This is a genomic window from Sphingobacterium sp. DR205, from assembly GCF_011064245.1.
Taxonomy (GTDB): Bacteria; Bacteroidota; Bacteroidia; order Sphingobacteriales; family Sphingobacteriaceae; genus Sphingobacterium; species Sphingobacterium athyrii.
The window spans coordinates 5,421,120-5,882,492 of record NZ_CP049333.1 but is presented as its reverse complement, the minus strand read 5'-3'; the positions used below and the strand labels follow the sequence as shown (position 1 = coordinate 5,882,492).

At 39.8% G+C, this 461,373-nt stretch carries 380 protein-coding genes, 1 tRNA gene, 1 other RNA gene and 1 pseudogene (2 of these 383 running past the window's edge); 219 read left to right on the top strand and 164 right to left on the bottom strand.

The annotated features are described in order from the left end of the window. The 4 genes in view from G6053_RS25160 to G6053_RS30845 are tightly spaced (at most 19 nt apart) and all read left to right on the top strand, a layout consistent with a single transcriptional unit that may run on beyond the window. Nucleotides 1–1,378, top strand: partial view of a glycoside hydrolase family 3 protein gene (locus tag G6053_RS25160; protein WP_241254834.1) — the 3' portion only. It extends 575 nt beyond the left edge of the window; the window shows 1,378 of its 1,953 coding nt (coding positions 576–1,953); the start codon falls outside the window, past its left edge; it ends in the stop codon at nucleotides 1,376–1,378. Further along, nucleotides 1,347–1,811 carry a fibronectin type III-like domain-contianing protein gene (locus G6053_RS30850; protein ID WP_241254833.1) on the top strand — a complete coding sequence of 155 codons (465 nt, stop codon included), beginning with the start codon at nucleotides 1,347–1,349 and terminating at the stop codon, nucleotides 1,809–1,811. Before G6053_RS25160 ends, G6053_RS30850 begins: the two co-directional genes overlap by 32 nt. A 7-nt stretch (nucleotides 1,812–1,818) precedes the next feature. Continuing rightward, nucleotides 1,819–4,095 (top strand): beta-glucosidase BglX, encoded by a 2,277-nt coding sequence (gene bglX / locus G6053_RS25155; protein ID WP_165308952.1) that lies wholly within the window; start codon nucleotides 1,819–1,821, stop codon nucleotides 4,093–4,095. A gap of 19 nt (nucleotides 4,096–4,114) precedes the next feature. After that, nucleotides 4,115–4,468 (top strand): hypothetical protein, encoded by a 354-nt coding sequence (locus G6053_RS30845; protein WP_241254832.1) that lies wholly within the window; start codon nucleotides 4,115–4,117, stop codon nucleotides 4,466–4,468. Nucleotides 4,469–4,803: 335 nt separating this feature from the next. Here the strand turns inward: G6053_RS30845 and G6053_RS25145 are convergent, their stop codons facing one another. Next, on the bottom strand, nucleotides 4,804–6,135 hold the full coding sequence (locus tag G6053_RS25145; RefSeq protein ID WP_165308950.1) for a TolC family protein: 1,332 nt from the start codon (nucleotides 6,133–6,135) through the stop codon (nucleotides 4,804–4,806). Between the two features lie 1,336 nt (nucleotides 6,136–7,471). On the opposite strand from G6053_RS25145, the gene G6053_RS25140 reads away from it, so the two are divergent. The 8 genes from G6053_RS25140 (at nucleotide 7,472) to G6053_RS25105 (ending at nucleotide 19,010) form a co-directional block, all read left to right on the top strand. Next, nucleotides 7,472–8,074 carry a sigma-70 family RNA polymerase sigma factor gene (locus tag G6053_RS25140; RefSeq protein ID WP_165308949.1) on the top strand — a complete coding sequence of 201 codons (603 nt, stop codon included), beginning with the start codon at nucleotides 7,472–7,474 and terminating at the stop codon, nucleotides 8,072–8,074. 88 nt (nucleotides 8,075–8,162) lie between these two features. Beyond that, the gene (locus tag G6053_RS25135; protein ID WP_165308948.1) at nucleotides 8,163–9,341 is read left to right on the top strand and encodes a FecR family protein; all 1,179 of its coding nucleotides are present in this window, start codon (nucleotides 8,163–8,165) and stop codon (nucleotides 9,339–9,341) included. A gap of 257 nt (nucleotides 9,342–9,598) precedes the next feature. Next, on the top strand, nucleotides 9,599–12,865 hold the full coding sequence (locus tag G6053_RS25130; protein WP_165308947.1) for a SusC/RagA family TonB-linked outer membrane protein: 3,267 nt from the start codon (nucleotides 9,599–9,601) through the stop codon (nucleotides 12,863–12,865). A 21-nt stretch (nucleotides 12,866–12,886) separates the two neighbouring features. Next, nucleotides 12,887–14,317, top strand: a complete 1,431-nt coding sequence (locus G6053_RS25125; protein ID WP_165308946.1) for a RagB/SusD family nutrient uptake outer membrane protein — start codon at nucleotides 12,887–12,889, stop codon at nucleotides 14,315–14,317. A 4-nt stretch (nucleotides 14,318–14,321) separates the two neighbouring features. Further along, nucleotides 14,322–15,347 carry a TlpA disulfide reductase family protein gene (locus G6053_RS25120; protein WP_165308945.1) on the top strand — a complete coding sequence of 342 codons (1,026 nt, stop codon included), beginning with the start codon at nucleotides 14,322–14,324 and terminating at the stop codon, nucleotides 15,345–15,347. A 254-nt stretch (nucleotides 15,348–15,601) separates the two neighbouring features. Further along, complete coding sequence (locus G6053_RS25115; RefSeq protein WP_165308944.1) at nucleotides 15,602–15,874, top strand: sigma factor; 273 nt, start codon at nucleotides 15,602–15,604, stop codon at nucleotides 15,872–15,874. After that, the gene (locus tag G6053_RS25110; RefSeq protein ID WP_165308943.1) at nucleotides 15,871–17,901 is read left to right on the top strand and encodes an insulinase family protein; all 2,031 of its coding nucleotides are present in this window, start codon (nucleotides 15,871–15,873) and stop codon (nucleotides 17,899–17,901) included. Before G6053_RS25115 ends, G6053_RS25110 begins: the two co-directional genes overlap by 4 nt. A 485-nt stretch (nucleotides 17,902–18,386) precedes the next feature. Then, complete coding sequence (locus tag G6053_RS25105; RefSeq protein WP_165308942.1) at nucleotides 18,387–19,010, top strand: hypothetical protein; 624 nt, start codon at nucleotides 18,387–18,389, stop codon at nucleotides 19,008–19,010. Nucleotides 19,011–19,423: 413 nt separating this feature from the next. On the opposite strand, the gene G6053_RS25100 is transcribed toward G6053_RS25105, so the two are convergent. Both G6053_RS25100 and G6053_RS25095 read right to left on the bottom strand, forming a co-directional pair. Beyond that, nucleotides 19,424–19,747, bottom strand: coding sequence for a thrombospondin type 3 repeat-containing protein (locus G6053_RS25100; protein WP_165308941.1), 324 nt, complete (start codon nucleotides 19,745–19,747; stop codon nucleotides 19,424–19,426). Nucleotides 19,748–19,833: 86 nt separating this feature from the next. Continuing rightward, nucleotides 19,834–20,031, bottom strand: a complete 198-nt coding sequence (locus G6053_RS25095) for a hypothetical protein (RefSeq protein WP_165308940.1) — start codon at nucleotides 20,029–20,031, stop codon at nucleotides 19,834–19,836. A 730-nt stretch (nucleotides 20,032–20,761) separates the two neighbouring features. Here G6053_RS25095 and G6053_RS25090 point away from each other — a divergent pair. The 12 genes from G6053_RS25090 to G6053_RS25035 all read left to right on the top strand — a co-directional run bounded on the left by G6053_RS25090 (nucleotide 20,762) and on the right by G6053_RS25035 (nucleotide 33,927). Continuing rightward, nucleotides 20,762–21,298, top strand: coding sequence for an antirestriction protein ArdA (locus G6053_RS25090; RefSeq protein WP_165308939.1), 537 nt, complete (start codon nucleotides 20,762–20,764; stop codon nucleotides 21,296–21,298). 52 nt (nucleotides 21,299–21,350) lie between these two features. After that, nucleotides 21,351–21,767: a hypothetical protein gene (locus G6053_RS25085; protein ID WP_165308938.1), complete on the top strand. Its 417-nt coding sequence runs from the start codon at nucleotides 21,351–21,353 to the stop codon at nucleotides 21,765–21,767. A 51-nt stretch (nucleotides 21,768–21,818) separates the two neighbouring features. Then, nucleotides 21,819–22,502: a hypothetical protein gene (locus G6053_RS25080; RefSeq protein ID WP_165308937.1), complete on the top strand. Its 684-nt coding sequence runs from the start codon at nucleotides 21,819–21,821 to the stop codon at nucleotides 22,500–22,502. Between the two features lie 1,030 nt (nucleotides 22,503–23,532). Then, nucleotides 23,533–24,123 (top strand): RNA polymerase sigma-70 factor, encoded by a 591-nt coding sequence (locus tag G6053_RS25075; RefSeq protein WP_165308936.1) that lies wholly within the window; start codon nucleotides 23,533–23,535, stop codon nucleotides 24,121–24,123. A gap of 77 nt (nucleotides 24,124–24,200) precedes the next feature. Further along, complete coding sequence (locus tag G6053_RS25070) at nucleotides 24,201–25,316, top strand: FecR family protein (protein WP_165308935.1); 1,116 nt, start codon at nucleotides 24,201–24,203, stop codon at nucleotides 25,314–25,316. 162 nt (nucleotides 25,317–25,478) lie between these two features. After that, entirely contained in the window at nucleotides 25,479–28,862 is a 3,384-nt protein-coding gene (locus G6053_RS25065; RefSeq protein WP_165308934.1) for a SusC/RagA family TonB-linked outer membrane protein, read from the top strand. An 11-nt stretch (nucleotides 28,863–28,873) separates the two neighbouring features. Continuing rightward, complete coding sequence (locus G6053_RS25060) at nucleotides 28,874–30,328, top strand: RagB/SusD family nutrient uptake outer membrane protein (protein WP_165308933.1); 1,455 nt, start codon at nucleotides 28,874–28,876, stop codon at nucleotides 30,326–30,328. Nucleotides 30,329–30,357: 29 nt separating this feature from the next. Further along, on the top strand, nucleotides 30,358–30,873 hold the full coding sequence (locus tag G6053_RS25055; protein ID WP_165308932.1) for a DUF4843 domain-containing protein: 516 nt from the start codon (nucleotides 30,358–30,360) through the stop codon (nucleotides 30,871–30,873). Between the two features lie 34 nt (nucleotides 30,874–30,907). Beyond that, nucleotides 30,908–32,035, top strand: a complete 1,128-nt coding sequence (locus tag G6053_RS25050; RefSeq protein ID WP_165308931.1) for a TlpA disulfide reductase family protein — start codon at nucleotides 30,908–30,910, stop codon at nucleotides 32,033–32,035. A gap of 74 nt (nucleotides 32,036–32,109) precedes the next feature. Next, complete coding sequence (locus tag G6053_RS25045; RefSeq protein WP_165308930.1) at nucleotides 32,110–32,628, top strand: TlpA disulfide reductase family protein; 519 nt, start codon at nucleotides 32,110–32,112, stop codon at nucleotides 32,626–32,628. Nucleotides 32,629–32,647: 19 nt separating this feature from the next. Beyond that, complete coding sequence (locus tag G6053_RS25040; RefSeq protein ID WP_165308929.1) at nucleotides 32,648–33,520, top strand: serine protease; 873 nt, start codon at nucleotides 32,648–32,650, stop codon at nucleotides 33,518–33,520. 176 nt (nucleotides 33,521–33,696) lie between these two features. Further along, nucleotides 33,697–33,927 (top strand): transposase, encoded by a 231-nt coding sequence (locus tag G6053_RS25035; protein WP_165308928.1) that lies wholly within the window; start codon nucleotides 33,697–33,699, stop codon nucleotides 33,925–33,927. Nucleotides 33,928–34,136: 209 nt separating this feature from the next. Here G6053_RS25035 and G6053_RS25030 read toward each other — a convergent pair whose 3' ends face one another. The 9 genes from G6053_RS25030 to G6053_RS24995 all read right to left on the bottom strand — a co-directional run bounded on the left by G6053_RS25030 (nucleotide 34,137) and on the right by G6053_RS24995 (nucleotide 45,052). Further along, nucleotides 34,137–35,489, bottom strand: coding sequence for a transposase (locus G6053_RS25030; RefSeq protein ID WP_165308927.1), 1,353 nt, complete (start codon nucleotides 35,487–35,489; stop codon nucleotides 34,137–34,139). 534 nt (nucleotides 35,490–36,023) lie between these two features. Continuing rightward, nucleotides 36,024–36,386 (bottom strand): AraC family transcriptional regulator, encoded by a 363-nt coding sequence (locus tag G6053_RS31065; RefSeq protein ID WP_346774513.1) that lies wholly within the window; start codon nucleotides 36,384–36,386, stop codon nucleotides 36,024–36,026. A 107-nt stretch (nucleotides 36,387–36,493) separates the two neighbouring features. Continuing rightward, the gene (locus tag G6053_RS31060) at nucleotides 36,494–36,817 is read right to left on the bottom strand and encodes an AraC family ligand binding domain-containing protein (RefSeq protein WP_346774512.1); all 324 of its coding nucleotides are present in this window, start codon (nucleotides 36,815–36,817) and stop codon (nucleotides 36,494–36,496) included. Nucleotides 36,818–37,012: 195 nt separating this feature from the next. Then, on the bottom strand, nucleotides 37,013–37,780 hold the full coding sequence (locus tag G6053_RS25020) for a LytTR family DNA-binding domain-containing protein (protein ID WP_165308926.1): 768 nt from the start codon (nucleotides 37,778–37,780) through the stop codon (nucleotides 37,013–37,015). 2 nt (nucleotides 37,781–37,782) lie between these two features. Next, a complete protein-coding gene (locus G6053_RS25015) occupies nucleotides 37,783–38,832 on the bottom strand; it encodes a histidine kinase (protein WP_165308925.1) in 1,050 nt (349 codons plus the stop codon). Nucleotides 38,833–38,887: 55 nt separating this feature from the next. Continuing rightward, nucleotides 38,888–39,493, bottom strand: coding sequence for an outer membrane beta-barrel protein (locus G6053_RS25010; RefSeq protein WP_165308924.1), 606 nt, complete (start codon nucleotides 39,491–39,493; stop codon nucleotides 38,888–38,890). Between the two features lie 48 nt (nucleotides 39,494–39,541). Next, nucleotides 39,542–40,885 (bottom strand): TolC family protein, encoded by a 1,344-nt coding sequence (locus tag G6053_RS25005; RefSeq protein ID WP_165308923.1) that lies wholly within the window; start codon nucleotides 40,883–40,885, stop codon nucleotides 39,542–39,544. Beyond that, a complete protein-coding gene (locus tag G6053_RS25000; RefSeq protein ID WP_165308922.1) occupies nucleotides 40,875–43,988 on the bottom strand; it encodes an efflux RND transporter permease subunit in 3,114 nt (1,037 codons plus the stop codon). The genes G6053_RS25005 and G6053_RS25000 overlap by 11 nt, the downstream gene beginning before the upstream one ends. A 35-nt stretch (nucleotides 43,989–44,023) precedes the next feature. After that, nucleotides 44,024–45,052 (bottom strand): efflux RND transporter periplasmic adaptor subunit, encoded by a 1,029-nt coding sequence (locus G6053_RS24995; RefSeq protein ID WP_165308921.1) that lies wholly within the window; start codon nucleotides 45,050–45,052, stop codon nucleotides 44,024–44,026. Between the two features lie 406 nt (nucleotides 45,053–45,458). On the opposite strand from G6053_RS24995, the gene G6053_RS24990 reads away from it, so the two are divergent. The 3 genes from G6053_RS24990 (at nucleotide 45,459) to G6053_RS24980 (ending at nucleotide 46,805) form a co-directional block, all read left to right on the top strand. Then, nucleotides 45,459–45,959 carry a Crp/Fnr family transcriptional regulator gene (locus tag G6053_RS24990; RefSeq protein WP_165308920.1) on the top strand — a complete coding sequence of 167 codons (501 nt, stop codon included), beginning with the start codon at nucleotides 45,459–45,461 and terminating at the stop codon, nucleotides 45,957–45,959. Nucleotides 45,960–46,080: 121 nt separating this feature from the next. After that, nucleotides 46,081–46,344 carry a response regulator gene (locus G6053_RS24985; RefSeq protein WP_165308919.1) on the top strand — a complete coding sequence of 88 codons (264 nt, stop codon included), beginning with the start codon at nucleotides 46,081–46,083 and terminating at the stop codon, nucleotides 46,342–46,344. Between the two features lie 266 nt (nucleotides 46,345–46,610). Beyond that, nucleotides 46,611–46,805 (top strand): hypothetical protein, encoded by a 195-nt coding sequence (locus G6053_RS24980; protein ID WP_165308918.1) that lies wholly within the window; start codon nucleotides 46,611–46,613, stop codon nucleotides 46,803–46,805. 549 nt (nucleotides 46,806–47,354) lie between these two features. Here the strand turns inward: G6053_RS24980 and G6053_RS24975 are convergent. The 14 genes from G6053_RS24975 to G6053_RS24910 form a co-directional block, all read right to left on the bottom strand. Beyond that, nucleotides 47,355–50,294 carry a M16 family metallopeptidase gene (locus tag G6053_RS24975; protein WP_165308917.1) on the bottom strand — a complete coding sequence of 980 codons (2,940 nt, stop codon included), beginning with the start codon at nucleotides 50,292–50,294 and terminating at the stop codon, nucleotides 47,355–47,357. 427 nt (nucleotides 50,295–50,721) lie between these two features. Next, on the bottom strand, nucleotides 50,722–51,864 hold the full coding sequence (locus G6053_RS24970) for a TlpA disulfide reductase family protein (protein WP_165308916.1): 1,143 nt from the start codon (nucleotides 51,862–51,864) through the stop codon (nucleotides 50,722–50,724). A gap of 2 nt (nucleotides 51,865–51,866) precedes the next feature. Beyond that, nucleotides 51,867–53,510 (bottom strand): S41 family peptidase, encoded by a 1,644-nt coding sequence (locus G6053_RS24965; protein ID WP_165308915.1) that lies wholly within the window; start codon nucleotides 53,508–53,510, stop codon nucleotides 51,867–51,869. Between the two features lie 21 nt (nucleotides 53,511–53,531). Then, complete coding sequence (locus tag G6053_RS24960) at nucleotides 53,532–55,535, bottom strand: TlpA disulfide reductase family protein (protein ID WP_165308914.1); 2,004 nt, start codon at nucleotides 55,533–55,535, stop codon at nucleotides 53,532–53,534. A 10-nt stretch (nucleotides 55,536–55,545) separates the two neighbouring features. Then, a complete protein-coding gene (locus G6053_RS24955) occupies nucleotides 55,546–56,913 on the bottom strand; it encodes a RagB/SusD family nutrient uptake outer membrane protein (protein WP_165308913.1) in 1,368 nt (455 codons plus the stop codon). 11 nt (nucleotides 56,914–56,924) lie between these two features. Beyond that, complete coding sequence (locus G6053_RS24950) at nucleotides 56,925–60,485, bottom strand: SusC/RagA family TonB-linked outer membrane protein (protein WP_165308912.1); 3,561 nt, start codon at nucleotides 60,483–60,485, stop codon at nucleotides 56,925–56,927. Nucleotides 60,486–60,510: 25 nt separating this feature from the next. Further along, nucleotides 60,511–61,539 (bottom strand): FecR domain-containing protein, encoded by a 1,029-nt coding sequence (locus G6053_RS24945; RefSeq protein ID WP_165308911.1) that lies wholly within the window; start codon nucleotides 61,537–61,539, stop codon nucleotides 60,511–60,513. Nucleotides 61,540–61,714: 175 nt separating this feature from the next. Continuing rightward, on the bottom strand, nucleotides 61,715–62,305 hold the full coding sequence (locus tag G6053_RS24940; protein ID WP_165308910.1) for a sigma-70 family RNA polymerase sigma factor: 591 nt from the start codon (nucleotides 62,303–62,305) through the stop codon (nucleotides 61,715–61,717). Between the two features lie 331 nt (nucleotides 62,306–62,636). Continuing rightward, nucleotides 62,637–63,515 carry a serine protease gene (locus G6053_RS24935; RefSeq protein WP_165308909.1) on the bottom strand — a complete coding sequence of 293 codons (879 nt, stop codon included), beginning with the start codon at nucleotides 63,513–63,515 and terminating at the stop codon, nucleotides 62,637–62,639. Nucleotides 63,516–63,517: 2 nt separating this feature from the next. Next, complete coding sequence (locus G6053_RS24930; protein ID WP_165308908.1) at nucleotides 63,518–64,033, bottom strand: TlpA disulfide reductase family protein; 516 nt, start codon at nucleotides 64,031–64,033, stop codon at nucleotides 63,518–63,520. 61 nt (nucleotides 64,034–64,094) lie between these two features. Further along, nucleotides 64,095–65,222, bottom strand: a complete 1,128-nt coding sequence (locus tag G6053_RS24925; protein WP_165308907.1) for a TlpA disulfide reductase family protein — start codon at nucleotides 65,220–65,222, stop codon at nucleotides 64,095–64,097. 39 nt (nucleotides 65,223–65,261) lie between these two features. Continuing rightward, complete coding sequence (locus tag G6053_RS24920; protein ID WP_165308906.1) at nucleotides 65,262–65,774, bottom strand: DUF4843 domain-containing protein; 513 nt, start codon at nucleotides 65,772–65,774, stop codon at nucleotides 65,262–65,264. 62 nt (nucleotides 65,775–65,836) lie between these two features. After that, on the bottom strand, nucleotides 65,837–67,297 hold the full coding sequence (locus G6053_RS24915; protein ID WP_165308905.1) for a RagB/SusD family nutrient uptake outer membrane protein: 1,461 nt from the start codon (nucleotides 67,295–67,297) through the stop codon (nucleotides 65,837–65,839). A 128-nt stretch (nucleotides 67,298–67,425) separates the two neighbouring features. Continuing rightward, the gene (locus G6053_RS24910) at nucleotides 67,426–70,245 is read right to left on the bottom strand and encodes a SusC/RagA family TonB-linked outer membrane protein (protein WP_165308904.1); all 2,820 of its coding nucleotides are present in this window, start codon (nucleotides 70,243–70,245) and stop codon (nucleotides 67,426–67,428) included. A 61-nt stretch (nucleotides 70,246–70,306) separates the two neighbouring features. Between G6053_RS24910 and G6053_RS24905 the strand changes: the two genes are divergently transcribed. The 5 genes from G6053_RS24905 to G6053_RS24885 all read left to right on the top strand — a co-directional run bounded on the left by G6053_RS24905 (nucleotide 70,307) and on the right by G6053_RS24885 (nucleotide 73,342). Next, a complete protein-coding gene (locus G6053_RS24905) occupies nucleotides 70,307–70,588 on the top strand; it encodes a helix-turn-helix domain-containing protein (RefSeq protein ID WP_165308903.1) in 282 nt (93 codons plus the stop codon). Next, complete coding sequence (gene tnpB, locus G6053_RS24900; protein WP_277603189.1) at nucleotides 70,588–70,941, top strand: IS66 family insertion sequence element accessory protein TnpB; 354 nt, start codon at nucleotides 70,588–70,590, stop codon at nucleotides 70,939–70,941. The genes G6053_RS24905 and tnpB overlap by 1 nt, the downstream gene beginning before the upstream one ends. A 35-nt stretch (nucleotides 70,942–70,976) precedes the next feature. Continuing rightward, on the top strand, nucleotides 70,977–72,515 hold the full coding sequence (locus tag G6053_RS24895; RefSeq protein WP_165308901.1) for an IS66 family transposase: 1,539 nt from the start codon (nucleotides 70,977–70,979) through the stop codon (nucleotides 72,513–72,515). 99 nt (nucleotides 72,516–72,614) lie between these two features. Next, entirely contained in the window at nucleotides 72,615–73,025 is a 411-nt protein-coding gene (locus G6053_RS24890) for a hypothetical protein (RefSeq protein WP_165308900.1), read from the top strand. Further along, nucleotides 73,022–73,342: a hypothetical protein gene (locus G6053_RS24885; protein ID WP_165308899.1), complete on the top strand. Its 321-nt coding sequence runs from the start codon at nucleotides 73,022–73,024 to the stop codon at nucleotides 73,340–73,342. The genes G6053_RS24890 and G6053_RS24885 overlap by 4 nt, the downstream gene beginning before the upstream one ends. A 13-nt stretch (nucleotides 73,343–73,355) precedes the next feature. Here G6053_RS24885 and istB read toward each other — a convergent pair whose 3' ends face one another. The 6 genes from istB to G6053_RS24855 all read right to left on the bottom strand — a co-directional run bounded on the left by istB (nucleotide 73,356) and on the right by G6053_RS24855 (nucleotide 78,761). After that, complete coding sequence (istB, locus tag G6053_RS24880) at nucleotides 73,356–74,072, bottom strand: IS21-like element helper ATPase IstB (RefSeq protein ID WP_121127451.1); 717 nt, start codon at nucleotides 74,070–74,072, stop codon at nucleotides 73,356–73,358. Between the two features lie 44 nt (nucleotides 74,073–74,116). Then, the gene (gene istA, locus G6053_RS24875) at nucleotides 74,117–75,694 is read right to left on the bottom strand and encodes an IS21 family transposase (protein WP_241254831.1); all 1,578 of its coding nucleotides are present in this window, start codon (nucleotides 75,692–75,694) and stop codon (nucleotides 74,117–74,119) included. 602 nt (nucleotides 75,695–76,296) lie between these two features. Beyond that, entirely contained in the window at nucleotides 76,297–76,824 is a 528-nt protein-coding gene (locus G6053_RS24870; protein WP_165308898.1) for a hypothetical protein, read from the bottom strand. A 1-nt stretch (nucleotide 76,825) separates the two neighbouring features. After that, nucleotides 76,826–77,821, bottom strand: coding sequence for an AAA family ATPase (locus G6053_RS24865; protein WP_165308897.1), 996 nt, complete (start codon nucleotides 77,819–77,821; stop codon nucleotides 76,826–76,828). Nucleotides 77,822–77,957: 136 nt separating this feature from the next. Continuing rightward, nucleotides 77,958–78,347: a helix-turn-helix transcriptional regulator gene (locus G6053_RS24860; RefSeq protein ID WP_165308896.1), complete on the bottom strand. Its 390-nt coding sequence runs from the start codon at nucleotides 78,345–78,347 to the stop codon at nucleotides 77,958–77,960. A gap of 24 nt (nucleotides 78,348–78,371) precedes the next feature. Beyond that, a complete protein-coding gene (locus G6053_RS24855) occupies nucleotides 78,372–78,761 on the bottom strand; it encodes a helix-turn-helix transcriptional regulator (RefSeq protein ID WP_165308895.1) in 390 nt (129 codons plus the stop codon). A 514-nt stretch (nucleotides 78,762–79,275) separates the two neighbouring features. On the opposite strand from G6053_RS24855, the gene G6053_RS24850 reads away from it, so the two are divergent. The 3 genes from G6053_RS24850 to G6053_RS24840 are packed head-to-tail and all read left to right on the top strand — an operon-like array spanning nucleotide 79,276 to nucleotide 85,333. Beyond that, a complete protein-coding gene (locus G6053_RS24850) occupies nucleotides 79,276–80,760 on the top strand; it encodes a redoxin domain-containing protein (RefSeq protein WP_165308894.1) in 1,485 nt (494 codons plus the stop codon). 20 nt (nucleotides 80,761–80,780) lie between these two features. Continuing rightward, on the top strand, nucleotides 80,781–83,960 hold the full coding sequence (locus G6053_RS24845) for a SusC/RagA family TonB-linked outer membrane protein (RefSeq protein ID WP_165308893.1): 3,180 nt from the start codon (nucleotides 80,781–80,783) through the stop codon (nucleotides 83,958–83,960). 11 nt (nucleotides 83,961–83,971) lie between these two features. Then, nucleotides 83,972–85,333 carry a RagB/SusD family nutrient uptake outer membrane protein gene (locus G6053_RS24840; protein WP_165308892.1) on the top strand — a complete coding sequence of 454 codons (1,362 nt, stop codon included), beginning with the start codon at nucleotides 83,972–83,974 and terminating at the stop codon, nucleotides 85,331–85,333. Between the two features lie 44 nt (nucleotides 85,334–85,377). Here G6053_RS24840 and G6053_RS24835 read toward each other — a convergent pair whose 3' ends face one another. From G6053_RS24835 to G6053_RS24825, 3 genes are all read right to left on the bottom strand, one after another. After that, nucleotides 85,378–85,719 carry a hypothetical protein gene (locus G6053_RS24835; RefSeq protein ID WP_165308891.1) on the bottom strand — a complete coding sequence of 114 codons (342 nt, stop codon included), beginning with the start codon at nucleotides 85,717–85,719 and terminating at the stop codon, nucleotides 85,378–85,380. Between the two features lie 164 nt (nucleotides 85,720–85,883). Beyond that, entirely contained in the window at nucleotides 85,884–86,456 is a 573-nt protein-coding gene (locus G6053_RS24830) for a MauE/DoxX family redox-associated membrane protein (protein ID WP_165308890.1), read from the bottom strand. 157 nt (nucleotides 86,457–86,613) lie between these two features. Further along, nucleotides 86,614–87,588 carry a helix-turn-helix domain-containing protein gene (locus G6053_RS24825; RefSeq protein WP_165308889.1) on the bottom strand — a complete coding sequence of 325 codons (975 nt, stop codon included), beginning with the start codon at nucleotides 87,586–87,588 and terminating at the stop codon, nucleotides 86,614–86,616. 330 nt (nucleotides 87,589–87,918) lie between these two features. On the opposite strand from G6053_RS24825, the gene G6053_RS30995 reads away from it, so the two are divergent. From G6053_RS30995 to G6053_RS24805, 5 genes are all read left to right on the top strand, one after another. Beyond that, nucleotides 87,919–88,044, top strand: coding sequence for a hypothetical protein (locus tag G6053_RS30995; RefSeq protein WP_277603188.1), 126 nt, complete (start codon nucleotides 87,919–87,921; stop codon nucleotides 88,042–88,044). 101 nt (nucleotides 88,045–88,145) lie between these two features. Next, nucleotides 88,146–89,075, top strand: coding sequence for a hypothetical protein (locus tag G6053_RS24820; RefSeq protein ID WP_165308888.1), 930 nt, complete (start codon nucleotides 88,146–88,148; stop codon nucleotides 89,073–89,075). Between the two features lie 112 nt (nucleotides 89,076–89,187). After that, the gene (locus G6053_RS24815; protein WP_165308887.1) at nucleotides 89,188–90,291 is read left to right on the top strand and encodes a hypothetical protein; all 1,104 of its coding nucleotides are present in this window, start codon (nucleotides 89,188–89,190) and stop codon (nucleotides 90,289–90,291) included. Further along, complete coding sequence (locus tag G6053_RS24810; RefSeq protein WP_165308886.1) at nucleotides 90,221–91,078, top strand: LytTR family DNA-binding domain-containing protein; 858 nt, start codon at nucleotides 90,221–90,223, stop codon at nucleotides 91,076–91,078. The genes G6053_RS24815 and G6053_RS24810 overlap by 71 nt, the downstream gene beginning before the upstream one ends. A 29-nt stretch (nucleotides 91,079–91,107) precedes the next feature. Then, nucleotides 91,108–92,295 carry a hypothetical protein gene (locus G6053_RS24805; protein WP_165308885.1) on the top strand — a complete coding sequence of 396 codons (1,188 nt, stop codon included), beginning with the start codon at nucleotides 91,108–91,110 and terminating at the stop codon, nucleotides 92,293–92,295. On the opposite strand, the gene G6053_RS24800 is transcribed toward G6053_RS24805, so the two are convergent. After that, nucleotides 92,290–92,508, bottom strand: a complete 219-nt coding sequence (locus tag G6053_RS24800) for a hypothetical protein (RefSeq protein ID WP_165308884.1) — start codon at nucleotides 92,506–92,508, stop codon at nucleotides 92,290–92,292. The two genes, G6053_RS24805 and G6053_RS24800, sit on opposite strands and share 6 nt — an antisense overlap. A 289-nt stretch (nucleotides 92,509–92,797) precedes the next feature. Between G6053_RS24800 and G6053_RS24795 the strand changes: the two genes are divergently transcribed. The 31 genes from G6053_RS24795 to G6053_RS24640 all read left to right on the top strand — a co-directional run bounded on the left by G6053_RS24795 (nucleotide 92,798) and on the right by G6053_RS24640 (nucleotide 117,524). Continuing rightward, nucleotides 92,798–93,070: a hypothetical protein gene (locus G6053_RS24795; RefSeq protein WP_165308883.1), complete on the top strand. Its 273-nt coding sequence runs from the start codon at nucleotides 92,798–92,800 to the stop codon at nucleotides 93,068–93,070. A gap of 533 nt (nucleotides 93,071–93,603) precedes the next feature. Further along, on the top strand, nucleotides 93,604–94,467 hold the full coding sequence (locus tag G6053_RS24785) for a hypothetical protein (RefSeq protein ID WP_165308882.1): 864 nt from the start codon (nucleotides 93,604–93,606) through the stop codon (nucleotides 94,465–94,467). 14 nt (nucleotides 94,468–94,481) lie between these two features. Continuing rightward, nucleotides 94,482–95,417, top strand: a complete 936-nt coding sequence (locus tag G6053_RS24780) for a toprim domain-containing protein (protein ID WP_165308881.1) — start codon at nucleotides 94,482–94,484, stop codon at nucleotides 95,415–95,417. Nucleotides 95,418–96,017: 600 nt separating this feature from the next. Continuing rightward, nucleotides 96,018–96,290, top strand: coding sequence for a hypothetical protein (locus G6053_RS24775; RefSeq protein WP_165308880.1), 273 nt, complete (start codon nucleotides 96,018–96,020; stop codon nucleotides 96,288–96,290). A gap of 65 nt (nucleotides 96,291–96,355) precedes the next feature. Further along, nucleotides 96,356–96,763, top strand: coding sequence for a plasmid mobilization relaxosome protein MobC (gene mobC, locus G6053_RS24770; RefSeq protein ID WP_165308879.1), 408 nt, complete (start codon nucleotides 96,356–96,358; stop codon nucleotides 96,761–96,763). Continuing rightward, nucleotides 96,763–97,935 (top strand): relaxase/mobilization nuclease domain-containing protein, encoded by a 1,173-nt coding sequence (locus G6053_RS24765; RefSeq protein WP_165308878.1) that lies wholly within the window; start codon nucleotides 96,763–96,765, stop codon nucleotides 97,933–97,935. The genes mobC and G6053_RS24765 overlap by 1 nt, the downstream gene beginning before the upstream one ends. Before the next feature lie 30 nt (nucleotides 97,936–97,965). After that, nucleotides 97,966–98,592: an AAA family ATPase gene (locus G6053_RS24760; RefSeq protein WP_165308877.1), complete on the top strand. Its 627-nt coding sequence runs from the start codon at nucleotides 97,966–97,968 to the stop codon at nucleotides 98,590–98,592. Between the two features lie 5 nt (nucleotides 98,593–98,597). Beyond that, the gene (locus G6053_RS24755) at nucleotides 98,598–98,927 is read left to right on the top strand and encodes a hypothetical protein (RefSeq protein ID WP_165308876.1); all 330 of its coding nucleotides are present in this window, start codon (nucleotides 98,598–98,600) and stop codon (nucleotides 98,925–98,927) included. Next, complete coding sequence (locus G6053_RS24750; protein WP_165308875.1) at nucleotides 98,924–99,244, top strand: hypothetical protein; 321 nt, start codon at nucleotides 98,924–98,926, stop codon at nucleotides 99,242–99,244. Before G6053_RS24755 ends, G6053_RS24750 begins: the two co-directional genes overlap by 4 nt. Before the next feature lie 6 nt (nucleotides 99,245–99,250). Further along, nucleotides 99,251–99,559: a DUF4134 family protein gene (locus tag G6053_RS24745; RefSeq protein ID WP_165308874.1), complete on the top strand. Its 309-nt coding sequence runs from the start codon at nucleotides 99,251–99,253 to the stop codon at nucleotides 99,557–99,559. A gap of 45 nt (nucleotides 99,560–99,604) precedes the next feature. Further along, nucleotides 99,605–99,910, top strand: coding sequence for a DUF4134 domain-containing protein (locus G6053_RS24740; protein WP_165308873.1), 306 nt, complete (start codon nucleotides 99,605–99,607; stop codon nucleotides 99,908–99,910). Next, complete coding sequence (locus G6053_RS24735) at nucleotides 99,907–100,206, top strand: DUF4133 domain-containing protein (RefSeq protein WP_165308872.1); 300 nt, start codon at nucleotides 99,907–99,909, stop codon at nucleotides 100,204–100,206. Before G6053_RS24740 ends, G6053_RS24735 begins: the two co-directional genes overlap by 4 nt. Beyond that, on the top strand, nucleotides 100,190–102,676 hold the full coding sequence (locus G6053_RS24730) for a TraG family conjugative transposon ATPase (protein ID WP_165308871.1): 2,487 nt from the start codon (nucleotides 100,190–100,192) through the stop codon (nucleotides 102,674–102,676). The genes G6053_RS24735 and G6053_RS24730 overlap by 17 nt, the downstream gene beginning before the upstream one ends. After that, the gene (locus G6053_RS24725) at nucleotides 102,669–103,331 is read left to right on the top strand and encodes a hypothetical protein (RefSeq protein WP_165308870.1); all 663 of its coding nucleotides are present in this window, start codon (nucleotides 102,669–102,671) and stop codon (nucleotides 103,329–103,331) included. The genes G6053_RS24730 and G6053_RS24725 overlap by 8 nt, the downstream gene beginning before the upstream one ends. Before the next feature lie 4 nt (nucleotides 103,332–103,335). Continuing rightward, the gene (locus tag G6053_RS24720; RefSeq protein ID WP_165308869.1) at nucleotides 103,336–103,992 is read left to right on the top strand and encodes a hypothetical protein; all 657 of its coding nucleotides are present in this window, start codon (nucleotides 103,336–103,338) and stop codon (nucleotides 103,990–103,992) included. Beyond that, a complete protein-coding gene (locus G6053_RS24715; protein WP_165308868.1) occupies nucleotides 103,989–104,660 on the top strand; it encodes a hypothetical protein in 672 nt (223 codons plus the stop codon). Before G6053_RS24720 ends, G6053_RS24715 begins: the two co-directional genes overlap by 4 nt. Nucleotides 104,661–104,663: 3 nt before the next feature. Then, on the top strand, nucleotides 104,664–105,443 hold the full coding sequence (locus G6053_RS24710) for a hypothetical protein (RefSeq protein ID WP_165308867.1): 780 nt from the start codon (nucleotides 104,664–104,666) through the stop codon (nucleotides 105,441–105,443). 14 nt (nucleotides 105,444–105,457) lie between these two features. Next, a complete protein-coding gene (locus tag G6053_RS24705) occupies nucleotides 105,458–106,576 on the top strand; it encodes a plasmid transfer protein (RefSeq protein WP_165308866.1) in 1,119 nt (372 codons plus the stop codon). Nucleotides 106,577–106,591: 15 nt separating this feature from the next. Then, a complete protein-coding gene (gene traK, locus G6053_RS24700; RefSeq protein WP_165308865.1) occupies nucleotides 106,592–107,206 on the top strand; it encodes a conjugative transposon protein TraK in 615 nt (204 codons plus the stop codon). Further along, nucleotides 107,184–107,615, top strand: a complete 432-nt coding sequence (locus tag G6053_RS30695) for a hypothetical protein (RefSeq protein ID WP_206531819.1) — start codon at nucleotides 107,184–107,186, stop codon at nucleotides 107,613–107,615. The genes traK and G6053_RS30695 overlap by 23 nt, the downstream gene beginning before the upstream one ends. A gap of 58 nt (nucleotides 107,616–107,673) precedes the next feature. Then, on the top strand, nucleotides 107,674–108,837 hold the full coding sequence (locus G6053_RS24690; RefSeq protein ID WP_165308863.1) for a conjugative transposon protein TraM: 1,164 nt from the start codon (nucleotides 107,674–107,676) through the stop codon (nucleotides 108,835–108,837). 19 nt (nucleotides 108,838–108,856) lie between these two features. Beyond that, nucleotides 108,857–109,702 carry a conjugative transposon protein TraN gene (gene traN, locus G6053_RS24685; protein ID WP_165308862.1) on the top strand — a complete coding sequence of 282 codons (846 nt, stop codon included), beginning with the start codon at nucleotides 108,857–108,859 and terminating at the stop codon, nucleotides 109,700–109,702. An 11-nt stretch (nucleotides 109,703–109,713) separates the two neighbouring features. Then, nucleotides 109,714–111,753, top strand: coding sequence for a type IV secretion system DNA-binding domain-containing protein (locus tag G6053_RS24680; protein WP_165308861.1), 2,040 nt, complete (start codon nucleotides 109,714–109,716; stop codon nucleotides 111,751–111,753). 27 nt (nucleotides 111,754–111,780) lie between these two features. Further along, nucleotides 111,781–112,311, top strand: a complete 531-nt coding sequence (locus G6053_RS24675) for a M23 family metallopeptidase (protein WP_165308860.1) — start codon at nucleotides 111,781–111,783, stop codon at nucleotides 112,309–112,311. Further along, complete coding sequence (locus tag G6053_RS24670; protein WP_165308859.1) at nucleotides 112,304–112,468, top strand: hypothetical protein; 165 nt, start codon at nucleotides 112,304–112,306, stop codon at nucleotides 112,466–112,468. Before G6053_RS24675 ends, G6053_RS24670 begins: the two co-directional genes overlap by 8 nt. Continuing rightward, entirely contained in the window at nucleotides 112,458–113,645 is a 1,188-nt protein-coding gene (locus tag G6053_RS24665) for a zincin-like metallopeptidase domain-containing protein (protein ID WP_241254830.1), read from the top strand. The genes G6053_RS24670 and G6053_RS24665 overlap by 11 nt, the downstream gene beginning before the upstream one ends. Nucleotides 113,646–113,657: 12 nt before the next feature. Next, nucleotides 113,658–114,464 carry a DUF4099 domain-containing protein gene (locus G6053_RS24660; RefSeq protein ID WP_165308857.1) on the top strand — a complete coding sequence of 269 codons (807 nt, stop codon included), beginning with the start codon at nucleotides 113,658–113,660 and terminating at the stop codon, nucleotides 114,462–114,464. Continuing rightward, nucleotides 114,464–115,078: a hypothetical protein gene (locus tag G6053_RS24655; protein WP_165308856.1), complete on the top strand. Its 615-nt coding sequence runs from the start codon at nucleotides 114,464–114,466 to the stop codon at nucleotides 115,076–115,078. The genes G6053_RS24660 and G6053_RS24655 overlap by 1 nt, the downstream gene beginning before the upstream one ends. Nucleotides 115,079–115,153: 75 nt before the next feature. After that, nucleotides 115,154–115,771 carry a hypothetical protein gene (locus G6053_RS24650; RefSeq protein ID WP_165308855.1) on the top strand — a complete coding sequence of 206 codons (618 nt, stop codon included), beginning with the start codon at nucleotides 115,154–115,156 and terminating at the stop codon, nucleotides 115,769–115,771. Nucleotides 115,772–115,865: 94 nt separating this feature from the next. Next, complete coding sequence (locus tag G6053_RS24645) at nucleotides 115,866–116,783, top strand: abortive infection family protein (protein ID WP_165308854.1); 918 nt, start codon at nucleotides 115,866–115,868, stop codon at nucleotides 116,781–116,783. A gap of 552 nt (nucleotides 116,784–117,335) precedes the next feature. Next, nucleotides 117,336–117,524 carry a hypothetical protein gene (locus G6053_RS24640; protein WP_165308853.1) on the top strand — a complete coding sequence of 63 codons (189 nt, stop codon included), beginning with the start codon at nucleotides 117,336–117,338 and terminating at the stop codon, nucleotides 117,522–117,524. A gap of 1,482 nt (nucleotides 117,525–119,006) precedes the next feature. Here the strand turns inward: G6053_RS24640 and ssrA are convergent. Further along, nucleotides 119,007–119,374: a transfer-messenger RNA gene (ssrA, locus tag G6053_RS24630) on the bottom strand. 126 nt (nucleotides 119,375–119,500) lie between these two features. Continuing rightward, on the bottom strand, nucleotides 119,501–121,531 hold the full coding sequence (locus G6053_RS24625) for a M3 family metallopeptidase (protein ID WP_165308852.1): 2,031 nt from the start codon (nucleotides 121,529–121,531) through the stop codon (nucleotides 119,501–119,503). A gap of 143 nt (nucleotides 121,532–121,674) precedes the next feature. Here G6053_RS24625 and G6053_RS24620 point away from each other — a divergent pair, with 143 nt between their 5' ends. Further along, the gene (locus tag G6053_RS24620) at nucleotides 121,675–122,154 is read left to right on the top strand and encodes a hypothetical protein (RefSeq protein ID WP_206531818.1); all 480 of its coding nucleotides are present in this window, start codon (nucleotides 121,675–121,677) and stop codon (nucleotides 122,152–122,154) included. A gap of 116 nt (nucleotides 122,155–122,270) precedes the next feature. Here the strand turns inward: G6053_RS24620 and G6053_RS24615 are convergent, their stop codons facing one another. After that, nucleotides 122,271–123,476, bottom strand: a complete 1,206-nt coding sequence (locus tag G6053_RS24615) for a pyridoxal phosphate-dependent aminotransferase (RefSeq protein WP_241254829.1) — start codon at nucleotides 123,474–123,476, stop codon at nucleotides 122,271–122,273. Between the two features lie 213 nt (nucleotides 123,477–123,689). Between G6053_RS24615 and G6053_RS24610 the strand changes: the two genes are divergently transcribed. The 4 genes from G6053_RS24610 (at nucleotide 123,690) to G6053_RS24595 (ending at nucleotide 128,215) form a co-directional block, all read left to right on the top strand. Then, on the top strand, nucleotides 123,690–124,679 hold the full coding sequence (locus G6053_RS24610; RefSeq protein ID WP_108636415.1) for a cation diffusion facilitator family transporter: 990 nt from the start codon (nucleotides 123,690–123,692) through the stop codon (nucleotides 124,677–124,679). Between the two features lie 148 nt (nucleotides 124,680–124,827). Then, complete coding sequence (gene lepA, locus G6053_RS24605; RefSeq protein WP_108636416.1) at nucleotides 124,828–126,618, top strand: translation elongation factor 4; 1,791 nt, start codon at nucleotides 124,828–124,830, stop codon at nucleotides 126,616–126,618. A gap of 69 nt (nucleotides 126,619–126,687) precedes the next feature. Further along, the gene (locus tag G6053_RS24600; RefSeq protein ID WP_165308850.1) at nucleotides 126,688–127,575 is read left to right on the top strand and encodes a tetrahydrofolate dehydrogenase/cyclohydrolase catalytic domain-containing protein; all 888 of its coding nucleotides are present in this window, start codon (nucleotides 126,688–126,690) and stop codon (nucleotides 127,573–127,575) included. Between the two features lie 151 nt (nucleotides 127,576–127,726). Continuing rightward, the gene (locus G6053_RS24595) at nucleotides 127,727–128,215 is read left to right on the top strand and encodes a hypothetical protein (protein ID WP_165308849.1); all 489 of its coding nucleotides are present in this window, start codon (nucleotides 127,727–127,729) and stop codon (nucleotides 128,213–128,215) included. A gap of 184 nt (nucleotides 128,216–128,399) precedes the next feature. Here G6053_RS24595 and G6053_RS24590 read toward each other — a convergent pair whose 3' ends face one another. After that, complete coding sequence (locus G6053_RS24590) at nucleotides 128,400–129,272, bottom strand: serine hydrolase (protein ID WP_165308848.1); 873 nt, start codon at nucleotides 129,270–129,272, stop codon at nucleotides 128,400–128,402. Between the two features lie 153 nt (nucleotides 129,273–129,425). On the opposite strand from G6053_RS24590, the gene G6053_RS24585 reads away from it, so the two are divergent. Continuing rightward, entirely contained in the window at nucleotides 129,426–129,968 is a 543-nt protein-coding gene (locus G6053_RS24585) for a DUF1543 domain-containing protein (protein ID WP_108636420.1), read from the top strand. A gap of 122 nt (nucleotides 129,969–130,090) precedes the next feature. Here G6053_RS24585 and G6053_RS24580 read toward each other — a convergent pair whose 3' ends face one another. From G6053_RS24580 to G6053_RS24555, 6 genes are all read right to left on the bottom strand, one after another. Beyond that, nucleotides 130,091–131,575: an amino acid permease gene (locus G6053_RS24580; protein ID WP_108636421.1), complete on the bottom strand. Its 1,485-nt coding sequence runs from the start codon at nucleotides 131,573–131,575 to the stop codon at nucleotides 130,091–130,093. 144 nt (nucleotides 131,576–131,719) lie between these two features. Continuing rightward, on the bottom strand, nucleotides 131,720–132,367 hold the full coding sequence (locus G6053_RS24575; RefSeq protein ID WP_165308847.1) for an NAD(P)H-binding protein: 648 nt from the start codon (nucleotides 132,365–132,367) through the stop codon (nucleotides 131,720–131,722). Between the two features lie 6 nt (nucleotides 132,368–132,373). Then, complete coding sequence (locus G6053_RS24570) at nucleotides 132,374–132,787, bottom strand: Rrf2 family transcriptional regulator (RefSeq protein WP_108636423.1); 414 nt, start codon at nucleotides 132,785–132,787, stop codon at nucleotides 132,374–132,376. A gap of 118 nt (nucleotides 132,788–132,905) precedes the next feature. Further along, nucleotides 132,906–133,592: a hypothetical protein gene (locus G6053_RS24565; RefSeq protein ID WP_165308846.1), complete on the bottom strand. Its 687-nt coding sequence runs from the start codon at nucleotides 133,590–133,592 to the stop codon at nucleotides 132,906–132,908. A 159-nt stretch (nucleotides 133,593–133,751) separates the two neighbouring features. After that, nucleotides 133,752–135,698, bottom strand: coding sequence for a M1 family metallopeptidase (locus G6053_RS24560; protein WP_206531817.1), 1,947 nt, complete (start codon nucleotides 135,696–135,698; stop codon nucleotides 133,752–133,754). A gap of 94 nt (nucleotides 135,699–135,792) precedes the next feature. After that, complete coding sequence (locus tag G6053_RS24555) at nucleotides 135,793–136,176, bottom strand: ArsC family reductase (RefSeq protein ID WP_346774511.1); 384 nt, start codon at nucleotides 136,174–136,176, stop codon at nucleotides 135,793–135,795. A 245-nt stretch (nucleotides 136,177–136,421) separates the two neighbouring features. Between G6053_RS24555 and fbaA the strand changes: the two genes are divergently transcribed. From fbaA to G6053_RS24530, 5 genes are all read left to right on the top strand, one after another. Continuing rightward, a complete protein-coding gene (gene fbaA / locus G6053_RS24550; RefSeq protein ID WP_165308845.1) occupies nucleotides 136,422–137,501 on the top strand; it encodes a class II fructose-bisphosphate aldolase in 1,080 nt (359 codons plus the stop codon). A 218-nt stretch (nucleotides 137,502–137,719) separates the two neighbouring features. After that, nucleotides 137,720–138,394, top strand: coding sequence for a head GIN domain-containing protein (locus tag G6053_RS24545; protein WP_165308844.1), 675 nt, complete (start codon nucleotides 137,720–137,722; stop codon nucleotides 138,392–138,394). A gap of 233 nt (nucleotides 138,395–138,627) precedes the next feature. Beyond that, complete coding sequence (locus G6053_RS24540) at nucleotides 138,628–139,296, top strand: sterol desaturase family protein (protein WP_241254828.1); 669 nt, start codon at nucleotides 138,628–138,630, stop codon at nucleotides 139,294–139,296. A 140-nt stretch (nucleotides 139,297–139,436) separates the two neighbouring features. Next, entirely contained in the window at nucleotides 139,437–140,888 is a 1,452-nt protein-coding gene (locus G6053_RS24535; protein ID WP_165308843.1) for an IS1182 family transposase, read from the top strand. A gap of 489 nt (nucleotides 140,889–141,377) precedes the next feature. After that, a complete protein-coding gene (locus G6053_RS24530; RefSeq protein WP_108636429.1) occupies nucleotides 141,378–141,962 on the top strand; it encodes a 2,3-bisphosphoglycerate-dependent phosphoglycerate mutase in 585 nt (194 codons plus the stop codon). Nucleotides 141,963–142,011: 49 nt separating this feature from the next. Here the strand turns inward: G6053_RS24530 and feoB are convergent, their stop codons facing one another. The 3 genes from feoB to G6053_RS24515 form a co-directional block, all read right to left on the bottom strand. Next, nucleotides 142,012–144,195: a ferrous iron transport protein B gene (gene feoB / locus G6053_RS24525; RefSeq protein WP_206531816.1), complete on the bottom strand. Its 2,184-nt coding sequence runs from the start codon at nucleotides 144,193–144,195 to the stop codon at nucleotides 142,012–142,014. Between the two features lie 3 nt (nucleotides 144,196–144,198). Next, nucleotides 144,199–144,447, bottom strand: coding sequence for a FeoA family protein (locus G6053_RS24520; protein WP_206531815.1), 249 nt, complete (start codon nucleotides 144,445–144,447; stop codon nucleotides 144,199–144,201). A 195-nt stretch (nucleotides 144,448–144,642) separates the two neighbouring features. Then, on the bottom strand, nucleotides 144,643–145,302 hold the full coding sequence (locus tag G6053_RS24515) for a metal-dependent transcriptional regulator (RefSeq protein ID WP_108636431.1): 660 nt from the start codon (nucleotides 145,300–145,302) through the stop codon (nucleotides 144,643–144,645). A 120-nt stretch (nucleotides 145,303–145,422) separates the two neighbouring features. Here G6053_RS24515 and G6053_RS24510 point away from each other — a divergent pair, with 120 nt between their 5' ends. Together G6053_RS24510 and G6053_RS24505 are read left to right on the top strand one after the other, a co-directional pair. Then, nucleotides 145,423–147,735 carry a TonB-dependent receptor gene (locus G6053_RS24510; protein ID WP_108636432.1) on the top strand — a complete coding sequence of 771 codons (2,313 nt, stop codon included), beginning with the start codon at nucleotides 145,423–145,425 and terminating at the stop codon, nucleotides 147,733–147,735. 118 nt (nucleotides 147,736–147,853) lie between these two features. Continuing rightward, nucleotides 147,854–148,201: a hypothetical protein gene (locus G6053_RS24505; protein ID WP_108636433.1), complete on the top strand. Its 348-nt coding sequence runs from the start codon at nucleotides 147,854–147,856 to the stop codon at nucleotides 148,199–148,201. 375 nt (nucleotides 148,202–148,576) lie between these two features. On the opposite strand, the gene G6053_RS24500 is transcribed toward G6053_RS24505, so the two are convergent. Continuing rightward, entirely contained in the window at nucleotides 148,577–149,101 is a 525-nt protein-coding gene (locus tag G6053_RS24500; RefSeq protein ID WP_165308842.1) for a hypothetical protein, read from the bottom strand. A 330-nt stretch (nucleotides 149,102–149,431) separates the two neighbouring features. Between G6053_RS24500 and G6053_RS24495 the strand changes: the two genes are divergently transcribed. Next, nucleotides 149,432–149,632 carry a hypothetical protein gene (locus tag G6053_RS24495; RefSeq protein WP_108636435.1) on the top strand — a complete coding sequence of 67 codons (201 nt, stop codon included), beginning with the start codon at nucleotides 149,432–149,434 and terminating at the stop codon, nucleotides 149,630–149,632. 6 nt (nucleotides 149,633–149,638) lie between these two features. Then, the gene (locus G6053_RS24490) at nucleotides 149,639–149,935 is read left to right on the top strand and encodes a hypothetical protein (protein ID WP_108636436.1); all 297 of its coding nucleotides are present in this window, start codon (nucleotides 149,639–149,641) and stop codon (nucleotides 149,933–149,935) included. Nucleotides 149,936–150,069: 134 nt separating this feature from the next. Here the strand turns inward: G6053_RS24490 and G6053_RS24485 are convergent, their stop codons facing one another. Genes G6053_RS24485 through G6053_RS24470 form a run of 4 tightly spaced genes read right to left on the bottom strand, consistent with a single transcriptional unit; the run spans nucleotide 150,070 to nucleotide 153,279 of the window. Further along, on the bottom strand, nucleotides 150,070–151,008 hold the full coding sequence (locus G6053_RS24485) for a glycerophosphodiester phosphodiesterase family protein (protein WP_108636437.1): 939 nt from the start codon (nucleotides 151,006–151,008) through the stop codon (nucleotides 150,070–150,072). A gap of 17 nt (nucleotides 151,009–151,025) precedes the next feature. Beyond that, nucleotides 151,026–151,541: a shikimate kinase gene (locus G6053_RS24480; protein WP_108636438.1), complete on the bottom strand. Its 516-nt coding sequence runs from the start codon at nucleotides 151,539–151,541 to the stop codon at nucleotides 151,026–151,028. A 6-nt stretch (nucleotides 151,542–151,547) separates the two neighbouring features. Beyond that, nucleotides 151,548–152,732, bottom strand: a complete 1,185-nt coding sequence (locus G6053_RS24475; RefSeq protein ID WP_313533206.1) for a BT_3928 family protein — start codon at nucleotides 152,730–152,732, stop codon at nucleotides 151,548–151,550. 4 nt (nucleotides 152,733–152,736) lie between these two features. Beyond that, nucleotides 152,737–153,279 (bottom strand): DUF1599 domain-containing protein, encoded by a 543-nt coding sequence (locus tag G6053_RS24470; protein WP_077438693.1) that lies wholly within the window; start codon nucleotides 153,277–153,279, stop codon nucleotides 152,737–152,739. Nucleotides 153,280–153,565: 286 nt separating this feature from the next. Between G6053_RS24470 and G6053_RS24465 the strand changes: the two genes are divergently transcribed. From G6053_RS24465 to cysM, 4 genes are all read left to right on the top strand, one after another. Further along, entirely contained in the window at nucleotides 153,566–154,363 is a 798-nt protein-coding gene (locus G6053_RS24465) for a HipA family kinase (RefSeq protein ID WP_108636439.1), read from the top strand. Beyond that, nucleotides 154,341–154,724, top strand: a complete 384-nt coding sequence (locus tag G6053_RS24460; RefSeq protein ID WP_108636440.1) for a DUF3037 domain-containing protein — start codon at nucleotides 154,341–154,343, stop codon at nucleotides 154,722–154,724. The genes G6053_RS24465 and G6053_RS24460 overlap by 23 nt, the downstream gene beginning before the upstream one ends. Nucleotides 154,725–155,007: 283 nt before the next feature. Continuing rightward, nucleotides 155,008–155,817: a serine O-acetyltransferase gene (locus G6053_RS24455; protein WP_108636441.1), complete on the top strand. Its 810-nt coding sequence runs from the start codon at nucleotides 155,008–155,010 to the stop codon at nucleotides 155,815–155,817. Between the two features lie 7 nt (nucleotides 155,818–155,824). Next, nucleotides 155,825–156,697, top strand: coding sequence for a cysteine synthase CysM (gene cysM / locus G6053_RS24450; protein WP_108636442.1), 873 nt, complete (start codon nucleotides 155,825–155,827; stop codon nucleotides 156,695–156,697). A gap of 263 nt (nucleotides 156,698–156,960) precedes the next feature. Here the strand turns inward: cysM and G6053_RS24445 are convergent, their stop codons facing one another. Then, nucleotides 156,961–157,320 (bottom strand): VOC family protein, encoded by a 360-nt coding sequence (locus G6053_RS24445; RefSeq protein ID WP_108636443.1) that lies wholly within the window; start codon nucleotides 157,318–157,320, stop codon nucleotides 156,961–156,963. A gap of 285 nt (nucleotides 157,321–157,605) precedes the next feature. On the opposite strand from G6053_RS24445, the gene G6053_RS24440 reads away from it, so the two are divergent. Continuing rightward, nucleotides 157,606–158,580 (top strand): putative sulfate exporter family transporter, encoded by a 975-nt coding sequence (locus G6053_RS24440; protein ID WP_181390676.1) that lies wholly within the window; start codon nucleotides 157,606–157,608, stop codon nucleotides 158,578–158,580. A 38-nt stretch (nucleotides 158,581–158,618) separates the two neighbouring features. Here G6053_RS24440 and G6053_RS24435 read toward each other — a convergent pair whose 3' ends face one another. The 3 genes from G6053_RS24435 to G6053_RS24425 all read right to left on the bottom strand — a co-directional run bounded on the left by G6053_RS24435 (nucleotide 158,619) and on the right by G6053_RS24425 (nucleotide 160,207). After that, on the bottom strand, nucleotides 158,619–159,089 hold the full coding sequence (locus tag G6053_RS24435) for a GNAT family N-acetyltransferase (protein WP_108636444.1): 471 nt from the start codon (nucleotides 159,087–159,089) through the stop codon (nucleotides 158,619–158,621). Between the two features lie 48 nt (nucleotides 159,090–159,137). Beyond that, on the bottom strand, nucleotides 159,138–159,596 hold the full coding sequence (locus G6053_RS24430) for a MaoC family dehydratase (protein ID WP_108636445.1): 459 nt from the start codon (nucleotides 159,594–159,596) through the stop codon (nucleotides 159,138–159,140). Nucleotides 159,597–159,766: 170 nt separating this feature from the next. Continuing rightward, nucleotides 159,767–160,207, bottom strand: coding sequence for an SRPBCC domain-containing protein (locus G6053_RS24425; protein WP_108636446.1), 441 nt, complete (start codon nucleotides 160,205–160,207; stop codon nucleotides 159,767–159,769). A 230-nt stretch (nucleotides 160,208–160,437) separates the two neighbouring features. Between G6053_RS24425 and G6053_RS24420 the strand changes: the two genes are divergently transcribed. From G6053_RS24420 to G6053_RS24400, 5 genes are all read left to right on the top strand, one after another. Beyond that, nucleotides 160,438–161,244 carry an alpha/beta hydrolase gene (locus G6053_RS24420; RefSeq protein ID WP_108636447.1) on the top strand — a complete coding sequence of 269 codons (807 nt, stop codon included), beginning with the start codon at nucleotides 160,438–160,440 and terminating at the stop codon, nucleotides 161,242–161,244. A 160-nt stretch (nucleotides 161,245–161,404) separates the two neighbouring features. Continuing rightward, nucleotides 161,405–161,893: a hypothetical protein gene (locus tag G6053_RS24415; protein WP_165308841.1), complete on the top strand. Its 489-nt coding sequence runs from the start codon at nucleotides 161,405–161,407 to the stop codon at nucleotides 161,891–161,893. A 279-nt stretch (nucleotides 161,894–162,172) separates the two neighbouring features. Next, nucleotides 162,173–163,060, top strand: a complete 888-nt coding sequence (locus tag G6053_RS24410) for a DUF3347 domain-containing protein (protein WP_108636449.1) — start codon at nucleotides 162,173–162,175, stop codon at nucleotides 163,058–163,060. Nucleotides 163,061–163,071: 11 nt separating this feature from the next. Beyond that, nucleotides 163,072–163,503, top strand: coding sequence for a TRASH domain-containing protein (locus G6053_RS24405; protein WP_108636450.1), 432 nt, complete (start codon nucleotides 163,072–163,074; stop codon nucleotides 163,501–163,503). A 248-nt stretch (nucleotides 163,504–163,751) separates the two neighbouring features. Continuing rightward, a complete protein-coding gene (locus G6053_RS24400; RefSeq protein ID WP_108636451.1) occupies nucleotides 163,752–166,037 on the top strand; it encodes a multicopper oxidase domain-containing protein in 2,286 nt (761 codons plus the stop codon). Between the two features lie 322 nt (nucleotides 166,038–166,359). On the opposite strand, the gene G6053_RS24395 is transcribed toward G6053_RS24400, so the two are convergent. Both G6053_RS24395 and G6053_RS24390 read right to left on the bottom strand, forming a co-directional pair. Beyond that, nucleotides 166,360–167,358, bottom strand: a complete 999-nt coding sequence (locus tag G6053_RS24395; protein WP_108636452.1) for a beta-ketoacyl-ACP synthase III — start codon at nucleotides 167,356–167,358, stop codon at nucleotides 166,360–166,362. 307 nt (nucleotides 167,359–167,665) lie between these two features. Then, entirely contained in the window at nucleotides 167,666–169,081 is a 1,416-nt protein-coding gene (locus G6053_RS24390; protein WP_241254827.1) for a PLP-dependent aminotransferase family protein, read from the bottom strand. Nucleotides 169,082–169,324: 243 nt separating this feature from the next. On the opposite strand from G6053_RS24390, the gene G6053_RS24385 reads away from it, so the two are divergent. Both G6053_RS24385 and G6053_RS24380 read left to right on the top strand, forming a co-directional pair. After that, the gene (locus G6053_RS24385; protein WP_108636454.1) at nucleotides 169,325–170,491 is read left to right on the top strand and encodes an aspartate aminotransferase family protein; all 1,167 of its coding nucleotides are present in this window, start codon (nucleotides 169,325–169,327) and stop codon (nucleotides 170,489–170,491) included. Between the two features lie 205 nt (nucleotides 170,492–170,696). After that, nucleotides 170,697–171,113 carry an NUDIX domain-containing protein gene (locus G6053_RS24380; protein ID WP_108636455.1) on the top strand — a complete coding sequence of 139 codons (417 nt, stop codon included), beginning with the start codon at nucleotides 170,697–170,699 and terminating at the stop codon, nucleotides 171,111–171,113. Nucleotides 171,114–171,136: 23 nt separating this feature from the next. Here G6053_RS24380 and G6053_RS24375 read toward each other — a convergent pair whose 3' ends face one another. Both G6053_RS24375 and G6053_RS24370 read right to left on the bottom strand, forming a co-directional pair. Further along, nucleotides 171,137–171,670, bottom strand: a complete 534-nt coding sequence (locus G6053_RS24375) for a hypothetical protein (protein WP_108636456.1) — start codon at nucleotides 171,668–171,670, stop codon at nucleotides 171,137–171,139. Nucleotides 171,671–171,750: 80 nt separating this feature from the next. Then, nucleotides 171,751–174,921: an AsmA-like C-terminal region-containing protein gene (locus tag G6053_RS24370; protein ID WP_165308840.1), complete on the bottom strand. Its 3,171-nt coding sequence runs from the start codon at nucleotides 174,919–174,921 to the stop codon at nucleotides 171,751–171,753. Nucleotides 174,922–175,101: 180 nt separating this feature from the next. Between G6053_RS24370 and G6053_RS24365 the strand changes: the two genes are divergently transcribed. The 7 genes from G6053_RS24365 to G6053_RS24335 all read left to right on the top strand — a co-directional run bounded on the left by G6053_RS24365 (nucleotide 175,102) and on the right by G6053_RS24335 (nucleotide 189,775). Beyond that, nucleotides 175,102–176,448 (top strand): histidine kinase, encoded by a 1,347-nt coding sequence (locus tag G6053_RS24365; protein ID WP_108636458.1) that lies wholly within the window; start codon nucleotides 175,102–175,104, stop codon nucleotides 176,446–176,448. A 310-nt stretch (nucleotides 176,449–176,758) separates the two neighbouring features. After that, nucleotides 176,759–179,362, top strand: a complete 2,604-nt coding sequence (locus G6053_RS24360; protein ID WP_108636459.1) for a zinc-dependent metalloprotease — start codon at nucleotides 176,759–176,761, stop codon at nucleotides 179,360–179,362. A 34-nt stretch (nucleotides 179,363–179,396) separates the two neighbouring features. Further along, a complete protein-coding gene (locus tag G6053_RS24355) occupies nucleotides 179,397–182,735 on the top strand; it encodes a SusC/RagA family TonB-linked outer membrane protein (protein ID WP_108636460.1) in 3,339 nt (1,112 codons plus the stop codon). Nucleotides 182,736–182,755: 20 nt separating this feature from the next. Beyond that, on the top strand, nucleotides 182,756–184,075 hold the full coding sequence (locus G6053_RS24350) for a RagB/SusD family nutrient uptake outer membrane protein (RefSeq protein WP_108636461.1): 1,320 nt from the start codon (nucleotides 182,756–182,758) through the stop codon (nucleotides 184,073–184,075). A 75-nt stretch (nucleotides 184,076–184,150) separates the two neighbouring features. Next, nucleotides 184,151–184,876 (top strand): LytTR family DNA-binding domain-containing protein, encoded by a 726-nt coding sequence (locus G6053_RS24345; protein ID WP_108636462.1) that lies wholly within the window; start codon nucleotides 184,151–184,153, stop codon nucleotides 184,874–184,876. Nucleotides 184,877–185,138: 262 nt separating this feature from the next. After that, nucleotides 185,139–188,249, top strand: a complete 3,111-nt coding sequence (locus G6053_RS24340) for a TonB-dependent receptor (protein ID WP_108636463.1) — start codon at nucleotides 185,139–185,141, stop codon at nucleotides 188,247–188,249. Nucleotides 188,250–188,290: 41 nt separating this feature from the next. Beyond that, nucleotides 188,291–189,775 carry a RagB/SusD family nutrient uptake outer membrane protein gene (locus tag G6053_RS24335; protein ID WP_108636649.1) on the top strand — a complete coding sequence of 495 codons (1,485 nt, stop codon included), beginning with the start codon at nucleotides 188,291–188,293 and terminating at the stop codon, nucleotides 189,773–189,775. A 245-nt stretch (nucleotides 189,776–190,020) separates the two neighbouring features. Here G6053_RS24335 and G6053_RS24330 read toward each other — a convergent pair whose 3' ends face one another. Both G6053_RS24330 and G6053_RS24325 read right to left on the bottom strand, forming a co-directional pair. Then, entirely contained in the window at nucleotides 190,021–191,202 is a 1,182-nt protein-coding gene (locus G6053_RS24330) for a PepSY-associated TM helix domain-containing protein (protein ID WP_206531814.1), read from the bottom strand. Further along, entirely contained in the window at nucleotides 191,203–193,533 is a 2,331-nt protein-coding gene (locus G6053_RS24325) for a TonB-dependent receptor (RefSeq protein WP_108636464.1), read from the bottom strand. Nucleotides 193,534–193,896: 363 nt separating this feature from the next. Between G6053_RS24325 and G6053_RS24320 the strand changes: the two genes are divergently transcribed. Continuing rightward, nucleotides 193,897–194,802 (top strand): glycerophosphodiester phosphodiesterase family protein, encoded by a 906-nt coding sequence (locus G6053_RS24320; RefSeq protein WP_108636465.1) that lies wholly within the window; start codon nucleotides 193,897–193,899, stop codon nucleotides 194,800–194,802. Here the strand turns inward: G6053_RS24320 and G6053_RS24315 are convergent. The 4 genes from G6053_RS24315 to G6053_RS24300 form a co-directional block, all read right to left on the bottom strand. Then, nucleotides 194,799–195,224: a tetratricopeptide repeat protein gene (locus G6053_RS24315; protein ID WP_108636466.1), complete on the bottom strand. Its 426-nt coding sequence runs from the start codon at nucleotides 195,222–195,224 to the stop codon at nucleotides 194,799–194,801. The genes G6053_RS24320 and G6053_RS24315 overlap by 4 nt on opposite strands. A 100-nt stretch (nucleotides 195,225–195,324) precedes the next feature. Then, entirely contained in the window at nucleotides 195,325–196,872 is a 1,548-nt protein-coding gene (locus G6053_RS24310; RefSeq protein ID WP_108636467.1) for a SusD/RagB family nutrient-binding outer membrane lipoprotein, read from the bottom strand. A 5-nt stretch (nucleotides 196,873–196,877) separates the two neighbouring features. Further along, the gene (locus tag G6053_RS24305) at nucleotides 196,878–200,060 is read right to left on the bottom strand and encodes a SusC/RagA family TonB-linked outer membrane protein (RefSeq protein ID WP_108636468.1); all 3,183 of its coding nucleotides are present in this window, start codon (nucleotides 200,058–200,060) and stop codon (nucleotides 196,878–196,880) included. 585 nt (nucleotides 200,061–200,645) lie between these two features. Continuing rightward, nucleotides 200,646–202,178, bottom strand: coding sequence for a sulfatase (locus tag G6053_RS24300; protein ID WP_108636469.1), 1,533 nt, complete (start codon nucleotides 202,176–202,178; stop codon nucleotides 200,646–200,648). Between the two features lie 89 nt (nucleotides 202,179–202,267). Between G6053_RS24300 and G6053_RS24295 the strand changes: the two genes are divergently transcribed. Further along, the gene (locus tag G6053_RS24295; RefSeq protein WP_165308839.1) at nucleotides 202,268–203,449 is read left to right on the top strand and encodes a sialidase family protein; all 1,182 of its coding nucleotides are present in this window, start codon (nucleotides 202,268–202,270) and stop codon (nucleotides 203,447–203,449) included. 91 nt (nucleotides 203,450–203,540) lie between these two features. Here the strand turns inward: G6053_RS24295 and G6053_RS24290 are convergent, their stop codons facing one another. From G6053_RS24290 to G6053_RS30990, 5 genes are all read right to left on the bottom strand, one after another. Next, nucleotides 203,541–204,860, bottom strand: coding sequence for a serine hydrolase domain-containing protein (locus tag G6053_RS24290; RefSeq protein ID WP_165308838.1), 1,320 nt, complete (start codon nucleotides 204,858–204,860; stop codon nucleotides 203,541–203,543). 521 nt (nucleotides 204,861–205,381) lie between these two features. Next, complete coding sequence (locus G6053_RS24285; RefSeq protein ID WP_108636472.1) at nucleotides 205,382–205,657, bottom strand: hypothetical protein; 276 nt, start codon at nucleotides 205,655–205,657, stop codon at nucleotides 205,382–205,384. Between the two features lie 4 nt (nucleotides 205,658–205,661). After that, nucleotides 205,662–206,369, bottom strand: coding sequence for a hypothetical protein (locus tag G6053_RS24280; RefSeq protein WP_146191136.1), 708 nt, complete (start codon nucleotides 206,367–206,369; stop codon nucleotides 205,662–205,664). Nucleotides 206,370–206,576: 207 nt separating this feature from the next. Further along, nucleotides 206,577–208,814 (bottom strand): Tex family protein, encoded by a 2,238-nt coding sequence (locus G6053_RS24275; RefSeq protein WP_108636474.1) that lies wholly within the window; start codon nucleotides 208,812–208,814, stop codon nucleotides 206,577–206,579. Nucleotides 208,815–208,899: 85 nt separating this feature from the next. After that, nucleotides 208,900–209,415, bottom strand: coding sequence for a twin-arginine translocase TatA/TatE family subunit (locus G6053_RS30990; protein WP_108636475.1), 516 nt, complete (start codon nucleotides 209,413–209,415; stop codon nucleotides 208,900–208,902). A gap of 239 nt (nucleotides 209,416–209,654) precedes the next feature. On the opposite strand from G6053_RS30990, the gene G6053_RS24265 reads away from it, so the two are divergent. Then, complete coding sequence (locus tag G6053_RS24265; RefSeq protein ID WP_165308837.1) at nucleotides 209,655–211,028, top strand: MATE family efflux transporter; 1,374 nt, start codon at nucleotides 209,655–209,657, stop codon at nucleotides 211,026–211,028. A gap of 162 nt (nucleotides 211,029–211,190) precedes the next feature. On the opposite strand, the gene G6053_RS24260 is transcribed toward G6053_RS24265, so the two are convergent. The 3 genes from G6053_RS24260 to G6053_RS24250 form a co-directional block, all read right to left on the bottom strand. Continuing rightward, nucleotides 211,191–212,540 (bottom strand): dihydrolipoamide acetyltransferase family protein, encoded by a 1,350-nt coding sequence (locus G6053_RS24260; protein ID WP_165308836.1) that lies wholly within the window; start codon nucleotides 212,538–212,540, stop codon nucleotides 211,191–211,193. 124 nt (nucleotides 212,541–212,664) lie between these two features. Then, nucleotides 212,665–213,912: a competence/damage-inducible protein A gene (locus tag G6053_RS24255; protein WP_108636478.1), complete on the bottom strand. Its 1,248-nt coding sequence runs from the start codon at nucleotides 213,910–213,912 to the stop codon at nucleotides 212,665–212,667. A gap of 143 nt (nucleotides 213,913–214,055) precedes the next feature. Beyond that, nucleotides 214,056–216,731 carry a putative LPS assembly protein LptD gene (locus G6053_RS24250; protein ID WP_241254826.1) on the bottom strand — a complete coding sequence of 892 codons (2,676 nt, stop codon included), beginning with the start codon at nucleotides 216,729–216,731 and terminating at the stop codon, nucleotides 214,056–214,058. Nucleotides 216,732–216,887: 156 nt separating this feature from the next. On the opposite strand from G6053_RS24250, the gene G6053_RS24245 reads away from it, so the two are divergent. After that, on the top strand, nucleotides 216,888–217,688 hold the full coding sequence (locus G6053_RS24245) for an N-acetylmuramoyl-L-alanine amidase (protein ID WP_108636480.1): 801 nt from the start codon (nucleotides 216,888–216,890) through the stop codon (nucleotides 217,686–217,688). Between the two features lie 62 nt (nucleotides 217,689–217,750). Continuing rightward, the gene (locus G6053_RS24240; RefSeq protein ID WP_108636481.1) at nucleotides 217,751–218,698 is read left to right on the top strand and encodes an MlaD family protein; all 948 of its coding nucleotides are present in this window, start codon (nucleotides 217,751–217,753) and stop codon (nucleotides 218,696–218,698) included. Between the two features lie 532 nt (nucleotides 218,699–219,230). Here G6053_RS24240 and G6053_RS24235 read toward each other — a convergent pair. From G6053_RS24235 to G6053_RS24215, 5 genes are all read right to left on the bottom strand, one after another. Next, nucleotides 219,231–221,312 (bottom strand): S9 family peptidase, encoded by a 2,082-nt coding sequence (locus tag G6053_RS24235; protein WP_165308835.1) that lies wholly within the window; start codon nucleotides 221,310–221,312, stop codon nucleotides 219,231–219,233. A 388-nt stretch (nucleotides 221,313–221,700) separates the two neighbouring features. After that, nucleotides 221,701–223,188, bottom strand: coding sequence for a cell envelope integrity protein CreD (creD, locus tag G6053_RS24230; RefSeq protein ID WP_165308834.1), 1,488 nt, complete (start codon nucleotides 223,186–223,188; stop codon nucleotides 221,701–221,703). Between the two features lie 4 nt (nucleotides 223,189–223,192). Further along, nucleotides 223,193–223,684: a hypothetical protein gene (locus G6053_RS24225; protein ID WP_108636484.1), complete on the bottom strand. Its 492-nt coding sequence runs from the start codon at nucleotides 223,682–223,684 to the stop codon at nucleotides 223,193–223,195. A 53-nt stretch (nucleotides 223,685–223,737) separates the two neighbouring features. Further along, complete coding sequence (locus tag G6053_RS24220; protein WP_108636485.1) at nucleotides 223,738–224,040, bottom strand: transcriptional regulator; 303 nt, start codon at nucleotides 224,038–224,040, stop codon at nucleotides 223,738–223,740. Further along, on the bottom strand, nucleotides 224,037–224,648 hold the full coding sequence (locus G6053_RS24215; protein ID WP_165308833.1) for a hypothetical protein: 612 nt from the start codon (nucleotides 224,646–224,648) through the stop codon (nucleotides 224,037–224,039). The genes G6053_RS24220 and G6053_RS24215 overlap by 4 nt, the downstream gene beginning before the upstream one ends. 149 nt (nucleotides 224,649–224,797) lie before the next feature. On the opposite strand from G6053_RS24215, the gene G6053_RS24210 reads away from it, so the two are divergent. Beyond that, nucleotides 224,798–224,879 (top strand) — tRNA-Leu (locus G6053_RS24210). A gap of 68 nt (nucleotides 224,880–224,947) precedes the next feature. Then, nucleotides 224,948–226,273 carry a trigger factor gene (locus G6053_RS24205; protein WP_108636487.1) on the top strand — a complete coding sequence of 442 codons (1,326 nt, stop codon included), beginning with the start codon at nucleotides 224,948–224,950 and terminating at the stop codon, nucleotides 226,271–226,273. A 197-nt stretch (nucleotides 226,274–226,470) separates the two neighbouring features. On the opposite strand, the gene G6053_RS24200 is transcribed toward G6053_RS24205, so the two are convergent. Next, entirely contained in the window at nucleotides 226,471–230,856 is a 4,386-nt protein-coding gene (locus G6053_RS24200) for a translocation/assembly module TamB domain-containing protein (RefSeq protein WP_165308832.1), read from the bottom strand. Nucleotides 230,857–230,908: 52 nt separating this feature from the next. Here G6053_RS24200 and tsaD point away from each other — a divergent pair, with 52 nt between their 5' ends. Further along, nucleotides 230,909–231,910, top strand: a complete 1,002-nt coding sequence (gene tsaD, locus G6053_RS24195; protein ID WP_108636489.1) for a tRNA (adenosine(37)-N6)-threonylcarbamoyltransferase complex transferase subunit TsaD — start codon at nucleotides 230,909–230,911, stop codon at nucleotides 231,908–231,910. 52 nt (nucleotides 231,911–231,962) lie between these two features. Here the strand turns inward: tsaD and G6053_RS24190 are convergent, their stop codons facing one another. Then, nucleotides 231,963–232,784, bottom strand: a complete 822-nt coding sequence (locus G6053_RS24190) for a hypothetical protein (RefSeq protein ID WP_108636490.1) — start codon at nucleotides 232,782–232,784, stop codon at nucleotides 231,963–231,965. A gap of 72 nt (nucleotides 232,785–232,856) precedes the next feature. On the opposite strand from G6053_RS24190, the gene G6053_RS24185 reads away from it, so the two are divergent. Continuing rightward, nucleotides 232,857–233,765, top strand: coding sequence for an energy transducer TonB (locus G6053_RS24185; protein WP_108636491.1), 909 nt, complete (start codon nucleotides 232,857–232,859; stop codon nucleotides 233,763–233,765). A 128-nt stretch (nucleotides 233,766–233,893) separates the two neighbouring features. Then, nucleotides 233,894–234,400 (top strand): hypothetical protein, encoded by a 507-nt coding sequence (locus tag G6053_RS24180; protein WP_108636492.1) that lies wholly within the window; start codon nucleotides 233,894–233,896, stop codon nucleotides 234,398–234,400. A gap of 113 nt (nucleotides 234,401–234,513) precedes the next feature. On the opposite strand, the gene G6053_RS24175 is transcribed toward G6053_RS24180, so the two are convergent. Both G6053_RS24175 and aspS read right to left on the bottom strand, forming a co-directional pair. Beyond that, entirely contained in the window at nucleotides 234,514–235,905 is a 1,392-nt protein-coding gene (locus G6053_RS24175) for a LutB/LldF family L-lactate oxidation iron-sulfur protein (RefSeq protein ID WP_108636493.1), read from the bottom strand. 96 nt (nucleotides 235,906–236,001) lie between these two features. Next, nucleotides 236,002–237,753 carry an aspartate--tRNA ligase gene (gene aspS, locus G6053_RS24170; protein ID WP_108636494.1) on the bottom strand — a complete coding sequence of 584 codons (1,752 nt, stop codon included), beginning with the start codon at nucleotides 237,751–237,753 and terminating at the stop codon, nucleotides 236,002–236,004. Nucleotides 237,754–238,186: 433 nt separating this feature from the next. Between aspS and mraZ the strand changes: the two genes are divergently transcribed. The 14 genes from mraZ to G6053_RS24100 all read left to right on the top strand — a co-directional run bounded on the left by mraZ (nucleotide 238,187) and on the right by G6053_RS24100 (nucleotide 255,229). Beyond that, nucleotides 238,187–238,648, top strand: coding sequence for a division/cell wall cluster transcriptional repressor MraZ (gene mraZ, locus G6053_RS24165; RefSeq protein WP_108636495.1), 462 nt, complete (start codon nucleotides 238,187–238,189; stop codon nucleotides 238,646–238,648). A gap of 4 nt (nucleotides 238,649–238,652) precedes the next feature. Beyond that, nucleotides 238,653–239,567 (top strand): 16S rRNA (cytosine(1402)-N(4))-methyltransferase RsmH, encoded by a 915-nt coding sequence (rsmH, locus tag G6053_RS24160; RefSeq protein WP_108636496.1) that lies wholly within the window; start codon nucleotides 238,653–238,655, stop codon nucleotides 239,565–239,567. A 16-nt stretch (nucleotides 239,568–239,583) separates the two neighbouring features. Next, the gene (locus G6053_RS24155; protein WP_108636497.1) at nucleotides 239,584–239,997 is read left to right on the top strand and encodes an FtsL-like putative cell division protein; all 414 of its coding nucleotides are present in this window, start codon (nucleotides 239,584–239,586) and stop codon (nucleotides 239,995–239,997) included. An 8-nt stretch (nucleotides 239,998–240,005) separates the two neighbouring features. Continuing rightward, nucleotides 240,006–242,123 (top strand): penicillin-binding protein, encoded by a 2,118-nt coding sequence (locus G6053_RS24150; RefSeq protein WP_108636498.1) that lies wholly within the window; start codon nucleotides 240,006–240,008, stop codon nucleotides 242,121–242,123. Beyond that, nucleotides 242,123–243,583, top strand: coding sequence for a UDP-N-acetylmuramoyl-L-alanyl-D-glutamate--2,6-diaminopimelate ligase (locus G6053_RS24145; RefSeq protein WP_165308831.1), 1,461 nt, complete (start codon nucleotides 242,123–242,125; stop codon nucleotides 243,581–243,583). The genes G6053_RS24150 and G6053_RS24145 overlap by 1 nt, the downstream gene beginning before the upstream one ends. A 4-nt stretch (nucleotides 243,584–243,587) precedes the next feature. Further along, a complete protein-coding gene (gene mraY, locus G6053_RS24140; RefSeq protein ID WP_165308830.1) occupies nucleotides 243,588–244,832 on the top strand; it encodes a phospho-N-acetylmuramoyl-pentapeptide-transferase in 1,245 nt (414 codons plus the stop codon). Nucleotides 244,833–244,834: 2 nt separating this feature from the next. After that, entirely contained in the window at nucleotides 244,835–246,208 is a 1,374-nt protein-coding gene (gene murD / locus G6053_RS24135) for a UDP-N-acetylmuramoyl-L-alanine--D-glutamate ligase (RefSeq protein ID WP_165308829.1), read from the top strand. 31 nt (nucleotides 246,209–246,239) lie between these two features. Further along, complete coding sequence (locus G6053_RS24130; protein ID WP_108636502.1) at nucleotides 246,240–247,448, top strand: FtsW/RodA/SpoVE family cell cycle protein; 1,209 nt, start codon at nucleotides 246,240–246,242, stop codon at nucleotides 247,446–247,448. Between the two features lie 14 nt (nucleotides 247,449–247,462). Then, entirely contained in the window at nucleotides 247,463–248,566 is a 1,104-nt protein-coding gene (gene murG, locus G6053_RS24125) for an undecaprenyldiphospho-muramoylpentapeptide beta-N-acetylglucosaminyltransferase (RefSeq protein WP_165308828.1), read from the top strand. A 9-nt stretch (nucleotides 248,567–248,575) separates the two neighbouring features. Beyond that, complete coding sequence (murC, locus tag G6053_RS24120) at nucleotides 248,576–249,931, top strand: UDP-N-acetylmuramate--L-alanine ligase (RefSeq protein WP_165308827.1); 1,356 nt, start codon at nucleotides 248,576–248,578, stop codon at nucleotides 249,929–249,931. Beyond that, the gene (locus G6053_RS24115) at nucleotides 249,924–250,760 is read left to right on the top strand and encodes a cell division protein FtsQ (protein WP_108636504.1); all 837 of its coding nucleotides are present in this window, start codon (nucleotides 249,924–249,926) and stop codon (nucleotides 250,758–250,760) included. The genes murC and G6053_RS24115 overlap by 8 nt, the downstream gene beginning before the upstream one ends. A 25-nt stretch (nucleotides 250,761–250,785) precedes the next feature. Next, on the top strand, nucleotides 250,786–252,159 hold the full coding sequence (gene ftsA, locus G6053_RS24110) for a cell division protein FtsA (protein ID WP_121125827.1): 1,374 nt from the start codon (nucleotides 250,786–250,788) through the stop codon (nucleotides 252,157–252,159). Between the two features lie 140 nt (nucleotides 252,160–252,299). Beyond that, nucleotides 252,300–253,997 (top strand): cell division protein FtsZ, encoded by a 1,698-nt coding sequence (gene ftsZ / locus G6053_RS24105; RefSeq protein ID WP_165308826.1) that lies wholly within the window; start codon nucleotides 252,300–252,302, stop codon nucleotides 253,995–253,997. Nucleotides 253,998–254,086: 89 nt separating this feature from the next. Then, nucleotides 254,087–255,229, top strand: coding sequence for a sugar phosphate isomerase/epimerase (locus G6053_RS24100; protein ID WP_165308825.1), 1,143 nt, complete (start codon nucleotides 254,087–254,089; stop codon nucleotides 255,227–255,229). A gap of 23 nt (nucleotides 255,230–255,252) precedes the next feature. On the opposite strand, the gene G6053_RS24095 is transcribed toward G6053_RS24100, so the two are convergent. Beyond that, nucleotides 255,253–255,894 carry a response regulator transcription factor gene (locus tag G6053_RS24095; protein ID WP_108636507.1) on the bottom strand — a complete coding sequence of 214 codons (642 nt, stop codon included), beginning with the start codon at nucleotides 255,892–255,894 and terminating at the stop codon, nucleotides 255,253–255,255. 283 nt (nucleotides 255,895–256,177) lie between these two features. On the opposite strand from G6053_RS24095, the gene mscL reads away from it, so the two are divergent. From mscL to tsaB, 5 genes are all read left to right on the top strand, one after another. Further along, on the top strand, nucleotides 256,178–256,585 hold the full coding sequence (gene mscL / locus G6053_RS24090) for a large-conductance mechanosensitive channel protein MscL (protein WP_108636508.1): 408 nt from the start codon (nucleotides 256,178–256,180) through the stop codon (nucleotides 256,583–256,585). 239 nt (nucleotides 256,586–256,824) lie between these two features. Next, nucleotides 256,825–256,983: a 50S ribosomal protein L34 gene (gene rpmH, locus G6053_RS24085; RefSeq protein WP_075991291.1), complete on the top strand. Its 159-nt coding sequence runs from the start codon at nucleotides 256,825–256,827 to the stop codon at nucleotides 256,981–256,983. A 60-nt stretch (nucleotides 256,984–257,043) separates the two neighbouring features. After that, nucleotides 257,044–257,460, top strand: a complete 417-nt coding sequence (locus tag G6053_RS24080; RefSeq protein ID WP_165308824.1) for a ribonuclease P protein component — start codon at nucleotides 257,044–257,046, stop codon at nucleotides 257,458–257,460. Beyond that, nucleotides 257,423–257,677: a membrane protein insertion efficiency factor YidD gene (yidD, locus tag G6053_RS24075; protein WP_108636510.1), complete on the top strand. Its 255-nt coding sequence runs from the start codon at nucleotides 257,423–257,425 to the stop codon at nucleotides 257,675–257,677. Before G6053_RS24080 ends, yidD begins: the two co-directional genes overlap by 38 nt. A gap of 13 nt (nucleotides 257,678–257,690) precedes the next feature. Beyond that, nucleotides 257,691–258,392 (top strand): tRNA (adenosine(37)-N6)-threonylcarbamoyltransferase complex dimerization subunit type 1 TsaB, encoded by a 702-nt coding sequence (tsaB, locus tag G6053_RS24070; protein ID WP_108636653.1) that lies wholly within the window; start codon nucleotides 257,691–257,693, stop codon nucleotides 258,390–258,392. On the opposite strand, the gene G6053_RS24065 is transcribed toward tsaB, so the two are convergent. Together G6053_RS24065 and G6053_RS24060 are read right to left on the bottom strand one after the other, a co-directional pair. After that, nucleotides 258,387–259,292, bottom strand: coding sequence for a CorA family divalent cation transporter (locus G6053_RS24065; RefSeq protein WP_108636511.1), 906 nt, complete (start codon nucleotides 259,290–259,292; stop codon nucleotides 258,387–258,389). The genes tsaB and G6053_RS24065 overlap by 6 nt on opposite strands. A 163-nt stretch (nucleotides 259,293–259,455) precedes the next feature. Beyond that, nucleotides 259,456–260,073 (bottom strand): OmpH family outer membrane protein, encoded by a 618-nt coding sequence (locus tag G6053_RS24060; protein ID WP_165308823.1) that lies wholly within the window; start codon nucleotides 260,071–260,073, stop codon nucleotides 259,456–259,458. 191 nt (nucleotides 260,074–260,264) lie between these two features. Here G6053_RS24060 and gyrB point away from each other — a divergent pair, with 191 nt between their 5' ends. The 4 genes from gyrB (at nucleotide 260,265) to G6053_RS24040 (ending at nucleotide 268,399) form a co-directional block, all read left to right on the top strand. Next, nucleotides 260,265–262,223: a DNA topoisomerase (ATP-hydrolyzing) subunit B gene (gene gyrB / locus G6053_RS24055; RefSeq protein ID WP_108636513.1), complete on the top strand. Its 1,959-nt coding sequence runs from the start codon at nucleotides 260,265–260,267 to the stop codon at nucleotides 262,221–262,223. 154 nt (nucleotides 262,224–262,377) lie between these two features. Then, nucleotides 262,378–264,414, top strand: coding sequence for a helix-hairpin-helix domain-containing protein (locus tag G6053_RS24050; RefSeq protein WP_165308822.1), 2,037 nt, complete (start codon nucleotides 262,378–262,380; stop codon nucleotides 264,412–264,414). Beyond that, nucleotides 264,411–266,501, top strand: a complete 2,091-nt coding sequence (locus tag G6053_RS24045; protein ID WP_165308821.1) for a ComEC/Rec2 family competence protein — start codon at nucleotides 264,411–264,413, stop codon at nucleotides 266,499–266,501. The genes G6053_RS24050 and G6053_RS24045 overlap by 4 nt, the downstream gene beginning before the upstream one ends. Next, entirely contained in the window at nucleotides 266,498–268,399 is a 1,902-nt protein-coding gene (locus G6053_RS24040; RefSeq protein WP_165308820.1) for an ATP-dependent DNA helicase RecQ, read from the top strand. The genes G6053_RS24045 and G6053_RS24040 overlap by 4 nt, the downstream gene beginning before the upstream one ends. On the opposite strand, the gene G6053_RS24035 is transcribed toward G6053_RS24040, so the two are convergent. The 6 genes from G6053_RS24035 to G6053_RS24010 form a co-directional block, all read right to left on the bottom strand. Next, entirely contained in the window at nucleotides 268,400–269,239 is an 840-nt protein-coding gene (locus G6053_RS24035) for a sulfurtransferase (protein WP_165308819.1), read from the bottom strand. Between the two features lie 98 nt (nucleotides 269,240–269,337). Further along, on the bottom strand, nucleotides 269,338–271,269 hold the full coding sequence (gene rpsA, locus G6053_RS24030; protein WP_108636518.1) for a 30S ribosomal protein S1: 1,932 nt from the start codon (nucleotides 271,267–271,269) through the stop codon (nucleotides 269,338–269,340). Between the two features lie 251 nt (nucleotides 271,270–271,520). Next, a complete protein-coding gene (locus G6053_RS24025; RefSeq protein ID WP_108636519.1) occupies nucleotides 271,521–272,489 on the bottom strand; it encodes a YihY/virulence factor BrkB family protein in 969 nt (322 codons plus the stop codon). Between the two features lies 1 nt (nucleotide 272,490). Continuing rightward, nucleotides 272,491–272,898, bottom strand: coding sequence for a thioesterase family protein (locus tag G6053_RS24020; protein ID WP_104384277.1), 408 nt, complete (start codon nucleotides 272,896–272,898; stop codon nucleotides 272,491–272,493). Next, nucleotides 272,898–273,938, bottom strand: coding sequence for an endolytic transglycosylase MltG (mltG, locus tag G6053_RS24015; RefSeq protein WP_165308818.1), 1,041 nt, complete (start codon nucleotides 273,936–273,938; stop codon nucleotides 272,898–272,900). Before mltG ends, G6053_RS24020 begins: the two co-directional genes overlap by 1 nt. Before the next feature lie 96 nt (nucleotides 273,939–274,034). Beyond that, nucleotides 274,035–274,991: a PASTA domain-containing protein gene (locus tag G6053_RS24010; protein ID WP_165308817.1), complete on the bottom strand. Its 957-nt coding sequence runs from the start codon at nucleotides 274,989–274,991 to the stop codon at nucleotides 274,035–274,037. A gap of 145 nt (nucleotides 274,992–275,136) precedes the next feature. Here G6053_RS24010 and G6053_RS24005 point away from each other — a divergent pair, with 145 nt between their 5' ends. Continuing rightward, entirely contained in the window at nucleotides 275,137–276,147 is a 1,011-nt protein-coding gene (locus G6053_RS24005; protein WP_165308816.1) for a D-alanine--D-alanine ligase, read from the top strand. A gap of 99 nt (nucleotides 276,148–276,246) precedes the next feature. Here G6053_RS24005 and G6053_RS24000 read toward each other — a convergent pair whose 3' ends face one another. The 3 genes from G6053_RS24000 to G6053_RS23990 all read right to left on the bottom strand — a co-directional run bounded on the left by G6053_RS24000 (nucleotide 276,247) and on the right by G6053_RS23990 (nucleotide 278,888). Continuing rightward, on the bottom strand, nucleotides 276,247–277,491 hold the full coding sequence (locus tag G6053_RS24000) for a serine hydrolase (protein ID WP_165308815.1): 1,245 nt from the start codon (nucleotides 277,489–277,491) through the stop codon (nucleotides 276,247–276,249). 8 nt (nucleotides 277,492–277,499) lie between these two features. Further along, nucleotides 277,500–277,994: a dihydrofolate reductase gene (locus tag G6053_RS23995; RefSeq protein ID WP_165308814.1), complete on the bottom strand. Its 495-nt coding sequence runs from the start codon at nucleotides 277,992–277,994 to the stop codon at nucleotides 277,500–277,502. 72 nt (nucleotides 277,995–278,066) lie between these two features. Continuing rightward, nucleotides 278,067–278,888 (bottom strand): thymidylate synthase, encoded by an 822-nt coding sequence (locus G6053_RS23990; RefSeq protein ID WP_165308813.1) that lies wholly within the window; start codon nucleotides 278,886–278,888, stop codon nucleotides 278,067–278,069. Between the two features lie 177 nt (nucleotides 278,889–279,065). On the opposite strand from G6053_RS23990, the gene mtaB reads away from it, so the two are divergent. Beyond that, entirely contained in the window at nucleotides 279,066–280,388 is a 1,323-nt protein-coding gene (gene mtaB / locus G6053_RS23985) for a tRNA (N(6)-L-threonylcarbamoyladenosine(37)-C(2))-methylthiotransferase MtaB (protein WP_165308812.1), read from the top strand. Nucleotides 280,389–280,545: 157 nt separating this feature from the next. On the opposite strand, the gene G6053_RS23980 is transcribed toward mtaB, so the two are convergent. Beyond that, nucleotides 280,546–281,442 carry an EamA family transporter gene (locus tag G6053_RS23980; protein WP_108636529.1) on the bottom strand — a complete coding sequence of 299 codons (897 nt, stop codon included), beginning with the start codon at nucleotides 281,440–281,442 and terminating at the stop codon, nucleotides 280,546–280,548. Between the two features lie 266 nt (nucleotides 281,443–281,708). Between G6053_RS23980 and G6053_RS23975 the strand changes: the two genes are divergently transcribed. The 3 genes from G6053_RS23975 (at nucleotide 281,709) to G6053_RS23965 (ending at nucleotide 284,699) form a co-directional block, all read left to right on the top strand. Continuing rightward, nucleotides 281,709–282,281 carry an NlpC/P60 family protein gene (locus G6053_RS23975; RefSeq protein WP_165308811.1) on the top strand — a complete coding sequence of 191 codons (573 nt, stop codon included), beginning with the start codon at nucleotides 281,709–281,711 and terminating at the stop codon, nucleotides 282,279–282,281. A 91-nt stretch (nucleotides 282,282–282,372) separates the two neighbouring features. Then, nucleotides 282,373–282,876 (top strand): hypothetical protein, encoded by a 504-nt coding sequence (locus G6053_RS23970; RefSeq protein ID WP_241254825.1) that lies wholly within the window; start codon nucleotides 282,373–282,375, stop codon nucleotides 282,874–282,876. 263 nt (nucleotides 282,877–283,139) lie between these two features. Further along, on the top strand, nucleotides 283,140–284,699 hold the full coding sequence (locus G6053_RS23965) for a calcineurin-like phosphoesterase C-terminal domain-containing protein (protein WP_165308809.1): 1,560 nt from the start codon (nucleotides 283,140–283,142) through the stop codon (nucleotides 284,697–284,699). Nucleotides 284,700–285,473: 774 nt separating this feature from the next. On the opposite strand, the gene G6053_RS23960 is transcribed toward G6053_RS23965, so the two are convergent. The 4 genes from G6053_RS23960 to G6053_RS23945 all read right to left on the bottom strand — a co-directional run bounded on the left by G6053_RS23960 (nucleotide 285,474) and on the right by G6053_RS23945 (nucleotide 289,450). After that, the gene (locus G6053_RS23960) at nucleotides 285,474–286,844 is read right to left on the bottom strand and encodes a nucleoside permease (RefSeq protein WP_165308808.1); all 1,371 of its coding nucleotides are present in this window, start codon (nucleotides 286,842–286,844) and stop codon (nucleotides 285,474–285,476) included. A gap of 45 nt (nucleotides 286,845–286,889) precedes the next feature. Further along, entirely contained in the window at nucleotides 286,890–287,516 is a 627-nt protein-coding gene (locus G6053_RS23955; RefSeq protein ID WP_165308807.1) for a bifunctional nuclease family protein, read from the bottom strand. A 200-nt stretch (nucleotides 287,517–287,716) separates the two neighbouring features. Next, complete coding sequence (locus tag G6053_RS23950) at nucleotides 287,717–288,691, bottom strand: electron transfer flavoprotein subunit alpha/FixB family protein (protein WP_165308806.1); 975 nt, start codon at nucleotides 288,689–288,691, stop codon at nucleotides 287,717–287,719. A gap of 21 nt (nucleotides 288,692–288,712) precedes the next feature. Next, nucleotides 288,713–289,450 (bottom strand): electron transfer flavoprotein subunit beta/FixA family protein, encoded by a 738-nt coding sequence (locus G6053_RS23945; RefSeq protein WP_108636533.1) that lies wholly within the window; start codon nucleotides 289,448–289,450, stop codon nucleotides 288,713–288,715. 475 nt (nucleotides 289,451–289,925) lie between these two features. On the opposite strand from G6053_RS23945, the gene G6053_RS23940 reads away from it, so the two are divergent. Both G6053_RS23940 and G6053_RS23935 read left to right on the top strand, forming a co-directional pair. Further along, nucleotides 289,926–290,258, top strand: coding sequence for a tetratricopeptide repeat protein (locus tag G6053_RS23940; RefSeq protein WP_108636534.1), 333 nt, complete (start codon nucleotides 289,926–289,928; stop codon nucleotides 290,256–290,258). An 84-nt stretch (nucleotides 290,259–290,342) separates the two neighbouring features. Beyond that, complete coding sequence (locus G6053_RS23935; protein ID WP_108636535.1) at nucleotides 290,343–290,762, top strand: copper resistance protein NlpE; 420 nt, start codon at nucleotides 290,343–290,345, stop codon at nucleotides 290,760–290,762. Between the two features lie 90 nt (nucleotides 290,763–290,852). On the opposite strand, the gene G6053_RS23930 is transcribed toward G6053_RS23935, so the two are convergent. The 4 genes from G6053_RS23930 to rsmI all read right to left on the bottom strand — a co-directional run bounded on the left by G6053_RS23930 (nucleotide 290,853) and on the right by rsmI (nucleotide 295,222). Further along, nucleotides 290,853–291,989, bottom strand: coding sequence for a cysteine desulfurase family protein (locus tag G6053_RS23930; RefSeq protein WP_165308805.1), 1,137 nt, complete (start codon nucleotides 291,987–291,989; stop codon nucleotides 290,853–290,855). Nucleotides 291,990–292,163: 174 nt separating this feature from the next. Further along, nucleotides 292,164–293,786: an apolipoprotein N-acyltransferase gene (gene lnt, locus G6053_RS23925; protein WP_165308804.1), complete on the bottom strand. Its 1,623-nt coding sequence runs from the start codon at nucleotides 293,784–293,786 to the stop codon at nucleotides 292,164–292,166. A 14-nt stretch (nucleotides 293,787–293,800) separates the two neighbouring features. Continuing rightward, nucleotides 293,801–294,520 carry a PH domain-containing protein gene (locus tag G6053_RS23920; RefSeq protein WP_108636537.1) on the bottom strand — a complete coding sequence of 240 codons (720 nt, stop codon included), beginning with the start codon at nucleotides 294,518–294,520 and terminating at the stop codon, nucleotides 293,801–293,803. A gap of 36 nt (nucleotides 294,521–294,556) precedes the next feature. Continuing rightward, nucleotides 294,557–295,222, bottom strand: a complete 666-nt coding sequence (rsmI, locus tag G6053_RS23915) for a 16S rRNA (cytidine(1402)-2'-O)-methyltransferase (protein WP_104384296.1) — start codon at nucleotides 295,220–295,222, stop codon at nucleotides 294,557–294,559. 92 nt (nucleotides 295,223–295,314) lie between these two features. On the opposite strand from rsmI, the gene G6053_RS23910 reads away from it, so the two are divergent. From G6053_RS23910 to G6053_RS30985, 6 genes are all read left to right on the top strand, one after another. Next, the gene (locus tag G6053_RS23910; protein ID WP_165308803.1) at nucleotides 295,315–296,388 is read left to right on the top strand and encodes a class I fructose-bisphosphate aldolase; all 1,074 of its coding nucleotides are present in this window, start codon (nucleotides 295,315–295,317) and stop codon (nucleotides 296,386–296,388) included. 91 nt (nucleotides 296,389–296,479) lie between these two features. Beyond that, the gene (gene serS / locus G6053_RS23905; RefSeq protein ID WP_165308802.1) at nucleotides 296,480–297,751 is read left to right on the top strand and encodes a serine--tRNA ligase; all 1,272 of its coding nucleotides are present in this window, start codon (nucleotides 296,480–296,482) and stop codon (nucleotides 297,749–297,751) included. A gap of 646 nt (nucleotides 297,752–298,397) precedes the next feature. Further along, nucleotides 298,398–301,628 carry a SusC/RagA family TonB-linked outer membrane protein gene (locus G6053_RS23900; RefSeq protein ID WP_165308801.1) on the top strand — a complete coding sequence of 1,077 codons (3,231 nt, stop codon included), beginning with the start codon at nucleotides 298,398–298,400 and terminating at the stop codon, nucleotides 301,626–301,628. Between the two features lie 13 nt (nucleotides 301,629–301,641). Next, nucleotides 301,642–303,138, top strand: coding sequence for a SusD/RagB family nutrient-binding outer membrane lipoprotein (locus tag G6053_RS23895; RefSeq protein WP_241254824.1), 1,497 nt, complete (start codon nucleotides 301,642–301,644; stop codon nucleotides 303,136–303,138). Between the two features lie 423 nt (nucleotides 303,139–303,561). Beyond that, nucleotides 303,562–304,794 carry a hypothetical protein gene (locus G6053_RS23890; RefSeq protein WP_165308800.1) on the top strand — a complete coding sequence of 411 codons (1,233 nt, stop codon included), beginning with the start codon at nucleotides 303,562–303,564 and terminating at the stop codon, nucleotides 304,792–304,794. A gap of 37 nt (nucleotides 304,795–304,831) precedes the next feature. Continuing rightward, the gene (locus G6053_RS30985; protein WP_277603187.1) at nucleotides 304,832–305,287 is read left to right on the top strand and encodes a transposase; all 456 of its coding nucleotides are present in this window, start codon (nucleotides 304,832–304,834) and stop codon (nucleotides 305,285–305,287) included. Nucleotides 305,288–305,463: 176 nt separating this feature from the next. Here G6053_RS30985 and G6053_RS23880 read toward each other — a convergent pair whose 3' ends face one another. Continuing rightward, nucleotides 305,464–306,708, bottom strand: a complete 1,245-nt coding sequence (locus G6053_RS23880; RefSeq protein WP_165308799.1) for a hypothetical protein — start codon at nucleotides 306,706–306,708, stop codon at nucleotides 305,464–305,466. Nucleotides 306,709–306,752: 44 nt separating this feature from the next. After that, complete coding sequence (locus G6053_RS23875; RefSeq protein ID WP_165308798.1) at nucleotides 306,753–307,136, bottom strand: hypothetical protein; 384 nt, start codon at nucleotides 307,134–307,136, stop codon at nucleotides 306,753–306,755. Between the two features lie 705 nt (nucleotides 307,137–307,841). Between G6053_RS23875 and G6053_RS23870 the strand changes: the two genes are divergently transcribed. Genes G6053_RS23870 through G6053_RS23860 form a run of 3 tightly spaced genes read left to right on the top strand, consistent with a single transcriptional unit; the run spans nucleotide 307,842 to nucleotide 313,982 of the window. Then, nucleotides 307,842–309,443: a TlpA disulfide reductase family protein gene (locus tag G6053_RS23870; protein ID WP_165308797.1), complete on the top strand. Its 1,602-nt coding sequence runs from the start codon at nucleotides 307,842–307,844 to the stop codon at nucleotides 309,441–309,443. An 8-nt stretch (nucleotides 309,444–309,451) separates the two neighbouring features. Beyond that, complete coding sequence (locus G6053_RS23865; protein ID WP_165308796.1) at nucleotides 309,452–312,613, top strand: SusC/RagA family TonB-linked outer membrane protein; 3,162 nt, start codon at nucleotides 309,452–309,454, stop codon at nucleotides 312,611–312,613. A gap of 10 nt (nucleotides 312,614–312,623) precedes the next feature. Next, a complete protein-coding gene (locus tag G6053_RS23860; RefSeq protein WP_165308795.1) occupies nucleotides 312,624–313,982 on the top strand; it encodes a RagB/SusD family nutrient uptake outer membrane protein in 1,359 nt (452 codons plus the stop codon). Nucleotides 313,983–314,014: 32 nt separating this feature from the next. On the opposite strand, the gene G6053_RS23855 is transcribed toward G6053_RS23860, so the two are convergent. From G6053_RS23855 to G6053_RS23845, 3 genes are all read right to left on the bottom strand, one after another. Further along, nucleotides 314,015–314,356, bottom strand: a complete 342-nt coding sequence (locus G6053_RS23855; RefSeq protein ID WP_165308794.1) for a hypothetical protein — start codon at nucleotides 314,354–314,356, stop codon at nucleotides 314,015–314,017. Nucleotides 314,357–314,548: 192 nt separating this feature from the next. Beyond that, nucleotides 314,549–314,995 carry a MauE/DoxX family redox-associated membrane protein gene (locus G6053_RS23850; protein WP_165308793.1) on the bottom strand — a complete coding sequence of 149 codons (447 nt, stop codon included), beginning with the start codon at nucleotides 314,993–314,995 and terminating at the stop codon, nucleotides 314,549–314,551. Nucleotides 314,996–315,161: 166 nt separating this feature from the next. Beyond that, on the bottom strand, nucleotides 315,162–316,193 hold the full coding sequence (locus G6053_RS23845) for a helix-turn-helix domain-containing protein (protein WP_165308792.1): 1,032 nt from the start codon (nucleotides 316,191–316,193) through the stop codon (nucleotides 315,162–315,164). Between the two features lie 337 nt (nucleotides 316,194–316,530). Here G6053_RS23845 and G6053_RS30980 point away from each other — a divergent pair, with 337 nt between their 5' ends. The 10 genes from G6053_RS30980 (at nucleotide 316,531) to G6053_RS23800 (ending at nucleotide 323,193) form a co-directional block, all read left to right on the top strand. Next, nucleotides 316,531–316,656 (top strand): hypothetical protein, encoded by a 126-nt coding sequence (locus G6053_RS30980; RefSeq protein WP_277603186.1) that lies wholly within the window; start codon nucleotides 316,531–316,533, stop codon nucleotides 316,654–316,656. Nucleotides 316,657–316,724: 68 nt separating this feature from the next. Beyond that, on the top strand, nucleotides 316,725–317,705 hold the full coding sequence (locus tag G6053_RS23840) for a hypothetical protein (protein ID WP_165308791.1): 981 nt from the start codon (nucleotides 316,725–316,727) through the stop codon (nucleotides 317,703–317,705). A gap of 115 nt (nucleotides 317,706–317,820) precedes the next feature. Further along, a complete protein-coding gene (locus G6053_RS23835; RefSeq protein WP_165308790.1) occupies nucleotides 317,821–318,924 on the top strand; it encodes a hypothetical protein in 1,104 nt (367 codons plus the stop codon). Continuing rightward, on the top strand, nucleotides 318,854–319,708 hold the full coding sequence (locus tag G6053_RS23830; protein WP_165308789.1) for a LytTR family DNA-binding domain-containing protein: 855 nt from the start codon (nucleotides 318,854–318,856) through the stop codon (nucleotides 319,706–319,708). The genes G6053_RS23835 and G6053_RS23830 overlap by 71 nt, the downstream gene beginning before the upstream one ends. 21 nt (nucleotides 319,709–319,729) lie before the next feature. Beyond that, nucleotides 319,730–320,035 carry a hypothetical protein gene (locus tag G6053_RS23825; RefSeq protein WP_165308788.1) on the top strand — a complete coding sequence of 102 codons (306 nt, stop codon included), beginning with the start codon at nucleotides 319,730–319,732 and terminating at the stop codon, nucleotides 320,033–320,035. 531 nt (nucleotides 320,036–320,566) lie between these two features. Continuing rightward, on the top strand, nucleotides 320,567–321,211 hold the full coding sequence (locus G6053_RS23820) for a DUF6266 family protein (RefSeq protein WP_165308787.1): 645 nt from the start codon (nucleotides 320,567–320,569) through the stop codon (nucleotides 321,209–321,211). A 58-nt stretch (nucleotides 321,212–321,269) separates the two neighbouring features. After that, on the top strand, nucleotides 321,270–321,818 hold the full coding sequence (locus G6053_RS23815; RefSeq protein ID WP_165308786.1) for a DUF6266 family protein: 549 nt from the start codon (nucleotides 321,270–321,272) through the stop codon (nucleotides 321,816–321,818). 16 nt (nucleotides 321,819–321,834) lie between these two features. Continuing rightward, nucleotides 321,835–322,221: a hypothetical protein gene (locus G6053_RS23810; RefSeq protein ID WP_165308785.1), complete on the top strand. Its 387-nt coding sequence runs from the start codon at nucleotides 321,835–321,837 to the stop codon at nucleotides 322,219–322,221. Continuing rightward, entirely contained in the window at nucleotides 322,140–322,733 is a 594-nt protein-coding gene (locus tag G6053_RS23805) for a CHAP domain-containing protein (protein ID WP_241254823.1), read from the top strand. The genes G6053_RS23810 and G6053_RS23805 overlap by 82 nt, the downstream gene beginning before the upstream one ends. 13 nt (nucleotides 322,734–322,746) lie before the next feature. Next, on the top strand, nucleotides 322,747–323,193 hold the full coding sequence (locus G6053_RS23800; RefSeq protein ID WP_165308784.1) for a hypothetical protein: 447 nt from the start codon (nucleotides 322,747–322,749) through the stop codon (nucleotides 323,191–323,193). 303 nt (nucleotides 323,194–323,496) lie between these two features. Here G6053_RS23800 and G6053_RS23795 read toward each other — a convergent pair whose 3' ends face one another. Both G6053_RS23795 and G6053_RS23790 read right to left on the bottom strand, forming a co-directional pair. Further along, nucleotides 323,497–324,915 (bottom strand): RagB/SusD family nutrient uptake outer membrane protein, encoded by a 1,419-nt coding sequence (locus tag G6053_RS23795; RefSeq protein WP_165308783.1) that lies wholly within the window; start codon nucleotides 324,913–324,915, stop codon nucleotides 323,497–323,499. A 75-nt stretch (nucleotides 324,916–324,990) separates the two neighbouring features. Next, nucleotides 324,991–328,113: a SusC/RagA family TonB-linked outer membrane protein gene (locus G6053_RS23790; protein WP_165308782.1), complete on the bottom strand. Its 3,123-nt coding sequence runs from the start codon at nucleotides 328,111–328,113 to the stop codon at nucleotides 324,991–324,993. Nucleotides 328,114–328,938: 825 nt separating this feature from the next. Here G6053_RS23790 and G6053_RS23785 point away from each other — a divergent pair. The 5 genes from G6053_RS23785 (at nucleotide 328,939) to G6053_RS23770 (ending at nucleotide 336,674) form a co-directional block, all read left to right on the top strand. Further along, nucleotides 328,939–332,052 carry a SusC/RagA family TonB-linked outer membrane protein gene (locus G6053_RS23785; protein ID WP_165308781.1) on the top strand — a complete coding sequence of 1,038 codons (3,114 nt, stop codon included), beginning with the start codon at nucleotides 328,939–328,941 and terminating at the stop codon, nucleotides 332,050–332,052. 11 nt (nucleotides 332,053–332,063) lie between these two features. Next, nucleotides 332,064–333,509, top strand: a complete 1,446-nt coding sequence (locus G6053_RS23780) for a SusD/RagB family nutrient-binding outer membrane lipoprotein (protein WP_165308780.1) — start codon at nucleotides 332,064–332,066, stop codon at nucleotides 333,507–333,509. Nucleotides 333,510–334,112: 603 nt separating this feature from the next. After that, the gene (locus tag G6053_RS30975; RefSeq protein WP_277603185.1) at nucleotides 334,113–334,235 is read left to right on the top strand and encodes a hypothetical protein; all 123 of its coding nucleotides are present in this window, start codon (nucleotides 334,113–334,115) and stop codon (nucleotides 334,233–334,235) included. A gap of 404 nt (nucleotides 334,236–334,639) precedes the next feature. Continuing rightward, nucleotides 334,640–335,875: a porin gene (locus G6053_RS23775; RefSeq protein ID WP_165308779.1), complete on the top strand. Its 1,236-nt coding sequence runs from the start codon at nucleotides 334,640–334,642 to the stop codon at nucleotides 335,873–335,875. A gap of 91 nt (nucleotides 335,876–335,966) precedes the next feature. Further along, nucleotides 335,967–336,674, top strand: a complete 708-nt coding sequence (locus G6053_RS23770) for a hypothetical protein (RefSeq protein WP_165308778.1) — start codon at nucleotides 335,967–335,969, stop codon at nucleotides 336,672–336,674. 76 nt (nucleotides 336,675–336,750) lie between these two features. Here the strand turns inward: G6053_RS23770 and G6053_RS23765 are convergent, their stop codons facing one another. From G6053_RS23765 to G6053_RS23730, 8 genes are all read right to left on the bottom strand, one after another. After that, entirely contained in the window at nucleotides 336,751–337,317 is a 567-nt protein-coding gene (locus G6053_RS23765) for a Crp/Fnr family transcriptional regulator (protein WP_165308777.1), read from the bottom strand. 9 nt (nucleotides 337,318–337,326) lie between these two features. Further along, the gene (locus tag G6053_RS23760) at nucleotides 337,327–338,601 is read right to left on the bottom strand and encodes an adenylosuccinate synthase (protein ID WP_165308776.1); all 1,275 of its coding nucleotides are present in this window, start codon (nucleotides 338,599–338,601) and stop codon (nucleotides 337,327–337,329) included. Between the two features lie 126 nt (nucleotides 338,602–338,727). Beyond that, a complete protein-coding gene (locus G6053_RS23755; protein WP_165308775.1) occupies nucleotides 338,728–339,309 on the bottom strand; it encodes an NAD(P)H-dependent oxidoreductase in 582 nt (193 codons plus the stop codon). Between the two features lie 59 nt (nucleotides 339,310–339,368). Further along, nucleotides 339,369–339,935: a Crp/Fnr family transcriptional regulator gene (locus G6053_RS23750; protein WP_108636559.1), complete on the bottom strand. Its 567-nt coding sequence runs from the start codon at nucleotides 339,933–339,935 to the stop codon at nucleotides 339,369–339,371. 39 nt (nucleotides 339,936–339,974) lie between these two features. Beyond that, entirely contained in the window at nucleotides 339,975–340,442 is a 468-nt protein-coding gene (locus G6053_RS23745; RefSeq protein WP_165308774.1) for a DinB family protein, read from the bottom strand. Nucleotides 340,443–340,626: 184 nt separating this feature from the next. Then, nucleotides 340,627–341,364, bottom strand: coding sequence for a metallophosphoesterase family protein (locus G6053_RS23740; RefSeq protein ID WP_165308773.1), 738 nt, complete (start codon nucleotides 341,362–341,364; stop codon nucleotides 340,627–340,629). 203 nt (nucleotides 341,365–341,567) lie between these two features. Then, entirely contained in the window at nucleotides 341,568–342,329 is a 762-nt protein-coding gene (locus G6053_RS23735) for an SDR family oxidoreductase (RefSeq protein ID WP_165308772.1), read from the bottom strand. Between the two features lie 93 nt (nucleotides 342,330–342,422). After that, nucleotides 342,423–343,337 carry an AraC family transcriptional regulator gene (locus tag G6053_RS23730; RefSeq protein ID WP_165308771.1) on the bottom strand — a complete coding sequence of 305 codons (915 nt, stop codon included), beginning with the start codon at nucleotides 343,335–343,337 and terminating at the stop codon, nucleotides 342,423–342,425. Nucleotides 343,338–343,516: 179 nt separating this feature from the next. Here G6053_RS23730 and G6053_RS23725 point away from each other — a divergent pair, with 179 nt between their 5' ends. From G6053_RS23725 to G6053_RS23705, 5 genes are all read left to right on the top strand, one after another. Continuing rightward, nucleotides 343,517–343,942: an organic hydroperoxide resistance protein gene (locus G6053_RS23725; protein ID WP_108636564.1), complete on the top strand. Its 426-nt coding sequence runs from the start codon at nucleotides 343,517–343,519 to the stop codon at nucleotides 343,940–343,942. A 3-nt stretch (nucleotides 343,943–343,945) separates the two neighbouring features. Continuing rightward, on the top strand, nucleotides 343,946–344,314 hold the full coding sequence (locus G6053_RS23720) for a DUF1304 domain-containing protein (protein WP_108636565.1): 369 nt from the start codon (nucleotides 343,946–343,948) through the stop codon (nucleotides 344,312–344,314). Nucleotides 344,315–344,326: 12 nt separating this feature from the next. Next, on the top strand, nucleotides 344,327–344,962 hold the full coding sequence (locus G6053_RS23715) for a nitroreductase family protein (RefSeq protein ID WP_108636566.1): 636 nt from the start codon (nucleotides 344,327–344,329) through the stop codon (nucleotides 344,960–344,962). Between the two features lie 46 nt (nucleotides 344,963–345,008). Next, complete coding sequence (locus G6053_RS23710) at nucleotides 345,009–345,440, top strand: MarR family transcriptional regulator (protein WP_165308770.1); 432 nt, start codon at nucleotides 345,009–345,011, stop codon at nucleotides 345,438–345,440. A 68-nt stretch (nucleotides 345,441–345,508) separates the two neighbouring features. Then, nucleotides 345,509–345,937 carry a hypothetical protein gene (locus G6053_RS23705; RefSeq protein WP_165308769.1) on the top strand — a complete coding sequence of 143 codons (429 nt, stop codon included), beginning with the start codon at nucleotides 345,509–345,511 and terminating at the stop codon, nucleotides 345,935–345,937. Between the two features lie 23 nt (nucleotides 345,938–345,960). Here G6053_RS23705 and nudK read toward each other — a convergent pair whose 3' ends face one another. After that, on the bottom strand, nucleotides 345,961–346,542 hold the full coding sequence (nudK, locus tag G6053_RS23700; protein ID WP_165308768.1) for a GDP-mannose pyrophosphatase NudK: 582 nt from the start codon (nucleotides 346,540–346,542) through the stop codon (nucleotides 345,961–345,963). A gap of 300 nt (nucleotides 346,543–346,842) precedes the next feature. Here nudK and G6053_RS23695 point away from each other — a divergent pair, with 300 nt between their 5' ends. Together G6053_RS23695 and G6053_RS23690 are read left to right on the top strand one after the other, a co-directional pair. Beyond that, complete coding sequence (locus tag G6053_RS23695) at nucleotides 346,843–347,601, top strand: helix-turn-helix domain-containing protein (protein ID WP_165308767.1); 759 nt, start codon at nucleotides 346,843–346,845, stop codon at nucleotides 347,599–347,601. Between the two features lie 27 nt (nucleotides 347,602–347,628). Beyond that, entirely contained in the window at nucleotides 347,629–348,792 is a 1,164-nt protein-coding gene (locus G6053_RS23690; protein ID WP_241254822.1) for an NAD(P)/FAD-dependent oxidoreductase, read from the top strand. Nucleotides 348,793–348,860: 68 nt separating this feature from the next. Here the strand turns inward: G6053_RS23690 and G6053_RS23685 are convergent, their stop codons facing one another. Further along, nucleotides 348,861–349,736 (bottom strand): SIR2 family protein, encoded by an 876-nt coding sequence (locus G6053_RS23685; protein ID WP_165308766.1) that lies wholly within the window; start codon nucleotides 349,734–349,736, stop codon nucleotides 348,861–348,863. Nucleotides 349,737–350,316: 580 nt separating this feature from the next. Between G6053_RS23685 and G6053_RS23680 the strand changes: the two genes are divergently transcribed. The 4 genes from G6053_RS23680 (at nucleotide 350,317) to G6053_RS23665 (ending at nucleotide 352,590) form a co-directional block, all read left to right on the top strand. After that, entirely contained in the window at nucleotides 350,317–350,964 is a 648-nt protein-coding gene (locus G6053_RS23680; protein ID WP_165308765.1) for an NAD(P)H-binding protein, read from the top strand. Nucleotides 350,965–351,268: 304 nt separating this feature from the next. Further along, nucleotides 351,269–351,763 carry an N-acetylmuramoyl-L-alanine amidase gene (locus G6053_RS23675; protein WP_165308764.1) on the top strand — a complete coding sequence of 165 codons (495 nt, stop codon included), beginning with the start codon at nucleotides 351,269–351,271 and terminating at the stop codon, nucleotides 351,761–351,763. Beyond that, a complete protein-coding gene (locus G6053_RS23670) occupies nucleotides 351,750–352,127 on the top strand; it encodes a hypothetical protein (protein ID WP_108636572.1) in 378 nt (125 codons plus the stop codon). Before G6053_RS23675 ends, G6053_RS23670 begins: the two co-directional genes overlap by 14 nt. Next, nucleotides 352,084–352,590, top strand: coding sequence for a hypothetical protein (locus tag G6053_RS23665; RefSeq protein WP_165308763.1), 507 nt, complete (start codon nucleotides 352,084–352,086; stop codon nucleotides 352,588–352,590). Before G6053_RS23670 ends, G6053_RS23665 begins: the two co-directional genes overlap by 44 nt. Before the next feature lie 79 nt (nucleotides 352,591–352,669). Here G6053_RS23665 and G6053_RS23660 read toward each other — a convergent pair whose 3' ends face one another. Continuing rightward, nucleotides 352,670–353,293: a hypothetical protein gene (locus G6053_RS23660; RefSeq protein WP_165308762.1), complete on the bottom strand. Its 624-nt coding sequence runs from the start codon at nucleotides 353,291–353,293 to the stop codon at nucleotides 352,670–352,672. 358 nt (nucleotides 353,294–353,651) lie between these two features. On the opposite strand from G6053_RS23660, the gene G6053_RS23655 reads away from it, so the two are divergent. After that, nucleotides 353,652–354,458: a helix-turn-helix domain-containing protein gene (locus G6053_RS23655; RefSeq protein WP_165308761.1), complete on the top strand. Its 807-nt coding sequence runs from the start codon at nucleotides 353,652–353,654 to the stop codon at nucleotides 354,456–354,458. Between the two features lie 525 nt (nucleotides 354,459–354,983). Here the strand turns inward: G6053_RS23655 and msrB are convergent. The 13 genes and pseudogenes from msrB to G6053_RS23595 form a co-directional block, all read right to left on the bottom strand. Then, entirely contained in the window at nucleotides 354,984–355,418 is a 435-nt protein-coding gene (gene msrB / locus G6053_RS30970) for a peptide-methionine (R)-S-oxide reductase MsrB (RefSeq protein ID WP_277603216.1), read from the bottom strand. An 84-nt stretch (nucleotides 355,419–355,502) separates the two neighbouring features. Continuing rightward, a pseudogene (gene msrA, locus G6053_RS30965) lies at nucleotides 355,503–356,072 on the bottom strand (peptide-methionine (S)-S-oxide reductase MsrA); the annotation flags it as partial. A gap of 6 nt (nucleotides 356,073–356,078) precedes the next feature. After that, entirely contained in the window at nucleotides 356,079–356,522 is a 444-nt protein-coding gene (locus tag G6053_RS23645; protein WP_165308759.1) for a DUF417 family protein, read from the bottom strand. A gap of 85 nt (nucleotides 356,523–356,607) precedes the next feature. Further along, nucleotides 356,608–356,877, bottom strand: coding sequence for a hypothetical protein (locus tag G6053_RS23640; protein ID WP_165308758.1), 270 nt, complete (start codon nucleotides 356,875–356,877; stop codon nucleotides 356,608–356,610). A gap of 11 nt (nucleotides 356,878–356,888) precedes the next feature. Then, the gene (locus G6053_RS23635; protein ID WP_165308757.1) at nucleotides 356,889–357,440 is read right to left on the bottom strand and encodes a sigma-70 family RNA polymerase sigma factor; all 552 of its coding nucleotides are present in this window, start codon (nucleotides 357,438–357,440) and stop codon (nucleotides 356,889–356,891) included. 433 nt (nucleotides 357,441–357,873) lie between these two features. After that, the gene (locus G6053_RS23625) at nucleotides 357,874–358,956 is read right to left on the bottom strand and encodes a hypothetical protein (RefSeq protein ID WP_165308756.1); all 1,083 of its coding nucleotides are present in this window, start codon (nucleotides 358,954–358,956) and stop codon (nucleotides 357,874–357,876) included. Nucleotides 358,957–359,111: 155 nt separating this feature from the next. After that, nucleotides 359,112–359,291: a hypothetical protein gene (locus G6053_RS30685; protein WP_108636581.1), complete on the bottom strand. Its 180-nt coding sequence runs from the start codon at nucleotides 359,289–359,291 to the stop codon at nucleotides 359,112–359,114. Nucleotides 359,292–359,341: 50 nt separating this feature from the next. Further along, on the bottom strand, nucleotides 359,342–359,845 hold the full coding sequence (locus tag G6053_RS23620) for a hypothetical protein (protein ID WP_165308755.1): 504 nt from the start codon (nucleotides 359,843–359,845) through the stop codon (nucleotides 359,342–359,344). 264 nt (nucleotides 359,846–360,109) lie between these two features. Continuing rightward, nucleotides 360,110–360,607, bottom strand: coding sequence for an anthrone oxygenase family protein (locus tag G6053_RS23615; RefSeq protein WP_165308754.1), 498 nt, complete (start codon nucleotides 360,605–360,607; stop codon nucleotides 360,110–360,112). A gap of 95 nt (nucleotides 360,608–360,702) precedes the next feature. Next, nucleotides 360,703–361,476, bottom strand: coding sequence for an AraC family transcriptional regulator (locus G6053_RS23610; protein ID WP_165308753.1), 774 nt, complete (start codon nucleotides 361,474–361,476; stop codon nucleotides 360,703–360,705). A 98-nt stretch (nucleotides 361,477–361,574) separates the two neighbouring features. Further along, the gene (locus tag G6053_RS23605) at nucleotides 361,575–362,660 is read right to left on the bottom strand and encodes an NAD(P)-binding domain-containing protein (RefSeq protein WP_165308752.1); all 1,086 of its coding nucleotides are present in this window, start codon (nucleotides 362,658–362,660) and stop codon (nucleotides 361,575–361,577) included. A 13-nt stretch (nucleotides 362,661–362,673) separates the two neighbouring features. After that, nucleotides 362,674–363,696, bottom strand: a complete 1,023-nt coding sequence (locus G6053_RS23600; protein ID WP_165308751.1) for an LLM class flavin-dependent oxidoreductase — start codon at nucleotides 363,694–363,696, stop codon at nucleotides 362,674–362,676. Nucleotides 363,697–363,950: 254 nt separating this feature from the next. Beyond that, nucleotides 363,951–364,985, bottom strand: a complete 1,035-nt coding sequence (locus tag G6053_RS23595; protein WP_108636587.1) for a hypothetical protein — start codon at nucleotides 364,983–364,985, stop codon at nucleotides 363,951–363,953. A gap of 284 nt (nucleotides 364,986–365,269) precedes the next feature. Here G6053_RS23595 and G6053_RS23590 point away from each other — a divergent pair, with 284 nt between their 5' ends. The 4 genes from G6053_RS23590 to G6053_RS23570 all read left to right on the top strand — a co-directional run bounded on the left by G6053_RS23590 (nucleotide 365,270) and on the right by G6053_RS23570 (nucleotide 369,155). Beyond that, entirely contained in the window at nucleotides 365,270–365,932 is a 663-nt protein-coding gene (locus G6053_RS23590) for a hypothetical protein (protein WP_165308750.1), read from the top strand. 291 nt (nucleotides 365,933–366,223) lie between these two features. Next, entirely contained in the window at nucleotides 366,224–367,288 is a 1,065-nt protein-coding gene (locus G6053_RS23585) for an IS110 family transposase (RefSeq protein WP_108634995.1), read from the top strand. 182 nt (nucleotides 367,289–367,470) lie between these two features. Then, the gene (locus G6053_RS23580) at nucleotides 367,471–367,779 is read left to right on the top strand and encodes a hypothetical protein (protein ID WP_165308749.1); all 309 of its coding nucleotides are present in this window, start codon (nucleotides 367,471–367,473) and stop codon (nucleotides 367,777–367,779) included. A gap of 518 nt (nucleotides 367,780–368,297) precedes the next feature. Further along, the gene (locus G6053_RS23570; protein WP_165308748.1) at nucleotides 368,298–369,155 is read left to right on the top strand and encodes an alpha/beta hydrolase-fold protein; all 858 of its coding nucleotides are present in this window, start codon (nucleotides 368,298–368,300) and stop codon (nucleotides 369,153–369,155) included. An 86-nt stretch (nucleotides 369,156–369,241) separates the two neighbouring features. Here G6053_RS23570 and G6053_RS23565 read toward each other — a convergent pair whose 3' ends face one another. Next, on the bottom strand, nucleotides 369,242–373,234 hold the full coding sequence (locus G6053_RS23565) for a hybrid sensor histidine kinase/response regulator transcription factor (protein WP_165308747.1): 3,993 nt from the start codon (nucleotides 373,232–373,234) through the stop codon (nucleotides 369,242–369,244). Between the two features lie 256 nt (nucleotides 373,235–373,490). On the opposite strand from G6053_RS23565, the gene G6053_RS23560 reads away from it, so the two are divergent. The 5 genes from G6053_RS23560 (at nucleotide 373,491) to G6053_RS23540 (ending at nucleotide 381,840) form a co-directional block, all read left to right on the top strand. Continuing rightward, nucleotides 373,491–376,481: a TonB-dependent receptor gene (locus tag G6053_RS23560; protein ID WP_165308746.1), complete on the top strand. Its 2,991-nt coding sequence runs from the start codon at nucleotides 373,491–373,493 to the stop codon at nucleotides 376,479–376,481. Nucleotides 376,482–376,499: 18 nt separating this feature from the next. After that, entirely contained in the window at nucleotides 376,500–378,059 is a 1,560-nt protein-coding gene (locus G6053_RS23555) for a RagB/SusD family nutrient uptake outer membrane protein (RefSeq protein ID WP_165308745.1), read from the top strand. A gap of 28 nt (nucleotides 378,060–378,087) precedes the next feature. Next, complete coding sequence (locus tag G6053_RS23550) at nucleotides 378,088–379,044, top strand: glycoside hydrolase family 43 protein (RefSeq protein ID WP_165308744.1); 957 nt, start codon at nucleotides 378,088–378,090, stop codon at nucleotides 379,042–379,044. A gap of 46 nt (nucleotides 379,045–379,090) precedes the next feature. Next, complete coding sequence (locus G6053_RS23545; protein ID WP_206531812.1) at nucleotides 379,091–381,100, top strand: hypothetical protein; 2,010 nt, start codon at nucleotides 379,091–379,093, stop codon at nucleotides 381,098–381,100. 206 nt (nucleotides 381,101–381,306) lie between these two features. Then, nucleotides 381,307–381,840, top strand: a complete 534-nt coding sequence (locus tag G6053_RS23540) for a hypothetical protein (RefSeq protein ID WP_165308743.1) — start codon at nucleotides 381,307–381,309, stop codon at nucleotides 381,838–381,840. Nucleotides 381,841–382,121: 281 nt separating this feature from the next. Here G6053_RS23540 and G6053_RS23535 read toward each other — a convergent pair whose 3' ends face one another. The 9 genes from G6053_RS23535 to G6053_RS23495 form a co-directional block, all read right to left on the bottom strand. Then, nucleotides 382,122–382,646, bottom strand: a complete 525-nt coding sequence (locus G6053_RS23535) for a GNAT family protein (protein WP_108636595.1) — start codon at nucleotides 382,644–382,646, stop codon at nucleotides 382,122–382,124. 169 nt (nucleotides 382,647–382,815) lie between these two features. After that, nucleotides 382,816–384,024 (bottom strand): MFS transporter, encoded by a 1,209-nt coding sequence (locus G6053_RS23530; RefSeq protein ID WP_165308742.1) that lies wholly within the window; start codon nucleotides 384,022–384,024, stop codon nucleotides 382,816–382,818. Between the two features lie 90 nt (nucleotides 384,025–384,114). After that, nucleotides 384,115–385,032: a helix-turn-helix domain-containing protein gene (locus G6053_RS23525; protein WP_108636597.1), complete on the bottom strand. Its 918-nt coding sequence runs from the start codon at nucleotides 385,030–385,032 to the stop codon at nucleotides 384,115–384,117. 224 nt (nucleotides 385,033–385,256) lie between these two features. Then, entirely contained in the window at nucleotides 385,257–386,423 is a 1,167-nt protein-coding gene (locus G6053_RS23520) for an FN3 domain-containing metallophosphoesterase family protein (protein WP_165308741.1), read from the bottom strand. Nucleotide 386,424: 1 nt separating this feature from the next. Continuing rightward, nucleotides 386,425–388,215 carry a RagB/SusD family nutrient uptake outer membrane protein gene (locus tag G6053_RS23515; RefSeq protein WP_165308740.1) on the bottom strand — a complete coding sequence of 597 codons (1,791 nt, stop codon included), beginning with the start codon at nucleotides 388,213–388,215 and terminating at the stop codon, nucleotides 386,425–386,427. Nucleotides 388,216–388,220: 5 nt separating this feature from the next. After that, nucleotides 388,221–391,625, bottom strand: a complete 3,405-nt coding sequence (locus tag G6053_RS23510; protein WP_241254821.1) for a TonB-dependent receptor — start codon at nucleotides 391,623–391,625, stop codon at nucleotides 388,221–388,223. A 105-nt stretch (nucleotides 391,626–391,730) separates the two neighbouring features. After that, on the bottom strand, nucleotides 391,731–392,945 hold the full coding sequence (locus G6053_RS23505) for a FecR family protein (protein WP_165308739.1): 1,215 nt from the start codon (nucleotides 392,943–392,945) through the stop codon (nucleotides 391,731–391,733). A gap of 125 nt (nucleotides 392,946–393,070) precedes the next feature. Further along, a complete protein-coding gene (locus G6053_RS23500) occupies nucleotides 393,071–393,655 on the bottom strand; it encodes a sigma-70 family RNA polymerase sigma factor (protein ID WP_165308738.1) in 585 nt (194 codons plus the stop codon). Between the two features lie 260 nt (nucleotides 393,656–393,915). Next, complete coding sequence (locus tag G6053_RS23495; protein ID WP_241254820.1) at nucleotides 393,916–396,537, bottom strand: glycoside hydrolase family 78 protein; 2,622 nt, start codon at nucleotides 396,535–396,537, stop codon at nucleotides 393,916–393,918. A gap of 891 nt (nucleotides 396,538–397,428) precedes the next feature. Here G6053_RS23495 and G6053_RS23490 point away from each other — a divergent pair. From G6053_RS23490 to G6053_RS23475, 4 genes are all read left to right on the top strand, one after another. Next, entirely contained in the window at nucleotides 397,429–397,875 is a 447-nt protein-coding gene (locus tag G6053_RS23490) for a nuclear transport factor 2 family protein (RefSeq protein WP_165308736.1), read from the top strand. Nucleotides 397,876–398,369: 494 nt separating this feature from the next. Further along, nucleotides 398,370–398,978, top strand: a complete 609-nt coding sequence (locus G6053_RS23485; RefSeq protein ID WP_165308735.1) for a hypothetical protein — start codon at nucleotides 398,370–398,372, stop codon at nucleotides 398,976–398,978. Nucleotides 398,979–399,181: 203 nt separating this feature from the next. Continuing rightward, a complete protein-coding gene (locus tag G6053_RS23480; protein ID WP_165308734.1) occupies nucleotides 399,182–399,628 on the top strand; it encodes a nuclear transport factor 2 family protein in 447 nt (148 codons plus the stop codon). Between the two features lie 155 nt (nucleotides 399,629–399,783). Beyond that, nucleotides 399,784–400,893 (top strand): dienelactone hydrolase family protein, encoded by a 1,110-nt coding sequence (locus G6053_RS23475; RefSeq protein ID WP_165308733.1) that lies wholly within the window; start codon nucleotides 399,784–399,786, stop codon nucleotides 400,891–400,893. Nucleotides 400,894–400,922: 29 nt separating this feature from the next. On the opposite strand, the gene G6053_RS23470 is transcribed toward G6053_RS23475, so the two are convergent. Next, on the bottom strand, nucleotides 400,923–401,678 hold the full coding sequence (locus tag G6053_RS23470) for a hypothetical protein (RefSeq protein ID WP_206531811.1): 756 nt from the start codon (nucleotides 401,676–401,678) through the stop codon (nucleotides 400,923–400,925). 51 nt (nucleotides 401,679–401,729) lie between these two features. Further along, a complete protein-coding gene (locus G6053_RS23465) occupies nucleotides 401,730–402,254 on the bottom strand; it encodes a GNAT family N-acetyltransferase (RefSeq protein ID WP_165308732.1) in 525 nt (174 codons plus the stop codon). A 503-nt stretch (nucleotides 402,255–402,757) separates the two neighbouring features. On the opposite strand from G6053_RS23465, the gene G6053_RS23460 reads away from it, so the two are divergent. From G6053_RS23460 to G6053_RS23430, 7 genes are all read left to right on the top strand, one after another. Continuing rightward, a complete protein-coding gene (locus G6053_RS23460; RefSeq protein WP_108636602.1) occupies nucleotides 402,758–403,366 on the top strand; it encodes a sigma-70 family RNA polymerase sigma factor in 609 nt (202 codons plus the stop codon). 101 nt (nucleotides 403,367–403,467) lie between these two features. Beyond that, nucleotides 403,468–404,640: a FecR domain-containing protein gene (locus tag G6053_RS23455; RefSeq protein WP_108636603.1), complete on the top strand. Its 1,173-nt coding sequence runs from the start codon at nucleotides 403,468–403,470 to the stop codon at nucleotides 404,638–404,640. Between the two features lie 214 nt (nucleotides 404,641–404,854). Next, nucleotides 404,855–408,292: a TonB-dependent receptor gene (locus tag G6053_RS23450; RefSeq protein ID WP_241254819.1), complete on the top strand. Its 3,438-nt coding sequence runs from the start codon at nucleotides 404,855–404,857 to the stop codon at nucleotides 408,290–408,292. Between the two features lie 11 nt (nucleotides 408,293–408,303). Next, nucleotides 408,304–409,929, top strand: a complete 1,626-nt coding sequence (locus G6053_RS23445; RefSeq protein WP_165308731.1) for a RagB/SusD family nutrient uptake outer membrane protein — start codon at nucleotides 408,304–408,306, stop codon at nucleotides 409,927–409,929. A 79-nt stretch (nucleotides 409,930–410,008) separates the two neighbouring features. Continuing rightward, complete coding sequence (locus tag G6053_RS23440) at nucleotides 410,009–411,151, top strand: SusE domain-containing protein (protein ID WP_165308730.1); 1,143 nt, start codon at nucleotides 410,009–410,011, stop codon at nucleotides 411,149–411,151. Between the two features lie 12 nt (nucleotides 411,152–411,163). Further along, nucleotides 411,164–412,288, top strand: coding sequence for a glycoside hydrolase family 76 protein (locus G6053_RS23435; RefSeq protein ID WP_165308729.1), 1,125 nt, complete (start codon nucleotides 411,164–411,166; stop codon nucleotides 412,286–412,288). Nucleotides 412,289–412,357: 69 nt separating this feature from the next. Then, nucleotides 412,358–413,542 (top strand): glycoside hydrolase family 76 protein, encoded by a 1,185-nt coding sequence (locus G6053_RS23430; protein ID WP_165308728.1) that lies wholly within the window; start codon nucleotides 412,358–412,360, stop codon nucleotides 413,540–413,542. 181 nt (nucleotides 413,543–413,723) lie between these two features. Here G6053_RS23430 and G6053_RS23425 read toward each other — a convergent pair whose 3' ends face one another. From G6053_RS23425 to G6053_RS23410, 4 genes are read right to left on the bottom strand one after another with little or no spacing between them, the layout of a single operon-like run. Then, a complete protein-coding gene (locus G6053_RS23425) occupies nucleotides 413,724–414,653 on the bottom strand; it encodes a DUF5777 family beta-barrel protein (RefSeq protein ID WP_165308727.1) in 930 nt (309 codons plus the stop codon). A 19-nt stretch (nucleotides 414,654–414,672) separates the two neighbouring features. Further along, nucleotides 414,673–415,227, bottom strand: coding sequence for a YceI family protein (locus G6053_RS23420; protein ID WP_165308726.1), 555 nt, complete (start codon nucleotides 415,225–415,227; stop codon nucleotides 414,673–414,675). A 10-nt stretch (nucleotides 415,228–415,237) separates the two neighbouring features. Beyond that, nucleotides 415,238–415,639, bottom strand: a complete 402-nt coding sequence (locus tag G6053_RS23415; RefSeq protein WP_165308725.1) for a cytochrome c — start codon at nucleotides 415,637–415,639, stop codon at nucleotides 415,238–415,240. 24 nt (nucleotides 415,640–415,663) lie between these two features. Then, on the bottom strand, nucleotides 415,664–416,518 hold the full coding sequence (locus tag G6053_RS23410) for a hypothetical protein (RefSeq protein ID WP_165308724.1): 855 nt from the start codon (nucleotides 416,516–416,518) through the stop codon (nucleotides 415,664–415,666). Nucleotides 416,519–416,681: 163 nt separating this feature from the next. Here G6053_RS23410 and G6053_RS23405 point away from each other — a divergent pair, with 163 nt between their 5' ends. The 4 genes from G6053_RS23405 (at nucleotide 416,682) to G6053_RS23390 (ending at nucleotide 420,223) form a co-directional block, all read left to right on the top strand. After that, nucleotides 416,682–417,260 (top strand): sigma-70 family RNA polymerase sigma factor, encoded by a 579-nt coding sequence (locus G6053_RS23405; RefSeq protein ID WP_206531810.1) that lies wholly within the window; start codon nucleotides 416,682–416,684, stop codon nucleotides 417,258–417,260. Beyond that, on the top strand, nucleotides 417,257–418,471 hold the full coding sequence (locus G6053_RS23400; protein WP_165308723.1) for an outer membrane beta-barrel protein: 1,215 nt from the start codon (nucleotides 417,257–417,259) through the stop codon (nucleotides 418,469–418,471). The genes G6053_RS23405 and G6053_RS23400 overlap by 4 nt, the downstream gene beginning before the upstream one ends. 207 nt (nucleotides 418,472–418,678) lie before the next feature. Further along, a complete protein-coding gene (locus G6053_RS23395; RefSeq protein ID WP_165308722.1) occupies nucleotides 418,679–419,494 on the top strand; it encodes a ChaN family lipoprotein in 816 nt (271 codons plus the stop codon). Nucleotides 419,495–419,797: 303 nt separating this feature from the next. Further along, a complete protein-coding gene (locus G6053_RS23390) occupies nucleotides 419,798–420,223 on the top strand; it encodes a DUF3267 domain-containing protein (protein ID WP_165308721.1) in 426 nt (141 codons plus the stop codon). A 184-nt stretch (nucleotides 420,224–420,407) separates the two neighbouring features. On the opposite strand, the gene G6053_RS23385 is transcribed toward G6053_RS23390, so the two are convergent. Beyond that, nucleotides 420,408–424,472 carry a response regulator gene (locus tag G6053_RS23385; RefSeq protein ID WP_165308720.1) on the bottom strand — a complete coding sequence of 1,355 codons (4,065 nt, stop codon included), beginning with the start codon at nucleotides 424,470–424,472 and terminating at the stop codon, nucleotides 420,408–420,410. A gap of 386 nt (nucleotides 424,473–424,858) precedes the next feature. Here G6053_RS23385 and G6053_RS23380 point away from each other — a divergent pair, with 386 nt between their 5' ends. The 8 genes from G6053_RS23380 (at nucleotide 424,859) to G6053_RS23345 (ending at nucleotide 438,329) form a co-directional block, all read left to right on the top strand. Then, a complete protein-coding gene (locus G6053_RS23380) occupies nucleotides 424,859–425,980 on the top strand; it encodes a glycoside hydrolase family 88 protein (protein WP_165308719.1) in 1,122 nt (373 codons plus the stop codon). 9 nt (nucleotides 425,981–425,989) lie between these two features. Beyond that, the gene (locus G6053_RS23375) at nucleotides 425,990–427,231 is read left to right on the top strand and encodes a DUF2264 domain-containing protein (RefSeq protein ID WP_241254818.1); all 1,242 of its coding nucleotides are present in this window, start codon (nucleotides 425,990–425,992) and stop codon (nucleotides 427,229–427,231) included. 145 nt (nucleotides 427,232–427,376) lie between these two features. Further along, entirely contained in the window at nucleotides 427,377–428,633 is a 1,257-nt protein-coding gene (locus tag G6053_RS23370; protein WP_165308717.1) for a BNR repeat-containing protein, read from the top strand. A gap of 4 nt (nucleotides 428,634–428,637) precedes the next feature. After that, entirely contained in the window at nucleotides 428,638–429,000 is a 363-nt protein-coding gene (locus G6053_RS23365; RefSeq protein WP_206531809.1) for a hypothetical protein, read from the top strand. A gap of 552 nt (nucleotides 429,001–429,552) precedes the next feature. Then, on the top strand, nucleotides 429,553–432,828 hold the full coding sequence (locus tag G6053_RS23360; protein WP_165308715.1) for a SusC/RagA family TonB-linked outer membrane protein: 3,276 nt from the start codon (nucleotides 429,553–429,555) through the stop codon (nucleotides 432,826–432,828). A 10-nt stretch (nucleotides 432,829–432,838) separates the two neighbouring features. Further along, nucleotides 432,839–434,848 carry a RagB/SusD family nutrient uptake outer membrane protein gene (locus tag G6053_RS23355; protein WP_165308714.1) on the top strand — a complete coding sequence of 670 codons (2,010 nt, stop codon included), beginning with the start codon at nucleotides 432,839–432,841 and terminating at the stop codon, nucleotides 434,846–434,848. A gap of 181 nt (nucleotides 434,849–435,029) precedes the next feature. Further along, complete coding sequence (locus G6053_RS23350) at nucleotides 435,030–435,956, top strand: glyoxylate/hydroxypyruvate reductase A (protein ID WP_165308713.1); 927 nt, start codon at nucleotides 435,030–435,032, stop codon at nucleotides 435,954–435,956. Nucleotides 435,957–436,778: 822 nt separating this feature from the next. Beyond that, entirely contained in the window at nucleotides 436,779–438,329 is a 1,551-nt protein-coding gene (locus G6053_RS23345) for a discoidin domain-containing protein (RefSeq protein WP_165308712.1), read from the top strand. A 64-nt stretch (nucleotides 438,330–438,393) separates the two neighbouring features. Here G6053_RS23345 and G6053_RS23340 read toward each other — a convergent pair whose 3' ends face one another. The 8 genes from G6053_RS23340 to G6053_RS23305 all read right to left on the bottom strand — a co-directional run bounded on the left by G6053_RS23340 (nucleotide 438,394) and on the right by G6053_RS23305 (nucleotide 452,523). Further along, on the bottom strand, nucleotides 438,394–441,339 hold the full coding sequence (locus tag G6053_RS23340) for a glycoside hydrolase family 2 TIM barrel-domain containing protein (RefSeq protein WP_165308711.1): 2,946 nt from the start codon (nucleotides 441,337–441,339) through the stop codon (nucleotides 438,394–438,396). A 151-nt stretch (nucleotides 441,340–441,490) separates the two neighbouring features. Then, complete coding sequence (locus tag G6053_RS23335; RefSeq protein ID WP_165308710.1) at nucleotides 441,491–443,080, bottom strand: RagB/SusD family nutrient uptake outer membrane protein; 1,590 nt, start codon at nucleotides 443,078–443,080, stop codon at nucleotides 441,491–441,493. 19 nt (nucleotides 443,081–443,099) lie between these two features. Further along, nucleotides 443,100–446,486 (bottom strand): TonB-dependent receptor, encoded by a 3,387-nt coding sequence (locus tag G6053_RS23330; RefSeq protein WP_165308709.1) that lies wholly within the window; start codon nucleotides 446,484–446,486, stop codon nucleotides 443,100–443,102. A 113-nt stretch (nucleotides 446,487–446,599) separates the two neighbouring features. Continuing rightward, a complete protein-coding gene (locus tag G6053_RS23325) occupies nucleotides 446,600–447,760 on the bottom strand; it encodes a FecR family protein (protein WP_165308708.1) in 1,161 nt (386 codons plus the stop codon). A 74-nt stretch (nucleotides 447,761–447,834) separates the two neighbouring features. Continuing rightward, nucleotides 447,835–448,455, bottom strand: coding sequence for an RNA polymerase sigma-70 factor (locus tag G6053_RS23320; protein WP_165308707.1), 621 nt, complete (start codon nucleotides 448,453–448,455; stop codon nucleotides 447,835–447,837). Nucleotides 448,456–448,833: 378 nt separating this feature from the next. Next, complete coding sequence (locus G6053_RS23315; RefSeq protein WP_165308706.1) at nucleotides 448,834–450,489, bottom strand: hypothetical protein; 1,656 nt, start codon at nucleotides 450,487–450,489, stop codon at nucleotides 448,834–448,836. Between the two features lie 37 nt (nucleotides 450,490–450,526). Beyond that, complete coding sequence (locus G6053_RS23310) at nucleotides 450,527–450,685, bottom strand: hypothetical protein (RefSeq protein WP_165308705.1); 159 nt, start codon at nucleotides 450,683–450,685, stop codon at nucleotides 450,527–450,529. A gap of 323 nt (nucleotides 450,686–451,008) precedes the next feature. Further along, nucleotides 451,009–452,523: a LuxR C-terminal-related transcriptional regulator gene (locus G6053_RS23305; protein WP_165308704.1), complete on the bottom strand. Its 1,515-nt coding sequence runs from the start codon at nucleotides 452,521–452,523 to the stop codon at nucleotides 451,009–451,011. Nucleotides 452,524–452,827: 304 nt separating this feature from the next. On the opposite strand from G6053_RS23305, the gene G6053_RS23300 reads away from it, so the two are divergent. After that, entirely contained in the window at nucleotides 452,828–453,214 is a 387-nt protein-coding gene (locus G6053_RS23300; protein ID WP_165308703.1) for an AraC family transcriptional regulator, read from the top strand. Nucleotides 453,215–453,290: 76 nt separating this feature from the next. Here G6053_RS23300 and G6053_RS23295 read toward each other — a convergent pair whose 3' ends face one another. Continuing rightward, the gene (locus tag G6053_RS23295) at nucleotides 453,291–453,470 is read right to left on the bottom strand and encodes a hypothetical protein (protein WP_165308702.1); all 180 of its coding nucleotides are present in this window, start codon (nucleotides 453,468–453,470) and stop codon (nucleotides 453,291–453,293) included. 565 nt (nucleotides 453,471–454,035) lie between these two features. On the opposite strand from G6053_RS23295, the gene G6053_RS23290 reads away from it, so the two are divergent. Further along, the gene (locus tag G6053_RS23290; RefSeq protein WP_165308701.1) at nucleotides 454,036–454,314 is read left to right on the top strand and encodes a hypothetical protein; all 279 of its coding nucleotides are present in this window, start codon (nucleotides 454,036–454,038) and stop codon (nucleotides 454,312–454,314) included. Here G6053_RS23290 and G6053_RS23285 read toward each other — a convergent pair. Continuing rightward, a complete protein-coding gene (locus G6053_RS23285; protein ID WP_165308700.1) occupies nucleotides 454,291–454,896 on the bottom strand; it encodes a TetR family transcriptional regulator in 606 nt (201 codons plus the stop codon). The genes G6053_RS23290 and G6053_RS23285 overlap by 24 nt on opposite strands. Nucleotides 454,897–455,273: 377 nt before the next feature. On the opposite strand from G6053_RS23285, the gene G6053_RS23280 reads away from it, so the two are divergent. The 4 genes in view from G6053_RS23280 to G6053_RS23265 are tightly spaced (at most 32 nt apart) and all read left to right on the top strand, a layout consistent with a single transcriptional unit that may run on beyond the window. Further along, the gene (locus G6053_RS23280) at nucleotides 455,274–458,552 is read left to right on the top strand and encodes a TonB-dependent receptor (protein ID WP_241254817.1); all 3,279 of its coding nucleotides are present in this window, start codon (nucleotides 455,274–455,276) and stop codon (nucleotides 458,550–458,552) included. 19 nt (nucleotides 458,553–458,571) lie between these two features. Next, a complete protein-coding gene (locus G6053_RS23275; RefSeq protein WP_165308699.1) occupies nucleotides 458,572–460,383 on the top strand; it encodes a RagB/SusD family nutrient uptake outer membrane protein in 1,812 nt (603 codons plus the stop codon). A gap of 27 nt (nucleotides 460,384–460,410) precedes the next feature. Then, nucleotides 460,411–461,274: a metallophosphoesterase gene (locus tag G6053_RS23270; protein WP_165308698.1), complete on the top strand. Its 864-nt coding sequence runs from the start codon at nucleotides 460,411–460,413 to the stop codon at nucleotides 461,272–461,274. A 32-nt stretch (nucleotides 461,275–461,306) separates the two neighbouring features. Beyond that, on the top strand, nucleotides 461,307–461,373 hold the 5' portion of the coding sequence (locus G6053_RS23265; RefSeq protein WP_165308697.1) for an endonuclease/exonuclease/phosphatase family protein. The gene runs 803 nt beyond the window's last position; only the first 67 of its 870 coding nucleotides appear in the window; it begins with the start codon at nucleotides 461,307–461,309; its stop codon lies beyond the right edge, outside the window.

Sequence of the window (461,373 nt, the reverse complement as noted above, 5' to 3'; positions counted from 1 at the left end):
ACAATCGCAGGGAGTTGGTACATCCATTAAACATTTCGCTGCCAACAATCAGGAGACAAACCGCTTTACAGTCAACACAATCGTCAGTGAACGGGCGCTGCGTGAAATCTATCTCCGTGGCTTTGAGCTGGCGATCAAAGAATCCAATCCATGGACTGTGATGACCTCATATAATCTTATTAACGGCACGTACACATCCGAAAGCTCCGATCTGCTAAATACCGTTCTTAACAAAGAGTGGGGTTACAAAGGGCTGGTAATGACGGATTGGTTCGGGGGAGACGATCCGGTGGCCCAAATGGTGGCAGGGAACCATCTGCTGATGCCCGGCGTTGAAAAACAGACAAAAGGCATCATTGATGCGGTAAAGGAAGGAAGGCTATCTGAAAAAGTATTGGACAGAAATGTAGCTGTTTTGCTGGGACTTATTTTGCGGACACAGACCTTTGCCGGTCATGATCATGGTGACAACCCGGACTTAAAGGCAAATGCATTGCTTGCCCGTCGGGCGGCCGCAGAGAGTATGGTGCTGTTAAAAAATGAAAAAACAGCCCTCCCTTTAAAGTCAACTGATAGCAAAATTGCTTTATTCGGAAATAATGGCTATGAACTTATTGCCGGAGGCACTGGAAGCGGGGATGTGAACAAGGCTTACACGATATCTTTAAATGATGGATTAACAGGGGCGGGTTATCAGGTCGATGCCGAGCTTCAGCGAGAGTACACCGGCTATCTGAGGGATCAGGCATTGAAGCATCCCAAGAAAAGTTTTTTTGCGGAGATTATGAACCCTACACCTCCGCCAGCCGAATTTAATCTCCGGTCCGAGGTTGTTGCCCGAAAGGCAGAAGAATCGGATATCGCTGTCATTGCGATCGGTAGGATTGCGGGAGAACAGCGGGACCGTCAATTGGCCGGCGACTATGAACTTACACCTGCGGAATTGTCACTGGTCAGATCCGTAACAGAAGCGTTCCATGCGAAAAACAAAAAGGTGGTTGTTGTACTGAATATCGGCGGTGTGATCGATGTTGCTTCCTGGAGGACATCCGTTGATGCGATTTTACTTGCCTGGCAGCCCGGTCTGGAAGGAGGAAACGCCATTGCCGATGTTTTAAGCGGGAAAATCAATCCTTCCGGTAAGCTGGCCACAACATTTCCTGTTTCCTACAAGGAGGTTCCATCCGCGAAAAATTTCCCCGGTAGGGATGATCCGGAAAAAGCCAGACCGACCGGTGTGCTGGGAGCAAAATTGCCGCCTGCGGAGGTCATATACGAAGAGGGAATTTATGTTGGTTATCGTTACTACAATACTTTTGGCGTTGCGACGGCGTACCCTTTCGGATATGGTCTTTTCCTATACCGATTTTTCGTATAGTGATCTAAAACTAAGCTCCACGAGATTCAAAGACAGCGTTAGCGTTAGTGTCAAGGTAACCAATATCGGTAAAGTTGCCGGAAAAGAGGTGGTGCAGCTTTATCTGACCGCTCCTGGGAAAACGATGGATAAACCACGGGAAGAATTGAAAGGTTTTGCCAAGACCGCTTTGCTGAAGCCGGGAGCGAACCAGGTACTCACTTTTGTACTCGGCGAACAGGAACTTGCTTCTTTTAGCACGGAAAAGTCAGCCTGGCTAGCCGATGCCGGTGATTACATCGTAAAAGTCGGCGCATCGAGTACGGATATCAGACTTACAAAAGGTTTCAACGTTAAAGGCGAACGGAAATTGGAAAATGTGAATAAGGTGATGGTGCCGCAGATTATGATTCATGAGTTAAAGTCAAAATCCATGAACAGTAGGGGTAAATAGCTAAGTGATGAAAAAAAAGATACATTATAAATTGATATTGGTATTGTTAATGGGATGTCTCAGCCGTCCGGTCATTGCCCAAACAGTGAGTGATAATAAGGCGATGGACAGCTTCATTACAAAACTTATGAAGGGCATGACACCTGAAGAAAAGTTAGGCCAGTTGAACCTTGTTACACCCCTTGTGAAAACCGGACCTTTTGCAACAAAAAATGCAAATGAGAAAATAAAAGATGGCAGTGCAGGAAATGTATATGCCGTTATGGGATCACCTGCCGGTGTACAAAAGCGGTTGTCAATGTCGGACAGCACCCGGTTGAAAATTCCTTTGCTTTCCGGATTAGATATCATCCATGGGTACAGGACAATTTTCCCCATTCCCCTTGGGCTTTCCTGTAGTTGGGACACGGTGCTCACCGAAAAAACAGCCCGGGTAGCTGCAGTTGAAGCGTCTGCAATGGGTTATAACTGGGCTTTTTCGCCAATGGTGGATATCACGCGCGATCCGCGTTGGGGACGGGTGATGGAAGGATCCGGTGAGGATGCATACCTGGGGTCTCTGATTGCCCGGGCGATGGTCAGGGGATATCAGGGAAAGGATCTACGCGACCCCACATCATTGATGGCCTGTGTCAAACATTTTGCCCTATATGGGGCAGCAGAAGCTGGAAGGAACTACAATACGACTGACATGAGCAAAATCACCATGTACCAGAATTACCTGCCCCCTTATAAGGCGGCCATTGATGCTGGGGCAGGAAGTATAATGAGCTCATTCAATGATATAGACGGCGTACCTGCGACTGCAAACCGATGGTTGCTCACAGATCTGCTACGCAAACTATGGCATTTTAATGGGTTTGTGGTGACTGATTTCAATGCCATCAATGAGCTCATCAATCATGGGGTGGCCTTGGATAACCAAGATGCCGCAGCATTGGCATTACGTGCCGGAGTGGATATGGATATGGCGAGTGAAAGTATGATCTCTTCATTGTCCAATTCGGTGAAACAGGGACGGATTACTATGGAACAGATCGACATGGCCTGCCGAAGGGTTCTGGAAGCCAAGTATAAACTGGGGCTTTTCAATGGAGCGGAAAGAAGGATAGATGCCGATAGGGTTTCCCGGGTAACCTTAACGGAAGAAAATAAAAAGGTGGCCAGGGAAGCGGCGGTAAAGTCCATGGTACTACTGGAAAACAAGGGTAATATCCTTCCCCTGCGGAAAAATACAAAGATTGCGCTTATCGGCCCATTCGCCGATAGTCAACAGGAAATGCTGAGTATGTGGTCTTTTACAGGCGATGTAAAGAGTGTGGTGTCTATTTATGAAGGCATCAAGAAAGTCAATCCGTTGGTGGTTTATGCCGAAGGTACCCAGGTAAATGACGACAGCCTGGCCAACAGAAAACGTGGAACAAGCTATGATCCCAAGCTGCAAGAAAAACTTGTCGGAGAAGCGATGGCAGTTGCCAACAGATCGGATGTGATCGTAGCCGTTTTGGGAGAATCTTCCGCTATGTCAGGTGAAGCGCGGAGCCGTACTGATATCGGTATTCCTTCCTGCCAGGGAGAGCTCCTCAAAATGTTGAAATCTACCGGGAAACCGGTCATTTTATTGCTTACGAACGGGCGTCCACTGACCTTACAGGACAATCTTCCATATGCAGATGCGGTGCTGGAGATATGGCGACCGGGCAGTGAGGCGGGGAATGCCGTTGCGGCAGTGCTGTTCGGAGATTACAATCCTTCCGGAAAACTGACCATGACCTTTCCACGTTCGGTAGGGCAGATCCCTATCTACTATAATTACAAGAATACAGGCAGGCCTTATGAAGAAGGGGGCACCGAAGATTTTGTTTCCAATTATAAAGATCAGCACAATACACCTTTGTACCCTTTTGGTTACGGGTTAAGTTATACAGATGTTGAATACGGGCCGGTCAGATTGAAAGACAGCGTCTTAACAGGTGCAGATAAGACCGAAAAAGTTTCAATCAAGCTTACCAATACCGGAAAGTTCGGCGTAGAGGAAACCGTACAGCTTTACCTCGGTGACCCGCTTGCGTCCGTAACGCGGCCGGTTAAAGAACTGAAACAGTTTCGAAAGGTCAAGCTGCTTGCGGGAGAAACCAAAACGGTTGATTTTACGCTCACAGCTGAAGACCTGAAATTTTTTAACAGTGAATTAGAATGGGATTGGGAGCCTGGTAAATTTGTAGTGTATGTAGGTCCAAACTCCCGGGATGTAAAAGAGGCTGGATTTGTTTGGAACAGGTAAAAATTAAACCGAGATAATTATGAAAATAAAAGAATATATACTTGTTTTTTTGCTTGCGGTTCCCATCCACATGATGGGACAGCACAGGAGCGGTTTTCCGGCCAGCGGAAAGGGAGTTCAGCAATTTGACAGCGATTGGCTGTTTATCAGGGAAGACCTGCCCGAAGGTGAACGGCCTGAACTGGAAACGCATGGATGGAAAAAGATTAATCTTCCCCATGACTGGAGTATAGATGACCTGCCTTTTCAAAAAAAAGATAGTATTGTAGGTCCCTTTGACCGAACCAGTATCGGGAAATCTGCAACCGGTTTTACCGTTGGAGGCACCGGTTGGTACCGGAAAAAATTTAGCGTTTCGTTCAGCTTTTTGTAGGTCCAGTTGCTGTGTCCTGTCGTCGACGACTGCAAGTACCTGTCCTTTGTTAACTTGATCTCCCAGACTGAATTGAAGATTTTTTAAAGTACCGCTTACCGTGGCCAGGACCTTTGCTTCTCTGAACGGAATGATAGAGCCTGTTTTTGATAGGTTAAGTGCTAAAATGCTGTCCTTTACTTTTACAACTTTTACCGGAATACTTATTTCTGTCGTTACTGGCTTGTTTTTTTTGCTGTCCAACTCCTTTTTGTTCATGGTAAGCTTATAAGCGATGAGGCCGCATATTAAAATGACTGTTCCGATAAGGATATATTTACGTTTCATGCTGTCTTTTATAGAGAATTATAGAATTGCTTTAATGTACCTTTTGATTTTTCCAAGTCGATTTTTGCCTGCAAGAGGTTGTAAAAAGAATTGAGATAGCTGTTTTGTGCTTCTCTGAGTGAATTTTGAGAATTGAGCCAGTCGGTCATATCGGTGACACCTTTTTGATATTGAAGGTCGGTTACCTGGAATACCGACTCGGCGAGCTCCATATTGCGTTTGTCGTTGTCAAGGGTGCTCTCCGATTTGTATAATTTGGATTTTGAATTTTCGTAATCCAGTTTATACTTCCCTTCGTTGAGCCTGTTCTGTTCCAGTGCATTGTAGTATTTATACTGTGCCTGTTTATATTGGTTATTTCTCCTGAAACCGTCAAAAACCGGTATGCTCAGTTTTAATCCTATTGAAGAGAAGCTTTGTAGCGAGGAAAAAGACTGACCTAAATTATCACCGAAGCCGTTCATACCCAGACGGGCATAAGCGGAGAGTTTTGGCCAATAGCCTGCTTTGATCCTTTTCCCATCCATCTGTAGGAGTTCGGCATTGACCATATCCAGTTGATAGTCCGATATGTTCCGCGTATTAACATCGCCGAGCGTAGACAATGTGATTTCTTTGGCCTCCAATTTCTGGTCTTCGATTTCGACTTCTTGTTCCATTGGAAAACCCATCTCATATTTGAGCTGATTTGTGGCCAGCTCGATATTGGTCTTGGCCACCCGAATCTGGGAGCTTGTATTGTTATAGTCAACCCGTACTTTATCAAGGTCCTTTTGTAGGGTTATACCCTTCTTTACTTTCATAGAAACGATGTCTAACTGTTTTACGTAAGTCTCTATATTATTGGTCAACAGCTCCAACTGCCGACGGTATGTAAGAATCTGATAATATGCGGTAGCTATGTTATAAATTATTGTTTCCGTATTTTTCTTCTGATTGAGCTCCGCCTGCCGCTCATTGAATTTTTGTGCTCGGAGTCCTACAAGTACCGATCCGTCAAATAACGTTTGGTTAAGTTGTAATATACCGTTGGTATTGAATTGTTTTGTAAAGGCTACCCGTATATCTTCATCTCCAAAAAGTCCGGCAGGAATAACCTGCTCCTGCACTTTCAGGTTGTCATCGATGGTGCCGGAAAAATCCAACCCAGGCAGATATTCTGCTAACAGTTCTTTAGCTTTTGCGTCTGCAATTTTCTTTTCATTTGAATAGATGACTGTTGAGGGATTAGCTTTGAGTCCATAATCAATACATTGTTTAAGGTCAAGTTTATTCTGGGCTTTGACTTGAATATTATATATAAAACTGAACAATAATAGTAGAGATATCTTGATATGCATTTGATATTCTTGATTAATGATAAAGGCAAAAAGAAACTTTATTTGCTGTTTATTAACTATTCGTGGGTGCGAAACGGACATATTCGCACTTAAAGCGGACACTCATTGAGAGATGAATGCCTAATAAAACCGATGTCAATTAGGATGAGAATGCTATAGACTGTTGGTGTTTACCAATTCTTCCCTTTTTGCTTCATTCGCAATCGAGAATCAGACCTTCGATGTCCCTTGATTACTTAATACCTCAAAAAGCGAGAACTTAGGGATTGGAACCATGTTGAACGTTGAATGGCTTCCGGAAGGTCGAATCTGGAGTCTCCGGTTTACTACCGGAGCCGCCTTCATGTTACAACCAATGAATATAAAAACCCTGTAGGCTATGTACCGTTGAATTAGCAATTCGGCTGAGGTAATCTATCACTTTTGATTTCCTAATTTATACATGTCTTTGCAAAATTCTTAGTGGTTTATCCATCCATGAATACTTTTCTTTTGGCATTCGTGGATGAGCGCTGCAAAAGTTTAAGAAACTGTCTGACTTTGGTGTCAAATTTTTGTGCTTTTGAAAAAAAATGTAAAGTGCTCTTTAAACTGCTTTAAAAATAGATTAAATCTATAGGTAATTGATTCGATTTGTTGAATTATATGGATGTATAGTGTTTTTGTTTGCTGATTTTTGTCTTGATGATGGTGGGAATTGCTTATAATCTTATTTTGATGACTCTCTTTTTTTTTCTTGAATAATAGACGGCTTATATTATGAGTGTTTTTGAGATAATTGGTATATTTGATATGTAAAGTAAGTATAAAGTGGAGATAAAATGCGGGTGGAAATAAAAGACTGATTGCAAATCCTAGATTTTTTGTGTTTGTTGGATGGTGTCCGTGTTAAAAGCAATTTGATTGAATTCTTGATTTGTGTTATTTTAAGGAAAAATTCTATGTAATGTATCCAGAATTTGCTTGCCACAAATACTGTATGGGTTGATTAGTTGAAAGGTTTTTTTTACAATAGATATAGATGACAATTTAGAAATAACTTATAGTGTTTCTTGGACCTTTGAAAGGTTCTTGATTGCCATTTGGAAAATAAATTTTCTCTATTAAATTCCCATACTTTGCAAACAGAGATAGTGATTTGCTCGATGATACGTATGAACGATCGTGTCCTATTCTTATATATACCTAATATTATACCTACGTTGCTACATAAATGGGGGCTACCGACTGATTTAAGGATTGTGAGTGTTTTGATATTGGATAAATAGAGCGCGATCAATAGATTCTTACCTTGTTGGAGGAGGTATTAAAGCATTGGATGTCAAAACTGGATTATATGAGAGAAAAAGTTGAGGATGAAAAAAAATTGATTGAATCATTTCGCTTAGGGGACAGTTGGACCCTGGAATATTTATTCGATCTGCATTATAAATCCTTATGTTATTTTGCAAGCCGACTTATAGGTGATAGTTCAGAAGCTGAGGATATAGTCTCAGATTGTTTTGTGAAGCTTTGGAAATCGGAGCGGCAAATTAAAAGTATTGAATCGATTAAAGCTTTTCTTTATATTTCATGTCGCAATGCTTGTTTTGATTATTTGCGTAAGTTGAAAGTGCGAACCGTTTTACAACAGGAATATCTGAATCAATTGGAGGTATCAGATGATACGGTACTTGTTAAGATCGTGAAATCAGAAGTTTTTGATCTTTTCGATAAGGAGATATCGCTTTTACCGGATAAATGCCAAAAAGTATTCAGATTATTCTTTTTTGAGCAAAAAAATACCCAAGAAGTAATGCGTATTTTGGATATGAACGAAAAAGCAGTGCGATATCAGAAAGCTAAGGCATTGGATCTGTTAAAAAGTGCTCTTATAAGGAAAGGTATCCGCGATGGTTTATATGTTTTGGCGCTATTCTGTCTTATCCAGGAGTCTTAAATATATTATTTTTATTTTTTTTAGGCAAAAAGCCCATCTACACGTATCTATATTAAATTGAGAAAAGTAAAATTCTAATTTAATGTAGATGCTAAAGAATGAATTTCACATATCGCAGTTGATTGTTGCCCATCTGAGGGGAACGATTACCGAAGCCGAACAACTAAAACTTGACGAATGGCTTTCTGAATCTCCTATGCGCGCTCGGCTTATGGACGAATTACGAGAGGAGTCCCATTTTAATAAGGAACTCATGTTTTTCGATGAAGTCGATAAAGATGCTATTTGGACGAAACTAACAAAGAAGCTAATACAGGATGAAACCAGCAAGGTAAGCTCAATAAAAAAATACTGGAAGGCACTCGCTGCTGCTAGCATTATACTAGCAGTTTTTGCCGCAGGTATGCTTTATTATAACAATTTCTCAACTGATAGGACTCTCTCCGCTATTTCTAATAATAACGAGGTGAATCCAGGTAAAATCGGTGCGACGCTTACGTTAGCAAATGGAGAGAGAATAAAGCTTTCGGACGCTGCTAATGGCCAAATATCGGAAGATGCAGGTGTACGCATTTCCAAATCTGCGAACGGACAATTGGAGTATGAAGTTGAGGAAAATAAACATGTTTCCTCGGGGTATAATGTACTTTCCACAGCGAAAGGGGAAACCTATAAGGTCCTTTTGCCTGACGGTACCCAAGTATGGTTGAATGCGGCATCGTCTATTCGTTATCCCACAAATTTTTCTTCACATAGTACAAGGAAGGTTCTTTTAGAGGGTGAGGCTTACTTTGAGGTTGCAAGTGATACTAGCCGTCCTTTTATTGTAAAGACAAATATGCAGGAAACCAAAGTATTAGGGACGCACTTCAACATCAATAGCTATTCCGATGAACCGAATGTGCTTACCACGCTCTTAAAAGGCAGTATTTCTGTATACGGAGATAATAAAGTTAAGATATTAAAGCCCGGACAGCAGGCCAATCTGTCAAAATCAGGTAATCTGCAAGTGCGCAGGGTGGATACCGAGCCTATTATCTCATGGACTAAAAATGAATTTATGTTTGATGGGGACAACATTGATGCAGTAATGCGCAAGATTGCCCGTTGGTACAACGTTGAGATCGTATATCAAGGTGTCAGGACAACAGACAAGTTCAATGGGACGGTATCTAGATTTTCGGAGGTACATGAGGTATTGCAATTATTGGAGAAAACCGGAACGGTCAAATTTAGAGTGGACGGAAAAACAATCTATATACTGTAATCTAATTTATCATTAACCTAAAACACAAGAATATGAAAAAAAATATACGAAGCAGCTGATAACCTTCCATTAAAATAAAGCAACCAAGCCCGGGTCGGACTTGGTTGTGTTTGGACATATTTTAAGAATGTTTTACTGCAGCACGCGTTAGTTTTCGACGACGCTCGTGTGTTGCTAACCAAACTTTACAAATGTATCGAAATTATCTAAAAAAAATCGGTATAGATAAAGGTCTGTACCATAGAATAGTACTAATTATGCGTTTGATAGCCATTCTTTTGTTGGTTACATTCATGCAGGTCAGTGCCAGTACTTTTGCTCAAAAGGTAACGTTGAGAGAAAACAATCGCTCGTTGATATTGGTTTTGAAACAATTAAAAGCGAAAACGGGGTACAATCTTCTGTATACGGAAAGACATCTCAAGCTGGCTAGGCCGGTGAGTATTCAGGTAAAAAATGCCGAATTGTTGCAAGTGCTTGAACAACTTTTTGAGGGGCAGGCGTTGACCTATGAACTGGATAAAAAGACTATAGTGATTCGGGAGAAACCGAACTCACCGGCACAGTCTGTTACCACGAATATGGAAGAGTCATTAATGGATAAGCAAATACCAGTTCATGGCCGAATTATCGACTCCTTGGACAAACCGCTTCAGGGAGCCTCCATTCGTCTTATGCCGGGAAGCAAGAGCGCTTCAAGTAACGGTAGTGGTTCTTTCACAATTAATGACGTGAAGCCTGGAAATTATACCTTGGAAATATCGTATGTGGGTTTTGAGGTGGTGAGGAAAAAGATTAAGGTTGATGCAGTGAATTCCCTTGATATTGGGAATGTAATTTTAACGCCCTTAAATTCTCCCTTAGATGAGGTGCAAGTGATTGCTTATGGTACCACGAGCCGAAGATTAAGTACGGGAAGTGTGTCTAAAGTTCAGGCGGCAGTCATTGAGCGCCAGCCGGTGAGTAATGTGCTACAATCGTTACAGGGGCGTGTTCCGGGCTTATACATTAGCCAGTCCAATGGAATTGCCGGATCAGGCATTAATGTATCAATTAGGGGACGGAATTCCATCAATGCCGGGAATAGCCCCTTGTATATCGTGGATGGGGTTCCCTTCAGTAACACAACTGTATCATCTCAAGCTGAAGGTGTGGTCTTGTCAGACGGTGCCGCTGGATCCAATTTCAGTCCCTTCAATACAATTAATCCTGACGATATAGAAAGCGTAGAGGTGCTCAAAGACGCTGACGCCACTTCCATTTATGGTGCCAGGGGCGCCAACGGCGTGATTTTAATCACGACAAAGAAAGGTAAAGCAGGCAGGAGCAATTTTGATGTGAATTTTTCTCAGGGATTCGGGAATGTAGTTGGAACTGCTGATGTACTTGGTACTAAAGAATATCTTGACCTGAGAAAGCAGGCATTTGTCAATGACGGCCTCGATAAAACAGATGCTGATTCTCCGGACTTATTATTATGGGATCAAAATGCATACACGGACTGGCAAAAACTGCTGATAGGTAATAACTCCCAAATTACTAATCTGGTCACCAGTTTTTCGGGAGGGAATGAAGACACCCGTTTTAAACTCTCCGGATCGTTCCGAAGAGAGACTACGGTTTACCAGGATGATAAATCTTACAAACGGGGTGGGTTGTATGCTACGCTCGACCACACTTCGCCGAATAAAAAGTTGAATGTTGGATTTTCCATGATCTATACAAAAGATTCCAATACGCTGCCGACATTGGATATGACAAATTTGTACAATATGCCGCCGAATTATCCTTTGTATACACCTTCTGGTCAGTTGTATTTCGGGGGAGGCTTTACTAATCCGTTGGCTTTTTTGCTCACAACAGATTATAATGATACTGAAAACGCGATACTCAATACTACTGTTAAGTATAACATTGCAAATGGCCTTGATCTCAAATTGAGCGCCGGATACAATAAGATATCGTTGGATATGGAAAACAATCGTCCCTCAACTTCGCAGGACCCATCAACAGCAGCAGATATCAATTCGACTTTTAGCCTGGCAACTACCACAGCTTATATTGTAGAGCCCCAGTTAGATTACCGAAGACTAATTGGTAGAGGTAAATTTATGGCTACAATAGGAGGGACCTGGCAGCAGAGCCAGTTTAATCAACCCTATACACTCTTTGTCACAGGATATAGCTCTGATGCGCTTATCAGGAACCCTGCCGCGGGGAATATAAGTTATAAGCTCTCCTATTTCTCTGAATATAAATATTTGTCCGCTTTTGGGAGATTGAGTTATAACTGGGATGATAAGTACTTGTTCAATGCGACCTTTAGAAGGGACGGTTCTTCTAAATTTGGCGCAAACAACAGGTTCGGAAATTTTGGGTCGGTAGGTGCAGGGTGGATTTTTTCAAAAGAGCACGTAGTGGCGGAATTATTTGACTTTTTAAGCCACGGTAAGTTAAGAGGGAGTTATGGATCAGTTGGAAATGATCAGATAGCTAGTAATTATGCCTATAAGGACACCTATAGAAACTCTGCTTATTCTTACGGAGGCATGAGTGGACTTGTCGTGAATGGGATTGCGAATCCAGACTATCAATGGGAGGTGACTAAAAAGCTCGAATTTGCGCTTGAGCTAGGTTTCATGAAAGATAGGGTATTACTCACAACAGCTGTATATAAAAATAAATCGGACAATATGCTGGTTAATTATGCTTTAAGTCCACAGACGGGATTCACGAGTTATACAGCCAATCTTCCCGCTGTTGTCGAAAACCGTGGACTGGAGATTGAACTGAATACCCGCAATGTCAATTCGAAAACTTTCCAATGGAGCACTGACTTTAATATTTCTTTCCTGCGGAACAAATTGGCGCGTTATGACGGTATCAAATCTTCTGCATATGCCAATACTTATGTGGTTGGCCAACCTCTTGACCTGATTAGCCTATATCAGTTTAGCGGAATCGTTGATGGGGTTCCCGTCGTAAAAGACCTCAATGGGGACGGCTCGATATCGTCCGGTTTCTTTGAGAACGGCAATGGTGACCACGCTATTGCAGGACAAAGTTCTCCTAAATTTTTTGGCGGACTAAACAACAGTCTAACATTTAAACGTTTCCAGCTTGATTTATTTTTTCAGTTCGTCAAGCAGAAGGGGTACATGTTGGGTTATGGAGAGTATGATTATTTTCCTGGTTCTTTGAATAATATTCCGACTTACATTGCCAGCCAAGGTATAAAACCTACGACAACCACCGGAAGCGAGGTCGCCAATGGATACGAGTATTATGTGGATTCAGATGCCATGATAACGGATGCATCGTTTATACGGTTGAAAAATCTTTCCCTGACTTATAACCTTCCGGAAAAAATAGCAGGTAAAATGAAGATGAATTATTGCAAGGTATTTCTGCGAGGGCAAAACCTCTTGACGTTCACCAAATATAAAGGTATCGATCCGGAGACACAAGGGAATGTACTGCCCCCATTGAGGATGCTTACTGCGGGTCTTCAGTTTAACTTCTAACCAACTTAAAATACTAACAATATGAACGTTTCAAATAAAATAAAAAACAGAGCCATCTTGTTCGTTTTCCTATGCACTCTACTGGCTGGGAGTGGCTGTGAAAAACTCATTGATGCGGCCCCAGCTCGAAACACGCTCAACTCAGAGAATGTATTTCAGGATTCCATTACGATGTCTGCTGCCATGATTGGTGTATATTCTTACACTTATAGCGGGAATTCAGCTACTGGTAGTTTTTTAAGTAACAGTGTGAACAGTTTGCTTGGACTTTCTGCAGATGAGATGTATTATTTCCCAAGCAAAACGTATGACGCTTTTTTAAACAATGCACTCTTACCAACGGAGCTTCCTTTATCTACGGCTTGGACGCAACTTTATAAGATGATCAATATGGCGAATGGTGAAATCGAGGGGGTAGAAGGAAGCACGGCACCTTTTGTTTCTGCGGATTTGAAATCAAGACTTGTCGGGGAATCTAAGTTTATCAGGGCACTCTGTCATTTTTACCTTGTAAATATGTTTGGGAACATTCCGGTAATTACGACGACGAATGTAGCTGTAACAGGTTCTCTGGGACAATCAACCGAAGGCGAAGTTTATGAACAGATAATAAAAGATTTAACGGAGGCTGCTGCTGTATTGCCCATTGATTATCTGCTATACTCAAATGAACGGATAAGGGCAACAAAGTGGGCGGCTTTGGCTTTATTGGCACGCGTGTATCTTTATAAAAAGGATTATATTAAAGCGGCTGAAACAGCCTCCAAAGTTATTGCAAACAAAGACCTATTTAACATCTCTCCTTTAGATCAGGTTTTTCTCAAAAACAGTTCGGAAGCTATATTTCAGTTTAGCACCAGCGCTAATACGAGTACGCAGGCCGGTACTATCTTTATACCCTCTGCAACCGCCACCACTCCGAATTTTGTACTTAGGCCGGAATTGATGTCCAGTTTTGAACCTAATGACCAACGGCCACTTAAGTGGACCAAGTCGATTATATATAATGGGACAGCTTATCCGTACCCGTATAAATATAAAACACGCGGCAGTGGTAATGCAATAACTGAGTATGATATGGTATTGCGGATCTCGGAACAATATCTGATAAGGGCGGAGGCATATGCCCAGATAAATAACTTATCCGGTGCGATGGCAGATCTTAAGGTTGTCCGCGAGAGGGCAGGACTTATGGTGTCTCCATTTGGTGGGCAAACGGAGATTTTAGCGGCAATAGAAAGGGAAAACAGGGTTGAGTTTTTTTCTGAGTGGGGACATAGATGGTTGGATCTTAAACGAGCTTCGGGGTTTACCAATCCAAATCTTACACGGGCAGACGAAGTATTGGGTCCGCTTAAAGGGAATTTTTGGCAAAGTGAGGATATAAACTACCCGTTACCACAAGCGGCCATTAATACAAATACAAATCTTATTCAAAATAAAGGCTACTAAAAATATGAAAAAGCTGTTATTGTTACTTACGATCGTCTTTCCCGTTTGGGGGAATGTTTTTGCACAGCAAGCAAGTACTGAATATGTAATAAAAGGGGAAATCGCCAACATTACACATCCAATGAAGATGGTATTGTTTTCAATAGATCAATCGGTTCTCAATATTGATTCCTGTACGTCGGATGGCTCGGGGAAATTCGAGTTTAGGGGAAAGGTCACTATACCCGTAAGGGCTACGATCACCTGCGTTGAGCCGTCTGTCAATGCAATGGATGTAATTGCCCAGCAACCAAATGGAAAAGCTGTTTTGTTTCTGGAACCCGGCCGGGTGCTGATTCGGGGTAAAAACCTTGGAGAAGCCAAAGTTAAAGGAGGTAGGGGACAGATGGATTTTGAAGAATTACTTGAAAAACAGAAGGTTTCTGATAATGAGACTGTAAATTTCAATTTTATTAAAAGCCATCCGGACTCTTACGTCAGTCTTTGGTTGCTCAAAAGTTATATGCGGAGAGCCGAACCACAGAAGCTTCTTGAACTGTTTAATAATTTGGAGAATTCGGTAAGGGTCTCGGAGGCCGGAGTTATGGTTGCAGGATTTATACAATCGGCCTTGTCTACTGCTGTCGGCCAACTGGCAACCGAAATTGATATACCTGACCTAAATGGAAAACGTATTTCTTTGGCGCAGTTTAAAGGCAAATTTGTTCTACTTGATTTTTGGGCAAGTTGGTGCGGCCCATGCAGAATGGAAAACAAAGAAGTTCTCAAGCTCTATGAAAAATATGCACCAATGGGGTTTGAAATCATTGGTATTTCAATAGATAGCCAACAGGAAAAGTGGCTGAAAGCAATCGCAGAAGATAAACTTCCTTGGCGCCATGTATGTGATACCGATCAGGCTATCGCTAAAATTTATGGGATAAGGTCACTTCCACAGAATGTCCTGATCGACACTAACGGTAAAATAATTGCGAAAAACTTATGGTCCGAGCAACTGGGTACCAAGCTGGATAATATCTTCAGTAAATAAAGATAATTCTATCCTATTGATAGTTTTTACGTAGACAAACAGATGTTTGTCTACGTTTCTTACATTAGGTATGCTACATATTTGAAAGACAATCTTTCGATTATATATGCGAAGGAACTTGCTATTTTTTTATAAATTCTTTGTGGGGAAGTTATACTTTTTTATTTGTCTAAAATTGTTGTAATTTAGTGTAAACAACCCGATGTAAATAAATAGAATACTCATACTTAATTTGCATCAATCTTGCCTAGAAAATGCTAAAAGATAAATTATGGCTTGATGAACTTTCCAAGGGGAGTGAAATATCCTTTGGACATATCTACGACCGTTACTGGCGTGAACTCTTTATCAGTGCCCATAAAGTTTTGCAGGATAAAAGTTTAGCCGAAGATATTGTCCAGGACACTTTTGTAAACCTTTGGAAAAACCGTGAAAAAGCAACGGACATCCAATCTTTACGTAGCTATCTTAAAACCGCTATCCGCAACGGTTGCATCCAACATATTGAAAGGCATTTTCCGCGATGAAATCCAAGCCTGTTCCGGCCTATACTTTCGAAAAGGAACAAATTATTACTAGCCCCATCACAAAAACCGTTATGGGTCCTACATCCGAATACCTGCTGATGGGATTTCGGTTCCCGGGGGCTGCTGATCCAGACGCACAGATCCTGAACCTTATGGCCAATGTACTGACCAATGGATCTGCAGGATTGATTGACCTGGATCTCGTTAAGTCTCAAAAATTATTGGGAGCGGGAGCATTTCCTTATGTGTTAAAGGATTATTCAATGTTGATTCTCCAGGGTAATCCAGGGGCTGGACAGAGTCTGGAAGATGTCAAGAAACTATTACTGGGCGAACTCGATAAATTAAGGAAAGGGCAATTTTCAGATGACCTGCTTACCTCGATTGTTAATAATGAAAAGAAAGGGCAAATCAAGCTGTTTGATAACTATACCAGTACTGCTGAGCAACTCATGTCAGGCTTCACCTCGGAGATTGATTGGGCAAAAGAATTGGCTTATACCGACCGTTTGTCAAAAATAACCAAAGAAGATATCGTGCGTTTTGCCAATAAGTATCTTTCAGAGGTCAACTATGTCGCTGTCTATAAACAAAAAGGACAGGATGATAAGGTCGATAAAGTTATCAAGCCGGCCATTACACCGATTACGGTTAACCGGAATGTTGAATCTGCCTTTTTGAAACAGATCAATGCGATGCCTGAGCAGGATATCAAGCCTAGATGGATTGATTTTGCAAAAGATATGTCAACTGCTAAATTGAAAGATCTGGATGTTTTGGCCGTTCAGAACAAAAACAATGAGTTGTTTAGCCTAACCTATCATTTTGATTTTGGAAGCTGGGACAATAAATTATTGGGCCTTGCAGTGGGGTATTTGGAGTTTTTGGGTACAAAAGACAAAAGTAGTGAAGAGTTTAGCAAAGCCTTTTACAAGCTAGCTTCGGAATTCTCAGTATCTTCAGGCAATGAAGAAAGCAGTGTCTCTGTTTCTGGTCTAAACAGTAACTTCACCGAATCGATAAGCTTGCTGCAGGATCTGATGCACAACTGCGTGGTGGACGAAGCCGCATTTACCGCTTATATTGCACGATTGAAAAAATCAAGGGCGAATGCCAAGGAGAATAAGGCAACGATCATGGAAGGCCTAAAAGCCTATGCACGTTATGGCGCCAGAAATCCATTCAACTATACCTATACCGATCAGGAACTCGATGGTCTGAGCGCGGCCGATCTTGTTGCGGTGTTGCACAACCTTGCGGGAGCCAAGCATCGAATTTTATACTATGGACCGCAAGCGGTCACGGATTTGGTCAACAATCTCAAACCATTAAAGGATAATGGATCTCCCTATTTTGTGATGGAGAAAGGTGTAAAATTTGAGGAAAAGCCAACAAGCGACAATAAAGTCTTGTTTGCACAGTATGTGATGAAGCAGGCAGAAGTCTTCTGGATCCGTAATTCAGGATTATTTGATAAAAATCAAATACCTACTGTCGCTTTCTTTAACGGTTATTTTGGTGGCGGTATGGGCAGTATTGTTTTCCAGACGCTCCGCGAATCCAAAGCATTGGCTTATACGACGTATGCTTACTATGGACAACCTCAACGGAAAGAAAATCATGGTATGGTAGGAGCCTATATCGGGACACAATCTGACAAGTTTAAGGATGCTGTAGGTGGAATGAATGAGCTTTTGAACGAGCTTCCTGACTCAAAAGTGGGCTTGGAATCCATCCGCACCAATTTACTGAAATCTTTGGCAAGTGAGCGTATTACAGGAGCGGGTATTCTTTCAAGCTATTTAGCCGCGCAACGTCGTGGGCTTACAGAAGATTCCAGAAAAATGGTTTTTGAGCAACTTCCTCAGCTTACATTTTCAGACCTTAAAGCGTTTCATACCGATAATATCAGCCATAAACCGTATATCTATTGTATCGTTGGAGATGAAAAGGACTTGAACGAAGGTACAATCTCCGCATTGGGTAATCTCCAAAAGCTAAGTCTTAACGAAATATTTGGATATTAGTTTTACATATTTATTTATTAATTAGTAATTTTAAGAGGGCATCCATTTTAATGGATGCCCTTTTTTAAAATAAGATAAACTCACATTTCCTACTGCGTTTTCGATCTACTGTGGCTTGATGGTCATGATTCTAGAGATCAACAGTTGATACCACGGAGCTTTTAAAAGAACTTGTTCGTAAAGATTAAACATTCCAGTATAGCGAATCATTTGGGGACGGTCAGGAATTGTATAAGAAAATATTGGATCTCAATATGGAAGGAATAGTTGCGAAGAGGAAAAATAGCCATATATAGATGGAAATAGCGGGTATAAAGATACTTTGATATAATTACTTTTTATAAAAAGTTATGTTTTCCTGAATCTGTCTGATCGGACTTAAAATTCCTTTGGTATAGGTCAATTCTCGATTCGTCGAGAATATTTCAGATTGTCTTTAATAAAATATATATTTAAGGTAAGAACTTAATTTTTTTTAATTCAACATGAAAATAAACCGAATCTTAACAATTCTTTTTTCCGCGGCGACTTTATTAGTATTTAATTTTTGCTCCTATTCCAAAGAAGATAAATATATCGGCTTTTGGATAGAGGACGGTAAAGAGCATTCAGAAGTATTGGAAATAAAGAAGGAAGGTAATAAGTTATATCTAAATAGCAAGGATATAGAAGCGCCAGCCACATATGATAAAAAAGAAAAGACCCTTAGCGCTCAACTAACCAATGGTCTTGCCTCGGTTAATATTTTAATGAATCTGTTAGAAGATACTGATAAAATGAAAATGAGCATCGGAAACAAAAGTGCGGATTTTTCGAGGATTTCTAAGGAAAAAGCACAAGAATACAAGAAAGCGTATGACGCTTATTATGATCCAGATTTTTTTGTTGGTGAATGGAAAAGTGAAGTCGAGCAGGAAAAGCCTTTAAAAATTACCAAGGAAGAGGAAACATACTTTTATGTGAGTGATTTTCTTGGAAAACAACGATTGGTTTATGATGACAAAAAACATTATATGACTGGTCAAATCGGTCTAACATCACTTTTTATAAAGCGAAGTGGTGATCAAGAAATTACTGCATATGGCAAAAAATATCAGAAAATAAAGTAATTTCAATTTAAACAAAGTTCAAGTAACTTACTTTTCTATATTGACTATTGGATTTTCTTATTAAAATCGCTCGTTTTGCATTGACAAGTTTTTCTAACTAAAGACTTGACGGTTCAAGGTAGAAGTTCTGCAAGGTCCTACGAAGGGAAAAGTTAGTTTTCCAATAAAGTAGTTTTTGAACCATTTATGAAGCATCTCAGCAGATTCCCGAGTGAAGCCGCCAAATTGCTAAAACATTGTTCCGGAGCGAACGGTTCAATTATTCTTATTTGGTGCTAGGGGTTAGCAGTCTTACACAAAAAGAATTTTTTACAAATCCTAAAAACTGAAAAAGTGCCGGAGGAGGCACTTTTAGCTATAATAATTTAAATCTATGATCCGCAAATTATTAATATAGATTTATAAAGTTAGACCTATAAGGGGCATCCAAAACTGTTCACCTGTGTATTTAGTGGCGTACCCGGACAAGCATCAAATTCATTCGGAACTCCATCTCCATCTAGGTCCTCATCTGTTGGATCCCCGAAAATCGGACATCCTTCTGGGTTAACTGGAACCCCTGCAGGCGTATCGGGACATTTATCGTACTGATCGATGATTCCATCAGCATCAGTATCTTTTACTACTTTAGATTCTACATCCGTCGAAAATAAACCTTTGCTGGAAGTGATAAAAGAACTCGATATAAAAAATACCGCAGCCAAAATAAATAAAAGTTTAAAAGATTGTTTTTTCATAATGAATTTATTTAAAGGTGAACAATTACAATAGCGATTAATTAATACATCCCCGTTATCCGCGAAACCTGCTAACAGAGCAAAGATTATAATATCATTTTTTTCGAATTAAAATATCTGTCCAAATGTATTTTTACTTCATACAAATCCTCATCCGCGAGATCATCTTTATTTTTCAATTTTGCCAATTCATTATACCAACTTTCTACGAATGCTTTTTCTTCATCTGTACAACTACTATTGGTATATTTCTTCAGTAATTCAATTGTTATTTTTTGATTCATTGAGTTTATTGTGCTTATATTGTGTAATTTACATATTTTTTTATTAAAATAATCAGATAATTATTTTAAATATTACGAATTTAGTTCAGCACTTTGCTAATTTTATACATTGCTGATAACCTCATCTTTCAGCGTGAGCTAGATGATTGATCTGTCATGCCGAATGGTTATCCTACTGCGCTATTAGGGAATTGGCCTATTCTGTTATGTATGTAACTAAGTTTTCATTAGGAAATTTCTTTTACCACTGTTTTATTGCGAAAAATATTCCATAAGTTTTGGATCACCGGCTTATGTGCAATAATTTAAATATTGTAAGATTGAAGATTCATTTCAATTGAATTGTCTTTTTCAGTTCTTGCCGATGCAATTCTCATTTACTTCCACTTAATCTGTCGAGATCCAGTATGCCCTTTTTGATTCGTTTCAAGAACGAAGGTAAGCCGTGTCACGGATTATAAAGGTCATACGAGTTTTGAAAAAATAATCTCCAGCCCTTTGGGTAGTATTTTTTTTCCAAAAACCTTTATCCTCCTAGACACTAACCTTCTTCTGTTCCTGAAAACGAAGCAAAGCAAACTCCGGCTCTGTAGACGAATAAAAAAAATGTCAGCTATGAGAATTAAAAAGCATTGGAAACAGAACAAAAAAGAAAACGAAAACAAGCCACATCCTCTCATTGCCGAATAAATCAAAATGTCCAATCACGAACCATAAAAACATTAAAGACATGACACATCAATTAAATATCTCAGAAGCTAGGGTTTATGTTGGAACCTTCCATAAGTACAATACTGGATCATTATATGGTGGATGGTTTGAATTATCTAACTATTCGGATATAGAAGAATTTTACGAAGCCTGTAAGGAACTCCATGCTGACGAGGAAGACCCTGAGTACATGTACCAGGATTACGAAAATCTTCCGAATGAGCTAATTAGTGAATACGGTATTAGCGCGAACATTTTTGAAGTCCTTGAAGCAATAGAAGGTATGGATGAAAATAATAAAGAACCATTTTTAGTATGGTGTTATAACCGTAGTAGGAATTTAGCCAACGAAGAAATCTTTGATCTCATATCCGATTTCGAAGAAGACTATCAAGGTGAATACGATGATGAGGAAGATTTTGCAAGAGAGGTCGTTGAAGAGCTTTATGATCTACCGTCATTTGCAAAACAATATTTTGACTACGAAGCATTCGCAAGGGATCTTTTCATCACTGACTACTGGTTTGAAGGTGGCTTTGTATTCCGTGAATCATAAAAAATTTCTAATCAGGCGATCCGTCCTTGGGTCGCCTATAATATATAAACAGATGAAAACAACAATTAATAAGAATAATATAGGAGTACTGACATTTAGAAAATTCGATGAAAATGTATTATTGAATTCCCACTTTGATACCGCAGAATTGTTCAAAATAATTCTTCATGATGAAGATTTTGTTCGGTTCGAGATCTTCGATAAAAACAGAAAATTGCGACTAACGACACATGAGTTTGAGCGGGAACCAGGTGTATTGATTATCCAATTAGCAAAAGTTGAACGTGACGAAGATATTAAGTGGACTAATTTTAATGCCTACCGTACGCCTATGTACATCTATGGAAAAAAGGTGGAATGGAAAGTTAACGGTAGGATTTTTAAAACCAAGAAATTAGCCACGGCCTTTGCTGATTTTACGAATAGTAACATAGCTACGATTATCGAGAAATTCATTGATAGGGACTAACTACAAGGGAACGATAAAAACATAATAATAAATCAAATTAAAATTAAAAAGATGAAAGCATTAAAAGAAATGACATTTGTAGACAAAGGACATATGCTAGCGGGACTATTTCCTGAATTACTTAAAGTTTGGGTGGATTTTATAAGAACGGAAACCGAACATTTTAGAAGAGAGGAAGAATATTACCGAAATAATTGGCAAAGTAAAACTTTGATAGCTGTCGGTTTTTGGTACAATCTGGTAATTGATATTGAACATCTATTGAGAAAATTTAATGTCGCATTGTACCTTAATCCAAAGGTTTTTGCAGATCAATTGTTTTATGGATTTTTGACTGTATTTACTTCAAATAGTTTGCTTCAATACGCCGAGAGTGAACATTGTGATTTGGAAGAGAGACTGGCTATTCACTTACTTTTTGGCCATGAAAAAAATGTAGACAATAAAATCTTAAGCCATGAGACTAACTTGATTTTTAGTATAGATAGTGTATTATTTGGTTTAGAAAATACAAGAGGACCAATAGAACTGGTTCAATTTGCTAATCGCCTAGCATCCCATGAAGGTATTCCGTGGTTCAACAGGATGGCTAGTATAGAATTTAATAGTCCAAATATCAACAAGGCGCTTCTTGGTGGAGTGCCTACTGATAACAGACTTGTAATAGGACAGGAGAGTGGTGGATACTTGGATCTTTACTTTGCATTAGAAGCGGGCGAAATTGTTGTAGAATAGCCACAGCACATTTTCCTGATGAAGAAATTTATATTCATGACGAATACCGACATACGATATTATTGGATAAACTCACTGAGTACGAAATTAAAAGCCTTTTTAATTATGTACGTGGACATCTAGAATTAATTCATCCGAAGCCAGCCACTCGGACACAACGGATGTTCAAGATTTACTTAGAAAAGCATTAAAAACTTTTTAAGTAGATCTATTTTTGAGGTATTCATTTCTGATTATCGATTTCCCTAATTTTTGTCTCTATTATTATAGTATCTCCTGACCAACTTATTTTAATATCATAAACAAATAAATAAGTAATCAGGGGCAATGATGCCTTCTAATAAAGCATTTTTACAACTGATTTGTTTTAAATCACCGAAAGGACCTTTGTTCTTGTGAAGCGTGAATGCTGCCTTGTGATCAAATACAAATTTTCTTATTTTAAAAAAAGTCTTAAATCTATCAGTGCAGAGGCCTTGAAGTAGCCAGAGGCAGCGAATCGGTTGGTTACATTTTTTTTGACTTGACTGTTGGGATATGGGCTTTGCCGAGGTTGTGCCGTTCTACGACAGAAAATTAGCTGCTTAACTATAATAATGGATAACTTTAGCAGTACATGCACGGTTAATTAAGGTAGGCATAGGCTTAATGGAAATTAGTTTTTGTGTTTTGGAAGTACTTCGGCTATTCAACCATGAGATGTTTTAGATGATATCAGGAGATGATATATCGGAGCTTATTTTCAGGAAAGTTGATAAATGAAATTATGAACATCCATTGAAACTAGTTATCTCTAGGCCAGAAAAACCTGTACATTAAGTCATTCAATCGAATGAGCCAGAACTGTACACCTTAGAAAACTGTTACAAACACAGCATCTCTTATGATTTACGTTTGATTTTCTCAAAATAGATTTTGTGCTTTTCCTAATTAAAATACTGAATTAGATTAATTGTTTTCAACAAAATATTGTAAATTCGCACCTGAGAGACCCTTTTTTATCTTTAGTAGATTTGTTTGGATAACCTAAATGTTAGAAGAAAAAATATTGTTGCGAAAAATTTCAGAGGGCGACTCAATAGCGTTTAAAGCTATCTATGATCAATATTGGCGTCAATTACTTATTGATGCAAACAAAGTAATCCAAGATAAACTAGTTGCAGAAGACATTGTACAAGAAACATTTATTAGTATTTGGGACAATCGGGAAAGGGTAAACGAGATTCACTCATTAAAAGCATATTTGAAGTCATCCATCCGACACGCATGTGTTAAACATATTCAGCGGCATATCAATAGATACAATTTTGTAGAATTACTTCCTGAATTATTGGATAAAGTGATAAGTGAATATAATACCTTGGATAAGCTTTATGTAGTGGAAATAGAGCAGGCAATTTCAAAAAGTATGGAGTCGATGTCCCCAAAGGTTCGTGAGGTTTTCGAATTGAGTCGATATCATGGTAAAAATCGTAGAGAAATCGCTTCTCAATTGAGTGTTTCTCCTGAAACCGTTAAAAAACGTATACAAAAGGCATTGGAGATAATAAGAAAAGACTTGGAAAGCTTAGATTCTTATCAAAAATCTATTCTCATTTTTGCTTTTCTTTTACTTACTTAGTTTTTTTAAAAAAATATTTATTTTTTTTGTTACCCACCTTTACTTTTTCTGGCTCTCTATATATAACAGCAAAATAAATGAGAAAGCAGGAAATCGAAGCAATATTATGGCGTTTTTACAATCATCTTAGTAATAGGCAGGAAAAGAAGTCTGTGGAGAGCTGGTATGAATATGTCGAGCAGTTGGGAGAAGATACTTTTAATGAAGATGAAATAAATAAGGTTGGTGAGCGTTTGAGAAATAGTTTGTTCTATTACGTAGATTGTAACCGTCCACCGAAAAATAAACAAATTCTTTATTTAATAAGCTCTGTATTCGCTTTAGCTGCGAGCTTATTGATCTTTTTGTGGTTCAGTTTGAAAGATAACAAAATTCCTATCGTCAAAGCGGGGAGTGATAAAGCAATGTTAATAATTGGATCAGAGCAGCCTGTAGATATAGGTAAATTGGAAGTGGGTAAAATTTTACAAAGTGGCCATGTAAGGATTTTTAAGTCTAAGGAAGGAGAAATTGTATATCAAACAAATGCTTCTGAAGAACCTAGAGATAATAATATCAATATACTTAAGGTGCCGAGAGGGGGTCAGTTTAAAGTCAATCTCCCAGATGGATCTACAGTGTGCTTAAACTCCGATTCTGAATTGCGATATCCCTCTAATTTCAGCCAGATAGATCGTCAGTTAGAATTAAAAGGCGAAGCATTTTTTGATGTGAAGCATGATAGTAATAAACCTTTCCTTGTAAAAACTAGCAGAGCAGATATACGTGTTTTAGGAACAAAATTTAATGTAATGGCGTATGCGAATGAATCTAATTGGAAAACTACTGTTTCCGAAGGTAAAGTAAGAATTTCTAACATGAGAGGTAAAATTATCTTGCATAAGAATGAGCAGGCAGTAATTGATTCTCATGGTGGTATTTCTTATTCTATTGTTGAAGATACGAATGCTTTCGCTTGGAAAGACGGTAGTTTTCATTTTCAAGGAACCAAAATAGGAGATATTGCCAGACAGGTAGAACGATGGTACGATATTGAAGTAGAAGTTGATCCAAGAATAAAAGACCAAGAGTTTTTTGGTATCATTTTAAGGCAAGAAACTGCAAATCAATTATTTGAAGTACTTGAAGCAACAAATACTATAAGCGTAATAATTACCAAAGAAAAGATTAAAATATATCCAAAAACTAACTAATTTTTCACTTAACCTTAGATAAAAAATGAAAAGAGCACCCACATAGATCTACTATAAGCCATGCTGAAAAAAGGGAGCAATTCGCACTTGCTCCCTGATTGTCCGATCAGCTTATCGATTTCCATTAAACCAATTCTAACAAGTTAAACCAAACATTAACAAATGTATAAAATTTACCCTTTATTAAAAATAGAGGAGTATGCCGCGACGTTTAATAAGGCCAAAAAAAAACGTAAAGTTGGTATAGCCTCTAGCCATATTCTTATGACAAAGTTGATAATATTTTTCTTATTAATAGGATTAACTGTTTCCGCTTCAACATTTTCGCAGAATATTACATTACATGAAAAGCAGATTTCTGCCAAAAAGCTTTTTGAAACTATTAATAAACAAACAGGATACTCATTTGTATTTGACAACGCATTATTAAAAAAGATACCTGCTTTTGATTTTGATGAAACAAATGCTTCACTAGAATCTGTATTGAACAAATCTTTGATTTCGAATGGGTTTGAGTATACGATCAAGAGGAAAATAATCATTGTTCGTGAGTTTTCATCTACTACGAATGAATATCAAGAGCGAAAGATAACTGGGCAGGTTGTGGATGAAAAAGGTAGTCCAATATCAGGTGCGAGTATAAAGCTAACGGGCAACCGTATATCTGTATTAGCAACAGACAAAAACGGTTTGTTTTCAGTTGAACTTCACAGAGGTGATAAGATACTGCAAATTGCGCACTTAGGATATGAAGAACAAAACGTTAACATTAAAACAGACCAAAACAATTACTTGATCAAATTAAAAGCCAAAATTAATAAGTTAGATGATGTAGTTGTGACGGGTATCTTTGATAGACCAAAAGAAAGTTTTACGGGTGCAGCAGTTAAATTTACGCAGCAAGATCTGAAGATGGCAGGTAATAGAAATTTATTGAAAACTCTTGGAAATCTGGATCCTTCATTTGACATAATGGAGATGAATAATCTTGGTTCAAATCCTAACGAATTACCTGATGTTGAGATCCGTGGTACGACTTCAATCAGTACGGTAAATGAATTGCAAAACGGGGTTCGTAATCGTAATCAGATGAATCTCCCGCTATTCATTCTAGATGGTTTCGAGGTTACTCTGCAACGAGTTATGGATATGAACCAGACAGATATAGAAAGCGTTACTATTTTAAAAGATGCCAGTGCAAAAGCCATCTATGGTTCAAGGGGATCCAATGGTGTAGTTGTAATTACATCTATTATTCCAGAGCCAGGAACTTTGCGTATAAATTATGCAGGCGGTATGAATTTAGAGCTTCCGGATTTATCCTCTTATAACTTAATGAGCGCCAGAGAGAAGCTGGATTATGAAGTAAAAGCTGGTTACTATAATTTTGATAATCCTAGTTCTGCCTCTATATATGAACAAAATTCTGCCGCAGTGGAGTATGGCGTAAATACCGATTGGAAGAATATCCCGGTAAGAACAGGGATTGGTCAATATCATAAATTAGATATCACTGGTGGAGATGCAAAATTTAGATATATCATTAACGGATCTTACAACCAGTTGAAAGGTGCGATGAAAGGTTCAAATCGTAATAATTTTAATGGAGGAGTTACATTTAATTACATTGGCACGAAGTTCCAGATTTCAAACAATACAAATATTGGTTTTAATAAATCTGCTAACAGCCCCTACGGGAATTATAGAGAATATGTTGTAATGAATCCGTATTGGGCTCCGTATGATGAAATTGGAGATATTATTATGACATACCCCTATGGTTCACAATATAAAAAGAATCCACTTATTGCTCAGCACACAACCGATTTTTCAACAAGTAAGTATCATAATATTCGAAATGCTACAAATATTATTTGGGATATTATTCAAGGACTGCGATTGGCCGCTAATATTGGTTTTACCTATCAGGGAGGCGAGAGCGATCGATACGAATCACCAAATAGTACCCTAGAATTTGACAAGGTAACTATAGAAGACAAAGGGAGATATACTAAAGGTTACGAAACCAGGCAGAGCTACCAGCTTGGAAGCACGATCAGTTATGGTAAATCATATGGTTTGCATAATATCTATTTGGGACTAAACTCCCAATTAATTGAAAATAAAACTTACAATTCTACCATAATTGCAAAAGGTTTTTTAAATGATCAGATGAAAGATATTTCGCAAGCGTTGAGCTATGCCCAGGATCGCCCAAATACTCTGGAATCAACTTCTAGGTCTATTGGAGTAACCGGTATCGCAAACTATAACTATAACAACTTATACTATACGGAGTTTTCTTATAGAAAAGATGCCGCTTCGTCATTTGGAAGTCAAAGTCGCTGGGCTCCGTTCTGGTCGCTGGGATTGGGGTGGACTGCAAGTAATGAAAGTTTTGTGCGTAATAATATCAAGTTCGTTAATACGCTGCGCTTTAGGTACAGTTACGGTGTAACCGGCTCAATGAACTTCCAGCCTTATGATGCGATGACGATCTACCAGTACCAATTGAATAGCAATGATTTTTACCGAAATATTCGTCCTTTGACTATTCAGACATTTGGTAATCCAAATCTTAAATGGCAAAATACAAAAGAACATAATATTGGGGTTGATCTTACGACTTTAGAGAATCGTTTAAATGTCACATTTAACTATTATAGAAAGAATACAGTTAATCTTGTAAGTGATGCGAACCTGCGTTATTCTAATGGATTCACAACATATAAAGAAAACATAGGTACAATCCGAAATTCAGGTTTTGATATGAACATGAGCTATGTGCTTTGGCGAATCCCATCAAAAGATTTGCATTGGTCGTTGACAGGAGGGCTATACCGAAATGACAATGTTCTGGTAAAATTGTCTAATGCTATAAAACAAGCTAACAAAAGCTTGGAAAGCCAGAATTTAAGCCATGCTACTATATTGGAGTATAGAGAGGGGCATTCGGTGAATGAAATGTATGTGCTAAACTCACCAGGCGTCGACATTCTTACTGGAGAAGTTATCTATATGAATAGTAGAGGTGAATTAACATCTGCATCTGCAGGAGTAGCTGAAATGGATAAAATATCTGTTGGCTCCTCGGTTCCAAAATTAAATGGTCGTTTTGGTACAACTTTGCGATGGAAAGGCTTGAATATCGCGCTTGGATTTGCTGCTCGTCTGGGTGGGAAGAAATTGAACAATACGCTATTAAATAGGGTAGAAAATGGTCTTATAAATAATAATCTTGACAGACGTGTAATGGATCTTAGATGGATGCAACCTGGAGATAATACTGGTTTTAAATCTATTCTTAATACAAATAATACCTTCGCAAATAATCGTTTTGTATTCACAGAAAATACTGTGACTTTGAATAATATCAATATTTTCTATGATCTACCCGCTGCTTTATTATCAAAAATGAAGTTGAAGAGACTTTCTGTTGGAGCTACTATGAGCGATGTGTTCTATTGGTCTAATATCCAGTTGGAAAGGGGGACCGATTACCCTTACTCACTGAAGCCTACATTCACAATTAATGCAACATTTTAAATTGTATCGTCATGAAAAAAAAGAATATATTTCTATTAAGTATTTCAGCATTAATGCTGTTTACAGCTTGTGAGAAGTGGCTTGAAGTTACTCCACAAAATCAAATGACAGAAGAGAATCTGTTTCGATCAAGTAAAGGTTTTTTTGATGCGTTAGTAGGTGTATATAGTAAAATGCGAACATCTTATAGTCCAGGTAGTTTCTTTGTATCTGGAGGTATTGATAATATGGCTAATCTTTTTTATACACAAGAACTTTGGGGAAGTTTTCCGATTTCCAATTTTGACTATTCTAACTCAGAATCAGATGGAATGATGGGGGGAGCATTTCTTAACTCTTATAGCACTATATCTTCAGTAAATTCATTGTTGACAGGTATACAGAAACATGGTACTGCTGATGTTTTAAGTACGGTTCAACGTAATTTAGTTGAGGGAGAGTCATTGGGAATCAGGGCATTTTTGCATTTTGATTTGTTACGTTTGTGGGGCCCAATCCCCTCGAAAGTTGGAACAAAGGCTTATCTCCCTTATGCTACTGCCGTAAAAATAGATCCTTTAACCTATGATACCTATGATGTATATATATCAAAACTAATATCTGATCTTGATAGAGCCGAGATGCTATTGAGAGAAAGTGACCCATTGACAAAATTTAGTAATCAGGAATTGAATGTAACTTCTACAAATTTACCTGGATATTCTGGATTGGAATATATGTGGCGGCAAAATCGCTTTAACTATTACGGTATATTAGCATTAAAAGCGCGCGTTTATGCGTGGTTAGGAGATGCTGATAAGTCAGTGGAATATGCAAAAAAAGTTATTGAAGCAAAAAATACTGACGGTACAAAAAAGTTTACGTTGGGCACTGCTATTGCTTTATCGACGCAAGATAGATTGTTGTTTTCAGAACATATCTCATCGTTGCATATCAACAACTTTGATAACACTTTGATGTTTGGTAATGCAAACTCAGCAGGTGGTGTATATAATTTGCAAATGGCTCTAGATCCTATATTTCCTGATTCGCGAGATTTCAGAAAATTAAATTTAAAATTAACTCCTCCGTCACGTTTTATGCCAATAGGATTGTATACAACCAGAAAGTATGAAGATCTTAATAGAAATAATGGCACGGGTAAATTTTCGATTCCTTTAATCCGACTTTCAGAGATGTATCTCATTGTATCCGAATTTTCACCTATAAATGAAGCGAATTCGTATTTTGTTACATATCAACAATCTAGATCAGTTACAGTTGTTCCATTATTGACTATTGAAAATCGGAGAAACATTATTAGAAACGAGTATTATAAGGAATTTTATGCTGAAGGTCAAGTATTCTTTATGGAGAAAAGGATAAATTCTTCGCATTTGATACTTAAACCTGATCGACAGATGGGAGAGTTTGAGTATGTCCCGCCCCTTCCATCCGGAGAAACTGGGCGATATGATATCTTTTAATAAAAGCTAATATTTTAATAAAAATGACAATGAAATACAATAAATCATTTTCAGCAATAATTTTGATTTTTTTAATGGGATCTTGCAAAAAAGTTTCTGTAAATAATGAATTACAGGATACTTATGTACAATTTAATTTTCCCAATACTTATCCAAGTGGTGGATACGCGACTATAAAAAATTACTATTTTTCACAGAAAGGTCTAGATATTGATACTATTTATCTACCGATAAAAACTTTAGGTTTAGTTCCTGAAAAACAGTACGAAGTGAAATTGGAGCAGATTAAGGAAGCACAATTGCCTACTGGAAGTGAACATGCAATTCCAAATGTACATTATGTAGACTTCAGTAATGAAGATTTGAAGAAAAGATACCTTATTGCTCCAGAAACAAAAGAAGTTACAATTCCTTTGGTTGTGAAACGTGACGTATCTATGCGAGGGAAGATTGTTCAATTGTCCATAAAAATCGCACAGAGTAAAACCGCAAAACCAGGCCTGATGAACTATAATCGAGTAAAAATATTAATTAGTGGCATGTAGTTGCTTAGAATATATAATTAAACAAATAAAAAAAATGCAAATTAGAAAAACAATTTTAGGATTATTATCCATTTTAGCTTTATCTTTCCAGCTTGAAGCGCAAGAAAAATTCATTATAAAAGGCACATTGACAGGTACTTCTCCGGAAAGAATTTTCATGAATTACCGTCAGGGAACTAGTTATGCTACCGATACAGCTTTAGTTGTTAATGGTAAATTTGAATTCAAAGGTGACGCACAAAAGAACGCGAACGGCGTTATCAGAATACCCGTTAAACGGGAAGAAGAAGATTTGCCGATGCGTAATACCCAAGTGGTGATATACTTAGAACCAGGTACTATTGAAGTATTTGTTGATCAGAAAAATAAGATAATGCGTATCGGTGGTACACCGATGAATGATTTATTGCAAAAGTCAAAAACTTTTACTGCTTCCTTTGATGCATATGGACAGTCTCTAGAAGCCGAATTCAAAAGACTGAATGGAAACACGCTGGCTCAAGATTCACTTCGTAATATTTACACAGCCGCTACACTTAAATTTCAGCAAGAAATAGAAGCTTTTGTAAAAGAGAATCCAAACTCACCTATTAGTCTCAACCTACTGAGAAAGTATTGTGATCCGGCTACTAATACGGATCAAGCTAGGCGCTTATTTGGAATGTTGAGTGAAGAAGTACGCGCTTCTAGGCCGGGAGTTATGTACTCATCGGTATTTGAAGAGTTAAAAGTCGTTGAAGTCGGTGCTATTGCCCCAGACTTTACGCTTCCAGATGCAGAAGGCAGAAATCTTAAGCTTAGTTCGTTGCGTGGTAAATACATTTTGGTGGATTTCTGGGCTTCTTGGTGTGGACCTTGCCGTCATGAAAATCCAAATCTAGTTGCTGCTTACAATAAGTACAGATCGAAAGGATTTGACATATTAGGTGTCTCGCTTGACGGGGGTAATAACGCTAAAGAGAAGTGGATAAAAGCGATTTTAGATGACAAGTTGACATGGAACCAGGTTTCGGATTTGAAAGGATGGGATAGCGAGGTTGCACAGCTATATAAAGTTAGTTCAATTCCTGCTAATTTCTTATTGGATCCTCAAGGAAAAATTATTGGTAAGAACTTGAGAGGTGCCGATCTTGAACTTAAATTAAGAGCGATTTTGAAATAATTGACATAAATTATTGGGCACTTTTAATTCAATTAGTAATTATTGCTTTCAAGGTGTCTAATTATTTTTTTACGATGAAAAACTTATTTAAAATAATATCAACATTTGTTTTAGTAGTGGCCTTAATAGATTCTTATAGTCAACAATCAGAATCGATGTCTTTGAAAAAAGGTGAAAAACCTTCTATCTATGATTTTAAGGATCTAGATAACAATAGGAGATATTTGGACGAATTTAAGGGTAAGTTCGTTTTGATTGACGTATGGGCATCTTGGTGTTTTCCCTGTCTAAAAGAGATGCCTTCATTGGATTTATTGAGACACCATTACAAAGATAAAAATCTTGTTGTAGTTGGAGTATCTGTAGATGATAAAGATTACAAATGGCGTGGTGCTGTTGTAAATCTTAAAATACCTTCACATCAATTCAATGTTGACAAAGAAAAGCGCTTCGAAAAGGAATTTGATATAAAATATATCCCAAGGATGATACTGTTAGATAAAGAAGGTAAGGTCTACAATGAGCGTATGCCGAAGCCTTCTGATATTGAAATTTACAGTATAATAGATGAAGCGTTGTCTTCAGTAAATTAGTTAAATATAGATTATAAAGATGATAAAGTTTAAGATTTCAATTCTCTTGGTATTATTAAGCATCAATTTATTTGCTCAAGCGCAAGAATTTATGAATAATGAAGAGTATATCGCCAAATTTGCAACTTCTGCAGATTCTTTGCTAAAGGTTAACAAAAGTGTTTCGGCTCAGGAAGCAAAAAACGTTGCAGCTCTTGTCGGAGATAAAGTTAAAATCACGCTAAAGGGAGTCAAAAGTAAGTTATTGACTCCAAATCAAGTTTTTGGTCAATCTAAAAAGGCAACAGTAATAGTGGGATCGGCTTATTTATGTACACATTGCGAGCATACACATATTAACCCTGCTACGGGATACATTATTGACGAAAACGGGATTGTAGTTACTAACTATCATGTGGTAAATGCGTATGCATATATGGGCGGCGGGAATAAACCATTAGCATTTTTGGTAAGGTTATACGACGGTCGTACTTATCCAGTAAAAGATATAATCGCTGCTTCTGAGAAGGATGATTTGGCGATATTACGTTTAGATACTCAAGGTGATAAATTACCTGCGTTTGCGTTGGCTCCCAAAGCTAATATTGGTGATGTAGCTTATTCATTAGGCCATCCACACAACTTGTATTATTATTTTTCTCAAGGTCATGTGAACCATAAATATGTAGACAAAACACGTGTAAACGGTACAGATTATTATAGAAATATCATGCTTATTTCAGCAGAATATGGTATAGGCTCTAGTGGAGGTCCTATTATTGATGCTTTTGGAAGAGTCATAGGTACGGTATCAAGCACTCGTACTCTCTCCCATGCTGAAAGTCCTACTTCAGTGCAGATGATTTTGAAGAAGACCATTCCTGTTGAATCCCTTTGGAAATTATTAAAGTAGAGAAAACTTAAGTGAGCGAGCAAATTTCGTTAAGAGTCTCATTTGCTCGCTCTTAATTTTTTCTTTTTTTTGTGAATAAATATGTGTTTTGTTGTGAAATATAGTGAATTCAAGGGAAATAAATTGTTCTTATATGTCGATAACTTTATAGTTTTGATTACAAATGTAAAGGAAACATGAATGAACAAGCTTTGTCTCGATTTGAATTCGAAGAAGAATTTAAAGAGAAATTAATAGAGCTGGTACTTTATAAAAATGTGTCAGCAGAACAAACTGCAAGAAAGTATGGACTACAAAATACGACTATCTTAATCAATTGGATTAACAATTATAAACGCAAATTAGAAAAGCGAGCCGTAACTTTAGTGCCTATGGAAAAGCTGGGAACAAAAGACGTTACCCTTTAAAAAAACGGATCAAGGATGGGATATTCAGTAAATGTTATAAAAAATGGTGGTCAGAATAATTTCGGTCACCATTTTTTGTTCTGTTATCCCGATCTTTGTAAGATTTTTCCGCTGGTTTAAGCACCCGATTGCCAAAAAGCTGCTTTTTCGTTTTTTTTGGCATAGCTGTCCCCTGAACACCCGTTCTTCCACCTATTTTCTGTGATCTTTTAAGCCGCTTTTTCCTGCTGGCCCTGCATCTTGGGGATCATCCGCACCGCATTTGCTGTATGGATGCCAAAGAATATCCACAGGATTTCCGTTTTCTTGGTCCTGGCCCGGATACGGCTGAGCGAATAATACCGTTTTTCTGTGCCAAAGCTACCTTCAAGCCGCGTAGAGCGCTCCCTGTTCAGCACGGAGCGGAGCCTGCCGCGCTCTTTTTCATCAGCTGCAGGCTTACCCTTGCGCACAAAGCTGGTGAATATGCCCCTGCTGCGGCACCAGCTCCGGTTGGCGTTGGTAGCGTAAAGCGCATCGGCAGCTACATGGCTGACACGTTTTCTCAGCAGTGACTGCTGTAGGTCTATACATTGTGGAAGCCGGTTCCCTTCATGGAAAGCATCAAAGCTCAGGTGCTCGATAAAGTTGATGCCATCAATCTGGATGCTGTTCACTTTGGCGCCGAACTCAACCCCTTTACTTTCTTTGCCACGGACGATCGGGCGGATATAATCTTTGTCGACACTAACAATCAGACCCTTCACTTCCCGCCCGGCAAAACGTTCCCGTTGCTGATGGAGTACTTTTTTGATGATGGACAGCCGTCTGTGAAAGCGGCCAGGAAGATTGGCTGTACCAAGGGACATGATATCCCCGCACTGACCGATGAGCTTGCCAACCAGGTGGAGCAGGCTGCGTTTCAGCACGCGCGTCTCCGATTTCCCACGCTTGCGCTTTTTACTATAGATACGGTAACGCAGGCGCTGCTTGTCAAATTTGTTGCGCGGCATCCGCAGACCCGACAGCTTTGCCATGCTCCGCAATTGCCCCTGCAGCCATTCCGCACATTCCCATAACAGTTTGATATCCGTGGGAAAGCGAACATCACTCTCATAACAGGTCGCATCGCTCATCAATACATGGCTGTCCTTAAACCAGGCCTTCCAGTAACCGGCAAGCACCCGCTGAAGGGTGCCGATATCAAGTTTTCTGGCAAGTTCGCAGCGGATCTCGCTGACGATCTTAAAATTATCGAGCGGCTTTAACGGATTGATCCGAACACCGCAGAAAAGCTGATAATGGAGGTTGGAATTAAGCTGGGCGACCAGGTCACGGTCGGAAAGCCCCGTATAGGATTTCAGCACCATCAGCGCCACTTTACCCGCCCCGCTAAAATAGGACCGGCGGCCAACTCGGTTTTCCCGTTGCCCCAGGCTCGCTGCCAGCTCGGAAAATGGAATACTCCGATAAAGCCGCCCTAGTTCACTCAGGTGAAAACTTGATTCGTACTGTTTGAAAATATCGTATTCGCTGAAGGCTAAAGTTGGCTGAAGTTCGCTAAGTTTTTGTATCTTTCGCATATCTTTTTGATGACCGTTACCCCGATTTTGGCCGCTAACCTTATTATTCGGGGGAATACACGAAGATAATAAAACCCCAACTATTTATTTATCAAATAGTTGGGGTTTTTCTGAATATCCCAAGGATGTGGAGAAAGCTTTAGAAAAAGCCAATGTGATAATTTACGGTCTTAACTTTATGATTGACCATGCTGAAAAGGAGAATAAAATTGCGATCCGAAAAAAGCGTGGTACCAAACAATAAAGCTAATCAAAGAAAAGCATGTGACAAGGATGGGGGTCGGTCCACTTTGTAAATTGTTTGGTAAAGCCGACAAGCTTATTACTATCATATATGGTATCTTCACGATTATACTGATCAGGTGGGCTTTCCTGTCTTTCTACGGGAAAATGTGTCTTACAATAGTTAATTTCAGGAATGGTAAGTCAGAAAAGTAAATAGCAATAGTTTGAGAAACTAGGTCAGTTATTTTTATCTCCGCTGTTCTGTATATCGTCAATGGAATATTGATTACAACCATTACCAAGTATGTGCTATGGGTTAAACGACTGCCGAAATTCCAAAGGCGAAACATTTGTCTTTACCTTGAATAATTTACTAAATGATTGTGGATGCTCAAAGCCTAATCCATACGCAATTTCACTGACGGAAAGATTTGTCTTAGATAACTTTTCTTTCGCTTTTTCTATTACTGTGTTTTGGATATATTGTTGCGTATTCAGCCCTGTAAGTGAATGCAGCATATCACTCAAATAACGTTGTGATAATTGCAATTCAGAACTGATATATTTTACTGATGGCAAACCATTTTTTAAACTATTTTCTTCATCAAAATAATGATTCAAAAGTTTATCCAAAGCAGAGATAATATTGTTATTAACAGCTTTTCTTGTCATGAACTGTCGGTTGTAAAAGCGGTTGCTGTAATTCAGTAACAATTCTAATTGCGATACCAACACATCCTGCTGAAATTGTCAATATTATTGTTCAATTCATTGGCTATTCAAACAAATAAATGAGCGATAATTTCTTTTTCCTTTGCAGATAAAAACAATGCTTCTGAAACATCGTAAGAGAAAAAACTATATTGATTGATAGCTCTTCCCAAAGGATAATTTAGAATAAGCTCAGGATGAAAATACAAAGCAAAACCTTCATAGTTGTCTATATCTTCCGGAGGGAAAACGATTTGCTTAGGCTTCAAAAATGCCAACCCGCCTTCTTGAAAATCATAATGTCCTTGTCCGTATTTTATGTATCCTTTAAAGGTAGGCTTGAAGGAAATTTTGAAAAAATCGAAACTCACTTTTTGCTCTTTTGGAAACATTTCACCCGAAAGATTAGTGTAATCAACCACTGCAACCAAAGGATGCAGTGGGGCAGGGAGCCCCAATTGCTTTATTATTTGTCAATTTGTTTTTCTAAAACTTCAGGAATAAGGCTAGGGTACTAATTTTTTTTAATTACAACCAACCCTAATTATTGCCTTTCCAGCTATAAATGGCTCTCAGATTTAGCCGGATTAGTTTCCTGGCTTGTCCAGCCATTTCTTTACAATGCTGGATCTGTCCCTGCTGAGCGTAACCGGTTCGTAGAGTTGCGGTTTTAGACTTATTTTTAGCTGGCTATTAAAGAGCTGGTAGATGCTTTCGATACTTCCAAAAGATACAATAAACTGCCTGCTGATCCTAATGAACACCTCAGGATCAAGCTCTGCGTCGAGAACTTCTAAAGTAGCGTCTATAACATATCGCTGGGAATCTTTCATGATCAGGTAGGTTATTCTATTTTCAGAAATGAAATAAGCTACATCATCAACAAGTATGGATAGAAATCTATCCCTGTAAGAGACAAGGAACCGGGAACGATAGATCCGCTGATTTGTTTGCATTTTTTTCATCAGGCTAATGATTCCTATATTATCATCAAGACTTCTATATCCAATAGCTTTACGGATACTTTTTTCCAGTTTTTCCGATTCAAGAGGTTTCAGTAAATAATCTATACCGTTCACTTCGAATGCTTTAAGCGCATACTCGTCATAAGCAGTTACAAAAATCACAGGAGCAGCTATATCAACATGCTCAAAAATTTCAAAACTTATGCCGTCAGTGAGCATTATATCCATAAAGATCAGGTCTGGCTGTTTATTTTCTCCCAGCCATTTCATGGAGTCTTTCACAGTCTGAATACTCTTTATAACGGTGATGTCATAAGATGATTTTGAGAGCATTTTCTCGAGCCTCTGTATGTTGGGAAGCTCGTCTTCAATAATCAGGGCGTTTAACATATTTAACTATTTTTCGTTATTATCAATGGGATTTCCACCCTAAAAATTTCATCATTCTCTACAATTTCGGGGAGCGGACAACCTAATAGGCGATATCTTTCCTTAATATTTTTCAGCCCGAGTTTTGTTCCCGCCCTACCTTCAGCCTTTAACCACTTATTGTTCTCGATGACCATCGTATTGGGTTCATGATAGTAGATATTGATAAAAAGCGGATCTTCTTTGCTAAAAATATTGTGTTTGATCGCATTTTCAATGAGCAGCTGCAGTGTAAGCGGCGGAATCTCGGCTCTTAGCATAGTTTTATTTTCTTCGATATTAACCTGGATACTTTCCCCATACCGTGTCTCGTACAGGAATAGATAGTTATTGATAAACTCCATTTCTTCGTAAAGAAAAATGGTGTCACGATCTCTGTTTCCGAGAATGTACCTGTATATCGCTGCCAGTTTGGTCACATAAGCGGTTGCCGTAGCTGGCTGTTGATCGATAAGGGCAGTTACTGTACTCAGATTATTGAACAGGAAATGTGGATCGAGCTGCAGCTTTAATGCTTCCAATTGTGCTTGATTGGTATATCTTTCAAGCTCAATGGATCTGGTGTTTGCAGCAGTCCAGTTATAAAAATAATGTTCTGCTGCGAAAACTGTCGTGCTCAATAAAGACATAATCACCCCAATGATGATGAGCTGTCTATGCAGCAGCGTATCATAACCGAAATAAACTGGAAAATCAAACAGGAAGAAAATCCTGATCAAGCAATACAGCACAAACGAGTGCAATAAGAGCTGGAGGGGAAATCTGCTGTAAATGTGGTGATCCCAGCTATAGAATAATGACATCCATTGATTCAACTGAATTCCCGTTTCACAAATCACCATCGCATAAAAAGTGCACAGCATGAATTCGATCAAATAATCAAAAGGTCCATATGATTCCCAACTAACAAAGGTCCTTTCCAACGGGTTTAAAAGAACTAAGATCAGGTAAAGGAACAGTCCAAAGGACGGAAAACCATAAATCCTGAATAATTTGTGATTACGACTTTTCATGCCTAAATATAATTAAATATCAGCTTCCAAAACTTTCTTATTCCGGCAGTCCATTTTATAGCGGCGCTTTTATTCCGATCATGGCGCTCACACCAGAAAGATGCGTAGCAGAATTTTTAGGGACACTCGGGATCGTTGAAACCTGTCCTTCCAGAAAAAGAATAAACGATTTGGATATCTTATAATTTATACCCAGTCCTGCATTTGTCTGAAGATAAGTACCGGCCTTAGTCGTAAAATTAACACTATTATCATCTTTATCGTATTGGGCCATTGGAACATCGACAAACGAGATTCCTGCGCCGAGCATCACGTATGGTTCGAATCTCCCGAACTGCCGCTGGTAACCAAAAAGGAAACCTGCATTTGTACTATTTGACTTTGCTGTTATCTTTGTGTCTACTGTCTCGAATCGGTTCAGGTACTTGAAATCCAACGTCGTCTGGCCCAGCTGAAAGCGGGCAAATAGATTTCTATAATTCAGCTGTAAACTGGTTACGGCATTGGACCCCATCTGTCCCTTACTGTCCTTATCATCATCGAAGGGAACAAGTATACCTATTGAACCTCCAAAGTCAAGTGACCATTTCTTTTCTGAGACTGTTTGAGCCTTCGAACTAGCGCTTATGAAAAGCATCCCAAGTAAAATCTTATTTTTCATTATTTCGGGCAGACGATTTTACGCCTGTCATTTTAATTTTATTATAACTTATTTTGAGCTTCCGATCATATTATCAAGTTCAGCACGGGCCAGCAGGCTTTCTGCTAATGCCTGATACAACAATGATTCAGCCTCGGAAAGTTCGACACGTTTTTGCAGGAGCTCAGAACCAGTATTCATCCCCGCTGTCATTTTGTCCTGTTGGTACTTTAGTGCATCCCGGCAGTATTCCACGCGATTTTCTGCTGTAGCAATACTTGCTGAGGTAATGGTTACCTTACGCCATGCTCTGTCCAGGCTTGCGGACAGTTGGTCTTTTACCAGCTTCAGCTTTGTCTCCGCTTGTTTAAGCTGCATCAGACGTTGGTTTTCCATCTCTTTACCCGAAAATAAGTTCTGCAGATTCCATTTCAGGCTTACTCCAATGTAAGGAGTCTGTTCCGGCAGAATTGGATTTCCTTTCTGAACGCTATATCCCCCTAAAACGCCCAGGTCTGGAAGTTTACTCTGACGGGCCGCTTTAACGCCTAAGGCCGCTTTTTCAATATCCAGTTGCGCAATCTTTAGATCTGGAGAATTATCCATAGAAGTCCGGTACCAGTCCAGAGTTTCGCCACGTTTGTACGACGACTTTTCTGCCAATTCTATTTTAGCGGGATCAATATTGGTGAGTTCTCCCAAAATGCTAAGGCAGTCCTTATACTGGCTTTCTAGCTTGAGCATATTAAGCTGCTCGGCGTCGATTAAAATTTTTAGACCGGTCATATCTTTTGAAATAATTTTCCCAGCACTCGACGCGTTATTGCCATCGTTGAATTTTGCTTTTGCAAGAGCAACCTTCGCATTGGAAACTTCTATCTGTTTTTTTGCCATTAGAGCTAAATAATACTGTTGCTCGATCGCAATCCCCACCTGCAACCAGGTTTTTTGTTTTTCGAGCTGCCCAATCTTGATGTCCAATACGTCGATAGCTTGCCCAGTCCCCATCTTTAACTGCTGGAGCACAGGTTGGTAAACACCAAGATTCAAACTATAGACTCCCTTATCACCGACCTTAAAATGGCTATCCTGTTGGGGCAGCAACTGGGATGTTCCATCTGCTATAGGAACTGATCCCAGTGTGCCCGCCGGAACGGTAAATGCAGGGAGATTAAAATTGTACTGATAGGAGCCGTCCACCATGACAGATGGATACCGTTTGATCTTGTTCTCTCGTAACTTTGATATGCTCTGGTCTACCGCATACTCTTTTATGATTAGCATATCATTTGTTTTTTTTGCCGTATCCAGCAGCTGCTGCAGCGAATATTCTTGTACGCTCTGGGCCGATAGGTCAAAAGGCATCACAAAAAACACTATTAGCACGCCGATAAAGCTTAATTTATACTTCATACTGTAAGTCTTTATTTGTAGTTGTCGAAATTTCTTTTTTATCATTTTTGTTGATCCATCCGATGTACATCACAGGGACGGTGAGCAGTGCCATTATCATACTCCATATTACTCCGAAGGCCAGTACACTTGCCAATGGTGCCCACATCGGGGATTTTGAAATAATCATCGGCAGTACACCAACGGCCGCCGCCATTGCAGTCAGAAAAATGGGACGCAACCTTCGCTGGGCGGCAGTAACTGCAGCAGTTTTGATATCCATCCCGTTTTTGAGCAAGATATTGGTGTAATCAACAAGTATGATTGCGTTACGAACCACTATACCGGAGAGCGCAATTAAACCGATGAAGGCCGTAAAACTGAAATTATTTCCCGTAGCGGCAAGTCCCAGGATGGCACCGAATAGGCTGAGCGGGATTGTCGCCATGATGATGAGTGCTTCTTTTATATTTTTGAACTGAAATAACAGAATCAGGAATATCAGTGCTAAACTGATCGAAAGAGCAGTATACATATCCGATTCCACCTCTGTTTTACCGGCTTCTTCACCGCCATAATAAATCCTGTATCCTTCAGGGAGCGACAATTTTTCAATTTCGGGTTTGATCTTTTCAAGAAGTTCCGCCGGTAATGAACCAAGCGAAATTTCGCTCTGCACCGTAAGTGTCCGTACGCCATTTCTATGCATGATTTTACCTGTCTGCCATTGTGGAGTAATTTCTGCTATCTGTCGTAATGGAATCTGCGCATTGTTTAGGGGAGAGGGCACATAAAGGTTCTCCAGATCCGTTGTATTTTTTCGCACATCATCCTGAAGCCTGAATAAAACATCGATTGGTTCATCGCCCTCATAAAAGGAAGTAAGGGACTGACCTTTAAAACCTCTAGAAACTGCCTGGGAAATATATTCAGTAGTAAATCCCAGTCTTTGCGCCTCCCGGTTCGGCAGTAGACCATAACCAAAATAGTCTTCACCGAAATCAGACCTTACCTGGCGGCTTCCTTCGCTATGTACTAAAATATCATTTATTTTAACTGCAATATCCTGTAGTTGGGGGATTTCAGCACCTGAAATGCGTACCTCAACCGGTGCTTTGAGATCATTTCCCTGCTGCATCTGCTTGACAAAGAAATGTCCACTGGATACAATCTCTTTCACTTTTTTATCCAACATAAGGGCAAGTTCATCTGAAGTTTCCGTAGTCGTGGTATTAACCAGGATCAGTGCGTAATCTGTCCTTGGAAATTCCGGCGAAAAACTATAATAGAAGCGCGGGGCTGATGTTCCCGTGAAGGTCGCATAAGAAACGACTCTTTTATCATCTTTGATCATGGCTTCTGCTTTTTTGATCACTTCACTGGTTACTTCAAGCTTAGTGCCCGTTGGCATTTTCAGTTCGATTACGAATTGGTTCCTCTCTGCTGCGGGGAAGAAAAGTTCTCTCACAAACAGTTTGAAGATCACCCCGGTCAAAAGAAGGAAGATAATGCTGGTTAAAATGACTGAGCGTGGATTTTTAACAGACCATGCAAGCAGACGTTCATAGCGATCCTGCATATAGGTGAGCAGGGATTTCTTTTTCTTAGTATGTTCTTCATTGGTAGCGTTGTGATCATGAAGCCCTTTTTTAATAAAGGTGAAACAGAGCAGTGGCGTAAGAAATAATGCCACAAAATAGGAAGCCAGCAATGCCACGGCCACAGTAATAGGAAGGGTGAAAATAAATTCTCCTGTCGACCCTTTGATTAGCACCATCGGAACGAATGAGGCGATGATGGTAATCGTGGCTGCAAGCACCGGGATAAGCAGGTCATGGGCACTTCGCCAGGAGGCTGTCCATCTGTCAACACCTTCATCAAGAAGCTCGACATAATTGTCTGCGATTACTATCGCATCGTCCACCACCATTCCCAGTACAAGGATCAGACCGGCCAGAGAAACTTGGTGCAGCTCGATACCGATCATGTTCAATATGGCAAAAGTGAGCGCCACTGTCATTGGAATAGCCATGGCCGCAACTGAGGCTATCCTTAAGGGCAGCAATAGGATGACAACCACAATTACTGCAATAATAGCTAAGAAGAACTCTTTAATAAAGTGTGAGATGTTATGATTTACCAAGTCTGGCTGTGATACCAGAGTAGTGGTCTTTATGGTCGTTGGCGTTAACCTCTTAAATTCTTGAATTTTCTGATTAACTTCTTTACCAAAGTCCACAATATTATTTCCTTCGTGCATCTGTACGGTCAATAGTACAGCTTTGTTTCCGTTTACAGTTATTATGCTTGAAGGTTCAGCATACCCACGGGTAATCGTTGCTATATCTTTCAATTTTACTTCAGCCCCATTTGAAGGAGCACTCACGATCTGGTTGGCAAGCTGATCCTCCTTTCGATACAACCCATCTGTATAGATGGAGGTCTTGTTGGCAAAGGTTTTTATTTCTCCGCTACCAACGATGCTGTTCTGCTGCTGAAGCGTCTGTATCAATTGCCCCATATTGAGCTCATATTGAGCGAGCTTGCCGGAATTGGCCGCGACAACAATTTCTTGCTGATGGTCACCGACCCGTTTTACCTTGGATGTAGCTTTAATGGTCCTGATCTGCTCTTCTAGCTTCTTAGCGTAGGTTTTAAGCTGCGCGTAATCTGCCATATTACTTTCGATGCCGATGACCATGGCTTCAGTATCTCCGAAGTCGGAATCAACAAATGGTCCCTGTACACCTGCCGGTAGTTCGATAGCTTTTGAAATCAGTAGCTGATGCCGGAGCTTATTCCAGAAAACCTCCGGTTTCTTTACTGCTTCCGTCAATTCGACATTGACAACCACCAAACCGTCGCTTGATACGGACGAGGTTTTTTCCTTGTCTACTTCTTCATACTGAAAAAGATATTCCTCGATCTTTTTGGTCAGCTGCTGCTCGACCTGAACTGACGATGCCCCCGGAAATTGTGCAACCACCAGACCTGTTCTGACGGTAATTTTGGGATCTTCGCGTCGCGGCATATTTAAAAGTGACTCTGCACCCAGAGCAAATAAAATAAGCAGAACGGCAAGGGTCACCTGCTTGTACTTTAATGCTGCTTCTATAAAATTCATAATGATAATAAAAAATTAAGTTTGACCGGGTGCTGTTATTGCTTGACGATGATCGCCGTTCCGTCCGATAGTTTGTTATGTCCGGCTGTAACAAGTAGGTCACCGGAATTCAGGCCCGAGATTATTTCAACTTGGTTATCTACTATTTTGCCCAGAGCGACGGTACGCTTAAAAGATTTATTGGCTTTTTTATCGACAACATAAACAAAATTGGAATTTCCCTGATCATGTATGATGCATTCTACAGGTACCATAACAATTTCACGGTTCACTGTTGACGGTATATTGATTTGGGCAATCATTCCAGGTCTGATGGCCAGCCCGGGGTTCTTTACGGCTATTTTTAATAAAAACGATCTGGATGCGGCGTCCGCAAGCGCCCCAATTTCTATTATATTGCCCGTAAATGCTTTCTGTATTGCTTCTACTTGCACATTCACATGCTGGCCAATATGTATTCCTCGGATATCATTTTCCGGTATTCGGGAGAATACATTTACAGTACTTAGATCAGCAATCGTGAAAAGTGGACTCCCTGCCGATATGATCTCTCCGATCTCAGTAGCCCTATCGAGGACGATACCGCTTATTGGGGAAAAAATCTTGGAATCATTCAGACTTTTTTCCTGTATTTTTTCTTGCAGGACAGTTTTTTTATACGCAAATCCAATTTTAGCGAAGTCACTTTCACTTAGACTACCTTTATTAAAGAGAATTTTTGACCTATTGTATTCATCCTCCGCTTCATGCTTTTGCACCTCCGCTAATTTTTTGTTGAGTGAATAGTCAGTTTGGTCAAGTGTAGCTATCAAACTTCCCTTATTGATCGGTTGGCCCACTCGCGCTGTTATATTATTGATTTTTCCCGGTACCATAAATCCAACTTTTACTGTCCTGGTTCCCTCAATACTACCGCTTATGATAATCTCGTTATTGATACTAACAGATTCGACTGTTATGGTTTCTATAGGAACGGCATGATCTTTAACTTTTTTATCAGGTTTGCTTCCTTGACAAGCCACTAGAAAAATTGAGGCTAAGAGTCCTATTGCTATATTTTTCATGAATCTATTTATTATTGTTTTTCCTTGAACAGTGCTTTTATTGTTCACAAAGATGAAACAACATACAGGCAACTCAGTGCTCAAAGTGACTGAAGTGCCCGATCATTCAACTGAATTAACAGATGCGGTACATGAGGAATTCTGGTCGATTTGTGGTAAATAAACAGATGGAAATCTTGCTTAAGCAACTAAGGTCAATTGTAAAACAGATATATTTACTGACTGGAGTAACAATATTGGTGCTTGAAATGACAGTTAACGCTTATGAAATGAATGAAACAGATTTAGCTAAATCGTATTTTTAAAATAATGTTAATTTATTTCAATTATGCTCTACGAGTTTATTACCACTAATTTTTCGCATTTTAATTTGACACAAGAAGAGACTTCAGAACTAATTAAAATTTTGAGTTTTAAAAGATACCGACGTGGAGAATTGATCTTTAAAGTTGGTGAGCGCGTCGATACTATAGCCTTGCTCGTGGAAGGGGCAGTATATTCAGATTTTTATGATGAAGATGGAAATCAGCGGATCACAAGTTTTCATTGTCCTTTAGACTCAGGAGAGATCGTTTTCAATTATGAAGATTATTTGCAGGAAAGGCCTTCTCAGAAAAGTTACAAAGCATTTGGCGATTCTCTGTTGCTACTTTTAGACATTTCTGCCGTGAAAGTCCTTTATGATAGGTTTCCTCGCTTTTATCAACTGGAGCTGATGATTATGCAGCCTAATCTTATCCATGCGTTGAAAAATATAAGCATTCTACAGGCCCGGACAGCGGCAGAAAAAATAGCACTTTTAAAAGAACATTCGCCAAAAACCTTTCAGGTATTTCCATATAGCTATATAGCTTCCTTTTTAGGGATACATAGAAATACCCTCAATGCCGTACTTACAACATTATAATAAACCTCCCGCAATAAAATTTGCAGCAATTTGATTAACAATTTTAAAACTGTAAAATAATTAAAATAAAATGCCCATTATTGGGCATTTTATTGAGTTGATAGAGACTTAACTTCGCGCTATGAAAAACCAAGTCTATTCAAAAAAACAGATTGGTATCCTAGCCGCTGATGACTCCTTGATCTACCGAAGAATGATTTCTATGATGGTTGAAAGAGATAAGCGTTTTAAGTTATTAGGACTCTTCAAAAATGGTCGCGAATTACTGAATGCCACTGAGTTGCTTCATTATGCTCCAACTATCTGTTTACTTGACATCAAGATGCCGATCTGCAATGGAATTGACGCTGCTGAACTATTAAATAAGAATTACCACATATATTAGTTTTTGGATATTCTGCTTCAGAAGAAGATGAAGTAGTCAGCTTAATGTATAAAAACGGGGTACGACATGTTTTTAGCAAGTTTAAGCATCCAATAAAAGAGGTTTTGGATCAGATTTATTCAAACCATTTTGGTGATGTTTGGAGAGTAGACGGTATTTCGATATATAGCTAACTCTTGTTCATATATATATATGGCAGGACATTAAAAATAAATTATCTACAGTATAAATCGAAAAAAAATTAAAAATGATATAACTAATTTATAATGAATAAACTATCTGCCATTCAAGCAACAGGAAAAGTTGTTAAAGAAGCCGTTCCACGGCACTTCGAACTTATGGAATATATCGGCACAGATGAAATTGGTGAAGCAGTGCGCTTTTATGTCTACAGGATCGAAAAGATCGTAGAAATAAAAAACAATAGTATTGAACCAAATGTTAAACATAAAATACCTTGATTGTTTAGGAATATATATCAAATCGTGTAATTCGTAAGATACACAGAAAGTTGTATGATAACGATTTATAATTTCTTCATTTCTCTTTTAACTCTTTTTTCTTATATAAGAATTGTAATTTTAAAGCCTACCATGTAAAAAGTGGTCTATTAAATAAGGTTTCGGAAAAAATAAAATTCAAACTTTTGTTTACTTACCGGCATGAAATGTCGTATAAAAATTGATCATTGTGATCATCATCGATTCTTAAAAAAAATAACTGATTTAAAATAGAAATCGATATTTTGCACCATTCAACGATAAGGTGCTACCCCGAATAAAAATGGATATATTTTCATTCTAGAGATTGTCGACCTTTCAGTTAATTTAATTTTCAATTTAGATATTGATATCAAATTTTAAAGTAAACTATTCTTTGGAAGAATTTTATATAAAAAATGATTGGCTTTAATTAAAATGATTACGAACTATGTATATAATAAAAAAGGGGCCATCATACTAGACGTGGCCCCAATAAACTATAAACATTGAAACATTTTTTGATTTGAATTAATATCCAAATATTTCGTTAAGACTTAGCTTTTGGAGGTTACCCAATGCTGAGATTGTACCTTTGTTCAAGTCCTTTTCATCTCCAACGATACAATAGATATATGGTTTATGGCTGATATTATTGGTATGAAACGCTTTAAGGTCAGAAAATTTAAGCTTGGGAAGTTGCTCAAAAACCATTTTTCTGGAATCTTCTGTAAGCCCGCGACGTTGCGCTGCCAAATAACTTGAAAGAATACCAGCGCCTGTAATACGCTCACTTGCCAGCGATTTCAGTAAATTGGTACGAATTGATTCCAAACCAACTTTTGATTCAGGAAGCTCATTCAAAAGCTCGTTCATGCCGCCTACAGCATCCTTAAACTTGTCAGATTGCGTACCAATATATGCACCTACCATACCATGGTTTTCCTCCTTTTGAGGCTGCCCATAATAAGCATAGGTCGTATAGGCCAATGCTTTTGATTCGCGGAGGGTCTGAAAAACAATACTCCCCATGCCGCCGCCAAAATATCCGTTAAAGAAAGCCACGGTAGGGATCTCATTTTTATCAAACATTCCTGAATTACGGATCCAGAAGACTTCAGCTTGCTTCATCGCATATTGTGCAAACAAGACCTTATTCTCCGTTGTTGGCTTTTCTTCAAATTTCACCCCCTTCTCAATCGTATAATAAGGCAAATCATTCTGCTTTAATGGCTTGAGATTTTTGACTAAATCTGCTACGATTTGTGGGCCGTAGTATAGTACACGATGCTTGGCATTCGCAAGATTGTGCAAGACAGCAACAAGATCCGCAGCTTTTAAGCCATCGAGCTCCTGGTCTGTATAGGTGTAATTGAATGGATTTTTGGTACCATAACGCGCATAGGCTTTTAAGCCTTCCATAATGGCCGCTTTATTCTCCTTGGCGTTGGCCTTAGACTGTTTCACGCGCTCAATATAAGCTTTAAAAGCGGCTTCGTCCACCACACAATTGTGCATGAGATCTTGCAACAGATCAATGGATGCAGTGAAATTACTATTTAGACCGGAAACTGAAACACTGCTTTCCTCATTTGCTGAAGAGACTGAAAAGTCGGATGCCAATTTGTAAAATGCTTTGCTAAAATCTTCACTGCTCTTGTCTTTGGTGCCTAAAAACTCTAGATACCCCACAGCAAGGCTTAATAATTTATTGTCCCAGCTTCCAAAATCAAAATAGTAGGTTAAACTAAACAGCTCATTGTTTTTGTTCTGAACGGCCAAAACATCTAGATCTTTCAATTTAGCAGTTGACATATCTTTTGCAAAATCAATCCATCTAGGCTTGATATCCTGCTCAGGCATCGCATTGATTTGTTTCAAAAAGGCAGATTCGACATTCCGGTTAACCGTAATCGGTGTAATGGCCGGCTTGATAACTTTATCGACCTTATCATCCTGTCCTTTTTGTTTATAGACAGCGACATAGTTGACCTCTGAAAGATACTTATTGGCAAAACGCACGATATCTTCTTTGGTTATTTTTGACAAACGGTCGGTATAAGCCAATTCTTTTGCCCAATCAATCTCCGAGGTGAAGCCTGACATGAGTTGCTCAGCGGTACTGGTATAGTTTTCAAACAGCTTGATTTGCCCTTTCTTTTCATTATTAACAATCGAGGTAAGCAGGTCATCTGAAAATTGCCCTTTCCTCAATTTATCGAGTTCGCCCAGTAATAGTTTCTTGACATCTTCGAGACTCTGTCCAGTCCCTGGATTACCCTGGAGAATCAACATTGAATAATCCTTTAACACATAAGGAAATGCTCCTGCTCCCAATAATTTTTGAGACTTAACGAGATCCAGGTCAATCAATCCTGCAGATCCATTGGTCAGTACATTGGCCATAAGGTTCAGGATCTGTGCGTCTGCATCAGCAGCCCCCGGGAACCGAAATCCTAACAGCAAGTATTCTGATGTCGGCCCGATAACAGTTTTTGTAATAGGGCTGGTAATAGCTTGCTCTTTTTCAAATGTATAGGCCGGAACAGACATAGCTTTCATTGTGGAAAATGCCTTGTCAATACGTTGGATAACATCTGTCGGATTGAAATCACCCGACATAATGATGCCCATATTATTGGGAACGTAATAGGTATTGTAATATTCACGAATTGCTTTTAACGAAGGGTTTTTAAGATGTTCCACGGATCCCAACACCGTTTGCTTTCCATAGTTATTGTTTGGAAACATGGCTGCAAAAACGGTTTCGACAGATTTTCTATTATCGTTATCCAGGCTAATATTCTTCTCTTCATATACCGACTCCAACTCGGTATGGAACAAACGCAGAATGGGATTTCTGAAGCGTTCAGCCTGAACCGCCAAATATTTGTCGAGCACATTGTTGGGGATATCTTCCACATAGACCGTCTGTTCAAAAGATGTAAATGCATTGGTTCCTTTAGAGCCCATGCTGCTCATCAATTTGTCGTACTCATTTGGAATAGCGTACTTGGATGCCTCTCCCGATACACGGTCAATTTCTTTATAGATCGCCGCCCGATCGTTAACATCAGTGGTATGATTATATTTTTCGTAAAGATTGTCCACCTGATCCAACAATGGTTTTTCTTTGGACCAATCGAGGCTACCAAACTTGTCCGTCCCCTTAAAAAGCATGTGCTCAAGGTAATGCGCTAAGCCCGTATGGTCCTTGGGATCTGTTTTGCTCCCGGCCTTAGTCGCAATGTACGCCTGAATACGGGGTTGTTTATTATTTGGGCTCAGGATAACGGTTAAACCATTTTTAAGCTTGTAAAAACGGGTTTGAACAGGATCATTGGTTACATACTTATATGTATATCCCCCCTCAGTACTTTCTTTCCATTGATATTTGCCTATCTGGGCCTGAACACCGGCGGTAATGAACAATAACGAAATAAATGCTATTGTTTTAAGGTTAACTTTCATAATAGGGATTATGTTTAAAGTCCTTACTAGGACTAAATTAGTATATCATTTTTATAAATATCATATTGATTAACATGAAGCATAAAAACATTATTTTTAATAAAATGAGTGTAAAATAAAAAGAGGTAAATAATGAATATAAAGAGTATGAGAATCTCACACTTGTAATGAATCTTATTCACTATATAATCGAATTAATAAATACCTATTCTAAATAGTAGAGTCATGTAAAAATTTACTCATTGAGGTAAAAACAGGCTCCGTTTATTTCTGCAAATATCACATATTAGACCTCGAATTAAGTTTTTGATTGATGTCTACGTTCTATTGACGTACTCAAAAAAAGAAAGGCTGTACTGCATACAGCCTTCTCCCTTCTAACTAAACATATGCCAACACAGGAAGGAATTTACCCATGTCAGTGAAACTATTTTTTGAAAATTTCTGCAAGTTTTTTATCCAATGCTTCGCCTCGGAGATATTTGGCAATAATTTTTCCATTTGGATCTACCAAAAAGTTCATAGGAATAGCTTTAACATCGTATTTCATTCCAGCTTCGTTTTCCCATCCTTTGAGGTCACTCACCTGTTTCCAGGTCAGTTTATCGTCCTGAATAGCTTTTATCCATTTCGCTTTATCGGCAGCTTTATCCAAAGATACCCCCAGTATTTCAAATCCTTCCTTTTGATATTCGGCATAAGTTTTTACCAAATTTGGATTTTCTCGCCGACAAGGGGCACACCAGGACGCCCAAAAGTCGATCAGAACATACTTGCCACGGTAGTCTGACAATTTTACAGGTTTACCATCAACATCGGGTTGTGTAAAATCCTGAGCCTCTACACCTGCGCTCGTCTTTTTCACTTGTTCGATACGTCTAGCCAAGTCTTTCCCGAGTACCGAATTCTGAATTGCAGGATCCAAAGTAGCAAATATCTTTTCAGCTTTGACGGCATCAAACTCAGGAGGCAAAGTAGAATTAAAAGCCATTAATGCCATATAACTTTTGGGATTTTTGGCTACATAATCCAATTTTGCATCAATCGTCTGTTGTTGAATAGCGTTAGCCCGCTCTTCTAATGATTGTATATATTTCGGGTCTTGTTGATCTGCAAGGGATTTGGATTTATATTCATTATTTAAAGCCTCATACTGATCGTAAATCGGTTTCAACATGGTATTTACCCGTTCACTTTCTACATTCAAAGGAGATCCTGTGATTTTTGCATGCTTAATAGAATCTGCCGCCACAAATTTGATTGTAGCCCCCTCGATCAAAAAAGGCAATACATCCTGTTTTGGAGGATGAGCAGGATCAAAAGGTGCAAAATCGTGAATAATACGTAAATGTGCATCCATTGGGGAAGGAATACTACCTTTAAACTCAAATTTGCCTTTGTTAATTTCTGCGGAATCTATTAAAACTTTACCATCATAATTTAATCTTAGATACGCTTTTGCTGGTTTATCAAGCTTTCCGACCTGTCCAATTAAAGTATAATTTTGCTGACCATATCCTAATGCAGGCAATAAGGACACTAAGGCTAGTACCCATTTCATGTTTTTCATAGTTATTTAGTTTTTGATTTATTTTGAATTTCGGTTTTCTCCTTGGTCATTCCAACAGTCCCAGTCTTCAACAATTGTTTATAGAGCTTATCATCATTCAGAACACGGAGCGCTTCCTTAAAACTTTGATTCGACTCATTTCTGACACGGGCCATATAATCTCCCCCGGTGTAAAGCAGCGAACCTACCTGTGCCTTAAATTCAAGATCGATGGCAGCATGGGCAGTCTGGTTATCTTCCGAAGGTACTGCTACGGATAGCCTGTGAGCAGCACTTATCAACTGATGATGGACCTCCTTCGGCACTTTAAACCGTGTATTAAAGGAAGTAAAGTCGGGATACGCTTTAAGGAGCGCTTCACGATTTTGTTGTACAAATTCGAAACCTCCTTTGGCCACAAGGCCACTGTTCATGAGCTGTGCCATCCAGGAACTATACTCATTGGTATCGATAGGCACAAATATATCAGGCATAATTCCACCGCCACCATATACAATTCTTTTATTGGTGAGCGTGGTATATTTTAAAGAATCAGGAAAATAAATATGCCCTTCTTCCAATAATTCTTTGGAAGCCATACGGCGGCTAAAATCCTGGAAATAATCATCCTTGCCTTTATTGTAAGGCTTTTGGATCGACCGTCCTGACGGGGTATAGTAACGTGCACCTGTAAGCTGCATTTCTGAACCATCCGATAGTGGTACAGGTTTCTGCATCAGTCCTTTTCCGAAACTCCGGCGGCCAATAATCACAGCACGATCCCAATCCTGAAGGGATCCAGTTACAATTTCACTGGATGAAGCGGTGGATTCGTCAATAAGAACGACGAGCTGTCCTTCGTAAAACTGGCCGAATCCGCCTGTAAAGTAATAATCTTTTCCCCCTTCATTGGGCACGGAATAAAATACTATTTTCTCCTTTGGCAAAAACTCATCTGCAACACCGATCGCGGATTCGACATATCCCCCACCGTTACTCTGTAGATCAAGAATCAGCTTTTTCATTCCCTGTTCTTTCAGAGATTTTAAGGCAACATCGATCTCCTGACGTGTCGTTTTATTGAAAATAGAAAGTGCGATATAGCCGATTTCCCTATCTACCATATAGCTTTCCCGAACAGATTTCTCAAGTATATTTTCTCGGACAATACTAACATTCTTACTATTTTTGCTACCAGCTGACAAAATTCCGAGGACAACAGGTACATCCTTGTCACCGCGCAATTTTTCCATAATCTCCTTATTGCCCCATTTTTTTCCTGCAATACTATCGCCATCAATACTAATGATCTGGTCACCCACACGTACTCCAGCACGCATGGCAGGTCCATCTGGATTGACCTTTGTTATAAAGGTCTGCTCATTATTTTTTAAAAACTGAATTCCTATTCCGGCAAAACTTCCACTCATGGCAGCACGCATCTGTTCAGCCTCCTCCCGACTAGTGTAGCGTGAATGCGGATCTAAATCCGATATCATGGCCTTGATTGCCGCATCTACCAAATGTTCTTCATTGACCTGATCGACATAATTTTGCTGAATTAGCTTCAATGCCTCCTCAAATTTATACTTTGGATTCATCTGTGCTTGTAAAGACAGACTTAGACCAATCATCCCGACGAGCAAGCTCGTTGCTTTCCTGTTCATATCTATAAATGATTAAATATTCTATTTTTCGTTTTTGAGGGTTTCAATGGCTAAAGACAATTCATCCATCAATTTGCTGGGACTGCCCGAATAGCCTCCGGAGCAATAACGGACCCGCCCATTTTTGACAATGATTTTTCGAGGAATAGATGAATCTCCAAAAAGAGGAACCAGTTGTTTGAAAAGCATGTCCTGTTCATTAGTTTTGGGATTAACAGAATCATGCAATAAATTAAAACGGAAGCCTTCTTTACGGACATAGTTCACTGATTTATTTTTATAGTCACCAGTCTGCATTGTTCCTACCATGTAAATTGCGACATGGTCATCATGGGCATATTTGTCTACCAAAAGCTGCATGCCCGGAAATGCCATAATGCATGGGCGGCACCAAGTGGCCCAGAAATCCACAACAACAATTTTATCCTTCCAGTCTAAAGGTGTAATAAACAGACCGTCGGCAGTCTCAAGACGGAAATCAGGCATAGGATGATCGACCCAATTGTGATCTACATAAGCTTTCATAGCCACTTTTTCTTCATCGGATTTCAATCCAGCCAGATAAGCTTGATAACCACTTTCATTATTGCCGTTTGCCTTTAGGTAAATTGCTTTGAGTTTGTCAAACATGCGCGGAGTCATAGTATTGTATCTTGCGCTCATTTCAAGTAAGGGCAGAATTTGTTTTTCATCGCCCAGCCCTTCGAGCACCTGAAGGTTGATTTCATTCAGTTCTGCGTTATTGTATTTACCGTCTTCCGATAGCAACAAGAAATAACTCCGGGCTTCTGGATACTTTTTGAGGTCATTTAACAAGGAAATATGCGTAAAAAGACGGTCATCCAGATTTTTAACGACATTGGAATCGGCCTGAGCCTGACGGTCAAAATCGTCTTTATAGGAATTGTCACCCCGCCGTGCAATCAACTTTGGCAGAATTTTCTCAGATAGCGCGTAAAGGCTATCTTTACCGACAGTTTTAAACATATACGCGCGCATAATATTCCAACGCATCAGTTCATTACCTGTTCGGAAATCTATATCGTCATAAAGCTTGGCAAATTTGTCCATTTGTTTAGAGTCAAAATACGCAGACCCAAGACCACGGTACACCGCATAGTAAATAAATCCCTGACCATTGGGATGCTCACGCCACTTTTGAATTGGAAATCGGTTCAGGAAATTCTCATATGAAGCAATTATTTCGGATTTATCCGGACCGCTGCCTTTTATATTGTTATACGCTATAAAACGTGCTGTGGAGCCATTCGGAAAATCCTCGTTTACACGATTTTGGATCAAGAGGAATAGTTCTTTATCCTTGAGACGTACACTGGCAAAAGTATAGAGTTGATTAAGGACTTCATCCGCTATTTCTTTTTGTTTTAACTCCTCAGTTATCAGTTTTTTTGCATAGGTGGGAAAGCCGTCTCCCAAAGCTAATTTTTGTAAGTTCATAAAAGACTGAAAATAGCGCAGATGCTGCTTACCGGACAATGCAAACTCTTTTTCAGCCAATTCCTTCAAATATTCACCAGACATCGGAGGAGGCTGGTTTTTATAATAGGAAAAAATACCTCCGGCAGCTATTGTCGGCACTTGAAATGCTGCTTCGCCAAGAAAAGCACCTTGAACCGGTTTTCCTTTTGCATCAGTTAGCGCGACTGCATATCCTTTATCTTGATTATTGTCAATTATATCGGGTTGATCAAGCGCTCCCTGATAGAATTTAACTGCTATAAAAGCTGTCGACTGTTTAACAGGAACCGTTACAGTCCATACACCTTCAGATTTTTTTTGCATTTGAAGGCTTATTTGCTTCCACCCAAAATCTTCGAATAAAAAGAACGCTGCATTTACATCGTCGCTGAACTCCAGATCCTTATCTTTGGCATTATATATTATCTGCAGCTGGTCTGTTACTTTGGGTTTTACCGGCATAAAAACGTTGCTGTCAAACCGAGGCTGTGCATATAACACAGCCTGGACAAACAACAGCACTAAAAAAATTATCTGCTTTTTCATCTTTATATAATTATCTGGGATTTTGGCCAATTTCAGGGTTGAAAGATAAAACTCTCTCGTTAATTGGATATATCAAACGTGGACTGGTGGACGTTAAGGTATTTGACTGCCCATTAAATGTTCGACTGATGGGTTTAAAATAGTTTCCATCCAGGGTAAGCCTACGCATATCATACCAGCGCAAATCTGTGCCGACAAATTCGCGGCGGCGTTCGTCAATGACAGACTTTAATAGGTCGGCAGTAACGTCGGCAGTGGTAAACGCAACATATTTTGCAGCAGTGAAACGTTTTTTGCGCAACATATTGAGTAATTCTACTACTTTAGCCGTATTGTTCTGGCGAGCGTATATTTCAGCTCGGTTAAGTAAGATTTCGGGGCTGCTCAAACCTACATACGAATTGTTTGAATAACCACTATTAAAAACCGGCTTCATATACTTGTACCCCTTATACGTTCCCGGATCATTTCCTATAAAAAGTTTTAATCGGAGATCGTCTTCATTATATAGAGAAATAAGTTCGGGGTTTATTGGCCCTAAAATATATCCGGCACTCACTTTGGAAAGAAGTACTTCCTTGTCGTCTATCATACGAGGGAAAGAAGCATTTTTGGTATAGTCTTCCAAATTGAGGATTGTAGGCTCCAAAGCCAGTGCAAGATCAGCATATTTTCCAGCTTCTTCAAAATTGCGCATTGTCAGGTAAACTCTGGAAAGTAGCGCATATGCTGCTATTTTGGAAGGGTGGTAATTAAAATCAGGATAGTTCGGTAAATTTTCAATTGCGGTTTTCAGATCAAGGATTATCTGATCATAAACGCGTGACAGCGGTGCTCGATTGAGATTTTGGAAAAGATCAGGTGTCAAAAGCATTGGAATTCCCGGTTGATTACTAACCTTTTCCGGATCGTATATTGGCGCATACTGATTGGCAAGTGAAAAATATGCAAACGCCCGATGTACACGCGCTTCTGCCGCTACTGTAAGTTTCTGAGATTCGGTCCCCTTTTCGCTATCCATTACACCTGCGAGTATTTCATTTGTAATATAGATTTGCTTATACAGATTATTCCAGCCAACATCCTCCTGCTCGCCCGTAAAGAATTGGTCGGACCACATGTAAGCAAGTTGAGTACTTCCTCCCCAGACGCTTGCTGCCGTACTGGCAACCTCCGGCGCGATATTATCGCTTGTCACTAATGGAAACAGGTAGGAGGTTTCAAAATTACCTTTATTATTGAGGAGGAAACGGTAGTCATCTGTCGTTTTCAAAGTACGTGTACCATTCTGTTCCACTTCAACATACTTTCTACAGGAAGTACCGAATAGTATAGTGGAGACTAAGAGGCTATTTAAAAAAATATTTTGTATTTTCATGACACTGATTTTTAAAAGGAAACATTAAGACTTAAATAGTAGGTCGGTGAAGGCGGCAAATTCGAATAATCATTCAATGTCCGATAACTCGGATCAATTCCGTCTTTGTTCTTGCGCCAGATAAGACCTAGATTTCTTACACTCGCGTTTAGATTTACTGATTTAAATGGCGTATGCTCCAAGGTTTTGAACGGGAAATTATAGCCTAAGTCTATTTGCTGTAGTCGGATATTACTTCCACTGATCACAAGGGCGTCAGAGTTTTCGTATCTCGAAACACTGTTATATTGATAATTTGCTGTACTTAATCCCGGGACATTTGTAAAAGCCTCGTCGCCTGGTTGCCGCCAGCGTTTGGCCAAATCTGATTGTAGACCAATAGAGCCTGAATAAGGAGCATAAGTTGGATAATTTTTCACTGAAATCCGTCTGAGGACATGTCCCATTTCATAGGTAATCCTCACGCCTAATGTAAAGTCTCTGTACGAAAATGAGTTAAATAGACCTCCAAAATAAGGGGGAGTTGTTCGTCCTACTTTTACGAGATCCTCAGGCAAGAGTGTATTTGCTGGGGCATCAGCATTCACAAGATCGCCATTTTTTTTATAGACCTGTGAACGTCCCTGGTTATCCAGGCCGGCCCACCTGTAAGCATACATGTAATCGGTAGAATTGCCTACGATTGGAACGCTTCCGCCCATATAGTCCAACACACGAGTCGGGTTCTTAAAGCGAGAATCAGTGACCTCGTTGGTATTATAGCCAAAATTAAACTGGCTGCTCCATTTGACAGGAGTCTGCAGCCAGGTTGCTTTAAGCCCAAGATCGATTCCATGTCCCTCCATCGTAGCGCTATTAAATTGTACACTTGTCCAGCCATATGTGCCATTGAACGGAAAGCTATAGATAATGTCCGAAGATTTTTTTGTGTAGTAATCCACATTGAATTGTAACCGATTATTCCAAGTTCCATAATCCAGACCGACATTAAATGTCTTCACTTTCTCCCAACTGATCTGTCTATTGGCAGCGGAGGCGATTTGGGCGGTTATTTCATTTGAAATGAGGTCGGTACTAGTATTGATTACGACTTGCCTACTGACTCCTACTGGCATTGTACCGTTCACCCCGTAAGTTACACGTATTCCCAGCGCATCAGCCCAACTTGCATTTTTTAAGAATGCTTCCTTCTTGGCATCCCATTTTCCACCTACTGACCAGAGGGGTTTCCCTCGTTCACCCCGAGACGCACCTACTAAGGTGAAATCGTCAAAGCGTATGCTTCCCGACAATACATATTTGCCACCGAAAGCAGAAAAGGCTCCATTGGAATAATAGGAAAGTGCCCGGTTTCTATTTTTTGCAATTGTAGCGTTTGAACTAAAATAGTTATCCCATCCATAGATTGTGTTGTAACTTCCTCTTGGATTTATAGCAGTAAAAGAATAGGTATCGGAATTAAAACCCAGATATGAATCGCCCGATGATCTGTAATTATTCTGTTTCCATTCTGCACCAGCTAGAAAATTTAAATTATGCTGGTCATTAGCGCCTAGGGCCTTGTTAATATTTAATTGCGTCCTAAAGACGTATTGCGAACCATTATAGTTACTGACTCCTAGTTTTCCGCCCATTGGATAGCCGTATACAAAATTGCCTTTATCATTGAATGTTGTACCAATGTTTATCTGATTTCGTTGTCCATAGCTGTCTACACCATCGATATTCTCACCGTTTTCTAGCTGTCTTTGCCATTGTCCCATAACCGATAAATCTGCCCAACTTGTCAGCTTTGTATTAATGTCCATGAACATTCTGATGGCATGGGTCTGGTCGTTATAGATTGAGGCAGATAATTCTTCAATAGGATTATAAGCCCAGTCCAAATAACCTTTTCGTTCAAAATCCTGAGAAATTTCCGGTCTGAATTGGATGTAGCGGCGGATATTATTACCATTTTCATCCTTTAAAAGATCATATGGAAGAAGCCCTCCAGAACTGATATTTGAAGATAATGCATTTATTGCTGCCGAATTCCCAATAGAATTTCCATAATTGTAATTAATTCCAGTTGACAATTTTACGCGGTCATTAAACAGCATATTAGTCAAATTAGCCATAGTGTTGAAACTTTCCGCTTTATTGGAACGGAAAACTGGAACATCTTTACTGTAATTAGTTGACACAAAATAAGTATTTTTGTTGCCACCGCCTGAAATTGATAAGTTATATTGCTGTGATGTTGCTTTCTGTAACAAATAATCTTTGATCTGACTTCTGTTATCAATACCTGCGAGCCGGGTCAAAGCAGCATCTCGCTCCTGTTCGGTTGCTGTTCCACGTTTCACCCGAAATATCCATTCCAAAGACTCCGAATGTGGTTTGTTAATATTAAACGGATCCCAGCTATTTTTCTCGATATTGTCAGCAATAAAACCCTCTTCTACCAATTGTTTTTCAAGATCAATGTATTGCTGAGATGACATACGGTCCATCTTATTGAGATCAGCCGGAGATGCGATACTTAAAGAAGTTCCAAAATTTATGGAGGGGGACGTATTTCTTCCTTTTTTCGTTTCGATGACGATGACACCATTGGCAGCTTTTGCCCCCCAGATCGAAGAGGCTGCAGCATCTTTCAATACCGTAATACTTTCAATATCATTAGGATTGATACGACTTAATATTGCTCCACCAGCGCTCTGTGTATTGCCCTTATCTGTCAAAGTAAAACGAGCGTCTACAGTTTCTGCCATGGGGAATCCATCAATAACAATCAATGGCTCTTTTGGAGTCCCCCCAGTCCCATAACTATTTATCCCCCGGATTTGTATATTGTTGGTCCTCGGATCAACATACATACCTGGTACAAGTCCCTGTATACGTTCCAAGACATTAATAGCAGGGGTTTCCTGGATCTGCTTTGCAGTCACTGTACCAAAAGCACCTGTAGCTCTTTCTTTAGGAATTTTCGTATAACCCATCGAGACAACCTCAACGTCATCTAATACATTTACTACCGACTCCATCGTTACATTAATCTGATTGCTGTTGCCAATCACGCGACGTTGTGGCTCCATTCCCAAATAAGAAAAGATAAGAGCATCAGCAGGTTCGGTCAGGCGTAATGTATAGCTACCGTCACTACTTGTTGTTACACCAGATCGTACGGCGTATCCATCGGACATGACAGTAACCCCCACCAAAGGCGCACCTTTACTATCTTTTACAGAGCCGGTGACGATTTTCCAAAAGCGGTCATCTCCTTCGCTGTCTTTCTTACTTCTACTATCTCGAATAATAGTAAAATAATTGTTTTGGACATAAAGGAATAAATAATTGTTTGGGTACAATAGTTCCTTTAATACTGTTTCTACTGGAAGTCTTTTGTTCTTTGGAATAAGATCGCTGTTCACAAACGCGTCCCGAATGAGCCCTTCTTCATAGGAAAATTTGGTTCCGTAGATTCGTGTTACTTCACTGAGAGCGTGGCTAAGACTGGATCTACTTTGTGCGAATCCGCCAGTGGTACTCATCAGGCAGACAATGGGCACAAGGATTTTAGTTTTCATAGATTTCGATTGATTAAAAATTGTTTTAATTAGGTTCTATTACAATTTGTTTGTTTTTCACTTCAATATTCACATTCATGGTATGCTTGATAACAAAGAGGATGTCATCAATTCCTTTTACGGGAATTACTCCTGTAAATCTTTTGTCCAGCAATGAGGAATCCTGAACCACGACCTGATAGCCATAATTATCTTCAAGTACACTGACAATATTAGCCAAATTACTATGTTCGATGCTAAGTTCACCGCGCGTCCAGGACAGCACTTTGTTCGCATCCTGCTGCACTACCTGCTCAGCCTTTGCATATTCATCATAAACAAACGTTTCTCCGGGGACAATTATACGATCTAACCCATCCTTCCCTTGAATACGCACACGACCTTCAATTAAAGCTACCTCAACACGTCCACGTCGGTCTTTAACATTAAACTTGGTACCCAAAACGGTCAATGAGAGATCTCCGACATGTACAACAAAGAAGTCATTTTGCTGAAGGCGATTTTTAATCGCAGTGTGTTTGACTTCAAACATTCCTTCACCTTCAAACCATACCTCACGTGGCTTGTCCGTTTTCCAGCCACGCACGTAAGATAGTTTAGAATTACTGTTTAATTTAATTATCGAGGAATCAGGAAGTGTGAGTTCACGTCTTTCGCCATAGGAGGTATTTGTCGCTTTTGGGCCAAACTGGCTGAATTCATAACTTACGAATAGAAAAAGCAATAATGCTGCTGCCGAAGCTGTCCATACAAGCATCTTTCGAAAAAACAATTTTCGCTTTTGATGCTTTTCATAAATAGGTATTTGGTTTTGAATATTTGCATAACGCTGAATACTGTTTAGGTTGCCTCGTATTGGTTCCTGCCCTTTGATCAATAGGATCCACGTTACAGCAAGTTGCATTTCGGCAGACAAATCTGGAATACGACGTCCCAGATCAGACCAAAATTTTTTTTGACTATCTTCTCCTTGTAGTACGGATTCTACAAAGTCTTCATCAGAAAAAAAATCTGCTGCTTTATAATCTTTATATTTTGATAACCGAGAGTTCATATTGTTTTAATATATAAACACCTTTCGTCAAAATTTTACCCCAATAAATTTCAATTATTTTTAAAAAAATAGAAAAATCCGTGAAATACAACAAAATTTCACTCCGGATATTAATAAAACCACAATCCTAAGCACTGTTTATCGAGAATAACCAGTGAAAAAGAAAAATTTAATGCTAACGGAGTTGATTGAGTAAATAAAGTAAAACTAATAGACCAAATTTACCAAATTGTCTTTTCAAACTATCTAGAGCCCGGTAATAAAGTTTATAAGTATCCTTAGTGGACAATCCCATTATTTCCGCTATCTCTGTATATGGTAATTCTTCGAAAAAACGCAGATGGATAATTTCCCGTTGACGGGCAGTCATTTGTTCCAGTGCTTTATTTAATTTGTCCCGTATCTCCATCACACGTTCGCCTCGGATCATAGTAAGATCATGTGGTAGCTCGATGGTAAACGGCAAATAATCAACAGAAGAATTATTAATAACTGTACGTCTTTCTGACTGTTCGATTTTCTTAATCAAAACACGTCTAAAAGCATGATAAAGATATCTTTTAACAGAAACTGAGTGGCTCAAGTTCTCTTTATTACACCACAATTTAACAAATAGTTCCTGAATACTGTCCTCAATAATAGCTTCATCTTGCGTAAATTTAAATCCATAATTGAATAACACATGATTGAATCGTTCAAACAGTACCTTGAACGATGGTTCATGCCCAACCTGAAACATTTGCCAAATTTGAAGGTCAGTATTCATTTATAAATGTTCAACAATATCAATTCAAGATAGACGGTAATTATAAACAAATTTATTGAAAAAAAATGCTAACGCTATATTAAAAGCGTTTTTTATATAGTTGCTTAAAAAAAATCATTTATCAATGACTTTCGAAATTGTTAGAATACAACTATTATGGACATAATTTTTAAATAGAGAACCTTGTTATATGATAAATAAAATTTGTCCCTTATAAAAATAGTTTAGCATATGTCTTTAGAAGTTTTCCAGATAAGTAGAAAAGATTTAGTATTGAGTTGACAGTAGATCAACTCAATACTAAATCTTTACTGATACCAAAGACGACAAATTACTGATTAATCATATTTAATAATGATTCTACCGGAATTGTTTTTTTCAGGACCATTTGTATTGATGAGGGATTTTCGTAATGACTGAGAGTCTTAGTGCTGGAAACAGTACCTATGACATTACCGTTTTCATTAAGTACCGGACCTCCACTTGATCCGACTCCATAATCAGCTGAAATTAACATTATATCGCGCCTATCTTGCTTTCCTTCTAATTGGATTTGATCACTAAATTTATAATTTACATTTCCTTGAGAGAAATGGTAATTCATATTATGAGGATGTCCAATAACAAAGGCAGGCTCACCGATTTTTGCGCCTTTTGAAAGACTGAGTGCTGGTAATTTATCACCATTAGTTTGGATTTTCAGAATTGCTAAATCATCTTTTTGTGACAAAGCAATTATCTCTTTAATCGGGAAAGTTTTTCCGTTAAAAAGTCTAACCATAAATGCTAATGGTTTGTAACCCTCTCTCATATTTGCATAAGCATTCACCACGTGATAATTTGTGACAATAACACCCTCAGATTGGATAATATAACCTGAAGCAATATTCACATGCGTCTTTTCGCAATTGGGGCACAGATATGCAGCTCCGATCATGACAGTAGCGTGTTTTGCCGTTTCATAGATGGTGTTTGGAGACAGCTTCTTATTTTTCTGTTTATTAAGTGATAAATTGACTTTTTCAAATTTTTTACCAAGTATTTTTTTGCATTCCGTTACCGAAATACTCTGATTTACTTTAATAAGCGAATCAGCCGACTTTTCGAACTTGGAAATTAACTGTTCATTTACAATAAATTCCTGCGCGTATATTTTAGAGATGAATAGCGAACATAAGGCTACACCTATGATATATTTTTTTAATTTCATTGCTATATATTAGTCTTCAAAGCTTTATCAATGATGGTATATATTTTCTTATCTGATGCTTTAGGCATGTTTTCGTCGACAACTTTTCCTTGAGGATCTAATAAAATCATTCTCGGAATCAATGATATACCAAATTCCTTTTCAAATTGATTGTTAGTACCTTTCTGAAATTGTGGTTCAGGAAGTTTAAAATTATTAACCGCACCTACCCATCTATACCATTGATTGTCTATAGATACGCCAAGTACGATTAAATTATCGTCTTTATAGTGATCACGTAAACTATCCAAGGCAGGAAACTCTCTTTGGCAGGGAGTACACCAAGAGGCCCATACATCAATCAATATAAATTTACCCTTGAATTCGGATAAGGAGCGTTCTTTGTTACCTTTCATATCAGAAAAGTGGTAAAAAGAAGGGCTATCACCTTTAGTAATTGAATTAGCAATTTTTGGCTGTCCAATAGCTTCTGAAAAAAAGCATAAAAAAAGGGAGAATATTAGAATGTACTTCATCATTTAAATTTTTAATAATTTAAAGGAGTTTCTATTGTCAAATTAAATAGAAACTCCCATCTATTTATTTTAAGATTTCTGCCAGTTTTTGGTCCAGTTCCTCACCGCGCAAATTTTTTGCGATAATCTTTCCATTCGGATCCAGTAGAAAATTAGCTGGTATAGCACTTACTTTATATAATTTAGAGACATTACTCTGCCATCCCTGTAAGTCGGAAACCTGTGTCCAAGAAAGTTTATCGTCGGCAATTGCTTGAGTCCATTTACTACGGGCATCATTCCCCCCATCAAGTGAAACACCTAAAATATCAAATCCTTTATTTTTATATTTATTAAACGCGGCGACAACATTAGGGTTTTCGCGCCTGCACGGGCCGCACCAGCTAGCCCAAAAATCTACCAGAAGATATTTTCCTCTAAAGCTACTTAAGCTAACCTGCTTTTCATTTGTATCAGGAAGTGTAAATTCTGGAGCAGTTGCCCCTACATCGACCTTTTTCAATTCCTCAAAAACTGCCGAATATATTTGTCCTGAACGAGAAGTCCGAACCTCCTCGTCCAGTAGCTCAAACAATGCCTTCGCATCGTCCGTATTTGTTTGCGGATCGCAATATTTCCTTAAAAGAAGTAAACTGATCTGCGACTTAGGATTCTCTTTTACAAAAGATTCTATTTGCTGCTGGAAATTTATAGAATGAGCGACATACACTGTGCGAAGAGAATCTTGCGCACGGGAATTACCCTCTGCTGCTTTGAACTCCTTCTCTAACTCCTGTAAAAATTTATCATATGGATCAGATAGGTTTTTTGATTTCTGATAGATGTCATTTGTTGGCGTTCCACCTACACGCATTACTTGTTTTTGCTGATCGACAAAAACATCAATGGTGCCGGGCTCCAGAAATAAAAGAACTTGTGTATTGAGTGTTGGTTTATCCTCATCTCCTTTTTGTACCGGTATTAGAATAATCCCGTTCCCCCCCTTTATCGGATCCCCCGTGAATTCAAAATTACCATTAATTACTTTCGCTGTATCTGTGACATTTCGGCTGCCATTCGAATGATTTAAAAAGACCTTCTCAGGTTTAATACCTTGTAAAGTACCTTTGATTTTATATTGTTCTTGTGCGCTGACATGAAAAGATAAAGCTGAACATAAACTTATACCTAAAATAATACTTTTGATTTTCATTGTTTTAAATTTGTGTAAATGTGATTGAATAATTTATATTTAGTTTGTAGTAACTAATACTTTGATTTTGGAATAATTGATAACCCCCGGTTTGAAATCTGGACTTTCACCAACTCCAATTGATAACTGAATTGTTTTCCCGATCATCAATGGATCTTTTTTTAAGATCAGCGGTACTTTACCTTCAGTCATTCCCTTTGCTATAATATAGGATTTGGATAACTGTGAATCATCAAAAGGAATAAAGTGCAATGAAGGTACTGCATGAACGTAATTTGTGGGTAATGTCTGTTCTTTAATTTGTTTAAGGACTACGACAGCATCTTTTTCGGGTACAAGTCCTCGAGTCCTCAGATCAAGCATAATGGTATCAAGATCTTTAGTACCATTAAAATTGTAATTTATTGTGGTTAGATAACCATTTGAAGGCCAAGAATTGGGGTAATAAAATTCGACATATGAATCTTCCAAATTATTTGAAACGGCAACTTTTTCACAAGAGAAAAGGTGGCAAAGAATGATTGCAAAAGCCAGATATTTAATTAAATTCATTTTACGTGCTATTTTAAAGTGATTTAGAATTATTAAACTCAGATTACGTTGTTGTCTTTCTATTATTGGACATTGTCGAATCTGCCGATCTCACCTGAAGGTAAGGGAGGAACATATTCGAATTCTCCCATTACTCTAGCTGGGGCTAATTTCAAAGTTTGTGAACCTAACCTTTTTTCCATGAAAAAAATTTGGCCTTCAGCATAAAACTCGCGATAATATTCATCTCTAACAGCTTGCTTGCGATTCGAAGAATTTAATATGACGATATTTGTTAATCCCCGGGATTTCTGAAAGGTCTCAAAATAAGTGTTTGCCTCACTCACTGGTGCTAATTCAGCAACGATCAAATACATTTCTGATAATCTGATTAGGGGGATTGAAAATTTACCGGTACCGGTAGTACGGATCAGATCCTCGTATTTTTTAGTTGTCGAAGTTGGAACCGGATTAAACCTGCTCCAGGCAATATCCTTAAAATTTTTCCGTCTAAAATCGTTTGCTTTTTCAGTAAAAAGTGGCTCAATTTTTTCCGTGGTATTATAGGTACTACCTGCACTTGTTCCATTCCCAAACAACATTTGGGGATTAAAATCATTGATATGTAAACCAAATATATGTTCATTAAAAAGAGCTCTATCTTGAGCATTTATATTTGCCTCAACACCCAATACGAACTTTTTTGAACCATCAGAGTTTGTGGCAGCAATTACTTGTTTTGCGTATTTAGTTGCCTCATCGGCCATTCCTAACCAAGCATATACCCGCGCTTTCAGGGCTAATACAGCATAATAATTAAGCCTGTTCTGTCTCCAAAAATATTCGAAGGATGCATATTTTCCCGCAGAACCGCTATTAATATTAAGTTGTATATTGCTAAATTCTAAAAGGGGATCACTTTTTGACAATAATAGTTCCGCTTCATTAAGGTCGGCTATAAGCGCCTCAGTATATTCTGCATAGCTATTATACGTCAAGGGAATAGTCTTTACTTCTTTTGAATAAGGAAGGTAGGCCTTAGTGCCTACTTGACCAGGGATTGGTCCCCAGATTCTTAAAAGGTCAAAATGAGAAAATGCTCGCAAAGCTAAGGCTTCTCCTTTTATTAGGTTAGCATCATCGACACCCAAAACTTGGTTGTTCTTATATTTCTCAATCCCTTCCAATAGAATATTTGCACTAGCTATAGTATTATATTCTTGAAGAAAGGCCGCTCCAAGAGAAGCGTCGGCATAACTATTTGAATAATCTGCATTTCCAATTGGAAACGTTGTCGATAGTTCAGGGTTATAAAATAGATTAGCCATATGATCCAGATTCCCTGCAATAAAAAATGCCCCTGGACTATACGACTGCCGCATTTTACTGTAAATCCCAACAAGAGCATCAAAGTACCCTTTTGAAGTTTTAAATAAATTTTCTTCTGTTACTTGGTTCTGAGGTTGTATATTGAGGTAATCGTTACAAGACGACAGACTAAATCCTGCAATATATAATAGGAAAATTAACGTTCTCTTTTTCATCTTTTGACTAATTTTTTTAGATATGGGCAGGAAACCAAAGAATTTCGACCCATAGGATTTTTATATTTTCAAAAACTGCTTCCTATATTTATTAATAAATAATCAATAAATTATTTAAGCTCACTGGTTTAAAAGGTCGCATTAAGGGTGAAAGTTGGTTTTAAGGAATAAGGATATTGAGTACCGCGTTCCATCTGAATATTTGACCAATAAAAAATATCACTCATTGTAGCTCCGATCGTTAACCGTTGTAGCCCCATTTTATTAATTAAATTTGTCGGACAGTCATAGAAGATATTAACATTATTAAGGGTAACGGTATTTTCAGTAAACACAAAACGATTGTTTGCCTGGGTATAATCAGTCGACAGTATACCTCTATAGCCAGTATTATCTCCAGGCTGAATCCAACGATGATCCAAGACACGTCTGTCTAAATTATCCCGTATGTAACCATTCTCAACACGATTCAATAATGTTTGATTAAGCTTTTTTCCGCCCAGTCTTATGGCAAAATTCACTGCCACATTTAACCCTTTCCAATGCAAATTAGTTCCTAATCTTCCATGAATTTTTGGTACAGAACTTCCTACAGCAATCTTATCCATATCACCGATCCCAGCTAGACCAGTTGATATCTGGCCTTTACTGTTTTTATATAATACTTCGCCGGTCATGATATCTACTCCGGGAGAGTTCAGCACATAAATTGTATTTACGGATTTTCCTTCCCGATATTCAGGTATGCTATTGAAAGATAAGTTTTGGCCTTCTAATAGAGCATTTGCTTCTTTTATTGCGCTAGAAAGTTTTACGAGGACATTATCATTGTGATATAATCCGGAGGTAATTGCCCAATTCATATCACGCGCTTTATCTTTCCAGAACACATAAGTGGCCATTAAATCATAACCAGTGTTTCTGATGGTACCTATATTGGCTTTATAACTTGCAAACCCATTTGAATATCTTAAATTGGCATCGCTCACTAGATTTGTTGTATTTTTATAATAATAGTTGGCAACAATATTTAGTCTATTATTTAAAGTCTGAAGTTCGAGCCCGAAATTATGTTCTTTCGTGTTCTGCCATTGCAGGTCTGGATTTCCAAAGGTCTGCACGGTAAGGGGGCGGATATTTCGATAAAAATCATTATTCGAAAGCTGATACTGATAAATTGTCATCGCATCATAGGGCTGAAAATTCATTGATCCTGTGACTCCATACGAATAACGCAATCTCATCACATTAATAAATTTCAGATTTTTAGCAAAAAATTCCTCATTGCTTGCCGTCCAGCCGAGTCCTAAAGACCAAAATGGAGCCCACCTACTTTGGTTTCCAAATGAAGAAGCAGCATCCCTCCGATAAGAAAATTCTGTATAATAGCGATTATCATAATTATAGTTTGCCATCCCAGAAAGCCCAATTGTACGAACGGTTGTTTCTCTGGTATTCGGTCTGTCTTGCGCATAAGACAGAGCTTGTGAGATATCCGTCATCTGATCATTCAAAAAGCCTTTTGCTATGACTGTAGAATTAAAAGTTTTAGTCTCAATGACCTGAGTATTCAGACCGAAATAAAGATTATGTCTGCCTAAAACTTTACCGTAGGTCAGGGATGAACCAAATTGGTAATTTTGCCTTTTATTATTACCTTTGGTATACCATCCTTTTTCTTCGATAGAAGTTTTATCAAATTCATTTGTGCTATTTGGAGATTGATAAAGATCATTCTCACCGGCTTGATAAGAAAAACCAATATTTGAGGACCAACGTAGACCGTTTATTATCTCCCAATTAAAATTTGTTGAATTTCGTATGTTATGATATTGGTCAGTGGAAAAATCCGTTGTATGTACTGCTAAAAGAGGATTTCTTTTATATTGTGTTCCAAGAGGAAAAGTTTTCACCAGATTACCATTTTCATCAAATGGCTCCCAATATGGATTGAGTTTCACGTATTCGTCATATACGCCATATGGGCTATTTGCTGCGTTATTAAATCCTATTGTCGTAATATTAGACAGTTGAAACCTGTTGCCGATATAATTAAATGTAATTCCGCCATTAAAATTGTTTCGCTCAGAGCCTTTCATAGCGCCTTTGATCTGATTGTATGATGCATCTATTATGTACCTGAACTTTTGGTCCCCGCCTGTTATATCCAATTTATGATACTGGCCGATACCCGTTTGCACAGGCATACCTTTCCAATCTGTATTTACTCCTCTGGCAACAGCCGCTGAATTCAAATCGTATTGGGCCTTAGAAACTGGATCATTCATTTTGTAATAACCGGATCTTACTTCGAGATCAAATTTTTCAGCCGCCGAAAGCAGATTATAAGTTGATACATCTGGTAATTCCAAGTTGAGTCCGCCGGAATAATTAATTCTTAAAGTTCCAGGCGCTGGGATCGAAGATGTTATTACAACAACACCATTGGCTCCGCGGGAACCATAAAGTGCCTTTGCACTAGCATCTTTCAAAATAGTTACGCTTTCAACATCAACCTGGTTCATATCCATAACCCGCTGAATACTAACCTCAAAACCATCCAAAATAAACAAAGGTAGGTTCATGCCATTTCTATTGCGTACACTGTTGCGCAGATCATTTACACTGCTAATAGTAGTAGTTCCCCGAATCTCTATGTCAGGAATCTGATTTGGATCAGAACCAAAATCGTTCATTTCCAAAATATCAAATGAGGGATCAAGATTGCCCAAAGTTTTCAGGAGATTTCTATTTCCCGCCATTTTGATATCTTGCTTAGTAAATTTTGTTGCTGATCCGGTAAAACTTTCTTTTGGACGGTCAAATATTCCCGTTACAACTACGTCGTCAAAAGTGTTCACCTTTAATTTAAGCTTAACATCATAATAGTTTTGAGCGGGTTTTATTTCAACTTTTTCCTCTTCATAACTGAGGTGGGACACATGCATAATGTATCCGCCCGACCAAGTGCATATTTTTTGAGCGAGCTATAATGCAGAGCTTTGCTGTATGAGCAAAGAAGAAAAAAGATTACAGATGCTTTCGATGATATCGGACTGGCAACAGAGCGGAAAAAGCAAGAAAGCTTACTGCGCGGAAAATGGGATCAACGAAGCCACCTTTTATTACTGGTTTTCGCGCAGTAAAGAAAACAATATGACTAGCGGAAGCTTTATAACAATTGATAAGGACAACAGAAAGAACGATGTTGAAGTTATTTATCCCAATGGGGTACGTATAAAGATCGAAAATGATCTTGCCCTTCTCTCGCAGCTGATCCGTCTGTACTAATGTTTTCGTTAGGGTCTTCTCATCGTTTCTATCTCTACGACGGCCACTGCGACATGCGCAAGAGTTTCGACGGTCTTTGCGGCCTGGTCATTTCGGTGATGCAGCGCCAGCCGACCAGCGGTGAGGTATTTGTGTTTTTGAACCGTAGCCGTACCCATATCAAACTTCTGCACTGGGAACACGGGGGCTTTGTCCTTTATTACAAACGACTGGAGCAGGGTACTTTTGGTACATCTGCACTTAAGAATGGTGAACTGTCATGGAGCGATCTGGTATTGCTCATCGAGGGCGTCCAGGTTGTAAAAAGTATACAGAAAAAACGTTATTCATTGCCACAAAAACAGCTTTTTTGATTGCACAAATGCAGGCAAATCCGTATCTTTAAGGTATGGAAACGGCACTGGAAAACCTCTCAAGGAGTGAACTTCTCAAGCTGGCAAGGAAGAAGCTTGCCAGAGAAAGTGCCCATCTCCATCATGCAAAGGAACAACAGGCAGAAATCGACCGTCTTACCTTGGAACGGGACTATCTCAAGGCTCAGGTAGAGATGTTCCAACGGATGCAGTACGGACAGAAAAGAGAGCGTTTCCAAGGCGATCCTAACCAGACGCTGCTCCCCTTTGAGGCTGAAGCTGCCGACATAGAACAGCAAGAGGAAGAAACCAGAGAAAAGATTGAATACATCCGTGCACGCCCGAACCATAAAGGACGTGCAAAGTTGCCCGAACATCTCCCTGTAGAAGAAATCGAGATCCATCCCGAAGCAGACCTGTCGAATATGGTATGTATCGGAAAGGAAATTACGGAGGAACTGGAATGCGAACCGGCCAGGTTCTATATCAAACGCTATATCCGTTATAAATATGCGGCTAAAAACGGAGAAGGCGTCAAGATCGGAGAACTGCCCGAGCGTGTCATCGACAAGGGCATTCCCGGAGCAGGTCTGCTGGCGATGATCCTGACCGATAAATACATGGACCACCTACCATTATACCGGCAGAAGCAACGCTTTTTAAGAGAAAACATACAGATCCCTTCCTCTACCATCGAGGGCTGGACAAAAGAAGCCCTTATCAAACTCGAACCACTCTATGATCAACTGGTCTTCGATATAAAATCACAAGGTTATTTACAGGTCGATGAGACCCCTATAAAAGTACTGGACAGCGATAAAAAGGGCGCTGCCCATCGGGGGTATTATTGGGTATACCATGCACCTGTGGACGGCACCGTGCTGTTCGACTATAGTCCAACCCGTGGGAGCAGCGCGCCCCTGCCTATACTGGGAACCTTTAAAGGTTATCTGCAGACGGACGGCTATGCGGTCTACGAGAATTACGGCAAGAAAAAAGATGTCACCCATCTTGCCTGCTGGGCACATGCCCGACGTGAGTTCGAGCGCGCGCTGAACAACGATGCGCCGCGGTCCCAAAAGGCGCTGACCTATATCCAGAAATTATATGAAACAGAAAGAAAGGCCAAAGAGATGGGGCTGGATACTGCAAAGGTCAAAGAACTGCGCTTAAAGGAAGCTTTTCCGGTGATCAATGAAATGGGAATGTGGATCGCAAAGGAAATAAAGAATACTTTACCCAAGAGCCAGATCGGCAAAGCGATGGATTATGCAGCCGACAGATGGGATCCGCTGACCGAATACCTAAAAGACGGAAGTCTGAAAATCGACAACAATAGCATCGAAAATGCGATAAGACCCGTTGCACTGGGACGCAAAAACTATCTCTTCGCGGGAAGCCATGAGGCAGCTCAGCGGTCGGCAATGATATACTCGTTCTTTGCGATCTGCAAAAAACATGATGTAAACCCATATCAATGGCTAAAGCAAACTTTGCTCAACATAGCATCCACCAATCATAAAAATATAAGGGATCTCTATCCGCAGAACTTTAAGAAATCAACAGAACTGTAGTTCATAGGGCGGATACGCTACCATCATCGAGAAATTCATTGATCGGGACTAGCTACAGATCATAAAAATCTAATTATAAATCAAAATAAAACTAAAAAAATGAAATCATTAAAAGAAATTACATCTGTAGACAAAGGACATGTACTGGCGGGACTATTTCCTGAATTATTTAAAGAATGGGTGGATTTTATAAGAACGGAAACCAGATATTTTAGAAATAAGGAAGATTATTACCGAAATAATTGGCAAAGTAAAACTTTTATAGCGGTCGGTTTTTGGTACAAGCTGGTCACTGATATTGAACATCTATTGAGAAAATTTAATGTCGCATTATACCGTAATCCAAAGGTCTTTGCGGATCAATTGTTTAATGGATTTTTTGCTGTATTTACTTCAAATTGTTTGATTCATTATGCCGAAAGTGAGCGTTGTAGTCTAGAAGCTAGACTAGCGATTCACTTACTTTTTGTGCAGGAAAAAAATGTAGAACATAGAATCTTTAAACCATGAGAACTTTGATTTTTAGTATAGATAGTGTATTATTCGGTTTAGAAAATACAAGAGGACCAATAGAACTGGTGCAATTTGCTAATCGCCTAGCGTCCCATGAAGGTATTCCGTGGTTCAACAGGATGGCTAGTATAGAATTTAATAGTCCAAATATCAACAAGGTGCTTCCTGGTGGAGTGCCTACTGATAACACCCTTGTAATAGGACAAGAGAGGGGTGGATATTTGGATCTTTATCTTTGTGGATATAATGTTGATGTTGACCCCTCCGCTGGACATATTGACCCCTCTAACGAGTTAGTATCTCAGTCCAACTGATGACCTGACAATATTACTTCTTTTTTCTTAGACTTTCGCCTTTAAGTTCTATTCTGTAAGATCCATGGATCAGTCTATCGAGTATTGCGTCTGCAATTGTATCTTCACCGATTACATCATACCAACTGGCCACAGGTAGCTGACTGGCAATTATTGTCGAGGCTTTAGCGTGTCTATCTTCAATTATTTCCATCAGATCCAGCCTTTGCTGCTGGTCCAGATTTACCAGGCCAAAGTCATCGACAATAAGCAGGTCTGTTTTTGATATCCTGTCCATCAGCTTATGCAGTGTACCTTCCAGGCGGGCCATTTTAGTCTTTAGGAGTAGTTTTTGCAGGTTAAAGTACAGGACTTTATACCCTTGGGCACAGGCATGATGGCCCAATGCTGAAGAGAGGAAGCTCTTCCCACAGCCCGTAGCACCGCTGATGAGTATCGGATCTCCTTTTTTGATGTACTCGCCGGTAGCCAGCGTAGTGATCAATCCCTTGTCCAAACCTCTGGTAGCGACCATGTTTATCTCCTCTATCGAAGCCTGATAGCGGAACCCGGCATTCTGTTTGAGGCGCTCAAACCTTTTTTCATCCCTTTCATCTGATTCTGCCTGCAGCAATAGGGACAGTCCTTCGGAAAGGGTGAGTTCTGTACTGCGACGGGTTTCATTCAATGCTTTCCAATTACGCTCCATACCATGTAAGCGTAACGCTCTCATCTGTGTTTCAATATTCATCTTATTTTATTATTTGTTTATTTTATTCTGTTCATTCCTGCCCATCACAATATTGCGGGTCCATCGTTTGACTGATCAAACAGTGTCGGCTGGCTGCCTGCATAATACGCTCTTCCCCTGATATTGGCATGCTCCGGCAGGGAGCTTTTTACGGAAGTTTCTTCCTGATTGTTTGCTGTTCCGTTTTCAAGTACATTCCTAAAGTAGTAGTAGGTATATAGTTTATTTTTTAGTACGTAACTACATGCTTTGTCAAATTCTTCTGCCGGGAAGTCCCGTTTTAGCCTGAACAGTCCGTCACAGGTACGGAATAACTGCTCGGGATAATGCGCCCGCTCAAAGAGTATCTCCAGAAGTTTGGCGAACTCTGCAGAGTGTGCTTTTGCCCTTGTCAGGTACGTTTCATGCGAGCGGTTCTTATACGCCTGATGTTCGGACTTTAAATGTGTCGCCAGAGTGGTGTACGCATTTTCCCTGTAACTGCGTATGTGCGCGGCAATCTGTTTGCCCCGACAATAGATCGAGAGCATATTACGTGTGTAAATGATCTTTACCTTTGTTCCGATATAAGCGAAGGGTACGCTGTAATAGTGTTTATTGCGCTGCAGATAGATATGTCCGTTATCTCCAACTTTGAGTTCAGCGTAGCTCTTCAGCTCGAAGCGTTCTTTGGGAAGTTCGCCCAATGTTGATTTTTCGGAACTTAAGAACCGCTCTTCCCGGCAGTATGGCTTTTGCTGCATCCGGGTCTGGTTGTGCTTTAACATACAGACCTTTATAGCTTCATTGAGCGTATGGATATCAAAGAACTGCCTGTTTCTCAGTGGTGCAAAAACACGGGTATAGATCATTTTTACCTGATTTTCTACCAATGATTTGTCTTTTGGGCGGCCTGCACGCGCCGGAACCACAGCTGTGCCGTAGTGATTGGCAAAGTCTTCCATGGACTGGTTCAGGACCGGCTCATATTTATCGGCCTTGATGACAGCTGCTTTGAGATTGTCGGGGACAATGGCCTTTGGCACACCGCCAAGGGACTCCAGGCAGCTGCTCAGTGCATAAAAAAAGTCGGGGGTCTGCTGAGATGGTACAGCGATGGCAAATGCATAGTCTGAAAAGGGCAGGCAGGCCACAAATACCTCACAGGCGACCAGCTCCCCGGTGGACCTGTCAATATAATGGAGCTTTTTTCCGGAAAAGTCAATATATAGTTTATCACCGGCGGTATGTTCAATCACCATGCTGCCCTTGCGCGAGATAAGCTGTTGCCTTAAATGATAGTTGAACTGTGGATAGCTATAACCCGTGGGATCACTTTCTATATATTCCTGCCAGAGCAGCAGTTTGGTAACTCCGGTACGTTTAAGTTCTTTTTCATAATAGTCAAGACGGCTTTTTAGGTACTCAAACTTGTCCGCCTTGTAAGCAGGATTCCCTGCGTGGAACGACTTTTCCAACAGGGGATCCTCCTGTTTAAGAAGTTCTTCTGTATTGAAACCGCCGTCGGCCATCTTTTTAAGATAGGACTTCACCGTATTCTTGCTCATACCAAGGATGCGGGCGATTGTTTTTATTCCGCTACCGCTCTGGTACAATCTGATTAATTGCTTTATCTGACTCATTCGTTTTGGTTTTCCAGCCATCAGTGATCCGAATTGTTTGATCACTAAGTAACAAAAACTACTTGCTAAGGGGTCAGCATGCTCCAGCGCAATGAACTGAAAAATGAATTAGGGGGTCAACATCAGCCAGTATGGCAGTTGAATAACAGCTTTAAACGCACTACGCATCCCTAAATCTAATTCAATTTTGAGGGGTCAGCTTGTTCAAGTATATCCATCTTTGCATCAGAAGTGGAAGAAATTGTTGTAGAATTGCCACAGCACATTTTCCTGATGGTGAAATATATATCCATGACGAATACTATCATACAATATTTTTGGATAAACTCACAGAGGACGAAATTAAAAGCCTTTTGAACTATATACATAAAAATATTGATTTGACACATCCGAAGCCAGCCACTCGGGGATACTAAGCTTCTGTAATATGTGAATGGTTTTTATTGCCATTCACATAATCATTAAAAAAGGCCCCTGCACTTTCGCACAGAGACCTAGGTTCTCATATCTTTATTTTGTTACAAATAGCAAAAATTAATTCAATCACTTTTCTTGTTGGTAAAAGTAAACCCAAAATCGATAATAACCAAATTTTTGCCACTCTAAATTTCCTTCAGTTCCTCGATATTGGTATCATAATTTTTATCTTTCAAATATGCTATCCAACTGCTGAGCATTATAAATTCTTGATTTCCTGCAGAAAGTAAATCTTTAAAAAGTTGTTTAAACCTTTTGTCGAATTTACTACTTACGCTTTTAGAGGTCTTCTTTAAATCATTAAAATCTTGGGGAAGATCATAATCCTCTAAACTGAGATTGCAATCTTCGACCGCAGCCAAAATAAATTTTTCTATTGCTGGAAAAATCTGAACTATATAGTGATGTCTTGTCTTGTGTTTATGTAATGTGAGTGTACCATATGAATGAACCTCATCAAATTCGTTTAAATAGTCCAGTTGTAGTTTGTCTTTATCAATGATGCCAACAGCAAAATCGTCAGTGAATTTCTCCTTCATCACTTTTGCTACTGTACCACAACCTTTCTGATGATTGAATCCCTTACCTGTGGGAACAAGAGTCTCGATCAAATTTGTGTCAACAAAACATTCTGGTATAATATGTAAATCCATACTAAATATAACTTTCGCTGTTAGTGAAAAGATCTACCCCAGATTGAAATATTTCATGTAGCTCTTTTTCAGATAATTGTCTTAAATTTGTTTTATGGTTTTCGTAATTGACCATGTAAACCGCTAAATCCTCTCTACAATTTTCTAGAAAATCATTCAAAATAAAAGGGCTATGTGTAGCTATGAAATATTGATTATTTTTTTTGTGGATTATCTCCTGAGTAACGTGGGAGATATATGGAGGAAATGAATGAGCTTCAGGTTCTTCAAATAGTAGAACAGCATCTTCATTACTTACCACTGCCGTTTTAAAGAAAATAATGCGCTGTAAAGTATCTGCAATAGAATTATATGGCACTAAGAATATTTCGCTCTGGTCTTCCTCCGATTGCATAATCCTTAATGTCTGCGCGGCTCTGTCAAAGACTAAGTTTAATCTGTAATCTGAAAATAATGCTGAGATTTCTTTCTTAAGCTTTTCATCCTGTTCAATCATAGCAAAAAGGTTTACTCCAAACGGGGGGAGTAAATGTCTACTACGAAGTTTCTTTTGTTGAATATTAGACTGAAAGGAATACTTCCTTATATTTGGATATAAATCGTCTCCTTTTTTAAATTTTACATTTAATTTTTCGTCGATCTGATAGACCCCCAAATTGACAGTCGTATCAATTTTAGCTTGAAGTCCGGATGATTTTTCGAAAGAAAATAAAACATAACCTAAATTGGTCTCAATTCTGGCTGGTTCAGAATAGCTTCCGCTATAGAAAAGTTCAGTTTCATTCTCCAAACGAATTAACTGATTCAAGTTTTTCGAAGAATTGTCTTTCAGGAATGGAATCGTAAAAGATGACAATGCTTCTAAAATATTAGATTTGCCAACATTTGGACGTCCAATCAATAAATTAATCCTTTTACAACCTGAAATTGAACAGTCTTTAAGGGATTTGAAATTAGTTATATGAATATTTTCTATAAAATGCTGCATTGGTTCCATATTTGAAAAGTTATTTTTTCGCTATATTTTGCTTAACAAGCTCTAATAAATCCCTACGTGCTGCTTCAAGTTGTTTTTCAAACATTTCAATTTTTTCACGTTCACTAGCAAAGAGTCTTTGTCAAGCTCTTCATAATCATTTACTTTCTTTCAAAGCCTGAATAATTTCGTCCTTAAGAGTTTGAAACTTTCGTTCATAGAGTTCGATTACCTTATCAACAGGTTCATTAATAATAGTATTAATATTGGTATTCACAGAATGACTTCCCTCATAGAAATTAGCTGTGCAGTAAAGTATAGATTCTTCGTTAAATTTCTTTAATCCATCTGGAATTACTCCCAATGCATTTGCTATTTCCGATAGCCTCTCGTCGTCGATACTTTCAGCTTGTTCTATCTTGCTGACTGCTTGCTTACTTATTCCGCCCAATTTTTCACCTAATTGTGTTTGAGTCATACCTCGCAAGCTACGTATGCGTTCGATCTTCCTTCCGATATGAACTTTTGGTTGCTCTAATGCACTCATGATTTCAGATTTAAAATGAAACTATTATTTAATTCTTGCTTTTTCTTGTTCCAAAAAATTAAGGAGGCGGTCATATAACTCTACGATTTTCTCATTAGGTTCACTATACGTAATTGTAGAAGAGCCTGCCTGATAGGTATTGTCATGTATATCGTTGTAATGATTGATATTATATATCACTGCCCTTTCATCAAATTCTTTTATTATTTCCACCGTTACTCCTAATAAATCAGCAATCTGCTCTAGAACTTCCTCAGGAACGTCTTCCTGTTTTTCAAGTTCCGACAATTGTTGTTGCTGCCAACCTAATTCGGCGGCCAATGTAGCCTGTTTAATTCCTCTAAAGGCTCTTATCCTAGCTATGTTTCTACCTAAATGATTTTTTTTAGGTTTGACTTTGATTTTCGATTCCATACTTTCTTCTTTAGATATTCCAAATATAGTAAAAGTCAAACAAAATAAGGTAAAGGTCAACCATAAATTTTTCCTAAGAATTGCTAATTCTTGTAATTTGCATTTATACTAATTTATGAAGAAATGGTAAAAAAAATATTATTTAAGAACCTCATTTCAGCCCCGGAGTAGCTCTAGAGGCGAAAAGTCTATACGACTTTTTTAATCGTAAAGAGCGTGACGACCCTACTACATACCTTGGAAACTAACCATTCAAACGCCCTTCGATTTTTTATTAACCTTATTATTTATTAGTGACCTAAGCTAGGCTTAGCAGAAAAAGCGATGCGTTTGTAAGTATCAAATGGGATTCTAATCCAAGCAGGTCACAGCCCTATTAACACCTTTAAAAATGACTCATTTTTACAAGGCTGGGAGTGAACTGCCTCGTGGTACTAAATGCTCCTGTCCACAACAAACAAAATCGCGCTGCTTAAAATTGCTAATCCTTATCTGGGGTATTGTAATGTTTTCTATGTTTAGTTTATCAGCTCAGACGCCCCGTCAGGACAGCGGGGCTGATGGGCTACTTTCAAGATCAGCAATTAAAAAACTGAATCTTTTAATCGCTTTATGTTCATTGTGCTTTCCAACTATGCTAAAGGCACAATTTTATACTCCCGATTCGAGTTCTTTATATGTAGGCGATAAAGTGCCGGAAAACTTCTATACAACAAAGTATAAGTTATTTGACCTTAAATCTAAAGCTGAATCAATCGGTGATCTGAGTGCCGATTATGACAAGTTAATCGTATTGGACTTTTGGGCCAACTGGTGTAAGCCTTGTCTGTACTACCTGATGAAAATGGATTCCATCTCCAGAGAATTGGATCCGTCCAAAGTAACGATTATCCCTGTTACTTATCAGTCTAGTAAAGATCTGATCAAAATAGCCGAGCGTTTTGGTTGGAACTATCGGTCCATTACCGAGGATACGGTATTGGCCAAAATGTTTCCGCACCAAAACCTACCGCATATGATCTGGATCTACAGAGGTAAGGTGGTCGCTAAGCCCAAATCAGATTATGTCTCCAAGGAGAATATTGCATCGATCCTACATGAAGATATGCCCAAGATGGTGCAGAATAATGCCATCAAAGCGGTAGATCCAAACAAGTCCTTGTTTACAGCTGATAATGGTAAAGCAGGTCTTTTGGTAGATCAAAAGGGCTTTAAGATGGCTGGTTTTGTGGATCAATATTTTACGGTTCCCCTGACTATTTACCGTGGCAGGGATAGTATGTTGATCTATTCAATCAATAATCCATTGGACCAGCTTATTTATCAGGCTTTCTGTCAGGATGTCTTCCAGCTATTTGATATTACATCGGCCTTTCAGTGGAATGTATCGCCATCTATCCTGCAAAAGCAATCTTTTCATGAGCCTGTACCAAGCTATCAAGGCGACTATGCACAGGACTTGAAAGTAAAGGATTGGATGTTGTACAATTACTATAGCTATGCCCTACAACTACCGGCATCGCATACTGATGCTGACGCTATGCATCTCTTACAGCAAAGGCTTCAAAAGGCAATACTTGCTCATTTTGGGTTAAAAGTAGAGCTTGTTCGCGGTCCTCGAAAGCGGTACGCTGCACTGCAAAGAAATCGGCCATTATCGGTCGTAAAACAGCTATTGCGGCAGCCCTTATCGGCAAAGCAATCTGCCGATACTGTACAGGCAAAGGTTGCCTTTTTTGATCAGCCACATTTTCAGCTATTTGTTTCTGCACCGCTCAGAAATATGAAACAACTCAAGCTAGATGAAAATGCTGTCATTAACGAAACGGATATACCAAACGATTTCATAGCATCTTTTGCATTCCCTAAATCTATGCGACAGGCAACGGAGCTACAATCTGTACAACAGGAACTGAAACGCTACGGTATGAAAATCGTTATCATGGATCGAAAAGTACCCATGCTACGCGTTTCGCAAGTCAAAAAAATCAATCGTTAATCCTTAATCTTTGCTAGAAAATGAAACGTATCATTTTACTCTATATCTATCTCTTCCCAGCACTATTATGTGCACAATATCGGGTCACCGGGATAGTATCCGATAGTATCGGAACCCCCTTAGAAAAGGTATCAATTGTGTTGTTGCCCCAGGGGCTGCAGCAATCGAGCGCAAAGGATGGTTCCTTTGCTTTCCTCCTGGGCAGTAATACCCGTATCCAATTTAGTATGGTTGGGTATGAACGCAAGGTAATAGAACTGGATAAGGGGCGGAACCAGCATATTAACGTTGTGCTGTCCGCTAGTCAACAAAAATTGGACGAGGTATTGGTTAATACGGGTTATTACAAGGTGGACAAAAGTCGTGTAACAGGTTCGTTTAATGCCATTGACAATAAACAACTGCAGTTTAATCCCAATGGTAACATCATTGAACGACTTGAAGGGATTACCCCAAGCCTCCAGTTCGATCGGAAGTTTAACGTCAATGAAAATGTGGGCGAACCCGCATTACGACTTCGGGGGCTGAGTTCCATTCAGTCCAGCACTGAGCCATTGATTATCCTCGATAATTTTCCATACAAAGGAAGTATCAATACGATCAATCCTGATGACATTGAAAGTATCACAATATTAAAAGATGCCGCTGCCGCCAGTATATGGGGGGCACGTGCCGGTAACGGAGTGATTGTGCTTACAACAAAAAAAGGACGGGCAGGCGATGCCATAAAAGTAAGCTTCGGTACTCAGCTTGTCCTGTCCGATCGGCCCGACCTTTTTTACAATCTCAATTTTCTTGATTCCAAAAGCATGATGGAGATCGAAAAAACATTGTTCGACCGGAGTTATTATAAGAAAGCCAATCAGACAATGCTGCCCGATTATGTCTCGCTCTTGTTCAAATTGAAGGAAAATAAGATCGATCAGACCGAATTTGACCAGATTAAAAACCGTATGGAAATGCAGGATATTCGGCAGGAAGCCAGAGAGGAACTGTATCGTCAGGCAGTAACGCAGCGTTACAACCTAATGCTTTCCGGTGGTTCTACCAAAAACCGTTTTGTGCTTTCGGGGAGTTTCAATAAGGATCTACTGAATGTAATTGGCAATAAAGCACAGCGTTACACGCTGCGTGGAGCCAATGAGCTTAAATTAACATCCCAGCTAACACTGAATACCGAAGTGCAGGTTGCAAGGTTAGACAATGTCAATAATGGTTATAACCTGACGAATCTGAACGGAACAAGAACCTTATCTCCATATACTTTTCTGCGTAATGTGGATGGCACTGCGGCTTCAACTAACTATAAATATCTACGGGAATATGTAGAACAGGCTGAAAGCACAGGCTTGCTCAATTGGGATTTTAAGCCATTGGAAGACCGTGAGCTCTTAAATAAATCAAACCAAAGCAAGAATCTGTTGCTCGCGGCCGGATTAAATTATAGGTTGCTTGACGGATTGTCTCTGGATTTCAAATATCAATACCAGAATATAAGCAACAGCTCGCAGAATTGGTACGATAAGGACAGTTATTATGTACGTAACCTTGTCAACCAATACACGCAGACGGATATGACGCGGATCATCCCATACAGTGGTATATTGGAAGGTGGTACCAACCGTAATATTGTTAATCATAATTTTCGTTTGCAAGGAAATTATCAGAAAAAGTTTGCTACTAATTATGAACTCAGCGCATTGGCTGGAGCGGAGATCAGTGCCAACCTGACGAAAGATCTGCCTGGATTTCGTTTATTTGATTACAATAGGGATATATTGACGAATCAGATTGCTTTCGATTATACTAATCTGTACAAATTGCGACCAAACGGTTCGGCCCGTGTTCCTGTCCCGCCCAATAATATGCAGGATATCACCGAGCGATTCTTGTCCTATTTTGCAAATGCTTCATTAACCATACAAGACCGACATAGTTTCAGCGGCAGCGTACGTTGGGATGCCTCGAATATCTTTGGTGTAAAGACCAATCAAAAAGGTGTACCGTTATGGTCTTTGGGTGCCAAGGAAAAGCTAATTGCCTTTGACTTCCTTAAAAATAATTGGCTTTCGCAACTGGATGTTAGGGCTACCTATGGAGTCAATGGAAATATCAATGCCGCATTGAGTGCCCTGCCCTCGGCCTTCTTTAATAATTATGATCTGATGACCGGTTTGCCTTATAGTCAGCTCCGCAGTGCGGGTAACCCGAATCTTCGTTGGGAAAAAATAAAAATCTTAAATCTTGGACTAGACTTTGGCTTTTTGAAACAGCGACTAACTGGTTCGGTCGAGTATTTCCATAAAAAAGGAACCGATCTCATCGGGCAGAAGCTATATGACCCCACCACAGGAATTAGTCCTGTAGACGGTACTTATTACATCGATAACTCAGTGAATTATGCCAACATGATCACCAAAGGTCTTGATTTCAATTTACGTGCTTTGCTATTGCAGGGTGATTTTAAATGGTCAGTCAATACACTATTGAGCTATACAAGCAATAAGGTGACGGATTACATGGCTGCTTCTCGGGTCTCGACTTCAAGCTATGTAACTAGTCCTGTTCCGACAGTAGGGAAGTCTCTTGATCAGCTTTACGCATGGAAATTTGGGGGGCTAAGTGCCGAAAATGGAATGATCTTGACGCCGAGCGGTGATCAGGATTACCTGCAATATATGAACAATGCGAAGATTGAAGACCTCGAATATGTAGGTCTCAGATTCCCACCCTGGCAGGGCAGTCTGATGCAGAGCTTTAATTATAAGGGCTTCGAACTTAATGCAAACATTGAGTTTAAAATGGGATTTTACCTCAGAAGAGCATCTATTGATTATAGCAAACTTTTTGCGAATGGTATTGGCAATCGTGACTATGAACGACGTTGGCAGAAAATAGGGGATGAGCAGTTTACGACGGTGCCTGCTATGCCAACAAACGTGGATAATAGAAGGGACGCGCTTTATGCAAACTCGATGGTATTGATTGAGAAAGGTGATTTTGTACGGCTTTCCAATATACAAATGGCTTATACCTTCAAATGGAGGAATGTAAAATCTGTTCAAACCCGGGTATTTGGCGCTATTAATAATTTAGGCATGCTGTATAGAGCGAACAAATCAGGATTGGATCCCGATTTTTATCAGGCTAATTATCCTAAACCAAGAACTTACACAATAGGCTTTCAACTTGATTTTTAAGAGCTAATAAGATGAAAACATTTCTATTATTTTTATGCAGCATGTTTCTGCTGGCATGTAATCCGGATTATCTGGATCTAAAACGGGACAAAAGTCAAACCGTCCCCACAACCTTGGATGATTTTGATGGGTTGCTAGGCAATTCAATGACAATGAACCAGTCTTCAGGTCATACATTAGGAATGATTAGTGGCGATGAGTACGAAGTTCATGATGCCTCCGTCGGTCTCGTGTCAAGAGATTTCGAAAGGGCTGCCTTTTTATGGCAACCTGATATATTTGGAAACGCAGAAAGCGAAGACTGGAACGGTGCATATCGTCGGATATTGTATTGTAATATTATTTTGGAAGGACTGCAAAAAGTTGCAAGAAATGAGACAAATAAAGTACGTTATGATCGTATTAAAGGTGAATGCTTGTTTCAACGATCTTTAATGTTTTTTAATTTGGCGATGCAATTTGCTGCATTACCCGCAGATAAGCAACGATCTATCTATGGAATTCCGCTGCGTACAGAAAGTGACCCTGAGCAAAAAAATGCAAGAAATACTGTTCAGGAAACTTATGATAGGATAATAGCAGATCTGTTGGAGGCAGAATCGCTTTTGCCACAGGAAGGACTTTCGATTTATAGAGCTGATAAAGTTGCCGTACAGGCCTTGCTTGCCAGAGTTTATCTCGTTCTTGAAGATTACAATAGTGCTTCTGCCTATTCCATGAAGACGATTCAGGCTGATCATACCTTATTAAATTACAATAGCCTTGACCCGAATTTGAATTTTCCATTTCCATCCTATGGATCCGGAAATACGGAAATATTATTTTATGATATGCCAGACTATGCCGAACTGATAAGCGAAACGTATGCAAAAATTCCGGATGTCTTTTATAATTTATATGATCAAAATGATCTGAGAAAAACCCTGTTTTTTAGATCGGAGGATCCGGAGAAAATAACGTTCAGAGGCACATATGGTGGGAATTACGTGGATTTTTCGGGATTATCCCTAGATGAGTCTTACCTTACGCTGGCCGAATGTTTAGTCAGGCAAGGGGAGATAAATCAAGGCATGTCATACCTCAAAAGGTTGCTGACAAGTAGGTTTAAGCGAGAGAGTGCTGTGTCCATTCCAGTATTGAACCAGGAGGAGGCATTAAAATTTGTGCTTAATGAACGCAAAAAAGAGTTGCTTTTTAGAGGAGTTAGGTGGATGGATCTTCGGAGATTAAATCTATCGAAAGAAACCGCAATTGTATTACATAGAAACTATGAAGGAAAGGAATATATCCTTAATCCTAATGATGTACGATATATTTTCCCAATTCCGCAGAGTGTGATGTTAAATTCAGATGTGATACAGATACCGCGTTAAACTTAAAAGGCCCTGCATATTGCAAGGCCTTTTTTTGTTTTTCATTAGGGCCTATAGGCTTTCTTTGCTATAGATACACCAGACTGCTGCAATGCTTCCTCGACGGTCATGTCGGTAAGATCATGATCGTTTGGATTATTGAATTGGACAGCACAACGTAGGGGTTTAACTGTCAAAACACAAGGACCACTACCTGTTGTCGGATCTGAAATCTCATCGCCCAATTGATCTTGATTGGGATCGGATGAAGAGTTAGTTGTTACTTCGATCCATGGAGTTGAGCTTTTCTTGCTCAATCCTGCTGAGGTCAATGTTGCCCCAGTTACACCTGCAACGGCCAAAGCTACTAAGGCCATTACATTAATTTTGAATTTTCTCATATGCATAGCATATCGATTTTTAGTATCTAAAAATTGAATTAGTTTTTCTCTTTTTGATCGGCAAATGAAGCTTGTCAGGGGCGAGAAGCCCTAAGTCTTTTGGCAGATGCGCCCTTCCGCCGAACCAGCCTAGGGTTCAGCTTCCGCTGTGGCAGATAGTGCTAATTTCTTTATGAACCTAACTTGGTCATCAATTTCTTTCGATGCGAAATCCTTATCTTTCTATCAAGTAGTAAGCTTAAAATACATGCAATTGTGATCAGGCCATTGACCCAAAGATGTGCTTTCCAGCTGATCGGAAACTCGAGTATACAATCGCAGGGAATACTGCCCCAGGTATTGCGCAAGGCAAGAATCACATAGCTTGAAAAGACAAGCATCAGCAAGAGCGATAACCAAAATCCTACTCTTTTTGTACCTTCAAAAATAAAGAGGATACCAGTGGCTAATTCCATAGCTGGCAGGATGTAAGACAGTACAATGCCATATTGATCGGCAAAAGGCTGCCTGATCATGGATGCTCTGAATTCAGCGTAGGTGAATACTTTTTTCGATCCGACATAGATCCATAGGCAGAGCAAAGCAAAAGTCAATATCTGCAAGACAAATTCCTGTGGATGCTTCCTAATGTACGAACCCGCCCCAACGAACTTTCGCCTCAACCAATTGCGAGCCCTTACGCCTTGTACTGTATCCGCTACTGCAAACTCATCATGCCGTATATATTTTCCGATTTGTTTCATCGCCGTTATTGTTGATCGCTTATTAAATTCTACAATGCTAAATTACTGCAAAACAGAGTTGAGCGTTAGGGCGAAAGGTAACTACAGGTTGGTGTAAAAGTAACTAGTGTTTAATTAATTGATCAGAAGAAAGGAGTTACGCTTTTTAAAATCACCACTATTGTTGTAATTTGAATTTTAGCGCGGTGAGATTTGTTCTTTTTTTAATAAAATTGTTCATTTCTGAAACGGCGCTAAAACCGCATTCTTCAGCAGTTGTCGCTAGTTTTTCATTTTCAACAATAACGGTTGCAATGTGTTCCAAAAGAATTTGGTGACGGTAATCGAGAAATTTACATCCATAAATTTTTTTATGCTCATTATTGAGATGCTGCCTAGTGACAGATAGGACATGGGCAATATCTGATAATTTTGCTTTAGCTCCTTGATGCAAAATGTTAATCTCTAATAAGTAGCGGGCCTGATCAATTCGACTTAAATTTGTTTGTTTTTCTTTTAATACTTTAAAACGGCTAAGTTGTATAAGGAAAATCAAATGTTTTAATAGCATATGTTCATTGTCAAGAATATTAGGATTAAGCTTGCTGAAAAGAAGACACAGTTGTCTTTTCGTAATATCGCCCACTCTAAAAGTAGTACTCTTTGCTGACTTTGATGCTTGTTCTTTTTTAGCAATCACTAAATGTTGTAAAAAGTCAAAATTACGGTTAGCAGGCGGTCTAAAAATGCCTGCATCCAAAATGAAACCAACTAAAATATGGTGGCCTTTAGGAACAGTTAAGGAATATTCTCCTTTGGCTAAATAAAGATAAACACCACGTTCTTCTACAAAGTCCATGACGAAATCTTGCCCATGATGAATTTGTTTTAAAGGAATATCACTAAGTAGGGTATAGTTAAGATGTAAATCACCTAATGCCGTAAATATTGGAATCGTTTCCTCATAGTCCATCCAAAATTCGTAATAATAGAGATAGCCATAGCGGCCGTCAAATGTTTGCTCACAAATACAGTTATTCCTCGATTCCCAATTATGTACTTGAGCATTTCGAATTGGATAGGCTACTGTTTGCTTTAACGAATCAACAAGTTTGTAATCCTGTGGTAAAGTGAAATCATAGCTCCTTTCCATATATAATAATTTAATGAGATTTTGGCTAACGCTTTGATTTACTGATTATTTTATTGAGATTGTGAGTGTACTAAAAAATATTTTTATGGCCAAAAATAAATGTGGAAAGGTTCTGTGAGTCTGTAAAATGGTTTTTAGACACTGTGAATTTTTGAAGATAGCAAAAATAGAGGTTCACAGGTTGGCTGAACCTATGTGTTCAAAAATGAATCTATTGTATTCTTTTTCTTTCAAATTAGCTCTGTGATCACACGCTTCAGGGCCCCAAAGCAAAGTGACCAAACAAGGCAGGTTTGGTGCTATTGTGGAACAAAAAAGATAATAAAGATAATGGAACAACTTTTTATTGATATGCAGCGATTGGCAGACCAGGCGCTCTATACATTTTCCAATTCGGAAACAATAAAGTTCATGATCGATTCTGCAGAAGAAAAATGTAGTCTATACTATCTGTAAAATACCAAGGGTGATCCGGACACCCTTTTTAGCATTTTAATTTATTTAAAAAATATGGATTCATTAACAAAAGTCTTAGTAAAGCTTTAAAACCACCCTATATGAAATTATGTTTTCGCTCTGAAATTTGGTATAGAAGTTTAAAATGTGTTTCTCTACTATACCAATGGAAGCTCATTAATAATTATGATTCAATTATAAAATTATTGAAGGTCTATCTAAATTGGTCACAACAAACTCGCTTTCAAAATGACACGGATTTATTAAATGATCTTTTAAGCAAATGGCCATTTAAATATAAGGAAGTTCGTATCTGGGCTTGTATGCATGTAGGACCTTATGCAATTGTTGTCAGAGCGCTGATAAATATGGAATATAAAGTCGCAATCTTACTTCGTTCGGATGTATTTGAAGAGCAAATGAATATTTACAAAAAGCAATATCAACTTTCGTTTGGTAGGGAAGCTGCCGAAAGTGATTTATTATTTATAAAATCTGATGTTGGAAACCCCTTACTGAGATTGAAGGACGCAATTTTGAAAGGATACCAGGTTGTAATTTTTATTGATGGTCATATTGGAAATAATGAAAATGCGAAAGGATGGCAATCTGTGAAACTTTATGGATCTACTGTCAATTTGAGGGAAGGAGTTGCAGCTTTAAGCCATTGGACTAATACGCCGATTACAACATTGATGCTTTCCCTTGTGGATGAAAAGATCAATGTTAGGTATAAGCAAAATGAATTGGTCAAGCATAAAACTGATTATCAAAATGTCCTTCAAAACATTTTTGGTTTTATCCATTGTTTAGCAACTGAAGAGCTTATTCAATGGGAATATTTACCAGTTATCTTCGAAAAAAGAATAGTATCTGAAGAGAAAAAACATAATAGTCCAGGAATTTGGTTGCCCTTACTTATACAGAATAAGGAGATGCTTTTTGATGTTACAACAGGTAGATCAGTCTTAATCAATCAAAGCGACTTTGATAAAATATCAAAAAAATTTAAGGAGCAATTTTTCTGTTAAGCATGTTTTATTAATATAGTGTAAAAATATCGTAGTTCTTATAATAAATTTCGTTTGTTAATTTTATAGTTGTTAAAATTAATAGAGATTTTATTTTTTGCCTAAAGTTGTCATGATAAAGCAGAACCTTCTTAAACCTTTGTCAAGGCGTATACATATTGCGTTTTGGATGCTTTATTTTTCCTGGTTGACCGCAGTGAACATTTATAAATTTGGCTGGGGACATATATACGTTATGATTGGTGTTACGCCGATCATATTATGGATTAGTTATACAAATAGAAACTGCCTACGTAGTTTGTTATTTAGGAAAATAGAGCTTATTACAATTATTAAAGCACAGCTTTATTTTTTATTGACCTCAGCCGTCGTTTATCTCACACTATATCAATGTCCGACAGAAATCAGTAAAAAAATACTCAAAAACCCTCAAATTTTTAGAATTGTTGATTTTGGTATAGATATTTTAACATTCTACTTCACTTTTGCTCTTAAAGGTGCTTTTATTTTAATGATTGAAATTTTATACAATCTAACAACGGGGATAATTATACATTTAGGATTAGTCCGGTTAGACTCTCAAGGAACCTTAAAAAGTCAAATCTTTCGGGATTGGGTCTCACATTTCATGGGTAACTTAACACAAAGTTTTGTGAGGTTAATTAGAAAAGTTCCATCTTCTATTATTAGGGTAGATGCCCTACTAAAGATTGAGAGCTATGCTATCCGACAGCTAAATTTTAGGGAGGACATATTGGTAAATCTCGAAAATGAAATAAAATATTTACGGTTAATGATGCATTTATATGACGAAAAACATATCAAATTGCAATTGGATATAGAGGAATATACTAGACCAATTATACCAATGATGTTAATGAGCCTATATAAAAATATGGTTAAGCATGGTGATTTTGGTGATCTAGCCCAACCCGCTATTCTGTCTATCTCAACAGTTGAAGATAAGATTTTGATCAATTGTAGAAATAAAATAGCTCCGGTATCCGCTTGGATATATAACGAAGGGGGAACTGGCTTGGGACAACTCAGGAAATTATTGCGCTTAGAATACAAAGATCGTTTTTCTTTGGTGGAAGAATTAGTAGATGGTATGTTTTACCTAAATATTGAAATACAATATAGTAATGGAAACGATAAAGAGATTATTAAAGCAGGAGAAGAGACTCAAGAAGATCAGAGTGGGCATTTTGGATGATGATCCGGAAATGGTAGAAGAGCTTAAAGAATATGTTGATCTGACAGTTAACTTTGAATGTGTATTTTCATCAACTAATCCTAAGGAGACATTGATGGCATTAAGAACGATTAAACTCGATGTATTATTTCTGGATATAGAAATGCCAGTTATCAGCGGTCTGGATATTTTACCTCAACTGGAAGATTTGAAACTTCGCAATCCCGGAATTGCTAACTTGCAGGTTGTTGTTTGTAGTACGAATGGGAATGTGGGTGATAAAATGTTCCTTTATGGAGTGGCCGATTATTTTTTAAAACCGTTTGAAATGGACCGTTACTGGAGAGCAATTAAAAATGTCAAAACAAAACTCATGGGACTTGGACTTAATGACCTTGATGAAAAAAACAATTGTTTCTTTTATGGCCGCCGAGGTAAAGAGAGACAAAGATTACAATTTGACGATATTATCTGTATTGAAGCTAAAAATGAACAAAGTTGGATATGGCTAGATGATAAAACATTTATAGAGATTAATGAATCTTTTGGAGATATCCTGACACGATTGCCAAAATCAAAGTTTGCTCAGATACATCGCAGTTTTGCAGTTTCACTTAATCATGTAACCGGGATCACGGCTAAACACGTTTACCTCTCGGAAATAGAACTTAGTAGAGGTGAAAAAGGCAAATACAAGTATTTTGATAAGTGGATTGAGGATAATGTAATTACAGGTTACCTAAATACATCAAGTGAAGTAAGGCTAAAAGCCAGAGATGATCATGAACCTAATGTAGAAATTGGTTAAGGGGGTGATACTATTTTAAACGAACTGTTTTGAATACGACAAGATATTCCAATTGGTCCACCAGTAAATGGTTATATAAAATTGAACAGGTATTTTGTCCTTTGGAGTATTCAAACCATTTATATACTTCTGTGACGGAGTTTTTAGAATTCCTAAAAGCAAATATGATTTATTTTCTGTCCAGTTTTACAGAAACAATGGGAGCGTCTGCAAAGAAAGCTAAGATCGCGCTGTCTCAACTTATTTTGACTAGTAATAAGATTTATGGCCATTTGATTAATATTACAAAATCGAAAATAACAATCGGAAGAAGCAGTTCTTTAAGAAGAATTTATCTGCAGATGTTATCTGTTATAGAATCCTTATTAGATGATTGTGAAAATCTAAATGAGAAATTACTTCGAAATCTACCTCTGACAAAATACTCTTCCTTTGTCGGCAAAGATTTGTTTAAGAAAAATCATGATATTTTGAAATCAAGGATATATGGTTTTTCTATAAATCATGATCTAATAAAACTGGTATTAGCAGCGCTCCGAAACGTTATAGAGAGGAAAGAAATTAAAAGGGGTGAACTAAAATATGCTCTGATGATCTTGGGAGAATTTTTGAGTTTGGATGACCTTTCGACAGAAAAGATGGAAGATATACTAATCCAATATGATTTTAATACTCCTAAGTTCTTTAATTATTGTGCAAAAAAATGCTTAAATGAAACGGTTGAAAATACGAGTCTACACAGTCAAATGGAAAACATAATAAGTTTGGAAGAGCGATTAAATATTATTCCACAGAAACGTTTTGTTCGACTTACTTTTGAAGATGAATCCATCCGGCAACAATTGAAAACTTTTTATAAAGAAAAGAAAGAGAGTCTGAAAGAAAGACTGGAATTAAGAAGGAATGAAATTTTGGATTCAAAATTATGGCAGGAGAATGAGAAAGCAATGTTAAATCTGTCTGTTCCACAAATGGGGCTTTTTATCAGGCTATTTATGGAACAGGGAATTATTCCTCGTGAAGATATTGGTAAAACCTTCAACTATTATGCGAAGCATTTTAGAACGCCACATACCAGTTTTATTTCGGCGGAAAGCTTGCAGAAAAAATCTTCAGATGTGGAATTTGCCACGGCGAAAAAAATGAAAAGTCAATTAATAGGCATGGTGAATTGGTTAAATGAACATTATAACACTTCAAATTTTAAAGACTCATAGATGTTTTTCCTCAAATTCATCCAATAGTCCATTTGCTTCTAATAAGGCAAGTAAGTTAAAATACCACAAATAAGTAAAGTTCTCCTTTTTACGCAATTTTGGAAGATTGATTTTCATGATATCTTCTACAGTTATAATTCCCAAATTATATGACCGGTCTAAAAATTCACGATCAATAACCAATGTAGATAGGTCTTTTGTCTGCGTAGTCATAATGCAAAATTTTAAGAAGTATTAGCCGCAAATTGACCAATATAAATCACCATTGTTAAATATAAACATTCTTTAAATATTGCCATTGATTAACAGCTAAATTTTCCCAAAGTAGTATTTTTTCAGCGAAATCTAATAATCATTTAGTGGCGATAAAATCGCCTTAAATGGCTCTGAACTAATTTTTATCGCAGGGGGTGAATGGGTTCTTTTCACCCCCTTTCACTGTTTCCGTCTATCTCATTTTTCGTGCTTTGCAACCATTGGGACAATAAACCCATTGGAATTTATGAAAACAAGAGAACTGTTTTTTTATATGAAGCAAGCAACCGAAGATGGTGCATCGAAAGCATTATTAGCAACTGCTGTAGCGCCTGAATCTATCGACAAGACCGAAGCTTACCGCCTGTACGGTCGGTGCAACATTGATAGATGGATACTTGAAGGTATCCTACGCCCTATATCAATTCAAACTTCCCAGATTTTGTTTGACCCGGCGGAGTTGGAATGTATCTCTGATTCCAGTAACCGCATTACCTATCTGCAAGTAGCAGAAAGGTAATTAAGCGTGCCGTGAGGTAGGCGTTCTTGTTCTTTGACATTCGGGGATGAAGCATTATCCTTACTAAAAAGGAAATTATGCGAAGAAAGACATTTTTCAAAATTGTTTTTCGAGAACGCATAGGCAGGCAAATTGCCCGATCTGTACAGATTGACGTGAGTAGTCCCGACCAATTTAACACTTGACTTATTTCATATGGAATATCCATATATCCAAATTACTTGTCAAGCAAACCATTAACCAATGAATATTTTACTTACACCGCATCAACTCCAAATGCTTTTAGCTGATGCCTCAGAGCTTGGAGCACTTAAAGCTTTGCAAAAGTTGGAAAAATTAAACCATTTCTAAAAAATCAGAAGCATTCAGACGATTCGGACGAAATAATGTAGAACAATGGAATTGTCCAAGGATTAAGTACTCCAAAGAAAGACGGTAACCATTCTGCTGCATGGCGTATCGACAGAATCGAAATTGAAATCCTATACAGGGCAAAATTAGCCATGAAGTTTTTATAAAAGACACATATAGCAATGAAATTAAATACAGTCGTATCAGATGGATTAAAATCAGGAGAAGAATTTATTTCCATCAAATCATTATTGAATCATTTAGGATTTAAACCCTTGGAATCAAATGAAAAAGAGAGTTTTTATTCAAATATTTTTATCTCTAACAGTTTAAAACCAAAAAGCTTTAGGTTGGACCATGCATTAGATGTATGGTTTGATAAATCAATAGGAAAAGGTGGTAATATAATTGATTTTGGAAAGCTTTATTGGCCGAATTTGGAACTTCATGCATTGCATGAAAAGCTAAGTTCATTTTCTGAAAAAAAGGAATATCATTACATGTTTCCCTTGAATGAGAAATCGAGAAGGAAAAGAAGGCCAGTAAAATTGCCACATTATCAGATTGAGCGCATCCGCCAATTAGGTATAACAAGTGAAGTCTCCGCATTTCTTCAGGAAGCAGGCTTATGGGAAATAGCGGATTCAAATTTAGTAGAGGTGCATTATTACGTAAGGGATGAAAAAGGAAAAAGAAGAGATTTTTGTGCGGCAGGATGGCCTAATGAAAACGGAGGTTGGGAAGTTTACGCTAAAAACTTTAAATCCTGCATTGGTTCTAAAGGAATGAGTATTTTTCAAGCTTCAACTAGAAATATCACCATCTTTCAAGAGTTTACAGATTATCTGAAAAATAGGGATAAATTATATGCACTTTATTCGTCTATTTTAGTACTTAATTATCCGCAATTTCTTTCTGCGGCAATTAAAAGAGTGAGTAAGTATAAAAATATAACCTTCTATATTGATGAAAAAAGGGAAGGATATGAGGAAACTAAACTGCAAATACAAAGCACCCTACAAAATTGTATCATTCAACCTCTCTAAATCAATTTGTTTAAATGTCAAATTACATTTTGCGTCAAGATCTCGAAGGCCGTTCAATTGTTGATTTTCTTGGAAGGTTAGGCTATTTCCCTGTCAAAAAATCTGGCAGGGAATTTTTTTATCACAGTATGCTAAGGGAAACAGGGAAAAATACTCCATCCTTAGCTGTATGGGATGAAGGAGGAAAATGGATGGATCATGGTGGTTCTAATCAAACAGGAATTCAAGGGGGCGGAATAGTGCAATTGGCAAGAGCTTACTGGCCGAATCATTCTTATTTCGAAGTTTTGCAAAAGATTCAATTTACCTTTGACCATTTTCAAAAAGCTGAAATCCCGCTTGTTGATTCTTTTAAGTCTACGAATAAGGAGATTGATAGTATCCTAGAATTTTCCCATAGTCAACAGCTCGGTAGAAATTATGTGCTTTCCAGTTACCTACAAAACCGGGGTGTGGAATCTGTTGCTTCGGGGTTGCTTTGGGAAGTTTATTATAGAAATAAAGCTTTTGAAAATCCTTCTCAATTATTTTATGCACTTGGATGGAGGAACGAAAAAGGCAATTGGGAAATTTCAAGCCCTAAGGGTTTTAAAGCAAGTATCGGTAATAAAGATATTTCCATAATACGTGGAACGGCTGATCATCTAGTCTTGTTTGAAGGTTATTTCGATTTTTTAAGCTGGCTGAAATTTAAAAAAAAAGAAATTTCACCTACAATAATTGTTCTTAACTCAGTTTCTTTGGTAAATCGTGCTATAGAAGCCATGCGTGAATTTAATAAGATCGATCTTTATCTAGATAATGATGAAGTCGGAAAACATTTTACAACATTAATAAAAGAGTCTTATCCTTTTGCCAATGATCGGTCTAATATATATACCGGTTTTAAAGATTATAATGAAATGCTAATGCACTTATTGAGGAACGGCTATAGTCGCATAAATAGATAGCTGTTTGCATATACAAATATTTATATTTCTGTATATATGACTATCGGGATGTACAACCGGCTAGCTATTTGTTCTTCAAAATATATAGGATAGCGATTATTTAAATATTTGAATATATTTTCTATTCTTTCTCCTTTTATGTATCTAGACCATTATACGAACATAGAAATATAAAAATAGCAGTAAATCTTTATATCTGCATATTCCAATATTTTACAGGGTACCTCAGTGAATATAAATTTTGTCTGTCTAAATTAAATATTTGTATATCATAGGTTGCCCCAACGTCAATCTTTGTTTTAATTCTCGGCTTACTCCTGAAGAGCGCTAAGACTTGATTCAATTCAAAGTTTTGAATGGATTTCGTAGTGATACTCCACTCAAATAGTTTTTTGTTTTGTTTTGAGCAAGTTGTGTCTTTGTACGTACAGATTTGCTTCTCAAATCCATGTACCAACAAAAACAAACTTGCCATGAAATCGACCAACCCTTTGGGCTGATCAATATCATGGAAGGAAAAATGTCGCAACTCCATTTTTCTTCTTTCTAAATCTTTGCCCGGATGCCTGGGGCATTTTTCCTAAATCTAACCCCGACAGCATGTTAAAAAAACACGGCAGCCTATTCACGGGAATAGGTGGCTTTGATCTGGCTGTCCCCTGGATGGGCTGGGAGAATATTTTTTCCTGTGAAAAGAATCCATTAGGTGCTGCCCAGCAAAGACCAGTTTTAGGTACAAAATTCCCTCGTGGGAACATTGGCCTTGTGAGCCCCCGTTTTTTGGCGGAGTTAATAGGATTTCCAGTGAACTGGACGGAATCTCCTTTTCTGTCTGGCAGCAGGAAAGCAAGTGAGCCTACGGAAATGCCATAGTCCCCCAGGTGGCCTATGAGATTTTTAAGGCGATAGAAGCCGTAAGCACCTAAAACAACCAAATTATGGCAAATAAGAAAGCTTCCAAAGCTGAATCAACCAAGGAAAATAGGATCTATAGGTTTGAACTTCGGTTGACAAAAGCCGAGAAGGCACAGTTCCTCTCCCTTGAAAAGTCTCTAGGGATAAACCGGTCGGAAATCGTCCGCAATAGGGTGTTATCCCATTCATCCAGGATATTGGTCGATTCTAAAACCATACTCCAAATGCTCGATACGCTAGGATTGGAGCTGGGAAGATCTGGAAATAATATTAATCAGCTTGCCCGCCACATCAATACATTGAAGCTACAGGGTAAATTGGAACCCGATGAACTGTCCCGATTCCCATCCCTAATTGCTGATTATATTAAATATCAACGGCAGATTGAACAGGAATTCAGAAATCTAATGCGATTGATCAAAGGGCAGTGATGATTGTTAAAATATTATCTTCAGCTAAAAGTTTTGGCGGTGTCCGTTATAATACGGACAAGATCCAACAGGATAACGGTGAACTGGTAAAAGCGGCCAATTTCGGTGCGCTTGGAGCCATGACCAGCTTACGCCCATCTGATTATATCAATTATCTCGAACTACAGACCAGTGCGAACAAAAAAATAAAGAACCCACAATTTCATGTTGCGATTTCATGTAAGGGCCGCAGCCATAGTAAAGAAGAATTAGCAGAAATCGCGGAGAAGTGGTTAAAAGGAATGGGGTATGAACATCAACCCTACTTGTTGATATTTCACAAGGATACTAAAAATAATCATATCCATATCGTCTCAACACGTGTCGGCAGGGACGGGAAAAAAATCAGCGATAGTTTTGAGAAACTTCGTTCCTATGAAGTCCTCAACCGGCTGATGGGAAACGACGAAAAAATCGAAGCTTCAAAATCCATGCGAAATGCCCTTCAATACAGCTTTTCCACACGGGCACAGTTTATGATGATATTGGAAAATCAGGGCTACAGTATTACGCTTAATGCGGGAAATTATCAGGTTTCCAAATTCGGTAAAAATCTTGGTGAAGTACCTCTGGATGTTATTGACAATAAAATCGGACAGTTTCAGAAAGACCTTGATAGATTATCCCAGATTCGAGCAATTTTCCACCGCTATAAATTGGCGCATGATCCATCTGTGAGAACTTTGTATCAAGAAAACCCCGGTGGGGAAAGAAATTTTGATGTTGGTTACACATCCGATCTGGCAGAACTGTTCAAATCAAAATTTGGTATTCAGATCCATTTTCATGGAAAAGCCGGAAAACCTCCTTATGGATATACGGTAATTGACCATGCCTGCAGGTCCATATATAAGGGTGGTGACCTGATGCCACTTTCAGAATTTATCTCAGCAAATAATAGTGATATAACGTTAAAACCTGTCAGGTCGGAAGATTCAGAGGGAGATGGTTTTACCTCGCCGGATAATAAATCATTTAGTACTGAAAATTCAAATGTCCTCGATGACATCGTGGAAAATGGCAGTTTTCCTGTACCTGATTTTCAGATCGACATCCGGGATGACGTCGATGATGAGGCAATACATGGTAGAAATCGGAGACGTAAAAGAAAATCCCGCACCAATACACGTTAGTAAAAACATTATTGACCAAACTCTAACATTATGCTTGTACTTATCGGAAACCAGAAGGGAGGATGTGGTAAAAGTACGCTTGCGCTTCTGCTCGCCAATTTTTTGGCAATAGAGAAACGTCAGCCCCTGACCATTCTTGATATGGATTATCAACAGTCCCTATTTGCGAAATCGCAAAAAGCTAAAATACTGGAAAATGATCCTTTTTATGAAATTGTTCCCGCCGCGCTTGAAAATTTTCCATTAATGAAGAAGAGACTTCTAAAATCTCCGAAGGATATCATTTTAATTGATCTTCCTGGAAAGATGGATGATGATGGCCTCGTCCCAATTTTCACTTCTGCCGACCTTTTTCTGTGCCCATTTGCGTATGACGAATTTTCAGTCGATTCAACGGTGCTCTTTTCAATGGTCGTCAAAAAACTGAACAGCCGGGCACAGGTTCTTTTTATCCCCAACAGGATCAAGACAAATGTAAAATACGAAACCAAAGAACAGGTCCAGAAGGTCCTGCGGAATTTTGGAACAGTCCTTTCGGAGATTTCGGATAGGATAGATTTTCAAAGGGTCTCTACCGTGCATACCCCCGAAACGATCCGTTCGGTATCTTATCCTGTGCTTTCCCATATCTATGACCATTTTCTTAAAAGTGACTAATGCCCATGAATATTAAAACGCTAGCGGATGAACTGAGGGAAACCATTCGGAGAGATAATAATGAAGGAACAGGCAAAACAGTCCCTAAAAAGAAACCTGCCTCAAAAAACGCATTAGATCCTATCGTCGAGGGAATAAGGGACCATAAACTGATCGGAAAAGAAAAGCTGCTGATCAGGCTCGACGATAAAACCATATTTCTTCTCAAGCAGCTCAAGGTTACCCAAGGAATTGACATGAACAAGATCATTTCCTATTCCCTTCAATACTTCCTCCAAAAACATCCCCAAATTGCAAATCATATCAAAGAAACCCTAAAAAATCTCGAACTATGAACTGGATTCAATTTACACTCTATCTCTCCACCCTTTACCTTGGATACTATGGACTGAACCTTATGTATGATTTTTATCGCAATAATAAGCCGGGTGATGAACCTAAAACCGTCCGAAATGGTGAAATCTCATTTCCTGAATTTCATTCCTCCACGAAGGTGGACCTACCGGAGGAAGATATTCTGGACGACAGCTTCGAAAATGCAGGTGCGATCACAAGTGGCCCGATAGAAAGTTCTGGTGGCGTATCCATCAAAGAATTGTTCTCCCTTGCTCAAAATGACCTGATTGAATATACTAAAGCAATTGCTTATTAATCAATAATGAACAATAAGAAAACGATATGGACGGCAATTGCCGTCTTTTTTTTTGTCCACAACCTAATCGCTCAGCCGGGCCTTTCCGAATTCAGGCAGGTCAGCTCCGAGATCAGGGGTTGGTATTTTAATTTTTCCGACTTCGCCCTGGTCCTTGGGGCTATCTGTGGCCTGATAGGAGGGGTTCGGATCTTCTACAACTGGCAGAGCGGAAAAGACCATCATATTGATGCCCAGGTCATGGCCTGGTTTCTCTCCTGCCTTTTTCTTTCCCTACTGAGTGCATCCCTAAAAGCACTCTATGGAATCAGCTAAAACGCCAATCTTTTTTTCCATTCACGTTTTTAATTCCTATTTCTTATGAGACTAAAAGTAAGCAAGTTACTTGTTTTATCCGCAATCTGCCTTTTTGCGGAACGTTCCTTCGCCCAAGGAGGAACAGTTGGTATTGACGCCGCCACATCGTCGTTAAATACCTATGTCGATCCCATATCGACATTGATACTGAGTATCGGGGCTGTCGTCGGGCTGATAGGGGGAATCAGGGTCTATATCAAATGGAACAGCGGAGACCAGGATATCTCGAAAGAACTGATGTCGTGGGGCGGTTCCTGTCTATTTCTCATTCTAGTCAGTGTGGTCATCAAGGCATTTTTTGGCGTATGATCCAGAAAAACTATCAATTTTATAAGGGGCTCCAAAAGCCCCTTATTTACAGGGGTTTTAAAGGGAAATTTATCTATTACGCTGTCATATCCATCATGGGCGGCATGCTCTGCGGAGGTCTTATTGGCGCATTTACCAACATGATACTTGGCTGTCTGGGCATCCTCTTATTCATGACTCTGGGAATGGTGTATACGATCAGTAAGCAGAAAAAGGGACTATTCGACAAAACCCGTCACAACGGAATTATTATCCATCCTTCCAAAACACTGTTCAGAAATGAAAAAGCAAAGTAAGCATGCCTTTAATCTACCCTTTGCGGGCATTGATGAATTTATGGGTTTCCCGATCCTCTTTGGGGATAAGGGGGACTATTCAATTATCCTTAGTATTACCAATCCGGTCATCCAATATGATGCCGATGAAACCAAGTATTCCGCCTATCACCATGCACTCTCCAGTGTGGTCAAACTTTTGGGGGAAGGACATATAATCCAAAAGCAGGATGTATTTATCCGTAGAAAGTATCGTCCAGTTCCATCGGAAGTGTTTTTGGAACAAAAATATCAGGAACATTTTAGCGGTCGGGAATTTACCGAAATCAGAAGCTACATCACCTTTACCAAACAGGTAAAGAAAGGCACATTCTATACTTTCGATGAGAAGATGCTCTATAAGTTTATAAGGGATCTAAGTAAAGTAATTGAGGTATTAAGTGGTGCAGGTCTTCATCCAAGGGTTCTTGGAAAAGTAGAAATCAATCGTCTTTTTTACAGGATTCTTTCATTTGATTTTGAGGATACGGAAACAGTATTGGATAATTATCAGTGTCAGGACAATCAGATAAATCTTGGGAAAAGATCCATCAGATGCATTAGTCTCATAGATACGGATATTGTTGAATTGCCTGACACGATCAGTGCCTATGCGATACGGAATGAAACAAACGGCTTGATGGATTTTCCCGTTGACAATTTATTTTTTCTGCACAGGGTGCCAGATTATAAGGTCATGATCTATAATCAGGTGATTGAAATTCCAGCTCAGCAGTTTACACTGAACAAACTGGAACTTAAAAGGAAAAGGCATTCCAATATGCCCGATCCGGCCAATCAGCTCTATGTTGAAGATATTGATAATTTATTGGCCGATGTGGCAAAAGACAATCAGTTGCTCGTAAATACACATTTTTCGATTTTGATCGGCTGCGATTCTGAACTGCTGGAAAGGGCATCGAATTTTATTGAATCGTCCCTATTTCAGCAGGGGATTATTCCCAGCAGAAATGCTTACAACCAGTTCGAATTATTCAGGTCTTCATTACCCGGCAATGCCGTAGAACTACAGGTTTATGACTGGTTTTTGACTCCGGTAGATGCGGCGCTCTGTTATTTCTTTAAGGAATCACTGCCCTGCGATGAAAAAACCGATTTTCTGATCCGGTTTACAGACCGACAGGGGATACCACTTGCATTTGATCCTGCTGACCTGAGTACAAACCGTATTTCCAACCGTTCGAAATTTGCGCTGGGGCCTAGTGGTACAGGAAAATCTTTCTTCATGAATGCGCTTCTGGAACAGTATTATAGGTACAACATGGATATCGTCATAGTCGATACAGGTGACTCCTATCAGGGCCTCTGTACTTTTCTTGGCGGAACTTACCTGACCTATACTGAGGATAACCCCATATCCATGAATCCTTTTGCCCTTACTCAGGAAGAGTTCAATCTTGAGAAAAAGGATTTTTTAAAAACCTTGGTAGCGCTGCTCTGGAAGGGAGCCGACGGAACATTGTCCCAGGTAGAGGATACACTTTTATCAAACGTTATATCCTCCTATTATTATGAATATTTTTACCTCGACCCCGGTCCGCAAAACCCCCATCGTCCTGACGAATTAAATTTCGACTCTTTTTATGTGTATTCCGTTGACAAGATCAGGGATATAATGGACGATGAATCCATAAAGTTTGATCTGGATGAATACAGGTATGTATTGAAGAAATTATTTACCGGACAGGAATTTGGTACCGTTCTCAATAAAAGCGCTGATTCCTCCCTATTTGAAGAGAGGTTTGTGGTGTTCGAAATCGACAATCTGAAGGAGAACAAGATCCTTTTTCCTATCGTTACGCTGGTCATTATGGATCTATTCCTACAGAAAATGAGGCATCGGACATTCCAGCGTAAAGCCTTGGTGATCGAAGAAGCATGGAAGGCCATTGCAAGCCCCTTAATGGCTGGTTACATAGTTTACCTGTATAAAACGGTAAGAAAATTTTATGGTGAAATCGTGATCGTTACGCAAGAACTAGGCGATATTTTGGGCAATCCAATAGTCAAGGACAGCATTCTGGCAAATTCGGATACAATATGTTTACTTGACCAGTCTAAATTTCAGTCCAATTATGATGAAATAGCAAAACTGCTATCCATTACCGATGTAGAAAGACGCAAGATCTTTACCATAAATAAATTACAGAATAAAGAAGACAGGTCCCGTTTTAAGGAAGTCTACATCCGAAGGGGGACGGTGGGCGAAGTATATGGCGTGGAAGTATCCTTATTTCAGTATCTCGCATTTACCACCGAAAAACCAGAAAAAAGTGCCGTAAAAATCTATGCGGACCATTTTGGAAATTACAAAGATGGCCTTACTGCATTCGTCAAAGATCAGGAATATTCTGGCAAAGCCCTGAACGATTTTGTTGGGGAAGTTAACAGAAAGGGAATTCAAACTTTAAATTTTACGGCCAATGAATAGACTAATTATGATTTTGCTGATCTTATTGCCAAGCTTGTTAGTGAAAGCACAGATCTATACCGATCCGGCAGTTGCAGCGGCAACGGGAGCACATGCCTCAGTGATAAATAGGCAATTGGATCATGTGAACGATAACCTGACACTTATCCAGCGGGGCCAGCTTGCTGTTACCGGGCAGTTGCAGATCGTCAATGACCTACAGGATAAAATTTATAAAGGACTCTCCGAGGTCTCTTCTGTGGTCAGATCACTGCTGAGTATAAAAGAGATTGCTGGAATTACCGTCGATATTATTGAGGATGTCGAAAAAGCAATGGTACTTGCAAAGGGGAATCCTGTGCTTTTACTTTTTGCCGAAGCCGGTGCAAGGGAATTTAAGAACAGGGCCACAAACCTTGCCACGGAGGTAGGGGCGTTTGTACTCAAAGATGGGAAGGATAATCTGATGGATTCCGGTGAACGGGCAAAATTACTCAACCGGATACAGACGGAAATGACCATTCTCAGAGGTGTAGCTTATGGAATGCACCGCAATATGTATTGGGCAAAACAGCGCGGGATTCTCAATTCCTTAAATCCTTATGCGAGGTTTATCAATATAGATAAACAGATCGCGGATGATGTTATCAGAAATTCTAGACTTGTAAAGAAGTAATGCAATGAAATGGAGAATTATCTTTTGTTTCTGTATTCTCTGCTTATCCAAAACTGCAAGTTGCCAGCTGAATGTACAGCTTTTGCACCAGCTGGTAGGTCACAGCAAGGATGAGTATGAACGGCAGAAAGAGGCCCGTGACCGTCAGGGCGTAACCACGGCAAATGAGCAGGTAAATACTGCGGGTACCACAACGCTCAAAAAGCGGTATCGGGAGATCCAGAAAAGGTTCAGTATCCTGCATACTGCATTGCAGGGACTGAGTATGGGAATTGAATCCAGACCGATCATTGAACGGATTATTGCCCATCAGGACAGAATAATAAGTATCGCATCTGACCATCCTGAATTTATTCCACTGGCCTTAAATAGCGAAAAGGAAATCGTAGATAGGTCAGTTCAATTGGGAAGATATATTGCCGGCCTGTTTTTGACAATTGGGGAACTCAACCAGATGAAAGCCAGTGATCGCCGTTCGCTTTATGCGCATATACTGACTGAACTTCGACAGATAGAAGGAGTATCCAGGGCACTGGCATCTGCCCTTTATTACTCCACAAAGAAGAAAATACTGGATGGTCTAAATCTCTTTAGCGAGTATATAAACACCGACAGAAGAATTGTAGAAAATATATTAAGACAATTAGAAAAGAAACCATGAAGTATTATCTCATAACACTGATTATTTTCTGTTTTGATTTTTTGTATGGGCAAAGTTATGTGACAATAATTTCAGATACCAAACATCTGGCAATCGTAAATGAAAACGGTGCGGTAAGGCTGGCCTCCGAATCGGCGCATAACAGTATGCTAAATCAGATCAATCAAAATGTTGAAGACATCAATCTTAACCTGTCTTCCCTGGTAATCGTTCAGCAGGTGATCCATAGGTCCCTAACGGAGGTAAACAATGCATTGAAGTCCGGTAGATCCGTGTTACAGGTTTCTTCTCTGATCGCTGAAATTATTAAACAGTCCAATAGCCTTATCGAGATTTCAAAAGAAGAACCCTGGCTGTTTTTAGTAGCGGAACGAACAGCTAGGCAACTAAAAGAAAGGGGGATAAATCTTGCTACGGAAGTTTCTGATTTTGTTCTCAAGGAAGGCAAAAATGTCTTAATGGATTATGAAAAACGGGATTTTCTTTTGCGGAAGATCATCATCGAACTAAAGGTGATGCGCGCGCTTCTTTTCAGTATGGAACGTTCGGTTTATTGGACAAAAATAAATGGATTATTAAAAACGGTGAATCCTTTTAAAAATTTTGTCAATAAGGACATCCAAAAAGCAAACGAGATATTAAGAAATTATGAAGCTGTAAAACATTGAATTATGTGGAGAATATTAACTGTTGTTATTTTACTGCTTGGATCTAACCCTGTCATTGGGCAGCGGATCAAGCGCCAAACCGATAAACATATTATCAATCAGCAGGAGCGTATGGTACATAAACAATGGGACCGAAAGAAATTTACCCCGACCTCTGGCTTTCTTGGACTGAATTATCAGTATTGGCTCACCTGGGGCCTTCATCCCAATTATCCCAAGCTGGACAGGCGTCCCCTTTCAGGTTCCGGGCCCCAGACCATGCGGATGGGGCTGATGATTGCCATGCAGCAGACCAATGATTCCTATAAAAAGCAGTCCGATACCATCCGAAATACAGCTATAAAGGAACTCACCAACTATTCAGGGGTTGTGAGTGCCGCAGATCCACTTTGGTTGCTATACTATAAACATGAGTTCGCCCGCCTAGAAAAGGATGAATCCCTAATCCTTCAAGGGCTCAGTTCAGAGGTAAAAGAATATCTGATAAATAAAGGTACTTATGAATGGTATACCAGTGAAAGATCGGGCCTCATAGAACGTCTGGAAATCCTTAAAACAACAGATCTTGAAAGGGGCAGCAGGATTATGGGCTATCATCGCCTATTGTCGGAATATAGGGTTCTTGAATCGGGGTGGGAATCCAAGAAAAGCAATGCCCTGAAATTTCTATCCCTATCAAGTGACCTGTCTTCCATTAAGGAGATAGATCCGGTCATGCCGTTCCCACATACTGGAAAATCTGATATTGAAATTGCGGACAAAATCCTAAATAAGAGCAGATGATAAATTAATTTTTTATGACATACACATTTTTTTTACAGGCATCTCCAGTGGGGGTGCCTGATTCATTTAAGGATACTTTCACTTTCCTGCAGGGAAATGGGGTATACGAGGAAGGGGTAATGCACTTCCTGAAAGGGATGAAAGATACGATATGGACCCATTACGATACTTTTATTACAGACGCACAGGCACTAGCGGCAATTTTTATGCTCATATTTTTTGCCATAAAAAGCTATGAAATGATGTCCGGCGATAAAAAAATGGAGATTATGCCCTTGCTCAGGCCATTTGGACTGGTCATGGTCATTATTTGGTGGGGAGCTTTCACAAGGGTGATCGCTTATCCAACGGATATTGTCGCTGCCAAAACGGAAAGCCTCTTCGATAGCGGACAGACCGAAGTCAATAGCCTTCGGCTCCAACGTGCAAAACTCATGTATGACATAGCCAATTCTTTGACTCAAATCCAGGCTGAAACCGAAGTTGCAAAAAATGAGGCGGATACCTGGTACGGAAAAGCGTGGGATGCGGTCACCTCAACCGTGAAAGATGGGTTTACTTCCGTCTGGAACAATGTTGTGGAGCTAAGAAACAGGATGCAGATCAATTTGCAATTGTGGGCAACCTATACACTGGAAACCTTGGCAGTCTGGGTACTTCGTATCTGTGTTTATATCATATTCATGATCCAGATACTCTATTCGACCATTCTGATCATTTTAGGCCCATTCTCCGTTGCGGTAAGTATTCTTCCAGCTTTCAGGGATTCCTTCGGAACTTGGATAGCACGCTTTGTTTCCGTAAACCTATATTCTGGGATTGCCTATCTGGTGATGCATATAGCCAGTCTTTTTCAGCAGTATGCCTTAGAAGCTGAGATTACCCGTTATCAGGAATTATTATCGACTTCTGGCGATAGGCTCGAAAAACTTGGCTGGCTTGCCGGAAATGGGATAATGTCATTTGGGATCGTCATAGTAACCTTCCTGATCGGCGGGCTTACGATGCTCACAGTGCCAAGTATCAGTACATGGATCGTATCCACTTCTGGAATCACTTCTGCCGCGGGTACAATGGGCCGAGGGGCATCCGGTATGGCAAGAACGGCTAGGAGAGTGATCGCAAAATTCTAAACTTAAATAAAGAACATGATTATCAAAAATATAGAATCAAAGATTCGTCTGGCAACCCTTATTGCCGTCGGGAGTTTAATAACGGCCTTTCTGCTGGTGTCCATAGTTTCTTTCTTTGCCTTTAAACAGGTGGAAAGTGCAAGAAAGTCAGTATATGTACTGGATATAAATAATGTGCCATTGGCCGCGCAGCAGACCAGTGTTGAAATGAACCGTTCAGCCGAGTACCGAACGCATATAAATTTATTCCATAGTCTTTTTTTTACGCTGACACCGGACGAGAAGTTTATAGAATACCAGATGAAGCGGGCGATGTATCTGATTGATGAATCAGGTGCTTTACAATACAATAACCTCCGTGAGAAAGGATTTTTTAATTCCATCTTGTCTTCCAGTGCGGTACTTACGGTCCAGACGGATTCAATCCACCTTGAAGGAAACTATTTTCGCTTTTATGGTAAACAGACCATAGACAGACGGAGCTCAACCGTCGTTCGTAGTCTCATTACAGAAGGATATTTAAGGGACCTTAAAATTAGGACAGACAACAACGCGCATGCAGTTCTGATAACGAGATGGAAAACATTGGAAAATAAAGACCTCAGTTATGTTCAAAAAAATAACCTCTAATAAATCCGAAAGTAGTATCTGGAAAGAGATCGGCAATGAATTTTCCAGATATACAGTCCACCTTAGAAGATGTGTAAGGTCAAAATTGAGCACATATCCCAAACAGGTTTTTATGTTCATGGTGTTATGTATCGTGATTTCAATCTGCTTTTTTTTTATGCTGCCAAGGCAAAAGGAAGTAAAAATGGGGAAAAATGCGAAACTATCGGCGCCTATTGCGGATGGTGTGGGAAATATATTTGGTTCAATCTCAGATCTAAAAGAAGTACTTGAACTCCAGGCTGTCCTGGAAGAGATTTCAAAAAAGGATAACCTGGATAAACAGGACAGTATGATCCTTATCCAGATAAAGGATAGGCTTTTGTCGCTGGAAAACCATAATGCGAAGGATTCGATAACCAAAGATTGATCCAGCATTTTTTTCCTAAACCCGCTTAGTATTTCTCAATTCTAAATCAAATTATATTATGAAATTAGACCTAAAAAGGCCCAAATATATCATACCGATTATCGCCCTGCCTTTTATCTGTATTTTCTTTTACGTTTACCAATCCGCATTTTCAAAAGAGAGTGCTGTAAAAGATAATGGGCCCCAGCTAAAAGAACAAATTTCGGAAGTCTCCCCAGAGGTGAAAAATAAAGCTTTAACCGATAAGCTTAATGCTTACCGGGAAATGTACCGTCGAGGAGATGGCTATACCGCTGTGAATCAATTACAGGAAGACAAAGTAGATGGATTCCGTTTTGATGAAATGTACAATGATAAGGAAAAACGCAAGTTAGATTCCATAAGGGAAAAGCTTAAACAGGAATCGCTAATTTCAGTTGATGCACTAAAGGCTGTGCATGGAAATGAAGACCTGGACCGTGTACTGGGTTCCCTTGTCCCTAAATCCAATCCAGAATCCAGAAAAGAACCAAAAAGGAAAGAAGAAGATCCGATGCTCCTGTTCCGCCGGCAGATGGAATTTGCCGATAGTCTGGCAAAGGCAAATGATCCGGAAGAAAGAGCAGCAAGAGAGGAGAGGCAGCGGATTGAAATGGCGAAAAAAGCGGAAGCTGAAATGCCATTGCTTAAAGTCAGAAAGGCCGACGATACCCAGTCCGTTTTCAATACGGTAAGAGACAATCCGAACGATTCTTTTATTCAGGCCATAATTGACGAGAATATGACCGGATATGTGGATTCCAGGTTGCGGATCAGGCTCATGGATGATTTATTGGTGGGAAGCAATCTGATCCACAAAGGCAGCTATTTATACGCAAAGATAAGTGGATTTACCGGCCAACGTGTTCTTTTGAGCATTACCTCAATTATGCAGGGAGGTAAGATCCTGCCCATAAAACTTGACCTGTATGATAATGATGGTCTTCAGGGCCTTTATGTGCCCGCATCCGCTTTCAGGGAGTTCAGCAAAGAACTTGGCGCAAATTCTTCTCAGGGAATTTCAATACAGGGAGGAGAAAACCAGAACCAGATTATTATGGGCGTGATCCAAAGGATGTTTCAGTCGACTACTACAGCAGTTTCCAGGTATATCAGAAAAAACAGGGCGAAAATCAAATATAATACGCTGGTCTATCTGATAGACCCACAAGCACTTCGTGAAAATCAAAAACAATACAAATAATCATTCATCATTTTCAATTATGAGAAATCTATTTCTGTTTTTATCGGCAATATTTCTGTTCGCCGTAACCCCGACAATGGCACAGACAGGAGGTGACCATTTACTTGGCGACCTTAAATCTATCAGGTTTTCCAAAGGAAATACAATTCACATTCTTTCACCGGAACCGATCAAGTACGTGGATATATCTTCAAAAAAAGTAGCGGCAGATCTTCCTATTGATAATCTGCTTCGGCTTAAAATTGTTCCGGACAGCATGGATCTAGATGATTCAGGGACAGAACTCGGCAGCATTACAGTGGTCGGCGAAAATTTCATGACACAGTTCAGAGCCTTGAAATCTGGTCAGGACATTGAAGCACAGTCGCCCGTCCTTTATGAAATAAATCCTTTATCTACGGTCCCGCTGGAGCCTTTGGAAAACAACCTAAGCAGGAGTCAGATGAGGTCCTTATCCTATACTCTTTTAACCCAATCCGGAAACCGTCCAAAGAGGAAGGAAGAGAAGTTTGGAATAGGGATCTATCTGAACGGTATCAGAACGATCGGGGATTTCATTTTTCTTGATCTTTCATTTGTCAATAAAACGAACCTTTCATTTAGGCCAGATCAGCTACGTTTTTTTGTGGAAGATAAAAGAATCACCAAGGCAACAAATGTCCAGTCGGTTGAGATAGAACCCATCTGGCAATTTCAGCCATTCGACCTTCTAAAGAAAAAGAACCGGAATATTTATGTTCTTAAAAAAGTAACATTTCCGGGCAGTAAAATATTGCGGATAAGTCTCACTGAAAAACAGCTATCGGGCAGGGCAATTGACCTGAAAATCAAATACAAGGATATTCTGAATGCCGATTCTCTATAACCAATAAAAATATGGAAGAAACAAAAGAGCAGCAGGGCCTTTATAGATTCTTCCAGTTTGCCATTTATCTTTCCATTTTTCTAGAGTTCTATCTCTTTCTTTATGTTGAGAAATCCCTTGAATATGGGATTCTAAACAAGACAAATTTACTTTTTGCAACCAAGTTGGCAAGGATGCCTTTTTATTCGGGGCTGCTGGCCAGTAAGCTATTTACTGTCTTTTTGGTCGTATTGGTTTCTATTGGTACCCTGAGTAAAAAGAAGAAAGATCTAAACCCCAAGAACCAAATTGTTTATCCCCTCACGCTTGGATTCATAATAATTGCGCTTGCGGTATGGCTGCACGGTCATCAGGGGAAACCGATTCTATATGGGCTGAATTATTATGATCTTGGTTATGTATTCAGCTCTTTTCTGGGGATTGTCCTGATCCATGTTGCACTAGACAACATTTCAAAGATTATCAGCTCTAGATTAGGGAAAGATAAATGGAATATCGAGGAAGAATCCTTTATGCAGCCCACCCAGGCGAAAATCACACCTTATTCTGTCAATATTCCAATGTTGTTTTATTATAAGGGAAAGGTTAATCAAGGCTATATTCCACTGGAAAACTTATTTAGGGGCTGTTTGGTCTGCGGAGTTCCGGGAAGTGGTAAAAGTTTTGGGGTCATTATGCCAATTATCAGGCAGATGATCGCCAATTCATTCACCATGTGTATTTATGATCTAAAGTATCCTGATCTTGGAAAGATTGCCTACTATCATTACCTGCTGGCGAAACAGGAAGGAAAAATGCTGGATTATGAATTTCATGTCATTAACCTGAATGACCCATCCAGAAGCCGCCGAGCAAATCCATTTAAGCCGGAATATTTGCAGACCCTTGCTGATGCAAACGAAACTGCCGAGGCTTTGGTAGAGGCCCTTAAAAAGGGTGATAAGAGCGGAGGAAGCGACCAGTTTTTTACCCAATCTGCTGTAAATTTCTTAACGGCTTGTATCTACTTCTTTTGTAAGTATGAAAATGGACGCTATTCGACCTTGCCACATGTTCTGGCATTTTTGAACCTGTCCTATGAAGATGTTTTTGACACGCTCTTTAGCAACGACGAACTTAATTCGCTTCTGTCTCCCTTTATGACAGCTTATAAGGCTCGTGCTTTTGAGCAGCTGGAGGGACAGGTCGGAACATTAAAAATCTTTATCAGCAGGCTGGCGACAAAAGAAACGTTCTGGGTGTTTGGGGGAGATGACTTTGAATTAAAGGTCAGTAATCCCAAATATCCCGGAATACTGATCTTGGCTAATGATCCCGCTACTCAGAGTATCAATTCCGCATGTTTATCCGTTGTCGTGAACCGTGTTACAAAACTGGTAAATTCCAAAGGAAACCTTCCTGTTGGAATAGTCGTTGATGAGGCTCCAAGTTTATATTTATACCGTATAGAACAGGTCCTTAGCCAGGCTCGAAGTAATCTTGTGGCGACAGTCTTGGGTATCCAGAGCTTACAGCAGTTCCAGCAGCAGTATGGCAAAGAAACATCCGCGACGATTACTTCAGTCGTGGGAAACGTTCTATCAGGAAGTGTACAGAACAAAGATACACTTGAGTGGTTGGAACGGATCTTTGGAAAAGTAAAACAGCAGAGCGAAAGCCTTAGTATCGACAGGAATAAAACTTCCATATCCCTGTCAGAAAAACTCGAACCTCTTATCCCTGCAGGTAAAATCGCAGCACTTCCTGCTGGCCAGATGGTAGGACTCGTCGCTTCTGATGCAGTAGAGAAATTTACCGGAAAATTTAGGACCTCAGCTGTTAACTGCCGGATAAATATTGATGTTGGAGCGATAAAACAGGAAGAGCAGTATTATAGAGAATTGCCCATATTCTATGATTTTGGAGAGAGAAAAGAACAGATACTGCTGGCAAATTTCAAAAAGATCAAAGAGGAGGTTAATTCAGTTGTTGAAGCGGTTACAGGATTTCGGTATACGCAGCCTATCGAGACCGAATCCTTAACGGATAAATACAAAAAATCATTGGAATAATTTTCAGATCACCCGTTTAACTTCATTATGCATAATATTCGTTGCCCCGTGTATCCAGTTTACTGTAGTCCAATAATCTCGATATTCTTATTGCTTTTTATTTCCTTAAATGCAGTTGGGCAATCCATAGATTTTAGTCTCCCGCTTGAAAAAATGCGGGTCACGTCGCCTTACGGTTTTAGGGTACATCCCAAAAAATTAAAACCTATTCATCATAACGGTGTAGATCTTGCCGCCAGAAGTTCACCCATCTTTAATATAATTTCAGGATATGTGGTGAATGCCGGGGAAAGTCCTACGCTGGGTAAATTTCTGGTAATAGAATCCGGTGATGATATCCAGGTTATATACGGGCACTTATCTCGACTATTGGTCCAAAAAGGCGAATGTTTACCGCCCGGTCATCTTCTTGGTATAAGCGGTAGAACAGGTCTGGCGACCGGAGAGCATCTCCATCTCTCAGTTAAAATCCGGGGTCAATTTATTGACCCCGTTCTTTTTCTAAAAAAACTCAATGAATTAAGCTTAAATCCCTTAAACGAGCAAAAAAATGAATAAATCTTTTGAAAGCCTTAACGAGAAACTTAGAATTCTGAAAGAAGGCGAAGAAATTGGGCTTACGCCCGAAGAGGCCGTCATATACGGTATATCTTATGGTGACGAATTTCCTTTTAACGAGGAAAATAGCGAGGGAGGAGAGGAGGATGAACAATAAGGTAAAATCACTGCACGAACAGGTTGCCGCAACCCTCATCGAAAAACTGGAAAAAGGAACAGCTCCTTGGCAGAAACCTTGGAATTCCGCTTCAACTGATTTCAGTCTGCCTTATAATGCAATTACCGGAAATAGATATAAAGGAATCAATATCTTTTCATTGCTGAATTCAGGTAGGGAAGACCCCCGATGGTTGACTTTTAAGCAAGCTGATTCCAAAGGCTGGAAAATAAACAAGGGTGAAAAAGGTACGCTTGTTCAATTTGTCAAAACCCATGATCTTATCCCAAAATTAGATGAAAATGGGAAAAAAGTCCTTGATGAAAACGGTAAAAGCATAAAAGTAAGGACACCTTTGGAACGTGCCATTGTCACAGCGGCTTGGGTCTTTAACGCTGAACAGGTCAGTGGAATTCCCAAATTAGAGTTAAAGCCCCAATTGAAATCTGATTGGGACCCAATAGTCCGTGCGGAAGATCTGGTTCTCCTTTCCGGTGCGGTGGTCAATCACAGAAAAGGTGATGAGGCGTATTATAGTCTCCGTTCTGACAGTATAACGATGCCCTTAAAAGAACAGTTTACCTCTCCTGACCGCTATTATGCTACTCTCCTTCATGAGCTTGGACATTGGACTGGACATCAGGACAGGCTCAACAGGTCCCTTTTTAACAGATTTGGGAGTGAAGGCTATGCACGGGAAGAATTAAGGGCCGAGATTGCCTCGATGTTGATCGGAGATGAGTTCAAGATCGGTCATGATCCGGGCCAGCATGTTGCTTATGTAAAAGGGTGGATCGAAATTTTAAAAAATAATCCTTATGAAATCCATGCGGCGGCAACGGATGCGGAAAAGATATTTTCTTATCTGCTGGATTTTGAGCGTAAACGTGAACTTAACCAGTATACCACTAATAAAAGCCAGCAAAAAAATGAATCCAAGCTCTTTATTGGCGATATCATTCCGTACAAGGAGACTGTTTATAAAGTAACCAGTCAACTGAAAAGAGGAAGGCTGCAGATGGAAGTAGAGGACAACGGAAAGAAATTTGTACTCTCTAAAAACGACAGGCTCTACCAATCCCTGCTGGATGTCAAAAACGGCAATGATATAAAATCTCCAGCAATTTCTAATAGTAATGAAGAAGTTCAAAAAGCTTCTTATGGTTTAAAACGTTAATACTATAATAGCATGAATCAATTTAAAGACAACGAACTTCCCCTTGGTGAACTTGAAAAATTAGGACTATATATTCAGGGACGAATACTTCTTTCCAGGGACAATATCAATGCGCTTCTTACGGGTAGAAGGACCGAAATGACAAATTTTAAGGATCTTAAATTTGATGGGCTTTCTATTCCCGAACTCGATGCGAAACTATCTCTAAAGAAAAATCAGGATGGAAGTGTGAGCCTGAACGTTCATCCAATATATAAGGTGGCAAAAGCACATGAGCTTCTGGATGAAAACGAAAGCCAGAAACTTCAAAATGGAGAGATTGACAATATTTCAAAGGAACAAGAAGTACAAAAAGGCAAGGTCAGGAAAATAATCATCGAATACGATGAACAGACCAAAGAGTTTATTTCCTATGATCCTGAAAAGGTAAACGTTCCTTTAACGGTAAATTCAGAGACGCTTACCGAAGAGCAAAAGGAAAAGTTTAAAAATGGTCATATTGTGGAATTATCCGATGGTACCAGGTTTCAGCATACAGCGCTTAATCCTCAGGGATTAAAATCTGACAATAAAAGACTCGCAATTTCTGTCTTGTTTGATGCAGGCATCTCTTACCTGGTATATAGGGGAATTCAGGCCCTGAAAAACCGTGCTGCTAAATTTCAATCGGAAGGTTATACTAATGGGTATAATCAGGCCATTGCTGGTATGAAACAAAAAGGAAATGTAGTGGATTCTAATGTTACCATCCAGCAATTAATAAATAAGCATATCCCAAATCAAGAGTCTAGAGGATATGGACGCTCATCGTCCCGTTAATGAATGCGGATAATTTGGATCAGGATGTGATCCGATTCTTTGAACCATTTTTTGAAAAATCCACTACGGGTTTTGAGTTCAGCTATAGATATTTTTCAGATCAGCCAAAGGAAATTTGGAATTACAACGGGTATGTTAATGAGGTCGCAAGTGGTATCTGGAAAGCTTATTATCAAATACCAATTTCTGTAGCTCATTTGTTTCTCGCTTCATCTTGTACGGAGATCTTGTGTTTTGCACATCTTTTTCCACAGTATGTTGATAAGACAGTATCTATTGCTTTTGCTTCGGTAGGATTTCTACCAAGTAGAGAAAATTATAGGGAACTCACAAATGAGTTCCCTAATGCGAAAATCCATCTTATAGCTGAAAATAGTTTGATTGGGAAAATCTTCGACTGCAAGATTGCTCTTTGGAGCCGTACTATTGACTCAAAATTTCAGATCAATGATGATCTGATAAAAATAGAATTTGGCTCGCAAAGTCTTGTGCTACCGGTTGAGAAGTTTTCTCTAAACTACTTTGAGGTGATTTCCGGTAAACGGATCGCCCTTCGAACTCATAAACCGGTTAAGGGATTCCTGAATTTCCACAAATTATTTACTGCTTTATAGTATTTAGTTCCCATGATGGCTGACTATTATCTGCGTTTTAACTTATGTATTTATTCACTTTTAAAATTATATTTTATGAATATTGAACTTAAAAATATTAAACATTCTCCTTCATTAAGCGAAGAAACAGAAGCATTCACAGCGTCTTTATATATCAATGGTAAACATGCTGGTTATGCCAAAAATGCAGGGCATGGTGGTTCGACTGACTATTATCATAAAGATGCAAAAGGAAAAGAACTTATAAAACAAGCCGAAGAACACACAAAATCTTTTAAGAAACCAGATGATCGTTTTATCAATATGGCTTTAGAGGAAAAAATTAATGATCTGCTTTACGATCATTTACAGAAAAAGGACCTCGAAAAATTTAATAAGAAACTTGCTAAAATAACCGACAATGGAATTGCTTATGGTATTCCAAATGATTCGTATTCTTATTTTACTTTCAATCACTCGATGGAAAAATTCCTAAGTAATATTAAGGGGATCGAACATATCAAGAATTTGATAAGGGATAAAATTATTCCAAAACTAGGGTCCGATAAAATTATTTTAAATTCAAATATTCCTGAAAAACTTCTTTTGGATTCTGGTCTTAAAAAAGGCCAATATGCCCAACCTCAAAAGAATATTACTGCTCAAATCAATTTGGATTTAAACAATGAACAAATTAAAAGAGGTAGGTCGTAAATAGGAAGCAATTGGATCTATCAAGTGATAACCTTTTGTGAGATGAGAATTCGATTATAAATTTTATATTCATTTAAAATTTATAGTTTGTTTTATGGAAACTCAAATATCTGAAATTACAAGAAGGAATATTTTTGATTTTTTGCAAGTTGAAAATTTATGGTGGCCAGGAAGACTTGATGAAACAGAATTCTTAAGTAGAATCTTTGATCTCAAAAATATGCCATCAAATGACCACCGATTTGATAATGCAGAAGGGGATATTTGGCAACATCGAGTAAATAATCCTAATGACTGGACGGACAATTGGATTTTCAATGATGAACGATTTAATTTATTACGAGGAGACGATGCTATTTTCTTAAATTTTCTTTGCGAAATGATACATCCTATCGTAAGGGCAGATAGCACAGAGGTAAATAGAATGCTTCAAATATATAATGACAATTTAAGTGATGATAATTTTGAAATTGTTGAAAAGACCAAAATTTCTGGAAAGCCAATTTTTATTGGTCGTCCAAAACTAATGGGAAAAGAAACAATCGAAAGAAAAGGAAACGAGCTTAAATTGATTCTAAACGAACAGTATGTTTCACAACAAATTACACTTATGGAAAGTTCAATTGAAAATGCTCCTCATATTTCAATAGGTTTAGCTAAAGAATTAATAGAGACATGTTGTAAGTCAATTTTCGAGGAAAGATCGCAATCTTATGATAAAAATTGGGACTTAACGAAATTAATGAAAGAAACCACAAAACTCTTAAAATTAACTCCAGAAGATATACCTAATGAAACAAAAGCAGCGACTTCTATAAAACAGATACTTGGAAGTTTGTGTTCTGTAGTTCAGGGAATTGGAGAAATTAGAAATGAATATGGCAGTGGACACGGTAAAGTTGGGAAATTTAAAGGTTTACAACCCCGACATGCTAAACTTGCAGTAGGATCTGCATCTACCCTCGCAATTTATTTGCTCGAAACCCATCAATTAAAGTTAGAAAGACTGTAATATATTAGGACTAGCCACACCTTTGGTATATTACAAATATGGATTTTTTGGTATTCCAATAAGCTTAGATCCATTATTTTTTAGGAGATTCGCGTAATTCGATTTCATGAAGGGTTTTAAATATTATAACACTTAAAGACTGACTTGGTACAATACCGAAATTTGATAAAAAATACCTGAGACCTTTTTGAATAGAATTTTTCTAAACTTCTTCTAAGACCTTACTGCGGGAATTTTCTCACATCCAGGGAACTAGAAATTTGGATTGAAATTTTCGATCGTTACTATTGGTAAGTTAATACCAGCTGCAAACTTTTCCATTTCCCTTTCATAAACATTATATACGAAGTTACCTACTGCTTCATAAGAAGAGCGATTCTTCTATACTTTAAAATATTCTTCAAAAATAACAAAAAAGGCATTTTCATGATCGGATCTTGAGGTTCAATAATAATTCTCTTTTTTGATACTCTGATCATTTCATAAAGAGCGGCATGGGCCGTGAAAAACATAATAAACATTTCGTAATACAATTTCAGTTAAAAATATGCTATGTCAAAAAATACAGCTTTAAAAGACGACAATGATCTTGGTAATATGGATAAAAAAGACATTATTATAGCAGAAATGAAAATAAATAGTGAAGAAAAATTGGTAAATTTAATATCTAAGATTTTGATAAACAAAGTAATAAAAGAGGTAAATGAAAAAGGGTATACGCTATTTAAGATTCAGCAGTGACGGTCAGAGTTTACACAGTATCGAACGTCAGGATTTAATTACAAGTCAATGGATGAATAACAGTGGAGTGGAAATAGTAGATACATTTATCGACGAGGGACATACTGCACGAAACTTTGATAGGCCTGATATTAGGGTTCTTTTTGAATTTATTAAAAAAAATCATGATCAAATTGATTACTTGGTTGTAGCTGAGTTAACAAGATTTAGTAGAATTGCGGGAGACGCTATAAATATGGTTACCAAGATTCAGGCGCTTTACGATGTTAGAATTGTAAGCGCAAGTAGAGGATCAATTTATGATTGTATGGATCATAATTCATTCTTTATAATGGGACTTGAATTTTTAATGGGCAATTCAGAAAATATAAAAAGACAGAATGACATAAATGCAGGAATCTATACAGCTAAAGCAGTTAAAGGGTTGTGGATCCAAGGCGGGCGGGCTCCATTTGGTTATAAAAAGGAGGGTAAGAATGAGGAACGTCGCCTAGTGGTTGATGAAAATGAAGCAATTGTCGTTAGATATATTTATGATGCTTATATATCGGGAGTTGCTTTATACAAAATCAAGGAAAAGGCTATAGAAATGGGATTAAAAAGAACGGCAACTACTGCGGTTGAGCGAATACTTACAAATCCTTTGTACTATGGATATCAACATGTCAAAGCATGGAAACAAAATCCGGGTGGATTATTTCCCCTAAAAAATCACGAGCCAATTATTGATGCGACTACTTGGAAATTAGTAAATGAAAAATTAAAAAGAGGATCTAAAGAAAGGAAAGTTTATGACGATCAAATTCCTTTGCGAGGAGTTTTACGTTGCCATTGTGGTAAGTTATTGACTGGCGCTGCCAGTAAAGGAAAAATGGGAAAATACTATTATTACTATAAATGTAGCACGGCTAGTGCTCATAATAATATAAATGCTGAAAAAGCCCACAGACAATTATCCGGTGCTTTAGAATTAATGAGTCTTCCTGAAAAATTAATATCTAGTATAAAAGATAAGAGCGAGATCGAGATGGAAAGGACTTTGAAAGAGCATAAAGCATTATTAAAACAACGCAAAATAGAATTTGAACAGACAAAGGAAAAGCTTTCATCAATTGAAGAAAAATGGATTACTAATAAAATTCAACATGACACTTATGAAAGATGGCATAATGAATTGACAATAAAAAAAGCTTCTTTAAAAGATCAAATAAACAAGTTAAACCATGATGAGGATAAGACCTATTCATTATTAAAAAATCAATTATTCTATTTGTCGGACTTAAATTACGTTTATAACGAAGCCAACACAATAGAAAAGCAGGAACTATTAAAAATGGTGTTCGACGACTTTTTATACTATGAAAACAGTATCTATCGAACTCCTTATATTTTAGAACCTTTTGATCGTAATGAATTGAAAATGAGAGAAAAAGGTTTTCTTGATTATACAAAAAAACGGGATAATTTTTCAATTATCCCGTCAAGTGGAGCTGGAGAGATTCGAACTCTCGTCCAGTCATGGTACTGTATACGCTTTCTACATGTTTAGCTTCTCTTTAATTGTCGGGCGAGGGAAGGTGAGTCGCTTACCTATACCGTACGCCGTAGTTGCTGTTTCTCACAAGTGCTTAGCAACATCACACTTGCCAGTTCTATCGTTCGATGCCCCGAATGTTAAACCAAAGAACAGGATCTAACGGGACAAATAGCTATGTTAAGTCTAACTTAAGCAGCTAAGGCGTAGTTTTCTTCGCCAGTTATAATTCTGAAAGTTCAGATTAAAGTGCTCTACTAACAACGCACTACATGCTTACATAACCGTCTCCATCCTGTCAATTCCGGTCAACCCCAATTATGTGTTACAAAGATATGATTTTTTTGATAAACCAACAAAATACATGATCATTTGTGAAGCAATCCAGTCGAAAATATTATGTATCCGTAGCCTTCTGGATAAAATTAGGGCTGCTTTTTATTTATTTAATCAATCCTGCCCGTTTGAGTAGGGGTTCAACAGATGGTTCCTGACCTCTAAAACGCTTGTAAAGCACCATTGGGTGTTCTGTTCCCCCTTTGGATAAGATGTTGTCCTGAAATTTATGGGCAATATCAGCGTTGAAAATGCCATTTTGTTTGAAATAATCAAACGCGTCTGCATCCAGTACTTCGGCCCATTTGTAGCTGTAGTAGCCTGAAGAGTAGCCGCCATTAAAAATATGGGAAAAGGCGGTGCTCATTGCATTTTCTTTCACATCGGGATACAACTTGGTGGATGCGAATTGCTCATCTTCGAATGTTTTCAGGTCAGCAATGGCATTTGGATCCTGTCCATGCCAGCCCATATCCAATAAACCAAAGCTTAACTGGCGCATCGTCGCCATTCCTTCCAGAAAAGATGCGCTCTCACGGATTTTTTCCACCAGTTCCATTGGGATCACTTCGCCGGTTTCATAATGTTTGGCAAACAATTCCAATGCATCTTTTTCGTAACACCAGTTTTCCATTACTTGGCTTGGCAATTCAACAAAATCCCAATAGACAGATGTACCGGATAAAGTCGGATAGATCGTATCCGCCAACATTCCGTGCAGAGCATGGCCGAATTCGTGAAATAGTGTCGTTACTTCCTGAAAGGTCAATAAGGAAGGTTTCGTTGCCGTGGGACGTGTGAAATTACATACGATGGATACATGCGGGCGTTCTTGCTTGCCGTTTTTAACATACTGTGGTTTGAAGGAAGTCATCCAGGCACCATTTCGTTTCCCTTTGCGTGGAAAGAAATCGGCATAGAATATAGCGACGAGCTCGCCGTTATCTTTAGTAACTTCAAAAGTCTGTACTTCTTCGTGATAGGTTTCAATGTCCTTGACTTCTTTGAAATTGATGCCAAATAGTCGGTGGGCAACCTCAAATGCACCATGTAGCACATTTTCAAGCTTGAAATAGGGCTTAAGCTTTTCATCATCCAGATTAAAGCGTTCCTGCTTTAGTTTTTCTGCATAGTATGCGCCATCCCATTTCTCCAGCTGTTCAATGCCGTCCAGTTTCTTGGCAAAAGCACCCAATTCGGCGAACTCTTCCAGTGCCGCGGGTTTTGCTTTTCCAAGCAAATCATTCAGAAATTCGGTTACTTTCGCTGGATTTTGCGCCATGCGTTCTGCTAATACAAAATCTGCATGGGTCGCATAACCTAATAATTTAGCGCGTTCAAAACGTAGTTTTACGATTTTCAAAACGTTTTCGACGTTGTTGTATTCATTGTCCTGAAAGGCCTTTCTTCCTGCCGCCAAGGTAATCTCCTTACGCAATTCGCGGTTGTCGGCGTAAGTGACGAAAGGAAGGTAACTTGGAAAATCCAAGGTAAATAGCCAACCTTCTTTTTCATTGGCTTTGGCCAAAGCATGGGCTGCCTCAATGGCTCCCTCCGGAAGTCCGGCTAGATCCTTCTCTTCGGTAACAAGGAGCTGATAGGCATTGGTTTCCGCTAGGACATTCTCACCGAATTTTAATTTTAAAAGCGATAGTTCGGCATCGATTGCACGTAACTGTTCTTTCTGCTCATCGTTCAGTAGTGCTCCATTGCGGACAAAATCTTTATAGGATTTTTCCAATAGAGTGGCCTGCTCTGCTGTAAGCGACAGCTGATCTTTTTGATCGTAAACTGCTTTTACGCGTTTGAAGAGATCAAAGTTTAACGTGATGTCATTGCCCAAAGCGGATAATTTAGGCGCGACATCCTGCGCAATTTTTTCAAGTTCATCATTGGTCTCCGCAGAATGTAAGTTGAAAAAGATGCTGGATAATCTATCCAGCGTTTGCCCCGAATAAGACATCGCCGCAATGGTGTTGTCAAAGGTGGGTGCTTCGGAACTGTTGACGATGGCGTCAACTTCATCTTTTGTTTTTTTGATTGCCGCGTCAAATGCGGGGATATAATCTTCGTTTTTTATCTGTGAAAACGGAGCGGTATCGTGCTTCGTTTTGAATTTTTCTGTTAAAATACTCATAAAGGTAAATGTAATAAATATTTATATGAAGCGCTAAAATCAATGAAAATTATGTGCTGGGAATGATATTTCTGGGAAATGGGTATCTTCGGAACATGAAACTGAAATCTATTTATCCACGGATTTTAACGATCGCACTGATAATGATGATGACAATAGAGCTGCAGGCACAGCAAGACTGTGATTCTCTAAAGAAGGAGGTGCCCACGTTCTGTAAGCTCCTGGATGACGATGCGCGGGTAGAGTTCCCAAAAGATTATAAAAAAATTGCTGCCTGTATGGAGATTGATTCTGTCACGGAAATGCTGCTGGGCTATGATATAGTCAAGATGAAAGCATTGCAACTGCAACGGGAAAAAAACAGCGTTTTCACTTACGGTGACTGGATGGATATGGTAGTAGAACTGAAAGCAGGAAAGGAATACCGTAATACCGTGCAGATGATGCAATTGATCCAGCATAGCATTAATCGTGCCGACTGGGCCCAATTACTGAGATTGATGAAAGAGAGTATGCTGCCTGGCCATTTAGAGGCTCTTGAACTGGATAAGGTAGAAAAAATGCTTTTTGACCCGAAGAACAAGGGAAGAAAATTTATTGAAGTGATGGAACATATTAAATAAGAGAACCTATCGGATTATAACGCTGTGGAAAATACAGTGGGATTGATAAGACTGAGATTGATAAAAAAAGGCTGTCCAACTTTGTTGAACAGCCTTTTTTATAGTGAATACTGATTTTATGCTAATTTGCCTAATGCTGCTTTGATACGCTTTAATGCTTCGATCAGACTTTCGTCTGAGGCAGCGTACGATAAGCGAATGTAGTTGTCATTACCAAATGAATCACCGCCTACAGTAGCGACATGACCAACATTCAGTAGATATAAAGCTAGATCAGATGAGTTCTTGATGATATTACCATCCTGATCTTTCTTGCCAAAGAAGGATGAAATTTCTGGGAAGAAGTAGAATGCGCCTTCTGGAAGATTGGTACGTACACCCGGGATATCGCTCAACAGATCGTAAACCAATTGACGACGACGCGCAAAGGCTTCTTTCATTTTATTGACCGACGCTAATCCCTGTTCGTATGCAACAATACCTGCACGTTGTGAAATCGAGCAAGTACCTGAAGTTGTCTGACCCTGTAATTTATCATTTGCTGCCGCAATAGTTTTGTTGGCCGCAATATACCCCAAACGCCAGCCTGTCATCGCAAAGGCTTTTGAAAAACCATTGATGATGATAACGCGATCTTTGATGCTGTCAAACTGTGCTATGGATTCGTGTTTGTCCACAAAGTTGATGTGCTCATAGATCTCGTCAGAGAGAATAAATACCTGTGGATGCTTTTCGAAAACCTTAGCCAATGCTGCTAATTCATCTTTACTGTAAACTGTTCCTGTTGGATTGTTCGGTGAAGAGAACATAAACAATTTGGTTTTTGGCGTAATGGCCGCTTCCAATTGTGCAGGCGTAATCTTAAAGTTATTGTCGATTTCTGTATTGATAAATACCGATTTTCCCTCTGCTAAAACAACCATTTCGGAGTAGGATACCCAGTATGGTGTAGGTATGATTACCTCATCACCCGGATTGATCAACGTTAGGATCACATTAGACAGGGATTGTTTTGCACCTGTTGAAACAACGATCTGCGAAATATCATAATCCAGATTATTCTCTGTCTTTAGCTTATTTACGATCGCCTGACGCAATTCAGGGTATCCTGGTACTGGCGAATAACGTGTCCAGTTTTCATCCAAGGCCTTCTTTGCTGCATCTTTTACATGTTCAGGAGTGTTAAAATCAGGTTCACCTACGCTAAGGCTGATTACATTAACGCCTTTTGCTGCTAATTCGCGGCCCAACTTGGTCATTTTAAGTGTGGCCGATTCGGACAAATTATTTATCCTGTCTGATAAGTATGATGATGTGCTCATGGTAAGACAAAGATATTATATACGTTGCAAATAATTGTCTTTATTTTTGAAAATTTACAAAGAAAAGTACCGTTTTTATTGGGGCTTTGCTAACAAAAAAGCGATTGTCGCGATTTAGCCTGTCAATAGCGACATCTTTTTGATGTTGATGTGTAAAACTAATCAATTTGATTTGGCGTTATATCTTTACCTTTGCCCTACAAAATACAGGTCATGTCGAGACAAACAAGATTGGTTTTATTATCGCTGTTTACAGGAATAGGCTTAATGATTGTTAAGTTCGTAGCTTATTTTTTGACAGATTCCAGCGCCATCTTTACAGATGCTGCCGAAAGCATCGTCAATGTGATCGCTTCTGGTTTCGCTTTCTATAGTATTTATCTTGCGGCACAGCCTAAAGATGAAAATCACCCCTATGGGCACGGTAAAGTTGAGTTCTTTTCTGTTTTCCTTGAGGGGGGACTGATTTTTATCGCTGGAGCGATTATTTTAGCCAAAGCCTGTTATAATATCTTTTTTCCGGCAGAGATTACTCATCTCGAACAGGGGATCTATCTGATCGGAATCACCTCGTTGATCAATTTTGCTGTGGGATTTTATATCATGAAAAGGGGACGTGCCCTTGGGTCCATTACCCTAATTGCCGATGGTAAACACCTGCAAGTGGATGCTTACAGTACAATTGGTTTGATATTGGGTTTAATCCTGATGAAACTAACGGGATTCCAATGGATCGATGTGGTAATCTCTATTATATTGGGGCTATTTATCTTGTTTAATGGCTATAAATTACTTCGGCAGTCTATCGGTGGACTGATGGATGAATCAGATACCGAGCTTGTGCAGGATGTGGTAGCGATTTTGGAACGTAATCGTAAGGCTGAGTGGATTGACGTGCATAATCTTCGGGTGCAGCGCTATGGCAACGAACTGCATGTCGACTGTCACCTCACTTTGCCAAGCTACTTCGACCTGGTAAAAGTTCATGATGAAATTTCTGCTGTCGATAAGATTGTCAATAAGGAAATGTCGGTGCGTACTGAGTTTTTTGTCCACGCGGATCCCTGTCTCCCACAATGCTGCCGTTATTGCCAAGTGGCGAACTGTCCGATACGTTCGGAAGAATTTAAAGGTAAGATTGCCTGGGATATGGATAAGGTGACCCGCAACCAGAAACATTTTTCCTATGCCGTAGCGGATTGAAAATGAAAATGCTTTCTGCTTGTGTCTCATGTGTATAGCAAAATTTTTCATCAGACAACTCTCAACGGATGAAAAATATACTTGATTCTATAAATATGTATAAAAAAAGGTATCTTTGCCTTTTAGCAAAAGAGTTTAAAAATCCTATATGAAGCACATTCGTAATTTCTGTATTATTGCGCATATTGACCATGGCAAAAGTACTTTGGCAGATCGCCTTTTAGAGTATACCAATACCATCAGTCAGCGCGAAGCACAGGCACAATTACTTGATAATATGGATTTGGAACGTGAACGTGGTATTACGATCAAGAGTCACGCCATCCAAATGAATTATAAAAAAGATGGTCAAGAATATATTTTGAACCTGATTGATACTCCTGGACACGTCGACTTTTCTTATGAAGTATCCCGTTCTATTGCTGCCTGTGAAGGGGCTTTATTGATTGTGGATGCCTCACAGGGTATTCAGGCACAAACAATTTCAAATTTATATTTGGCTTTAGAGCATGACCTGGAAATCATCCCGATCTTAAACAAGATGGATCTTCCGGGTGCGATGCCCGAAGAGGTGAAAGATCAAATTGTTGATCTAATCGGTGGTGAACGTGAGGCAATTATTCCTGCTTCCGGAAAGACAGGTCTTGGGGTACCAGATATCCTAGAAGCCATTGTTGAACGTATCCCACATCCTGTGGGGGATGCTGATGCACCGTTACAGGCTTTGATTTTTGACTCGGTATTTAATTCATTCCGTGGGATCATGGCTTATTTCAAAGTTGAAAATGGTGAGATCCGTAAAGGGGACAGAGTGAAATTCGTGGCGACTGGTAAAGAATATTTTGCGGATGAGATCGGTACGTTGAAACTTAATCAGGTACCCAAAGAAGTCATTAAAACAGGGGATGTAGGGTATATTATTTCTGGTATCAAGGAAGCGCGTGAAGTGAAAGTAGGGGATACCATTACACACAAAGACCGTCCTTGTGGTCAAGCAATCCAAGGATTTGAGGAAGTAAAACCAATGGTCTTTGCCGGTATTTATCCGGTAGATACAGAAGACTACGAAGAATTGCGTGAATCAATGCACCGTCTGCAGTTGAACGACGCTTCTTTGGTGTTTGAACCTGAATCTTCCGCCGCCTTAGGTTTTGGTTTCCGTTGTGGTTTCTTGGGTATGCTCCACATGGAAATTATTCAGGAACGTTTGGAAAGAGAGTTTGACATGACGGTAATCACTACCGTTCCCAATGTATCTTACAAAGCGTATATGACGAAGGATAAGGAAGAAGTGATCGTGCACAACCCGTCGGACTTACCTGATCCAAGTAAATTGGATTCAATTGAAGAACCTTATATCAAAGCGAATATCATTACCAAATCGGATTTTGTAGGACCGATCATGTCGTTGTGTATTCAAAAACGCGGTACGATCATGAATCAGCACTACCTGACTTCGGATCGTGTCGAATTGGTCTTTGAAATGCCAATGGGTGAGATCGTATTTGATTTCTATGATAAGTTGAAAACAATTTCCAAAGGGTATGCTTCATTTGACTATCACCAGATCGGCTACCGTACCTCGGATCTTGTTAAATTGGATATCCGATTGAACGATGAGCCAGTGGATGCGCTGTCTTCTTTGATCCACCGAAGCAATGCTTACGATTTCGGTAAGAAAATCTGTGAGAAATTAAAGGAACTGCTCCCGCGCCAACAATTTGAGATCCGAATTCAAGCTTCTATCGGGGCAAAGATTATCGCTCGTGAAACGATCTCTGCGTTGCGTAAGGATGTAACCGCAAAATGTTATGGTGGTGATATCTCCCGTAAACGTAAATTGTTGGAAAAACAGAAGAAAGGTAAAAAACGCATGCGTCAGGTTGGGAACGTAGAAATTCCGCAATCTGCATTTATGGCGGTATTGAAATTGGATTAATAACATTTTAAATTATACAAAATAAAGGAGCTCTTGGGCTCCTTTTAAATACAATCAAATCTCCTAAACATGAATCTATTAGATGGTAAATTAGTTTCCGAAAAAATTAAAGAGCAGATTGCTCTGGATGCGGCTGAATTTACAACTCAAACGGGTCGGAAACCGCATTTAGTAGCTATCCTTGTTGGTAACGACGGTGGTAGCGAGACTTATGTGGCCAGCAAAATGCGTAATTGTCAATTGGTCGGCTTTGAATCGACAAACATCCGTTATGATGAGACAATCACTGAAGAGGAATTGATCGCCAAGGTCAAAGAAATCAACAAAGATGATTCCATCGACGGCCTGATCGTTCAATTACCTTTACCAAAACATATTGATCCGGACAAGATTACCGAAGCAATTGATTACCGTAAGGATGTGGATGGATTTCATCCGGTCAACTTGGGTCGTATGCAACGTAATCTCCCCTGTTTTATTCCTGCGACACCGTACGGTATTATGTTGATGCTGGATTACTATAAGATCGAGACGGCGGGCAAACATGCCGTGGTGGTAGGCCGAAGCAATATTGTTGGTTCTCCAATGAGTATACTTCTGGCGCGTAATGCTAGCCCAGGGAACTGCACCGTGACCTTAACGCATAGCCGTACAAAAGATCTAAAAACGGAGATACTGCGTGGAGATATCGTAGTGGCAGCTATAGGAAGAAAGAATTTCGTTACGGCGGATATGGTGAAAGAGGGAGCTGTGGTGATTGACGTGGGTATCAACAGAGAAACCTCAACTGAGACGAAATCTGGATTTAAATTATACGGCGATGTGGACTTTACGCATGTGGCACCTAAAGCATCATGGATCACTCCAGTACCGGGTGGCGTGGGCCTGATGACCATCGTTGGATTATTGAAGAATACATTGGAGGCTGCAAAGGGAACAATTTATCCGAAACACTAAAGTTTGTCTATTTGGCATAGAAGTTGTAAATTATAGACTAATTAATCATATAAATACAAACTTACATGAGCGTATCATGTGGTTGATGGGAGTCCAAAATGGATAAATACAACCTCATGATATCTTCTTGCCATTAAAAAACAAAATTCTAATGAAAAAAATTGCACTTTTAGCGGTAGTAGCAGGAGCATTGGTAATGTCTTCTTGTAACAATTCAGAGAAAAAAGCGTCAGATTCGACTGATACTGCACAAACAGTAGGCGAGCATGTAGATGCAGCGATTGCAGACTTAAAGAACGCCGAAGAAAGCGCGCGTTTGAAAGCTGAGGAAGCAAAAAAGGCTTTAGATGAAGCGATTGCCAAAGGTGATAAAGCTGCTGAAGAGAAAGCACGTGCTGCTTCTGAGGAGGCTAATACCGCTTGGGAAAAAACCAAAACCGCTTTACGTGACGCGGGGCAGGATGTGAAGGAAGGGTTGAAAGACGCAAAAGATGCTACGGTAGATGCTGCGAATACAGCTGCCGATAAAACCAAAGATGTAGCAAAAGATGTGGCAGATGGTACTAAAAAGGTAGCCGAAGATGTTGCTTCCGGTACAAAAGAAGCTGCTAAAGATGTGAAAGACGCTTTTAAAAAATAGATGACTACATTGGCTGCAAAGCCAGAAAATTGTATAATTGAAAAACTAATCTGCGTAGTGCGGCATTAAGATAAAAAAAATAGGGAACTCTTCAGTTTCCTATTTTTTTTTACAACTCATACCCAGTCTCAAGAATAGACCGGCAGCTTCAATGTCATCATGGTATAATCTTGAAGTATTTAATTTATTTATTGTAATAATCCCATAGTAGTTTGGAGAGTTTACGTGTCAGCACTTCTGCTGCATTGGTTTTGCCCCAGCTCTGATCCTCATTGTTTTTGGTGAATATGCTAAAGACATAATCGCCTTTGGGCGCATTGACCAACATTACTTCATTACGTACATCATCCAGCGATCCCGTTTTGGAGGCGGCCTTTACCGTCGCGGGAATTTGGGAGAGCCCTCTTTCGTCATAGAACATATTGCCCAGAAAACGATACATGCGATCGGAGGATTTTTCTGATATTACCTTTCCCTGACGGATCAGGGTCAGGAGATCGGCCATCTCTTTTGGCGTGGTCTGTCCCCAGCCATATTTTTCCCAGTCTGTCTTTCTTCCCTCAGTTTGCGAGTTTACACGCGTATGCTGCAATTGAAGGTCGGCCATTAGTGTGTTGATGGCCATTCCTCCGCCAGCAAGTTTTTGATTCCAGATGCTTGTGACATTGTCACTGTAAGAAAGCATAAGAGCTACAAGAGTTTTGAGGTCGACCTTGCTACTGTCTTTAAAGAATTGCATCAGGCCCGAACCACCGTATTTTTGGCTCTCACGGTAGATAAGCTCCTGATCTAATTGCAACTGTCCTTTTTCAATTTTATCAAAGACACCCACTAAAATCGGGATCTTGACAACACTCGCTGTGGGAAAAATGCTGTCGGCTCCGATATTAACTTCCTTGTGTTTTTTTAGGTTATGTACATAGATACCTACTTCTCCCTGAAAACCCTGAATAAGCTGTTTAATTTGTTTTTCGAGTTTTCTATCAGTGCTTCGTTTTTGCCCGAAAGAGCATAAGGATAGAAATAATAACGTAAATGATAGTAAAATTTTACTCATAGTCAGGGGGTTATGTGTATTAAATGTGGTGAATAATCGTTATTTTTATTGTTCAGTGGGCTTAAGTTATGAAATATCCACGATTGAAAGCAAAAACAGGAATGAAAATAACCTGAATATTTGATATTCTCATACAAAGACAGATTATTGCATATGAAATTATTTATGATTTTGATTGGTTGTAAACCGAAAAATAGACGTACGGAACAACATGATATTTTTTTCGGAATCGGGAATGAACTGAAGGATTTTATAGACCCAATTAAAGATTTTTGGCCTGATGCCGATGGGAAAATTCATATTGATGCTTATCGGATCGTCAATAAGATTGGCGAGTATGAAATTGCGGTCGTGGAAAAAAATGATGCGGCAATTTCTGATACGGAATTGAAGTTGTTTTTTGTTAATCTGGGCGGTTATAAACCGAATGAATTTGATGAATTTCATTATAAAGAACTCATTGTTGCGCCGAATTTGGGAAAAGCTACTGAGAAGGCTAAACGAACTGTTTTTTGGAAACACCATAGCACGGCTCATATAGATGATAAATATGGCTTGGATGTCGATGATATTTATGAAATAGAAGATCTATTGCTTGATGCTGATAAGGAAAAATACCATATTCAAATTGTGCCCAAAACCGGATTGAAAGAAGATGTGATTGCAAATGGTTATTTTAAATTGAGCGCTTTGTAAGATATTGTCGGGGCATAGATATATCAAGTGTTGAACAATAACCAAAAAAAATAGCGGGCTTCCTAAAAAGAAACCCGCTATTTTTTACCAAGACAAGTATCACTACGTGGTGTTTGTCTCAATTATTCTATACCTTGTTGATCGCTATGTTGTTTACGGATGACACTATGCTTCTTACCATAAACGAAGTAAATCAACAGACCTAAGGCCAACCAAATTGCCAAACGCTCCCAGCTTTCAATAGGCAATGAAGCCATCATCAGCACGCAGACAATGATACCCATGATCGGAACAAAAGGAACTAAAGGTGTTTTGAATGGACGTTCCAAATTAGGATCTGTTTTGCGGAGTACCAATATACCTACACAAACCAATGTAAAGGCAAATAGGGTTCCTATACTCACCATGTGACCAAGATCAGAGACGGGAACAAATCCAGCGAAGATACTTACGAATACCATAAAGATTGCATTTGTTTTCCAAGGGGTCTGTCTTTTGGAAAGATCAGAAAATATTTTTGGAAGCAGGCCATCTTTACTCATGGAGTAGAATACCCGGCTCTGGCCAAGCAGCATGACAAGAATAACAGATGTATAACCTGCAATAATCGTAATAATTAATGCAGTATTCAGAAAATGATATCCTGTTTTCGCAAATGCCGTGGCTACTGGTTTGGCGTCGCCTTTAAACATCGTGTAATTTTCGATACCTGTCATTACATAGGAAAATAACACATAAAGAAGGGTACAAATGATCAATGAGCCGATGATACCAATTGGCATACCTTTTTTTGGATTTTTTGCTTCCTGAGCAGCAGTACTTACGGCATCGAAGCCAATGAAAGCAAAGAATACCACACCTGCTGCACGCAAAACACCGCTGATTCCAAAATGACCGAAGTCATCGCTCTTTAAAAAAGTCCATAGGCCTTGTTGACCATTCTTCACCATCTCTTCACCGGCATTTACAGGGATAAAAGGGTCGTGGTTTGCAGGGTTGATAAAGCTCCAGCCCAATGCGATAAAAATCAATACGACACCTACTTTTAAGATTACCAAGATGTTGTTTACGCGTGACGATTCCTGTGTTCCACGCATTAATAGTAGAGAAAGCAAACATACAATAATGATTGCCGGTAAATTAACCATACCACCTTCCCAAGGGCCTTTCAGTAAGGCGTCGGGTAAATGGATGTGGAAAATCATCAGGAGCTGATTAAAGTATTGCGACCAACTGACGGCTACGGTGGCACCGGCGAGGGCATACTCCAAGACAAGATCCCAACCGATTATCCAAGCCACAAATTCTCCCATTGTCGCATAAGAGTAGGTGTAAGCACTTCCGGCGACAGGAATCATGGACGCAAATTCGGCGTAACAAAGACCTGCAAAAGCACAGCCAACGGCAGCGATAATGAAAGATAGGATAACAGCCGGACCAGCATTCTCCGCAGCGGCAATTCCGGTTAAGGAAAATAGCCCTGCTCCAATGATTGCTCCAACGCCTAGCGCAATTAATCCGCCACTCGTTAATGTTCGTTTCAGTGTATGTTCACCATTTTCATTTGCCTCAGCAATCAGTTTAGGAATCGATTTTTTAAATAGCATAGGATTAATTCTTTACGATTATTTAGCTTTTTAATTGTTTAATTAATGTCAAATATAAATGATATCAACGACAAAAGGGAAGATTGCGCTTCCCTTTTGTAATAAAATTTTGTCTAAAATATAAATCAAACGATTGTATAGCTATTAGTAAGCTGCTGTAAAGCGTTTGTTTATAAATTGTTTATTTTCGATCTCGTCAACGATGGCTACAGCAAGATCCTCAACAGATAGTCTCGAACGGCCTTCGTGATCAAATACTGGCGCGTCCAACCCTGTACGGTACTTACCGGTTCGTTTACCACCTGCCTGTGGATTCATCTCTATGGCAGGACTGATCATTGTCCATTCAAGTTGGTCTTCTTTACGAATGATGTCCAGGTAATCTGCGGCCGCCAGGGCCCCGGGTTTGATCTCTTTCGGAAATTCGGGTGAATCGACCAGACGATTGCCTTCAATTAACAAACTTCCGGCTCCACCGACGACAATAAAACGTTTCACGCCGGCATCTTTAACAGCCTGTTGAATGGTCAAAGCCCCCTTAGTAAAATCTTCGTAAAGATTGGGGTTGGTCCAACCAGCGTTAAATGCCGAAACAACGATATCTGTACCTGTCAAAGCGCTTACCAGTTGATCGTGGTTATTAATATCAACTGCTACTTTTGTTATGCTGTCATTCGACGGAATGCCTTCTGTATGGCGAGCGAGTGCAACGACTTCGTAATTCCGGTCAACCAATTCTTTGACAAGATGTGTTCCTACATATCCTGTGGATCCAATTACTGCTACTTTCATGTGTTTTTAATTAAATGTTTTACTAAAATCAGCAAGCGTCATTTTCTCCAAACGTACTACAATATCAGTGTCGACTTCCTGATAAAGATCTTGCAATTTGGCATTGATGTTTTTACCGACAATACAAGCCGGGTTTGGGGTATTGAATTTACCCGATAGCTCATTTTGTTTTGTGCTTTGATAAATGTCTGCAAGGGTGATGTGCTCTTTTTTATTGTTTATGCGAATTCCTCCACCTTTGCCCTCTTTACTGATTAATAAAGCGGCCGCTTTCAGGGAGGAAATTTCCTTGCGGACGACAACAGCGTTTACTTGGATACTTGAAGCAATGTATTCAGAGGAAAGCCATTGTCCGGACTCCTCCAATTGTGCTAGAACCATAATATGTAAAGCTGTTGCAAATCTCAAGTTGTGTAACATCCGGCTGCTGATTTTTTAATTTTGATAACTCAAAAGTAATGGAAAAGGCTCTAAACTGAAATAAAAAATATTACAGTTTAGAGCCTTCTGACAATTACGTGATAAAAACGCTTGTTTTTTATTTTTTCTCGTTAAATTTCTTGTAACTATCCATCACGTAGACCCGTAATGTTTCTTGGCTGCTATTTTGGATAAACTTATAAGAGGGTCTGAATCTTTCTTTAAATAAAGCTAGTTCGGATCCGTCAAGTGGTGTGACTTCTTTAATGAGGTTGTCCGTAAACTTGCGGTCGACCGTTCTTTTTTCCAGTTCCGCGACAAGAAGTTTGTAATTTGAGCGGGCCTGTTTTCCTTCCTTACTGAATATACGGCTTGGAGAGATACGGATCCCGCCACGGTTTTGGCTGGCATCCGAATATTTTCCGGCGACTTTCTCGCGTTGGATTTCAGCTGCAAGTCTACTATCGGTCATCCGTTCAACAACAACCTGATTCAATTCAATGGGCGTATTTATTCTGTTCAAATAGATTCTTCGCAAGCTCGAATCATATATAAATACCGTATCCTGTTCGTATCCGGTAGCTTTAATCAAAAGTAGATCATTGATATTGGCATCAATAGCAAATGATCCATCCCTATTGGTCTGAACTTCTACTTTGCTCCGTAAATTCTGGATGTGTGCAGCCTCAATTTTTTCTCCGCTGACAAGCTCCATTATAATACCTTTGGTTTTTTCCTGTGCAAATAGCTGCCCGTTGATCAACATGATAAATAAGCAGCTTAGAATCGTTTGTGTGACTTTCATGGGGATAATATATATATATACATAAATGAGCTTGTTACCTTCCGTTTTATTCGTCTAGCGCAATGAAACCATTATGAGCAATTTTTTGACGTGTTCATAATGGTCTCCTAACGTAGAATTTCTTTACCAAAAATAACGAATAGATTTTGAATTAACGCTCTAATTTGCCTTCCATGTATTATTATCCGGATTGTTGTCAGGCATGACATCGTCAGGATCCAACTTTACGGACTGCAAGGCTTCGTTTGTAGGGATTTTAAACTGCCAAACGTTATTTCTTTCCCAGACTTCCACCGGTAATTTTTTTCTTATTTTTTTGCCCGAAACTGTGGTTGCTTCAACGATAACTGGCATAGGCAATTTTTCCAGGTTTTCTACCGTGACCAACGCTCCTAACATAGGCTGATTGTTGACGTACGAAACGGATTTGATCGCCTGATCCATTTGCCAGTTATTGACAAACCATCCACGCCAAAACCAATTAAGGCTTTCTCCAGTTCCGTTTTCGATCGCTTTAAAGAAATCCTCGGGTGTTGGATGTTTGTAAGCCCATTCCTGAATATATTTTTTGAAGGCGTAATCGAAGCGTTCTTTGCCAATAATCTCATTACGCAATAATTTGAGCCCATAAGCCGGTTTGTAATAAACAAGGGCGCCGATATTGCGTTCCTTCATATTTTGTGGTGTACTCATGATCGGCTCGAGATTTTGCGATGTGAAAATATACGAACGACTGGCCTGCGGACGATGATACTCACCATTATTGAATTCTTGAGTTGCCAGTTCATTGATAAAGGTATTGAACCCTTCATCCATCCAGCCGTGCTCACGTTCGTTGGACGCTACAATCATAGGAAACCAGTTATGGCCAAATTCATGATTGGTGACTCCCCAAAGAGAACCTGCTTTGGCCTGATTGCCGCAGAAAGACAAGGCGGGATATTCCATGCCACCTACGTTGGAAGCAACATTTACGGCTACAGGATAGGGGTATTCAAACCAATTTTTGGAATAAATTTCGATGGCGGCTTTGGTATATTCTGTCGAACGTTCCCAGGCATTGTTGCTATTGCTTTCTACTGGATAGGCTGATAGGGCAAGTGCTTTTTTGCCGCTTGGTAGATTGATTTTGGCTCCATCTAATATAAAGGCGGTGGAGGAGGCCCAGGCAATATCCTGTGCATTATTGAGCTGATATTTCCAAGTTAAAGTCTTTTTGTTCGGCCTTGAACTTTTTGCTGTCACTTCTTCGGCTGAGCGAATCAATACCGTTTCATCACTACGTAGCGCAAGCTGATATCTTTTGAACTGGTCTGCCGTAAATACTTCCTGTGGATTTAAAAGTTCACCCCCCAGTACAACGATGTGGCTGGCTGGCGCGGTGATTTCGACCTGATAATTTCCGAATTCGCGGTAGAATTCTCCAGGCCCTGTATAAGGCAGCGTGTTCCAGCCTCTAATATCATCATATACACAGAGCCTGGGAAACCATTGTGCGATAGCATAGATTTTACCATTCTTAGTATCCAGAATGCCTGTACGGTCGGCTCCATATTGGGGTACTATATATTGATAGGTGATCTTAAAGGTGATTTTTCCACCCTTACTTTTCAGTGCAGCCGGAAGTCGCAGTTGCATACGGGTATCATCTATGATATGCTCTATGGCTTTTCCATTGACATCGGTGACAGACTGAATCTGATAACCGCCATCAAATTTTGAGTTCCCGTCGCCATATCGGCTATTAGTCAATGGGGAAATCAACTGGCCACGTCCATGTTGTGAAAACATATTTTGATCCAATTGCAACCAGAGGTAATCCATGTTGTCAGGACTATTGTTACTATAGGTAATCTCTACTGTGCCGGTTACCTGATCGTTTTGATCATTTAATGATGCCTGTATTTTGTAGTCCGCAGCATTTTGCCAATATCCAGGACCGGGTTTACCGGCCGCAGAGCGATAATCATTTCCATTATTCTTGAAAAACAACGGGGCAAAGGCTTGGGTATAACTATAGTTGGATGTTTTTTCCTGGGAAAAGGACGGAAAAGCATAGCCCAATGCAATAAGGCTGAAAGAAGCCAATGCAAGTCTTTTCATCATATCTGTTCGAATTAAATTACGTTTATTGGTTACAATATACAATCGTTAGTTTGTACTTACAAAAAAAAGCTCCTTTTTAGGGAGCTTGTAACAACTATTTTAAGTTGATTTTATAGTCGTCTTCACTGAATCCGAGCAGAATACCTTTACCATATTCAATCACTGGGCGTTTGATCATGCTTGTGTGGTCTTTAAGTACTTTATTGGCGCTACTGGCGTCGACAACCTGCGCTTGCTCTTCGATTGTCAATTTCTTCCAAGTTGTCCCTTTTTTGTTGACCAAAGACTGCCAGTCCACTTTTTTCTCCCATTCTTTAAGTTTTTCATCACTGACGCCTTCTTTTTTGAAGTCATGAAATTGAAAATCAATCTGATTTTCTTCTAACCATGTTAAGGCCTTCTTTACTGTGTTACAGTTTTTGATACCGTATACCTGTAGCATAATGATTCCAATATTGGTGAGCTCAAATTTAATCAATCCCTGATTTATTTACGGAAGTATCCCGTGTATTTTTTTAACAGAAGAAGCGATGTCCCTGTGGAACGAACTGATTTAATTCCGGCAGTAGACCGGGGTAGGTGTATCGCGATTCCAGCGTTTAGGGTAATAAACAAACTGATAGTGTATTTAGTACACTATAAAAATTAGGAAGTAATAATTATTTTTAATAATTTAGTAGCTTCAAGAGTTAATAAAGATTAAAATAAATCAATAACAGTAATATGAGCCTAAAAGATTTTAAAGGTGTATTGACGGGAGATCAAGTACAAGAGTTGTTTGAAGTTGCAAAGACGCATAAATTTGCTTTGCCTGCGGTAAACATTATCGGAACAAATTCTATCAATGCGGTAATGGAAACTGCTAAAGCAGTAAACTCTCCTGTAATTATTCAATTGTCAAACGGTGGTGCGCAATTCTATGCTGGTAAAACATTAAATAATGATAACTTGCAAGCCTGTGTATTGGGTGCGGTATCTGCAGCACAGCACGTACATTTATTGGCAGAACACTATGGTGTTGCCGTAATTTTGCACACGGATCACGCGGCTAAAAAACTTTTACCTTGGATCGACGGTTTATTGGATGCGGGTGAGAAATTCTTCGCACAACACGGTAAGCCTTTGTTCTCTTCACATATGTTGGATCTATCTGAAGAACCGATCGAAGAAAATATCGAAATTTCTGCAAAATACTTAGCACGTATGAAACCATTGGGTATGACTGTAGAGATCGAATTGGGGGTTACGGGTGGAGAAGAAGATGGTGTTGACAACTCAGATGTGGACAGCTCTAAATTATACACACAACCAGAGGAAGTTGCTTATGCATACGAAGAATTGTCTAAAGTATCTGACAAATTTACCGTTGCAGCAGCATTCGGTAATGTACATGGCGTGTACAAACCGGGTAATGTAAAATTACAACCGGTCATCTTACATAATTCACAAGAGTATATCCGCGAAAAATACAAGCTTACTGCCGAAAAGCCAGTTAACTTTGTGTTCCACGGTGGTTCTGGTTCCTCACCTGAAGAAATTGCAGAAGCTATTTCTTATGGAGCGATCAAAATGAACATTGATACCGATATGCAATGGGCTTTCTGGGATGGTGTGAGAGGTTATGAAGCTAAAAATCACGATTATTTGCAAGGACAGATCGGAAACCCTGAAGGCACTGATTCTCCAAACAAAAAATATTACGACCCACGTGTATGGTTGCGTAAGGGTGAAGAAGCATTTGTTGCTCGCCTGAAAGAAGCATTTGCTGATCTGAATGCGGTAGATGTAAACAGCAAGTTGTAAGCAAAACGAAATATAAATAGCGGGGTGTCCTAATTTTTAGGACACCTTTTTTTTGTCAAAATAGGTTAAAAAGAAGTATGAGGATGATGATTGGCGTGTTTTTTGACGGCAGAAAATACGGAATAAGTCAATATGCGCACATAGTCCCTGTAAACAAATTAAATGAAAATACAGCTGGAAAGGGCATATCAGGTAATCAAAAAACGGATAATATAACTATGAAATTTTTAGGAATCAGTGCGTTTCTTTTATTAATGACCCAAGTGGGATTTGGGCAGGCTAAACAAAATGTAGGGGATTTTAGTTCGGTAGTCGCGACAGATAAAATACAGGTAGAATTGATCAAGGCCAATGAGTCTCTGGTGACATTCGAAGGGCAGAACTACGAGAATGTGAAGGTGGTCAATACGAATGGTGCTTTAGCTTTAAAAATGAACACGCTAAATATGCTGCAGGGTGGCAATATCTCTGTGAAAGTTTACTACAAAAGTTTGAAAAATGTAGAAGCAAAAAAGGGAGCAAAGGTATTTGCTACGTCAAACAATACTGTGTTGGCTGATCATCTCAAAGTCTACGCTTCCGAAGGTGGTCTTGTCGATCTGCACGCGGAAGCAAAAAGTGCTGAAGTGAAAGTAACCTCCGGTGCAACAATAGCACTTTATGGTAAAGCGGAAAAACAGGAGATTATCTCCAATTTTGGCGGCAAATATGAGGGGAAGGATTTTAAGACGACAACAACTACAGTTACTGTAAACGGGGGTGGAAAGGCTGAAGTCAATGCGGTGGATTCCATCGAAACAAAGACACGTGGTGGCGGTACGATAGACGTCTATGGCAAGCCTGAACAACGCGTTGAAAAGAAAATGGCAGGCGGAACAGTCAACTTTAAATAGTAAACTGTCTTGATTTTGTCAATTTTGACTCTTATGAATTCGCGGTTAAAATGCTGAAAATTTAAGAAAATTAGAGTTAAAAGATCAAATAAAAGGTTTTAAGCTGTAAAGGACGTTAGCAGGTGTTTAACTTTTTTATTGAAAAGGTCAGATATTTTGTTTTTCTAGCCTACACCCTTCTTCATTTGTGCTTAAAATACTTATTTTTGTGGGGGAATAATAAAAATAGTATTATGGCAAAGCGTAATTATGTTTCAAATTCTACGGAATCTACACGCATGTTCAAAAATGACTTTTTAGAGTCGTTGACGAAAGTGCACTGGAGCGTACCTTTGATTTTCTATGTACCCGTAGTTGTTTTCTTTTCATATAAAGCTCTGGTCTGGGGTGATGTTGATCTATTGACATATATTGGTTATTTTGTTTTTGGTTTGGCATTCTGGACAGTATTTGAATATGCATTACATCGTTGGGTATTTCATTTCCACCCGACATCGGAATGGGGGAAACGGATCGCTTTTATCTTTCACGGTGTACACCACGACTACCCTAGAGATCGGATGCGTTTGGTTATGCCACTTTCAGCCAGTATTCCGTTAGCGGCTTTGGTGTATTTTGGATTTACATTGTTCTTTTCGAATGAATTTATCTTAGCTTGCTTTTTCTCCGGATTTATGGTGGGTTATCTGATCTATGATGAGTGCCACTACGCCATGCATCACGCAAATTTTAAGAGCGGAATCTTCAAGCGTATTAAGCAACATCACATGCTGCACCATTATTCAGATCCAGAAAAAGGATTCGGTGTGAGTTCGTCCTTATGGGATGAAATCTTGCGCTCAGGTTTTGAGGAAAAAGAACCAAAAAAAGAGTCTTCGACATTAAAAGAAGAAAAAGCATAACGCTTTTTATTAGATCGTATTAGAAAAAAAGCCTTTGGAATTTTTCGAGGGCACTGAAAAAGTCCTTTAAAAAGGAGTGGAAAATCTAGGATTTTCCACTCCTTTTTTTGTATCTTATAGTTGTATTTTATGTTCATCCAATGTTAGTTCAACAACAAAAAATCCAACTTAGTGAATATTCCAGGCTCTACGATCTGATTGTTCCTAAAGACAATCTACTTCGCAAGATCAATGAAATGATAGATTTTAGTTTCATTTATAATGAGCTTTTGGATAAGTATTGTTCAAATAATGGGCGGACTGCAGAAAGCCCTGTCCGGATGTTCAAATATCTGTTGTTGAAAACCATATTCACCGTTTCAGATGTTGATGTTGTGGAGCGCTCCCGTTACGATATGTCCTTTAAATATTTTTTGGAGATGTCACCTGAAGAGGATGTCATCAACTCCAGCTCTCTGACGAAGTTCCGTAAACTGCGGCTTAAGGATATGGATCTGTTGAATTTATTGATAGGGAAAACCGTTTCCATAGCATTGGAAAAAGGTATTATCAAATCCAAGTCCATCATCGTTGATTCGACCCATTCGCTTTCCCGGTCGAATCCATATTCCCCACTTGAGGTGCTCAGACAACGTTCAAAATTACTGCGTAAGGCTGTATATTCGATGGATGAGGATTTCAAGGATCAAATGCCTCAGAAAAATGAGTCAAATGATATCCGGAAAGAAATAGCATATTGTAAGGCGCTTCAAAAGCTGATTGAGTCTGATACGACTTTAAGCGAAATTCCAGCTGTAAAGGAGAAACTAAACCTGCTAAAAGAGACCGTTGAAGATACCCAGGAGAACTATATAATTTCCAAAGATGTGGATGCCAGAGTTGGGCACAAGACCGCAGACAGTAGTTTTTTTGGTTATAAGACGCATTTGGCAATGACAGAAGAGCGTATCATAGCAGCAGCAGTTGTTACCTCAGGAGAAAAGGGGGATGGTCCTGAACTACCAAAACTATTGAATCAGGCCCGGTCCAACGGAATGGAGGTAGATACCATCATAGGTGATGCGGCCTATGCTGGAAAGGAAAACCTGAAGCTTAAAGACCAACAAGGCAATAAAATCAAAATTGTAGCCAAGATAAATCCTGCAATCACCCATGGTGCCAGAAAAGAGGAAGAAAAGTTTGACTATAACAAGGATGCAGATATGTTTGTCTGTCCAGCAGGGCATCTGGCAATGTACAAGCGAGTGCAGGGTAAAAAGATATACCGGTGCAACCAGACAATGACGTATTATTTCGATGTCGAAAAATGCAAGGTATGCCCACTAAGGGATGGATGCTACAAACCGGAAGCTAAAAGCAAAACATATTCAGTCTCTATACGAACAGATGAGCATATAGAACAGGAGGTGTTTCAGCAGAGCGAATACTTCAGGGAAAAGTCGAGGCATAGATATAAAATTGAAGCAAAAAACAGCGAGTTAAAGAATGTTCATGGATATGACAGGGCGGATTCCTACGGCCTGGAAAACATGAAAATGCAAGGAGCACTGGCTATATTCGTAGTAAATCTAAAAAGAATACTCAAATTCTAGATTTGAGAGTCTCATTTCTGAAAAATCCTTTTCGAAAGTAGAAAACGCTCTCTAGACTCAAAAAACATACCAAAGTCGACCTTAGAGGAAAAAATAATATGCCGCTAAAAAATGAAGCGGATGAACATCTTATGATCTGTTCATCCGCTTATCTTTTTATAGACTATTTTATGTCTACTTTTTCAGTGCCCTAGAATTTTTCCAAAGGTTTTTTTTGTGGCAATAATTCCTGCTGCTGAAAAAATAGGGGTGACAAAGCAAGAAAGAGCAGAATTTTTGAGTCGGTTAAAAAAGCAGTTATTCGAAGGAAGTGAAAATACAAAATTTACGCATCACTGAGCTAACAGATTATTTTCCATAAAACAAAATCTGCGATAATGTTATTGTATTTATGGTTAGTGCTGAAACAGAGGAGAATTTAGGTTTCATAATACGAAGCCTATATAGACATGGTTTAGCTGACTATTCTTTGAAAAAAATAAATCAGTAATGGCAAAATTATTTTTGGTCCGCCATGGACAGTCGCAATGGAACCTGGAGAACCGTTTCACAGGTTGGCAAAATATTGATATTACAGCTTTAGGACAACTGGAAGCACAAAAGGCAGGAAAAGCATTAGCGAAAGAATCAATTGATATCGCATTTACCTCCACATTAATCCGGGCGCAACATACCTTGCAGATTATTCTGGATGAAATCGGAAAGCCTGATATGCCAATTGTGATAAATGCCGCCTTGAACGAACGGAGCTATGGAAATCTGGAGGGTTTAAATAAAGATGAAACAGCTGTAAAATATGGGGTGGAGCAAGTACATATCTGGCGCAGATCTTTTGATGTCGCTCCCCCGGGAGGTGAAAGCTTAAAAGATACCTATGATCGAGTGATACCCTATTTTGAACATGATATCAAACCAGAATTGGAGGTTGGTAAAAATATACTAATAGTCGCACATGGTAACAGTCTAAGAGCATTGATCATGTATCTGGAGCATCTTTCGCCAGCACAGATACTGGAGCGGGAAATAGCGACCGGAGATCCCATTACTTATCAATGGGATCAGATAATACATTAAGATAACCGTTTTTTTATTAGAATGAATACTCTTAGGTAAGCCCAGTTGATCAGGCAAACAAGGCCCATGCTTTTGTTACAAGGAAACACACGATCAGGCCATAAAATACCGGTAATAAGGTTGCTACCGCTGTCCATTTACGGCTGCCTGTTTCTTTATAAATCGTGTATATTGTTGTACTGCATGGGTTATGCAATAAACTGAAGAGCATCAGATTTACGGCTGTTAGTGTTGTCCATCCTCCGGCATGTAATAGGGCCGAAACTTGGTTTGCGGACCCTTCAAACAATATACCTGACCCAGCACCGACGGTACTGTCGCCGACCGCGATCACCGTTAACATTAATATCGTCGGAATAACAATTTCATTGGCTGGGATAGCGACAATATAAGCGAGTAAAATAACGCCGTTCAGACCTATAAACAAACCCATTGGATCGAGTCCATGAATGAGCCATTGTGCTATACTCTGGTCACTGATATGAACGTTGCAAATCAACCATATAATCGCTCCGGCCGGAGCAGCAAAGACGATCGCTCGCCATAGGACGATCAAGGTACGGTCGATGAATGAGGTGTATACAGTTTGAAAAAATCTTGGTGGACGATAGGGTGGTAGTTCCAGCGTGAAGAAGGAGGATTCTCCTCTGAGCAAGGTTTTTGACAAGAGCCAGGACGTGAAAAATGTAAATGCAATGCCCAGTATTGCAATAAAAATAACCGCGAACATGGCGACAGATCCTGACCACTTCGCAGGAACCAAGACCCCAAGAAAAAGAGTTGCTATTAAAATCTGCGTCGGCCATCTTCCATTACATAGTGAAAAGTTATTGGTAATAATGGCAATCAACTTTTCACGGGGACTGTTAATGATCCTTGTCGCAACAACCCCCGCGGCATTACAGCCAAACCCCATACTCATGGTCAGTGCTTGTTTGCCATGTGCGCCGGCTTTTTTGAATATACGATCCAGATTGAATGCTACACGGGGGAGATAGCCAAAATCTTCCAATAAAGTAAATAATGGAAAAAAGATCGCCATGGGAGGCAACATGACGGCTATTACCCAGGCGGTAGCCAGATAGATCCCGTCAATTAGAAAACTACTTAACCAAACAGGGAAGTGAAGGTATATGGTCAGCTCCTTTAAAAAAGAATAAACGTGATCCAATAGCAGGTATGATAATAGCTGAGAGGGATAATTTGCTCCGGTAATCGTAAGCCAAAGAATAAACCCGAGAAGCAGGAACATAATTGGGAATCCCCAGATTCGGTGCGTGACAATATGATCTATACTGCGATCCAGGCGAAATGACCGATTGTCGGAGTCAGTAGAAACATGTTCTTTTACGAGCTGACTGGCTTTAGCATAAATCGCTTCAACCAGATCATTTCGATAATGATCTCCAAGTTTGACCCGATATTCGTTTGCGCTATGCAAGAGGGGAGATAAATTTTCATTGTTAATGGAAGGGGACAACCGTCCTTTTTGTAATGCATTAATAATATTTTTATCTTCTTCAATCAATCGCATGGCCAGCCAATTAACATTGGACAGGTTGTTATCCAGTATATGTAAACGTTTTGCGATAGCCGCGACAGCCGTGCCAGTCTGTTTCGCCAGTTGGAAAGATATTGTTTTTGCTGGTTGAAAGCTGCCGTCTGCTACCTGATGGATGGCTGCTAACAGATCCGAAAGTCCTTCTTTGGTACGGGCACTGGTAGCGATAACGGGAATGCCAAGGTCCTTGGATAGGGTTCGTAGGTCAATTTCTATGTAATGACGTCGTGCCTCATCAATCAAATTGATGCAGAGGACCGCTTTATTGCTGATTTCGAGTATTTGTAGTACCAAACTGAAATTTCGTTGGAGCCTGCTGGCATCAAGGACTATGACTGTGACATCCGGTCTCCCGAATAAAATAAAATCACGGGCAACCTCCTCATCCTCGGATGTCGAGAGTAGGGAATAAGTGCCCGGAAGGTCAATGATTTTAAATTTTTCGCCTTGGTGTGAGTAGCTCCCTTCTGCTCGGTTAACTGTTTTGCCCGGCCAGTTTCCGGTATGTTGTTTTAGCCCGGTCAGTGCATTGAAAATAGAACTTTTTCCTGTATTTGGGTTTCCGGCCAAGGCAATCGTGTAAGCAGAATTTTCCGCATGCGCTCCCCATTGTTTCAGTTTTGACGTTGGATTTAGCTGACAGGTGTCGCAGGCAGTATGTTTTTTCATCATCGTCTATTTATGGGTGATCAATATCTGTAAGGCATCTTCCCGACGCAAAGAAATTAGCGTTCCGTGTATATTGTAGGCGATCGGATCGCCCAAAGGGCTTATATTTTGCACAGTTATTTCGGTGCCCCTGACAAACCCCAGGTCAAGCAAGCGTTGTCGAATTTCTTGACCGCAGTCCATTGTTATACCGTGGATGTTTGCGCGCTCGTCTTTTTTTAAAAATCCCAATGGTATAGTTTGTTTGTTTTTCAATGCTTATTTTATTTTTAGTTTTACTAAATTATAAAATTAGATTATACTAACAAAATATTCCGTGACAAATTTGATCTAGCATTGTTCCTGTACGCTTGTACAGATTTATTTTTTTGACATAGATGGCAGTGGAGTCATGGATGCTGGCTCCAGCAAATAGGATGATGTTGAGTAAAAATAGCAGTTAGCTATTTTTTAAGAAATAGGGCGTACAAGTAAGGTTGCTGTTACTTTGCTACTGAGTACTTCTGCCGACCGGCTGTCATAACTAACTGTGATACTGCGGTCAAATGGTTCGATAGCGTGAATCGTTAATGTTGTGCCCAATTCGAGGTTTTTAGAGTTTAGGTATTGTAACAATTCTTTGGAGGAAGGCTGTACCGCCATTAATGTGACCACATTGCCAATTTTACAGGTGTCAAGGAAGATATAGTTCTCCGAACGCATTACACCATTATGGTCAGGGATTGGTGAGCCGTGTGGGTCTACCGTAGGATATCCTAATAACTGATCCATTTTGGTGAAAAATTCAGGCGAATGGATATGCTCGATCTGTTCGGCAATCTGGTGAACTTCATCCCATGCAAACCCCATTTTTTCAACTAGATACATTTCCGTGAGTCGATGTTTTCGTATAATAAGTGCAGCTTCTTTTTTGCCTTCTTCTGTCAATTTGAGGGGTTTATAACTCTCATAATGGACAAAGCCCTTTTCTGACAGTTTTTTCATCATGCTATTGACCGTTGGCATTTTAATGTCCAGTCGTTTACTGATTTCGTTGACAGTAGCCTCACCTTTTAGGTATGTCAGATTATATAACGCTTTTAGATAGTTCTCTTCAGTCTGTGATATCATAACGCAAATTTACCAAATATTAGTGTTGTCTAATAGTAAAGTTAGAAATTATTTTGTTAGTATAATCTAACTTGTTAGATTTGCAATTCTAAATTTATATTTAATCAAAATAAAACAATCATGACGGGATTCAGAATTCTCTTAGCAACAGCTTTAATGCTGATAGTATTTATTTCCTTTGGGCAAACAGGTCGGGTAACGGGTAAGATTTATGACGGTAATGGGCTCCCGTTGAAATCGGTATCCGTGGTGATTCCTGCACTAAAGATGGGTACGAAGTCCAACAATCTTGGACAATTTACATTGGAAAAGATTCCCTATGGTACTTGGGGAGTGGAAGTCAAACATATCGGTTTTAATGTCTATTGTGATTCGATTCGGATCGACAGGGTTACTGTGGCCAGGGACATCCGCTTAGACGGTTCCATTTTTTTACTGGATGAAATTGTGGTCACGGGCACAAAAACATTCAAACGAAAAACGGAGAGTCCGGTAATTGTCAATATATTGGATAGTAAAACCTTGGACAATCTACAGGTATGTAATCTTTCTGAAGGGTTGAAGTTTCAGCCGGGCCTGCGGGTGGAAACAGATTGTCAGACCTGTAATTATACACAGCTGCGGATGAATGGGTTACAGGGCGGGTACGCACAGATATTGATTAATGGAAGGCCTATATTTAGCCCTCTGATGGGGCTTTATGGTATGGAGCAACTTCCTGTCAATATGATCGAAAAGATTGAAGTCGTCCGTGGTGGTGGTTCCTCGCTGTATGGTTCAAGTGCGATAGGGGGGACTGTGAATGTAATTACCAAATTGCCGAAACAAAGCGGTTATGAAATCAATTCTTTTTACCAAAGTATCAATGGAAAGGCAAACGATTTTAACCTCGGTGGAAATGCAACTTTGGTCAACGAAAAAGGCAATTCGGGGACATCTTTTTTCTTCAATAAACGGGATCGGAGTTTTTACGATGCAAATGGGGATAATTTCTCCGAAATCCCTAAAATTGAAAATACCTCACTTGGCATTAATTCATTCTATCGGTTTTCGGACAATCAAAAACTGGAAGTCTCCTTAAGCAATCTGAATGAATATAGATATGGGGGTGAGATGACGAAAAAACCGGCATACCTTACGCTTCAGTCGGAGGAACGTGTCCATAAAATATGGATGGGGAGTGCTGATTATCAGATTAATTTTAATCAAGATAAATCTTCACTGATCTTTTATACAGCTTTTCAAAATACCAATAGAAAACATTATACCGGAATATTTCCGGATAGTCCGGAAGAAATCGAAAATCATCTCAAAAACCCGCCTTATGGCGATTCAAAGACAACCACATTGCAGGGCGGTTTTCAATTGAACCACGAGATCAGCAATTTTTTGAACCATCGGAATGTGCTGACCGTCGGAACGGAATATGTGTCTGACAAGGTTTACGATGAAATTCCGAGTTATAACTATTTGGTCGATCAGCATACGAAAGATTGGGGAAGCTTTTTTCAGAGTGACTGGGACTTTGCGGACAAATTTAACCTGTTATCCGGTGTTCGGGTGGATAAGCATAATCTATTAGACAAAGCGATCGTCAGTCCGCGTGTGGCACTTTTATATAAGCATGCGCCCAATGCGCAGTTCCGTTTAAGTTATGGAACAGGTTTTCGGGCACCACAGGCATTTGATACAGATCTTCATATCGCCTTCGCTGGTGGTGGAGTCTCACGTGTTCAATTAGCTCCTGATCTTCGGGAAGAGCGATCAAAGAGCTTCAGTGGCTCCTTAAACTACGACAAAGCTACGGAAAAATGGATTGCGGGTTTTACATTGGAAGGATTCTATACGCATCTGAAAGATGCCTTTGTACTCGAGGAAATCGGTACGGACGAGTTTGGTAAGGTGTTTGAAAAACGCAATGGAAATAACACGAAGGTAGCAGGGACTACATTGGAATTGCGCGCCAATTATACTAAAAAGGTACAACTGGAGACAGGCTTTACTTTGCAACAGAGCAAATATGAAAATCCTGTGTCTTATCTGGAAGGTGTTGAAGCGATAAAATCATTCTTGAGAACACCAGATGACTATGGTTTTGCAAACCTGAATATTACACCTAATAAGCGCTGGACGGTCAATCTGAACTATGTGTACACAGGTAAAATGAAGATCGCGCATGCTGGCGGTGCAGACAATTTTCCGGAAGATCAAATGGTTCATACAAAAGCATTCTCAGAGGTAAATAGTAAAGTGTCGCATACTTTTAGTCTGTCAAAATTTAAAAATATGATCGAAGTCTATGCTGGGGTGAAGAATATTTTTAATGCTTACCAACATGACTTTGATACAGGTAAAAATCGGGATAGCAATTACATTTATGGTCCTAATATGCCCCGAACTTTCTTTGTTGGATTAAAGATAAAGACCCCCTAAGTAAATTGACAAGTGCATTATACCGGATTTGTGCTAAATATTTCAATCTTGTTACGCTTAGAGAAATATTTTTATACTAATTTGGTGCTACCTCAGTAGAGCAATTATTAATAGCAAGATGCAAAAGAAAATACTATTTTTTTTACTGATTTTAACCAGTTTCGTTGTGCCGTCCTATGCCCAGAACTCATCGGTGAACCAGCTTGCCAATGCATTTTTAGATACTGTCGAGCGGCATGCTTATCGTGGATCGTTGATCAAATGGGATTCTATCCGGCCAGTTTTTATTGAAGAGACAAGGACAATATCGGATATTAATTCATTGGAACCTCATTTTAAAAAAATCTTAAGTAAATTGAAGGATGGTCATTCCGGACTTTTTTTTGAGAAAGCTGATCAAGATAAGGCGGCTGAACAGGAGTTATTTGAGAATCCCAGAGATCATTACTTTCGACCAGCTTCGTAAGGCTGTAAAAGAAGCAATTCCAGTGTATATACAATGGGCTACTGACTATCTGAAAAAACAAAGGCTATAAAAGATATGTCTTGTTGTGTTATTATTTCAAATGGACGAGGAAAGTAAAGCACCTGCTGGGCTTTCGACGAATAATTCTGTAAGATTAAACTGTTTATAAAGAGCCCGATATAGCCATATGGCCAATTTAGAGGACCGAGGATCAAGGGTACGTGGAACCAGTACGGGAAGTTCTGATATTTAAAATAATACAGAGAAGACAAAATACTATAGGAAGAATGCGGTATTGAGACGCGAGAATAGTAAAACAAAAATCCTGCTGGGAAATATCTTCAGCAGGATTTTGTGTTTCCGGATATATTTTTTTTATTTCAATACAAATTTGAAACCTAATGAGAAACGGGATGGTTCAAAGTTAGAACCATGTGATAAGTTCCACCATGGTTTCCAGTCAAAATGCATTGCCAATGGTGCTGAAGGAATTCTGAACTCCAGGCCCAATGCTGGACGGATAGCAAAAAAAGTTTTGGTATCACCATCTTTCCAGTGGTAGTCATCGTCCCAGTAGCCGTGCCATTTGCCATAGTCAACAAAAGACACTTGTGGTCCTACACCGACATACCACGACAAACCACGTGTTCCAGCGATACGTTGGTTGTAGGAATAATCTACTCCGACAACCGTGATGTTGTCGCCAAATAATACCTGTGCATTTCCGGCATCATTGCCGCCAAAATTGTGTTTGATCTGTGGGCCGTATAATGTTGGGCCATCACCGACGTCAATGCCAAGGCCAAGAGCTGTACGGTAAGGAGTTTGTGCGTTTGCCTGTTGGTTAACGGCAAATACAAGTGCAAAAAGTGTCAGAAAAGGTAGAAGTACTTTCTTCATGATATTTTAAAAAATGTTAGCGTTAAGTTTTCGAATTGAAAACTTTCGCTGTTTAAACAAATACTCTGCCAATAATGATTATTTGTAGTTTTTTGGCTACTTTTATTTGTTAACTTTTTTATTTTAAGTGTATTATTTTTTTTACTTCATCTTGGGCCTTGATGATGATGATTTCTTAGCTCGGTATTTATATAGAAATCTAATGCTTATGGATTCAAACTCAAATTGCCGAAACGATATCTGCGGGAGCGTTGTTTATCTTATACATACATGGCGGTTTAACCTATTTAAAAATAGGTGCATGGCAGTAAAAAATCAAATATTTTTAAGATGGAACATATTCAAATCAATAGGAAAAAAATAGAGCAATGGCTTGCGGAGGGCTATGACGTGCTGCAAGAAGGGAAGCTTTTAAAAGTTGAAGGCGACCTGCCCGAGTTTTTGGAACAATTTGATGACGAAGCTGAGCCAAAGACTTACTTGCTAAAAGAATTGGTCACATGGCCTGAAGAAGAGCTTAAAAAACTGTAAGGAAATATGGAACAAATGAAAATAGCATCGGAAAAGATCGTTCCGATAGATTTTGATGCGGAGGAACTACCCGTAGAAATCAGGGAATTGCGCCCCGTGGTTTTCAGAGAGGAAACATCGTATTGGTGCTTATTGGGGCCAGATCCACATCGGGGAATTTTTGGAAACGGCGAATCAGTAGCCGATGCACTGGAGGATTGGTTGGTAAACCTTAGGAAGCGTTTAAAACAGTCGGATGAAAACGACGAAGTACTAAACTATATCCGAGATAGCCTAAATGCATCTAATCGCGATGTTTGGTAAACTCATTTTTCGTGTTGTATATATTTAAAAAATACCAGTGGTTAGCGCTTATTATTTTTAACAATTATATTAAGCTTCGGGGATTGAGCGGTGTTTTTTTATTAGGAATGGTTCAGTTTGACACGAGTAGTAATTTACTGCACAAATTTAGAACTTATCCCCCTTTTTTTGATATAAAAATTTAACGCTCTACCTGCCTCGATCGGACGATTAGTACTCAGTATATCTGCGCCACGTTCTATAAAGCTGGCATACAGCTGAAATCCTTTCTTTGCAGCTTGTCTGTCGAGATTCCCCTGCGTGCCCAGAATACACATGATCCCATGATCATGCAGTACTTTGGTCAGCTGCGGATCAGCTTCCCGTGTACCGACGAAGGCCAGTAACTTATTGTCTGGAATATCTTTTTCGTTGAGACGGGCGATATCCGCTAGATTCTTCACTGAGGCAGATATCATCAGATCCCCGGCAAGATTGTGTACTTTTCCGGCCTGACCGGCACTATAAGTAATGATAACAACACTGGATTCGGCACGCTGTTTACGAATGACATTGATTACGGATTCGTAAGGTACCTCATTTTTAATATCCAGCGTGAAAATAACCTTACCTTTTCCCCAGGCGAGAGCTTCATCAAGTGTCGGGATTTTGTAAGGTGTTATTTTCTTGTCGTTGTCTACCAGACGCAGTTTTTTGAGCTCGGCCAATGTACGTTCACTAACAGATCCCCGCCCTGTTGTCGTGCGGTTTAGGGTATTGTCATGCATGAGTACCAGTGCCGAATCTTTGCTTAATCTGACATCGCACTCCACAATAACAGGCTGCAGACTGGCATTGTATGCAAAGGTTTCCAAAGCATTTTCCGGATAGCCAGAGGTAGGCCCGCCACGGTGCAGACTGACCAACGGATAGCGGTTGTCATCATAGGTCAGAAACTGATAAAGATCCTCTACTGTTGCCAGCTGAATGCGCTTGCCTACAGGTAAGCCATCTGTATCACCGCTATGGCGAAAACAGCTGCAAACCGCTACACAGGTCAGGAATAAAACGAAGCAATACAGGCGTATTTTCATTATTAACTATTGTGCGATTATAAATTATGCTGATTGATCAGGGCAACTAACGTTTCTACCGTGGTATTGAGCTGATCTATTGTTAGATGAGCCCGGGTATAGTAAGGCTCGCGTTCCGTTAATTTCTCTTCAATAAAAGCCCGGAGTTCTTCCGGGGATTTTCCGATCAGAATAGGTCTTTTATGTAATTTTGACTGCGACAGGCGGTCAAATAAAGCTTTTGGGCTCATTTGTAGATAGACCGCATAGCCATTGGCTTTGATCCAATCCATGTTGTCAAAAAAACAAGGGGCACCGCCCCCTGTGGAGATGACGGCGTAGCTGTCCGCAAATTTACGCAACTGTTCGCGCTCCAGTTTTCGGAATTCTTCTTCACCATGTTGGCCGAAATATTCAGTAATGCTCATGCCGATCTGTTTCACAATCTCCTCGTCGGTATCGATAAAAGGTAAATCTAATTTGCTGGCCAGCTTTTTTCCCAGAGTGGTCTTTCCGCTGCCCATATAGCCAATCAAAAATATAGGTTTAGGCATATTGTATTATTTGTCCTTACTTAAAAAATTATCTTCAATCGTCTTTGCATCCGGGAAATTATTGTAATGCCATTTGCCCATTACATCCCCCCCCTTTAATAGGAGCACACCCGGATTGGCCCGGACCATACTTTTCAATGGAATTAAATCCGCATAATAGATTTCTGCAATCAATTGCATCTTGTCACTCAGGTATTGTGCATCTTTGGAAGCAGAGGCCGTCAGCAGGACAACACGAAGACCATTGTAATCTTTGGTCATCTGTGTCACCGTCTGATTGATTTTTTGGATGGCATCTATATTGGTCGATGAAAGGTCCTTGGCGACGATGATAATGTTATAATAAGGGTTGGCGATGATCTCCTGTGTATGATCGGCACCGTCTGCATCAGTAATCAAGAGGTCGGGAATAGGGATGTCATATCCTTTTTTGACAAGTTTACTTTCGGGTTCGCCGATGATCTCCCAAGACTCATCCTCCCAGAGTTTATCTGCCATATACACTTTGTCATTCACTTTCTTGGTCTCGCCGGTCTTCTTGTTTTTCATGGTATAGAGCTGCTCAAAAACATCGCCTTGTTTCCCTTCGGGAAGGACCATCAGGGACGGTAAATTATTGCCGATTTTATAAGGTAAGAAATCAATAAAAGGGAGATAACTTACCGTATAGATACCAATTCCCAATGAAATAATGGCGGTAATCAATGTGACGACAAATTGATTGCCGGAGCCTTTAATAATGGACCGGATCTGTTTGCGATTAAAAAAGATGATCAGGATCAAGGCCAATAACACCAGATCTTTGGAAAAAGATTGCCAAGGGGTCAGTGGAATGGCATCGCCAAAACAACCGCAGGAAGTAACGACTTCGAAAAATGCGGAATAGAATGTCAGAAAGGTGAAAAATAGGATCAACAGCAGTAAGCCCCAAGCCACCAGATTGGCGTAGACACCAAACAACAATAAGGCCCCCAAAAGAATTTCGAAGCCACAGATCACCACGGCCATGGCCGTAGCATATTCATTGAAAGCAGTCAGGTGGAACACTTCGAAATATTCCTGCAATTTATAGCCAAAGCCGGTAGGGTCGTTGGCTTTGATAAATCCGGAGAAAATAAAAAGAAGTCCAGTGAAAATGCGGCAAAAACCTAAAAGGTAATTTGTTTTTGTTGTTTGTTGTGCTGTCATCATCCGATTATTGTTGTGCGAGTCCTAACTTAATTAACGCAAAAACTGCGTAGTTGAGCATATCCTGATAATTGGCATGAATGCCTTCTGAAACGATGGTCTGTCCGTCATTATCTTCGATCTGTTTGACGCGGTGGATTTTCATTAAGATCAGATCTGTCATCGAAGAAACGCGCATATCACGCCATGCCTCACCGTAATCATGATTTTTGGCTAGCATGAGGTCCCTTGTTTCGGTTACCTTTTCGGTGTATTTTTGATTGACAAAGGCAGGGTCGAGGTTTTCCTCTCCATCTTCACCAAGATCAATTTGGATCATGGCCATGATGCAATAATTAATGATGCCGATATATTCATCCACGACACCTTCACCAACTTTAGATACTTTTTTGACTTCGAGGGTACGAATACGTTGTGCCTTAATATAAATCTGGTCGGTGATGGAGGATAGGCGCATAATCCGCCATGCCGTACCATAATCTTTTGTTTTTTTAATAAATAAATCTTGGCAGTGCTTGATCACACTGTTATATTCTTGAATAGTATCCATATCGTTTTTGAAAAGAACTTGATGAGACAAGTCGAGATTATATGACAAATATAATTAGAAAATAGTACTTCTAATGGTCAAATGAATGTACAATTTGTGCTATTTTGCTAAAAAATAAATAAATATTTGAGATATTTCCACGAATAAAAGGTTCGACGGTTGCGGGATAACAATAAATTTGTACAGGGTATGACGAACAAACTTATAAATAAAGTTAACTTTATCTTAGTTTGATATCATGTCCGGCGTAGACGGTCAACTTTGAACAGAAAGAAAAAAGAAATTCATGAATTTTCAACAACCTATCATTCGCGAGGTAGAGATTATCCGATATGTTCAACCATTTCGGGAAGGTGGATCTTTGCCTGCGCTGGTCGATGCAGACGATGGCTTTAGTTATGTCATTAAATTTAGAGGAGCAGGACAGGGCCGTAAGGCACTCATTGCTGAACTTATCGGTGGAGAGTTGGCCAGGCTTTTAAAATTAAGAGTTCCCGAAATTGTCTTTGCACATCTTGATGAATCTTTCGGGCGCTCGGAACCGGATGAGGAAATACAGGATCTGCTCAAATTTAGTGTGGGGAAAAATCTCGGGCTTCATTTTTTGAGTGGGGCGATTACTTTTGATGCCAATGTTGACGTGATCGGCGCAGAAGAGGCTTCAAAAATTGTGTGGCTTGATGCTTTACTGATGAATGTGGACCGTACGGTACGGAACACCAATATGCTGATCTGGCATAAAGAATTATGGCTGATCGACCACGGGGCATCCTTGTATTTTCACCACAGCTGGGACAATTGGGAAGAGCAATCGGTCAAACCCTTTGTACAGATGAAAGACCATGTGTTGTTAAAAAATGCGAGTATTGTCGAAAAAATAGATGCTGAATTCAGTTCTATTTTTACGGAAGATGTTTTTCGTAAAGTATTGGCTGTTGTTCCGGACGAATGGTTAGCAGATTCCGAACGCGAACTGTCTGCGGCAGATGCCAGAGAAGTGTATGTTTCCTTCCTAAAACAACGTGTGGCGAATTCGTCAATTTTTGTAAAACAGATAGAAGATGCCAGAAAAAACCTTATATGAATATGCTGTGGTACGATTGGTACCACGTGTAGAGCGTGAGGAATTTATCAATGTCGGTATTGCGCTCTATTGCCGTAAATATCGTTTTGCCAAGATGGTTTACGCCATAGATGAGCAGAAGGTAAGGGCACTCTGTCCAAAAATTGAACTGGAACTTATTGAAAACCATTTGTCTTCCTTTCAACGAATATGCAATGGAGATAAAGATGCCGGAAAGCTGGCTGCCCTGGATATCACTGAGCGTTTTCGTTGGCTTACTGCCAAACGGAGTACGGTCATCCAATGCTCAGCTTCGCATCCCGGACTATGTGAAGATCCCGAAGCAACATTACAAAACCTGTTTGAGCGCTTAGTACTTTAAGAGGCATAAACAGGTTTCGAAATTGGGACTTGCACTAATGAGATGAAGAAATGACGTTGATGATACAGCAATGAGAAATCTTTAGTTGTCCTAAAATTCAAATAAAATTGATTTAATCACATAGTTAAGTGGTAATAAGGCTTAATCTATCAATATTGTATAGTATCTTTGTTTAAGAATAAAGCTCTTGCAGATCAAAGAGGAACATTAAATTTGTATGTTTCTCCAGAATTCTATACGATAGAAACTTGAGCTAAGATTGTTTTAATATTTACTTTTGAAGATGCATGATTTTTATCAACATATCTACGAACAGCAATTAGCTGTTTTAGAAATGCCTTCCAATAAGAAGATCTGCGGCTGGGCTACCAAAATTCTGGATGTGCTTTTTCCAGAGCGAAATTCGGGCGAGATGAAATCGGTGGACGATGTAAAGCTTGCTTTTGGACAATTTGAACTGGAGCTGGAACAGCTCCTAAGTAAATCAAAAGCCTGTGGTCATTGCAATCATGCGCAAGTAGCTCATCAGTTTTTTGAACGTATTCCAGCGTTGTATGAACTCATGTGCCAGGATGCTGATGCATTGATGGATGGGGATCCGGCGGCACAGAACAAGCGCGAGGTCGTACGCACTTATCCCGGTTTTTTTGCGATCTGTATTTTCCGGATGGCAAATGAGTTACATCGTCTGGGGGTCCCTCTGATCCCACGGATATTGACAGAGCATGCGCATTCCAAGACAGGAATTGATATTCATCCGGGAGCGACTATCGGTCATCATCTCCACATAGATCATGGAACCGGGCTGGTGATCGGGGAAACCTGTACAATCGGAAACTACGTTAAACTCTATCAGGGGGTAACGCTGGGCGCTTTGAGTGTGGATAAGGTGTTGTCAAATGTTAAACGTCATCCGACGATCGAAGACCACGTTATTATTTACTCAGGAGCAACTATTTTGGGTGGTGAAACACGTATAGGTCATCATTCGGTCATCGGAGGTAATGTTTGGCTGACAAGTTCAGTGGAGCCATATACGACCGTATATCATCAGGCGACCGCAAAATTTATTGATTCAAAACCAATCATATAGATACATTATGGGAAATATTATAGATACCATCGGAAACACACCATTGGTGGAGATCACCCAATTTCATACAAATCCAAAAGTACGGATCTTTGCAAAGATGGAAGGGAATAACCCTGCTGGCTCTGTCAAGGACCGTGCAGCTTTAAATATGATCCGTTCGGCCATGGAGCGTGGTGAGATTTCGAAAGAAAGTAAGCTTATTGAGGCAACCAGTGGGAATACGGGGATTGCCTTGGCCATGATTGCCGGGATATATGGTTTGAATCTTGAATTGGTCATGCCTGCGTCCTCCACCCGTGAGCGTACGTTGACCATGGAAGCTTTCGGTGCCAAGGTTACGCTTCTGGAATCAATGGAGATATGCCGCGATTACGCCGAGGCAAAAGCAGCAAATGAAGGTTATTTTATTTTAAATCAATTTGCCAATCCTGATAATTACAAAGCGCATATCAAAACGACAGGACCTGAAATCTGGCGTGACACAGATGGGAAAATCACCCATTTCGTCAGTGCAATGGGAACAACCGGAACGATTATGGGAAATTCCATTTACCTCAAAGAAAAAAATCCGGCGATACAGATTGTCGGTTGTCAGCCTACCCCCGAGTCCTCCATCCCCGGAATCAGACGCTGGCCAGAAGCTTACCTACCGAAAATATTTGATCCGAGCCGCGTGGATCGTGTCATTGATATTTCACAACAGGAAGCAACCGAACTGGCGCGTGAACTGGTGAAACGGGAAGGGGTTTTTGCAGGCATGAGTACAGGCGGAGCATTTGCCGGCGCCCTGAAAATTGCCGATGAAATTGAAGAAGGTGTCATTGTTTTTATTGCATGTGATCGAGGAGACCGCTACTTGAGTTCAGACTTGTTCGGTTAGTCCATTGTGGCGCAGCAAACTCGTGTATAAATTATTGCGCCTGTCATCGTTATACTCCGTTTTCGTGTAATAATGACAGGCATCTTTTTTTATTCTTTCTTGTCGTATCTAATCGTCTCAACGGATATTTCCCCTTTATTTGTCGTGTAGTTTTCCATTGGACAGCATAGCTTCAATAAAGTGTCATCTGCTCAGTCTGCCTGTGTCCGATACAGCAACTGCTTTAGTATCAGTATTATGCTTTTTAGGTCAGACGTTTAACGCTAATCACCCTGTCCGAACGTTAGCAAATTATGATCTGGATCCAATATGGAAAATTCACGCTGACCCCAAGGTTTTGTCTCCAGTTTGCCATTCGGATGGATGGCAATGTTGCGTGCTAAAAAAGATTGATAGAGTGCATCAATATCATCGGTGCGGATATAGATCATGCCATAATTTTCTTCGGGAGGCAATTCCCTGAATTCAAAAAAATGAATCTCGATCTGATCTTTTTTGATCATCAGATAGCCTTCATAATCTTCAGTGCCGCAAGGCATGAACCCTAGCTGGCCTACGTAAAAATCAATTGTGACAGCTTTGTCGCGCATCGGTAGTTTGGGGTGTATCGTATTTAGTCTCATTGTTTATTTACTGTTTTTTTGAATCCTACTGAAATATAAGGGTTTATTTTTATTCTTTATGCCTAGCTTATACCTATTATCTTTCCGGTTGAGCAAACATAGTGCAATACGGCTCTGGACGACCATCCATTAACGCAATTAATCCGGCCCTCATATAATCATATTTAAAGGCTGATTCTTCCATATATTCTATTTATATAATTTTTAGTTATGACTCATTAGTTTTTATAGTTTTATTCATGAGCAAAAGTTATTCAATTTTGTGCAAGATCAAAGAAAGTTACCATGTATAAAAAGATAAACTTTACGATGCGATACAAGCATATGCTCAATAAAAAGATCTCCATCCGGGAAATCATCTTCACCCTCTTGCTTATCCTATGTCTGACACCGATCATATCTGCTCCTTTGGCGCTGCTGCTAGGTATTATTGTTGCCCAATGGATCGGACATCCCTTTTTGGCTGTTAATCATAGAGTCACGCAGATGTTGTTACAGTTCTCCGTTGTCGGCTTGGGCTTTGGTATGCATATTGATAGTGCTATTCAGACGGGTAAAGACGGTTTTTTGCTAACTGTTATTTCTATTATCGGGACATTGTTGCTGGGTTATGCATTGGCTAAATTGTTAAGACTAGAAAAAATGACCGCTTATCTCATCACCGTAGGAACAGCTATTTGCGGCGGGAGTGCCATTGCTGCGGTTTCACCCACAGTGAAGGCGAATGAAAAGCAGATCAGTGTAGCGTTGGGAACCATCTTTATCTTAAATGCTGTTGCCCTATTTGTATTTCCGGTCATCGGTACTGTCCTGGATCTCTCGCAGACACAATTTGGACTTTGGTGCGCGGTTGCGATACAGGATACGAGTTCCGTGATCGGTGCGGCAAGTAAGTATGGCATCGAGGCGCTGCAGGTGGCGACTACCGTTAAATTAACACGGGCATTATGGATAATTCCAATTTCGTTGCTGAGCGCCCTCGCCTTTAAGACCAAGGGGACGCGTATCAAGATTCCTTATTTTATCGGGTTATTTATATTGGCTATTATCCTGAATAGCTATATTCCATTTTTTCGGGGTGTGGGAATATATGTCGTTCAGATTGCTAAAGCCGGACTTACCTTGACACTCTTTCTGATCGGATCCAGTCTGTCTAGAGATGTGTTGCTGTCGGTAGGTTATAAGGCGATCTTGCAGGGACTGGTATTGTGGTTGAGCCTCGCCGTCCCCGTATTGCTTTATATTTATTTTTGTCTGTAGAAATATGGTGCGTGTCGAATAGCAATAGAAAACCTGCTTTAATAGTGTTGAGGCTGGTATTTCAGTAAAACCATATCTTTTAACAATTGACCATTTTCATAGATGGGCTGTTCGTAATTTTCGATAAAAAAATTCGGACGGATACCATATTTAACAAAACCATTGCGCTCATAGAATCTGATCTGATCCAGACCACAATCGGCCGTTCCAACAATCAGATTTAGATATTGTGCAGAATAAGTTTGTTGGATATGACGTAATATTTTACTGCCAAGCCCCCTGTTTTGGTGCGCGACAGCGACGGCGATATTTTTGATTTCCAGGGTTTTGCTATCGATGGGATACAAACAAAACACAGCAATGGGTTGCTGCTGTTCCTCGACAACAAACACAGTGGAATCAAAAAGATACTTATTGATCGCGGCGACTGTCTCATCTGCTAGAAGTAACAAATCATAAGGATAATCCTTATGATTTGTGATCTGTTTTATTTCTAAATCAGCTAACATACAAATAGCCTGTCTAAATCCATTAAAAAGGATGTTGTTCTGATTGACTTAATTGAAGTGGTATAAAAAGATGACATCCCCCACATAGGCCGGTTTGGCGCTATCTTTAATTTTTAAGGTTGCCTCAATAGTTACTTTGATAACTCCTCTGAGGTTGGCAACAGATTTAACATGAGTATGTAATTGTACTTCATTATCGACCAGCACAGGTTGCGCAAAACGCAGATTTTCGATACCGTAGTTGATTTCCATTTTGACATTCCGTACTTCGGCAATCTGCTTCCACAAATAAGGAATAAGTGATAATGTCAGATAACCGTGTGCAATGGTTGATTTAAACGGACTCTCTGTTTTCGCTCTTTCGCTGTCGAGGTGAATCCATTGGTGGTCTAATGTTGCATCTGCAAACTGGTTGATCTGTTTTTGGTCGATTGTGTGCCATTGAGATTCGCCTAATGACTTTCCTTCAAAGGCTTTGTACTCTTCATAATTGTTAATTATTGTCATATGTTATGTCTTTATCGCTTTTCGTTGGAATTTGATCCGTAGGGTATATACTGGAACATCAAATTTTGGCTAAAGATAACCATTGTCGTTAGCAATCCAAGTATGTCCGTTATTATATGTCTATTCGTTGGGATGATCCTTGCCGGAGCAATGGCCAATAACCGATGTATTTAATGCGTCTGTCCATAGGAAGTGTTGCCGTATGTTTTCTCTACGTAAGCTTTAAAATTGTCGAGAATGGCTTGCCAACCATGGCGTTGCATCTCGATGGGATTTTCAGATTCGGCATCAAAAATAACCTCGATATCCGTAGCAGATTTTTTCGTAGTAAAATTGATTGTTACCTGACGACCATCGGGCATCACATAGGCGATTTTTTTAAAGGGCTCAAGTGCAGTATAGGTTCCTGTAAAATCGAAGCCGATCGAACCGTCCTTTGCTTCCATACGATTTTTAAATTTTCCTCCCACGCGTAAATCGTTAATTGCGTCCGTGCAATGCCAGTCTTCAGATGCTCGGTTCCATTCCATAATGTCCTCCGCAGAGGTGTAGGCATTCCAGATGGTTTCCACTCGCGCAGCAATATGTGTCTGTATTTTTATCTGCTCCATATTACGTTAATAATTTTTTTTATAGTAATTACAGTTTCCTTACTAATAACAGGAAAATCTATCTTTTGTTATGTCCTCCACGAGGTAATACTGAATATTCCCCGAAAAAACGTATAGATGCTATTGATCCGTTGCTTCGTATGACGGGACAAACAATTTTATGCAGAGGAGGGAGGGATCTGAGAGGTTTTTGCTAACTTTATGGATGTGAATCCTTAAACCCATTTAATATGTCTTCAAAATTTCTTGTTGTATTCTTTTTATTCATTTCATCGAATCGAATTTTTGCCCAAAAATACCGTACCATAGAAAATATTAGCTATTGTAAAATTACTGATACCGACGGGTATAAAAAAGAACGTTGCAAGCTCGATCTCTATGTGCCGACCGATCGAAAGAACTTTTCCACGATTGTGTGGTTTCATGGCGGTGGACTGGAAGAAGGGAATAAATTTATTCCTTTGGAACTTAAGGAGAAAGGGGTGGCGGTGGTTGCGGTCAATTATAGGCTGAGCCCCAAAGTGAAAGCCCCGGATTACATTGACGATGCAGCTGAAGCTGTAGCCTGGGCCTTTTCACATATTGCATCTTATGGGGGTGATCCGGCGAAGATTTTTGTTTCGGGGCACTCAGCGGGGGGATATCTGGCGCTAATGGTGGGACTTGATAGTAGTTACCTGCAAAAACGGGGTGTCAGCGCAAATAAAATAAAGGGACTGATACCGATCAGTGGTCAGACGAATACACATTATACGATCAAAAAGGAACGTGGACAGTCAATGGCAATCCCGCAGATGGATCAATATGCGCCGATATCCTTTGCACGCAAGGACGCACCCGCTACTGTATTGATTACCGGTGACCCACAATTGGAACTTCCGGCTAGATATGAAGAAAATGCGCATCTCGCAGCAATACTAAAACAGGTGGGGCATACCAAAACGTCTTTGTATCAATTGCAGGGCTTTGACCACGGTGGCGTATATGCGCCGGGCTGCCTGCTGATGCTTAAATGGATCAAAGAACAGGAGAAATAAATAGGTGGTCATTTCGGAGACCGGAAATGAAATCTTACAAATAAAATAAAAAATAGTACAACAGCGATTTGGAAAAATTTACGACCTTTATTCCGTAATAAAGATATAACCTGACATTTGTAATCGGGTAGCTGTAAAAAAAGATAAATTTTAATCCGTTATGTGGGTAAAAGTCAACATCCTGTTGGTCATCTGTATATTGGGGCTGTTTTTAGCTCCGAGCCCGGTGTTTGCCTGCCATCTGAGTCCTGAAAAAACCAAGCAGGAGGACAAAAAGTCCTGTTGCTCGGAAAAAGAACCATATGTAAATGCGGCCGATAAGGGTGAAGGTATAAAAGATACTGACAAAGGTCAAGATTCACATCACGCGCGGAATAACGGCGACATAAAAGATATCGAAGGAAAAGATTGCTGTAAGGATAAAAGCGAGGGGTCACCAACAACACAAGATCACGGTGATGACTGCACTAAAAATTGCGGTGAAAAGTCCTGCCGAACCTCCACGCAGTATAATCCCATTATTCCTTTTTATGAAACGGATCTGATTTTACTTTTCGATACGGATCATTTAAAACTATACACCCTGTATAAGCAATCTTTTTGTTCGGATGCTTATTTTTCGATCTGGCAACCGCCCAAAATAGCCTAATAATTGACAATAGCCCATGCTATGTCCTTTTGAATCGTTGTCTACATTCAAAGTCTCTTTTAGTTATTCAATGAAAATTTCCATTGGCTGACATCATCCGATGCCAGTCAACAACTAATTGCTTTGAACGGCAGTTTTCATTGGTATTCATTTAATCAAATTTTATTTATCGTGAAATATCCCCATTTGAAAAGTACAAACACAGATCAAATATGCAGGGATTGAAAATGATGTTTAAAAACAATTCAAGCGTAACAAGCTCAAAAATATAATTTAGCTATGAAATCAATTTCACTAATTGGTATGGTAAGCCTGGTATTACTGACCAATATTACAATACATGCACAGATCAAAAATGCGAAAACAGCAACCGTAAAGGTATTTGGAAACACGCCGGCGGCGAAAGCGGCCATTGAGGGGGGAGGTAAGTCTAGAAAGACCGCCCGAGTGGAGTGGGACCGGGAAACAAATATGGCGACCATTACCTATGATGCGTCAAAAACAAATGCAGATGAGATCCTAAAACGTATTGCCCTGGCGGGATTTGATAATGAGAAATTTCTTGCTCCGGATGATGTTTATGCACAGTTGCCTAAAGCAGATCAATACGTCAGAACCTTGAAGCCAAAGGTGGAAAGCCAGCCTATGAAAGTCATTCCAGAGGACGGACAATGGAGCACGCCGGCAGCTGATCATTCAGCCCATCAAGCAGCGGCGGAAACGGATGCGGGCAAAGAAACACAGTTGACAAATCTGCTCAATCAATATTTTGCTTTAAAAGATGCACTGGTCAAAACAGATGCATCAGCGGCAGCAAATAAAGCTGCCTTATTGCAGGAGGCGATCAAAGCCGTGGATATGAACAAGCTTTCTCCCACCGAACATGCCGTATGGATGAAAGTGATGAACAACCTGGCTACTGACGCAGCTGCCATTACTAAGGGCAAAGATGTGACCAAACAACGGGTAGCATTTGCCTCGCTTTCCACGAAGCTCTATGAACTGGCCAAAGTCAGTTCTTTCGGGAATCCTATCTACTATCAACATTGTCCGATGTTTAATGACGGCAAAGGTGCAAACTGGTTGAGTAAGGAAAAAGCGGTTAAAAATCCATTCTACGGATCGCAGATGATCACTTGTGGAAGTACAATTGAAACGCTTAACTAGTAACCGGCCAAATGAAATATTTAGTTGCTATTATAGCGGTGTTTGTCCTCATATTGACGGCATGCACCAATCCACAAAGTAAATCGAAAGCGGCACTTCTGGAGTCCGAAAAGAATACAACAATACAGGTGGCAACTGCTACAAAGCAGTACAAAAAGGGGGATCTTGTGCCTACCGAAGAGGTGTGCATGGTCAACGATGCTTTTATGGCCAAGAAACAACTGCTAGTCAAACATGAGGGCAAGGTATATTATGGCTGCTGTGAAATGTGTAAGGAACGAATTCCTAAAGATGCCGCTGTTCGTGTTGCTATTGATCCCCTGTCCAAGAAAGAGGTAGATAAGGCCAGCGCAGCAATTGCGATAACAGGTGATCAAGGTGAGGTCTCTTACTTTGAGAACGAAGAGAATTATCGGACGTATGTTGAAAATTTAAATCAATAATACTGCTTTTAAAATTTTTGGCGTTCATGGCTGTTATGACTGGATCAGCTTCGGGTTTTTAGGCATAAATACAGTTGTCCGTTTTGTGACGCTGCGGCGGAGTACCCTAAACTGGACAAACTATTTAATAATGATTTTGTTGATAAGTTTGTCCATGACACTATTTATTACCGGACACCATGGCGTGCAACTGGTCTATCAGTATGGTGTGGGACCTAAAAGCAATGGCGTTTTAATCAAGTAATCGTATGAAAGTAAGTAAAAAGAGAAATATTGTATTAACAGTTGTTTTATTCGTAGCGACACAGGCCGCGGTATTTGCCCAAAAGGTGGTACGGCATAACCTTTATGTACGGGATACCATTGTCAATTATGCTGGCAAAGCAAAACGTGCCATTGCCGTAAATGGGCAGATTCCTATGCCCACGTTGACATTTACCGAGGGGGATACCGCTGAAATCGTTGTTCACAATGAGTTAAAAGAGGGTACCTCACTGCACTGGCACGGTATTTTTCTGCCAAATAAAGAGGACGGCGTACCGCATCTGACCCAAGAGCCGATCAAGCCTAATTCGACCTATACTTATCGTTTCCCGATCATCCAGCATGGAACACACTGGTATCATTCCCACTCGGGTTTGCAGGAACAGATTGGTATGTACGGCAGCCTTATTCTGAACAAACGGGCCGATGACAAGACTTTTCGCAAAGGGATAGATGACTTACCTACTATTCCGGTCATCATAAGCGAATGGACAAATTATAATCCGGATAATATTCAACGGATGCTGCATACGGGAAATGATTGGGCAGCTATTAAAAAAGGCGCGACCCAATCTTACGCGGAGGCGATCAAAGAAGGGAAATTTGCAACGAAAATCACCAATGAGTGGAAGCGTCAGCTCGCTATGGATGTCAGCGATGTGTACTACGACAAGATTCTGTTGAATGGTGCCCATTCCACGGATCTAAAGGAAGTGGATGGCAAGGCATTGAAGGCGGGAGATAAGGTGCGTTTACGGATTTCCAATGGGGGTGCTTCATCCTATTTTTGGCTGCGCTATGCCGGTGGAAAAATTACCGTGGTCGCTAATGACGGGAATGATGTGGTACCTGTGGAGGTGGATAGGCTAATGATCGCCGTATCGGAGACCTATGATGTCGTGGTGACGATTCCGAATGCGGGAACAGCCTACGAATTTATGGCGACGACGGAAGATCGGACGCAATCTGCCAGTTATTTTGTCGGTAGCGGCATCAAACAGCTGATCTCGCCGCTTCCCCGCCTCAAATATTTTGAAGGGATGAAGATGATGAATGACATGATGAAGATGGACGGTAATCTCAATGATATGGGTATGAATATGAGTCTGAATCAGATGGATATGAATGTGGTCATGTATTCGGAAATTACCGGAGATGGAAAGAAAAAAGACGATCATGGCAAGCATAGTGGTATGGATCATGGTAAGATGAAGGCGGATGAGGATCCAAACCGTTACAACGCGAATGCACTGGGGGATATCGTCACGCTCAATTATGCGATGCTGGAATCTCCCAGTAATACCGAATTGCCGAAGAGCGCTCCCGTGCGGGACCTCAAGTTTACCCTTACGGGAAATATGAGCCGCTATGTGTGGAGCATGGATAATAAGATTCTTTCGGAAACTGATAAGATCCCGGTTAAAAAAGGGGAGGTGTTACGGATCACTATCTACAACAACTCGATGATGCGCCACCCGATCCACTTGCATGGCTTTGACTTTAGGCTGCTAAATGGCAAGGGCGCAAAGGCGCCGCTGAAAAATGTGGTCGATATCATGCCAATGGAAACGGATACCATTGAGTTTTTGGCAAATGAAGAAGGAGACTGGTTTTTCCATTGCCATATCTTATATCATATGATGGCCGGAATGAACCGGGTTTTTGCCGTGGATGACTATAAAAATCCCTATTTACCCGATAAGGCCAAGGCCTATAAGGAACTGCAACATGAAAGCAATATGACGCATTTCATGGCACAGAATGATTTTGCGACAAATGGAAATGATGGTCAGGCGATGTTCCAGAATGCACGCTGGCAACTGGGATCGGAATGGCGATTGGGTTACAACGATATGCATGGTTATGAGGTGGAAACGCACCTAGGACGGTTTTTTGGAAAAATGCAATGGTTTATGCCTTTTGTAGGTTTTGATTACCGCTACCGCCGAATGGGCGAAGACGAACATGAAAAAAACATCTTCGGTCAGGCCAATAAAAAAGATAGCCGCAAGGCGGTGAGTCTGGGTTTTATGTATACACTGCCGATGCTGGTGAATTTTCAGGCCGAAGTATATCATGACGGTATTGTCCGATTACAAATGATGCGTGAGGATATCCCGATTTCCCGTAGAATACGTGGTGATTTTATGGTCAACTCGGACCTTGAATATATGGCAGGGCTCAATTATGTCATTACAAAAAATATGGCTTTCAGAACGCATTATGACAGCGATATGGGATTTGGTGTAGGACTATCGTTGAATTATTAACGAACAGATTTTATTTTTCTCGGTTACTAGTTAATAAGGGAGCAAGCTGGGATTATCTCCTTCAATAAGATAGGTCTAGAGGTGAAATTATTCGGACTTTATACGCTTTTATCCAAATGAAGGTGTGTATGAAGTCCGGACAAAGTCCCTATTAATATACTTGTTGATATGAATTTGTAGACCTCTTGTTTCTCTGGAAGCTCAACGTTTTTAAGCAGATGTTCTCCATGGCGGACAGCACAAAAGAAAGCGCCAGAAATTAACGATTTCTGGCGCTTTTTATATTGCTCAGGGGCTTTTGACCGACGCTGTTTTGATTGTGTTAGATCATCCACTTAAAGATGCTCGCCCCCCAGGAGAATCCGGCTCCGAAAGCCGTAAGCATCACTAAATCGCCGGTGTTCAGTTTCTTGATATTTTGCCAGATACACAACGGGATCGTCGCGGCAATGGTATTGCCTAAGTATTCGATATTGCTGAGTGCTCTGTCTTCAGGGATATTAAGACTACGGCCGACGGCATCGATGATACGTTGGTTGGCTTGATGTGGAATTAACCAGTTAATATCCTCAATTTGTAAGTTATTACGCTGTAAAACGGTATTACAAGCATCACTCATGGACTGAACAGCATGTTTGAAAACTGTTTTGCCGTCTTGTTTGAGAAAACGGTTGTCGTTTACAGGAAGATTACTGTCAATCGGGTAGAGTGAACCCCCGGCCTCGATTTTCAAAAACTCACGTCCAGCGCCATTGCTACGCAGGTAGGCATCCATGACGCCCCCTTCAAGTGAAGGTTCGAGCCATATAACGCCAGCGCCATCGCCGAAAAGAATATTGGTGGATCGATCTTTTAGATCAACATAGGTACTGATGTTATCGGCGCCAACAACAAGTATATTCTTGTAACGTTGTGTCTCCACGAGTGACGATGCCATATCCAGTGCATAGAGAAAACCTGAACAAGCAGCATTGACATCAAATGCCCATACGTTGGTCAATCCCAATTTTTCGAGAATAATATTTGCCGTAGCTGGCATAGGCATATCTGGTGTTGAAGTTGCGACGATAAGCGCATCGACATCCCGAAGGTCTTTATTGTATTGCTTTGCTAAATCCTGAATGGCTTTGACCGCCATGTCCGATGTGGCCAGATTTTCATCCAATATCCTTCGCTCCTTAATTCCCGTACGTTTGATAATCCATTCATCGGAGGTCTCGCAAAACTGCTCTAAATCGGTATTGGATCTTCTGTTTGGTGGAATATATCCTCCAACCCCAGTTATTGCTGCATACGGCCTGCTCGGTATTCTTTCAGTCATAAAATAATGTACTCTTTTCTCTCTTTTTATACAGCCAGATCTAACAAATTAGACAGGGTGTAATTTTGCGCCGTAAAACTACGGTTAATTTGTACAACTAAAAGCGGAAAAGATAGGTTTTTGACAAAATAATTACGTTTTGTGGCAAAATTAACCGTTTTTAACCTTTGGTCTATACTATTCTTTTAATTGGTCTTGATGAAGCGAAATTATATGTTGTTTGTTTCGTGTTTGTCGAAATATTAATCTTTTTGTTCTTTTCAGAATAAGGAAACGGTCTAGCTGTTTTTGATGCATTGAGAGCATTTTATGTCGAAATTCGGGCGAGCTGGAGAAGATCAGCTAAGATCCGGATTCCATCTTCGATCTGTTCTTCGGAAAGTGAACCATACCCTAGGCGCAAGCCTCCGTAACAATTGTCTTTATGGTAATTATCGGGATGGGGGATATGAACTGATTTTTCTTTCAGCTTTTTGAACAATAATGTCCAGTTTATTTGGTGTCTGAATTCAAGCCAGACAGCTAATCCACCTTGAGGAGCCTGATAACTGATATGCTCCAATAAATGCAGGTCCAGTTGTTTGACCATAAAGTCGCGCTTGTTCTTGTAATAGTTGGTGGCTTTGCGGATGTGTCTTCTGACGGTACCGTCTTGGATAAGTTCCAGAACTGCCTGCTCCATGATATTATCCCCCTGTATATCGACCATATAACGCAGTTGCGCAATAGCCTGCAAGAGCTGTTCATCTTTGCTGACCAGATAACCTATACGAAGTGCCGGGGCGACCACTTTGCTCAATGTCCCGATGTAGATCGAGTTTTGTAGTTCGGTATCAGCAGCAAGCGGGTAACAAGGTGTATGGTCGAAGTGAAATTCGTAGTCATAATCATCCTCGATAAGCGTAAATCCATACCGATTGGACAGTTGAATCAGTTCGGATCTACGTGCCTGACTTAATGTAGCCGTAGTTGGGTACTGCCGATGTGGTGTAAGGTATGCAGCCTTAATATTTTTGTTTTCTTTGAGATGGGGGATCATTTCATCAACAAGAATACCATCCTGGTCGACAGGGATTTCTATGAGCTGTGCGCCAGTATGCTCAAAAATCTTCCAGGCTGAATGATAACCCGGAGATTCAACGAAGATAAAATCGTCCTTTTTCAATAAGCATTGAGCAACAAGGTACATGGCCATTTGGCTGCCACGGCTGATGCATAGGTTGTCCAGCGTAATATTCATATTACGCTCCTGATTGAGCATATCCGCGATCGCCTGCCTGAAATCAATATGTCCTCTCGGATCAGCATACCCCATCATTTTCCATCGGGCACTCCGTTTGAAAATCTGCCGATAGGCACGTCCAAGCTGGTCTATGGGTGCGATTTTACTGTCCGGATTACCATCATCAAAAATAATACGCAGCGGTACTGAGGTTTGGGGTTCAATGATGCTGTGCGCTGTGTATTCAGTTGTGGCAATTAATTGTGGGAGCTGCTGGGCAACGAAAATTCCACGGCGCTGCTCACTCACTACCCAGCCTTCACTCAGAAGCTGCTGGAACGCTTCAACAACGGTGTTGCGGTTTAGTTTTAATTGTGCCGCAAGTGCCCTGCTGCTGGGCAGCGCTGTTCCGCGGGTTAATCTGCCCGACTGTATATCCGCAGCAATACTATCCGCTAGTTGTAAGTAAATCGCCTTTGTGGAGGATCGGTCAATCTCCATTGTCAAATTCCAGGGTCTGAGCATGATCAATTATATCGGGTAATTCACCCAAAGATACAATTGTTCTGCAAGATTGAAACCTTTTACAGTGATCTGGGCGCATTTGTCGTTGATGCATTCGACTTGTGATGAGTAGCTTGCATTTCCTGTCCGGAACTGGACTATTGACTTTAAATTGATCCTGGATCACCTTTAAGGGGAGATTTAATCTGATTTTTGGGGTAAACCAAACTTGATCATTTGATGAAACCATTTTCGGTATTTGAAAAATTGGCCATACAGATTGACCGTGCTGCTGGCTGCTTTGTGTACGACCAGTCAGGACAGGCGTACTTGGACATGTATGGTGGACATGCTGTTATTGCTGTGGGGCATACCCATCCGCATATTGTAGAAAGCACCTTGCGACAGCTCAATAAGATCGGTTTCTACTCGAATACGATATACAATGATCTGCAAAATAAACTGGCAGATCAATTGGGACTGATCAGTGGGTATGTAGACTATGGGGTGTTTTTCTCTAATTCCGGTGCAGAGGCCAATGAAAATGCTTTGAAGCTATCTTCTTTTGTTACAGGACGAAAAAAGGTCTTATCCCTATCCAATGCTTTTCACGGACGCACTTCGGGAGCTGTATCAGCTACCGATATAATTAACATCCGAGCTGCGGTAAACGATAATCGTCATTATTTTTTTTCACCTTTCAATGACCCGTCCAGTTTGAGAAAACAGCTGGAAACAGAGGAATACTGCGCCCTGATTATAGAACCGATTCAGGGAGTCGGCGGAATCCATGTTGCTTCGGCAGCGTTTTTACAAGAAATCAGGCAGATCTGTACAGCAACGGGAACGATGCTTATTCTCGATGAGATCCAGTCGGGATATGGGCGTACAGGGAAATTTTTCGCACATCAGCATGCCGGAATAAAAGGGGATCTGATTACTGTGGCGAAAGGAATTGCCAATGGTCTCCCGATGGCCGCGACACTAATCTCTCCTGACATCACACCTGTAATGGGGCAACTGGGAACAACCTTTGGGGGCAATCATCTGGCCTGCGCGGCAGCAATTGCTGTATTGGAAGTCATCCGGGATGAAAAGCTGATGGACAATGCGGCAAAGATTGGTACATTTTTAATGGAAGAATTACAGGGCATGACGGGCATTGCCGAGGTGCGGGGAAGGGGATTAATGATCGGTGTGGAGTTTGACACAGATATACGGCAGCTGCGCCATGAACTGCTGTTTGGCGAGAAAATCTTCACGGGATATGCCGGTGCTTATACTTTACGGCTTTTACCGCCGCTGTGTTTTACAAAGGAACATGCGCAGATTTTTCTTAGGAGCTTGAAAACATTGCTTCTGAAAAATGATCACTATTCCCAAAATCGTTCGTATCAGATGCAGTAATTAAACTTATCACAAGCAGTAATGAATTGGAGAATTGTGCTTCGCCGTTCTCTGCGCAATTTTATTGATAAATCAGGGGGGCAGCATAGCTTGCCTCGATGAGGGGATAGCGTTGTACTTGGATAAATGCCGTTAAAAAAGTAACTTCACGACAGGATACTTTAATACAAAACGATACTTTAAATTAGAATATACAAGGAAACAAATGTCTACAATTGCACAAGGTTTGCCAACAGCTGGATTAATTAGTATAGCGGATCATAAAATATTACTTGCTTATAGCAACAATAAAAAAGCCTGGTATCTCCCCGGTGGAAAAATTGATGCGGGGGAAGATTCCCTGCAATCCCTTCGTCGGGAGATTTCAGAGGAATTGAACATCGACCTTGATCCCCAAAAGATTTCATACTACTGTCACATCACGGCTCCTGCGTATGGTATGGTACCCGAAGTGATCATGGAACAGGACTGTTTTCTATATCCGCTCACCGAAACGATACAACCTAGCAATGAAATAGGAGAAGTGAAGTACTTCTCCCATGAAGATTATTTACGTGAACCTATTCAGGTCATCGGTGTATTGCATGTCTTTGACAAATTGAAAGCAGATGGCCTAATCTAGGCTAAATGCCTCGGGCAATCCTATTAGATACCATAGCCTTCATTGGCACAATTGATTGTTTTGGTATTCTGTATCGGACTAATTTTTCCGGTCTTGGTATTCAGTCGCCAGGCTTTGACAATCTGATCAAAGTATTCTTTGTTTTCCTCCACAACGCTAATGGCAACAATTTCACTGTCCACTTTGTTGCCTAATCTACAATTACAGAGACTAAGTTGTTCGTTGGATTTCAGTTTAGGGATATTGATCGTGTCCAATATTTTATACTTTACCTGCCCCTTTCCATTCTCCTTGTCGTCAAGCAATTCGTTTAAAATACAGATGCCGTTTTTATCGTTGGTATAATATCCAGCAGCAAAGCGATAGTCTCCACTGGCACTTTTGCCCGCATCTATTACTGCTCCTGAGGCATGGCCATAACTGCCCAATCCGGGGATTTCATTTATTTCCCGAAATATTTTTCCATACAATGGGTTTTTTTGATCTTGAATGGCGCTAAAACTTGACCAGCTACAGATGGCCAATACCGCAAATAATACGCTTGTTAGATATCGCATAGTTTCAATGGATTTAAATGCAGTAATAAAGATAATAAATCCCACTATATTCTTAAATAATGGGATCTATATTTTACTATCTATTTTTCCGTCGTGGTATTTTCTTTTTGGGATTCTTTATAGATTTTGCTGTCCTCATCGTCCATGTCCATATCGAGATCTTCCTCTTTGTATTTTCCCATTTTAAGCTGAAAATTATCCGCCGTACCAGTGATGCGCATTGGTATTCCGAAGATTCCGAATGGGGGCAGCCCCAGTCTGAACCCGAGATTCATCCGTCCATCTAGTGTCACCTGACCTTCAAACCGTGGTCTGAATCCCATCATCTTCATTTTGGTGCGTTCGATGGTCATGACATTGTTTTTGATATGGGATCTGATCACGACTTTTTTAACTTCGCCGTCTTTCAATTTTTCTTTTGAGGTAGATTCGCTGATGCCATTCAGTAACTTGAAACCTCTGAATTTGATCTGGTTTAGCGTCAAGGTACCTTCACCGACAATGGAAGGCATTACCGGTTGCATATTTCCGTTTAATAAACCACCTAACTTATAATCCAAGGAGACAAGGCCATGTGCATTTTTTGCCGCGGTAACCATCTCTCTGAACATTGGAATTTCTTTATAAGCACGTTGGATATCAAAACTATCGGCTTTTACGGCATAGTCGAATGCTGCCCGGCGGGGATTTAATGGGTTATAGTTTCCTTGCATAGCCGCTTTTAATCCTGCCAGTTCAAAAGTGGTCCTGTTGAGTGCCAACTTACCTTCTTTGAAATGTAGATCGCCCTTAAAATCTTTGATGTTCATGTTGTTGTAAAAAACATTGTTGACTAGGCCGAGTACCTGGACGTCCAGATTTTTGGGCAAAAGAACCACACCTGTCTCCGCAGAAGAGGATGTTGCCGATGGATTGTCCGCGAAAACCATGAAGTCATCGACAGTGATCTTTTTGCTGTTGAGTGTGAACTGCCCCTGTAAGGATGCATTGCTATTCGTCAGGTAGTTAATGATATTATTCATGTAACCTTTTATGGAAATAGCATTTTTACCGTAATTGACCAGGAATCTATCAAAGTTCATTTTCTCCTGATGAAAACTAAAGTCACCGCTCTTGATCGCTATGGGCTGAGGGAGTAGATCTGTCTGTACCTGGATCTGGCCGATATTGATGCGTCCACTATTGTGGAGTCTGGCATAGCGACCACTGCTTGCATCGCTCTGGAGTCCCTTGAGACTGAAATCTGTGTGGATAAATCCATCGACATTGGTTCCGTCCAGGGCAAAAAACTTATAGATGGGACCAAGGTTGAGTTTTCCTTTGGATTTAATATCATACTTGATATTATTGAAATTGCGTAAATCAGCATTTAGGAAAAATGGTTCACCCGCAAATGTGAATGATACAGGTAGTATCTTGACATTCAGATCACGTAAAGATCCTTTCTCACTATTGACAAAGGCTTCCACATGTATGTTTTCCATGGGAATAGGATACTCCTTGGATTTGATAAACCCATCTTTCATCACAATGGAGGTATTGGTCTCCGGAAAAATATTCCGTTTCAGATCAACGTAACCTTTTGCATTGAGGTTGACATCAATCAGACCCGCCAGTTCGATATCCTTGATCGGATAGAAGCTTTTGATGTCCGCCAGATTGAACAAGGCTTTGAGATCAGACTGCACTGCAATTTTATTGAAATCCGTTATTGAAATATAGCCTTTGATATAATTACTGAGTGCCTGAATCGAAATATCATGTATGGAGATAGAAGCACTTTTCATTTTTCCATCCGGATCTTTCGCTTCTAAGCGATACGCGATTTTTTCAAGTCCTTTAGGGAGATCGGCCAATTTGAAATGTCCATCTGTGAGGGTATTTTTAATGTCAAATGTCGGTATGGAAACAATGTACTCCTGTTCGCGCTTTTGAAGACCGACTTTGCGTATGGCTTTGGCATAGGTTCCATGGATCTTTGCGTCGAGATTCCAGCGACCTCCGAAGGAGAATCCCGGGAATTGCAAAGAGGAATGGAGGATGCCCAGATCCAGGTCACTTTGCATATCTGCGTGCACTGTAACTGGATGTAGTCCGGCGATCTGACCTTTTGCATTGAAATAACCGGAAGCGACTTTAAAATCAAATTGATGAAGATCTACCTTGAGGGAATCGAGATTCAATGCGGGGAGATCTATCCTTAATTTTGCATTCCAGTCTGTTAGTGGATTCCCGGACTGTTTATACGCAAGATAACCGTTGTTGATGGTCAGGCCCAGAGAAAGATCGGGCATTTCGTTCTTGTCCACAATATAATCCCCTATCAAGTTGACAAATACCTCAGAAGTACCCTTGACTGATAGATCTTTTATCCAAGAAACATAACTATTGGGAACAAGTGACAGCAATTCGCTCAGTGTGCTCTCCTGAGATTTTAACTTGAAATCCAGGTGATAACCGTGTGAGATAAAGGACAATAATCCCCGAAATCTTACTGGTAGCTGGTTAATCTTGATATCATTTCGTTCAAATACAAAGGATAGATTGTCGGTGTTGATACGGGTTAATAAGGTGGCGTCAATGGATTTTTTATCGACATAGAGTTCATTGTTGAAGGAAAAGGAAAAAGCGGCGATCTTGGCTTTTGTATTCAGGTCAAAGATATTCGACATCAGATCACCTTTGCCTTCGTAGTCCAGATCTTTGGCTTCAATCCATAATGGAATAGATTGATCTTCGTAATGTAGATTAGTCTTTTCAAATTTGATCAGCTGAAAGGCAAGTGCGCTGCTTTCGGAATCGTCTTTTGTTTTGGAGGAATCCGTAGGTGCGGATTTATAAATGTTGTAATTCGCATTGCCCAGCGTATCTACTAAAATATTGATTCTTCCGTTGTTAACGATAAACTTGTCAATGATAATTTTAGACTTAAGTAAGCTCATGAGGTCAACCCCAAAACTTACTTGTTTGGCGGCAAGCAAGGTGTCTTTTTTAAATGGTTCGGCACCTTTTAACAACACGTCATCCATGGATGCTGTCAACAGCGGAAATTGGTCAAAGAAAGTCAATCTGACTTTTGTATAGTTGAGTTCCCCATTGATATGTGCATTCGCCAAAGATTTGACTTTGTCGTTTACTTCCTTTTCGAAGATATAGGGAATAGATAATATACAAAGAATGAATAGTGTTATTAAACTTGCTAGACCGATAGAGATTCGTTTGGCAAGTTTTAGAAATGTTGCTTTTGACACAGTGTTGTTTTTTTGTGGCTACAAAAGTCCGAAATTTATTGTTAAAGTTCGCTTATTGATAGATTTATTTTTGGCTTTTTACGTAAAATATGTCGTGATTCAATGACAAACGGATTGGCAAAAGTCCTTTCTTATCAGCTGGTTTTGTAATGCTCGGGATTTTTCCCGTATTTTTGCGGTGTGAATTTTCGATTTAAAAATGCGGAACAGAAAAGTGGTACCATCCTCATTTTCTGTTTGCTTTTGTTGCTGTTGATAGGTGGGGGACTGCTCGGTATTATCCATCATAAAATAGATCGACTGAATAAAAGGGTGCTGATAGACTTTGCCGATGAAAATATGTTGCTGCTGAATAAGCAGCTGGAACTGTTACAACAAGAACTGCTCACGTCTGAGAAAAGATTGGTGGATACGCCGTCAACCCAGATTCGTCGCGATTCCCTGTTTATTCTCATTCCTGCAAGCCCGTCGAACCGTGTGGACAATAGGCTATGGATACTGCTCAAAACGCGCACGATACAGCATCGCTTATACCATCTCTATATCGATATTGAAAAATTAAATGCTTATTTCGCCAATCGCTATTTTGGAAGAAGGGCTTATTTTGAAATATATAGTGATAAAGGGATCTGTATTGTTTCACCCGAAAACCGAAAATGGGGGCGTCCGAAAGATAGTGATGTTATCACACAAGGAAAAATCGTTAAGTCGGATTACTTAAAGCTGGATGTGATGCTTACTTCCTACCCCTGTTCGATTATTTTTGTAGGGGGTGAAATTCGGGTAAGTACTTTGCTGTTGACGATTGAGGAGGAAGTTCAGGGGGTGATGACCTATAGTATTTTACTTGGCGTAGGTCTGATGCTTGTAGCGATAGCACTTATCTATTTTAATGTGCTGGAACGTCGCAAGACTCAGCAGCTCAAATTAATAGCCCTGCAACAGGAAAATGAATATACGCAGATGCGGCTGGTTCAATTGCGGCAGCAGATCAATCCTCATTTTTTGTTTAATACCTTTGGTTCACTCCAGTATCTGATCGGTAAGGATAATGATCTGGCCAAGTCATTCGTCGGTAAAATGACGAAGGTCTATCGTAAAATGTTGCGCACCGATGACTCGGAATGGTCTTCGGTACAGGAGGAACTGGAACTGGCCAAAGCCTATTTCTTTTTGCAACAGGTACGTTTTGGAAAGGCTTTGAAAGATATGGAGATTTCCATTCCAATGGATATGATGGGGGCGAAGCTACCGCGGTTGACCTTACAGATGCTGGTGGAAAATGCCATTAAACATACAAGGATTTCGACGGAAAATCCACTTCAGATCCATATTGTTTATCTATCGGAGGCCAATATCATCAAAGTAAGCAATAACTGGCAGCCGCGGCAAGGGACTGAAACGGAAGGTGAGGGGTATGGGCTTAATTACTTGGCGTCTATGTATTCCCATTATACATTGGATGGCTTTGGTTATGGAACAGAAAAGGGCTGTTTTTTTGTCAATTTACCCCTGTTGGATCATTAAAATAGTACAGAAATAGGTCAGCTATATACGTGTTCATAGTTTTGGCACCCGTGTTCATACGTTTGAAACACGTGCTCGTCTCTTTTGAAGTGATTCTGTACAATATTTTTAACAAATTTGGCTCCTGATCTAGGAATTTAATTGCAAGATTAACCTAATCTTATTCGGATGAAATGATCTTCAGCTCAATAGCGCTTGATAAGAGACCTATCATGCGTAGCTGATGGTTTCAATGCCATTGAAAAACAAACCGGGTGTAACAAATGCATGTATGCTATTGAAAAACAGCACTCAGAAATAATTATTCTAAATGAACAACACTTATACCAAGCTAGCCCTAAGCCTCTTATTTTCGGCAGGCCTCATGCAATCTTGTTCTGTATTGCAAACTGTAGGTTTACGAAAAAAAGAGACTGTTACCTCTGCGAAAGATTCTACAGCCAAGAAAGATACGACGATTGCCTATGACAAATTGTTTAAAGACGCGCGTGTGGATAGCGGCATGTTTGCTGTGATCCGAAAAGAAAATAATTATTACTTTGAAATTCCATTGAAAAAAATGGGCCAGGACATTCTCCTGATCCAAAAATTGTCTTCCGTTCCCTTGGCGCTGAACGAGGCTGGTGTAAATAAGGGAATGAATTATGAAAATAAGGTCATTCGGTTTACCCTGCGCAAAGAGAAGAAAGAGGTATGGGTGTCCGAGATTAAACCGCAGGTAGAAGTGCCTAAAGACGATGCGATAGCCGCGTCGGTCTACGATAATTATCGCCCTTCTTACATTGAATCGTTCAAGGTGGAAAGTTATTCGAAAGACTCAAGTGCTGTGGTGATCAAAGTCAATAAAGTGTTTGATGGATCAGAAAAGAGCTTTACGGATGTTTTTACCGCTTTGGGCTTAGGTACCTCACCCAAAACGAGCATCTCAACGATCGAGGAAATTAAATCGTATCCCAATAATATTGTTGTCAAGTCGGTATTGTCGACAAAGGTAACTGAAGGAAATGAATCGGTGCCCGTTTCACTGGAAGTCACAAGTAACCTTTATGAACTGCCTGAAACCCCGATGGTGGCACGTTTTGCAGATCCACGTATTGGCTTCTTTACATCGCCGCGCTGGTATTTTAACGATAAACAACAGGAATTGGATAAAAAAAATCTGGTGAATCGCTGGCGTCTTGAGCCGAAAGATGAGGACAAAGCACGTTATCTAAAAGGTGAACTGGTAGAGCCGAAAAAGCCTATTGTTTTTTATTTGGATCCGGCAACGCCAAAGCAATGGCGACAGGCTATCATCGACGGGGTTCATGACTGGCAGGAGGCATTTGAGGCGGCTGGTTTTAAGAATGCGATTTTGGCCAAACAGCAACCTGACAGCGTCAAGTTTGATCCAGATGACGCCAATGTATCTTCTATTGTATATGCGGCATCAGCTCAGGCCAATGCGATGGGGCCATCTGTAGTGGATCCGCGTTCAGGTGAAATCCTGGAAGCTGATGTGATCTGGTGGCATAATGTGATGACGATCCTAAATAGCTGGATGCGGATCCAAACAGGTATCGTGGATACTTCGGTGCGCTCGAATGTGTTCTCGGATGAAAAAATGGCCCATGCCATCCGTTTTGTTTCTTCACATGAGATCGGACATACCTTGGGACTGATGCACAATATGGGGTCGTCGGCAAGTTTTCCAGTAGATTCGCTCCGTAGTAAAAGTTTTACGGCAAAAATGGGCGGTACGGCACCATCGATCATGGATTATGCGCGTTTCAACTACGTCGCACAACCTGAAGATGGTGTTGAACAGATTACACCCGTGATCGGAGCCTATGACAAATATGCTATTGGATGGGCTTACCGCTGGTACGGCAAAACACAGCCTTGGGATGAAATACCTTTGCTGCGGAAAGATATTGATGCCCATGTACATGACCCGATATATCATTACGGTGAACAACAAGATTCCAAAAATATTGTGGACCCAAGGGCACAGTCCGAGGATCTGGGTGACGATGCGATGAAAGCCGGTGAATATGGGATGAAAAATTTGCGTCGCATGATGCCGAACATCATTCACTGGACCACGAATACGGGAGATGACTATTATCGTGCAGGTAAATTATACATGGGCGTGGTTGGTCAATGGTATGCTTACGCTGACCATGTGCTCAATAATATTGGTGGTATTTATCTTGAAAATGCTGTTTTGGGCGACCAAAAAAATGCCTACAGCCCAGTACCCAAAGAGAAACAGGTAGCTGCGCTGGAATATTTAAAGAAAAATGTGTTTTACATGCCGGAGTGGTTATTTGTTCCGGAACTGATGGCGAAAACTTTTCCTTTGCGGGACTCGCCAATGGGACCGTTTGAATATGCACCTTATAATCTACAGCGCGAATTTCAATATGCCATGCTCTACAAATTGGTCAACGATGAGCGTCTATTGCGTATGGTCGAAATGGAGAACCTCTTTGGCGACAAGAAGGCATGGAGTGCACCTGCATTTTTGGCATCGGTACGCAAAGAGATTTTTGCAAAAACGCTCAGTGGACAGGCGTTGGATCTTAAAACACGCATGTTGCAACAGAATTACGTGGATGTACTGATGGTTTCTACGAATAAGTCCATGGAGAAATTAAATGCCAAGAAATTAGCAGGTATCGAACAATTGATCGAAGGAACTCAGCCTAATCTGTGTTTACATCAACATCATGCAGCTTCTGCGCAGACAGGTTTACGTAATGTACATGTAACGGGAATGATCCGTACATCGGATATGCTGACGTATAAACGTGCTGAATTGTATGAGATATACCAATTGTTGAAACAGAAACAACGGACTGGAGACGCCACAACAAAAGCACATTATATGGATCTGCAATTGCGTATTGCAAATACCCTAGAATTGAACTAATATATTAACATCTATTATATCAACATCTACCAAAATGAATAAGTTTTTAATACCGCTGACCTTTATGTGTGTGCAGATGGCACATGCACAGGAATCCAAGGAACTGAAAGGAAAGGTACTGGATGCGGTCACATTAAAGCCGGTCGTGGGGGCGACGGTGGTTGTCGAAAGTTCGGCAGTAGCGGAAGATATCGGCGTACCTAATCAGGTACAGCAATCTGCATTGGGCTCATTGACTGATGCTTCGGGAGAATTTCGCCTGAAAGTTCCAGGAAATTTAAAATACGTCACCATTAGTTATGTGGGGTACCAACGTATTCAAGTGCCGGTATTTCAGGATCACAAGACGATTTTGCTGCAACCGAGTGGTGAATCACTGGATGAAGTAATCGTAACAGGGTATACCGACATCAAAAAACGTAAAAATACAACAGCATATAATAAAATCAATGTAGCAGATATTAAACAGACTGGCGTTGCATCTATTGATGAGATGTTGGCCGGTCAGGTCGCAGGTTTACAATTAAGTAATCTGAATGGTGGGCCTAATAGCGCTCCACAGATTCGTATCCGGGGTACCGTATCACTCAATGGTACACAGGACCCGCTGTGGGTTATCGATGGATTACCCATAGAAGGGACAGAATTGCCAAATCGAATTGATAAGGATAACTTGAATAGTCTGAATAATCTTCCGATTGCAGGCATCAATCCAGATGATATTGCAGATATTACCGTATTAAAAGATGCGGCAGCAACTTCCATCTACGGCGCCCGAGCTGCTAACGGGGTTATTGTGATCACAACAAAAAGGGGGAAACCCGGGCCAGCAAAATTGCAGGTCTCAGCGAATACATTTGTGACGGAACGTCCAGATTTTAGTCATCTCAACTTGATGAATGCCAATGAGAAAGTAGACTTTGAGCTGCTGATGGCTAACCGTACCGATTTGAATTATCGTACGGGCAAGGGAGCGGTGATGCGTATCCTGGACAAAGCAAATGCACTGGATGCTTATCGCTCCGGTGGATTAGCGGCCTTGTCACCAGAAGTGCAGCATTCCATCAATCAATTGCGTACGCAGCAGACAGACTGGGGGAAAGAACTCTATCGTCAAGCAGTGAATCAGCAGTATTCAGCATCAATCTCCGGAGGAAATGATGCGCATCGTTACTATTTGTCAAGTGGATTTTATGATGAGAAAGCAGCTACAAAAGGAACTGACCTCCGTCGTTATTCATTGACACTAAATAATGATTTCAATATCAATGACCGCTTTAAAGCGGGAATCAATCTATTGGGATCAGTTTCAAATAGACAGAATCCAATCCAGGACGATGATGCATTTACCAATCCCAGTAGCTATATGCGCTTGGTTAATCCGTATTTGACCGTACGTGACCAATCGGGTAAATATAACTACGATCCGGATATCGAAGGCTATGAAAAAGATACTTACGTTCCTTTTAATAGCGTAGAGGAGCGAGAAAATACCAAATATGCATTAACGAATAAGGCACTGAAGGCGATAGGTTACCTAGAGTATACCATTATTCCCCAATTGTCCTTGCGTACCGAATTTGGCTTGCAATTTGATGAAAATAGCACCGAAAGATTTGCCGATCAGGAAAGCTATAATACCCGAAAATTGCGCGCTGCGACACGGTACTATGATTCAGCAACGAAAACGTTCAAATACTTTTTGCCAACAGGAGGTAAGATCGAGAATACAAGTAACAGTATCTTCCAATACAACTGGAAAACGTACCTCAAGTATACTAAAACATGGAACGATAAGCACGAGCTGGAACTCATGGGCGGAACAGAACTTCGTCGTAGTACAAATAAAATGATCGCGACCAAAGGTTTTGGATATAATCCCGCAACGTTAACCACACAGAATATTGTTTTTCCGAATAGTAATTATCAAGATGATCAACGTTTTGTTCAGTATAAAAAAGGACTTATCGAGAATTCATATGCCTCTTTCTATGGAAATGCAACCTATACTTTTGACCGTAAGTATAACCTGTATGGTAGCATACGCTATGATGGCTCAAATATGTTCGGGGTAGATCCAAAATATCGTTTCTTGCCAATCTGGTCTTTGTCCGGATCTTGGAATGTACTGGAGGAGGATTTTATCAAAGGAAAAACAGCTTTATCCGATCTTCGTGTGCGTGCCTCGTATGGTATTCAGGGGAATGTGGATCGTAATACCTACCCGTTTATCGTTGGAAAGTATGACAATTCGACCATACTACCTGGCTATCCGGAAGGCTCAGTTGTGGTTGATATGCCTGCAAATGATAAATTACGCTGGGAACGCACAAAATCTTACAATGCAGGGATTGACTTAGGTCTATGGAAAAATCGACTGAATATTACAGTTGATTACTACAATAGAACAAGCACAGACCTTATTGCAAATAGTGCTTTACCGATGGAGAATGGTTTCCAGGATGTGCAGGTCAACTGGGCTTCAGCGCGAAATCAGGGAGTAGAACTGACGATCTCGAGCCGTCAGATCCAGACGGATAAATTCTCCTGGTCTACGGATTTTAATATTGCCCACAATAATAATAAATTATTGAAGGTCATGAATAATCCCAAAGCCTATGCGCCCGACACACAGGAAGGCCGTCCGATCAGTGGTATGTATGTACTTGAAACAGCGGGATTGGATAAGGATGGTGTAATGCAGTTCAGAAATCAGGATGGATCAGTTTCGAGCTTTGAAGAGTTTTACGGATTATATGATCCTTGGGCAGATTTCTTACCGGGATATACCTCCCAAACGAGTATGACCGCAGCAGATTACCGCGCTAAATTTAAATACATCGGGAGCAAAGACCCGAAATTTGTAGGTGGTATGACCAACCGTTTCCGCTATGCGAATTTTGATCTGGCAATTTCAACTGTATTCAATTTAGAGCGTTGGGTAAACCGTACACCGACCTATAATCCGGCTAAAGTAGATCGTGGACAAAATTATACGAAGGATCTGTTGGCGGCCCTACAGGGCAACGCTGCTTTGCCTGCATTGGGAAGTATAAGTTCTGAGCTAAATGACCGATGGATGGCCTATGCCTGGTTGGAAAGCAACGACCCGATCAACTCCTTTAATCAGTATGATATCTGGGCCAAGAAAATGAGCTATGTACGTATCAATAGTATTCGCTTGGGATATACACTGCCGGCTGCCATGAGTAAAAAAATTGGCGCAAGCAATTTGCGCGTGAACGTAGAAGGACGCAACTTATTTGTTTTCGGAGCGAATTACGAAGGGTACTTTGATCCAGAGACCTACGGCAGCTATTATGCGCAGCCGATTAGCAAATCCTTTGCCTTTGGTCTTTCAGCAAGTTTTTAATCCTTTTAATTGAATATAATATGAAGAAAATAATTTATTTTGGAATGATCATGACCGCAAGCGCATTGACATCCTGCAATAAATATTTAGATATACAACCTGTAGGTACTGTCATCCCGACTTCGGAAAGTGATTTTAGAGGCTTAATGACAAGTAGCTATACGAGCTTCCCTGCCCATAAATCTTATTTGTCTTTACGTACAGACGAATTACTTCTGGACGAAAGTTCGACCGATGCAGCTAGGACCAAAGATATCTATCTCTGGAATGACCAGAACCCAGACCCGGCAACGACAGCGTATCCCTATCTTGCCTTTTACAAAAGTATTTTTTACAGCAATCAGATCATCAGTACCATTGATGAAAAATTGAGCAGTAATGCGACGGTAGATCAGATTAAAGGTGAAGCTTACCTCATGCGTGCTTACGCACATTTTGAACTGTTAAATCTCTATAGTGAGGTCTATTCAGCAAGCAATGTCGGTTTGCGTGGAGTTCCACTATCGACCAAAATCGACCTTGAACAACGTTTTGTTCCGGCAACTATAGGTGACTCGTATGCGCTGGTGTTATCAGATATGGAAAAGGGGACGGCATTGCTTACGGTAGATGATCAGGCCAAAGGCGCAAATTACCGATTTAGCAAGCGTGTGGCTTATGCGATGGCATCACGTCTTCATTTATACCGTGGCGAATGGAAGGCGGCTATGGAAGGCGCTCAGAAAGCGCTGGCGATAAATGACAAATTGGTGGATCTAAATGCGGTAGCAAGTTTATTGCCCAACGATTTTGAATCGGTAGAGGTAATTATGGCCTTGGAGAAAGTATCTATTCCCGAAGTTCGTTCGAGCTCATTTATTTCGCCCTCTTTGTTGTCGGCTTATTCGGATGGAGATCTAAGAAAAGGACGCTATTTCCAAAAAAGAGGTGCTGACTATGTCTCACTTAAAGGAGGAGAAAACCGTTTCAATGTGAGTTTCAGAAATGCGGATCTTTACCTGACAATTGCTGAATGCAATGCGCGTTTAGGAAACACCGCGGAGGCGTTAAAATATCTTTCCGCATTGAAGAAAAACCGATTCACGGCGGATGCTTATAGCAAAGAAACTAAAGCTGATGCCGGTTTGTCGAAAGACCAATTGCTGGATGCGGTGTTGCTTGAACGCAAACGTGAACTGGCGCTGGAGGGATTACGTTGGTATGATTTAAAACGAACAACGAGACCTACCATAACACACAGCAGTTTTGGGAGAACAATGACTTTGCAGCAAAACGATCCGCGTTATGTGATCCGTTATCCACAGGAAGCGATCAATAATAATCCAGATCTATTAAAATAAGGTCAATTTTTTTAATCCTTTATATATTAATCCATTTTCTTTCTTAGGAAATGGATTTTTTATTACATTCAACCCATGGGATGGAATATATTGATTGTTGAAGATGAAGACTGGGCTTTTGTAGGCTTAAAGGAGATGTTGATAGACCTTTATGGGGATAGCACATTGACTTTTACCAATGCAAAGGAGATCCAGGAGGCGGTGACGGTGATCAATAAACATCATTTCGACCTGATCTTTATGGACATCCATTTGATGGACGGGTTGAGTTTTGAAATATTTAAGCAGGTTTCGGTCGAAGTGCCACTTATTTTTACGACAGCCTATGAACAATATGCATTAGAGGCTTTTCAGCATCAGGGCTACGCCTATCTGTTGAAACCTTTCGATGTGGACGAACTTGTGCAAACCATGAAACGTATTGAGCTGCTGTTACCCAAAGCAGAGGTTCGTTTAAAACAGCGGTTTCTTGTAAAGTATGGTAATTTTTTAAAGTCTTTGGCGATTGCCGATATCGCTTACTTTATGGCCGAAGATAAAGAGCTATATGCGGTGGAAAAAGGGTCAGGCGTAGCCTATATCATTGAAGACAGCTTGGTCCACTTGGTCACGCAGGTAGATCCTTTTGCCTTTTTTCAGATTAATCGGAAATTTCTTATTCGTATAGATTCCATTCAGTCTATGTTGAAAATAAGTCGGAATAGAATTAAATTGGAACTAATTCCCCCAACTCCAAAGGGGATTGATGTTGTAGTTAGCGAAGAACGTTCTCCAAATTTTCAGCGTTGGCTGGATCAATAGCAGTTTGTTAGCTTGCTTACTTTCAGTTTATTGTCATTAGTTGGTTCTGTAATTAGTTGATTTTCATTTGTTTATTTTTTTTAAAAAAAATGTCTATTAAATTAGTATAGATTATATTATATTTGCGCCCTGTAAAATCTATCAATTTAGTAGATTTTTAGATATGCAGACTTTTGTCTTGTTTTTTGGTAAAATAATTACATTAATTTATTTATTTTCTATATAAGTATTATACTTAACTCATTTATTAATTATCCTTCATATGCACTCAACATTCAAATACATTCCTATTGTCGCGTTAGCTTTGTCTAGTGCGAGTGTGAATAAATTGTATGCACAGCAACGTTCCATTCAGGGAAAAGTGACCGATGCCAATACTGGGCAAGTACTTCCGGGCGTAAGTGTGCGGGTATCCGACCAAAATAAATCGACGCTGACCAACGCTAACGGGGAGTTTACGATCAATATCACAGGTAAAGATGACCCGTTCCTGGAGTTTTCTTTTATAGGCTACGAATCGCAACAACTGAGAGCCACGGGAAGTACAATCTCTTTGGCTTTGAAGCCGTCAAGTACAGATTTGGAAGAGGTGGTCGTAGTGGCTTATGGTACATCTAAGCGGTCCAACATCACGGGGTCGGTGAGTACGGTGAGTAGCAAAGCAATTGAGAATAGACAGGTATCGAATATTACAAAAGCATTAGAAGGACAGGTTCCGGGCTTACAATCGGTGGCATCTTCGGGGCAACCAGGTACAGGGGCTAGTATACGAATTAGAGGAATAGGATCTATTAATGCTTCCAGCGCACCTTTGTTTGTCGTGGATGGAAGCCCATATATGGGGGATATAAATTCATTGAATCCAAATGATATTCAATCAATATCGGTGTTAAAGGATGCCGCTTCCAGCGCACTTTATGGTTCACGTGGAGCAAATGGCGTTATCATTATTACAACAAAATCTGGTACAGCCTCGAGTGATACCAAGATCAATCTTAATTTCACACAGGGATATTCAACGCGGGCAGTTCGAGATTATGATCAAGTGACAACAGATGAGTATTTTCAATTGTATTGGGAAGCTGTGCGAAACAAGGAATTGTCCAATGGAAGAACCGCAGAGCAGGCTGCTAAAAATGCGAGTGCATTCGTATTGGAAGATTTAAATATCAATCCTTATGGCAGTCAATTTCCACAACCTGTCGGGTTGGATGGAAAGCTTGTGGCGGGCGCAAAAACCCTCTGGGATGATCCTTGGACTGATGTATTGCAGCGTACAGGTGTGCGAACACAGGCGGACTTGGGCTTTAGCGGCGGGGGAGCAAAAAGTACCTATTATATTTCTGGAGGGTATCTTAATGATCAGGGAATTGCAATTGAATCGGGATTTAAACGCTACAATTTACGTGCAAATCTTGATAGCAAAGTGAAATCCTGGTTAAATGTTGGGGTAAATATCGGTGGTAGCAGTACGTTACAAAAATATCCGCAATCCGAAGATAGCAATACTGCCAATATCATAAATTTTACGCGACTTGTTCCATCCTTTTATCCGTATTATGAACGGAACCCGGATGGCTCTTTTGTGCTTGATGCCAACGGTAATAAAGTGTATGATTTTGGCGAATATCGACCAAGCGGTGCTACTCCACGAAATAACCTAGCAGCTTCATTACCATTGGATAAAAATGATATTCGCAGAGACAACCTCTCAGCCAGGGCTTATCTGGAGGCGCTACTGACTAAAAATCTTAAATTGAAATCGACTTATAGTGTTGATTATATTAATGGGAATACACACGACTATGTTAACCCATTGCTTGGCGATGGAGTGAATACAGGTGGTTCTGTATCCCGTTCAAATGTTCGTACTGTATCACAGACCTGGAACAATCTATTGACCTATGAGAAGCAGTTCGGACTGAATTACATCAATGTGTTGGGTGGGCAGGAATACTATGCCTTTAATAGCAGTAATATCAGTGGAAGCCGTAATCGCTTTGTGTTACCCGGGTTTTATGAGCCTGCTGCTGCCTCACAGTTAAACGATTTTACCGGGTATAGTGATGAATATAGGTTATTGAGCTTTTTAGGAAGAGCGGAATATAATTACAATAGTAAATATTATTTATCCGCTTCATTGCGGACAGACGGTTCCGCTCGTTTTTCTAAAAATACCCGCTGGGGGACCTTTTGGTCTGTTGGTGGTTCATGGAAAATAGCACAGGAAGACTTTTTGAAAGATAAGACTATATTGGATCAACTGACTTTAAGAGCAAGTTACGGTGGGCAGGGGAACGATAATTTGTCTACTTATTATGAGTATCAAGAACTCTATGCTATTGCCAATAATAACGGTAAGGGAGGGACATACACCAGTAGGTTGGGGACGCCGGGTCTACAATGGGAGTCCAATCTTAATATGAATATCGGACTTGATGTTTCTGCTTTTAATAATAGAGTTGCCCTAAATGTCGAATATTATATTCGGAAGAGTAAAGATCTTTTGTTCACCATGCCAATGGCGCCTTCTACCGGTTATAGTGGATTCAGTGCTAATGCAGGGGCAATGCAAAATACAGGAATAGATGTCGACATCCATACGATACCTGTACGTAATGATAATTTTAGGTGGAATCTTGATGTTAATTTTTCTCATTTCAAAAACAAGATCACGTCTTTACCTAATAATAACAAATCGATCAGCACAGGCAATAAGCTAATGCGTGTCGGTGGAAGTTTGTATGATTTCTATATTCCTGAATGGGCAGGGGTGAATCAAAAAACAGGCTTACCGGAATGGTATGTGGCTGATGAAAATGGCCAGAGAACCGAAAATAAAACATCTGAATATGGAAAGGCCGGGAATGTTATTGGTTCAAGTTCCCTACCGGATTTGACTGGAGGTATTCAAAACAGTTTTAACTACAGAAATTTTGATCTTTCTGCATTTGTCAGTTTCAGTTTGGGCGGGAAGGTATTGGATAGCGATTATGTCCAGGTAATGCATAATGGTAGCAATCCTGGAAGAGCTTGGTCTAAGGAGATATTGGAGCGTTGGACACCTGAAAATACACAGACAGATGTGCCGAAGTTGACAACAGACAACTTGAGCTGGACATCGGCATCTACACGTTTTTTATACAGTGGTACCTATGCACGTCTTAAAAATGTAAGTTTGGGATATAGTCTGCCAGCAGTATTGACCAAAAGAATTGGTATCGAAAAATTACGCGTTTTTGTCACCGGCGAAAATTTATTGACTTTTTATGGTCATCAAGGTATGGATCCGGAGCAAACTGTGAATGGGGCTACTTATTTCCGCTATCCGGCAATGCGTACCGTTTCAGGTGGCCTCCAACTCGCTTTTTAAAACAATTGGATTGTTAATGTTAAGAAAATCAAATGAGAATCATGAAACTAAAAATTGCTTATATATTATTGGCGCTTTCATTGGCGAACACTGCTTGTAAAGATACTTTGGAGACGTCTCCGACAACGTCGGTACCGGCAGGTGAGATTTATAAAAATACAGACAATATTGCTACGGTGATCAACGGAACCTGGGGATACCTGAATGAGCAATATTCCACCTATGCCAATCCGGGATATACTGCTGTGATGCGAACGAGTGATGCCATGGGAAGTGATGTTGCTGTGACAACAAAATATGGGTATCGAGATGCGTATGCATTCACCGAATTGAGCAATAGCCGTTCGGGGCGCTCGTCCTTCTTTTGGACCTTGTTGTACAAGGTGATCGATAACGCGAATAATGTGATTACTAAAGTTGATGGCGCTGCCGGATCACAGGAAGCTAAAAATGTTTTGAAGGGACAGGCCAAAGTGTTACGGGCTTTTTCCTATCTTAATTTGGCTTCTTTTTATCAGTTTAGCTACTTAAAAGATAAAAATGCAAAATCAGTTCCAATTTATACTGAACCCAGTACGTTAGAGACCCAGGGGCATCCGAAAGCCACACTAGAAGAAATCTATAAACTTATCGTGCAGGATTTGAAGGATAGTGAAGCGCTTTTAGCAACAGCTAAACGAGAAGCGAAGTACGACATTAATATTGATGTGGTGAACGGGCTGTTAGCTAGGACATACCTACAGACCGGAGCGTGGAAACTTGCTGCTGAATATGCAGACAAAGCATCTCAAAATTACCCCTTGATGAGTGCTGCGGCTTATAACGAAGGGTTTAATGATCTTGGCAATTCGGAATGGATATGGGGACACTTACAGACGAACGAACAAAGTGGAGCGAGTTATACATTCCATTATCTGGATGTATCCTCTGCAGGATCTTATTATTATAGCTTTATGGCCGATCCCTATTTCAAGGAGTTATTTGATCGTGATGATATTCGTTCAGGTTTATTTGAGTGGGATGGTCTAAAGGGAAGAGAAGGTTTTTTACGTTATAAGAAGTTTAAATTTAAATCAAATTTGATCGGTGATATCGTATATATGCGTTCAGCTGAGATGCTTTTGATCGAAGCAGAGGGCTATGCGCGTGCCGGAGAAAAAGAAAAAGCGATAAATGCCTTGAATACATTGCGGAAAGCACGGAATGCAGCTTTATTTGTTGGAGATGATAATGCTAAGTTGATTTCAGAGATTTTGATTGAGCGCAGAAAAGAGCTTTGGGGAGAGGGATTTGCGCTGTCGGATATTATTCGTACACAAGGAAAGGTGGATCGGAAAGCGTATGTCGATGCTAAAGGAAATGCGATTATGGTAGATGTCGTTGGCGAAGATGGGGTCGTCAAAAAAGTGACCGGCAAAGGACATCGTGTTATCCAGTTTCCTAACGATACCAAATTTGTGGAAAATAGCCCTTATTATTTATTCTCGATCCCATTTTTGGAAACTGATCGAAATCCAAACTTGTAGGAGGCAAGCTGCTTATTCATATAAAAGCCGATGCATCTCTGTATCGGCTTTTTGGTGTTTATGCTTTTAAAATAGCCTTTGATATAGTAACCTTGCACTGCTTTTTTTCATAGTTCCTAGATCCGTATCTATTCGGAAAGTTGATTTGCTCCGATAGGTTCTTGATAGAAGTTACTGATAGTATACTTTTCCACATTATGTTAATAACTGTGTTAATAACATGTTTAGAAAAAAAGATGCTGTTATCAACAGTACTTATTAACATTATGTTGATAACCCTTCTTTTTCTTTGCCTTCTTACTTTTGTTCAACCAGATTATATAACCCGTGATGGGTAGGGAAGCACAAAAAAGGCTTGCGATAAAAGCAATAATCTTTGTTCCCATGCCGCCTATACTACCGGTGTGGATATCATAATTCAACGATCCCAGTTTATCACCGAGGCGTAAGTTCTCACCCGTTTTGATCTCCTTTAAACGGGCTTGTTTTCGGTCAAAATATAACCAGCTAAAGACACCGCTTCGTTTTTCGTACCGTCTGATTTGAATATCGACTTCTTGCTCTGTTTCTTTTTTCAGTCGGATGGAAAACATTTCAGCCTGCGGATAATTTTTGAGACTGTAGTGTAGTGCATTGTCCTGCAATTCTGCGTAAGGCAAGGGAATTAGTTTTGGGGCTGGTAGAAGAGTAGATGCCGCTTCCTGTTGAAAAAGATTAAATGTAGCGATATACGTCTTTTTGAATCCCGGAAATGCAAATGCCAAACCTGTAATCGCAAAAGCCAGTGCAATAAAAAGGCTATAGAAGCCAATTACATTGTGCAGATCGTGATTTAACCGTTTCCATTTCACCTTCGTATCTACCCAAAAGCTCCTGCGGAGATTTTTTCCCTTCCATTTTTTCGGCCACCACAATACGATTCCGCTCAGTAGAATGACAATAAATAGCGCCGTAGACCAACTTACTAAGGCATGGCCATATTTTTTCCCAAGCAACAAGTTGAGGTGGAGCTGTAAGACCAGTTGAAAAAACTCCGTCTTTGTGTTTTCAACCTGTTGCACCTTACCTGTATAAGGATTAATGAATACCCTTTTATAATAACGAAAGTAATTCCAGTGACCAAAGGCTGTCTCATCTGTTTTCATGGCACGAAATACCCAGGTTCGATTTTTCGCTGGATAGAGGTCTACACGAGAGATTTTTTGCCCATCTTCAAGATTACTTTGTGCATTGTTCAGTAAGGTACTTAAAGGGAGCGGATCCGTGGAGCTATCAACAGGAGCTATAAAATACTTTTCAGGATAAGCCCATAATTTGAGCTCATCCTGAAAGGTATATATACACCCTGTTATACTTAAAATGAGTACGATAACACCCGTGATTATACCGAGCCATTTATGCAGCCAAAGTATGCTAGATTTGATCATCTAAAATTTGTAATTGATATTAAAGGAAGCCATCATTCCCTGACCTCTTACGTATTCCTCATTTAATGCACGATATTGACTTACAACGGGGTAGTAGTTCGTGTTGAAAAGATTTTCAATACCTAGCCCCAATGACCATTGTCTGTTGATCTGATAATTACCATTTAAGTTAAAAAGATCAACAGATTTAACCGGCCCCTCGCTATTTTTATAAACACCTTTTTCGTTAGGCATGAAACGATCGCGCGCGCCGGTATGTACCCAGAATAATTGAAAGGTCAATGGTTTGATAGGGGTATAATATATATATCCCGTCGCTTTGATCGGAGCGATACGAGAGCCGTTGAGGTAGGATTTCGTACCGTCTTCTTTTTTCGATTTTCCCTCCACATAAGCATAAGTTCCACCTATCGTGAGCTGAGGACTGATTGTCGCACTTAGGGCTACTTCATAGCCATAAACATCCTCAGGAAGTCGTTGTGGCATTAGATAACCACCAATGTCTACAAGTTCTACTCCCATTTTTGAAGTACTGTAATAGTAAGAAGCAGCTAATTGGAAAATACTATAGTTGCTAGAAAACCCGACTTCATAGTTATTGGTGATGATGGGATCTGTTTTCAGACTATCCAGGTCGTTGTCCGTTGCCCTGCGGACAATTCTGCCAAGCTCATTGATAGCAAAACCCTGTGAAAAGCTTATGAAAGGGTTAAAGAAAGAATATTTATTATAACGGAGGCCGGCATTGAACGTGGCTCCTTTATACGGTATTTCACCGCCTTTGACAGCAATACTACCTTCATTATTCGGTCCGGTAGCAATGGTGTTGAAATCTTTGATTTTTACGGTTGCATTTTCATAACGGACCCCACCTTTGAAGATTAGATTTTCGAGAAAATCAATTTTTACTTGAGCATAGGGCGCCACGTTCAGCATATTCATATAGGGAATATAGACCCTGCCGTCCGTCAGGTTTTGATCCGTAACATCATTCAGGAGATCAAGTCCGTAAGTGACATCTGCGTTAGAGCCAAATACCTGAAATGGCGTGTTGAGATTGATCCGTAAACCTTTTTTCTCGGAGTTGATCTGTGTCTGGCCGGGACCATACCAGGCCGATGCTTTTTCGACATAACGATTCATGGACCGAAAGGTGTTGTAATAGGCCGATGCAACGAGAGAGGTGGAGGCAAAAAGATTATTTTTGGTATACGTCAGCATTGCATTGTGATTGTATGGCGTACCGGCAGGTTTGCCTGGGTCATCACCTTTTACTCCGATGGTCGGGGACTGTCCATAGACACCTGTCTGGCTAATGTATCTGTTGTGCTGGTTGCTTCGATAAAAATTATATACTGCGGATAGATTGGAACTGCTATCGATGGTGTAGCCGATTTTGAGAAATGCATTGTATTGATAGGTGTTTGAAAGACCATCTGTTTGACCAAGCGGTGTCCCATCTCCATCGCGTTGAAGGCCCACATAATCTGCCGATCCGCTGACGGTGTAATCCCAGCTGTTTTTTCGGCCATATAATGTTTGGACCGCACGATAGCCTAATGTTCCGGCACTGTTTATAGGATTGAAGGTTGTCCTCAGGCTGGTAATTCCTTGGATGGGAGCTGAATCTTTTGCTGGATTGCGCGTGATGTAGTTGATGATCCCACCAGCTGAGCCATTGCCATAGATGGATGTTGCTCCTTTTATAACTTCCACACGCTCAATAACACTAGGATCAATGGTGCGTAGATCACGTTGGCCGTTCATTAATGGTGTGGATTGGGGAATGCCGTCTATTAAAACCAGTACGGATCGTCCACGTAAGGTCTGACCCGAATTGGTTGCTTTATTGGTCGCTGTTCCCAGCCCGGGAATTGTATTACCAAGTATTGTGGAAAGATTGGTGCTGATCTGACTCTGTGCCTCGATCTCTTTTGTGGTTAAGATGGATACAGAGGAGGGAACAGTCGATATACTTTCGGCTTTACGGCCGGCAGTAACAATAATCTCGTCTAAAATCTGCGTTGCATTTAACTGGAATAAGAGAGGGCCGGTGAGTGTATCTAAACGCACTGTTTTTTCAAGAGGAGAAAAACCGGTATAGGAAACACGAAATTGAAGCGGACTATCCGATGGCACTTTACTGAGCTGAAATTGCCCGTGCTGATCGGAATATCCAATGTTTTTTCCATTGAGTTTGATATTGGCTTGAGCTACTGGTTGATTTTCTTTGTTTTTTACGAGGATAGATAACTCTTGTGCATGTAACTGCGTCCCGAGAAGGACAAGGGTTCCCGCTGCGAACATCATATATCGTGTTCTATTCTTCATGGTAGTTTATTTAGATCAAATATAAATTGGTGCAAATATAGAATATTTAATATTTCTTCATCAAAAAAAACTGCTATTTTTTCTCGTAAAATTCTAATATAGTGGCTGTCTCTATAGCGACTTTCTCATTTACAAAATCTCCGAAGATAAATCGGAATTCGATTTGGAGTGTCTCTCTTGATCGCTATGAATATGGAAGAATATAGTGATGTTGTGTTGTCATACATTGACAGTCATGAAAAATTTATACGGCCTGGTTAAGCGGTATATTTTATTTTCTTCATTTTGAGTATATATTTTGTTTACAATTTATTGATACAAGATAGCTATTTTAGCAGGGTATATTTCAATAATCAAAGGTAGATGGCTGTTTTAGGATCCAATTATATACGCTTGAAAGCAATTTCTGTCGTTCTATTATTATTTTTTTTCAGTTTCTTGGATACCCGTGTTTTTGCCCAAAGCACTCATTGGTTGAATTTTGAATCTGCGGAAGCGATGCGGGCACATTTCCGCTATGCTGAAGGAAAGAAAATCATCAGTGGTCATCGGGGGACGATAGAGGATGGTCTTCCTGAAAATTCGATTGCGGCTTTTGAAGCTGTATTACGTAAGACTCCGGCTATATTTGAAATAGACCCGCGTTATACCAAAGATAGTGTTGCCGTATTATTGCACGATGCAAACCTGGAACGGGTGACCAATGGAGTAGGGCGGGTATCAGACTATACTTGGGCTGATCTACGTAAACTTCGTCTGAAGGATCATGCGGGAAATATAACCCAATATCCTATCAATACCCTGGATGAAGTGATCGCATGGGCAAAGGGAAAAACCATTTTAAATCTTGATAAGAAAGATTTGCCACCGTCAGCAACCGCGGCTATATTACGGAAACATCAGGCCTATAGCTGGGTTTGGGTAACTGTACATAACGTTGAGCAGGCGGCCTACTATCTGGCCCAACATCCAGACCAGTATATGTCTATGCATATCAAAGATCAGTCTGCTTTAGCTAAATTTAAAGCATCAGGATTACCTTATGACCGGATGATTGTCTATATAGGAGCCGAGCTAAAAGAGTCAAATACAGAAATGTACCGTTTTTTTAATGCAAAGGGAGTCATGTGCATGATCTCCTCCGCTTCTACTTATGATAAGCAGCCAGAAAAGGTTGAGCGGCAGAAAAAATATCGGGCGATATTTGCCCAGGGGGCATCCATTCTAGAATCTGATTTACCAATGGAGTTGGCAGATGCAATTGATTAGTCCAAATCGACGTTATCAGCCAGAAAATTAAAATAATTTGGTGATTCCTCTTCAAAAATTTCCTTTCCTTCCATCATATAGGCGCGAAGAAGATATTCTTGTGCAGACTCTGTATTGGCTGTTTCGAGGTAACACTGCCCTAACCGCAGCATGATAAATGGATTTTCATAGGCATTCTCGATGATATTGCCTTTGGCATTTTCAAAGTGTGGAAGTGCGTTTTCGAAGTCGTCCTCTAAGAAATAAGCATCCCCAATGGAGGCTTCCAGCCAAAGACTTTCAGCGTGGACATTTTGTGGACTGGGGATTAAATTGAGCGCCTCAGTCCAAACCCTAATTGCTTCGCGAAAGTTCTCTTCATCACAATAAGCATTTCCCTCTTCACTCAGTTGGTCGATTTTGTCTAATATTTGATCATCCATGGCATTTTTTCTTAATGGTCTTTACGAAGTTATGAAATAATTGAAAAAAAACACCTGAAATCTTAAACTTCAGGTGTTCAAATAGGTAGAAAATACTTTTTTATTTATTCCACCATACTTTGGTGTTGATCACATCATCTCCTTGTTGGGCCAGCGCAGCCTGATAATTTGCTTTATTGGTACTTTGTTCCTTTAACGGGTAAACAAAGCGGCTGGGTATTTCTTTTCCCACTTCTGGTGTAAAGTAATAGCTGACCGTTTCACCATTAATAGTGCCTGTCCAAAGTAGGTCGCCTGCTTTTGTCAGGAATAATGGATATCCCGTTCTTCTGATCTCTGACCACGCTTCGACGCCTTGGTTGAAAAGTGCCAGGTATTTCTGAGTAAGCACGTGCTCTTTGTTCGCTGTGGGAAGTTTGCCGATATAGCTGTTGATATCATCTTGTGATACGCCCCATTTTTCCAGCGATGCTCTGGTTCCTTTTTCATAGTTTGCTTGGTCCCAATTATTATTTTCTGCCAGGATGAAGGCAACTTCGGCGTATTCCATAAGAACTTCGCCATAGTCTGCCGCATTGATCAGGTCACTTGGTAGCGATATTTTATCAACCGGGAACAGATTTCCGGCAGCTAAAGGCAGGCCGTAGGGCTGGCCTATAAATTTCCCATCTGCAGCTGTTGGTTTGGCAAATTTAGCTAACCTTGGATCGGCAATTTTAAAGGGACCGCGGGTGCCTTGAAGGGCTTTAATAAGTACATCGGAGATCGCGAAATCTGTCCGGTTGGCTGTTACTGTAGCCCGGAATAGAGGCGATTCATTGGGTGAGGTCTTCGAATATTTGAATACAGCGTTGTCACTATTGGACGTAAAAACTCCTTTTGCCAGGGCATCGGCAATATGTGCTGAAGCTAAAGCGGCATCTTTGGCCTTGATACGATTGGCTACCCTTAAGCGGAGGGAATTGGCAAATTTTGCCCAGTTTGCATTGGATCCCCTATAGATAATATCAGCGCTGCCGAAGGTTTTATCTGATGAATACTTGAGCAGGGTATCCGCTGCCTGTTGAAGTTCGTTGAGAATATCCTTATAGATTTTTTCCTGACTAGCATATTTGGGCGTAAGATTGTCCGGATCCTGCTGTAAAGCTTGAAAATCAGGGTCTTTATTACCATAAGACTCATAGGGAATATTGCCAAAGACATCGGTCAATGATTGGAAAGCATAAGACTTGAGAATTCTTGCAATGGCAATTTGATTGGCATTGGTGCCGGCTGTCCCTGCTGTGGCGATTGCTCTGGTGCTTTCATCCGTATTGAGTTTGATGATATCATTCAGGTTATTCAGTGATTTGTATGTTGCTGTCCAGTAATTATCCGAATAACTCTGGTCTATTCGGTAGCGGGATTGGTCAGTATAGATATTCTGACTGAAATATTGGGCGAATAACTGCGCTCCCCGAAGATTAATCTCCTCACTCCGTAAGGCATTGACCAACTGTTTCTCCGCAGTAACCAATAGCGTAGGCGTTGGTACCGAAGCCGGACGATTGGGATCGGTATTAATCTCAGCAAATTTAGTTTTGGAACAGGAGGACGCAAAAACTGAGATGCCGATCGTTGCTGTATATAGTATATTTAATAATTTCATTTTTTTTAGAATTTTAGATTCACATTAAAACCATAAGTAACAGGCAGCGGAATAGCTCCGCCTTCGATACCCTGTACATTACCACCGCTGGAGGTGAATTCAGGATCAATGTATTTACTCTTGGTATAGATATTCCAAAGGTTACGGCCATAGACATTGACACCAATATTTTTAATGGTCTTGGTATTGGCTAATTTGAAATTATAGCCCAGTGTCACTTCTCTCAATTTAACATAAGTGGCATCAAAAATAGAAAAAGTGGTTGGACCATTGTATTCATTACGTGCCCATTGCTGTGCAGTGATATTAGTGGTGTTTTGTTCAATATTCTTCACTTCGTACGTTCCGTCACTATGAAAGGTGACATCTCCTTTGACCCCGTCAAGGACAACTCCGGTTTCACGAATATTATTGGCCGCGGTTTTGTCCAGAATGCCGGAATACATGCCGACTTTATAAGTTTGGGAGAAGAAGTTGCCACCGACACGACCTGATACTAAAAATCCCAAGCTAAAGTTTTTGTAACGGAAGCTATTTTGAAAGCCAAAAGTAAAATCAGGTAGAATCGTTCCTAGTGGAACGAGTTGAGAGGTTTTCATGTAAGTTCCATCTGCTTGTACAACCCGTTGACCATTGGAGGCATATACAAAATCATATCCTAAAAATTGTCCATAAGACTCACCTTCTCTTGCGGCCAGTTGCAATAAGGAGTTGCTTAAACTTAGGGTATTCACTTGATCGTCTAACTTGACCACCTTGTTTTTGTTCTTCGCCCAATTGATTGTTGCGTCCCAGCTGAAGTTTTCTGACTTAATCGGTGTTCCATTGAGGACAATTTCAACTCCTTTATTATTGATCTTTCCGGCATTAAGCCATTTACCTTCATACCCAAAGGAAGAGGATACAGGGACCGCTAGAATCTGATTTCTGGAATTATTGTTGTAATAGGTTACATCCAAACCCAATCGGTTTTTTAGTAACTGAACATTAATACCGGTTTCCCAGGAACTTGTACGTTCCGGACGTAATTTGTCATTAGGTTTTATAGATGTTAATGTGTAGGACGGATTACCTTCAAAAGATTGTTGAGCATCATATGCTTTTTCTAGTTGATAAGGATCTGTGTCATTTCCCACGTCGGACCAACCTAGCCGAACTTTACCAAAGCTTAACCAGGGAAGAGTTTTGAGCGCCTCTAGATTGCTGAATACAAAGCTTCCGGCGATAGATGGGTAGGTATAGGACCAGTTTGAAGTAGGAAGTGTCGAGGACCAATCGTTTCGAATGGTCGCATCGAGGTAGAGTAGGTCATTATAGCCCAACGACACACTACCGAAAACAGAAGCAATCCGTTTATGATATTTAAAGTTATCTATTTGAGCTGAAGTTGCATTTTTCAAGTTGTAGTAATTGGGGATAATTAATCCGCCCTGGGTAATGGCATAGTTGTTCTGCGATTTCCTATCTCTGATATTCCCCCCTGCAAAGGCAATGAGTGAAAATTTATCCCAATTTTTCTTGGCTGTTGCAATGAACTCATAATTATATTCATTGAGCTTCCGGTTTGTTTCTTCATATTGGGAAGCACTTCGGGAATATACAGCGATACGGTCCTGTGCTTGGAATGAATAGATATCGCCATGAACTTTCGCTCCCAGCGTTAACCAATTGTTGACAGCATATTCTGCGCCAATATTTCCATAGAAACGGTCCCTGCTATCTTCCATATACGATTCATAGGCTGACCAATAGGGGTTATCAATAAAACGTGTTGCCTCGGCAGCGGGGGTATTTTGCCAGCCGGTACGGTTCCACGCCAGTGGCGTTCCATCTGCCCGTTTGTAATTTTCCAGTATTTTGTAGTCGACTTGAACAGCTCCCCATTGAAATGCTTCAAGGATAATATTTCGGTTAGAAGCGCCGGTCCAGGGACGTCCCAGTGCAGAACTGCGGATATAATTAAAGGTCGAGTTGATTTTTAATTTTCCCAATTGGGTGCCCCCCGAAAAATTAAAAGCATTTCGATGCAAATTTGAATTTGGAGTAGTGCCGGTTACATTTTTGTTTGTGTAAGAAAAACGATAATTGGTATTTCCGCTATTTCCGGCAATTGCGAAATTATTTGTGTTGGCAACTCCGGTTCTGAAGAAATAACTGACGTCATTTTTTGGATAGAGCCAGGGTGAAGGCTTTAGGTAGTTTTCCTCATCTTCGGGATTGAGGTTGTACCACTGTAAAACTGGTGTGCCATCCAATTTTGGTCCCCAGCTCTCATCGGCGGCATAATCTACGATCTTATAATCGGTACCAGCGATATTCTGTGTTTGAAAGCTGGTCGAATAGCCCTGTCCATAGAGATGCTGCCTTTTTGGAAGACGGACAATATTTTCGAAATCGATTCCTGTATTTAAGGAAATTTCCACTTTCTCACCTTTTGAAGCACGCTTAGTCGTAATCATGATAACGCCATTTGCGGCTCTGGAGCCATACAATGCTGCCGCTGTCGCTCCTTTTAGGACAGAGATGTTTTCAATGTCATCCGGATTAAGGTCCTGTATCATGTTTCCGACATCTTTTCCGGCACTTCCATTGATCGTTGAAGTTGAATTGAAATCCGTGTTATCAATAGGCGTGCCATCAACGACATAGAGCGGTTGGTTATTTCCTGCAATTGAATTGATACCCCGAAGCGAAACGTGGGAGGATCCGCCCATGTTGCCACCGGATGTCGTCACTTGAAGACCTGCGACTTTTCCGGAAAGCGCACTGAGCGCATTGGTAGGACGTGTTTGAAGTTCAGTAGACTTGACTTCCTGGACAGCATATCCTAATGATTTCTTTTCACGCGAAATACCCAAGGCGGTTACAACAACTTCATCCAGTTGGGAACTCGTGGGAGAAAGTTGAATTGTCGTAAGTCCGCCGGGATTGGTTTGGACAGTTTTGGGATCAAAACCAATATATTGAACTTGTATACTGATAGAATTCCCATTTGACGGTAATTCAAATAGGCCATTTACATCCGTTTGTACTCGTTTTTTACTTGTAATTTCTGTAATCGTTGCGCCCTGAATGGGCGCGTTGTTGTTGTCGACTACTTTGCCTTTTATGGTGGATTGAGCGTATAGCGTGCCCGTGCTTAAACAAAGCGCTGCCAGTACGACAAAATCTATGTTGTTTTTTGCCATATTAATTTAGTAATAATAATGAGTGGATCTTTTTGTGGTTATAGGAGATTGTTTGAATTTATCTGAAAAACATCTCCTAAAAGCATTCGTTTTACAGGTATATGTATTGCACTGATTTTCATGTGTTAAAAAATGTTAATGCAAATATATAAAATCCACCTGATAACTATACTTTCTTTTTTATTTTTTTGTAATTCTTTGGTCAGAATGCGTAGACTAAATATATCGGCTTGTGGAATGTTCATTATAAATGTAATAGAATACAGACGAAATACATTTATCGCAAAATAAACGCATTGTCTTGATGCAATTACTCCTATAATATGGATTGAATATTCACAAGGCACCTTTGCAGTACAGATTAAGTATCCATAAAGTATTCTTAATGTATCGCTATGGGTACATAAGTTGAATGCTTAAGCAGTACGTTCTTGTTGCTGCATACGTTATATATGTTATAAGGTGAAACTAGGTATAATCAATAAAACATACGGCGGAAGAGTGAATTTCCTTGTGGGTTAACAAGTATAGCATGAAGGCTTAAAATAACACAGGGTATCGCGTTTATGGATACCCTGTGTTATTTTACCGATCAATATCTACTTTATAAATCGCTTCGGCTTCTTTGTCGTCAAATTCCCGGATTTGTTCCATAAGTTTTTGTTTCATCCGGGTAACTATTTGCTGATAGGTGGGATCTTTATAAACATTTTGAAATTCATTCGGATCTTTTTGAAGGTCGAAGAGTTCCCAGCTTTCCACACGTTTATAATACCGGATCAGTTTGTAGCGATCATCTCTGACGCCGAAATGGGGGCTCACCGCATGTTCCCCATTTTCAAAATAATGATAATATAGGTCTTTGCGATGTTCTTTTTTTGTGTTTTTTAGGACATGAACGAATGATTTTCCCTGCATATCACTAGGCTTTTTGATCCTTGCCAACTCGAGGAGAGTGGGCGCGATATCAGCGTTCACCAACTTTGCTTCGATTTTTGTCGCGGGTTTAATCAATGGGGGATAACGCATTAACATGGGTGTCCGGAATGACTCTTCATACATCCAGCGTTTGTCGAACCAACCATGTTCGCCCATATAGAAGCCCTGATCCGAAAGATAGATCACGACAGTATTTTTACTGAGTGATTTTTGATCCAGATAGTCCAATACTTTGCCTATGTTGCGATCCATTGACTGCGCAGTATTGAGATAATCGATCATATAGCGTTTAAACTTCCACTCCGCAAGCTGTTTTCCGGTTAATTTACTGTTTTTGAGCTGTTCGTAGATTGGTCGATAATAAGCAATATAGCTATCTTTTTGCTCTTGGTTCATTCGTTTGAAATTTCCATCGTTCATCATATCTTCCAAAGAGTCGAACATCTTGAGATCATAGGCCATCTTCATATCTTTGTCAATGGACATTTCCTGTAACGCTGCAGCTTGTCTGCTTTGATAATTATCGTAAAATGTTGATGGAACAGTAAAATTCATGGCGTCATAGGTGCCAAAGTCCTTCGGGTCGGGCATCCATGTGCGATGAGTCGCTTTATGACCGATGACCAGACAGAAGGGTTTACTGGAATCCAGCGTATCCAGCCAATTGATAGATTTTTCCGTTACGATATCTGAAACATATCCTTCCGTGCGCTTGCGTCCTTGTTTACTGATGAAATCCGGATTGAAGTAGGTGCCCTGACCCACGAGGATATCATAATAATTGAACCCTTGTAGTTGTTCTCCCAAATGGATCTTTCCGACCCAGGCTGTTTGGTAGCCCACCTGCTGTAACTGTTTGACAAATAAATCTTGGTTGAAGTCAAATTCGGAAGTTTCATTGTCCTTAAATCCATTCTTGTGGCTATACTTGCCTGTCAATAGGGTGGCTCTGGCTGGACCACAAATGGAGTTGTTAACATAGGCATGGTTGAAAATTGCTCCTTCAGACGCAATACGGTCAATGTGCGGCGTTTTGGCATAAGTTGATCCATAGGCACCAATGGTCTGATAGGCATGGTCGTCTGATATAATAATCACGATATTAGGCCTATTTTGCCCCAGTACCTGGCCGCATATGCCCCATAGTATAAGTGCTAAGCAGATAGAGGTTAATTTCATTGTAATAATGGTTTTGTTGTTGATTTTGCTATCCTTTCTTTAAAGATAGAAGATTATTCTATTTTTATAGTTAAAAGTGATAAGTAAATATGATGAATACAAGGTGGATTCGAATGCGAAATGTTGTTGTGACGGCAATGTTTGTTGGATTGTATACCTACGCAGGAGCACAGGAAGTAAGTGTTTTTGTATCCGGTGAAGGCGGTTATAAAAGCTATCGGATACCGGCTATTGTCAAAGATAAACAAGGCCGGTTATTTGCCTTTGCCGAGGGAAGGGTGGATCATGCGGGGGATTTTGGTAATGTAGATATTGTTTATAAAATCAGTCCGGACAATGGTAAAACCTGGGGACCATTGCATGTCGCTGTTGACAATGACCATTTGCAGGTCGGAAATCCTGCTCCCCTGGTCGACTTGTTAGATCCAGCATATCCGAAGGGAAGACTGTTACTTTTTTACAATACTGGTAATAATCATGAAGCAGAGGTGCGTAAAGGTAATGGTTTACGCGAGTGCTGGTCAGTGAGTTCGACAGATGGTGGTAAAACCTGGTCCGATCCGCAGAACATTACACTGCAGACCCATCGTCCCAATCAGCCTTCAGTAAATACACGATATAACTTTCAGGAGGACTGGCGAACTTACGCGAATACACCAGGGCATGCGCTCCAATTTGATTCTGGTAAATATAAAGGACGTATTTATATTCCTGCGAATCATTCCGAAGGAAATCCAAAAGCAAATGGCGAAGACTATTTTGCCCATTCGTATTACTCGGATGATCATGGAAAGACATTCAAAATAGGAGCGAGCGTCAAGTTTGAGGGATCAAATGAGACAATGGCTGCACAAATATCGAATACAGGACTGTATATGAATTCCCGTAACCAGCAAGGTCATGTAAAAGAGCGAATCGTATCGTATTCAAGTGATGGTGGCGTTACTTGGGATACAACTTATTATGATAAAAACCTGCTCGATCCTGTCAATCAGGGTTCTGTGCTTTCCTGGCAGGGGAAAGGCGGATACGTGTTAGCTGTTTGTAATGCAGCAACATCGGACAGAAGAGATAATCTGACGCTGCGGTTGAGTAAGAATCAGGGGAAAACCTGGTATTTCAATCGAGTTGTTGCTAAAGCTCCCGAGGGTGTTAAAGGTGACTATGCGGCTTATTCCGATTTGGTTCTTTTAAATAAAAATAGAATCGGTATTTTATTCGAAAAGGAGAATTATCGAAAGATTGTGTTTGTGCCGGTAAACCTCAAATAGGTACTGTTGATTTAGTACATTGTGCCCCACTTTCTTTCTGATCTATAGTCTAAGAGAAGAAAGTGGGGCATCTGTTTTAGGGTAGCGAGAACTATTTTTTCAGGATAAGTGTTTGCCCATTTTGATAGAGCGTCATCTTATTCTCACTGCGATCAAAAACTATTTTTACACCATATTGAAGCTGCACCAATGTGTTTTTATCCTTTGGTTTCAATTGAAATGCGGGTTGGCCTACAACCTGTCCCAATATTTTGCCGTCATCTTTGGTAATATTGATCTGAATTGGAGGCTGTTCGCTTTTATATTCACCCAGTATGCTCGTGGTTTCCTCATCTGTCAATTGTATTTCTGAAAGATCAGGAAGGGGGAAAGGTTTTTGATACAGTTCACCAAAGCTGAATTTTAGTATTTCATTATTATTATAATTATTGCCGTTGCTGATGAGTGCAACATTATAATTGCCGTCATCAAAATGGCTCGCCACAGAAGAATAACCGTCAATCCCCCCTGTGTGACCGAATCCCCGGCGGTCATAAAATGGCATTTGGAATAGCCCCAGCCCATAGCCGCCAATAATTTTTTTCATCTCTTCAAGGCTGGTGGAATTGATCAGTTTATGGTTAAATAAACCATTAAAAAACTTGACCAGATCTGTTGGGGTAGACCATATTGCTCCAGCGCCAAGAGGAACAGAATTATCCGTATGTGGCTCTAGGTCCCAATCTTGTGTGAATCTATACGACTCGCTAACATCTTTGGCAATATTTTGTGGCCGGCCAAATGTGGTCTGTTCCAATTTTAACGGCTGGCAGATCTGCTGGTTCAATAAAAAAGCATAGTCTTTTTTCCAAACTTTTTCTAAGATGTAAGTCAGCAAAATGTAGTTTGAATTACTATATTCATGTTTACTGCCCGGATCAAACTCAGCGCCACCTTTGATCATACGCTCAACAAGTTCTTTTTCAGTTTGGGCTTTGGTGTTCCATGTTAAATAATCTTTGTCATCAGTGACACTGTGTACCCCGCTACTATGATCAAGCAATTGACGTATCGTTATTTTATCGGCATTTGGAATATCTTTATAAAAGGTAGATAGGGCTTGATTCATTTGCAGTTTCCCTAACTCGATTGTTTTTAATACAAGGGTTGCGGTGAAAGTTTTGGAGATGGAACCGATACCATATCGTGTATTGGTCGTGGCAAGCTTTTGCTGTGCTCTATCAGCGTAACCTATAGCCTTTTGATAAAGTAATTTATCTCCTTTCGCTATTGCAATACTTCCCATCCAGGCGTTTTTTTTATCCATGGCGGACATTAAGCTATCCATTCGGCTAGGATTAAATTCCTGTGCCCGTAGGACCACAATGGAAAGGCCGCTTAATAAAAACAGTAAAATTGATGTTCTTTTCATAATTTTTGTCGGGTTAATCATGGACTTAAATATATAACAAAAAATATAGTAATACAATGGATCCGATGTTTCATTAGACAAAATCAGATGTTTGTCCATAAACAAATAATTATCTAGTTTGGAGCGGGATCAGAAGAGAAGGTGCTGAATGTAATACCAGCAATAGCTTCATACATATAAAAAACACCTGAAGTGGGGAACTTCAGGTGTTTAACCTAACCAATTATTAACCTAAATTTATGAAAAGTATACTTTTTAAAGTATAGAAAACAATGTTCAATATTCATGCCATTTCATTTGTATGTCTTAAGCTGTTTTTCTTTTGTGTTATTTTTGTTACAAAAATAAACTCTAGTTTTTGTTTTGACTATATGTTCTGGCTAAAATTTATTGTTTGGGATAATTGATAAATTATCGGGATTGATTAATGCCATAGGGATATAAACGAAATTTACATCAAAAATGAGTAAGAGCATTTTAGAGAAAGCGATTATAAGAAGGGGGCAGGATGAATAGATCGATTAGAAATATAGTCGAAACAATTCCTTCCATTCCGCGTCAAGATCACCTGCATAAACAGGTTGATGTGCCCGATTATACCAGTAGCGGGCATTCCAGAGATCTCCTTCTTTTCGGTGAAGGTACGCATGTACATGGGCGGCTTCTAAATCATCCAATTGATCAATGAGGTCGTGTGCTGTTTTCCAATCTCCTTTTTTGTCATACCATAATGATTTTTGGACGGCAGACCAGTGATGAACAGGACTGTCCAATAATTGAAATTCTTCTATTGTCATCTTGTTAATTTGCTAATTCTTTACTCCAGATTTCATAAATATTATCTCCTTTTGAGCTCTTTCCACTGTGATGCCATTTAGTATCTTCGAGCTTCCCATCAAAATGAAGTTCTTGACCGACTTTATTGTTGTCTCTTGAAAAGAATAGTATTTTCTCGGTGTAACGATTGTTTTCATAACTGTAGCTTCCGCCCCCTGTTCCGTAAAAACCTTTTTGGGCTGGATTAATAGCAATCCATTGGAAGTAGCCGTCAACTAGGATCTTTATTGTTTTGCGGTCTGCTTTCGGAATCTCATGCATCTTGGCTTCTTGCTTCCTGCCCGTGATTCTCCATAATGCATCTAAATCTTGGACGATGGCTTTCTGCTTGACGAAAAGTTTGTTGGCATCGGGCAACTTGATTTGGATGGCTCCTTTTTCATTTTTAACAGCTAGACTGGTCGTCTTCCCGATATTTGTGCTGTCTTTGGTATCGTATTCAATAGTCACCTCAAGTCTGTCGTCTTGCTGTTGTATGGGGCCGCCCCAAGTATAACCAAATTGCTTTTTGCTGTCATCATAGTCGATCAAGGATAGGTAATGATCTTTGACCAAAATTAAGTTTTTGCTTGTGCCGGTTTGGGAAATATATGCTCCCTCTCCCAATTGGGCCTTAGCTTGAAAATGCAGCATTAGCAGCGAGAAGCATAAGAGTATAATACAGTGTTTCATATCACATTAAGGCTTGTTGTCTTTTAAAGATACGAAATAAAAGTGTTGAACGGTCTATATTAAGTATTATACTAACCAATGGATACGGATCGATTTAAATGGAATGAGCCCGGTGGAATACCGAGCTCATTATATCAAAAACACTGCGTAAATTAGTCCAATTTATTGGGGTCAGTCCAAAAATCAGCCTTTATTTAATCGTGGGATTTATTTGAATTTACTTGCCAACGCGGCTAGTTTACTCGCCATGTCTGTCTCTGGTTCCGCTTGCCGTTTGCCCTCATTTCGTTTATTCTTGGGGACAGCAGGTTTTTCATCTGTTTTCATCGACAGGGCAATGCGGTTGCGTTTTTCATCTACTTCCGTAACGGTGACTGTGACATGTTGTTGAACCTTAACCACCTCATGTGGGTCGGAGATATAGCGGTTGGATAATTGGCTTAGGTGTACCAAGCCATCTTGATGTACACCAATATCGACAAAAGCACCAAAGTTTGTAATGTTGGTAACGATACCGGGAAGTTTCATGCCAATGCGTAGGTCGCCAATGCTATTGACGCCTTCAGTAAATGAAAAAGCTTCAAACTTTTCCCTTGGGTCAAGCCCCGGTTTGGCAAGCTCATTCAGAATATCATTTAATGTTGGTAGCCCAACTTCCTCAGAAATATAGTTTTTCAATGGAATGGATTTTCTTAATTCAGCATCTTTGAGTAAATCTTCTACTTTTTTACCTAAGTCTTTGGCCATTTGCTCAACCAAGGCATAACGTTCAGGGTGTACGGCCGAGGAATCCAGCGGATTGTCCGCATGTCTGATCCGAAGAAAGCCAGCTGCTTGTTCAAACGCTTTGTCTCCGAGACGCGGAACTTTTTTTAGTTCACGCCGTGATGTAAACGGACCATTTTCATTTCTATATTTAATAATCTGTTGTGCCAAGGATGGTCCTAGCCCGGAGACGTACGATAGAATTTGTTTGGATGCCGTGTTCAATTCCACACCTACAGCGTTTACGCAGCTGATGACAGTATCGTCCAAAGACGTCTGCAGTTTATTTTGGTCTACATCATGTTGATACTGCCCTACGCCTATTGACTTGGGGTCAATTTTGACAAGTTCAGCCAGTGGATCCATTAATCTCCTTCCGATTGATACGGCACCACGTACTGTAATATCGTGGTCAGGAAATTCTTCGCGGGCTGTATCTGATGCTGAATAGATAGAAGCTCCACTTTCATTGACCATCACAATAGTGACGTTATCGAGCCCCAGTTTTTTGATAAAATCTTCAGTTTCACGTCCCGCAGTGCCGTTGCCGATCGCAATGGCTTGAATATCATGTTTTGATACCAGATATTTGATCGTCTTTTGTGCTTCGGCAAGCCCGTTTGCACCATTGTGTGGAAAAATAGCCGTGTTTTCTTTGAGCTGACCTTGTTCATCCAATACAACGGTTTTACATCCTGTTCGGAAGCCGGGGTCTATTGCGAGTAGTCTCTTCTGTCCCAATGGTGCTGCTAAAAGTAACTGGCGAACATTGTCTGCAAAAACTTTAATCGCTTCTTCATCTGCTTTTTGACGGGTCAACACGCGAATTTCTGTTTCCATAGATGGTTTCAATAGCCGCTTATAGCTGTCTGTCAATGCTAATTTCACTTGTGAAGCCGCCTCGTTGGAAGCTTTAATATAAATAGATTCAATGGTTGGGAGAATATCTTCTTCATTGATGTCAATATCCAGATAAAGCAATTCTTCTTTTTCACCACGGCGCATCGCCAAAACACGATGGGAGGGAGCATCTTTTAATGGCTCTGACCATTCGTAATAATCTTTATATTTAATCGCTGCTTCCTCCTTTCCGGGAACTACTCTCGATACAAATTCTCCTTTTTCTAGGAATATTGCCCTCGATTTAGATCGTACGGTAGCATCTTCAGCAATAATTTCAGCAATGATATCACGTGCCCCAGCTAAAGCTTCTTCAGCATTTTTAACTCCTTTTTCCTCGTCGATCAACGAACTTGCAAGTGTCAGAAAATCAGCCTTGTCTTGGGCCAAAAGGAGGTCTGCCAAAGGCTGCAGTCCTTTTTCGCGGGCAACGCTGGCTCTTGTTTTGCGCTTTGGCTTATAAGGTAGGTAAATATCTTCCAGATTTGCCATAGTCTCGGCAGTCATAACTTGCTGTTCAAGTTCTGCTGTCAATTTTCCTTGATCATTGATGGATTTTAATACAGCTTCTTTGCGCTTGTCCAGTTCCCTTAACTGTTGGGAACGATCTCTGATATTGGTGATTTGAACTTCATCCAGGCTGCCGGTCATCTCTTTACGATAACGGGAAATAAATGGAACGGTGGCGCCCTCGTCTAATAGTTCAATTGTCGTGCGAACTTGTTTTTCGCTTATGGATAGCTCGTTAGCAATAGTAGTTTCGTGTGATAATAAGCTCATTATTGGTTTACTTTAAAAAGGAAAGCTGTTGAATAACGATTCAACAGCTCTATTAAATATCTAATTGTAAATTAATGTAATAAGGTTAAGCAGGTTTGTTGGTGTTATCCTGTTCTGAAGGTTTCTTTTCTTCGCCTTCGTTATTTTTGCCCTCAGCAAAGTGGTCATTATATCCGTAGGTGATATGAGAAGGTTCTTCTCCGTAATCTAATTGCTTATGTGGATTGTGCTCCACAACTCCTGCCGGAGTTGAAAATTCATATTTTTTCTTTGCTGGTTCAGATTCCGTGTTTTCAGCTGTTTCCACAGCTTGGTTCTCTTGTTCAGCTTTCGCTTGCTCTTCCGCAACTTTTACTTCATTTGGAACGGTCTCCTCTTTGACCTCTGTCTTCGTGTCTATGTCTTTTTCGAAATTATTGATCTGATCTGAAATCTCACGTTTGATGCCTTCAGATGCATCTTTGAATTCTCGTATCCCTCTTCCTAAACCTCTGGCCAATTCAGGAAGCTTCTTGCCACCAAAAAGTAACAAGATCGCAAACACGATTAAAATCATCTCCTGTGTTCCGATGTTTAGGAATGTTATTACTGGATTGTACATACTCTTTTCCTCTTCTTTTGATTACTAACTAGATGCTAAGTTACATTTATATTTCTATAGTTCTTAGACTAACGGGTAAATTTAAGATAATTTTAAGGTATTTGAAACATAAAAATTACTTAACAATGGGTAGGTACTTTCAGGGTAAATTTTGTTATATTTTTGCTAAATATTTTTTAATATGACGATAGATCGGAAATATCTTCGTATTTTTGTGCCTATTTTTTGAGGAATTGATTATGTTGGGTAAATTTAAAACATTCAAGCCGTATTATAAAAGTACAATTGTATTGGCTGGGCCGGTTGTCATTTCACAGCTCGGACATACATTGGTACATACCGCCGATAGCGTTATTGTCGGACATTTTGCTGGAACGATTCCATTGGCTGCCGTGTCCTTGGTGAATGCAGTTTTTATGATTGTTATGGTCGTTGGATTGGGAATTGCTTATGGTATCACGCCATTGATTGCGCAGGAAAACGGCCGCGATAACAAGAAGGAATGTGCGGTATTGTTGTCCAATAGTTTCTGGTTGAATATTATTACAGGGGTATTACTGTTTTGTTTGGTTTATTTTGGCTCGATGCTCGCAATAGATCATTTGAACCAGGATCCGGCTGTTGTAAAAGAAGCGAAACCTTATTTACTTATCTTAAGTCTTTCCATGTTACCATTAATGGTATTCAGTACATTTAAGCAATTTGCCGAAGGTTTGGGATTTACTAAACAGGCTATGAACGTAACGATATGGGGAAATGTTCTCAATATTATCTTAGCCATCATCTTCGTCAAGGGAATGTTCGGAATTACGCCGATGGGGGTGAAAGGTGTTGGATACAGTACGTTGATTGACCGTATTTTGATGATGTCAGTGATGATGACCTACGTGTTGCGCTCGAAGAAGTTTAATGGTTATATACAACATTTTAAAATTACAGTCATAGATCGGGTAAGATTGGGTAAAATATTGCGGATCGGAGCTCCGGTCGCGATGCAATATGTTTTTGAAATCGGTGCGTTTGCAGGAGCATCATTATTGGCGGGGACAATTAGCGCTACCGCACAGGCTTCTCATCAGGTCGCTATTCAGCTCGCGGCGATGACATATATGATGGCAAGTGGTATTGCTGCTGCGGCAACAATTAAAGTGGGCAATAGCTATGGGAATAGAAATCTGTTCCGCTTGGAGCGCTTTGCGATCACGTCCTATCAGTTGGTTTTGCTTTTTATGTTGATTACCGCTTCTTTGTTTGCAATTTTTAATAATTACTTGCCGTACATTTTTACCTCTGATAAAGCAGTGGTTGTCATCGCAGCTCAATTGCTGATCATTGCAGGTCTTTTTCAGCTATTTGATGGTACACAAGTTGTTGGATTGGGGGTTTTAAGAGGTATGGGTGATGTTAATATTCCAACGATCATCACTTTTGTCGCCTATTGGATAATCGGATTGCCTAGTGGTTATGTGATGGGGATACTCTTTGATTGGGGTATTAAGGGCATTTGGTATGGGCTTACTTTAGGCTTATTGACTTCTTCGCTTTTACTTTATTTTCGCTTCCAATTGGTCATCAAGAAAAAGAAACTCCAGTTTGAAAATAGTAAACTATAAAACGTAACATAGGAGAAGTCCCTATCAAGTACGTGGAGTATGCCGAAAGTAGCATATTTGAGATATAACCGTATAGAATATGGTTAAAAGAAAAAAGTGGCTATTCAAAAGTTTATACAAAAGCTTTTGGATAGCCACTTTTTTATAACGACGTTGTCGTCTTTAAATTTCTCTGTTGCTATCCCAGTGTTCGAGATAGTCCGCAACCCGTTTTAAGAATGTGCCGCCTAAGGCGCCGTCTATTGCACGATGATCGTAGGATAGTGAAAGATACATCATATGTCGGATTCCGATCATATCGCCGTATTCAGTTTCAATCACCGCGGGTTTTTTTGTTATGGTGCCGACCGCTAATATCGCAGCTTGAGGTTGATTGATAATCGGCGTTCCCATAATATTGCCAAAGGCACCAATATTGGTAAATGTAAATGTCCCGTCTTGGGTATCATCAGGTTTTAATTTATTGGCGCGTGAGCGTTGTGCAAGGTCATTAACCGATTTGCTCAACCCCACTAGGCTCAGTTGATCGGCATTTTTTATTACCGGGACAATAAGATTACCATTGGGCAACGCTGCCGCCATACCGATATTGATATTTTTCTTTTTGATAATATTGTAACCGTCTATCGATATATTAACCAAAGGGAAGTCTTTTAGCGCCTTGGTAATTGCTTCTATAAACAATGGTGTGAACGTTATATTTTCTCCCTCACGTTTTTTATAGGCGTCTTTTACTTTATTGCGCCATAGAACGAGGTTTGTTACATCTGCTTCCACAAATGAACAGACATGTGGGGACACCTGAACGCTCCTGACCATGTGGTCAGAGATCAAGCGACGCATACGGTCCATTTCAATAATTTCATCATGACCGTTTACCACTGTATGGACAGTTGTCGTTGGAACAGTTTGTAGCGGTTCATCCTTGATAATAGGAGCGCTCTCCGCTTTTGAATGATCTATATTTTGGCGTGCCCCTCGATTGGAAACATAAGATAGAATGTCCTCTTTCGTCACGCGACCTTCAGCTCCGGTACCTTGGATACGATCAAGCTCTCCGAGAGATAGCCCCTCGTGACGGGCTATGTTTTTTACCAATGGTGAATAAAAACGAGTCGTGTGCTCGTAATGAACCGGAGTAATTTCTTCTTTAGGACTCTCTAATTGATCCATACCTGGTATTTCCAGATCGGCACCTTCGTCTGAGTCTGTAGCTTGATCCTTTGGACTTTCCTCCGCTTGAACGGCTGATTCACTCGTTTCGTTATTTCCTTCTACTTCTATAATTGCAACGACATCTCCAACCTGTACGATTTGGTCTGTGGTATAAAGTTGTTCCTTCAAAATACCTTTGACAGGAGAAGGTACTTCCGAATCAACTTTATCTGTTGCGATTTCCAATAAAGTGTCATCTTCTTCAATCAGGTCACCTGGTTGTTTTAACCATTTGGTAATTGTTGCTTCCGATACACTTTCTCCCATTTTTGGAAGTAAGAGTTTATATAAAGCCATATTTTTTAGCAATCTCGTTATAGAAAAACGAAGTTAATTAAATTGTGGTTTACTTTCAACAATTTAAAATATTATTCCTCAAAAAACGATTTTATTGAAATATTATTTTACGTTTATCCGATTCTTATACTTCTTCTTTCACAAGCAGTTTCCAAAGTAGAAGAAGGGCATTCATGCGCGTGCGCTCGATATTGACGAGTCTGTCATTGTTGAATTGAAACTTTTTTGTGATAATTTCTTTTTTTCCGGCTACTGCAATCCATACAGTTCCCACAGGTTTGTCCACGGATCCTCCCCCTGGACCTGCTATCCCAGTGGTGGCAATGGCATAATCGGTACTGAATTTTGCTTTTGCTCCAGCTGCCATTTCAATGGCAGTTTGTTCACTGACTGCCCCAAATTGATTTAAAGTCGTCTCTTTGACTGCCAATAATTGTTGTTTTAGCTGATTGGAATAGGGGATAGTACCACCGACGAAGATCTCGCTGCTACCCGGATTGGCAGTTAATGACGCCGCCAAACTACCTCCGGTACAGCTTTCCGCAGTAGTCAGTGTAAGTTGCTGTTGCGTAAACTCCTTGATCAAATAGGCTTCAATAGTCGTGTCATAATCCGCAATGGCATGATTTTTTAATCGATTCAGAAGTTTGCTCTTAAAGAGCTTTACTTCTTGTATGATATCCGATTTGTTTTTGCTCTTTCCGGAAAGCCGTAGGCGAATAAAAGCCAAAGTAGGCAAGTAGGCCAATTTAATGGTTGAGGGAAGTTCTTCTTCAATATCCTTTATTTCTTCTGCCAGATAGGATTCTCCAATACCACCGACGAGTATTGTCTCGTGATGGATGAATATATCTTTACTTTGCTGTTCGAGTAACGGAAAGACGCGTTTTTCCATCAAATGTTTCATTTCAAATGGAACACCGGGCATAAAAATATAATGCTTTTGTTCTTTTGAAACTAACATGCCCGGAGCTGTGCCGTAGTCGTTGAACAATATTTCACAGTTTGCCAATACATCCGCTTGCTGTCGATTAATCTCCAACATTTCTAGATTACGGGCTTCAAAGAAACTGGTGACATGCTGAAGTACTTTTTCATCCCGAATTAAGGTTGTACCAAAATATTTGGCAGCGGTATTTTTAGTAACATCGTCTTTAGTCGGGCCGAGTCCGCCTGTAATTAAAATCAAATCAGCTCTTGCGGAAGCACTTTTTAATGTATTGAAAATAGCGTCCTCTGTATCGGGAATGGATGTCATCTGGACAATGTCAATTTCGAATTTTCCTAATTGTTGTGCAATCCAGCTGGAATTGGTATCGATAATCTGGCCTATAAGAATCTCGTCTCCAATGGTGATAATTTCTGCTTTCATAGTATAAACTTACATAAAATTACGGATCAACTATAGGCTAAAATTGTTTTGATAAGAAGGAGTTTAAAATGAATGCTTTCGAGTGCAATGGAAGTGAATCTAGTATAGGAACTTAGGTAAGTGGAATAAAAAAAGCGGTTATTTTAAAAATAACCGCCTCCAGAACTTGCTCTTTTTGTCAGTTTGAGGTCTTGCAAGATGGATGCCTTCGCTCGAATGGTGACATTATAACTTCGATATCGTCCGAATGGCATCCAACCAAAGGACATATCCCAACAGTGTAAATCTCGATAGATATTAAATGAAGTCATGACAACTTCTTTTTGTTTGAAATCGTAGCCGGATTGAAAGGTGACTTTCCATTTAGGTGTAACGCTGAAATCGCCATGCAAATTCAACGTACTCGTAATCTGGTTGTCCATGCGTCTGGTACTTGAATTAAAAAACTTGGACATGTTGAAACTGAATGAGGCAGCCAGATTCCAAGGAATGTTAAAATCCACAAAAGCATTCGGATCGGAACTGATCCGAGCTAAAGCCTGTGCTTGCTCCGGAGTCATTCCGGCACCAGACATTTCTTTTCTCAACGAATCAATATTGTTATTACGTGATTTGGCAGCTTTTGGATTTAAACTATAGTCAAAGGATAAACCAAAATTTGTCAGGCGGGCCAAACTTCCATCTTTGATCGCATATCTGTTGATACGGACACCATTATCGTCTACAGAATAGGGGTCAAAGGTACCATTGAAGTTGACGTTCATCTTCTGATCGAAAAAAGCTGTCCGGCCGGAAAAAGTTATCGGAGACAGTTTCAATGAATCTGCTACGAAATTGTAATTTCCGCTAAAGGTTAACCCCTGAAGAATTGGGATCTTTTTGAAACCGCCGTCGGTGGTGTCAGATTTGCTTTTTACCTTGGCCTCAATGTTGTTGTCAATTGAGAAGCCGATACCTGCGGATTTTCCGGCAGAAGGTGAGCCATACACACCCTGAGCAAAGATAGAATAAACATTGCGATTGCCGTATTGGTCATTATAATGCTGGTAGAATCCATAACGCGGATCCGAAAAATCGGGTCTGTAATTTAAATTAATTGAAGGGGTAACAACGTGTCTGATCGCTTCAATTTTTCCGATCTTTGGATACATACCGTAGATTTTTGTTGAAAGACCAGTAGATATGGAGTAATCATAAGCACGATTAAATCCCTGTAGTGTATCGAGCCGCTGTCTATAACCTGATGGGGTGTTATCAATACGTTGTCTTGTGCTTTGTAAATACCAACGTTCGGTATAGTTTACACTTGTGTTAAATTGAAAATATTTAAAAGCATTAAGAGATAAGCTGACTGGAATGTTGTGTTGGAAGCCATTCTGGAATCTTTTGAAGCCTCCTGACGAGAAAAGAAGTGAATCTGCTGTACTCACTGTATTTTGCGCCTGGAAACTATAGCCAACATTAATACGCTGATACCATTTTTGTTCGCCCACGCGATCCTTACTGTCAAAAGGATTGAATGAGGAAACGTTTAAGCTAATATTTGGTAAGCTTAATTGAATAGTCCTATCAGCCATATTTTGACTATGTGTTAAACTGGCTGTTAAGTTAACCTTACCATCGGCAAAGACTTTTCCGTAACTGATGGACGAACCCATTCTGTTTTGAGCCAAGTTTTGATATGTTGTTTGGTTACTTCCCGTACCTGTATGTTGAAAATAGGAAGCTGTACCGAAGTTTACACTCGCGGAGAAGGATGTCCCAGGATTAGCTTCCTGACGTTGGGTATGGTTCCAGGTTACATTGAAATCTTTATTTGAACCATAATTATCGGTACCTTCCACACCGACTTTGGTATTGGCGTAGCGTATATTAAATCCACCGTTGTATTTATAATTCACCGTATAGCGAGTGTTTACTGAAGCTTCCCATGAACCTTTGGAATAGAGCGAGCCTCTGATCTCGCTATCCCAATAATCGTTGAAGGCTAAATACCAACCAATGTCGCGCATGGAAAAGCCCCTCGTATAGTCCTCTCCAAAAGAGGGGAAAAGAAATCCCGAGGCTCTTTTATCTGGCTTTGGGAAAAATGCAAAGGGGAAAGCCACAGGCATAGGTACGCCCATTACTACTAAGTAAGCCGGACCTGAAATAATCTGATTTTTGGTCACTATCCCTTTCGAGATATGTATTCCGAAATGGGTATGTGGCTGTGGGAGGTTACAAGTACTGTATAGCCCCTTATAGATTGACATCTCATCATAGATATTTTTTCGGACGATATTGGCTTGGATAAAGCCGCCATCGACCTCAGTCATAATACCATAGGTGTTTCCTTCCTGTTTCTCATAATCATAATAAAGTGAATCTACGGTTTTGGGTGATTCACCATTACCCATAATGACAATAGGACGTCCTACATATTTACCGCTTTTATCATATATCCCCGACGCAAAGATCTTTTTCTGATTGCGGTCAAGACGGATGTAATCAGCCGAAAGCTCAAAATCCTGATACTTTACTTTTGCTCCGCGATATAAATGACTAATATTCTTTGCTACTTCCGATTTTTGAGAATCAACAGCAATAATGCTGACTTCCGCCTGCAGCCCGCTGCCTTTTTTCTTGGCGGTGTCTTGAACGGATTTGGTAGAATCTACAGGCTTAATTTTTGTTGTATCCTGCAGTTTACTGTTCGCCGAGACAGCGTCCTTACTTTGAAGTCCGTTCTGTTTTAATGGAATATTGCTCTGAGCCAACGTTGAATTGCCCGTTGCAAGAATGATAAATAGTGTTAAAATGTTGATTAACGACTTCAAAATTAAAGACAAATGTTATTTTTGTGAAATAATGTTAAACTTCGAAGGACAAAATTAGTCAAAAAACAAATAGAAAATATGTTAAATATCGTTATCTATTAAAGAAATAATATTGACTCATTTTGTATCGTTTATAGTAGAGCAAATAATTATTCAATGAAATCAGATTTAAGAATTAGAAAATGGTGTAGCATTATAGTTGCTACTTTGGGATTTTTTTTATTGAATTCTTTCAAATTAAACAACGGCCAACCCGAGCCACCTGACTATCAGATCAAGACTATTGTTATTGATGCTGGGCATGGTGGAAAAGATACTGGAGCACAGGGCCGTCGATCCCTAGAAAAAAATGTAGCTTTAGATGTCGCACTAAAGCTCGGAAGGCAAATTCAAAAAGATATTCCAGGGGTAAAAATCATCTATACGCGCACGACAGACGAATTTGTGGAATTATATAAGCGTATTCGTCTAGCAAACGCAAATAAGGCGGATCTGTTTATTTCGATTCACTGTAACTCTGGTGGCTCCAGTGCTCATGGAACAGAAAGCTTAGTGTCAGGTTCCCATCGTCTAGGACAGCAGGATGCTGCCGTTCGAGAAAATGCATCACTTTTGCTGGAATCGAATTACAAAGAAAACTATCAGGGATTTGATCCAAAAGATCCCGAAAGTGCAATTATTTTCTCATTGATGAAAAACAGATTCCGTGAAAAAAGTATCCGCCTGGCACAAATGATTGAAGGTGAGTATGTAAAAGCAGGAAGACATAGTCGAGGATTCTGGGAAAAAGGTTTAGCTGTACTTGCTGAAGCAGGTATGCCAGCTGTCTTGACAGAAATTGGATTTATCAGCAATAGGGAAGAAGAGAGTTATCTATTATCAGAGACAGGACAACAAGAAATTGTCGATAATTTGGTTTCGGCTTTAAAAATTTATAAAAATTCAGTAGAACGCTAAACAGATTTGCTTTTGTACTGTTTTAAACTTATATTAATGATGCATTACAAAAGAAATAATTTGTGAAAATATCAAACGAAACAAAAGTCGGCATATTAGCAACCGTTGCGATCGCGCTATTATTTATTGGGTACAGTTTTCTAAAAGGAAACGACGTTTTCAGTAGCGATAATACTTTTTATACGACTTATAGCACAGTCGATGGATTAACATCTTCCAAACCGGTTTTAGTGAATGGTTATCAAATAGGCAGGGTGTCAAAAATGACCTTGCAACCAGATGGTAAAATAAAAACAGAATTTAAGATCCATTCCCATTACGATATTCCTAAAAATACCATCGCCCGAATTTCAAGCACAGATTTATTGGGTAGCAAGGCGATTGTATTTGAAATGGGTAATAGTACGGACATGGCCAAGGATGGTGATTTTCTTAATTCAGGTGTGCAGCCCAATATTATGGACAAGGTCGAGCCGATTCAAAAGCGTATAGAGACCATTACGATTAAGCTGGATTCTACACTTTCCGTAGTTAATACAGTTCTGGATAAGCAATTCCAGGATGATTTTAAAAGCAGTATCCATAGTATTTCAACCTCGTTGAAGAATGTAGAAGGGATTACAAAAGATGTGGAAGGCTTGGTTGGAGATGAGAAGGGACGATTGAATAGGATCATGGCAAACCTGGAATCCATCACATCCAATTTCGCACAAAATGGTGAAAAAATAAATTCAATCATGGCTAATCTAAATAATATTACAGACAAAGCAGCGCGATTGGATTTTGAACAAACTATGAATAAGGTAAATGCAACAATGGCCGATTTTCAGAACATCACGAGTAAGATAAACAGTGGTAAGGGATCGATAGGCTTGTTGCTCAATGACGAAGAATTATACAACAACCTGAATAATGCATCAAAAGAGATGGATAATCTGATGAAAGATGTCAAGGAGAAACCTGGTAAATATATCAAGCTTTCTATTTTTGGAAAAAAAGGTGAAAAATAGATTTCGTTTATTGGATATAGTTAATAATACAAAAAGCCTGCAATTTGCAGGCTTTTTGTATTTAAGACTTCTTTAGCAAGTGAAGTTGGCTCGCTCTGCTGGTACTTAACTTATTACCAAGTTGATACCATGTCCAATATTAAAACCCTATTAATACTTTTTTTATAGGGTATTAACAGAACCTTAATAGGGATATACCCCTGTTAACCCCCTGTTATACCCCTGTAAACCCCCTGTAATATCGCCGTTAATAGATAGGCAGGTATTAATCAGTGGTTAACATGCTCTTTCATTATGCAAAATGATCGAAAAAGATTGATGAAATAGATTACATCCATTCGGATGGTCAATTTGTAAGGGGAAATCAATAATCTGAATCCGTAAATATCCGGTTTTACTTTAGGGTCGTGCATTAAACTAACTATTAACGCCACTTAATAAGTGGCGTTAATAGTTAACAATTGTAATAGTTTATTAGCTATTTTATCAGTAGTGTAAGTGTATTCGCTCACTATCTGATTTTACAGCGGTATTAGAGGGTTTCTTTAAGCCATGTAAAGAATTCTCTCTGCCAGACCTGCGCGTTCTGCCCAGACAATACCCAGTGGTTTTCATCAGGGAGATAAACAAGTCTGCTCTTTATTTTTTTCAACTGAGCAAGTTGAAAGGCTGCTAAACCCTGTCCTATTGGAACACGATAATCTTTTCCGCCTTGAAAAATCAGAATAGGCGTATGCCAGTTGTTTGCTTTTTCAATCGGATTAAATTCGGTATAGGATTTTTCATTTTTGTTATCCCAGTATGCTCCGCCTAATTCATGATTTGCAAAGAATAGCTCTTCTGTGGTGCCATACCAACTTCTCATGTCAAATAAACCATTGTGCGCTATGAAAGTTTTAAAACGGTTTTGATGTACGCCAGCCAGTTGGTAAACCGAATAGCCGCCATAACTGGCTCCGATTGCTGCACGGCGAGCTGTGTCAACATATGATTCCTTGGAGATATCATCTATTGCAGCTAAATAATCTCTGATCGGCTGACCGCCCCAGTCTTGGGAGATCGCTTCGTTCCATTTGACTCCCCAGCCCGGCATACCTCTACGGTTTGGTGCGATAACAATGTAGCCTTGGGATGCGATCAACTGTAGGTTCCAGCGAAATGAATAAAACTGGGTGAGTGCCGATTGTGGTCCACCTTCGCAGTAAAGTATTGTTGGATATTTTTTTGCGGGGTCAAAATTTGGCGGATAAATTACCCATGAAAATAAATCTGCGCCATCAGATGATTTTGTAATCCGTTTCTCAATTTTATTTTCAGCAATTGTTGCATACTTGTCATCATTCACCTTGGTGATGGCTGTCAAAGATTTATTTTTGAGATCGAAGCTGAAAATTTCGGTCGCACGTGTAAACTTTGTCAATGTGACGATCAATTTATCCCCAGTTTGCCCTACAATACCTGTAATATCAAAATCTCCGGTAGAAATTTGCTGGATCTTTGGAAGATTTTTCGATTTGACATTCGAAGGTACTTCCAGTTCGAATAATTGTACGGTGCCTTTGATTGCAGCAGTAAAGTAAATCTTACGATTGTCGTTGCTCCAGATAAAACTGTTGATTGTGCCATCCCAATGTGAAGTCAAATTTAAACGGATAGCGTTGTTTTTATCAAATAAGATGATGTCATTTTTATCAGATTCGTAGCCCTCAGTTTTCATGCTGAGCCAAGTCAGACTTTTTCCGTCCGGCGAATAAGCTGGTGCGATGTCATAACCATTCATGCCCTCAGTAAGGTTAGTCGTGGTTCCGGAAGAAATCTCATAGCGGTAGATATCCGTATTCGTGCTTACAGCATAATCTGTTCCGAAGTTTTTCTTGCAAACATATAATACCGCTTTACTGTCAGGAGACCAGATAAAATCTTCTGCACCGCCAAAAGGTGCCTGTGGACTATAATAGGGCTGATCTTTGAGCAGGTCTACCGGTTCTCCTATTTTACCATTGCTATAACTGGCAATAAAAGGATGATTGAATTTACCATCATTGAAGGTATCCCAATGACGGTAATCTAAATTATCATAGATATAGGCATCAGACTTCGGCAATTCTGGATATTTGTCAGTACTGTGGTATTTTTTGATCAATACGGGACGGCTAAAAAGAATATGCGTTCCATCCGGAGAAAATTTAACATTCTCCAAAGCCATCTCACCGGATGTCAGTTGTACTGCTTCGCCTTTGGTCAGATTTTTTTTCCACAAATGACCTTTTGATAGGTAGATCACATCGCCATTTTTTTCGATTTGAACTACCGTTTCCCCTCCCTTTTGATCAGTTAATTGGCCAGTCGTACCATTGGTCAATGAAACTGTAAAAAGATTCTTCTCACTTGCATTGCTTTCCAGGTTGTAATTGGATACACCGTATACCAACGTTTTACCGTCTGAGGAAAGTGCTTCAGCGGATACCCGTCCGAGCTCCCAAAGCTTACTGGGGGTAATAGGTTGTGGGTTTTCTGTAACCATTTTAAAACTGGATTTTCCACCTTTGCTTTCTTGCGCATTGCTAAGCTTGCATGCCATAATCGCTAATGTAAATATTGTAAGTTTATTCATCCGCATAAATTATTTATAAGTGTTGTCCCATCGGTATAAATGAGCTCGTTTCACTCGGTTTGTTTATTCATTATTTCATTTTCCCTTTAAGGCATTCATGCTGCCTTCGGCGGTTTCAATGGTGATGAAGCTATCAGATTTATTCATCGAGTGGATGTTTTAAGCGGTATTCATGAGCTCGCTTTGCTCGGTTATTCACTCTCCAGTGCGATTGAATAAATCATGTATAATGCTGAAAAATATCCCTGCAAGTTACAGATTTTGCGAGTAAATGCTAAGTAAAGCATAAAAATAGCCGCCTTATTTTTGAAAAGGCGGCTATTGGGAGACGTAGGTTTACTTTTTAATTAATATTCGGATAATGACCCAGTAAATTTTCAGATGTTGTCTATTGATCAGCATGGTTGTTGTCAAATTGATACCAGTTAATTTTTGTAGAAACACGCATCAGGATTGCCAAAATGATGAAAATACCAATTGTCCCTGCAATGAGTGAGTAGTCCCGAAGTTGCATAAGTAGGTAGATGAACAGATAAAAAGTACCTAAGATAGCTCCGAACAAAAGGGCCGTTTTAGGATCTTTGGTAATCGCTTTGATAAAACTTCCAATAAGCAATACAGTTGCGATCGATGCAATTAGATAGGCCAGATTAAATCCGATATGCTCTGATAAAGCTAATAGTAATGTGTAAAAGAGTACCATGGCGGCTCCGATCAGTACATATTGAATAATATGTATTCTTTTTTTCTTGATTATTTCGGTGAATAGAAGCGAAGTGAAGGTCAATAGGATGATCAATATACCATATTTAGCAACCCTGGTTGTTTTTTGGTAATTGTTGATGTCTGGCAGAAAATTTATAGTAATCATATCCGAATTCACCAAGATGTCGCTGGGTATAATGGGATTGGATGCAGTACTCGTAGCAGCTTGTGTAAGTTCAACGTCATCTGTTAAACTTCCCTTGTGCTTTTCGAAACGATAGATTGGAAGGATATCCCCTGACCACTGTTGTGGTAACTTACGACTAAAAGAAGGAATTTCCCAAGATGCTGAGAAATTAGTTTTGTCAATTGTTCGTTTGGTTGGTAAGAATGCGCCGACAAAGCTCGGATTGGCCCAATTCCCTCTAGCGGAAATATTTGTTTGATCACTGAGCGGGACAAAATTCAAAGATTTAGATCCTTTGAGGTTTAGTGTGATTTTGAAGTGGTTTTCATTTTCGTTGGGGCTGATAGAAATGGGGCAAACTAAATTTTGACTGAATAGTTTGAGGTTGTTAAAATCAGGATCAAAAGTCAACTCTTGCCCATTCCAGCTAAGGAGAGGGCGTTTGCCCAGTCCTTTAAAATCTTGTATGCCAAATACAAGCCGGCTTCCTGTCCAATCTATCCTTTCGGCGGGAATTTCCAGTTTTGTTACATCAATTTTATTGAAACGTCCGTCTATCGAAATACTGCTATTATATACTACGGAGTTATAGATGCCACGTGATAATTGTTGCGGGCTGATGTCCGTGGTGATATTAGCGTTTTGGGGGAGGATAAAGATCCATTTTGTCTGTTTGTATTCTAATGTCGTAGCATCATTAATTTTTTCAATTGGCTTCTGAATAGTTTCGCGGTAGGGGATTGCTAAGACCGGGCCGGAAATAACTTGTTCTTGCCCCCAGTTAAGAGCGATGTCTTCGGACACACTTTGTTCTCGCGTTTTGCGTTCCTCAATCAGATCGCTGATTAGTGTCAGCGGTATGAGCAAGAGGAGCGAAAGAAATAGAATGACAAATAACTTTAGGACAGTTGAGTTGCTAATTTTATCAAATAGCGAATTTTGCGCTGTACTGAATGACGTGTTAGAACTATTGTGATTTTCCATGATTTCATTTGTTTAAGTTTATTTGAATATTTTTACTATATAATGCAATTTGGAATTCAGTAAGTTGGTAATGAAGTATATCCTTAAATTCTATATGGTGAAATTTTTGTAATGATCGCCCCTTGTGAAAAGTTTTTTTGTAATATTTGAAATGTTCTGGAAAAAGGATGCCTCCGATTACGATCATTCCGATCAGATAAAGGCTTATTTTTCCATTTCCCAATAAAAGATATTGCATGGCAATTTCATCTTGTATTTCGGTTCCTGTTTCCGTTATTATATGAAACACATCGTGATTTTCCAATTTAGCCATAACATCAAATCCCTTACTCAAGTAAAAGAGACCTAAACCATGACCGATGCTACCAAGAGGGTAGGCTAGAAATTCTTCTTTGCTAATTCCCCATGCTTTTTTGTTCCATTTAAAAATATTTGCATACACGCTGGAAGACCAGTTGTAGAGGTGCAGCATAAGTTTTAATCGAGTTCCTTTCATTTTTTTTGTTGTTTTAAAAGTACTTTGATTTTCAAAGTGATTGAATAAAAAAATTATTTGTATTGTTGTTTTATTAAATTTTCTAATGCAATAAGATGATTTTCAAATGCTTTTAATCCTTTTGTCGTTCTTTTATATCGGGTATTGGGTTTGCGGTCAACAAAACTTTTTTCCACGACAATATATTCTTCTTTCTCCAATGTTTTAAGGTTAGAGGCTAGATTACCATCGGTTACATCCAACAATTCTTTCAGAGAATTGAAGTCGTATTCTTCATTCGCTGCAAGAACACTCATAATCTGTAAGCGGACTCTGTTTTCAAATACTTTGTCATATAAAGAAAGATCCAATTTCACGATTCGTACTTTTTGTAAACGATAAAACCATAGATGATATGTAGCACACCAAAACCCAATCCCCATAATAGCAGTCCGTGGTCAGGAAGACATAGTGCCAGTAGTCCTAAGGATATCTCAAGTATGCCTAACCATCTCACCTCAGTAAAAGTATAAATGCTACCAGCAGCCAAAGCTACACCATAGAAAATAAGCAACATCCCTGCAATCAAATGATAATAACCCTGAGCAAGCAGGATTAGCACCAACAGGCCTCCAGTTACCAATGGGATTGAAACTGCAAATAAAAGAGATTTGCTCGTAATGTTCCAAATAGACTGTCGACTTTTCTTCGCTTTTTTACGCGCCATGAGCCATCCGGTCAATAGTGAGAGCACAAGAATGAAAATAGCAAGTATTAGAAAGATATTTAATAACGTTAGATCGCCTGTGAATTGATTGTTCAAGGCTTCAGTATTGGTCGTAATGTAGTAGCCAAGTAAAGTGCCTAATAAAGCATAACAGCCAATGAGTACACCTGACAATCCGCTTATAGAAACAAATTTGGAGGATTTTTCCATCAATGATCTAATCTGTCCAAGCTCTTTAAATAAATCTTTCTGTTCCATAAAAGTACTTTGATATTCAAAGTAAATGAATAATAATGAATTATGCAAGAGGAGAATAGAATATTGAAAAAAAATAAAAAAAAGAGTATAAAATACTTGCAAGATATAGGTTTGGTTTCTATCTTTGTGGCATCAAAAGAAATCCTAATGCGGAAGTGGCGTAATTGGTAGCCGCACCAGACTTAGGATCTGGCGCCGCAAGGCGTGGGGGTTCGAGTCCCTTCTTCCGCACTTGATGTCCTCCCGAACTTAAAACCTCGGGAGGATTTTTTTATGAATGCGATATAGCTAAAAAGAGTATGAATATTTCACACGAGAATGTAGATGCAATCAATGCGGTAATCAACGTCGCATTAGCACCTGAAGATTATAATCCTCAAGTCGACAAAGAGATTAAAGCGCAAGCTAAAAAGGCAAAATTACCGGGTTTCCGTCCAGGTCAAGTTCCTGTGGGACATATCAGACGTACCTATGGTAAATCTATCTTATTTGATGAGATCAATAAATTGGTGAACGATAAAATCACGAATTATATTTCAGAAAATAAATTAGAGGTTTTGGGTCAGCCGCTTCCTTTGGAAGACGATGCGCAATATAGCTGGGATTATAAAGACAACTTCAATTTTAAATATGAGATTGGTCTAGCACCTGCTTTTGATTTGCCTTTTACAGCTGAGACTGAGTTTGCTGTTTACGATATCAAAGCTGACCAAGAGACTTTGGCGGATCGTATCAAAAACTTACGTCGTAGCTATGGAAAGATGACCAATCCAGAAGTATCCGAAGAAGGTGATGTATTGTATGCAACCTTAAAACAAGATAAAGAGGAAGGTCTTGAAAAAACAACTTCAATCCGTACGGATATCGTTGAAGATGCGAAAATCAAAAAATCTTTGGTAGGTCTTAAAAAAGACGATACTGTTAAAATTGATGTTAAGAAAGCTTTCAAAACTGAAGATTTAGCACGTATCTTGGGCATTACTGAAGAAGAAGCTACAGCTTTGGATGTAACTAAATTTGAGTTGACTGTTAAAAATATCAACCGTTTAGAAGAGGCTGATCTTAATCAAGAGTTTTTCGATAAATTATTTGCTGAAGGTGAAGTCACTGAAGAAGCCCAATTTACGGAAAAAGTAAAGGAAGAAGTAGAAAACTTATTTAAGCAAAACTCAGATCAAAAACTACGTAATGATATGTATACTTTTGGTATGGAGAAAGTAGACGTTACATTCCCTGAAGAGTTCTTGAAAAGATGGTTGAAAGCTACTAACCCTAGCATTTCTGAGGAGGAGCTTAACGAAGGTTTTGCTGATTTCTTGAATAACTTGAAATGGACAATCATAGAAAACCGTGTTGTTACTGAAAACGGTCTTGAAGTTAAATATGATGAAGTAATCAATTTAGCGAAGGAACGTATTTACGCACAAATTAAAATGTACAATATCAACGAAGAACCTTCTGATGAGCAATTGAACCAATTTGCAATTCAATTGTTGCAAGACAGAGAGCAGGGTAATCGTTTATTCGAAGAAGCTAAAGCTTTAAAAGTATTTGATCACCTAAAAGGTTTGGTGAAATTGAATAGCAGCGATATTGAATTTAAAGAATTCGAAAAATTAGCGTAAGCAATTTTAAACAAAAAAAAGGCTTCCAAATATCTTGGAAGCCTTTTTTTTTGTGTCATCGATCGCTTTTGTTTTATCTTTTTGGATCTCAATTGAATTTGATTGATGGGTTGTAGTATTCTCCAATCACTCACATACTTTGTCGCTAATAGTAAATAGTCCAGATTTGTCACTACTTATATTTTAGTTCTCTACTGTTAGTTTGGTTGGCTTTTCTTTACCTCTGTTTGTGCAGGAACAATGCTGTTATTTTTCTTTCCTATAGGAAACAGCCGCTTTATAAATTCGGAGAACGAGTTGAACTCTTGCCGATATAATAGTCCAAAGGCGCTGATGTATTCCCCGTCATTTGGACTAAGAAGAAAATTTCTTGTATTTAAACGGTTTGATGCCCGAAGGACGAGACGACCGTCTTTGCGTAAATAAAACATTGCCTCTGCATCAGTAGAGACACGGTCTGAGAATACATTCAAGTCAGTTAGGGCCTGACTTCGACGGTCTGAAATACCGCCAGTAAGAACCAGTCTGTCATTAAATAAACGAAGCGAAGCGGATGCATCATTCAGTGACTTGATATTGATGTCAAAGAAGTTGATATTGAGTGATTGCGCGATAATATTATTGATTTGATTGAACGCAATTTCGGTTCCTGCAGATAGTAATGTGTTATTTACCTCTTTTCCAAAATCACTTTGTGTGCCGGGAGTGAAGCTACGCCTTACAATCAAACTAAGTGCTTGCTGGTTAACATTGTTGGCATCAGAAAAATATCCCTGCAACTCATCCTTGACACCTGGGTTTTGTGGGAAATTGATATCAAATGTAATGTCTGGCTGACTCAACTGCCCTTTTAAAATCATATCTGCCTGCGCTAATACACGCTCAGGGTTTTCTTCCCTTCCTGCAGCATTATAGAGTGGCGCTAAGCTTGTTCTTTGTTGGTAAATTGCATTGATATTAATATTTGCCTCAGCTGGGTTACCCGCCCATCGCACGGTACCGCCTTCCTTTAAATCAAAAATTTTGTTGATGTAATCCTGTGCCGTGAAATTAAACTTCCCGCTGTTAATGATAAAGTCACCGAACATTTCAAAATCTCCAAGCGAAGATATCCGCATATTGAGGTTACTATTTCCCTTTCCGGATAATTCACCCATACTAGAAAAAAGGTTGATTTCGGCATTTGGTGTGATCAGCAGATCCATGTTCATTGTTAGCCCGCCAAAATCACGTTTCTTTTGATTTTTCTTGATTTTGGTGGAATCTTTTTCAATGAAATAGATAAAATCACTATCCGAGATTGTACTGGCGCTATTAAAGGGTATATTGATGACAGTATTTTCCTCTGACTTAGCACGTATATTGATATTCATTGCAGATGTCAGACCCTTGAACTGGAAATTTCCGGAAGCATATGCGGTACCATAATAGATGTTATTATCTTTTATGGTTGTATTCAATATCATGAAATTTTTTGCTTCAGCAGTTACATCTATATCAGGATCACTTAGCTTATTGAGGTCAACAACGCCGTCGATTGTAGCCACATTATTTTTCTGATCATATATTTTGAGCCCCGTAAGGAATATTCTATTGTTGGTCACATTGATTTCATCGGAAAGGCGATAAGGCGTCTTTAGGTAATTGATAACCATTGACGCATTGTCAAGCTTTCCGGTTCCGCTAATTTTAGGATTTAGGATATCGCCCGCAATCGCTAAGTCTGCATTTACTTTGCCCTTAATATTTGATACCAAGCTTCGTAGAAATGGTTGAAAAACGAATACGTCTGTATTTACTAAAGTAGCTTTAAGGTCAAGCTTATTACTTTCGCTTAAATGATTGTAAGATCCAGTGAGTTGAATGAGTTTATCACCTTCCTCTATTTTACTATCGAGTTTGACGAGTTGGTTCTCCGGATCGTAATTGGCACTGAGTGCTAATGCGCCAATCGGAATATTGTTGTAAAGGATAGGAGAGGTCGTAATATTGGCGACGACAAATGGGGATTTAAAAACCGAGTTGACTTCGATCTTTCCATTTAAGTTACCTGATAAATTAATCCCGTGGGGCTTCGTAATCCCATTTAGGGAGGTGAGATTGAAGTCCTGGAATTTTAAATTGATTTGATCTGAAATGTTATTTGACAGGATGCCATCTATATGTACTTTTTGCTCGGCATGGCTTAACGTGAGTTTCTCGAAATACCATTTTCCCTTTGAAATTTTCAATTGCGCATCGTTATTTACAAGCCATTGTTCTTTGTTTATCAATATATTAGATGGATAGAAATTGATGAAGGCTGGCTTTGCATGTGCAAATCGAATAACACCATTTAGATCTAAACTATTGCTTGCTTCCAATTCTGACATCTTAATGTTGAACTGTAAGCTGTCATTGACCAAGGTGTTTGAAATATTAACATTCTTGATATATGTGCTATCGGTAAAATTGATCTGATCTATAGACGTTTGTAACTCCATATTGTTTAAATTGGCGTTTTGGTCTATAATCAGATGGGTGAGACGAATACCGTTATATTTGAATTCAGGGGCATAAAAGTTAAAATTTGCAGTTTGCTTCTCGCTGGCAAATTTGGCATTCAACGTTGCCCCACTATCCAGAGAAATATCTTTTCTAAAGAATGTCGCAATGGGTCTGAATGATTTGATATTGACATTAAGGTCAAAATCCTGACGGTTGAACTCGCTCTTTTCAAATCCTATTGCCGGAGCGTAGCGCATGGCGAGAGCCTTAAAATAGGGGACGATCGTATTTAGATCTATTCTCCCCTTGAGATCTATATGTCCAATAGCGGATTGTAGTGTAAGCGACCGCGCCTCTTGATCTCCTTCTGCAAGGAAATTAATATTTTTAATCGCAAATTTACCTTTGGAGGAAGTGAAACTTACACTGTCAGATTTAAATTCCCCTGTAATGTCATTGATGTTGTCTCCAATTAAGCTCGTATGGAATTTAGTATCAATAATATTGATTGAGTCCCCATGGAAGAAATTGAGCTTTTTTAAATTAGCCTGTTGGATATCAGCATCCAGATGATAGTCCGGACGGCTGGACCAATCTATGTCAGTGGTGAACTTTAATCTGAGGTTTGGGTCGTTTACTTCCCCTGAGCCAAGAAATAATTGTTTGTCTATATTTCCATTTACTCGTATTTGCTGATAGGTATATTGCTTAAAATTGAAATTAGTGAGATTGCCGGCGACATTCAGCTTTAGGTGCTTGGGATCGGTACCTACTCCATCAAGCTGTAGGTCGAAGCCCGAACTGCCGAGATCTTTTACCTTTGTTATTTTACCAAGATCAAATGTTGGTGATTGAAACTTACCAGCATATTTGATTTCTTTACGTAGATCCAATGTTCCGTCAGCTGTAACATCGCCGATAGCTGTGGTGAAGCTTCCTTTTGTTTTAAAGTTGTTATACTGACCATTTAGACTGCCTTTGAACGCGAATTTATTGAAAAGGGCAACCACTTCAGGAAGTTTGAAGTTTTTTAAATGGCCAAGCTCGCGGATAACATTTTCAAGATCGCTATATTCAGAGGCAATTAAAACCTTGGGAACAATAAACTCTGTTTTGTCAATATCAGGTAGGCCGATAATTTTGAGATTACCCGCTAACTTCGTGTTTTTCCCGATGGTCAAATCTACCTGTGAAGCATTGATAGCTGAAACGGTACCTTCCAGATCGGATTTTTTAATCTTTACATCAAACTTGACCTGGTGCATGGGCGAAGAAAAGAAAGCGATATCTTCTGAGTGTATGTGCGAGTCGCGCGCCTGTATCTTTACATTGACTTTGTGAATAAAGTCCGAAAAATCCGAAAAATTAGTATAGCTTAATTTTAAATAATTCTTGAATGTGGAACGGTTGGTTGTAAGCATAAGGTCAATCAGTTCAATGCTTTTGGTGCTGACTGAGGCATGGGCCAGGAGCCCTTTGATAACCAAACCTTTTTTCTCGTTAAGATTGAGTGTTTTGATATCCGCTGAGATTTGATTGGAATCAATTTTTATATTCTTAAAGTGTGCATTGAGTTTGGATATACCCAGATCGCCAAAGTCCACAACTTTATTGTAGTGTTTTTGTTTGTGATTAACGTAGTTAAAGGAATTGTTATTGATGATGAGTTCTTTAACATCAAAAATTATTTTTTTTGAGCTTTTCTTCTTTTCCTTTTTCGGTGGGTTGAAATACCGGATTAAAAATGAGATGTTGCTGCTGTCCTTAAATTGTTCGAAATTACTTTCCGTATTCTCAATTTTCAATTTGTTGATGACTACTTTATTTAATTCTATCAGTTGCGATAGATTGACACTGGCTTCAATTTTTTCGGACTTTATTATTTTTTTGCCCTCCTGTGTATAGATTTCGAATCCTTCTATAACAAGGGATTTGAAGGGTTTAAAATAGATGCTTTTTAAATTGATTTTGGTATCGAGCTCGTTGGATAAATAGTTGACAGCCTTTTGCGCAACAAAGTTTTGTACGGGCTTTAGCTGTAGCGATAATGCCAATGCAAGCAGTATAATGAATATACTACCCAGGACTATTGACATTATTTTAATTATTTTTTTGATACTTTTGTATTCTAATTTATTACCTCTAGCTATGGCTATTATTTTAGGAATTGAATCCTCTTGTGATGAAACCTCCGCTTCTATTTGTATTAACGGTGAAATTCATTCAAATGTTATTGCGACTCAGGCAATCCACGCAAAATATGGTGGAGTAGTTCCCGAGTTAGCTTCACGTGCCCATCAACAAAACATTATTCCTACGGTGGACGAAGCCATTCGTCAAGCAAAAATAAGCAAAAATCAAATAGATGCAGTGAGTTTTACACGTGGACCTGGATTATTGGGCGCTCTTTTGGTCGGAACTTCTTTTGCTAAATCATTTGCGCTTGCACAGAATGTCCCGTTAATCGATATAAATCACATGCAGGCGCATATTTTGGCCCATTTTATTGAGGAACCAAAGCCAAGTTTTCCTTTTTTGTGCCTTACCGTTTCGGGAGGACATACACAAATTGTCTTGGTAAAAGATTACTTTGAAATGGAGTTATTGGGCGAGACACTTGACGATGCGGCAGGGGAGGCCTTTGATAAAACAGCTAAGGTTTTGAATCTCCCTTACCCCGGTGGGCCACTTATCGATAAATTTGCAAAGGAGGGGAATCCCAGTTCCTACAAATTACCCGAACCGCAGATACCTGGACTCAACTTTAGTTTTTCCGGATTAAAGACAGCTATACTTTACCTTGTTCAAGATCAGCTAAAATTGAATCCTGATTTCTTGACAGAAAATATGGCAGATCTATGTGCCAGTGTGCAATCCCGCATTGTTTCTATCTTATTGAACAAATTGAAAAAGGCTGCGAAACAAACTGGGGTAAAGGATATTGCCATAGCGGGTGGTGTTTCAGCAAATTCAGGACTCAGAAAGGGATTGATCGAAATGGGAGAGCAATATCATTGGAATGTTTTTATCCCAAAATTTGAGTATTGTACAGATAATGCAGCGATGATCGCCATCGCTGGATATTATAAATATCTGAAAGGAGAGTTTGTCGGGCAGGATGTCGCTCCGATGGCTAGGATGCATCTTTAAGAGTAAAGAATTGTTCCTTTAATGAATTGGATTAAGGGAACAATGTCTTGTTTTATAAGGGTGAACTATAGCCATAGGCTTGCGCAGCTGAGCTAAATTTATCTTTCTTGGGTTGATAGAAATTTAATTCATAACCCTCAGCACCCCAAAAGATGCTCACAAAACTAACACCAATTTCTGAACGCAATACGGTGAGAACCTGAAAAGCCTCATTATCAAATTGTCCGCCATCATCGACTCGCCAAGTACTAATGTCATCGTAAGTGGCCGGAAAATCCAGATTAATCAGCTGATCTTCTTTAGCATAGGAGAATACAGCTAGCGCTGAGTCCTGCTGATTTTCAAAAACTGTTAGATTGAACTCAGCTTTGTCTTTCAGTACAGCAATGGTTGTACTTTTATTGATTTTCCTATTGTATTTTTTTTCAAGTTTTTCTTTAATTTCCGGACTTGTTTCATGCTGAACTTTTGTAAAAGGTTCAATTTTATATTCATTCACGAACGACTGATTGACGAGCATTCCGAAATCTCCCGACTTAATTTCATTTTTTATCGTAAACAATGAACCTTCACTATTTGCAAAGTTTTGGGCTGTTTGTCTGCCATTACTCTCTTTATTATCCGTTTTGTTCTGTATAAATTCCAGTGGGCTAACTTGATCTTCGATAATGACATAATTGTATTTTTCGGGACTTTCCATCGCCTGATCCATAGGAAGGGCAATTAGTGAATCTTTTTGTTGATTCAAAAAGCCAAAATAAGGTGAAATCATCTGTTCTTTATTTTCACTCTTAACCGATGGTTTGGATTGGTTTTGACTGTTGTCACAACCATATAATGTTAGTAGAAGAATAGCTAAAAAAAGTGATTTCATAAGCGTGTGCAAAAATTTTATGAAATATAAGGGTTTCGCGCATCATAATGAAAAGATTTAAGCTTTAATGTTATGATGAACTCAAAATTGAATATCTATCGCAAAGAATGGCTGGATGTTATCTTTGCAGGCCGCAACAAAATGTATGGTGCTTATGAATTGCGGAATTTGTCAAATAGAGCAACGAATGTGGGGCTGGCCATCGTTGTTTCTTTTGCGTTCCTTTTGATTGCGGGGTCCTATGGCTATAGCAGATACTTTAAGAAAGCTATACCTGATACAATTACTACAATTGAAGTTCTAACTCCCGAGGATCTCAATGAAATTCAGAAGGAGGCTGACAAAAAAGAGGAGGTGAAAGAAGAGCCTATTTTAATGCAGGAGAAAGCACCGCAACAGATAGCACAGGATCTTTCGAAGTTTGATTTGGTGCGTATGCCCGAGCCGAAGATTACAAAAGCAAGTAAAGTGACAGAGGATGTTGCTACGCAGGATGAGCTGAATAAACCCAATACAATGACTGCTCGTATTACATTAAAGGCGAATGCTGCCGGAACACATATTGCACGAGGTGAATTTGGTTCGTCTAAAAAGGATGGCGGAATTACCGGGCATAAAGAGGGGGCCGTGTCAGGAGGAGGAACAGATGGAAATGCTGACCAGCCTTTTATTACGGTGGAAATCATGCCCACTCCGGTGGGCGGACTGCCAGCTTTCATGAAATGGGTTTCAGAAAATTATGGTTTTCCACAGTCAGCTTTGGATCAAGGAGTATCGGGCGTGATCGAAGTCTCTTTTGTTGTAGAGCGGGACGGATCCTTGACTGATATTGCTGTAAAACGCGATATGAAGTTCGGAACGGGGGAGGCTGCGATCAACCTATTGAAAAAGGCGAGAAAGTGGAAACCAGGTGTTCAGAACGGACGTGCTGTGCGGGTGGCTTATACATTACCTATCCGTTTAAGCGCAGTATCCCAATAATATCTTTCTTAACTTTATTTAACAGATGACGTTTTAAACTTTTGGTGGTCAAAAACACTCTTATAGATAAATAGGTTGAAAAGATGACCTATTAAATTGATAGATTGTTGATTTATAAAAATAGAGAGATGAAAAAATTGATGTTAAGTTTGGCGTTATCCGGATTAATGTTAACAGGTTTCGCGCAGGAGAAAGAGGATCTTAAATCAGATACCAAAGAAATGAGTGCACCAATAAACAGGCATTCGAAAGATAGAAAGCATGATGGCTTAAAAAATAAAAATCCCGAAGAATTGGCTAAGATCAAGACAGATCGCATGGACCAAAAGTTGAAGTTTACAGATCAACAACGTAAAGAGGTGTATGCATTTCATTTGAAGCAAGCACAGGATCATAAAAAAATAGCAGCAGAGCGTAAATTGTATCGCGAAAAAATGAGAAGACAACGTGCTGCTGATCATAAAAAAATGATGGCTTTATTGACTCCGGAGCAACAAAAGACATTGAAGGATTCTTACGCTGAGAACCATAAAATGCACAAAGAGCATTGGAGAAAGGATCGACAAATGCGGAAAGGAGATTTTCAGAAAGGTGTGAACGAGAAAGCAGTTGACGCTGAAGCGAAAACAACATAAGGTTAATAAAAAGAATAGTTTTCATATTAATAATTGGTGAGTGTTAGTTGAAAGGGGGATCATAGATCCCCTTTTCTATGTTGATATCAATCAAGTTAACACAGCATTTGGCTTTATGAATCTTTATTTTTTTGCTGTTCCTTCCATTGTCTAGAAAAGGATTTTTCCGCTAGCTTCGGTAGCTCCCGTTGATCGCCCCAGGTTTTCTTAAAAAACTTTCTAAGGAAAAAGTTCTTGAATTTTCCACCAAAAAAATCAATTAGTTTTCGGCGTTGTATTCCGTATGTGAACCAGCTCCAGACTTTTTGTTCCGTTTTCGTCGATAAGCCCTGTTCCACCGAATCCTTTCGGTTGACAAGAAGCATGCGTTGAATATCGATACCTACAGGACACACTTCAGTGCATTTACCACAGAGGGTGGACGCATAGCTTAAATGTTTAAACTCCTTCATCCCATTTAAATGAGGTGAAATTAAAGACCCAATTGGTCCCTGATAAGTTGTTTCATACGTATGGCCGCCGATATTTTGATAAATAGGACAGACATTTAAACATGCTCCACAGCGGATACAATATAGCCCCTGACGTTGTTCTTTCTGCGCAAGGAGATTACTGCGTCCATTGTCAAGCAGGATAACATACATTTCTTCGGGGCCATCAGATTCATAAGACTGTTTTGGTCCTGTGAGTAGGGTGTTATAAACTGTTAAGTTTTGACCTGTACCGTGAGTGGATAAAAGTGGCCAAAATACTTCTAGATCCTGTAGCGTGGGGATGATTTTCTCTATACCCACCACAGCAATATGTGTTTTTGGAAAAGTGGAGGTCAGACGTGCATTCCCTTCGTTTTCTGTAATCGCTATACTCCCTGTTTCAGCGACTAAAAAATTAGCTCCTGTAATACCTACTTCTGCTGCTAAATATTTGTCTCTTAATAATTCGCGAGCTTTCAGTGTCAAATGTTCTGCGGATGCATCTAAGGGAGTATCAAATTTTTCATGAAAAAGCTTAGCGATGTCTTCCAGGCTTAAATGCATTGCAGGTGTGACAAAATGGTAGGGTTTCTGGTCTAGGAGCTGAATAATATATTCTCCAAGATCAGTCTCAATGGCTTCTATGTTTTTGGATTCCAGAAAATGATTTAATTCAATTTCTTCCGTAGCCATAGATTTAGATTTTACAATCGACCGTGTTCTTTTTCGTTCGATTATTTTATAAATCTCCTCACGCGCTTCGTCGGCATCATTTGCCCAGATTACTTTTCCGCCACGTGCGGTGAAATTTGCCTCAAATTGTAATAGATATCGATCGAGATTTTCCATTACTTTCCATTTGATCAAATTTGCTTTGGTTTTGGAGTTATCGAGGTCCGCAAATTTGCTTTTCCCTTTTTCGAAAGCAATACTGTATTTGTCGATATTGTAATTGATAATATCGCGATGTTTGGTGTCAAATGCTTTCTGTGCACTTTCCTTTAAAAACGTATTTGCCGTACTCTCTGACATCTAATCTGCTGATTTTTCACAAAAAAAGTTGGTCGTTTCCTACCAACTTTTAAATATAGTGTTAATAAATTGTTTCTCGAAAAGCGAGCTTGAAATTTATTCTTTTATATTAATATTTAAGCTCAATTCATCCAATTGTTCTTGGTGAATAGTTGATGGAGCATCAATCATGATATCTCTTCCGGAGTTGTTTTTTGGAAAGGCAATCACGTCACGGATCGTATCTAAGCCAGCTAATAGCGATACAAGTCTGTCAAAGCCAAACGCTAAACCACCGTGTGGAGGAGCGCCATAGGTGAATGCTTCCATCAAGAAACCAAATTGTTTCTGTGCTTCTTCCGGACTAAAGCCCAGGTGTTTAAACATAAGGGATTGCAGCTCTCTGTCATGAATACGGATAGACCCGCCGCCCACTTCTACACCATTTAAGACAAAGTCATAGGCATTTGCTCTCACCTCGCCAGGATTAGTATCCAATAATGGAATATCTTCTGGTTTTGGTGAAGTAAATGGGTGGTGCATCGCATGAAAACGGGCGCTGTCCTCGTCCCATTCCAATAGCGGGAAGTCAATGACCCATAGCGGAGCAAAAGTATCTTTGTCCCGAAGACCGAGTTGGGAAGCAACCTCCAAGCGCAATTCATTCAGTTGTTTACGAACTTTATCCTTGTTGCCAGCCATAATTAATAATAGATCTCCAGGTTTCGCGTGGAACTTGTCTGCAATCGTCGTTAACTGCTCTGGCGAGAAAAACTTGTCTACCGAAGATTTCACTGAGCTATCTTCGTTGACACGTGCATATACTAAGCCTGTCGCGCCGATTTGTGGACGTTTAATAAAGTCTGTTAAAGCGTCCAGTTGTTTTCTGGTATAATGTGCACAATTTTCGGCATTAATACCAACAACCAGTTCCGCTGCATCAAATACAGGGAACCCTTTTTCTTTTGCAACGTCATTTAATTCGACAAACTGCATTCCGAAACGAATGTCAGGTTTGTCCGATCCGTAAAGACGCATGGCATCGGCATAAGTCATACGCGGTACAGATCCAAGATCAATCCCTTTGATCGTTTTGAAAATATGCTTTGCAAGTCCTTCAAAAATATTTAGCACGTCTTCCTGTTCTACAAAAGACATTTCACAGTCGATTTGAGTGAACTCCGGTTGGCGGTCAGCACGTAAGTCCTCATCGCGGAAACACTTAACAATTTGAAAATAGCGATCAAAGCCAGATACCATTAATAATTGTTTAAATGTTTGTGGCGACTGAGGTAGTGCGTAAAATTCGCCTGGATTCATGCGGGATGGTACCACAAAATCCCGCGCTCCTTCAGGCGTGGATTTGATGAGATAAGGTGTTTCTACTTCTAAAAAATTCTGAGCGTCAAGATAACGGCGTACTTCCTGCGAAGTTTTGTGTCTTAAAATAAGATTCTCTCGTACCGGATTCCGACGTAAGTCCAGATATCTGAATTTCATGCGGATATCATCGCCACCATCGGTTTCATCTTCAATTGTAAATGGAGGTAACTTTGCCGCATTTAATATTTCAAGGTTTGAAACCTTGATTTCAATATCTCCCGTAGAGATTTTAGCATTTTTATTGGAACGTTCAATAACCTCTCCGGTTACCTTTATGACATATTCTCTTCCCAGTTCACGGGCACTAGTGCGTAAAGTCGCATCATCATCTGCATTGAACGTTAATTGTGTGATACCATATCGGTCTCTAACATCGATGAAAGTCATACCGCCCAAATCGCGGGATTTCTGAACCCATCCACTTAGGGTAACCGTTTTCCCTAAGTCAGCCAATGTTAATTCTCCACAAGTGTGTGTTCTGTGCATATCTTAATAAAATAAAATTTATGCAAAATTATTGGTTTTACTCGACAATAACGAATTCTACAGTTCTTATTTCAGTCAGGTTCTCCCACTTTCAACCACGCTTTCAATTTTTCATTTTCTAGCGCTCCACTTTCTCCCATTTTTCTAAAAAAAGGGAGTAAAATTATATTTCTAAAGAGGAAAATTTTACAATTCGTTCCCGTTTTATGCAAAAATATACGGAAAAACATAAGGCGATATCTTAATGTGAGATGTACTTAGAATGTTTGTTTAACTGGTTGTAAATAAGGTTTTATAGGGTGATTGAAAAGTGGGTTATGTATTTTCTTGTAGCGATTTTTCGATGTGGAAAACTTTTTTATGTGGGAAAGTGGGGGAAAGTGGGAGAAAGTGTATACTTTTACATTTAAATTAGAATAGGATAATTGACGATATGACTCAGTTGATCGGAGAATTCGAATGCAAGTTAGACGCCAAAGGAAGGATGGTGTTGCCGGCTGCGCTCAAGAGGCAGATGCCTCATGTTGAGCGTGATGGGCTTGTTGTGAATCGCGGTTTTGAGAAACATTTAGTTTTTTATCCACGCGAAGAGTGGGATTTGATGACAGCCAAACTGGCGAAGTTAAATCAATTTGATCCAAAGGTGCGGGCATTTGTGCGTGCTTTTACGCGTGGTGCGACAGAGTTGACATTGGATGCGGCGGGGCGTGTGTTGTTGCCAAAAAGCTTATTGGAATTTGCGGGTATAACAACAGAGTTGGTCTTGGCCTGTCAATTCAATAAAATTGAAGTTTGGTCTAAAGAAGGTTATGATGATCTGATGGGTGATAGTGGGGTTGAAGATATATCGTCTTTGGCGGCAGAGGTAATGGGGGATAATAATTTTGGGATATAATAATATGGAGAATGTGTATCATGTTCCGGTCATGTTGCAGGAATGCATGGATGCTTTGGCGATCAAGCCGAATGGCGTTTATGTGGATGTGACATTTGGCGGTGGTGGCCACTCTCGTGAAATATTGAAAAGATTAGGGCCGGAGGGAAAGCTGTTTGCTTTCGATCAGGATCCTGATGCCTTAGGAAATGTGATTGATGATCCTCGTTTTACGTTGATTCATCAGAATTTTAGGTTTTTAAAAAATAGTCTCCGTTTGTATGGTGTGCGTGAGGTGGATGGGATTTTGGCAGACTTAGGTGTTTCGTCGCATCAATTTGATGCTGCGGATCGCGGTTTCTCCATTCGTTTTGATGCTGATTTAGATATGCGTATGGATCAAGTGGGGGACTTGGATGCAAAAGCGGTATTGGCTACTTATGCGGAAGAAGACCTGCATCGAATTTTCGGTATGTATGGTGAAATCATGAATGCAAAGTCGCTGGCGAAAACAATTGTAACCGCGCGTTTGGCACAACCTATACATACTGTTGCTGAATTGAAGGAAGTTATTCAACGGATGGTTCCAAAAGGGAAAGAACATAAGTATCATGCGCAGGTTTTTCAGGCGCTGCGTATCGAAGTTAACCGCGAACTTGAGGCTTTGCAGGAATTTTTATTGCAAACTGTTGACGTGTTGAAAAGCGAGGGGAGATTGGTGGTGATGTCTTACCACTCTTTAGAGGATCGTTTGGTGAAAAATTTTATGGCCAAAGGGAAGTTTAAAGGCGATGTTGAGAAAGACTTTTTTGGAAATGAAATCAAACCGTTCCATGTGTTAAGCCGTAAAGCAATTACGGCATCGTCACAGGAATTGGCTGAAAATAATAGATCGCGCAGTGCGAAACTGCGTATTGCTGAAAGGTTGGATTTGTCTTAAAAAATGGAGCGAAAAGATGAGCAGGAATACGATAAGACAGAAAGAATTGAGTGAAGAAGTTCAGGAGGAACTACAAGAAACTGTCGAAGAAAAGGCGGAGCAAACAGAAGCGTTTATTAAAACGCTTTTTACCGTTGGAGACCTTTCCTTAAACAAAATATTGGAGTATTTGCCTTTTGGAGCTTTTATCGCCTTTCTGATGCTGTTGTATATCTCCAATCGTCACTTCGCTGAGCGAACTATTCGGAGCATCGATAAAGTGAGCAAGGAAGTCAAAGAATTAGGCTGGGATCATAAGTCGCTGTCGGCAGAACTTATGAAAATGTCCACACAGACAGAGATTGCGAAACGTGTAGACTCCTTAGGTTTGAAAGAGCGGGTGGAGCCACCGATCAAGATTGAAGTTGTAGAGAAAAAAGAAGAAAAATAGAGAGAGTTATGAGTATCAGAAACACGATCCTTGTTCGCGTCTATTTTGCCTTTGGACTTATTGTGCTACTTGCATTTATGGTGTTTGGGAAAATGCTGAAGTTGCAATATGTAGATGGGCAACATTGGAAAGCATTGGCGGATAGTCTTTCTATTCAGGAGCGCGAAGTTGAAGCTGCCCGGGGGAATATCTATTCCAACGATGGTAGTCTGTTGGCGACTTCCGTTCCAGAGTACGAACTTCGTTTTGATGCTATGGCTGTACCTGAAGAGGATAATGATTATTTCAATCTCAAAGTTGATTCTCTGGCGATAAAATTGGCTGATTTTTTTAAGGATAAATCATCCCGGCAATATTTGACATTATTAAAACAGGCGCGAAATAAAAAACAGCGTTACTTGCTGATCAAGCGTAATGTCTCGCATCAGGATTTAAAGAAGGTGAAACAATTTCCTTTGTTTAAGGCCGCTCGCATTGGAAAAGACCGTTATCCAAGTAGTTTGATTACGGATAGACAGAATAAACGGATCTTACCTTTTGTGAACCTTGCGGCTCGGACTATCGGTTACAAAAATGTAAAGGAGAATATCCATGTCGGTTTAGAAGGGGCATATGGTGAGTACATTGATGGGAAAAGTGGTAAGCGATTGATGCAGCGTATTGCTGGTGGGGTTTGGATTCCAGTTAATCGGGATATTGAAGTGGCACCAGTTGATGGTTCTGATATTATATCGACCATTGATGTGAATATGCAGGATATGGCACAGCGTGCTTTGGAAAAACAAATGATCATAAGTAACGCGGATGAAGGTTGTGTTGTGATGATGGAAGTCAAAACCGGGGAAGTGCGTGCCGTTGCAAATTTCATGCGGGATAAAGACGGTGTTTATCGTGAAAAGTTCAATCTTGCGATTGCACAAAGTGCCGATCCGGGGTCAACGTTTAAACTTGCTTCTTATCTGGCATTGATTGATGATAAGAAAATTGATTCAAGTACAACTATAAATATCGGGAATGGTAACTGGCCGATTTACAAGCATACCATTCGTGATTCGCATGCGCCCAAAAAATCTATAGTCTCGGCTAAGCGGGCTTTTGAGGAATCTTCGAATGTTGGGGTTACAAAATTTGTATATCAAGCGTATAAGGATAATCCGGATCAATTCACGTCAAAATTGCATTCGTTTGGATTTGGGAAAACCTTAGATCTACAGATTCCCGGCGAAGGGGTTCCTTTGGTGAAGACTTCGAAAAGTAAATCCTGGAGTGGGTTGTCCTTAGTACAGATGGCCTATGGATACGAAATGAAGATTACTCCTTTGCAGACATTGACATTTTATAATGCGGTGGCTAATAACGGTAAATTGATCGCACCGCTATTTGTGAAAGAGATTAGACATTTAGGGAATACAATTCAGCGTTTCGAGGCAAAGGTTATCAATGAAAAAATTGCATCAGATCATGCATTGGCGGAAGTAAGAGGGATGATGGAAGGGGTGATGACAGAAGGAACGGGAAGGAGTGTTGCAAGTCCATTGTATACTTCAGGGGGTAAGACGGGAACTGCTCAGATGGCGGATGGTTCCAGGGGTTATGGCGCCAGAAGGTACCAGTCATCTTTTGCGGGTTATTTTCCGGCTGAAGATCCGAAATACTCGATTATCGTTGTGATTCGGAATCCGAGAAATGGATATTATGGAGCATCAATTGCGGGACCTGTTTTTAAAGAACTTGCTGATATGGTTTATGCGAATGATATGGAGATGAAAGGGAAAAAAACATTCAAAGCGGTGAATTTGGGCGGAAGAATGCCCTTGACCTTGCAAGGCTCTAGAGAGGCAAGTAAAAAGGTCTATGACAAATTAGGTATTAATACAGTGAATTGGAATATGGTGGCCAGGGGCGAAATAGATACATCAAACCGAGGTGTACCCTTTGTGGATTTGAAATATAAAGAAGGAATTGTTCCCAATGTTGTAGGCATGGGATTGATGGATGCATTATATGTGATGGAGAATGCAGGGTTTAAAGCCCATGTATTTGGAAAGGGAAGAGTGGGGGCACAATCTTTGGCTGCAGGCCAAAAACTTCCATTTGGAACAGCGATAAATTTAGAACTTAAGTAATGATGGATTTAAAAAAAGTATTGCATGCTATCCCTGTTCAGCAGGTGGTGGGAAACCTCGAAGAGGTCGATGTGCACTCTTTGTGCTTTGATTCCAGAAAGGTGGAGTTAGGAAGTTTGTTTATCGCTGTGCGTGGTGTTCAGACCGACGGGCATTTATTTGTGGATAAGGCGATCACTTCGGGAGCAAGGGCAGTTATTGTTGAAGAACTTCCTGCTGAAACTTTGGATTCTGTGGCCTATATTTTAGTTGCAGACTCTGCATATGCGCTGGGAGTAGCTTCGGCTAATTTCTATGGTAATCCATCTGAGCAGCTTAAATTGGTTGGTGTGACAGGAACCAATGGGAAAACCACTGTGGCGACATTGTTATTCCAATTGTTTACCGAGTTGGGGTATCATGTTGGTTTGCTGTCTACTGTACAGAATCAAATCGGTTCAAAAATAATTCCTGCAACACATACGACACCCGATCCGATCCAGTTGAACCAGTTGTTGCGGAATATGGTGGATGATGGCTGTGACTATGCTTTTATGGAGGTCAGTTCACATGCAGTGGTGCAAGAGCGTATCGCAGGGTTGGTGTTTGCCGGGGCAATATTTACAAATATTACACATGACCATTTGGATTTCCACAAGACTTTTGACAATTATATCAAAGCCAAGAAGAAATTCTTTGATGATTTGGACGCACACGCATTTGCGTTAACCAATGCTGACGATAGAAACGGTCAGATCATGTTGCAAAATACGGTTGCTCATAAAAAAAGTTATGGCTTGCGTTCTGGGGCTGATTTTAAAGCTAAGGTCATTGAAAGCCATTTTGACGGCATGTTGATGAGCATAGATGGGCAAGAAGTGTGGGTCAAATTGATCGGCGACTTTAATGCATATAATCTATTGGCTGTGTATGCTGCTTCGATTTTATTGGAGCAAGAGACGGTAAAGGTATTGACCGCTTTAAGTACATTGAAAGGAGCAGAAGGCCGTTTTGAAACGATGAAATCTACATCAGGTGTTTTCGGTATCGTGGATTATGCCCATACACCGGATGCTGTAGAAAATGTCTTAAAAACAATAAGTTCTTTGCGACGTCCGGAACAAAAAATTATTACAGTGTTGGGTTGTGGTGGTGACCGGGATAAAACGAAGAGACCGGAAATGGCGGAAGCAGCTTTACGTTATAGCGACCGTTTTGTGATTACATCGGACAATCCGCGCACGGAAGATCCCTATCAGATTATCAAAGATATCGAGGCTGGTGTTGGAGCTGATCAAAAGGCGAAAACACTTTCAATAGCTGATCGTAAGGAGGCGATTCGTACAGCCTATCAACTGGCAAATCCGGGTGATATTATTTTGGTTGCTGGAAAAGGACATGAAAAATATCAAGATGTGAATGGTGTAAAACAGCATTTTGATGATAAAGAAATTTTAGAGAACACATTTAACGAAAAATAGAAATATGTTGTACCATCTATTTACGTGGCTTAGCGAATATATTCATGTACCTGGAGGCGGGTTGTTCCAATACATCTCCTTTCGGACGTCTATGGCTGTAATCGCTTCATTAATTATTACCACGGTTTTTGGGGGAAAATTGATCCAATTCTTGCATAATAAACAAGTTGGGGAGACAATTCGAGATTTGGGGCTTGAAGGTGAAAAAAAGAAAGCTGGTACACCTACTATGGGAGGTATAATAATCATCGCCGGGATATTGATCCCGACACTATTATTTGCCAAATTGACCAATATCTATGTGATTATCATGATTATAACGACATTGTGGATGGGTGCGATAGGTTTTTTGGATGATTATATCAAAGTCTTTAGACATAATAAAGAAGGATTGGCAGGTAAATTTAAAGTTGTCGGTCAAGTTGGTTTAGGGGCGATAATTGCCTGTACAATGTATTTTCACCCGGATATTGTGGTCAGAAAGGGTGTTGATAAACCGACATCTACTAAACCGGTGGAAGTGGTTATCAATGAGGGGACAGGAGAAAAAACATACGCTGAAAATGTAAAATCTTCTAAAACAAATATCCCGTTTTATAAAAATAATGAATTTGACTACGCCAAGGTCTTCAAGGTGTTTGGCTTGCAAAGCGACTATCTGACTTTTATCGTTTTTTTAGTTGTCGTCATTTTTATCGTTACCGCAGTATCCAATGGCGCAAATATTACCGATGGTATTGATGGTCTGGCAACGAGTACTTCGGCGATCATTGGGGTTACCTTGGCAATTTTGGCTTATGTATCGGGTAACGTAATCTTTTCTGATTACCTCAATATCATGTATATCCCCAATTCGGGAGAACTTGTAATTTTTGCTGGGGCATTTGTTGGAGCTTGTGTAGGTTTTCTATGGTACAATACGTATCCTGCACAAGTTTTTATGGGAGATACGGGGAGTCTGGCAATCGGTGGTATTATAGCGGCGTTTGCTATTTTGATTCGTAAAGAGTTATTGATTCCAATCCTGTGTGGTGTGTTTTTGTTGGAAAATCTTTCGGTCATCTTACAGGTTTCCTATTTCAAATACACCAAAAAGAAATATGGTGAAGGAAGAAGGATCTTTTTAATGTCGCCTTTGCACCATCACTTCCAAAAGAAGGGTTACCATGAAGCGAAAATTGTCACTCGTTTTGTCATTGTGGGAATAATTTTAGCCATTCTGACAATAGTAACATTAAAAATTAGATAACGATGTCAAATATATCAACAGCATATTACCCTCAATCAGGAAGCCTTGTCATCTTAGGTGCGGGCGAAAGCGGCGTGGGAACTGCAATTCTTGGAAAGGAAAAGGGATATGATGTATTTGTATCCGATAAAGGACTGATAGCGGATCATTATAAAGAGCAATTAAAAGCTGAAGGGATTGCTTTCGAAGAGGGTAATCATGACGAAGCTCGGATATTGAATGCAGCACTTGTTGTTAAGAGTCCTGGGATTCCAGAAACAGTGCCATTGGTGGTTGCCTTAAAAGAAAAAGGGATTCCTGTGATAGCAGAAATAGAATTTGCTGCCCAATATACTACGGCCAAGTTAATTTGCATTACAGGGTCTAATGGAAAGTCAACAACAACCATGTTGACTTACGAAATGCTAAAGCATGGTGGTCTTAATGTTGGTTTGGCCGGTAATATTGGAAAGAGCTTCGCGCTTCAAGTAGCGCGTGAAAATTTTGATTGTTACGTGTTGGAAATATCCAGCTTTATGTTGGACGATATGTATCATTTTAGAGCAGATATTGCTGTAATACTTAATATCACTCCGGATCATTTGGATCGTTATGACCATAAAATGGAAAATTATGTGGATTCTAAATTCAGAATGATTCAAAATCAGACGGAGAAGGATTATTTTATATACTGTCTAGATGACCCTGAGACAATAAAAGGTTTGGAAAGACACCATAGTAAAGGGACATACCTGCCTTTTACACAAGAACAGCTTGTTGAATTGGGTGCTTATTTAACGGCCAATAAAACAATGATTATTAATACACCAAATAACGATACATTCACTATGAGAACTGAGGAATTGTCATTGCAAGGGAAGCATAATATTTATAATAGTATGGCTTCTGGATTAATTGCAAAAGTACAGGAGTTGAGAAATCAAGCGATGAAGGAAAGCATGGGATCGTATGTGAATATTCCACATCGTCTTGAACATGTTGCTTGTATCGGAGGAGTCAATTATATCAACGATTCGAAAGCCACCAATGTCAATTCCGTATGGTATGCTTTGGAGAGTTTTTCGACGCCAATCGTATTGTTACTGGGTGGTGTGGATAAGGGAAATGACTATAGCATGCTGACCGATTTGGTAAAGGATAAAGTGCGCGCAATTGTGTGTTTGGGAAAAGATACTGCAGCAATTCATAAAGCTTTTGAACAAGATGTTGAAATCATTGTCAACAGTACTTCCATGCATGATGCTGTTGTCTTGTCTTCACATTTGGCCAAAAAGGGAGATACGGTATTATTGTCTCCAGCCTGTGCGAGCTTTGACTGGTTTAAAAACTATGAAGATCGTGGCGATAAATTTAAAGCAGCTGTAATGGAATTATAATAAATGGTACAACCATAAAAGGGAGAAGGATATGTTACAGAACATAATGTCTAAATTAAAAGGTGATCGCTGGATATGGATCATTGTGATTATCTTATCGGGATGGTCACTTTTGGCCGTATATAGTTCGGTCGGAACCTTGGCCTATAAAGAAGGCAAGGGGACAGAAATGTATCTGTTGAAGCATTTTTCGATCATCGCCATTGGATTTGTTTTGATGTATCTCTCGCATAAGCTGGATTATCGATATTATGCGGGTATTTCTAAAATCTTAATGGGGATCACAATACCTTTATTACTATTTACTTTATTGTTTGGAAGTAGTGTAAATCAAGCCAGCCGTTGGCTGACGATTCCAGGTATTGGGATGACTTTCCAGACATCCGATTTGGCCAAATTATCATTGATTGTTTTCCTGGCACGGATGCTGTCTCGCAAGCAAGAGGAAATCAAAGATGTGAAGAAAGCTTTTCTTCCTATTATGGGATCAGTATGTGGTGTTTTCGTACTGATAGCATGGGCCAACATGTCGACTGCGATTATGTTATTTGGTGTTAGCGTATTGTTGTTGTTAATTGGTCGAATATCCTTTAAACAGATCGCAATTGTTTCTGCAGGTGTGGTTTTGTTGGGAATTATTGTAGTCTCCATCGGACCGAGACGAGCAACGTACTATAGTCGGGTAAAGACATTTTTGGGTGTAGAAAAGCAGGACGAGTCAGCTAGTCCGGTCTCATTTCAGGATGATAAGAACTATCAGGCCAATAACGCCAAGATTGCAATCGCGACGGGAGGACTCTTTGGTAAAGGTCCGGGAAATAGTGTTCAACGAAACGTATTGCCGCATCCCTATTCCGATTTTATCTACGCAATTATCATTGAGGAGTATGGGACAGTTGGTGGGGTAATCCTGCTATTCCTGTATTTGGCTTTTATGTATCGATGTATTCGCATCGTCACGATGAGTCCCAAAGCTTTTGGGACATTCTTGGCCGCAGGCTTAGGATTTAGTTTGACGATACAAGCGCTGGCGAATATGGCGGTAGCAGTAGGGCTAGGACCAGTGACAGGTGTGCCGTTACCGTTAGTGAGTATGGGGGGGACATCCATTTTATTTACAAGTGTCGCCCTGGGGATTATCCTGAGTGTGAGCAGAAATATTGAAGAATTAAAAGGTAAAGAGCAGCTGGACGAAAAGCCGAAACCTAAGAAAGTGGTGATCGGTTCAATTCCGGCCTAAACAATATATTGAGCATGGCAATTCGCGTAATAATAAGTGGGGGTGGTACCGGAGGACATATTTTTCCGGCGATTTCAATTGCAAATGCATTGAAGACAATGGACCCTGCAAATGAAATTTTATTTGTAGGTGCCAATGGTCGTATGGAAATGGATAAGGTGCCTGCTGCAGGTTATACTATTGTTGGACTTGATATTCAAGGAATCAATAGAAAGCAGCTTTGGAAAAATATCCTATTGCCATTCAAATTAATGAAGAGCCTGAATAAGGCAAAAAAAATAATCCGGGATTTCAAACCGGATGTCGCCGTAGGCGTTGGTGGTTTCGCTTCAGGGCCATTATTGATGATGGCAAATAAATTGGGGGTTCCGACAGTGGTACAAGAGCAGAACTCTTATGCGGGCGTAACAAATAAAAAAGTTGGTGCTAAAGCAGCAAAAATCTGTGTAGCGTACGAGGGTATGGAACAGTTTTTTCCAGCTGATAAAGTATTGTTGACAGGAAATCCCATCCGGAGAGAGTCCGTTGCAATTGAAGGCAAAAGAGCTGCGGCATTGGAATTCTTTGGATTGGATCAACACAAAAAAACAATCTTAGTGTTGGGCGGGAGTTTAGGCGCCAGAACATTGAATGAAAGTGTGGTCGCTTATTTGGATTCGCTCTCCAAAGAGGATGTGCAGGTGATTTGGCAATGTGGAAGTTTTTATATCGACAAACTACGTCTGGAACTTGAAGGAAAACTGCCGACGAATGTGAAGATGATGGCATTTCTTCAAAAAATGGATTATGCCTATGCTGCTGCTGATGTAATTATTAGTCGGGCAGGAGCAGGTACCATTTCCGAACTCTGTGTTGTCGGGAAACCAGTTATTCTGGTTCCTTCACCTAATGTAGCGGAAGACCATCAGACTAAAAATGCAATGGCTTTAGTCAACAAAAATGCTGCGTTGTTGGTGAAGGATATTGATGCTGCACAACAATTAATTCCAGCGGCTTTGAATTTATTCAAGAACCTAGAGCAAGTAACGCAATTGAGTGAGAATATAAAAAAACTGGGCAAGCTGGATGCGGATGTTCAGATTGCAGAGCAAGTATATAAATTGGCAAATAAGAAATAGATGATGAGTATGAATCTAGATGCAATAAAACAAGTTTACTTGATCGGAATAGGCGGAATCGGAATGAGTGGCCTTGCACGCTATTTTAAGCATTTGGGCTGTGAAGTGAATGGATATGACCGTACGGAGACCGAATTGACCAAGACTTTGGCCAAGGAAGGTATTTCGATCACATATCAGGATGAGGTGGGTTCCATTGATCCTATTTTCCATCAGCCAGCGGCTGCTACATTAGTGATATATACACCTGCAATTCCTAAAGATTCAAAGATTAAAGCTTTTTTTGAATCTCAGGGGCACGTGTTATATAAAAGATCACAAGTACTGGGTATCATCAGTGAAAGCCGGTTTACAATTGCGGTAGCAGGTACACATGGTAAAACAACCACGTCTACGATGGTCGCGCACCTGTTGAAAGATTCCGGATATGACTGTTCCGCTTTTTTAGGCGGTATCAGTTCGAACTACGCTACCAATGTGCTTTACGGAAACAATAATACAGTGGTGGTCGAAGCAGATGAATTCGATCGTTCATTTTTGACGCTCCATCCGAATATCGCGATCGTGACTTCTTCGGATGCAGATCATTTGGATATTTATGGGGATAAGAGCCATTTACTTGAATCATTCCAGCTGTTTTTGGATAAGGTTGTTGAAAACGGTACGCGTATTATAAAAAAGGGATTGGAATTTAAAGGACAGATCAGCTATTCTGGGCACGAAGTGGCCGACGCATATGCATCCAATGTCCATGTCAGGGAAGGTGAATTTTACTTTGATTATCGAGATGTCCATGGAAAAATTGAGGATATTCATTTGGGTATTCCGGGAATCCACAATGTTGAAAATGCCGTAGCCGCTATTACCGTGGCTCGTTTACTAGGTATTTCAGCGGAGGCAATTAAAAAAGCTTTGACCACATTTAAGGGGGTAAAAAGACGATTTGAATACATTGTCCGTACACCTGAAGTGGTTTATATCGACGATTATGCGCATCACCCTGAAGAATTGCGCGCCTTTTTGACTTCAATGCGCAAATTATATCCGACAAAGAAGCTGAATGTCGTATTTCAACCGCATTTGTTTACGAGAACCAGAGATTTTGTAGATGGATTTGCGGAAGTACTGTCCATGGCGGATAATTTACTCTTGATGGAGATATATCCTGCGCGTGAACTTCCGATTGAGGGGGTTAGTTCAAGCTGGTTATTGGATAAAATTACAGCAAAACATAAACAGATCGTGACGGCCGAAGAGGTACTGGATTTTGCCCGGAATGAAAAGCCGGATTTGATCGTAACGGTAGGTGCGGGAGATATAGATAAATTGGTGAAACCATTACAAGCTATTTTTGAGCATGCTTAGAAAATTACGTGACATACAATGGAATCGTGTACTTTACTTTACCTTATTTTTTATTGGGGTAATCGTAGTTGTTGTGATTATGACCATTGTTGGTAAACGTGATGAACAACAGCTTTGTAAGGAAGTGAAAATCGTTATAGAGGGTACGGAAGCTTTTATCGATCAAGCGGATATTTCAAAACTGATTGCGCAAAACTATGGAAGTTTTGTTGGAAAGAAAGTCAATGGTATTCCTTTTCAACGTGTAGAAAAGACATTGAAAAAATTGCCTTATGTGTCGAATGCAAGCATTCACGCTGACATGGACGGGACAGTACGGATCAATATAGATCAGCGCGAGGCGGTCATGCGGGTTATCAACAAAAATGGACGTGAGTTTTATGTTGACCCCAAAGGTTTAAAGATACCGACAACATTGAAGTATATTCCGCATATCATGGTGGCGACCGGCAATATTTCCGAAGGGTATAATGAGGCATTGGATACGATTTCAACCCCATTGGTAAAAGATTTGGTGAAAGTCGCGGAATTTATTGGAAAAGATGAATTGTGGAGTAATCAGGTTGTACAGATTTATGTGAACGCGGATCATGATATCGAACTTGTACCTCGTGTCGGAACCCAGCAGTTAATTGTTGGATCGGCCGATTCACTGGAACAAAAATTTGAATTATTAAAAACATTTTATACACAGATCATGCCGAAAGTGGGTATTAACGCTTATGGTGTGGTGAATGTAAAATATGGAGGTCAAATCATCTGTGAGAAACGTGGAAATTGGAGTTTCTCTGATGATCAGACAAAAAAAGTAGCAAATAATACATTATAGTAATACAGCAACAATACAGGAAATTATGAACTCAAAGGCAGCAGAAATTGAAAGAGAGAATCCAATTATCGTGGGACTCGATATTGGTACTACCAAAATTTGTGTTACGGTTGGGAGACGTAGCTCAGGGAACAAAATCGAATTATTAGGTGTGGGCAAAGCCGACTCTGCAGGAGTAAGCAGAGGGGTGGTAGCCAATATCCAAAAGACTGTGGGAAGTATTTTGGAGGCGGTAGAAATTGCCGAAGCACAATCTAATGTCGATATTAAGGTTGTCAATGTGGGGATCGCAGGTCAACACATTAAGAGCATCCAACACCGTGGAATATTTACCAAAACAGATGGTGATGATGAGATCATTCGAAGAGATATCGAACGATTGATCTCGGATATGTATAAACTGGTACTGCCTCCAGGAGAAGAAATTATACATGTTTTACCTCAGGAATTTACGGTAGATAATGAACCTGGCATCCGCGAACCGATCGGTATGGCTGGGCGTCGTATAGAAGCGAATTTTCATATTATTTCGGGAAGAGTTACCGATATTAAGAATATAAAAAAATGTATTGATAATTCGAATCTGGAAGTTGCTGAATTAATCTTGGAACCTTTGGCGTCTTCAGAAGCTGTATTAGATGAAGATGAAAAAAATGCTGGTGTTGTATTAGTTGATATCGGTGGTGGAACAACCGACGTTGCAATCTTCCACGAAGGAATTATCCGTCATACTGCTGTAATCCCATTAGGCGGTAATATTGTGACCGAAGATATTCGTCAAGGCTGTTCTGTATTGCGTTCACAGGCGGAATTACTGAAAACACGATTTGGATCTGCCCTGGCTGATGAAAATAAAGAAAATGAAGTCATTTGTGTGCCCGGATTGAAAGGTCGTGAGCCAAAAGAAATTTCCGTAAAAAACTTAGCCTATATTATTCAGGCGAGAATGGAGGAAATTATCGAACATGTGTATTACGAAATTAAGTCCTCCGGTTATGAAAATAAACTTATCGGCGGTATCGTTATTACTGGAGGTGGGGCGCAATTGAAGCATTTGGTACAACTTGTGGAGTATATTACTGGAATCGATTGTCGTGTCGGTTTTCCGAACGAATATCTCTCCAAGAACGAAGTGCTGCCAAAACCGCTCTTTGAAGAATTGAAAAGCCCATTGTATGCAACAAGTATTGGCTTGTTAATCAAAGGTATCCAATCGCACGAAGAAGAAGAAGATAGTCGTAGAGAAGCGCATACACCAGCGAAGAAAGTGCAGGCGACTACGACTACGAAAGAGGTTTCGGAGCAACAGCAAAAAGAACAAGGATTGCTGTCATGGTTCAAGCGATTTATTAAGGATGGTAACGAGATCGATGACGCAAGTTTTTTAGATAAAAAGTAAGTTTTCCACAATGATTGAAGTTTTCCACAATTTCACAAATGTGGAAAACTTTTGTTGAAATTATATTATTATTACATTACATATAGTGGGTTTGGTTCAATTTGATATCGTGTTCATTATAAGTTAAATAGGGATAAGTTATGTCAATACAGTTTGAAATGTTAAAAGAACAATCTTCAATAATCAAGGTTATTGGGGTTGGTGGTGGTGGCGGCAATGCCGTAAACCACATGTATAAACAAGGAATTAGTGGAGTAGATTTTATCGTGTGTAATACAGATGCGCAAGCGTTGGAATTAAGCCCGATCCCAAATAAAGTTCAATTGGGAATAAGTCTAACCGAAGGTATGGGTGCTGGAGCAGATCCTGATGTAGGTGAAAATTCCGCTATCGAAAGTATTGAAGATATCAAACGCATGTTAGGTACCAATACCAAGATGTTGTTTATTACCGCCGGTATGGGTGGTGGTACAGGTACCGGAGCAAGTCCTGTTTTGGCTAAGGCCGCTAAAGAATTGGGTATTCTTACTGTTGCGATCATTACTACACCATTTACATTTGAAGGTAAACGCCGTCGCTCACAAGCGGAGGAGGGGCTTTCGGAATTGCGTAAATATGTAGACTCTTATCTTGTTATCTCCAACGATCGCTTGCGCGAAATCTTTGGAAATTTAACGATGACAGCAGCTTTCGCAAAAGCAGATGATATATTGACTACTGCTGCAAAAGGTATCGCCGAAATTATCACTATCCCCGGTTATGTAAACGTCGATTTTAAAGATGTTCGCACAGTTATGAATGACAGTGGTGTAGCGATTATGGGTAACGCGATTGCCGAAGGCGAAGATCGTGCATTACGTGCGGTAGAAGGTGCTTTAGCTTCACCATTGTTGAAAGACAATGAGATTGAAGGCGCTCGTTATATCCTGTTGAATATTACCTCTGGAACAAAAGAAGTGACGATGGATGAGGTAGCAATCATTACAGATTATATTCAGGAAAAAGCCGGACTATCTGCTGATTTGATCTGGGGTAACTGTATCGACGAAAACTTTGAAGATGAGCTGTCCGTAACAATCATTGCGACAGGTTTTCAGACTTCAGAAGAGCGCGATAAAGAGCGGGAAAATACAAAAGTATCTATGCCCTTGACACCTGAACCGGTTAATTCTTTTGTGAGACCTGTTTCACAGGTTGCTCCAAAGGAAGCACCAGTTGCCAATAGCTTTGTCACTCCGGTTCAACGTGTGGATACACCAACTCCTTCAGCAAATACATCGACAACCAATAATTTGCAGTCCGACTTGTTTACTTCTCCAAAAAATGTTGTCCAACAACAGGCTGTTGTCGAAGAACCGCAAGTGATACGCCATGATTTAGGTTTTGACGGCGCTTATGAAGAGGAAACCTCATTTACTGAAAGTGATTTTCAATTAAAAACTTCACCTTCTGTTTTCCAATTTCAGATGCCAACGGTATTTGATTCATATTCAGCTCCGTCTGCATCAGACTATGACGAAAAGCCGACGTTCTCTTCCAGCACAACAAATGAGCAGGTTGAAGTTCCTCAGGTGGAAGAAGAGCAGGTTTCATTTGAAGATCAATTGGTACGCACCAAAGAGCGTATTTTGAGGTTGAAAGAACTGAGTATGAAATTGAAATCCTCGAACGGTCTTCATGAGTTGGAAAATGAGCCCGCTTATAAAAGAAAGCAAATGTCACTGGAGGATACGCCGCATTCTTCTCAATCACAGGTGTCTCGCTTTACACTGTCGTTTGAAGATGGAAACACGGAAATTCGTCCGAACAACTCTTTTTTACACGACAATGTAGATTAATCGAATTGAGATAAAATACTAAAAAAGCCATCCGATCAGATGGCTTTTTTAGTATCTTTAAATTCCGATAGAATACAATTATATAAGCTATGACTACAAAATTAAATAACCCTGTATGGGTCATGAGTTCTGCCTTTGATAAATTGTCATTGCCAGAATTGATTCAGACAACAAAAAAAATTGGTGCCGGTGGAATTGACCTTTGTGTTTTTAGAAAGGACGGCACGCGTGAAGACCATACAGCTACGCATTTGGACTATGAAGGATTTACACCAGCTAAAGCTAAGGAGATACTTGAACTGTTTAATCAGGCGGATCTGAAACTCTCGCTCGGAGCCTTCGAAAATATGATTGGGGGAGATCCAGAACAACGGGTCAAAAATCAGAACCATTTATTAAAACTGATTCGAATAGCGCATTTGCTAGGAGGTGATGAAAATAATGTTAAAGTCGGGACTTTCGTCGGTTATAATCATGAATTGGGAAACCAGCTGGATGGATTTCAAAAAAATCTGGAAGAATACAAACGTGTATTTGAGCCGATTGTTAATTATGCTGAAAGCCTTGGGGTAACAATACTCTATGAAAATTGTCCAATGGAGGGCTGGCGTTCTTCACGTTATAGCTCTACCTATAATAACCTACCCGCTGTTTTAGCTGCCCGTAAATTGATGTATGCGATGGTGCCTAGTAAGGCGCATGGCGAAATTTATGATCCTTCCCATGATGTTTGGCAAAACACAAACCCAATTGATGTTATTCGCAATACCGATATGAGTCGATTACAGCGTATACATGTGAAGACCACACGCAATCTACAGACGACCGCTCGCATAGATTGGGGTGGGATGTATCCCATGCAACATGTGGATGCTGAACTAGCAAAGAAAGCAAATGTAAGCATTCCTGGGCATGACTGGGATAGGCATCACTACGAAGCAATGCTTCCGGGCTTTGGTGGCTCAGATAGTATGGACTGGCGAGGCTTTGTGGATCTACTCCGGGAACGCGACTTCAAAGGCCCTTTTGAAATAGAAAATGAGGCAAAGAATTCAAAGGATACGGGTGATTTCTCCGCAACGGTACAAGGCTTTACGACTTGTCTTAATTTTTTAGCTCCTATGTTATGGGATTTGGAAGCGGAAGTTGGATACTCTTATAAAAAATCAGACCCGTTAAAAGATCTAAATGTAAAAGATATTCCAGTTGTTACAATGAATGATCTAATCTAAAAAAAATACACTCCAACAATGTTTTAATTGTTGGAGTGTATTCTGAAAAGCTCAATGAGTTCGGGAATGTTAGAAACATTTAATTTTTCAAATATCCTGCTTTTATAGGTGCTTACAGTTGATGGACTTAGCTCAAGTAAGCCGGAAACTTCAATAATTCCTAAGCCCTTGATCAATTGTTTTGCAACATCCACCTCCCTGTTTGACAGACGTACTAAAGGATTTAACTTTGTGAGTTCCGATTTGCTCTGCGTCAGTTTTTGGACATAGAGATCCTGAACGTTACTTGACATGTATTTGCCACGCTCCTGGATAGCCAGTATAGCGTGACTCAATTCTGCCATTGCAGTAGTTTTATTAAGATAACCTACAGCTCCTGCTTCAATATAACGCAACGCATACAACGACTCATCATAGGATGAGAAAATTAAAATTTTAATAGCAGGCTGGATTTGCAGGATTTCTTCGACAACTCGAATATTATTTCCTCCGGGCATATTGATGTCCAGCAATAATAGGTCGAATTCTTCCAGTTTTAACTTTTCTACCACCTCATCGAAATTTTCGGCTTGGAATATTTCCGCCTTTTTTAGCGTTTCCTTGATAATAACGGAAGCACCTAATCGTACAATGCCATGGTCGTCTGCAATAAGAATCTTCTTCATAGATACTTTATCTTATTCTGGGCTTTAATTACCGTATGAAATTTAAAGTACTATCAATATACAATATATCTTGATATTTTGCCCTAGTTAACGAGCAAATATAGTAAATTAAGTTAATAAAAAACTTCAGCGTACCGTTTTAAGCAGTAATTTTAAAAATAGGACTTAAGTTAGAAAATGCAGGACAATAAATGAACTAGTATAAAAAATTAGTATATTTTAATTAGATTTATGTGACAATTACTAGTTTTGGTAAAATTTTAAAAGATTAAATGGTTTAAATATGGGATTTTTAAAAGAATTTAAAGAGTTCGCAATGCGCGGGAGCGTTGTTGATTTGGCTGTCGGTGTTGTTATCGGTGGGGCATTTGGCAAAATTGTTACATCATTGGTTGACGATATTATCATGCCTCCCATAGGATATTTGACGGGCGGAGTCGACTTTTCCTCGAAGAAAATTATACTTAAAGCTGCTGATGAAGCTGCGAAACAAGCCGAAGTTTCCCTTAACTACGGGAATTTTATCAATGTAGTGATCCAGTTTTTGATTGTAGCATTTTGTATATTCTGTGTTATTAAAGGTTTAAATTCTTTGAAACGTAAAGAGGAAGCTGCTCCGGCGGCACCGGCGGCACCGACAAAAGAAGAAACATTATTGACCGAGATTAGAGATATTCTGAAAACGAAATAAGTCAAATTCTTATTTGATGTGAAATAAAACAGAGCAGGCTTATTGCTCTGTTTTTTATTTTGAGGAATTTCTAAAATGGTTTTTTTAGGCTGTCAATGAATTAATTAGCATAGGCTTCTGACTTAAAGTCTAAATGTTCTCAATATTGTTTGTTTTTGTCTAAAATAAACTTTACTTTTGCATTCCTCTTGGGGAGTTTTGTATTAATTGAAGTAAGAACAAATTAGCATAATAGCGTCATGAAAAGAACATTTCAGCCATCGCAAAGAAAAAGAAGAAACAAACACGGTTTTAGAGAGCGCATGAGCTCTGCAAACGGTAGAAGAGTATTAGCTTCACGTAGAGCTAAAGGTAGAAAACGTCTTACAGTGTCTGACGAATACCGTCACAAAGGTTAATCTTTGACAAAGATCGGTGGCCGCTTATAAGAGCTTTTTCTGATAAGATTAAGTCATCGTATGAGAAATACATTTACAAAAGAAGAACGGTTATGTGCGAAGAAGCGTATTGATACGCTTTTTAAAAGCGGTTCTTCTTTTGTTTTGTACCCTTTTAGAATTGTTTTTGTTCTTGAAAAAAACAACGAGATTGATATTTTACCCCCCTGTCAGTCTATTATATCCGTTTCCAAACGTCGGTTCAAAAAAGCAGTTGATCGCAATACAATTAAACGTATGATGCGTGAAAGCTATCGTCTTCATAAATCCAATGATTTGATTCCTTTTTTGTTGAAACATAATGTAACTTTGTATTTAGCTATTCAATATGTGGGGAAACAGATCTTAGCATATGATGTGTTTCATACCGCGATGGATAAAATGCTAAAAAAATTACAGGATGAATGTGCCGATGCTTATTTGGAAAAAGGGAATTAAACCTTTCTTTAGTTTTATTTTCTTAGCTATTATTCGTTTCTATCAACTATTTATTTCGCCCTTCCTGGGCGCCAATTGCAGATATACACCAACTTGTTCACAATATGGTAAGGAAGCTATTTTAAAATATGGACCATTTAAGGGCGGCTGGATGGCTTTGAAGCGAATAGCACGTTGTAATCCATGGGGTGGCCATGGCCATGACCCCGTACCTTGATTTCAATAAAACAATGAATAATTTAATTTTACAAATTGATACCTCGACCACTGTATGCTCGGTTGCTCTCAGTGAGAATGGACAGACTATAGCTGTGATTGATCTGGACGAACCGAACGCGCATGCTGCGAAATTGACTGTTTTGATTGAACAGATTTTGCATAAAACAGAACGTTCTATGCAAGAACTTAAAGCAATAGCGGTTAGCATGGGCCCCGGATCCTATACAGGACTTCGTATTGGAGTGTCTACAGCAAAAGGTCTTTGTTATGGCTTGGATATACCGCTGATTGCAATTAATACATTAGAAGCATTATTTTTAGGCTACAAGGAACAGTTTGGACTGCAGGAAGGGGAAGCCTTTATTCCCATGTTGGACGCACGTCGAATGGAGGTGTATTCTGCAGTTTATAACCATCAGTGTAAACTGGTGAAACCTACTTCAGCAGAAATTATAGATGCCAACTATTACGACGAACTGTTGAGTTCTTATAGACGCGTCCATCTCTTTGGCTCAGGGGCCGATAAATTTGATGAATTGTTTGCAACAAATGATCGTGTGCATGTACAACTGGAATTTAAAGGTTCTGCTGCATTTTTGTCTAAATTGGCATTTGATAAGTTTCAAAATAAAGAGTTTGAGGACGTTGCCTATTTTGAGCCTTTCTATCTGAAAGACTTTGTGGTTATGACGAAGAAAAAGGTTGGCTCATAACCAACCTTTTCTTTTGAACCAAAGATAGATGGCTAGTGAAATTGCAATCATGATCGCAATCGCTATAGGATAGCCATAATACCACTCAAGCTCAGGCATATTTTTAAAATTCATCCCATATACTCCAGCCACAAACGTAATTGGCATAAAGAAAACAGAGAAAATAGTCAAAATACGCATGATTTCGTTGGTATGGTTCGAGGATATGTTAAAGAATACGTTTAGTAATTGTGCTACGTTTTCAGATAAGTTTTCATATAGCGTGGATGTACGTATTTGAAGGTCTTTTAAATCCCGCGTGTAAACATCTTTCTTCGAAGAAGAATGGAAATGTTCAATAACCTCTTTATAAAGAAAAATAACCTTTCTGGCGACATCTATCTGTCGCTTGATAAAATATAGGTTTTTCAGAACAGGCTGCTGTTTCATACGTTTCAGAAAGATCAGTTCTTCGTAAGAATCAATGCGTGTGGATAATTGTTCCAATGTCTTGCTAAAAGTGAACACCGCAGCTGTCGTAATAAATACAGAAAGTTTTCGGCTATTTTTTGTCTTTACGCTCGTAAATTCAATGTTTTTGAGTTTCTCCAGAAATTCGATGCGGCGCTTATGGACGGTAATGACAAAATCACTGCCATAAAAGATGGTTAGACGATCCGTTACTTCTCCGATACTATCCGAATTCTCTTTAAAATTGTCGGACATGACCCGGAGAATAATAAAGGTGTAATTTTCAAATTCCTCTATTTTAGGAAGATGTTCCGGTTCTTTAGAATCTTTAATGGAGGCTTCATTTAGATTATATCTTTCCTTGATGAATGTAAAGTCTTCCGAGGTAGGTTCAAAGATATCAATCCATTCGTAGTTTGCGATTTCCTTTTCAACAATCGTTTTGATCATAAATCTAATTTTACAATACAAGATACTAAACAATTTTGTTAGCTGCCAATAGCTATAGCAAGGTAAATATCATTCTTATTGTTTAGTAATTGGCTCAGGAAGGCCTATAACTAAAAAAGCCATCAAATGCTATGATAGCTTTCCTTAAATTATTATGGTCTTCTTATTTGTTAGAGGACTTATATTCTTCGTTTAACTGTTTGATAACTTCGTTGGTAATTTCCAATGAAGGATCAGCATACAATACAGTAGGATTCGATTTTGAATAGGTCAACACCAGTTTATAGCCGTTATCTGATGCATGTTTTTTCAAAAACTCAGTGATTTTATTGTACACATTGTTGAACTCCTCTGATTCATCTTTAGCTAGAGATGAAGAGGCAGTTTGATCTAATCGTGCTAGTTCATCTTGTTTGCGGGCCAATTTCTGTTCGGTAGCTTGTCTGTCTGCTGCGGACATTGTAGCTGCATTCTTTTGGTAGTCAGCTACCTCACGTTGAAATGCTGCACTTTTAGCTTGAAGATCAGCCTGTGCTTTTTTTACTTTGTTTTCAAGTTTTGACTTAATGTCTTTAAAGTATTGATATTTTTCAGAAAGCGAATCTGAATTCAGATAGACAATTTTATCCTTGTTATTACCTTGACTCTCTTTGCTTATGGCGTTTGAATCATTTTTTGAAGGCTCGCTTTGCGTTTTAGCACCCTGGTTACATGATACGATTGTTCCAGCCAATAAAAGAGCAAAGGAAACTTTCGATACAATTGAAAATATAGTGTTCATTTTTTTATTATTTGCAAATTAATACTGAAACAAACCTAACATAAAAAAATCGAAATTTTAATTTTTAATCCTAAAAAAGTAAAATTATCGACCATTTGAATGTTTCAGATTATCGGCTTAATACTTCACCGCAGACTTGATAAATCGGCCAAAATTTCGTATTTTTGAATATTACATTTAACAGTTTTTCAATGAGCGAAGAAAAGAAAAATGCATCCACCTACTCGGCCGATAATATTCAGGTATTAGAGGGTTTAGAGGCGGTTCGTAAGCGTCCATCCATGTATATTGGTGATACCGGTGTAAAAGGATTACACCACTTGGTATACGAGGTTGTAGACAATTCAATCGACGAAGCTGTAGCAGGGTACTGTACAGATATCTTTGTTACCATCCATAAAGACAATTCAATTTCTGTTCGGGATAACGGTCGTGGTATCCCTACTGGAATCAACAAAAAAGAGAATAAATCAGCGTTGGAGCTCGTGATGACGGTATTACATGCTGGAGGTAAGTTTGACAAAGATACCTACAAGGTCTCTGGTGGTCTACATGGTGTGGGGGTATCTTGTGTGAACGCATTGTCAACACTTTTGAAAGCTGAGGTACACCGCGATGGAAAAATATACCAACAGGAGTATCAAATCGGTAAGCCTTTATACGATGTTAAAGAAGTTGGGGTTTCGGATAAGACGGGTACAATTGTAACATTCCATCCGGATGCAACAATATTTACACAAACCACGGTATATAATTACGATACCTTGGCCAATCGCCTTCGCGAGCTTGCATTCCTAAACAAAGGCGTTAGCTTAACGTTAGAGGATGAGCGTGAAACGAATGAAGACGGTTCAGAAAAGAAAGAAACTTTTCATTCTGAAGGCGGCCTGAAGGAATTTGTTAAATTCTTGGATGGTACACGTCAGGCATTGATTCCTGAACCTATCTATGTCGAAGGAATTAAACAAGGTATTCCTGTAGAGCTGGCATTACAATATAACGATACCTATTCTGAGAACGTACATTCTTATGTGAATAATATCAATACGATCGAAGGAGGTTCACACGTAGCAGGTTTTCGTAGAGGTTTGACACGTACCTTAAAAGCGTATGCGGATAAGTCAGGTTTACTTAAAAACTTGAAAGTCGAAATTACAGGTGATGATTTCCGTGAAGGTTTGACAGCTGTAATTTCTGTTAAAGTTGCCGAACCTCAATTTGAAGGACAGACGAAAACTAAATTAGGGAACTCCGAGGTAATGGGGGCCGTAGATGTGGCTGTTGGCGAAATTCTAGGTGTTTATTTGGAAGAAAATCCACGTGAAGCCAAAGCGATTGTTCAAAAAGTCGTCATTGCAGCTCAAGCGCGTGCAGCAGCACGTAAAGCACGTGACTTAGTACAACGCAAAACGGTTATGGGCGGCTCTGGACTTCCCGGAAAATTAGCGGATTGTCAAGATAATGACCCAACAAAATGTGAAATTTACTTTGTCGAGGGGGATTCCGCGGGTGGTACAGCCAAATCTGGACGCGATCGTAAACATCAGGCCATTATGCCGCTACGGGGTAAAATCCTGAATGTGGAAAAAGCAATGGAACATAAGATCTATGAGAACGAAGAGATCAAAAATATGTTTACCGCTTTGGGAGTAAGTGTGGGCACAGCTGAAGATGCAAAAGCGTTGAATCTGGAGAAATTGCGTTACCACCGTATCATTATCATGACCGATGCCGATGTGGATGGTTCCCACATTACAACCTTGATTCTGACATTCTATTTTAGATATATGAAAGAATTGATCGAAAGAGGATATGTATACATTGCGACTCCGCCTTTGTATCTTGTGAAGAAAGGTAAAGAACATGAATATGCCTGGAATGAAGACCAACGTATCAACGCCATACAACGCTTGAAAGGAACAGGTAAAGAGGATAGTGTACATGTACAGCGCTATAAAGGTCTTGGTGAGATGAATGCAGAGCAACTTTGGGATACGACAATGAATCCTGATACACGTACTTTACGTCAAGTAACAATTGAAAATGCAGCTGAATGTGACCGTATTTTCTCGATGTTAATGGGGGATGAAGTAGCGCCTCGCCGTGAGTTTATCGAAAAAAATGCACGTTACGCAAAAATTGATATCTAATACCAATTTTATAAAAAAATAAGAGGTCTGATGAAATTTTCATCAGGCCTTTTTTTATTTCAATTTATTTTATAACTTCATACTGATGAATCATTTATCTGCCGGGGTAAATGTTTATCAGCCAACAGATAGCCAATATTAAATAAAACCTATTATGAAATATTGTAGCAAGATTTTGCTCTTTATAGGTTATTTTATTGGAATAACCTGTATGGCGCAAACAAATGAAAAAATCAACCTTGAAGAGTTATTTGAAAGCTTATCGGAAGAATTACCCGAAGATGCCGATTTAAGCGAATTAAGTGAAAAATGGTCCTACTATCTAAAACATCCGATTGACCTCAATAAGACTGACGGGACAGAATTAATCGAATTACAATTTATAGATCCGCTGCTATTGCAGCGTCTGATTAATCATCGTCAGGTTTCCGGTGATTTTATTAACGTCCTGGAACTCCAGTCTATTGATGGTTTCGATGCGAAGATCCTCAACTTACTGCTGCCTTTTATTAAAGTTGGTGAAACCAGTCCATTTACGGGAAGTAAATTCAAAGATTTTTCGCATGAATTTATGCTGCGTTATGGACGGATCCTGGAAAAGCCAAAAGGGTACCAAATTACCGATACAACGAAATCCCGATATCTTGGCGATCGCAACCGATATACTATCCGATACCGGGCGAATCTAAAAGATAAAATTCGTTTGGCAATTAATATGGAGAAAGATGCCGGCGAACCAATTTTTTACGGTGAACAAAAACTGGGATTTGATTTCTATGGATTAAGTCTATATATTAAAGCCATCGGTCCGGTCCGAAATCTTGTCATCGGAGATTACGCATTGCAATTCGGTCAGGGACTTGGCATGTGGAATGGCTTGAGCTTTGGTAAAGGCGGACTGGTGCAGAATACTGCACGGCAGGGTATGGGGGTAAAACAATATACCTCGTTGAATGAGGTTGATTTTATGCGGGGAATAACAGGAACATTCCGCTTAGATCGCTTTGAGATCACCCCGTATTTTTCCTATCGGGCCATTGACGGCAATGTTGAAGACAATATTGAATCCCGGGTAATTAAGACGATTGCGAAAACAGGACTACATCGAACCCCAACGGAACAGCGTTATCGAAATGCAGCTCATCAAATGACCTACGGACTGAATGTTTTATGGCGGCACAATCGTTTCAAGGCTGGAATAAATTTTAATCAATCTCAATTGGATGTTGTCAAAGTCAAGGGCACGAGCAAAAGACAGCAATATGATTTCGAGGGAGATGTGCTGCGGAATATCAGCCTTTACACAAATTATACCTTTCGTAATGTGCATCTGTTTGGAGAATATGCCAGTAGTGTAGATGGAGGATCCGCCCTGTTAATGGGAGCAATCGCTAGTTTGCACCCACGTTTATCCACCGTAGTCCTTGTTCGGGACTATAAGAAAAACTACCATACTTTTTACGGACAGGGGTTTGGAGAATCGAGTAACACGGCCAATGAAGAGGGAATCTATCTAGGGCTTGTATACCAATTGGGAAGAAAATTAGTTTGGTCCAATTATATCGATGTGTTCCGATTTCCCGAAGCTAAATATCAGGCTGACAGTAGTTCTCTGGGAGCAGACTTCTTTAGCCAGTTTAGTTATATCTGGTATAAGAAAGGGCAGCTTAGTTTAAGGTATCGAAATCGGTTAAAGCAAACTAACTATATGGGGATGGGGCAGACGGAATCAGGATTGGTAAATAGCTCAAAACAACAGCTGAGACTAGAATTTCAATATAAGCTAAACCGTATCTGGACAATTCGGTACCGGGCAGAAGGTAATTTGTTTCAGAAGGAATATGAAGATAATAGCTTAGGTTATATGTTTTATCAGGATATCTTCTGGAAACCTGATATGGGAAAGATACAATTGAATTCGCGCTTAGCTTATTTTCAAACAGACACGTATGATAATCGGATTTATGCTTATGAGAATGATGTCTTATATGCTTCGGGATTTGGCATGTATAATATGAGAGGCTGGCGTACATATCTTAATTTACGATATCGAATAAACCGTCATCTCGATATATGGACAAAGTATGGAATCTATTATTATCCTGACAATGAGAGAATAGGAACGGCGTTGGATGAGATCATCGGAAATCGAAAGTCCGAAATCAAGGTACAATTAAGATGGCAATTATGACTGAATTGAGTTTTTACCAAAAGCTGGAACGAATTCCTTTACTAAAGATTGCTACTATTTACGTCGTCGGTTTATTTGCCGCCCCAATGCTGAAGTTCTCGTTCTCCAGCTTTCAATACCTGCAAGATAGCTTGATTTTATTATCGGGTATCATCCTGTGTTGCTTTCTATTTAAGGGTGGGTTGTTTAAATACTGCTATCTTATAGGATATTATATACTCGTCCTGTTATTTGGCATCTGGCAATTTTGGCGTAGTGACCCGCTTTATATGGAAAACCATTTTTCGCATTTTCAGCTGGACAGTTATGTCGTCGAAATTGTACAGGAACCCAGCACTAAATCAGAAACCACGAGATTCTCGGTTGAGGTATTAGGCGGTTATATACAGGATAGTTTCATGGCCACAACGGGTAAGCTGATGATTTCATTGAAGGCTACAACGAAAAGGCCATTGCGGTATGCCGATCGGTTGTGGTTGAAAGGGACCATGTCGGCGGTGCCCCCTCCTTTCAATCCATTTGAATTTGACTACAGGGAATATTTAAAAGGATCAGCTATCTATCATCAAATTTTTTTGCATCCAAGTAATTATATACGGATTGAAAGAGAAGACTCACATTTCCCGGACTTCATGGAGCTGGCTTTGCGGACACGCGAAAGCTTTCTGAAAAAATTAAGGCGCTATTGTAAGAATGAGGAATATTATGCTATTGCAGCAGCTTTACTGTATGGTTTTCGAGGCGAAATAGACGAAGCAAACATAAAGGCATTTACAAACACGGGAACCATACATGTACTTAGTGTTTCTGGAATGCATGTAGCGGTACTTTTCGGGTTTCTATCACTCGTGTTTAGGTATATCCCTTGGCCACTAAGATTGAACTGGGTACCTGTTGTTATTACTTTTTCTATTATTTGGATTTATGCTTTTATTGCTGGTTTAGATCCACCTATCGTCCGGGCAGCCATTATGATAAGTTTTGTCCTATGTGCACGGCATTTTAAACGAAATAGTTCGACTTTAAATGCCTTAGTTGCTGCGGCATCTATTATTCTGCTCTGTGATCCCCGTGCGATTACAAATGTAGGATTTCAACTTTCCTTTCTTGCCGTATTGGGCATGCTGTTATTTTTGCCGATCTTTGAGAAGATCGTTATTGTAAAAAATCCTTTCATACGTTTTTTGAGAGATACAGTTGGTATTTCAATCGCTGCGCAGGTGTTAACGACGCCATTGACACTTTATTATTTTGGACAGTTTCCGACTTATTTCTTATTGGCTAATCTACTCGTTGGCCTTCCTTCAACCGTCACGATGTATCTGGGCTTTTTGATGACGATCAACCCCATTGATTGGTTGAATGAGTTGTTTGGTTATCTTTTGGAGAATTTCATCGCATGTATACTCTATAGCCTGAAGGCCATCGACCGTTTGGCATTTTCAACAATTCAAATTGATATCATTGACGGTAATCTTCTTTTTCTTTCGTATGCTGCTGTTTTTTCTTTGTTATATGCCTATCAATGGAAAGACAGAAAGTATTGCTATCTTGGGTTTCTTTGTGTCGCAGGGATTGTATTTATAACGATCATCCAACAGATAATAGATGAAAATACAGAGCGATTCCGGATATATAATACAAGAAATGAGCTGACAATAGCCTATTTTAAAAATCAACAGGCTATTATTTATAGCACTTTTGATTCGCTAAATCACAAAGCGCTGCAATATGCCTGTGGTCGGGAAATCCGTGTATGGGCATCCGAAGGAAACGTTCGATTTATTCCATTAAAAAGTAAAAGTGTGAGGAATAATTATCTGGTCGAACTTCCATTCGGAAAAATCATTGTGATGGAATATTTCAGCAACGAATTACCCTCTGCGGAATTATTGGTTGTCAGAAAGAATGCTATTCAAAAGCTACCAGCTGCAGTAAACAAAATTTTACCTAGGGAGGTGATTTTGGATGGATCCAATTCCTTGAAAAAATCGTTACAGGCACGAACTATATTAGATAGTTTGGGGATGAAGAGTTATCTCATAAAAGATAATTTTGCGTATGTTTGGGATAAGGAGAGCTTATGACTTTAGATAGCATATCAATCTTAAGGCAATATTGGGGCTTTGAATCATTTCGGCCATTGCAGGAAGAAATTATTCAATCGGTTATTTCGGGTAAAGATACACTCGCTTTACTGCCAACAGGAGGAGGAAAATCCATTTGTTTTCAGGTGCCAGCTTTGATGATGGAGGGAATCTGCATTGTCGTGACACCGCTGATTGCCCTTATGAAAGATCAGGTAGCACATTTGAGGAAAAATGGTATTCAAGCCGTTGCCATTTATTCGGGGATGAAAAAGAGAGAGGTGGATATTACCCTGGACAATTGTGTTTATGGGAAAATAAAGTTTCTTTACCTTTCGCCCGAACGTTTGTACAGTGATCTTGTCCGGGAGCGGATCCGATTTATGAACGTTAATCTATTTGCTATAGACGAAGCGCATTGTATTTCGCAATGGGGCTATGATTTTAGACCGCCATACCTGGAGCTGGCAAAACTAAAAGAGCTTCATCCAAAAATCCCGTTTTTGGCACTGACTGCAACCGCGACCGAACGAGTGATCACTGACATCCAGCAAAAGTTAAATTTTCCGAAAGAAAATGTCTTTGTCAAAAGCTTTCTTCGAGATAATTTGGCCTATATGGCTATCGAAGAAGAGGACAAAATGGGACGGATGGTGCGTATTATTCATAAATTGGGGGGAGCGGGTATCGTATACGTCCGGAATCGACGGGAAACGCAGGAAATAGCACGTATTCTGATCAATAATGGAATAGCATCAGATTACTATCATGCAGGGCTCTCAGGACAGGAACGCGATCAAAAGCAAGACGCATGGATGACTAATGCTATTCGTGTTATCGTCGCCACAAATGCGTTTGGAATGGGCATTGATAAGCCAGATGTTCGTTTTGTTATTCACCTGGATCTGCCAGATTCGTTGGAAGCTTATTATCAGGAAGCCGGTAGGGCGGGTCGGGATGGGAAAAAAGCATATCCTGTTATTCTGTATCAGGAGAATGATAAAAAAAAGCTTGTTGACACCTTGCAGGCTAGTTTTCCCGATATACCTTTCATCCAGCAAACTTATCACTATCTATGTAATCATTTTCAGGTGCCTTATGGAGCAGGTGAGGGGCTTACGCTGGATTTTGATGTAGTCACATTTGCAAAGAAATACCAATTGCCACTCATACCTGTCATGAATGCCATGAAATTTCTGGAACGTGATGGATGGCTAACATTGTCAGAAGCAGTGACGATACCTTCCCGCTTCAAATTTGAAATTGACAGTACGGAATTGTATAAAATCCAGGTACAATATGCGAAATATGATAAATTAATTAAAGCGATTTTAAGAACCTATGGCGGTGTCTTCGAAAATTATATCTTGATTAATGAATACGAGTTCGCCAATAAGCTTGGTATTCCGTACGGTCGTGTCGTCGAGCTTTTAAAATCACTTGAAGCATTGGAGATTGCGAGTTATCTGCCTTCTACCGATTCACCACAGCTGACATTTTTACAAAATCGTGTTGATTATAAGCATCTGTATATCGACCATATATTTATTCGCGACCGTCACCGGGTGAAAGAGGGGGAGGTTAATGGAATGATAGATTATATTGAAAAAGCGCATTGTCGTAGTCAGTCTCTACTACTTTATTTTGGAGAGAAGAATGCCGGCTTTTGTCAGGTATGTGATTTATGTTTAATACGTTTACACAAGGAAAATCAGCGAGCGCAAATCAAGGAAGAGATCAAGAGCAGCTTGTTGGCAGCACCAAAGAGACTGCATGATCTGGTTGAAAGTTTAACTCTCGGAACCGAAAAAAGAAGAATAGAGATTATCCGTGATCTGCTTGACGCCGAAGTAATTCGTCTGGAGGAAAATCTCTATTCCTGGAATACCTTATTTTGATTATTTTTCAATCGGAAGGTTGAGTTCTTCTCTGCCCCATTCAGACCATGAGCCATCGTATACCCGGATATTGGTATGACCTGAAATATAGGATGCAAAGGCAAGTATAGAAGCGGTTACACCCGAGCCGCAGGAGAATATATATTCATTACCTGTCGTTTTAAATTGATCAAATTGCTGCTTGAGTTCGTCAGTTGGTTTATAATAGATATCTTTGAGCAATTCTTCAAAAGGTAAGTTTTTGGAATGGGGGATATGACCACCATTAAGTCCTTTTCTTGGTTCTGGTACTAAACCGCTAAATCTTCCTTTACTTCTGGCATCAAAAATAGCGACATTGGCAGCTCTATAATGCGCTAAAATATAATCCTTGTCGGCATATAGATTTTTCTGAAAATGAGCTTTAAAATTTCCGCCTTTGTCCTGTTGTTTATAACTGTCCGCGAGTTTATATTTGTTTTTTTTCCATACAGGAACTCCACCATTTAAAATGTACACCTGATCAAACCCCATTACCTTAAACATCCACCACGCACGTGGACTTGAATAGATTCCCCATCTGTCATATAATACGACTGTACTATTTTGATCAATGCCCAGAGCTTGAACTTCTTTTTCAAAGACCTGTTCAGAGACTAAGGTATGTGGCAATTTCGACGCGTGGTCGGAAAACTTTCCCTCGATATCAAAAAACAAAGAATTTGGAAGCAGTTCTAGCTTTGCATCTTTCAATGATTGACCGACTTTATCTATGGTACAGTCTAGTAGGATTACATTTCCATTTTGGATCAATACATCCTGAAGTTCGGATGCACTGATTAAGGCTGATTTGAATAACATAACAATGATCTTATGGATACAAAATTACAAAGCAAACCTATAAAAACAAAGAGGCTGTTCTTTTGGAACAGCCTCTTTTTATGGATCGAAAATACTAATTACTTAGCGTTTTTATCATTTTCCATTTGCTCTTTCAATTGAGCTAATACGTCTAAGTCGCCTAAAGTAGATTTTTCAACAGAATCTTTTACTTTTTTAACAGCTGAAGACTCAGCTTTAGCGTCTTTTTTACGGTTGTTAGACTCTTCTTTGCGAGCTTCTTCTTTCTCTTCTTCCCAGATACGAGAGTGAGAAATTACCAAACGTTTGTTCTCTTTGTTGAACTCGATGATTTTGAATGAAGTAACTTCATCAACTTTCAATGAAGAACCGTCTTCTTTAACAGAGTGTTTAGAAGGGCAGAAACCTTCAACACCATATTGTAAAGCTACGATATCACCTTTGTCACCAACTTTGATCACAGTACCTTCGTGGATAGAACCTTCAGTGAAGATGGTCTCGAAAGTATCCCAAGGGTTTTCTTCCAATTGTTTGTGACCTAAAGATAACTTGCGGTTTTCTTCATCTAATTCTAAAACAACTACATCTAATGTTTCACCAACTTTAGTGAATTCGTTAGGGTGGTTGATTTTTTTAGACCAAGATAAATCAGAGATGTGGATCAAACCGTCGATACCTTCTTCTAACTCAACAAATACACCGAAGTTAGTCATGTTTTTAACAACAGCTGTTTGTTTAGAACCTACAGGGTAACGCTCAGTAATGTTTTTCCAAGGATCTGGAGTCAATTGTTTGATACCCAAGCTCATTTTACGCTCATCGCGATCTAATGTTAAGATTTGTGCTTCGATCTCGTCACCAACTTTTAAGAACTCTTGTGGAGAACGTAGGTTTTGAGACCAAGACATTTCAGAAACGTGGATCAAACCTTCAACACCCGGGATGATTTCTAAGAAAGCACCGTAATCAGCAACTGTTACGATTTTACCTTTAACTTTAGAACCAACTTCTAACGCTGTATCTAAAGATTCCCAAGGATGCTCAGATAATTGTTTCAAGCCTAAAGCAATACGTTTTTTCTCATCATCAAAGTCTAATACAACAACGTTGATTGTTTGATCAAGCGCCAAAACTTCTTTTGGATGCTCGATACGACCCCAAGAGATATCTGTGATATGCAACAAACCGTCAACACCACCTAAGTCGATGAATACACCGAAGTCAGTGATATTTTTAACAGTTCCTTCTAATACTTGACCTTTTTCTAATTTAGCAACGATCTCAGATTTTTGGTTTTCTAAGTCGTTTTCAATTAATACTTTGTGTGATACGACAACGTTTTTGAATTCGTGGTTGATTTTAACAACTTTGAATTCCATTGTTTTACCCACATATACATCGTAGTCACGGATAGGTTTGATATCGATTTGAGATCCAGGTAAGAATGCTTCAACACCTTTGATGTCAACGATAAGACCACCTTTAGTACGGCTCTTAACGAAACCAGTAATGATTGCATCATTTTCCAATGCTTCATTGATAGCTTCCCAAGATTTTTGAGTTTTAGCACGTTTACGAGAAAGTACTAATTGACCGTTAGCATCTTCTTGAGATTCTACGAATACGTCAACTTTGTCACCAATTTTTAATTCTGGTAAGTCACGGAATTCGGATAAAGAAACTAAACCGTCAGATTTGAAACCAACATTTAAGACAACGTCTTTGTTGTTGATAGAAACGACAGTACCTTCAATAATTTCACCTTGGTTAACTTGGTTGAAAGTATCTGCGTATTGTGCTTCAAGTTTAGCGCGTTCAGCTTCGCTATAATTTCCGAAACCTTTGTCATTTGCATCCCAGTCAAATTCACCTTCTGGTGTGATCCAAGTGTTTGATTTGATTTCGTCGATTAAGTTTGAATCAGCTTCTGATTCAATTTTTTCAGTGTCTTTCACTACTTTAGTGTCAGCACCTTGTAGCTCTGCGTTTTTCGCTGCTAATTCTTTTTCTGCTTCTTGTTTTTTTGCCATTAATTAATTTTCTCCTTTTTCCTACGTTGTAGGAGTTGCAAAGGTACAAAAAAACTTTTAATGCAAAATTTTATTTTTCTTATTTTATTGAAAGACTTTCAGTTATACCCAAGTCAGAAAGGTTATGGGCAATTTGGCATTAGGAGCTTCATGTGAATACCTTTCATTCATCAGAATAGGAGGACTTTATGTCTCAATGGCAATATAACTTCTTCTTTATAAGGATGCTGTCTTTTTAGATTTTCTGAAGATTATTCACTGTCTTTTTTAAAGGAATTGAAGATCCGGGGTTTGGCGATCACAATGGTTTGCTTAGACAATGCAATGGCCGCATTTAGTTCATAGCCCAACAATAAGATCAGTGTATTCAGGTAAATCCATAGCATGATCACAATCAGGGTGCCTATAGAACCGTATAATTTGTTGTAGGCACCAAAATGATTAATGTAGAATGTAAAAATCGAAAAAGTTAAAATGGCCAATATGGTAGCCATGGAAGCACCTGGACTAAATAACTTCCATCTGTTTGAGGTAGAGGGACCAAACTTATAGATACAGCTTACAGTGAAAAAATAGATAGCAAAAATAATGATCCATCGCGCCAGCTTTAATAGTGTCGCCCACATACTGGATTTAATACCTGTTGTTTCCTTTAGATAGTCGATTGTCACCCCGGCAATCGTGAATATGGTCATGCCTACAGTAAGGGCAAAGATGATCAGGAATGCCAGTGTAAGCGCAATGAGCCTTTTCCTCAACCAAGGTCTTTTCTCCGTCATTAAAGATGCTTTATTGAAGGCATTCATTAAGGAGGCCATGCCATTTGTCGCAAAATAAGCGGCGAACAGAAAACCGAAAGATAAGAGCCCCCCATTTTGGTTCTTGATAATATCTTCTAGGGTGGTTTCGACTACGAGGAATGCGTTTTTGGGAATAACAACCGCTAGGAAGTCCAGTAATTGTTCCTGAAAATTGTTGATCGGAATATAAGGAATTAACGTAAATAGAAAGATGATACCGGGAAATATGGCCAACAGGAAGCTATATGACAATGATGAAGCCTTGCTTACGATTGAATCTCTGGAGAGTTCCTGAAAGAAAAATACCGCCACTGTATAAAGTGGAAGTGAACCGAATCCGGGCAAAACTACCCGTTTACTCCATTCGATTAATCTAAAATAAGGTTCAAAATTTAATAGCCATTGGTGGAATTTCCCCATATCAGTTAAAGTATTTACTCATCTTATCCAGAAAGATCTGCGGGGGCATGCATGGTTTGTTTTTTTCCATATTGACAAATACCAATGTTGTTTCGCCTTGATTGAGTAATTCGCCACTTTCGTTGAACAGCTCGTATTCAAAAATAATACGGACTGCCGGTTTCTTACGTATCGTTACCCGGATCGTTATCAGGTCGTCATACTTACCCGGTTTGAGATATTTTGTTTTCATCTCTGTAACAGGGAGCATCACGCCCATTTCTTCCAGTTCTTTATAGGATATTCCTGTACTTCTCAGCATTTCCGTTCGTGCTATCTCATAAAATGCAGCATAATTGCCATAATAGACATAGCCCATCTGGTCTGTTTCTGCATAGCGGACACGAATCTGATGATCAAATACAAACATTATTTTTTGATATTTCTTGCGTCTAAAGCTTGTTGGAACTTGCGCGCATTGATCAGATGTTCTGCTTCTGTCTTCGCAAAATTATGGTATCCGGAGAAATCATCCTTTGCACACATATAGATATAATCGTGTTGTTTAAAGTTTAGGACCGCATCAATGGCTGCAATACTTGGAATAGAAATAGGACCTGGAGGCAAGCCTCTATAGATGTACGTATTGTATGGGTTGTCGGTTCTTAAATGTTTATTTAAGACTCTTCGGATGGTAAAGTCATTGTTCGCAAAGATCACCGTTGGATCAGCCTGTAAAAGCATTCCTTTTTTTAGACGGTTTAAATAGAGACCGGCAATCATAGGCATTTCGTCTTGATGCAATGCCTCGCCTTTGACAATGGAGGCCAATGTGCTGACCTGTTGTGGTGTTAAGTTAAGTGCTTTGGCTTTCGCAATACGATCGGTATTCCAGAATTTTTTCCATTCATCATCGAAACGGGCAATAACCTTCTCTGGGCTCGTGTTCCAGTAAATTTCGTAGGTATTTGGAATGAAAATGGAAATTAAATTTTCCTTGGTAAAACCAAATTTTTGAGCGGTAGCTTCATCATTCAATACCGCAATAAATTGTGCTGAATCTGCTTCAAAACTTTTGTCTAACAAGGCCGCCATATTTTCTTTTAGCCTTACATTGGCAAACCTGAATTTTACGGGGTCCTGATAACCACCTATTAAATTACCAATCAGACGTCGATTGTTCATTCCCGGAGTTAATAAGTAACGGCCAGGCTTTACACTTTGTTCGTATTTTTTATATTGGGCGGCACGTTCAAATGAAGCGATATCATCCAGAAGACTAGAATCTTGAATTGATTTGAGCACATCCTCGTACGTTGCGCCTTCATGAATGTAAAGGTATTTCTTTTCTCCAGAAACATTTGAGGCAAAAAAAGCCTTATAAAATGTCCATGCAAAATAACCTCCGATAACGATGACAATTAATGCAATAATTTTTAACCAACTTGGTATTCCTTTTTTATTTTCCATCAGAATGATTTTTTATATCAATAATGAAACTTTCGCATACATCCGAATTATTTTTATGCAAACAATCCAATGTTTGTAAAGGTTTCAAAAATAATTTTAGAAGCCTAAACTATTACTTTTATTTTCCTTTTTCTGGCCTGCTGGAGGTGTTGTATTTGTCGCTTTGGCAGGAGGATTATTTGTTGTTGTTTTTGCCGGAGCAGCGGGTTTCGCCGCAGGAGGATTTGCCGGTGTAGGATTTCCCTGTGGCTTAGGTGTCGTTGTTCCTCCGGGCGTACCAGTTGTAGGTGTCGGTGCCGTCAAGGAAAGGGTTACATCTATTTTAGCGCCTAAGCTCGTTAATCCCTTCTCTATACCCGGAGATTGCGCACTGATCACGGCTGTTGTCGTATCAGTCACATTTGGATCGTAAGTCACCGTTCCCAGACCAAGTCCGGCGCCGGTAAGCGCAAATTTAGCTTCATTTAGCGGAAGTCCGACCAAATTGGGAATTTCAACTTCATTTGCTCCAAGGCCATTTCCAAGGACAAGATCTATTCGTGAACCTTTCGGGATCATGCGCCCATTTCGAATGGACTGCCCCGCAAATTGAGCATCTAGAACAATATCTCTGGCGATATCTGCGACATAGGAGGTATCACCAATTTTAAGATTGTGGTTTTTCAAAATAGCTGTTGCTTCGATCAAAGTTTTATCTTTAATATTTGGGAAAGAGACCTCCGGTGCTACTTGCGTGATAATTGTTAGATATATTGTGCGACCGGATTTCACGTGAAATCCCTGCTCAGGATCCTGTTCGATCACCAAGCCCGGTTTGGCATCCATCTGGTAAACGGAGTCAATCTGATATTCAAGTCCCGCATCTTCCAAGGCCTGGATGGCTGCGTTGATATGAAGTCCCTTTATTTTTGGAACTGCAATGGATTCATCATGTTTAGTATATATTTTCAGCCCGACATATACCGCAAGAAATAGGCAGATTATCGCAACAAAAGCGGCAATGAGATTTTTTCTGAACGCGGGCGTCTGAAGATATTGTACGACTTTGGACATTACTGTGTTTGATAAAATGAATTCTGCATGGAACCGCAATATTGAAGCCAGTTTTACAGAATGATTAAATAAAATTATTCCTCACAAAATTATTCGTTTTTCCGTGTATAGCAAATTATATTTGCTATTCGAATCGCTAAAATTTATGAAAGCAAAAATAGCATTAATAACTGGAGGTTATACAGGGGAGGCCGAAGTTTCTTTTAAAAGTTCCGCTTTTGTCTATTCTCAACTTGATCATGAGAAATACGATGTATACCCGATTACCATATCAAAAGGAGCATGGTTTTATACAGATAAAGACGGTCAGCAGCATCCTGTTCTGCGCGAGAGCTTTACATTACCACTACATGGAGAAACGATAAATTTTGACCTAGCTTTTATTATGGTACATGGTGTACCGGGGGAGGATGGACGACTACAGAGCTACTTTGATTTGCTGGATATTCCTTATACTTCATGCGATGCACTGACTTCAGCTTTAACAATGAATAAAGGCTATACGAAAGCGATTTTAAGTGATATTCCTGAATTATATCTGGCCAAATCAGTTTTATTATTTGAATCACAGCGGGCGGAAGCAGTCAGCACCGTGGAAAGCAATCTATCCCTTCCGTATTTTGTGAAACCTAATGCTGGGGGAAGCAGTATCGGGATGACGAAGGTCAAAGAATCGGCTCAGCTACAGGAAGCTATTGATAAGGCTTTTGATGCCGAAAATACAGGAAAACAGGTTATCGTTGAGGAGTTTGTGACCGGACGTGAATTCTCGGAAGGAATTTTTCGAAATGCAAAGGGAGAATTGGTTGTATTGCCTGCAACGGAGGTTCGTACGACACGTGAATTTTTTGACTTTGAAGCGAAATATGTTCCTGGTCTGACGGAGGAAATTACGCCTGCGGACCTGAGCGTGGAACAGCGGGAGCGCGCGGCACGTATTCTGAAGGAAATTTATGTTAGGTTGAACTGTAAAGGTATGGTGCGTGTGGATTTCTTTTTGGAAAATGGGACCGACAATTTTTATTTCATCGAGATCAATACAATTCCCGGACAAACGGCGCAAAGTTTTATCCCGCAACAGGTACGTGCCTTCGGAATGAAAGAAGGCGACTTTTATGGTGAATTGATCGAAAGCGCTTTGCTATCTGTCAAATAGGACAGGTGGATTGCTATCTTTGAAAGGTCTCTCGGCCTGAATTAACTAAAATATCCCATATAGAAAAACGGCTTTCAGATTCTGAAAGCCGTTTTTCTATTATTTTCTGAAATCAAACCTGGACAAATCGGGTTTGATTTTTTTTGTTCGTTTTAGCTCTTCTTGGTAGAGAAGCTGACCGATGTTTTTCAAAAATGGATAAGTGACGGTCTCGTATTCGTAAATACCATCGTTGTAAATACCGTTTTCATTCGACTGAACTACTACGGCAAGGAGAAATTCAACGCCATGTTCAAAATCTACAATATAAGCGTTATCAATATTATAACCATAGGAATCGCCATATTTATTAAATATTCGGATATTAGGATTCAGCACGGTATCTTTTTCACGGCCATAGAACAGCAATTTGCTATATGTAGGCCAGAATTCTACGGGGTCATATTTTGGAAAGTCCGATTCAAATGGATAGCGGGACATGTAGTCATAGAGTAGGTTATAATCTTCCTTTTTTAAATTAAATCTGTCTTTACTTTTGAATGCTTCCGGAAATAATAATTTTTTTAGGATCAATTGTTGGTCCTCCAACGCATACACATTTAAACCTTCAAAGCTCCATGGTTCATGGATAAGCTGATCCTTATCATTCATGTAGCCCTTCCCCTGCAGGGTATTTGCTAACTTGATATCATAATCCTTGGGGTCGAATTGCGCTTTTTGCTGATAGAGGATATGATCGCCCTGATAGAAAGTGAACGGGTTGGTATGCTTGGCCCAAATTCCCTTGTCACCAATAGCAAGACGGTTGACAATTCGGCTGTATTTTGTGCCCTGTTTTTTGAGTTTCGCATTTAATTCGGCACGGCCAATGAATTCGAACAATCTATTTTGAGCATCATTGTCACTGGTCAATAATATTTTTTTGACATATTGGGCGATAGATGGCAGCCCGTTGGCCGCAGATTCATCTATGGATACCTTGGTTTGCTTTTCAAAAGCAGAATCTATGCGCAGGGGGGTATCTCTAGTTAATCCTTCAATATGCAAATCATTAATTTTTTCCAATGCTAAGATTGCCGTTGGTAATTTTACGGTGCTTGCTGGATAGAAATACCAATTGGGATTTAGCCGATAACTATAAGACCTGAAATGCGGGACATTGGATTGATCGCGATCAATTTGAGTGTACAAGATCTGGATCTCGTTTTTGGTCGGATGATTTAATATTCGTTGAAATAGATCAGGGCGACTCTGAAGTAATTTTTCCAGGTATATCGTGTCAATCTTTTGAGCGTAGGTATTGGACATCAGTAGAATGAAAACAAGAGATAAACATTTTAACATCCGATTGGCTATTTGCGATTATACACTTCAAAGGTATAGTCGAACGCATGCTTATCATCGGCCTGATGTGGTTCCGCAGAAATCAGTTCCCATTCTTCCGATGATAGTTCGGGAAAAAACGCATCTCCCTGAATCGTTGTATGTACACGTGTCAAAAGCACTTTGTTTGCTAGCGGTAAGGCCTGTTGATAGATATTTGCACCGCCAATAATAAATACCTCACGTTCGTCGCGGCAATATAAAAGCGCCTCTTGGATACTATTGGCGACATCAATATCTTCCCCCTGAAAATCGGCATTGCGTGTGATGACAATATTCCTTCTGTCAGGTAATGCTTTGCCTATGGCATCAAAGGTTTTTCTACCCATCAGGATGGAGTGATCAACGGTATTTCTTTTAAAATATTTAAAGTCATTTGGCAAATGCCAAGGCATCTGGTTGTTGATACCAATTGCGTTGTTTTCCGATGCAGCTACGATTAATGTGATCGTTGGGTTACTCATTTTTGTGTCGTGTAAATTCGTGGTGTAAATTCTTGGTGGTGCGTTGTGTGGGAAAATTTTTTAATGGTTCTCCTAAACCGCAACCGGTGCTTTTATATGCGCATGGGATTCATAATTTAGCAGTTCGAAATCTTCGAATTTAAAATCAAAGATATCGTTGACCTCTGGGTTTATCTTCATTTGTGGCAATGGCTTTGGATCACGGCTCAATTGAAGTTCGGTTTGCTCAAAGTGATTGCTGTAGATATGCGCATCACCTAATGTATGGATAAATTCGGCTGCTTCCATATCACAGACTTGGGCCACCATCATGGTTAATAGGGCATAGGATGCGATATTGAAAGGTACACCTAAAAAAATGTCCGCACTACGCTGATAAAGCTGACAGGACAACTGCGGCTTCATAATCCCCTTCTCTGGCTGTGCCGGAGCGACATAAAATTGAAAGAAAGCATGGCAGGGAGGTAAAGCCATATGTTCGATTTCAGCGACATTCCATGCCGATACAATGATACGACGCGAATCCGGTGAATTTTTTAACTGATTGATAACCTGCGCGATCTGATCAATGTGACGGCCGTCGGGTGTTGGCCAAGAACGCCATTGCGAACCATATACAGGCCCTAGGTTACCCTGTTCATCAGCCCATTCGTCCCAAATACTTACGCCGTGTTCTTTTAAATACTGAATATTGGTTTCGCCTTTCAAAAACCAGATCAGCTCGTGAATAATTGATCTGAGGTGCAGTTTCTTTGTCGTTACTAAAGGGAATCCTTCCTGAAGGTTGAAACGCATCTGATACCCAAAGACACTTTTGGTACCTGTTCCGGTACGGTCTGTCTTTACAACACCATTCGTATATACATGTTTGAGTAAATCTAAATATTGTTTCATCTGTAAATTTTAATTTTTAAACGTTTAATCCCGAATCGTTGAATACGTAGGTTAAACCTTCTGGCACGTCCATCCTTTCAAGATAGTCAAAACTAAGGAAAATCCTTATAACGAGAAAGTCAAAACTCAAAATGATAAGAGGGGTTACTGAAAAAAAATGTAATTTTGCAAAATATTATGGAGAATAAAAAAGTAGCTTTTTATACACTTGGGTGTAAACTGAATTATTCGGAGACATCATCCATTGGACGTTTATTTAAGGATGCGGGCTATGATACCACCGCTTTTAATAGCCGTGCGGACGTTTATGTAATCAATACATGTTCTGTAACGGACAACGCGGACAAGAAGTGTAGAAAAGTGGTCAAGGAAGCTTTAAAGCACTCTCCGAATGCTTATATTACTATTGTAGGGTGTTATGCTCAGCTAAAACCAAGAGAAATTGCGGAGATACCGGGCGTGGATATGGTACTGGGAGCTGCAGAGAAATTTAACATCATTGAGCATATCAATGACTTGACCAAGCAGGAAAAAACAATTGTTTATAATGGCCCTATAGATGAGACCAACCAATTTGTGTCAGCTTATTCCATTGGTGATCGTACACGTACATTTTTAAAAGTTCAGGACGGATGCGATTATTCCTGTACATTCTGTACCATTCCCTTAGCACGTGGTGGAAGCCGTTCGGGAAAGATTGAAGAGATCGTCAGACAGGCTGAAGAAATTGCCGCTTCAGGTGTAAAAGAGATTGTGTTGACAGGAGTTAATATCGGTGATTTTGGTATCAGGGATGGAAAGCGGGAAGATCGCTTTCTGGATTTGGTGAAAGCACTGGATGAGGTTGAAGGCATCGATCGGATACGTATTTCTTCTATAGAACCTAATCTTCTTTCAAACGATATCATCGAATTTGTAGCGCAATCCAAAAGATTTGTTCCACATTTTCATATGCCATTACAGTCTGGAAGCAACAAAATTCTGGGTTTGATGCGCCGGAGATATAAACGGGAGTTATATACTGAACGTGTAGAATTTATCAAGTCGTTAATGCCGAACTGTTGCATAGGCGTTGACGTGATTGTTGGCTTTCCGGGTGAAACACGGGAGGATTTTATAGATACCTATAATTTTCTGAACGATCTGGATATTTCCTATCTGCATGTATTTACCTATTCGGAGCGCGAAAATACCATCGCAGCACAAATGGAGGGAGCTGTACCCGGAGCGCAACGTAGTGATAGAAGCAAGATGTTGCATATTCTTTCGGAGAAGAAACGTCGCGCATTTTATGAAACACAGCTTGGTGCTCAGGGTGATGTCCTATTTGAAGCAGATGAAAAAGATGGTTATATGCATGGTTTTTCCAAAAATTATGTCAAAGTAAGAACTTTATATGATCCATTGCTGGTCAATGAAGTCGTGCCAGTCAAATTTATGGAAGTTACGGATACCTGCGAAGTAGAGGTAGAAGAGGTTCCTGAAACATTGGCACACTAGTTTTTTAAGACTTATATATCAACAAAAAAGGACGATCTTATAGAAAATCGCCCTTTTTTGTTGATATACAGCTCCATATTCACAGCTTTCGATTATCCATTCAAATCCACCATATGGCATGCGCGTGACCATGTCTTGAAATAAACTGTAGCTTGAATTAATGGGTACTACTTTTCGCTGCATTTAACCAGATCACCGTCCCTAGGATCAAAAGAACACCGACCCACTGCACAGATGAAACAGATTCATGAAGGATAAAATAGGACATGCAGGTAGCTACAGGCAATTCTGCTGAACTCAAAATTCCTCCCAACGAGAAACCTGTTTTTGGTAAGCCATAGGCAAACAGCAAGGGGGGGATAACTGTACCAAATAAAGATAGGATCAACCCAAAATGCAGGAAATTAGTATCAAATTGACCGTTGAACAAATAGTTCGGCGGAAATAACGTGAAAACTAATAGGCAGGCACCAGTTACCATAATTGCGCTTTTTTGGATCGGATGGTAATCATTGCCTACACGGCCATTGACGATCATGAATACAGAATAAGCCGTAGCTGCCAAAAGTCCAAATAACAGCCCCGTTAAGTTGAGGTCCTTTAATCCTTTCTCAATTAATCCAGTTGCCAACAATGTCGCAATCAGGACGATGCCAATGCCAATTAGGTTGTTTTTTGACGGTTTTACCTTGAAAAAGATAAGCTCAATAACAACACCGATCCATATGTATTGCATGAGTAGGACAATGGCTAAAGAGGCCGGGACTAGCTGTACACATTTGTAATACAAAATACTTACTAAGCCTGTTGAAGTGCCACTGATTAAAATTTTGATCCATGAAGATTTTTTAGTTGAAGATTGAAAGGTTTTGCGGGAAAATAATTTGATGGCAATAAAGATAAGCCAAAGTATGAGCATGCCAAACAATACCTGAATCCCTGTTACCTCACCTAAAGTAAGCCCTTGGCCATATGCTTTTTTAACAAACGTTGATAATATTCCAAAACTGCTCGCACCTAAAAAGACAGCTAACGCACCTTTTAATTTTTCCATTCGCAAATAAATTAGGGGTCAAAGTTACGATTTCTGAACAATTCTTTTTCTGATCCGACGTTCTTGTAAAGGAAAATGGATAACCGAGTTGAAGACATTCCTGGAGATCAGTGGGTAGAGCACATTAACGGGATGGAAATAATCCTTTGAGCATTTTATTAAAAAAAGAGGGAATGGGTAAATTGTTTTTTACGAAAGCAGCGAAAATATTGTATACAAAGGGTTATTTATTTAAGTTTGTTATACCGGAAAATAAATCGAACATAATGATTGTCAAGTCTTATTTTATCTTTTTTTTAAGCGCGCTATTATTCTTGAGCAGTTGTTCAACAAAGAAAAAAATACTTACATCCCGTTCACACTCCTCGAGCGGCTCGGTGTTAACTGATGCAAGTTCGGCACGTGGAAAAACCTTTTCGGGATCCCGCCTTGATAATTATGCTTCGCTATTGAATGTAAACACAAAAAAGTTAAATCCGCAGCTTTATTCATTTATTGACGACTGGATGGGGATACCACATCGAATGGGGGGACAGACTAAAAATGGCGTGGATTGTTCGGGGTTCGTTAACCTCTTGTACATTGAAGTTTATAAAGGCAACCTGCCACGAACATCACGTGATATGGAGGGCATTGTGAAAAGAAAAAAGCCTGAAAAATTGGAAGAAGGAGACTTGGTTTTTTTCTCTTTTGGCAAAAATGGAATTGACCATGTGGGCGTGTATTTACACAATAACAAATTCGTCCATGTCTCCACGCGCAAGGGAGTTATTATATCAGATCTGACAGATAGCTGGTATGCCAAAACCTTTGTGGATGCAGGTTCTCCAAAGATCTAACCGGATAAAATCCATGTAGGTTTTATGTCATATCTTGATATAAACTTTTATACCCTATATAAATCCTTATTTTTGTCAAAATTTTATAGAAATGACAATAAAGAGTAAAAAGATTTTTCTAGGCCTTTGTATTATTGTGCCATTTTTAATGTATTGTGTTTACTACTACAGCAATATGATTAAAAATGCACCGTTCCGTTTTGCTGATTTTGAATCAATTGAATTTAAATATGGCGAACCGAACCACATGGTCAATGAATATAATTCGAAAACGCGTATCTATAAATATTTAGACAAACAAGATTCATTAATTACGGATACTGTCAAGTTCACAAAAGATGATTTATTGTATTTGCACCGCAAGGCAATGGAACTTGGTTTTTGGAATTTGGATACGGATATGACAGGTCCGGAATGGAAGAAAGATTCTACAAATTCGAAAGTACCTCGCTTTTACCTGGAATATAATTACAAAGATAAGTCCAAGCGTGTCACCTTAGATGCGGATTTTGTAGGTAACCCGAGGATGCATGATGCTGCTAAATCTATGATAGACGAAGTAAACCGGATGTTGGCAACGGCTCAGGCTAGATAATAACGCTATTTATACTTATTGAGGAGGGAGAAGCCAAGGAGCTTTCTCCCTCTTTTTTTTGTTGTTTAATGTTGCCTTTTCTTAAAACGAGCTTTTATTGTTTCTATAGATCAGCTATTTCAGAGGTATGGTTGTACCATCGGCTTAATTAATGGACATTGGGATAACAACCTGATACGGGCTTCTATTTACAAATTCTTTATATACAATTGATCTTGTCTTAATGGGAATAGGGTACTTTAGCGGCAAAACCAACGTTCGATATGAAAACATTTTTTGCATTGGCTATTTCTTTAGCACTAGCCCAGAGAGTACAAGCACAGGAACTTGCAAAGGGAAAAGTTTATCTGGATATAAACAAAAATGGAAAATTGGATAAGAATGAAAAAGGAATGGCATCTGTTTCCGTGAGCAACGGTCGCGAAGTTGTCATTACTGATAAAGATGGGAACTATCAACTGCCGGCCGGAAATGATAATATTATTTTTGTTGTTAAACCTTCGGGATATGCAGTACCCTTAGACGAGAATAATCATCCCAAATTCTATTATATCCATAAAGTCAATGGAAGTCCAGCTTCCAAATATCCCGGCGTGGCGCCTACGGGGAAGATTCCATCTGCCATAAACTTCGCTTTATATCAACAAGAAGAACAACCCAATTTTTCGGCCTTTGTCTTTGGCGACCCACAGGCATACACAGAAGAAGAGCTGGGATTTTTTAAAGATGGTATCATCAATGAAATCGCAGATAAATCTGTCGCCAAATTTGGAATCAGTCTAGGAGATTTGGTCGGTGATGACCTTTCTCTTCAACCAAAATATAAATCGGTTATTTCTACCATGGGGCTACCTTGGTATAATGTTATGGGAAATCATGACATGAATTACGATGCCAAAACCGACAGCCTTTCTGATGAGTCTTTTGAGCATACTTTTGGTCCCAATAATTACTCTTTTAATTACGGGAATGCCCACTTTATTGTATTGGATGATATCATTTACCCTAATCCTCGTACCGGAAAAGGGTATTTAGGTGGTTTTCGGAAAGATCAGTTGGATTTTGTTGAGAATGATCTAAAACAGGTGGATAAGGATAAATTAATTGTCCTATCGTTTCATATTCCACTGTATCATGAAAATTCAAATGTATTCCGCAACGAAGACAGACAGCGTCTTTTTGATATTTTGGCTCCCTTTCAGCATACGCTTTCACTATCGGCACACACGCATTTCCAACGTCAATATTTTTATGGACAGAAAGATGGCTGGAAACAAGCGCATGCGCACCACGAATATAATGTCGGTACGACATCCGGAGACTGGTATTCAGGTGAACTGAATGCAAAAGGAATCCCTGTTTCCACCATGCGTGACGGTACGCCAAAAGGCTACGCAATTTTGAAAATTGAGGGCAATCAATATCGCTTTGACTATAAAGTGGTGGGTCAACCTGCAAGCTATCAGATTGACGTGTATGGCGCATCAGTAGTGCCCGAAAAGTATACAAAACGATACCCGATCTACGCAAATTTTTTCATTGGCAAAGAAGGTGATAAGGTATCCTACAGAATCAACCAAGGGGACTGGAAAGCGATGGAATATGTGAATGAAAGTGATCCCGCATTCTTAAAATCCTTAGCGAAATACGATACGGCTGAGCAATTGATAACGACGCGCCGTCCATCTAATCCCGAAAAATCAAGTCATTTGTGGATGACAAATTTGCCTAAACTTAAAGCCGGGAAATATCAGTTAGAAATTAAAGCAGTGGATATGTTCAACAGGGAACATTTTGCGACGAAAAGTATTGTTGTGGAATAATTAAATACATAGTTTTTATACGATAAAAGGCAATCGTCAGGTTGCCTTTTCTTGTTGTTGAAATTGGGCATATCAATATTTTTGGGACAGACTTAGATTGCTATAGGGGGGATTAGGATGCAGAACGTTAAATTTAAGGTTGAACGAAGTTGTTTATTGAACGGTAAATCCAGTGAAATAAATAGTTTAAATAACTATTTGTCGAATTGTTTTAAGTTTAAAGTTCCCTTAAGATGGACTTAACATAACAGTCCTATATTTGTGTAGAGTAATTTTTGATTCATAAAGAGTTAGGGTTAATGTGTAGATCTGTTGTGAAACACGTCTGAAAATTTAGTTTGTTTTTAAAGTGAAAAGGTAATCTCCCCGGATTACCTTTCACTGTTTTTATGGATCTCAGTTTCTTTTTTACAAATTCAATATATTGATCTGTTGTTTCCGGACAAATTGCCTGAAATCATCCGAAGCCGGATTTTCGAATATCTCAAGGTCGAAATATTTTGTGGCCGCAAAGAAGTGATCAAAACATCGGAGACAATACCCTCAGAATATTCCCACGTATGTCATTGACAAAGAAATACAGTTCGATAGGTACACCATGTTCGGTTGATGCTAATTGACGCACCATTAAGGGCATGCATTTGTGTATGCCAACCCTAGCTTGTTAATCCATTGAAAAGTCCAGTTGTAAATTTGGGATTGAGAATCCGTTAACAATTCCGGATGTATTTTGCATCCTGCAAATATACAAAAAGCCGCATTTGCGGCTTTTTGTTATTTTGAATTGAGCGGCTCGCGCTCATGTTTATGTCTAAAGAATATTGCAAAAAGTACTGCGATAATCAGTGTATAGATGGCAAAGGCTAGCCAGATGTCATGCCAGTCCTTGAGCATAATATTATTGTTCAGGGTACCATCAGGCAACAGTGCGATACTTTTCTCTTTTAAGAAATTCAGGAAATGCATATCATTGATATTTGTATCCAGGTAGTTGGCCAGATCCTGCCCATTCTGAAAGCTTTTGGTGAAATAATGGTCGATAATCCATCCCGATGCAAAACTGCCGAATACTGCTCCGAAACCATTGGTCATCATCATAAATAAGCCTTGAGCAGAACTACGTATACTTGATGTCGTGGATGTCTCAACAAACAAAGAGCCTGAGATATTGAAAAAGTCAAATGCCATTCCATAAACGATACAGGAAAGTACAATCATCCATAGGCCGCCAGCAGGGTCTCCAAATGAGAATAGCCCAAAACGTAATACCCAGGCAAACATAGAGATCAACATGACTTTTTTGATACCAAATCTTTTTAGGAAAAATGGGATTGCCAGAATAAAAAGTGTCTCTGATATCTGCGAAATCGACATGATGATCGTTGAGTATTTCACAACAAAAGATTCCGCAAATTTTGGATAGAATTTAAATTCGTCCAAAAATACATCTCCGTATGCGTTGGTCAACTGCAATGCGGCTCCTAAGAACATGGAAAATATAAAGAACAGTGCCATTTTATAGTTCCCAAATAATTTGAAGGCTTCTAACCCCAACAATTGTGTCCAAGATGCACTTTCCTGCTGTAATTTTTTCGGTGGGCATTTCGGTAATGTAAAGGCATAGAGACTCAAAGCTAAGGCCGCTGTTCCCGCAATATAAAATTGGTATGCTGTCGCTTTGTTACCTGTCAGATTTGTGATCCACATCGCTACGATAAATCCAACGGTTCCGAAGACACGGATAGGAGGGAATGCTTTGACCAGATCATAGTTGTTTTCATTCAATGCGGTATAGGCAATTGAGTTGGATAGAGCCAATGTCGGCATATAGAAACACATTGCTGCGAGCATCGCATAAAAAAAAGTATTGGGATCATTGACTTGTGGTAGGTAGAAAAGAACAGCAGCATAAGATAAATGAAGGGAAAAATAGAGTCTTTCAGCATTTATCCAGCGGTCAGCAATGATCCCCATCAATGTTGGCATAAATAGCGAAGCTATTCCCATTGTCGCGAAGATAGCGCCGAATTGTGTACCATCCCATTGCTTTGTGCCAAACCAATAGTTAGCTATTGTAATCAACCATGCTCCCCAGACAAAAAACTGAAAGAAGCTCATAATGGTCAATCTTAATTTAATAGACATAAAACGATATTATTTAGAGTTTTTGTTTCGCTTTAATGAGAGGAGTTATTTTCTTTTGGAAATTTCATCCCTAATCAACGCGGCTTGTTCGTAGTTCTCTTCCGTTAATGCCTGGTTGAGCGCCTGCTCCAATTGTTCATCTGTCAACGAAGAAAAAGGGTTGTTAGCGGATTTGGAAGGAGTCTTCTCTTCGACCTCGAGCATACTGGGATCTTGTACCTTGTTGGCTTTGTCCAGATTTTCCAAAAATGCGAATTCATGTCCCTCAATAATAATTCCTGCAGATGACATAATAAATTCATAGGCATAAATTGGTGCTTCAAAACGAACGGCCAAAGCAACCGCGTCGGAAGTCCGCGCATCAATTTCGACCATCTTATTCCCGTCAGAACAAATAATCTTTGCATAAAAAATGCCTTCAATCAGATTGTAGATGAGTACTTCAACGAGTTTAATGCCAAAAGATTCTGCAAAAGACTGAAACAGGTCGTGCGTAAGGGGACGGCTTGGAATCATTTTTTCTATCCGAATAGCGATGGCTTGAGCTTCATGGCTACCAATAATGATGGGCAGTCTTCTGTTGCCCTCCACTTCTCCCAATACAAGGGCGTAAGCCCCAGATTGCGTTTGACTATAGGATAAACCAACGATATCTAATCTGATTTTCTTCATTTTAATTCCAAAGCGGTCTACAAACTTAGATAAATTTGCTTTTATATGCAATTATAATTACGTTCCGTGTGAAACAAATTTATCGATCTCCCTTGCTGATGCCGGCCTTTTTAATTGGGGAAATTGCAATTAGTTAAAGGGTAAATAAAAATCCCCAATCATGTTTTGAATGAATGGGGAGGAAAATATGCGGTAAAATCCTAATGACCTTTGTAAGCCTTTAAAGCCTGTGTCAATTTGGGGACAATATCAAAGGCATCACCAACGATACCGTAATCCGCAACTTTAAAGAATGGTGCTTCAGGATCCTTGTTGATCACGACAATTGTTTTTGAAGAGCTAACACCGGCTAAATGTTGAATAGCGCCGGAGATCCCGATGGCAATATAGAGGTTGGGACTTACAACGATACCCGTTTGGCCGACGTGTTCGGAATGTGGACGCCACCCTGCATCAGACACAGGCTTGGAACATGCCGTGGCTGCGTCAAGGACATCTGCAAGTTCTTCGATCATCCCCCAGTTTTCCGGACCTTTTAGTCCACGGCCAGCAGAGACAACGATTTCTGCCTCCGGGAGGGAAACTTTATCTGTTGCGCGCACAATTTCTTTAACAATTGTCGAGAAGTCCGTGGACGCAATATTGGCTGTAAAAGGTTCAACAACGGCAGTACCTCCAGTTTCCTTGGTTTCATAAGCATTGGGATTTAAAGCGATCACTTTGATCGCTGCGGTCAATTCCACTGTAGCAAATGCTTTATTTGAAAATGCGGTCTTTTTGATGGTTAATTTTTCACCTTCGATGGTCGGCAGAGCCAAAGCGCCGTCAGCTAGTGCCGCGTGAAGCTTTGCGGCAATACGGGGAGCAAGTCCTTTGCCAGAAAATGAGTTGGAAAGTACAAGCAGATTCGCGCCTGTGCTTTTGACAGCTTCTGCGATAATGCTCGCATAAGCCTGATTGACAAAGGAAGAAAGCTGATCAGTATTGACCGTTAGTACCTTTGATGCACCATAGTTGCCCAGTGTAGCAAGTTCATCCTGTGCGACATTGCCAATCGAGATGGCAATAAGGTCGGTGCCAGTATTATCGGCGATGGCTTTCGCGTAAGAAACGACTTCAAAAGCAGACTTTTTGAATTTTCCATCGGTATTTTCTACATATACAAGTATTGACATAGTTTTTTCGGAATTTAATGATTAAATAACTTTGGCCTCATCATGTAACAGCGAAACCAGTTTCTCAACTTCTGCCGCATCAACGAGTTTTACAGTGCCGCGTGGAGCTGGTGTCTCATAATTAACAATGTGGGAAAGCGTATCAACTGCGGATGGTTCCAGCACATCCAATGGTTTGGTCCGTGCGCTCATAATACCGCGCATGTTAGGTATCTTAGGCTCCGCGACTCCTTCCGCTGTACCAATAACAATCGGAAGTTTGGCGGTTAACACCTCTTTGCCACCTTCTATTTCACGTTCAATACTGACAGCATCAGCAGCGATATCTATCTTCTTGGCAATGGATACCGATGGTATATTCAGTAATTCTGCAACGATTGCACCAACTTGCGCCCCATTATAATCAATGGATTCCCGTCCAGTTAAAATAAGGTCAAAAGCATTGTCTCTGGCGTAATTTGCGATTTGATTGGCAACAAACCAAGCATCTCTCGGAATGGCATTAATACGTACCGCATTGTCAGCGCCTATAGCCAATGCTTTGCGAATGGTCGCATCGGTTGATGCATCTCCAACATTGATGACAGTCACTGTACCTTTTCCTCCTTCAGCTAATTCAACTGCCTTTGAAAGGGCAATCTCGTCATAAGGGTTTATAATAAACTGCACCCCAGTTGTATTAAAGGCAGTGTTGTCATTTGTAAAAGTGATCTTCGATGTAGTGTCAGGGACATTACTTATACAAACTAATATTTTCATATACGATTGGTTTTACCCAAACTTACCATATTTTCTCCCAAATAAAAAGCCCCCAACCGCTTAATATTTTGGTTTACCTCGGGATTTTGCTATTATATTATTTTGAATTTATAATGATTTTTTGCTACTTATTTTGTTGTATTTTTAATTTATAAGCTGTTTTATACTTTTTTTAATAAATTTTTCTAAATTCTACATGTATTTTTTCAATAAAAACAAACCGTCAGCATAGTGTCATTTTGTATGCTTGCATAGTATTTTTGATAGCATATATCTGTTGTGGAGTTATTGCTCGATAGCGAAGGACCGAGCGGGTACAAAGAAACCTAAAGTGTTAACTAACACTTGCTCTATGTGAAAAATGCAGGGCAAACAGGTGGATCGATCGGATAATTTATAGTATGGAAACACGGGCGCAATAAAATAATTGTTTACAGATGAGCCCAATTTTAGTTAAATTTGAAATAAAAAAGATATGTCAACACGATTGGATCAACTCAACGAATTTTTGAAAGAGAGCCCTGAAGATCCTTTTTTAAAATATGCCATTGCTGCAGAGTACCTGAAACAAAATAATGAGCAGGAAGCTTTAGACAGATTTGAGAAGCTGATCAATAGCCATCCGGACTACGTCGGAACATATTATCATCTGGGAAAATTATACGAAAAACTGGACAAACAGGAGCTTGCGATCAAAACATATAAACAGGGAATTGATATTGCACGTAAAAGCCGCAATTTCCATGCCTTGGGCGAGTTACAGGGCGCTTTATCATTTTTGGACGAAGACGAAGATGATGATTTTTAGTTCTTTCTAAATTTTTGGTATCTAATTTGTTATGAATTTTATGGGTGTAACTATTAGATGCTGATTTTTTGAATTTGGAAAGAGATGAAAAGGTTTATTTGGACAGTAGGAGTGATGGTAATGATTGGATTAGGAGGGTGTGATAATCCGAAACAGAGTGTGGCTGCCTATAAAGATAATTTGCAGGAATTAAAAGGAAGAGACAAAGCTGAAATTGTGATCGGAGAATATAAAGGGGTGATGCCCTGTGCGGATTGCGACGGTATAGAGACCCTTATTTCTTTACATAAAGACAATACCTATAAATACTCGTCCAAATATCTAAACAAAAGCGATGATGTTTTTGTGCGCGAGGGAAAGTGGAAATTGGATGAAAATATAATCACGTTGGATGGTGTCGATTATAAATTCAAATTGGGCAATCATATCTTGAGTCAATTGGATCTATCAGGTAATGATATTACGGGTGATATTTCCAAATACTATGTACTGACGAAGAATTGAAATTTGCAACGAGATATAATATTTAGATAAAAGCAAAAAAATCCGAAGAGAATTCTCTTCGGATTTTTTTGCTTTTATATTCCCACAGTTCTATCTACTTTTTGAACAAAGTTCTTTTAAAGTTGACACAACAAAATCCACTTCTTCTTTAGTATTGTTCTTGCAAAAGGAGAATCTCACCGAAGGCCGGTCAGCACTTGTTTTGATTGCCCCAAGCACATGAGAGCCAATATCGGTCCCCGAACTACAGGCGCTTCCACCGGAACAGGATATGCCCGCTATATCCAAATTGAATAATAACATATCGGCAAGATCACTGCAAGGGAAAGAGACATTCAGTACCGTGTATAAAGATTTTTCCGGTTCGACAACGCCATTGAATTCGATATCCGGAATAGCATTTTGTAACTCTTCAATCATATATGATTTAAGGGCTTGAATATAAGCTTGGTGCTCATCCATATGTTCATAGGCCAGTTCCAACGCTTTCGCGAGACCAGCTATCCCATAAACATTTTCGGTGCCGCCACGCATATTCCGTTCCTGGGCGCCACCATAAATCAATGGTTTGATTTTGTTATTAGCGTTGATATAGAGAAAACCTACGCCTTTCGGACCGTGAAACTTATGGGCTGCACCAGTAATAAAATCAATTTTAAGCTGCCCCAGATCATGCGGATAATGCCCCATGGTCTGTACCGTGTCGGAATGAAATACGGCATTGTATCGCTGACATAATTCCGATATACGTTGGATATCATTGAGGTTGCCGATTTCATTATTGGCGTGCATAATAGAAACAAAAGTACGGGGATTGCTACTTAAGAGCTCTTCCAGTTGATTAAGGTCTAAATTACCTTTACTGTCTACATTGAGTAAATCAAGATGAACTTTTCCCGCCTTCTCAAGCTCCTCCAGCGTATGCAGGACAGCATGGTGTTCTATTGGTGAAGTGATCGCATGCGTGATGCCAAAGTCCGTGATCGAACGTACGATGGCCATATTGTCGGCTTCGGTGCCCCCCGAAGTAAAGAAAATTTCTGCCGGAGATACATGGAGTAGATTGGCGATCGTTTTCCGTGCTTTTTCTACGATTGTTTTTACTTGTCTTCCGTGACTGTGAATAGAAGATGGATTTCCAAAGTTGTTATCCATGACATCTACCATTACTTTAATAACTTCAGGATCTAAGGCTGTAGTCGCAGCATTGTCAAAATATACTTGCATGGTGCAAAATTACAAATCTCAAAAGTAAATCAAATGCATTAAATGACTTATTTTAATCAGAATTTGGTCGTTTTTTTAGGCCGTACTGAAATCGTTGCGACAAATTCCGTCTGAACCGAGGGAGAGTCGATCTTTCCCCGTTTTGGAAGAAATATTTTTTTGAACCCACGTAGATTATGGTAAAGGTGCATGTTGCCTACGGATAATTATAATAAGGAATCCAGCCAGAGCGATTGCTAAGCCCAGGTACGCAGCTATATCGCCAGTTTTGGTATATGTTGTAATTTCCTCGTTTAAATTGATTTCCTGATTCAATGCGGCGGGTACCCACCATTTTGTCTGCTGTACAATATCACCGCGTTGATTGATAAAACCGGATATCCCAGTATTTGCCGATCGGGCAACCCAGCGTCTATTTTCAATGGCCCTTAGTTTGGCATATTGCAGATGTTGGTCTTTCCCCGAAGTATTGCCCCACCAGCCATCATTGGTAATGATCGCGATAAACTGAGCTCCTTTTTTAACATATTTCGCCACATAGTCACCCCAGATGGATTCGTAGCAAATGACCGGGGCAGCACCGATACCACTCTGGGCATAGAAAACCGAAGGCTCGACCTGTTTCCCATAACCGCCTGTCGTGCCACCAAAAGCTTTAAATAAGGGTTTTAAAAAATTCATCGCCGCGCCAAAAGGCATCTGTTCCACACCAGGGACCAATTTGGATTTATGATAAAATTGCAGTTTGGATGAGTAATCGATCAATGTTGCCGCGTTAAAGTTGTCCTGGTAAATATTAGGCGCAATTTCACGTGCGGTCGTTGTCTTCGCATAATTATATAATTGATAACTCTCTATACCCGATAAGACATTACCGTTTTTGTACCGATCCAAAAATTGCAGAATCCGTTGATAGGAATAAGTCTCACGAAGATTTTCTTCATCAAAATCACCATTTTGTGAAAGGGCGGTTTCAGGCCAGATAAAAAACTCCGTGTTTGGTTTCGCTACGGAATTAGAAAGAGAAAACAAGGTGTTCAATTGTTCTTCAGGACTGATCCGAAACTTGACGTAAGGATTCACGTTCGGTTGTACGACCACGACCTGGGCTGGGTTTTGATGCTCCTCGTAGCTGAAATAACGAACCAACGAATAGGCAGTAGGAACCAGTGTGACCAACAGCAGACAAAAGATAGGGACAAGTCTGTTTTTGAGCTGGTAGATCCCTTTCCGATTGAGGTAAAGTACGAAAACCAAGATATTGAACAGCCAGATCCATATAGATCCGCCGTACACACCCGTCATGTCGTACCATTGGATCAATTGATGAAAGTTGGCAAAACCGTTTCCTAAAGTCATCCATGGAAACGCCAGATCCCAGGAGGCGTGTAGAAATTCATAGCTGATCCAGAACCCCATCAATCCAAAAAGGGACAATAGCAGTGAAGTTTTACGCCTTAATCGATAATACAGGAAAAACGCAAGAGCCATTAAAGCCGCCCCCAGGCAGAAAGGGATCAAGCTGATCAGAATTGCTGCAAGAGGAGGCATAACTGCCGAGATGGAATTATATACCCAGTAAATGGATGCCGTATTCCAGACAACAGCCATTAGACCCGCTGTTAGAAAAATCTTCTTCCCTTTTTTTTTAATTGTTTCGCTACGGATGATGTTTTCCAGTGCAATCAATAGGGGTATAAACCCAATAAAGAGCAGTAGGCTGGAATAGGGGATGGGAGGCCACCCCAACCACAATAAAAAGGCACTTAAAAGTGCCAATAAATAGTTATTCTTCACAATACCCACCTATTTTATAAACTGGATAAAACTTCTCTTTTCTTTTGCTCGTATTCGTCCTGAGTGATCAATTGCTTGTCGAAGAGTGTTTTTAGTTTTTTCAGTTTTAATGTAATTTCATCATCTTCCTCCTCTACTATCGGAGCAACCGGAACGGGAGCCGCCGGCGGTGTAACCGGAGCAGATGCCGCAGGTTGTACCGCGGGGGACGGAGGAGTAATGACCGGTGCCGGTGTTGCCGCCGGAGCTGGAGCTTGCTGGCTGGGTTCAGCCTTCTCAACAACGGTCTCCCGGGAACTGCTTGGCGCAATGACGATCTTTTCCTTTTCAGCGGCCAACTCAGCTTTTTTATAGTTTTCAAGAGCAGCCTTGATATATTGGTAAAGTTTTCTTGCCTGAACTTTTGGAATGTAGTCAATACTTAAATTCTCTCCGGTAAAAGGAATGACAGTGACTTTCGAACCAAAGATTTCCTCTTTGAAGGCAATATCCTTAATATCCTGCCAGCCGAAAATTTCAAAATCCGTCGCCAGCCCCAATTTCGTAAATTCGCACATAAAAATGCGCTTGTTGCTGATGGTGATACTGTCCGGTAAAATTGTTACCGCCGGTTTTTTCTGTACGGCGATATAATCTATTTTTTCTCCTGGAGTAAGCATGTCCTGGACCTTAGTAATCAATTTTTCAATGATTTTTATATCCTGTCCGTCCTGTGCAAATTGTTCCATGTTCATGTCAAATACGTTTTAGTAATCAAAGATTGTCAAAATTTATTCCAATCCACCTACACAAAATACAAATTCTCCTTTAATTGGATTGTTTTCAAAGTGTAATTTTAAATCAGTTAATGTTCCGCGGACATTTTCCTCGTACAGCTTACTTAATTCCCTGGAGATAGAGGCTTGCCTTTCTGCTCCGAAAACAGTAATAAACTCTTCTATAGTCTTGAGGATACGGTGTGGTGATTCATAGAAAATCATTGTTCTTTTTTCTTCCGCCAAAGCCTTTAATCGCGTTTGGCGTCCCTTTTTCACAGGAAGAAAACCTTCAAAGCAGAAGCGGTCATTAGGCAGGCCTGAATTGACCAGTGCCGGAACAAAAGCGGTGGCACCGGGTAGGCATTGTACCTCTAGTCCCTCTTTGATAGCCGCCCGGACCAATAAAAAACCGGGATCGGAGATCGCTGGTGTTCCAGCATCTGAAATAAGAGCGATGTTTTGCCCTTCTTTCAGAAATTTGATGATTTCAGAAACCGCTTTATGTTCGTTATGCTGATGGTGCGCAAAGACCTTTTTATCTATCCCAAAATGCTTTAAAAGGGGAGCACTTGTCCTTGTATCCTCTGCTAAGATGATGTCTACTTCTTTCAGAATATTGACTGCACGAAAGGTCATGTCCTCCAGATTGCCAATAGGTGTTGGAACTAAATATAACATGGTCAAAGTTAAGTTTTTTTTACTATATAATATGTGCTAAAACATTCTGCCTGTTTTGGAGTTATTTTCTAATACAAATGCACGTATAAATTATGCAATACATTGAAAAAATACAAGCACATCTTGCTGCAGAAGCAGATTATCTATTAGCGTTTGACAAACCTGCGGTTTCTAAAATGATGCTCCATCTTCCCGGGGAGGCATTTATCGATCAGGTATATGGTAGCAGTGACCGCACACCACAGGTTTTACGCAGTTTAGGGCAGCTTTTTGGAACTGGTCGGTTAGCCAATACCGGGTATCTGTCCATATTGCCGGTAGATCAGGGGATAGAACACAGTGCCGGAGCCTCTTTTGCCCCTAATCCCCACTATTTTGATCCGGAGAATATCGTGAAATTGGCGTTGGAAGGGAATTGTAATGCTGTAGCCTCGACTTTTGGCGTATTGGGCGCGGTATCGCGGAAATATGCGCACAAAATTCCTTTCTTGGTCAAAATCAATCATAACGAATTGTTGACCTATCCCAACCGTGCTGATCAAATCCTGTACGGAACGATACGCGAAGCCTGGAATATGGGAGCAGTAGCCGTTGGAGCGACTATTTATTTCGGTTCGGAGGAATCTGACCGTCAGATCATCGAAGTCGCAAAGGCCTTTGAGGAAGCACATTCACTTGGTATGGCTACTGTATTATGGTGCTATTTGCGAAATTCAGCATTTAAAACAGGAGACAAGGACTATCATCTGGCAGCGGATTTGACCGGTCAGGCCAACCATCTTGGTGTGACGATCAAAGCGGATATCATTAAACAAAAGCTTCCCGAGCTGAACGGTGGTTTTAAAGCCCTTAATATGGGGAAGAGTAGCTACGGTAAATTAGATGAACGGATGTATACGCAGTTATCATCGGATCATCCGATTGATCTTTGCCGCTACCAGGTGCTCAATTGCTTCGCCGGTAGGGCAGGACTGATCAATTCGGGCGGGGCGTCCGGGCAGAATGATATACAGGAGGCTGTAAAAACAGCTGTGATCAATAAGAGAGCCGGCGGGACAGGTTTGATATCGGGCCGGAAGGCTTTCCAAAAGCCGATGCAGGAAGGTGTGGAATTGCTCCATGCGATCCAGGATGTCTATTTATGTAAAGAAGTTACGATAGTATAAGATGTGTGGTGGATAATCACTGTAATTATTGCCAAAAAGCGGCAATTTTCACTATCTTTGTTCACTATTTTTTAAATAACACATTTATATTATGTTGCAATTAAATTATATCCGTGAAAACAGGGATACGGTTATCGAAAGATTGGCTGTCAAGCATTTCAAGGAAATTGGATTGGTCGACGAAATCATCAGTTTGGATGAAGACCGCCGTAAGATCCAAGCGGAATCGGACGCACTTTCGGGCGAAGCTAATGCGGCAGCAAAACAGATTGGAGATCTGATGCGCCAAGGAAAAAAAGAAGAAGCTGAAGCCGTTAAATCCCAGTCGTCCGGATATAAAGAGCAGGTGAAGCAACTGTTGGATAAATTAGGAGCGATCGAAATCGAGTTGAATGATAAGATTGTACAATTGCCTAATTTACCGCATCAATCCGTTCCTGCAGGTGTAAGTGCTGATGACAATGAGGTAGTTTTAACCAACGGGGAGATTCCCGCTTTAACAGAAGATGCGTTACCACATTGGGAATTGTTAAACAAATATGATATTGTGGATCTGGAGCTCGGCGTAAAAGTTGCCGGAGCAGGATTTCCGATTTATAAAGGCAAAGGCGCAAAATTGCAGCGCGCATTGATCAATTTCTTTTTGGATCAGGCAGCTGAGCAAGGGTATGAAGAGGTACAGGTGCCCATTTTGGTTAACGAGGAATCCGCTTTTGCTACTGGGCAGTTGCCCGACAAGGAAGGACAGATGTATTATGTCAACAATGATAATCTATATTTGATCCCTACTGCAGAGGTGCCGGTAACCAATATTTACAGAGATGTGATTGTCAAGGAGGCACAGTTTCCGATTAAACATTGTGCTTATACACCATGCTTCCGCCGCGAGGCAGGTTCCTATGGTGCCCATGTGCGCGGTTTGAACCGTCTGCACCAGTTTGATAAAGTAGAGACTGTGCAAATTGTTCATCCGGAAAAATCGTATGCGGTGTTGGAGGAAATGAGCCTGTATGTACAAGGCTTGCTTCAACAATTGGAACTGCCTTATCGCGTATTGCGTTTATGTGGAGGCGATATGAGCTTCACTTCTGCGTTGACCTATGACATGGAGGTGTATAGTTCTGCGCAAAAACGTTGGTTGGAAGTATCTTCTGTTTCCAATTTTGAAACCTATCAAGCCAACCGATTGAAAGTACGTTTTAAAAATTCAGATGGAAAAATGCAATTGGCCCATACATTAAATGGTTCAGCCTTAGCGCTGCCACGTATTGTCGCTGCGATTTTGGAGAATAATCAAACGGACAAAGGTATCCGGATACCATCAGTTTTGGTACCTTATACCAAATTCGAATATATCGATTAAACGAACGAATTAAATAACAAATTTCTAAATTGGGATTTGTGATAGTAAGAGACTCTACCTAAGCAGGTAGAGTCTCTTTTTTGAAATAACTCGATTTAAAACAACTTTAGAATCGTTATAAATTGTCTTTTTTTTGCCTGCAAAAAATATGAAAATATTTGTGTTAATAATTTCTTAATACATTGTTAATGTTTTGTTAAATATAATTGATTCCGTATAAAATTCTGTTTCTAGTATGTTTGCATTGTTTTTATTCTAAAATGAATCTCGCATTTGAATTTGTAAAATACTGCTGCCTTTGTTGCGGTATTTTTTGTTTTTACGAGTGAATGTTAAAAAACTTGTAAAAGCAACTTAGGCTTTCTATATTTGAAACCACTAATAAAAATCGCACTAACTATTATATACTGTAAATGCTGAAAAGAGCAAATTTACAGCTGGATATTTATCTAAGGACTGACTCTACATCTACCTAGAGCTCGCTTTCCCAATAATATTTTCAACTGTTATCCCATGAATGGCTATACGCTATTTTGCGTATTGGTGTTTATTGTCTAAACAATGTCTGTTTAGACAGTTATGTTAACGGATATAGTTTATATCAATATATAGGATTAGAAAAATAATAAAATTAACTAACTAAAACATGAAACAAACATTACTAAGTTTTCTTGTTGGCGGAATGATTTTGACTTCGGTTGCATTCGCACAAGAAAAGAAGATTAGTGGTCGTGTTACATCTGCTGATGGTAAAGCAATACCGGGGGTGACAGTGGTTGTACAAGGAACTAATCAAGCGACACAGACAGATGCTGATGGTAATTATTCTTTGAATGTACCGGCAGGCAAAGTTGTTGTCTTCCGTTCAGTTGGTTTTGACGATAAAACCATTATTGTTAACAACAACAGCACTGTGTTCAATGTATCTTTGTCAGGACAGGATAATGCACTGGAAGAGGTCGTTGTGACTGCAAATGCGATTAAGAGGGAAAAACGCTCTTTAGGATATTCAGCGCCAACAATCAAGAGTGATGAACTGACCGAAGGTCGCAATTCCAGTGCAATTAACTCGTTAGCAGGTAAGGTTGCGGGGGTGAACATTACATCCACATCAAATTCACCGGGTAGCTCTTCTCGCGTAGTATTGCGTGGAGGTTCATCTATTTCAGGTAACAACCAAGCTTTGATTGTTGTTGATGGTACACCTATCGATAATACAAGCAAAATGGGTGGAGCTAGCGATTTAGCGAGTGTTGATTTTGGTAACCGTGGTAATGATATTAATCCAGATGATATTGCTTCAGTAACAGTATTAAAAGGTCCTGCAGCGGCTGCATTGTATGGATCAAGAGCTTCCAATGGTGCGTTGATCATCACAACAAAAAGTGGTAAAAAAGGCTCGAAAAACGAAATCACTTTTAGCTCTACGAATACACTATCATCTATTTTGAAATTACCTGAATTTCAAAATCAATATGGACAAGGTTCATCAGGTTATAATAAAGCGGGGGATCTCATTTACTCAAATGATCCAAAAGAAAACTGGTCATGGGGTGCTCCATTTACTGGTGAAATTCAAGAATGGGGACAAGCTGTAAACGGTGTTCGTCAGAAAAAAGCGTATTCTGCTGTGAAGGACAACGTACGCGACTTCTTTGATCTTGGTATTGCTTCTGACAACAACTTAAGCTTTTCTGGCGGTTCGGATAAATCGACCTTTTATTTAGGATTAAACGCTTTGAATTCGAATGGTGTATATCCAGGTAAAAAAGATAACTACAATAAATATGGGGTTAGATTCAATGGGACAACAGAATTTTCCAATAAATTTAGCGCTGGTATCGCTGTAAATTATAGCCGAATCAATAGTAACAATGTTGGTGGTGGACAAGGTGGTGGTTCTGTTTACAATAACTTATTGCAAACACCGAGAGATATCGATGTTGTTGGTTTGAAAGATTTATCTAATCCTTATAACGGTTATGGTTATACGGATGAAAATGGTGTCGCTCATAATGATGTTTATGGGTATTATGGTGCTTATACCATGAATCCATACTGGGTGTTGGAAAACTATAATAATTTCAACGATGTGAACCGTATTATGGGGAACTTCAATGTGAATTATAAACCAACAGAGTGGTTGACTTTTCAAGAGCGTATTGGCTTGGATAATTACAGTGATCGCAGACGTTCGGAATCCCCTAAATATAGCTATTTACCAGCAGATAACACCACAGGTAATTACGCTTCGACTAATATCCAAACTGATCCAGGTCAATACCGTATTGACCAATTTAATGTGAATGAAATTGTTCACGACTTTATGGCAACTGCTACCCATAAATTCAACGACGATTGGGATGCTTCATTCATGATCGGAAATAACATTCGTCAACGTAAGACGACTTCCAATAGTACAGCAACAAACTCGAGCGGTGGACTTGTTGTTCCGGGATGGTATAACCTAGCGAACTCCAACGGCCCATTGGATCTGATCGAAGATACTTGGACAAACCGTCGTTTAGTGGGAGTTTACGGTGATTTGAACGTTTCATATAAAAACATAGCTTATTTGCAAGCTACCGCACGTAACGATTGGTCATCTACTTTGCCTAGGAAAAATAATTCATTCTTTTATCCAAGTGTAAGCGGATCATTTGTTGCATCGGAATTGTTCTCTCCAGAATTGAAGAGCAAGTTTAGTTATGCAAAAATTCGTGCAAACTGGGCACAAGTAGGTTCGGATACAGATCCATACCAATTGATTTCAACCTTCTCCAGAAGCGTAATTTCAGGAAGTTTTGGATCAACGAACTTTCCGTTTGGCAACGTATCTGCGTTAATGTCTGGTAATACTATTGGGAATTTAAACTTGAAACCTGAAATCACGACTTCATTTGAGGTCGGTACTGAATTGGGCTTCTTTAGCAACCGACTTTCTGCTGATTTTACCTACTACAAAAACAATTCAAAAAATCAAATTTTAAGTATTCCTATTCCACTTTCAACAGGATATGGGCTTAATTTGGTAAATGCGGGTAAAGTTCAAAATAGTGGTGTGGAATTGACATTAAGAGGTACTCCTGTGAAAACAGAAAACTTGACATGGGAATTGTTTGGAACATTTACAAAAAACAACAGTAAAGTTGTTGAATTGATGGACGGCGTACAACAGGTTTCTGTTGGTGGGTTCTCTGGAATGAGTATCGTTGCTGCAGTGGGACGTCCATATGGTGAGTTTTATGGAGTTACAAATGCTACCGATGCGCAAGGTCGTACGATTGTGGATCAGAAAACAGGATTGCCAATAGCTTCTTCTAAGCCAGAGTATTTAGGTACTTATAATCCAGATTTCCAAGCTTCTTTAGGTACAAGTTTGAGTTATAAAAACTGGTCGATGAGCGCCTTGTTCGATACCAAACAAGGTGGTGTGTTCTATTCTAGAACAAAAGGCATCATGGGATTTGTTGGGACCTCAGCTGAATCAGGAGGCGATCGTATCGGTCAAATTTTCCCGAATTCAGTTTATCTAGATGCTGCAGGGAATTCCGTTGTTAATACGACTGCGACCTATGATAAGATAGATTACTATCCTTCGATGGAGGCAGGTGTAAACGTAGTTGACGCGACATATGTTAAATTGCGTAACCTTACTTTTACTTATAAGTTCTCCAAAGACATGTTGAAAAACACACCATTTGGAGCAGCTTCTATAGGCGTATTTGGAAATAATCTATTTATCTGGACACCAAGCGAGAATAAGTATGCTGATCCAGAGGTGAATTCATCAGGTGCCGGTAATGCACAGGGTTTTGACTTTACAGCTCAGCCTTCCTTACGTAACTACGGTATCAATGTCAAAGTTTCATTTTAAGAGCAGATAAAGTATGAAAACTATAAATTTTAAAAATGTTAAGAAGCTTTTAGGTTTAGCTTTAATTGGCACAATTGGCTTAACTGGATGTAATAAATTTTTGGATGTAAATGAAAATCCAAACAATCCGGAAACAGCTACTCCAAGTTTACTGCTGCCGACAGTCGAGGCGGCAATTAGCCAAGCAGTAGGTAACAGCTTCCAGGTATATGGTAATATCTGGGGACAATATTGGACGCAAAATCCTACCTCATCTCAATATCAGTCAATCGACAAGTATCAAATATTGAATACTGCGATGGACAGGCCATGGTTGATTTTGTATCGTAGTGCGTTGAATAACGCTGAATTAATTATTAATTCAAATGAGGCTGCGAGTGACAACTATAAAGGTATAGCTTATTTATTAAAAGCTTATACGTTTCAGGTAGCAACGGATGCATTTGGCGATATTCCTTTGTCTGAATCTTTAAAAGCTAATGGAAACTTAAATCCGAAGTACGAAGCACAAAAGGCGGTTTATGATTCTATTTTCAATTATGTAGATAAAGGATTGGCATTATTAGCGACAAAGCAGGCCGTACCCGTTTCAAGCCAAGACATGATCTTCAATGGTGATTTGGATAAATGGAAGGCCTTTGCAAATACATTAAAATTGAGAGCATATTTACGTATTTCAAATGTTGATGCAAACAAAGCTGCTGCTGGTATCAAAGCTCTTTATGCAAAAAATGCTGTCTTCTTAGATCAAGATGCTTCAATAACTTACACAACAACTGGTGGTAACGAAAATCCATTTTATAATGAGATGGTGGGATTGGGTAAAACTCAGAATGTGGTAGCGAGTGCGACTGTTGTTAAGGCTTTTGTTCGCAATAACGATCCAAGACGATTCTCGCTATACCAACGGGTAGACTATGTAGATCCTATAACAAAAGAAAATAAGCTTCAAGATACCATTGCTTATATTTATCAAGGTGAATATAATAACAAGGAGATTTCCACTAAGCTAGTATCATCACCATCTCCACTTGTCGGTGGCCGTGCGGTAGATCCTACATCAGCAACAGCACCAGTGAAATTGTTCTCCGCTGCTGAGAGTAAATTCTTGCAAGCTGAAGCTGTGGTAAAAGGATGGGGTACAGGTGATGCGAAAGCATTATTTGAATCGGGTATCACGGCTAGTTTTACAGCTACTGGTAATGCTAATGATGTAGTTAAATATATCAAGGAAGCCCCAGATGCCAAATTTGAAGGTGATGCTGAAGCGAAAGTGAAAGCTATTATCACACAGAAATATTATGCAATGTGTGGTTTCCAAGGCTTTGAATCATGGACTGAGTGGAGAAGAACTGGTTATCCAACATTCTTCACAACTTCTATTGCTTCCACTTTAGGAGAAGGTAGAATGCCATTACGTATGCCTTATGCAAATAGTGAGGCTACAACAAATAGCAATTATCCAGGTAACATTGTTATCTATACACCAGTATGGTGGGATGTAAAATAATCGGCTATTATATTATATACTTTAAGAGCGGCAATTTCGAAAGAAATTGCCGCTCTTTGATTTTTATATATTAGGGCAATCCGAACATGCTCTTATTTTTATACTTTTTTATATTGTTTTTATAGTCCTAACTTACCAATAAGCCGGAAGTGTTCTGTAAATCTACCGATGCTGATCCTTACCAGTACCTACACCTTTGTGTAATTTTCTCTTAAGTAAGAAAATATAATAACTTTATTACTTATATTGTCTGATAATTATATTACCAAGTGAAAAGATATTTAACGTTTATAGCGTTGCTGGGTCTAGGCTTTGGTGCGGGTAAGAAAGAGCATATCAACGTATTAGCCTTAGCGAACACCCAAATTTTAATAGATGAGATTTCATTCTAATTGAAAGATTTTATTTTTTTAATATTGTTTTATGAAATTATTTTTTTATTTCCTATCATTCCTAATATTAGCGTCTTGTAGTAAAGAAACAGCTAAAATTTTAGATGACCCAAATATCAATAATGTTATCAGGTCTTCAAAGATGGTTGCGAATTCCGCTCTAATTACCTCATATCCGACGAAAACTTACAAATTTTCTTTCGAGCCATTTGGACCGAATGGATGTATTTTTGAAAATCAAAACCCACTTATTATAAATAATCATGAAGTATATCGTACTCATGGATCTATTTATAAGTGGAATAGAGAAGTTGGACCCAAGGAGCAAATTCGTCTTAATGCATATGTTGAGAACTCCAATGGTCATGGTAGTGGGATTGCGATTAAATTTCCTTTTCAAAAAGGGAAAAGTTATAAAATAACTACATCTGCAGACGGTAGTGATGGCTCTGTTATTTCACCAAATTTTCAAATACAAGTTTCCAATAACTTGACAGTTTTGCAAGGTTGTTCAGATTCCGCTAACCCGTTAGTGCTGACAGGAAATAATATTATTTTTACTTCTAATAATTATAAATATAATCACGCACCTATAGTTATTAATTTTAGGCCAGACTCTTGCTACAGTTATTTGAAAATATATACAGCTTCTAAGCAACCTGCTGGAGAAAAAGATTATCAAAGTTTGGTATTAAAGCCTATCATTATTGAAGAAACTGACCTTATGGAACTAGTTGTGCCAGATTCTATAAACAATGGTTTGACTTACGATGTTGCAGTAAAATATGAGGGGTTTACTCTTAATGAAAATATGACTTGGACAGCTTCAGGTAATATTGAAATTGTCGGCGCAAATTACGGAGGGACAGTTAAAATAAGGAAAAAAGATAATTTACCTACAATGGGTAGTATTACAGCATCTTTTCCAGGTTGTGGAGCTTCTGTAACTCATAAATTTGATGCATGCTCTGGCAATCAAAATTTTGCAGAAATTTATGGTGACTCAATGTTAAAAAAAGGTTGGAAAAACAGATTGTACTCCTATGCTTTGATTAATCCATCATTTAAAAATTTGAGGTGGCATATTGGTTCTCAGTGGGTTACTTTTAGTGGTAGTGAATATTCTGAGGAAATTGCTGTTTCTGTATCACCAAATTTTCAATTTAATGATCCCATAAATGGTGACTATATTCCCATTAGCATTGTTGGAGATGGTCCTTGTGGTAGGGGAACAAAAAAATTTAATGTTTTAATTACTCCATAAGTTTATCTTTATTTGTGATGATTGTGGGACTAGTACCGTGAGTCAACCTTTTAAAGCCATCAGGCAATTTCAAGATCGTCGGCGAGATCCGCTGCGAACTGGTGGGGTAGTTCTAGATCGAATTCCCAGCAGTGTTGACCGCGGTTACCGGGGGAATGCACAGATCGGTCCTACTAAGGTACAAATCCCCAAGCCGTTCAATGATAAAAAACAGACCAGGTACCAACAGAAAAAGCTCAAAAAGGCTCATCGCAGAAGAGCGGCAATAGAACCTGTGATCGGACATTTAAAAACTGACCATAGATTGGGAAGAAACTTTTATAAAGGGATATTTGGAGACAATATCAATATTATGCTTGCTGCTGCGGGATTTAATTTCAAAAGGATGATGAATAAATGGAAAAAATCCTTTTTTGTGATTCTGCAAAATCTGATTATCCAATTCAATAATTATATAATAAATTGCATAATCAAATCAAATTTGGCTTTTTAAGGCTCGACTAATTAATAGATTTTATAACTTCTCGGTATGACAAAAATGAAAACAGCTTTAAAGGCACTCTAAACACACAAAAAAAAACTTCCTACATTTGTAAAACGGCTTTTTTAAGGTGACCCGCTAAGGCTCGAACTCAGGCTCCACAGATTAAGAGCCTTTGCTCTTAGAATTCAATTTCTTTCCTTGATCCCTAATGTACTTTCAAACCTCCCCACCAACTCCCTAAAATCAACAATAAATTTCGCCTTATCAAACGATAATTCCTTGCGTTTTTTCGTTTTGAAAAAATGCTTGTTGTAATAATGATCCCATACTTTCGTTAATTCTCCAGCTTCCCGAAATTCGAGAAGAACTTCGAATCTTTTATCTTGGCAACCTAGATCACCAACAACATTGAAAAAGTTTACAAAATCAGCGAGTGTAGACACAGAAATTGGTTCTTCTGCAAATCCATCGATAATTTCCCCAGGTGAATAAGTAATCGATTCGATAGGAGGTAAGTCTCCTATACGGGACAACCATGCTGCTAAATTAACAGGTGTATTAAAAGTATTGTTACTATTCTTCAGTAAACCATCTATTGAAGAGGAGAGGAGCACTTTTCCATCATTAGTGGTTAGCAGCTTGTCATTTTCGTCTGTATCTTCATACCAAATGAAAAACTGATCTTCGGAAGAATTTATTGGGACGTATTTTGAAATCCAGATACTATTGTCTTGGCAATGCTCCAAAAACTTTTCGGTTTCAGTCAGGATTTTTTTATATGTTATCCTCATATTGTCAACGCCTTCTTCCAATGCAAATTCAGGGTTAGTGCTTTTATTCGTCAATTTCGCCAGCGCAATTTGTAACTCTAAAGGGGTGAATGCACTTTTATAGTTTTTCTTGATCAGAAGATATATTGTAAGCGCGAATTTGGGTTTATTAAAATAACCGCGTGAGACTAGTATTTTTAGAATCTCTAATAGTTCATGATTAACTTTAGAACGCCCACCTTTTTTAACCTCTATTTTCCAACGGTAATTTTTGGTTGTACCATCTTTATACGTAACAGTAAATTTATAATAATCTAACTCTGTAAAGTTGTCCTTATAATAGTCATGAATTCCATGGATATCGATGGTTTCTTTAGGGGCTAGATTATTCGGTATAATTTTTCGGATACCGGTTGACGCAATTGCGGGTAGAATATCTAGATATTCCGTCTTGATGTGCTCCTTAAAAAATGGGTTGAGAATTTTGGAAAAGTATTTGTTTACCTTCCCCATTAAAAATGAAACTTCCCGTTCAGATATTTTTTTCTTTTTGCAGATCTCATAGAAACGGACAAGAATTTCGAAATCAATTCTTGAGACTTTTTGCCTGCTAAGGTGTTCTGTAGTTGATATAATTTGGTTATCTTCTTTCTCTTCCATTGGTGTGGCCAATTTACTCGATCCAAAAGTAAGAAAAATTTAAATTATGCTATGTAATTTCCATTTTGAAGCTTTAAAACGCTATTCGAAGTCAATTTTTCCAAAACATCACTTACGACTTGGCGTTTTTCAATCATATCCTCTGTCAAATAGAGATACTCAAAAATATCTTTCAATGACTTTTTCTTGTTGAAGTAGCCAATCTCTTTCATTCCTACGATTACTTCTTCAGCGTCTGATGGATTAATTAAACTAAAAACTACCTTGTCAACTAGTGTGCCGTCACTATAGGGGGAATTATCTGGAGGTAGAAGATCATGAACTTCCCAGTTAAGGGCAGAAGCTATTGAAGGGAAATCAATTGGATTAAAAACGGCATCCATGTTCTCATTTTTAACATTGTTGACATAAGTGTCTCTCTTTTCCAAAATTAAAGAAAACTTCGATTGCAATATTCCTAATACGTATAATCGATAGATTACTCTATTAGTGATATACAACGACAAATTACTAATTTTCACCATGCGCGATTATACATTCAAATGGCGTATGGAGTGAAAGAATTTAATCCGATAAAATTTGCATATTTGTAGTTGTAATTGCTTATATTTGTATTGTATATTTATTTTATAGTATTGTATATTAATATTTTGAATAGCTTTTAACGCTGAATCTTGTTACAGAAAACCTAGGAAATTTTCAAAAGCGCAAGATCGGGAGTTAAAGGCCATATCTCTACCTTTGTAGGTACAAAGGAGGGATGGGCTTACTCTTGATTCGCTTTTTGGCTTCCTAGGGCCGTCTGTAGAATTCATAGGTAAGTCCCATCTCTTTTTTTGAGATAGTTCAAAACCAACTAAGATTCATCGCTCAAGCTTTTTTATAAACTTAAAAAAGAGAGTTATGAACATCAATGAACATGGAATTTTTATAGGACCTCCCCCTTAGCTTATCTGGAGTAACAGGTCAAGACGACCACATCCGAAACAGTGTCAGTGTATCCATATCAACTGCTGTGTTAACCAATTTTTAGACGACTATATCGGAAAAATTTTACGAGTTATTTTAACTACCTGATCTTAGGCATTAGCTTAGGAAAAGGGTGAATTATGACCATTTTTAGAACCTTAAAAATGAACAATTTTTATAAGGCTGGGAAAGAACTGCCTATTGCGAAAAGGCATCCCAGTTCAAAACAAACAAGATGGAAGCGATCTATTGCTTTTTTAGATAATACGATGAGCGTTCCAATCATACAGATTACAATTTTAGTAATCTTATATCTTTTAGTTTCTATGTTTAGTTTATCGGCTCAGACGCCCCGCAAGGACAGCGGGGCCGATGGGCTTTCCATTAAGCATCTTAAGATAGGGGATACAATCCCACAGGTCCTTTGGGATCTGAAGCTTGATGTCGTAGGGCATCCCGCTGGAGCAAAACAGATGACGCTCCGTGATTATAAGAATAGTGAATTAATTATTTTGGACTTTTGGGCTACATATTGTACCTCCTGTATAGCCGCATTTCCAAGCTTATCTAAGCTGGGAAAAGATTTTGGAAATGAGCTTAAGATACTTTCTATAAGTCATCAAGATGCTGCTTCAATTCAAAAGTTTATTGATAGGAGTGAATATCTCAAAGAAAATAATCTTGATAAATCCTTCTATTCCGTGGTTAACGATACAATACTGGCCAAATACTTTGGAAGGAGTACGATCCCTTTCAATGTCGTTATCGACAAAAAGGGAAAAGTAAGGGCTCTGACCACCCCTGATGAGCTGACAGCAGACAGACTTGCTATGATGATAGCAGATAATAACGCCAATCCGATTCTGCCGAGAAAAAGCACAATAGATGGCCCTTTATTAAACAGCATAACGGGCGAAGCAAAAGATATTTATTATAGTGCTATACTTCCGTATGATTCTACGCTTCCCGTAACAGTAAAGAAAAAGGTAGATTCTTTACGCCAGATCAAGCATATGGTCTTCCCTAACTGGGGTTTAAAACGTCTTTTTGCTTACTTAATCCACCATCAATCTCCTCGTAAGCAAAATATTGCTTCCATTCCTTCACGACGTATTATCGAAGCTGATCCACAAAGTGAGGAATTTTTGTCGGTTTTTGATACCAATGGGAAATATTCGAGAGTAACTTACGAGTCTGTTTCGCCAATGCTGGCACCAGACTCAACTATTTTTGACAAAATGAAGATCGATTTAAGTCTCCTGTCAGGAATGATAGCTTCCTATCAGAAGAGAGCAATTCCTTGTATTGTCCTAACTGTATCGAATCATAAGCTTCTCCCTATCAATAAATCTGGGTTAACCTACTCACGATTGGTACGAAATGGACTATCGGATGGAGATGGCACTGGTGAGGGGAGATTTAGACAACGTGTCAAATCGAAAGATAAGCGGTCAAAGAGCTTTATGAGCAACTATAGCATGAAGGATATACTATATGCTTTTAACCAATCCTTGGAGGTCAACTTTCCGTTTATGATCGATGAGACCGACTTTCAGGGTAAATTGGATTTGAGGTTACCGGATAAATTGGATGACCTCGGAGAACTACAGGTAGAATTTGCCAATCAGGGACTTAAGTTAAACTTAGAACAACGGGAACTGGATGTGATTGTGTTAACCTCAAACAGTTTCAAGAGCACAAATAAACCATTAAAGCTCACTTCAGATGGATATGTTTATGTAATCGGAAAGGAGATTGCTCAATGAATAGGTTGATGATATTACTATTCGGGTTATTTCTAATAGTAACAAAAGGAAAAGGACAAACAACACAGATCACGCTATTTGATGCGGAAAAAAATACGGTATTAGAAGGTGTATCTATCTTAAACTGTAATGGGAAATATCTAGCAATGACCAATGAAAAGGGACATGCACGTTTGGAAAATGTCGATTTAGCATCTTGTTATATATTTAGACGACTAGGTTATAAAACGGATACAATCAGCAGCGCAATGCTGATGGATAATAATTGGATCATTCAGCTGTATCCAGTCACCAAAGAGTTGGACGAGGTATTGGTCTCTACAGGATATCAAAAGATCCCGAAATATCAGACCACGGGTGCTGTAGATCTGATAGCTCATAAAGATTATCAAAGACAGATTGGTGCCGGTGTACTGGAACGCTTGGATGGCCTAGCTGCAGGCGTAACATTTGACCGAAGGAAGGGGTACATGAAAGATCTCCAGATAAGAGGTTACAGTACCATGACTTCGACAATTGCCAAGCCATTGATCATAGTAGATAACTTTCCTTTCGAAGGAGATATAGAAGCAATAAATCCGAATGATATTGAAAATGTATCCCTATTAAAAGATGCTGCTGCCGCTGCTATATGGGGAGCAAGGGCTGGAAATGGTGTACTGGTCATAACGACCAAAAAGGGGAAAATGGACCGGCCATTGACTGTGCAGTGGAATTCAAACATCGGCATCCTAGAGAAACCGGATCTTTTCTACTCCCCGAGAATCGGCAGTGGTGAATTTATAGACAATGAAATTTTTCTTTTTGAAAAGGGAGTCTTCAATGCAAATCTTTCCAATAATACCAAGCGGCCCATAGTCACTCCAGTCGTGGAACTATTGAACGCGGTGAGGAATGGCAAAGTAAATGAGATTGACGCGATGGCGCAGATAGATCAGTTTCGGTCACGCGATTTAAGGAACGATTATGACCGTTATCTGTATCGGAAAGGTATCAATCAACAGCATTATATAACGATGCAGATGGGTGGGGCTAAATGGAATAATAGACTCGCATTTGGATGGGATAAGGATCTGAATGTACTAAAAGCTAATGATCAGAATAGATTATCTATTCGGGCGAACCAGCAGTGGAAACCATCTCAGCATATTGAATTACAGCTGGGGTTACAATATTCCCAGGCAATAGCTAATATCAATAATCCTGGCGAGCTATCTTCCATATATCCTTATGCGCGCTTGGCTGATGATAATGGGCTGCCCTTACCGGTTGACAATTCCTATCGGTATAGCTACATTGATACTGTTGGTCAAGGATTATTGATGGACTGGCGCTACTATCCCTTGAAGGAAATCCAACAGCGTAATAATAAAACATTGCGTAGAAATATTATCATGGATATCGGGACTAGATACCGTTTTCTGGACGAGCTTTCACTTGACTTGAAATATCAATATGGTAGACAGCAGAAAGATAATAAAAATTATCAATCCGAAGACTTATTTTACACCCGGGATCTAATTAATAGGTTCAGCGTGATCAAAAATGGGACAGTAGCTTATAACTTGCCCAAGGGCGGAATTTTAGATTATCGTAATGACGAAAGCATCAGCCATCAATTCAGGATGCAGATAAATTTTAACCATTCTTGGTCAGACAAACATGAAATACAGTCATTGCTTGGTGCAGAGTGGCGTAAGATTGATAACAATTCACATCTAGGTAGATCATATGGGTATAACGATGAACTCAAATTGTCCAGTCAGGTAGATTACGTTACACTCTTTCCTAATTTCGGCAATCTTTTCTCCAATATGTCGGTTCCTTTTTTGGATCAGTACACTTCCTCTGCGGATAGAATGGTTTCATTTTTCTTCAATGGAGGATATAGTTACAAAAAGCGATATACACTTTCTGCTTCGGCAAGACGTGATGCGTCAAATCTGTTTGGTGTCAATACCAATAACCGTTGGAAACCTTTATGGTCGATAGGTGGGAAATGGATCGTCAATCAAGAAAGTTTCTTCCATGTGCCGTGGATGAATCAACTGGTCTTGCGTACATCGTATGGTCATAGTGGAAATGTAAACAATGCTGTACCTGCCGTAGTTACGATTGATTATAATTCATTTTTGAGTGCACTGGGGAGATTACCTTATGCCAATCTGAGAAATGCGCCCAATCCTGATTTACGTTGGGAAGATGTCGCACAATGGAATATTGGTTTAGATGCAGTTTTTCTGAAAAATAGGATTTCGTTGACAATAGATTACTATAACAAGAAATCAACCGATTTAATTGCAAATGAAGATGCAGATAGAACAACAGGATTCTCGTCCTTTACACGAAATAGCGGAACCTTAGCAACAAAAGGAGTAGACTTCTCACTACGGGCGCTGCTCATAGATAGGAATTGGAAATGGAATGCTGACCTATTGGGAAGTTTCAATAGCAATCGTATGTTAATACTCAACCGGACGAGAACTTCATTGACCGCTGGTGAGTTTTTTGTGCCGCCAGCTATTGACTATCCAATGAATTCCATGTTCTCATACCGCTTTGCGGGATTAAATCCCAATACTGGGGCGCCACAGGGGTTTCTTGATGGGGAACTAAGTGAAAACTATACGAATTTGATCAGTACCACCAAAGTGAAATTAGAGGATCTGATCTACCATGGTAGTGTTGTACCTCGATACTATACTAATTTTAGAAATTCATGGAGCTATAAGGGCGTGGAAATGCTAATAAATATGAGCGGTAAATTTGGCTATGTATACCGTCGAAATACAATACTGTATGCACAGATGTTGTCTACTGGCTTAGCTGCGGCTCATGCTGACTATGAAAAGCGATGGCAGAATCCGGGGGACGAGCTTCATACCAATATTCCTTCATTACAATATCCGGCACTGGCATCGAGGGACAATTTTTATAGGTTGTCGGATGCGACAATCGAACCGGCGGATCACATCAGAATTCAGGACATCAGTTTGGCTTACTCATCAGCCGTAAAGTCTAAATACATCAAGGCTATGCGTATCCAACTTTTTGTCAATAACCTGAATTGGATAGTTTGGAAAAAGAGTAAAAATGAACTCGATCCACTATTTGCTGATAATACTCCGATTGCTCGTTCATATACACTAGGATGTAATTTTCAATTTTAAATCAAATACCATGAATAGAATAATGATATTATTGACCTTTGTTGGCGTGTTAGGGTTGTCTTCATGCAGCGGTTTTCTGGATATAAAACCAGATAGTTCACTGGCACTGGTCAAAACAGTCGATGACTATTTGGCTATAGTTCAAAATGAAACCCGGATGAATGCCAACTATCCATTTTCATACGATTATGCAAGTGATTTTTTCTATCTCTCCGAACAGGATATTGATGCGTTGGATGAGACTGGAAGATATGCATACTTATGGATTGGAGAACCCTGCCATGCAAACAACTGGAACCAAAATTATGCGCGGATTTATGATACGAATGTCGTGCTGCAAGGAGTAGATCATGCGGATTTGGGCAATCGAAGTGAATCGGATCGCAGGATGGCTAAGGGCATAGCAGCATTTTCAAAGGGTTTTACCCTAATGCAGCTTGCCGCTTTGTATGCGCCACCCTATGAACGGGGGAATAATTTGGGGAAATTGGGCATTCCTATTCGTCCCTCGGCTAATATTGAAGAAAAATCTGTCCGTCCTTCGCTCGAAGACTGCTATCAGGAGATTGAGCGTTTGTTGATAACGGCTGGTAATCTGTTGCCAGATCATACGAAAGCCAGGACAATACCGGGGAGGGAAGCCGCATGGGCTGCATTGGCTCGTTTTTATTTAGTAACTCAAAATTATGACAAAGCATTCGTATACGCAGACTCATGTTTACTATTCAACGGCGAGCTGATTGATTATAATCTGCTCGATCCATTGGCTTCGAGTACTCAATTTCCGGTTTTAAATAAAGAAGTAATATTTCATGCAGCAAAAGGCGATTTTTCGGGTATGTCTTCCACTTCGCGGTCAATGGTCGATAGTGTATTGTATCAAAAATATGCTATGGATGATCTCAGAAGAAGTTTATTTTACAGAAAAAATGTTGATGGCAGAAAAGGGTTTTATGGGAGTTATGATGGCAATGTAGCTTCTGCAGTATTCAGTGGAATAGCTCGGGATGAGATTTATTTGATTGGAGCTGAGTGCGCTGCTCGTTTGGGCAAGTTGGATATCGCATTAAATTGGATAAATGAGCTCCTCAAAAAACGAATTGTTAGGGAAAGCTTTACCGTTTATAATTCCAGTGATCCGGATATTGTGCTTCGGTTTGTGCTGGAAGAGCGGGAAAAAGAATTGGCTTTTCGTGCCGGTATTCGATGGATGGATCTTAGAAGGCTTAATCTTGATGACCGGTTCAAGAAAAAAATCACTAGACTATATAAGGGAAAGGTCTATACATTAGAACCTAATGATATAAGATATACATTTAAAATCCCCGATGAAATCGTTTCGATAGGGAAGCTGGAGCAGAATCAATAGAAAAGGGGGCATTGTGTAGTGCCCCCTTAATGTTAATTTTGCAAAAATACATCCGACTCAGATGTGTCTTTGTTCTGTATGCGTTGCATAAGATCACTATCCTCTTCAATTACAGGATGATCCGTTCCATCATTTGGGGCCACAATACCACAAATGTTTTGTGTACCCGGACAAAGTGTAGAAAGATCACCAGTGTAAGGTGAATAGTTAGCGGGATTTGTCGGATCAGCATTGGGATCGTTAAGCGTCCATGCTGGATCTGCTTTTACTTCAATGTCTGCTTTTTTACTTTCTTCCGCCTTGACGTGTCCTACATATAGGCCAAATCCTAAAACTGCTCCCAAGATTGGGACAAATAATTTTACTTTTTTCATGTTGATATTATTTAATGTATTATTAATGCAGGTCTCTAGTTTCTAGCTCTTCAATATCTTGTCCCGGTGACTTGCCTTTTCTTAAGGTTATTATATATCTGGATTGTCGCAATCCCGGGAGAAGAGCTTGGTTAGCTATTGACTAATGTCCTATCGGTTGAACTCCCGTCGGAGTTCGCTATGCATAGTTTTTTAATTCCTTTTTAATTTATGTTCCATCAATAATGCTGGAACGCCAAGTAAAGTAATGCCCAGATTGAAAAAGAAATGCTGTTTCCAGCTCATTTTTTCAAATACTTTGCCGCAGGCACAGGGGACATAACCATAGATTTCGATGAAAGCCAGGTACGCATAGATTGTATATGCGGTCATCAGTAGAATGGCAAGTCCCAATCCCCAGAATCTTAATTTTGGAATACAGAGCAGTGTTACTGTTCCCAGTTCCAGCATTGGTAATAAATAGCTTAAAATTGCTGTCGACCAGTCCGGAAGCGGCTGCTTATTCAGCTGGCTTACAAAAGCCGAATGATTAAACACCTTACCTAACCCCGTCACGAAAAGCAACACAATCAACATCACCACAGCAGATAGGACGTAGATCTCCATGAAGATTTCCCACTTTTTTCTTTTAGTTTTCATCACAACCCTATCAGATTCTAAAGTGTCATCATTTTGTATATATTTTCCGCCTTGTTCCATCGTCTTTTGTTTTAATCGCTTACTAAGTATTATACAATGCTAAATTACTGCAATACCGGGCCGAACGTTAGGCAAGAACAGATATAGGGGTAGGCAGAAAATTAGTCTAAGATGAGTTAGATGGATCTATCGGATCATTTACAGCACCAGAATCGTTGTTGTAAATTGATTGTTGTTGCTGTTTAAAAGTTAATGCAGTAAGGCCCATCTGATTTTTGACGAACTTATTAAGCTCATTGATACTGCTAAATCCGCATTCCTCGGCAGTGGTAGCCAATTTTTCGTTACCTATGATAATAGAAGCTACGAGATCCAGAAGCAACTGGTTGCGGTAGTCGTGAAATTTACAGCCATAGTGTTTTTTATGCTCGGCATTGATATGATCCCTGCTCACTAAAAGTACTTTGGCAATGTCCGATAATCTGGTTTTGGCCCCCTGATGAAGAATCGTAATCTGTAATAAATTGCGCGCCTGATCGATCAGTTTTTCCTGATTATCGCCCAGTAATTTAAACCGGCTGAGCTGGATCAGAAAAATGAGATGTTTGAGCAACATATGCTCGTTGTCCAGGATATTGGGATTGATCTTGCTAAAAAGTTGTTGTAGTTGCCGTCTGGTCACCTCACCCACACGGAAAGTAACGCTTTTGTCGGCCTTGGATGACTGCTCTTTCCTGGCTGTAACTAAATGTTGCAAAAAATTAAAATGCCGGCTGGCGGGTGGCCTGAATAGTCCGGCATCCAGTATAAAGCCAACAAGGATATGATGGCCTTTGGGTACAGTAATCCCATATTCGCTTTTTGCTATATAGATGTACGCGCCCCACCCTTCGAAAAAGTCCATCACAAAATCATGGGTATGATGGCGCTGTCGAATCGGCGAGTCGCTTTGTAGACAATAGGTAAGGTGTAGGTCGCCCAGTGTCGTATATACGGGGATAGTTTCTTCTCGTTCCATCCAGAACTCATAATAGTAGAGATAGCCATAGCGCCCATCAAAAGTCTGTTCGCTAATGCAATTGTGAAGGGATATCCAATGCTGCTCCCGGGCATTACGGATGGGGTGGCCCAGCTCATATTTTGGCCGCCCGATGAGCTGATATTCCTGAGGTAAGGTAAAGTCATAACTTCTTTCCATAATATGTTTTTTTTAACATGGGTTTTCTTTAACTAATTGATTCACTGCTGGTCATGGCCTGTGATTAAATTCTACGAAAAAATGAAGGATGTGACCAAAAAAAACTGTGGATAGGTCTGGAGAGCAGGTAAACCGGTTTGGAGATACGGTGAAATTTAGCGGTTAGCTAAATTTATCGTTTACAGGTCTGTATGCCCTAAGCACCGAAAAATGGCTCTAAAGTCTTGTTTTTCTGCCAAATTAGCCACCGTGATCACCACGCTTTCCCGGCCCGAAAGCAAAGTGACCAGACAAGGCAAGTTTGGTGCTAAGTACGGATAAAAAAGATGGAAAAGAAATGGAACAGCTTTTTATGAAAATGCAGCTTTTGGCTGATCAGGCGCTCTACACGTATTCCGGTTCGGAAACAGTAAAGTTAATGATCGAGTCGGCAGAGGAAAAATGTAGTTTATACTATCTATAATCGCTTTGCAAGAGATAGATGGGTGATCCGGACACCCTTTTTTTGACAACCAATTTATTTGAACAACCATGAATACAATACCTCAAAATCTGGGGAATACCCCAGATTTAACAATCGATAAATTATGCCTTGCTTCCGACCGCTGGTACCGAAGCCTCAAAAGTATTGCGCTCTTATACCGCTGGGGAATGATCCATGGCTATGATGAGCTGATCGGATTACTGCACATACACCAGAGCTGGATGGCCCGGCAGTATTATCGTAGAGATGACAATTTATTGAATCAGTTGATCGGCTCCTGGCCCGTGCTGGATCGGCAACCCCGCATCTGGGCTTGCCTGCATATTGGTCCTTATGGAATGATAGCAAGAGCATTAATGACGCTGGGGCGAAAGCTGGCCATACTGCTCCGTGCAGATGTCTTTGAAGAACAGGGCCAGATTTATCGGCAGCAATATAAACTGTCCTTTGGCCGTGAAGCGACCGAAACCGAACTGATTTTTATTAAAGCTGACCGTGGCAACCCTTTATTAAAGCTCAGGGAAGCGCTTCGCAAAAATTATGATGTTGTCGTTTATATTGACGGGCAGCTTAGTATTGATGAGCAGGGCAGGGGCTGGGCCACAGTAAAACTGCATGGGACCGATCTATCACTGCGTGAAGGTATCGTCACTTTGAGCCATTGGGCGGATACGCCCATTATTGCGCTTCTTTTGACTGAAATCGGTGCGCAGATCAGGCTGCGAGCTTCCGACGATCTTTACGTGCAGTGTAAAGCGGACTATCCGCGTATCATGCAACATGTCTTTGATCCTGTGCATCTATTGAAGGCCGAAGAGTTACTTCAATGGGAATGTCTACCAACAATTTTTGATAAAAGCCCCATAGATCTGCCTGAAAATAAACCTGATCAGGTCATCTGGTTGCCATTTCTTGTAGCAGATAAAGGGATGCTCTTTGATGTGACTACTTGTCGTTCGGTTGGGATCGGACCAAAGGAGTTTGAATTAGCCCGTCAGAAATTTCGGGAAATAGGGATCGTGACTTAATGTCCCTTTTTTGTGACGTGTTTGTTAAAATCTCTTTAAATCTATAAATTGTCTTTTTAAACAATTTTAAACCTGTTTAAATTAAGATCTGTGTTACTTTATAGCCTAAACCGATATGATCAAGGACAGTATTCTGAAACCGTTGCCTTACCGTATTCATATGATTTGTTGGACGATCTACTTTGCCTGGGTCACCGCTGTCAATGTCTATAAATTTGGCTGGGGGCACCTGCCTGTAATGTTTTTCGTAGGGCTTATCATGTTGACAGTTAGTTACGCAAACAGGGCCTGGTTACGCCGTATGCTTTTTAGAAAATTTTCGTTACAGCATCTGTTTCCCTTGCTTGTCTATTTACTGCTGACGATGTTAGTTGTTTTCCTCGTGCTTTATCAGTTTCCAACGGTATTGAGCAAAAGGGTGCTGAAGAATCCCGGACTCTTTAAGGCCGTCGACTTTGGTATTGGCGTCCTGACGTTCTATATATCCTTTGCACTCAAAGGGTTGATGATCTTAGCGATTGAGATAGGCTATAACCTGACAATAGGCCTGTTCCGGCATTTGGGCTTGATTCGGGAGCAGTCGGTGGCAAGCATCAAGACACAGTTCTTTCGTAACTGGACAGTTCATTTTATGGGCAATCTGACGCAGAGCTTCGCCCGCAGGGCAAGAGAAAAGCGTGTAGCTTTGACCCGGATTGATCTATTTTTAAGTTTACAGGCCTATGCTATGCGGAAACTGCAATTTGCTAACTGTATGCTGGGTACTATGGAGGATGAAATCAAGTACCTGCGCATGATGATGCGCTTGTATGATGAGACGCATATCTTATTAAAGACGGATGTTGATGACTTTAATAGACCCATAATCCCAATGACATTATTGAGCCTATACAAAAATATGGTAAAGCACGCCGACCTGGAGGATACGGAGCAACCGGCAATCCTACAGGTGTGTGTAGATGAACAGAAGATCATGATCAAAAGTATCAACCGGATAGCCCAGCGGTCGGCCTGGATCTTTGAGGCTGGCGGAACGGGATTAGAGCAATTGACAAAATTGCTACGCATGGAATACGGCGATGCATTTTCACTGATTAAAAAAAAGAAGGGCGGCATATTTTACCTGGATTTGGAAATAAATTTTAAACATGAAAACAATAGAAAAAATAATGAAGCAAGAAAAACGGCGAAAGAAAATCCGGGCCGCCATTGTGGATGATGATCCGGATATCGTCGATGATCTAAAAACATATGTGGATCTCAGCACAGGGGTCGAATGTGTGTACGCGACGACCAACCCCAAAGAAGCATTGGTCGCATTGCGTAGTCTGAAACTTGACGTACTGTTTTTGGATATTGAAATGCCCATCGTCAGTGGACTGGATATCTTGGGGCAGCTGGCTGGCCTAAAGCGTATTAATCCGGGTATTGCCGGGCTACAGGTTGTTGTGTGCAGTACGAATAGGGAGGTGGGGGATAAAATGTTCCATTATGAAGTAACGGACTATTTTCTAAAACCTTTTGAAGGGGACCGTTTCTACAAGGCGATGGACAAGGTGATAGCCAAACTCCAAAAATATGGACTGAATGATCTTGATGATGGGAATAAATGCTTTTTCTATGGCGCACGGGGCCAGGAGAAACGTCGGTTAAATTACGATGAGATTATTTACATCGAGGCGAAAGATGATCAGACCTGGATCTGGACCGATGAGAAAGTATATATTGAGGTTAATGTGACTTTTGGCGATATGATCCTGTGGTTGCCCAAGGCCAATTTTGCACAGGTGCACCGTAGTTTTGCGGTCTCGCTCAATCATATTACAGCCATTACGGCCGCATATGTAATCTTGTCAGGCATAGAAATAAAAAGGGGCGAAAAAGGAAAGTATAAATATTTTGACCAGTGGATCGAGCAAAATACAATTACGGGCAGGCTCAACAGACATGGAATTGTCCGCGATACAGCGGAGAAATGGGAAAATAAACAAACTGAAAAATAGTTAATGGATTAAAACCAACTTATGAGGATTATTTTGAACAAAACCAGAAATAGCGTCCACAAGGGGAATGATGGCGCTATTTTATTTGCACTGCATATACTCTATAAGCGGCTGCATAACATAAAGCACAATACGATAGATGCTGACGATACAGAAGCTATCTGGTGGGATGCTGCCCGTGTGCAGGACTATGTGGGTGTCAGTGAACGCACACTGTACCGTTATCAGCATAAAGGAATGCTTGGTACGGTACGAAAGGAAAATGGGAAACGTCTTTTCCTCGCTGCTGCAGTTGAGCGTTTTAAGCGTGCTTACTGGAATCTGTAAGCTAACGGTAAAATAGCAGTCATAGTTTAGGGTCTTTCGTTTTCGGAAGACCTTTTTTTCTGAAAATATTTGTCTCTATTGATTAGAAAGTACCTTCGGTTTGCTTTCATAGCCGTTGGTGCTAGCGAAACCACGAACATTTTATTTTTCTTCGGGTCAATTTCTGACCAATACCGGCCTATCTTATGCTTTTCTTTTGCCGCTGCTTGGGGCAAGCTTTGGCTTTGTTCGGGTGGGTCTTTACCGCTGTTCGGGCTGCACCCGAAGCAGCCCAATGCAACAGTAGCCTATCGCTAATGGAAGGGCAGGAGTTGGGTGTTTGTTGGTCAGGTGAATTCCTATAGGATTGTCTTTTTTTACGGCATCCTGCCAGATCCCTGCCTGTCTCCCGAAGGATTCCTGCCAGTATGCTGTCAGACTTGTTTTGAGTATATGTTTTTGATTTTTAAGTTTTTACGTTTGTGGTGTCAGGCTTAAATACCGGTATGTCTTAGCTGCTGACGTTAGTTTAATTTTTAAAAAATAGAAAAAATGGGAACAATTGTAAATGGAATAAATGGACGTGTGAGCGGTAAAACCGGCTCCGTGATAGGGTCCAGCTGGAAGAGTATCAATTACCTCAAAGGGCTGTACAAAAAGAGCAATAAACCTGCTACGGAAGAGCAGTTGATCATTCAGGCAAGATTCAAGCTGGTCATGCGCTTTCTGCTGCCCATCACCTCATATCTTCGGGTTGGATTTGGTCAGAAAAAGGCTGATCGGCAGACACCGCTCAATGCAGCCTTTCAGTTTAATCTGCCGCTGGTCATCCAGGGTGCTTACCCCAGTTTCACGCTGGACTACAGTAAAATCCGTATCGCGGATGGTGCTTTTTATCTGGGGCCACCACAGGCTCCGGTGTATGCCAACGAGGAGCTGACTGTAAGCTGGGATATGGTCAATAATGATATCTACAAGAGTGCGGACGACGACGGTGTCTACATCATCTGTTATCATCCGGAGCAGGATGAATTTTTGGCTCCGGCTTCCGTACCTATGCGAAGTGCGGGGACGGTCACCTTCGGCGTGCCAGCCCACTTGCTCGGAGGCGAGGTGCATATGTGGATGTTTATGGCGGATCGCAAGAAAAAACGTGTATCCAAAAGCAGTTACCTGGGCTTGATCGAGCTCAGCTAGTTTTAATATTGGAATGCCGTCCATTCTGGACGGTATTCCATTCTTATCAAGATAAATCATGAAGAAAATTCGAAAAAATAAGAAAACCCCCGCGCAGCTGGCGCAACAAAAACGATTTGCGCTTGCAGTCAGTTTTTTGTCACCGTTGAAAGATATCATCGACGAAGGGTTCAAATTTGTGGCCAAGCGCAAGAAGCGTTTTATATATCCATTTAACTTGGCGATGTCACAGGTTTTAAAGGTTGCAATCTCGGACCTTTCCGGAGTGCCCAGTCTGGATCCTGAAAAAGCATGGCTGAGTGATGGTAATCTTCCCAGTGTTATAGTGGGTGATGTCACTCAGGAAAATCGTAGGCTAACCGTACAATATTTCGGTGAGGCCACTTTTGGCTGTTGGGACGATCGGGTGAGGCTAATAGCCTACCAGGCTGAGGAAGGAGTAGCACTGGGAAGTCAGGTACCCACATTGCGCCGGGATAATGCAGTTACAATAGAAATCCCCGAAAATTTACTCGGAAAGGATATACTTCTTTACCTGCTCTGTCACGAACGGGATGGCTTGCGCTACGCACGCAGTCAATATTTGGGAACCTATCACATTAATTAATTTTTATCAGAAGGAAATGAAAACATTACAAAAACAAATGGTCTATGATATCGAGGATATCTATTGGCCCCTAACTAATAAGCAGCTGCTCGGAATTGTGCTGGTCTGCCTATGTGTATTTTTTATTTTAGCAGGTCTCGTGCTGCAAGCAATAGATCCTACAGCTGGCGTATTGGATATAGGTATGCTGTCCGTACTGCTATTCTGTATTTTGGCGGGATTGCTCGCGGTCTACTGCTGCTACTGGCTGCAGGAAATCCTCTGGCAGCCTTTTAAGTTCTTCCGTCAGGACCTTAGTTATCACTTTAATCAATTGACATCATGGCAACAATGCATTATTTATTTCTCGGTGTTTTTTCTGTCGCTGTTCTCCTTCTTGGCAGTTTTGGCCATCGTCCTGTAGTGGAACATAATGCACCCTCAAGTCCATATGAGCAGGTAGCTGTGCATTATGGGGCAAGTGAACTTGGTTCATCTGTGAACTTTCGGGAACGAATCGTGGACATTGCCCGACACGAGATGGCTGTCAAAGAAGCAACCGGCAATAACGATGGCCCACGAGTCGAAGAGTACCTTGCCTATACTGGCCTCGGTAAAGGCCACGCCTGGTGTGCGGCTTTTGTGTCCTGGAGTTACGGCAAGGCTGGCCTTCCGGCTCCACGCAATGCCTGGAGCCCCGCACTTTTTCCCCTGGTCCGTCGCTATACAAAAGAGCAGATACTGGGCGGCGTTGTCCGCCAGGCAGATCTATTTGCAATCTATAATCAAAAGCTTGGACGCATTGACCATGTCGGCATCGTTCAGAAAATGGAGGGGAACTGGATCCTAACGGTAGAAGGTAATGTCAATAACGGTGTATTGTCAAAGCGACGGTCACTGGCTACGATCTATGCATTTTCAAATTGGCTAGATTGAAAGAGGGGAAGTTATGTGTAGGATAACGAATTGCCGATTGATCTATGCCATAGGCTTGATGTGCCTAAGCTCCTGCAAGCTTTATCAGCAAAAAAATGGGGCTGAGTTGCAGTCTTCGCGTAGTGAATGGCGGTGGAATGAGTTTGCTCAACGATGGTATACGCTGCAACGGGATAGCCTTTCTCGATCATGGTATTTCTCCTCGGACAGCGGCTTCCGTTTTCATCCGGATAGTGGTTTGACAGCTGAGGCAGGGGAATTGTGGATACAGGAGTCAAAGACTAGGGCAAACACACAACATCAGAAAGTGATCGCTGCTACCAAGGTTTCGGCTCAAAATAGACATAGTATAAAGCAAACGAAAAACAGTTCTCTAAATGCTAATTATTGGTGGTTTGTATTATTACTTTTGATCCCTGTCGTTTTGCTGTGGAATAAAATAAGGAAGCTATATAGCTAGAGCCAGCGAATATAGTTGATTTTGTAAGGTCAGATCTAGATGGATCTGGCTTTTTTTGTTGAATATAGGGCATTTTGATAAATCTGCATATACCTCCCAGTAAGGACCGCAGCGTCAGCAATGTGTTCGGAACAGTAAGAACTGCGTAGACAAAATTCACTTCAATTGGACAAAGCTTATATCGCTAAGCTTAATAAAAGATTATAGTTTACGAAAGATAAAGAGCCATTCCCAAAAAGGAATGGCTCAAAATATTTATAACCTTTATGAAGAAATTGGATAAGCTACATAGGCAGTTCCGCCTTATTTCGATGCATATCCTTCATTTTGTTGAATCAGAGGATTTCCCGAAATTTCGGCATTTGGAATCGGAAGTGAAAAATGATAGTCGTCAGCCGGTAATGTCATTGATGCAGGTTTGGGGGCGTCAGAAGCCAAGCGTTGGACGGGGAGACTTCTTCTTTTCAAATCCCAAAAGCGATGTCCTTCGAATGCAAGTTCCTTAAATCTTTCATCCATGATAGCTTTAATCAAAGCATCTTTAGAGGGAAAAACTTGGTTCGTATAAGCATTAATTCGAGCATCTCTCAATACATTTAAATCAGTCTCTCCACTATTCGCACCTGTAAATTTACCTTGTTCCGCTCTTGCCTCTGCCCTGATTAAATACATCTCCGCAGTCCTGAAAATTTTGATATCATTAACATTTTCATTTCCTGTACCGTAACCGGAACCGCGATATTTGTTGACGATTTTCGAAGGTTTTCCTGTTACCGCTGCCAAAATTGGCTCATCGATGAGATACTCTTTAAACCGGATATCATTATTTTGATCAAACATATTCCATAATTTATCCGATGGAATCCAAGATATACTTGCGGGTGCTACTAAATTTCCAGCTGAATTTTTGCCAAACACACCTCTATAAATTCCGCCGACTCTTCCAGCTGATACTGTTCGAGCAAGTTTGAACGCAATTTCATTCTTGCTTTCATCTGTCCATATTTTTGGGAAATCGGTCTTTGAGGCTAGGGGTAAAGCATTGATATATTCTGTCGCAGACTTCTCCGCTTCCCCCCAATTGCGCATATACAAAGCGACTCGTGCATTTAAACCAACGGCCGACAACATATTTGCTCTATACACATCATTTAAATTTTGCGCTAACAATGGTTTGGCTTCAGCGATGTCCTTTAGCAGGTTTTCGAAATACGGCTTCATCAAATCTCTGGGACGAGCCTCTAACGAAGACTCTGTCATATACATCATTCCCAAACCGGCTGGATCGTAATTTTTACAGTAGTAACGAAACAACTCAAAATGAGCAAACGCCCTAAGAAAAAGTGCTTCACCTTTAACTTTTTCTCTTAGAGCTTCATCAGAAGCTACTTCTGTCACCGCTGTGGGCAATGCTGCTAGCACTCTATTAACACGGTCAATTACGCGATAAAAATTATCAATTGCCATATAGGAATCACGAATGCCAACGTCATCTGCAGAAAATTGCCATTCATGTGTGGTTTGAGCAGCATAAAAATCGCCGGGTTTAAGTTCGTCCGAAAATACGCCCGCTGCTTGAATAGTCATCTCGGCGGCTCCGTTGCCAACAATATCCGATTGACTTCCCAAGGCGGCATAAGCCCCCATTAATAAAGATTCATTATTCTTGACTGTGCGCAAAGCAAGGTCTCCACCCAAAAAGTCGGTTTCTTTAATATCCAATAGATTATTACAAGAGGTAGTTGCTGAAACAATAAATCCAGCAAGAAATATATTTAAAAATAGTCGTTTCATAAATTAGAATTTAAAATCAACACCAAAAACAAACATTCTAGGATTCGGATACTCATTAGCACTGATATTGTTGTTATCTTCAGGATCCTGACCTTTCCAAGGACTCCAAATCGCTAGATTATATGCTGTGAAATACACACTTCCGCCTTTTAGAACAGATTTACCCGCTACGTTAAATCCCGGTAAATCGTAAGCTACGTTTAACTCTCTAAACCGTAGAAATTTAGCATTTTGCAAATCTGCGTTTGTAAATCCCCTAGAGTATGCCGGCGAAGGGAAGAATTTCTCATCACCAGGTTTTAACCACTGATTATCAATCAACTCACGAGTTTGCCTAACACTCGCAGTATAGCCTAAACTTCCATCTGTAATCCAATTTCGGGCATTATCACTCCGCACAACGTCAAACTGGTAGGAAAACAAAGTGGATACAGAAAATCTTTTGTATCTCGCATCGATGTTAAATCCACCAACATGTTTTGGAAGATATGTGCCGAAAGTCGCAAAACGGCCTGCTTGAGACTGACTATATACCTTCGTAACACCATCTTGAGCATAATAAGTAGGACGGCCTGTTTCTGGATCTGCACCTAGGTAATGATAGGTGTAATGCGATCCATAAGGTAGTCCTTTACGAATAATAAAAGTACCAGATTCGTATTCTGAAACAGATCCTAAATCCTCAATTTTATTTATATTAATTGCATGTTGCCATCCTAACGTAAGTTTATAGTCAGGAGTTTTTACTACATCACCACTTAAAGCCACTTCCAGACCTTTATTAGACATCTTACCAGCATTAATTGCCATACTGTTAAATCCTGTGGTATTTGACAAAGGTTGGTTTACGAATAAATCATTTGTTGTCTCTTTATAAAAGTCCATTGACAAATTGATACGGCTATTTAAAAGGGAGAGATCAAAACCTAAATTAGCTTTGGAAATATTTTCGATTTTTAAATTAGGATTACCTGGCGTGGTAGGATACAAACCAGATAACGGAGATCCAACATAACTTGTTGTACCAAAACCCGGAAGTTGAGCTGATAAATAATTTGGTACATCAAAGCCATAAACATCGTATGTATTAACGAGAATACTTCCTATGTTCGGTGTAACGCCATAGGATCCACGAAGTCTCAAATTATTGATGATTGAGTGATCTTTGAGAAATGCTTCGTTATGAGCATTCCAAACCGCACTAGCCGACCAGGTTGTAATCTCTTTATTTTTATCATTCAAAATGCGAGATGTTCCGTCACGACGGATATTTGCATTGAACACATATCTGTCAACATAGCCATAACTTGCATTAGCGAAAAACGAACGGATACCATATCCTGACTTAGCGCTACGTGCATTTTGTGGCATTGTAGCTGCTCCATTTGTCGGCAGTGGGTTGGCGCCTTGCCCTGTCCAAGGCAAAGATTTATTCAAATTATATAACAAAAATCCGCTGCCTTTATTATAGGTACGTAAACCTTCAAAATAACCCGCTACGCTGACATTATGCTTCTCATTAAATGTCTTATTGTAAGATAGGCTGGTCGTGTTGATGATTTGAGCATTAATGAGCGTAGCTTCACGAACGAAGCCACTCAAATGTGTTTGAACACTGCCACGATAAGAATCGGGATTTATATAATACTCATATAAATTATTGTCTGCATCAATACCAAGTACATTGCGTAAGGTTAAGTCATCTGTGATTTTTAGGGAAAGATTTAATCCCGTATTAATTTTCCATTTGTTTTCATTCCATCTGGAATTTTCTTGTGTCTCGATGACATTCGCCAGACTTTTTGGGTTTAGATTTGTACTGCCTGCACCAAAATTCAACGTTCCGTCAGCCAGATAAGGATTATCATAAGGTTTCCCGCGGTAAATCATCTGAAATGGATTTAAGGGACTATTTCCCCAGGAATCACCAATCGCTTTTCTAGATGTTGAATAGGTCATATTAGAATTCCATTGTGCATTAAAGCGCCCTTTGGTATAGTCTAAATTAAAGCGACCGGAATAACGTTTAAAATTAGAGGTTTTGTCAATACCATCTTGGCTATAGTAACCTACAGAACTAAAGTATCTGACATTGTCTGACCCACCTCTTAAATTAAGTTCATAATTCTGGCTTAAGCCATTTCTGAAAAATAAGTCTCCAATATCGGTATTGATATTACGTGTACTATCTAATTTGCGAGCATATTCTGCTTTTTGAGCAGCAGATAAGTTTGCATTAGCTGGGTTTAAAGGGCTATAATACCAGCCTGGAACATTAGAAAAACCAGCATTGCTTGTCTGGGTGATTACCCCCGAACGTTCCTCAAAAGCTAGCAATTCCGCTGTATTCATCAGGTTTAGACGTTTGAAATCAGGGGGTCTAGTCACACCCATTTGTGTACGTAATGTAATTTCAGAAGATCCTTTTTTACCCTGTTTGGTAGTAATTACGATAACTCCCGTTCCACCACGAGCACCATAAAGCGCTGCAGCACTAGCATCTTTCAAAACGGTTACGCTTTCAAAATCATTGGCGTTTAAATTAGCTATGCTGTTATCCGACACTGGAATCCCATCCACAACATATAGCGGTTGCGTCCCTGATCCCTGTATCGATTTAATACCACGAATAATCACATTAGCACGCGCTCCAGGCTGCCCAGATCCTGAATTAGCTAAAAGTCCGGGTACGCGTCCTTGTAAATTTTGAGTGACATTGGCAACTGGTCTGTTTTCAATTTCTTTATTTGCTATTTGAGCAACAGAGCCTGCAAAATCAGATTTTTTAACACTTCCGTATCCAGTTACGATAACTTCTTCCAAGGAGGTTTTATCACTGGTCAATTGAACATCTATCGTAGTCCGATTACCAATAGTAACGGATAGTCGTTGATATCCCACATAAGAGAATACGAGAGTTGCCCCACTTGCTGCATTAATGGAATAATTTCCCGAACCATCTGTCTGTGTTGCTAAAGAAGAGCCCTGAACAAACACCGATGCCCCTTGTATCGCCGTGCCGTCTGAGGCGGAGGTGACTTTTCCTCTTACTTGGCGATTCTGTGCATAAACCACCCCAATCAAGAGTGTATACACAAGAAAAATTTTGAGTAATTTTTGTTTCATATGTTTTTGTTTATATTAATTTGTTTTCCAGAAGAAACTTTAAGTAAGCAATTGAATTGTTTTTGAGAAAATCTAAAGTTAATTTTGGGGTAGCTAGCTAGTACATTTTTTGTTAAAAAATGTTAAAAACAAAATTAACGGATAATTTGATATTCGCAAACGATTGCGCAAAAAAATATTTTAGCCTATAACAGAAGTTTTGATAAATATGTGTCTAATTCTATGTAAACAATAATAACCAAGTGCTACCTAAACTTTCAATTCGCTAATTCATTGAAAATATTTTGTAACATTTGGTGTAGTAAGTAGGTAATGGTTTAAGTTTTGGGTTTGCAAATTATGTATAACTAAGAAAGCTTAAATTAGAAAAATAGAAAATGGTATTTTATGTGTTTTATTATGGCTCTTAGGATGCTAGCTTCAATAGGATAGGGCTTATCGATAGGACTTAATTTTTGGCATCTTCCAATATTTTTAATTTGAATATATTCATAACTGGTTTCTAAATTTTGCTTGTTTTTCAAAGTAAGAGAAAAAATGTATGAGTTTATAGATCGTTCGATACAATTAGATGCTATGATTGAATATTTTATTTTTCTGATATACAGGTTGTTGTGTTTTATTGTGAATTAATTGTTATCACAAAGTTATGCTAGCATTGTAAAAGTTAAAAAAAGTTATAATTTTGTATTTAACATTTTTTAACAAGCAGAAACAATCTGATGAAAAGCATGTTACTAACTATAATACATATATAAATTTTTGGAAAGTATATTGCTAACCATAGTATTTATCAAAAATAAACATTTTAATAAACGTAAACATATGAAACACAAATTACTCAGTTTTTTCGTGGGTAGTATGATCCTGACTTCAGTTGCGTTCGCGCAAGAAAAGCAAGTAAGAGGTCGCGTTACTGGAGCTGATGGCAAACCATTAGCAGGTGTGACTATTGCGGTACAGGGATCAGATGTAGCCACTCAGACAGACGAGAATGGAAACTATTCTTTCTCTGTGCCGATAGGCAAAGTTATCGTTTTTCGTTCAGTGGGATTTGCTGACAAAACAATAATTGTTAAAGAAGGGCAATCTGCTTTTAATGTGACTTTAGATGATTCTAACCGTGAATTAGAAGAGGTTGTAGTAACTGCAATGGGGATTAAAAGAGAGCAAAGATCCTTGGGGTATAGTGCTTCAACTATTAAATCAGAAGAGTTAACAAAAGCAAGGTCTTCCAACGTTTTAAACTCCTTGGCTGGTAAGGCGGCGGGAGTAAGAGTGAATTCACAATCTGGTACGATTGGAGGATCTACCAAAGTCGTAATTCGTGGTGTGAACTCATTGGATGGTGGTTTTCCTTTGTATGTGATTGACGGGCTTACAGTGAGTGATGCCACCTCTGTAGGTGGAACAACTGCAAGTAACGTTGATTTTGGAAACAGAATGGGGGATTTGAGTCCAGATGATATTGAATCTATGACTATTCTTAAGGGTGCAGCTGCGACTGCTTTGTATGGTGCAAGAGCAAAAGACGGTGCTATTATCATCACTACTAAAAGGGGTGCGAAAGGAAGTAACTCAATTACTATAAATTCATCGTTGCGTTTTGATAATCCTTTGGTTTTACCAAAATTTCAAAATGAATATGCACAAGGTAATCAAGGTGTGTATGCATTAGCTCAATTGAATGGTTGGGGACCGAAAATATCAGATGTTCAAGATCAAAAATTCAAAAACTTTTTAGGACAAGATGTAACATTACAGGCCTATCCTAATAATGTAAAGGACTACTTTCAGACGGGGACTTCCGCGATGAACAATATTGCATTTTCTGGAGGAGGTGATAATTCTGACTACCGTATAAGTTTTTCAAGTGCAAATGAACGAGGAATTATACCTGAATCAAAACTTGATCGTTATACCTTATCGGTCAATGCTGGACGTGACTTTACACCAAAGTTATCTTCTAGATTTACAGGTTCATATACAAATTTAAAATCTGATGGTAGGCCAGCGCAAAGCTCTAATAACACAAATGCAATTATTTCGACAATTTTTGGGCTTCCTAGAACTATAGACTTAGACTTACTGAAGAATAATTTTGAAGATCCATTAACAGGAAATCAAATATTTTTGAGCCCCAATAGAAATGGTAATAATCCTTTTTGGGTAATGAATTACAATCGAAATGGCAATAGTGTCGACCGCTTTTTGGGAACCTATACATTGACATATAAACCAGTTGATTGGATTACTATTAGTAATAATTTTGGTGCTGACGTTTATACTGAAAAGAGATCTCAACATGTTCGGAAAGGGACTGCAAGTATTATGAATGGAAGATTCATCAATTTTGATATGTTGAGTAAACAATTTAATGACGATTTAATTGCAACTTTTGAACAAAATAATTTAGTTGACAATTTTAAATTTAAATTGATAGTTGGGGGGAATATTAATGAACGTACTACCGACAATACGAACATTCAGGCAGATGGTTTGACAATCGATCAATTATGGAATTATACTAATGCGGCAAGTAAAACGCCAACATTAGGATACAGTAAAAGAAGGTTACTGGGTGCATACGGTAACTTAAGCGTAAGCTACAAGGATTATCTATATTTAGATGTTACAGGTCGGAATGATTGGACATCCACCTTACCAGTAGAGAATAGATCGTATTTCTATCCATCAATAGGCGGCTCTTTTATTTTCTCTGAATTATTAAAGAACAAAGGTTTTGATTGGCTCGATTATGGTAAATTGCGTGCAAGTTGGGCGTCTGTGGGTAGTGATCTCGCCGCCTATAACTTGGATTACCAGTACACACCAACTTCAACGGTTTTTCTTCAATATGTTTCATCAACAGCAACAGTTTTTCCTGCTGGCCCAATAGAAACAGCTTTTACTGGTCCAAGAATTTTGCCTAATGCTAACTTGAAACCTCAGAAGCAAAATTCGTTTGAAACGGGTTTAGAATTGAAATTCTTGAAAAATCGTATTGGACTAGACTTTTCTTATTATAATAATATAACTAGAAATCAGTTAATACCAATTGATGTAGCTATATCAACCGGCTATTTTGCAAAATATGTGAATGTTGGTGAGATACAAAATAGGGGTGTTGAAATAGGTTTAAACTTAGTGCCAGTAAGAACTTCATCATTTAATTGGAACCTAGATTTCAATTTTGCTAAAAACAAACAAAAGGTAAATGAGTTAGCTCCTGGTTTAACGCAATATAGTTTAGCGAGTGGATACAATGGTTTGCAAATTAAGGCAAGTGTTGGAGAAAGTTTTGGACTTTATGGTAGTGATTGGATAAGAACTGAAGATGGCCAAAATATAATTGATGGTAAAACAGGATTAAAAACAGCTGCTGCCAATCAAAGATTAGGAAGTATATATCCTGACTGGACAATGGGTATTAATAATACCTTTACTTACAAAGGATTGTCTTTAAGCGCTCTAATTGATATTCGTAAAGGCGGTAAATTCTTTTCTGGAACCGTTGCAAATTTGAGGAGTAGTGGTTTAGCAGTTGAAACAGGAGATCGAAACCCAGTCGTTACACCTGGAGTTGTCCTTGTAAACGGTGCTTATGTGCCAAATACAAAAGAAATAAGTGCACAGGATTATTGGGTTTGGGAGTCTAGTACAACAAATACGGTCTCCAATGTTTTTGACGCAGGATTTGTGAAGTTAAGAGAAGTAAGACTTGCTTATGCTTTACCTTCCCATATTTTGAAATCAAAATTTATTAAAGGAGTTGAGTTTGGCGTTGAAGGCAGAAATCTTTGGTTAATTAAGAGCCATGTTCCACACGTTGATCCGGAGCTTAACTTCTTTGGGTCGGGTAGTGTAGGTGAAGGGGTTGAATTTAACAGCATTCCTTCTACACGCTCATTTGGAATGAATTTGAGATTAAACTTTTAATTAGATTGGTTATGAAATTTAAAAATAAGATACTTGCCGGTGCTTTGATTTTATTATCAGCATCAGGTATTGTTTCATGTAAAAAATATTTGGATATAAATACGAATCCATTAACTGCTACAAAAGTAGAGCCTAAATTATTATTTGGATACGCGATCACTGCTTGGGATGTCAGTAAAAATAGTGGGGATAATTATATTGCATTAGGATTTCTTGGACAGACATTGGCCTCAGGGGGAAACTTTTCAGATAACTGGGGAGCCTCTAACCTTTATGATATAAGTCCAAATTTTGTTGGAAACACATGGAAGGTTTATTATAGTACATCCGGTAATAATTTAAAACAAGCAATTTCAATAGCGGAGTCGGCTAGTCCAGTTCAAAATAATGCTGCCGCACAGTGTAAAATTATACTTGCCCAATTGATGTATGAAGCAACTACCTTGTATGGCGATGTACCTTACACAGAAGCCTGGAATGCGGATAAGTTTCCATATCCAAAATATGATCCTCAAAAAGAAGTATTGGAAAATGTGTTGAAATTACTTGATGAATCCATAGCTCAGTTAGATGCTTCTAGCTCACTTAAAATTGAAGATTATGATGTGTTCTATAAAGGAGATATTAGCAAATGGAAAAAATTAGCTAATTCCATTAAGTTTAAAACTTTAATGGTAATGGTAGATAAAGATCCTACTAAGGCTGATGCTATTGGAAAGTTAGTCGCTGCACCGGAATCAATGATTAACACCGTTGAAGAAACTTGGAGAACACCTTATACTACAACGGTAAATAATGAAAATCCAAAGTATAGATTATTTGTAGGAGAGAATCCATTTACTTATGCTAATAAATTAGTTACTGACTTAATGGTTCCTAAGAAAGATCCTAGACTTCCACGTTATTATGACTTGGGGCCGAAATCAACGGAATATGTTGGTGTTTTAGCAAACGAGGATGCTGATGATAAAACTTCTTTGATGTCAAAGTATTTATATAGAAAAGATGCACCTTCTTTGTTGCTTTCTTATCAAGAAATACTCTTCCTAGAGGCAGAAGCTTATGCACGTGGACTTGGTGTCACTAAAAATTTGGTTAAAGCAAATGAGTTATATCGGAAAGGTATTCAAGCTGCTATGACTTTTTATGAAGCGAATTCAGCAGCTATTACTACTTACTTAGCGGCAGAGCCTGCTTTATCAGCTGTTGCTGACCCAGTTAAAGAAATTCATATTCAACAATGGTTAGATTTAGTAGATAGACCTATGGAAGCATTTGTCCAATGGCGTAGATCTGGTACTGATGGTAATGAGGTTCCAAAAATGCAAGTACCTAAAGGGGCTACTTCAGGTCCACTATTCAGGAGATTCCCTTTGTCAACAGATGAGACTGCCGCTAATCCTAATATTCCGAATCCTCAACCGAAATATTATGATAAGGTATGGTTTGATTTATAAAATCTTTAACTTTTAAAATTAATGAGGCGCTTTTTAAATAGCACCTTAAAAGATCTTCGATTGTAATACATCGGAGATCTTTTTTTTCCGATTGTTAGCCTGATAATTGACAAGAATTATGGAATTTGCCTTTCCAGAGATGGTAACATATTTTCAATAAAATTATGCAAAGAATAGCCTTGTTGTTTCTGGTATAATCATATACTATTTAAGATTACTGATCTTTTGTTACAGAGAGCAGTAAATGTTATATAAAATTAATTTGAAAATATTTTATCTAATTGATTTACTTTAGTTTATGTTTTTTTACGTATCATTGAAAAACGATATACTATTATAAAAGTTTGTTTTTTTATTTGTTTTAACAAAACTTTAACACTTTGGTTTTAGGTTTTGAGACTGCTATTCTCCTGCATTCTATTAATGATAGATATGAAAAACATTTTGTTGCTGATATATTTATTCTATATTTGGTGCCAATGGTTGATTAACTAACTAACTAACTAACTAACATCGCCTCGAATTTTAAAATTATTGAAAAGTAAAATTCTAACCAAGGTATTTTTATACCTTCAGTGCTAAATAAACATACTTATTAAACATATGAAACACAAAATACTTAGTTTTCTATTGGGTGGTGCTATCCTGACTTCGGTGGCATTCGCTCAAGAAAAGAAAGTTAGTGGACGAGTAACTGGTGCAAATGGCGAGGGGTTGCCAGGTTGACCGTTACATTCATCCTCAGTAGAAACACTTACGGACCGGAGCTATACTTTGCGAGAGCGTTATTACAACAAAGTATTGGAGTAGACTTAAGTTTCATTTAATAGTTTTTATAAAGGTCGGGAGAGAATATTCCGACCTTATTTTTTGTTGTACTGTTACTAAATCATTAATTTTATGTATACAAATTAATAGTCTAACAATTTATTAATACTAACTTAACATTGGGAATCTATTTTTACGGCATTGAAATAAGAGGGCTTATAATATTTAATCAGAACCTATAATCCTCTTAAGATTCATTCATTATATTAGAGATTATTATAATACCAATGAACCATCTGAACATAAAACTGTTTATACGGATAAGTTCTGATGATATCCATTGCTACAAAAAAAGTTATTCAATGAAAAAAGCACTTTTACTCGCAACTCTGATCGGTCCAGCAGTAGCTATAGCGCAAAATAACAATGCGCCGTCAAGTTATGATCCACATGATATCAAAATCACTGGATACCTTCAGACACAGTTTCAAAAGGCTCAATCACCAGGAATAACTTCGTTCTCCGGTGGTGATTTCTCCAAGAATTCCGACAACCGTTTTATGATCCGACGTGGCCGCCTTAAGATTGACCGTGTGGATACTTATTCCAGTATTGTATTTCAGCTCGATGCGACCCAAGACGGGGTGCAATTAATGGATGCTTTTATCCAACTGCGGCATCCTAGCCAAAAAGGCCTGAGCCTGACCGCCGGTCTCTTCAACAGACCTTTTGGGTATTCCATCGTTTACTCGTCTGGCTATCGCGATTTCCCGGAACGTGCACGTGTTTTTCAAACTATCATGCCGCGGGAGCGTGATCTTGGTGGAATGGTCAGCTACCACCCCGGAGGTAAAGTGAAATTCTTGAACTTAGACTTGGCACTGGTTAATGGAAGTGGGCACTCGGCCAAAGACTATGATTCCAAGAAGGATCTGATTGGAAACTTAGCTTTTAAATTCGATAGCCTTGCGGATAAAAGATTGCATCTTGGATTTGGCGGTTCATTCTATAAAGGTTCTGTCCGTAACGATACCAAAACTTATTACACGGCCATTGCGAACGGTTATACAGCGCATACCAGTGATGATAATGAGGGAAAAGGGATTGGCAGAAATTACTATGGTGCAAACTTACAGGTTGAACTCGACAATAGCTTTGGGAAATCCAGCTTCAAGACTGAATATGTGGCCGGTGACCAGCCCGGTGTTGCAGGAGGGGCGGATATCAAAGGCCCGTATGCAAGCAGAAGCTTTACGACACAGCCAGCCACGGATTTATACCAACGAAAATTTAACGGTTATTACCTTTGGCTTACACAGGAAATCGCAAAAACAGGTGTGACAGCTTTGTTAGCTTACGATGTGTATGACCCCAATACCAAGGCAAGCGGAATGACCATTGGGATGCCAGATAACTTTACCGCTGACGGTGATGTCAAATTCAGTACGCTAGGTTATGGTGTTGCTTATCAGATTAGCAATCGCTTGAAACTTACCGTCTATAATGAACATGTGACCAATGAAAAAACGAGTTTGACCAATTTTTCTGATGATCTGAAAGACAATGTTTTTACAACCCGATTGTTATATAGATGGTAACCATATGACTGCTAATTTTTTATTTCTATTGTAGCATAACGTTTATTTTTTACGTATAAAGTTGAGATAACCTTATTTAGAATTAAAAATTATGAAAGTGATCAGATTATTTGTACTAATTCTTTTCTGCGCTTCCTGTGGAAAAGATAAAGAATCTTTAGACGCGGAGCTGTATGAAAAAGCGGAAAAAAAACTAGCTGAAATGGAAAGCTTGATAGAAACTGCCGATTGTGGTAATCTGTCGGATTGGCAAATTGATACTGTTTCTAGAGGTCCAAGAATAGGCTATGTATATCTACCAGTAGGAAATGCGATTAAAAAGAAATACTATGATTTGAAATCTGAATATTCTTCTTTACTGGAGCAAGCGATGAAGTTGGATCAAAGACCTGTATTGGCAATGCCAATAAGGTTTGAACCTCATTTTGGAATAGGATGTGTAAGTGGCCACCCGAAAGTATTATTATCTTCTGATTTTAATTTGGAAAGGACAAAGTCGTTATTAAGGGAAAATATAGTATCGTTAGAAACATTTTATTCCAACCCAAGGTGCAGTGAAGTCAAGCGTTGGATTGGTTTACCAATTATTAAAGATTGTAAATTAAAATATGTATTATTTTTGGACGATGATAGTGCGGATAGTAAAGCTTTCAGAAAACTATATGAACAACATGAATCGTTGTTAAAAAGACGGTTGCAATTAGATTCGAATGACTTTAAATGTGGAGATTTGATTGTAGGACAGAAAGAAACGGATTGCGAGAATAATACACCAATTATAAGGGATGCATCAAGTTAGATCGATGATCAATTGCAGTTTTGTTTAGTATAGTGATCACCTATTAGACTAAATTTAACACGATAAAAAAAATAACCTAGATATTTTTTCGGATGCGGCTCAATGAAGATGCAGTAATACCTAAATACGAAGCCAACATCGCTAAGGGAACGCGATTTGCCAGTCCGGGGTAAAGTTTTAGAAACAGCAGATAACGTTCGCTAGCGTCGAGATTCATCATGGTATTTGCTGTTTTTAATTTGCTTTCAATCACAAATCCGTATAGCTTAGCCATTAAAAGGGGCCAGATTTTGATTTCTTTTTCTAACAGTAAAAAATTATGGATAGTAAGACTCCATAACTGTGCATCTGTTACGGATTCAATATAATCATTGGATGGGGTACGGTCCAAAAAACTTTGAAAATCCCCAATAAAGCGACCTTCGTAGATAAAGTAGCGTGTAAAATCGTCACCTTTATTATTATAATAAAGGGAACGAAATACACCGCTTTCAATAAAGGCTATACGATCGGTAACCTTGCCACAGGTAACGAAATAGGTTGCTTTTGGAATGTGTTTCTTCTCAAAGGCTTGCCTGATTAGTCCTTCCTCCCGCTGATCAAGCTGACCAAATTTTCGGATGTATGCTAAAAGCTGCTCCATATGCGCGTATTAATTACCTAAGATAATTAATTCTTCTCGTTGCGGACCTGTGGAGAGGTATTTTACCGGGATCTTTAATTCCTCTTCCAAAAAAGAGATAAATAGTTTCAGTCCTTTCGGAACTTGTGCTTGCTGGTTGATTTTGCTGAATGGGATATCCCATCCGTCTAGGAATTTCCAGACAGGTCGTGCGGAATCATCAACAGATGTTGGAGCGGATAAGGCTCTTATTTCGCCCTTTATCTCGTATGCTGTACAAATTGGGACTTCGGACATACCACTTAAGATATCAGCCTTTGTTAATACAAGATCGGTCACGCCGTTTAACATAATGGCATATTTTAATGCGGGAAGGTCTAGCCAGCCAACTCTTCGTGGCCGCTTGGTATTGGATCCGAATTCGCCTCCTTTTTCACGCAGTTCATCGGCAAGGGATCCCGTTATTTCCGTTGGAAACAGACCGTTTCCGACACGTGTGCAATAGGCTTTGGTAACACCATAAATCTTATCAATAAGCTTGGGGGATACGCCTAAACTCACACATGCTGCGGATGCGATGGTATTTGAAGAAGTTACATAAGGGTAGCTACCATGATCTATGTCCAATAAAGTAGCCTGAGCTCCTTCGGCCAATACTTTTTTATTGTTGCTGAGTGCTTCATTGATGATAATTTCTGTATCGGCAATCTGTATTTTTTTTAAAAAATTGCATGCTTCCAGAAAATCGTCATATAATTCCTGCATCATCGGCATATCCTGTCCTAGTGCTTGTAGATCAAGGTACTGCCTAGTTAAGATCTGAAGTACCTCTGCTTCGAAATTGTTGGAGAATATGTCTCCAACACGTACATTTTGTCGAAGTATTTTATTGGAATAGGTCGGTGCAATTCCATTTTTAGTTGTTCCAATAGTACGGTATTGTGGCGATTCTTCGAAATACATATCCCAGTACTTATATGTTGGTAATACAAGGTGGGCCTTCGCTGATAGGAGAATTCGGTGGATTAAATCGGCATCAGACAGAGCGGCTTGGAGCTGTTCCACTTCTGCCCGGAGTGCCAGGGGATCGATAACTACTCCGGTACCGATAATATTTTTGATATGGGGATAAAAGATTCCTGAGGGTAATAATTTCAGCGTAATCCGTTTATCGTTGTGATAAATGCTATGTCCAGCGTTTGCACCGCCATTAAACCGTGCGATGATGTCATAATCACGGCTGATCAGATCAATGATTTTTCCTTTCCCTTCGTCTCCCCACTGGAGTCCAATTAAAATATCCATATTGCTGTTGTTGAATTTACGGAACAAAGCTAGGACATAGCAGAACGGGCACAATTGCCATTTGGCAAAAAAAACAGGTGCTGGTGTTTATTTCTTGAAAAATTGTCCGACGAAACGATGTGCGTTTTATCCTTGTTTTTGCCCGAGCTGTTTGATTTTTTGCAGCCATTTATGCCGCTTTGTTGCGTCCGAAGTCTTTATAATTCCGAGGTATGTCACTTTCACAGGCGATATACCACAAAATAGTAAAGTCGATTTTTTGAGTTGATTGACACTCGGCCTGCCATAGATAAGGGCATAATACCAACTTGGTTGATCTAATGTGGTGATAATTCGGGCGGATTTTCCCTTGAGCAATTTGTCCCAAAAAAGAGAGTTTTCACGGTATTGGAACGCAAAACCGGGCAGAAAGAGCCTATCGATAAAACCTTTCATCATAGCCGGAAGACCGCCCCACCAAACGGGATGTACCCAAACTAGATGATCTGCCCATTGGATATCTTCCCAGGCCCGCAGGAGATCCGGTTCAAGTTCAGTTCGTCTCTGGTAACCAAACTGGAGATTGGGATTAAAATTCAGGTCCGCGATATTGATGGAACGTACTTCTGCACCCGATGCTTCAGCACCTTCTTTATACGCTGCGGCAATACCAAAATTGAAAGATTCGCTATTCGGGTGACCGTTGATGACAAGTATTTTCTTCTTCATGTTATTCTTCTGATAACACAAAGTTAGCCGCACTCATTCTTGATTTATAGGACAAATGTCTAAAAAGTGATTTCATTGCGAATTCTGCTCAAATGACGTTGTGTGATGCCCAGATAGGAAGCTAAATACTGTAGTGGTATTTGCTGGACAAATTCGGGTTGATCTCGTAGTAAGACCGTATAGCGTTGTAGGGCTGTTTCTTTCTGCAATTGGAAGATGCGTTTTTCAAGTTCCAGATATTGTTGTTCAGCGATCATTTTGAGGTACTTTGTCCAGACTAGACTTTCAGCGGCGAGTTTGTCAATAGCGCTCTTTTTGATGACCCATAATTCGGCGGGAGAGAGCGCCTGCATGGTTTCAACACTTGGTCCACCAGTGATAAAAGAAGAGTAGGCCGCGATTAGGCTGTTGGGAAATCGGAAACAATAGGTGACCTCTTCTGCGCTTGAGGTACTGTAATACGAACGAAAGATTCCGGATACAATGAAGGCGACCTCATTACAGGGTTGGTTTTCTTTGACAAAAAAATCGTTCTTGTTCAGCTTTTTATATTCAAAAAGCTGAACGATCTGGGTAATTTCTTCTTGATCGAAGAGACCCAAAGACTGAAAGTAAGCTGCTATCATTGGCATCAAACTTAGCTAAATTTCTCTTTGATAAAGTGCTTATTGTGCGATCAATTTTTTAATCAATACAATTTGCCCAAGATGATAATAACTATGCTCAATCACTCCTTCGATATTCCTAAGATAGGAACCATACTTCTCATCAAAAAAAGGTTTTTCAAAAACTTCGACATCAAGTTGCTCGATTTTCTCTATGAAGCACGCTGCATTTTTTACAAAATCTTGTATGAGTTTATCCCAATCATCCTTGCAAGTTATTTCAGGTAAGTCAAAACTATATTTATCACTAATTTCCAGTTTTCCCGTTTCAAACGCAGTAAGCAGTCCCCTTAAATAATAATTGATATGATAAGTGAGCCCAGCAATTGTATTTAACTCGTTGATCTGCTGGGTAGCTTGTTGCCAACTTATATCCGAGAGTTGTTCCCTATAGTTGGTATTTGCAATCCAATGACCGTTTAGTAAAACTTCTCTGAGCCGATTCGCTATAAAGATATTTCTGTTCATAATGTATTATGTAGCTTATAGATCAGTTTATTCCCCGCTAAACTACATATAATTTCCTTATTCTTCATCTTGGATTAATCTCGTGTTAATAAGACTTTTGTTCTTTTGCTCAAAGTCATTGTTACCAAAAGATCATGTTTGCACTAACCGGAAAAGAACCCGATTTTGAAGTTTTTTTTGCTAACTAATTATCTTTGGCGCGTAAAAAATCCCCATAGAAATCAGGAATATTGCTGTGATAAATAGCTTCAGCGACTTCCTCGACCGGATAATCTACTTTAACTATGGTCGTATCTATTCCTTCCTCCGTCAGCGTAACTAATACATAGGAAGCCTTTTTGTCTTTTTCCTTGCTTCGGCCGACAGATCCACAATTGACAAACAGCACTTCTTCGGCCCGCTGGACGTAGGCCTGATGGGTATGACCCATGACCAGGACATCAATACCTCTTCTGTGCAAATCAACTAACAAGTCTCCTTTAGGGGTGGATTCATGAACATATTCATCATTACTATGAAGACTTGCATGTACGAGGAGAATTTTCCTAAAACGATCACCTACCTGGAACGTTAATTCGAGGTTGTAAGGTAATGTGGATAGCCACTTTTTATGCGAAGAGGAAATCTCCTTTTTACTGAGGTTAATGGCAATTTCACGATTTGCGGTCTCTACCGCATCATGGTGTGGCAAGGGGATAATAGGCTCGTCAAAAGCAATTCTTTGATCATGATTTCCTAGTAAACAGGGAATGTTTTTTTCCTGGATTCGATCAATAACTTCATTGCCCCAGGGTGCGAAGTCGACCAGGTCACCCAAACAGTAGATCTGTGTTACCCCGTTCTTTTTTATGTCTGCCAGTACTTCGTCCAATGCCACTATATTGGCATGTATATCACTTATTATTGCGAGCTGTATCTTCATTTATTCTACAAACTTAACAATTTGATAGGCGAATTTATGATTATAGATTGTTGTTTTAGGGAGAAAATGAAATAAGCATTATATTCATTGATGCGATGACAAATAATAGCATGAAAAATCATTCGCGCTATATTTTTAAAATAAGCATATGTCCGGTACAGTCTATTAACTGGACATATGCTTGTTGAAGAGCAGCCTGACTATTAAAGGTTCATTCCTCCGGATACCTCAATGCGTTGTCCAGTGATCCATCGGGCATCTTCTGTGCACAAAAAAGCAACAACACCGCCGATATCGTCAGGCACACCGGCACGACCTAAAGCTGTTACACTGGCGATATGTGCATTTGTTTCCTTGTTATCACGTACATGTCCGCCGCCGAAATCTGTTTCAATTGCTCCCGGAGCGACTACATTTGCCGCAATACCACGAGGTCCCAACTCCTTGGCCAGGTATCTTGTCAGAACTTCGACTGCGCCTTTCATCGAACCATAAGCGGAAGAGCCCGGAAAAGCGAAACGGGCAAGACCCGACGATATATTAATAATACGTCCGCCGTCGTTTATAAAAGGAAGCGCTTTCTGGGTTAGAAAAAAGACGCCTTTATAATGGATATTGTATACTGCGTCAAATTGCTCCTCTGTCGTGTCCATGAAAGGGGCATATAATGCCGTACCTGCATTGTTGATCAAAAAATCAAAATTCGACTGACCCGTTTGTTCTTTTAGATGATCGGTTATTTGCGCTATAAACTGATCAAAGGATTTGGTGTTATTCGCATCGAATTGAAATGCAGCGGCATGCTGCCCTAAGGCCTGAATGGTAGACACCACATGATCTGCTTCTTCTTTGTTGCTATGGTAAGTCAGTATGACATCGATTCCTTTTTTAGCAAGATTAATTGCCATGTTTCTTCCTAACCCTCGGCTTCCGCCAGTTACTAAAGCGATTTTATTTTTAGCCATTTTTATTTTGTTTTAAAATTTAATAGTACAAATTTCGCTTTTAAAGTATCCGATGCGTTTGTGAAAAGCAAATGAATATTTGCGAAATTCAAATTATAATGGCAGAGAACGGAAATTGTTTGGGGAAAGCTTGGTCTGCTTTTTAAAGAAATTAGAAAAATGCGCTATTTCTTCAAAACCGAGCGAGTAGGCAATCTCCGAAATATTCCAGTTTGTTTGTTTGAGAAGAATTTTTGCCTCCTGTGTGATTCTGGCACTAATTACCTGGGTGGTTGTTTTACCTGTATTGTCTTTCAGAAGTTTATTCAGATGGTTTACATGGACTGCAAGGCGTTCGGCAAAATCATTTGCTGTTCGTAGCTGCAAACGCTGCATCGGAGATTCTACGGGGAACTGTCTTTCCAATAGCTCAATGAAAAGTGAGGTAATTCTAGTGGCAGCGTTATGGGACGGGTTGCTGATGCTTTTCGGTTGTAGTTTCTGTCCATAATGAATAATTTCGAGAACATAGTTCCGTAAAAGATCATATTTATACGCATAATCGGAAGATAGCTCCTTATTCATTTTTTCGAAAATGCGTTCAATCTCAAGACGTTGCTTAGGGGAGATCTGAAAAATGGGAAGTCCCCCCGGCTGAAAGATAGGCAGATCATCCAATATAACGCCACTTTTATTTCGTGCTAAAAAATCATCGGTAAAAACGCAAAAATAACCTTGTTGCCGCTCGTCCTTGGGTATCCAATGATAGGGGACCTTGGGTGTCGCAAATACCAAAGCAGACTCTTCTATTTCAATCACTTTATCTGCATATTCAGCAGTGTTCTTTCCCGTGATTAAGCTGATTTTATAATAGGTCCGCTTATTGTAAGGCATGATGGGTTTTTCTTTCAATGTGACAGCAAGTTCTGCGTAGCTAAATACATTAAAATGCCCGATCTCCCGTGCTATTTCCTTAGATATCGTTGCGTTGATTTCATGGTAGAACTGTTCAATTGAGGTTGTTTCCATATTGATTAAATTTGCAAGAATCAAATTTAGATTTTTTTATTCATTAACTCAAAATATCCCCGATCTATAGATTTGGATTGCAACCAATTTTCATTTTAATGTCAATAGAGCAATTATATTTTGCGCAATATAATTTTTCAATCTATATTTGTAGTATTGAAACAAAAACAAAATAAAATATGAAAACGTTATACACAATAGGCGCTACCGCCAAAGGCGGCCGAAACGGTCAGGTAAAAAGTGAAAATGGTGTATTGGACCTCGAGGTTCGGATGCCGAAGGGTCTTGGTGGTGCAAATGATAATTATGCAAATCCAGAAATGCTTTTTGCGGCCGGCTATGCTGCCTGCTTTGACAGTGCTTTGAATTTAGTAATTCGACAAGAAAAGATACAAACAGGTGAGACAACCGTTACCGCCGTGGTGAGCATCGGTCAATTGGAGAATGGTGGTTTTGGACTTGCTGCAGAGTTGCATGCGAATATCCCTGCGGTTAGCTTGGACATAGCGCAGCAGCTGATTGAGAAAGCGCATCAGGTCTGTCCGTATTCTAATGCGACCAGAGGTAATATCGAAGTAAAGTTAACAGTATCAAATAACGAATAATATATGGATCATATAGCCACTGTGCTTACGCTACTTGTACTGGTAGAACATCTTTACATTGTTTGGATGGAAATGTTTGCATGGGAGACTGCAGGACGGCGTAGTTTCGGGAAATCGCTTCCCGATGCACTGTTTAAACCCACAAAAGGACTGGCCGCAAATCAAGGCTTATATAATGGCTTTTTGGTCGCTGGTTTGGCCTGGTCGTTTTTTATCAGCGATCCGGACTGGAGCGATAATGTTCGCCTATTCTTTTTGGGTTGTGTCCTTGTCGCGGGCATTTTCGGCGGTTTTACAGCTGGTAAGAAGATATTCTTTGTACAGGGAATTCCTGCATTGTTGGCGATATTATCCGTTCTTTTTTCAAAATAAATAAACAATTAAATGTCATTAATTACAGACTTACAATGGAGACACGCTGTGAAAGCGTATGATCCAACAAAAAAGGTTTCACAAGAAAATATAGATAAGATATTGGAGGCAGCACGCTTTGCGCCAACATCTTCGGGGCTACAACCATTTAAAGTATTGGTGGTCGAAAATCAGGCTTTGAAAGATGAACTGGCAAAAGGGGCCTTAAATCCTGACTGTATGCGAGAATGTTCTCATGTGCTGGTTTTTGCGGCCTGGGATAAATATACAGAAGAGCGCATTGATAAAGTATATGATTTCACAACAGATGAGAGGGAGTTGCCGCGGGGCCGCTTCGGATCTTATACAGATAAATTGAAATCCATTTATCTAAATGAGGCCGCAGAGCATAATTTTGCCCATACTGCGCGACAAACTTATATCGCATTGGGTTTAGCCTTGGCACAAGCAGCCGAATTGCGGGTAGATAGTACTCCGGCGGAGGGCTTTGATAATAAAGTTGTGGATGAGGTGCTGCAGTTGGATAAACTTGGGCTGAAAAGTGTGTCGTTAATGTATGTCGGTGTTGCCGATGCTTCTCGTGACTGGATCTCTACCATGAAAAAAGTGAGAATGCCAAAATCAGAATTTGTCGTCGAATATAAATAGGACACTCCTTATTCCTCAGACTTTAAGAAAACAATATCTTTGTAAAATGGATGACTTATTAAAATTGGATAAACAGTTGTGTTTTTCCGTATATGTTTTGCATCGGGAGATCATGCAACGTTATCGTGCTATTTTAGAAGAGGTAGATTTGACTTATCCACAATATATTACGATGATGGCTTTATGGGAAAATGACGAACAAACCGTAAACCAGCTTGGGGAAAAGTTGTTTTTGGATAACGGAACCCTTACACCTTTACTGAAACGGCTGGAAGGCAAGTCATTGCTTACCCGTACCCGAAGCAAAACAGATGAACGGGTAGTGAAGATACAGTTAACTACACAAGGAGCGGAACTGAAAGAAAAAGCGAGTTGCATTCCTATGCAGATCTTTGAAGCCTTAAAGCTGGATTATAGCGATATGCAGCAGCTTAAAGCGTTAGCAGATAAAATCGTGACGAACGTGGGTAATAGCTAATATTTTAATGTTAGATTTACGAATTGTATTTTAGCTGAATCAATGGCTAGTCAAATTTTATCAGAAGAATGCGGTTAATTGCAGTTGCGGGTTGTTTTATTCTATTGGTACTACTGTTTACAGGTTGCCAGGAAAAGAGAAGGGATGCAGAGCTATCGAAGTACGTTGCTTATAGTAACCGCGATAGTGCGCAACTTGAACTTAATCTCTTTGAAAGCCGCTTTCATGGGAAATTACGGTTTTATCGCCCTGGTGGTGAGATTGATTCCGGAGAGATTCAGGGGAATATCAAAAAAGATACGCTGACTGGTGATTATTACTATATTCCCTTTGGCTGGGGGCAGAAAAAAAGGAGACCCTTTGTTTTGCTTAAGAAAGGGTCTCAATATATTTTAGGAACGGGTACCGAACAGGTATATATGGGAATACCACATTACATACCATCAACGATCAGTTTTCAACAGGCTAAGTATGTTTTTACAGCATCTGTCTATTGAGATCTTGGGCTGAAAGGATATCGCTACAAAATATTGTTCAACCTAATATATTGCAGCAGCATGATGGTTTTACCATCTTTGATTTCACCGCTTTCGATCATAGCTAAAGCATCTTGAATATGTAGCTCCAGTATCTCTATATTCTCTTCTTCTTCCTCTAATCCACCACCATCACCGATCTTCATGCCGTTTGTATATTCCGCAATAAAGAAATGTAGAATTTCGGTGACCGAACCGGGCGACATATACGCTTCAAATATCTTTTTTGCTTCCTTGATCTGATAACCCGTTTCTTCTTCTGTTTCCCGACGGATACAATCCTGTGGCGAATCTTGATCCAATAAACCAGCACAGGCTTCAATTAACATTCCAGATTCATTTCCGTTGATATAGGTTGGAATTCTAAATTGTCTGGTCAAAATAACAGTTTGGTATTCTTTATTATATAGCAGTATTACGGCACCGTTGCCACGATCATAGGCTTCGCGGCTTTGCTGTTGTACTGTTCCGTCTGGTTTTGTATATTGATACGTGACTTTTTTTAAGGTATACCAATTATTGGATAAGATTTCTGTTTTTACAATTTCAATGTCTTTGATTGCCATTTTTAGCGTGTTAAGGTCAAGCTATAAAAGTAAGTAATACGTTTCATATAAAATAGGAAAAAGATAGTTCTGCCTGAATCGTTTTAAGACAATAGTGACCTGTCCATATTTTAAGAATAGATTTATTTTAGGCCGCGAAAATTTATTCCGTAAAGCCTGTCGGAATCGGTAATCTACTTCTGTGTTAATAAAAGAATTGATCCCCCGATGTTGTGAGATTTAATTTTTAAATTTAACAAAGGATAAAAATGCCCTGAATCAATGGATGAGCACAGCATAATATACAAGTGGAATAATATAATGGAAGAAGGGCTATATTACAAGATTATTAAACCTGATGACCCACTTTCTAATTTTGTAGATAGTTTTTGGTGTCTAAATAATCACTCAGGTGAGATAAAAGAAACGATAGGCCTACCGGATGGACGGGTGGATCTGTTTCTTTTTTGTTGTCCGGCAGATGGTTTCCGGATTCTATTGCTCGGCCTGGGTACACAGCCGCATGAGCAGGCGTCAATTCCAGTTGATTGCGTAATGTTTTGCATTAGTTTAAAGTTACTTGCAGTAGAATATATTTTACATGAGCGCATAGCTGATATTATAAATTCCGGTAAATTATTGAAGGAAGATTTTTGGGGTTTTGGTGAGCAGGATCTACAAGATTTTGATCGGTTTGTTGAAAAATCTACCCAATTGTTGCTGTCAATTTTACCAACAGCTATCGATGAGCGTAAACAGAAATTATTTGATCTTATATACAAAAGTAAAGGCTCTATTCCAGTTTCTGAGCTTTCAGAAAAAGTCTGCTGGACAAGTCGACAGATCAATCGTTATTTTAATCAGTGGTTTGGATTATCCCTAAAAGCGTATTCCAACATTTTACGTTTTCGGGCTTCTTTAGATCACATTGTACAGGGCAAGCTTTTTCCTGAGGAGCATTTCTTTGATCAGAATCATTTTATCAAAGAAATCAAGAAATTCGCAGGAGTGGCTCCTAAGGAATTGCTAAAAAATAAAAATGACCGATTTATACTATTATTTTCCCTGACATCAAAATAGTTTTGTCTTAAATATTTTAAGAACACTATGATGTTAATTGAAAACAAAAAAATTGCCATCGTTGGCGGTGGAATGGGCGGTTTGACCCTAGCCCGATTATTACAGATGCGCGGGGCGAATGTACAGGTTTATGAACGCGATATTGACCGCGGGGTACGTGTGCAAGGATCTACACTGGATCTTCATGAAGGAACAGGTCTTGAAGCGATAACACGCGCCGGACTTATTGACGAATTTTATAAATATCATCGTCCGACAGCTAGTAAGCTACGTATCGTGGATAATAAACTCCATGTTAAATTTGACGATCATGACCATATCACTGCAGTCGCCGAAAACCGACCAGAAATTGATCGCGCTCCACTACGTGATATCTTATTGAATTCGCTGAGTACAGATACTGTGGTCTGGGACCGTCATTTTGTTTCAATGGAAAAAAAGGGAGAAGGCTGGAAATTACAATTTAAAAATGGACAAACGGCTTATGCGGATCTCGTTATTGCCGCTGATGGTGCAAATTCTAAAATACGTCCTTATCTCAATGCACCCAATCCAATTTATTCGGGAATTACATTGGTCGAGGGAAATATTTATGATGCGCAAAAAAATGCGCCTAAATTATTTGAATTTACAAAAGGAGGGAAGGTGATGGCTTTTGGCGATGAACAATTTATTGGGTATGGAACGAAAGGAGATGGATCCATCATGTTTGTTGCCAGTACAAAAGCGCCCGAACATGTTTTTAACGAGCAGCTTAATGATGCTAATCTTAAACAACAGGTTTCCAATTGGCTAAATGTTAATTTTTCGGGCTGGGGAGAAGGCTGGGAGGAATTTTTTGCTAACGAAAATGTGTGTTTTATACCTCGGCCGCAGTACTATTTTCCGCTCGATCAAAGTTGGACTACGCAGTCTAATCTCACCATGATTGGCGATGCTGCACACCGTATGCCGCCTTTTGCGGGAGAGGGCGCAAATGTTGCCATGCAAGATGCATTTGAACTTGCGGCATGTCTGACGGAAGGCAATTTTGAAAGTTTAGAACTTGCACTTTCCTATTTTGAAAAACAGATGATCCGACGTGGGGCGGAAGCGACAAAGGATACATTGGAAAATAGTGACAGAATGCATTCGGCAACCGCTTTGCAACAGATGTTGGACTTTTTTGGTGAAACCGAGAGTGGAAAATAGAAAAAAGAAATTATTGCTTCGAAAGAATTATCAAGTCTGCTTTTTATGAAATTTGTTGGTGGTCAGCTTTATTGATAACGTTTATTGATCTCTTTCAATATCTTTTTATAATACTTTGTTTTGTCCGATTCATCAATAACAACTATCTCCACATCATTGGCTTTGAGCAATTGCATTTTGTCCACAGCGATTTGATGCCATTTTTTTGTGGTATAGTAAAATAGCTTATTTTGAATAAAGTCACTTTTTCTATAAAACTTGTTTCGTGCACGATAGGTCAATAGCCACCAAAGATCGATTTCTACAAAATCCAGTGAGAGCCCCAAGATGTGAATATCTTGCGTAAAGAACAGGTCTATCCAAGATTGTAACTGCAGGTCTTTTTTTTGCTTTAATCTTTTTATTAAAGAGGCCTTAAATACCGTGTCCGAAGTATAATTAGTGCCATTGACAACATAATCTCTCATTTTTTGAAGCTGCCCGCAATAATGTTCATAGCCGAGATTGATGGAGCTTGGATTGTCACAGTCGCCATGAATATGCCAAAATGTTTTATCTGCTGTTTCATGCCGGCGAAAAACACTGTATGTTGTTTCTCTAACGAGACTTGTATTCAGCTTTGAAGCTGATCCTTCTAAGCTGAATTCATAATTTGTTGTAATAATATTTTTGGTCGGAAGGGATCGGATCAATTGGTGTATTTCATTTTGCTTTATTTGGGAGACGCTGTCCGAGATATAGGTTTTAAGTTCCCTCTCATTAAGCTGCTGCATCTTAATTGCATTTAAAAAAATCTCCTCATATAACATCGGGAAAGGTTTTTGCCCATTTTCCAATCCCGCCAGCTGATATTTTGCTTTAATATTGGTCAATAAATCGCTCCAACTGATTCCGGGAGAAATATTATTGATATCATTTCCAACTAAAAGACTGAATTTATCCATTTGCAATTAATTCTTATTGAAAATTGTTCTATTAAATTGTTTCGCGCATATTTTGATTTATGATAGTATGAATTCTACCATGAAAATTATTGACCGGTCTCTAATTTAATAAAAAAGAATGAAGGAGGTCAAGCGGATCTTTAAACTTTCTTTTGTTTAGGGTGGCTAACAAGGAATCTCAAATTTTTGCTTTACTTTCGGGAGCTCATCTATCTATCGGAAACCGAGTTTCGAAAACGGTGGGGCTGATGAAAAAGGCTAGGCGAACCGATTTCCTAGCCTTCACGGTATAACTCATCCTATGCTATAACGATCAAATAACAAAAGAGTAGCAGAAATGTTTTTATCCGGTATTCTCTTATCCTTATGGTAGGAGATTGATCGAATTGTGGGTGAAAATAAGGCTTGGATAAAAATATATCTTGATTTTTCCGGAATTTTCCTAGATTTACGCTATTAAAATCTCTTTATAACATAGCGTAGTTAGCGAAAAGAAACGCGCACTGTATCATTCGCACAGTCTTGGTCTTATTGGACCGGGAACTGACAGCTATTGTCTTAAAAATTTATAAAGAGAAAAATGAAAAAAATAATAAAAGTTGCCCTTATCGGTGGTACTGGAAAGTCAGGGCAATACCTTGTAAAACGTTTGCTCGCAAAAGGGATATCCATAAGGTTGCTTGTTAGAAATGCTGATCATGCCCCTGAGAGTCACCCATTAATCGAAATAGTATCGGGTGACGTAAATGATTCTGCAACTATTCATAAACTTGTAAAAGGCTGTGAAGCCACTATCAGTACATTAGGTTTAGGAATTCCCCCCAGCGAACCAACGATCTTTAGCCAATCAACTAGATATGTTTTGCAGGCGATGCATAGTTATCGACTGAAGCGTTATATACTCATTACAGGTTTAAATGTCGATAGCCCGTATGATCAAAAAAGTATGGCGACTCAACAGGCTACGATATGGATGAAAACACACTATCCGCTATCCACCGCAGACAAACAGCTTGAATACGAGCTGTTGGCAAAAAGCAGTGTTGATTGGACGCTGGTTCGACTGCCCAAGATCGAATTAACAAATGAATATGGACGAGCAATAGAAGCAAGTCTTGTAGATTGTCCCGGTGATGCTATAACTGCTATTGATTTGGCGGATTTTCTTATCGCTCAGTTAGAAGACAGAAGTTATATTCGCAAAGCTCCTTTTATTGCCAACACTTAACAATCATGATCATATATTCTTAAGGAATCCATGACACTATTTAAAAGCCACATCAGTCCGATGTGGCTTTTGTTTTTTACATCAGGAATTAAAACAGTCATCCTTTCACTGATATTCGGTAGTTGTTTCATACCGCTTATATAGGTGTAACATTTCATTTTTCAGGTGCTATCCAGAGGTAAATTTGTATTGAAATACGAGTTGCAGTATACATTGCCAGCTTTTATTGAATAAAACTAAAATCCGGATTTTGATAAAAAGAAGCGCTGAAAATAGAAATAAATCATCAATAATATAAGAAGACATGGATATTGAAAAAAATCAATTGGTAGGAGCTTCCTATCACGAGACATCTAATAAAGGCAGTGTTATCAGCCCTATTTTTATCATTGTGCATTATGATGGTGCATCTAATGCCACTAGTGCGATTCACTGGATGTTGGATCCCAAGAGCAGGGTTTCGGCCCATGTACATATCAGCCGGGACGGTATAGTGACACAATTGGCACCATTCAATATTAAATGCTGGCATGCGGGACGGAGTTCATGGGCGGGGTTGAAAGATCTGAACAATTATAGCATTGGGATCGAGCTGCAAAATAAAGGAAATGAAGTTTATACGGAGAAGCAGATTACCGCGGCAATTGAAGTCTGTGAGGCAATCGTTGCCCATTATCCGATTCAGGAAATTTTAGGGCACAGTGATATTGCTCCGGGAAGAAAGGAGGATCCGGGAAAACAGTTCCCATGGATAAAGTTTAAATCACTCATAAAAAAGAATTACTATGGAAATACTTGAGATTTTAGAAAAATTGATTATCCCTATCGTTACGGCTATCGGTGGTTACCTTGTTGGACGGCCTAAACAGCAGGCGGAAGTGGAAGCAACAAATGTGGAGAATGCCGGTAAAGTCATCGACAAATGGGAAGGTTACGCAAACCGGCTCGAAAAAGACATTGAACATTTAAGAGCAATTATTGAGGACCTCAATGAGGGACTCAGGCTCGCCAATGACGATCGCATGGCCTGTTCAAAGACCCTGGCGGAGTTACAGGTGAAATATGATGATCTGATGAAGCTTTATAATGAATTGCAGATTGAGTTAAAAAGGGTGAAAAATGAAAAATATACTTGTATTGACCGTAATGCTACTACTCGTTAGTAGCTGCGGTCTATTTAAAAAAACAGGAAAGACAAGTGAATCTCATATGCTTGAGGCAAGGGGAGAAGCGATGGTATTGTCAAAAATAGATTCCGGTAGCAGTCATTTGGACGTTGGGCAATCCTATGTCCGAATTTTGAAACAATCTGAAGATCTTATGCAGATCGAGGGTGAGCAAATCGAGATCAGTCCGGATGGAATTGTACGGATAGGTAAAGGGAGGATCAATAAAAAACTGACGCTTCATGCGGATAGCGGCAATGTATTCCGGAAGTATATTTCCGGACAGAGTCAGCAGGTCATTGAAAATGTACTGCGCAAAGATGAAAAATTAAAGTTAACGGAAAGAACGACAAGACGAACGGAACGACCAATGGTAACAAGTATGCTATTTTTTATTACTGGTCTACTTGTCCTGGCGAGCCTTATGATCTGGTGGCTGCGAAGAAAAATCCGGCGATAAGGTTAAAGATTATTATACCGATCAAAGTAAGTGTTGAGCTCACTAACTGATGATCGGTATAATTTCTGAGAAAATCATTTTATTTAGCATTGAAACGTTTATGAATGAAATAGTAATTTGCCGCCTGTTTGATATCTTTCTTAAAATCACTATATAAGTCAAATTGGTTACATGCACAGATAATAGATTTTTGTAAGGTATCACTATTAATCTTTAAATACGGTCCAAGTTCCTTGTATATTGTGCTCTTTACTTTAGTTTTTAAGTTGTCTAATTTTTCTGGCTGAAAAATACGCAAGACCACCGCGATTGCTTTGTAGCGATGTTGAATATCTTTATAATTGATATATTCACCCATGATCTGTTGCGTGGATATTCCCATAAATTCACAATAACAATCGATGACCTGACTGATTTTGGAAAGATCAGGTTCATAAATTTTGTCAATTGATCTCAATATTTCCGGATGATTTTCTTTTAAGAAGCTCAAAATGAAAGAGTAATATAATGTGTTCATGCCTTGGGAATTGGTCTTGTTATTTCGTCGTATTTTTGCAGCAGTTAATTCTTGTTGTGGAAATAGAACTGACATAAGCTCCATTTCATGTGCTTGTTTTGAAATAATATTCTGATTTCTGATATCGTCCCGGTTTAATCCGACTGATCTGCCTAGCTGTGCATGCGTTGTGATGAAGCGTTCCATATTTATGTTCCTTTTAATTATATGCCTATTTTTCTCTATTTTTTGTTAGTCGTTAATCGAAGCCATCGATGGGGTATTGCTGTCTAATAAATTTCTCGGATATAATCTACCGATGTAAACGTGTTGTTAAACAAAGTTAAACAAAATTGTTAATCATTCAAGGGTTTTGAATTTTATTTTGTACAATTTTTTATGTTTTGTTAGTTTTGTTAAACTTATTTGTTTAATTATAAATATCTTATAATCAGTGTTTAGTGTGTTTTATTCGTTTATTTATTTGTTTAGGTTTAATATCTTGTGTAACTTAGCGTCAGATTGTTATGAATTAGTGTAACATTTATTCTTATCCTATAAAAACATGGAAACTTATCCAGATAATAATTTTGAGGTTTTGCGCTTGGAGATGGGGATTACCAATCGAGAATTCGCGAGTTTATTGGGCGTGCGTGAGCAGGTATATTCCCGGATTAAGAAAGGGGAATATCCAATTGGACTTACCATGAAAACACGGATTCAAAATGCCTTTCCACAAGTTCAATACGACTGGCTGCTGTATGGGAAGGGAGAACGAAACAAACCGGATATATTCGTTGAGTCTGATCCAGTTTTGATGGCCAATGTCAGGAATGGAAGATCAATTGGATATTTTTCCAATGATGTTATGTTTATTGATGAAAATAAGAACAATATATTCTTTGAGGTATCACCCGGACGATATCTAATGCAGACCAAGCTGGTTACCGAGAAGGCAAAAGCCGGTTATCTCTCGGGTTTTTCTGATGCTGAATACATGGACGATTTGCCAGCGCATTTTATTACTGTAAATGAATTTCACAAGGGAGCTTACCGTTCTTTTGAAGTCAGTGGTGATAGTATGACCGACGGAACTGACGCCAGTGTTCTTGATGGTGATATTGTCACTGGACGTTTGATTAAACGTGAGCTATGGCAATCGAAATTCCATACCCATAAATATAGATATTGGGTCATCGTCCATCGATACGAAGGAGTAATCATTAAAGAAATTGCACATCACGATGTCACGAATGGAATTCTTACACTCCGTTCACTCAATTCGGACAAAACTATATATCCGGATTTTGATGTCAGTTTGGATGATGTAGATCAGATCTTCAATGTTGTTGATATCAGCCGCTCACTTTAGGATCAGGTTTAATCGGCTCATCTCTCTTGTATATACCCGTTCGTGATCAGTCCACTACTTTCTCACGGATAAGTTGATCACTGCGAAATTAAACCCATGGACAATAGTTTGTTATCTTTTTGGCTAAATAATATAGTAAATAAAACTAATTTAATTAGTTTTATTTACTATATTTGAACATGAATTGAAGGTGGATGAAGATGTTTTTGTATAATGTTTTAGCGTCGAACAGTATATATAATGCGCTATGACATCTCATTGTACATAAAGAACATTGGTTGCTCATTATTCTTGCATGTTCGTTGCCTTCAATTCTTATAAATCCAAGCGATAAATAAAACTGGGAAGCCATTTACTAATCCATCATATGTTTATTTTTAAAGCCAGGTTTTTTTACCTGGCTTTTTATCCTATACATCTTATACGTTTACGATAGGTTTCTACATTTATGATCGGTCACCATGTAGGAGAGCATATAAATGAACTTTTTTCCTCATTAAAAATAGGACTATTATGAGTAGGATATTACTTTGATTTATCGCTCTTCTCTAATAAGGGAATAAATTTCTCATAGCCTTGTGCTTTCATCTGATCTTTTGGGACAAAACGTAAAGAAGCACTATTGATACAATACCGCAATCCCCCTTTTTCGGTCGGCCCATCATTAAAAACATGCCCTAAATGCGCATCACCGGTTTTGCTTCTTACTTCGGTTCTGCTCATCCCAAAAGACTTATCGTTTTTTTCGGCGATTAAACTATCGCTAATCGGCTTGGAAAAGCTGGGCCACCCACAATCTGACTCAAACTTATCCGTCGAAATAAATAAGGGCTCGCCGGTCGTAATGTCAACATAGATACCTTCCTTAAATTCATTCCAGTAGGCATTGTCAAATGCCTTTTCGGTCGCATTGTTTTGCGTAACATCATATTGTAATGGTGTCAATTCCTTTTTCAAGATTTTTTTATCTACCTTATTGTAAAGAGTGGGTGGGTTTGCTTGCCGGGCTTTTTCAAATAAATCCGCCGGAATATGGCAATAGCCTCCCGGATTCTTTCCTAAATAATCCTGATGATAATCTTCAGCAGTATAGAAATTACGTAATGCGGCAATTTCGACGACAAGTTTGGAGTTGTAGTTTTTAGCAAGCCGTTCGATTTCTCCCCGGATTATTTTTTCATCCTCTTTTTTTGTAAAGTAAATTCCGGTTCTATATTGCGTACCTATATCATTCCCTTGTTTATTCAAACTTGTTGGGTCAATCGTTTTAAAGTATAAGTCAATCAACAATTTCAAATCAGCTTTGGTCGGGTCGTAATTGACTTTTACAGTTTCAACAAAACCAGTATTGCCCTTGGATACTTGTTCATAACTGGGGTTGGCTACTGTTCCATTCGCATAACCAACCTCGGTGGCAGTTACGCCTCTTATTTGTTTAAAATAATGTTCTGTTCCCCAAAAGCAACCTCCAGCAAAATAAATCTCCTTGGTTTGACTGTAATCTACGGTGCTTTTTCCCGAAACTGATGCCTCTTTTCCATATTGTGAAAAGCCTATTTTTACTATCGCGAAGCCAAAAAGGACGAGAATAGTAATGGTCGATATAATTTTCATGATCTTTTATTTGTTAGCTGATTGTAGTAAATTGATTCCATATCCAAGAAATAGTATGTCCTTGAGGATAAAAAAGTCCGTCACCGGAACCCCGTCTACGTATCTCAACATATTGGGGCTTGTAAAAAGATAACTGAGGGTCATTGTAAAAATAATGCATACCCCTATACCGGCATATTTCCTCAGTTGATTGAATTTTAAACTTAGTAAAATGAGCAGGGCAACCACGATTTCAATGACACCGACAATACTGGAGACTGTTTGTGCACTTAGCAGGCGATACAACCAGGAAGAAAGTGGATGATTTGCTATTAATGGCTTTATGGCCATTGCCTCCGTGGCTGTAAACTTGAATATTCCAAGCCAGAGAAGAAGGAGTACAACGCCGAACGTGGACATGTAAAATCCGTATTGCGATGACAATGTCATGGAATTTTTTGTTTTTGTCATGAGATGCATTTTTCTAAAATTTAAATTGTTATTATTGTTTTTCTATTAGTAGTATGCACGTCAAATTCCTGACAAAAAAATCTTGTTATTTCAGTTTTTCTTTTAATTTATCTTTAAATAGTTGTAAATCAGTTTTGTTGAATTTTTCTGGAGCGTCTTGTGTAAATATTTTTTTCATCAGATCTTCCATTACATTTATCTTACGGTTATAGGCGTTGCACCATTTGCAGATCATGAGATGCGCGCTCAGACGTATTTTTTGGAAAGACGTGATGCTGTCCGCATTTCGCTTTTCAATGAGTAGCGTTGCCTGCCTGCAGGGCATGAAGAGAATATGTATGAGTCGCCTTACCATCGTTTAGGAAATCATAAAATGTTAAACCAATTAAATTCCAGACACTCCCGAAGTTGCATACGGCCACGTTGAAGGATCTTCCACAGGTTAGTTGCCGTAATGCCAGTTTCCTGACATACTTTGTCCGCTTTTTTTTCTTCCAGGTAATAAAGCTTTACCGGGATAAGCCATTTTAAAGGCAATTTATCTATACACTCGGCCATTACTTTATTGAAATCATTGTTGTCAAGCAGATTTTCGTCTTTTTCATTCCAGTCTTGTAGGATATCATCATGTTTCCACGATCCTTCCTGATCAAAATATCGGTCCAGGGGAATATTGTCTATGTGTCGATATTTTTTGCGGTAAAATTCAGCAACTTTATTTTTGAGAATAGCCATGAGCCAGGTTTTTACACTGCTTCGACCTTTGAAAGAGGAGTAGGATTCAAATGCGGAAATAAATACATTTTGGACAATATCCTCTGCATCCTGTTTGTCAGATAATAAAAAAAGTGCGCTATCGAGAAGGGTATCACTATAGGCATCAATCCATTGCTGTATGTGCGTCGCACGTTTATCCATCTAATCTATGATAATGGTATAAAATTAGAAATAGTTTTTGATACTCTTTATTTTATCCCAATGGATTAAAAACTTTCGAGGGTTCAGTTTCTTAAAAACTGAAAGACAATTGCCAGAAGCAATATAAAAAGTAAGCATATCACAATAAGTGATAGATTGTATTGTTTTCTATTTCTTCTTTTGAAAAAGCGGTTCGTTTTCCAGATAAAATAGATATAGGCTAAGAATGGGTAAGTAACACTAAAAATCTGGGCCCAATGGGGGCTAATGGTAAACAATAGGAAGCAGAAGATCAACAAATAAGAGCCTGCCAACGATAGGTGGAATATTTTGAAATAGGGAATAAATGCCTTTATATCAAATAGCTGTTTTTCTTCCGGTGAAAGGCTGTTATATCCAGAGAGTGAGGAGTAACCATATATTTATCCGATAATCAGTTCCACTGTCTGTATTTTTTGGGGATTAAAGGAACTCCCTTAGGAAAATAGAGCCCATCGAAATCAAAATAAAAGAAAGTTCCGGTTTCGGAATGTCTGATTTGCAGAAGAGCTTCTAGATTTTTGGATGTACTGATATACCGGTAATCGAAGTGATCATTTCCCAGTACGGGAGCATTTCCCTGTTTGGTGTTAACTAATACCAGTTGTCCTGGATCGCCTGTTGCTGGTATTAAACTAAATTCATTGTTCAGTACAATTGTTCTGTTTTGAGGAATAAGTATTTGGTTTGCCATACCGGGAGGAGATATCATACTGCCACGTAGTTCAATTTTCTGGTTGAATAGTTTGGCAATTGCCTCATGCTCATAAACCGTAGTGCCTAACTTTTTAAAACTGGTATTGTAAACTTCAATGGTGTAACTCGATTCGGGTATACCGTATTTCTGACCAAAAGTACGTTGGATTGCGGTTTTGCTTCCAAGCACAAATCCGATCAGGGTCAAAGGCGCATTTACGTTTATTCCGTATACGTGATCAAAGCTTTCAAATTTGGGTAAGGAGTTTACTGGAGTAAAACCATCATTGGCGACCAAAACATCGTAGGTCTCATCTTCTTTTAGCGCCCAGAGATACTGTTTGTCATCCACACTTCCATTGTCCCAGGAATCATGATTTGGTTCTATTTTTTTGTATGATGTTGTAAGTTGTATCGGCGAACCTGCGGAATTTAAGAGAACAGAATTTCCGTTTACTTTAAAGTGATAATAACTGTCTTTGTTGATTCTTAAAAGACCACATGTTCGATCCAGACGTCCAACAAACTGTTCTTCTCCAGAACGTGCATCAATGACCTCGTCTTCACCTTCATTTTTCGCTATGATATAACTTTGAAAATCTCCAACCACATCATAATTACCGGGGCCGTCCACAAAAGCATCGGGAGGGATAAGTTCCGTTCCCGAAACGTTCAATAAACCTAATTTACCTTCGAATTTGAAAGGAACAAACTGGGAATGCTTCTGAGCATAGGCACAGGAGAAAAATAAAAAAATACTAAAAGTGAAAATAAACTTCATTGTAAACTGACTTTTGACATTCGGCGTCGATCGTGCGCACTTTCAAATTTAAATTTACAAAAATAAATCTATTCAACTATTTAAGTTTTTTACTTATGTCGAATGTCTTTGAGATTAGCTTGCGCCGTAGTGACTGGTCTCACACCATGCTACATTTAATGTTCAAAAAGCCATTTTATTCCTACGACCAACATTACGATTACCGCGATGATGTATTTTACCTTAATCACTTGTTGTTTTCTGTATGCAAGGTAAATTCCCAGTGCCATGATCAAGGCAATTGCAATAATTATCCATCCAAATGAGAAACTGTTTCCAAGTTGAATACTTATCATATTTTTATTCTTTTTAATAATGTGTTTGATCGGATTTGCGGGATCGTGCCTTAGTCTTTTTCAAATGTCACGTCCGTTATCTTGTAGTTGAAATTAGTTTTGTCGCGCTCAGCTTCAGGCTTTTCTAATTCATTGTAATGTACGGTGCCGGTCATTTTAAACGTAGTATGTGTGTCGAGATTGGTTTTCTCCCCATTTTTATCAATGACATGGAAATTTTTGAGTGTATAGTTCTTTTGGTCCGCCGGAAGTTCAAATAGAACACTGTTGTTCTCTGTTCCAACCGGTAATATCACGCTGAATGCTGTAAATTTTTCGGAGCTGATCGCATGTGGTTTTACAACAAAATTCATTGCCATTGTCTTTGATTTACCCGATGAAAAGGTAAAGGATGGAGCGTCGAACTCACCAATGAGCTCAATAGTCTTGTTATGGTTGTCGTAGTTGGATTCCATTGCCTTAATTGTATCTACTGATGTACCATTGCACGATAATAAGGATGTTAAACCCAGAGATGCAAGTAACAAGGCTGGAATTATTCTTTGTATTTTCATAGAATTATGTTTTTATTGATTTTGATTAGTTTATACGCAATATAATTTTATCCGCTTTTTTTTGTTCTTATTTTTCATAAAAGTACAATAGAATCTGCGGCCTTTTATAGCTGGATTTAAATCCGTTGTGAATAAATTTAAATCCGTAAGCTCTTTTGCTTTTTTCGTTTTTGGCGGGATCAGTTTCCTGTGATAGCTTGGGTCGTCCGCCCAGGTTTTTAGAAAATGCTGTGGAGTAATTTGAACTGGATCTTGTGTTTTTTGTTAATTTTTAGACCTGAAAAAAATCAGGCTCATGATTAGACAAACTAAGGTGATAAAGGAGAATACGGTTCGTATATTGTTCCAGAATACCCAAGGATCTTCAATAAGAAGGCGTATCCGATATATTGCATCCGATGAAGCTGTTGAAATATCGAACGAATCCAGTTGGTTGTTTAGGGGAACGTTTTTGGTGCCGGTAATCATAAGTACACCGATAATATAACTTAAGCATGCGGTCAAAATCAAATAAAATTTCGGCGATGACAGGTCAAAATACAATACTGACGAAACAATTAATAACAATGGCGCTCCCAGAAAGCAGCTGTAAAATACAGGATTTAAGATTTCTCTGTTGATGTTTTGCATCGCCATCAAGTAGGACTTATCGTCCAATTTATGAAGCCCTAGATTGACAGAGAATGTATAGGCGAAAAATAGGCCTGATATTAATGCAGAACAGGTTGCTGTTATTGCTAAAATGATTTCATGTAGTTTCATTGCTTTTGAATTTAAATAGATAACGATTTTTTTTAGTTTTCTCTACGTAAAATTCGGCATCAATAAGCTTTCAGAATAGAATAAAAACGACAATTCTAGATTTTGCCAAACGTGTTAGGAGTTACTCCTGTAAAGGCTTTGAATACCCGGATAAAGTGTGATTGGTCGGCGTATCCATTCGCATAAACGATATCATTTATCTTGCTGAAATCTTTTGTCTCCAGTTGGTTGAGTGAAGATTGAAATTGGACTATTTTCGCAAATTGCTTCGCGGAGATCCCCGTTTCTTTGAGAAATCTTCGTTCGAGTGTTCGAATGTTCAACTTTTCTTTTTCAGCGATTTCTTTGATAGGAATTATCCCTCTGCTGTCAATGATGTATTGGATTACTTCTCTTACCAGGAAATCAAGTTTGTTCCTTTTCTGTTCAAAATAATCGAGCAGTAAGTTTATGATAATCCTGATCTTTTCCTCCATAGCTGAGGTCAATAGGATTTCTGAAATGATCTTATTGATATCATTTTTGGGCCCATTAGTTAGATAATGGCAACTGTCATTGATATCTTGGGGATTGATTCCCCAAAAAGCGCGTAAAACAAATGGATAAAATTGAAAAATAATGATTTGAAAATGACCGTTCACATGGATGGAGATAGGCTTGATCGTTTGGCCATATAAAAAGATTGTTGGCATTTTTTTTCCATGCGGCTGTATGGTTAAACCATTTTCGGTTTGATGGAATAGAAGTCCGGGGTATCCATCCGCAAAGAACGGCAGGACGGTTTCTGGGGTATCTTTGTTTTCGAATACGAGAATATTTTTGACAAACAAGGCAATGGATTGATCTGGAATAATATTTTGGATATCCATCGTGACAACTGTTTCTGTATGAGATTTTAAATAGGCTTAAATATAAAGAGATTTTTACTGATCTGGTAATCCTGGTTAGGTGCTGACCAAAAATAACACTACAAAAGATTCAATGTTTTTACAAGTTCCCTTGCTGCTGCGCTTCCCGCGCGGTTGGCTCCGATCGTGGAGGCCGAAGGACCATAACCAACCAAATGAATTCGAGGCTCCTTAGCAACCATTGTCGCAAGGCGACCGTCCATTAAGATGCCCCCATTTTCTTCTTTAGGTAATACTGCGTCCAAATGTTTCAATGAACTTTTAAATCCGGTGTTCCATAAGATAATATCAGCCCTTTCTTCTCGGCCGTCTTCCCATTTTACGCCAGTCGCTGTAATTTCGCTAAACATAGGAAATCTCGTGAGTACACCTCGTTTTTCCATCGCTTGAATTTCGGTGGAATAGGGAAGGCCCGTGACCGACACGACCGACAACGGCGGCAATCCCTGTCTGACCCGTTCTTCGACCATCGCCACAGCATTGTGACCGGCCATATCATCAAAAGGTCCTTCACGGAACAGAGGCGGTCGTCGGGTGACCCACGTTGTGGTTGTCACTGCTGAAATCTGATCCAGCAACTGGATGGCCGATATTCCGCCGCCGACAATGATAACGTGTTTATTTCGAAAATAGTCCGCTGTTTTGAAGTCTTTTGTATGCAATTGTTCCCCTTGAAATAAATCTGCTCCGGGATAATATGGAATATAAGGGTTCTCCCAGGTACCTGTGGCATTGATAATGCCTTCTGCGGAAAATAGGGTCTCCGCAGTGTCTATGTGAAAACGTTGCCCATGTAGGGAGACCCGATCCACTTTGACTGGACGATATACCTGTAACCCAAACCTCTTTTCATAGCGATCGAAGTAATTTGGAACAGCAATATTTGCCTGTACTTCAGTCTCCTTGTTTGTCAATGTTTCCTCAAAAGACATGCCCGGCAAGTCATGGATTTTGTTTACTGTGCTTAGCGTCAGCGAAGACCATCGAAACTGCCAGGCTCCGCCGGGGGAAGGGGCTTCATCCAGAATAATGAAGTCACGATTAATTTCCAATCCCAGTTTCTTCAGATGGTAAGCTGAAGAAAGACCGGCTTGGCCAGCACCGATTACTGCGATTTTGGTTTTGTAACGAATGTTATTTATCATTTATAGGAGATCGCTAACGCCAGCCTAATTCAGGTGCGACATGTTCTAAAATAGCGGAAAGCACATGGACATTGTAATCCACACCTAAGGTGTTTGGAATTGTTAAGAGAACGGTGTCTGCTTCTTGGATGGCCTCGTCCTGAGCCAGTTCTTTGACAAGTTGATCAGGCTCGGCGGCATAACTGCGGCCAAAAATAGCACGTTTGTCCGCTTCTATAAAGCCAATCTTATCGGCCCGATCCGACTCCTGCCCAAAATAATACCGGTCTAAGTCATCTACCAATGCAAAAATTGACCGGCTCACGGAAACTCTAGGTTCTCCGGGATGCTCGGCCTCTTTCCACGCTGCTTTATATAAACGTATCTGTTCAGCCTGTTGTATATGAAAAGGTTTTCCATTTTCATCATATTTCAATGTCGAACTTTGTAAATGCATTCTGTTTTGAGCCGCCCATACTGCTGTAGCATTCGATGCCGCTCCCCACCAGATGCGGTCACGTAATCCCGCAGCGTGTGGCTCTAGTCTGAGCAGGCCCGGAGGGTTCGGGAACATCGGGTAAGGATTGGGCTCGGCAAAACCTACCCCTTTAAGTTTTTCCAGAAATTCCAGTGCCTTCCTGCGTCCCATATCAGCATCGGTTTCCCCTTCAGCGAGCTCGTAACCAAAATAGCGCCAACCGTCTATCACCTGTTCGGGTGAACCCCTACTAATTCCTAATTGTAACCGGCCTTCCGAAATTAAATCTGCTGCCCCCGCATCTTCCACCATGTATAGTGGGTTTTCGTAGCGCATATCAATTACTCCGGTACCTATTTCAATCGTACGGGTCTTGGCGCCAATGGCAGACAGTAAGGGAAAAGGAGATGCCAGCTGGTTCGCAAAGTGATGGACTCTAAAGTAGGCTCCGTCTATGCCTATTTCTTCTGCTGCTACGGCCAGATCGATGGACTGAAGCAAGGTGTCACTTGCTGTCTGCGTACTGTAAGCCGGATGGTTGGACCAATGTCCAAAAGATAAAAATCCTATTTTCTTCATTCGTCGAGATGGGATTTGATGTTTATCAAATTTAATAAATCTACACTGATCTGTGAGCTGGGGTTTGTCCTATGGATGTCAATAAAATTGCAACTGGAAGAACTATCCCTTAATTGCCAAATGGCAATTAAGGGAGCTTATAAATGTACTAATTTTGTATATGGCTTACCTGATAATAGAATAGCTATGACACCTGAGAAATTATTAAGACAGATTGATTTTATCAAGGAGATTGATAAACTGAAATATATTCCCTATTTACTTGTTTTCTTTACCTGTAAATCAAAAGTATTGGTATACCCCAAAATTTCGCCCGTGGTGATATGCATGGCAAGATAACTAAGCGGGTAAGTGAAATTATCAGAATTGCTTTCCATTCGAAGGTTTAACGCTGAAATTGTATTTTTGATCTCCTGAAAATTGACAGCATGACGAATAAAGGTATCCCTACTTCCATCTCGATAGTATACAAGTAGTTTTGTTGCACTGAGAACTTGCTCATCCATATTATCCAATGAATTTCCTTCTAACAATTTATCAATAGCTCTATTCATGTCAGGTCTTGTGAAATCGCCTTCCGCTGCGATGACCAGTTGATAACCATAATTGACGGATAGAATAAAATAGGGTGAATAACCTAATTTCTTGAGATTATTCAGGTCTGACTCTCCGTAATTTGAGAAATAATCTACTTGATCGGTATCTAAGGTTAATCTCCTCACCAATGTGTGTCTGAAAGTACTGTGAGTCTTCTGGACCGTTGTCGAATCACTATGCCTGACAAGATTGAGCACTTTTTCAATATCCCTATTTCGAGGGATATATAATTGTATCTCAGCATAATCTGAAAAATCTCTTGAATTCATTTCTAATGATCCCGAGAGGTTAGTGTTCTTGAATAAATTAGCATAATTCAATATGTTCACATAGGACGGTAAAAAATGGCCAATTTCCTCTTTTGCTGAATTCGCCATGACATAAATAGGAAAGTTTTTTGCTTTGGACTGAATGTTTTCCAAATGCAAACCCTTTGTTGTGTCCTTAAGGTTCCAAAGGCTCCCTAAAAAGAGTTGTTGATCCACTGTTTCATCTACAAAGTGCTCTTTGACCATAAAACTCACTGATTTGCGTTCAAAGACTGAGTCCTTAGGTTTGGGAACAATAACCTTCGTTGTGTCTATTGGCGTGGGCGGCTCTATTTCTGGTTTGATCACAGGATCTTTTGTGCAACTTGAAATTAAGCCCAGTCCAAATACGAATAAAAGTAGTGTCCAATTTTTTAGGAGCATTTTTTAATTTATTAGTTATATAAACAAATATGCTTATAAAATATGTAAATGTTTTTGTTTATTTAAAAATTACACATTTGTGTTTAATTTTTCTATTTTAAATTAGTTTGTGGCTTCTGCCGAAACCTGATGAAGGTACTATTCATATTTTATTTTTATTTAAACGGATATTAAATCAACTGCTGCGAATTGTAAATGTAAAGTGATCGTAGAAATGGTATTGTATACATTTGTCTCAGAATAAGCGTAAAAGTAGTATAGTAGTACATCAAAAAACCAATATAATGGATACAGCGCAACTTAGCAAGTTTGAGCACGACAGCACAATTATCGAGAAGTATGTAAAAAGTTCAGCGTTTGGAAGGAATAAAGTCGTTTATGTACCATTTGTGATCGGTATAGGCTTGCTTTGTTTTCTGGCATTGGCGATTTTTGGAGGATTGATCGAAACGATTGGCATCAGCGTTATTACTTTGTTGTCTGCGATCGTTGTTGTCTGTTTTATTTTGGTTGCGGTCATTAATCGTTCAGCAGGTAAAAAGCTTTCTCAGGAAACGCTGATGGCACCTGTCTGTATTGCTAAGAAGGTTTATGGAAATGATATGCAAAATATTTACTATTGTATTTATAGTACTGGTGAAAAGAGGCATGACGGAGTGTTTATAGATACAATTGCCGAAAAAATTTTCGCTATCCCCGGAAATACCGATGATAAAATAGAAAGAGACTTTTTAGAACTATTTAAGATCGACTTTGCCAACCCCGGAGAATTTGCCAAGAAACTTCCCTTAGCGTTTACCAATGGGGTCGAAGTATGGAGGCGACAATTTGCGCTGGGTGCATTATCCAAAGATGCACAGCGACAAATAGAAGGTAACGCCGGGCAGTTTGCCGTGGTGGCGATCAGATCAGAAAACCCACGCATATTAACAGAACAGTTTTCTTAAGAAGCCATTTAAATCAATATACTAACGAAGCCACATTTTTTCTAATGTGGCTTTTATTTTTACTGAGAAATTAGAAAAGGTCATTATATTGTTGTTATACAAAATGTATTGGCTGTTCGTGTGAGACGAGATGTGGCTAGGTAAACAGATCGTTATACCGTAAAAAAGGAATTGTCCACACGATTTTATTCTCAGGAGTCTGAACAGTACTTAAGGCCGCTATTTCGAGCCTGGATAAAACAAAAGGATAGACGAAGGAGGATTAAGTCGATACGATTTAAATTCTTGACTATGGCTATTAGTAAACAATGCATTGGGATAGATATCTCAAAAGCGACATTCACAGCATGTCTGTGTCAGTGTTCAGATGATGGAGAATTAGTGTTCTCCAAGACAGTGGATTTCAGTAATGATAGCAAAGGGTTCAACCAGTTTCTGCGTTGGGCCAAAGGAGTCATTGCGAAAGATGCAGCACTTGTTTTTTTGATGGAGGCTACCGGTGTGTATTATGAGAACCTTGCCCACCATCTGCATAAGATTAAGAAAAGGGTTCATGTTGTTCTTCCCAATACGTCAAAGCACTATTTTTCGAGCCTCAATATCAAGACCAAAACGGATGCTGTTGATGCACGGATCCTGAGTCAATTCGGTGTAGAAAGGATCCATAAAGCATGGAGTCCTCCTCCACCAGTCTTATTGCAGCTGAGAAATCTGACCAGATACCATGTCCAGCTACAGGAGCAGAAAACGGCATTAGGTAACATCAAACATAGTAAGGACTGTTCGCATGCTATCCAGATCTTTATACTAAAAAGCAATAAAAAACTTATTTCTGAGATAGATAAGGAGATTGGCAGATGCATCGGGGAAATCAACAGGCTGGTAAAGTCAGACCTGGGGCTCCATAAAAAAATAGAGAAGCTTGCAACAATAAAGGGGATTGGAATGATCACCATGGTTACCATTCTTGCCGAAACAATGGGGTTTGAACAGTTCGGTAGCGCCAAACAACTTGTCAGCTATGCTGGATACGATGTTGTTCAGCGGGAATCTGGGACATCTGTAAAAGGAAAAACCAGGATCTCGAAAAAGGGGAACAGGTATATCAGGAATGCGCTGTATTTTCCGGCTATGGTAGCTTGTAGGCATAATTCTGTGCTAAAGGAAGCTTACACGAGAATCATCCAGAAAAAGCCGTCAAAAATGGTCGGACAGGTTGCCGTACAGAGAAAATTATTAATCTTAATGTATACACTTTGGAAAAATGATACCGTGTTTATAGAAAATTATAAAGTAAGTAGTCCCGATCCGAAAACCGAGACTACACTAGATAGTTCAGAAGCTGAACTTCTTTAGAATACAAAAATACTTTTTTGTCTAAATATTTGGAATTTAAAACAGTACCTTTTTTCTGTTTGTACGATTTGCACTTCATTTTATGCCGTTGGCTTCTGGGATCAGAAGTGTTGCCTCTTCCTTTTGGACAAAATATGCAGTAGATTTTATTCGATACGAATGACTAAATAAAGAAAAGCATCATGTTGTTAAAAGGGAAAAAGAGTTCGTTTACCGAGCTAAATGTGCCTTTCACCGAAAGTGTCTGGGAGAACTTGCTCTCTTTTTGGAAATTAGGTATTAATAATTTAGCTTCTACAGGTATGGCACATCTTTTTAATGCATTGATTCTCTTGTTATTTGTGGCAATTATAGCGTTGTTTTCAAATACCGGGGAAAAGAAAGATAACGAAGTTTTTCATAATGTTTTACAAGTCTATCGTACGGATTCAGTATCTACAGATGGGTCGAGGTATCCAACAGATTTACAGCAGGTATTAAAGAATAAATAGTAAAGATCTGAAAGACAGATCAACAGGATGTTCACTTACGTGAAAACAGTGATTGAAAGGAATTTGAAAGGCTAAGCAAGTTATTTGCGAGCGATAGAATTTAGTGAAATATAATACAATGAAAAGGGTTGAAATATTTAAAACGAATGTCTGCAAATACAGGGAAGCACAACAAATCGTCACGACGCTTCTGGGGTTGTTCTCCGCATATAAAATTAACTTTGATCTTGACGATGATGAAAATATTTTAAGAATAGAGTCTTCTCAGTCGGAGATAGACGCCAGTAGAGTTATGAAGCAAATGTTTGACTGGGGGTATGAATGTGAACGGATCGTGTAATAATTGCGCTGTGGGGATAGCTTGATATGATCTATAACGACAACAGGAAATAAATATTAAAATTGTATTTTATTGATTTTTAAACTTACTTTCGAAGTTATTATAGGCCATTGCCATGTTTTTTTGTCAAGGAGATCTACTGCATGGAATCGGGCTTATTTATAATATAACATTTGAAATGAAGCGTACAATTTTATTTTTTTTAACCCTACTCATCTGTCATTATTGCGCTATTGGACAGACCAAAGACCGTGATTTGACCATCGGTAAATCCACTACTCTACATTCAAATATTTTAAATGAGGACCGAAAGATCAATATTTACCTTCCGGATAATTATGCGGAAAACGATACGTTGACCTATCCGGTTGTGTATGTCCTCGATGGTGGTATGGATGAAGATTTTTTTCATATTGCGGGGATCGTTCGTTTTGATACACAACCTTGGATAGCGCGGTTTCCCAATAGTATTGTTGTGGGGATTGAGGGCAATACCCGTAGACGTGATTTTACATTCGCAGTTCCTGATATTGACTTCTTGGAGAAAGAAGGATTTCAAAAAGCTAGCTTTCCAGCCTATGGTGGATCGCAAAAATATATTTCGTTTCTTAAAGATGAATTACTGCCTTATATTGGTAAAAACTATAAGACAAAAACACAAAGAACCGTAATCGGTGAGTCTTTGGCAGGCCTTTTCTCCGTAGAGCTCCTGCTTAAACTGCCTGATCTTTTTGATAATTACATTATTATTAGTCCGAGTTTATGGTGGGGGCAACAGGAGCTTTTGAAAAATACCGAAAGGCTATTAAACGCTAACCTAAGAAAAAACGTGCGGGTTTACCTCGGAGTTCCCAATAAGGATGAAGATCTTAGAATGTATCGTGATGCCGCGGCGTTTTACAATATTCTGAGCAATCATAAAAAGATAGAGGTTATTTTTGACTATATGCCCGATGAATTACATTCAACCGTTATCCATCAGGGGGTGTATAATGCGTTCAGGAAATTATATCCAAAAACAGCTTATTCTAAGTAATCTTCGACAACTTGGGTTAAACACTTTTTTGGGGGCCTTAATGTGCTTTGAATTTATCCAGTTTTTTTTTATTAGCGGCCTATGTTTTACCTAGCTTGTGAACGCGATTGTTGAATAAACTCTTTTGGCGTCAAATTAAATGCTTTTATGAACGCTTTTGTGAAATAGGATGCCGAGCTAAATCCCACAAGAAATGCCACTTCGTTAATGCGATAATCCGATTCAATCAGTAACGTGCAGGCACGTTTTAGCCTGTAATTTCGTACATAGTCGCCAGGGGAAGTTCCGCTAATTGCTTTCAATTTTCGTTGAAAATTAGAACGGCTGATTTTAAATATATCCACCAGTGATTCTACATTGAATTGTTCGTCTGAAAGATGTTTTTCGATTTCAGCGTTGAGCTGTGTTAAGAATGCATCATCATGGGCATTTGTGGCCAAAGAAGAATAAGAAGATAATGGTGAAGCATGGAAATTCTCCAATAAATATTTCCGGTTTTGTAGTAAGCTGCTGATTTGTGCTTTTAGAAAGGTCATCGAAAAAGGCTTTTCAATAAATACGTCGGCGCCGGAAAGTAATCCTTCAACTTTCGTTGCATTTTGTATTTTGGCAGATAGCAGAATAACAGGTATATGCGAATAATTAATGTCATTTTTTAAACGCTTTACAAATGTAATTCCGTCAATCTCTGGCATCATGATATCGGAGATCACAAGATGATAAACTTTATTGTCTAACATGGTCAGGGCTTTTGACCCACTATCAGCAATATCAATATGATACGATACGGCTAACGAATGGCTAATAAAAGCCGTAATGTCCGGATTATCGTCAACCACTAAAATCTGGGTGAGATTGTATTCCGGCCTGTCAAGTGGAATCGGCTGTTCCTCAATTATCGGACCTGTAGCTTCATGGGCGAGTTGCATGCTCCTGATTGTGAAAATAAACTTAGCACCTCGGGGCAGCATATCTTCAATTTTTATCTCAGCACCCAGCCGGTTCGTCAGATGTTTGACCAAGGATAGTCCGATGCCAGTTCCACTGCGGTCTTTATTTGTGCTAAGCTGGTAAAAGGGATCAAATACAAGCTTTTTAAAGTCATCCGGTATTCCTGGACCGTCATCCGAGACTGTAATCGTAAAAGATTTGTCCGAGTTTCTTTTCAGGTTGATCAAAATATAGGAATGTGCGAATTTCGTCGCATTGGTCAGTAGGTTACTCACAATTTTCATCACAGCATCCAGATCGGTTTCAATAATCAGGTCTTGATCCTGGGGAATTGATAGATCGAAACGGACCCGGTTGCGGTGTACTGATTTTCTGAACCTATCGTAGAGATCTTCTAGCAAATTTTTCAAATTTACAGATTCAGGGCTTAGTGGCGGTCCATTCCCATCCATTTTGCGAAAATCAAGTAACTGATTAATCAACACGGTAAGCCGTTCACAATTTTTCTCTATGATCCGGAGATTGTGCATGGTTTCTTTATCTTCGTTTTCTTGTAGTATTATTTCTTCCAAGGGTGCTGTAATCAGGCTCAAAGGTGTACGGATCTCATGTGCAATGTTAGTGAAAAAGTCAATTTTTGATCGGAAGGATTTCTGTTCCTGTTCAGACTGGAAGGCCATTAAATCGCGAGCTTGCTTACGTTTGTTCGCCATGATATAATATCGTAAACAGACATAGCACAATGCAACGAATAGGAGTGCATACGTTATTTTGGCTGGCAAGGAGAGCCACAGCGGCGGTAGTATTTCAATTTGCACCGCCGCACCTTTTTCATTCCATAAACCGTCATTATTGGATGCCTTTACATGGAAAACATATGTTCCCGGCGAAAGATTGACGTAACTTACACTTTTGGTGTTACCCGCTGAAGTCCACTCATCATCAGCTCCCTCCAGTTTATGGGCATATTGATTCTTGGAGGGGGATGCAAAGCTCAAGCTTACAAAGGAGATATTGAATGAAGAAAATTGGTGGGTTAGTACAATCTTTTCGTTCTTGTTCAATTGAATCTGAATGTCTTTTTCTAAGTTGGGATTATGCTTGTTCAGTAATTGTATCTGTGTAATGAAAACATTTGGTACAGCTTGATTTTTGACTGCGCTAATTTCATCGGGATAGAAGCTTGTAAATCCGTTGATCCCGCCAAAATAAAACCGACCATCGCTGGCTTTGAAAGATGCTTTGAAATTAAACTGGTTCGTTGAGAATCCGTTCTCCGTTGTATAGAGTTTGTAATTTTTGGGATTGTCAGGATGAAAACAGATAATGCCTTTGTTGCTGCTGAGCCAAAGGTTGCCCAGGGCATCATCGAGTATGCCGTAAATCACATTGTTTGGCAAGCCTTGCGCTTGCCCGATATTGCGAAAGCTATCTTTCGTCTTATCATAAATGAATATTCCTTTTCCCTCACTTGAAAATAATAACCGATGTTGGCTATCAACATAAATACTGGTTAGTTTACTTGAAGAAATGGGATCATTTGGCCGGATCAAACTATAATGAACCCAAGCTTGCTTACGGAGGTCAAATTTTATGGGGCCTGATTGGTACGAGGCGAGCCAGATATTGCCCTCATCATCTTCTTTGATGTCATAGATAAACTGGGTGACTTCAGGGATACGGACAAATTTCTTTTTTTGCTGATCATATCGACTGAGCCCGGCCGGTGTTCCTATCAGAAGATCCCCTTTTTTTGTTTTAAACAGCGAAAAGATGCAATCATCGTTAATTGTTTCCGTATTGTTGGCATCATGTCTGAAATTTTGACGTTGACCAGTTGCCAGATTGTAACGATCAAGCCCGCGGGAGAAAGTCCCTATCCAAAGATGATCGCCATCCAGAAGCAGGGCATGGGTATTATGATAAGAAGCTTTTATCGGTTGCGAAATTTGTTTCTTTTCTTTGTCATAGTAGTTGATGCCACCATCTTCTGTTGCGATCCAAAGGTTCCCCTTAGTATCTTCACAAAATTGGCTGACAGCTTTTCCGGACAGAAATCCGGGGAGAATATCCGGGAAAAAAGTCTCTACGGAAAGCAGTGCTGTATTGAGATAATTTATACCCCCAAAATAAGTGCCGATCCAGATGGCATTTTCGCGATCTCTCGCGATGGAATAAACATTCTGGTCACTTAGACCGTGTTTATAATAAGGAATGTCTAATCTTTCGGACGTCCCCGTTTCAGTGTGAAACAGGAAGAGTCCGTCATCTGAACCAACAAGAAGCTGGTTTTCGCGAAATTCTCGCAGGGCACGGATATGCGTGACATAGGGATGGCTGGTATTATTTAGAAAGCGACTGAATTCGTTTGATTGTTTGTTGTAACGAAGCAGGCCCTGCGACCAGGTACCTAACCATAGGTCACCTTTAGGGTCTTCCCACATGGAAAGAATTTCAAATTGAGGATCTCCAACTTCGCTGAAAAGCGGGCCGACGATATCAAAATGTGCCTGCTGATTGTTGAAGCGAAGGAGCCCCAGACGTGTGGCTGCCCAAATAACACCGGAACGATCCTGTAGGATAGCCCAGGTCGCATTCTGCCCCAATCTGGCTCCCTTGAGTTGTAGCTGCGTAATTTTAGTTGTACTTGGGTTATATTTCCAGATGCCCTGGGACATGGTTGCAATCCAAAGACTTCCTTGCCGATCGACATGAAGGGCGTTAATAGCTGAGTTAAACGTTCCCTTGCCGCTTATGCTAAGCTCAACCTTTTGAAAGGCTGCTGTAATCTTGTCCATGATATACAAACCGTCGTCAGTTCCGATATACAAGTGGCTCGGCGATTTTTCAGCTATACTTCGGACAAAATTATTCCCCAGTGACTGTTTCTTTTCTGATTGGTAGTGGTAATTTTTGAAACTATTCCCATCGTATCGATTCAATCCGTCTTTTGTCCCGAACCACATAAATCCCTGCTGGTCTTGGACAATGCAATAGATCGTGTTTTCGGAAAGGCCATCTTCCACCTGCAATTTTCTAAAATGAAAATTTGAATAACGTTGTGCTTGGCAGGTGACCGAACAGACCAGATACAAAAAAACAATACCAAAAATGAGAACCCCTTTCATACCAACTAAAATAAAACTAATAAATGATTCTGTTGATATGGCTGATAACCGATAAATGGTCATTATCGGTTAAAAGATGTATAAACTGGTCAAAAAGCGGGAATGACTTATTTTTACCATTTTTTGGATCATATCTGCTATTTTGTTTCTGTAACGCCTGTTACATTTGAAATAGGTTTAAAGCTAAAACCCGGCCATGGGTTCTTGTCTTTGCCTATTTATAAATAACCAGTTTTATACGCTAATAAATCAAATTATGAAGGGAAAATTTTTCATTCTTTTCTTGTGCTTGCTGTCGTTTGCGGTAAAGTCACAAACGAGTAACCTTCAAGGGAGGGTATTGAATGAAACGGGACGGCCGTTGCCGGGTGTAACCGTTACCATAAAAGCATCAGGAACCGCAAAGACGACGGACGAAAATGGCCGTTATACAATTGCTGCCAGTAGCGGGCAGGAGCTAATCTTCTCTTTGATTGGTTTTCATTCCAAAACAATTTTATTTAACGGTGAATCAACTTTAGATATCACGCTTCAGGAAGAAAATAAAGACCTGGAAGAAGTCGTTGTGATTGGGTATCAGACGATCAAAAAATCGGATCTGACGGGCGCCGTTTCTGTCTTTAACCCGAAGGAGATGAAAAACACCACGGTAACAGGGACTGTAGGGGATGCTTTGGCGACATTACCCGGGCTCAGTGTACGCACGGCAGGCAATCCGGGAGCAGAGGGTAAGGTTGAGATCCGTGGTACCGGGACATTTGGGTCAAGCACTCCTTTATATGTCGTCGACGGGGTTGTATCGGGAGCAAACCGGGATTTTAATTTCAATGATATTGAGAGTATCCAGGTACTGAAAGATGCCTCCGCTGCTGCGATCTATGGTTCTAGGGCCGGGAATGGTGTTATCATCATAACAACCAAACAGGGTAAAGAGGGGCAGATGAAAATCGAAATTTCCTCCCGGGCCACCGCACAATGGCTGCCACGTTACAATTTAGCCGACCGAAATCTATGGCTAAGTTTGAATGATCTGGCATTTAGCAATGGCAATAGGCAATCGGCCAACCATTTCGAGGGCAATACTGATTGGCAGGAAGAGGTATTTAAAACAGGCTGGCTGCAGGATCAACAGATTGCTTTTTCAGGTGGAAGCAAAGAAAGCCGTTATTATATTTCGGGTAATTATCAGGCCAACACAGGGACGACGATCGGAACATCCAGTAAACGTTTTACGCTACGCTCCAATATGTCTACTTCACGCAATTTTGGAGAACATGTCAAATTAAGTATCGGCGAAAATATCGTGCTGAGTAATTTTAATGTACATGAACTCAATACCAATCCCATAGTCGATGTCTATCGTATGCTGCCAACCATTCCAATCTACGATGAAAATAATGCCGCCAAAGGAGGATATGGTATTGGTGATGGGAATCGGGATGTCACCTTTGGAACCAATCCTTTCGCCAAAGAGGATTTTGAGCAAACGGAAAATGGCAATCTGCGCACAAGAGGAAATGTATTTACCGAATTGGAACTGTTCAAGTCATTCAAATACCGTTTTAATTTTGGCTTTGACCTGAGTAATGATCGTCACATGTATCTTCGAAAAGAAGGTTTCTGGACCTACAACCAACCTTATGATCCTTCCTCCTTAAATAAAAACCAGGCACAATACCGTGGGTTGGTGTATGATAATACCTTAGAATATGCGAAAAAGTTTGACAAACATGATGTCTCTGCCGTTGCGGGTATCAGTTATCAAACCTCCAATTATGAACAGCTTTGGGGAACGAAAAATAATGTGCTCATGTCGGGAAAAAACTATTTTACCAACTTGGATGCTGCACTGGACAACCCAAAGACCGGCAATTATCAAGATCTCGAAAAGTTATTTTCGCTCTTTGGCCGGGTTAATTATGCCTATGATGATAAGTATCTGTTCAGTTTTACCATGCGCCGGGACGAATCATCCAAGTTTAATCCAGATTATCGGGTGGGCTATTTTCCATCTGTCTCCGCAGGCTGGCGTATAAGTAAGGAAGATTTTTTTCAGGCACCTTGGATCAATGATTTAAAGCTGCGCGCCAATTATGGTGTTTTGGGTACTTCCAATATCGGTGTTTGGGACTGGGTTTCTTTCATCAATGTTTTTCCGCAGGTCGCTTTTGGAATTGATCAGACCGTTCAAAACGGGATGACCCAAGTTAAACTGGCCAATACCGATCTCAAATGGGAGAAGGTCGCGCAGTTGAATGCCGGATTTGATGCCCAGCTATTCTCCCATAAGCTCAATCTATCCCTGGATTATTTTATCAAAGAAACCAAAGATGTATTGACACCGATGCAAATCTTGATGGCTACAGGCAACAACGGCGGAAATCCTTACGTGAATGCTGCCTCCCTGCGCAATACAGGTATCGAACTTGCAACGCAATGGCGTGATAATATGGGTGAATTTGGTTATCAAATTGGCGTCAATGCATCCTATATCAAGAATAAGATCCTCAAATTAGGATATGACAAAAAGGAGTTCACGCAATGGGATACAAAATCCAAAGTTGGTAGCTCGATCGGTAACTGGTATCTGATCAAAACGGATGGTCTTTTCCGTTCAGACGAAGAAGTACAGGCCTATAAAAATAGCCAAGGACAATTGATTCAGCCGAATGCCAAACCAGGTGATGTTAAATATATTGACTTTAATGATGATGGACAGATTACAGATGCCGATCGGCAGTATTTAGGACGAAGCATACCATTATATCAATTGGGGATGAATCTAGGCCTAGATTACAAAGGTTTCGATTTTCAGGTACAATTGACAGGAGCATTTGGCTTCAAATCCTTTAATGGGCCACGCAGTGCGTACGATCGTTTTGACGACAATTCAAACTACCGCGCCGATTATGATCCTTGGACTCCAGAGAATCCCAATGCCAAAGACCCGCGACCCATTTATGCGGATTCCCGAAATGTTCGCGGAGATCAGGACCGTTGGTTAGAGAATGGGAATTATGTTAAGGTCAGACAGCTCGCTTTGGGGTATAATCTGCCGCGTACGCTGTTAGGAAAGACCTTGAAGCAGGTTCGGTTTTATGTCAATGCACAGAACCTGATCACCTTTACCTCCTATCGTGGACTGGATCCCGAGTTTTTGAATGGCAATATTTGGGATCGAAGCTATGATGGTGGCGCATTTCCGAATGCCAAAGGTTTCACTTTTGGAGCCCAAATTACTTTTTAAACCTAATTTTTGAACACAATGAAAAAGCTACTCTGTATTTTATTGGCGGCGAGCCTGATGCAAGCCTGCAAAGTGGATGTGGAAAATCCCAATACCATTACCGTTAAGACCTATTGGAAAACCGAACAGGATGCGGTACGTGGGGTCAACGCAGTGTACAACATGTTCTATAAACCAGGTACCTTTAGCCGCTGGATGTGGTTTCGTTTGGACCTCACTTCAGATGAAGGATTTAGTCAAAGTCCTTGGGCTGAGCTTAAGGAATGGACACAGTTTCGGTACAATAACTACAACTTCTGGGAAGGAAATGCCTGGACCTATCGCGATTGCTACGAGGCTATTTTCCGCGCAAATCAAGTGCTGCATTATACCCCAGATATTACATTTGCCAATCCATCTGATCAGGGACCGATTCTTGGACAAGCCTATTTCTTGCGGGGACTATATTACTACTACCTTGCGCTATTATGGGGTGGTACCAATCCTAGTCTTCCAATTGTATTGGAACCTTCAACCCCAGGAATTCAACCGGAAGGACATACCGAAGCGGATGTTTATGCGCAGGCAATCGCCGACTTTAGTAAAGCCGAAAGCTTATTGCCCGAAGTATGGGGCAGTTCCGAAAAAGGAAGGGCAACTAAGGGCGCGGCATTGGCTTTTCGGGCAAAATCATATATGCAGCTGCATCAATGGAATGAAGCAAAGGCAGATTTGGCTTGGCTGGTAACAGGCGCCGGAAAGGGCTATTATAATTTGACAGCCAATTATTTTGATAATTTCGATAAAGCGAAAGAGAATAATATGGAATCTGTTTTTGAGATCCAATATTCAGACGCCAATCCCTCTCCGGCGGGCGATGGTGATTTAGACGTGGGCCCCAACCTAGGCTTGAACCGTGGACAATTTTTTGCCCCTCCGGGCATTGGTTGGACCGATGGTGAACTTCGGCCCTGGTTAGTTGATGCATTTAAGAAAGAAAAGAATATGGCCAATGGATTTGATGTACGGTTGCGGTATACGGCATTTTATAATGGTATGCAGGACGATTTTCCGAATAATAACAAAATCTATCGATTGACAAGTGATGCGGCCCAATGGAGTAACTGGCCTGGACGTGTCTTTTTTAGAAAATATGGGTCAGATTACTTCCGTGATTTTGATGACTATTACAATCCAACAAATGTGCGGTTAATTCGTTTTTCCGATGTGTTGTTAATGTACGCAGAATGTATTGCAGCCTCAAATGGTTCACTGTCGGAGGCTGTGGCGCTTGTCGACCGTGTACGTGAACGTGTAAATATGCCAAAATTAGCTTTAAATTACCCTGGTGCAACTACCGATAAAACCGTATTTCTGAAAAGATTGCAGACCGAAAGGGTGTTGGAACTGGCTACAGAAGGACATCGCTGGGCAGATCTAAAACGTTGGGGAATGGTAGACTCACAAGAGGGACTTGCCGAATTGAAACAAAGGGATGCCGATTTTAATAATTTTACCCTAGGGAAACATCGTTCGCTACCGATTCCCTCAGATGAGGTCAACAATAATCCAAATGTAAAGCAAAACCCAAATTATTAATGGCTTGGCCGTATAAACTTTATAGGAAATGAAAAAACTAATTTATATTTGTCTACTGTTGCTATTTTCACTTTATAGCTTCAGCTGCTCAAAATCTGAAAAGAGTGATTTTGTATTCGAACCTGCCGTGCCGTTGGGAGATCCATTTATTCTTTTATATGAAGGTACTTATTACGCTTACGGTACAAATGCCGAAAACGGTATCGAAATATATACTTCGGATGATCTTCGTTATTGGAGCAAATCAAATACGCTGGCACTGAAAGGTGAGGATTCCTGGGGTGGACGTTGGTTCTGGGCGCCCGAAATCTACTATATCAAGGATAAAAAGAAGTTCTATATGTATTACAGCGCCAATGAACATATTTGTGTCGCGACTTCAGATTCACCGTTGGGACCATTTGTTCAAGAACCAAAAATACCAATGCTAGAAATTGAAAAGGCCATTGACAATAGTCTATTTATCGACAATGATGGTACAGCTTATCTTTATTTTGTCCGTTTTAATAATGGATCCGCAGTGTGGTCGGCGCAACTTGCTGCTGACCTGAAAACGATCAATGGTAACACCCTTAAACAGCATATCGTGGTATCACAGGAATGGGAAAAAGTGTGGGGACTGGTTAATGAAGGTCCGTTTGTCATTAAACATAATAACCTATATTACATGACTTATTCGGCAAATAGTTATGAAAGTCAGCGTTATGGTATTGGCTTGGCCACGGCAAGTTCCCCTACAGGACCTTGGACAAAATATGTGGGCAATCCAATTCTGCAGTTACCGGCGGATCTGGTCGGAGTGGGACATAATGCACTTTTTTGGGATAAAGACGGGAAACTCAAAATCGTTTTCCATGCGCATCATAGCAAAGATAGTATCCATCCACGGGCGATGTATATTGCCGATATTAGTTGGACAACGGATGCGATTCCCCTCATGAAGATATCCACCGAAATTATTCGCCCGAAAATAAAAAGAAAATAAATCAGTAAAATATAGCCAGAAATGGGTACCCAAAACAATCATTCGAATGAAAAAACACTTTTTAATAGCTTTATTATTAGCCACAAACTGGTTTACACTGAACGCTCAGGAGATGAGTCAGGCGATCCTGTTGAAGGCACCGGGGAATCCGGCCAAACGCTTTGAACTACTTGACAACGGTGGGCAGACACTTGAGTCCTCTGTGACTATACCCTTGGATGTGAAGCAGACTATTGTCAAAAATGGAGGAACAACTATTGTTAATGTAGTTGTAACTGCCAAAGAACGGGTATACTTTAATTTTGAAAAGACATTTAAAATAAATAAATATACACATACTGAAAGTGAGTTTCTGATGCCGGGTTTCTGGTATCATAAAAATATGCGCTCACCGCAGGAAGCACCTTCTTTTAAAACCAGCGATAGCTGGCAGGTAAGGGAAGACCGTCTTAGCACACCTTTGACTGGCGTTTTCAATGCGGCTTCCAATACATATTATACCGTTATTCGATTGGATAAAATAGACCGGGATGCTTTGACCACACATCAAGGTGGAGAGGTGATTTTAAGTGGTAAAACTGATCTTGGATTTACTGGATTTAAAAATGTGGATGGAGCCTCAGCTTTGGTATTTGGCTTTCCTTATCACGAAGCACCTAAGACTTATCTCCGAAAATTGACCTTAGCTCCCGAGGTTGTTACCTTTGAAAAACTTGAAAAAGGTGAAACAAGACAGCTTTCCTGGGAGATCAACGAAGGTAAAGCCGATAATTATGGTGATTTTGTATCCAAGGTATGGACTTATTCCTACGACAGGCAGAAGCCGTCGACGTTTCCGACTGCTTATACTCCGGATCAAGCCAAAGATATTTTAGCAAATTTCTTTAAGGAGAGTTATGTCGGTGAAAATGAACTAAAATATTATTCAGGAGTACATATGCGGACAGACGATTGTAAAAATACCGGATCTGCAGAAGTCGGATTTGTAGGACGTGTGTTGCTCAATGCATACAATGCGCTTGAATATGGAGAAGCCCATGCACAGACTCCATTGGTCCGTAACGCTACAGCAATATTTGATAGCTACCTGCAACATGGATTTACTGCAAATGGATTTTTCAGGGAGTTTGTTGATTTTACACACAACAGCGAAACACAAGAATTCAGTATTCGGAGACAGTCAGAGGGGATCTTTGCGATACTTAACTACCTCAGTTACGAAAAGAAAAAGGGTAGAGAGCATCCTGAATGGGAACAGCGCGTTAAAAAATTGCTTAGCAACTTCGCCAAGCTCCAGCAGTCGGATGGAAGTTTCCCACGTAAATTTGACGATCAGCTGCAGGTGAAGGATGGCAGCGGCGGTAGTACACCTTCAGCGACAGTGCCTTTGGTTATGGCTTCCGTCTATTTTAAACAGGGCGAATATCTTCAACATGCGCAAAAATCCGCAAGATATTTAGAGCGGGAAATCATATCTAAATCGGATTACTTTTCGTCCACCTTGGATGCTAATTGTGAAGATAAGGAAGCCTCATTATATGCTTCTACAGCAATGTATTACTTGGCACAGGTAAGTAAAGGAAAAGAGCGGCAACATTATTTGGCGCAGTGCAAGAAAGCAGCTTACTTTTGTCTCACTTGGTACTACACCTGGGATGTGCCTTTTGCCGTTGGACAAATGCTGGGCGATGTCGGTTTTAAATCCCGCGGCTGGGGAAATGTCTCCGTAGAGAACAACCATATTGATGTTTTCATCTTTGAATTCGCTGCTGTTCTTGATTGGCTTGCCAAAGAAACCAAGGAACAGCGGCTCGCTGCTTTTTCGAGTGTGATTAAGAGCTCCATGTTACAGTTGATGCCGGTTAAGGACCATCTTTTCAATATCGCTAAGGTAGGTTATTATCCAGAAGTCGTACAACATACAAATTGGGATTATGGTAAAAATGGAAAAGGATTTTACAACGATATTTTTGCGCCCGGCTGGACCGTCGCTTCACTCTGGGAGTTGCTAAGCCCATCCAGAACGGAAGATTTTTTGGCCGCAGCGCAAAAATAGTAATAGTAATTTTGTAAAGTAGTAGTGTGTTTATATAGAAGCCATGTCGTGAGATGTGGCTTTTTATGTACGAAACCTTGTGGGAATAAAAACGCAATAAGGCCTTTTTTGATGAATTGTCGACTCCTGCTATTGAGGTATAAATGTCCAGTTAATATGTTAAGAAAAAAATATGTATTTTTAGCTATATCAATTCTTACAGCATCATGATCCGCAATGTTTTAAAGAATATTTTTATCATCATTTCGGTGCTAATCGCCCTGAGTTCATGCAAAAATAAAAAAGCTGAAACATTCGATGCTCTTCTTACGGCCAAAGAATCCCGGGCGTTTTCGATGCTCGTGGGCGAGAATGGTCTGGAAACGATCAAACTAAATCAGCTGATAGCAAAGGAATATGGTCAGGCTTTACATACCATTGATCAACAGGAGCTGGTATTTGATTCCATTATTAACGATATTAAGAAGGCAGACATTGTTGGGCTAGTAGAAGGAAAAGAAGTTCAGTTAGAAGCTATAAATTACTATAGGTCTTTAAAGGATCTTTTTATGTTTAGTAGAAAAGAAATAGAACAGGAGAAATTAATGCGTAGCGGAACAAAGGAACTGCAATATGCTGCACAGGATCAGCTGCTTGTACTTGCCCGAGAAAAACAAATTCGCTATCAACAGGTCTATAAAAGCAGTGAAAAACTTCATGCCAAAAAGAAACAATTTGAAGCTGAAAATGGGCTTAAATAAGATGTTATTAAACGCCTTTATCTAAATCGAGCATAGCGGCAGTGCCGTTTTGAATAGGCGAAGTGGTCATGTTAACGGTCCGGTTTCGTTTACTTAACTCGAGTACCCTTTCTAGTCTTGGACGATTGAATCGCTGGAGAAGAATTGAATAGACATGCAGAATGATATTAATAACAAAAGTGACAATGATTTCGTAACTCCGTATTTGAACGCAACAAAAGCATTAAAACTCAGGTCTGAACGGTTTTTTTAGGTTATTCGATCGAGCTTTTATATATTAATCAACTGCTCCATTCTTCTTTTAGTATTGCCATAATAAGTTTATCATGAAATTTATTGTCTCTATAGCATGCTTGGCGCATCTTGCCCTCGAATTTGAAACCTGCATTCGTGTATGCTTTCACAGCAGCATAGTTGGGTTCAGAAACAGTAAGCATAATGCGATTGAGGTTCAGTTCTTCAAATCCACTGGCAACAATTAGTTGCGTTACTTGAGAGCCTATACCTTTCCCCCATTGATTGCGGTCTCCTATAAAGATAAAATACTCGCCAAGCTTGTTTGCAGTCGAAATATTACAGATCCCAGCATAGCCAATAAGTGTATTTGAATTGGCGAGAAAAATGCCCCGGTTATAATTTTTTGAATCGTTGACCACAGAGATAAACCATTTATCGATTGCTTCTCTCGTATTTAAAGATTGAAATAAAGAAAGTGAATATTTAATAGCGTCGGGATCGTTGAGCCAGGTATAAAATGATGTGACATCCTGGATTGATAGGGGCTTCAAAATTATTGCTGTGTCCATTTATTTGATATTTTTTCTCGCATTAATAATCAGTTATTAATACTTAAGGAACATTTCTCAATTCTAAATGTAAAAAATAGTTCGATTTCTTACAATAGAAAGTAATGTCGACATGTTTAAAAATAATAGAATATTTTATCTCTTCTCAACATCGGTCGGACTGCTTTGATCAATTCTTTTGTTCAGCGTTAACTTTCTGTAATTTCCACATAAATAACATGATAATGATCAGGAAGGTCGAAAAGATAAAATAACGCCAGGCCAGCCCATTTTGCGTTGTCACTTTTCCGCTTATTGCAACAATGAAGTTGGATAGCGATGTTACAATATAAACCATTCCCCCCATTAAACCGCCAGCAGTACCTGCATGTTTTGGGAAAAATAACATGCTAGTGGTAAAAAAGCTTGTAAACAAGACGCCCGAAATCGTATGAATAAAAAATGCAAAACCGACCATAATATATAGATTCTGTTGAAAGATGCCGACCACCATTAAAGCGATAATAAGAAATGCCTGCAATAGAACAGGAGCAATCACACGGGGAACGAAGTCAAGATGCATGCGCTTTTTTGTGATAAACCCACCGATCATCCAAGAAAAACCAAGTATCAAGGTACAGTAGCCAATTGTAACGGATGAAAAATGAAATGCATTTTCGATAATAAAAGGTCCTGTAATATTGAACAGCATAACAATGGAATAACTAAATCCCAATACCAAAATCCCTAATATAAAACGCCTATTCTGCAGCATCATTTTATACAGGTTCAAGTTGTCCCTTAGGTTGATTTTTTTCTTTTCGGCAATGCTTTCCCCACCATAAAGGATTTCAAACAACAATAAGCCACTGGCGTAAAAAGTAAGAAAATAGAAGTTGGCTTGCCAATTGAAAATTTTTTCCAGATAGCCGCCCAGAAATGGCGCAAGTATCGGACCGCAGGACCAGACAATAGTAAAGTAACTCAGGTAATTCTTTAATCGCTCACCGGCATAAAGATCCACGAAAAGCGCACGCGTGGCTACCACCAGAATGGATATCGCCACACCTTGGACAACTCTTAACAGACAAATGAAAAATACGCTGTCTGTATGCGCTATCAATAGGCTGCTTAGTATCAACAGCGTCAAGGCCAGGACCTTGGGGCGATAGCGGCCGATACTGTCAAGAATGTTGCCTATAAATAACTGAGAAATACCATAACTGAGTAAATAGCTTGTTAATGTCAATTGAATATCTCGCTCGTGAACATGTAAACTTTTAGCCATTGCCGGAAACGAAGGCAGGTAGATGTCCGTTACAAACCCGGAAAGTGGCATGGATACAAATGCCATGAACGTAACTAGCTTAATGCGGTGTGCGGATGCTTCTCTCAACATTGTCTTGCTCTCTTTTTATGAAACAAAACTAGAGACTTTTTTGATAGCGTTAGTACTATTTGACAAAGTAAAAATTACGAAAATCAAATATTACTTGTTTTTCTGTCTGAATTTAAGTGGGGATGTTCCCGCATTTTTTTTAAAGAAATTGTTGAAATGAGCTGGTTCTTCAAACCCGAGTGTATAGCCGATCTCAGCTACATTCCAATCGGTGTAGATTAATAGATTTTTAGCTTCTTCAAAAATTTTTCTTTTGATAATTTGTGTAGTAGTAAGATTAGTAACCGATTTGACAGAAGCATTGAGGTGGTTGACATGAACATTCAGCTGTCGGGCGAAATCTGCCGCTGTATGTAAGGCCAGTGGATATGCAGGGGAGTCTAGGGGAAACTGTTTATGCAGCAGTTCGTCGAATAAACGGTACATACGGAGGCTTCCGGATTGATCCTGTGGGGCTACATCTTCCACTCGCCATTCCAGCGCAAGGTGGAGAATTGCAGCTAAATTGCTCTTGATCGCGCTGCAGCGCAAAGGATAGCCGGAGTTATTCAGACGGAACATATTGTCAAAAAAAGTTGTGATTAGGTTTAATTGCTCCGCATCCAGAAAAACAATCGGCTTACTCCATTCTTTGAATAAGGAGGTCTTTTTAAAAGGTTCAAATGTTTGGCTACCAGTGAAAAACTCTTGATTGAATAAACAAAAGTACCCCTCTTGTTCATTTGTGTCACAGACCCAGCTATAAGGAATATTCAATGCTGGTAAAAAAAGAGCAGGCCGATCTATATACAACTCATGTGGACCATATTTAAACCAACCTTTCCCCAAGATTAGACTGATCTTATAAAAATCACGTCTATTGTAAGGCGTTTTAAAATCACAGTACTTACGGGGTGATATATTAAAATGTGATTTTCCGAGCTCCACATCTAATATTGTCCCGTCGTTGGCATGCAGATGGCTTAATCGTTTATAATAATCTTGTATGGTCTCTAACGTTTCGCTCATGATTTTGCAAAGTTACAAAAATCAAATGTAATCCCCGCTTTCTGTTAAACGGCCAACTTAATATTACCTTTTAAGACTAAGAAAGGAGAGGTCTGAAACGTAAAATACTTACGTCCAGAATAAAATAGCTGAAATATACCAAAAGAAGATTGGGCTAAGATCCAAGAAAAAGTGGAGTTTCCAAAACTTTGGAAACTCCGCTTTTGTCAGAAAATTAATGGGAATTAGTTGAGCGGCTTGATCACAACCTGATCCACGACATTCCCTTGCTGATCCAGGATTTTAAAGGTTCCTTTTTCATTGCTTAGATCCACCCGAAGTACATTGTTATTAGAGTTTACAATAATGGGGAAATGGGTGCTGTTTGTTGCATTTTGGATAATATGTTTATGCAGATGGCCGGATAACATAATTTGCGCCCCGCCCTTATTTAGGATGGGGACAAACTTTTCTAAGATTTCCTGTTCACCATGCCAACCTCCGAAAGGCGGCATATGGCAGATAACCACCTTATATTTGGCATCTTTAAATGACGGATCTTCAATCGCTTGCGTAAGCCATGTGGCCTGTTCTGTCCGATAATTATCCATTTCCACAATACCGCTATATTCGATATCCGTATCGGGTTTGTCTTCGCCACAGTCGAGTACGATGAAGCCTGTGTTGCCATGCCGGAATTGATAATAGAGTTTACCTGTCGGTGTGGGAAAATATTTTGGATACTCAGTTGCAAAGGGACCACGGGTTTCATGGTTTCCTCGTGAATAGAACATGGGTTTTTCACTCGCAAACCTTTTAATGGCCGTGTCCATGAATCCATCATATAGTTGTTTCTCACTCAAAAGATTATTCACCATATCCCCGTTGAAAACGACAAAATCACTTGTTTTTAAATCGCCGATATCCAATAGTTTATCCAGAACCTCATTGCGTTCATGGATATCATTGACAACAGTAAAATGAGTCGAGGATGAATTGCCAAGGGTTTGAAAGGATAATGGCGCCTGCCGATAGACGTTGCTGGCCACGACTTTTCCATATTGTACATTGACACCTTCATGTTTTAAAACATGTTGACTATATACACGGTATCGGTATCGTGTTCCCGGTTTCAGGTTGTTTAAGTTAACCTGATGTAGTGTGCTAACTTTCTTAAAACCGTAAGCTGATGCAAAATACTTGGGTCTCTCTTTAAAGTAAAAATGGCTCGAATCCTCTGGTGCCAGTTCTACCCATCCCGTTGCCGGTAGATCTGTTGTCCAAACAATTGACACCGAATGTTCGGTTAGTCCTTGGATAAAGGGGAGATGGGTTATTTTGATATCTTCTTGTCCAAGAGTCAATAAACTATTGAACAGGAGCAAAGCGATTATGAGATGCAATCTTTTCATGTTAATATCCGGGGTTTTGAATGAGTAAATTGTTCTTTTTTAATTCATCGCGTAAAATAGGCAAAAAATAGGCTTTATCTATCCAGCTATATTTCTCAAAATCAATATGCCTGATCGTCGGTATGCTTGCCGTGCTGTGGTCAGGGTTCATTTTGTACACAATGTCTGCAACCTTTGTTGTTCGGTTATAAATTTGAGGGCCTAGTAACCAACGACGGACATCATAGAAACGATGTTCTTCAAAAGCTAGTTCTATTCTTCTTTCATTGCGGTATCTTTCTTTCAGTGCGACTCCTGCGTCGGTAATGGCTGGCATCCCGGCTCTTTTACGGATCATATTTAAGTAGGTGCGGGCTTCATCCTCCAGTCCCAATTCAATACAAGCTTCAGCATAATTCAAAAGGACTTCCGCATAACGCATGAAACGCCAAGTCACCGCTTGCTTATCATATTGCGCGTTTACTGTAGGATCAATGTATTTGCGTAAATAATAGCCCGTATAGGATCCATTCCAGTCTTCAATTGTGCTTTTTCGTGTATCAACACCATAAATAAGGTCTATTTTTCCAGTGGTAGCATTCCAGCGTTCCCATCTTCCTGTCTGTACTTTGTTTTCGGTGTCCAGTCCTTTTGCATCATCCGGTCTTTGTCTCCAAGAGGCACCATTATAAAGCACTGTTGCTGCAAACCTGGGATCCCTATTGCTGTAGGGGTTTGCTGCCATAGCTGGGTCAGACCAGTCAAATTTTTTACCTTCTAGTGTCTCAAAATCATCAACAAAGTCACCTAGCGGAGCGTTTGTACCCCAGCCATGGTAACCATTGGGTGAGGAGTATAATCCTACACGTTGTCCCATCGGAACCGTAAAATACTTAATGAAAATATCCTCTTCGGTGTTTTTACTAAGGAAGATTTCAGTTAGGTTTTGGGAAATGTTATCCGTTACAGCAGGTGTCGCTTTATATAGCTTATATTTGTTCAGATCAATGACGGCTTTGGCTGCCTCTTTTGCAGCCTGCCATCTTGCTGTGCGATTTCCATCAGTATAACGTATCAATTCAGGTTTTTCAAATCCCGGAAATACGTCTTTATTATAAAGATCGCTCGCAGCGTAGAGTAGGATCCTAGCCTTTAGTGTGAGTGCTGCCCCCTTGGTTGCACGTCCCAGATTGGCACCTGTATGATCAAGTGGTAATAATGTGGCAGCTTTGTCGAGTTCATCTGCCATAAATTTGACGCAATCCGCGTACGAACTCCGTTCTTTTTGGAATTCATCAGTCAGTGTATAAGGATCGATTATTAGGGGTACGCCACCGTATGTACTTGTCAATAAATGATAATAATATGCCCGCATAAAATGCATTTCACCCGTCATACGATCTTTCATTGTTTTCCCATCAATGAGATTAGCTGAAAATGGAACTTGATCAACCTTCGAAAAAAAGAGATTGCAAAACCGGATACTTTTATACAGATCGGCCCAGGATCTATAGCGTGATACCCCCCAACCTAGAAGATCGTCCGGAGATTGGATGCTGCGGTTAAAATTTAGAGAAGCCGCATTCCCACGATAATGTCCTTCATCGACCAGGTTAGCCTTGAATCGGCCATCTGTCAATGGCTCGTCCAATCTGAAATATAATTGATTGATAAATGTCTCTACCAGTGCAGGGTCGGTCCAAACCGCGTTTTCAGAAAACTCCGTTGAAGGATCTGTATTTAAAAAGTCCTTTTGACAAGAGCCAAATGTCAAAGTCGCTAATAATATGAATAAATTGAATTGTCTTTTCATGGCTATTAAAATGTTAGTGAAAGGCCTAGATTATACACTCTGTTGAGGGGGTATGCCGTCGCTGCAGTTGTTTCAGGATCGAAATCTTTTACTTTTGTCCAGGTGAGCAGGTTCTGCCCACTGAAATATAACTGGAGTCTAGTCAACCGAAGTTTTTTACAGATATCATCCGAGAAATTGTAACCGAATTCAAAATTTTTCAACCGTACATAATTGGAGCTTTGTAGCCAATAGGTATTATCGTTGGATCTCCAATATTCATTGTATCGGTTCCATGTACGCGGTTTTGAAGCATCGGGATTCTCCGTTGTCCATCGCCCTTCGACATTTTGCTTGAGATAATTGCCCGCCTCACCCTGCATTTCGTAATAATTGTTGCGGATGGCACCAGCAGCACCCTGGAAGAATAAGCTTGTATAAAATCCTTTATAAGATAAGTCAATATTAAATCCACCAGTCAATGTTGGAAGTTCAGTTTTTTCAGATCTCACACGGTCCAGACCGTCTATTTTACCATCCTTATTGACATCTTCAAAGACGATATCCCCAGGTCTTGCTCCGGCCCAGTGCGGATAAGCGTCGACAGCGGCCTGATCCCGAAATATACCTATCGCATTGTAATAGAGCTTAGCATTCATGGGTCTGCCTGTGGACTGTTGATAATCAGGGATTCCCGGAGTTTCATCCCAAAAACGAATACGGTTATGATTGGTCGCTATATTTCCATTAACTGCGTAGTGAAAACCATTGACCTGATCAGCATAACCTAGTTGCAATTCAAATCCTTTGTTTGTTACCTCGCCAATATTTTCTTTGGGTAAGGTGAGTCCCGAGGTGGAGGGAACGGAGGCATTTCTGTTCCATAGAATATTGGTTCGGACATTATAAAAATATTCAGCGGTTAGCGTTAGTTTGTTGTTCAAAAATTTAGCATCCAGACCAAAATTGGATTGGTTGGCGACTTCCCAAGTTACATTTGGATTAGGTATTCTAAGCTCATTCAAGACTTTATTTTCTTGTGTGCCATTAAAAACATACACATTTGAAGCCCCTGTCAGGAAGCCATAACTTGACATAAATTGATAATCATCTATACGGTCATTACCTGTTTGACCCCAAGAAGCCCTTAATTTGAGGTCAGAAACCACAGACTTGATAGGTTGCCAGAATGCCTCATTGGATAAGCGCCATCCTCCCGATATTCCCGGAAAAAACCCGAACCGTTTGTTACTTGGAAACTTATAGGAACCGTCATAACGCCATAAAAATTCCAATAAATATTTGTTGTCAAAGTCATAATTTAGGCGGCCGAAATAATTGAGTCTGGCTTGCATGGCGGATTGACCGGAGTTATCTTTTTCAGCATCGCCACCTGCGAATAACTCTTCAATGGCGGCAGATACATAGTATTTTCTAAAAGCGTAAAACTCCATATTATCACCTTTAATTTTTTCTACTCCCACCAAACCATTGAAATGGTGCTTTTCGCCGAAATTTCTTTCGTAGCGAATCAGCGCGTTTAAAGTCAATAGATTTTTAGTATTAAAATCTTGCCGGAGCTGTGGTGCGGTGAATCCTTTCAGTCCGGCGACCAACGCTGGTGTGCCGTTATTGTCCACTGATTTGCCATCCCAATTGTACAATGTCCACGGTGTCTGCCATAATTTGTCGTTTTGTAACGTTCTATCATAGGCAACATTCCCACTTATAGATAAGCCGTCAACTCCCGGAATCGTGATTTCCAGATTTGCTCTGGATTCGAGCATCATGGTTTTATTTCGGTCATAACCGGTCTGATTGGTTGTGATAACGACCGGATTATTTCCGTATTCTATGTCAGGGCCATTTTGTCCGGTCGGCCAATACGCATGCATGTTCGGCTTACCCCTTAAGATCATTCCAAAGATATCTGCGGCGGAACGCGTTGGATAATTTCGGTTATATTCACGCAATGCGGCATTAACCCCATATTTGATATAATCATTGAATTTTCCATTCAGGTTGCTCCGGAAATTGTATTGGTTAAACTTTGTTGCTGAATTTTTATAGATAGCATCCTGTTTGTCATAGCCCCCCGAGATATAATAATTTAGATATTCCGAACCGCCAGTAATATTGAGCGCAGTTTTATGTTGAGGTGCTGCGGCATGAAATGTTGCGTCAAACCAATCTGTATTGGGATATTTCCAGATATCTGTGCCGGCACGGAATAAGGCTAACTCTTCTTCGCTGTATTTTGGCTTTTGACCAGCATAGATACCGATCTCATTGAGCATTTGTGCATATTCTGCAGCGTCTGCCATCTTTGGAATGATAGTGGGTTGAGACCAGCCTTGATTATGCGTCAAACTAACCTGCGGTTTACCGCTTTTTCCTTTTTTTGTCGTTACCAGAATAACACCATTGGCGGCTTGGGAACCATAGATGGCGGCCGATGCGTCCTTTAATATCGTCACACTTTCGATATCCTGAGGATTGAGTCTCTCAATAGATCTGTTGGCGATCCCATCGACGACGATCAAGGGTGAATTGTCCCCCAAGGTATTAGCTCCACGAATCCGAAGTGTTGAATTATCACTTCCCGGTTCGCCAGAAGTCGTTGTTGCCACTAAACCCGGTAGCCGTCCCGCAAGCGTATTGGTGACGTTCATCACCGGAGCCCTGTCTAATACATCTCCTTTGACATCGACAATGGAACCTGTGACGGTCGATGCTTTTTGCGTACCATAGCCTACGATCACTACTTCCTCCATCGAAGTTACGGTTTGTTGGAGTCTGATTTCGACGCTTTCGTTGGTTGTGACTTTATAATTTACAGCTTGGTATCCTACCATGCTGACATGAAGTGTGGGGGTATTGGTGGCTACTGGTAGAGTAAAAGAGCCATCTTCGAGTGTAGAAGTCCTATTGACGGCTCCTACCTCATTTACAGTAGCATTAGGCAATGGTTCTCCCTTTGCGTCCAGTATCTTACCTTTTACTATCTTTTGTTGGACCACGGCAACCTTACCTTCGGCAGCTTCATGCGTCATACTGGTACCCTTGCTCAGAATAATATTCTTATCGACTATTCTGTAGACAATTTGATACTTGCCAAGTAGTTCATCCAATACAGACTGCAACGGTGCATTGATGAATTTTACATCAGCTGTACGTTTTTTTGGCAAGAGCGATTCTTTATATAGGATATTATATCCGCTCTGCTTTTGAATATCTTTTAGCAAGGTTTCAAGGCTTGCTTTATTTTTTTTGAGATTGATTGTTTGTCCGAAAGAACTAGCATATGCACTTAGGCTAGTTGCAAGGAGTAGTGGCACTGCGATCGACAGTTTCATAACCAATGGTTTGAGGGTGATGTCCTTCCTAAAATCCATAGGAAAAACAGACCGATTTTTTTTGTATTTTTGCATTCGGTTGATATTTTAAGTTAATATTTGATAAGATGTGTCAACTGTCTCTATGAGACCAACTTCAGGGGCGGTCGCAACGCTCCTGAAGCCTTTGGTTGTAAAAGATTAGTTTTTTACATATATTTTCCTCCCCGTTAATTCAAAATGAACACCACCTACAAGTTCGATAGTCTTTAATAATTTTTTGATGTCACTATATTTCGATATTGTACCCGAAAATTGAAAATCCTCAAACTTAGATTTAAATTCCACTTGAACATCGTACCAGCGACCGATAATAGCCATTACTTCAACAAGTGGTGTTTTATAAAAGGCAAAATTACCATCTTTCCATGCGATAGAATAGAAAGGATCAATGGGATCTATGGAAAACTGATTTGATTCATGTTCATATATGGCCTGATCATTGGGCTGCAGGAATTGATCCGGAATTGTCGTATCCTTAAAATTCAATTTTACTTTACCTTCCACTAAGGTGGTAATGATTTTCTTTCCATAGTTCTGCACATTAAAAGAAGTTCCCAATACCTCTATCGATTGTGCGCCTGTATGGATAATAAAAGGGGTTCGTTTACCCAGTTCGGTTCGTTTTGCTACGTCAAAATATGCTTCACCATACAGTTCTACTTCTCGTTTTGATTTATCAAAAACAACAGGATATTTTAACGAAGTAGATGCATTGAGCCACACCTGTGTGCCATCAGGCAATGTAAGATTATATTCACCGCCCCTTGGCGTTACAATGCTGTTGTAAACAGGTTTATGGGGGTCAACACCGTCCTTTATATGATAGGAAATACTTCCAGCTGCGGTTTTGATAATCTCAAAATCACCATGGTCAATAATTGTGTCGCCTTTGATTTTTTCCAGATCAATTCGTCGTCCGTTTTCTAGTATAATCTCGGCACGATCTTTCCCCGGAAGAACCGTTTCTATCCTATTGGTTGTGAGCTGCTTCTCTTTGACCAATGCCCCGTTTAATCTTCCGATAAAATAAATAAGTGAACCGACTCCGACGACTAATAACAGGGCCGCGGCGACTATACTTCGCCAAGGAAACATAACTGTTTTTCTTAACGGATCCAGCTCCAGCAGTTGATGCTTGATGCGCTCATCAGCTGTGACTTTTTCAAACATGTTTTGGTTGTCTATTTCGGATCCAAGCCTGTTTACTGTCTCTTCTTCAAGCTTTATTTGTTCCCAAGCATCCAAAAAATCTTCATCGTCCATATATTTTATAAACTGTGTTAACGACTCTCCTTGGAGGTTGTCATCATAATACTGACGGATTAATCTCTTGTAAGCTTCTATTTTTGACATCGATGCTGATTTCTACATGCTATACTATCTATTCGCATCAGCTATCAAAATGTACTAGTCAAAAAAATAAAATTTTTAGAAATAGCTGTTACAAAATTGGGGAAAAGCTGCAAAAGAGCAGTATGTTAGCATAGCACTAGTAGGACGGCCAGCGTGAAGAGGATTTTTTGGAGTCTTAATTTGACAAAACTACAGGCAGCAGTCAAATGGTTTCTCACCGTATTTCGGGATATGCCAATATGCTCCGCAATTTCCTTATAGCTCTTTTCTTCAAATTTATTCATTTGGTAAATCCGTTTTTGTTGTACGGGAAGGGCATCAATAATCTTTTCCAGCATCTGTTCACATTCCTTTTGTTCTAGCTGTATGTGTGCACAGGATGTTGCATTTAATTGGATATTTCCGTGATCCATTTGGTATTGTTTTCGGATGACTTCTTTTCGGAAATTAGATATGGCCAATCTTTTGGCGACCACATAGAGAAAGGGAAATATTGCTTCAGCAGACGGAATTTCATTTCGTTTGAGAAATAGCTGGACAAAAACTTCCTGCACGATTTCTTCGGCCTCTATCGGAGAAGAGGTCAAACGACATACTTTCCCCTGTAAACTGGGTTTATAGCGGTCAAATATTTTTCGAAAAACTCTCCCATCAGCCATCTGAAATCGTTCAAATTCCTCTAAGTCAAGTGGAAATCCTTTCAAATCCATTATTACATAGGTTTTTGTTGGTCTAAAGAAACAAAATTGATATTAAATTTATATAAAAAAGGTATTAATTCAAAATGAAACATTTCGAAATCAAGATAGGCAACCTGAGACCATTCGCCGCCATATAGGAGCAGCGAGGTCATATGCCAAAATGGAATTAGACATATCAGATCATTATGGGACCACTCGAAGATCCATTTCAATGTGTTGTTCGCACGTTATTTTCTGAAAATTAGGATGTAACTAGTGATCTTAAGCAATTAAAGTTTACTTTCAAAATGATAGGTTCCCGAACCGATTTCTTTTGTAGTGTCGGGCAGTATTACTTTTGCATTAGTGTTTGCAGGTATAGTGACCTCAAGTTTTAACAATCCGTCTTCTAGTGTCCATGCCGATTTTACCGGACCATATGGGGTTTCTAATGCTGCGGCGGCATTGGTTATTTTACCACCTGGTTTGGGTGCGATGACAATAGCTTTGTAACCTGGTTGTTCGGGGACCGAATTGATGCCCGCAATCGTTCTGTACATCCAGTCCCCAATTGCTCCATATGCATAATGGTTGTAGGAGTTCATATCCGGTGTTTGAAAAGAACCATCCGGCTTAATCCCGTCCCATCGTTCCCATATTGTTGTTGCACCCATTTTGACGGGATAAAGCCATGAAGGATAGCTTTCCTGCATCAGGAGATCGTATGCTACATCATTATGGCCAAATCTGGTCAGCACATGACATAAATAGGGGGTACCCAAAAATCCTGTAGTGAGATGAGTCCCATAATCACGGATGTTCGCTACCAAACGATTTGCACATGCTGCTCGAAGTTCTTCGGGCAACATATCAAATTGTAGTGCTAGCACGTAAGCCGTTTGTGTTCCAGAAACTAATCGTCCCGTAGCTGTCATATATTCCTTCACAAAAGCGGATTTGATATTTGCCAGCAACGCGCTGTACTTCGCGACATCTTCCTGTTTGCCCAATACTTTAGCTGCATTGATCAATAATTGGGTAGAATGTGCATAGAAAGTCTGGGCAATCAGGTATTTATCTGTAACTGCAGCTCTTCCGTCATTGTCATCATTAGGACGGTAGAAAAGCCAGTCTCCAAAATGAAAACCGGAGTTCCAAAGATTATTTTTGGCCACGGAAGAGATATAATCAACCCATTTTCGCATACTCTCAAACTGTGTTTCCAGCAACTGCCGATCACCATAAGCCACATACATATCCCATGGAATAATTGTAGCTACATCTGCCCAACCTGCTGATGCCCCATCATTCACACCCAGTACATTGGGGATCACATGGGGGATTGAACCGTTGGGCTGTTGATCGGCCTTCACATCTTTAAGCCATTTGGTAAAAAATCCCGCAACATCCATATTGTAAGCCGCTGTATTGGCAAAGGCCTGTGCATCACCCGTCCAGCCTAGACGCTCATCACGTTGTGGACAATCCGTGGGTACATCTAAAAAGTTTCCCTTCTGTCCCCATTGAATATTATGTTGTAGCTGGTTCAGTAGACTATTGGAAGTAGCGAATTTTCCGGTGGTCTCCATCGCAGAGTATAGCGCGACAGCAGTAAGGTCTTCGGTTGTCAATTCTCCCGGATAGCCCTCGACCTTCACATACCTGAAGCCCTGAAACGTAAAATGAGGTTCAAAGACCTGTTCGGTATTCTCCTTTAAAATATAAATATCCTGTGCCTTTGCAGATCTTAGGTTTGTGGTATAAAAATTACCTTCTTTTGTAAGTACCTCAGCATGGCTCAATGTGATCTTAGTTCCGGCGGTACCCTTGGCTTTAAGCATGACCCAGCCTACCAGGTTTTGTCCGAAATCCACAACGGTCTCGCCCGCTGGTGTTTTAAAGATTTTAAGCGCTTTGAACAGTTCATGCTTTTTGACCGGCGGGCCGCTCATTGCGACAAGTTTTTCCGACCCTTTCTCCATTGTGCCGACCGCATTCCATTTATTATCCTCCTGATAGCCAATATTGTCCCAGCCGCTTATTTCCATTCGGGCATCATAGATTTCACCATCATAAATATCTGATGCCATAATCGGTCCGTAAGCATATTTCCAACTTTTATCGGTTTGGATCGTTTCCATCGTGCCGTCTGTATATTCCATTACAAGCTGCAAGAGCAATCCGCGCGTATCGCCATAAAAATTGTGCTGATTTCCAAAGCCAATCCGTCCCTTATACCAGCCGTTTCCGAGACTAACTCCAAATACGTTGGAACCGCTTTTTAAGATCGTGGTTACATCATAAACCTGGTATTGCAAATGATCCTTGTAACTGGTCCATCCCGGAGCAAAATAGGTATCGCTGACGCGCTGACCATTGATACGCGCTTCGTACAATCCCTTCGCGGTCACATAGGCAATTGCCGATTTAAGCTTTTTATTAACGACAAATTCTTTTCTGAAAAGAGGGCTTCTTGCCGTAGTATCTTTTCCGGCCACTTTGATCCATGTCGCTGTCCAATCCGCGGGGCTAATGCCCATGTGAAAGAACGCGGGTTCAGACCAGGCGGAAGTATTGCCATGATTGTCTTTTACCCGAATTTGCCAAAAATATCTTTTTTTTGATTGTAATGCAGTCCCCTCATATTTAATCAGTACCGACTGATCACTCGATACCACCGCTTTCCATACCAGATCTTTTCCCGCATTCATCGCGGCTTTATCACGACCTACTCTAATTTCATAAGCGGACTGTAGTGTATTTTTTACCGAAGAACTTATCTTCCAGCTGAACCGGGGACTATCGGTTTCGATTGCCATAGGATTTTTAAGGTGTTCCACTTTAAGGTCAGTTACGCTTAATTTTTGGGCAAAGGTGCTGATGGAAATTATACATATAAATCCTGACATCATAATTTTTTGAAGCAGAGTGTTTATAAATGGTGCCATATTTTAGGATTGAGGGTTAGCCGAAGATCCGGAATGATTCACTATTATCACAAATAAATTTGATATAAGTGTCATGTACTATCCTGTTTGTTTTTTTTAAGAATAATTGCGCATCACCATAAAAGAATTGGTTAGTAAAAAGGAGGCAACTTTCGGCGGTATGTAGGGCTTCAAAGTGGATATACGGCAGTATTTGATGGTGATAAGGTTATCGATGTGCTTGGCGTTATTCTACTCTAGTTGCTATTGAATTACTTTTAATTTGGCCTTCCTGCACCTCAAAAGAGGCCTGATCAAGCATAAAATCCCTATCGGCCTTTAAGGCCTCAAAATTTACAGTATTCAATGTTACTTCTTATTCTATAGTGGGTAAACTTTTGTTTGTCCCTGATGCATAAATTACAAATGTATATTTCCCTTTTTCAATAGAAAAATCTTGTTGGCCTTTTCCCTTTGTAAAGGATTTTGTTTCTTGATATGAACCCGCAGTGTGTACAGATGGATGGAGGCAATTCATCGTAAGCTTGAAATTATATATAGAAACTGGTAAGGGAATCCCTTTTGTTCAGCCGCTTCTTACTTCATTATTTTAGCTTTTTTTGCTGCTTTAATATTATAATTTTCTGCCGGCTTCTATTTGCTTTTAGTTTTGACGACAGTATTGCTTTTAGGTCTGTTTGATTCGCAAGACCTTCTTTGGTAATGATTGCATTTTAAATTTCGCCTCCCTATTTCCTTCGTTTACCGAGTTTTTATATCCGTTAACCTAAAGCCAGTAGGGCTGGCGACAATTGAGTTGTAGTTTTGAATCAACAAATATGAACAACGGAACGAATATAATAAAATCAAGATATTATGAAAGCATTAGTAAAAACATTCCTGGCGGTAGCAATGATAGCAGTATCTACCTTGGCTATTGCAGCAGATAAAACTTCTCCAAAATCGGAAAAAGCCATAGTTAATCTATTCACGGCAAACATTGCTCTGAACCAATATGTTGCGGTGATCACTGAGGGGGAGTCAACAGATTTAGAGCAATTATTTACAGCAGATTTTAGCCAGAAGATCCAATCAGGAAATGCAACAACAAATGATCGCAAAGAAGTTGTCAAATTCCTGAAAAAGCAACGCGGCGAGAAGCTCAAGTGTAAAGTGAATACCCGGATTATCGAAAAGTCAGCAGACTATATGGTTGCGAAAGTAACGATGCAATTTGAAGATTTTACCAAGACAGACCTCGTGACTTTAATCAATGATCATGGCGCTTGGAAAGTGTCCGGCTCTGTAAATACCTATAAATAGGACAAAGAATCAAAAGCTAGTAGTGAGTCAAGTTAGCTCATAGCCTGACTATTAGTGAATCATAAGTTTATAAGTTTAGTTTAGTGGCCACGTCGTGAGATGTGGCTTTTATTGTTTTTTCACCAAGAGAATTGGCTTAATGAGATAACCAATCGGCTAGCACAGTTTCTTACCTGCGAAGCGATTGATCCATTGTCAATTCGCTGGTCTCAGTTGCAAACGCGGACTTTATAAAGTTTCAATGTTAGTATATGTACTTTGTTGGTATATGTACTTTCTGATTGGGCTTGATCGCATATATATTGAATGTCCACCAGCTGTCTTCGGTTTTAGCATATACCGGACAGCTTGTTTTCGCATTCCGGTTTACAAGTTTTATATGATGAACATCCGCCATTTTTTTATTCCTTTTTAAAGTTAACTACATAAATTGTTTGAAAAGAATATACGCATAAAAATAGTTAGCTTTACTTATGATAGTTGATCACTTAAAAATGAGAGCGGTATATTTTTCGTGCTTGGAGCCATATACCGATGATACCCCACTATTGGAGTTATGTTGGAATGAAATCACAGCATCATATTCCGATCAGCGAAGAGGCTACCATACGTTGGCACATCTGCAACATTTTAGCCAGCAGTTGGATCTTTGTAAACACAAATTGTCCGATTTTCCGACAACCAATTTGGCCATGATTTATCATGATATAGTATACTTTATGCTGGATGGCACTAATGAAGAAAAAAGTGCATTGGTTTCGGTGGATCATTTACGTAGATTGAACTATCCATCAGATTTGATCGACACCTGTAGGGAGATGATTCTGGCCACAAAAACACATTCAGTGAATAGCAGTTCTGATATCAATTATTTTATTGATGCTGATATGTCTATATTGGGAGCAGATAGCGCATCTTATGCAAAATACGCTTCTGGTATTCGTAAAGAATATGGAGATTCAATTTATTTTGATGTGGGTAGAAAGCGTGTTTTACAAAGTTTTCTTGCCATGGAAAAGATATTTAAAACGGATTTTTTCTACGAAAAATATGAAGAACAGGCCCGTCTTAATGTTCAAAGTGAAATCGACGATTTGAGCTGAATTTCTAGCTACTGCTTACCGCCCAAATTCTGCCATTCACCGAGTTTTCCTGTCCGTTGGTCTAAAGAAAATAGGCTAAGGTAGCGTTATGTTGTAGTTTTGAATCAATGAATAGAAAATAAGATACCATCATAAGCATAAATAGTGATGCTCATGATAGCTTCATTACGGATAAAGAACGAATACAACATAACAAAGACATTATGAAAACGCTTGTAAAAACATACTTCGCCGCAGCATTAATCACAGTATCTACATTTGCGATGGCAGCTGATAAACCAACGACAAAATCATCGAAAGCCACTGTTAATCTTTCTACGGCGGATATGGCGTTTGACCGGTATATCGCGGTTACTACCGAGGGACAATCAGCAGGTGTGGAACAGTTGTTTACAACTGATTTCAGTCAAAAGATCCAGTCCGAAAATGCTGTGACCAATAACCGTACGGAGGTGATCAGATTCTTTAAAAAACAAGCCGGAGAGAAGTTGAATTGTAACGTGAGTGCTCAGATTGTCGAAAAGTCAGCCGACTATATGATCGCAAAAGTAACGTTAAAATTCGAGGGATTTACAATGACTGACCTCGTGACTTTGGTCCGTGAAGGTAACAGCTGGAAAGTATCTAAATCCATTGATGCATATCAATAAGCATGTTGTTTAAAATATATATGTTGGAAAGCCGCGCGATACAACGTGGCTTTTTATTCGAATGATTGTAAAATTTAGCAATGTATACAGTAATAATTTTTTTTGCTAAACACATCGGTACATGATCGTATAATAAACAATTAACCCGCTTATATATGAAGATTTTAATTCTTTTTATTGCATTGCTTTCATTTCAGTGCTCCTTTGCTCAATCCTATGAACAGTTGATGGATCTGGCAGCAGCACAGATAAAATCACAAAAATATAGCGATGCGCTTTCAACTTTTAAAAAAGCATTTCATCAACAAGGTGACAGAGGTAAGTATGATTATGCCAATGCTTTGGTTGTAGCACTTCAGTGCGGTAAAAACGATCTTGCTATGGAATGGTTAGAGGATGGAGTTAAATTGGGGCTAGGTGACAATGAAGAGGAGCTGTCTTATTTTAAAAACGATTCCATTTTTAAATCAATATTATATGATAATTCCTACAAAAAAATTCTTGAGCGCATGGAATTACACATAAAGGAAAAATATAAGCGGGACAGAATTTGGCAAAATGAAGTTGTCGCCAATGCAATTTCAGAAAAACAGACATCCCACAAAAATGCAAAAGCAGGCTTTGCCTTATATCATGTTAATCAGGAAGGGCTGGAAATTCCATATCTTGTATTTGTTCCCCGAGGCTATCATAGTGATACAGCCACAAGAGCCTTGTTTTTTTTTCACGGCGGGGTCGACACAAATACAGCAGCTTTTACTGTGGATCCTCAGACCCGGTTTGAACCTATTTTTAACATTGGCGATAGTACAAATTCGGTTGTGATCTATCCCTTTCAAAAAGGAAATCCGGGGTGGAAGAACTACAAGTATATGTCCGCGCTTATTTCGACGATATTAGCTGAGGTTAAGCTACGCTATTGTATTGATACCAATAGGATTTATTTGGGTGGATTATCTATGGGAGGTAATGTGTCTTATCAGTTTGCGCAAGAACAGCAAACAGATTTCCGTGCATTTTATACCATTTCGGCAAAACCGAAGATTGCGGAAGTTTTTCATTCCATCTACTCCCTGCATGCGAAAGATGATAGTCTCTATCGCTATGATGACCTGTTGAAAGTTCGCCGGAATGTAAAGAAACAACAGAAAAAATGGGTACTGAAATCAGTAGCGAAAGGCGGTCACGGATTTATGTATCTACCCATGGGAGGAAAATTGGCTTTGGATTTTTTTAGAATGATGTTTAATAAAGAGGAAGAATAATATTTTTTTATTTTGTCATCCAATACGTTTTATTCCGCTATCAATGTTCCCCCTTGCGTTAAAATTTTTTGCTTGTTTTTTTTGACAACAAGCGTAATATCCGATGCATCTTTTTCCGCTATAATATTTCGATAGATAGCATAGGTATAAATCCCGTTGGTAAAAGTGATGACATGATTACCGCCGCTTCCTTCAAAATCCAGTTTGCCGTTACTCAGGATAATGTCAGGTGGCATGTTTTCTTTTCTTCCGATCTTCCACGAAGCATACCTGTATTTTCCGTTGGCTAATTCATCTATTCTGATCAGGTATTTTTCGGACCTTATTGTATAAACTGGGTTTTTGAATTGTTTTAAAGAATTGTGTATGTGTTCTTTTTGTTTTTGAATCAGTGTTTGTCTTAATTTTTTTTCGAATGGACTCTGATAGTTTACTGCTGTTATTTTTCCTGCTTCGCTATCTATCCATAGTGTGCCATTGTCGAGCATGATTCCCCGCCAGCCAACTTCTGTCCATTGTTCTGGTTTTGAATGTGCAATCAGATCCACAAGTGTCTGATCAAAAACCTCATGAAACCTTTGCTTGAATTCCTTCGGATTTTTTATCGCTGGAATGGGGTTTTCCCGCTTCAAGGGATAGTTTATGACCGTTGAAATCTCATCTATGTTTTTTTGTTTGAACAGTGAGATAATATGGCTGATGTTGGCTTTTTTTGACGCATCTGAATCCTGTGCGTGACCAAAGCTATAAACAAATAGCGCTACAATTAAAAAGCTAAATTTCATCTCTTCCTTTGTTATCTGGTATGTAAATGCCTATGAAATTAATAAATTAGATCAGTAATGATCAGTTGAGATTTCCTGTTCGGTTTTATTTATTCCGTAAATAATATTGTCTAAAACGTCCGGATCAATTTTATCAGCGACCAATTTAAAACCCAGGCGTTCCAGCAGCTTTTTGGAAGCTATGTTTTCGCGATGTGTATACGCTTCAATTGCCTCAATTCCCATTTCATGAAAAGCATATTTTAATAGGGCCTTTACAGCTTCACTCATTAATCCTTTACCTTGGAATTGCGGAAGCAATTCGTAGCCAAGTTCTGCATATTTTTTGCTCCAGTCAATATTCCATAAGGTTATAGTTCCCACAAATTCATTTTTATCTATTGTTTTAATTGTGAAATAGAATTTATTTTTTCTGACCATTTCAATAAACTGTCTTGTCTCTTCAAGACTTTTATTGAGATCTCTTCCGATGTATTTAGCAACCTGGGGATTGGTCCTGAGATTGTGCATATTTTGCAAGTCGGACAGTTCGACAGTTTTTAATAGCAATTTCTCTGTTGAGATAGTAGTTTCCATATTCAGCAATAGTTTTATATCTTGTTCAAACAAAAAAGTGTCAATCTGAATGTATGTTAGGATAGTTGATTTAATTGTTATTATATAGATGAAGTTAGTTAATTGGGCTTAATGTTTCTTCTATTTTGTGTTGTTTTTATTTTCAGTAGTCATTTTTGTTCGATACCTTGACAGTTCTTCGCTTTCTGTTTTGTAATTTTCTCCCAAAATAAGCAAAACCGTTTTAGTTTTTTTATATTTGTTTTACTCAATCCTATGGATGTATCAATAGTTCTGCTCGAGCCATGCTAGGGTCTCAATTTTTTGGAAATGCCGGCACGATCCTTTTACTTATTCTAATAGAGATCTATGGTACACGAAATAGGAGAGGGGATAACCAAATACAATAAAGCTTTAGCATTTTACTTTTCAACGAAAGGGATAGTTCTTGCTATTTTGACGACAATATATGAGAAAAGAGCAAGATTTGGTAATCCGTTATTTATATTTTCACTTGAGTGACTATGTATAAACCGAAATATGATCATATGGAAGAAAAAGAGATGCTGTCTGACTTGCGTTTGGGCAGCCAAACTGCCTTTCGTCAGATTTACAGTTTGTACAGTGGTCGTATTTACCTCAATATTCGTAAAATGGTCAAATCCGAACAGGATGCTGCAGAACTTTTACAGGAAGTATTTATAAAAGTATGGGATAAGCGCGAGCTGATTGATATCGAACAGTCTTTTCGGTCTTATTTATTCCAGATTGCAAAATACACGGTATATAACTTTATCCGCAAAAATAATCTGGAGAAACAGATACAAGCCTATCTTAGTCTCCATAATACACAGCTCTATACCCATGTAGAGGAACAATTAAACGAAAAACAGGACGAACAATGGTTGTCGCAAACGATCGAACAGCTTCCGCCTCAACGCAGGCTGATCTATAGACTTTGTAAGATCGAAGGGAAAAGCTACGCCGAGGTGAGTACCTTGTTAAGGATATCTACTTCAACAATCAACGATCATATCGTAAAAGCTACAAAATATATCAAAGAAAGGCATGGTGTTTTGGATAAGTCAACGCTATTGATAGCTTCTTTTATACTCCTCCAGCAGCATCAATAGCTACCGTTTTCTTTAGGCTGAAAAAAAGTAAAATAAAATTACGATCGGAGCAGATGATGTCTGCTTTTGAAGTGTATTAGCTAAAAAGAAGATAACCAATTGTGGAAAAAAAATTACTTCAATATACTTTGAGGCAGTATATACGAGGGGAGCTTAGTGAGGAAAATTCCCGTGCTTTTCTTTCCTATATAAAATCTGGTGAAGATCGGATACTGCTGCAGGAACTGATACAGGATGTTTTGGACGACCCGGTCGATCAGGGATTGCTTCACGACCCTGAACTATTGGCGATATTGAACAACACCTGGGAGCAATTGCACCGTCAGATAAATAAACCCAAAACGAAACCAATGTGGTCTCGAAAAACTATCGGTGCCGTTGCCGCCACAGTCATTGGGATCTTGTTTGTTGGCTGGTGGACTTTTAGTGGGGTACAGCATAAAGTGCCGCGGCAGTCTACAGCAGAAGTCATATCGCCCGGAAAACAATCGGCTACCTTGACCCTGGCCAATGGCAAACAGATTCATTTGCAGGAAACGATGGATGGACAGATTGCGGATGAAATGGGTATAAAGATCTCTAAAAGTAATGATGGACAGTTGATCTACGAAGTCGGGAAAGATATAGACGATGATACCGGCTACCATATATTATCAACAACCAAAGGTGAAACTTATCGTATTAAGCTACCTGATGGTACGCAGGTGTGGCTCAATGCTGCTTCCGCCCTTAAATATCCAATACGCTTTGCTCTGAAGGGAAAAAGAGAAGTGGAATTAACTGGCGAAGCCTATTTCGAAGTAGCGAAGGATACCAGACATCCCTTTGTTGTACACACTGCGGGTCAACAGATAGAAGTGCTGGGTACCCACTTTAATGTGAACAGTTATTCTGACGAACCGGCACTGCGGACCACACTGTTGGAAGGTCGGGTCGAAGTCTCTTCCCATCATCAAAAACTACGTTTGCTACCAGGACAACAGTCAAGTCTCAGCTCCAATGGAGTACTAAAATTACAACAAGTGGATACCGCGCCAATCGTTGCCTGGATAAATCATGAATTTATGTTTGACGATGATGGTATCGAAAGTGTCATGCGTAAGATAGCGCGTTGGTATAAAGTCGACGTGATCTTTCAGGGGAAAAAAACAACAGAGAAGTTCGGTGGCGGCATTTCTCGTTTTGATGATGTCAGGCAAGTCTTAAATCTGCTGGAAAAAACGGGAGCAGTCCATTTTCGGATCGAGGGGAAAACCCTCTATGTTCTTCCATAAGTATTCGTTAAATATTCGATTATAACTCATACCCTAAAAATAATATGATGAAAAAACATAGACAAAACGAATAGCGATCCCTGTGGGATACAAGAAAGCAACCAAGATCCCGGGGGACTCGGTTGCTGTTTGGGACAATTAATTTTTAACTATCCAATCTGCAGTATGTTTATGTTTTGGACGACTCGAACATACTGCGAATCAAACCTTGCAAATGTATCAAAATTATATCAGAAAAAAGGAGATAGCTTATCTGCTATTCCGTAAACTATGGCTTATTATGCGATTGACGACCATAATTATCTTGGTTACTTTTATGCAGGTTAGTGCTTCAACCTTTGCACAGAAGGTAACATTGGAATATTCCAATATGAGCCTTAAAAAAATCTTTAAGGAATTAAAGTCACAGACAGGATACAATTTCCTTTATACAGAACGGCAAATGTCAGTAGCCCAACCCGTCAATATAAAAGTAAAGGAACGGATGTTATCGGACGTACTGGTTCAGATCTTTAAAGACCAGCCCCTGTCGTATCAATTGGACAATAAGACAGTTGTCATCCGTGACCGGCCACAAGCAACGACGATACCGTCATCGGCACCCTCCGCGGCAGGATCAAATCAGGAAACGATCAAAGGACGGGTAACCAATGAACGCGGTGAAGCACTTGCCAACGTTTCTGTACGCGTCAAAGGGAATGAATCTGCCGGAACCTCTACCGCTACCGATGGTAGCTTTACGATCCGTAATCTTTCTCCGAAAGCGACCTTGATTTTCTCTTCTGTCGGATATGATCAATTGAGTATGGATCTCGCTTCCATGCGTGCAGAAGATCTGGCGCAGTTGCAGGTCGTAATGAAAAGTAGCAATAGCCAACTGGAAGAAGTTATTGTGATCGGATATGGTACCACCACCCGGCAACGATTGGTTGGTGCTGTCGATCAGATCGGTGCTAAGACCTTTCAAGACAGACCGGTTGGCAACGTGACACAGGCCCTACAGGGAGCTTCGCCAAGTTTGACCATTCAGCAGAAAAGCATGGATCCAAACGATAATGCAATGAACATCAATATTCGCGGGATATCAACGGTAAATAGCAATGCGCCTCTCGTGGTGATTGATGGAATCATTACCGAAGGTGGAACGTTGAACAAGATCAATCCAGACGATATCGAGACGGTATCGGTACTCAAGGATGCGGGATCTACAGCTATCTATGGTTCACGTTCGGCCAACGGTGTCATCTTGGTAACGACAAAAAGGGGACGGCAAAATCAGAAACCTAGCGTTAACATCGGAACACAATGGGGGGTACAACAGCCCAAGATCTTGTTTTCTCCCGTTAAAGGCTATGAAAATGCGACGCTACGCAACCTTGCGCTCACCAATTCAGGAATGGATCCTCAGTTTTCACCCGAAGCGATCGCGGATCTGTACGCACATCAGGATATTGAACAATGGAATTTACCTGAGATCATGAAAAATTCCTTCCAGCAAAAATATAATATCAGTGTCTCCGGTGGTGGTGAAAAGAGTTCATATCTATTTTCGGGGGGCTTTTATAATCAACCAAGCAACTTTGTGGGACAGGATTTCGGGATAAAACGCTACAATCTGCGGACTAACCTCAGTACGGAGATCGGTCGTTTTAAACTGACCTCGATTTTAGCTTATACACGTAATAATAATTTAGGAAATACAGCCGGAAGTGCCATTATAAATGCTTCCCGTCTACCTTCGTATTATTACTATCGGATGCGGGCCGATAATGGCAAATACCTGGTCAACAATGCCCTGACGGATCAGAATCCGTTGGCTGAACTTAACGAAGGTGGTTATGTCAAAAATGACAATGATTATTTTAACATCAACTTGAATCTGGAAGCGAAACTGCTCGATGGTTTAAAATTGCGTGGTATCTTTGGTGCCGATATTTACGCCGACCATCGTTTTATTCGACGTATTCAGGTACCCCTCTATTCTGACCCAAATGCACTGCAGCCACAGGTCTATGTCAATTCGGATCGCAATACCGAGGACTTCAATGAAAAAGCTTCCCTGTTGAATTTCCAGTTGTTGCTCGATTATGACAAAAACTTTGGGAGCCATCACGTCTCGGGTTTGATCGGCGCATCCAATGAGTCCTATACACGTAGGCAAAACGAACTTAAAATGAAATTTACCGATCCTGTGCTGGGTACACCGACCACCGGAACGGTTATCGATCCTGCAACTGCGCGAGTTACACCCAATGGTACTTTACAAAATAGCATCAATTCAATCTTCGGCCGTGCCGGATATGATTTTGAAAGTAAGTATTTTGCAGAATTCAGTTTCCGTTACGATGGCTCTTCCAAGTTCTCGAAAGCAAACCGCTGGGGCTTCTTCCCTTCTGGATCATTAGGCTGGCGCGCCTCAGATGAGCAATTTATGAACTGGTACAAGGATCATGTCGGAAGTCTGAAGATCAGGTCAACCTATGGTGTACTGGGAAATCAGGCCGTGGATGATTATTCCTATTACTTCACTTATGAATCCTACCCGAACAGTTATGGATTTAATAATAAACCCGTCGCCGCTGCTGGGTTTAATTATGCCAGCCTGGATTTGCGCTGGGAGAAAACCTATAATTTTAATATTGGGCTTGATGCGACTTTCTTTCAGGATAAGCTGACCGCCAGTTTTGATTACTTTAAAAAACGGACAGTCGATATTCTGATGGCACCACAGATCCCCTCTACCTTTGGGACTTCATTAAAAAACCAGAATCTGGGCGAAATGAACAATGAAGGCTGGGAGATCAACCTGACTTATCACGCAACCACAGGAGCGTTTCAACATCAGATCAATGCCAATATGGGGGACAGTCATAACAAGATCGTTTCGATGCCCGGAGATGACCGGATCTCAACCGTGGATAATATTACCAAACTGACACGTGTCGGTCTTCCCTATAATTCCTATTACGGTTACAAAATGGCCGGACTTTTTCAGAATATCTCCGACATAGAAACCTCGGCTCTGCCAAGTGGCATCACTGCAGCTGATTTGCGCCCCGGAGATGTCAAATATGTCGACCGAAATAACGACGGCATCATCGATGCGCGGGACCGATTTGTCCTGGGCAATGGTTTTCCCCGCTTTACATTTGGGCTGACCTACAATCTTAGCTACAAAGATTTTGACTTTAGCATGTTCTGGCAAGGGGTGGGCAAGCGTGATATGATGATCCGTGGTGAACTGATTGAACCGTTTCATCAGAATTATTCGTATGCCATTTATCAGCATCAACTCGATTACTGGACACCGACAAATATCGATGGACAGTGGCCTCGGCTTACCGCAAATGGGTCTACAGCATCGACCAACAACTTTGGGAAAGATTCCGATCTCTACCTTTTCAACGGAAAGTATGCACGGCTGAAAAACCTGCAGATAGGATATAGTCTTCCAAAAGGAGTTGTTTCAAAATTAGGGCTACAGCGCGTACGCTTTTTTGTCAACGCCCAAAATTTGCTGACCTTAAGCAAAAACTCCTGGATAGACCCCGAATCTTCTGAATTTGATTCCAACATGGGCGGGTCTGCCAATAGCGCCCGTAACTATCCAACGTTGAAATATTATGGGGGCGGATTAAATATTCAATTCTAATTTTTGATGTGATGAAACGATATAAATTACTTATAGGAGGCCTAAGTTTGGTGGCTGCTGTGCATTTCACTTCCTGTAATAAGCTGGATACCTTGCCAACAGACCGTTTTACCGATGAAAACTTTTGGGATTACCCTGAAAATGCGGAAAAAATGGTCAATATGGCCTATAATCAACTATTTTCTGCAGACCGTTTATGGAATGATGAAGCCCTCAGTGATAATATTTTTGAGGGTAGGTCTAATACAGATCAACGCGCCATCCGTAATGGCACTGCGGACCCGACATTAGGGCGTTTCGGCTTGGAATGGTCAGATCTCTATGGGGGCATCAAAACCTGCCATGTTTATCTTGAAAATGTAGATCGCGTACCGGGGCTGGATGCAGCACTAAAACAACGACGTATAGCAGAGGTTCGGTTTATTCGCGCTTCGCTCTATTTTAGGCTGGTCAATTTTTACGGTGATGTCCCTTTTTTTACCAAGGATATAACCCTGGAGGAGTCCAAGACGATATCAAGGACACCTAAAGCCACCGTCATGGCCTTTATTCATCAGGAATTGGATGAATGTATGACGGATCTGCCCAGCAAAGATGCGCTACCCGCTGATGATAGAGGCCGGATTACAAAAGGTGCGGCTTCGGCTTTTCAGGCACGGGCCTACCTGTATGAGAGCAACTGGAACAAAGTGCTGGAGTATTGCGAAAATCTGATAAAGAAACAGGCGGAATTTGGAACATATGCCCTTTTCGATAGCTATCCCGACTTGTTTACAGCAGCAAAAGAGTACAATTCGGAGGTTATTCTGGACTATGCCTATGTGCCGCAGCTGAAAACCTGGAATAAACTCTACGATGCCGCGCCGATCTCGGCCCAAGCTCGTCTGAATGGTTATGCACCTTTGCAGAGCCTCGTGGATAATTATATCACCCTAGATGGAAATACAATCGCTACAGATCCCAATTATAGCAGTGACAATCCGTATGTTAATCGGGATCCCAGAATGGCCGCAACGATTGTTTTCCATGGCGGTCAATGGACCGACTTTGATGGAACGGTGCGTAAGATTTTTATCAAACCGGGGTCTGGAGGGACAGATAAAGAGCGTCTTGACGAATACCAGGGAGCAAGTGCCAATGCATCACCCACAGGGTATTATGTCAAGAAATATTATGATCAGACAGCGACCGTAAAATATGATGCCGGGCTCAATATCATTATGTTCAGATATGCTGATATCTTATTGATGTATGCCGAAGCGAAAGAAGCGCTTGGACAGCTCGATGCTGCAATATGGGATATGACGATCAAACCTATCCGCAAACGGGCCGGCTTCGAAGCAGCGAAAGCATTGGATTTTCCGACATCCGGTGACCTGAAAACAATTGTCCGAAATGAACGGCGTAGCGAGCTTGCGCTTGAAGGTTTACGTTACTATGATATCCTGCGTTGGAAAGCTGGTAAAACCTATCTGGATGGTCAGGTATTGGGGGCTAAATATGGCGGCAACAATAGCTATATCAAATTGGATATTCGACGCTTTGATGAGAGCCGGGATTATTTATGGTCAGTTCCAAGGACACAGATTGATCTGAATAAAAATCTATTGCCCAATAATCAAGGTTATTCAAACTAAAATTTAATTGAAACAAACCGTCACCGACGATACAGAAAGAAAAAATGTACGTTTTGAACGATAAAATTAAAGAAAAGACATGAAATGGTATTTTAAAGTTATAGCAATGATCGTATTGGCTGCGGGCATCGTTTCCTGCAAAAAAGATGATATGGAATATTCGGATGCGGATGTATCCGCTGTGGAGAATTTATATGCGCCTGCGGACGGGAAATCAGTCAAATTGTTGAGTTCCAGTTCTGCTGCCTTATATTTTGAATGGGAGTCCGCATTGGTAGCTGACGGGGGAGCGGCCCAATATGAAGTCGTTTTTGATAAAGTGGATGGCGATTTCAGCAAACCCTTATATACCGTTACCTCGGACAATAACGGGAACTCAAACGGAGCAAACATCAGTCATAAAATATTGAATCAGGTTGCTGCCAAAGCGGGAATCGAGCCAGGTACGAGTGGCGATGTCAGCTGGTCCGTCTATTCAATCCGAGGGATGAAACGGGTGCTGGGTAAAGTGAAAAAAGTGTTGAACATAAAAAGCCTGGAAGGATTTGCAGATATTCCGGATGAACTGTTTATTACCGGAGAAGGAACAGAGGGTGGCGAAGCAATTACGCAGGCGTTACCTTTTAAGCTCGTCGGCAACGGTGAGTATGAAATCTTTACCAAATTGGAAGCAGGTAAGAAGTATACGTTTACGGACCGAAAATCAGCAGATGGCCGGATTTTCTATTCCGAAGATCAAACAAAATTAAAGGAAAGCGAAGTAGGGAGTAATACTGTGACCAAAACAGCAGTATACCGCATTCGGATTGATTTTAATGTTGCGACAATTACCTATGCGGAAATCAAAAGTATGGGTGTTTATTTCTCACCTTCAGGAGCAGTTGTACTTGACCTACCCTATCAGGGTAAGGGGATCTGGTCAGCGACCGGCATTATCAATTTTAAGCAGGAAAGTTGGGGGCGCGACCAGCGCTATAAGTTCCAGATGGAAACCGTCAAGGCAGGGAAAGCAGAGGCAGTACAACTAGGCCCCACAGAACCTGGACTTGATGTTGCGCCGAGCGGATCCGATCCAAGCTATTTCTTCGTTCGTATTCTGCCCAACCTCTCGCAATGGGATGATAAATGGAAATTTGTCAATGCGGTCGATGGACATCCAACAAAAATCTCGATGATCCTACAGGGTGACAAAGATTATACACATACGGTAGTTCCAAATTAGGGAGGAGGGATAATGAAGAAAATAATAATGTTGTCATCTATGCTGTTGTTACTGTTTGGATGTACAAAAGTCGAGGATACATACCCATACGACGATACGATTCAGGAATCTTGGACTGATATTGCTACGCAGGTGTCCGATAAAATGATTAGTGGGTTCTGGAATGAAGCGGGGTATTTTAACAATGCCATCAACCAGTCCGATCTGGGATTTCAATATTGGCCCAATGCTCACGCCATGGATGTCGTTATCGATGCCTATTTACGAACCAAGGATGCGAAGTATAGTGCCTATTTTAGCAAGTGGTTTGTGGGTGTTAAAGTCAAAAACGGTAATAACTATTACAATGTATTCTACGATGATATGGAATGGAATGCCTTGACCATGTTGCGGTTATATGAAGTTACCAAAGAACAGAAATATCGGGATGCAGTACTGCTTCTATGGGCAGATATCATCAAGGGCTGGAATGAACAATTTGCTGGTGGAGGATTAGCATGGCGGAAAGATATGTTATATAGTAAAAATGCCTGTTCCAACGGACCGGCTAGTATTCTTGCCGCTAGACTTTACAATCTAACGAAAGATGAAAGTTATCTGACATGGGCCAAAAAGATCTATGAATGGCAGAAGGCAACACTTTACAATCCATCTTCAGGGGCTGTATATGATAATATCAATGGTGAGACCGATGCTGTCGATCAGACAACACTGACTTATAATCAAGGAACTTTTCTGGGGACCGCCGTTGAACTTTTTAAGATTACCAAAGATCAGATCTACTTAGTCGATGCACAAAAAATTAGTTATTATACCATTACCCGCTGTACCGATATTGGAAATAATATTCTACGTGATGAAGGCAGTGGTGATGGCGCATTGTTTAAGGGGATTTTTATCCGGTATTTTGTGGATTATTTGGATCTTGAAGGGATCAACGCAGATTACCGTGCTAAATTTGAAAAGTTTTTGGTCAACAATGGGAAAATAGCCTGGACCAAGGGGACCAGTCTGCCGACTTTATTTTTTGGTTCTTCCTGGTCTCAGCCGCCAGTTGGAAACAGTGAAATTACAGCCTATACAAGTGCTGCAATGCTGTTTGAGGGCCTGGCACGCTATCAAACGAAATTAAAATAATAGATTGTATACGATAGCCATTAGGTTGCCCGTCAGCTCCTGATGGCTACATTAAAATAATAAATGCTGATGAAACAAATAAACCGGATAACGACAACAGTACTCTTGACAGGCCTGTGCTATATGATGGGACAGGCACAGGTGAAGAAAGGTCAATTTTCTGATCACGCCCAGAAGACCCTGGATGTGATCTATGATAAATATGGGAATACACAAAATAAATTATTGACTGAAAAGTACCCCTTTGACGAGAATTTTAAAGCAGACTACCTGAATAATAACACGCAGGCAGAACAGCAAAAGAAATATGCCTATCTCTGGCCTTTCTCGGGTAGTTTTTCGGCGGTCAATGCGCTGATGGAACAGTCAAAAGATAAAGCAGCCTACCAGAAAATATTGGACCAGAAGGTACTCGTAGGGCTCCATGAATATCGGGACGAAAAGCGTAAACCAGTGGGGTATGCCTCCTATATTAATTCAGCACCGGCATCGGATCGTTTTTACGATGATAACATCTGGTTGGGCATTGATTTTACAGATAGTTACATACAAACCAAAAAGACAGATTATCTTAAACATGCAAAGGAGATCTGGACCTTTGTAAAAAGTGGTGAAGATGACAGGCTTGGTGGCGGTATTTACTGGTGTGAACAGAAGAAAGAATCCAAAAATAGCTGTTCGAATGCTCCTGCAGCGGTATTTGCCCTAAAACTGTTTGAAGCGACCAAACAGAAAGATTATTTACGTGAAGGCCAACGTCTGTATGAATGGACAAAAGCAGGGTTGCAGGACCCAAATGATAAGCTTTATTGGGACAATATGCATCTTGATGGTAAAGTTGAAAAGGCCAAGTATTCTTATAATTCAGGTCAGATGCTGCAGGCTGCAGCATTGCTCTATCAGTTGACCAAAGAAAAGAAATACCTGGACGATGCGCAGCAGCTTGCTGAAGCTTGCCTGGGCTATTTTTTTGAAACAAGAGCGGGAAAAGATTTTCCGGTCTTAAAAAACAGTAATTTATGGTTCCACGCTGTGATGATGCGCGGCTATATCAGCCTGTTCGAGCAGGACGGAAATCGAAAATATATCGATATTTTTGCTCAGAATCTTGATCTCGCATGGCTTCGGATGCGGGATCAAGATGGACTTTTTGATACGGACTGGACTCTGGAGAATCCTAAAAAATCAAAATGGCTGTTAGATCAATGTGCTTTCGTGGAGATGTACGGGCGATTGGCGAAATTCGGGTATTAGAGAATCCCTAACAAGCTTCTAAGGAATGAAATGAGAACTCGGTACAACACCGAGTTCTTCGTTTCTGTCCTTACGCTTCTTTACGATTGTTGATCCATATTATTTTTTGGCTATCGCACGCTCAGGATTTTATTTCAGTCTTATAGATAGGGAGGCTGTAGCAAGGGAAAGTATTCGTACATTATTTCTTACTAAAATTGAAACGTCGTGAAATGCTAAATCCCCAGCGGAATTGACCTTTACCCCAAGAGCTATTTGTTTCGCTGATAAATTGCGATTCTTGAATCGCAGTAGCATTTGTAAAATTGAGATGGAATATATGTCCTCCGGTGTCCATTTCTAGACCAACACCCAATGCATTATAATAGCGCTGGCCACTCACTTCCTCGCGATATTTTTTATTTGATGACTTGCGGAAAGGAAATATATAGTCTGCAACAAGTGCTATCCGATTACTGATTTTGGCTCGACCACCAATCCCAAGTGCAAAGAGATCATTTTGGTCATTGTAGGCAGTATAATTCCGATGAAGATAAGAAGGGACAACAGTCAGTGATAAATTCGAACTGAATTTTCGCGCAATGATCAGCTGTGTTACGTAGCTTAGCCGGTCACTGAACCCGGTGAAACTTGCTGCCGACTGCTTATCCTCGGATGCTCCCATGGCTGATACCGTCATACTTCCAAAAAATGCAATGGACACCGGTATCCTGTTGTCGACTGTCTGTTCGATAAACCGGTACTTGATATTTCCTTCATAGAGCTGTCTGACTTCCGTAGCTCCTTTTGCTCTGGCGATCGCTATGTTCAGGTTATCGAGTAGGCCATAGTCGAAGCCGATTCTTATATCGGTTGAATTGTCTAGCCCAAAAAAATTCTTTGCGCCACCGGCGCTACCGGCGATATCACCAAAACGATGATCGACCCTAAAGTCCATTTCATGACGATGAATAGTTTCGGTTGTCTTAAGATTGATCAGGTTGCCCGATTTAAAGGTTGCCGTAACTTTTTCATTTTTTGGACCTTCTATAGCAATTAATTTTTCAAGATCTTCCTGAGCAGATGTCGTTACCCAAACAAAACACAGGATTATAAATAGTATATTTCTCATTTGCAACAAATTCGTGTCGTTATTGTTTGTATAGCGCATCTACACTGATTTTCACTACTTCTGCAATTTTTTTTCCTACGATGGAGGGAATCGTGATTCTGTGATCGGCCAGCCTGATCTGAAAGCTTGTATTGGCCTTTATTATTCCGCTCTTTACATTGAATATCGCCGCGGTTGTGTAAATTTTAGTCACCCCGTGAACCTGCAAATTGCCCTTTACGTTAAGGGTGTAATTACCCTCATGGATTAATTTTTCGACCCCCTCGATTTTTCCTTTAAATTCTGCTAAGGGATATTTGTCACTTTCCATGTAATTTTCGTTAAAATGCTCCTGCATAAGCTTTTTGTCGAATTGGAAAGAGGTATTTTTTACCCGAAAGATAATATCTCCGGTTTTGATGTTCATGGCAGATGCCGCTAGCGTGCTCTTCGCTTCGATGTCTTCCAAAGGAGCATTGCTATAAAAAGTGATACTTGTTTCTTTTGAAACTAGGGACGATGTTTTTTGTGCGAATGCCGCGATACCACCAAATATCATAAAGAAGAATATGCTATAAATGTTGATCTTATTCATAAGTAGAATATTAATTTTCAGGTGTATTTCGTTTAATCCAGGCGTCCAGTAGCTCGATCTCCTTGACTGTAAGTGAACCGCCTATAGGCATGGATTTGGTGATCAATACAGCATTGTTGATTCTTGTACTATTGTCTTTGACCGATGAATATCCGCTAAATGTCCACTTTGCGCTGGCGCCGCGCCCTGCTGCATGACAGGAGCTGCATTTTGTTTCAAAGAGCGCTTTTGCAAAATTGATGTACGACACATTTGCAGCCGTCACGGTTTCCTCTTCATCATCGGGACTGAGTTCTTGTGCCTGCTTCTTGGTACACGCTGTCAATGCAATGGCAACTATAGTCATTGACAACACAACGATAGGACGACTCGTCCGACCGTAGGTATTTGGAGTTTTTAGTTTTTTTAACATAGGTTCAATTCGATTAGGAGTGGATTAACTTGTTGGAGCGATTGCCGTATTATCGTTCAGGATAGGCCATATACCAACACGAGGAAAACTGATTCCTTTATTATCTCCCAGCTGCTGATCCTGTCCAAAATAGTATAATGGCCAACCTTTGTATGTCAATTGTTTCTTCCCAAAAACGGTTATGACGGCGATATCTGCCGTTCGTACTAACGAAGGCAATGAACCGGTTTCTTTTTGATAGATTGGCCAGATGGCGTCATTGCTGAAATCTGCCTCCGTATAATTGTTCTTGTTGAACTTGTCCGGTTTAAAAGCATATAGCGTTCTTCCTTTATCGTCAGTCAGATAGATTGTTTTACCCGTTCCCTCGCTGTAATCACTCAAATAATTTTTACCGTCATGGCCGACGAGCTGTGCATTGGCTATCATAAGTAAATAATCAGGTTTTGCGACATACCAGATTTTATTTACGGCATCACCTTTTGCCTGACCAGATTGACCGTCGCCAGCATAGTAATATAAGGGCCAGCCTTTGTAGGTACTCTGTTTGGAACCATCTTCGCGGGTGATTTCACCAAGTAGACTTTTATCGATTTTGACATCTGTGCTTGTTTCACTGCTATAATAAATAGGCCAGGTTGCCAGGCAGTTGCCGCTGCATGTCGAATTTCCTTTTGTGTCATTGGAAAAGAAATAAAGTGCTTTTCCGTTTTCATCCGTTAGGATACTGCCGAATTGGCTGTTAACGGTTATCTGTATGCCTTTGTTTTTGTTCTCAACATCTGGGCTGTCACCGTCGCTTTTTGAGCAAGCCGAAAACAGGCTCACTGTTGCTATGGCTATAATGGCTGCTGCAACATGTTTTTTGTTTGATTTCATAATTGTGTGTTTTAAAATATTGTCTTGATACTACGAGGACTGAAAAGGAAAAGTTGCCTTGAAGTGGCAACAAAAAAAAATATTTTTTACAGGCAACCTTTTGGATTATTCCTTCGTATTAGTCTTAATACTATATTTATCAAAAGAAAGAAAGTAATATCGAGTGGCGATAACAGAAGTTGACGAAAAATCTATCCATATTATTAAAGGATGTATCGATGGGGACCGTAGGGCTCAAAAAGATCTTTATACCTTGTATTATGCTATGGCCTTGGGAATATGTCTACGTTACTCGAATAATAGAGAGGATGCCATAGGTATATTAAATGAAGGTTTTTTCAAAGTATTTAAAAATATCGGCAAATACGATTATCAGAAACCTTTTTCTGTGTGGATAAAAAAAATCATGACAAACACAGCTATTGATTTTTATCGGGCCAAGATAAGACAGGGAATACATGTGGATGTAGCGATGTATGAACAGACGATCGTCTATGATGACACAATCAGCCAAAAATTAAACTATGAAGATCTATTGGCAATGGTGCATCAGCTTCCGCCAGCATACAGGGCAGTTTTCAACCTCTATGCCATCGATGGTTACGGACATGAAGAGATCAGTGGCATGTTGGGGATTGCTATAGGGACATCAAAATCCAACCTGCATAAAGCCCGCGGCCGGCTTGCTGAAATGGTCAAAATTCAACGCGCAATATGTGGTAAAACTGAGGAGAAAACATGATGGAAAAGGATAAGAATAAGATTGATGAGATTTTTAAGGAGGGCCTCAGTGATGCGAAATTTGAATTTAATGAATCACATTGGCAAGACGTAGAATCTCGGTTAAACAGGGCGAACCAATCAAAGAATAAAAAGATTGCCCTATTTGCAACACTGGTAACTACCAGTGCAGCGATTTTAGCATTGTTTTTTACATGGAATAACGATGGACTACAATTGAATAAATCATCGGATAAAATAAATGAGCCCGCTAGTGCACATAAGAAGGAGACTGCGGAGAAGGAAATTCTTGCCCCTTCGGACGCTCCTTTTGTTGCACCCCAGCAAGAGGAGCAATGGATTTCGCTGCAGCCGAGAGAAGCGAGCGTGTCCAGGCTTCAAACAATAGCTGAAGGCACACAGGGGCTGCGTGTCCAAGTTGTTGAGTTTGCTGATGTAAGGCATACACTGACACGAGAAACTAGTCTAAATACAGTTTTTTCAATTCCAAAAATGGAATACAAAGTTAAAGCATTGCCTAGCTATAGGTTAAAAGCTGATCCTGTCGAAGCTACTGGCGATCGTTTGGCGGCGATTTATCAACCCAAAGGTGGCGAAGAAATAGTTCCCTTACAAAAAGAGCGGTCGGTTGTTAGCTTTTTGGCCGGCCCCGATTTAACGAGTGTCAAGGGGGCGGGTAAATCTTCAATTAGTGAAAATATCGGTTTAGCCTATTCCTACCCAGTGACCAAAGGGCTAAGTGTTTCTGTGGGAGCCACCTATGCGAAAAAGAACTATAAGTCAGCGTATAAATTTTATGCACCCTCAAACCCGCCTGAGCTGACGCAATTACCGAGCAATGTCACTGCCGTCTGTGATGTTATTGATGTGCCACTAACAGCAAGTTATACGGTGCTGAAAAGTAAAAAGGTTAAATTTAATGTCAGCGCCGGGCTTTCAAGTTATTTTATGCTGAAGGAAAAATACACGTTTGATTACGAAGGAGGAGGGAGTTATGGCGGAGATAAGAAAAGTGCCGTCTATGAAGTTAATGGTGAGAATCAGCATATTTTTGGCGTTGCTGATTTTTCAATATCCATTGAAAAGAAAATCAATGACAAGATCAACGTCGGTGTGAAACCTTTTGTTAAATTACCATTGACAGGGATTGGTTATGGTAATGTAGACCTAGAGTCAAAAGGGGTAGCCTTTACGTTGGGAGTGAGTCTGTAATCTTAGCATTCGTTACCAAATGCTGGCATTCAGTGTTTTTTTTGATCTGACTCTGACAATATCATATTTCATTACCATTGTCATTGATTTTTAGCAAAGCGCATTTTATTATAATATTTTCATATCGCGTCTATTAGTAGATTTTTTACATCAATATTTATCTTATATTTGGGTACTAAGCTTTTAAGCAAATCAAATATTGCCTTTATGATGAACTACCTTTTTACGATCCTTTCCTTTCTTTATTTGAATGTATTGCAAGCCCAAGAGTCAAATAAGACGCAACTTTATATTATTGGAACCGTACATGATTCGTCTGCTATTTTGAACCCGGAAATGTTATTCGAAATATTAGATAACATCAGACCTGAAATACTGTTGCAAGAAAACGATAGCGCTCAGATAAAGGATTTCGCTAGGGTAATTAGACCTAATTCTAATGAGCAGACAGCCACGTTAAAATATCTGGAGCAATACCCTAAAACACGTAATCTACCATTTGAATTCGAGGGTAGGAACCAGTATAGAAAAGATAAAGGTATGGTTCCAGCAGACAGGCTTGTTATACAGCTTATAGATAGTTTATATAAAACGGACAAATTAAGCATTGTCAATAAATCGAACTATCAGAAATATAGCGAAGCGAATAGTGCATTGATCAATTTCTCAAAAACTGACATCAAAACATTAAATTCGATAGTCTTCGAAGCGTTAAACAGATACAGGCAGGATCTTCAACATCATGAAATTCCAAAAATTTCCAATTCTGAACCAATTTTTGCTGAAAGGTATATCACCAAGCCCAATGGCCAAAAGATCTCCTATCGTGAAGGTTATCAGCTTTGGTGTAATTTCTGGGACTTAAGAAATAATACAATGGCTATTAATATCATAAAACAGGCTAACATACATCGTGGCAAAAGAATAGTTGTTTTAACTGGCGCACAACATAAATATTATTTGAAAGAATTACTTGCCAAATACAATGACGGCAGCTACCAGGTCATAGAATATTTTAAGTGATAGCCAAATCATAATATTGGCTTCTTATCGTCCAATAAGTCCGGTGTTCGTCACACTTTCCTGTGTTCTTTGTAAGGAACTAAAAATTATATTATTTTTAAGGAGTATCATTTTATAAATCCTAACAGCAACCATATGGAAATGGAGTCACTTTCCGGATACGTTAAAGAAGAACGGTTTATAGATCTGTATAAGGCAAACATCTTTGCCCTTCTCTTATTTATTCCAATTATACTGTTGTATGTTTTACCATTTTATCTTATTTGGGGACGCAATGAAAGCCCGTTTGTTTTTATCAAAAATATGTTAGAGATAACGTCGTTATCTTCTGCGTTGTTAGGTGTGCTCGTAGTAGTGATTGGAGTAGTGGTGCACGAACTAATTCATGGTATAACCTGGTCATGTTATATCAAAAATGGGTTCAGATCGATCAAATTCGGTGTTTTAATGAAAATGTTGACACCTTATTGCCATTGTAAGGAGCCACTTCGTGTCAAACAGTATATCATAGGTGCATTGATGCCATCGATTATACTAGGGATCATTCCCATTATCTATGCATGGTTCAGTGGAAATACCAATATACTCCTATTTGCTATTTTTTTTACGGCTTCCGCTGCCGGTGATTTTATGATCGTTCAACTGATATGGCGCGAAGATATGCGCAGCTTGGTTCTTGACCACCCTTCTGAGGCAGGATGCTTCATCTATAAGAAAAAAGATTATTAATGTTATTAGATTGCGACTGTACTATGTCAATTTTTATGTTGGTCCCTTCTTTCGAAAGCACAACCTGAAACCTTGGCGACTGATTACAACAATAGCCATTTTGATCATCCCCCGGTCATAGCTTCTTGTTCTGAAAGCTGATAGGGGCAGAGATGTTAATGACATATGCTGGTCCAGTTGAATGTTATAGGGACACAAAGGAGTTTGATCCAGATTTTTTTTGAAATTCACTTGGAGTTATTCCAAATGCCGCTTTAAAGCATGTGGCAAAATAACGTGGATCGGAGAAACCTGTCGCGAAGGCAACTTCACTAACAGATATAGACTTATCTATTTCCATGATCTGGCAGGCATGTTTTAATCGTATGTTTTTAATAAATTCGCTTGGAGATACATTCAGCAGCACCTTTGTTTTTCGATAAAGTGTTGATTTGGACAGGCTCAATATATCCCCGAGTTTGATAACATCAAATTGATCGTCAGAAAGATGTTCTTCGATAACTTGGATCATCTTCTGAACAAATTTTTCATCCAAAGGCGTGTGATCGAGCGTTGCAATATTAATCTTTGTGTTACTATGAAAAACGAGCTGCTTGCAGCGTTTATTGATAATAAAGCTTTGAATCTTCGCTTCCAATACCTTAATCTCAAAAGGTTTGCTAATGTAACCATCCGCACCGGCTTGATAGCATTCGATACGGTCCTCAATACTGCTCTTGGCTGTCAACAGCAAAACTGGTATATGGTTAAACTCTGTATTGGATTTAATGGTCCTGCAAAAATTCAGACCATCTAGTTCAGGCATCATGATGTCACTGATAACAATATCTATTTCGTTATTTTCGAGTGCTTCTAAACCCTGTAGACCGTTATGTGCAATATGTACTTGATAATTCCGGGCCAGAATTCTGGCCATAGTTGATCGGAGTTCTTCATTGTCTTCCACCAGTAACACATTCAGCCTTGGCTGTAAGATGTCGTTCGATAGGTTATTGCTCCTTTCATGCGACTCAATAATGGTATCTTTAATTTCTTCCACGAAAGGTTGCTCCATCACCCCTATTCCCTTGCTGAGATAATATGATTTATCTACTGGAATACTAATCTGAAACATACTACCGATATGGAGCTGACTATCTACCCGGATTTCACCATCATGTGCTTCTACCAATTGCTTGGTGACTGAAAGTCCTATGCCATTGCTTTCAGGGTGCTTTGTAGAATTATTGTTATAGAAAGCGGTGAAAATTTTCGTTATATTTTCAGGGTCTATTCCTATGCCATTATCACGGATATAAATCAGCAGTCGACTCGATCCTTTTTCTTTCTCAACATGATAGGTAAGCGTAATTTGCCCCCCATGGTCTGTATATTTAAATGCATTAGATAATAGATTGAATAGAATTTTATCGATTTTATCGACGTCATAGAAAAGGATTTCAGGACAGTCTCCATGTTGAATTTCAAAGCTGATATTTTTCTTTTTGGCAATTGGACTAAAATGCATGGCACCCAATTGGTTGATAAAAGTTGGGAAATTCGATGCGCTGATTTGAAGCTTCATGCTACTGGTTTCCATTCTTCTGAAATCTAGGATTTGTTGGAGCAGCCGCTTTAACCGGCTTAAATTGAGCCGTATCTTATCAAATTGGTCTAAATTATTTTTCGTAGTCATCTGCACATCATCAACTAAACAGGAGATAATCGTTAGCGGAGTTAGCAAATCGTGCGAAATATTGGTGAAATAACTGAGTTTGGACTGTGCAAGCTCCTTGGTCTTCTCTTTTTCGATTTGGGCGATTTTTAAGTCATTACTCAATTTTAAACGATTGAAAGAATAATTGATAAAAAAGAAGACAATTCCACCGAAAATACATGCATAAATAAAATAGGCTAAATTGCTTTCATAGAATGAGGGTTTCTTTATAATCTCAATTTGGGTAAAACTCGTATTCCATTTGTTGTACAAGTCAGTCGATCTGACCAAAAATCTGTATTTCCCTTTACTTAAATTGTTGTATGTTGCAAAGATGCGATCCCGGGGAGCATATATCCAATCTTTGTCGACTCCTTCTAATTTATAAGCATAACGGATTTTTCCTTCCTGTGTAAAAGGTAATGTGGAGAACGAGATTTCTATGTTTTGATCTTGCGGGTTCAAGGTCAGTTTGGAATGATCATCGCTGAATATTTTTTGTTTTGATTCAAGGATGATGGACTTATTGTTTATTTTTATGTCGGTAATAAGTACATTCTCCTTAAAATTAGGTATAATGCTATGATCATTGAGTTGAACCATTCCATTGTAACCACCGAAATAAATGGTGTTGGTGTTTTTATCTACTGCGAAAGCCCGCTTAGAAAACATGTTGACCTGAAGGCTGTCAGAAGCGGAAAATTCACTGATATTCTTGTTTAAACGGTTGATCTTGTAGATATTACGTGTTGTCGACAGCCAGATGTGACGATCGAGACAGACAACATCAAGAAGCTGGTTTTTTTCAAATAATGTCGTATTGGCGATTTCCCTTACCTTGTTATGGGCTGGTTGATAACTCAGCAACCTGTTGTCTTTGGTGCCAATCCATAGAATACCATCATTATCCACATCCATGGTTTCAATCTGGTCACTTTTCAATCCTCGGGTTTCTTTACCGATATGCAAAGGTAAGGAGCGCAAGCTGCGGTCATCGATACAATAAATTCCATTTTCTTTGGTCGCAACCCATATATGATTATAATTGTCCTGGGCTATCGCCACCGGTTGATCATTTACCGCATGGATGGTCGTTATGCTTTCCGATGCCGACTTTTTTAACAGGAGGCCCTGTGTCGTTGCAATCCAGAGTCTTTTTTGTTTATCTGTGAAAAAAAATGAAGGCACTCCCTGATGGGCGACCTGTTGTTCCAGATTTATCTTGCGGAGGAGTTTGATATTGTTACTTGTCTTTTGGAAAATATTGATCGAAGATTCGTATGCAGATCCCACCCATAGCTCCTGGCCGAAATCTGTTGCACAGGTCACGGCACGTATGGAAATTAAATCCCTGAAATTGGAATTACTATAGGTATTTAATTGATTTGTTTTTGTGGATAGGCTTCCAAAACCAAAACGCTCGAGATTAAACCATATTACGCCTGAACTATCGCGATACAGCATGTTTAGGTTTGGTGTAATACTATATTTTTTTTTGATTTGTTTAAAGCTGCAATTTTTTAAGTTTGGCTTATCAAAACTCAACATAGCTACTCCTTTTCCGCCGATCGCAAGCCATAAAGTACCGTATCTATCTTGGTAGATGTCATTGAAAATGTTGGTCGTACTGTCGAAATAACCAGAAAGGTCTATTTCCTTGACCCGTCCATCTTGATATTGAAGTGTCGATATGCCGGAAAAAGATAGCACCCAGATGTAACGTCGACTTTGATCTTGAATAATATTGTAAAACAAATCTTCTTTACCAATGGTGCGCCGCTTATTTTTAATCTCAATTTCTTTGTATGGATTGTTTGGCTGTTGTGGATTGAATAAATAGATGCCGTCCCCCCAGGTGCATAGCCATAGCTGCCCACGATCGTCTTCCATGAGTTTGAAAGGATTGTTGCGTTGGCCAAGCCTCGGATAAGATGTCAGTTTGCTGCTACTAGGATTCAGCTTAAATAAACCGGCTCCCCAGACCCCGATCCAGATATTGGCCTGGCTATCCTGAAAGATCATGTTGACGGTTTTGCCCTGCATACTGCTATTAAGAACTTGTGAACTTTGTGCTTCTGTCAAAGGAATTAAATCGCTGTTATAAATAAAGATGCCATTATCCGTACCGATCCATAACCGTCGCTCAAGATCCACCATCAACGCATTGACACGCACAGTAGCTACACGTGAATCCTTAAGGGGGAATACCTTATAGTTGCGTTTGTCAAGTACATAAACACCGCTCTCGCTACCCAAAATGAGTTTATTCCCAAGTGCTATTAGTGCCCTAATAGACTGTTGAGTGGTCACTTTTCCAGCGGCATTCCTTAGCTTGAAATTGAGGATATTATATGCATCATAACGACTTAAGCCCTGTGTCGACGCAAACCAGATGTATCCTTCTTGATCCTGTATTGTCTGATTGATAGTCAGTGAAGGTAAGTCATAATTTTTTGTCAGAGGGTTTAACCCGATATGTTGGCTATATACAACAGTTGTAAGGGATAGATATAGATACAAAAATGCTATAATCTGCGTAATACCTGCGCTCATCTTGATAGTCTTTTATTCCACCTGTTCAATCCATATTTCGCTAGACTTCTTCTCCCAAAAAAACAGTTCTTGTAATCGATCTTGTAGGGCTCATAATTGCTAATGGCATGTTTTTCTGTTTCAATACTACCTTTATCGTGTCTCGAATAAGGAAGTCCACTTAAAGATTTTTAGGTTATATGCTTAAATATACAAATGTTTTTTTTAATAAGTGTATATTGTACGTTTATTTGGGGTAAAGTGCTTTATTATGATAATTTTAACGTTCTTACCCAAAATGATCCCATTTTGGGGTATGTTTAGTCTTTATTCAAACATCTTACAGAACGATTTGAAGTAGTTTTGTATGTACCGATTGGGGACCAAAAAATTATAAATCTCAAGACATGCGTATCAATTTTATTTTATGCCTGCTGTTCATAGTACATTGTTCATTTGGACAGAAACTAAAAAAAGAAGTTGTTTTTTCTCAGCTCAACAGTGCAAACCGCTATTGGCAATCTCATCATAAGCCAGAGGTTTGGGCATTTTGGGATCAGGCAGCTTATCATACCGGAAATATGGAATTCTATAAAATTTCCAAATCAAAAAATGACTTAAAATATTCTGAGGACTGGGCCAGATTCAATGATTGGAAAGGAGCTAAATCAACAAACAAGCAGCAATGGAAATACAGCTATGGCGAGACGGATGACTACGTTCTTTTTGGTGATTGGCAGATTTGTTTTCAGACCTATATCGATCTTTATAATTTGTCACCAAGTCCCGAAAAGATCGCCCGTGCACGAGAAGTAATGGAATATCAGATCCATTCAGCCAATAATGATTATTGGTGGTGGGCCGATGGTCTATACATGGTCATGCCAGTCATGACCAAAATGTACAAATTGACCCAGGATCAGCTCTATCTCGATAAGATGTATACCTATTTGCAGTATGCTGATCGTATCATGTTCGATGAGGAAATTAAATTATACTATCGAGATGCAAAATATGTTTACCCAAAGCATAAGAGCCTACATGGGAAGAAAGATTTTTGGGCACGGGGTGACGGTTGGGTTTTCGCTGCCCTAGCGAAGGTCCTTCAAGACCTACCTAAGCAGGATAGACATTACGACTATTACCGTGAGCGTTTTAAAGAGATGGCAATAGCCATCATACGCTGCCAGCAGGAAGAAGGGTTCTGGACGCGTAGCATGTTGGATCCTGCCCATGCTCCAGGTCGGGAGACTAGCGGAACAGCCTTCTTCACTTATGGTCTACTCTGGGGGCTAAATGAAGGAATACTCACGGATCAGACATTCCACAATGCGGCGATTAAAGGCTGGAATTATCTGAGTGAAGTTGCTCTACAGGCTGATGGGAGAATCGGATATGTACAACCTATTGGTGAGAAAGCTATCCCCGGGCAGGTGGTGGATGTCAACTCTACGGCTCCCTTTGGTGTAGGTGCATTTTTATTAGCTGGCACCGAAATGTATCGTTACCTGGATAAAAAAATAAGTTAGAATATGCAAATGAAAAATCGAATTTTATTTTTCTTCCTATTGGTTTTGACAGTTCATACGGTCTATGGGCAAAGTGTAAAAAAGAAACCTACCTCACTAAATGAGACAAGTAGAGCTTTTTGGCTTAAAGAAATGGACCGTATGCTGCGTCCAGTAGTAAGAAGTTTGGCCCATGACAGCCTGCGATTAAATATGCCTCAGATGACATCCATTCATGTGGATAATAGAGCCCATCGTATCGAAGTACAATATGTCGAGGTATTGGGAAGAGTATTGTCAGGAATGGCACCTTGGCTTTCATTGGATGATGGTTCGGTCGAGGAAAGAAGGCTACGCGATCAATACCGAAAGTGGACTGTGCAAGCACTTAAAAATGCGCTGGATAGCAATGCACGAGATTTTATGCGTTTTGACCTGGGCGGCCAACAGCTTGTAGATGCTTCTTTTATTGCGCTTGGTTTTATGCGCAGCCCATGGTTGTGGGATCACATCGACAATCAAACGAAAAAGAACTTGATTACATCCATAAAGATTACGCGACAATTTCGCCCAGCTTATTCGAATTGGTTGCTTTTCTCTGCTATGAACGAAGCTTTTTTAGCCAAATATTCGGATGATTGGGATGTCATGCGTGTTGACTATGCTTTGCAACAATTGGAGCAATGGTACGTTGGCGATGGTATGTATATGGATGGTCCGCATTATGCCTTTGACTACTATAATAGTTATGTTATTCATCCTTTTTTGGCTGGCATCATGGATTTTATCCAATTGAAAACCAAGAGTTATGATCGTATGTTTGCGAAAGTCAGACTCCGAAATGAGCGCTATGCAATTATTCAGGAGCGGCTGATCAATGCGGATGGTAGTTTTCCACCAACGGGCAGGTCAGTAATCTACCGCGCCGCTGCTTTTCATCACCTTGCAGATATGGCGTTCAAAAAGCGACTTCCGGGGGAACTTACCGAGGGACAAGTTCGTGGAGCACTGTCTGCTGTATTGAAAAAGACGACAGAAAGTCCAAGTACTTATCAAAATGGTTGGTTGACACTGGGAATGTATGGGAGCCAACCGGGGTTGGGTGATCCTTACAATAATCAAGGGAGCCCTTATCTCTGTTCGGTAATCTTTTTGCCATTAGGATTATCGGATCAGGATCCTTTTTGGACAAGCGAGGTTACGGACTGGAGTGCTAAACGCATCTGGTCTGGACAAGATTGGAACAAGGATCAAAGTAAAGTCATTCAATAATCGGGGATTTCCTGTCAAATAGGACTTCAAGGGCTTATTACTGTAAGAAAAAAATTGGATGAAAAGATATATAAACCAAATCTCAAAAATAGGATTGCTCTGTTGTACATTACTGTTATTTTTTTGCGATGTACAGGGCCAGAAGATGAAGAAAACGACAGCTGGAAACGGTTGGTCAAGGAATACCGTCAACACAGCTGTATTTCGTAAAAATTCTTTGACCAGCAATCGTAAATATCAATATATAGCCTATTACGATGACGAAGGATGTGTGGTGTTGGGACGACGGCTACTCTCCGGAAAAGTTTGGCAGTTGCGGCGTACAGGTTATACCGGGCAAGCTAAAGATGCGCATAATGTCATCAGTATTATGGTGGATAAGGCCGGGTATCTCCACGTTTGTTGGGATCAGCACAATAGTCGATTGAGATATGCACGTTCCATTCACCCGAATAGCCTCGTGCTCGGCTATGAGCAGGCCATGGTCGATCAAAATGAAACACTGGTGACTTATCCTGAATTCTTGAAACTGCCCAATGGTCAGCTGCTATTCCTCTATCGGGATGGTGGATCTGGCAATGGTAATCTCGTTGTCAATAGCTATGATACCAAACAACAGAAATGGAAACGTATCCATAGCAACTTGATTGATGGGGAAGGAAAGAGGAACGCATATTGGCAAAGTTATGTAGATAATCGGGGAACTATACATCTGTCTTGGGTCTGGCGTGAAAGCCCCAATGTCGCAAGCAATCATGATATGGCTTATGCCTGTTCTAAAGATGGGGGATTAACATGGCAGCGTAGCACTGGAGCAGTATATGATTTGCCAATGAATGCGTCTACAGTCGAATATGCAGCTCGTATTCCACAGCAGCACGAATTGATTAATCAGACATCAATAGCTGCAGATGAAAAGGGGAATCCTTTTATTGCAAGTTATTGGCGTGATAGCGAATCGCAGATTCCGCAGTATAGGATTATTTATTTACAGCGAGGAGAATGGAAGATTCGATCTTTTGACTTTAGAAAAACGCCGTTTAGCTTGGCCGGTGGCGGAACAAAGGAAATTCCAATTGCCAGACCACAGATATTGGTTCGTGGAAAGGACAATAAGATTGCCATAACCTTAATTTTCCGGGATCAGGAGCGCGGTTATCGGCCTTCGATGTTGAAGTGGAATGTGCAGCAAGGGGCCGATGATATTGTTGACCTGTGTGATAAATCTGTAGGCTCTTGGGAACCTACCTATGATACGGAATTATGGAGTAAGAAACGTAAGATTGCATTGTTTGTACAGTCTACGGTGCAAAAAGATGGTGAGGGGCTGGCAGAAGCAGCTCCGACATCGATACAAGTTATAGAGTGGCGTGACAAAGCCAGAAAAAGCAGAGGAAAGTAGGACGATGAAAATAAAACAGCACATACGCCAAATGCTTACATTCATCTGTGTTTTTGCCGCTATCGGAGCGATAGCGCAAAGCCAGAAGAGATCGGTTTTTGAAATAAAAGATCCAGATTTCAGACAAAGCCCTTATACTGGGCTGACAAGGCTACACTGGATGGATGCCGCATCATACTTGTTGGAAGGAGCATTTTCTGTAGTACAGGATTTAGATAGTCCAATGGTATTTACCAAGCAACTGGGACGGAGTTATCCTAGAGACGGTGTGCATAACGAAACGAAACAATTGGACCCAGAGAGACCACGGGATAAATGGTGTATTACAGCTACAGCTGTGGAAAAAAATCTGGGGAAAAATGGGTGAAGGAAGAACTTTTTTCGCAACTGAAAGCTACGAATACCGAAGTTGGAGTTCATAGGCGTCATGGAGAGAAACATGTATTTCATAATCTTACACAATAAATCATAATTTTATCTAAAAAAGGCCAATCTGCAATTAAGCGGATTGGCCTTTTTTCTTTACTGTAGTTTCCCTAAACTCGTTCACTTGCGGCTGCACAAGGTCAATATAATAGTCCATCGATGTTCAATAATGGCTTTTTTATGCATTTTGAAGTGAATTTCAACTCAATTGAACCAAAATTAAACACAGCGATCTCACTTCGAAGCTACTTTTGTTTAAGTCGAACGACATTGTCTGACGAAATTATTCGCTTGCTTAAGCGGAAAAATGTGCGTGCCATTTTCCACTAGAAACAAGAATACCAATTATAAACAACAGTCTATGAATTCAAATTGATCAATGACATATCCTATTATTTATTTTATGAACTTTTTTTTATTCATTACCGATTCCTAACGGTTCAGATACGGACAATTTATTATGACATCAATGTATAACCAATTATGAAAGAATATGAAAATACCAAATTATAATTCGAAGGGAAATAATAATACCTTAAAGAAAATAGCACTAATGCTATCAGTGGGATTATTGATACCGGTAAGTCTTTTAGCGCAGAATAGACAAATTACAGGCACGGTGGTAGATGCAAAAACAGGAGAGCCTCTTTCTGGCGTGAGTGTGAAAATCGAAAAGACTAATATAGGAACACAAACCAATGCATCTGGCGGATTTAGCATAACGATACCGCAAAATACAAATCTTGTGGTATCCTACGTTGGTTACAACAATCAGGTAGTTAAAATGGGAAATGGGGGTACTTATGAGGTAAAAATGGATGCAGGGACCAGTTCACTTGAAGAAGTTGTAGTTGTTGGCTATGGGACAATGCGGAAAAAGGATCTTACCGGATCGGTGGTACAGGTAAAACCCGATAACTTGGCAAACGAGAATCCAAAAACTGTGCAGGACATATTGCGTGGTACTCCAGGATTGAGTGTTGGGTACGATGCTTCTGCAAAAGGAGGAGGTTCTATGCAACTACGGGGCCAGCGATCCGTTTATACCGATGGAGGACATAACGATCCATTGATCGTGTTGGATGGTATGGTCTTTTTTGGTGAACTTTCTGAAATAAATCCTGATGATATTGGGCAGATCGACATTTTAAAGGACGCATCTGCCGCGGCAGTGTATGGATCAAGAGCGGCAAGCGGTGTTATTATTATTACTACCAAGAAAGGTAGGCAGGGCAAACCTGTGGTGAATCTTACTGCAAATATCGGTACGACAATTAAAAGCGCATATCGTGAAGTGTTTTCACCGGACGCTTATATGAAATATAGGGAAGACTGGTATAAAAAAGATACCTATGGCACCAATCTGACGACCGGAAAATATGAAGCCTATCAAAGTGCAGCTATGTTAGCTAAGCCCGGATATTACGAAAATCCGGACAACTTATCAAAATATGGCATTACATTAGATCAATGGCGGGCATACACAGGTAATACTTCCGGAGAGTCCGACAGAAGCATTTATGCTAAGCGATTAGGTTTGGAAGGAGGTGTCTTGACTAATTATCTTGCAGGAAATACATTTGATTGGTACAATCATACGTTCAGGACGGGTTTCAATCAGGACTATAATACAAGTATATCCGGAGCTAATGATAGGATGAATTATTATATGTCGATGGGATACCTGCGAAACGAAGGAGCTGTTGATTTTAATAATTACAAAGCTATACGATCCAATCTAAAATTAGAAGGAAAAGTAAACAGATGGCTCGAAATTGGAGCAAACGTGAACTTTCAGGATCGCAGTGACGGTGATCTGCAACCCGGATTAGGTCTGAATTATTGGGATTCCAACCAAGTTCGAAATTCACCTTTCAGTCATTATCGAAATGCTGATGGAAGCTTGGCACAGTATCCTATGGGAGACGGTTCAATTAAAAGAGGCGTAAATGCCGATTTTGACAGACAATATCTTGATCTAGAAAAAGGTTATACTGTTTTGAACACAATATTCAATGCAAAAGTAAACTTACCCTTTAACATTACCTATTCGTTCAATGCCGCTCCACGTTATCAGTGGTATTACAACCGGTACTTTATGTCATCTTCCCTGCCGGAATCTTTGCCTGTAAACCGTGGTGTGGATCGCGGATGGTCAAAGAATTTTGATTGGATGCTCAATAATACAATTAATTGGGAACATACATTTGCTGAAAGACATCGTGTGAATCTTACCTTGGTCCAGGAAGCTGAAGATCATCGTTACTGGTCAGATGTGACTAATGCACGTAATATACTGCCTTCGGATGCATTGGGTTTCCATAATACACAGAATGCTACCAAGGAGAATAGTTCTTTTTCAACTAATGACACCCATTTTACCGCAGATGGTCTATTGGCACGCGTTTTCTATGCCTACGACGATAAGTATATGCTGACTGCATCTGTACGTCGTGATGGCTATTCGGCCTTTGGACAGAACAACCCCTATGCTGTATTTCCTATGGTGGCTGGGAGCTGGGTCTTTACTAAGGAAAAATTCTTCAAATGGAATGCGATGAGTTCGGGTAAACTGAGAGTTTCCTGGGGTAAAAATGGCAATCGGTCCCTAGGCGACCCATATGTTTCACTCGCCAATTTGGGGTCTGGATTAGGAAGCACCATGGGATATATTGTTGGTAGTGGAATGGAAGAGGTAAAGTACTTATTGGTCGACCGCATGGCAAACCCTGGCCTTCAATGGGAAAAAACAGCCGCAACCAATATAGGACTTGATTTCGGATTTCTGAACGAACGACTTTCCGGGACATTGGAATTCTATTCGATGACGACGCACGATATGATCATGGCGCGTACACTTCCCCAATTCACGGGTTTTGGCAGTATAACGACCAATCTGGGAGAGGTTCAGAACAAAGGTTTTGAAGTTTCTCTTTCTTCCTTAAATGTCAAAAAAGACAATTTTGAATGGCGATCCAGCGTGAGCTTCTCCTATAATAAAAACAAGATAAAACATCTTTACTACGATTATCAGGATGTGTTAGATGCAAATGGAAATGTGACAGGCCAGAAAGAATATGACGTTACAGCCAACAATTGGTTTATCGGACAACCTATCAGCACGATCTGGAATTACCGAGTAAGCGGTATATGGCAGGCAGACGAAGCTACAGAAGCTGCAAGATATGGCCAACGTCCGGGTGATCCAAAAGTAGCAAATATCTATACTGCTGACGATAAGGTTAATTCTGATGGAACCATAACACCTGTATATAATGATAAGGACAAAGAATTTTTAGGACAGGCCGCCCCACCTATCAATTGGCAGCTCCGGAATGATTTTACCCTGTTTAAAAACTGGAATCTTTCATTGAATATTTATTCTTATATGGGACATAAGAGTCTTGATGGAAATTATCTGAATCAGGACAATGGAGGTTCGATGATCACTTACAACTTCAATACTTTCGCCAAAGAATACTGGACACCTGAGAATCCAACAAATAAATATGCACGGTTGGATGCAATGGCTCCCGCTGGTGCATCTGCGGGGAAATTATATAACCGATCATTTATCCGGCTTGAGAATATTTCCTTAGGTTACACTCTTCCCAAACTTTTAACGAAAAAATGGGAGATCGAAAGAGTAAAAGTATTTGGATCAGTTCGAAATGTGGCCACCTGGCAAAAGGATTGGGAGTATGGCGATCCTGAGACAGGAGGTTTGGCCACCCGTATTTTTTCTTTCGGACTAAATTTAACATTCTAAATGTATCGCTATGAACTTATTCAACTCAAAAAATAAAAGAAAATCAATCTCATTTCCAATATTCCTTATTATGGTTAATGCGATAATGATAAGCAGCTGTAGTAAAGATTTTTTAAAACCAGATCCTTTATCTATCTATGAACCGGGAACCACATTCAATACTGAATCTGGATTAAAGGCAGCTCTGGCAATTAGCGACAGGCATCTGAGATCTTATTGGACCAATACAGAAGCAAATACAAATTCAGTCGTGATCGGTACAGAATATATGTTTTCAGATCTTGCTGTTTATGGTAAAACGGATGTGGATGGAAACAATGTCAACTTCAATTTTGCTGATGGATTGAAACCAACTAGTGGAGCAGGAGGTCCCAGTGGGAATGATGGGAATTATATCAACCACTATTGGGCAGAAACCTATAACGGTATTAAATATGCCAATACGGTTTTAAGTTATGTGGATCAGGTCAGCACTTTGGATGAAGCTACCAAAAACGCGTACAAAGGACGTGCATATTTCCATAGGGCATTTAGATATATGGGACTCGTTTTCCAATATGGTGATGTACCATTGATCACAAAAATTTTGGAGGTTCCCAAGCTGAATTATCGGAGCACAAAAAAGGAAGCCATTTTGGAGATGATAACGCAAGATCTTGAATTTGCAGTTCAGTGGGTTCCCGAGCAGAAGGATATGACCTATATTGGGATGGTTAACAAAGGAGCCTGTCGTATGCTTTTGGCGAAATGCTACTTAGCTACAGGACAGTTTCAGAAAGCAAAAGAGCAAACTGATATTTTGATTAATCAGTCCGGTTATGCATTGATGAAAAATACGTTCGGTACGTTTTTTTCTGGCGGTGAACCGAAAACTTGGTCTATAACCCGAAATGTTATTTGGGATCTACACCGTCCCGAGAACAAACTGATATCCGCCAATACAGAAGTGATTATGGGAATGCCAAACAGAGGTGTGCAGTCTAATATCGCCTTCGCAACAATGCGTATATTTGGTCCTCTTTATAATACGGGAAACCTAAAATCTCCAGATAATAAAAATGCAGTTGATCTGTACGCCCGTAATAATCCCAACTATAGAGCCGACTTAGACTTCGGTAGAGCAATTGGCCGCGGTATAGGAATAATTCGGCCGACAGCATATGCTCAGCATGGTTTATGGGTTGTCAATGGTATTGAGGATACAGATGATCTGCGTCATAATAGCAATGTAGGTAACTGGGGGAAAATGGACATGATAAAATATGGAACTGCTGGATCGGCTAATAGAGGGGAGCATTTAACACTATTTAATCCAGCTAATAATGCAATCTTATGTACTGATACGATACGTAGTTGGTTTGACTGGCCACATTATAAAATATTTATAACCGATGCCGAAGCCGAAGCTAATCAAGCGAGTAACGCTTACATTGGAGCTACAAAAGGTAGCAATGGAGATTGGTATCTATACCGTTTAGCTGAAGCATATCTTTTACGTGCTGAGGCTAAATTTTACTTGGGTGACGCATCCGCTGCAGATGACGTCAATGAAATAAGGAAAAGAGCAGGAAGTACACTGTTGTATTCGACGGTAACAATTGGAGATATTATGAATGAACGAGCGCGTGAGCTTTATCTCGAAGAATGGCGGCATATGGAGCTAAGTAGAGTTTCGTACTGCCTTGCCTTAAGTGGAAAAGCTGATGAATGGGGTACGGTATATGATAAGAACACATATGATAAGAGTTCAGGTACGGATTTAAGTGGTGGAAGTTATTGGTACAAGCGGGTAGTAAACTACGGAAAGATGTACAACAGGGGCGGGGTAAATTCAAATGGTAGAACGCTTAATTATAAAATGGACAAATGCAATTTGTACTGGCCAATCCCAAATTCAGCAATTGCAGCGAACACCAAGGGAAGATTGGCTCAAAACTTTGGATATGACGGTTATGATCCGTCGGTACCCAAATGGGATAAATGGCAGGAAGCAGTTGCAGATGAAGATCAAACAGAATGATTCTGAAATCCAACTGAACAATAAAGACGGTGACAATCTGAAGCAAAATACAGGATATAAATAGCAAGATGCAAGATACGGTTCTGTAGATAGATCATCCTTTTCAGATAATGGGCTTATTCGAGAATAAGCCCATTGCTGTTTTTAGGATAAATGTTATTTTAGTATAAAACGAAAAAATATGAGTATAGCATTGATATTGAATAGTGCCCGGGCCGAAGAATGGAAACTCGAAATCAACAGGTATTTACCGGAAATAAAGGTTGAGATCTATCCTGAGATCCAAAATTATAGTGAGGTTGAGTTTGCGCTTTGTTGGAAGCCTGACGCCGGTTATTATACTCATTTTCCCAAATTGAAAGTTATCCAATCTGGAGGTGCAGGAATAGATCATTTATTCCCTAAAACCATACCGTCACATATTCACACTTGCAGGATTGTAGATCCCATGTTAAAAAGCGATATGTTTGAGCATGTTTTGACATGTTTGATGCATTCGATGAAGAATTTTTCGCTTTATACAATCGATAAGGCGACAAGACACTGGCTGCCCCTCGTGTATAACTCCATTGGTCAAACGCGTGTAACGATTTTAGGATTAGGGGAAATTGGAGGTCACGTAGCCGAAAGATTGGTCCAACTCGGTTTCAATGTCAACGGATGGTCCAATTCTCCAAAAAATCTACAGGGTGTCGTCTCATTTGCTGGGATGGAGGGACTTAGCCGAGCAGTTGAAAACACGGATTTTATTGTGAATGTTTTACCGTTGACCGATGCGACAAGAGGAATTTTAAATCGTAACCTTTTTAATTTATGCCCGAAGGGAACTGTTCTCCTCAACGTCGGTAGAGGTGAACATCTTGCAGAAGACGACTTATTAGAAGCTATCACCAGTGGACAACTTGCTCACGCTTACCTCGACGTATTTCATCAGGAACCGTTACCCCAAGATCATCCATTCTGGAATTGCGGTTCCATATTTATAACACCCCATGTTGCGAGTAGGACAAATATTGGTTCTTCGGTCATACAAGTGGTGGAAAATTATAGGCGAATGGTTGCCGGACGGCCACTGCTCAATGAAGTTTCCCTGGAAAAGGGCTATTAGAATTCAAACTATACACATAGGTTTAACCTGCCCATTTTTACTATTCACTGAGTTTTCACAGTGCTTACCCTAAAGCCGATCGGTAGAAGGCTGATTGTGTTGAGGTTTTGAATAGATAACTAAGAAAAACGGAAACTAGCACATCAAAGGGCCATTATGAACCATCATGAATGTTTTCAAATAACACCTCTGATAGCTTTATCATCATAAAAGGTAATTAGTGCCTTTCGGATCAGTTTGAAGGCGATCATTAGTGATTCATATGTTGTAAGTTAGTTTTAAAAGCCACATCCTAGGATGTGGCTTTTATATGTTAAAAGGTGGCTGAGAAATCACCCGCTGATCAGTAGAATTACTGTTTGTGAGGAAAAACTATTGATTAAGATTTCTGAACTCAGCAATGAACTCAAACGAAATGCAGAAGTTGATAATTAAAATAGGCAATGATTAGGGGGAGATAACTCTTTTTTGTACATACACTATATGAGCGTAGTAGACTAGTTAAGCTTACTAAAAACAATTGAAGAATGCTTTTATTAATGTTTTATATTACAAAAGGCTTAACCTTAATGAAAGGAGGGCTATGTCTGTTCCATAAATAAATTCAATTAGAAACAGAATCAAAAAGGCAGAGGATTTTGCTCAGCGCAAGACATAAAAGAATTATCTCCAAGCAGAATATAATAACCCTGACCACTCACAAGAAACTGGAAATGTTGAGTGATGTAAAATTTGCCTCTAAAATTATGACCAAGTAAATGAAATAATTGTCGGTTTCACAAAATGTCTAACCGATAAGAATAAACCAAATTAAATTTTAAAATGATGAAAAAAATATTCCCATTTGTATTAATTCTAGTTTTCTTTTTTACTGCATGCAATAAAGATTTGCACCCAGTAGATCCAAATACTGTATATACCCCAGATGGTTTTAGCAGTGATAGAACGAGAAACTTAAATATTGTTTATTTTGTTCCCAATGATTTAGATACATTGCCCGACTACCAACGTCGGCTAAGCGATATCATGTTATGGGTCAGGCAATTTTATAAAAATGAGATGACTCGAAATGGATATACAAATAAAACTTTTGGGATGTTCGTTAATAGTGATAGTCTTGTCAAGATCATAACAATTAGGGGCACTAAACCCAAGAGTGGCTACCCATATGAGGGAGGAAGTGGAGCAGTAGCAGAGGAGGTCAATGCATGGTTTGAAGCTCACCCCTCAGATAAGACGAGCGATCATACCCTTATTATTATTCCTAGATATGAATTTAGACAAGATGGTACAGCCACTGGCGGACCGTTTTACGGAACAGGGAAGTGGTGTTATGCACTAGATTATGAAGATTTTAATATTGCCAATATCGGTTTGGGCAATAACCAATTTACAGGGTGGTTTGGTGGTTTAGCTCATGAACTAGGCCACGGGCTAAACCTCCCGCACAATTCAGAAAAAGTTTCTGATAGATCAACACTAGGAACCGCCCTGATGGGATATGGCAACTATAGTTTGGGAAAGGAAGCGACCCTTTTAACAGCTGCAGATGCAGCAATTTTGAATGCAAACCAGATCTTCAATAAGGATAGCAAAACTTATTACGATGCTGCGAATGCGGAAATTGATCGTATTCACGCCAAATATGACGCAACAAAAGAAGCCATAGTTGTTTCGGGTAAGTTTCATGCATCAAATAAGATCAATAGTATTGCATATTACAATGATCCCGAAGGAGGTGGAGATTACAATGCGATAACATGGGAATCAAAAACCATTGGCGTTGATAGTTTTTATGTTGAAATGAAAATTTCAGATTTACAATACAAAGGAGACTCATTGTACGATCTAAGGCTGAGATTTGTCCATGAGAACGGAATCATTTCTACTTTCACTTACAACTATAAGTTCGGTAACAATATACCAATAATGAATTTCAGTACCCGTTCAGAGCTAAGCAAGCAAGGTTGGCAAGTACATACTTTCAGTTCTGAAGAAACAGCTGAAGAAGATGGAGCGGCGACAAATGTTATCGATGGCAATTCTTCGAGCTATTGGCATTCTAGATGGTCGGCTAACGAAACAGTTTTTCCACATGAATTAGTAATAGATTTAGGATCCACCAAAACTGCTCATGGATTAAGCTATACACATCGCAATGGATTGTCACGTGCTGTTAAAAATATTGAAGTTTCTTACAGTATCGATGGGGTAAGCTTTAACCAGGCTGGAAATTATGAGGTTCCCAATTTCAATGGTCCACAATATTTAGATTTTATGACACCAGTTTCATTGAGGTTTCTTAAAATAAAAGCTATTGATGCCCGTGATGGGGAACAGTTCGCAGCAATTGCTGAACTGGGTCTTTACTGATCCGGTGACTAAATTTTTATAGCATCAACGCTGATTCTGACCATCAACGTTGATGCTATAAATACTAAAGCAAATCAGACTTTTTGCCAGAGAACTCAATTTCTCTCACGGCCACAATGCTATTTTCAGGTTTAATTCCTTCGATTAAAAAGCGTATGTAGCGAACCCGTAGCTGCTTTATGCTCTTGGAACTGTAATCTTGCCCCGAAGAGGATAGGTGACTGCCTATTGGTGACCATTTAACCCCATCAGTAGATGATTCCAACGAATAAAGATACCAATCACTGTCCTTTCCCCAATAAATACGGTAGGTATCCAGATCATAGCTATCTCCCAGATCTATAGAAATTGCAATCGGGAGTTTTAACTTATCCGCTCGCCAGGAACTAGTGAGGTTTCTATCGGTGATGACCTTTAGTGAATCCACTGGAATTCCATCTATCTCAACGGAGGCTGCAGAAAGATTTAACGTTTCCCTTTTGTGCGGTAATTTTATGGTATCTATATTTTCAGCATGAAAATTATCATGTTCACTCATCCAGATATATCGTTTCCCGTCAGGAACCTGATCCTGATTAGAGGGAATACTTTCTATTTTGGCAGTTGCGGATTGTAATCCGTCACTACTTGCTTCGATAATAATTTGACCTGCCTCAGCCATTGTACGTATAAGTGCATATGCAATGCCACCTTCGGTAAATTGTGGAGAAACTCCCGTATGATGATTATTTCCACCTATCAGACGACCTTTTCCTGAGACCACAAGCTTAACTGGAATTGCATCCGCTTGGTCTGGCGAGCTTACCAGATTTCCTTTTTCATCACAAACTTTAATATAAACTGGAATCATATCTGATCCTCCAGCCAAAGGGGCGATGCCCTGATCCGCGAATTCAATTTTTAGGTGATGTGGTGATGCAGCAGTCGAGACCTGATGGGTACAAACAATACCTCCATCCAATATTCCCTCCGCTTTTAGTTCTCCCGCCTCATAATCTTTTAATTCAAAACGAAAATACGGGCTGCCTCCTTTTTTATAAATAAATGGTGCAGTTACCGAATTGTTTTCCCTAGTTTTTTCCCCTACAAGTTTGTTATTTCTAAATAGCCTGACCGTGTCACAATTTGAGAAAACGATGATATTAGTATCAAGATCCTTCCTTGTGTTGTGCGTTGCTATATGCACAATGGGGCCATAAGTTGGATTCCTGGCATCCTGCATCGCTTTCATTTGATAGTAGCCAAATTTTGGGTATCGGTCTAAATCAACAACTCCGCTAAATGCCGTCACAGGATCATAACCGCGTGTATAATCGTTGAAACTCCAAAGAAAATATCCACCTATACGTGGATTGGCATCTAGACCTGCGTGATCCCAATAGCCTCCGAGCGACTCCTCTTTTTCCCCATTGAGTGCATTCTGCCGCAATATAGATTGATTAATTAATCCTTTATCTCCATAGCGCCTCGACGCACGTAATCCATTCTCTTTACCGGGGTCCGCAAACCATGCATCACCCCATTCCCTCGTCAATGAAGGGCTGCTGGGCAATGGGTCAGTTCCGTCAGGATCGATTACTTTATAAAACACATCATAGAAGGGCTGACTTCTACTATTTAGATCATCTGCTGTAAATAGCTGGTCACCGGGTAACTCATCATGAGCAATTTTTACCGCTTTTTTCATCCAGGATGCCGGAGTTGGAGATTCGTTGAGCGATGTCTCCCATAAAAAAATAGAGGGATGATTACGGTCTCTTCTGATCATTTTGCGTATATCACGATATGTACGTTCGATAAATAGTTTATCGTCATTGAAATATTGCCAACCTGGCTGGCATTCGATGACCAAAAGTCCGAGAGAATCACAAGCATCCAGAAATGCCGGTGATGGCGGATAGTGCGCTGCTCTTACCGCATTAAATCCTCCTTTCTTCAGTAACATAGCATCCCGATATTGCATAGAATTGCTAGCAGCATCTCCTACATAAGGAAACGCCTGATGCCGGTTGGCTCCTCGGAGATACAGTTTTTTGCCATTTAGATAAAAACCGTCGGCTTTACCCGCAGGTGAACGAAAGCCGAATCTCCTTATTCCTATCCAAGTGGTTACCTCGTCAATCAAGATATCTTTGTCATAAACCCGTGATACTAATCGATATCGGAACGGATCGTCGGGAGACCATAACTGCGGATTAAAAACCTCGAGGTTGTGGGCAAAAGTTGAATCTCCGGGGCGCATGTTTGCCTTACTATTTGCTCCTGCAACGATTTTTCCTGTATTATCCAATAGTATTGTCTCCAAACGTAACTTGGAAATAGAATGAGTTTTGCTGTTTACTACATGGGTTTGGCAATGAATTGTAGCCTTTTCTTTCGTAACCATTGGAAAGCTCACTAAAACTCCGCCTCCGGCTATCATCTCTGTTTCCATTGGATCCGAAATGTAAGTTTTATTGGTAATAATCATCTTCACATCACGGTAGATTCCGCCATAATAATTAAAATCAAGCTTTTGCATGGGCTTGCCGGGGGGCGTCAGGCCATCATCCATATTGTTAACGCGGATCGCAAGTACGTTATCTTTATCATATTGGATATACGGCGTTATATCAACCACAAAACCTATGTATCCGCCAGCATGTTGAGCTATTTTTTCTCCATTAAGAAAGACTGTACAATTCGTTTGAACTCCCTCAAATTGAAGGATGACTCTTTTATTTTGTAGCTTGCCGGAAAGGTGAAAATAACGGCGATACCATCCTGTACCCTGGAATACACTACCGCCGCTGTGTTTTGGCTCCAATCGCATAACATGTGGTATGCTGACTGCTTGCCATTTGCTATCATCATAATTTGTCTCCATTGCCTGATCTATATCTCCCCGATAAAACGCCCAATTGGCGTTCATATCAAGGACTGTTCTTGCAGATTGTTTATTCTTTGCAAACGACAACGAGCATATAGCCCATAATGATAAGGTGAGCAAGATGTAATTTATTTTTTTCATGTAAAAAAATGGGGACACTCTCTTTAGTTCTTGTTAAAAACAGTCAGAAAATAACTTTGTTAGTGACAAATAATTTGTAAAAATAGTCTGTTTCTTCGTAAAAAAAAGTAGCCATCAGTGCTAAATTTCTCCAGCTGATGGCTACGATGCACTAATTAGGATAACCCGGGTTTTGCCCGAGGTTGTTGTTTACATCCGTTTCCTTTCTGGGAATAGGCCAAAGATAATCCCTGCCGGCATCAAATGTTCTGGACTCTGCCTCGACATGATCACCTGAAAGGGTCAAAGCTCCTGTTTTTGGATCGACTTTTCCCAGACGAGTACCATATACTTTTCCTTCGCGTACCTGCGGTCCTATTTTCCAGCGTTTAATGTCAAACCATCGCAAACCTTCCAAAGCAAATTCTACTCTTCGTTCTCTTCTTACCAGTTCGCGCATGGCTGTTTGACCGGCATAGACAGACCGGTTCACTTTAGGCATTCCGGCCCGCTGCCTGACCGCATCAATTGCATCATATACACTGTTGTCTATGGCTCCGGTTTCGATTTTGGCCTCGGCATAGGTCAGCAGCACTTCTGCATAACGGATGACGATCATGTTCAGGCCTGTATTCCATATATCATCATAGTCAGATAAATCGGAAGTGAATTTTTTGTATAGGTATCCAGTTTTGGAATTATTTCCACCATTGTAGTAATCGCCCGAATTGCTCTCTATCGGGTTATAATATTTTCCCTCATAAAGCTGTCCCGGAAAGACAATCGACGCACTTAAACGGGGATCCCGATTTTTATAGGGTTCCTTTTCATCATAGCCTGAATTGAGTTCAGCAATGGTCTTTCCATTGTTCATTTCATAAGAATCTACCAGAGCCTGGGTGGGGCATAGTGAGCCCCATCCACCGAAGGTTGAAGAGGGCATGACGCCCAGGTTTGAATTGGGATGGTCATTTGCCCGGTACTGAATGTCCAGAATAACTTCACGATTGTTTTCATTCTGTATACGAAAGAGATCAGCGTAGGAAGAAAAGAGTGAATATCCCAACGCCATAATCTGCTCGCTTGTCGTAATGCAGTCAGCGTACCGTGCAGTATATAACTCCAGACGGGCCTTTAGGGACAGCGCAGCACCCCGGGTGATCTTTCCCACCTCATTGCCCGAATAGCTTACCGGCAGTTCCGGTGCTATAGCCCCGAGTTCATCCAGCACAAACTGCTGTACCTCGGTAATAGAGGTTTTATTAATGACGTTGGCCTCTTCCAGGCTGAGAGTTTTGGTAGTCAAAGGGACGTCGCCATAAAGCTGCGTCAAGGTATAATATTGATAGGCACGGAGGAAACGGGCTTCTGCTTTCATCTGTGTTTTCTTTGCCTCATCCATGGGAGTTTGGTCTACATTTTGCAGAAACCAGTTGCATTTCTGAATGGCCGAATAGGCCGGGCTCCATCGGTCGGTTCCGTAGGGGTCGGAAGGACTGGCACTGCCGTTTCCCAAGCTGGTATAGCCTTCCCAGTAATACTGGCTGTATGCGTTGTCCGAAATGGCATCCATATAGAGGATCTGGTAATTATCGTCCCAACCGCTGTATACACCGTTCAGGGCTGCCTGGGCATCAGCTTCGGAAGACCATAGGGAAGAGTTGCTGTAGGCATCTTTGGGATTTTTGTCTAGAAGGTCCTTCTGGCATGCCGGAAGCAAACCGACAAGGACAAAAAATAAGAGATATGTGTGTTTTTTCATGTTGATTACGCTTTGGATATTAAAAAGTTACGTTCAAACCTATGGTGTGGAGTTTCACCTGCGGGTAGTAGTAAATGCCACTGCTATAAGGTGCTTCTGGGTCGATCCAGTCGTAAAGCCCGCTGAGGGTCAGTATGTTCTGGCCGCTATAATAGATGCGTGCCCGGCTAACACCCAGTTTTTTTGCCAGGTTTGTAAAATTGTATCCCACCTGCAGGTTCTTTAATCGGATATACGATCCATCTTTTACCCAGAAGGAAGACGGGCTGTCTATGCCACTGTTCTGTGTCTGAGAATATAAAATTCGTGGAAGCGAAGCTCGGGGATTATCAGGCGTCCAGGAATCCAATAGAGCAGAAGTAGGTTTTCCTGCACCATCACTTACTCCGCCTAGTTTTCCTTCCAGATAAGTTTTTACGCTGGCAGCTCCCTGGAAGAAAAGGGTCAGGTCGAAATTTTTATACGATCCACCCAAGGTTAGCCCAAAAGTGGATTTCGGATAAAAGTTGCCCAGATACTGCTTATCATCGCTGTCGATCACATTGTTGCCATCCAGATCCTTGTATTTCAGGTCTCCGGGGGCCGTACGGTTGCTTTGTACAGCATGGTTTTTGACCTCTTCTTGTGACTGGAAAATCCCCTCGGCTATAAAGCCATAAAGCGAATTGATGGGGTAGCCTACATCCCGGAAGGTCGTATTTGCTAGCTGTCTGCCTGTCCCATGGAGATCGGTAACCTTGTTGTCAATAAAGGAAATATTAAACGATCCATTGTACGAAAAATCACCTTTCCGATCTTTATAGGAAAGCACAAACTCCCAGCCCTTGTTTTCTACAGCTCCTGCATTCTGGATGGGGGGGGTAAGCCCGTAGACGGCGCTCACCGGCACGTCCAGTAACATATCATTGGTTTTTCGGTTAAACCAATCAACGGTCAGGTCTAATTTGTTCTGTAGAAACGATGCATCGATCCCGGCTCCGTAGGTAGTGGTACTTTCCCATTGTATATCTTTGTTGGCTCCTTTGGTAGGTGCCACACCCGCTGCGATGATAGAGGAGGTCCCCCCAAAAGTATAGTTCTGCTCAGCACTGATTGTGGTAATATAAGGGTAGTAGCTGCCTACCTCCTGATTACCCAGTTTACCCCAGGATCCGCGGACCTTGAGCGCTGGTATGATTTCTTTTAAAGGTTTAAAAAATTCTTCTTTACTCAGATTCCAACCAGCGGAGAATGAAGGGAAGGCACCCCATCGATTGTCGGGAGCAAAGCGGGAAGTCGCATCGTAACGGAGGTTGGCCTCAAAAAGGTATTTTCCTTCATAATCATAATTCAACCGGCCGAAGTATGATCGTAGTCCCATTTCATAACCGTAGCCGGTAGCTACCTGCCCATCTGTTGATCCCAGGTTTATTTCGCTCAGCTCATTATTGAGAAATCCCTGCCTATAAGCACTATTTTCAGTATACTGGGTAAGCTCTTGGAAATAACCGCCAAGTAGCTTGAAATTATGGTTGCCAAAGTTCCTGGTGTAGTCCAACAGCCCCTGTAAGGTGGTCCGGCGGAAGGTCGTATTTTTATCAGTGAGTTTGTTTGGTCCCTGATAAAAAGCTTTATCGCCTGCAGCATTATAATATTGGATGTCGGCGATAAATGTTTTGTTCTGGGCGGTAGATGTGACAAATCCCAAAGTAGGTTTAAAATGGAGTCCTTTTATGATTTCCCAATCGGCGCCGACATTTCCTACAAAATCATAATAATTTTCACGGTTAAAAGAGGGCGATTCGAGCCAGGCCATGGGATTTCCGTCACTGATACTTCCATATTCCCCGTTCTCATATTTATAAGCAATCATCGGAGCAATCCGGTTAATCTGACGGATAACTTGGGTAAAGCCCGGAACATCGGGCATGCTCGACTGGGGTTCCTCCATAGGTGAAAAGGTGTAGGCCAAGTTGCCGTGTGCACTTAACTTATCATTTATCTTCGTCTGAAGATTCAGTCGGGAGGTATACCTTTTCGCGTTGGTCTTTTTTATCAGGCCATTTTGATCATAATACCCCAATGACATCATATAACTTGATTTATCATTACCACCATTTACGCCAAGATAATGGTTCTGTTGGAAACCATTTCCTTTATAGGCGAGATCCAACCAATCGGTGTTTGGATAATTGTAAGGGTCGGAACCGTCACGGAACTTATCGATCTCTTCTTGTGTATACCGCGGTTGACGGCCTTCATTGCTGAGGGCCTGATTATAGAGGTCAGCTGCCTGCCAGGAGGGGAGAAAATCAAATAAACCTGTGGCGCTTTGTTTGCCAAGGTAGTTGTTATAAGTAAGTTGAGTTTTTCCTGCCTTGCCTTTCTTGGTCGTGATCAAGATAACCCCATTAGCTGCACGAGAACCATAGATAGCAGCAGAGGCCGCATCTTTCAATACCGATATACTTTCAATATCATCCGGATTGACATTGTTCATGGAGGAGACCATACCGTCTACCACCACCATGGCACTGGCGTTGTTGATCGTGCCAATACCTCTTACCCGGATCGTAGCCGCATCACGGCCGGGCTGCCCGGAGCTAGCCGCTGTAACGGTGACTCCAGCCATTGTTCCTTGCAGCGCATTCCCCACACTACTCACAGGACGGTTGGTCAGTTCTTTTGGCCCAACTGTCGATACGGAGCCGGTAAGGTTTTCTTTGCGCTGCTGGCCAAATCCGACAATAACCACTTCCTGAAGATTCGCCTCGTCCGATTGCATGGTGACATTGATAGCGCCTTTCCCATTGGTTGCTATCTCCTGAGGTTTATAGCCTACGTAACGAAAGACAAGAATACCATCGTGAGGTATTTTCAGTTGAAATTTTCCATTTGCATCGGTCGTTGTTCCAATTCCAGTATTCCCTTTTAACACGATACTGACCCCAGCTAATACTTTTGAAGAATCACGGACAGTTCCTGAGATTATAAGTTCCTGTATTTTATAGGCTGGAACAATACTTTCTTTCATTTGGACGATGATGGTTTTATTCTTTATTGTATAAGTAATGGGCTGATCAGCAAAACACAGGTCAAGAGCTTTTATCAGTGTTACATTACTTACAGTTAGGTCTACTGGTTTACTTTTCTCCAATACGTCATTTTTGTAGACAAAATCATAGCCAGTCTGCTGTTTGATCGTGTTGAATATAGTCAGTAGTGTGGCATTTTTCTTATTAAGGGTTACTTGTTGACCATTTACGGCCAATGAAGACTGTAAAAAGGCAATTGTTAACAGGATACTGGTTAGGCATAACTTTATAAAGCCTTTTTTTAAAATAGATCCATATGCCTCGTTTATTAGCTCATAAAAGTATTTTACATTGGGATGGGGAGAACAGTCTCCCTTGGAATTTTTTAACATCTTTTTATATTTAGGGTTAAATCAATTGAAATTAATCTGGCTACATCCAGTTTGTATAAAGCAATAGGACAATTCCAATTTACAATGTGGATGACTTATAGGTTGTTTTTTGTCTAGCGTGTAACCATAATCCTCCTTCCTTTTAGGTTGAAATGAATTCCGGTTAACTTGAGTACCTCCAATACCTCCTTGATGTCTTTTGAGCGGGAGATCGACCCTCCAAACTTTATTTTGCCCATATTGTCTTCGTAGCTAACCTCCACATCATACCAGCGTGATATCTGCCGCATAATTTCTTCTAAAGGCATTTCATCAAATGTGAAATCACCCTGTTTCCAGGCAATAGCCTGCGAGACATCGATCTGTTGTATACTTAAATTTTTACCACTGAGTACGCTCTGTTGTCCCGGCTTTAATATTTTTGGAGAAGCCTGTTCGCTCGGAGATACCTGTACACTGCCCTCTATCAGTGTAGTTTTTACGTTTTTTTCATCTGGGTATGCATTAATATTAAAGGTTGTTCCCAGTACGAGCAATTGCTGTCTGTCCGTTTCAACAATAAAGGGAACTCTTTCTGTTTTTGTACCTTTAATTATTTTTTTAGCCACTTCAAAGTATGCTTCTCCTTCTAGTTTGACCCGTCTTTCGCTACCAGAAAAGTTTGTCGGAAAGGTTAGCGAAGAAGATGCGTTGAGCGATATCTTAGTTCCGTCAGAAAGCAACAGACGAAATTGTCCGCCCCTGGGAACGGTGATCGTATTGGTTCCCAGCCCTTGCTTTGTCCCTTTCAAGTTGCTATAGTCCAATACTCCCATTTCTGATATTTGAACTGCCCCCTCGGTAGCATGCGCTATATTTTCTGAGGTGGTGCTATCAAGATATATGGTCCGACCATCAGCAAGCCGTAGTTTAGCCTTGTCTGATCCCGGTCTAATAACCAAATTCTGCGGTTCTTTTTCGTTTGTTCTGGTTTGATAGAATACTAAGGAGCAGACCCCCAAAATAACAACAGCCACAGCGGCCGTAGCCATCAATGGTCTGAGAAGAAACAGAAATGGCTTATGTGTTTTTTGATCATCGGCAGTTCTTGTATCGATCTTTTTCCATAACATATATGCTCGTATTTTTTTATTACCATGTAGGGATTCATCCCAATCTTCTGTCTGGGGTGCGATATGCTCGTAAAATGAAAAGAGTTGTTCATCTTCTTGCTTGCTCGTTTTGTTTTTCAGGTATTTTTTAATGATGCTCTGTATGGTCTTGCTCTTTTTCATATCTGTATTATATTGTATGTGCAAAAAAAAAGCACCAACCCCTAAGAGCTGATGCTTTTTTTGTTTGTAGTGAATTATCTAAAAAAAACGAGCGTTGCCAACAATAGCATTGGCAATGTCCAGGGAGATAGGTATTTTCTCATTTTTTTGATGGCGATCGTTATTTGGTTTTCAACGGTTTTTATAGAAATGTTGAGCCGCAGTGCTATTTCTTTGTTACTCAGATGTTCCTGCCGGCTTAGGTGAAATATTTCACCACATTTTTCAGGTAGTCTCTCGATACCACTTTTTAGCGCTTCTTCGATTTCTTTATTATCTCTTTGTGAATTGAAGAAATCGGCTGGCAGGGTACTTAGTTCCATGACAAAGCTGTTTCTGCACTTTTTATCGTTAATGCAGCGGAAAACCTGAAAGCGTACAGCTGTAAATAAATATGCTTCTAAATTTTTGATCGCCAAGGAGGAGCGTCGCATCCAAAGTTGGCAGAATATCTCCTGGACGATATCTTCACACACTTGTTTGTCCCGAATTATATTGTACGCAGCGAGATACAATCTATCCCAAAAGCGGTTGTATAGCTTTTCAAAAGCTATCTTTGACCCGCCACAAAGCGCTCCGATAAGTATGGTGTTTTCATGTTGTTGAATATCCTTCTTTTCTAAATCTGATAAATAAACATTATGAATAATTTCCATAGCATTTGAATGATTATTAGTTTTTCTGTACAGTTATTAAGGATGGGTTGATAACTGGAAGGCGATCTGAGGTGAGCATTTTGCTGATTGGCCAATTTAACTGGCTGTCGCGCACATATGTTGTGCCCAGATCAGATAGGTTTTTGTTTTAGCAGAGCCAATTAGTGGGATTAGCAGTCTTAATTGATTTTATAATATTGTCAAACACTGGTTTGTATTGATAAGTGAAAATCTTTAGGAAGACGTCACTAAGGGTATTTAAACGCCGATAGATAATAAAAAGCAACCTATTAAATAAATAGGTCGCTTTTTACCGTTATCTGTAAGGAACGCCTCCCCGCTAGATAACTTTATTAACCATCAAAAAGAACGCACAAATTAATTTCTTACACAACGGACGTTTTTCAGCTGGGTTTCTACTAAATCCACGCCGATTACTGACACATTGAGTAAGCTAGCTGTAAGGTCGTCATTGTGAATATTGAAAGCACCTCTATCTGCATGATAATACCATGCACCGAAGCCAAATAAGCCGCCAAGGTTTACTCCCGATGTACCTGTCCATAATTCGGCACGGTTACCATAATTAGCCAGGTTGATCTGTAATATACCATTGACAAAAGCGAATGAGTCACTGCCACCATTAAAGTTAAAATGAAGCTTGTTGCTTGGATAAGGAGCGGCCGTTCCACTTGCATCATATTCAAAATAACCACGGTTATTGACTGACCCGTAAGTCGTTTGCTTACCGCCAATTCCTAATAGTCCAGTGAGCTTTCTGAAATCGCTTTCACTCGCCTGGCGCCATACGCCAGTAGGATACACCTGAGCACAAGGATCACTATTTACGCCAAATTGATCCGGAACAAGGCCTTTAAATGAGAAGTATGTATTTCTGGCATTGGAGTGCGCATACGTATGGTGAAAACGATAAGGGTTGTGTCCGGCTTGGTAATAAATATTTTGTCTAGCCCATCTGGTTCCTTCCACTGTCAATGGAGATTCTATCAGGTTGACCAGCAAACGGTGACTGTTTCCTAATACCGGAGTGATGTTGAATGCAAAGTTGACAGGAGTCGCTGAAAATTGACGGGTGGAGTTGTCATCAATCTTTAACGCTAGATTGGAGACATTCACTTTGATCCCGCCTGTTACTGCCGCTGGATCCGCTGTGTACGTATAGGCGATTTTAGCATCTTGATAGAGAGCATTAATGTCCTTAAAGTCGACAAATGGGATTTCGTGGTCGGCGGCGACAAGATCACTTAAGGCGCCATTGGCGATATCAATCGATGCCGTTTTGATTCCGGCTACTGCGACCTTTGCTCCGGTCATATTTGCAAACATCCCTTGGGTATTTAATTCTATACCAAGTCTGGCAAATTTGTGGTTGAACATGATATTGATTGGCACATTTACACTTGTACCACCAGTTGGAACCGATACCTCACCCGATGTATATAAGATATCTTTTCCGCCAGGAAGGTTGATTTTAGTATTGGTAGGAGTAATCTCAGGGACATCATCGGTTGTATTGTACGAAAGTGCCACCCATTTATACGTTGTTCCTTGCGTCACATCAATAGTTCCCTGAGTTCCGGCAATAAACTGCTCCGAAGAAATCAATTGAGTTCCATCTTGTGAAAACAAGTATAGACGGTATTTTACCCCATTTTCTATAGCAGCAGCTCTTGTTGAGCTACCGCTAGTTGAAGCTGCTTTAGTTAAAGATTGTGCTGCCTTAAATGGTATGTTATTATCTGTCTGTAGGACAGCATCAAATTCTGGAAATTCCAATACTTTGGTATTCGCTGAGTTTGACGCAGCCACTTTTGCTTGCGAACCCTTTGTCGATATAGATTGACTCTCATCAATACCCGACACGTTCAACATTAATTTTGTCCCCTCGACTTTAGCTGTTTCTTCGACTTGTTCCTTGTCTTTCGAACAACTTGAAAAGGTACCACTTCCTACTAGCAAGAATGCAATGGAAGCAATGGTCCAATTTAATTGCTTTTTATATAATACTCTCATAAAAATCTTAATTTTGTAGTTTTTTAATAGCTTAATTTTATAAATCTCCATTACCACTACCATCCGAACCATCACCCCAGTCACCTACACCAGGGTTAGGGGTACCTGTTCCAGAACCAGCAGCAATCCCTTGCTCCAGTTCGATTGTAAGCACGCTGATAGCAGGTGCTTCATAAGTTTTCTTTTCTGTTTTCATTTTGAATTATTTAAGTTTTAAATCATTGTTAATGATTAGTCGTTGGATTCAAATACATGGCCGAGCTTTTCCGGGAGCAGGCAAGTCCTTGGAAATCCGATACAAACATGAATATTTTATGAGATAGAAATGAAAAATCAGCCCCCCCAAGGACTACTCTTGTTTTGATAAGTTTCTGTTTTTGAGTGTCTTAATTTTAATTCAAGGTGTTGGGGCGCGCTTGGGGAGCCTGCTGTTTATTGTTTATTATCGAAAATATTTTAATATTTTATGATGATAAATAATTCTGAACAGATCTGGAGTTGATTTTTTAGGGGGATTTCTTAACCTTCCGTTGGAGGATTGTCGTCTACACGGTTGCGGAGCCAAAGGATAAGGTCTTCCTCTGGCGCAAGTCCCAGTTTTTTTCGCAGGTTATAACGATTGTTTTCAATTGTTTTGGTTGCTTTGAAAGTATAATCTGCAATTTCTTTTGTTGAAAACCCCAGATAGATATAAGCACATAGGATTAATTCAGAGGATTTGAAATTTGCATCGATGCACAGCATTCTTTTTAAGAATTTCGGATGGACCTCTTGAAAGCGTGCCCAAAATGTGGGTGAATTTTTCTTTGCTAATTCAATAATCTCCGAAAATGATTCATTCACCTTAAGTTCCAGGGTCTCTATAAGCTGTTTCTTTTGCGCTATCTCGATTTTCTGTGCGGATAAGAGCTTTTTCTTTTTTTGCTTGTACTCCCTATATTTCCATAGAAAAAGCATTAAAGTGACCAACAGAGCTATACAGAGAACTATCTTTAATTGATTATCTCTATTTTTTATTGTTCTTTCTTCCTTTTCGATATTGTCTAATATAGCCTGCACCCTTTTTCTGTTGTTATTCTCGTCAATCAATCTTTCAGAAGCAGATAACCTAAGGTATTTTTCTCCCTCTTCGTACCGATTGATTTTATTGTAACTCTTCGATATTTTTAGGTACAAGTCTGCAGAGGTAGACTTGTTCCATATCCTTTTCTGCTTGTCAGCGATAGCGAGTAAATAAAATTCAATGGCTTTTTCTGTTTTCCCCATCTGCATATAGTAATCTGCATATAATTCAAGAAAGAGGGCGAGCGGCCTATCGTCTACTATTGCCTGTTGATGGGCCAGCTGAATAAAAGGAAGAGCTTCCTTGGGTTTTAACTGTTCAATGTAGGTCATCGCCTTGTAATAGAATAGATTTGCTTTTACTTTGTAGATCTTTTTAAGGCTATGATAAACCGTGTCTGGAATCGTTTTTGCATGTTTCAGTGCTCTATCAAGGTGCTGGTGGGTAGGGGAATAGTCATTGATTATCGTATATGATAAACCTAAAGATGCAAGACTGAGCGCTGCGATCATTACGGATTCCGGATCTTTTCTTGACATTGTTAGATCTATCACTTCCTGATGCTGTTTCGCCTGCTGTTTATAGAGATGAAGTCGTGAGTAATGATAGCCTTTTAGGGACAGGAAGCGGGCTTTTAATAGATTATTACCCCTTGTAGCATCTTCTTTTAGCCCTTTTTCAATGAATGGAAATGATTTTTCATATTCTTCCAATATGTTTAGGCTATGGGCGATATAATAATAAGTTTCAGCCTTCCTTTTTGAATCATTTGTCTTTTCAGCAATTAAACTGGCAGTTTTGGCATATTCCAAGGATTTGAGACCATCGCTGTCCAGCAAGTTGTCTGCCTGTTGTAACAGGTCATCAATTTTGGAGTTTTCTTCTTGACCGCGACTACAAGAAACGATAAGTAGTGCACAAATAAATAATGATAAAAATTGAAGATCGTTACTTAAAAATCTGTTTAACATAGTTATAGATAGATATTCTTAAATATTAGTATTTATTTCAAAGATATTTTCAGCTATTTGATAGCCTTTTTATCGCCTATATACATTCGAATAAAGAATAAAGTGCAATGCCGTTCAATATCTATAAAGATATAAAAGACAAGAGCCGAATGGTTGACCTTGTACTTTATGGGCAATACTTTAGCTATTTTATTGTATTAAAATATCAATAGTAGTTATGTTTTTTGTAAATTGGTGCCATAATAAGGGGCCTTGAGCCTGGTTTTCCTTTAGATCATTATACAGTCCTTTTTCCAAAAATCAGATGAAAGAAAGTCAACATGAACTAGTCAAAAGGGGTACAGAAATTACAGAGCGGTATTTTGAGTTTTTGAACCAACATATTGATGATGTTGTGTCGGGTAGAGTCATAGAGTTTATGGAAATTAACGAGATCGCATCCGCACTTTTCCTTTCCCATACCCATTTAACCGATACACTACAAAAAGAAACAGGAAACCATCCTTGTCATTTTTATGATCTAAAAATTATAGAAACGGCAAAGGAATTACTTTCATCTTCCACCAGACCCATAGCTGAGATTGCACGCTTGCTGACTTACGACCCCTCCAATTTCTCCAAGTTCTTTAAAAAGTTTGTCGGGAAAACTCCCGGACAATATCGTACAGATCTAAAAAACGAAAAAATTTAAAACCTCAGTATAAAACAAATGACTTCTTGTTATTACAGCTCTCCCCTCCAGCGATAAACTAAATAGCTGAATACTGCTAGTTCACATTTTTGGATTTGTTTCTTACGTGCTTTCGTAACCAGGCTATAATAGTTCGTCTGTCGGGAATGTTATATTTTTCCATGGCTTCTTCGAGGAATAGTTCTCCCTTTACGATAGAAAGAACGATCAGTTCCTTATTCTCTTTAGAATAGCGGTTAGCAGGATTCTTTTTCATAATTTTTATAACAATACTGATTAAAATAGTTAAGCTGCCTTATTAAATAACATGACAGTTGGCTCTGTGAAAATTCTGAGAAGTATCACAAAAGTACTACAAAATTGAAAAGTTTTTTTTGGGGGGTGAAAAAACTCACCCCCCAAGAACTACCCTAGGAAGGTTAATCTTCTAGTATTTAGTTATTTTAGGCTATTAATATGGAAATAGTCGAATTTTTGGCTACATCATATTTAACAGAACTTGAACCCTCTACTCAAAGCGATATATATGAAATTACAACGCACATTGGTGAACAGTGATTCTGAAATAGGCTCATGAACAGCAATTTGCCTTATAAACAGGATTGACAAATAAATTTATTTGTCCGGATATTAAATAAAACGGGTTACGAATGCTACTATAAATTGGAACTGTGCTGTAGGATTGTTTTAGTGCAAACACCCCAGCATTTAGTTGATTATCTAAATGTTGGGATTTAACATTGGTAAACGTATCTTTGTTTAAGTGTTAATCCTATTCCTTTTTTTGATGACTTTGATTGATGTTATTAATTTGTGTGAAAATGAATGAAGATACCATTACAATAATCGGTTGGCTGGGGTTTATTTTCTGCTCCCTGGCATTTTTGCTGCTCAATTTGAAAGCGCTGAAGTTCGATAGTTTACCCTACCAGATATTAAATGTGTTAGGAGGGACCGGATTGGTCATCAGTGCATTTTATTTTGCTGATACTCCCAATCTAGCCGCCAATTTGGTGTGGGTACTGATCGCTCTGTTCGGCGTGATCCGGTATTCCAGACAACTATCCAAAAGAAATTCAAGTCATACTACGAAGACCTAACAGGTGAAATGCTTGCGTTTTGTAGCTCGTGATCTTTTTATTGAATGCTTTGTTGTCTGTTGACATACTCAGATAAAAATAGGCTCCATCGATCAAAGCGAAGATAAGATCTGCCGCCCTTTGTGGATCATCCACCTCAACAAGATTCAAAACTTTGCATCGCTCTATGAGTTCAGCGAGTGATAACCTTAGTTTATCGGTCAGGTTGCTGTACATAACTTTCACTTTTTTGTCACGGAAAGCCAGTGCATAACAGCTATAAAATAGTCCGTCATCAAAAAGATTATTCCATTTTCTTGAAAATAAGTCCTCTAAAACCGCTGTCAGCGCTATCTGCGGAGGGACGTTAATGTCATTGCCTACCTTGTAAATTAACAGGTATTTGTCAAGGAGATAATCTATAAGTGCATAAGTTAACTCTTCCTTGGTCTGAAAATAGTGGATTATCAAACTTGGATTGATATCCATGACCTTGGCAATCTTTGCAATGGATGTATTTTCCAGGCCTTCTTTCTTTGCCACTTTATAAAAGATCTTTATAATTTCTAACTGACGGGTTTCTTTAAGGCTTTTTCTTCCCATAATAATGTTTAATATGAAACGAAAATATAAAAAATCATATTAGAAATCTTTTTTTTTATTGAATGTATATATATTCAATAAATCAATCCAACTCCAATATACATTTTCGTATAAGAAACTTGGTGAACTTTATTTGATTTTTTCTCTTTAGGATAGGGTTTTACCTAGCTTATTCAAGTTATTGATTTCTTGTTTTGTGATTTGCCTATCTGCAAATATGGCTCATAATCTGACTTTTCGAATTGTAAATTCTTAAACGCGCACTGCGTTTAATGAATTCATAACACTCCATTTAAATTAAGTTCATGAGGGGATCCTAATATTGTAAATTGAATAAACGTTCAAACAATATATTCTGAAAAATCCAAAATGAAATTATGAAAAGAATACAACAAAGTAAAATTCGATGCTGGCTTATCAGAGTTTGCATGGGTATGACATTCACCTTGATACAGGTAATGTGTCTCAACGCCATGGCGCAAAATCGCTTAGTGGGGAAGGTAACAGACCCGTCAGGTCAGGTATTAGCTGGAGCAACAGTCGCTGTGCAAGGGGGATCGTCAGCGGCGGCGACGGACGCTGACGGGCGGTATACACTGGAAGGTCTGAACGCCGGTATGACATTGGTGTTTAGTATGGTAGGCTATAAGGAGAAAGAGGTAGGGTACACCGGTCAACGGCAATTGGATATAGTTTTGGAATTCGACTCAGGGAACCTGGAAGAAGTCGTTGTTGTTGGTTATGGCACTCAAAAGAAAGTGAATCTGTCGGGGGCCGTAGACCAGGTCAGTTCCAAAGTATTGTCGGGGAGGCCGATTTCCAATGTTGCACAAGGCCTGCAGGGATTGGTCCCAAATCTGAATATAAGATTCAATTCGGGTGCACCGGGTGCTGCGGCAGATATTAATATCCGGGGTATTACTTCCATCAACGGCGGAGCTCCATTGATTTTGATCGACGGAGTACAGACCAGCTCAGCAGAGCTGAACCTGATCGCGCCCCAGGATATAGAGAATATTTCCGTTATCAAAGATGCTTCTGCAGCAGCTATATATGGTGCCAGGGCAGCATTTGGTGTCATTCTGATAACTACTAAGAACGGTTCGGTTTCGGGGGCCTCAGTTAGTTATTCAAATAATTTTACCTGGAATACGCCGACCGTAATGGCCGATAAGATAACAGATCCGTATATTTTTTCAAGGTTGTTGCAGACCTCCACTGACAACACACCATGGAAAAACGTGAAATACAGTGACCAGTTCTACCAGTATGCAAGGGAACGTTCCGATGATCCCTCAATTGCTGGTGTAAGGATCAACCCTACAGCTCCCGGAGAATGGGAATATATGGGTAACAGGGACTGGACCCGTTATTTTCTTGACGACTTCAATTTTACGACAAACCATGATCTTGCGATCAGTGGGGTTAGTGAAAACAATAAGGCTCGCTATTACCTATCTGGCGGTTACAACCGTCAGAACAGCCCGCTGACATTAGCCGAGGATTTCTATGACAGGTACAGCCTACGGTCAAAGATAGATTACGACCTGACCAATTGGTTGAAGGTTGGGAACAATACATCGATGTCAAATGCACAGCGCAAATATCCAACACGACTGAACGTTTTTGATATCTATAACTATTTTCCTACGGACTACAATATCAACCCGGATGGCACCTGGGCAAATACAAGCGTGGGCAAAGCAGCAGCCGGCATCGTGGATGGTGGTAAAACGACCAACAAACAGGAGATTTTCCAGACCCAGTTCACTGCGGAGCTTTCTTTCTGGCAAAAGCTTCTCCGGATTAACGCAGACTATACATACCGACGTACGAGTGAGAATTACAATTCATACCGGACAAAGTACCTTATCGGATATGGTCCGAATGACATTCGCGAAGAGGGCGACAACGCTGCAACACGTGGCAGTGTATTCGACCATTACAAGGTTTTCAATATCTATGGTACATTAAATAAAGATATTGGGAAACATTCTTTATCCGCCATCGTCGGTTTTAACCAGGAAAGCTTCCGTAAGGAAGACTTTGAAGTCAGCAGGACCGGACTCATATCCAGTTCGTTCCCAACCATAAAATTAGCTACCGGTAATGCCACAGGCGATGAGAACATCGAGACATATGCCCTCCGCGGAGCATTCTATCGTCTCAATTATATTTACGATAACCGATACATCATGGAATTCAATGGCCGATACGACGGTTCCTCCCGGTTCCCAAAAGATAAACGCTTCGGCTTTTTTCCTTCTGGGTCGGTAGCGTGGCGGATGGATCAGGAACGTTTCATGGAGCCGATCAGAAGTACTGTGAGCAACTTGAAGTTACGAGCTTCTTACGGCTCATTGGGAAATCAGAATGTATCCAATTACGGCTACATTCCGTTTATGACGACGTCCTTGTCAGATTATCTAATCGGTGGAGCACGACCTTCCCATATCTCACCACCGTCATTGGTCTCTACAAACTATTCATGGGAAGTGGTGAACACGCTGAATTTTGGCGTAGACATCGGATTCCTTCAGGATAAATTTACGGCCGTGTTTGATATCTACACAAGAAATACAAAAGATATGTTGACCCTTGGTAAACAACTCCCGGCAATAATCGGAGCTAAGGAACCCAATGAGAATGCTGCGGATCTGAAAACAAAAGGATGGGAACTTTCCCTCGGCTACCGTGACAAATATATTGTGGGGGGTAGTCCGTTCAACTTGGAAACACGCTTTATCCTTTCTGATTCGCGCAGCGAGATCACAAGGTTTGACAACCCAAATAACAGCATCCTTCAATATTACAAGGGAATGCAGTTAGGTGAGATATGGGGCTTGCAGAGTGATGGGCTGTTTAAATCCACAGAGGAGATCGCTCAATTGGATCAGAAATCCATTATTCCCTGGGGTGCTTTGGAAATAGTTCCAGGCTGGCCAAAATACAGAGATCTGGACGGTAACCACGCTATTGAGAAAGGCTATACCTTGGGTGACACAAAAGATCTTTCCATCATCGGAAACTCATCCCCCCGCTACCAGTTCGGGCTGGATGTCAACATGGGTTGGAAAAATATTGATTTCAGAATGTTTTGGCAGGGTATTGCTAAGCGCGATTATTATCCCGTTGATTACCTGTATTGGGGGAATTTCCAACAGCCCTATGGTAATATGTATGCACATTTGCTTGATTTCTACAGAGGAAGAGATGAAACCCCAGAAGAGCGGGCACGCCATTCACAAGCCTATCTGGATGCGGGGCTGGCAGACAAAAATCTGGACGCACGTTTTCCCCACCTGCAGGGATGGCTCGCAGATGCCAACTTAGGTACCAGGATAGATAACGCCATGGGAACTGCAATTCCCCAGACAGCACATCTGCTAAATGCATCCTACCTGCGTCTTAAAAACTTGACTGTGGGCTATACCTTTCCCAGCGATTGGACAAAAAAAGCCGGAATAGCAAAACTGAGAGTATTTGCAACAGGGGAGAACGTACTTGAGTTCTCTGAATTGAAAAAGTTCTTCGATCCCGAAACAACAAATGCCAATATCAATGCTGATCCAACCAAGGCGGTAGGACGTACAGGTAACGGGATGACATATCCGTTCCAACGGAGCTATTCTTTCGGTATAAACCTAATATTTTAATTTCATCAATTGCAAGATCATGAAAAGAAAAAGATTTGCCAACTATTTTATCATAATAGCCATAATAGTACTTTCCTCGGCATGTAACGATGCTTTTTTGGAAAAGTTTCCTGAGACCGACATTGGTGCTGGAAGTTTTTTTAACAATGAAGGTGATTTGAACATGGCCATCTATAAGTTGTATGACTTCCCTTCAACAGGCATTTATACCGCAGATGCAGCAACTGACAATGCTTGGACTACAGGAAATACCGAATTAAAAACGATGATGATTTCCAGTCCGACTTCCGCAACGCTAACAAGTGGCTGGACCTGGGAACAGGTCCGGAACTGCAACTTCTTTCTGCAGCACTTCCGTCAGGCTAAGCTTTCAGAAGACCGACTGAAACATTTCGAAGGCCTGGGACGGTTTTTTAGGGCAAGGGCTTATGTGGTCAAAGTGAAACGCTACTCAGATGTACCATGGGTAGACCGGGTGGTGACACCAGAGGATAAAGATATTCTTTTTGCGCGTCGTGATACACGTGATATGGTGGTGGGCAAGATACTCGAAGATTATGAATTTGCCATCAACAATATCGACGAATCAGCTGCTGAAGGATCGGTGACCCGTTGGCTCGCAAAGGCTGATTTCGCCCGTTTCCTACTCTACGAAGGAACGTTCCGCAAATACCATCCTGAACTTAACCTCGCCGGTAGTGCGAAGGATCTACTCGCGAGAGCGGCTAAGCTAGCCCTGGATATCATAGAAAAGGGACCTTTTACCATACATAATACCGGCAAGCCCATGGAAGACTATGGTAGTCTTTTCGCTAATCCGAACCTCGGGGTGAACAAAGAGGTTATCTTTGCAAGATATTACCAAGCAAACCTTTTGAACGGCGATTCGGGAGAAGGTGTCTTTGGTAATTATGAGTATAATCCGGTAAAGGATATGTTGCAGAGTTATCTCATGAAAGATGGGACGTATTATAGTAATCAACAGGATTACCAGACATTCGAATTTTTAAAAGAGTTTGAGAATAGGGATCCAAGACTTTATCAGACTTATGCCTATCCGGGGTGGGTGTTGGTACGTAGCGGTACGTATTCCCGGGGAGCAGGTATCTATGTACAGCAGTTGGCCAATAACTTTTCCGGTTACCACCAGATCAAAGGATTTTATAACAGTACCAACCAGGATGAAAGAAATAACATGGATGTCCCACTCTACCGTCTGGCAGAGATTTTGCTGATTTATGCTGAAGCACGGGCAGAATTGGGACAATTGACACAATCTGACCTTGATATTTCGATCAATAAACTACGCAAGCGAGCAGGTTTACCCGATCTAACCCTGAACCCACCAGTTGACCGGATACAGGCAGCCAAGTTTCCGAACATTACATCACCGCAACGTGCGGAAATCCTTGAAATACGTCGTGAGCGAAGAGTGGAACTAGCATTCGAGGGATTCCGGCATGATGACCTCATGCGCTGGGAGGTTGGTAAATTGGTAGAAAAGGAGCCGCAGGGAATCTATTTTTCGAGATTGGGCAAACATGATCTCAATGGTGACGGTGTTCCGGACATCATACTGCTGCCGGCATCTGAATCCATTCCCTCAAAACAAGAAAAAAACAGCCTTGGGATCCCGTTCATCTATTACCGCGTGGGAACCTTTGGCCAAGATGTGTCGTTATTTCTCAGTAGCGCAACCTCAGGGAATATTCAGGTTGTGCAGGATGCCGGGATATTTACAGTGCCGAAATACTACTACCGGCCAATCCCTCGGACACAGACGGGCGACGACCTGAATCCGAATCTTAAACAGATATTTGGCTGGGAATAATATAGAGGAAACAAATATTTTAACGCTATGAAATACATAAAATTTTTAATTATTTTGATTGCCTGTCTCAGCGCTGGATTCCAACTGACAGCGCAGGAAAAATTCTCTTTTGCATTCCTTACGGATATGCATGTAAACGGTAATCCGAAGAGCCGAAGCCTGGAAGGACTGAAACAGGCGATAAGGTCTGCGGAAGCCTCAGGTGCAGAATTCATTATTTCCGGAGGGGATAACGTGGACGTCGATGGAATGAAGGCTGAACGTAGGACCGATGCAATCAAACTATACAAGGATTATAAGAGTACCCTAGATGCTTCCTCCTTGAAATGGTATCTTACGATCGGCAATCACGACAGGTTCTGGTATGAAGGGAAGCCCTCAACCAACTACGGGACGGGGTTGTTCAGTTCGTATTTCGGTGAAACTTATTACTCATTTCAGCACAAGGGCTGGTTGTTCATCGTTCTCAATTCTGTACAGGTATGCGACGGGAAATACTGCATAGATGAGAAACAGAAACAGTGGCTGGCTGGCTTGCTTGCAAACACAGCTGCAGATCAGCCTATCGTGATCTCTACGCACGTTCCTTTCCTATCCCTGTATTATCCCGTGCTGGAAGGACGTTATACGGACGCAGATACCTTCAGCAATCAGAAGGAAATTTTTGATATGTTTTCCAAACACAACCTCAAACTTGTGCTGCAAGGCCATCAGCACCTCTATGAAGAAATCAAAGTAAAAGGTGTGCAGTTTATTACTGCGGGGGCAGTCAGCGCAAATTGGTGGGGCGGTGAATTCCACGGAACACAGGAAGGGTATCTAAAAGTCGACATAGACGGCAAAGATTTCAAATGGACCTACAAAGACTATGGCTGGGAAGTAAAAAAATAATGATGATTCATTCAATGATAAAAAGTCTTTTTATGATCTTGCTGCTCCTGTCATTCTATGGGGCAGCAGGTCAACAATTGAAGGTAATGACCTTCAATA

Excerpts from the sequence above, each read along its gene's own strand:
- G6053_RS30850 (WP_241254833.1), top strand. The coding sequence starts at position 1,347 with ATGGTCTTTTCCTATACCGATTTTTCGTATAGTGATCTAAAACTAAGC.
- bglX (WP_165308952.1), top strand. The coding sequence starts at position 1,819 with ATGAAAAAAAAGATACATTATAAATTGATATTGGTATTGTTAATGGGA.
- G6053_RS30845 (WP_241254832.1), top strand. The coding sequence starts at position 4,115 with ATGAAAATAAAAGAATATATACTTGTTTTTTTGCTTGCGGTTCCCATC.
- G6053_RS25145 (WP_165308950.1), bottom strand. The coding sequence starts at position 6,135 with ATGCATATCAAGATATCTCTACTATTATTGTTCAGTTTTATATATAAT.
- G6053_RS25140 (WP_165308949.1), top strand. The coding sequence starts at position 7,472 with ATGAGAGAAAAAGTTGAGGATGAAAAAAAATTGATTGAATCATTTCGC.
- G6053_RS25135 (WP_165308948.1), top strand. The coding sequence starts at position 8,163 with ATGCTAAAGAATGAATTTCACATATCGCAGTTGATTGTTGCCCATCTG.
- G6053_RS25130 (WP_165308947.1), top strand. The coding sequence starts at position 9,599 with ATGCGTTTGATAGCCATTCTTTTGTTGGTTACATTCATGCAGGTCAGT.
- G6053_RS25125 (WP_165308946.1), top strand. The coding sequence starts at position 12,887 with ATGAACGTTTCAAATAAAATAAAAAACAGAGCCATCTTGTTCGTTTTC.
- G6053_RS25120 (WP_165308945.1), top strand. The coding sequence starts at position 14,322 with ATGAAAAAGCTGTTATTGTTACTTACGATCGTCTTTCCCGTTTGGGGG.
- G6053_RS25115 (WP_165308944.1), top strand. The coding sequence starts at position 15,602 with ATGCTAAAAGATAAATTATGGCTTGATGAACTTTCCAAGGGGAGTGAA.
- G6053_RS25110 (WP_165308943.1), top strand. The coding sequence starts at position 15,871 with ATGAAATCCAAGCCTGTTCCGGCCTATACTTTCGAAAAGGAACAAATT.
- G6053_RS25105 (WP_165308942.1), top strand. The coding sequence starts at position 18,387 with ATGAAAATAAACCGAATCTTAACAATTCTTTTTTCCGCGGCGACTTTA.
- G6053_RS25100 (WP_165308941.1), bottom strand. The coding sequence starts at position 19,747 with ATGAAAAAACAATCTTTTAAACTTTTATTTATTTTGGCTGCGGTATTT.
- G6053_RS25095 (WP_165308940.1), bottom strand. The coding sequence starts at position 20,031 with ATGAATCAAAAAATAACAATTGAATTACTGAAGAAATATACCAATAGT.
- G6053_RS25090 (WP_165308939.1), top strand. The coding sequence starts at position 20,762 with ATGACACATCAATTAAATATCTCAGAAGCTAGGGTTTATGTTGGAACC.
- G6053_RS25085 (WP_165308938.1), top strand. The coding sequence starts at position 21,351 with ATGAAAACAACAATTAATAAGAATAATATAGGAGTACTGACATTTAGA.
- G6053_RS25080 (WP_165308937.1), top strand. The coding sequence starts at position 21,819 with ATGAAAGCATTAAAAGAAATGACATTTGTAGACAAAGGACATATGCTA.
- G6053_RS25075 (WP_165308936.1), top strand. The coding sequence starts at position 23,533 with ATGTTAGAAGAAAAAATATTGTTGCGAAAAATTTCAGAGGGCGACTCA.
- G6053_RS25070 (WP_165308935.1), top strand. The coding sequence starts at position 24,201 with ATGAGAAAGCAGGAAATCGAAGCAATATTATGGCGTTTTTACAATCAT.
- G6053_RS25065 (WP_165308934.1), top strand. The coding sequence starts at position 25,479 with ATGTATAAAATTTACCCTTTATTAAAAATAGAGGAGTATGCCGCGACG.
- G6053_RS25060 (WP_165308933.1), top strand. The coding sequence starts at position 28,874 with ATGAAAAAAAAGAATATATTTCTATTAAGTATTTCAGCATTAATGCTG.
- G6053_RS25055 (WP_165308932.1), top strand. The coding sequence starts at position 30,358 with ATGAAATACAATAAATCATTTTCAGCAATAATTTTGATTTTTTTAATG.
- G6053_RS25050 (WP_165308931.1), top strand. The coding sequence starts at position 30,908 with ATGCAAATTAGAAAAACAATTTTAGGATTATTATCCATTTTAGCTTTA.
- G6053_RS25045 (WP_165308930.1), top strand. The coding sequence starts at position 32,110 with ATGAAAAACTTATTTAAAATAATATCAACATTTGTTTTAGTAGTGGCC.
- G6053_RS25040 (WP_165308929.1), top strand. The coding sequence starts at position 32,648 with ATGATAAAGTTTAAGATTTCAATTCTCTTGGTATTATTAAGCATCAAT.
- G6053_RS25035 (WP_165308928.1), top strand. The coding sequence starts at position 33,697 with ATGAATGAACAAGCTTTGTCTCGATTTGAATTCGAAGAAGAATTTAAA.
- G6053_RS25030 (WP_165308927.1), bottom strand. The coding sequence starts at position 35,489 with ATGCGAAAGATACAAAAACTTAGCGAACTTCAGCCAACTTTAGCCTTC.
- G6053_RS31065 (WP_346774513.1), bottom strand. The coding sequence starts at position 36,386 with ATGACAAGAAAAGCTGTTAATAACAATATTATCTCTGCTTTGGATAAA.
- G6053_RS31060 (WP_346774512.1), bottom strand. The coding sequence starts at position 36,817 with ATGTTTCCAAAAGAGCAAAAAGTGAGTTTCGATTTTTTCAAAATTTCC.
- G6053_RS25020 (WP_165308926.1), bottom strand. The coding sequence starts at position 37,780 with ATGTTAAACGCCCTGATTATTGAAGACGAGCTTCCCAACATACAGAGG.
- G6053_RS25015 (WP_165308925.1), bottom strand. The coding sequence starts at position 38,832 with ATGAAAAGTCGTAATCACAAATTATTCAGGATTTATGGTTTTCCGTCC.
- G6053_RS25010 (WP_165308924.1), bottom strand. The coding sequence starts at position 39,493 with ATGAAAAATAAGATTTTACTTGGGATGCTTTTCATAAGCGCTAGTTCG.
- G6053_RS25005 (WP_165308923.1), bottom strand. The coding sequence starts at position 40,885 with ATGAAGTATAAATTAAGCTTTATCGGCGTGCTAATAGTGTTTTTTGTG.
- G6053_RS25000 (WP_165308922.1), bottom strand. The coding sequence starts at position 43,988 with ATGAATTTTATAGAAGCAGCATTAAAGTACAAGCAGGTGACCCTTGCC.
- G6053_RS24995 (WP_165308921.1), bottom strand. The coding sequence starts at position 45,052 with ATGAAAAATATAGCAATAGGACTCTTAGCCTCAATTTTTCTAGTGGCT.
- G6053_RS24985 (WP_165308919.1), top strand. The coding sequence starts at position 46,081 with ATGAAAAACCAAGTCTATTCAAAAAAACAGATTGGTATCCTAGCCGCT.
- G6053_RS24980 (WP_165308918.1), top strand. The coding sequence starts at position 46,611 with ATGAATAAACTATCTGCCATTCAAGCAACAGGAAAAGTTGTTAAAGAA.
- G6053_RS24975 (WP_165308917.1), bottom strand. The coding sequence starts at position 50,294 with ATGAAAGTTAACCTTAAAACAATAGCATTTATTTCGTTATTGTTCATT.
- G6053_RS24970 (WP_165308916.1), bottom strand. The coding sequence starts at position 51,864 with ATGAAAAACATGAAATGGGTACTAGCCTTAGTGTCCTTATTGCCTGCA.
- G6053_RS24965 (WP_165308915.1), bottom strand. The coding sequence starts at position 53,510 with ATGAACAGGAAAGCAACGAGCTTGCTCGTCGGGATGATTGGTCTAAGT.
- G6053_RS24960 (WP_165308914.1), bottom strand. The coding sequence starts at position 55,535 with ATGAAAAAGCAGATAATTTTTTTAGTGCTGTTGTTTGTCCAGGCTGTG.
- G6053_RS24955 (WP_165308913.1), bottom strand. The coding sequence starts at position 56,913 with ATGAAAATACAAAATATTTTTTTAAATAGCCTCTTAGTCTCCACTATA.
- G6053_RS24950 (WP_165308912.1), bottom strand. The coding sequence starts at position 60,485 with ATGAAAACTAAAATCCTTGTGCCCATTGTCTGCCTGATGAGTACCACT.
- G6053_RS24945 (WP_165308911.1), bottom strand. The coding sequence starts at position 61,539 with ATGAACTCTCGGTTATCAAAATATAAAGATTATAAAGCAGCAGATTTT.
- G6053_RS24940 (WP_165308910.1), bottom strand. The coding sequence starts at position 62,305 with ATGAATACTGACCTTCAAATTTGGCAAATGTTTCAGGTTGGGCATGAA.
- G6053_RS24935 (WP_165308909.1), bottom strand. The coding sequence starts at position 63,515 with ATGAAATTAAAAAAATATATCATAGGTGTAGCCTTATGTTCGCTATTC.
- G6053_RS24930 (WP_165308908.1), bottom strand. The coding sequence starts at position 64,033 with ATGATGAAGTACATTCTAATATTCTCCCTTTTTTTATGCTTTTTTTCA.
- G6053_RS24925 (WP_165308907.1), bottom strand. The coding sequence starts at position 65,222 with ATGAAAATCAAAAGTATTATTTTAGGTATAAGTTTATGTTCAGCTTTA.
- G6053_RS24920 (WP_165308906.1), bottom strand. The coding sequence starts at position 65,774 with ATGAATTTAATTAAATATCTGGCTTTTGCAATCATTCTTTGCCACCTT.
- G6053_RS24915 (WP_165308905.1), bottom strand. The coding sequence starts at position 67,297 with ATGAAAAAGAGAACGTTAATTTTCCTATTATATATTGCAGGATTTAGT.
- G6053_RS24910 (WP_165308904.1), bottom strand. The coding sequence starts at position 70,245 with ATGCATGTGTCCCACCTCAGTTATGAAGAGGAAAAAGTTGAAATAAAA.
- G6053_RS24905 (WP_165308903.1), top strand. The coding sequence starts at position 70,307 with ATGAGCAAAGAAGAAAAAAGATTACAGATGCTTTCGATGATATCGGAC.
- tnpB (WP_277603189.1), top strand. The coding sequence starts at position 70,588 with ATGTTTTCGTTAGGGTCTTCTCATCGTTTCTATCTCTACGACGGCCAC.
- G6053_RS24895 (WP_165308901.1), top strand. The coding sequence starts at position 70,977 with ATGGAAACGGCACTGGAAAACCTCTCAAGGAGTGAACTTCTCAAGCTG.
- G6053_RS24890 (WP_165308900.1), top strand. The coding sequence starts at position 72,615 with ATGAAATCATTAAAAGAAATTACATCTGTAGACAAAGGACATGTACTG.
- G6053_RS24885 (WP_165308899.1), top strand. The coding sequence starts at position 73,022 with ATGAGAACTTTGATTTTTAGTATAGATAGTGTATTATTCGGTTTAGAA.
- istB (WP_121127451.1), bottom strand. The coding sequence starts at position 74,072 with ATGAATATTGAAACACAGATGAGAGCGTTACGCTTACATGGTATGGAG.
- istA (WP_241254831.1), bottom strand. The coding sequence starts at position 75,694 with ATGAGTCAGATAAAGCAATTAATCAGATTGTACCAGAGCGGTAGCGGA.
- G6053_RS24870 (WP_165308898.1), bottom strand. The coding sequence starts at position 76,824 with ATGGATTTACATATTATACCAGAATGTTTTGTTGACACAAATTTGATC.
- G6053_RS24865 (WP_165308897.1), bottom strand. The coding sequence starts at position 77,821 with ATGGAACCAATGCAGCATTTTATAGAAAATATTCATATAACTAATTTC.
- G6053_RS24860 (WP_165308896.1), bottom strand. The coding sequence starts at position 78,347 with ATGAGTGCATTAGAGCAACCAAAAGTTCATATCGGAAGGAAGATCGAA.
- G6053_RS24855 (WP_165308895.1), bottom strand. The coding sequence starts at position 78,761 with ATGGAATCGAAAATCAAAGTCAAACCTAAAAAAAATCATTTAGGTAGA.
- G6053_RS24850 (WP_165308894.1), top strand. The coding sequence starts at position 79,276 with ATGTTTAGTTTATCAGCTCAGACGCCCCGTCAGGACAGCGGGGCTGAT.
- G6053_RS24845 (WP_165308893.1), top strand. The coding sequence starts at position 80,781 with ATGAAACGTATCATTTTACTCTATATCTATCTCTTCCCAGCACTATTA.
- G6053_RS24840 (WP_165308892.1), top strand. The coding sequence starts at position 83,972 with ATGAAAACATTTCTATTATTTTTATGCAGCATGTTTCTGCTGGCATGT.
- G6053_RS24835 (WP_165308891.1), bottom strand. The coding sequence starts at position 85,719 with ATGCATATGAGAAAATTCAAAATTAATGTAATGGCCTTAGTAGCTTTG.
- G6053_RS24830 (WP_165308890.1), bottom strand. The coding sequence starts at position 86,456 with ATGAAACAAATCGGAAAATATATACGGCATGATGAGTTTGCAGTAGCG.
- G6053_RS24825 (WP_165308889.1), bottom strand. The coding sequence starts at position 87,588 with ATGGAAAGGAGCTATGATTTCACTTTACCACAGGATTACAAACTTGTT.
- G6053_RS30995 (WP_277603188.1), top strand. The coding sequence starts at position 87,919 with ATGGAACAACTTTTTATTGATATGCAGCGATTGGCAGACCAGGCGCTC.
- G6053_RS24820 (WP_165308888.1), top strand. The coding sequence starts at position 88,146 with ATGAAATTATGTTTTCGCTCTGAAATTTGGTATAGAAGTTTAAAATGT.
- G6053_RS24815 (WP_165308887.1), top strand. The coding sequence starts at position 89,188 with ATGATAAAGCAGAACCTTCTTAAACCTTTGTCAAGGCGTATACATATT.
- G6053_RS24810 (WP_165308886.1), top strand. The coding sequence starts at position 90,221 with ATGGAAACGATAAAGAGATTATTAAAGCAGGAGAAGAGACTCAAGAAG.
- G6053_RS24800 (WP_165308884.1), bottom strand. The coding sequence starts at position 92,508 with ATGACTACGCAGACAAAAGACCTATCTACATTGGTTATTGATCGTGAA.
- G6053_RS24795 (WP_165308883.1), top strand. The coding sequence starts at position 92,798 with ATGAAAACAAGAGAACTGTTTTTTTATATGAAGCAAGCAACCGAAGAT.
- G6053_RS24785 (WP_165308882.1), top strand. The coding sequence starts at position 93,604 with ATGAAATTAAATACAGTCGTATCAGATGGATTAAAATCAGGAGAAGAA.
- G6053_RS24780 (WP_165308881.1), top strand. The coding sequence starts at position 94,482 with ATGTCAAATTACATTTTGCGTCAAGATCTCGAAGGCCGTTCAATTGTT.
- G6053_RS24775 (WP_165308880.1), top strand. The coding sequence starts at position 96,018 with ATGTTAAAAAAACACGGCAGCCTATTCACGGGAATAGGTGGCTTTGAT.
- mobC (WP_165308879.1), top strand. The coding sequence starts at position 96,356 with ATGGCAAATAAGAAAGCTTCCAAAGCTGAATCAACCAAGGAAAATAGG.
- G6053_RS24765 (WP_165308878.1), top strand. The coding sequence starts at position 96,763 with ATGATTGTTAAAATATTATCTTCAGCTAAAAGTTTTGGCGGTGTCCGT.
- G6053_RS24760 (WP_165308877.1), top strand. The coding sequence starts at position 97,966 with ATGCTTGTACTTATCGGAAACCAGAAGGGAGGATGTGGTAAAAGTACG.
- G6053_RS24755 (WP_165308876.1), top strand. The coding sequence starts at position 98,598 with ATGAATATTAAAACGCTAGCGGATGAACTGAGGGAAACCATTCGGAGA.
- G6053_RS24750 (WP_165308875.1), top strand. The coding sequence starts at position 98,924 with ATGAACTGGATTCAATTTACACTCTATCTCTCCACCCTTTACCTTGGA.
- G6053_RS24745 (WP_165308874.1), top strand. The coding sequence starts at position 99,251 with ATGAACAATAAGAAAACGATATGGACGGCAATTGCCGTCTTTTTTTTT.
- G6053_RS24740 (WP_165308873.1), top strand. The coding sequence starts at position 99,605 with ATGAGACTAAAAGTAAGCAAGTTACTTGTTTTATCCGCAATCTGCCTT.
- G6053_RS24735 (WP_165308872.1), top strand. The coding sequence starts at position 99,907 with ATGATCCAGAAAAACTATCAATTTTATAAGGGGCTCCAAAAGCCCCTT.
- G6053_RS24730 (WP_165308871.1), top strand. The coding sequence starts at position 100,190 with ATGAAAAAGCAAAGTAAGCATGCCTTTAATCTACCCTTTGCGGGCATT.
- G6053_RS24725 (WP_165308870.1), top strand. The coding sequence starts at position 102,669 with ATGAATAGACTAATTATGATTTTGCTGATCTTATTGCCAAGCTTGTTA.
- G6053_RS24720 (WP_165308869.1), top strand. The coding sequence starts at position 103,336 with ATGAAATGGAGAATTATCTTTTGTTTCTGTATTCTCTGCTTATCCAAA.
- G6053_RS24715 (WP_165308868.1), top strand. The coding sequence starts at position 103,989 with ATGAAGTATTATCTCATAACACTGATTATTTTCTGTTTTGATTTTTTG.
- G6053_RS24710 (WP_165308867.1), top strand. The coding sequence starts at position 104,664 with ATGTGGAGAATATTAACTGTTGTTATTTTACTGCTTGGATCTAACCCT.
- G6053_RS24705 (WP_165308866.1), top strand. The coding sequence starts at position 105,458 with ATGACATACACATTTTTTTTACAGGCATCTCCAGTGGGGGTGCCTGAT.
- traK (WP_165308865.1), top strand. The coding sequence starts at position 106,592 with ATGATTATCAAAAATATAGAATCAAAGATTCGTCTGGCAACCCTTATT.
- G6053_RS30695 (WP_206531819.1), top strand. The coding sequence starts at position 107,184 with ATGTTCAAAAAAATAACCTCTAATAAATCCGAAAGTAGTATCTGGAAA.
- G6053_RS24690 (WP_165308863.1), top strand. The coding sequence starts at position 107,674 with ATGAAATTAGACCTAAAAAGGCCCAAATATATCATACCGATTATCGCC.
- traN (WP_165308862.1), top strand. The coding sequence starts at position 108,857 with ATGAGAAATCTATTTCTGTTTTTATCGGCAATATTTCTGTTCGCCGTA.
- G6053_RS24680 (WP_165308861.1), top strand. The coding sequence starts at position 109,714 with ATGGAAGAAACAAAAGAGCAGCAGGGCCTTTATAGATTCTTCCAGTTT.
- G6053_RS24675 (WP_165308860.1), top strand. The coding sequence starts at position 111,781 with ATGCATAATATTCGTTGCCCCGTGTATCCAGTTTACTGTAGTCCAATA.
- G6053_RS24670 (WP_165308859.1), top strand. The coding sequence starts at position 112,304 with ATGAATAAATCTTTTGAAAGCCTTAACGAGAAACTTAGAATTCTGAAA.
- G6053_RS24665 (WP_241254830.1), top strand. The coding sequence starts at position 112,458 with ATGAACAATAAGGTAAAATCACTGCACGAACAGGTTGCCGCAACCCTC.
- G6053_RS24660 (WP_165308857.1), top strand. The coding sequence starts at position 113,658 with ATGAATCAATTTAAAGACAACGAACTTCCCCTTGGTGAACTTGAAAAA.
- G6053_RS24655 (WP_165308856.1), top strand. The coding sequence starts at position 114,464 with ATGAATGCGGATAATTTGGATCAGGATGTGATCCGATTCTTTGAACCA.
- G6053_RS24650 (WP_165308855.1), top strand. The coding sequence starts at position 115,154 with ATGAATATTGAACTTAAAAATATTAAACATTCTCCTTCATTAAGCGAA.
- G6053_RS24645 (WP_165308854.1), top strand. The coding sequence starts at position 115,866 with ATGGAAACTCAAATATCTGAAATTACAAGAAGGAATATTTTTGATTTT.
- G6053_RS24640 (WP_165308853.1), top strand. The coding sequence starts at position 117,336 with ATGTCAAAAAATACAGCTTTAAAAGACGACAATGATCTTGGTAATATG.
- G6053_RS24625 (WP_165308852.1), bottom strand. The coding sequence starts at position 121,531 with ATGAGTATTTTAACAGAAAAATTCAAAACGAAGCACGATACCGCTCCG.
- G6053_RS24620 (WP_206531818.1), top strand. The coding sequence starts at position 121,675 with ATGATGATGACAATAGAGCTGCAGGCACAGCAAGACTGTGATTCTCTA.
- G6053_RS24615 (WP_241254829.1), bottom strand. The coding sequence starts at position 123,476 with ATGAGCACATCATCATACTTATCAGACAGGATAAATAATTTGTCCGAA.
- G6053_RS24610 (WP_108636415.1), top strand. The coding sequence starts at position 123,690 with ATGTCGAGACAAACAAGATTGGTTTTATTATCGCTGTTTACAGGAATA.
- lepA (WP_108636416.1), top strand. The coding sequence starts at position 124,828 with ATGAAGCACATTCGTAATTTCTGTATTATTGCGCATATTGACCATGGC.
- G6053_RS24600 (WP_165308850.1), top strand. The coding sequence starts at position 126,688 with ATGAATCTATTAGATGGTAAATTAGTTTCCGAAAAAATTAAAGAGCAG.
- G6053_RS24595 (WP_165308849.1), top strand. The coding sequence starts at position 127,727 with ATGAAAAAAATTGCACTTTTAGCGGTAGTAGCAGGAGCATTGGTAATG.
- G6053_RS24590 (WP_165308848.1), bottom strand. The coding sequence starts at position 129,272 with ATGAGTAAAATTTTACTATCATTTACGTTATTATTTCTATCCTTATGC.
- G6053_RS24585 (WP_108636420.1), top strand. The coding sequence starts at position 129,426 with ATGAAATTATTTATGATTTTGATTGGTTGTAAACCGAAAAATAGACGT.
- G6053_RS24580 (WP_108636421.1), bottom strand. The coding sequence starts at position 131,575 with ATGCTATTTAAAAAATCGATTCCTAAACTGATTGCTGAGGCAAATGAA.
- G6053_RS24575 (WP_165308847.1), bottom strand. The coding sequence starts at position 132,367 with ATGAAAGTAGCAGTAATTGGATCCACAGGATATGTAGGAACACATCTT.
- G6053_RS24570 (WP_108636423.1), bottom strand. The coding sequence starts at position 132,787 with ATGTTACACAACTTGAGATTTGCAACAGCTTTACATATTATGGTTCTA.
- G6053_RS24565 (WP_165308846.1), bottom strand. The coding sequence starts at position 133,592 with ATGAAAGTCACACAAACGATTCTAAGCTGCTTATTTATCATGTTGATC.
- G6053_RS24560 (WP_206531817.1), bottom strand. The coding sequence starts at position 135,698 with ATGATGAAAAGACTTGCATTGGCTTCTTTCAGCCTTATTGCATTGGGC.
- fbaA (WP_165308845.1), top strand. The coding sequence starts at position 136,422 with ATGAGCCTAAAAGATTTTAAAGGTGTATTGACGGGAGATCAAGTACAA.
- G6053_RS24545 (WP_165308844.1), top strand. The coding sequence starts at position 137,720 with ATGAAATTTTTAGGAATCAGTGCGTTTCTTTTATTAATGACCCAAGTG.
- G6053_RS24540 (WP_241254828.1), top strand. The coding sequence starts at position 138,628 with ATGGCAAAGCGTAATTATGTTTCAAATTCTACGGAATCTACACGCATG.
- G6053_RS24535 (WP_165308843.1), top strand. The coding sequence starts at position 139,437 with ATGTTAGTTCAACAACAAAAAATCCAACTTAGTGAATATTCCAGGCTC.
- G6053_RS24530 (WP_108636429.1), top strand. The coding sequence starts at position 141,378 with ATGGCAAAATTATTTTTGGTCCGCCATGGACAGTCGCAATGGAACCTG.
- feoB (WP_206531816.1), bottom strand. The coding sequence starts at position 144,195 with ATGATGAAAAAACATACTGCCTGCGACACCTGTCAGCTAAATCCAACG.
- G6053_RS24515 (WP_108636431.1), bottom strand. The coding sequence starts at position 145,302 with ATGATATCACAGACTGAAGAGAACTATCTAAAAGCGTTATATAATCTG.
- G6053_RS24510 (WP_108636432.1), top strand. The coding sequence starts at position 145,423 with ATGACGGGATTCAGAATTCTCTTAGCAACAGCTTTAATGCTGATAGTA.
- G6053_RS24505 (WP_108636433.1), top strand. The coding sequence starts at position 147,854 with ATGCAAAAGAAAATACTATTTTTTTTACTGATTTTAACCAGTTTCGTT.
- G6053_RS24500 (WP_165308842.1), bottom strand. The coding sequence starts at position 149,101 with ATGAAGAAAGTACTTCTACCTTTTCTGACACTTTTTGCACTTGTATTT.
- G6053_RS24495 (WP_108636435.1), top strand. The coding sequence starts at position 149,432 with ATGGAACATATTCAAATCAATAGGAAAAAAATAGAGCAATGGCTTGCG.
- G6053_RS24490 (WP_108636436.1), top strand. The coding sequence starts at position 149,639 with ATGGAACAAATGAAAATAGCATCGGAAAAGATCGTTCCGATAGATTTT.
- G6053_RS24485 (WP_108636437.1), bottom strand. The coding sequence starts at position 151,008 with ATGAAAATACGCCTGTATTGCTTCGTTTTATTCCTGACCTGTGTAGCG.
- G6053_RS24480 (WP_108636438.1), bottom strand. The coding sequence starts at position 151,541 with ATGCCTAAACCTATATTTTTGATTGGCTATATGGGCAGCGGAAAGACC.
- G6053_RS24475 (WP_313533206.1), bottom strand. The coding sequence starts at position 152,732 with ATGATGACAGCACAACAAACAACAAAAACAAATTACCTTTTAGGTTTT.
- G6053_RS24470 (WP_077438693.1), bottom strand. The coding sequence starts at position 153,279 with ATGGATACTATTCAAGAATATAACAGTGTGATCAAGCACTGCCAAGAT.
- G6053_RS24465 (WP_108636439.1), top strand. The coding sequence starts at position 153,566 with ATGAATTTTCAACAACCTATCATTCGCGAGGTAGAGATTATCCGATAT.
- G6053_RS24460 (WP_108636440.1), top strand. The coding sequence starts at position 154,341 with ATGCCAGAAAAAACCTTATATGAATATGCTGTGGTACGATTGGTACCA.
- G6053_RS24455 (WP_108636441.1), top strand. The coding sequence starts at position 155,008 with ATGCATGATTTTTATCAACATATCTACGAACAGCAATTAGCTGTTTTA.
- cysM (WP_108636442.1), top strand. The coding sequence starts at position 155,825 with ATGGGAAATATTATAGATACCATCGGAAACACACCATTGGTGGAGATC.
- G6053_RS24445 (WP_108636443.1), bottom strand. The coding sequence starts at position 157,320 with ATGAGACTAAATACGATACACCCCAAACTACCGATGCGCGACAAAGCT.
- G6053_RS24440 (WP_181390676.1), top strand. The coding sequence starts at position 157,606 with ATGTATAAAAAGATAAACTTTACGATGCGATACAAGCATATGCTCAAT.
- G6053_RS24435 (WP_108636444.1), bottom strand. The coding sequence starts at position 159,089 with ATGTTAGCTGATTTAGAAATAAAACAGATCACAAATCATAAGGATTAT.
- G6053_RS24430 (WP_108636445.1), bottom strand. The coding sequence starts at position 159,596 with ATGACAATAATTAACAATTATGAAGAGTACAAAGCCTTTGAAGGAAAG.
- G6053_RS24425 (WP_108636446.1), bottom strand. The coding sequence starts at position 160,207 with ATGGAGCAGATAAAAATACAGACACATATTGCTGCGCGAGTGGAAACC.
- G6053_RS24420 (WP_108636447.1), top strand. The coding sequence starts at position 160,438 with ATGTCTTCAAAATTTCTTGTTGTATTCTTTTTATTCATTTCATCGAAT.
- G6053_RS24415 (WP_165308841.1), top strand. The coding sequence starts at position 161,405 with ATGTGGGTAAAAGTCAACATCCTGTTGGTCATCTGTATATTGGGGCTG.
- G6053_RS24410 (WP_108636449.1), top strand. The coding sequence starts at position 162,173 with ATGAAATCAATTTCACTAATTGGTATGGTAAGCCTGGTATTACTGACC.
- G6053_RS24405 (WP_108636450.1), top strand. The coding sequence starts at position 163,072 with ATGAAATATTTAGTTGCTATTATAGCGGTGTTTGTCCTCATATTGACG.
- G6053_RS24400 (WP_108636451.1), top strand. The coding sequence starts at position 163,752 with ATGAAAGTAAGTAAAAAGAGAAATATTGTATTAACAGTTGTTTTATTC.
- G6053_RS24395 (WP_108636452.1), bottom strand. The coding sequence starts at position 167,358 with ATGACTGAAAGAATACCGAGCAGGCCGTATGCAGCAATAACTGGGGTT.
- G6053_RS24390 (WP_241254827.1), bottom strand. The coding sequence starts at position 169,081 with ATGGAGATTGACCGATCCTCCACAAAGGCGATTTACTTACAACTAGCG.
- G6053_RS24385 (WP_108636454.1), top strand. The coding sequence starts at position 169,325 with ATGAAACCATTTTCGGTATTTGAAAAATTGGCCATACAGATTGACCGT.
- G6053_RS24380 (WP_108636455.1), top strand. The coding sequence starts at position 170,697 with ATGTCTACAATTGCACAAGGTTTGCCAACAGCTGGATTAATTAGTATA.
- G6053_RS24375 (WP_108636456.1), bottom strand. The coding sequence starts at position 171,670 with ATGCGATATCTAACAAGCGTATTATTTGCGGTATTGGCCATCTGTAGC.
- G6053_RS24360 (WP_108636459.1), top strand. The coding sequence starts at position 176,759 with ATGAACAACACTTATACCAAGCTAGCCCTAAGCCTCTTATTTTCGGCA.
- G6053_RS24355 (WP_108636460.1), top strand. The coding sequence starts at position 179,397 with ATGAATAAGTTTTTAATACCGCTGACCTTTATGTGTGTGCAGATGGCA.
- G6053_RS24350 (WP_108636461.1), top strand. The coding sequence starts at position 182,756 with ATGAAGAAAATAATTTATTTTGGAATGATCATGACCGCAAGCGCATTG.
- G6053_RS24345 (WP_108636462.1), top strand. The coding sequence starts at position 184,151 with ATGGGATGGAATATATTGATTGTTGAAGATGAAGACTGGGCTTTTGTA.
- G6053_RS24340 (WP_108636463.1), top strand. The coding sequence starts at position 185,139 with ATGCACTCAACATTCAAATACATTCCTATTGTCGCGTTAGCTTTGTCT.
- G6053_RS24335 (WP_108636649.1), top strand. The coding sequence starts at position 188,291 with ATGAAACTAAAAATTGCTTATATATTATTGGCGCTTTCATTGGCGAAC.
- G6053_RS24330 (WP_206531814.1), bottom strand. The coding sequence starts at position 191,202 with ATGATCAAATCTAGCATACTTTGGCTGCATAAATGGCTCGGTATAATC.
- G6053_RS24325 (WP_108636464.1), bottom strand. The coding sequence starts at position 193,533 with ATGAAGAATAGAACACGATATATGATGTTCGCAGCGGGAACCCTTGTC.
- G6053_RS24320 (WP_108636465.1), top strand. The coding sequence starts at position 193,897 with ATGGCTGTTTTAGGATCCAATTATATACGCTTGAAAGCAATTTCTGTC.
- G6053_RS24315 (WP_108636466.1), bottom strand. The coding sequence starts at position 195,224 with ATGGATGATCAAATATTAGACAAAATCGACCAACTGAGTGAAGAGGGA.
- G6053_RS24310 (WP_108636467.1), bottom strand. The coding sequence starts at position 196,872 with ATGAAATTATTAAATATACTATATACAGCAACGATCGGCATCTCAGTT.
- G6053_RS24305 (WP_108636468.1), bottom strand. The coding sequence starts at position 200,060 with ATGGCAAAAAACAACATAGATTTTGTCGTACTGGCAGCGCTTTGTTTA.
- G6053_RS24300 (WP_108636469.1), bottom strand. The coding sequence starts at position 202,178 with ATGAAATTAACCTCTATCTGCTTAGCACTTATACTATGGGGCATATGC.
- G6053_RS24295 (WP_165308839.1), top strand. The coding sequence starts at position 202,268 with ATGATGAATACAAGGTGGATTCGAATGCGAAATGTTGTTGTGACGGCA.
- G6053_RS24290 (WP_165308838.1), bottom strand. The coding sequence starts at position 204,860 with ATGAAAAGAACATCAATTTTACTGTTTTTATTAAGCGGCCTTTCCATT.
- G6053_RS24285 (WP_108636472.1), bottom strand. The coding sequence starts at position 205,657 with ATGACAATAGAAGAATTTCAATTATTGGACAGTCCTGTTCATCACTGG.
- G6053_RS24280 (WP_146191136.1), bottom strand. The coding sequence starts at position 206,369 with ATGAAACACTGTATTATACTCTTATGCTTCTCGCTGCTAATGCTGCAT.
- G6053_RS24275 (WP_108636474.1), bottom strand. The coding sequence starts at position 208,814 with ATGAGCTTATTATCACACGAAACTACTATTGCTAACGAGCTATCCATA.
- G6053_RS30990 (WP_108636475.1), bottom strand. The coding sequence starts at position 209,415 with ATGTACAATCCAGTAATAACATTCCTAAACATCGGAACACAGGAGATG.
- G6053_RS24265 (WP_165308837.1), top strand. The coding sequence starts at position 209,655 with ATGTTGGGTAAATTTAAAACATTCAAGCCGTATTATAAAAGTACAATT.
- G6053_RS24260 (WP_165308836.1), bottom strand. The coding sequence starts at position 212,540 with ATGGCTTTATATAAACTCTTACTTCCAAAAATGGGAGAAAGTGTATCG.
- G6053_RS24255 (WP_108636478.1), bottom strand. The coding sequence starts at position 213,912 with ATGAAAGCAGAAATTATCACCATTGGAGACGAGATTCTTATAGGCCAG.
- G6053_RS24245 (WP_108636480.1), top strand. The coding sequence starts at position 216,888 with ATGAAATCAGATTTAAGAATTAGAAAATGGTGTAGCATTATAGTTGCT.
- G6053_RS24235 (WP_165308835.1), bottom strand. The coding sequence starts at position 221,312 with ATGAATAAACTTACAATATTTACATTAGCGATTATGGCATGCAAGCTT.
- creD (WP_165308834.1), bottom strand. The coding sequence starts at position 223,188 with ATGGAAAATCACAATAGTTCTAACACGTCATTCAGTACAGCGCAAAAT.
- G6053_RS24225 (WP_108636484.1), bottom strand. The coding sequence starts at position 223,684 with ATGAAAGGAACTCGATTAAAACTTATGCTGCACCTCTACAACTGGTCT.
- G6053_RS24215 (WP_165308833.1), bottom strand. The coding sequence starts at position 224,648 with ATGGAACAGAAAGATTTATTTAAAGAGCTTGGACAGATTAGATCATTG.
- G6053_RS24205 (WP_108636487.1), top strand. The coding sequence starts at position 224,948 with ATGAATATTTCACACGAGAATGTAGATGCAATCAATGCGGTAATCAAC.
- G6053_RS24200 (WP_165308832.1), bottom strand. The coding sequence starts at position 230,856 with ATGTCAATAGTCCTGGGTAGTATATTCATTATACTGCTTGCATTGGCA.
- tsaD (WP_108636489.1), top strand. The coding sequence starts at position 230,909 with ATGGCTATTATTTTAGGAATTGAATCCTCTTGTGATGAAACCTCCGCT.
- G6053_RS24190 (WP_108636490.1), bottom strand. The coding sequence starts at position 232,784 with ATGAAATCACTTTTTTTAGCTATTCTTCTACTAACATTATATGGTTGT.
- G6053_RS24185 (WP_108636491.1), top strand. The coding sequence starts at position 232,857 with ATGATGAACTCAAAATTGAATATCTATCGCAAAGAATGGCTGGATGTT.
- G6053_RS24180 (WP_108636492.1), top strand. The coding sequence starts at position 233,894 with ATGAAAAAATTGATGTTAAGTTTGGCGTTATCCGGATTAATGTTAACA.
- G6053_RS24175 (WP_108636493.1), bottom strand. The coding sequence starts at position 235,905 with ATGTCAGAGAGTACGGCAAATACGTTTTTAAAGGAAAGTGCACAGAAA.
- aspS (WP_108636494.1), bottom strand. The coding sequence starts at position 237,753 with ATGCACAGAACACACACTTGTGGAGAATTAACATTGGCTGACTTAGGG.
- mraZ (WP_108636495.1), top strand. The coding sequence starts at position 238,187 with ATGACTCAGTTGATCGGAGAATTCGAATGCAAGTTAGACGCCAAAGGA.
- rsmH (WP_108636496.1), top strand. The coding sequence starts at position 238,653 with ATGGAGAATGTGTATCATGTTCCGGTCATGTTGCAGGAATGCATGGAT.
- G6053_RS24155 (WP_108636497.1), top strand. The coding sequence starts at position 239,584 with ATGAGCAGGAATACGATAAGACAGAAAGAATTGAGTGAAGAAGTTCAG.
- G6053_RS24150 (WP_108636498.1), top strand. The coding sequence starts at position 240,006 with ATGAGTATCAGAAACACGATCCTTGTTCGCGTCTATTTTGCCTTTGGA.
- G6053_RS24145 (WP_165308831.1), top strand. The coding sequence starts at position 242,123 with ATGATGGATTTAAAAAAAGTATTGCATGCTATCCCTGTTCAGCAGGTG.
- mraY (WP_165308830.1), top strand. The coding sequence starts at position 243,588 with ATGTTGTACCATCTATTTACGTGGCTTAGCGAATATATTCATGTACCT.
- murD (WP_165308829.1), top strand. The coding sequence starts at position 244,835 with ATGTCAAATATATCAACAGCATATTACCCTCAATCAGGAAGCCTTGTC.
- G6053_RS24130 (WP_108636502.1), top strand. The coding sequence starts at position 246,240 with ATGTTACAGAACATAATGTCTAAATTAAAAGGTGATCGCTGGATATGG.
- murG (WP_165308828.1), top strand. The coding sequence starts at position 247,463 with ATGGCAATTCGCGTAATAATAAGTGGGGGTGGTACCGGAGGACATATT.
- murC (WP_165308827.1), top strand. The coding sequence starts at position 248,576 with ATGAATCTAGATGCAATAAAACAAGTTTACTTGATCGGAATAGGCGGA.
- G6053_RS24115 (WP_108636504.1), top strand. The coding sequence starts at position 249,924 with ATGCTTAGAAAATTACGTGACATACAATGGAATCGTGTACTTTACTTT.
- ftsA (WP_121125827.1), top strand. The coding sequence starts at position 250,786 with ATGAACTCAAAGGCAGCAGAAATTGAAAGAGAGAATCCAATTATCGTG.
- ftsZ (WP_165308826.1), top strand. The coding sequence starts at position 252,300 with ATGTCAATACAGTTTGAAATGTTAAAAGAACAATCTTCAATAATCAAG.
- G6053_RS24100 (WP_165308825.1), top strand. The coding sequence starts at position 254,087 with ATGACTACAAAATTAAATAACCCTGTATGGGTCATGAGTTCTGCCTTT.
- G6053_RS24095 (WP_108636507.1), bottom strand. The coding sequence starts at position 255,894 with ATGAAGAAGATTCTTATTGCAGACGACCATGGCATTGTACGATTAGGT.
- mscL (WP_108636508.1), top strand. The coding sequence starts at position 256,178 with ATGGGATTTTTAAAAGAATTTAAAGAGTTCGCAATGCGCGGGAGCGTT.
- rpmH (WP_075991291.1), top strand. The coding sequence starts at position 256,825 with ATGAAAAGAACATTTCAGCCATCGCAAAGAAAAAGAAGAAACAAACAC.
- G6053_RS24080 (WP_165308824.1), top strand. The coding sequence starts at position 257,044 with ATGAGAAATACATTTACAAAAGAAGAACGGTTATGTGCGAAGAAGCGT.
- yidD (WP_108636510.1), top strand. The coding sequence starts at position 257,423 with ATGAATGTGCCGATGCTTATTTGGAAAAAGGGAATTAAACCTTTCTTT.
- tsaB (WP_108636653.1), top strand. The coding sequence starts at position 257,691 with ATGAATAATTTAATTTTACAAATTGATACCTCGACCACTGTATGCTCG.
- G6053_RS24065 (WP_108636511.1), bottom strand. The coding sequence starts at position 259,292 with ATGATCAAAACGATTGTTGAAAAGGAAATCGCAAACTACGAATGGATT.
- G6053_RS24060 (WP_165308823.1), bottom strand. The coding sequence starts at position 260,073 with ATGAACACTATATTTTCAATTGTATCGAAAGTTTCCTTTGCTCTTTTA.
- gyrB (WP_108636513.1), top strand. The coding sequence starts at position 260,265 with ATGAGCGAAGAAAAGAAAAATGCATCCACCTACTCGGCCGATAATATT.
- G6053_RS24050 (WP_165308822.1), top strand. The coding sequence starts at position 262,378 with ATGAAATATTGTAGCAAGATTTTGCTCTTTATAGGTTATTTTATTGGA.
- G6053_RS24045 (WP_165308821.1), top strand. The coding sequence starts at position 264,411 with ATGACTGAATTGAGTTTTTACCAAAAGCTGGAACGAATTCCTTTACTA.
- G6053_RS24040 (WP_165308820.1), top strand. The coding sequence starts at position 266,498 with ATGACTTTAGATAGCATATCAATCTTAAGGCAATATTGGGGCTTTGAA.
- G6053_RS24035 (WP_165308819.1), bottom strand. The coding sequence starts at position 269,239 with ATGTTATTCAAATCAGCCTTAATCAGTGCATCCGAACTTCAGGATGTA.
- rpsA (WP_108636518.1), bottom strand. The coding sequence starts at position 271,269 with ATGGCAAAAAAACAAGAAGCAGAAAAAGAATTAGCAGCGAAAAACGCA.
- G6053_RS24025 (WP_108636519.1), bottom strand. The coding sequence starts at position 272,489 with ATGGGGAAATTCCACCAATGGCTATTAAATTTTGAACCTTATTTTAGA.
- G6053_RS24020 (WP_104384277.1), bottom strand. The coding sequence starts at position 272,898 with ATGTTTGTATTTGATCATCAGATTCGTGTCCGCTATGCAGAAACAGAC.
- mltG (WP_165308818.1), bottom strand. The coding sequence starts at position 273,938 with ATGGAAAATAAAAAAGGAATACCAAGTTGGTTAAAAATTATTGCATTA.
- G6053_RS24010 (WP_165308817.1), bottom strand. The coding sequence starts at position 274,991 with ATGTCCAAAGTCGTACAATATCTTCAGACGCCCGCGTTCAGAAAAAAT.
- G6053_RS24005 (WP_165308816.1), top strand. The coding sequence starts at position 275,137 with ATGAAAGCAAAAATAGCATTAATAACTGGAGGTTATACAGGGGAGGCC.
- G6053_RS24000 (WP_165308815.1), bottom strand. The coding sequence starts at position 277,491 with ATGTTAAAATGTTTATCTCTTGTTTTCATTCTACTGATGTCCAATACC.
- G6053_RS23995 (WP_165308814.1), bottom strand. The coding sequence starts at position 277,994 with ATGAGTAACCCAACGATCACATTAATCGTAGCTGCATCGGAAAACAAC.
- G6053_RS23990 (WP_165308813.1), bottom strand. The coding sequence starts at position 278,888 with ATGAAACAATATTTAGATTTACTCAAACATGTATATACGAATGGTGTT.
- mtaB (WP_165308812.1), top strand. The coding sequence starts at position 279,066 with ATGGAGAATAAAAAAGTAGCTTTTTATACACTTGGGTGTAAACTGAAT.
- G6053_RS23980 (WP_108636529.1), bottom strand. The coding sequence starts at position 281,442 with ATGGAAAAATTAAAAGGTGCGTTAGCTGTCTTTTTAGGTGCGAGCAGT.
- G6053_RS23975 (WP_165308811.1), top strand. The coding sequence starts at position 281,709 with ATGATTGTCAAGTCTTATTTTATCTTTTTTTTAAGCGCGCTATTATTC.
- G6053_RS23970 (WP_241254825.1), top strand. The coding sequence starts at position 282,373 with ATGACAATAAAGAGTAAAAAGATTTTTCTAGGCCTTTGTATTATTGTG.
- G6053_RS23965 (WP_165308809.1), top strand. The coding sequence starts at position 283,140 with ATGAAAACATTTTTTGCATTGGCTATTTCTTTAGCACTAGCCCAGAGA.
- G6053_RS23960 (WP_165308808.1), bottom strand. The coding sequence starts at position 286,844 with ATGTCTATTAAATTAAGATTGACCATTATGAGCTTCTTTCAGTTTTTT.
- G6053_RS23955 (WP_165308807.1), bottom strand. The coding sequence starts at position 287,516 with ATGAAGAAAATCAGATTAGATATCGTTGGTTTATCCTATAGTCAAACG.
- G6053_RS23950 (WP_165308806.1), bottom strand. The coding sequence starts at position 288,691 with ATGTCAATACTTGTATATGTAGAAAATACCGATGGAAAATTCAAAAAG.
- G6053_RS23945 (WP_108636533.1), bottom strand. The coding sequence starts at position 289,450 with ATGAAAATATTAGTTTGTATAAGTAATGTCCCTGACACTACATCGAAG.
- G6053_RS23940 (WP_108636534.1), top strand. The coding sequence starts at position 289,926 with ATGTCAACACGATTGGATCAACTCAACGAATTTTTGAAAGAGAGCCCT.
- G6053_RS23935 (WP_108636535.1), top strand. The coding sequence starts at position 290,343 with ATGAAAAGGTTTATTTGGACAGTAGGAGTGATGGTAATGATTGGATTA.
- G6053_RS23930 (WP_165308805.1), bottom strand. The coding sequence starts at position 291,989 with ATGCAAGTATATTTTGACAATGCTGCGACTACAGCCTTAGATCCTGAA.
- G6053_RS23920 (WP_108636537.1), bottom strand. The coding sequence starts at position 294,520 with ATGAACATGGAACAATTTGCACAGGACGGACAGGATATAAAAATCATT.
- rsmI (WP_104384296.1), bottom strand. The coding sequence starts at position 295,222 with ATGTTATATTTAGTTCCAACACCTATTGGCAATCTGGAGGACATGACC.
- G6053_RS23910 (WP_165308803.1), top strand. The coding sequence starts at position 295,315 with ATGCAATACATTGAAAAAATACAAGCACATCTTGCTGCAGAAGCAGAT.
- serS (WP_165308802.1), top strand. The coding sequence starts at position 296,480 with ATGTTGCAATTAAATTATATCCGTGAAAACAGGGATACGGTTATCGAA.
- G6053_RS23900 (WP_165308801.1), top strand. The coding sequence starts at position 298,398 with ATGAAACAAACATTACTAAGTTTTCTTGTTGGCGGAATGATTTTGACT.
- G6053_RS23895 (WP_241254824.1), top strand. The coding sequence starts at position 301,642 with ATGAAAACTATAAATTTTAAAAATGTTAAGAAGCTTTTAGGTTTAGCT.
- G6053_RS23890 (WP_165308800.1), top strand. The coding sequence starts at position 303,562 with ATGAAATTATTTTTTTATTTCCTATCATTCCTAATATTAGCGTCTTGT.
- G6053_RS23880 (WP_165308799.1), bottom strand. The coding sequence starts at position 306,708 with ATGGAAGAGAAAGAAGATAACCAAATTATATCAACTACAGAACACCTT.
- G6053_RS23870 (WP_165308797.1), top strand. The coding sequence starts at position 307,842 with ATGAACAATTTTTATAAGGCTGGGAAAGAACTGCCTATTGCGAAAAGG.
- G6053_RS23865 (WP_165308796.1), top strand. The coding sequence starts at position 309,452 with ATGATATTACTATTCGGGTTATTTCTAATAGTAACAAAAGGAAAAGGA.
- G6053_RS23860 (WP_165308795.1), top strand. The coding sequence starts at position 312,624 with ATGAATAGAATAATGATATTATTGACCTTTGTTGGCGTGTTAGGGTTG.
- G6053_RS23855 (WP_165308794.1), bottom strand. The coding sequence starts at position 314,356 with ATGAAAAAAGTAAAATTATTTGTCCCAATCTTGGGAGCAGTTTTAGGA.
- G6053_RS23850 (WP_165308793.1), bottom strand. The coding sequence starts at position 314,995 with ATGAAAACTAAAAGAAAAAAGTGGGAAATCTTCATGGAGATCTACGTC.
- G6053_RS23845 (WP_165308792.1), bottom strand. The coding sequence starts at position 316,193 with ATGGAAAGAAGTTATGACTTTACCTTACCTCAGGAATATCAGCTCATC.
- G6053_RS30980 (WP_277603186.1), top strand. The coding sequence starts at position 316,531 with ATGGAACAGCTTTTTATGAAAATGCAGCTTTTGGCTGATCAGGCGCTC.
- G6053_RS23840 (WP_165308791.1), top strand. The coding sequence starts at position 316,725 with ATGAATACAATACCTCAAAATCTGGGGAATACCCCAGATTTAACAATC.
- G6053_RS23835 (WP_165308790.1), top strand. The coding sequence starts at position 317,821 with ATGATCAAGGACAGTATTCTGAAACCGTTGCCTTACCGTATTCATATG.
- G6053_RS23830 (WP_165308789.1), top strand. The coding sequence starts at position 318,854 with ATGAAAACAATAGAAAAAATAATGAAGCAAGAAAAACGGCGAAAGAAA.
- G6053_RS23825 (WP_165308788.1), top strand. The coding sequence starts at position 319,730 with ATGAGGATTATTTTGAACAAAACCAGAAATAGCGTCCACAAGGGGAAT.
- G6053_RS23820 (WP_165308787.1), top strand. The coding sequence starts at position 320,567 with ATGGGAACAATTGTAAATGGAATAAATGGACGTGTGAGCGGTAAAACC.
- G6053_RS23815 (WP_165308786.1), top strand. The coding sequence starts at position 321,270 with ATGAAGAAAATTCGAAAAAATAAGAAAACCCCCGCGCAGCTGGCGCAA.
- G6053_RS23810 (WP_165308785.1), top strand. The coding sequence starts at position 321,835 with ATGAAAACATTACAAAAACAAATGGTCTATGATATCGAGGATATCTAT.
- G6053_RS23805 (WP_241254823.1), top strand. The coding sequence starts at position 322,140 with ATGGCAACAATGCATTATTTATTTCTCGGTGTTTTTTCTGTCGCTGTT.
- G6053_RS23800 (WP_165308784.1), top strand. The coding sequence starts at position 322,747 with ATGTGTAGGATAACGAATTGCCGATTGATCTATGCCATAGGCTTGATG.
- G6053_RS23790 (WP_165308782.1), bottom strand. The coding sequence starts at position 328,113 with ATGAAACAAAAATTACTCAAAATTTTTCTTGTGTATACACTCTTGATT.
- G6053_RS23785 (WP_165308781.1), top strand. The coding sequence starts at position 328,939 with ATGAAACACAAATTACTCAGTTTTTTCGTGGGTAGTATGATCCTGACT.
- G6053_RS23780 (WP_165308780.1), top strand. The coding sequence starts at position 332,064 with ATGAAATTTAAAAATAAGATACTTGCCGGTGCTTTGATTTTATTATCA.
- G6053_RS30975 (WP_277603185.1), top strand. The coding sequence starts at position 334,113 with ATGAAACACAAAATACTTAGTTTTCTATTGGGTGGTGCTATCCTGACT.
- G6053_RS23775 (WP_165308779.1), top strand. The coding sequence starts at position 334,640 with ATGAAAAAAGCACTTTTACTCGCAACTCTGATCGGTCCAGCAGTAGCT.
- G6053_RS23770 (WP_165308778.1), top strand. The coding sequence starts at position 335,967 with ATGAAAGTGATCAGATTATTTGTACTAATTCTTTTCTGCGCTTCCTGT.
- G6053_RS23765 (WP_165308777.1), bottom strand. The coding sequence starts at position 337,317 with ATGGAGCAGCTTTTAGCATACATCCGAAAATTTGGTCAGCTTGATCAG.
- G6053_RS23760 (WP_165308776.1), bottom strand. The coding sequence starts at position 338,601 with ATGGATATTTTAATTGGACTCCAGTGGGGAGACGAAGGGAAAGGAAAA.
- G6053_RS23755 (WP_165308775.1), bottom strand. The coding sequence starts at position 339,309 with ATGAAGAAGAAAATACTTGTCATCAACGGTCACCCGAATAGCGAATCT.
- G6053_RS23750 (WP_108636559.1), bottom strand. The coding sequence starts at position 339,935 with ATGATAGCAGCTTACTTTCAGTCTTTGGGTCTCTTCGATCAAGAAGAA.
- G6053_RS23745 (WP_165308774.1), bottom strand. The coding sequence starts at position 340,442 with ATGAACAGAAATATCTTTATAGCGAATCGGCTCAGAGAAGTTTTACTA.
- G6053_RS23740 (WP_165308773.1), bottom strand. The coding sequence starts at position 341,364 with ATGAAGATACAGCTCGCAATAATAAGTGATATACATGCCAATATAGTG.
- G6053_RS23735 (WP_165308772.1), bottom strand. The coding sequence starts at position 342,329 with ATGGCTAAAAATAAAATCGCTTTAGTAACTGGCGGAAGCCGAGGGTTA.
- G6053_RS23730 (WP_165308771.1), bottom strand. The coding sequence starts at position 343,337 with ATGGAAACAACCTCAATTGAACAGTTCTACCATGAAATCAACGCAACG.
- G6053_RS23725 (WP_108636564.1), top strand. The coding sequence starts at position 343,517 with ATGAAAACGTTATACACAATAGGCGCTACCGCCAAAGGCGGCCGAAAC.
- G6053_RS23720 (WP_108636565.1), top strand. The coding sequence starts at position 343,946 with ATGGATCATATAGCCACTGTGCTTACGCTACTTGTACTGGTAGAACAT.
- G6053_RS23715 (WP_108636566.1), top strand. The coding sequence starts at position 344,327 with ATGTCATTAATTACAGACTTACAATGGAGACACGCTGTGAAAGCGTAT.
- G6053_RS23710 (WP_165308770.1), top strand. The coding sequence starts at position 345,009 with ATGGATGACTTATTAAAATTGGATAAACAGTTGTGTTTTTCCGTATAT.
- G6053_RS23705 (WP_165308769.1), top strand. The coding sequence starts at position 345,509 with ATGCGGTTAATTGCAGTTGCGGGTTGTTTTATTCTATTGGTACTACTG.
- nudK (WP_165308768.1), bottom strand. The coding sequence starts at position 346,542 with ATGGCAATCAAAGACATTGAAATTGTAAAAACAGAAATCTTATCCAAT.
- G6053_RS23695 (WP_165308767.1), top strand. The coding sequence starts at position 346,843 with ATGGAAGAAGGGCTATATTACAAGATTATTAAACCTGATGACCCACTT.
- G6053_RS23690 (WP_241254822.1), top strand. The coding sequence starts at position 347,629 with ATGATGTTAATTGAAAACAAAAAAATTGCCATCGTTGGCGGTGGAATG.
- G6053_RS23685 (WP_165308766.1), bottom strand. The coding sequence starts at position 349,736 with ATGGATAAATTCAGTCTTTTAGTTGGAAATGATATCAATAATATTTCT.
- G6053_RS23680 (WP_165308765.1), top strand. The coding sequence starts at position 350,317 with ATGAAAAAAATAATAAAAGTTGCCCTTATCGGTGGTACTGGAAAGTCA.
- G6053_RS23675 (WP_165308764.1), top strand. The coding sequence starts at position 351,269 with ATGGATATTGAAAAAAATCAATTGGTAGGAGCTTCCTATCACGAGACA.
- G6053_RS23670 (WP_108636572.1), top strand. The coding sequence starts at position 351,750 with ATGGAAATACTTGAGATTTTAGAAAAATTGATTATCCCTATCGTTACG.
- G6053_RS23665 (WP_165308763.1), top strand. The coding sequence starts at position 352,084 with ATGAAAAATATACTTGTATTGACCGTAATGCTACTACTCGTTAGTAGC.
- G6053_RS23660 (WP_165308762.1), bottom strand. The coding sequence starts at position 353,293 with ATGGAACGCTTCATCACAACGCATGCACAGCTAGGCAGATCAGTCGGA.
- G6053_RS23655 (WP_165308761.1), top strand. The coding sequence starts at position 353,652 with ATGGAAACTTATCCAGATAATAATTTTGAGGTTTTGCGCTTGGAGATG.
- G6053_RS23645 (WP_165308759.1), bottom strand. The coding sequence starts at position 356,522 with ATGACAAAAACAAAAAATTCCATGACATTGTCATCGCAATACGGATTT.
- G6053_RS23640 (WP_165308758.1), bottom strand. The coding sequence starts at position 356,877 with ATGGTAAGGCGACTCATACATATTCTCTTCATGCCCTGCAGGCAGGCA.
- G6053_RS23635 (WP_165308757.1), bottom strand. The coding sequence starts at position 357,440 with ATGGATAAACGTGCGACGCACATACAGCAATGGATTGATGCCTATAGT.
- G6053_RS23625 (WP_165308756.1), bottom strand. The coding sequence starts at position 358,956 with ATGAAGTTTATTTTCACTTTTAGTATTTTTTTATTTTTCTCCTGTGCC.
- G6053_RS30685 (WP_108636581.1), bottom strand. The coding sequence starts at position 359,291 with ATGATAAGTATTCAACTTGGAAACAGTTTCTCATTTGGATGGATAATT.
- G6053_RS23620 (WP_165308755.1), bottom strand. The coding sequence starts at position 359,845 with ATGAAAATACAAAGAATAATTCCAGCCTTGTTACTTGCATCTCTGGGT.
- G6053_RS23615 (WP_165308754.1), bottom strand. The coding sequence starts at position 360,607 with ATGAAACTACATGAAATCATTTTAGCAATAACAGCAACCTGTTCTGCA.
- G6053_RS23610 (WP_165308753.1), bottom strand. The coding sequence starts at position 361,476 with ATGGATATCCAAAATATTATTCCAGATCAATCCATTGCCTTGTTTGTC.
- G6053_RS23605 (WP_165308752.1), bottom strand. The coding sequence starts at position 362,660 with ATGATAAATAACATTCGTTACAAAACCAAAATCGCAGTAATCGGTGCT.
- G6053_RS23600 (WP_165308751.1), bottom strand. The coding sequence starts at position 363,696 with ATGAAGAAAATAGGATTTTTATCTTTTGGACATTGGTCCAACCATCCG.
- G6053_RS23595 (WP_108636587.1), bottom strand. The coding sequence starts at position 364,985 with ATGCTCCTAAAAAATTGGACACTACTTTTATTCGTATTTGGACTGGGC.
- G6053_RS23590 (WP_165308750.1), top strand. The coding sequence starts at position 365,270 with ATGGATACAGCGCAACTTAGCAAGTTTGAGCACGACAGCACAATTATC.
- G6053_RS23585 (WP_108634995.1), top strand. The coding sequence starts at position 366,224 with ATGGCTATTAGTAAACAATGCATTGGGATAGATATCTCAAAAGCGACA.
- G6053_RS23580 (WP_165308749.1), top strand. The coding sequence starts at position 367,471 with ATGTTGTTAAAAGGGAAAAAGAGTTCGTTTACCGAGCTAAATGTGCCT.
- G6053_RS23570 (WP_165308748.1), top strand. The coding sequence starts at position 368,298 with ATGAAGCGTACAATTTTATTTTTTTTAACCCTACTCATCTGTCATTAT.
- G6053_RS23565 (WP_165308747.1), bottom strand. The coding sequence starts at position 373,234 with ATGAAAGGGGTTCTCATTTTTGGTATTGTTTTTTTGTATCTGGTCTGT.
- G6053_RS23560 (WP_165308746.1), top strand. The coding sequence starts at position 373,491 with ATGAAGGGAAAATTTTTCATTCTTTTCTTGTGCTTGCTGTCGTTTGCG.
- G6053_RS23555 (WP_165308745.1), top strand. The coding sequence starts at position 376,500 with ATGAAAAAGCTACTCTGTATTTTATTGGCGGCGAGCCTGATGCAAGCC.
- G6053_RS23550 (WP_165308744.1), top strand. The coding sequence starts at position 378,088 with ATGAAAAAACTAATTTATATTTGTCTACTGTTGCTATTTTCACTTTAT.
- G6053_RS23545 (WP_206531812.1), top strand. The coding sequence starts at position 379,091 with ATGAAAAAACACTTTTTAATAGCTTTATTATTAGCCACAAACTGGTTT.
- G6053_RS23540 (WP_165308743.1), top strand. The coding sequence starts at position 381,307 with ATGATCCGCAATGTTTTAAAGAATATTTTTATCATCATTTCGGTGCTA.
- G6053_RS23535 (WP_108636595.1), bottom strand. The coding sequence starts at position 382,646 with ATGGACACAGCAATAATTTTGAAGCCCCTATCAATCCAGGATGTCACA.
- G6053_RS23530 (WP_165308742.1), bottom strand. The coding sequence starts at position 384,024 with ATGTTGAGAGAAGCATCCGCACACCGCATTAAGCTAGTTACGTTCATG.
- G6053_RS23525 (WP_108636597.1), bottom strand. The coding sequence starts at position 385,032 with ATGAGCGAAACGTTAGAGACCATACAAGATTATTATAAACGATTAAGC.
- G6053_RS23520 (WP_165308741.1), bottom strand. The coding sequence starts at position 386,423 with ATGAAAAGATTGCATCTCATAATCGCTTTGCTCCTGTTCAATAGTTTA.
- G6053_RS23515 (WP_165308740.1), bottom strand. The coding sequence starts at position 388,215 with ATGAAAAGACAATTCAATTTATTCATATTATTAGCGACTTTGACATTT.
- G6053_RS23510 (WP_241254821.1), bottom strand. The coding sequence starts at position 391,625 with ATGCAAAAATACAAAAAAAATCGGTCTGTTTTTCCTATGGATTTTAGG.
- G6053_RS23505 (WP_165308739.1), bottom strand. The coding sequence starts at position 392,945 with ATGTCAAAAATAGAAGCTTACAAGAGATTAATCCGTCAGTATTATGAT.
- G6053_RS23500 (WP_165308738.1), bottom strand. The coding sequence starts at position 393,655 with ATGGATTTGAAAGGATTTCCACTTGACTTAGAGGAATTTGAACGATTT.
- G6053_RS23495 (WP_241254820.1), bottom strand. The coding sequence starts at position 396,537 with ATGATGTCAGGATTTATATGTATAATTTCCATCAGCACCTTTGCCCAA.
- G6053_RS23490 (WP_165308736.1), top strand. The coding sequence starts at position 397,429 with ATGAAAGCATTAGTAAAAACATTCCTGGCGGTAGCAATGATAGCAGTA.
- G6053_RS23485 (WP_165308735.1), top strand. The coding sequence starts at position 398,370 with ATGAGAGCGGTATATTTTTCGTGCTTGGAGCCATATACCGATGATACC.
- G6053_RS23480 (WP_165308734.1), top strand. The coding sequence starts at position 399,182 with ATGAAAACGCTTGTAAAAACATACTTCGCCGCAGCATTAATCACAGTA.
- G6053_RS23475 (WP_165308733.1), top strand. The coding sequence starts at position 399,784 with ATGAAGATTTTAATTCTTTTTATTGCATTGCTTTCATTTCAGTGCTCC.
- G6053_RS23470 (WP_206531811.1), bottom strand. The coding sequence starts at position 401,678 with ATGAAATTTAGCTTTTTAATTGTAGCGCTATTTGTTTATAGCTTTGGT.
- G6053_RS23465 (WP_165308732.1), bottom strand. The coding sequence starts at position 402,254 with ATGGAAACTACTATCTCAACAGAGAAATTGCTATTAAAAACTGTCGAA.
- G6053_RS23460 (WP_108636602.1), top strand. The coding sequence starts at position 402,758 with ATGTATAAACCGAAATATGATCATATGGAAGAAAAAGAGATGCTGTCT.
- G6053_RS23450 (WP_241254819.1), top strand. The coding sequence starts at position 404,855 with ATGTATCAAAATTATATCAGAAAAAAGGAGATAGCTTATCTGCTATTC.
- G6053_RS23445 (WP_165308731.1), top strand. The coding sequence starts at position 408,304 with ATGAAACGATATAAATTACTTATAGGAGGCCTAAGTTTGGTGGCTGCT.
- G6053_RS23440 (WP_165308730.1), top strand. The coding sequence starts at position 410,009 with ATGAAATGGTATTTTAAAGTTATAGCAATGATCGTATTGGCTGCGGGC.
- G6053_RS23435 (WP_165308729.1), top strand. The coding sequence starts at position 411,164 with ATGAAGAAAATAATAATGTTGTCATCTATGCTGTTGTTACTGTTTGGA.
- G6053_RS23430 (WP_165308728.1), top strand. The coding sequence starts at position 412,358 with ATGAAACAAATAAACCGGATAACGACAACAGTACTCTTGACAGGCCTG.
- G6053_RS23425 (WP_165308727.1), bottom strand. The coding sequence starts at position 414,653 with ATGAGAAATATACTATTTATAATCCTGTGTTTTGTTTGGGTAACGACA.
- G6053_RS23420 (WP_165308726.1), bottom strand. The coding sequence starts at position 415,227 with ATGAATAAGATCAACATTTATAGCATATTCTTCTTTATGATATTTGGT.
- G6053_RS23415 (WP_165308725.1), bottom strand. The coding sequence starts at position 415,639 with ATGTTAAAAAAACTAAAAACTCCAAATACCTACGGTCGGACGAGTCGT.
- G6053_RS23410 (WP_165308724.1), bottom strand. The coding sequence starts at position 416,518 with ATGAAATCAAACAAAAAACATGTTGCAGCAGCCATTATAGCCATAGCA.
- G6053_RS23400 (WP_165308723.1), top strand. The coding sequence starts at position 417,257 with ATGATGGAAAAGGATAAGAATAAGATTGATGAGATTTTTAAGGAGGGC.
- G6053_RS23395 (WP_165308722.1), top strand. The coding sequence starts at position 418,679 with ATGATGAACTACCTTTTTACGATCCTTTCCTTTCTTTATTTGAATGTA.
- G6053_RS23390 (WP_165308721.1), top strand. The coding sequence starts at position 419,798 with ATGTTAGAGATAACGTCGTTATCTTCTGCGTTGTTAGGTGTGCTCGTA.
- G6053_RS23385 (WP_165308720.1), bottom strand. The coding sequence starts at position 424,472 with ATGAGCGCAGGTATTACGCAGATTATAGCATTTTTGTATCTATATCTA.
- G6053_RS23380 (WP_165308719.1), top strand. The coding sequence starts at position 424,859 with ATGCGTATCAATTTTATTTTATGCCTGCTGTTCATAGTACATTGTTCA.
- G6053_RS23375 (WP_241254818.1), top strand. The coding sequence starts at position 425,990 with ATGAAAAATCGAATTTTATTTTTCTTCCTATTGGTTTTGACAGTTCAT.
- G6053_RS23370 (WP_165308717.1), top strand. The coding sequence starts at position 427,377 with ATGAAGAAAACGACAGCTGGAAACGGTTGGTCAAGGAATACCGTCAAC.
- G6053_RS23365 (WP_206531809.1), top strand. The coding sequence starts at position 428,638 with ATGAAAATAAAACAGCACATACGCCAAATGCTTACATTCATCTGTGTT.
- G6053_RS23360 (WP_165308715.1), top strand. The coding sequence starts at position 429,553 with ATGAAAATACCAAATTATAATTCGAAGGGAAATAATAATACCTTAAAG.
- G6053_RS23355 (WP_165308714.1), top strand. The coding sequence starts at position 432,839 with ATGAACTTATTCAACTCAAAAAATAAAAGAAAATCAATCTCATTTCCA.
- G6053_RS23350 (WP_165308713.1), top strand. The coding sequence starts at position 435,030 with ATGAGTATAGCATTGATATTGAATAGTGCCCGGGCCGAAGAATGGAAA.
- G6053_RS23345 (WP_165308712.1), top strand. The coding sequence starts at position 436,779 with ATGATGAAAAAAATATTCCCATTTGTATTAATTCTAGTTTTCTTTTTT.
- G6053_RS23340 (WP_165308711.1), bottom strand. The coding sequence starts at position 441,339 with ATGAAAAAAATAAATTACATCTTGCTCACCTTATCATTATGGGCTATA.
- G6053_RS23335 (WP_165308710.1), bottom strand. The coding sequence starts at position 443,080 with ATGAAAAAACACACATATCTCTTATTTTTTGTCCTTGTCGGTTTGCTT.
- G6053_RS23330 (WP_165308709.1), bottom strand. The coding sequence starts at position 446,486 with ATGTTAAAAAATTCCAAGGGAGACTGTTCTCCCCATCCCAATGTAAAA.
- G6053_RS23325 (WP_165308708.1), bottom strand. The coding sequence starts at position 447,760 with ATGAAAAAGAGCAAGACCATACAGAGCATCATTAAAAAATACCTGAAA.
- G6053_RS23320 (WP_165308707.1), bottom strand. The coding sequence starts at position 448,455 with ATGGAAATTATTCATAATGTTTATTTATCAGATTTAGAAAAGAAGGAT.
- G6053_RS23315 (WP_165308706.1), bottom strand. The coding sequence starts at position 450,489 with ATGAGAGTATTATATAAAAAGCAATTAAATTGGACCATTGCTTCCATT.
- G6053_RS23310 (WP_165308705.1), bottom strand. The coding sequence starts at position 450,685 with ATGAAAACAGAAAAGAAAACTTATGAAGCACCTGCTATCAGCGTGCTT.
- G6053_RS23305 (WP_165308704.1), bottom strand. The coding sequence starts at position 452,523 with ATGTTAAACAGATTTTTAAGTAACGATCTTCAATTTTTATCATTATTT.
- G6053_RS23300 (WP_165308703.1), top strand. The coding sequence starts at position 452,828 with ATGAAAGAAAGTCAACATGAACTAGTCAAAAGGGGTACAGAAATTACA.
- G6053_RS23295 (WP_165308702.1), bottom strand. The coding sequence starts at position 453,470 with ATGAAAAAGAATCCTGCTAACCGCTATTCTAAAGAGAATAAGGAACTG.
- G6053_RS23290 (WP_165308701.1), top strand. The coding sequence starts at position 454,036 with ATGAATGAAGATACCATTACAATAATCGGTTGGCTGGGGTTTATTTTC.
- G6053_RS23285 (WP_165308700.1), bottom strand. The coding sequence starts at position 454,896 with ATGGGAAGAAAAAGCCTTAAAGAAACCCGTCAGTTAGAAATTATAAAG.
- G6053_RS23280 (WP_241254817.1), top strand. The coding sequence starts at position 455,274 with ATGAAAAGAATACAACAAAGTAAAATTCGATGCTGGCTTATCAGAGTT.
- G6053_RS23275 (WP_165308699.1), top strand. The coding sequence starts at position 458,572 with ATGAAAAGAAAAAGATTTGCCAACTATTTTATCATAATAGCCATAATA.
- G6053_RS23270 (WP_165308698.1), top strand. The coding sequence starts at position 460,411 with ATGAAATACATAAAATTTTTAATTATTTTGATTGCCTGTCTCAGCGCT.